General features: G+C 59.7%; 406 protein-coding genes, 7 tRNA genes, 3 rRNA genes, 9 pseudogenes and 1 riboswitch (2 of these 426 cut by a window edge). Of the genes and pseudogenes, 188 read left to right on the plus strand and 237 right to left on the minus strand.

What is annotated here, in order from left to right; translation table 11 throughout:
- On the plus strand, positions 1–121 hold the 3' portion of the coding sequence (gene mscL, locus ACZ9BE_RS20500; RefSeq protein ID WP_024014404.1) for a large-conductance mechanosensitive channel protein MscL. It extends 293 nt beyond the left edge of the window; only the last 121 of its 414 coding nucleotides appear in the window; its start codon lies off the left edge, out of view; the stop codon is at positions 119–121.
- A 45-nt stretch (positions 122–166) separates the two neighbouring features.
- Here mscL and ACZ9BE_RS20505 read toward each other — a convergent pair whose 3' ends face one another.
- On the minus strand, positions 167–943 hold the full coding sequence (locus ACZ9BE_RS20505; protein WP_460094697.1) for a ferredoxin--NADP reductase: 777 nt from the start codon (positions 941–943) through the stop codon (positions 167–169).
- A gap of 313 nt (positions 944–1,256) precedes the next feature.
- On the opposite strand from ACZ9BE_RS20505, the gene ACZ9BE_RS20510 reads away from it, so the two are divergent.
- Together ACZ9BE_RS20510 and ACZ9BE_RS20515 are read left to right on the plus strand one after the other, a co-directional pair.
- A complete protein-coding gene (locus ACZ9BE_RS20510; protein ID WP_041477771.1) occupies positions 1,257–1,967 on the plus strand; it encodes an autoinducer binding domain-containing protein in 711 nt (236 codons plus the stop codon).
- Positions 1,968–2,141: 174 nt separating this feature from the next.
- A complete protein-coding gene (locus tag ACZ9BE_RS20515) occupies positions 2,142–3,266 on the plus strand; it encodes a methyltransferase (protein ID WP_476249862.1) in 1,125 nt (374 codons plus the stop codon).
- 72 nt (positions 3,267–3,338) lie between these two features.
- On the opposite strand, the gene ACZ9BE_RS20520 is transcribed toward ACZ9BE_RS20515, so the two are convergent.
- From ACZ9BE_RS20520 to ACZ9BE_RS20530, 3 genes are all read right to left on the minus strand, one after another.
- Entirely contained in the window at positions 3,339–3,506 is a 168-nt protein-coding gene (locus ACZ9BE_RS20520; RefSeq protein ID WP_016773090.1) for a DUF2474 domain-containing protein, read from the minus strand.
- 84 nt (positions 3,507–3,590) lie between these two features.
- Complete coding sequence (gene cydB / locus ACZ9BE_RS20525; RefSeq protein WP_024014408.1) at positions 3,591–4,598, minus strand: cytochrome d ubiquinol oxidase subunit II; 1,008 nt, start codon at positions 4,596–4,598, stop codon at positions 3,591–3,593.
- A 3-nt stretch (positions 4,599–4,601) separates the two neighbouring features.
- Entirely contained in the window at positions 4,602–6,047 is a 1,446-nt protein-coding gene (locus ACZ9BE_RS20530) for a cytochrome ubiquinol oxidase subunit I (protein ID WP_041477768.1), read from the minus strand.
- 470 nt (positions 6,048–6,517) lie between these two features.
- Between ACZ9BE_RS20530 and ACZ9BE_RS20535 the strand changes: the two genes are divergently transcribed.
- A complete protein-coding gene (locus ACZ9BE_RS20535) occupies positions 6,518–7,753 on the plus strand; it encodes an MFS transporter (RefSeq protein WP_095181867.1) in 1,236 nt (411 codons plus the stop codon).
- A 5-nt stretch (positions 7,754–7,758) separates the two neighbouring features.
- On the opposite strand, the gene ACZ9BE_RS20540 is transcribed toward ACZ9BE_RS20535, so the two are convergent.
- Both ACZ9BE_RS20540 and ACZ9BE_RS20545 read right to left on the minus strand, forming a co-directional pair.
- Positions 7,759–8,310 carry a DJ-1 family glyoxalase III gene (locus ACZ9BE_RS20540; protein WP_150742273.1) on the minus strand — a complete coding sequence of 184 codons (552 nt, stop codon included), beginning with the start codon at positions 8,308–8,310 and terminating at the stop codon, positions 7,759–7,761.
- A 67-nt stretch (positions 8,311–8,377) separates the two neighbouring features.
- On the minus strand, positions 8,378–8,824 hold the full coding sequence (locus tag ACZ9BE_RS20545; RefSeq protein ID WP_476249863.1) for a DUF4879 domain-containing protein: 447 nt from the start codon (positions 8,822–8,824) through the stop codon (positions 8,378–8,380).
- A 220-nt stretch (positions 8,825–9,044) separates the two neighbouring features.
- Between ACZ9BE_RS20545 and ACZ9BE_RS20550 the strand changes: the two genes are divergently transcribed.
- The 4 genes from ACZ9BE_RS20550 (at position 9,045) to ACZ9BE_RS20565 (ending at position 12,986) form a co-directional block, all read left to right on the plus strand.
- A complete protein-coding gene (locus ACZ9BE_RS20550; RefSeq protein ID WP_016773083.1) occupies positions 9,045–10,340 on the plus strand; it encodes an NCS2 family permease in 1,296 nt (431 codons plus the stop codon).
- Positions 10,337–11,416, plus strand: a complete 1,080-nt coding sequence (gene trmA / locus ACZ9BE_RS20555) for a tRNA (uridine(54)-C5)-methyltransferase TrmA (RefSeq protein WP_252876938.1) — start codon at positions 10,337–10,339, stop codon at positions 11,414–11,416. The genes ACZ9BE_RS20550 and trmA overlap by 4 nt, the downstream gene beginning before the upstream one ends.
- 269 nt (positions 11,417–11,685) lie before the next feature.
- Positions 11,686–12,126 (plus strand): type II 3-dehydroquinate dehydratase, encoded by a 441-nt coding sequence (gene aroQ / locus ACZ9BE_RS20560; protein WP_076564187.1) that lies wholly within the window; start codon positions 11,686–11,688, stop codon positions 12,124–12,126.
- Between the two features lie 5 nt (positions 12,127–12,131).
- On the plus strand, positions 12,132–12,986 hold the full coding sequence (locus tag ACZ9BE_RS20565; RefSeq protein WP_476249864.1) for a shikimate dehydrogenase: 855 nt from the start codon (positions 12,132–12,134) through the stop codon (positions 12,984–12,986).
- A gap of 117 nt (positions 12,987–13,103) precedes the next feature.
- On the opposite strand, the gene ACZ9BE_RS20570 is transcribed toward ACZ9BE_RS20565, so the two are convergent.
- Positions 13,104–13,781 (minus strand): TetR/AcrR family transcriptional regulator, encoded by a 678-nt coding sequence (locus tag ACZ9BE_RS20570; RefSeq protein WP_476249865.1) that lies wholly within the window; start codon positions 13,779–13,781, stop codon positions 13,104–13,106.
- A 102-nt stretch (positions 13,782–13,883) separates the two neighbouring features.
- The gene (gene quiC / locus ACZ9BE_RS20575; RefSeq protein ID WP_236168715.1) at positions 13,884–15,785 is read right to left on the minus strand and encodes a 3-dehydroshikimate dehydratase QuiC; all 1,902 of its coding nucleotides are present in this window, start codon (positions 15,783–15,785) and stop codon (positions 13,884–13,886) included.
- A 361-nt stretch (positions 15,786–16,146) separates the two neighbouring features.
- On the opposite strand from quiC, the gene ACZ9BE_RS20580 reads away from it, so the two are divergent.
- A complete protein-coding gene (locus tag ACZ9BE_RS20580; RefSeq protein WP_236168716.1) occupies positions 16,147–17,484 on the plus strand; it encodes an MFS transporter in 1,338 nt (445 codons plus the stop codon).
- Positions 17,485–17,615: 131 nt separating this feature from the next.
- Here the strand turns inward: ACZ9BE_RS20580 and ACZ9BE_RS20585 are convergent, their stop codons facing one another.
- Positions 17,616–18,494: a DMT family transporter gene (locus ACZ9BE_RS20585; RefSeq protein ID WP_041477756.1), complete on the minus strand. Its 879-nt coding sequence runs from the start codon at positions 18,492–18,494 to the stop codon at positions 17,616–17,618.
- A 390-nt stretch (positions 18,495–18,884) separates the two neighbouring features.
- Between ACZ9BE_RS20585 and ypfJ the strand changes: the two genes are divergently transcribed.
- The gene (gene ypfJ, locus ACZ9BE_RS20590; RefSeq protein ID WP_476249866.1) at positions 18,885–19,769 is read left to right on the plus strand and encodes a KPN_02809 family neutral zinc metallopeptidase; all 885 of its coding nucleotides are present in this window, start codon (positions 18,885–18,887) and stop codon (positions 19,767–19,769) included.
- Entirely contained in the window at positions 19,770–20,723 is a 954-nt protein-coding gene (locus tag ACZ9BE_RS20595) for an alpha/beta fold hydrolase (RefSeq protein ID WP_076564192.1), read from the plus strand.
- 133 nt (positions 20,724–20,856) lie between these two features.
- Here ACZ9BE_RS20595 and ACZ9BE_RS20600 read toward each other — a convergent pair whose 3' ends face one another.
- From ACZ9BE_RS20600 to ACZ9BE_RS20610, 3 genes are all read right to left on the minus strand, one after another.
- Positions 20,857–21,450, minus strand: coding sequence for an HAD family hydrolase (locus tag ACZ9BE_RS20600; protein WP_476249867.1), 594 nt, complete (start codon positions 21,448–21,450; stop codon positions 20,857–20,859).
- Complete coding sequence (tesB, locus tag ACZ9BE_RS20605; protein ID WP_236168718.1) at positions 21,447–22,316, minus strand: acyl-CoA thioesterase II; 870 nt, start codon at positions 22,314–22,316, stop codon at positions 21,447–21,449. Before tesB ends, ACZ9BE_RS20600 begins: the two co-directional genes overlap by 4 nt.
- Before the next feature lie 110 nt (positions 22,317–22,426).
- On the minus strand, positions 22,427–22,996 hold the full coding sequence (locus tag ACZ9BE_RS20610; protein ID WP_024014420.1) for a GNAT family N-acetyltransferase: 570 nt from the start codon (positions 22,994–22,996) through the stop codon (positions 22,427–22,429).
- Between the two features lie 82 nt (positions 22,997–23,078).
- Between ACZ9BE_RS20610 and ACZ9BE_RS20615 the strand changes: the two genes are divergently transcribed.
- Entirely contained in the window at positions 23,079–23,999 is a 921-nt protein-coding gene (locus ACZ9BE_RS20615; protein WP_024014421.1) for a histone deacetylase family protein, read from the plus strand.
- Positions 24,000–24,279: 280 nt separating this feature from the next.
- Positions 24,280–25,524: a TIGR03862 family flavoprotein gene (locus tag ACZ9BE_RS20620; RefSeq protein ID WP_476249868.1), complete on the plus strand. Its 1,245-nt coding sequence runs from the start codon at positions 24,280–24,282 to the stop codon at positions 25,522–25,524.
- Positions 25,525–25,674: 150 nt separating this feature from the next.
- Here ACZ9BE_RS20620 and ACZ9BE_RS20625 read toward each other — a convergent pair whose 3' ends face one another.
- From ACZ9BE_RS20625 to ACZ9BE_RS20645, 5 genes are all read right to left on the minus strand, one after another.
- Positions 25,675–27,015, minus strand: coding sequence for an RNA helicase RhlE1 (locus tag ACZ9BE_RS20625; protein ID WP_041477749.1), 1,341 nt, complete (start codon positions 27,013–27,015; stop codon positions 25,675–25,677).
- 52 nt (positions 27,016–27,067) lie between these two features.
- Positions 27,068–28,003, minus strand: coding sequence for a drug/metabolite exporter YedA (yedA, locus tag ACZ9BE_RS20630; protein WP_476249869.1), 936 nt, complete (start codon positions 28,001–28,003; stop codon positions 27,068–27,070).
- Positions 28,004–28,312: 309 nt separating this feature from the next.
- Complete coding sequence (locus ACZ9BE_RS20635) at positions 28,313–28,918, minus strand: 3'-5' exonuclease (protein ID WP_095181881.1); 606 nt, start codon at positions 28,916–28,918, stop codon at positions 28,313–28,315.
- A 35-nt stretch (positions 28,919–28,953) separates the two neighbouring features.
- Positions 28,954–29,433: a LabA-like NYN domain-containing protein gene (locus ACZ9BE_RS20640; RefSeq protein ID WP_095181882.1), complete on the minus strand. Its 480-nt coding sequence runs from the start codon at positions 29,431–29,433 to the stop codon at positions 28,954–28,956.
- Between the two features lie 272 nt (positions 29,434–29,705).
- On the minus strand, positions 29,706–30,467 hold the full coding sequence (locus ACZ9BE_RS20645) for a DUF2076 domain-containing protein (protein ID WP_150638541.1): 762 nt from the start codon (positions 30,465–30,467) through the stop codon (positions 29,706–29,708).
- A 177-nt stretch (positions 30,468–30,644) separates the two neighbouring features.
- Between ACZ9BE_RS20645 and ACZ9BE_RS20650 the strand changes: the two genes are divergently transcribed.
- Together ACZ9BE_RS20650 and ACZ9BE_RS20655 are read left to right on the plus strand one after the other, a co-directional pair.
- Positions 30,645–31,319 carry a YciC family protein gene (locus ACZ9BE_RS20650; RefSeq protein WP_016773061.1) on the plus strand — a complete coding sequence of 225 codons (675 nt, stop codon included), beginning with the start codon at positions 30,645–30,647 and terminating at the stop codon, positions 31,317–31,319.
- Between the two features lie 75 nt (positions 31,320–31,394).
- Positions 31,395–32,456: an endonuclease/exonuclease/phosphatase family protein gene (locus tag ACZ9BE_RS20655; RefSeq protein WP_476249870.1), complete on the plus strand. Its 1,062-nt coding sequence runs from the start codon at positions 31,395–31,397 to the stop codon at positions 32,454–32,456.
- 11 nt (positions 32,457–32,467) lie between these two features.
- On the opposite strand, the gene ACZ9BE_RS20660 is transcribed toward ACZ9BE_RS20655, so the two are convergent.
- The 3 genes from ACZ9BE_RS20660 to hrpB form a co-directional block, all read right to left on the minus strand.
- Positions 32,468–32,893, minus strand: coding sequence for a hypothetical protein (locus ACZ9BE_RS20660; protein ID WP_052392144.1), 426 nt, complete (start codon positions 32,891–32,893; stop codon positions 32,468–32,470).
- Positions 32,894–32,906: 13 nt separating this feature from the next.
- Positions 32,907–33,479 (minus strand): hypothetical protein, encoded by a 573-nt coding sequence (locus ACZ9BE_RS20665; RefSeq protein ID WP_256810310.1) that lies wholly within the window; start codon positions 33,477–33,479, stop codon positions 32,907–32,909.
- Positions 33,480–33,608: 129 nt separating this feature from the next.
- On the minus strand, positions 33,609–36,128 hold the full coding sequence (gene hrpB, locus ACZ9BE_RS20670) for an ATP-dependent helicase HrpB (RefSeq protein WP_476249871.1): 2,520 nt from the start codon (positions 36,126–36,128) through the stop codon (positions 33,609–33,611).
- A gap of 110 nt (positions 36,129–36,238) precedes the next feature.
- Here hrpB and ACZ9BE_RS20675 point away from each other — a divergent pair, with 110 nt between their 5' ends.
- Both ACZ9BE_RS20675 and ACZ9BE_RS20680 read left to right on the plus strand, forming a co-directional pair.
- Positions 36,239–36,658 (plus strand): polyribonucleotide nucleotidyltransferase, encoded by a 420-nt coding sequence (locus tag ACZ9BE_RS20675; RefSeq protein WP_476249872.1) that lies wholly within the window; start codon positions 36,239–36,241, stop codon positions 36,656–36,658.
- A 13-nt stretch (positions 36,659–36,671) separates the two neighbouring features.
- A complete protein-coding gene (locus tag ACZ9BE_RS20680) occupies positions 36,672–37,568 on the plus strand; it encodes a cation diffusion facilitator family transporter (protein WP_073475637.1) in 897 nt (298 codons plus the stop codon).
- Here ACZ9BE_RS20680 and ACZ9BE_RS20685 read toward each other — a convergent pair.
- Positions 37,562–38,500 carry a DUF6515 family protein gene (locus tag ACZ9BE_RS20685; protein WP_095181888.1) on the minus strand — a complete coding sequence of 313 codons (939 nt, stop codon included), beginning with the start codon at positions 38,498–38,500 and terminating at the stop codon, positions 37,562–37,564. The genes ACZ9BE_RS20680 and ACZ9BE_RS20685 overlap by 7 nt on opposite strands.
- 450 nt (positions 38,501–38,950) lie before the next feature.
- Here ACZ9BE_RS20685 and ACZ9BE_RS20690 point away from each other — a divergent pair, with 450 nt between their 5' ends.
- Both ACZ9BE_RS20690 and ACZ9BE_RS20695 read left to right on the plus strand, forming a co-directional pair.
- On the plus strand, positions 38,951–39,430 hold the full coding sequence (locus ACZ9BE_RS20690; protein ID WP_007909658.1) for an Lrp/AsnC family transcriptional regulator: 480 nt from the start codon (positions 38,951–38,953) through the stop codon (positions 39,428–39,430).
- Positions 39,431–40,366: 936 nt separating this feature from the next.
- Entirely contained in the window at positions 40,367–40,576 is a 210-nt protein-coding gene (locus ACZ9BE_RS20695) for a DUF2788 domain-containing protein (protein ID WP_016773053.1), read from the plus strand.
- Here the strand turns inward: ACZ9BE_RS20695 and ACZ9BE_RS20700 are convergent.
- The 4 genes from ACZ9BE_RS20700 to ACZ9BE_RS20715 form a co-directional block, all read right to left on the minus strand.
- Positions 40,571–41,206 (minus strand): pseudouridine synthase, encoded by a 636-nt coding sequence (locus ACZ9BE_RS20700; protein WP_476249873.1) that lies wholly within the window; start codon positions 41,204–41,206, stop codon positions 40,571–40,573. The two genes, ACZ9BE_RS20695 and ACZ9BE_RS20700, sit on opposite strands and share 6 nt — an antisense overlap.
- A gap of 72 nt (positions 41,207–41,278) precedes the next feature.
- Positions 41,279–42,778, minus strand: coding sequence for an AMP nucleosidase (amn, locus tag ACZ9BE_RS20705; protein WP_167351308.1), 1,500 nt, complete (start codon positions 42,776–42,778; stop codon positions 41,279–41,281).
- Between the two features lie 192 nt (positions 42,779–42,970).
- A complete protein-coding gene (locus ACZ9BE_RS20710; RefSeq protein WP_310220061.1) occupies positions 42,971–44,620 on the minus strand; it encodes an acyl-CoA dehydrogenase family protein in 1,650 nt (549 codons plus the stop codon).
- 95 nt (positions 44,621–44,715) lie between these two features.
- Positions 44,716–47,067, minus strand: coding sequence for a 7TM diverse intracellular signaling domain-containing protein (locus ACZ9BE_RS20715; RefSeq protein ID WP_476249874.1), 2,352 nt, complete (start codon positions 47,065–47,067; stop codon positions 44,716–44,718).
- 475 nt (positions 47,068–47,542) lie between these two features.
- Between ACZ9BE_RS20715 and ACZ9BE_RS20720 the strand changes: the two genes are divergently transcribed.
- From ACZ9BE_RS20720 to ACZ9BE_RS20735, 4 genes are all read left to right on the plus strand, one after another.
- On the plus strand, positions 47,543–48,340 hold the full coding sequence (locus tag ACZ9BE_RS20720) for a hydroxymethylpyrimidine/phosphomethylpyrimidine kinase (RefSeq protein WP_007909650.1): 798 nt from the start codon (positions 47,543–47,545) through the stop codon (positions 48,338–48,340).
- Between the two features lie 18 nt (positions 48,341–48,358).
- On the plus strand, positions 48,359–48,982 hold the full coding sequence (gene thiE / locus ACZ9BE_RS20725; RefSeq protein ID WP_041477735.1) for a thiamine phosphate synthase: 624 nt from the start codon (positions 48,359–48,361) through the stop codon (positions 48,980–48,982).
- A 15-nt stretch (positions 48,983–48,997) separates the two neighbouring features.
- Positions 48,998–50,281, plus strand: coding sequence for a glutamate-1-semialdehyde 2,1-aminomutase (gene hemL / locus ACZ9BE_RS20730; RefSeq protein WP_258603764.1), 1,284 nt, complete (start codon positions 48,998–49,000; stop codon positions 50,279–50,281).
- Between the two features lie 224 nt (positions 50,282–50,505).
- Positions 50,506–51,060, plus strand: a complete 555-nt coding sequence (locus ACZ9BE_RS20735) for a tetratricopeptide repeat protein (RefSeq protein WP_476249875.1) — start codon at positions 50,506–50,508, stop codon at positions 51,058–51,060.
- Positions 51,061–51,251: 191 nt separating this feature from the next.
- Here ACZ9BE_RS20735 and ACZ9BE_RS20740 read toward each other — a convergent pair whose 3' ends face one another.
- Positions 51,252–51,581, minus strand: coding sequence for a DUF1820 family protein (locus ACZ9BE_RS20740; RefSeq protein WP_016773045.1), 330 nt, complete (start codon positions 51,579–51,581; stop codon positions 51,252–51,254).
- A gap of 132 nt (positions 51,582–51,713) precedes the next feature.
- On the opposite strand from ACZ9BE_RS20740, the gene miaB reads away from it, so the two are divergent.
- From miaB to lnt, 5 genes are all read left to right on the plus strand, one after another.
- On the plus strand, positions 51,714–53,042 hold the full coding sequence (gene miaB, locus ACZ9BE_RS20745) for a tRNA (N6-isopentenyl adenosine(37)-C2)-methylthiotransferase MiaB (protein WP_041477732.1): 1,329 nt from the start codon (positions 51,714–51,716) through the stop codon (positions 53,040–53,042).
- A 283-nt stretch (positions 53,043–53,325) separates the two neighbouring features.
- Positions 53,326–54,318, plus strand: a complete 993-nt coding sequence (locus ACZ9BE_RS20750) for a PhoH family protein (RefSeq protein WP_016773043.1) — start codon at positions 53,326–53,328, stop codon at positions 54,316–54,318.
- Positions 54,311–54,805 (plus strand): rRNA maturation RNase YbeY, encoded by a 495-nt coding sequence (ybeY, locus tag ACZ9BE_RS20755; RefSeq protein WP_016773042.1) that lies wholly within the window; start codon positions 54,311–54,313, stop codon positions 54,803–54,805. Before ACZ9BE_RS20750 ends, ybeY begins: the two co-directional genes overlap by 8 nt.
- Before the next feature lie 5 nt (positions 54,806–54,810).
- Complete coding sequence (locus ACZ9BE_RS20760; protein WP_024014438.1) at positions 54,811–55,650, plus strand: HlyC/CorC family transporter; 840 nt, start codon at positions 54,811–54,813, stop codon at positions 55,648–55,650.
- Between the two features lie 14 nt (positions 55,651–55,664).
- Entirely contained in the window at positions 55,665–57,188 is a 1,524-nt protein-coding gene (gene lnt, locus ACZ9BE_RS20765; RefSeq protein ID WP_476249876.1) for an apolipoprotein N-acyltransferase, read from the plus strand.
- A 116-nt stretch (positions 57,189–57,304) separates the two neighbouring features.
- Here lnt and ACZ9BE_RS20770 read toward each other — a convergent pair whose 3' ends face one another.
- Together ACZ9BE_RS20770 and ACZ9BE_RS20775 are read right to left on the minus strand one after the other, a co-directional pair.
- The gene (locus tag ACZ9BE_RS20770) at positions 57,305–58,066 is read right to left on the minus strand and encodes a YdcF family protein (protein ID WP_150742306.1); all 762 of its coding nucleotides are present in this window, start codon (positions 58,064–58,066) and stop codon (positions 57,305–57,307) included.
- 104 nt (positions 58,067–58,170) lie between these two features.
- A complete protein-coding gene (locus ACZ9BE_RS20775; protein WP_024014441.1) occupies positions 58,171–58,494 on the minus strand; it encodes a hypothetical protein in 324 nt (107 codons plus the stop codon).
- Positions 58,495–58,749: 255 nt separating this feature from the next.
- On the opposite strand from ACZ9BE_RS20775, the gene leuS reads away from it, so the two are divergent.
- From leuS to ACZ9BE_RS20800, 5 genes are all read left to right on the plus strand, one after another.
- Positions 58,750–61,356: a leucine--tRNA ligase gene (gene leuS / locus ACZ9BE_RS20780; RefSeq protein WP_041477728.1), complete on the plus strand. Its 2,607-nt coding sequence runs from the start codon at positions 58,750–58,752 to the stop codon at positions 61,354–61,356.
- Positions 61,357–61,444: 88 nt separating this feature from the next.
- Positions 61,445–62,050 carry an LPS-assembly lipoprotein LptE gene (locus ACZ9BE_RS20785; RefSeq protein ID WP_252868342.1) on the plus strand — a complete coding sequence of 202 codons (606 nt, stop codon included), beginning with the start codon at positions 61,445–61,447 and terminating at the stop codon, positions 62,048–62,050.
- A 39-nt stretch (positions 62,051–62,089) separates the two neighbouring features.
- The gene (gene holA, locus ACZ9BE_RS20790; RefSeq protein WP_041477726.1) at positions 62,090–63,127 is read left to right on the plus strand and encodes a DNA polymerase III subunit delta; all 1,038 of its coding nucleotides are present in this window, start codon (positions 62,090–62,092) and stop codon (positions 63,125–63,127) included.
- Between the two features lie 182 nt (positions 63,128–63,309).
- Entirely contained in the window at positions 63,310–63,474 is a 165-nt protein-coding gene (arfA, locus tag ACZ9BE_RS20795; protein ID WP_095181898.1) for an alternative ribosome rescue factor ArfA, read from the plus strand.
- A 61-nt stretch (positions 63,475–63,535) separates the two neighbouring features.
- A complete protein-coding gene (locus tag ACZ9BE_RS20800; protein WP_476249877.1) occupies positions 63,536–64,858 on the plus strand; it encodes a lytic murein transglycosylase in 1,323 nt (440 codons plus the stop codon).
- Positions 64,859–64,958: 100 nt separating this feature from the next.
- Here ACZ9BE_RS20800 and ACZ9BE_RS20805 read toward each other — a convergent pair whose 3' ends face one another.
- From ACZ9BE_RS20805 to ACZ9BE_RS20865, 13 genes are all read right to left on the minus strand, one after another.
- Positions 64,959–65,924 carry a S66 peptidase family protein gene (locus ACZ9BE_RS20805; protein WP_476249878.1) on the minus strand — a complete coding sequence of 322 codons (966 nt, stop codon included), beginning with the start codon at positions 65,922–65,924 and terminating at the stop codon, positions 64,959–64,961.
- 132 nt (positions 65,925–66,056) lie between these two features.
- On the minus strand, positions 66,057–67,055 hold the full coding sequence (gene lipA / locus ACZ9BE_RS20810) for a lipoyl synthase (protein WP_160768663.1): 999 nt from the start codon (positions 67,053–67,055) through the stop codon (positions 66,057–66,059).
- A gap of 25 nt (positions 67,056–67,080) precedes the next feature.
- Positions 67,081–67,728: a lipoyl(octanoyl) transferase LipB gene (gene lipB / locus ACZ9BE_RS20815; RefSeq protein ID WP_476249879.1), complete on the minus strand. Its 648-nt coding sequence runs from the start codon at positions 67,726–67,728 to the stop codon at positions 67,081–67,083.
- Positions 67,728–68,003, minus strand: coding sequence for a DUF493 domain-containing protein (locus ACZ9BE_RS20820; protein ID WP_024014446.1), 276 nt, complete (start codon positions 68,001–68,003; stop codon positions 67,728–67,730). The genes lipB and ACZ9BE_RS20820 overlap by 1 nt, the downstream gene beginning before the upstream one ends.
- 86 nt (positions 68,004–68,089) lie before the next feature.
- Positions 68,090–69,247, minus strand: a complete 1,158-nt coding sequence (locus ACZ9BE_RS20825) for a D-alanyl-D-alanine carboxypeptidase family protein (protein WP_016773028.1) — start codon at positions 69,245–69,247, stop codon at positions 68,090–68,092.
- 187 nt (positions 69,248–69,434) lie between these two features.
- Positions 69,435–70,445: a septal ring lytic transglycosylase RlpA family protein gene (locus ACZ9BE_RS20830; RefSeq protein ID WP_476249880.1), complete on the minus strand. Its 1,011-nt coding sequence runs from the start codon at positions 70,443–70,445 to the stop codon at positions 69,435–69,437.
- Entirely contained in the window at positions 70,445–71,455 is a 1,011-nt protein-coding gene (mltB, locus tag ACZ9BE_RS20835) for a lytic murein transglycosylase B (RefSeq protein WP_150638407.1), read from the minus strand. The genes ACZ9BE_RS20830 and mltB overlap by 1 nt, the downstream gene beginning before the upstream one ends.
- A gap of 17 nt (positions 71,456–71,472) precedes the next feature.
- Positions 71,473–72,576, minus strand: a complete 1,104-nt coding sequence (gene rodA, locus ACZ9BE_RS20840) for a rod shape-determining protein RodA (protein ID WP_050977864.1) — start codon at positions 72,574–72,576, stop codon at positions 71,473–71,475.
- A 31-nt stretch (positions 72,577–72,607) separates the two neighbouring features.
- Positions 72,608–74,503, minus strand: a complete 1,896-nt coding sequence (mrdA, locus tag ACZ9BE_RS20845; RefSeq protein WP_041477721.1) for a penicillin-binding protein 2 — start codon at positions 74,501–74,503, stop codon at positions 72,608–72,610.
- 10 nt (positions 74,504–74,513) lie between these two features.
- On the minus strand, positions 74,514–74,981 hold the full coding sequence (gene rlmH, locus ACZ9BE_RS20850) for a 23S rRNA (pseudouridine(1915)-N(3))-methyltransferase RlmH (RefSeq protein ID WP_095181903.1): 468 nt from the start codon (positions 74,979–74,981) through the stop codon (positions 74,514–74,516).
- Between the two features lie 9 nt (positions 74,982–74,990).
- Positions 74,991–75,485 carry a ribosome silencing factor gene (gene rsfS / locus ACZ9BE_RS20855; protein WP_016773024.1) on the minus strand — a complete coding sequence of 165 codons (495 nt, stop codon included), beginning with the start codon at positions 75,483–75,485 and terminating at the stop codon, positions 74,991–74,993.
- A 72-nt stretch (positions 75,486–75,557) separates the two neighbouring features.
- On the minus strand, positions 75,558–76,280 hold the full coding sequence (gene nadD / locus ACZ9BE_RS20860; RefSeq protein WP_024014451.1) for a nicotinate-nucleotide adenylyltransferase: 723 nt from the start codon (positions 76,278–76,280) through the stop codon (positions 75,558–75,560).
- On the minus strand, positions 76,249–77,520 hold the full coding sequence (locus tag ACZ9BE_RS20865) for a glutamate-5-semialdehyde dehydrogenase (protein ID WP_252876958.1): 1,272 nt from the start codon (positions 77,518–77,520) through the stop codon (positions 76,249–76,251). Before ACZ9BE_RS20865 ends, nadD begins: the two co-directional genes overlap by 32 nt.
- Positions 77,521–77,697: 177 nt before the next feature.
- On the opposite strand from ACZ9BE_RS20865, the gene ACZ9BE_RS20870 reads away from it, so the two are divergent.
- The 4 genes from ACZ9BE_RS20870 (at position 77,698) to ACZ9BE_RS20885 (ending at position 85,706) form a co-directional block, all read left to right on the plus strand.
- Positions 77,698–78,423 carry a DNA-3-methyladenine glycosylase gene (locus tag ACZ9BE_RS20870; protein WP_076564277.1) on the plus strand — a complete coding sequence of 242 codons (726 nt, stop codon included), beginning with the start codon at positions 77,698–77,700 and terminating at the stop codon, positions 78,421–78,423.
- A 152-nt stretch (positions 78,424–78,575) separates the two neighbouring features.
- Positions 78,576–79,892: a bifunctional DedA family/phosphatase PAP2 family protein gene (locus ACZ9BE_RS20875; RefSeq protein WP_056790660.1), complete on the plus strand. Its 1,317-nt coding sequence runs from the start codon at positions 78,576–78,578 to the stop codon at positions 79,890–79,892.
- 612 nt (positions 79,893–80,504) lie between these two features.
- A complete protein-coding gene (locus tag ACZ9BE_RS20880) occupies positions 80,505–82,166 on the plus strand; it encodes a hypothetical protein (RefSeq protein WP_476249881.1) in 1,662 nt (553 codons plus the stop codon).
- 69 nt (positions 82,167–82,235) lie between these two features.
- Positions 82,236–85,706, plus strand: a complete 3,471-nt coding sequence (locus ACZ9BE_RS20885; protein ID WP_476249882.1) for a calcium-binding protein — start codon at positions 82,236–82,238, stop codon at positions 85,704–85,706.
- 87 nt (positions 85,707–85,793) lie between these two features.
- Here ACZ9BE_RS20885 and ACZ9BE_RS20890 read toward each other — a convergent pair whose 3' ends face one another.
- From ACZ9BE_RS20890 to ACZ9BE_RS20900, 3 genes are read right to left on the minus strand one after another with little or no spacing between them, the layout of a single operon-like run.
- Positions 85,794–86,384 (minus strand): LON peptidase substrate-binding domain-containing protein, encoded by a 591-nt coding sequence (locus ACZ9BE_RS20890; RefSeq protein WP_095181907.1) that lies wholly within the window; start codon positions 86,382–86,384, stop codon positions 85,794–85,796.
- A gap of 10 nt (positions 86,385–86,394) precedes the next feature.
- Positions 86,395–87,111 (minus strand): LrgB family protein, encoded by a 717-nt coding sequence (locus tag ACZ9BE_RS20895; protein WP_016773013.1) that lies wholly within the window; start codon positions 87,109–87,111, stop codon positions 86,395–86,397.
- Positions 87,111–87,473, minus strand: coding sequence for a CidA/LrgA family protein (locus tag ACZ9BE_RS20900; RefSeq protein ID WP_016773012.1), 363 nt, complete (start codon positions 87,471–87,473; stop codon positions 87,111–87,113). The genes ACZ9BE_RS20895 and ACZ9BE_RS20900 overlap by 1 nt, the downstream gene beginning before the upstream one ends.
- A 193-nt stretch (positions 87,474–87,666) precedes the next feature.
- Between ACZ9BE_RS20900 and ACZ9BE_RS20905 the strand changes: the two genes are divergently transcribed.
- The 3 genes from ACZ9BE_RS20905 to ACZ9BE_RS20915 all read left to right on the plus strand — a co-directional run bounded on the left by ACZ9BE_RS20905 (position 87,667) and on the right by ACZ9BE_RS20915 (position 90,621).
- A complete protein-coding gene (locus ACZ9BE_RS20905) occupies positions 87,667–88,122 on the plus strand; it encodes a MaoC family dehydratase (protein WP_016773011.1) in 456 nt (151 codons plus the stop codon).
- Between the two features lie 102 nt (positions 88,123–88,224).
- A complete protein-coding gene (locus ACZ9BE_RS20910; protein ID WP_476249883.1) occupies positions 88,225–89,952 on the plus strand; it encodes a C13 family peptidase in 1,728 nt (575 codons plus the stop codon).
- A 27-nt stretch (positions 89,953–89,979) separates the two neighbouring features.
- The gene (locus ACZ9BE_RS20915; RefSeq protein WP_016773010.1) at positions 89,980–90,621 is read left to right on the plus strand and encodes an oxidoreductase; all 642 of its coding nucleotides are present in this window, start codon (positions 89,980–89,982) and stop codon (positions 90,619–90,621) included.
- A gap of 130 nt (positions 90,622–90,751) precedes the next feature.
- Here the strand turns inward: ACZ9BE_RS20915 and ACZ9BE_RS20920 are convergent, their stop codons facing one another.
- From ACZ9BE_RS20920 to ACZ9BE_RS20935, 4 genes and pseudogenes are all read right to left on the minus strand, one after another.
- Complete coding sequence (locus ACZ9BE_RS20920) at positions 90,752–91,036, minus strand: YceK/YidQ family lipoprotein (protein ID WP_024014461.1); 285 nt, start codon at positions 91,034–91,036, stop codon at positions 90,752–90,754.
- A complete protein-coding gene (ubiX, locus tag ACZ9BE_RS20925) occupies positions 91,029–91,676 on the minus strand; it encodes a flavin prenyltransferase UbiX (RefSeq protein ID WP_071173708.1) in 648 nt (215 codons plus the stop codon). Before ubiX ends, ACZ9BE_RS20920 begins: the two co-directional genes overlap by 8 nt.
- Positions 91,673–93,023: pseudogene (gene mpl, locus ACZ9BE_RS20930) on the minus strand (UDP-N-acetylmuramate:L-alanyl-gamma-D-glutamyl-meso-diaminopimelate ligase). Before mpl ends, ubiX begins: the two are co-directional and overlap by 4 nt.
- Positions 93,024–93,289: 266 nt before the next feature.
- Positions 93,290–95,191 carry a sigma-54-dependent Fis family transcriptional regulator gene (locus ACZ9BE_RS20935; protein ID WP_476249884.1) on the minus strand — a complete coding sequence of 634 codons (1,902 nt, stop codon included), beginning with the start codon at positions 95,189–95,191 and terminating at the stop codon, positions 93,290–93,292.
- 302 nt (positions 95,192–95,493) lie between these two features.
- Here ACZ9BE_RS20935 and exaC point away from each other — a divergent pair, with 302 nt between their 5' ends.
- From exaC to ACZ9BE_RS20990, 11 genes and pseudogenes are all read left to right on the plus strand, one after another.
- Positions 95,494–97,014: an acetaldehyde dehydrogenase ExaC gene (gene exaC, locus ACZ9BE_RS20940; protein WP_024014465.1), complete on the plus strand. Its 1,521-nt coding sequence runs from the start codon at positions 95,494–95,496 to the stop codon at positions 97,012–97,014.
- Positions 97,015–97,186: 172 nt separating this feature from the next.
- Positions 97,187–98,638 (plus strand): ethanolamine permease, encoded by a 1,452-nt coding sequence (eat, locus tag ACZ9BE_RS20945; protein WP_024014466.1) that lies wholly within the window; start codon positions 97,187–97,189, stop codon positions 98,636–98,638.
- Positions 98,639–98,690: 52 nt separating this feature from the next.
- Positions 98,691–100,085: an ethanolamine ammonia-lyase subunit EutB gene (locus ACZ9BE_RS20950; RefSeq protein ID WP_039761855.1), complete on the plus strand. Its 1,395-nt coding sequence runs from the start codon at positions 98,691–98,693 to the stop codon at positions 100,083–100,085.
- A gap of 5 nt (positions 100,086–100,090) precedes the next feature.
- On the plus strand, positions 100,091–100,915 hold the full coding sequence (gene eutC, locus ACZ9BE_RS20955) for an ethanolamine ammonia-lyase subunit EutC (RefSeq protein ID WP_476249885.1): 825 nt from the start codon (positions 100,091–100,093) through the stop codon (positions 100,913–100,915).
- Between the two features lie 115 nt (positions 100,916–101,030).
- Positions 101,031–101,492, plus strand: coding sequence for a GNAT family N-acetyltransferase (locus tag ACZ9BE_RS20960; RefSeq protein WP_016773002.1), 462 nt, complete (start codon positions 101,031–101,033; stop codon positions 101,490–101,492).
- Positions 101,493–101,720: 228 nt separating this feature from the next.
- Positions 101,721–102,371 carry a DedA family protein gene (locus tag ACZ9BE_RS20965; RefSeq protein WP_016773001.1) on the plus strand — a complete coding sequence of 217 codons (651 nt, stop codon included), beginning with the start codon at positions 101,721–101,723 and terminating at the stop codon, positions 102,369–102,371.
- 4 nt (positions 102,372–102,375) lie between these two features.
- Positions 102,376–103,188, plus strand: coding sequence for a M90 family metallopeptidase (locus ACZ9BE_RS20970; protein ID WP_476249886.1), 813 nt, complete (start codon positions 102,376–102,378; stop codon positions 103,186–103,188).
- Positions 103,189–103,300: 112 nt separating this feature from the next.
- Positions 103,301–103,829, plus strand: a pseudogene (gene ppa / locus ACZ9BE_RS20975) (inorganic diphosphatase).
- Positions 103,830–104,149: 320 nt separating this feature from the next.
- The gene (locus ACZ9BE_RS20980) at positions 104,150–104,896 is read left to right on the plus strand and encodes a S24 family peptidase (RefSeq protein WP_041477707.1); all 747 of its coding nucleotides are present in this window, start codon (positions 104,150–104,152) and stop codon (positions 104,894–104,896) included.
- A 483-nt stretch (positions 104,897–105,379) separates the two neighbouring features.
- Entirely contained in the window at positions 105,380–106,582 is a 1,203-nt protein-coding gene (locus ACZ9BE_RS20985; RefSeq protein ID WP_476249887.1) for a tyrosine-type recombinase/integrase, read from the plus strand.
- 76 nt (positions 106,583–106,658) lie between these two features.
- The gene (locus tag ACZ9BE_RS20990; protein ID WP_476249888.1) at positions 106,659–107,342 is read left to right on the plus strand and encodes a hypothetical protein; all 684 of its coding nucleotides are present in this window, start codon (positions 106,659–106,661) and stop codon (positions 107,340–107,342) included.
- Between the two features lie 12 nt (positions 107,343–107,354).
- Here the strand turns inward: ACZ9BE_RS20990 and ACZ9BE_RS20995 are convergent, their stop codons facing one another.
- Both ACZ9BE_RS20995 and ACZ9BE_RS21000 read right to left on the minus strand, forming a co-directional pair.
- Complete coding sequence (locus ACZ9BE_RS20995) at positions 107,355–108,239, minus strand: YagK/YfjJ domain-containing protein (protein WP_476249889.1); 885 nt, start codon at positions 108,237–108,239, stop codon at positions 107,355–107,357.
- Positions 108,240–108,792: 553 nt separating this feature from the next.
- On the minus strand, positions 108,793–109,017 hold the full coding sequence (locus ACZ9BE_RS21000) for an AlpA family phage regulatory protein (protein WP_476249890.1): 225 nt from the start codon (positions 109,015–109,017) through the stop codon (positions 108,793–108,795).
- A gap of 593 nt (positions 109,018–109,610) precedes the next feature.
- On the opposite strand from ACZ9BE_RS21000, the gene ACZ9BE_RS21005 reads away from it, so the two are divergent.
- Both ACZ9BE_RS21005 and ACZ9BE_RS21010 read left to right on the plus strand, forming a co-directional pair.
- The gene (locus tag ACZ9BE_RS21005) at positions 109,611–109,946 is read left to right on the plus strand and encodes a hypothetical protein (protein ID WP_476249891.1); all 336 of its coding nucleotides are present in this window, start codon (positions 109,611–109,613) and stop codon (positions 109,944–109,946) included.
- Between the two features lie 133 nt (positions 109,947–110,079).
- Entirely contained in the window at positions 110,080–111,048 is a 969-nt protein-coding gene (locus ACZ9BE_RS21010; protein WP_476249892.1) for a DUF932 domain-containing protein, read from the plus strand.
- Between the two features lie 277 nt (positions 111,049–111,325).
- Here the strand turns inward: ACZ9BE_RS21010 and ACZ9BE_RS21015 are convergent, their stop codons facing one another.
- On the minus strand, positions 111,326–111,634 hold the full coding sequence (locus ACZ9BE_RS21015) for a helix-turn-helix domain-containing protein (protein WP_210624862.1): 309 nt from the start codon (positions 111,632–111,634) through the stop codon (positions 111,326–111,328).
- A gap of 174 nt (positions 111,635–111,808) precedes the next feature.
- Here ACZ9BE_RS21015 and ACZ9BE_RS21020 point away from each other — a divergent pair, with 174 nt between their 5' ends.
- From ACZ9BE_RS21020 to ACZ9BE_RS21045, 6 genes are all read left to right on the plus strand, one after another.
- The gene (locus ACZ9BE_RS21020) at positions 111,809–112,441 is read left to right on the plus strand and encodes a hypothetical protein (RefSeq protein ID WP_476249893.1); all 633 of its coding nucleotides are present in this window, start codon (positions 111,809–111,811) and stop codon (positions 112,439–112,441) included.
- 396 nt (positions 112,442–112,837) lie between these two features.
- Entirely contained in the window at positions 112,838–114,001 is a 1,164-nt protein-coding gene (locus ACZ9BE_RS21025) for a DUF262 domain-containing protein (RefSeq protein WP_440063228.1), read from the plus strand.
- Positions 113,994–115,106: a DUF3696 domain-containing protein gene (locus tag ACZ9BE_RS21030; protein ID WP_210624859.1), complete on the plus strand. Its 1,113-nt coding sequence runs from the start codon at positions 113,994–113,996 to the stop codon at positions 115,104–115,106. Before ACZ9BE_RS21025 ends, ACZ9BE_RS21030 begins: the two co-directional genes overlap by 8 nt.
- Positions 115,107–115,109: 3 nt before the next feature.
- The gene (locus ACZ9BE_RS21035; protein ID WP_476249894.1) at positions 115,110–116,012 is read left to right on the plus strand and encodes a hypothetical protein; all 903 of its coding nucleotides are present in this window, start codon (positions 115,110–115,112) and stop codon (positions 116,010–116,012) included.
- Between the two features lie 1,258 nt (positions 116,013–117,270).
- A complete protein-coding gene (locus ACZ9BE_RS21040) occupies positions 117,271–119,187 on the plus strand; it encodes a hypothetical protein (RefSeq protein ID WP_440063231.1) in 1,917 nt (638 codons plus the stop codon).
- 717 nt (positions 119,188–119,904) lie between these two features.
- Positions 119,905–120,375: a hypothetical protein gene (locus ACZ9BE_RS21045; RefSeq protein WP_210624856.1), complete on the plus strand. Its 471-nt coding sequence runs from the start codon at positions 119,905–119,907 to the stop codon at positions 120,373–120,375.
- Between the two features lie 118 nt (positions 120,376–120,493).
- Here ACZ9BE_RS21045 and ACZ9BE_RS21050 read toward each other — a convergent pair.
- The 7 genes and pseudogenes from ACZ9BE_RS21050 to mads1 all read right to left on the minus strand — a co-directional run.
- Positions 120,494–120,634, minus strand: a pseudogene (locus ACZ9BE_RS21050) (transposase domain-containing protein); the annotation flags it as partial.
- A complete protein-coding gene (locus ACZ9BE_RS21055; RefSeq protein WP_210624949.1) occupies positions 120,625–120,723 on the minus strand; it encodes a hypothetical protein in 99 nt (32 codons plus the stop codon). The pseudogene ACZ9BE_RS21050 and the gene ACZ9BE_RS21055, both read right to left, overlap by 10 nt.
- Positions 120,724–120,953: 230 nt before the next feature.
- Positions 120,954–121,232: a Tn7 transposase TnsA N-terminal domain-containing protein gene (locus ACZ9BE_RS21060; RefSeq protein WP_476250148.1), complete on the minus strand. Its 279-nt coding sequence runs from the start codon at positions 121,230–121,232 to the stop codon at positions 120,954–120,956.
- The gene (locus tag ACZ9BE_RS21065) at positions 121,120–123,639 is read right to left on the minus strand and encodes a DEAD/DEAH box helicase (RefSeq protein ID WP_476249895.1); all 2,520 of its coding nucleotides are present in this window, start codon (positions 123,637–123,639) and stop codon (positions 121,120–121,122) included. Before ACZ9BE_RS21065 ends, ACZ9BE_RS21060 begins: the two co-directional genes overlap by 113 nt.
- Positions 123,629–125,572: a site-specific DNA-methyltransferase gene (locus ACZ9BE_RS21070; RefSeq protein WP_210624854.1), complete on the minus strand. Its 1,944-nt coding sequence runs from the start codon at positions 125,570–125,572 to the stop codon at positions 123,629–123,631. The genes ACZ9BE_RS21065 and ACZ9BE_RS21070 overlap by 11 nt, the downstream gene beginning before the upstream one ends.
- A complete protein-coding gene (locus ACZ9BE_RS21075) occupies positions 125,569–128,487 on the minus strand; it encodes an ATP-dependent helicase (protein WP_476249896.1) in 2,919 nt (972 codons plus the stop codon). Before ACZ9BE_RS21075 ends, ACZ9BE_RS21070 begins: the two co-directional genes overlap by 4 nt.
- A complete protein-coding gene (mads1, locus tag ACZ9BE_RS21080) occupies positions 128,484–128,696 on the minus strand; it encodes a methylation-associated defense system helix-turn-helix domain-containing protein MAD1 (protein ID WP_210624852.1) in 213 nt (70 codons plus the stop codon). The genes ACZ9BE_RS21075 and mads1 overlap by 4 nt, the downstream gene beginning before the upstream one ends.
- Before the next feature lie 141 nt (positions 128,697–128,837).
- On the opposite strand from mads1, the gene ACZ9BE_RS21085 reads away from it, so the two are divergent.
- The 3 genes from ACZ9BE_RS21085 (at position 128,838) to ACZ9BE_RS21095 (ending at position 132,846) form a co-directional block, all read left to right on the plus strand.
- Positions 128,838–131,849: a sacsin N-terminal ATP-binding-like domain-containing protein gene (locus ACZ9BE_RS21085; RefSeq protein ID WP_476249897.1), complete on the plus strand. Its 3,012-nt coding sequence runs from the start codon at positions 128,838–128,840 to the stop codon at positions 131,847–131,849.
- Positions 131,850–131,859: 10 nt separating this feature from the next.
- Entirely contained in the window at positions 131,860–132,078 is a 219-nt protein-coding gene (locus ACZ9BE_RS21090; protein ID WP_476250149.1) for a protein NO VEIN domain-containing protein, read from the plus strand.
- 333 nt (positions 132,079–132,411) lie between these two features.
- Positions 132,412–132,846 (plus strand): hypothetical protein, encoded by a 435-nt coding sequence (locus ACZ9BE_RS21095; RefSeq protein ID WP_476249898.1) that lies wholly within the window; start codon positions 132,412–132,414, stop codon positions 132,844–132,846.
- A gap of 6 nt (positions 132,847–132,852) precedes the next feature.
- On the opposite strand, the gene ACZ9BE_RS21100 is transcribed toward ACZ9BE_RS21095, so the two are convergent.
- Genes ACZ9BE_RS21100 through ACZ9BE_RS21125 form a run of 6 tightly spaced genes read right to left on the minus strand, consistent with a single transcriptional unit; the run spans position 132,853 to position 143,035 of the window.
- Positions 132,853–133,665: a YfaP family protein gene (locus tag ACZ9BE_RS21100; RefSeq protein ID WP_476249899.1), complete on the minus strand. Its 813-nt coding sequence runs from the start codon at positions 133,663–133,665 to the stop codon at positions 132,853–132,855.
- A gap of 3 nt (positions 133,666–133,668) precedes the next feature.
- Positions 133,669–135,288, minus strand: coding sequence for a DUF2300 domain-containing protein (locus ACZ9BE_RS21105; protein ID WP_476249900.1), 1,620 nt, complete (start codon positions 135,286–135,288; stop codon positions 133,669–133,671).
- 1 nt (position 135,289) lies between these two features.
- Complete coding sequence (locus tag ACZ9BE_RS21110; protein WP_476249901.1) at positions 135,290–139,864, minus strand: alpha-2-macroglobulin family protein; 4,575 nt, start codon at positions 139,862–139,864, stop codon at positions 135,290–135,292.
- Positions 139,861–140,511 (minus strand): DUF1175 domain-containing protein, encoded by a 651-nt coding sequence (locus ACZ9BE_RS21115; RefSeq protein ID WP_095181920.1) that lies wholly within the window; start codon positions 140,509–140,511, stop codon positions 139,861–139,863. The genes ACZ9BE_RS21110 and ACZ9BE_RS21115 overlap by 4 nt, the downstream gene beginning before the upstream one ends.
- Entirely contained in the window at positions 140,496–142,208 is a 1,713-nt protein-coding gene (locus ACZ9BE_RS21120) for a DUF2138 domain-containing protein (protein ID WP_476249902.1), read from the minus strand. Before ACZ9BE_RS21120 ends, ACZ9BE_RS21115 begins: the two co-directional genes overlap by 16 nt.
- 35 nt (positions 142,209–142,243) lie before the next feature.
- Positions 142,244–143,035: a YfaP family protein gene (locus ACZ9BE_RS21125; RefSeq protein WP_476249903.1), complete on the minus strand. Its 792-nt coding sequence runs from the start codon at positions 143,033–143,035 to the stop codon at positions 142,244–142,246.
- A gap of 498 nt (positions 143,036–143,533) precedes the next feature.
- Between ACZ9BE_RS21125 and ACZ9BE_RS21130 the strand changes: the two genes are divergently transcribed.
- The 4 genes from ACZ9BE_RS21130 (at position 143,534) to ACZ9BE_RS21145 (ending at position 148,696) form a co-directional block, all read left to right on the plus strand.
- A complete protein-coding gene (locus ACZ9BE_RS21130) occupies positions 143,534–143,776 on the plus strand; it encodes an exodeoxyribonuclease VII small subunit (RefSeq protein WP_016772991.1) in 243 nt (80 codons plus the stop codon).
- Positions 143,773–144,660: a (2E,6E)-farnesyl diphosphate synthase gene (ispA, locus tag ACZ9BE_RS21135; protein WP_476249904.1), complete on the plus strand. Its 888-nt coding sequence runs from the start codon at positions 143,773–143,775 to the stop codon at positions 144,658–144,660. The genes ACZ9BE_RS21130 and ispA overlap by 4 nt, the downstream gene beginning before the upstream one ends.
- A gap of 91 nt (positions 144,661–144,751) precedes the next feature.
- Complete coding sequence (gene dxs / locus ACZ9BE_RS21140; protein WP_476249905.1) at positions 144,752–146,650, plus strand: 1-deoxy-D-xylulose-5-phosphate synthase; 1,899 nt, start codon at positions 144,752–144,754, stop codon at positions 146,648–146,650.
- Positions 146,651–146,815: 165 nt separating this feature from the next.
- Positions 146,816–148,696 (plus strand): TonB-dependent receptor domain-containing protein, encoded by a 1,881-nt coding sequence (locus ACZ9BE_RS21145; protein WP_476249906.1) that lies wholly within the window; start codon positions 146,816–146,818, stop codon positions 148,694–148,696.
- Positions 148,697–148,832: 136 nt separating this feature from the next.
- Here ACZ9BE_RS21145 and ACZ9BE_RS21150 read toward each other — a convergent pair whose 3' ends face one another.
- The 12 genes from ACZ9BE_RS21150 to nrdR all read right to left on the minus strand — a co-directional run bounded on the left by ACZ9BE_RS21150 (position 148,833) and on the right by nrdR (position 157,649).
- Positions 148,833–149,633 carry a cobalamin-binding protein gene (locus tag ACZ9BE_RS21150; protein WP_476249907.1) on the minus strand — a complete coding sequence of 267 codons (801 nt, stop codon included), beginning with the start codon at positions 149,631–149,633 and terminating at the stop codon, positions 148,833–148,835.
- Positions 149,633–150,052: a hypothetical protein gene (locus ACZ9BE_RS21155; RefSeq protein ID WP_041477693.1), complete on the minus strand. Its 420-nt coding sequence runs from the start codon at positions 150,050–150,052 to the stop codon at positions 149,633–149,635. The genes ACZ9BE_RS21150 and ACZ9BE_RS21155 overlap by 1 nt, the downstream gene beginning before the upstream one ends.
- Positions 150,049–150,666 (minus strand): GTP cyclohydrolase II, encoded by a 618-nt coding sequence (gene ribA / locus ACZ9BE_RS21160; protein ID WP_041477692.1) that lies wholly within the window; start codon positions 150,664–150,666, stop codon positions 150,049–150,051. The genes ACZ9BE_RS21155 and ribA overlap by 4 nt, the downstream gene beginning before the upstream one ends.
- A gap of 245 nt (positions 150,667–150,911) precedes the next feature.
- Positions 150,912–151,649, minus strand: a complete 738-nt coding sequence (locus tag ACZ9BE_RS21165) for a substrate-binding periplasmic protein (protein ID WP_460094644.1) — start codon at positions 151,647–151,649, stop codon at positions 150,912–150,914.
- Positions 151,650–151,674: 25 nt separating this feature from the next.
- Positions 151,675–152,178, minus strand: a complete 504-nt coding sequence (locus ACZ9BE_RS21170; RefSeq protein ID WP_039761886.1) for a phosphatidylglycerophosphatase A family protein — start codon at positions 152,176–152,178, stop codon at positions 151,675–151,677.
- Positions 152,175–153,140 carry a thiamine-phosphate kinase gene (gene thiL / locus ACZ9BE_RS21175; protein WP_423664950.1) on the minus strand — a complete coding sequence of 322 codons (966 nt, stop codon included), beginning with the start codon at positions 153,138–153,140 and terminating at the stop codon, positions 152,175–152,177. Before thiL ends, ACZ9BE_RS21170 begins: the two co-directional genes overlap by 4 nt.
- A 27-nt stretch (positions 153,141–153,167) precedes the next feature.
- A complete protein-coding gene (gene nusB, locus ACZ9BE_RS21180; protein WP_024014489.1) occupies positions 153,168–153,668 on the minus strand; it encodes a transcription antitermination factor NusB in 501 nt (166 codons plus the stop codon).
- Positions 153,665–154,141 carry a 6,7-dimethyl-8-ribityllumazine synthase gene (gene ribH, locus ACZ9BE_RS21185; protein ID WP_003228649.1) on the minus strand — a complete coding sequence of 159 codons (477 nt, stop codon included), beginning with the start codon at positions 154,139–154,141 and terminating at the stop codon, positions 153,665–153,667. The genes nusB and ribH overlap by 4 nt, the downstream gene beginning before the upstream one ends.
- Positions 154,142–154,231: 90 nt before the next feature.
- Positions 154,232–155,323 carry a bifunctional 3,4-dihydroxy-2-butanone-4-phosphate synthase/GTP cyclohydrolase II gene (gene ribBA / locus ACZ9BE_RS21190; RefSeq protein WP_039761895.1) on the minus strand — a complete coding sequence of 364 codons (1,092 nt, stop codon included), beginning with the start codon at positions 155,321–155,323 and terminating at the stop codon, positions 154,232–154,234.
- A gap of 21 nt (positions 155,324–155,344) precedes the next feature.
- Positions 155,345–156,007 carry a riboflavin synthase gene (locus ACZ9BE_RS21195; protein WP_095181928.1) on the minus strand — a complete coding sequence of 221 codons (663 nt, stop codon included), beginning with the start codon at positions 156,005–156,007 and terminating at the stop codon, positions 155,345–155,347.
- Between the two features lie 47 nt (positions 156,008–156,054).
- Positions 156,055–157,188: a bifunctional diaminohydroxyphosphoribosylaminopyrimidine deaminase/5-amino-6-(5-phosphoribosylamino)uracil reductase RibD gene (ribD, locus tag ACZ9BE_RS21200; RefSeq protein ID WP_476249908.1), complete on the minus strand. Its 1,134-nt coding sequence runs from the start codon at positions 157,186–157,188 to the stop codon at positions 156,055–156,057.
- On the minus strand, positions 157,185–157,649 hold the full coding sequence (gene nrdR / locus ACZ9BE_RS21205) for a transcriptional regulator NrdR (protein WP_007910946.1): 465 nt from the start codon (positions 157,647–157,649) through the stop codon (positions 157,185–157,187). Before nrdR ends, ribD begins: the two co-directional genes overlap by 4 nt.
- Before the next feature lie 128 nt (positions 157,650–157,777).
- On the opposite strand from nrdR, the gene ACZ9BE_RS21210 reads away from it, so the two are divergent.
- The 3 genes from ACZ9BE_RS21210 (at position 157,778) to trxA (ending at position 159,949) form a co-directional block, all read left to right on the plus strand.
- A complete protein-coding gene (locus ACZ9BE_RS21210) occupies positions 157,778–158,242 on the plus strand; it encodes a YbaY family lipoprotein (RefSeq protein WP_024014493.1) in 465 nt (154 codons plus the stop codon).
- Complete coding sequence (locus ACZ9BE_RS21215; RefSeq protein ID WP_476249909.1) at positions 158,239–158,895, plus strand: class I SAM-dependent methyltransferase; 657 nt, start codon at positions 158,239–158,241, stop codon at positions 158,893–158,895. Before ACZ9BE_RS21210 ends, ACZ9BE_RS21215 begins: the two co-directional genes overlap by 4 nt.
- Positions 158,896–159,076: 181 nt before the next feature.
- Positions 159,077–159,949: a thioredoxin gene (gene trxA, locus ACZ9BE_RS21220; protein WP_122506597.1), complete on the plus strand. Its 873-nt coding sequence runs from the start codon at positions 159,077–159,079 to the stop codon at positions 159,947–159,949.
- A 4-nt stretch (positions 159,950–159,953) separates the two neighbouring features.
- Here the strand turns inward: trxA and ACZ9BE_RS21225 are convergent, their stop codons facing one another.
- Positions 159,954–160,313: a hypothetical protein gene (locus tag ACZ9BE_RS21225; protein ID WP_476249910.1), complete on the minus strand. Its 360-nt coding sequence runs from the start codon at positions 160,311–160,313 to the stop codon at positions 159,954–159,956.
- 135 nt (positions 160,314–160,448) lie between these two features.
- On the opposite strand from ACZ9BE_RS21225, the gene ACZ9BE_RS21230 reads away from it, so the two are divergent.
- From ACZ9BE_RS21230 to ACZ9BE_RS21265, 8 genes are all read left to right on the plus strand, one after another.
- The gene (locus ACZ9BE_RS21230; protein WP_476249911.1) at positions 160,449–161,030 is read left to right on the plus strand and encodes a PAAR domain-containing protein; all 582 of its coding nucleotides are present in this window, start codon (positions 160,449–160,451) and stop codon (positions 161,028–161,030) included.
- A complete protein-coding gene (locus tag ACZ9BE_RS21235; RefSeq protein ID WP_095181933.1) occupies positions 161,027–161,974 on the plus strand; it encodes a CHAP domain-containing protein in 948 nt (315 codons plus the stop codon). The genes ACZ9BE_RS21230 and ACZ9BE_RS21235 overlap by 4 nt, the downstream gene beginning before the upstream one ends.
- Positions 161,971–162,537, plus strand: coding sequence for a hypothetical protein (locus ACZ9BE_RS21240; RefSeq protein WP_024014498.1), 567 nt, complete (start codon positions 161,971–161,973; stop codon positions 162,535–162,537). Before ACZ9BE_RS21235 ends, ACZ9BE_RS21240 begins: the two co-directional genes overlap by 4 nt.
- 155 nt (positions 162,538–162,692) lie before the next feature.
- Entirely contained in the window at positions 162,693–163,292 is a 600-nt protein-coding gene (locus ACZ9BE_RS21245) for a DUF2796 domain-containing protein (protein WP_476249912.1), read from the plus strand.
- 139 nt (positions 163,293–163,431) lie between these two features.
- On the plus strand, positions 163,432–164,142 hold the full coding sequence (locus ACZ9BE_RS21250) for an ABC transporter ATP-binding protein (protein WP_476249913.1): 711 nt from the start codon (positions 163,432–163,434) through the stop codon (positions 164,140–164,142).
- A 1-nt stretch (position 164,143) separates the two neighbouring features.
- The gene (locus ACZ9BE_RS21255; protein ID WP_056790749.1) at positions 164,144–165,409 is read left to right on the plus strand and encodes an ABC transporter permease; all 1,266 of its coding nucleotides are present in this window, start codon (positions 164,144–164,146) and stop codon (positions 165,407–165,409) included.
- 11 nt (positions 165,410–165,420) lie between these two features.
- Positions 165,421–165,939 carry a DUF3299 domain-containing protein gene (locus ACZ9BE_RS21260; protein ID WP_024014502.1) on the plus strand — a complete coding sequence of 173 codons (519 nt, stop codon included), beginning with the start codon at positions 165,421–165,423 and terminating at the stop codon, positions 165,937–165,939.
- Between the two features lie 220 nt (positions 165,940–166,159).
- Complete coding sequence (locus tag ACZ9BE_RS21265) at positions 166,160–166,858, plus strand: OmpW/AlkL family protein (RefSeq protein ID WP_150638354.1); 699 nt, start codon at positions 166,160–166,162, stop codon at positions 166,856–166,858.
- Between the two features lie 183 nt (positions 166,859–167,041).
- Here ACZ9BE_RS21265 and ACZ9BE_RS21270 read toward each other — a convergent pair whose 3' ends face one another.
- Positions 167,042–167,974 (minus strand): NAD-dependent epimerase/dehydratase family protein, encoded by a 933-nt coding sequence (locus ACZ9BE_RS21270; protein WP_476249914.1) that lies wholly within the window; start codon positions 167,972–167,974, stop codon positions 167,042–167,044.
- Positions 167,967–168,851, minus strand: a complete 885-nt coding sequence (locus tag ACZ9BE_RS21275; RefSeq protein ID WP_041477681.1) for a sugar nucleotide-binding protein — start codon at positions 168,849–168,851, stop codon at positions 167,967–167,969. The genes ACZ9BE_RS21270 and ACZ9BE_RS21275 overlap by 8 nt, the downstream gene beginning before the upstream one ends.
- Positions 168,852–169,127: 276 nt before the next feature.
- On the opposite strand from ACZ9BE_RS21275, the gene ACZ9BE_RS21280 reads away from it, so the two are divergent.
- Entirely contained in the window at positions 169,128–173,414 is a 4,287-nt protein-coding gene (locus ACZ9BE_RS21280; protein ID WP_476249915.1) for a DEAD/DEAH box helicase, read from the plus strand.
- A 116-nt stretch (positions 173,415–173,530) separates the two neighbouring features.
- On the opposite strand, the gene ACZ9BE_RS21285 is transcribed toward ACZ9BE_RS21280, so the two are convergent.
- The gene (locus ACZ9BE_RS21285) at positions 173,531–175,633 is read right to left on the minus strand and encodes a mechanosensitive ion channel domain-containing protein (protein WP_476249916.1); all 2,103 of its coding nucleotides are present in this window, start codon (positions 175,631–175,633) and stop codon (positions 173,531–173,533) included.
- A 387-nt stretch (positions 175,634–176,020) separates the two neighbouring features.
- On the opposite strand from ACZ9BE_RS21285, the gene ACZ9BE_RS21290 reads away from it, so the two are divergent.
- The 4 genes from ACZ9BE_RS21290 to ACZ9BE_RS21305 are packed head-to-tail and all read left to right on the plus strand — an operon-like array spanning position 176,021 to position 179,998.
- On the plus strand, positions 176,021–176,947 hold the full coding sequence (locus ACZ9BE_RS21290; protein ID WP_095181941.1) for a DUF72 domain-containing protein: 927 nt from the start codon (positions 176,021–176,023) through the stop codon (positions 176,945–176,947).
- The gene (locus tag ACZ9BE_RS21295; protein WP_056790768.1) at positions 176,944–177,741 is read left to right on the plus strand and encodes an endonuclease/exonuclease/phosphatase family protein; all 798 of its coding nucleotides are present in this window, start codon (positions 176,944–176,946) and stop codon (positions 177,739–177,741) included. The genes ACZ9BE_RS21290 and ACZ9BE_RS21295 overlap by 4 nt, the downstream gene beginning before the upstream one ends.
- Entirely contained in the window at positions 177,738–179,012 is a 1,275-nt protein-coding gene (gene clsB / locus ACZ9BE_RS21300) for a cardiolipin synthase ClsB (protein WP_406227621.1), read from the plus strand. The genes ACZ9BE_RS21295 and clsB overlap by 4 nt, the downstream gene beginning before the upstream one ends.
- The gene (locus ACZ9BE_RS21305; RefSeq protein WP_041477676.1) at positions 179,009–179,998 is read left to right on the plus strand and encodes a lysylphosphatidylglycerol synthase domain-containing protein; all 990 of its coding nucleotides are present in this window, start codon (positions 179,009–179,011) and stop codon (positions 179,996–179,998) included. Before clsB ends, ACZ9BE_RS21305 begins: the two co-directional genes overlap by 4 nt.
- A gap of 103 nt (positions 179,999–180,101) precedes the next feature.
- Here the strand turns inward: ACZ9BE_RS21305 and ACZ9BE_RS21310 are convergent, their stop codons facing one another.
- From ACZ9BE_RS21310 to ACZ9BE_RS21320, 3 genes are all read right to left on the minus strand, one after another.
- Complete coding sequence (locus ACZ9BE_RS21310; RefSeq protein ID WP_073475756.1) at positions 180,102–180,860, minus strand: alpha/beta hydrolase family protein; 759 nt, start codon at positions 180,858–180,860, stop codon at positions 180,102–180,104.
- Positions 180,850–181,959 (minus strand): DUF3182 family protein, encoded by a 1,110-nt coding sequence (locus ACZ9BE_RS21315; RefSeq protein ID WP_476249917.1) that lies wholly within the window; start codon positions 181,957–181,959, stop codon positions 180,850–180,852. Before ACZ9BE_RS21315 ends, ACZ9BE_RS21310 begins: the two co-directional genes overlap by 11 nt.
- Positions 181,960–182,239: 280 nt before the next feature.
- Positions 182,240–183,241 carry a GlxA family transcriptional regulator gene (locus ACZ9BE_RS21320; RefSeq protein ID WP_476249918.1) on the minus strand — a complete coding sequence of 334 codons (1,002 nt, stop codon included), beginning with the start codon at positions 183,239–183,241 and terminating at the stop codon, positions 182,240–182,242.
- A gap of 101 nt (positions 183,242–183,342) precedes the next feature.
- Here ACZ9BE_RS21320 and ACZ9BE_RS21325 point away from each other — a divergent pair, with 101 nt between their 5' ends.
- The 7 genes from ACZ9BE_RS21325 to ACZ9BE_RS21355 all read left to right on the plus strand — a co-directional run bounded on the left by ACZ9BE_RS21325 (position 183,343) and on the right by ACZ9BE_RS21355 (position 188,603).
- Positions 183,343–183,897: a cysteine hydrolase family protein gene (locus tag ACZ9BE_RS21325; protein WP_476249919.1), complete on the plus strand. Its 555-nt coding sequence runs from the start codon at positions 183,343–183,345 to the stop codon at positions 183,895–183,897.
- 230 nt (positions 183,898–184,127) lie between these two features.
- Complete coding sequence (locus ACZ9BE_RS21330; protein ID WP_225914461.1) at positions 184,128–184,709, plus strand: YjfI family protein; 582 nt, start codon at positions 184,128–184,130, stop codon at positions 184,707–184,709.
- A gap of 17 nt (positions 184,710–184,726) precedes the next feature.
- Positions 184,727–185,425 carry a PspA/IM30 family protein gene (locus ACZ9BE_RS21335; RefSeq protein WP_041477670.1) on the plus strand — a complete coding sequence of 233 codons (699 nt, stop codon included), beginning with the start codon at positions 184,727–184,729 and terminating at the stop codon, positions 185,423–185,425.
- Between the two features lie 210 nt (positions 185,426–185,635).
- Entirely contained in the window at positions 185,636–186,286 is a 651-nt protein-coding gene (locus ACZ9BE_RS21340; RefSeq protein ID WP_217852902.1) for a DUF2491 family protein, read from the plus strand.
- A gap of 15 nt (positions 186,287–186,301) precedes the next feature.
- Complete coding sequence (locus ACZ9BE_RS21345) at positions 186,302–186,727, plus strand: DUF350 domain-containing protein (protein WP_016772952.1); 426 nt, start codon at positions 186,302–186,304, stop codon at positions 186,725–186,727.
- An 18-nt stretch (positions 186,728–186,745) separates the two neighbouring features.
- Positions 186,746–187,444 (plus strand): DUF1190 domain-containing protein, encoded by a 699-nt coding sequence (locus ACZ9BE_RS21350; RefSeq protein ID WP_041477668.1) that lies wholly within the window; start codon positions 186,746–186,748, stop codon positions 187,442–187,444.
- Position 187,445: 1 nt separating this feature from the next.
- Positions 187,446–188,603 (plus strand): glutathionylspermidine synthase family protein, encoded by a 1,158-nt coding sequence (locus tag ACZ9BE_RS21355; RefSeq protein WP_236169660.1) that lies wholly within the window; start codon positions 187,446–187,448, stop codon positions 188,601–188,603.
- Between the two features lie 198 nt (positions 188,604–188,801).
- Here the strand turns inward: ACZ9BE_RS21355 and ACZ9BE_RS21360 are convergent, their stop codons facing one another.
- A complete protein-coding gene (locus tag ACZ9BE_RS21360; RefSeq protein WP_041477666.1) occupies positions 188,802–189,323 on the minus strand; it encodes a single-stranded DNA-binding protein in 522 nt (173 codons plus the stop codon).
- Positions 189,324–189,332: 9 nt separating this feature from the next.
- Entirely contained in the window at positions 189,333–190,730 is a 1,398-nt protein-coding gene (locus tag ACZ9BE_RS21365; protein WP_041477665.1) for an MFS transporter, read from the minus strand.
- Between the two features lie 191 nt (positions 190,731–190,921).
- Here ACZ9BE_RS21365 and uvrA point away from each other — a divergent pair, with 191 nt between their 5' ends.
- Positions 190,922–193,756 carry an excinuclease ABC subunit UvrA gene (gene uvrA / locus ACZ9BE_RS21370; RefSeq protein ID WP_039761937.1) on the plus strand — a complete coding sequence of 945 codons (2,835 nt, stop codon included), beginning with the start codon at positions 190,922–190,924 and terminating at the stop codon, positions 193,754–193,756.
- A 65-nt stretch (positions 193,757–193,821) separates the two neighbouring features.
- Here the strand turns inward: uvrA and bfr are convergent, their stop codons facing one another.
- The 56 genes from bfr to tyrS form a co-directional block, all read right to left on the minus strand.
- Complete coding sequence (gene bfr, locus ACZ9BE_RS21375) at positions 193,822–194,289, minus strand: bacterioferritin (RefSeq protein ID WP_016772947.1); 468 nt, start codon at positions 194,287–194,289, stop codon at positions 193,822–193,824.
- 149 nt (positions 194,290–194,438) lie between these two features.
- Complete coding sequence (locus ACZ9BE_RS21380) at positions 194,439–195,893, minus strand: catalase (RefSeq protein WP_476249920.1); 1,455 nt, start codon at positions 195,891–195,893, stop codon at positions 194,439–194,441.
- 239 nt (positions 195,894–196,132) lie between these two features.
- Positions 196,133–196,519 carry a 50S ribosomal protein L17 gene (gene rplQ, locus ACZ9BE_RS21385; RefSeq protein WP_003176402.1) on the minus strand — a complete coding sequence of 129 codons (387 nt, stop codon included), beginning with the start codon at positions 196,517–196,519 and terminating at the stop codon, positions 196,133–196,135.
- Between the two features lie 42 nt (positions 196,520–196,561).
- Complete coding sequence (locus ACZ9BE_RS21390) at positions 196,562–197,563, minus strand: DNA-directed RNA polymerase subunit alpha (RefSeq protein WP_016772946.1); 1,002 nt, start codon at positions 197,561–197,563, stop codon at positions 196,562–196,564.
- A 22-nt stretch (positions 197,564–197,585) separates the two neighbouring features.
- A complete protein-coding gene (gene rpsD, locus ACZ9BE_RS21395; protein WP_003176404.1) occupies positions 197,586–198,206 on the minus strand; it encodes a 30S ribosomal protein S4 in 621 nt (206 codons plus the stop codon).
- Between the two features lie 18 nt (positions 198,207–198,224).
- Positions 198,225–198,614, minus strand: a complete 390-nt coding sequence (gene rpsK, locus ACZ9BE_RS21400; RefSeq protein WP_002555466.1) for a 30S ribosomal protein S11 — start codon at positions 198,612–198,614, stop codon at positions 198,225–198,227.
- A 30-nt stretch (positions 198,615–198,644) separates the two neighbouring features.
- Positions 198,645–199,001 carry a 30S ribosomal protein S13 gene (rpsM, locus tag ACZ9BE_RS21405; protein WP_003186020.1) on the minus strand — a complete coding sequence of 119 codons (357 nt, stop codon included), beginning with the start codon at positions 198,999–199,001 and terminating at the stop codon, positions 198,645–198,647.
- 130 nt (positions 199,002–199,131) lie between these two features.
- On the minus strand, positions 199,132–199,248 hold the full coding sequence (gene rpmJ, locus ACZ9BE_RS21410; protein WP_002555468.1) for a 50S ribosomal protein L36: 117 nt from the start codon (positions 199,246–199,248) through the stop codon (positions 199,132–199,134).
- Positions 199,249–199,275: 27 nt separating this feature from the next.
- Positions 199,276–200,604, minus strand: a complete 1,329-nt coding sequence (gene secY, locus ACZ9BE_RS21415; RefSeq protein WP_016772945.1) for a preprotein translocase subunit SecY — start codon at positions 200,602–200,604, stop codon at positions 199,276–199,278.
- The gene (gene rplO, locus ACZ9BE_RS21420) at positions 200,605–201,042 is read right to left on the minus strand and encodes a 50S ribosomal protein L15 (RefSeq protein ID WP_003228720.1); all 438 of its coding nucleotides are present in this window, start codon (positions 201,040–201,042) and stop codon (positions 200,605–200,607) included.
- 3 nt (positions 201,043–201,045) lie between these two features.
- Positions 201,046–201,222, minus strand: a complete 177-nt coding sequence (gene rpmD / locus ACZ9BE_RS21425) for a 50S ribosomal protein L30 (protein ID WP_003176408.1) — start codon at positions 201,220–201,222, stop codon at positions 201,046–201,048.
- A gap of 2 nt (positions 201,223–201,224) precedes the next feature.
- Positions 201,225–201,725, minus strand: a complete 501-nt coding sequence (gene rpsE, locus ACZ9BE_RS21430) for a 30S ribosomal protein S5 (RefSeq protein WP_007955637.1) — start codon at positions 201,723–201,725, stop codon at positions 201,225–201,227.
- 3 nt (positions 201,726–201,728) lie between these two features.
- A complete protein-coding gene (gene rplR, locus ACZ9BE_RS21435) occupies positions 201,729–202,079 on the minus strand; it encodes a 50S ribosomal protein L18 (protein ID WP_003186037.1) in 351 nt (116 codons plus the stop codon).
- Between the two features lie 10 nt (positions 202,080–202,089).
- Positions 202,090–202,623 carry a 50S ribosomal protein L6 gene (gene rplF / locus ACZ9BE_RS21440; RefSeq protein ID WP_003228722.1) on the minus strand — a complete coding sequence of 178 codons (534 nt, stop codon included), beginning with the start codon at positions 202,621–202,623 and terminating at the stop codon, positions 202,090–202,092.
- A 12-nt stretch (positions 202,624–202,635) separates the two neighbouring features.
- Positions 202,636–203,028, minus strand: a complete 393-nt coding sequence (rpsH, locus tag ACZ9BE_RS21445) for a 30S ribosomal protein S8 (protein WP_016772944.1) — start codon at positions 203,026–203,028, stop codon at positions 202,636–202,638.
- A 208-nt stretch (positions 203,029–203,236) separates the two neighbouring features.
- On the minus strand, positions 203,237–203,542 hold the full coding sequence (gene rpsN, locus ACZ9BE_RS21450; RefSeq protein WP_003186042.1) for a 30S ribosomal protein S14: 306 nt from the start codon (positions 203,540–203,542) through the stop codon (positions 203,237–203,239).
- A gap of 13 nt (positions 203,543–203,555) precedes the next feature.
- Positions 203,556–204,095: a 50S ribosomal protein L5 gene (rplE, locus tag ACZ9BE_RS21455; RefSeq protein WP_003210069.1), complete on the minus strand. Its 540-nt coding sequence runs from the start codon at positions 204,093–204,095 to the stop codon at positions 203,556–203,558.
- A 20-nt stretch (positions 204,096–204,115) separates the two neighbouring features.
- Positions 204,116–204,430, minus strand: coding sequence for a 50S ribosomal protein L24 (gene rplX / locus ACZ9BE_RS21460; protein ID WP_003186046.1), 315 nt, complete (start codon positions 204,428–204,430; stop codon positions 204,116–204,118).
- An 11-nt stretch (positions 204,431–204,441) separates the two neighbouring features.
- Positions 204,442–204,810, minus strand: a complete 369-nt coding sequence (gene rplN, locus ACZ9BE_RS21465; protein ID WP_002555479.1) for a 50S ribosomal protein L14 — start codon at positions 204,808–204,810, stop codon at positions 204,442–204,444.
- 23 nt (positions 204,811–204,833) lie between these two features.
- The gene (rpsQ, locus tag ACZ9BE_RS21470; RefSeq protein WP_003194644.1) at positions 204,834–205,100 is read right to left on the minus strand and encodes a 30S ribosomal protein S17; all 267 of its coding nucleotides are present in this window, start codon (positions 205,098–205,100) and stop codon (positions 204,834–204,836) included.
- Between the two features lie 2 nt (positions 205,101–205,102).
- Positions 205,103–205,294, minus strand: a complete 192-nt coding sequence (rpmC, locus tag ACZ9BE_RS21475; protein ID WP_002555481.1) for a 50S ribosomal protein L29 — start codon at positions 205,292–205,294, stop codon at positions 205,103–205,105.
- Positions 205,294–205,707 (minus strand): 50S ribosomal protein L16, encoded by a 414-nt coding sequence (rplP, locus tag ACZ9BE_RS21480; protein WP_003228729.1) that lies wholly within the window; start codon positions 205,705–205,707, stop codon positions 205,294–205,296. Before rplP ends, rpmC begins: the two co-directional genes overlap by 1 nt.
- A gap of 12 nt (positions 205,708–205,719) precedes the next feature.
- Positions 205,720–206,406 (minus strand): 30S ribosomal protein S3, encoded by a 687-nt coding sequence (gene rpsC, locus ACZ9BE_RS21485; protein ID WP_003176422.1) that lies wholly within the window; start codon positions 206,404–206,406, stop codon positions 205,720–205,722.
- Positions 206,407–206,419: 13 nt separating this feature from the next.
- Positions 206,420–206,752, minus strand: a complete 333-nt coding sequence (gene rplV, locus ACZ9BE_RS21490; protein ID WP_003103908.1) for a 50S ribosomal protein L22 — start codon at positions 206,750–206,752, stop codon at positions 206,420–206,422.
- A gap of 11 nt (positions 206,753–206,763) precedes the next feature.
- On the minus strand, positions 206,764–207,039 hold the full coding sequence (rpsS, locus tag ACZ9BE_RS21495) for a 30S ribosomal protein S19 (protein WP_011336172.1): 276 nt from the start codon (positions 207,037–207,039) through the stop codon (positions 206,764–206,766).
- A 16-nt stretch (positions 207,040–207,055) separates the two neighbouring features.
- The gene (rplB, locus tag ACZ9BE_RS21500) at positions 207,056–207,880 is read right to left on the minus strand and encodes a 50S ribosomal protein L2 (protein ID WP_476249921.1); all 825 of its coding nucleotides are present in this window, start codon (positions 207,878–207,880) and stop codon (positions 207,056–207,058) included.
- A 14-nt stretch (positions 207,881–207,894) separates the two neighbouring features.
- Positions 207,895–208,194, minus strand: a complete 300-nt coding sequence (rplW, locus tag ACZ9BE_RS21505) for a 50S ribosomal protein L23 (RefSeq protein WP_002555488.1) — start codon at positions 208,192–208,194, stop codon at positions 207,895–207,897.
- Positions 208,191–208,793 (minus strand): 50S ribosomal protein L4, encoded by a 603-nt coding sequence (gene rplD / locus ACZ9BE_RS21510; protein WP_003228735.1) that lies wholly within the window; start codon positions 208,791–208,793, stop codon positions 208,191–208,193. The genes rplW and rplD overlap by 4 nt, the downstream gene beginning before the upstream one ends.
- Before the next feature lie 12 nt (positions 208,794–208,805).
- On the minus strand, positions 208,806–209,441 hold the full coding sequence (rplC, locus tag ACZ9BE_RS21515) for a 50S ribosomal protein L3 (protein ID WP_123448313.1): 636 nt from the start codon (positions 209,439–209,441) through the stop codon (positions 208,806–208,808).
- Between the two features lie 80 nt (positions 209,442–209,521).
- Positions 209,522–209,833, minus strand: a complete 312-nt coding sequence (gene rpsJ, locus ACZ9BE_RS21520) for a 30S ribosomal protein S10 (protein ID WP_003186070.1) — start codon at positions 209,831–209,833, stop codon at positions 209,522–209,524.
- Positions 209,834–209,987: 154 nt separating this feature from the next.
- On the minus strand, positions 209,988–211,181 hold the full coding sequence (gene tuf, locus ACZ9BE_RS21525) for an elongation factor Tu (RefSeq protein WP_064361246.1): 1,194 nt from the start codon (positions 211,179–211,181) through the stop codon (positions 209,988–209,990).
- A gap of 31 nt (positions 211,182–211,212) precedes the next feature.
- On the minus strand, positions 211,213–213,318 hold the full coding sequence (gene fusA / locus ACZ9BE_RS21530; protein WP_016772942.1) for an elongation factor G: 2,106 nt from the start codon (positions 213,316–213,318) through the stop codon (positions 211,213–211,215).
- Positions 213,319–213,348: 30 nt separating this feature from the next.
- Positions 213,349–213,822: a 30S ribosomal protein S7 gene (gene rpsG, locus ACZ9BE_RS21535; protein ID WP_016772941.1), complete on the minus strand. Its 474-nt coding sequence runs from the start codon at positions 213,820–213,822 to the stop codon at positions 213,349–213,351.
- A 107-nt stretch (positions 213,823–213,929) separates the two neighbouring features.
- A complete protein-coding gene (gene rpsL / locus ACZ9BE_RS21540) occupies positions 213,930–214,301 on the minus strand; it encodes a 30S ribosomal protein S12 (protein WP_003186084.1) in 372 nt (123 codons plus the stop codon).
- 216 nt (positions 214,302–214,517) lie between these two features.
- Complete coding sequence (gene rpoC / locus ACZ9BE_RS21545; RefSeq protein ID WP_016772940.1) at positions 214,518–218,717, minus strand: DNA-directed RNA polymerase subunit beta'; 4,200 nt, start codon at positions 218,715–218,717, stop codon at positions 214,518–214,520.
- Between the two features lie 64 nt (positions 218,718–218,781).
- Entirely contained in the window at positions 218,782–222,855 is a 4,074-nt protein-coding gene (gene rpoB / locus ACZ9BE_RS21550; protein ID WP_016772939.1) for a DNA-directed RNA polymerase subunit beta, read from the minus strand.
- Between the two features lie 221 nt (positions 222,856–223,076).
- Positions 223,077–223,442 carry a 50S ribosomal protein L7/L12 gene (gene rplL / locus ACZ9BE_RS21555; protein WP_007962228.1) on the minus strand — a complete coding sequence of 122 codons (366 nt, stop codon included), beginning with the start codon at positions 223,440–223,442 and terminating at the stop codon, positions 223,077–223,079.
- A 73-nt stretch (positions 223,443–223,515) separates the two neighbouring features.
- Positions 223,516–224,016, minus strand: coding sequence for a 50S ribosomal protein L10 (rplJ, locus tag ACZ9BE_RS21560; RefSeq protein ID WP_008081912.1), 501 nt, complete (start codon positions 224,014–224,016; stop codon positions 223,516–223,518).
- 198 nt (positions 224,017–224,214) lie between these two features.
- Positions 224,215–224,910 (minus strand): 50S ribosomal protein L1, encoded by a 696-nt coding sequence (gene rplA, locus ACZ9BE_RS21565; protein ID WP_024014523.1) that lies wholly within the window; start codon positions 224,908–224,910, stop codon positions 224,215–224,217.
- On the minus strand, positions 224,910–225,341 hold the full coding sequence (gene rplK, locus ACZ9BE_RS21570; protein ID WP_003176435.1) for a 50S ribosomal protein L11: 432 nt from the start codon (positions 225,339–225,341) through the stop codon (positions 224,910–224,912). Before rplK ends, rplA begins: the two co-directional genes overlap by 1 nt.
- A gap of 118 nt (positions 225,342–225,459) precedes the next feature.
- The gene (gene nusG, locus ACZ9BE_RS21575) at positions 225,460–225,993 is read right to left on the minus strand and encodes a transcription termination/antitermination protein NusG (RefSeq protein ID WP_007957598.1); all 534 of its coding nucleotides are present in this window, start codon (positions 225,991–225,993) and stop codon (positions 225,460–225,462) included.
- Between the two features lie 9 nt (positions 225,994–226,002).
- A complete protein-coding gene (secE, locus tag ACZ9BE_RS21580; RefSeq protein ID WP_016772937.1) occupies positions 226,003–226,371 on the minus strand; it encodes a preprotein translocase subunit SecE in 369 nt (122 codons plus the stop codon).
- Between the two features lie 45 nt (positions 226,372–226,416).
- Positions 226,417–226,492: transfer RNA gene (locus ACZ9BE_RS21585), tRNA-Trp, on the minus strand.
- A gap of 53 nt (positions 226,493–226,545) precedes the next feature.
- Positions 226,546–227,739 carry an elongation factor Tu gene (gene tuf, locus ACZ9BE_RS21590; RefSeq protein ID WP_076564322.1) on the minus strand — a complete coding sequence of 398 codons (1,194 nt, stop codon included), beginning with the start codon at positions 227,737–227,739 and terminating at the stop codon, positions 226,546–226,548.
- Between the two features lie 85 nt (positions 227,740–227,824).
- Positions 227,825–227,900: transfer RNA gene (locus ACZ9BE_RS21595), tRNA-Thr, on the minus strand.
- A 27-nt stretch (positions 227,901–227,927) separates the two neighbouring features.
- Positions 227,928–228,001: transfer RNA gene (locus tag ACZ9BE_RS21600), tRNA-Gly, on the minus strand.
- A 25-nt stretch (positions 228,002–228,026) separates the two neighbouring features.
- A tRNA-Tyr gene (locus ACZ9BE_RS21605) sits at positions 228,027–228,111 on the minus strand.
- Between the two features lie 142 nt (positions 228,112–228,253).
- Positions 228,254–228,685 (minus strand): hypothetical protein, encoded by a 432-nt coding sequence (locus ACZ9BE_RS21610; protein WP_095181969.1) that lies wholly within the window; start codon positions 228,683–228,685, stop codon positions 228,254–228,256.
- A gap of 7 nt (positions 228,686–228,692) precedes the next feature.
- The gene (locus ACZ9BE_RS21615; RefSeq protein WP_056786910.1) at positions 228,693–229,445 is read right to left on the minus strand and encodes a pantothenate kinase; all 753 of its coding nucleotides are present in this window, start codon (positions 229,443–229,445) and stop codon (positions 228,693–228,695) included.
- On the minus strand, positions 229,435–230,388 hold the full coding sequence (gene birA / locus ACZ9BE_RS21620) for a bifunctional biotin--[acetyl-CoA-carboxylase] ligase/biotin operon repressor BirA (protein WP_150638814.1): 954 nt from the start codon (positions 230,386–230,388) through the stop codon (positions 229,435–229,437). Before birA ends, ACZ9BE_RS21615 begins: the two co-directional genes overlap by 11 nt.
- A 132-nt stretch (positions 230,389–230,520) precedes the next feature.
- Positions 230,521–230,636 (minus strand): 5S ribosomal RNA (gene rrf, locus ACZ9BE_RS21625).
- A 156-nt stretch (positions 230,637–230,792) separates the two neighbouring features.
- Positions 230,793–233,686 (minus strand): 23S ribosomal RNA (locus ACZ9BE_RS21630).
- A 238-nt stretch (positions 233,687–233,924) separates the two neighbouring features.
- Positions 233,925–234,000, minus strand: a tRNA-Ala gene (locus tag ACZ9BE_RS21635).
- 10 nt (positions 234,001–234,010) lie between these two features.
- Positions 234,011–234,087 (minus strand) — tRNA-Ile (locus ACZ9BE_RS21640).
- 123 nt (positions 234,088–234,210) lie between these two features.
- Positions 234,211–235,747: ribosomal RNA gene (locus tag ACZ9BE_RS21645) — 16S ribosomal RNA — on the minus strand.
- Together the 16S, 23S and 5S rRNA genes with 2 tRNA genes alongside form the textbook arrangement of a ribosomal RNA operon.
- Before the next feature lie 553 nt (positions 235,748–236,300).
- Entirely contained in the window at positions 236,301–237,500 is a 1,200-nt protein-coding gene (gene tyrS, locus ACZ9BE_RS21650; RefSeq protein ID WP_016772931.1) for a tyrosine--tRNA ligase, read from the minus strand.
- 212 nt (positions 237,501–237,712) lie between these two features.
- Between tyrS and ACZ9BE_RS21655 the strand changes: the two genes are divergently transcribed.
- Together ACZ9BE_RS21655 and ACZ9BE_RS21660 are read left to right on the plus strand one after the other, a co-directional pair.
- Positions 237,713–239,137 carry a peptidoglycan DD-metalloendopeptidase family protein gene (locus tag ACZ9BE_RS21655; protein WP_476249922.1) on the plus strand — a complete coding sequence of 475 codons (1,425 nt, stop codon included), beginning with the start codon at positions 237,713–237,715 and terminating at the stop codon, positions 239,135–239,137.
- A gap of 3 nt (positions 239,138–239,140) precedes the next feature.
- Positions 239,141–240,240 (plus strand): annotated as a pseudogene (locus ACZ9BE_RS21660) (anhydro-N-acetylmuramic acid kinase).
- A gap of 69 nt (positions 240,241–240,309) precedes the next feature.
- On the opposite strand, the gene erpA reads toward ACZ9BE_RS21660, so the two are convergent.
- Positions 240,310–240,660, minus strand: coding sequence for an iron-sulfur cluster insertion protein ErpA (erpA, locus tag ACZ9BE_RS21665; protein WP_007918905.1), 351 nt, complete (start codon positions 240,658–240,660; stop codon positions 240,310–240,312).
- A 167-nt stretch (positions 240,661–240,827) separates the two neighbouring features.
- Complete coding sequence (gene argC / locus ACZ9BE_RS21670; RefSeq protein WP_056786719.1) at positions 240,828–241,862, minus strand: N-acetyl-gamma-glutamyl-phosphate reductase; 1,035 nt, start codon at positions 241,860–241,862, stop codon at positions 240,828–240,830.
- Between the two features lie 134 nt (positions 241,863–241,996).
- Here argC and hemJ point away from each other — a divergent pair, with 134 nt between their 5' ends.
- The 6 genes from hemJ (at position 241,997) to coq7 (ending at position 246,544) form a co-directional block, all read left to right on the plus strand.
- Positions 241,997–242,425 carry a protoporphyrinogen oxidase HemJ gene (hemJ, locus tag ACZ9BE_RS21675; protein ID WP_056786716.1) on the plus strand — a complete coding sequence of 143 codons (429 nt, stop codon included), beginning with the start codon at positions 241,997–241,999 and terminating at the stop codon, positions 242,423–242,425.
- A gap of 33 nt (positions 242,426–242,458) precedes the next feature.
- Complete coding sequence (locus ACZ9BE_RS21680) at positions 242,459–243,427, plus strand: NAD(P)H-dependent flavin oxidoreductase (RefSeq protein WP_252868377.1); 969 nt, start codon at positions 242,459–242,461, stop codon at positions 243,425–243,427.
- Between the two features lie 80 nt (positions 243,428–243,507).
- Complete coding sequence (locus tag ACZ9BE_RS21685) at positions 243,508–244,455, plus strand: DUF805 domain-containing protein (RefSeq protein ID WP_323619726.1); 948 nt, start codon at positions 243,508–243,510, stop codon at positions 244,453–244,455.
- A gap of 61 nt (positions 244,456–244,516) precedes the next feature.
- Positions 244,517–245,305, plus strand: a complete 789-nt coding sequence (locus tag ACZ9BE_RS21690) for an SDR family NAD(P)-dependent oxidoreductase (RefSeq protein ID WP_236167642.1) — start codon at positions 244,517–244,519, stop codon at positions 245,303–245,305.
- A 56-nt stretch (positions 245,306–245,361) separates the two neighbouring features.
- A complete protein-coding gene (locus tag ACZ9BE_RS21695) occupies positions 245,362–245,700 on the plus strand; it encodes a histidine triad nucleotide-binding protein (RefSeq protein WP_017128660.1) in 339 nt (112 codons plus the stop codon).
- A 196-nt stretch (positions 245,701–245,896) separates the two neighbouring features.
- A complete protein-coding gene (gene coq7, locus ACZ9BE_RS21700; protein ID WP_041476678.1) occupies positions 245,897–246,544 on the plus strand; it encodes a 2-polyprenyl-3-methyl-6-methoxy-1,4-benzoquinone monooxygenase in 648 nt (215 codons plus the stop codon).
- Between the two features lie 111 nt (positions 246,545–246,655).
- On the opposite strand, the gene speD is transcribed toward coq7, so the two are convergent.
- Positions 246,656–247,450, minus strand: coding sequence for an adenosylmethionine decarboxylase (speD, locus tag ACZ9BE_RS21705; protein ID WP_024014530.1), 795 nt, complete (start codon positions 247,448–247,450; stop codon positions 246,656–246,658).
- Positions 247,451–247,687: 237 nt separating this feature from the next.
- A complete protein-coding gene (locus ACZ9BE_RS21710; protein WP_016772921.1) occupies positions 247,688–248,110 on the minus strand; it encodes an OsmC family protein in 423 nt (140 codons plus the stop codon).
- 235 nt (positions 248,111–248,345) lie between these two features.
- On the opposite strand from ACZ9BE_RS21710, the gene crp reads away from it, so the two are divergent.
- Positions 248,346–248,990: a cAMP-activated global transcriptional regulator CRP gene (crp, locus tag ACZ9BE_RS21715; protein ID WP_041476679.1), complete on the plus strand. Its 645-nt coding sequence runs from the start codon at positions 248,346–248,348 to the stop codon at positions 248,988–248,990.
- Here the strand turns inward: crp and ACZ9BE_RS21720 are convergent.
- The 4 genes from ACZ9BE_RS21720 to ACZ9BE_RS21735 form a co-directional block, all read right to left on the minus strand.
- A complete protein-coding gene (locus ACZ9BE_RS21720) occupies positions 248,987–249,685 on the minus strand; it encodes a lipoate--protein ligase family protein (RefSeq protein WP_476249923.1) in 699 nt (232 codons plus the stop codon). The two genes, crp and ACZ9BE_RS21720, sit on opposite strands and share 4 nt — an antisense overlap.
- 127 nt (positions 249,686–249,812) lie before the next feature.
- Positions 249,813–250,649, minus strand: coding sequence for an indole-3-glycerol phosphate synthase TrpC (gene trpC / locus ACZ9BE_RS21725; RefSeq protein WP_056786700.1), 837 nt, complete (start codon positions 250,647–250,649; stop codon positions 249,813–249,815).
- On the minus strand, positions 250,646–251,695 hold the full coding sequence (trpD, locus tag ACZ9BE_RS21730) for an anthranilate phosphoribosyltransferase (protein ID WP_041476682.1): 1,050 nt from the start codon (positions 251,693–251,695) through the stop codon (positions 250,646–250,648). The genes trpC and trpD overlap by 4 nt, the downstream gene beginning before the upstream one ends.
- 9 nt (positions 251,696–251,704) lie before the next feature.
- Positions 251,705–252,298: an aminodeoxychorismate/anthranilate synthase component II gene (locus ACZ9BE_RS21735; protein ID WP_041476683.1), complete on the minus strand. Its 594-nt coding sequence runs from the start codon at positions 252,296–252,298 to the stop codon at positions 251,705–251,707.
- 407 nt (positions 252,299–252,705) lie between these two features.
- On the opposite strand from ACZ9BE_RS21735, the gene estP reads away from it, so the two are divergent.
- A complete protein-coding gene (gene estP, locus ACZ9BE_RS21740) occupies positions 252,706–254,613 on the plus strand; it encodes an esterase EstP (RefSeq protein WP_130887888.1) in 1,908 nt (635 codons plus the stop codon).
- A 171-nt stretch (positions 254,614–254,784) separates the two neighbouring features.
- Here estP and trpE read toward each other — a convergent pair whose 3' ends face one another.
- The 10 genes and pseudogenes from trpE to ACZ9BE_RS21790 all read right to left on the minus strand — a co-directional run bounded on the left by trpE (position 254,785) and on the right by ACZ9BE_RS21790 (position 267,288).
- Positions 254,785–256,266: an anthranilate synthase component I gene (gene trpE, locus ACZ9BE_RS21745; protein WP_252886883.1), complete on the minus strand. Its 1,482-nt coding sequence runs from the start codon at positions 256,264–256,266 to the stop codon at positions 254,785–254,787.
- 70 nt (positions 256,267–256,336) lie between these two features.
- Positions 256,337–257,155, minus strand: coding sequence for a phosphoglycolate phosphatase (locus ACZ9BE_RS21750; RefSeq protein ID WP_024014534.1), 819 nt, complete (start codon positions 257,153–257,155; stop codon positions 256,337–256,339).
- Positions 257,152–257,826, minus strand: coding sequence for a ribulose-phosphate 3-epimerase (rpe, locus tag ACZ9BE_RS21755; protein ID WP_007918813.1), 675 nt, complete (start codon positions 257,824–257,826; stop codon positions 257,152–257,154). Before rpe ends, ACZ9BE_RS21750 begins: the two co-directional genes overlap by 4 nt.
- A 114-nt stretch (positions 257,827–257,940) precedes the next feature.
- The gene (locus ACZ9BE_RS21760) at positions 257,941–259,089 is read right to left on the minus strand and encodes an iron-containing alcohol dehydrogenase (RefSeq protein WP_476249924.1); all 1,149 of its coding nucleotides are present in this window, start codon (positions 259,087–259,089) and stop codon (positions 257,941–257,943) included.
- A 285-nt stretch (positions 259,090–259,374) separates the two neighbouring features.
- The gene (locus ACZ9BE_RS21765) at positions 259,375–260,199 is read right to left on the minus strand and encodes an ABC transporter permease (protein ID WP_016772909.1); all 825 of its coding nucleotides are present in this window, start codon (positions 260,197–260,199) and stop codon (positions 259,375–259,377) included.
- Between the two features lie 12 nt (positions 260,200–260,211).
- A pseudogene (locus ACZ9BE_RS21770) lies at positions 260,212–261,460 on the minus strand (ABC transporter permease).
- Between the two features lie 258 nt (positions 261,461–261,718).
- Complete coding sequence (locus ACZ9BE_RS21775) at positions 261,719–262,762, minus strand: ABC transporter substrate-binding protein (RefSeq protein ID WP_016772907.1); 1,044 nt, start codon at positions 262,760–262,762, stop codon at positions 261,719–261,721.
- 48 nt (positions 262,763–262,810) lie between these two features.
- On the minus strand, positions 262,811–263,935 hold the full coding sequence (locus ACZ9BE_RS21780; RefSeq protein ID WP_041476689.1) for an ABC transporter ATP-binding protein: 1,125 nt from the start codon (positions 263,933–263,935) through the stop codon (positions 262,811–262,813).
- Between the two features lie 242 nt (positions 263,936–264,177).
- Entirely contained in the window at positions 264,178–264,807 is a 630-nt protein-coding gene (locus tag ACZ9BE_RS21785; RefSeq protein WP_003228820.1) for a response regulator, read from the minus strand.
- An 84-nt stretch (positions 264,808–264,891) separates the two neighbouring features.
- The gene (locus ACZ9BE_RS21790) at positions 264,892–267,288 is read right to left on the minus strand and encodes a PAS domain-containing sensor histidine kinase (protein ID WP_476249925.1); all 2,397 of its coding nucleotides are present in this window, start codon (positions 267,286–267,288) and stop codon (positions 264,892–264,894) included.
- 73 nt (positions 267,289–267,361) lie between these two features.
- Here ACZ9BE_RS21790 and ACZ9BE_RS21795 point away from each other — a divergent pair, with 73 nt between their 5' ends.
- The gene (locus ACZ9BE_RS21795) at positions 267,362–268,348 is read left to right on the plus strand and encodes an alpha/beta hydrolase family protein (protein WP_476249926.1); all 987 of its coding nucleotides are present in this window, start codon (positions 267,362–267,364) and stop codon (positions 268,346–268,348) included.
- Positions 268,349–268,471: 123 nt separating this feature from the next.
- On the opposite strand, the gene ACZ9BE_RS21800 is transcribed toward ACZ9BE_RS21795, so the two are convergent.
- From ACZ9BE_RS21800 to ACZ9BE_RS21810, 3 genes are read right to left on the minus strand one after another with little or no spacing between them, the layout of a single operon-like run.
- On the minus strand, positions 268,472–269,239 hold the full coding sequence (locus ACZ9BE_RS21800; protein ID WP_460142412.1) for a TerB family tellurite resistance protein: 768 nt from the start codon (positions 269,237–269,239) through the stop codon (positions 268,472–268,474).
- 1 nt (position 269,240) lies between these two features.
- Positions 269,241–269,912, minus strand: coding sequence for an N-acetylmuramate alpha-1-phosphate uridylyltransferase MurU (murU, locus tag ACZ9BE_RS21805; RefSeq protein WP_310219023.1), 672 nt, complete (start codon positions 269,910–269,912; stop codon positions 269,241–269,243).
- Positions 269,909–270,928, minus strand: coding sequence for an aminoglycoside phosphotransferase family protein (locus ACZ9BE_RS21810; RefSeq protein ID WP_016772900.1), 1,020 nt, complete (start codon positions 270,926–270,928; stop codon positions 269,909–269,911). The genes murU and ACZ9BE_RS21810 overlap by 4 nt, the downstream gene beginning before the upstream one ends.
- A gap of 130 nt (positions 270,929–271,058) precedes the next feature.
- Between ACZ9BE_RS21810 and ACZ9BE_RS21815 the strand changes: the two genes are divergently transcribed.
- From ACZ9BE_RS21815 to ACZ9BE_RS21865, 11 genes and pseudogenes are all read left to right on the plus strand, one after another.
- A complete protein-coding gene (locus ACZ9BE_RS21815) occupies positions 271,059–273,857 on the plus strand; it encodes an LPS-assembly protein LptD (RefSeq protein ID WP_095181412.1) in 2,799 nt (932 codons plus the stop codon).
- Complete coding sequence (surA, locus tag ACZ9BE_RS21820) at positions 273,832–275,154, plus strand: peptidylprolyl isomerase SurA (protein WP_177342713.1); 1,323 nt, start codon at positions 273,832–273,834, stop codon at positions 275,152–275,154. Before ACZ9BE_RS21815 ends, surA begins: the two co-directional genes overlap by 26 nt.
- Positions 275,151–276,140 carry a 4-hydroxythreonine-4-phosphate dehydrogenase PdxA gene (pdxA, locus tag ACZ9BE_RS21825; protein ID WP_016772897.1) on the plus strand — a complete coding sequence of 330 codons (990 nt, stop codon included), beginning with the start codon at positions 275,151–275,153 and terminating at the stop codon, positions 276,138–276,140. The genes surA and pdxA overlap by 4 nt, the downstream gene beginning before the upstream one ends.
- Positions 276,137–276,955 carry a 16S rRNA (adenine(1518)-N(6)/adenine(1519)-N(6))-dimethyltransferase RsmA gene (gene rsmA / locus ACZ9BE_RS21830; protein WP_016772896.1) on the plus strand — a complete coding sequence of 273 codons (819 nt, stop codon included), beginning with the start codon at positions 276,137–276,139 and terminating at the stop codon, positions 276,953–276,955. The genes pdxA and rsmA overlap by 4 nt, the downstream gene beginning before the upstream one ends.
- A 113-nt stretch (positions 276,956–277,068) precedes the next feature.
- Complete coding sequence (gene apaG / locus ACZ9BE_RS21835) at positions 277,069–277,449, plus strand: Co2+/Mg2+ efflux protein ApaG (RefSeq protein WP_315435780.1); 381 nt, start codon at positions 277,069–277,071, stop codon at positions 277,447–277,449.
- A complete protein-coding gene (locus ACZ9BE_RS21840) occupies positions 277,449–278,330 on the plus strand; it encodes a symmetrical bis(5'-nucleosyl)-tetraphosphatase (protein ID WP_476249927.1) in 882 nt (293 codons plus the stop codon). The genes apaG and ACZ9BE_RS21840 overlap by 1 nt, the downstream gene beginning before the upstream one ends.
- A gap of 34 nt (positions 278,331–278,364) precedes the next feature.
- Complete coding sequence (glpE, locus tag ACZ9BE_RS21845; protein ID WP_095181409.1) at positions 278,365–278,694, plus strand: thiosulfate sulfurtransferase GlpE; 330 nt, start codon at positions 278,365–278,367, stop codon at positions 278,692–278,694.
- Positions 278,695–278,990: 296 nt separating this feature from the next.
- On the plus strand, positions 278,991–280,913 hold the full coding sequence (locus ACZ9BE_RS21850; RefSeq protein WP_016772892.1) for a PrkA family serine protein kinase: 1,923 nt from the start codon (positions 278,991–278,993) through the stop codon (positions 280,911–280,913).
- Positions 280,914–281,032: 119 nt separating this feature from the next.
- Entirely contained in the window at positions 281,033–282,304 is a 1,272-nt protein-coding gene (locus tag ACZ9BE_RS21855; protein WP_039757709.1) for a YeaH/YhbH family protein, read from the plus strand.
- Positions 282,301–283,864, plus strand: a pseudogene (locus ACZ9BE_RS21860) (SpoVR family protein). The gene ACZ9BE_RS21855 and the pseudogene ACZ9BE_RS21860 overlap by 4 nt, the downstream one beginning before the upstream one ends.
- A 63-nt stretch (positions 283,865–283,927) precedes the next feature.
- On the plus strand, positions 283,928–285,157 hold the full coding sequence (locus ACZ9BE_RS21865; protein WP_476249928.1) for a multifunctional CCA addition/repair protein: 1,230 nt from the start codon (positions 283,928–283,930) through the stop codon (positions 285,155–285,157).
- A gap of 85 nt (positions 285,158–285,242) precedes the next feature.
- On the opposite strand, the gene folK is transcribed toward ACZ9BE_RS21865, so the two are convergent.
- Both folK and folB read right to left on the minus strand, forming a co-directional pair.
- Positions 285,243–285,761 carry a 2-amino-4-hydroxy-6-hydroxymethyldihydropteridine diphosphokinase gene (gene folK / locus ACZ9BE_RS21870; RefSeq protein WP_095181407.1) on the minus strand — a complete coding sequence of 173 codons (519 nt, stop codon included), beginning with the start codon at positions 285,759–285,761 and terminating at the stop codon, positions 285,243–285,245.
- Positions 285,752–286,108 (minus strand): dihydroneopterin aldolase, encoded by a 357-nt coding sequence (folB, locus tag ACZ9BE_RS21875; RefSeq protein ID WP_016772885.1) that lies wholly within the window; start codon positions 286,106–286,108, stop codon positions 285,752–285,754. The genes folK and folB overlap by 10 nt, the downstream gene beginning before the upstream one ends.
- A gap of 74 nt (positions 286,109–286,182) precedes the next feature.
- Here folB and plsY point away from each other — a divergent pair, with 74 nt between their 5' ends.
- Complete coding sequence (gene plsY, locus ACZ9BE_RS21880; protein ID WP_041476705.1) at positions 286,183–286,752, plus strand: glycerol-3-phosphate 1-O-acyltransferase PlsY; 570 nt, start codon at positions 286,183–286,185, stop codon at positions 286,750–286,752.
- Between the two features lie 23 nt (positions 286,753–286,775).
- Here the strand turns inward: plsY and tsaD are convergent, their stop codons facing one another.
- Positions 286,776–287,801, minus strand: coding sequence for a tRNA (adenosine(37)-N6)-threonylcarbamoyltransferase complex transferase subunit TsaD (gene tsaD / locus ACZ9BE_RS21885; RefSeq protein WP_039757706.1), 1,026 nt, complete (start codon positions 287,799–287,801; stop codon positions 286,776–286,778).
- 199 nt (positions 287,802–288,000) lie between these two features.
- Between tsaD and rpsU the strand changes: the two genes are divergently transcribed.
- The 15 genes from rpsU to ACZ9BE_RS21960 all read left to right on the plus strand — a co-directional run bounded on the left by rpsU (position 288,001) and on the right by ACZ9BE_RS21960 (position 307,922).
- The gene (rpsU, locus tag ACZ9BE_RS21890) at positions 288,001–288,216 is read left to right on the plus strand and encodes a 30S ribosomal protein S21 (RefSeq protein ID WP_002551877.1); all 216 of its coding nucleotides are present in this window, start codon (positions 288,001–288,003) and stop codon (positions 288,214–288,216) included.
- Positions 288,217–288,702: 486 nt separating this feature from the next.
- Positions 288,703–290,667, plus strand: coding sequence for a DNA primase (gene dnaG, locus ACZ9BE_RS21895; protein ID WP_056786653.1), 1,965 nt, complete (start codon positions 288,703–288,705; stop codon positions 290,665–290,667).
- Between the two features lie 67 nt (positions 290,668–290,734).
- Entirely contained in the window at positions 290,735–292,582 is a 1,848-nt protein-coding gene (gene rpoD, locus ACZ9BE_RS21900) for an RNA polymerase sigma factor RpoD (RefSeq protein ID WP_024014550.1), read from the plus strand.
- Between the two features lie 125 nt (positions 292,583–292,707).
- Positions 292,708–296,454 carry a bifunctional diguanylate cyclase/phosphodiesterase gene (locus tag ACZ9BE_RS21905; RefSeq protein WP_476249929.1) on the plus strand — a complete coding sequence of 1,249 codons (3,747 nt, stop codon included), beginning with the start codon at positions 292,708–292,710 and terminating at the stop codon, positions 296,452–296,454.
- 15 nt (positions 296,455–296,469) lie between these two features.
- A tRNA-Ile gene (locus tag ACZ9BE_RS21910) sits at positions 296,470–296,546 on the plus strand.
- 454 nt (positions 296,547–297,000) lie between these two features.
- Positions 297,001–297,462 carry an Lrp/AsnC family transcriptional regulator gene (locus tag ACZ9BE_RS21915; RefSeq protein ID WP_041476707.1) on the plus strand — a complete coding sequence of 154 codons (462 nt, stop codon included), beginning with the start codon at positions 297,001–297,003 and terminating at the stop codon, positions 297,460–297,462.
- A gap of 223 nt (positions 297,463–297,685) precedes the next feature.
- Positions 297,686–299,368, plus strand: coding sequence for a flavin monoamine oxidase family protein (locus ACZ9BE_RS21920; protein WP_016772878.1), 1,683 nt, complete (start codon positions 297,686–297,688; stop codon positions 299,366–299,368).
- Between the two features lie 12 nt (positions 299,369–299,380).
- Positions 299,381–300,175, plus strand: coding sequence for a carbon-nitrogen hydrolase family protein (locus tag ACZ9BE_RS21925; RefSeq protein WP_460059468.1), 795 nt, complete (start codon positions 299,381–299,383; stop codon positions 300,173–300,175).
- A 38-nt stretch (positions 300,176–300,213) separates the two neighbouring features.
- Positions 300,214–302,625 carry a pyrroloquinoline quinone biosynthesis protein PqqF gene (gene pqqF, locus ACZ9BE_RS21930; protein WP_476249930.1) on the plus strand — a complete coding sequence of 804 codons (2,412 nt, stop codon included), beginning with the start codon at positions 300,214–300,216 and terminating at the stop codon, positions 302,623–302,625.
- A 156-nt stretch (positions 302,626–302,781) separates the two neighbouring features.
- Positions 302,782–302,856 carry a pyrroloquinoline quinone precursor peptide PqqA gene (gene pqqA / locus ACZ9BE_RS21935; protein ID WP_003444522.1) on the plus strand — a complete coding sequence of 25 codons (75 nt, stop codon included), beginning with the start codon at positions 302,782–302,784 and terminating at the stop codon, positions 302,854–302,856.
- Positions 302,857–302,937: 81 nt separating this feature from the next.
- The gene (pqqB, locus tag ACZ9BE_RS21940; RefSeq protein ID WP_256808082.1) at positions 302,938–303,849 is read left to right on the plus strand and encodes a pyrroloquinoline quinone biosynthesis protein PqqB; all 912 of its coding nucleotides are present in this window, start codon (positions 302,938–302,940) and stop codon (positions 303,847–303,849) included.
- Positions 303,850–303,988: 139 nt separating this feature from the next.
- Positions 303,989–304,741: a pyrroloquinoline-quinone synthase PqqC gene (gene pqqC, locus ACZ9BE_RS21945; RefSeq protein WP_039757691.1), complete on the plus strand. Its 753-nt coding sequence runs from the start codon at positions 303,989–303,991 to the stop codon at positions 304,739–304,741.
- Complete coding sequence (gene pqqD / locus ACZ9BE_RS21950) at positions 304,738–305,013, plus strand: pyrroloquinoline quinone biosynthesis peptide chaperone PqqD (protein WP_056786642.1); 276 nt, start codon at positions 304,738–304,740, stop codon at positions 305,011–305,013. The genes pqqC and pqqD overlap by 4 nt, the downstream gene beginning before the upstream one ends.
- Positions 304,985–306,157, plus strand: coding sequence for a pyrroloquinoline quinone biosynthesis protein PqqE (gene pqqE / locus ACZ9BE_RS21955; protein WP_252868388.1), 1,173 nt, complete (start codon positions 304,985–304,987; stop codon positions 306,155–306,157). Before pqqD ends, pqqE begins: the two co-directional genes overlap by 29 nt.
- Positions 306,123–307,922, plus strand: a complete 1,800-nt coding sequence (locus ACZ9BE_RS21960; protein ID WP_476249931.1) for a S9 family peptidase — start codon at positions 306,123–306,125, stop codon at positions 307,920–307,922. The genes pqqE and ACZ9BE_RS21960 overlap by 35 nt, the downstream gene beginning before the upstream one ends.
- Positions 307,923–308,064: 142 nt before the next feature.
- On the opposite strand, the gene ACZ9BE_RS21965 is transcribed toward ACZ9BE_RS21960, so the two are convergent.
- The 4 genes from ACZ9BE_RS21965 to ACZ9BE_RS21980 all read right to left on the minus strand — a co-directional run bounded on the left by ACZ9BE_RS21965 (position 308,065) and on the right by ACZ9BE_RS21980 (position 310,464).
- The gene (locus ACZ9BE_RS21965) at positions 308,065–308,223 is read right to left on the minus strand and encodes a YqaE/Pmp3 family membrane protein (protein WP_003228885.1); all 159 of its coding nucleotides are present in this window, start codon (positions 308,221–308,223) and stop codon (positions 308,065–308,067) included.
- Positions 308,224–308,317: 94 nt separating this feature from the next.
- Entirely contained in the window at positions 308,318–308,638 is a 321-nt protein-coding gene (locus ACZ9BE_RS21970) for a helix-turn-helix domain-containing protein (RefSeq protein ID WP_039757682.1), read from the minus strand.
- On the minus strand, positions 308,631–308,987 hold the full coding sequence (locus ACZ9BE_RS21975) for a type II toxin-antitoxin system RelE/ParE family toxin (protein ID WP_056786636.1): 357 nt from the start codon (positions 308,985–308,987) through the stop codon (positions 308,631–308,633). Before ACZ9BE_RS21975 ends, ACZ9BE_RS21970 begins: the two co-directional genes overlap by 8 nt.
- Positions 308,988–309,237: 250 nt before the next feature.
- Positions 309,238–310,464, minus strand: a complete 1,227-nt coding sequence (locus ACZ9BE_RS21980; protein WP_476249932.1) for an aspartate aminotransferase family protein — start codon at positions 310,462–310,464, stop codon at positions 309,238–309,240.
- Between the two features lie 169 nt (positions 310,465–310,633).
- On the opposite strand from ACZ9BE_RS21980, the gene ACZ9BE_RS21985 reads away from it, so the two are divergent.
- Positions 310,634–311,548, plus strand: a complete 915-nt coding sequence (locus tag ACZ9BE_RS21985; RefSeq protein ID WP_150743545.1) for a LysR family transcriptional regulator — start codon at positions 310,634–310,636, stop codon at positions 311,546–311,548.
- Between the two features lie 228 nt (positions 311,549–311,776).
- Here the strand turns inward: ACZ9BE_RS21985 and ACZ9BE_RS21990 are convergent, their stop codons facing one another.
- From ACZ9BE_RS21990 to bioB, 10 genes and pseudogenes are all read right to left on the minus strand, one after another.
- Complete coding sequence (locus ACZ9BE_RS21990) at positions 311,777–313,555, minus strand: acyl-CoA dehydrogenase C-terminal domain-containing protein (RefSeq protein WP_252886895.1); 1,779 nt, start codon at positions 313,553–313,555, stop codon at positions 311,777–311,779.
- 157 nt (positions 313,556–313,712) lie between these two features.
- Positions 313,713–315,509, minus strand: coding sequence for an acyl-CoA dehydrogenase C-terminal domain-containing protein (locus tag ACZ9BE_RS21995; RefSeq protein ID WP_476249933.1), 1,797 nt, complete (start codon positions 315,507–315,509; stop codon positions 313,713–313,715).
- Positions 315,510–315,599: 90 nt separating this feature from the next.
- Positions 315,600–316,894 (minus strand): annotated as a pseudogene (locus ACZ9BE_RS22000) (GGDEF domain-containing protein).
- Positions 316,895–317,085: 191 nt separating this feature from the next.
- Positions 317,086–318,891, minus strand: a complete 1,806-nt coding sequence (locus tag ACZ9BE_RS22005) for a phenylacyl-CoA dehydrogenase (RefSeq protein ID WP_024014564.1) — start codon at positions 318,889–318,891, stop codon at positions 317,086–317,088.
- A gap of 274 nt (positions 318,892–319,165) precedes the next feature.
- On the minus strand, positions 319,166–319,462 hold the full coding sequence (locus ACZ9BE_RS22010) for a hypothetical protein (protein ID WP_016772865.1): 297 nt from the start codon (positions 319,460–319,462) through the stop codon (positions 319,166–319,168).
- Between the two features lie 108 nt (positions 319,463–319,570).
- Positions 319,571–320,251 (minus strand): dethiobiotin synthase, encoded by a 681-nt coding sequence (gene bioD / locus ACZ9BE_RS22015; RefSeq protein WP_041476721.1) that lies wholly within the window; start codon positions 320,249–320,251, stop codon positions 319,571–319,573.
- A complete protein-coding gene (gene bioC, locus ACZ9BE_RS22020; RefSeq protein ID WP_095181436.1) occupies positions 320,248–321,057 on the minus strand; it encodes a malonyl-ACP O-methyltransferase BioC in 810 nt (269 codons plus the stop codon). Before bioC ends, bioD begins: the two co-directional genes overlap by 4 nt.
- The gene (locus ACZ9BE_RS22025; RefSeq protein WP_305381643.1) at positions 321,050–321,781 is read right to left on the minus strand and encodes an alpha/beta fold hydrolase; all 732 of its coding nucleotides are present in this window, start codon (positions 321,779–321,781) and stop codon (positions 321,050–321,052) included. The genes bioC and ACZ9BE_RS22025 overlap by 8 nt, the downstream gene beginning before the upstream one ends.
- Positions 321,774–322,952, minus strand: coding sequence for an 8-amino-7-oxononanoate synthase (bioF, locus tag ACZ9BE_RS22030; RefSeq protein ID WP_423662588.1), 1,179 nt, complete (start codon positions 322,950–322,952; stop codon positions 321,774–321,776). Before bioF ends, ACZ9BE_RS22025 begins: the two co-directional genes overlap by 8 nt.
- Before the next feature lie 159 nt (positions 322,953–323,111).
- Positions 323,112–324,167, minus strand: a complete 1,056-nt coding sequence (bioB, locus tag ACZ9BE_RS22035) for a biotin synthase BioB (protein WP_056786610.1) — start codon at positions 324,165–324,167, stop codon at positions 323,112–323,114.
- 91 nt (positions 324,168–324,258) lie between these two features.
- On the opposite strand from bioB, the gene ACZ9BE_RS22040 reads away from it, so the two are divergent.
- From ACZ9BE_RS22040 to rarD, 5 genes are all read left to right on the plus strand, one after another.
- Complete coding sequence (locus ACZ9BE_RS22040) at positions 324,259–324,993, plus strand: double zinc ribbon domain-containing protein (protein WP_476249934.1); 735 nt, start codon at positions 324,259–324,261, stop codon at positions 324,991–324,993.
- Positions 324,994–325,179: 186 nt separating this feature from the next.
- Positions 325,180–325,944 carry a TOBE domain-containing protein gene (locus ACZ9BE_RS22045; RefSeq protein WP_476249935.1) on the plus strand — a complete coding sequence of 255 codons (765 nt, stop codon included), beginning with the start codon at positions 325,180–325,182 and terminating at the stop codon, positions 325,942–325,944.
- 70 nt (positions 325,945–326,014) lie between these two features.
- Positions 326,015–327,916 carry a PhoX family protein gene (locus ACZ9BE_RS22050; protein ID WP_064361248.1) on the plus strand — a complete coding sequence of 634 codons (1,902 nt, stop codon included), beginning with the start codon at positions 326,015–326,017 and terminating at the stop codon, positions 327,914–327,916.
- A gap of 165 nt (positions 327,917–328,081) precedes the next feature.
- Entirely contained in the window at positions 328,082–329,056 is a 975-nt protein-coding gene (locus ACZ9BE_RS22055; protein WP_476249936.1) for a serine/threonine protein kinase, read from the plus strand.
- A 160-nt stretch (positions 329,057–329,216) separates the two neighbouring features.
- Positions 329,217–330,104 carry an EamA family transporter RarD gene (rarD, locus tag ACZ9BE_RS22060; RefSeq protein ID WP_476249937.1) on the plus strand — a complete coding sequence of 296 codons (888 nt, stop codon included), beginning with the start codon at positions 329,217–329,219 and terminating at the stop codon, positions 330,102–330,104.
- A 223-nt stretch (positions 330,105–330,327) separates the two neighbouring features.
- Here rarD and ACZ9BE_RS22065 read toward each other — a convergent pair whose 3' ends face one another.
- Entirely contained in the window at positions 330,328–330,846 is a 519-nt protein-coding gene (locus tag ACZ9BE_RS22065; RefSeq protein WP_016772854.1) for a glycine cleavage system transcriptional repressor, read from the minus strand.
- 640 nt (positions 330,847–331,486) lie between these two features.
- On the opposite strand from ACZ9BE_RS22065, the gene ACZ9BE_RS22070 reads away from it, so the two are divergent.
- Positions 331,487–333,664, plus strand: coding sequence for a malate synthase G (locus tag ACZ9BE_RS22070; RefSeq protein ID WP_252886899.1), 2,178 nt, complete (start codon positions 331,487–331,489; stop codon positions 333,662–333,664).
- 263 nt (positions 333,665–333,927) lie between these two features.
- Here the strand turns inward: ACZ9BE_RS22070 and ACZ9BE_RS22075 are convergent, their stop codons facing one another.
- Positions 333,928–334,374 carry a response regulator gene (locus ACZ9BE_RS22075; RefSeq protein WP_016772851.1) on the minus strand — a complete coding sequence of 149 codons (447 nt, stop codon included), beginning with the start codon at positions 334,372–334,374 and terminating at the stop codon, positions 333,928–333,930.
- A 255-nt stretch (positions 334,375–334,629) separates the two neighbouring features.
- On the opposite strand from ACZ9BE_RS22075, the gene ACZ9BE_RS22080 reads away from it, so the two are divergent.
- The 8 genes from ACZ9BE_RS22080 (at position 334,630) to ACZ9BE_RS22115 (ending at position 343,879) form a co-directional block, all read left to right on the plus strand.
- On the plus strand, positions 334,630–336,564 hold the full coding sequence (locus tag ACZ9BE_RS22080) for a putative nucleotidyltransferase substrate binding domain-containing protein (protein WP_476249938.1): 1,935 nt from the start codon (positions 334,630–334,632) through the stop codon (positions 336,562–336,564).
- Positions 336,561–337,268: a 3'-5' exonuclease gene (locus ACZ9BE_RS22085; protein ID WP_476249939.1), complete on the plus strand. Its 708-nt coding sequence runs from the start codon at positions 336,561–336,563 to the stop codon at positions 337,266–337,268. Before ACZ9BE_RS22080 ends, ACZ9BE_RS22085 begins: the two co-directional genes overlap by 4 nt.
- 346 nt (positions 337,269–337,614) lie before the next feature.
- Positions 337,615–338,091, plus strand: a complete 477-nt coding sequence (locus ACZ9BE_RS22090; RefSeq protein WP_221264883.1) for an RNA polymerase sigma factor — start codon at positions 337,615–337,617, stop codon at positions 338,089–338,091.
- Complete coding sequence (locus ACZ9BE_RS22095) at positions 338,088–339,062, plus strand: FecR domain-containing protein (protein WP_476249940.1); 975 nt, start codon at positions 338,088–338,090, stop codon at positions 339,060–339,062. The genes ACZ9BE_RS22090 and ACZ9BE_RS22095 overlap by 4 nt, the downstream gene beginning before the upstream one ends.
- A 204-nt stretch (positions 339,063–339,266) precedes the next feature.
- Positions 339,267–341,705 (plus strand): TonB-dependent siderophore receptor, encoded by a 2,439-nt coding sequence (locus ACZ9BE_RS22100; RefSeq protein ID WP_476249941.1) that lies wholly within the window; start codon positions 339,267–339,269, stop codon positions 341,703–341,705.
- Between the two features lie 74 nt (positions 341,706–341,779).
- Positions 341,780–342,910, plus strand: coding sequence for a PepSY-associated TM helix domain-containing protein (locus ACZ9BE_RS22105; RefSeq protein ID WP_095181387.1), 1,131 nt, complete (start codon positions 341,780–341,782; stop codon positions 342,908–342,910).
- Positions 342,907–343,086, plus strand: coding sequence for a hypothetical protein (locus tag ACZ9BE_RS22110; protein WP_095181386.1), 180 nt, complete (start codon positions 342,907–342,909; stop codon positions 343,084–343,086). Before ACZ9BE_RS22105 ends, ACZ9BE_RS22110 begins: the two co-directional genes overlap by 4 nt.
- 163 nt (positions 343,087–343,249) lie before the next feature.
- Positions 343,250–343,879 (plus strand): glutathione S-transferase, encoded by a 630-nt coding sequence (locus ACZ9BE_RS22115; protein ID WP_041476739.1) that lies wholly within the window; start codon positions 343,250–343,252, stop codon positions 343,877–343,879.
- A gap of 199 nt (positions 343,880–344,078) precedes the next feature.
- Here the strand turns inward: ACZ9BE_RS22115 and creD are convergent, their stop codons facing one another.
- The 4 genes and pseudogenes from creD to rloA2 all read right to left on the minus strand — a co-directional run bounded on the left by creD (position 344,079) and on the right by rloA2 (position 348,254).
- Positions 344,079–345,446: a cell envelope integrity protein CreD gene (creD, locus tag ACZ9BE_RS22120; RefSeq protein WP_122881843.1), complete on the minus strand. Its 1,368-nt coding sequence runs from the start codon at positions 345,444–345,446 to the stop codon at positions 344,079–344,081.
- A 132-nt stretch (positions 345,447–345,578) separates the two neighbouring features.
- A pseudogene (gene creC / locus ACZ9BE_RS22125) lies at positions 345,579–346,998 on the minus strand (two-component system sensor histidine kinase CreC).
- The gene (gene creB, locus ACZ9BE_RS22130; protein ID WP_273528258.1) at positions 346,998–347,678 is read right to left on the minus strand and encodes a two-component system response regulator CreB; all 681 of its coding nucleotides are present in this window, start codon (positions 347,676–347,678) and stop codon (positions 346,998–347,000) included. Before creB ends, creC begins: the two are co-directional and overlap by 1 nt.
- 69 nt (positions 347,679–347,747) lie before the next feature.
- On the minus strand, positions 347,748–348,254 hold the full coding sequence (gene rloA2, locus ACZ9BE_RS22135) for a retropepsin-like aspartic peptidase RloA2 (protein ID WP_016772839.1): 507 nt from the start codon (positions 348,252–348,254) through the stop codon (positions 347,748–347,750).
- Between the two features lie 278 nt (positions 348,255–348,532).
- Here rloA2 and ACZ9BE_RS22140 point away from each other — a divergent pair, with 278 nt between their 5' ends.
- Positions 348,533–349,420 (plus strand): acyltransferase, encoded by an 888-nt coding sequence (locus ACZ9BE_RS22140; protein ID WP_256808042.1) that lies wholly within the window; start codon positions 348,533–348,535, stop codon positions 349,418–349,420.
- Between the two features lies 1 nt (position 349,421).
- On the opposite strand, the gene ACZ9BE_RS22145 is transcribed toward ACZ9BE_RS22140, so the two are convergent.
- The gene (locus ACZ9BE_RS22145) at positions 349,422–349,979 is read right to left on the minus strand and encodes a DUF2780 domain-containing protein (protein WP_016772837.1); all 558 of its coding nucleotides are present in this window, start codon (positions 349,977–349,979) and stop codon (positions 349,422–349,424) included.
- Positions 349,980–350,261: 282 nt separating this feature from the next.
- Between ACZ9BE_RS22145 and ACZ9BE_RS22150 the strand changes: the two genes are divergently transcribed.
- On the plus strand, positions 350,262–350,570 hold the full coding sequence (locus tag ACZ9BE_RS22150; RefSeq protein WP_056786558.1) for a hypothetical protein: 309 nt from the start codon (positions 350,262–350,264) through the stop codon (positions 350,568–350,570).
- A 62-nt stretch (positions 350,571–350,632) separates the two neighbouring features.
- On the opposite strand, the gene fdhA is transcribed toward ACZ9BE_RS22150, so the two are convergent.
- The 8 genes from fdhA to ACZ9BE_RS22190 all read right to left on the minus strand — a co-directional run bounded on the left by fdhA (position 350,633) and on the right by ACZ9BE_RS22190 (position 360,723).
- On the minus strand, positions 350,633–351,832 hold the full coding sequence (gene fdhA, locus ACZ9BE_RS22155; protein ID WP_016772834.1) for a formaldehyde dehydrogenase, glutathione-independent: 1,200 nt from the start codon (positions 351,830–351,832) through the stop codon (positions 350,633–350,635).
- Between the two features lie 174 nt (positions 351,833–352,006).
- On the minus strand, positions 352,007–352,864 hold the full coding sequence (purU, locus tag ACZ9BE_RS22160; protein WP_039757644.1) for a formyltetrahydrofolate deformylase: 858 nt from the start codon (positions 352,862–352,864) through the stop codon (positions 352,007–352,009).
- 216 nt (positions 352,865–353,080) lie between these two features.
- Positions 353,081–353,713 (minus strand): sarcosine oxidase subunit gamma, encoded by a 633-nt coding sequence (locus ACZ9BE_RS22165; RefSeq protein ID WP_095181380.1) that lies wholly within the window; start codon positions 353,711–353,713, stop codon positions 353,081–353,083.
- Between the two features lie 142 nt (positions 353,714–353,855).
- Complete coding sequence (locus tag ACZ9BE_RS22170; RefSeq protein WP_476249942.1) at positions 353,856–356,873, minus strand: sarcosine oxidase subunit alpha; 3,018 nt, start codon at positions 356,871–356,873, stop codon at positions 353,856–353,858.
- Positions 356,870–357,199, minus strand: coding sequence for a sarcosine oxidase subunit delta (locus ACZ9BE_RS22175; RefSeq protein ID WP_090286971.1), 330 nt, complete (start codon positions 357,197–357,199; stop codon positions 356,870–356,872). The genes ACZ9BE_RS22170 and ACZ9BE_RS22175 overlap by 4 nt, the downstream gene beginning before the upstream one ends.
- Before the next feature lie 14 nt (positions 357,200–357,213).
- A complete protein-coding gene (locus tag ACZ9BE_RS22180) occupies positions 357,214–358,464 on the minus strand; it encodes a sarcosine oxidase subunit beta (RefSeq protein ID WP_016772829.1) in 1,251 nt (416 codons plus the stop codon).
- A gap of 21 nt (positions 358,465–358,485) precedes the next feature.
- Positions 358,486–359,739 (minus strand): serine hydroxymethyltransferase, encoded by a 1,254-nt coding sequence (gene glyA / locus ACZ9BE_RS22185; protein ID WP_252886907.1) that lies wholly within the window; start codon positions 359,737–359,739, stop codon positions 358,486–358,488.
- Positions 359,740–360,012: 273 nt separating this feature from the next.
- Complete coding sequence (locus ACZ9BE_RS22190; RefSeq protein ID WP_476249943.1) at positions 360,013–360,723, minus strand: TraX family protein; 711 nt, start codon at positions 360,721–360,723, stop codon at positions 360,013–360,015.
- 126 nt (positions 360,724–360,849) lie between these two features.
- Between ACZ9BE_RS22190 and ACZ9BE_RS22195 the strand changes: the two genes are divergently transcribed.
- The 3 genes from ACZ9BE_RS22195 to ACZ9BE_RS22205 all read left to right on the plus strand — a co-directional run bounded on the left by ACZ9BE_RS22195 (position 360,850) and on the right by ACZ9BE_RS22205 (position 363,998).
- Complete coding sequence (locus ACZ9BE_RS22195) at positions 360,850–361,890, plus strand: threonine aldolase family protein (protein ID WP_016772826.1); 1,041 nt, start codon at positions 360,850–360,852, stop codon at positions 361,888–361,890.
- A 159-nt stretch (positions 361,891–362,049) separates the two neighbouring features.
- Positions 362,050–362,535, plus strand: a complete 486-nt coding sequence (locus ACZ9BE_RS22200) for an Hcp family type VI secretion system effector (RefSeq protein ID WP_256808021.1) — start codon at positions 362,050–362,052, stop codon at positions 362,533–362,535.
- Entirely contained in the window at positions 362,532–363,998 is a 1,467-nt protein-coding gene (locus ACZ9BE_RS22205) for a hypothetical protein (protein WP_476249944.1), read from the plus strand. Before ACZ9BE_RS22200 ends, ACZ9BE_RS22205 begins: the two co-directional genes overlap by 4 nt.
- A gap of 305 nt (positions 363,999–364,303) precedes the next feature.
- On the opposite strand, the gene ACZ9BE_RS22210 is transcribed toward ACZ9BE_RS22205, so the two are convergent.
- Positions 364,304–364,471 (minus strand): hypothetical protein, encoded by a 168-nt coding sequence (locus ACZ9BE_RS22210; protein WP_163018906.1) that lies wholly within the window; start codon positions 364,469–364,471, stop codon positions 364,304–364,306.
- A gap of 147 nt (positions 364,472–364,618) precedes the next feature.
- On the opposite strand from ACZ9BE_RS22210, the gene ACZ9BE_RS22215 reads away from it, so the two are divergent.
- Positions 364,619–365,383, plus strand: coding sequence for a hypothetical protein (locus ACZ9BE_RS22215; protein WP_460161391.1), 765 nt, complete (start codon positions 364,619–364,621; stop codon positions 365,381–365,383).
- Between the two features lie 58 nt (positions 365,384–365,441).
- On the opposite strand, the gene gbcB is transcribed toward ACZ9BE_RS22215, so the two are convergent.
- Positions 365,442–366,542, minus strand: coding sequence for a glycine-betaine demethylase subunit GbcB (gbcB, locus tag ACZ9BE_RS22220; RefSeq protein ID WP_016772824.1), 1,101 nt, complete (start codon positions 366,540–366,542; stop codon positions 365,442–365,444).
- A gap of 296 nt (positions 366,543–366,838) precedes the next feature.
- Here gbcB and gbcA point away from each other — a divergent pair, with 296 nt between their 5' ends.
- Positions 366,839–368,134 (plus strand): glycine-betaine demethylase subunit GbcA, encoded by a 1,296-nt coding sequence (gene gbcA / locus ACZ9BE_RS22225; RefSeq protein WP_016772823.1) that lies wholly within the window; start codon positions 366,839–366,841, stop codon positions 368,132–368,134.
- A gap of 872 nt (positions 368,135–369,006) precedes the next feature.
- Here gbcA and etfB read toward each other — a convergent pair.
- The 6 genes from etfB to ACZ9BE_RS22255 form a co-directional block, all read right to left on the minus strand.
- Positions 369,007–369,777, minus strand: a complete 771-nt coding sequence (etfB, locus tag ACZ9BE_RS22230; RefSeq protein WP_095181374.1) for an electron transfer flavoprotein subunit beta — start codon at positions 369,775–369,777, stop codon at positions 369,007–369,009.
- A 9-nt stretch (positions 369,778–369,786) separates the two neighbouring features.
- The gene (gene etfA / locus ACZ9BE_RS22235) at positions 369,787–371,007 is read right to left on the minus strand and encodes an electron transfer flavoprotein subunit alpha (protein WP_476249945.1); all 1,221 of its coding nucleotides are present in this window, start codon (positions 371,005–371,007) and stop codon (positions 369,787–369,789) included.
- Positions 371,007–372,956, minus strand: a complete 1,950-nt coding sequence (dgcB, locus tag ACZ9BE_RS22240; RefSeq protein WP_252886911.1) for a dimethylglycine demethylation protein DgcB — start codon at positions 372,954–372,956, stop codon at positions 371,007–371,009. The genes etfA and dgcB overlap by 1 nt, the downstream gene beginning before the upstream one ends.
- 155 nt (positions 372,957–373,111) lie before the next feature.
- Entirely contained in the window at positions 373,112–375,172 is a 2,061-nt protein-coding gene (gene dgcA / locus ACZ9BE_RS22245; RefSeq protein ID WP_476249946.1) for a dimethylglycine demethylation protein DgcA, read from the minus strand.
- A 15-nt stretch (positions 375,173–375,187) separates the two neighbouring features.
- On the minus strand, positions 375,188–375,718 hold the full coding sequence (locus ACZ9BE_RS22250) for a 4-vinyl reductase (RefSeq protein WP_039757633.1): 531 nt from the start codon (positions 375,716–375,718) through the stop codon (positions 375,188–375,190).
- A 105-nt stretch (positions 375,719–375,823) separates the two neighbouring features.
- A complete protein-coding gene (locus ACZ9BE_RS22255) occupies positions 375,824–376,801 on the minus strand; it encodes a dipeptidase (RefSeq protein ID WP_024014597.1) in 978 nt (325 codons plus the stop codon).
- Between the two features lie 231 nt (positions 376,802–377,032).
- Between ACZ9BE_RS22255 and ACZ9BE_RS22260 the strand changes: the two genes are divergently transcribed.
- Both ACZ9BE_RS22260 and ACZ9BE_RS22265 read left to right on the plus strand, forming a co-directional pair.
- The gene (locus tag ACZ9BE_RS22260; RefSeq protein ID WP_039757631.1) at positions 377,033–377,434 is read left to right on the plus strand and encodes a lysozyme inhibitor LprI family protein; all 402 of its coding nucleotides are present in this window, start codon (positions 377,033–377,035) and stop codon (positions 377,432–377,434) included.
- Between the two features lie 47 nt (positions 377,435–377,481).
- Positions 377,482–377,898 (plus strand): DUF3010 family protein, encoded by a 417-nt coding sequence (locus tag ACZ9BE_RS22265; RefSeq protein WP_016772815.1) that lies wholly within the window; start codon positions 377,482–377,484, stop codon positions 377,896–377,898.
- Positions 377,899–378,042: 144 nt separating this feature from the next.
- Here the strand turns inward: ACZ9BE_RS22265 and ACZ9BE_RS22270 are convergent, their stop codons facing one another.
- On the minus strand, positions 378,043–378,987 hold the full coding sequence (locus ACZ9BE_RS22270; RefSeq protein ID WP_041476759.1) for a GlxA family transcriptional regulator: 945 nt from the start codon (positions 378,985–378,987) through the stop codon (positions 378,043–378,045).
- Between the two features lie 191 nt (positions 378,988–379,178).
- Between ACZ9BE_RS22270 and ACZ9BE_RS22275 the strand changes: the two genes are divergently transcribed.
- From ACZ9BE_RS22275 to ACZ9BE_RS22300, 6 genes are all read left to right on the plus strand, one after another.
- Complete coding sequence (locus tag ACZ9BE_RS22275) at positions 379,179–380,123, plus strand: choline ABC transporter substrate-binding protein (protein WP_024014601.1); 945 nt, start codon at positions 379,179–379,181, stop codon at positions 380,121–380,123.
- Positions 380,124–380,243: 120 nt separating this feature from the next.
- Complete coding sequence (cdhC, locus tag ACZ9BE_RS22280; RefSeq protein WP_056786525.1) at positions 380,244–381,131, plus strand: 3-dehydrocarnitine:acetyl-CoA trimethylamine transferase CdhC; 888 nt, start codon at positions 380,244–380,246, stop codon at positions 381,129–381,131.
- A 133-nt stretch (positions 381,132–381,264) separates the two neighbouring features.
- A complete protein-coding gene (locus tag ACZ9BE_RS22285) occupies positions 381,265–382,230 on the plus strand; it encodes an L-carnitine dehydrogenase (protein WP_150636865.1) in 966 nt (321 codons plus the stop codon).
- Positions 382,231–382,357: 127 nt separating this feature from the next.
- Entirely contained in the window at positions 382,358–382,834 is a 477-nt protein-coding gene (locus ACZ9BE_RS22290) for a thioesterase family protein (protein WP_406227750.1), read from the plus strand.
- Positions 382,835–382,857: 23 nt separating this feature from the next.
- On the plus strand, positions 382,858–384,021 hold the full coding sequence (locus tag ACZ9BE_RS22295) for a gamma-butyrobetaine dioxygenase (RefSeq protein ID WP_476249947.1): 1,164 nt from the start codon (positions 382,858–382,860) through the stop codon (positions 384,019–384,021).
- 371 nt (positions 384,022–384,392) lie between these two features.
- Complete coding sequence (locus ACZ9BE_RS22300; protein ID WP_008083190.1) at positions 384,393–384,656, plus strand: hypothetical protein; 264 nt, start codon at positions 384,393–384,395, stop codon at positions 384,654–384,656.
- Positions 384,657–384,729: 73 nt separating this feature from the next.
- On the opposite strand, the gene gbdR is transcribed toward ACZ9BE_RS22300, so the two are convergent.
- Together gbdR and ACZ9BE_RS22310 are read right to left on the minus strand one after the other, a co-directional pair.
- Positions 384,730–385,833, minus strand: coding sequence for a choline metabolism transcriptional regulator GbdR (gene gbdR / locus ACZ9BE_RS22305; protein WP_007949927.1), 1,104 nt, complete (start codon positions 385,831–385,833; stop codon positions 384,730–384,732).
- Positions 385,834–386,380: 547 nt separating this feature from the next.
- Positions 386,381–387,757: an L-serine ammonia-lyase gene (locus ACZ9BE_RS22310; protein ID WP_252886914.1), complete on the minus strand. Its 1,377-nt coding sequence runs from the start codon at positions 387,755–387,757 to the stop codon at positions 386,381–386,383.
- A 435-nt stretch (positions 387,758–388,192) separates the two neighbouring features.
- On the opposite strand from ACZ9BE_RS22310, the gene ACZ9BE_RS22315 reads away from it, so the two are divergent.
- From ACZ9BE_RS22315 to choV, 3 genes are all read left to right on the plus strand, one after another.
- Positions 388,193–389,140 carry a choline ABC transporter substrate-binding protein gene (locus ACZ9BE_RS22315; RefSeq protein ID WP_476249948.1) on the plus strand — a complete coding sequence of 316 codons (948 nt, stop codon included), beginning with the start codon at positions 388,193–388,195 and terminating at the stop codon, positions 389,138–389,140.
- A gap of 77 nt (positions 389,141–389,217) precedes the next feature.
- Positions 389,218–390,063, plus strand: coding sequence for a choline ABC transporter permease subunit (choW, locus tag ACZ9BE_RS22320; protein WP_016772805.1), 846 nt, complete (start codon positions 389,218–389,220; stop codon positions 390,061–390,063).
- Positions 390,060–391,238 (plus strand): choline ABC transporter ATP-binding protein, encoded by a 1,179-nt coding sequence (choV, locus tag ACZ9BE_RS22325; protein ID WP_016772804.1) that lies wholly within the window; start codon positions 390,060–390,062, stop codon positions 391,236–391,238. Before choW ends, choV begins: the two co-directional genes overlap by 4 nt.
- Positions 391,239–391,507: 269 nt before the next feature.
- Here choV and ACZ9BE_RS22330 read toward each other — a convergent pair whose 3' ends face one another.
- Positions 391,508–393,448 carry a BCCT family transporter gene (locus tag ACZ9BE_RS22330; RefSeq protein WP_223630511.1) on the minus strand — a complete coding sequence of 647 codons (1,941 nt, stop codon included), beginning with the start codon at positions 393,446–393,448 and terminating at the stop codon, positions 391,508–391,510.
- A gap of 486 nt (positions 393,449–393,934) precedes the next feature.
- Here ACZ9BE_RS22330 and betI point away from each other — a divergent pair, with 486 nt between their 5' ends.
- From betI to yccS, 9 genes are all read left to right on the plus strand, one after another.
- Complete coding sequence (gene betI, locus ACZ9BE_RS22335) at positions 393,935–394,528, plus strand: transcriptional regulator BetI (RefSeq protein ID WP_008085771.1); 594 nt, start codon at positions 393,935–393,937, stop codon at positions 394,526–394,528.
- Between the two features lie 88 nt (positions 394,529–394,616).
- Positions 394,617–396,089, plus strand: a complete 1,473-nt coding sequence (gene betB / locus ACZ9BE_RS22340) for a betaine-aldehyde dehydrogenase (RefSeq protein WP_039757620.1) — start codon at positions 394,617–394,619, stop codon at positions 396,087–396,089.
- Positions 396,090–396,269: 180 nt separating this feature from the next.
- A complete protein-coding gene (betA, locus tag ACZ9BE_RS22345; RefSeq protein WP_056786513.1) occupies positions 396,270–397,973 on the plus strand; it encodes a choline dehydrogenase in 1,704 nt (567 codons plus the stop codon).
- A gap of 261 nt (positions 397,974–398,234) precedes the next feature.
- Complete coding sequence (locus tag ACZ9BE_RS22350; RefSeq protein ID WP_476249949.1) at positions 398,235–399,677, plus strand: TldD/PmbA family protein; 1,443 nt, start codon at positions 398,235–398,237, stop codon at positions 399,675–399,677.
- Positions 399,677–401,014, plus strand: a complete 1,338-nt coding sequence (locus ACZ9BE_RS22355; protein WP_476249950.1) for a TldD/PmbA family protein — start codon at positions 399,677–399,679, stop codon at positions 401,012–401,014. The genes ACZ9BE_RS22350 and ACZ9BE_RS22355 overlap by 1 nt, the downstream gene beginning before the upstream one ends.
- 144 nt (positions 401,015–401,158) lie before the next feature.
- Positions 401,159–402,586, plus strand: a complete 1,428-nt coding sequence (gene mdtD / locus ACZ9BE_RS22360) for a multidrug transporter subunit MdtD (RefSeq protein WP_041476772.1) — start codon at positions 401,159–401,161, stop codon at positions 402,584–402,586.
- Positions 402,587–402,867: 281 nt separating this feature from the next.
- Entirely contained in the window at positions 402,868–404,253 is a 1,386-nt protein-coding gene (gene dbpA / locus ACZ9BE_RS22365; RefSeq protein WP_024014613.1) for an ATP-dependent RNA helicase DbpA, read from the plus strand.
- 153 nt (positions 404,254–404,406) lie between these two features.
- Positions 404,407–405,585 (plus strand): BaiN/RdsA family NAD(P)/FAD-dependent oxidoreductase, encoded by a 1,179-nt coding sequence (locus ACZ9BE_RS22370; protein ID WP_476249951.1) that lies wholly within the window; start codon positions 404,407–404,409, stop codon positions 405,583–405,585.
- Positions 405,586–405,815: 230 nt separating this feature from the next.
- Positions 405,816–408,008, plus strand: a complete 2,193-nt coding sequence (yccS, locus tag ACZ9BE_RS22375) for a YccS family putative transporter (protein WP_252868403.1) — start codon at positions 405,816–405,818, stop codon at positions 408,006–408,008.
- Positions 408,009–408,119: 111 nt separating this feature from the next.
- Here the strand turns inward: yccS and ACZ9BE_RS22380 are convergent, their stop codons facing one another.
- Positions 408,120–408,857, minus strand: coding sequence for a substrate-binding periplasmic protein (locus ACZ9BE_RS22380; RefSeq protein ID WP_041476775.1), 738 nt, complete (start codon positions 408,855–408,857; stop codon positions 408,120–408,122).
- Positions 408,858–409,112: 255 nt separating this feature from the next.
- On the opposite strand from ACZ9BE_RS22380, the gene ACZ9BE_RS22385 reads away from it, so the two are divergent.
- Complete coding sequence (locus ACZ9BE_RS22385) at positions 409,113–409,565, plus strand: GNAT family N-acetyltransferase (RefSeq protein WP_150743452.1); 453 nt, start codon at positions 409,113–409,115, stop codon at positions 409,563–409,565.
- 123 nt (positions 409,566–409,688) lie between these two features.
- Here the strand turns inward: ACZ9BE_RS22385 and ACZ9BE_RS22390 are convergent, their stop codons facing one another.
- The 3 genes from ACZ9BE_RS22390 to ACZ9BE_RS22400 form a co-directional block, all read right to left on the minus strand.
- Complete coding sequence (locus tag ACZ9BE_RS22390; RefSeq protein WP_016772794.1) at positions 409,689–409,985, minus strand: winged helix-turn-helix domain-containing protein; 297 nt, start codon at positions 409,983–409,985, stop codon at positions 409,689–409,691.
- Positions 409,986–410,085: 100 nt separating this feature from the next.
- Positions 410,086–410,577, minus strand: coding sequence for a YgjP-like metallopeptidase domain-containing protein (locus ACZ9BE_RS22395; protein ID WP_095181434.1), 492 nt, complete (start codon positions 410,575–410,577; stop codon positions 410,086–410,088).
- Between the two features lie 44 nt (positions 410,578–410,621).
- Entirely contained in the window at positions 410,622–412,745 is a 2,124-nt protein-coding gene (locus tag ACZ9BE_RS22400; RefSeq protein ID WP_310218930.1) for a putative bifunctional diguanylate cyclase/phosphodiesterase, read from the minus strand.
- Between the two features lie 312 nt (positions 412,746–413,057).
- Here ACZ9BE_RS22400 and ACZ9BE_RS22405 point away from each other — a divergent pair, with 312 nt between their 5' ends.
- Positions 413,058–413,726: a polysaccharide lyase family 7 protein gene (locus tag ACZ9BE_RS22405; RefSeq protein WP_016772792.1), complete on the plus strand. Its 669-nt coding sequence runs from the start codon at positions 413,058–413,060 to the stop codon at positions 413,724–413,726.
- Between the two features lie 261 nt (positions 413,727–413,987).
- Here the strand turns inward: ACZ9BE_RS22405 and ACZ9BE_RS22410 are convergent, their stop codons facing one another.
- The 8 genes from ACZ9BE_RS22410 to tkt all read right to left on the minus strand — a co-directional run bounded on the left by ACZ9BE_RS22410 (position 413,988) and on the right by tkt (position 422,031).
- On the minus strand, positions 413,988–415,274 hold the full coding sequence (locus tag ACZ9BE_RS22410; protein WP_095181356.1) for a type II toxin-antitoxin system HipA family toxin: 1,287 nt from the start codon (positions 415,272–415,274) through the stop codon (positions 413,988–413,990).
- Positions 415,267–415,530 carry a helix-turn-helix transcriptional regulator gene (locus tag ACZ9BE_RS22415; protein WP_024014619.1) on the minus strand — a complete coding sequence of 88 codons (264 nt, stop codon included), beginning with the start codon at positions 415,528–415,530 and terminating at the stop codon, positions 415,267–415,269. The genes ACZ9BE_RS22410 and ACZ9BE_RS22415 overlap by 8 nt, the downstream gene beginning before the upstream one ends.
- Before the next feature lie 146 nt (positions 415,531–415,676).
- A complete protein-coding gene (gene fba, locus ACZ9BE_RS22420) occupies positions 415,677–416,741 on the minus strand; it encodes a class II fructose-bisphosphate aldolase (RefSeq protein WP_008081027.1) in 1,065 nt (354 codons plus the stop codon).
- A 251-nt stretch (positions 416,742–416,992) separates the two neighbouring features.
- Positions 416,993–417,325, minus strand: coding sequence for an MliC family protein (locus ACZ9BE_RS22425; RefSeq protein WP_064365344.1), 333 nt, complete (start codon positions 417,323–417,325; stop codon positions 416,993–416,995).
- A gap of 57 nt (positions 417,326–417,382) precedes the next feature.
- A complete protein-coding gene (locus ACZ9BE_RS22430; protein WP_016772786.1) occupies positions 417,383–417,604 on the minus strand; it encodes a hypothetical protein in 222 nt (73 codons plus the stop codon).
- A gap of 34 nt (positions 417,605–417,638) precedes the next feature.
- Positions 417,639–418,802: a phosphoglycerate kinase gene (locus tag ACZ9BE_RS22435; RefSeq protein WP_016772785.1), complete on the minus strand. Its 1,164-nt coding sequence runs from the start codon at positions 418,800–418,802 to the stop codon at positions 417,639–417,641.
- 12 nt (positions 418,803–418,814) lie between these two features.
- Entirely contained in the window at positions 418,815–419,867 is a 1,053-nt protein-coding gene (gene epd, locus ACZ9BE_RS22440; RefSeq protein WP_476249952.1) for an erythrose-4-phosphate dehydrogenase, read from the minus strand.
- Between the two features lie 166 nt (positions 419,868–420,033).
- Positions 420,034–422,031, minus strand: a complete 1,998-nt coding sequence (tkt, locus tag ACZ9BE_RS22445) for a transketolase (protein ID WP_150743450.1) — start codon at positions 422,029–422,031, stop codon at positions 420,034–420,036.
- 259 nt (positions 422,032–422,290) lie between these two features.
- On the opposite strand from tkt, the gene ACZ9BE_RS22450 reads away from it, so the two are divergent.
- The 4 genes from ACZ9BE_RS22450 to ACZ9BE_RS22465 all read left to right on the plus strand — a co-directional run bounded on the left by ACZ9BE_RS22450 (position 422,291) and on the right by ACZ9BE_RS22465 (position 426,886).
- A complete protein-coding gene (locus tag ACZ9BE_RS22450; RefSeq protein WP_073471062.1) occupies positions 422,291–423,286 on the plus strand; it encodes an ArsR/SmtB family transcription factor in 996 nt (331 codons plus the stop codon).
- An 18-nt stretch (positions 423,287–423,304) separates the two neighbouring features.
- Positions 423,305–424,495 carry a methionine adenosyltransferase gene (gene metK, locus ACZ9BE_RS22455; RefSeq protein WP_024014624.1) on the plus strand — a complete coding sequence of 397 codons (1,191 nt, stop codon included), beginning with the start codon at positions 423,305–423,307 and terminating at the stop codon, positions 424,493–424,495.
- Positions 424,496–424,716: 221 nt separating this feature from the next.
- Positions 424,717–426,393: an NAD-dependent DNA ligase LigB gene (gene ligB, locus ACZ9BE_RS22460; protein WP_476249953.1), complete on the plus strand. Its 1,677-nt coding sequence runs from the start codon at positions 424,717–424,719 to the stop codon at positions 426,391–426,393.
- A gap of 97 nt (positions 426,394–426,490) precedes the next feature.
- Complete coding sequence (locus ACZ9BE_RS22465) at positions 426,491–426,886, plus strand: DUF1090 domain-containing protein (protein ID WP_016772779.1); 396 nt, start codon at positions 426,491–426,493, stop codon at positions 426,884–426,886.
- Positions 426,887–427,051: 165 nt separating this feature from the next.
- Here the strand turns inward: ACZ9BE_RS22465 and ACZ9BE_RS22470 are convergent.
- A pseudogene (locus tag ACZ9BE_RS22470) lies at positions 427,052–427,502 on the minus strand (c-type cytochrome).
- A gap of 128 nt (positions 427,503–427,630) precedes the next feature.
- Here ACZ9BE_RS22470 and mltA point away from each other — a divergent pair.
- Entirely contained in the window at positions 427,631–428,815 is a 1,185-nt protein-coding gene (gene mltA, locus ACZ9BE_RS22475; protein WP_460161397.1) for a murein transglycosylase A, read from the plus strand.
- A gap of 113 nt (positions 428,816–428,928) precedes the next feature.
- On the opposite strand, the gene ACZ9BE_RS22480 is transcribed toward mltA, so the two are convergent.
- Positions 428,929–429,312 carry an MAPEG family protein gene (locus ACZ9BE_RS22480; RefSeq protein WP_024014628.1) on the minus strand — a complete coding sequence of 128 codons (384 nt, stop codon included), beginning with the start codon at positions 429,310–429,312 and terminating at the stop codon, positions 428,929–428,931.
- Between the two features lie 332 nt (positions 429,313–429,644).
- Between ACZ9BE_RS22480 and ACZ9BE_RS22485 the strand changes: the two genes are divergently transcribed.
- Both ACZ9BE_RS22485 and ACZ9BE_RS22490 read left to right on the plus strand, forming a co-directional pair.
- On the plus strand, positions 429,645–430,814 hold the full coding sequence (locus ACZ9BE_RS22485) for an MFS transporter (protein WP_476249954.1): 1,170 nt from the start codon (positions 429,645–429,647) through the stop codon (positions 430,812–430,814).
- A gap of 318 nt (positions 430,815–431,132) precedes the next feature.
- The gene (locus ACZ9BE_RS22490; protein WP_016772774.1) at positions 431,133–432,398 is read left to right on the plus strand and encodes a cation:proton antiporter; all 1,266 of its coding nucleotides are present in this window, start codon (positions 431,133–431,135) and stop codon (positions 432,396–432,398) included.
- On the opposite strand, the gene ACZ9BE_RS22495 is transcribed toward ACZ9BE_RS22490, so the two are convergent.
- Both ACZ9BE_RS22495 and ACZ9BE_RS22500 read right to left on the minus strand, forming a co-directional pair.
- Positions 432,399–433,286 carry a formate/nitrite transporter family protein gene (locus tag ACZ9BE_RS22495; protein WP_056786455.1) on the minus strand — a complete coding sequence of 296 codons (888 nt, stop codon included), beginning with the start codon at positions 433,284–433,286 and terminating at the stop codon, positions 432,399–432,401.
- 192 nt (positions 433,287–433,478) lie between these two features.
- Positions 433,479–433,886, minus strand: coding sequence for an acyl-CoA thioesterase (locus ACZ9BE_RS22500; RefSeq protein ID WP_071173389.1), 408 nt, complete (start codon positions 433,884–433,886; stop codon positions 433,479–433,481).
- Positions 433,887–434,084: 198 nt separating this feature from the next.
- A riboswitch (S-adenosyl-L-homocysteine riboswitch) is annotated at positions 434,085–434,183 on the plus strand.
- A 23-nt stretch (positions 434,184–434,206) separates the two neighbouring features.
- Between ACZ9BE_RS22500 and ahcY the strand changes: the two genes are divergently transcribed.
- From ahcY to ACZ9BE_RS22525, 5 genes are all read left to right on the plus strand, one after another.
- Positions 434,207–435,616 (plus strand): adenosylhomocysteinase, encoded by a 1,410-nt coding sequence (gene ahcY, locus ACZ9BE_RS22505; protein ID WP_016772771.1) that lies wholly within the window; start codon positions 434,207–434,209, stop codon positions 435,614–435,616.
- A 159-nt stretch (positions 435,617–435,775) separates the two neighbouring features.
- Positions 435,776–436,621 (plus strand): methylenetetrahydrofolate reductase [NAD(P)H], encoded by an 846-nt coding sequence (gene metF, locus ACZ9BE_RS22510; protein WP_056786871.1) that lies wholly within the window; start codon positions 435,776–435,778, stop codon positions 436,619–436,621.
- A gap of 73 nt (positions 436,622–436,694) precedes the next feature.
- Positions 436,695–437,777 (plus strand): hypothetical protein, encoded by a 1,083-nt coding sequence (locus tag ACZ9BE_RS22515; protein WP_056786451.1) that lies wholly within the window; start codon positions 436,695–436,697, stop codon positions 437,775–437,777.
- An 87-nt stretch (positions 437,778–437,864) separates the two neighbouring features.
- Positions 437,865–438,677, plus strand: a complete 813-nt coding sequence (locus ACZ9BE_RS22520) for a substrate-binding periplasmic protein (protein ID WP_252868412.1) — start codon at positions 437,865–437,867, stop codon at positions 438,675–438,677.
- A 221-nt stretch (positions 438,678–438,898) separates the two neighbouring features.
- Positions 438,899–440,761 carry an RNA helicase RhlE2 gene (locus tag ACZ9BE_RS22525; protein ID WP_423663475.1) on the plus strand — a complete coding sequence of 621 codons (1,863 nt, stop codon included), beginning with the start codon at positions 438,899–438,901 and terminating at the stop codon, positions 440,759–440,761.
- Positions 440,762–441,009: 248 nt separating this feature from the next.
- On the opposite strand, the gene ACZ9BE_RS22530 is transcribed toward ACZ9BE_RS22525, so the two are convergent.
- Both ACZ9BE_RS22530 and ACZ9BE_RS22535 read right to left on the minus strand, forming a co-directional pair.
- On the minus strand, positions 441,010–441,588 hold the full coding sequence (locus tag ACZ9BE_RS22530) for a YceI family protein (protein WP_039757580.1): 579 nt from the start codon (positions 441,586–441,588) through the stop codon (positions 441,010–441,012).
- Between the two features lie 31 nt (positions 441,589–441,619).
- Entirely contained in the window at positions 441,620–442,171 is a 552-nt protein-coding gene (locus ACZ9BE_RS22535; RefSeq protein ID WP_041476792.1) for a cytochrome b, read from the minus strand.
- A 300-nt stretch (positions 442,172–442,471) separates the two neighbouring features.
- Here ACZ9BE_RS22535 and llpB point away from each other — a divergent pair, with 300 nt between their 5' ends.
- Positions 442,472–442,969 (plus strand): lectin-like bacteriocin LlpB, encoded by a 498-nt coding sequence (gene llpB / locus ACZ9BE_RS22540; protein WP_353188107.1) that lies wholly within the window; start codon positions 442,472–442,474, stop codon positions 442,967–442,969.
- 346 nt (positions 442,970–443,315) lie between these two features.
- Here the strand turns inward: llpB and ACZ9BE_RS22545 are convergent, their stop codons facing one another.
- Positions 443,316–445,121, minus strand: a complete 1,806-nt coding sequence (locus tag ACZ9BE_RS22545) for a flavin monoamine oxidase family protein (protein WP_476249955.1) — start codon at positions 445,119–445,121, stop codon at positions 443,316–443,318.
- Between the two features lie 222 nt (positions 445,122–445,343).
- Here ACZ9BE_RS22545 and ACZ9BE_RS22550 point away from each other — a divergent pair, with 222 nt between their 5' ends.
- Both ACZ9BE_RS22550 and ACZ9BE_RS22555 read left to right on the plus strand, forming a co-directional pair.
- Positions 445,344–446,750: an adenosylmethionine--8-amino-7-oxononanoate transaminase gene (locus ACZ9BE_RS22550; RefSeq protein WP_056786442.1), complete on the plus strand. Its 1,407-nt coding sequence runs from the start codon at positions 445,344–445,346 to the stop codon at positions 446,748–446,750.
- 144 nt (positions 446,751–446,894) lie between these two features.
- Positions 446,895–447,614: a 16S rRNA (uracil(1498)-N(3))-methyltransferase gene (locus ACZ9BE_RS22555; protein WP_056786439.1), complete on the plus strand. Its 720-nt coding sequence runs from the start codon at positions 446,895–446,897 to the stop codon at positions 447,612–447,614.
- Positions 447,615–447,789: 175 nt separating this feature from the next.
- Here the strand turns inward: ACZ9BE_RS22555 and trhA are convergent, their stop codons facing one another.
- Positions 447,790–448,407 (minus strand): PAQR family membrane homeostasis protein TrhA, encoded by a 618-nt coding sequence (trhA, locus tag ACZ9BE_RS22560; RefSeq protein ID WP_039757573.1) that lies wholly within the window; start codon positions 448,405–448,407, stop codon positions 447,790–447,792.
- A 141-nt stretch (positions 448,408–448,548) separates the two neighbouring features.
- Between trhA and ACZ9BE_RS22565 the strand changes: the two genes are divergently transcribed.
- A complete protein-coding gene (locus ACZ9BE_RS22565) occupies positions 448,549–449,469 on the plus strand; it encodes a LysR family transcriptional regulator (RefSeq protein WP_056786436.1) in 921 nt (306 codons plus the stop codon).
- A gap of 198 nt (positions 449,470–449,667) precedes the next feature.
- Here the strand turns inward: ACZ9BE_RS22565 and madM are convergent, their stop codons facing one another.
- From madM to ACZ9BE_RS22620, 11 genes are all read right to left on the minus strand, one after another.
- Complete coding sequence (gene madM, locus ACZ9BE_RS22570) at positions 449,668–450,432, minus strand: malonate transporter subunit MadM (protein ID WP_041476796.1); 765 nt, start codon at positions 450,430–450,432, stop codon at positions 449,668–449,670.
- 5 nt (positions 450,433–450,437) lie between these two features.
- Complete coding sequence (madL, locus tag ACZ9BE_RS22575; protein WP_016772756.1) at positions 450,438–450,830, minus strand: malonate transporter subunit MadL; 393 nt, start codon at positions 450,828–450,830, stop codon at positions 450,438–450,440.
- A gap of 67 nt (positions 450,831–450,897) precedes the next feature.
- Positions 450,898–451,818, minus strand: a complete 921-nt coding sequence (mdcH, locus tag ACZ9BE_RS22580; protein ID WP_252879030.1) for a malonate decarboxylase subunit epsilon — start codon at positions 451,816–451,818, stop codon at positions 450,898–450,900.
- On the minus strand, positions 451,815–452,435 hold the full coding sequence (locus ACZ9BE_RS22585) for a malonate decarboxylase holo-ACP synthase (RefSeq protein WP_476249956.1): 621 nt from the start codon (positions 452,433–452,435) through the stop codon (positions 451,815–451,817). Before ACZ9BE_RS22585 ends, mdcH begins: the two co-directional genes overlap by 4 nt.
- Positions 452,429–453,214 carry a biotin-independent malonate decarboxylase subunit gamma gene (gene mdcE / locus ACZ9BE_RS22590; protein ID WP_476249957.1) on the minus strand — a complete coding sequence of 262 codons (786 nt, stop codon included), beginning with the start codon at positions 453,212–453,214 and terminating at the stop codon, positions 452,429–452,431. The genes ACZ9BE_RS22585 and mdcE overlap by 7 nt, the downstream gene beginning before the upstream one ends.
- Positions 453,211–454,062 (minus strand): biotin-independent malonate decarboxylase subunit beta, encoded by an 852-nt coding sequence (locus ACZ9BE_RS22595; RefSeq protein ID WP_252882813.1) that lies wholly within the window; start codon positions 454,060–454,062, stop codon positions 453,211–453,213. The genes mdcE and ACZ9BE_RS22595 overlap by 4 nt, the downstream gene beginning before the upstream one ends.
- Positions 454,055–454,354, minus strand: a complete 300-nt coding sequence (locus tag ACZ9BE_RS22600; RefSeq protein WP_476249958.1) for a malonate decarboxylase subunit delta — start codon at positions 454,352–454,354, stop codon at positions 454,055–454,057. Before ACZ9BE_RS22600 ends, ACZ9BE_RS22595 begins: the two co-directional genes overlap by 8 nt.
- Complete coding sequence (locus ACZ9BE_RS22605) at positions 454,354–455,211, minus strand: triphosphoribosyl-dephospho-CoA synthase (RefSeq protein WP_375122814.1); 858 nt, start codon at positions 455,209–455,211, stop codon at positions 454,354–454,356. Before ACZ9BE_RS22605 ends, ACZ9BE_RS22600 begins: the two co-directional genes overlap by 1 nt.
- On the minus strand, positions 455,211–456,881 hold the full coding sequence (mdcA, locus tag ACZ9BE_RS22610; protein WP_016772750.1) for a malonate decarboxylase subunit alpha: 1,671 nt from the start codon (positions 456,879–456,881) through the stop codon (positions 455,211–455,213). Before mdcA ends, ACZ9BE_RS22605 begins: the two co-directional genes overlap by 1 nt.
- Positions 456,882–457,300: 419 nt before the next feature.
- Positions 457,301–457,771, minus strand: a complete 471-nt coding sequence (locus ACZ9BE_RS22615; RefSeq protein ID WP_056786406.1) for a chemotaxis protein CheW — start codon at positions 457,769–457,771, stop codon at positions 457,301–457,303.
- A protein-coding gene (locus ACZ9BE_RS22620) for an Hpt domain-containing protein (RefSeq protein WP_476249959.1) crosses the window boundary here: on the minus strand, positions 457,764–461,373 show its 3' portion. 2,300 nt of this gene lie beyond the right edge of the window; only the last 3,610 of its 5,910 coding nucleotides appear in the window; its start codon lies beyond the right edge, outside the window; the stop codon is at positions 457,764–457,766. The genes ACZ9BE_RS22615 and ACZ9BE_RS22620 overlap by 8 nt, the downstream gene beginning before the upstream one ends.

The following is a 461,373-nucleotide window of genomic DNA, read 5'->3' on the forward strand; positions in this document are numbered from 1 at the left end:
CATCAACCGCCTCAAGCGCGAAGAAGCCGTAGCACCGACCGCGCCGCCGATCCCGAGCAAGGAAGAGCAACTGCTGGGCGAAATTCGCGACCTGCTCAAGGCGCAGAACGAGCGGCCCTGAGGCATTCGGTAGTCATCAAAACGGCACCCGCGGGTGCCGTTTTCGTTACCAGTAATTTTCCACCGCAACCTGCCCCGGCTTGCGCGTCAGGCTCAGGCGCATGTCGCGCTGTTTCAGCAAGGCGCGGGTGTCGTCGATCATCTGCGGGTTGCCGCACAACATCACACGCGAATGCTCTGGCGAGAGCTCAACGCCCGCCGCACGTTCCAGCTCGCCGTTTTCAATCAGCGTAGTAATCCGGCCCCGCAGCGCGCCTGGATGCGCTTCGCGGGTCACAGTGGGGATGAATTGCAGCTTGTGGGCGTATTCGCTCAGATAGTCCCGTTGCGCCAACCCGGCGATCAACTCCTGATAAGCCAGTTCCCGCGCCTCCCGCACGCTGTAAACCAGAATGATCCGCTCGAATTTCTCCCAGACCTCGAAGTCCTGCAGGATCGACAGAAACGGTGCCAGCCCGGTGCCGGTGGACAGTAACCACAGGTCTCGGCCATCGACAAAGCGATCCAGCGTCAGGTAGCCGAACGCCTGGCGTTCTACCATCAAGCTGTCGCCGACCTGAAGCCGGCTCAGCTCACTGGTAAATTCGCCGCCCGGCACGACGATGGAAAAGAACTCGAGATACTCGTCGAACGGCGACGACACCATCGAATAGGCGCGCCAGACCGTGCTCCCATCGGCCTTGGTGACGCCCAGTCGGGCGAACTGGCCGGCACGAAAGCGAAAGCCTGGGTCGCGGCTGGTGCGCAGCGTGAACAGGTTCGCCGTCAACGGTTGCACATCGAGCAAGGTCTGGGTGGTGTACTTCTCGGCACTGGCAGTCATGAGGCACTCCTTGAAACGATTGCCCACAGTGTCCCGCAAAACCGCGCTGCCAAACACCTTCCATTGGTAATGATATTGACAGAATCAGCGCTGCACATTTGATGTGATGTCAATGTTAGATCTAGAGTAATAACTTTAAGATGACAGTTAAAATATAACAGCGCGTATTGCTAAGAACACTTTATAAAAAACATCAAAGTTTCAATCTCGAAAAAATGTAAGGCGTTTCGCAGGAAAGATCCTACACTTCGATTCGTGCCGGATCTTTTGGATCCATTCCGCACCCCGATATCAAGATACAGAGGCAAAGTTCATGGAAACGTGGAAGGAATCACAATTGAAACAACTGACATTTGCCAAAGGCATTGAAGCGGCATACCCGATACTGCTGAGATTTGCCGAGAATCTGGGCTTTAACTACTGTGCAATAGCAGTGACGTCCCCTCATCGTGATGTCCACCTGAATGCCTTGCAGATCAATAACTACCCTAAAGAATGGAACATTCAGTACAACAAAGAGAACTTCCGCAATATTGATCCGGTAATAGCGCATTGCAATCACTCAATATTACCCATTGTCTGGGAAGAAAGAGTCTTCAACGATGCACCCGAGTTGTGGCAGGCGTTGAAACAGAATGGGCTGCAGCATGGCTGGTCGCAGGCCTTTCATGACGAAACCAGCGGTTTGTGCAGCATCATCAGTCTGGCTCGAACCCACTGCCCGATCAGCCCGCTCGAACTGTATGAGCATTACGGTTATCTGTTTTTTGCCAACCGACACTTCAGTGACCTGTATGCCCGCACCGTGCCCACACCGGCCAAACCCAGCAAGCCGAGGCTATCGTCCCGGGAGCTGGAGATCATGAAATTGTCCGCCATGGGCAAAACCGCTCACGATATTTCGAGAATCCTCAGCCTGAGCGAACGCACCGTTAACTATCATGTGCAAAACGTCATCGAAAAATTCAACGTCTGCAACAAGATTTCCGCGGTGATTGCCGCCGCTCGTGCCGGGATTATCTGACTGACGAGCGATATCGCACGGTAATCCTGCGAGTATTTACGCGCAAAAAAACGTACCATTCAGGCCTTTCCGAGTGATGACGCAACCTGCTTGCATCGCAGTCCACTCGGTCGGATCCCGTCGCACCATCTGCCGGCAACGGGATATCTGCCGAATATCCTGAGTCCCCGCCCCATGCCCTTGCTCGAAACGCCTTTCGCCCAGCTCGACCTGATCCGCCAGCCTGAACAGCAGAATGAACCGCTGCAAGCCTTCGATGCGGCGGACGAATACCTGCTCAATCATCTCGCCAGCGGACAACCTCAGAGCAGCACCCGCGTGCTGGTGCTCAATGACAGCTTTGGCGCCTTGGCGATCAGCCTGCAGGGCAAGGTCGAGGTGAGCAGCAGCGGCGACTCGTTCCTCGGTTTCGTCGGGCTGGAAAAGAATCTGCTACGCAATGGCCAGGCGTTCGATGCGATTCGTCCGATTCCGGCCAGTGAGCCCTTGGTCGGGCCGTTTGACCGGGTGCTGATCCGCGTTCCCAAGACGCTGGCGCTATTGGAAGAGCAGTTGATCCGCCTGCAAGGGCAACTCGCGCCGGGCGCGCAAGTGATCGCCGCCGCCATGGTCAAGCATCTGCCGCGCGCTGCCGGCGATCTGCTCGAGCGCTACATTGGCCCGGTGCAGGCGTCGCTGGCCGTGAAGAAAGCCCGACTGCTGATCGCCACGCCTGAAACCAAAGCGCTCGCCACATCGCCCTATCCGACTCGCTATCGCCTCGACGAACCGGCAATCGAACTGCTCAACCACGCCAATGTGTTCTGCCGCGAAGGCCTCGACATCGGCACTCGCGCTTTTCTGCCGCATCTGCCGAAGAACCTTGGCAGCGCACGGGTTGCCGATCTCGGTTGCGGCAACGGTGTTCTGGCAATCGCCAGCGCCTTGCAGAACCCGGATGCGCATTACACGCTGGTCGACGAATCGTTCATGGCGGTGCAATCGGCTGCCGAGAACTGGCGCGCGGCATTGGGCGATCGCGAAGTGATCGTGCGCGCTGGCGATGGTCTGGCCGGGCAGGCGCCGCAGTCGCTGGACGTGGTGCTGTGCAACCCACCGTTCCATCAGCAACAGGTGGTCGGCGATTTCCTCGCCTGGCGCATGTTCCAGCAGGCGCGCGAGGCGCTGGTGGTCGGCGGTGCGCTGTACATTGTCGGCAATCGGCATCTGGGCTATCACAGCAAACTGGCGCGCTTGTTTCGTGGCGTCGAGCAAGTGGCGGCCACGCCGAAATTCGTCATCCTCAAAGCGCGCAAATAAATCTGCGGCATAAAAAAACCCTCCGTGAGGAGGGTTGCGAGTCCATACCCGAAGGCGCCGGGACGGGATATTTCAGTGGGTGGTCAAACCCGCGGCATTCATGAACATGCGCATCAGGCTGGCGGCGATGAACAACACGCCGACACTGCCAACCCAGATCAGGGCCAACCAGCCGAGCCGCTGCCACAGCGGCTTTTTTTCGGCTTCTTCAATGTCGTGCAGGGAATGTTTGCCGGTCATTGCATCGATCTCCGTTAAGCCAAGGCGTCACTGCGGACGCCTTGGCGAGCAGGCTCGCTCCCACAGGGCAAGCCCAGCATTGGATTAGTGATAACCATCTTCGTGGGTGACCTTGCCGCGGAACACGTAGTAGCTCCAGAAGGTATAACCCAGGATGAACGGAATGATGAACAGCGTGCCCACCAGCATGAAGCCCTGACTTTGCGGCGGCGCGGCGGCGTCCCAGATCGATATCGACGGCGGCACGATGTTCGGCCACAGGCTGATGCCCAAGCCACTGTAGCCGAGGAAGATCAGCACCAGGGTCAGCAGGAACGGGGTGTAGTTGGCGTTACGTGCCACCGCGCGGATCAGGCCGTACAAAGTGACCAGCACCAGAATCGGCACCGGCATGAACCAGAACAGGTTCGGCATGCTGAACCAGCGCGACGCGATTTCAGGATGCGACAGTGGCGTCCACAGGCTGACGACACCAATCACTGCCAACAGGACGAACGCCAGCGGTCGCGCCAGATCATGCATTTGTTCCTGCAACTTGCCTTCGGTTTTCATGATCAGCCAGGTGCAGCCGAGCAAGGCATAGGCCACCACCAGCGCCGCGCCGCAGAACAGCGTGAACGGTGTCAGCCAATCCAGTGAACCGCCGGCGAACTGGCGATTGACCACCGGCAAACCATCGATGAACGCACCCAGCGCCACGCCCTGAAAGAACGTCGCCGCGATCGAACCACCGATGAATGCCTTGTCCCACAGGTGACGTTTTTCATCCTTCGCCTTGAAGCGGAACTCGAAGGCCACACCGCGAAAGATCAGGCCCATGAGCATGAAGATCAGCGGCAGGTACAGCGCCGACAACACCACCGAATAGGCCAGCGGGAAGGCGCCGAACAACGCCGCCCCGCCCAGCACCAGCCAGGTTTCGTTGCCGTCCCATACGGGGGCGACCGTATTCATCATCACGTCGCGATCGGTCTTGCCGGGCACGAACGGGAAGAGAATGCCGATGCCCAGGTCGAAGCCGTCCATGACCACGTACATCATGATGCCGAAGATGATGATCACGGCCCAGATCAGCGGAAGATCGATACCCATGAGTCAAATCTCCTTGGTCAAGCGAGTGTTGTCTTCGTGCTCGCCCTCGGCCGGATCATCGGCTGCGGACAACGGACGCGCCGGGGTGCGTTTCTTGCCTGGACCACCGTCCGGCGTTGCGCTGCCTTCGCTGATCTTCGGCCCTTTGCGCACCAGGCGCATCATGTAGCCGAGCCCCGCGCCGAACAGCGCGAAATACACCACGACGAACATGATCAGGGTGATGCTCATCTGCATGAAGCTGTGGTTGGACGAAGCATCTGCGGTGCGCATCAGGCCATAGACCACCCACGGTTGACGACCGATTTCCGTGGTGAACCAGCCGGCAAGAATTGCGATCAGGCCGGACGGCCCCATCCACAACGCCAGATGCAGGAACGGCCGCGAGGTATACAGCGAGTCGCGTTTGCGCAGCCACAGACTCCACAAACCGGTGAAGATCATCAGGAAACCGAGGCCGACCATGATCCGGAACGACCAGAACACGATGGTCGAATTCGGCCGGTCTTCCGGTGGGAATTCCTTCAGCGCCGGTACTTGTTTATCCAGCGAGTGCGTGAGGATCAGGCTGCCGAGGTAGGGAATCTCCACAGCGAACTTGGTGCGTTCCTCTTTCATGTCCGGCCAGCCGAACAGGATCAGCGGCGTCGCTTCGTCGCCATGGTTTTCCCAGTGGCCTTCGATCGCAGCGATTTTTGCCGGCTGATGCTTGAGCGTATTGAGGCCGTGGAAGTCGCCGATCACAGCCTGGATCGGCGCGACGATCAATGCCATCCACATCGCCATCGACAGCATGGTGCGGATCGCCGGGTTGTCCCTGCCGCGCAGCAGGTGCCAGGCCGCCGACGAGCCGACGAAGAACGCCGTGGCGACGAACGCGGCCGTGGCCATGTGCATCAGCCGGTAAGGGAATGACGGGTTGAAGATGATTGCCAGCCAGTCGGTGGGGATGACCTGACCGTTGACGATTTCAAAGCCTTGCGGGGTCTGCATCCAGCTGTTGGAGGCGAGAATCCAGAAGGTCGAAATCAGCGTGCCGATCGCTACCATCACCGTCGAGAAGAAGTGCAGGCCGCGCCCGACCTTGTTCCAGCCGAACAGCATGACGCCAAGGAAACCGGCCTCAAGGAAGAACGCGGTGAGCACTTCATAGGTCAGCAATGGCCCGGTGACGGCACCGGCGAAGTCGGAAAAACGACTCCAGTTGGTGCCGAACTGATAAGCCATGACCAGCCCGGAAACCACGCCCATGCCGAAGTTGACGGCAAAAATCTTCGACCAGAAATGGTAGAGATCGCGGTAGGTGTCGTTGCGGGTCTTCAGCCACAAGCCTTCGAGCACCGCCAGGTAACTCGCCAGGCCAATGGTGATGGCCGGGAACAGAATGTGGAACGAGATGGTGAACGCGAACTGAATTCGGGCGAGATCCAGAGCCTCTAAACCGAACATATGGCTTCCTCTGTCAGGTAATACGGGTAGCTGGCCCGGAGGCCTGCACCACTGCCCCCACGGATATGGAGTGCGGCGAATTCGGATTCGTTCTTTTTTTGCAACCATCGCAACGCAGGGAGTCTGGCCAAATGGCCGCCAGATCAGTTCCGGTCGGGATCTTGATCTGGATCAAGCAACGTTGAAAGAGTAGTCCCATTTTTACCAATGAACTGCGTGGTGGTTTGCCGCGTGACAAGTTGCCTCACTCTCCTGTGGCGAGGGGATTTATCCCCGTTCGGCTGCGCAGCAGTCGTCGCTTCCAGCTTTTGGGGCCGCTGCGCGACCCAACGGGGATAAATCCCCTCACCACAGGGTTGATTGTCAGCATGAAAGATCGATGTCTGGCTAACTGAATTGTTTCTCCTAGCAACTTCCTGTTACAGACTGGTGATAATCTCGCCGTTCACTCGCCCAAGACCTGCCTTCAGATGCCCATTCAAGAGCCCCTGCTGTTACGTCACCATCGACCATTCATGGCCTTTTGGCTGGCGCGGATTTTCACCGCCAGCGGTTTCCAGATGCTCACCGTCGCGATCGGCTGGAACCTGTATCAGCTGACTGGCAACGTGCTGGATCTGGGCCTGGTCGGTCTGGTCGAATTCGCCCCGCGCGTGCTGTTCATGCTGCACACCGGGCACGTTGCCGATCGCTATGATCGGCGCAAGGTCGCCGCGCTTTGCCAGTCGTTGCAGGCACTGATTGCCTTGGCGCTGGCTATCGGCAGCGCCACCGATCACGTCACCCGCGAGATGATTTTCATCCTCGCCTTCCTGCTCGGCGCCGCCCGTTCGTTCGAGATGCCGACGACTCAGGCCTTGCTGCCGAGCATCGTCCCCAGTGCGCTTTTCCCCCGTGCGGTTGCCGCCGCGCAATCGGCGCAGCAGTCGGCCACTATCGTCGCTCCGGCTCTTGGCGGTTTGCTCTATGCGTTCGGCAGCGTCTGGGTCTACGGCCCGACCGTGCTGCTGTACGTGATCGCCTGCGCGCTGATGCTCAACCTGCCGGCACGCCAGACGCCATTGAATAAAGGCAAAGCCACGCTGGACTCGCTGCTGGCGGGAATTCGCTTCATCCGCAGCCGTCCGGACATCCTCGGAGCGATCTCGCTGGACCTGTTCGCCGTGTTGCTCGGTGGCGCCACGGCGTTGCTGCCGGTATTCGCCAAGGACATTCTGCTGACCGGCCCGTGGGGCCTTGGCCTGTTGCGCTCGGCGCCGGCGGTGGGTGCGTTGCTGATGTCGCTGTTTCTGGCGCGATTTGCCGTGGAACGCAATGTCGGCCGGGTGATGTTCACCGCCGTCGGCATCTTCGGCGTCGCTACCATCGCGTTCGGCCTGTCGACCTCGTTCTGGTTCTCGCTGGCGGTGCTGGTGGTGCTCGGCGCAGCGGACATGATCAGCATGGTCATCCGCGCCTCGTTCGTACAACTGGAAACCCCCGACGAAATGCGCGGCCGGGTCAGTGCGGTCAACGGCCTGTTCATCGGCGCATCGAACCAGTTGGGCGAATTCGAATCCGGCCTCACCGCCCACTGGTTCGGCACCGTGCCGGCCGTGGTGATGGGCGGGATCGGCACGCTGGTGGTAACGGGGACGTGGATCAAACTGTTTCCGACGTTGGCGAGTCGGGATCGGATGCATGTGCCGGTGGAAGAGAAGGCCTGAATCCTTCAGGCCATCAACTCCCCCGCTACCCTCGCCCGCAACGCCTTGCCAGCAAGCTGCTCGACCAGGGTCAAGGCAAATTCCAGCGCCGCGCCCGAGCCTTGGGCGGTGATGCAGTTGCCGTCGACCACCACCGCTTGATCAACAAACGTACAGCCTGATAGTTGATGGCTGGCGCCGGGCAGGCAGGTCATGCGTCGCTGGCGCAGCACGCCTGATGCTTGCAGGGCGACAGCTGGAGCTTCGCCGATGGCGGCGAACAGGCGGCCGGCCCTGGCTTGGTCCTTGAGCAATTGCTGCAAGGGTTGATGCGCCGCCAGATGCCGGGAACCGACGGCACCGCCCGGCAGGACAATGAGGTCAAAAGTCTGTGCCAGTACATCGACCAGCATGCCGTCGGCAGTCAGCCGGGTGCCGCGCGCACAGGTCAGCATGCGTCGGCCTTCGATGCTGGCGGCGACCACTTCGATGCCGGCGCGGCGCAGCACGTCGATCAGGGTCACGCTTTGCAAATCGTCGATGCCCTCGGCGAGGGCAATCAGGGCTCTGGAAGTCATGGGCGCTTTCCGCTGGATAGTCAGTCAAGCGTAGTCAGCTTTGTCCCACCCTGTTCGCAGACAGCCGTTACTTGATGTAAAGCTGAGTCGAGAGCGTGTTGCGCGGGGCGTTGATCGAGGTGTTGCTGAAGCTGAAGGTGCCTTGCTGTTTGCCGGCCAGATCGAAGGTATAAAGAGAACCGACGGTTTTGCTGCCGGGCGTGCACTCGGTGAGATTGCCATTATCGAAGGCGCACACCGGGCCTCGGGTGCCGTTGACCTCGAAGCCATCCAGAGTCACGTGTGGCTGGTTCTGGCCATAGCCGACTTCCAGCACGAAGACTTTGATATTCGGCCCGCTGTGATTGCATTGGGTTTGCGGCTGGTTATCGGCAATATCTTCCAGGCCGCAGGACGGTGACTGCACTTTGATCACCTTCACCTCGGTGAGCGGCGGCGCCGATGCCGCGAACGCCGGAGCTGTCAGCAGCAGTGCTGCAATCCATCCGAAAATCCTGATCCAACCGTTGCGCATGCCTGCCCACTCCAAAAAATCAGCGCGCAGTATGGCGCAGTTGTTGGCTGCGCAAAACTTCGCCGACGATCGACACCAACATCCGCCAAATTCCTCACGCGGCTGGTATGATGCGCGGCTTTTTCCGGCCCACGACAATTTTCCAGGCGCTTGCGACGGTCTGTGCTTTGCTGTTGAGGTCGATACATTCACGGCGCCACGCGCGCCACGGGGAGCAGACATGCTGGAAAGGCTGTTTCAACTCAAGGCACACAACACCAACGTGCGCACCGAAATTCTTGCGGGCGTCACGACTTTCCTGGCCATGGCTTACATTCTGTTCGTCAACCCGAGCATCCTCGGCGAGACCGGCATGGACAAAGGCGCGATCTTCGTCGCCACCTGTCTGGCGGCTGCAATCGGCTCGACCGTGATGGGCCTGATCGCCAACTACCCGATCGCTCTCGCTCCGGGCATGGGCCTGAACGCCTTCTTTACCTACACCGTGGTGCTGCACATGGGCCACACCTGGCAGGTGGCGCTGGGTGCGGTGTTCATTTCCGCCGTGCTGTTTTTCCTGCTGTCGATCTTCCGCATCCGTGAATGGATCATCAACGCCATTCCGCTGCCACTGCGCTCGGCGATTGCCGCCGGTATCGGCCTGTTCCTGGCGCTGATCGCCCTGCACAACGCCGGTATCGTGGTCAGCAACCCGGCGACCATGGTCGGCCTCGGCGATCTGACCAAACCGGCACCGATTCTGGCCACCGTCGGCTTTGCCGTGATCGTCGCCCTCGAAGCGCTGAAAGTGCGCGGCGCGGTGCTGATCGGCATTCTCGCCGTAACCATCGCCTCGATCGTACTGAACGTCACCGAGTTCGGCGGCATCATGTCAATGCCGCCGTCGCTGGCGCCAACCTTCCTGCAACTGGACATCAAAGGCGCACTGGACATCGGTCTGGTCAGCGTGATTTTCGCCTTCCTGTTCGTCGACCTGTTCGACAACTCCGGGACCCTGATCGGCGTCGCCAAGCGCGCCGGCCTGATGGGCAAGGACGGCCACATGCCGAAAATGGGCCGTGCGCTGATCGCCGACAGTACTGCGGCCATGGCCGGCTCGCTGCTGGGTACTTCGACCACGACCAGTTACATCGAATCCGCTGCCGGCGTCAGTGCCGGTGGCCGCACGGGCCTGACCGCCATCGTCGTGGCAATCCTGTTCCTGCTGGCGCTGTTCTTCTCGCCCCTGGCGGCCAGCGTTCCGGCGTTCGCCACTGCGCCAGCGCTGCTGTTCGTCGCCGTGCTGATGACTTCCGGCCTGGCGGAAATAGACTGGGACGACATCACCGTGGCGGCGCCGGTTGTGGTTACCGCGCTGGCCATGCCGTTCACCTATTCGATCGCCAACGGCATCGCTTTCGGCTTCATCGCCTGGACCGCCATCAAGCTGCTGTCCGGCCGTGCCCGTGAGCTGAACCCGGCACTGGTGATTCTGTCGATTCTGTTTGTGATCAAGTTGGGTTGGTTCAACGCATGAGTTTCGATTCCCAAGCCTACGCCGAACAACTCGAAGCCAAGGTCACGCGCTTGCGTGATCTGCTGGCACCGTTCGATGCACCTGCGCCGACGGTGTTTGATTCGCCGTTGCAGAACTTTCGCCTGCGCGCCGAATTCCGCCTCTGGCGCGAGGGCGGCGAACGCCACTACGCGATGTTCTCTCAGGACGACAAACGCACGCCGATCCTTATCGAAGAATTCCCGATTGCCAGCCTGCGCATCAACCAGTTGATGCCGCAGTTGAAGGCCGCGTGGCAAGCCAGTTCGGCGCTGAGCCACAAGCTGTTCCAAGTCGAATTTCTGACCACGCTGGCCGGCGACGCGATGATCACCCTGTGCTATCACCGTCCGCTGGACGAGCACTGGCATGCGGCAGCAACGAAGCTGTCGGCCGATCTCGGCGTGAGCATCATCGGCCGCTCCAAGGGCAAGCGCGAAGTGCTCGGTCAGGACTATGTCGTCGAGAAACTCGAAGTCGGCGGCCGCACCTTCAGCTATCGCCAGCCCGAAGGCGCGTTCACCCAGCCCAACGGCACGGTGAACCAGAAGATGCTCAATTGGGCTTACGAAGCGCTGGGCGATCGCAGCGACGATCTGCTCGAGTTGTACTGCGGCAACGGCAACTTCACCCTGCCGCTGGCGACTCGCGTGCGCAAAGTGCTCGCTACCGAAATCAGCAAGACTTCGGTCAACGCGGCCCTGAGCAACCTCAGCGAAAACACTGTGGATAACGTTACGCTGGTGCGTTTGTCCGCCGAGGAGCTGACCGAAGCGCTCAACGAAGTGCGCCCGTTCCGCCGCCTGCACGGCATCGATCTGAAGAGCTACGAATTCGGCAGCGTCTTCGTCGACCCGCCACGCGCCGGCATGGACCCCGACACCTGCGAGCTGACACGACGCTTCGACAACATCCTCTACATCTCCTGCAACCCGGACACCCTGGCGGCCAACATCGCCCAGCTGCATGACACCCACCGCATTACCAAGTGCGCATTGTTCGACCAGTTCCCGTGGACCCATCACATGGAATCCGGTGTGCTGCTGACCCGACGCTAATCGCGGGTAGTTGGTACGAGAAAGCCGTCGTGATTGACGGCTTTTTTGTGGGTGCTCTAAAAGATCGCAGCCTTCGGCAGCTCCTACATGTGGAACGCGGTTATCTGTAGGAGCTGCCGAAGGCTGCGATCTTTTGATCTGTGCGATCACCGAACATAAAACGCCAAGGTCATTTCTGTTCAATTGACCGATGTAACCATCTAGTACATTTTATCTCCACAGGCCGGAACCTCTCGGCCCATGCCAAAAACAATAAGTGGAGTTACCCCATGCCCCCTATCGTTCTGGTGCTTAACGGCCCGAACCTGAACCTGCTCGGCACCCGCGAGCCGGCGACTTATGGTCATGAAACCCTGGCCGATATTTCTGCACTGTGTGGTCGCGCGGCTGACGAGTTCGGCCTGACCGTGGAATTTCGCCAGACCAATCATGAAGGCGAGCTGCTCGACTGGATTCACGCCGCGCGTGGTCGTTGTGCCGGGATCGTGATCAATCCGGCGGCGTGGACGCATACGTCCGTGGCGATTCGCGATGCACTGGTCGCCAGTGAATTGCCGGTGATCGAGGTGCATCTGTCCAACGTCCACGCCCGTGAGCCGTTTCGTCATCATTCGTTTGTTTCCGGCATCGCCACGGCGGTGATGTGCGGGTTCGGCAGCCATGGCTACCGCCTGGCGCTGGAGCATTTCGGTCAGCGGTTGCAGAGGTAAGAACCATGTCGCGTTCCAAGGTGATACTCGCCGGGCTGATCGGCGCCGGGATTCAGGCTTCACGTACACCGGCACTGCATGAGCACGAAGGCGATGCGCAGGGCCTGCGTTATCTGTACCAGCTCATCGACCTCGATCAATTGCACCTCGACAGCACGGCCCTGCACGACCTGCTGCAAGCGGCGGAGCGGATGAATTACACCGGACTGAACATCACTTTCCCGTGCAAACAGGCGGTCATCCCGCTGCTCGACGAATTGTCCCCGGAAGCACGCGGTATCGGCGCGGTCAACACCGTGGTGCTGAAGGACGGCAAGCGTGTCGGCCACAACACCGATTGCCTCGGTTTCGCCGAGGGTTTTCGCCGAGGTCTGCCGGACGCTGCCCTAGAACGTGTAGTCCAGATGGGCGCCGGTGGGGCTGGAGCGGCGGTGGCCCACGCGCTGCTCAGCGAAGGCGTACGGCAATTGACGATTTTTGATGTCGACCGCGAGCGTGCCGAGAGCCTGGCGAACAATCTGAATCAACATTTTGGCGCCGGTCGCGCGCAGGCGGGACGGGATTTGCCCGGGGCGCTGGCGCAGGCCGATGGCCTGGTCAACACCACGCCGATGGGCATGGCCAAGCTGCTGGGTTCACCGGTGCCGGCCGGCTTGCTACGCAAGGCAATGTGGGTCGCGGAAATTGTGTATTTCCCGCTGGAAACCGAGCTGCTGCGCGATGCCCGCGCCTTGGGTTGCCGCACCCTGGATGGCGGCAACATGGCGGTGTTTCAGGCGGTGAAGGCGTTTGAACTGTTCAGCGGCGTGGTGCCGGATGCGCAGCGCATGCTTGAGCATTTTCAGAGCATGAATGGCTGAACAACAGGGTAACTCTGTGGGAGCGAGCCTGCTCGCGAAGGCGTCGATTCAGTCAACGAACAGGGCGACTGACACATCGCTTTCGCGAGCGGGCTCGCTCTCACAGGGGGGATCGAGTCAGGCCTTCAGGTAGCGCAACACCGATTCGCAGATCATCTCGCGGTGGCGCTGCTTGATGGTTTCGTCCGGCAGGTCGATCTGGAAGATTTCTCCCAGCGTGTGGCGGTTCGACACGCGATAGAAGCAGAACGAACTGATCAGCAGGTGCACGTCCAGCGCATCGATGCCACGCCGGAACAAACCTTCGTCCGCGCCTCGTTGCAGAATCCCGCCCAAGGTGTCGAGGATCGTGTTGTTCAGCGCCTTGATCGCATCGGAACGCTTTACGTACTCGGCGTTGTGGATGTTTTCGATGCTGACGATGCGCACGAAATCGACGTTGTGGTCATGGTGATCGAAGGTGAATTCCACCAACCGACGGATCGCCAGCTCGGGCGGCAGCTCGTCCAGGTGCAGGCGGTTTTCCGTGCTGCGAATATCGCCGTAAAGCTTCTCCAGCACCTCGACGTACAACTGCTCCTTGCTGCCGAAGTAGTAATAGATCATGCGCTTGGAGGTGTGGATGCGCTCGGCGATCGCGTCGACGCGGGCGCCGGACAAGCCCTGCTGGACGAACTCGACGATCGCCTCCTGGAGAATGTTTCCGCGGGTCTTTTCCGGGTTGTTCTTGCGACTCTTGCGCGGCACTGCGTCGGACTCGACAGCAGCGGCGGAAAGTTCTGAATTCATGGTCATCGCGGGCTCACGGCCATCACTGCACAAGCTGGCGATTATGGGCCGCGCGGGACAGTGAAGGAAGCCGCGCAGCCGGTGTTTAATCCCGCGTTTACGAATTCCCTACAACTTCGCCTGACGCACCGCACCGCTGCGGGATTTGGCCATCGCCGCCAGCCGCACCGCAACGTTGGCCGCGCCGTAGCCGGCATAGCCATTCTTGCGCTGGATGATCTCGAAGAAGAAACGCCCCTCGAACGGCTCGGTGTAGACGTGAAACAACTCGCCGCCCTGGGCGTCACGGTCGTAGAGCACGTTGTAATAGGCCAGTTCGCTGAGAAACTCATCGTCGAAATCGAAACGCGCCGCGAGGTCGTCGTAATAGTTCAGCGGGATGTCCAGCAGCGGCACACCGGCCTCCTTGGCGCGACTGACCTGGGCGAAGATGTCGTCACAATCGAAAGCGATGTGATGCACACCGGAGCCGCGATAACTCGACAGCGCATGAGAAATGGCGGTGTTGCGGTTCTCGGAAATGTTCAGCGGCAGCCGGATCGAGCTGTCGCGGCTGCGCAGTGCGCGGCTCTTCACCAGACCGTATGGATCGGGCAGCACCACTTCATCGTCGGCTTCGAAATCCAGCAGGCTTTTGTAAAACAGCACCCAACTGTCGAGGCTGTCCGCCGGCAGCGCCATGGCCATGTGATCGATACGCTTGAGGCCGCCGCCGGTCTGCGCGTCCGGCAACAGATTGAAATCGGTGCCGTACACATCGGCTTCCGCATCGACCAGATAAATCAGGCTGCCGTCCGGTGCGCGCACCGCCGCCAGCTCCAGTTCATTCGGCCCGACCAGGCCGCGATAGGGCTGCCCCTTGTAAGCGACCGCGCGGGCCAGCGCACTGGCGCTGTCCTTGACCCGCACGGCCGTGGCGCACAGTGACGGGCCATGGGCTTCGAAAAAGCTGTGGGCGAAGGAATACGGCTCGGAGTTGAGGATCAGGTTGATATCGCCCTGACGCAGCAGGCTGACGCTCTTGGAGCGATGCTGCCCGGCCTTGGCGAAACCGAGGCGTTGCAGCCAGTGACTGAGCTTAGCGCCCAGCGCTTCATCGACGGCAAATTCGAGAAATTCCACGCCGTTGTATTCGCTGGCCGGCGGCGTTTCGAAAAGAATCTCACGGTTGGCCACCGGCGCCGCTTCCTGCTCGAGACGCTGACGGGTCTTCTCTTCCAGATACAGCAGCGAGCGCAAACCGTCGGCGGCATTGGCCCGTGGCGGCGCGGCGCGAAAGCCGTCGTTGAAGATTTCCAGCGACAGCGGCCCGGTATAACCACTCTTGATGATCGGCGCGAGGAAACCCGGCAGATCGAATTCGCCCTGCCCCGGGAAGCAACGGAAATGCCGGCTCCACTCCAGCACATCCATAGCAAGGATCGGCGCGTCGGCCATTTGCACGAAGAAGATCTTGTCGCCGGGAATGTCGGCGATCGCGCTGGGATCGCCCTTTAGCGACAGGGTGTGAAAGCTGTCGAGCAGCACGCCGAGGTTGGAGTGATCAGCCTGACGGACGATGTCCCAGACCTGTTGATAAGTATTGACGTGACGGCCCCACGCCAGCGCTTCGTAACCGATGCGCAAGCCACGGGCGCCGGCGCGTTCAGCCAGCAGGCGCAAATCATCGACGAGGATTTGTTGATCGCCGACACTGTCCGGCGAGGCGTTGCTGCAGACCAGCACCAGGTCGGTGCCAAGTTCCTGCATCAGATCGAATTTGCGCTCGGCACGTTCAAGGTTGCGCGCCAGGCGATCGCGGCGGCAGCCTTCGAAGTCACGGAACGGCTGAAACAGGGTGATGGCGATCCCCAGATCGGCGCACATCTGTTTAATTTCCCGGGGGCTGCCGTCGTAGTACAGGAGGTCGTTTTCGAAAATCTCCACGCCGTCGAACCCGGCGGCGGCAATGGCTTCGAGTTTTTCCGGCAGGGTGCCGCTCAAGGAAACGGTGGCAATGGAACGCTGCATGTTTCAACTCCCGGACTGCGCCGCTTTATCTTTACTGTAGGAGCTGCCGAAGGCTGCGATCGTTTGATCTTGATTACCAAAACAGCAAAATCAAAAGATCACAACCTTCGGCAGCTCCTACCGGGGAATGGGTTTTTATAGTGAGGGAAATTATTGGCTGCATCCCTGCGCGCAGCAATTTAAAGTGTACTACCCGGTTAGTTTTGCGTGCGATTATCGAACACTAAGGCGATTTGGCGAATTGACGATTTTTTGTTCACTGCCCAACATCGGTTGCACATCGAGTCCGGCCACTAACCACCGGGCAAGGTGTTCGACAGAAAAGAACACCAAATAACAAATCCAAAAACGGGTGGAACACATGATTCCTTCACAGACTTCCCGCATGGCTCCGGCCATGAGCACTGCCACGGGTGGCATTGGCGACAAGATCCGCGGCGCCATGGCCGTCGGCAAGACCCGCTGGGGCATGCTGGCGCTGGTGTTTTTTGCCACCACCCTCAACTACATCGACCGCGCCGCCCTCGGCGTCATGCAGCCGATCCTCGCCAAGGAAATGAGCTGGACGGCGATGGACTACGCCAACATCAACTTCTGGTTTCAGGTCGGCTACGCGATCGGTTTTGTCCTGCAGGGACGCCTGATCGACCGGGTCGGCGTCAAGCGCGTGTTCTTCTGCGCCGTACTGCTCTGGAGCCTGGCCACCGGTGCCCATGGCCTGGCGACCTCCGCCGTCGGCTTCATGGTCTGCCGCTTCATCCTCGGCCTGACGGAAGCGGCCAACTACCCGGCCTGTGTGAAAACCACGCGCCTGTGGTTCCCGGCCGGTGAACGCGCTGTCGCTACCGGCATCTTCAACGCCGGCACCAACGTCGGCGCGATGTTCACGCCGATGCTGCTGCCACTGGTCCTGCATGTGTGGGGCTGGCAAGCGGCGTTCCTGTGCATGGCGGCACTCGGCGGCATCTGGCTGTTGTTCTGGGGCTTGAAGTATTTCAATCCGGAAGATCACCCGACGGTGAAGCAGTCGGAACTCGATTACATCCAGCAGCAAGTCGAACCGGAACAGGCCCGCGTGCCGTTCAGCAAGATCCTGCGCATGCGCGGCACCTGGGCCTTCGCCCTCGCCTACTCGCTGACCGCGCCGGTGTTCTGGTTCTATCTGTACTGGCTGCCGCCGTTTCTCAATCAGCAATACAACCTCGGCATCAACGTGACGCAGATGGGTATTCCGCTGATCATCATCTACGTCACGGCTGACTTCGGCAGTGTCGGCGGCGGGATTCTGTCCTCGTTCCTGATCGGTCGCGGCATGAACTCGATCAAGGCGCGGTTGCTGTCGATGTTGCTGTTTGCCTGCTGCATCATCGGCGTGGTGATGGCCGCCGGCTCGGCGAACCTGTGGGTGGCGGTGGCGGCGATCTCGCTGGCGATCGGCGCGCATCAGGCCTGGACTGCGAACATCTGGAGCCTGGTGATGGACTACACGCCCAAGCACATGATGAGCACGGTGTTCGGCTTCGGCGGCATGTGCGCGGCGATCGGCGGGATGTTCATGACCCAGATCGTCGGCCACATCCTCACCGTCACCAACAATAACTACACAGTGCTGTTCACGCTGATCCCGGCGATGTACTTCCTCGCACTGACGTGGATGTACTTCATGGCACCGCGCAAGATTCCGAGCGTTACCGAATAACCTGCCTGCATACATCCCATTGTGGGAGCGAGCCTGCTCGCGAAGGCGTCACGTCAGCCGCTGAATATGGCGACTTACACACCGCTTTCGCGAGCAGGCTCGCTCCCACAAGTTGTACCGGGATCCGCTCTTTAGCGCCGGCTCTGCTGCCACGCTGCCGCCAATCCGCTGCAACAGATCACCGCAATACCAATCACCGTCAACCCGCTCGGTGTGTGATTGAACAGCAGCCAGCCCAACAACCCGGCAAAGACGATCTGGCAATAGCCGAACGGCGCCAGCAAGGCTGGTGCTGCGTGACGGAAGGCCTGAGTCAGAAACAGATGCGCCGTCATCCCGCAACTGCCCAGCGCCAGCATCAGCGCGGCATGAGGCAACGTCGGCACCTGCCAGAAGAACGGCACCAGCGCGCTCATCACCAGGGTATTGCACAGCCCGGCGAAGAAGTTGCTGGTGGTCGGGCTGTCCACTTCGGCGAGCTTGCGCGTCAGCAATTGGTAGAAGCAGAAGAACAGCGCCGAGCAGAACGGCAGCAGGATTGCCGGGGTGAACAGTTCGCCGCCCGGGTGGACGATGATCAGCACGCCGATGAAGCCGCAGATCACCGCGATCCACTGTCCGCGCGTCACCCGTTCCTTGAGCAGCGGCACCGATAACGCCGTCACCAATACCGGTGCGAGAAAGTTGACCGCCGTGGCTTCGGCCAGCGGGATGTACAGCAGCGCCGTGGTGAAAAACAGGCTGGTGCCGAGCAGGCACAGTGCACGGGCGAGCTGCCATAACGGCTTCTTGGTGCGCAGAACGCGCAAGCCGGACTGCGGCAGGAAAATCCCCGCCATCAACAAGGTGTGCACCACATAGCGCGCCCACACCACCATCACGATCGGATAAAAACCGGAGAGGTATTTCGACAACGCGTCGTGGCTGGAAAACAGGAACGTCGCCACGACAATCAGCAGAATCCCCTTGAAGGGCTGGTTGACACCGGAGAGCGGGGTGCTGACGGTCATTGGCAATCTCTGAAAAATACCCGGGCGAGCGTTCGCGCTGGCGGCAATCGTTGTGGCAATCATAGTCGGCCGAGCTTTCAGCAACCGCACAGGTTGCACTCTTCTTCGCCGGGAAACCGCCGCCAGGCAAAACCTTTAGGCAAGATTCCCGCCACTTCGGCGTCCGGCCAGTGTGCAACATCACAGACTGCCGTCGAAACAGCGGGTTCATGAATTCAACGGAAGAAATTCCACTCGGGATTGAATTCACGGCCCGCTCGACCGTCAATACCAGGCCCGCACCATGTGGGCGCGTGTGCATGGACGGACGACCGGACTGGCGCCACACTCACACAGCGGCAACACTCATCACCATCAGACTCATCACCGGCAATAAAAGAGGATTCCCACATGCTATGGAAAAAAGGCCGACGCAGTGACAACGTCGTCGACGCCCGGGGTGATGATGCCGGCGGTGGCGGCGGCATGCGCTTCGGTGGCGGCAAGGGTCTGAGCCTGACGGCCATCGTGCTGATCGTCGGCATCGGCTGGCTCACCGGCCAGGACCCGCTGCAGATCCTCGGCCAGTTGACCGGCCAGATGGAACAACCGGCGCCCACCTCGCAAACCCGTCAGGCACCGCCGGCCAATGATGAACAGGCTGAATTCGTCCGCTCGATCCTCGGCGACACCGAAGACACCTGGGGTCCGATCTTCCAGCAGGCCGGACGCCAATACAAAGACCCGACACTGGTGCTGTTCAGCAATCGGGTGAACTCCGCGTGCGGCAAGGCCACTTCTGCCACCGGCCCGTTCTATTGCCCGGCCGACCAGAAGGTCTATCTGGACATGGCGTTCTTTCAGGAAATGTCGCAGCGCTTCAAAGCCGCCGGCGATTTCGCTCAGGCTTACGTGATTGCGCACGAAGTCGGCCATCATGTGCAGACGCTGCTGGGCGTCTCGGCGAAGATGCAGGCGGCGCGTCAGCAAGGCCGGCAGATGGAGGGCGACGGCGGCCTGCTGGTTCGTCAGGAATTGCAGGCCGACTGTCTCGCTGGCGTCTGGGCGTATAACGCGCAGAAACGCCTGAACTGGCTGGAACCGGGCGACATCGAGGAAGCCTTGAACGCCGCCAACGCCATCGGCGATGATCGCTTGCAGCAACAGGGTCAGGGCCGTGTGGTCCCGGACTCGTTTACCCACGGTACGTCAGCGCAAAGGGTGCGCTGGTTCAAAACCGGATTCGCGCAAGGCCAGGTAAGCCAGTGCGACACCTTCGCGGCGAAAACCCTGTAAATGCATAAATGGCTTGTGGCGTTACTGTTGATCGCCGGCACCGCGCAAGCGGCTGGCGTCGATGCGATCAGCCCCGGTCGCCTGCAACTCAAGGCCGGGGAAATGGCAGTGGGCATCGGCCCGGCACCGGAAAAGATCGAGCGGGTGCTGATCGTCATTCACGGTCGCCTGCGCAACGCCGAGACCTATCGCAAAAGCGCGGAAAGCGCCGCCGAACTCGCCGGGCAGACCGCGCACACGCTGGTGATCGCTCCGCAGTTTCTCAATGAAAGCGACGTCACCCTGTATTCCTTGCCGCCGACGGTGCTGCGCTGGCAGGGCAACGAGTGGATGGGCGGCGGCTTGTCCACCGGGCCGAATCCGCTGAGTTCCTACGCGGCGCTGGACGAAATCGTCGCGCGGCTCAGCGACCGCAAACAGTTTCCGGACGTGAAGCAGATCGTGATCTTCGGCCACTCCGGCGGTGGTCAGGTGGTGCAGCGTTACGCCCTGCTGGCCAAGGATCAGCCGGCGCTCAAGGCCAACGGTATTCGCTTGCGCTATGTGGTGGCCAATCCCTCTTCTTACGCGTACTTCAACGAGCAGCGGCCAGTGGCGTTCGACCACGCACAATGCCCGGGCTTCAATCGCTGGAAGTACGGCCTGGCGGACATGCCGGTGTATGCCGGCGGGCAAACGCCTTTGCAGGTTGAGAGCGCTTACGTCAAACGCGAGGTGATTTATCTGCTCGGGCAGCAGGACGTCGACCCGGAACACCCGGCGCTGGACAAGAGCTGCGCAGCCGAGGCGCAAGGGGCTTACCGCTTGATGCGCGGGAAGCTGTATTTCGGCTATTTGCTGCGCCGCCATCCTGAGGGGGTCAATCAGCGGCTGGTGGAGGTGCCTGGGGTCGGGCATGACGGGGATGGCATGCTGACGTCGGCGGAGGGGCAGAAGGCGTTGTTTGATCAGTGAGTTTTTTGCTGGATCCACCGGCCCCTTCGCGAGCAGGCTCGCTCCCACATTTGGAATAAATGCCACAGTTGGAACGCATTCCCCTGTAGGAGCGAGCCTGCTCGCGAAGGCGTCCGATCAGACAACAACGATCTCAGGCCTGCAGCATCCGCCGCAACTCAACACAATCCCTTGCATGCCAATCCGTCAACTCCGGCCACGGGTTATCCGGCAGATTCACCAACACCGTCCGCGCCCCCGCTGCTCGGCCGCAATCGAGATCAAAGCGATAATCACCAACCATCACCATGTCACTGGCCGGCACTTGCCAGGCATCGGCCAGTTTCAGCAAACCGCCCGGATGCGGCTTTGGCGGTGCTTCGTCGCGACCCAGCACATCCTCGACCGCGAAGCAGTCGGCCAGGCCGATTGCCTCCAGCGTGACATGCGCCAGCTCCCGCGCATTGCGCGTGAGGATGCCGAGGCGATAACCGCGCGCATGCAGGTCGCGCACCAGCTCAACCGCGCCGGTGGCCGGGATCGAGCCCAGCGCCAGATCGCGTTCATGCTCAAGCAACCAGGCATGCTTGGCCGCCGCTTCATCCGCTGGCAACGCGGCGAGGTGGGTGAGGATGTCGTCCTCGGGCGGAATCGCCAGTGCCACGCGAATCGCCGCGAAATCATGCACGGCGACAGTCAGCGTGCCGTCCATGTCGAATACCCAATGGCGAACCGCGGTCAGGCTCATGCCCAGTCCTTGCGATGGCGGATCAGACCTTCCTGAGTCACCGAAGCGACCAGTTGCCCGGCGCGGTTGAATACGCTGCCACGGGAAAAACCACGGGAGTTGCCGGCCCACGGGCTGTCCATCGCGTAGAGCAACCAGTCATCGGCGCGCAGATCATTGTGGAACCACAGCGCGTGATCAAGGCTGGCGACCTGCATGTCTTTCTGCCAGACCGACTTGCCGTGGGGCAGCATCGAAGTGGTCAGCAGGCCGAAGTCCGAGGCATACGCCAGCAGGTATTTGTGCAGCGCAGGGATGTCGGCCAAGGCGCCGTCGGCGCGGAACCACACGTACTTCAGCGGATCGGCCGGTTGCGGGTTGTACGGGTCTTTTTCGGTAACCGGGCGTACTTCGATCGGTTTCGGGCACAGCAGTTTTTCACGCATGTGCTCGGGAATCAGGTGCGCACGCTGCTGAATCAGTTCCAGCTCCGAGGGCAGGTTTTCCGGGCCGACCACCACGGGCATCTGGCCCTGATGCTCGAAGCCTTGTTCGTCGTACTGGAACGAAGCGCTGCACGTGAAGATCGGGTGGCCCTTCTGAATCGCAGTCACGCGGCGAGTGCTGAAGCTGCCGCCATCACGCACGCGATCCACCGAATAGACCACCGGCAACTTGGCATCGCCCGGGCGCAGGAAATAACCGTGCAGCGAGTGCACATGACGCGCCTCTTCCACCGTCTGACTGGCCGCCGACAGCGACTGGCCGAGCACCTGACCGCCGAACAACTGGCGGAACCCCAGATCCTGGCTGCGGCCACGGAACAGGTTTTCTTCGATCGGTTCCAGGGTCAGCAGATCGACCAGATCTTCCAGCACTTGGCTCATTAGGCACTCCTCACACAAAGCAATGGCCGCGCAGTCTTGGCTGCGGCGGACGATTCAGGTTCTGGCACGGGCCAAATACGATGGCGGCCATTGTAAACGTCCGTGTCGGCTTATTCATGCAAGGTTTGCAGCCATTGTTCGCGGCTGATGCGATACAGAACATGGCGGCGCAACGGGTGATCGAGCGCAAGCTTGGGGTGATCGAAATCATCCTGTGGATCGTGATGCATGCCGATCGCCTGCATGACCTTCTCCGACTGCGCATTCTGCCCGGCGGTAAACGAGACGATTTCCTCCAGTTTCAATTGGTCGAAACCGGCGCGCAGTGCCGTCCACGCCGCTTCGCTGGCGTAACCCAGGCCCCAGTGTTCCTTGGCCAGACGCCAGCCGATCTCCACCGCCGGGGTAAACGGCGCATCGAAGCCGACCACGCCCAACCCGGTGAAACCGATGAACTCGCCCGTGTCCTTGCGCTCCAGCGCCCACAGGCCAAACCCATGCTCGGCAAAATGTCCGCGCACGCGACCGATCAGCGCGGCACTTTCGAGCCGGGTCAACGGTGCCGGAAAGTAGCGCATCACCTGCGGATCGGCGCACATTGCGGCGAATGCCGGCAAATCCTCGTCCTGCCACTGACGCATCAACAAGCGCGCGCTTTGCAGCTCCAGTATCGGCTCCATCGTCCCCTCCATTTCCATGCCGTTGAGTCTACATCGCTGGTAGGATCGTTCATTCTTTCCCAGGTTCTGCGCGAAACAAGCCATGCCCTTGCCGTTGATCTATCACGAAGACTACAGCCCCGAGTTTCCCGCGGATCACCGCTTTCCAATGGACAAGTTTCGGCTGCTGCGCGATCACCTGGTCGACAGCGGCCTGACCCGCGACGCCGACCTGCTGCGCCCGCAGATCTGCCCCAACGACATCCTCGCCCTCGCCCATGACCGCAGCTATATCGAACGCTACATGAGCGGCGAGTTGTCCCGCGAAGACCAACGGCGCCTCGGCCTGCCGTGGAACGAAGCGCTGGCGCGACGCACCGTGCGTGCAGTGGGCGGTTCGATCCTCGCGGCAGAGCAAGCCCTTGAGCATGGTCTGGCCTGTCATCTGGCCGGCGGCACCCATCACGCTCACTACGATTACCCTGCCGGCTTCTGCATCTTCAATGACCTGGCGATCATCAGCCAGTACCTGTTGCAGAGCGGCCGGGTCAATCGCGTGCTGATCTTCGATTGCGACGTGCATCAGGGCGACGGCACTGCGCGGATTCTGCACGACACGCCGGAGGCGATTACCGTTTCCCTGCACTGCGAGAAGAATTTTCCCGCGCGCAAAGCCGAAAGTGACTGGGACATCCCGCTGCCAAAAGGCATGGGCGATGCCGACTATCTGCAGGTGGTGGATGACACGCTCAATTACCTGTTGCCGCTGTATCAACCGGATCTGGTGCTCTACGACGCTGGCGTTGATGTGCACAAGGACGATGCACTCGGTTATCTGCAACTGACCGACGCCGGCGTGGCCGAGCGCGATGAACGGGTGATGCGCCATTGTCTGGGCCGCGACATCCCGGTGGTCGGGGTGATCGGCGGCGGCTACAGCAAGGATCGCCACGCCCTCGCCCGCCGCCACGGCATCCTCCATCACAGCGCGCAACGGGTCTGGGATTCACACGGCTGTCATTGAAACGTGCTGCGTTACCCACAATCGCTGTGGAACTGGCTGTGGATAACCTGAGTGAAAGGGACTGCAGGCCATGCTGGGCAAGGCGCCCAGCGCACTGTTTGTTTTTTAACCAGCCTCGAAATACACCGCAGCCCCGGTGGGAGCGAGCCTGCTCGCGAAAGCTTTAGCACCCGCAACTTCTAATTGACTGACAGACCGCGTTCGCGAGCAGGCTCACTCCTACAGGGGTTCAGCGCTGTTAGAATGCGCGCCTTGTCCCGCCATACCGCAGCGCACGCCCATGACCCAGAACTCCGCCCCCGCCAACACCCACGTCGCTATCATCGGCGGTGGCCCCGCCGGCCTGATGGCCGCCGAAGTGCTGAGCCAGGCCGGAATCCGCGTCGACGTGTACGACGGCATGCCCTCGGTCGGGCGCAAGTTCCTGCTGGCCGGAGTCGGCGGCATGAACATCACCCACTCCGAAGCCTACCCGGCATTCCTCTCCCGCTACGCTGAACGCGCACCGCAGATCGCCCCGCTGCTGCGCGCATTCGATGCCGATGCCTTGTGCCAGTGGATTCACGATCTGGGCATCGAAACCTTCATCGGCAGCTCCGGCCGCGTGTTCCCCACCGACATGAAAGCCGCGCCACTGTTGCGCGCCTGGCTCAAGCGCCTGCGCGACAGCGGCGTAGTTATCCACACCCGCCATCGCTGGCTCGGCTGGGACGCAAGCGGTGCACTGCGCATCGCCAGCCCGCAAGGCGAAATCAGCGTAAACCCCGACGCCACCCTGCTCGCCCTCGGCGGCGGCAGTTGGGCGCGCCTGGGCTCGGATGGCGCGTGGATGTTGCCGCTGGAGCAGCGCGGCGTGGATCTGGCACCGTTGCAGCCAAGCAATTGCGGCTTCGAGGTGCAGGCCTGGAGCGAGCTGATGGTGAGCAAATTCGCCGGCGCGCCGCTGAAAAACATTGCCATCGGTTTGAACGACGACATCCCGCGCTTGGGCGAATGCGTGATCACCGCGACCGGCATTGAAGGCAGCCTGATCTATGCGCTGTCGGCGCCGATTCGTGAGGAAATCAATCGCTATGGCGCAGCGGTTATCCACATCGACCTGCTGCCCGGCCGGCCTGTGGATAAATTGCAGGCGGCGCTGAGCAAACCACGTGGCTCGCGCTCAATGGCCAAGCATCTGCACAGTCAGGTGGGGATTGATGGGGTTAAAGCAGCGTTGTTGCGCGAGCTGACCGATGCCGAAACCTTCGCCAATCCGGCGCTGTTGGCCCGAGCGATCAAAGCGTTGCCGCTGACTCTGGTGAAAACCCGTCCACTGGACGAAGCGATCAGCAGTGCCGGTGGAGTGCGGTTTGAAGCGATGGATGAGCGCTTGATGCTCAAGGCGTTGCCGGGGGTGTTTTGTGCCGGCGAGATGCTCGACTGGGAAGCGCCGACGGGCGGCTACTTGCTGACCGGGTGTTTTGCCAGTGGGCGGGCGGCTGGGCTGGGAATCGTGCAATGGCTTAAGCACAAAACCCTGTAGGAGCTGACGAGTGAAACGAGGCTGCGATCTTTTGATCTTCAAAAATCAACATCAAAAGATCGCAGCGTTCCGCAGCTCCTACAGGGAAACGCATCCCCAATGTGGGAGCGAGCCTGCTCGCGAAGACGTCCTTACAAACGCTTCATCAAATCACGGCTTGCGCTTGCGCGGTCCGGTATTGAACACCGGCACTTTGCGCACCGGCTTGATCGATGGCTCCGGTGCCGAGGTCTCGCCGCTGTCGACCCACTTGCCCAGATTGCGTTTTCCACCGCCACCGCCCGATGCTTTCGGCTTCTTAGGTTTTTTCGGTTTCTTGATCACCTGACCGCTGGCATCGGTGTCCGGCACACGGTGCTCGGGCTCGAAATCCGGTTCGTTCTGGCGCTTCAGGTTCTGCCGCGTCAGCATTTCGATGGCCGAGAGCATGTTCACTTCATCGGCACACACCAGCGAGATCGCCTCACCGGTGGCACCCGCGCGGCCAGTGCGGCCGATGCGGTGAATGTAATCCTCGGCGACGATCGGCAGATCGAAGTTGACCACCAGCGGCAGGTCTTCGATGTCCAGACCACGGGCGGCAACGTCGGTCGCCACCAGAATCTGCACTTCGCTGAGCTTGAACCGGTCCAGCGCGCGCTGGCGCGTGGCCTGGGGTTTGTCGCCATGGATGCCGTCAGCATTCACACCGAGGCCCTGAAGTTTTTCCACCAGCGCATCGACGCCGTTGCGGGTCTTGGCGAACACCAGCACCTGCTTCCACTTGTTCTTGCGCATCAGGTGCACGAACAGTTCAGCCTTGCGCTTCTTGTCCACGGTGACGATCCACTGCTTGACCGTGTTGGCGGCGACGTTGCGCGGGCTGACTTCGACGCTCAAAGGATCGTTGAGCATCTGCCCGGCAAGCAGGCGGATATCATCGGAGAAGGTCGCGGAGAACAGCAGGGTCTGGCGCTTTTTCGGCAGCATGCGGTAAATGTTCGCCAGTTCTTCGGAGAAGCCCAGGTCGAGCATACGGTCGGCTTCATCCAGCACCAGCGTTTGCAGTTGATCGAGTTTCAGCGCGTTCTGGCGGAACAGGTCGATCAAGCGACCGGGTGTGGCGACCAGCACATCGACGCCGCCGCGCAGCTTCATCATCTGCGGGTTGATGCTGACACCGCCATACACCGCGTAAGTACGCAGCGGCAGGTTTTCCGCGTACTGGCGCACGGCTTCGTGGACCTGCTCGGCCAGCTCGCGGGTCGGCACCAGAATCAGCGCACGCGCCGAATTGGCGGTGACTTTCGGCCCTTCCATGGTCAGCAACTGCAACAGCGGCAAAGCGAAACCGGCAGTTTTACCGGTGCCGGTCTGGGCCGCTGCCATCAGGTCGCGACCGGCCAGCACCGCCGGAATGGCTTGCGCCTGCACCGGCGTCGGGGTCTGGTAGCCGAGCGTCTCGAGGGAGCGCAGCAAGGGTTCGATCAGGCCAAGGGAGGCGAAAGTCATGGGAGTACCGTAGGAAAAAATGACGCGGGGATGCAATGCCGCGCAGTTTACCCTAATTCGTACGCGCTTCCGTCGGAACGGCTTTCGCCTCTTCCACGGGTGGCTGCGCAGGTCGACGCCATTGCGGCAGGCTGATCAGCAGCACAGCGCTGATGATCACCAGCATCGCCAGCGCTTCTTCGATGCCGATGGTCTCGCCGACAAACACCACGCCGAGCAACACCGCCACCGCCGGGTTGACGTAGGCATAACTGGTCGCTGCCGCCGGGCGCACGTGTTTGAGCAGATACATGTAGGAATTGAAGGCGATGATCGAGCCAAAGAAAATCAGATAGGCCAGCGCCAGCCACCCTTCGAGCGGCGGCATGGCTTGCAGGTGCTCGCCACTCAGCGCACTGCCGATCAGCAAGACCACGCCGCCGACGAGCATTTCCACCGCGCTGGCCATCGCCCCCGCCGGCAATGGCAGGTATTTGCTCCACACCGAGCCGAACGCCCAGCTCGCCGCCGCGAAGATCAGCAACATCGCACCGAGCGGGCTCGATTGCAGGTTGGAACCCATGTTGAGCATGGCGATGCCAATAATCCCCAACGCGACACCGGCCCACTCCAGCCGCGTATTGCGCGCACCCCAGAAGTAGCCGAACAACAAGGTGAACAGTGGCACCGTCGCCACCGCCAGCGCGGCAACGCCGGAAGCCACACCAGTGTGCTCGGCCACGCTGACCGCGCCATTACCAAAACTGAGCAGCAGAATGCCGACCAGCCCCGCCGCTTTCCACTGCGCCCAGGTCGGCACAGGAGCACCGCGCCAGCGCAGCCAGGCGTACATCAAGCTGCCGGCAATGACGAAGCGCACCCCGGCCAGCAACAGCGGCGGCCAGTATTCGACGCCAATGCGAATCACCAGATAGGTCGATCCCCAAATCACGTACAACGCAAAAAACGCAGCGATTAACGGCAGGGAAAAACGGCGCAAGGCAGGCATGGGCAGCTCGACAGTCAGGCTCGGTGGATGGATTATTCTAGAAAGGCTGCCGCGCAAAAATAAGTTACAAAACCTGTTTATCGCGCCGGTACACTTTTGCATGAAAGCAACTGAGACCGACAAGGTCCTTGTGGGAGCGAGCCTGCTCGCGAAAGCGGTGTATCGGTAGACATCCATCTTGGATCGTTCCCACGCTCCGCGTGGGAATGCCTCAACGGACGCTCTGCGTTCGGCTTTGAAAGGGACGCCGAGCGTCCCGGGCTTCATTCCCACGCAGAGCGTGGGAACGATCAGTCGGAGTACCCAGGATCAGCGATAACGCTGCAGATGCTCGCCGACTTTCGCCGCAGGGACTTTCTGCAACTTGCACAGCAGGTCGTGATTCAACTCGCGCACCCCGTGCTTGCCCCGCAACTCTTCCGCCAAATGCGCCATCAGATTGGCGGCCATCTCGGCGTCGGCCATGGCCCGGTGAGCCTGGCCGGTGTGCGGCAACTGCGCGAACGTGGTGAGCGTACCGAGCTTGTGATTCGGCGCCGCCGGCATCAGGCGCCGCGCCAGCAGCAGTGAACAGGCGAAATTCTGCAGGCGTGTGCGTTTGATCCGCCCCAGTTCGAAATCCCAGAACTTCTGGTCGAACGAGGCGTTGTGCGCCAGCAACGGCGTGCAGCCGACGAATTCGTTGACCTCTTCCATCACCCGCTCGGCCGGCGGCGCGGTGCGCAGCATGGCGTTGCTGATGCCGGTCAGTTGCTCGATGAACGCGGGGACGCGCACGCCGGCGTTCATCAGGCTCTGGTAACGCTCGACGATGCGGCCGTTTTCCAGCATGACCACGGCGATTTCCGTGGCGCGGCAGCTGCTGTTCGGCGACAGGCCGGTGGTTTCAAAGTCGATGACTGCAATGCGTTCCAAACCGGGGTGTACTCCGTTCAAATCTATTGTTCAGCTCAGCTCTTGAGCAACAGTGCGCCTTCGATCGGCACGTAGCGGCTGGCGGCGCGGATCAGCGAGTTGGCGGTAAGGCCAGGGACGCCGTAGGCCACCGCTTGCACGCCGTGCTTGTTGATGATGCGCTCGAGCAGCATGTCGAAATCGCCGTCACCGGAAGCCAGTACCACTTCGTCGACATGGTCGGCGGCGTCCATGATGTCCAGGGTAATGCCCACGTCCCAGTCACCCTTGGCCGAGCCGTCGCTGCGCTGGATGTAGGGCTTGAGCTTCACGATGAAGCCGAGGTTGCGCAGGATCTGCTGAAACTGCTGCTGCTTGCTGTCGCCACGGTCGATCGCGTAGGCGTAGGCCTCGACGATCTGCCCGTTCTTGCTGATGTCCGCCCACAATGCGGCGTAGTTGAAGTGGCAACCATAGGCCTGACGCACGGTGTAGTAGAGGTTCTGCACATCGGCGAACACTGCGATTTTTTTCACCGGAGTTCCTGTGGGCGCACAAGCGCACGAAGCGGGGTCAGGCGATCAGGCCTGAAAAAGGCGCTCAGTATGCCAGCCAAGAGAAAGATTCAGCGAATAATCACCGGCTGGCGCCGAGGTGTCCCTGACAAACGGTGTTGTGGCGAGGGGAGTTATCCCCGCTGGGCCGCGCAGCAGTCCTCGCTCCAATTAGGAAAAGCGGGGCTGCTACGCAGCCCAACGGGGATAAATCCCCTCGCCACAGGGGTCGATGTCAGCCTTGAAAGGCTATGTCAGACGAAAGAGTCGTCGTCATCGAAGAACGACGAATTGTCGCTGCTGTAATCGGCGTCGCTGAAACCGCCCTGGTCATTGCCCGAGAAGCCGTTGTCCGCCACGCGCTGATCATCGCCCCAGCCGTTGTTGCTCTGGTCGGCGACCTGCGCCGGTTCTTCCTTGATGACCTCGACGATTTCTTCCGGTTGCTGATTGTGGTGGAACAGGCTGCTGATGCCCTGCGCCAGCATCACACCGCCGGCCACGCCAGCGGCGGTTTTCAGCGCGCCGCCGAGGAAGCTGTTGCCCGCCGCCGGGGCTGCCTGCTGCGCATAGTTGGGCGGCGCGGCGCCGAAGCTCTGTTGTGGCGCCGGTGCCTGGTAGCTCTGCTGCGGTGCCGGTTCACGCCAGCCGCCGGAGGACGACGGCGCTGCGCTCTGGCTCGGCGCCGGACGCGAACTGCCGCCACCAAAAATGCTCGACAGGAAGCCACCGCTACCGCTCGCTGCCGGTGCGCCACTCTGGGCCTTGGCCGATTGCAGCTCGGCCTGCAGGCGCTGGACTTGCTGGGTCAGTTGCTTGTTCTGCTCGTCGAGGCTTTTCAGCGCGGCCTCTTGCACCAGAATCGCCTGGGTCATGAAATAGCCTGCCGCCGGTTGGCGCGTCAGGTGTTCCTTGATCCGCGCCTCGGCCTGGGCGTCGCGCGGGGCTGCCTCCGTTTCGGCCTGTTGCAGCCGGGAAAACAGTCCATCGATCAGGGTTTGCTCTTCGCTGTTCATGGCGACCTCGTAGATTGCCGGTAATAACATGCCCGCACCCACTCTGGGCGCGGTGCTCTCCTGTAATGGAGACAGTGACAAAACGTTTCAATGACCTTTACCGAATGTTTACGTTTGTGTCGCCCCGCGTTGCATCGGTTAAAGTGAGCCACTGTTTTCGACCTGCGATACCGACTGATGAATGCCCTCGAAGTACTGCGCGACTCTTTGTATTTTTTCAAACGCCATCTGGGCAGCATCGTGCAGTTGTGCCTGCCGCTGGTGATCGTCGAAGCTTTCTTGCAGCAGGCGGTCGATCACGCCACCGGGCCGGACACCTTCGCCGGAGTCAGCATCATCGTCGGCCTGCTGGTGTATCCGCTGTACACCGCCGCGCTGATCCTGTTTCTCGATGCGCGCAGCCGTGGCGAGTCGCCGCGCAACCGCGACCTGCTGGCGATGGCCGCAACCCTGTGGCCACGCTTCGCCGTGCTGACCGCGCTCAATACCTTGCTGATTCTGCTGGGCCTGTCGCTGTACTTCCTGCCGGGTCTGATGCTGATGGTCATGCTCGCCTTCGCTGAATACCTGTTGGTGCTGCGCGGCCTCGGGCCGTTGCAGGCGATGAAGGAAAGCCTGCGCCTGACGCGCGGGCACTTCTGGCGCATCCTGCTGTGCATTCTCTGCGTGATGACTCCGTTGTGGTTGCTCAAGGGCGCGACGCTGGCGGTGTACCCCGAACCGCAGAATCCGCTGATTGCCGGGCTGATCGACAGCGCTCACAGCTTTCTGCAACTGTTCACCAGTGTGGTGCTGTTCCGCCTGTTCATGCTGATCAGCGAATTGCCTGACAAACGTAACGGAGCGGTCTGACCGCGCCGTGCTTGGGCTTCGCGGCTGCCGTCAGGTATGCTCGGGGCCACTTCCTGTAACGCTATAAGCCGAGCCATGACCCGTCTGCTGCGCTACACCCTGCTTCTCGTCATCCTTGCCGTCGTCCTGTTCGGCGTACTGCTGTTCAGTCTGACCTGGCGCCCCGATGCCCGCGAAACTCTCCCGGTCAGTTGCAGCACCACGGCGCCGACGCTGGTGCCCGGGCAAGCACTGAAAGTCATGACCTGGAACGTGCAGTTCCTCGCCGGCAAGCGCTACGTATTCTGGAATGACCTGGCTCAGGGCGACGACGAAGCGCCGACCCCGGAAGACATGGCGTTTAGCCTCGACGAAGTGGCGCGGGTGATCCGCGACGAACAACCCGATGTGGTGTTGTTGCAGGAGCTCGACGACGGCGCCAAGGCCAGCGATTACCAGAACCAGCTCAAACTGTTGCAGGAACGTGTCGCCGATCTGTACCCGTGCAGCACCAGCGCCTTCGACTGGAAAGCCGATTTCGTCCCCGAGCCCCATATCTACGGCAGCGTCGGCCGCCAGTTGGCCACCTTGAGTCGCTATCGCATCGAACACGCCGAACGCCTGCAACTGCCCGTCGCCCCGAGCAACTTCATCAGCCGCCAGTTCCAGCCCAAAGACGCCTTGCTGGCCGTCAAACTGCCGCTCAGTGATGGCGGACAACTGACCGTGTTCAACACCCATCTGCAGCGCGCCAGCCAGGCGCAAGTCGCCGCCGTGGCCAAGGTGCTCGACAAATATGAAAGCCAAGGCCTGCCCTGGCTGATCGGTGGCGATTTCAATCTGCTGCCGCTGGGCCAGTACCGGCGCCTGCCCGTGGAGCGCCGCACGCCCTACTCTGCCGACAGCGAACTGCATCTGCTGTGGGACAAATACCCGATGATCCCGACCAACAACGAGGCTGGCGGCATCGACCGGGCCAAATGGCTGACCCATTACCCCAACGACCCCGGCCTCAACGGCCCGGATCGCACGGTGGATTATCTGTTCTACAGCCCGAAGCTCAAACGCCTGCAAGCCCAGGTGCGACAGGACGATACCTTGCGCATCTCCGACCACTTGCCGGTGATTGCGCGCTTCTTGCTACCCGCTGCGCCATAAGCGCTATGCCCTTAGAAGCCGGGCGGAATGTAACCGGGGACAAACCGGACGCCCAGGCACTTGCCATGCAGGATTCGCCCGTCCTCGATCAGGAACTGTGCAATCTTCTTCTGTTGATCGATCTTCGCCTGCAATTTGCAATCGGAACTGTGCCCAACTTGCTGATAATGCTCGGTGTACACCATGCCGTTGCCGGTATGGGTCATCGAAGTGCCAGCCGCTTCGGTGGTGGTCCAGCTCGCGGACTTGTACCAGGTCAGCACGGCCAAGGGTTCGCCATTTGGGCCGATTTCTTTTTTCATCGAATCAGGCGTGCCGAACAGGTCCAGTGCTTCCTGGAGATCGCGGCCTTCCCAGCGGCTCTGCGCGATAGTGCCACAACCGCTCAAGAGCAATCCTGCCACTAGGGTTGCCAGCCACAAACGTGTGTAAGTCATTGGTCGCCCCGGCCTATTTCTTGAGTTCGAGCAGGCTGTCGATGTTGTCCATCATCTGGCTCTTTTGCTGGATCGGCGCGAGCTTGAAGAACATCTGCTGCAGCATCTCGATCATCTGCAGGTATTCCATCTTGCCCACGGCGGCCATGTCGTTTTTCGCGCGACTGCCAGGGGCGCAGGCAAACTTCAGCGCTTGCTGGACCCAGAACTCTTTGGGGGTCTGCCATTGATTGGCAACTTTCAGATGACGCATGGTGTAGGCAAGACGCTCGATGGACTGGCCATTGATAAAACGCACCTTGCCCGTAGAGCATTGGGCTTCGAGGTTGTAGACGTCGATCATCGGTTTGCCCGGCTCTTCATACACCAGGGTCACTGCGACCATGGTTGCGCCTTTGGTTTTCTGCGAAGGCACGACCGAGGTGGCATCGGCGACGTACATGATGTTTTTCTGGGGCACGCCGTTGCCGTAGATAATCCACCAGTCGCCAATCGGGTTGGACTCTTCGGCCATTGTCGGATTAGAGGCGGCCAGCAGCGCAGCCGACAAGAAGATCAACTTCTTGAACTTGAAGAAAGAGCTCATGGGCAGTTCCGTTCCTTGGGCACAAGTTGCCAGGCAACAAGGCTTGTTATTGTTCAGGCCGCGATTTTGGGAGCCTGAACAAACAAGGGCAATTAGCACGGATGGGCTAATGGCGCGCTGCCATTGTGTTCAGGTACCGCGTGGCTTTGCCCGCGCGGTGGCTTCGGCGACCAAGGGATCGTCCGGCCAATAATGCTTCGGATAACGCCCCTTCAGATCCTTCTTCACCTCGGCATAGGTACTGCGCCAGAAGTTGGCCAGATCCTGCGTGACCTGCACCGGCCGCCGCGCTGGCGAGAGCAGATGCAGCTTGACCACTTGCCTCCCGCCGGCAATCCGAGGCGTATCGGCCAGACCAAACAGCTCCTGCAAGCGCACCGCGAGAATCGGTGGATGGTCGCTGTAATCCAGGCGAATCGATGAACCCGACGGCACGCTCAAATGATGCGGCGCCAGTTCGTCGAGCTTCTGCGGCAGCGGCCACGGCAGCAGATTGCGCACGATGCTCGACAGGTCGAGGTTGGCGAAATGGCTCAGCCGCGAGACCTTGCCCAGATACGGCATCAGCCAGTCTTCCAGGGTATTGAGCAGCGCTGTATCGCTGACATCCGGCCATTGGCTGTCGTCCTGAGTGCGCAGATCGAGCTGGCGCAACAGCGCCACCCGCGCTTGCCACTGGCGCAGTTCCGGGGTCCATGGCAGCAGCTCCAGCCCCTTGCGCCGCACCAGATTGACCAGCGCCTGACTGCGCGCGTTTTCATCGAGACCGGTCAACGGTTCGCGGCTGAGAATCAGCTCGCCGACCTTGCGCTGGCGCTCGGCACGCAGCACGCCTTCGCGTTCATCCCAATCGAGTTGATCGACGCTGCGCACTTGTTCGGCGAGCACCGAATCGAACAGCGCCGGATCGAAATCCGCCGCCAGATAGATGCGTTCTTCGCGCTGGCCCTGGCGGCTGCCAAGGTCGGCGATGACGATCCACTCGTGCTTCATCAGGCTATCGGCCTCAGCGAACAGCGCCGCGCGACCGTTGGCCAAACGGAATTCAGCCCCACCGGAACGCCGTTGCTGGGCGACGCGATCCGGGTAGGCCAGCGCCAACAGAGCACCGAGCCAGCGCGGATGCTCGGCATCTTTGACCGGCTCGCTCGCCTTGCCGCGCAGATAACCGCGATATTGCCGAGCCAATTGCCGGGCACGTTGCACCCCGCCCTGCGCGCCACGACCGGCGCGCTCTTCGCCGGAAAGCAGCACCAGCCTGCTGTGCAGATCCGCACCGGCACCGCGCAAGATATCGCGCTCGCCGAGCAGCGCCGCCACATCGCAGGCCATCGCCGCCAGCCCCAGCGCCTGACCGCGCAACAGCAAGTGCGCAATGCGCGGATGCGCCGGCAATTCAGCCATGGCCTGGCCGTGGGCCGTCAGCGTGTCGCCGTGCAACGCGCCGAGCCGTTGCAGCAGATCCTGCGCTTGGGCATACGCGGCGGCGGGCGGTATGTCGAGCCAGACCAGTTCGCCCGGGGTCACGCCCCAGCGCCCCAGCTGCAAAGCGAGGCTGGCCAGATCCGCCGAGAGAATTTCCGCGCTGCCATAGGCCGCCAGTTGTTCGTGCTGATCCTGTGACCACAGGCGATAACACACGCCCGGCTCCAATCGCCCGGCGCGGCCGGCACGCTGGGTGGCGCTGGCCTTGGAGATGCGTTGAGTGTCGAGGCGGGTCATGCCGCTGCCCGGGTCGAAACGCGGCACCCGCGCCAGCCCGGCATCGATGACCACGCGCACGCCGTTGATGGTCAGGCTGGTCTCGGCGATGTTGGTTGCCAGCACCACTTTGCGCTGACCGGGCGGCGCCGGATCGATCGCCGCGCGTTGCGCATTGAGGTCGAGTTCGCCGTGCAACGGGCACAGCAAGATGTCTTTGCGCTCGCCAATGGCGTCGGCCAATTGCTGATGCACGCGACGGATCTCCGCTTGCCCCGGCAGAAACACCAACATGCTGCCGGTCTCGTCGTGCAGCGCTTCGAGCACGGTTTGGGTAACGCGTTGATCGATGTATTCCCCTGGTTGGAACGGCCGGCCCCAGCGCATCGTCACCGGGTACATGCGGCCTTCGCTGCGCAGGATCGGCGCGTCATCGAGCAACCCCGCCAGGCGCTCGCCTTCGAGGGTCGCCGACATCAGCAGAATCTTCAGCGGCTGTTCAGCGCGAAACAGCTCGCGACCGTTCAGACTGAGGGCCAGCGCCAGATCGGCGTCGAGACTGCGTTCATGAAATTCGTCGAAGATCAGTAAGCCCACACCCTCCAGCGCCGGGTCGTCCTGCAAGCGCCGGGTGAGGATGCCTTCGGTGACCACTTCGATACGCGTCTTCGGGCCGACTTTGCTGTCGAGGCGGATGCGATAGCCGACGGTTTCACCGACCTGCTCGCCGAGCTCGCTGGCCAAACGTTCCGCCGCCGCCCGCGCAGCCAAGCGTCGTGGTTCGAGCATGACGATGGTCTGCCCGGCCAGCCAGGCTTCGTTGAGCAAGGCCAAGGGCACGCGGGTGGTCTTACCGGCGCCGGGCGGTGCTTCGAGCACGGCTTCGTGGCGTGACGCAAGGGCTTCACGCAGGGCGGGTAAAACATCGTCGATCGGCAAAGAAATCATGCTGGCTCCCAAACAGAGCGGCGAGTATAACGACGAACTGTCTGACGTTCGTCAGGGTCTTAACTTCACAAGACGAAGCTTCGTTATTTGATGACTCAGGAGACATTTCCATGCGCTTACCCTCTCGCCTGATCGGCGGTGTTCTGGTTGCCACTCTGCTCACGCAACTGTCGGCGTGCGGTTCGATTTTCTACCCGGACCGGCGTGGCCAGATCGACGGCAAGATCGACCCGGCGATTGCCGTGCTCGATGCCGTCGGCCTGCTGTTCTATATCATTCCCGGGCTGATCGCGTTTGCCGTCGACTTCGCCACCGGGGCGATCTATTTCGAACCGGGCCACACCGCGCAGATCGATCCGGTCAAGCTCAAGCAAGCCATCGGCCCGGATGGACAGGTCGACAATCACAAGTTGCAGGCGATTCTTGAGAGCGAGCTGGGCCGAGATTTTCCTCTGGATGATCCGCGCCTGATCCAGCACAAGGGCAGCACTCAGCAACTGGCGATGTTCAGCCTGCAACCGGCCGCTTGAATAAGGACGTTCAATGACCTCCAGCCCCGAACACGCCCGCCTGCTGCGGCTGGCGACCCGCGCCTCGGTGGCGGTCGCGTGCACGCTGATCGTCGCCAAGGCGATTGCCTGGTGGCTCAGCGGATCGGTGAGCATGCTCGCCGGCCTCACCGACTCGGCGCTGGATGGCGTCACTTCAATGCTCAATCTGCTGGCAGTGCATTACGCCTTGCGCCCGGCGGATGACGATCACCGTTATGGCCACGGCAAAGCCGAATCGCTGGCGGGCATGGCGCAGGCGTTGTTCATCGGTGGCAGCGCGGTGTTGATCGCGTTTCAGGCCTACCAACGCTTGCAGACGCCGGAACCGCTTGGCGCACCGTGGCTGAGCATCGGTGTGATCGTGTTTTCCCTGCTGCTGACGGCCGCGCTGCTGATGTTGCAGCACCGGGTGATCAAGCAGACCGGCTCCAACGCCGTGCGCGCCGACTCCCTGCATTACCGTTCGGACCTGCTGCTCAACGGCAGCATCCTCATCGCGCTGGTGTTGGCCGGGATGGGTTTTGCGCAACTGGACGCGTGGTTCGGGCTGGGGATCGCCGTGTACATTTTCTGGAGTGCGATCCAGATCGCCCGGGAAAGTTTTTCGGTGTTGATGGACGAGGAGTTGCCGACCGATGTCAGCCAGCACATGCTCGAACTGGCGTGCAGCGTGCCGGGGGTGCTCGGTGCGCATGACTTGCGCACGCGGATCTCGGGCAACCACTGGTTCGTGCAATTGCACCTGGAATTGCCGGGCGAACTGACCCTGTCAGTCGCCCATGGCATCAGCGATCAAGCGGCGGCGGCGATCCACAAGGAATATCCGAAGGCCGAAGTGCTGGTGCACGCCGACCCACAGGAAGTGGTGCTCGCCGCCCGCACTCAATAATTGACTTGGTAACCGCGACTGCTCAGGCAGTTGCCCTGCGCCTGGCGATAAGCCTGAACCACCTCGGGCGCCGGTTGGTAGGTCGCGGTGCGCGGGTCGAAACCGCTTTGCTGCACAGCGTACTGCGAGCACTGGTAACCGTCCTGCTGCACCTGCTGCGGTGACTGGCCGTTGGCCGGGTAGGCTTCGACGTCATAGCCTTGAGATTGCGGTTGCGGCGGTTGCTGCAGCGGCGGCTCGACGACCACGTAATCCTGCGTCGCCTCTTGATAGGCGTAATACGAGCCGGCGGCGAGGAACAGCAGCGAGCCGCCGATCCACACTTCACGGGCGTAATCCGGCAAATACTGGATGCGGATCCCGCGCGGCGGCTGCACGACGATGTAGCGCGGGCCTTGCGGGCGATACCAGTAGCCGCCGGAATAGAAGTAATCCTGACCGCGATACGGCACGCGGTAATCACGATCCGGGAAACGATCGATCACATGGCCCGGACGATATTGCGGGCCAGGCCCCCAGCCATTGCCATGACCGTTCGGCCGTCCCGGCCAGCGGTTGTCATCGGGACGTGGCCGCGTCTGCCATTGCTGATTGTGGTAACCGTTCTGCGGGCGCTCGTCGCGGTAGTAACCCTGACGCGGCTCCTGAGTCTGGTGCACGGCGTCGGGTCGCGGCTGGATCGGCAGGTTGTTGCCCGGCTGGCGAGGCGGTTCTGGACGATCATCGACACGGTTGCGGTTCTGCCATTGACCGTCATTGTTGTGCGGCTGGCCGTTGTGCTCGAACTGATGGCTGTTGTCGCCACGGATGATCCCGTCGTTCTGCGGCCCGTTGCCCGGCCCACGATTCTGCGGCTCATCGGCCAGCGCTTGCGCACTGACACCCACACACAGCAAACCAACACCGGCCAGACGCCAGATGCGCGAATTCATGCTTTTCCTCACTGCGGGAGCCTGTCGTTGGCAGGGCTTGTTGCTGAGACTCGAAACAGCCCCACCGGGTTCTGCAACAGGTTATCAGTCGCGCGACTTATTTATTGAGGCGCCTACATGAAATCGCAGGCAAGAAAAAAGGGAGACCCGTCGGCCTCCCTTCTGGAGAACTTCGTCCTGGCTCGACGCTTTTGACGTCGGCTCACCTCACGCTGTCTTCTGGGCAGTGTGCAGCTCGGGGGCCGGCACATCCCCGGTGGGGGTGGCGGCCGCGGCGGGCCTGATTGGGCGGGCCGCGTGGACTGTGTTACCGAGCAGTGATTCTGGTGTTAAGAATAAGCCTGAGGCTGCGACAGAGGATTGCGAAAATTGCTCAATTAAACACCGCTTGCGCAATTTTTAACCCTGGATAGATAATCTGCCGCAATAGTTACGACCAAGGACAGATTGATGAGCAAACTTGACCGGTATGACCTGAGTATTTTGGCGGAATTGCAGCGCGACGCCCGTATCTCCAACCAGGAACTGGCCGAGCGCATCGGTCTGTCGCCCTCGCCTTGCTCGCGCCGGGTCAAGCAGCTGGAAGACGATGGCTATATCTCGCGCCAGGTTGCGCTGCTCGATCGCAAGATGCTCGGCTTGAGCCTGACGGCGTATGTACTGATCGGCATGGACCGGCACACCCCCGAGCGCTTCGAGAATTTCGAGGCGGCAATCCGCACGTTGCCGCAAGTGCTGGAATGCAGTCTGGTGACCGGAGTGGATGCCGACTACCAGTTGAAAGTGGTGGTGCCGGATATGGATCACTATCAAAAGTTGCTGTTGGGGCATCTGACCCGGATCGAGGGGGTCACCAGCGTGCGGTCGAGTTTTGTGCTGAACCAGGTTTTGAACAGTACTGAATTGCCGCTGACTCATTTGCGTAGCTAAGCAAAAGCCCCTCACCCCAGCCCTCTCCCGGAGGGAGAGGGAGCCGACCGAGAGATGCTCTAGAAGTACGCCGACCTGAAAGTTCTGTTGTGAATCCATAAGCGACTCGATATTTCAGGTCGATGTAAGACGCCAGACACCTCGGTCAGTCCCCTCTCCCGGAGGGAGAAGGAGCCGACCTAGAGATGCTCTAGAAGTACGCCGACCTGAAAGTTCTGTTGTGAATCCATAATCGACTCGATATTTCAGGTCGATGTAAAACGCCAGACACCTCGGTCAGTCCCCTCTCCCGGAGGGAGAGGGAGCCGACCTAGAGATGCTCTAGAAGTACGCCGACCTGAAAGTTCTGTTGTGAATCCATAATCGACTCGATATTCAGGTCGATGTAAGACGCCAGACACCTCGGTCAGTCCCCTCTCCCGGAGGGAGAGGGAGCCGACCTAGCGATGCTCTAGAAGTACGCCGACCTGAAAGTTCTGTTGTGAATCCATAATCGACTCGATATTTCAGGTCGATGTAAGACGCCAGACACCTCGGTCAATCCCCTCTCCCGGAGGGAGAGGGAGCCGACCTAGAGATGCTCTAGAAGTACGCCGACCTGAAAGTTCTGTTGTGAATCCATAAGCGACTCGATATTTCAGGTCGATGTAAGACGCCAGACACCTCGGTCAGTCCCCTCTCCCGGAGGGAGAGGGAGCCGACCTAGAGATGCTCTAGAAGTACGCCGACCTGAAAGTTCTGTTGTGAATCCATAATCGACTCGATATTTCAGGTCGATGTAAGACGCCAGACACCTCGGTCAGTCCCCTCTCCCTCCGGGAGAGGGTTAGGGTGAGGGCAACAATTGCGGATCAGATCCAGATCAATGCCCCGCCATCCGCCCTTGGCGTATACTCGCCGCCGCCCTTTCAGCCCTGTCCGCGCCGGAGATCGCCAATGGATCCAGCACTGTTTGAAGAGTGGATGATGACCGGTCTGGTCAGCATCCTGATCATTTTCATGGGTTTCATCGTCTGGGATCTGGCGAAGAAGTCCAAGGCCGGGCGGTTCGGCTCGTTCATTCTGTTTTTCGTGCTGGGCCTGGGCGTGGCCGCGTTCATCATCAAGAGTGTGGTGATCGGCCTGATCGAATCCGGCGCCTTATAAGCGCGCCGGCACTTCCCGCCACTCGCCCTGATCCAGCCCTTCAAGGGTCCAGTCGCCAATCCTGACTCGCACCAGACGCAACGTCGGCAGCCCGACCGCCGCCGTCATGCGCCGCACCTGACGGTTGCGCCCTTCGCGAATCACCAGTTCCAGCCACGAAGTCGGTATGGTCGCGCGAAAGCGTACCGGCGGATTGCGCGGCCACAACTGCGGCTCAGCCAGTTGCCGCGCTTGGGCGGGCAGGGTCATGCCGTCATTCAGCTCGACGCCATCGCGCAGGCGCTGCAACTGCTCGGCCGTCGGCTCGCCTTCCACCTGCACCCAATAGGTCTTCGCCAGTTTGTGTTTCGGATCGGCGATGCGCGCCTGCAACTGGCCGTCGTTGGTCAGCAGCAACAAACCTTCGCTGTCACGATCCAGACGTCCGGCCGGATAAATCCCCGGCACATCGATGTAATCCTTGAGCGTCGCCCGCCCTTCACCGTCGCTGAACTGCGTCAGCACATCGAAGGGTTTGTTGAACAGGATCAGTTTCGGCTCGGCCGGTGGTGCCTTGGCAACACGGCGCGGGGCAGAAGACTGAGGCTTCACGCCGGGGCGGCGGGAAGGGGGACGCGGGGGACGGGACATAAGAGACAGAACATTTAGCGATCAGGGCTGACAATGCTAGTGCCCCGACCGCCAAATGACCACGACTAACCGTTAACGGAACGGCGGCTCGTCGAAGCTGCGCAGTTTGCGCGAGTGCAGCGAGTTGAGCTCGGTGCGCAGCAGATCCACTGCTTCGATGCCGATTTTCAAATGCTGGCTGACCGCGCGTTCATAGAAGGCGTTGGCCGAGCCCGGCAGTTTGATTTCGCTGTGCAGTGGTTTGTCCGAGACACAGAGCAGCGTGCCGTACGGCACCCGCAAGCGATAACCCTGCGCTGCGATCGTGCCGCTTTCCATGTCCACCGCAACCGCGCGGGACAGGTTGATCAGCGGCCGCTCCTGAGCCCAGCGCAGTTCCCAGTTGCGGTCGTCGTAGGTCAGGACCGTGCCGGTGCGCAGGCGTTTTTTCAGGTCGTCGCCCTTCTCGCCGGTGACATTCGCCGCCGCCTGCTGCAGAGCAAGCTGCACTTCGGCCAGTGCCGGGATGGGAATATTCGGCGGCACCACACGATCAAGAATGCCGTCGCGGCGCATGTAGGCGTGGGCCAGCACGTAATCGCCGATGGTCTGCGACTGACGCAGGCCACCGCAGTGGCCGATCATCAGCCAGCAATGCGGGCGCAGCACGGCCAAGTGATCGGTGATGTTCTTGGCGTTGGACGGGCCGACGCCGATGTTCACCAGCGTGACGCCGTGGCCGTCGTTGGCGATCAGGTGATAGGCCGGCATCTGGTAACGGTGCCAGACCACGCCGGCGGCAATCGCCGAGGCTTCGCCGTGATCCATGCTCTTCTCGATGATCACGTTGCCCGGCAGGACCATGCGCACGAAACGCGGATCGCGGCGCAACTGCTCCAGACCATGAACGATGAACTGATCGACGTAGCGATGGTAGTTGGTCAGCAGAATCCACGGCTGCACATGGCGCCAGTCGCTGCCGGTGTAATGCACCAGACGGCGCAGCGAGAAATCCACGCGCGCCGCATCAAACAGCGCCAGCGGCAGCGGATCGGTGTTTTCCCAGTCGTAGAGGCCGTCGGCAATGCCATCGGTCGCGGCGGACAGATCGGTACTCGGGAACACCCGCGCCAGCACCGCCGCGGTGACACCGGAACCGGCCAGTTCATCGCCCTGCTCGACCACATACGGATACGGAATGTTCTGCTGGCTGACGCCGACTTCGACGGTCACGGTGAAGTCGTGCATCAACGGCGTCAGTTGTTCGAGCAGGTATTTGCGAAACGCCGCCGGGTGAGTGACGGTGACGCTGTAAGTACCGGGCAACTGCACCTTGGCGTAAGCGCGGGTGGTCTGCGGCACTTCGCCCTGGCAGTGGTAGGTCAGACGCAGTTCGGGATAACGAAACAGGGCACGCTGTTCGGCGTCGGGTTCGACGCGGTCCTTGAGGTAACGCTTGAGGGCAGAATTCAGCGCAGTGGTGGCCCGCTCATGCAGCTCGGCCAGACGATCCACGGCTTGTTCGGCGGTTTGAACGACAATAAACGCTTCGGTCACGATCAGCTTCCTGTGTTCTGACTTGCAGAGCTTCATCTTGCCTGCATCGTGGACGCACGGGAACAGTGGCGTTGTGGGTGTACCGAAATCTTTCAGGTAACCCGAATCATTGTGGGAGCTGGCTTGCCAGCGATGAGGCCGTCACATTCAACATCGATGTTGACTGACAGACCGCCATCGCTGGCAAGCCAGCTCCCACAGGGTTTTGTGGTGTCGGGAAAATTGCGGTCAGAAAAGCTGTGGAGTCGAGCGCGCGACGATGGCTTCGACGTCCAGCCCACGCGGCAACGCGCCGTAGACGCGACCTCCACCGCTCAGACGGCTGGCAATGAAGGCATCACTGACCACCGAGTTGCCCGCCTCGAGCAACAGCTTGGCCTGCAAACCGAGCGCAATGTCCTCGGTCAACTGCCGCGCCCGATACTGAATATCACTGGTGTCCTTGAATTGCGCCTGCAACTGCTGGATATGCGCAGCCAGACGCTTGTCGCCATGGCCGTCGCCCAGTTCGCTGAACAGCACATCGAGCACGCCCGGTTCTTTTGACAATGCGCGCAGCACGTCGAGACATTGCACATTCCCCGACCCTTCCCACGTCGAATTCACCGGCGCTTCGCGGTACAGGCGCGGCAGGATGCTGTCCTCGACGTATCCAGCACCGCCCATGCATTCGGCGGCTTCGTTGATCATTCCTGGCGCACGTTTGCATATCCAGTATTTGCCCACCGCCGTCACCAGCCGCGCGAATTGCGCTTCGTGGCGATCATCCAGATGATCGAGCGCCTTGCCCATGCGCAGACTCAGGGCCAGCGCCGCTTCGCTCTCCAGGGCCAGATCGGCGAGTACGTTTTGCATCAGCGGTTGCTCGCTGAGCAATTTGCCGCCGACCTTGCGGTGCGCGCAGTGATGGCTGGCCTGGGTCAGTGCCTGGCGCATCAGCGAGCTGGAGCCGACCATGCAATCGAAGCGGGTCATCGCCACCATTTCGATAATGGTCGGTACGCCGCGCCCTTCTTCGCCGATCATCCACGCCAGCGCCCCACGAAACTCCACTTCGCTGGAGGCGTTGGACTGGTTGCCGAGTTTGTTTTTCAGACGCTGGATGTAGAACTGATTGCGCGTGTCGTCCGGGCGATGGCGCGGCAGCAGGAAGCAACTCAAGCCCTTGTCGGTTTGCGCCAATGTCAGGAAGGCGTCGCACATCGGCGCCGAGCAGAACCACTTGTGCCCGACCAGTTCATAAGCCTGACCCGGGCCGCTGGCGCCGACCGGATAAGCCTTGGTGGTGTTGGCGCGAACATCGGTGCCGCCCTGCTTCTCGGTCATCGCCATGCCGATGGTCACGCCGGCCTTGTGCGCCATGCCGACGTTGCGCGGGTCGTAGTCGGTGGCGAGGACTTTCGGCAGCCACTGTTCGGCCAGGTCCGGCTGCAAGCGCAGGGCCGGCACGCTGGCGAAAGTCATGGTCAACGGGCAACCACTGCCGGCCTCGGCCTGGCTGTGCAGATAGGTCATCGACGCGCGGGCGACATGTGCGCCGTCCTGCGGGTGCGCCCACGGCAGCGAGGTCAGGCCATGCTCGATCGCCGTGCGCATCAGCTCGTGGTAGGCAGGGTGAAATTCGACCAGATCGATGCGGTGACCGTAGCGATCATGGCTGGCAAACACCGGTTTGTTCTGGTTGGCGAGAAACCCCGCTTCCATCAAAGGCCCACCCGCGAGTGCGCCATAGGCATCGATGCGCGACTCGGCCCAATCGGCGCCAAAACGCCGCGACCACTCTTGCAGCGGCAGGTCGATGCGGTACAGGTTGGTGCCATCCAGCGACGGCGGCTGATTGGTGACTTCGTGGGTTTCGGCGAACTGATGCAGGTTCATGACGGCGCTCCGTGTTCAGCAATGGCACCAGTTAAGCACTGGTGCTTTTTTGAACAAAGTGTCATAGACGCCGTTTTTGCGGCGCTTTTACCCCATCAGCAACTGAGCACGCGGCGCTGTAATGCAGCCTGCAGATCCTCGAATTTGACCGGTTTGTGCAGATAGTCGATAGGCGCGCCCGGGGCGCATTGCTCGCGATCCGCACCCAGCGCCAGCATGAATACCGGCAAGTGCGCACAGCCCGGCAATGCATGGATCTGGCAGCACAGCGATGCGCCTTCGTGGCGGGGCAACTGGCAATCGATCAGCACCGCATCGAAGCTTTCCCGTTGCAGGCAGTCCAGCGCGGCGGCGCCGTTGTCAGCGCTGCGCACGCGGAAACCGAGCTTGAGCAACATGCCACGCATGACCAGTTGATTGACGCTGTTGTCGTCCACCAGCAGCACCGTGCAGTCCTGCGGCGCACGAATGCAATCGCGGGTCGGCTGATCCGCAGGCGCTTCGATCACCGGCAGTTCGAATTCGACATCGAGCTGGAAGCGGCTGCCGCGTCCCGGCTCGGAACGATGGGTGAGTTTGCCGCCGAGCAATTCGACCAGCTGCCGACAGATCGCCAGCCCCACCCCCAGGCCGCCGTATTCGCGAGTCATCGAACCATCGAGCTGGAAGAAACGCTGATACAGGGTCGCCTCGCCCAGATCAGTGAAACCGATACCGGTGTCGATCACCGCAAACGACAGCGCCATGCGCTCATCCGCCGACGGCCGCCCGGTAACGCGCAGTGCCAGCCCGCCGACGCGGGTGAACTTGATCGCATTGTCCAGCAGGCATTCCAGGCACTGCGCCAGTTTCGCGCTGTCGCCGAGCAAGCGATCCGGCAGGGTCGGCAGCACCTCGACCTTGAAGTCCAGCGACTTGCTCGCTGCATTACCTTCGAACTGCACGCGCAACGCCTCGACCACTGCGCGCAGGCTGAAACTGCCCGGCGTCGCCTTGAGTTTGCCGGCCTGCAATTCGGTGAGCGTGAGGATGCCATTGACCATGCGCATCATGTCGCGAGCAGAACCGGCGGCGGTTTGTTGATATTGCTCAAGCTCGGGATCGAGGTCGACGGTCTGCATCAGCTCCAGCGAACCGATCACGCCGTTCATCGGCGTGCGCAGTTCGTGGGTCAACGTCGCGAGGAATTCATCCTTGAGCTTGTTGCTGTGGGCCAGTTGCTGGTTGAGCACTTCGAGTTTCTGCCCGGCGTCGAACAAAGTCTGCGCCTGTTGTTCGCGCATCGCGTTGATGCGGTCGGCCAGCGCCAGCGACAGCAGCGCCACCTCGATGGCCGAGCCGATCTGGCTGGCGTACATGGTCAGGAACACGTTGGGCAGCAGGCCCAGCACCATCAGCGTATTGACGATGCCGCCGAGCAGGAATGCCGACCAGGCGATGATGAAGTAACGCGCCACACGCAGGCCGCGCCACCAGGCAAGAATCCCGGCGGCAAAGATCACCACGGTGAAGGTCAGCGCCAGTGTGGTCGCCAGGCGCAGGGCCAGGGCATAACTGGTCATCAGCGACAGGCCGATCACCAGCGCACTGAAGGCAATCAGGCCGATCAGCAAGCGATCCAGCCAGGGGCTGTGGGTCTTGGTCTGCAGGAAACTGCGGGCGAACTGGCTGCCGAACAGCCCGGCGCAACCGATGAAGAACGGCGTCGCGGCGTTGGCCCACCATGGGTTGTCCGGCCAGAAATACTCGACCGCCGCACCATTCACCGACAATTGATAGAGGCCGAACGAGCCGATATAGAAGATGTAATAGAGGTAACTGGTGTCGCGCACGCTCAGGTAGATGAACAGGTTGTAGACCAGCATCCCCAGCAGCACGCCATAAATGATGCCAAGTACGTACAGGCGCACCGGCTGGTCTTCGAGGTATGCGCTGCTCGACCACAACGTCACCGGCGCCTGGATCGAGCCTTCGCTGGCCAGGCGCAGGTACAGCGTCTGCTGTTGATCCGGTTTGAAGGGAAGGTCGAACAGGTAGTTGTTCTGGCGGATCTCGCGACTGGCGAAAGGCAAGGCATCGCCGGTCTGGCGCACCAGTCGGTATTCGCCGCTGGTGTCAGGCAAGTACAGGTCGAGGTGATCAAGCGGCGGATACGCCAGTTCCAGCAGCCACGTGCGCTGGGCGGCCGGGTTGCTCGGGCGGTAATGCAGGTCGATCTTCAGCCAGAACGCCGAACGCGAGTAACCGGCGTTGAGCGTGGCTTTGTCGTGGGCTTTGAACTGGCCGGCGGCGTCTTGCGCGCGGACGTCGGCAATCGTCGCCTGACCGCTCGGGTCTTCGAACACTTGCAGCGATCGGCCCAGTGGCAGGCTTTGGGTGAATTCGTCGAATTCGACAGCGCTCGCCATGAGGGGCAAGCAGAACAGCAACATCAGCAAATAGCGCATTGAAGCCCCAGCGTGGCTCGTCCGGTTGTGTCAGGAAGCCCCCCATTCCCTTTGAGTAGACGTAAAACCGGTATTACCTGTGATTGTTTGGATCCAGCCTAGCATAGCCGTTGATGGCCATTGAGCACCATGGAAATTTTTCCTACAACGGCTCTAGAACGGGCGTTCCAGGGCAAAGCACCGAGATAGAGCTGTTGGGTTGGTCAACTCGCGACGACAGCCTCCTTGATAGATGACCAATTGTGGCGAGGGGATTTATCCCCGTTCGGCTGCGAAGCAGTCGCAAGTCCATCCAGCGAGGTGTGTCAGAAAGAACCGGATTGCAGGGTTTGGGGCCGCTTCGCAGCCCAACGGGGATAAATCCCCTCGCCACAAATGTGCTCCAAATAAAGACTGCGGGGTTGTCCGACAATCTGCTCGCAAACACCGTGAGTACTGAACCCCAAAATCAGCTTTGGTGGTAAGCTCGCGCACCATGAATATCTACAGCTCCCGCCCCGTTGTCCTCTGTCTCTCCGGCCACGACCCCAGTGGTGGCGCCGGCTTGCAGGCAGATATCGAAGCCTTGCTCGCGCAGGGTTGCCATGCGGCTCCGGCCGTCACCGCCCTGACCGTGCAAGATACCGTCAACGTCACTGACTTCCGCGTCCTCGACCGTGAGTGGGTACTGGCCCAGGCCAACGCCGTGCTCAACGATTCCGAAGTCGCCGCAGTGAAACTGGGCATGCTCGGTTCGCTGGAGATGGTCGACACGGTCGTCGAACTGCTCTCGGCGCACCCGCATCTGCCGGTGGTCTGCGACCCGGTGCTGCGTGCCGGCGGCGGCGGACGCCTGGGCAAGGACGAGGTCGGCTATGCGATGCGCGAGCGTCTGCTGCCGCTGTCGATCATTGCTACCCCCAATCTTCCTGAAGCGCGCATCCTCGCCGAACTGCCCGAAGGCACGGCCGACGAGTGCGCAGAAAAACTCCTGCCATTCGTCAAAAACCTGCTGATCACCGGCGGCCATGGCGACGAAACTGAAATCCACAACCGCGTGTACAGCCGCGACGGCCTGCGCGAAACCTTTATCTGCCAGCGCCTGCCGGGCAGCTATCACGGCTCCGGTTGTACGCTGGCCAGCGCCCTCGCCGGTCGCCTGGCTCAGGGCGAACACCTGGCCAGTGCCGTGCGCAGTGCGCTGGATTACACCTGGCGCACTTTGCGCGATGCCGAACAACTGGGCAAAGGCCAGTTCGTGCCGCGTCGCCTGCCGCTGGATTTCTGCTCGTAACGTCGTGAGGTCTGCCCGATGAAACTACGTGGCCTGTATGCCATTACCGACAGCCAGTTGCTGGCCGGCAAGTTTCTGTCTTACGTGGAGGCGGCGCTCGACGGCGGCGTCACCCTGCTGCAATACCGCGACAAGAGCAGCGACGAGGCCCGCCGTCTGCGCGAGGCCGAAACGCTGCGCAACTTGTGCGAGCGCTACAAGACGCAGTTGATCATCAACGACGACGCCGAATTGGCCGCGCGCCTCAATGTTGGCGTGCACTTGGGCCAGACCGACGGCCCGCTGTCGCCGACCCGCGCGCTGCTCGGCTCGAAAGCGATCATCGGTTCGACTTGTCACGGGCAAATCGCCCTGGCCGAACAAGCCGCTAAAGAAGGTGCGAGTTATGTCGCCTTCGGCCGCTTCTTCAATTCCACCACCAAACCCGGTGCACCAAGCTGCAGCCTCGACTTGCTCGACGAAGCCAAGCGCACGCTGCACTTGCCGGTCTGCGCGATCGGCGGCATCACCCTCGATAACGCCGCGCCACTGGTCGAGCACGGTGTCGATCTGCTCGCCGTGATCCACGGTTTGTTCGGCGCCGAGAGCAGCGCCGAAGTGACCCGCCGCGCCCGCGCCTTCAACGAACTTCTGAAAATCTGATTTGAGAGCCCGATCATGTCTCGTTCCGAAACCCTGTTTGCCAATGCTCAGAAACACATCCCTGGCGGCGTTAACTCGCCGGTGCGCGCGTTCAAGAGCGTTGGCGGCACCCCGCTGTTCTTCAAACACGCCGAAGGCGCTTACGTCACCGACGAAGATGACAAGCGTTATGTCGATTACGTGGGTTCGTGGGGGCCGATGATCCTTGGCCACAGCCATCCGGACGTGCTCGACGCGGTGCGCAATCAGCTGCAACACGGCCTGTCCTACGGCGCACCGACGTCGATGGAAACCGAGATGGCCGATCTGGTCTGCTCGCTGGTGCCGTCGATGGAGATGGTGCGCATGGTCAGCTCCGGCACCGAAGCGACCATGAGCGCGATCCGACTGGCCCGTGGTTACACCGGTCGCGACAGCATCATCAAGTTCGAAGGCTGCTACCACGGCCACTCCGACAGCCTGCTGGTCAAGGCCGGTTCCGGCGCTCTGACCCAGGGCGTACCGAGCTCGGCCGGCGTGCCTGCAGCGTTCGCCAAACACACCCTGACCCTGCCGTTCAACGACATCGACGCGGTTGAAGCGATGCTCGCCGAAGTGGGCGAAGAGGTGGCGTGCATCATCGTCGAGCCGGTCGCCGGCAACATGAACTGCGTGCCGCCAGCGCCGGGCTTCCTCGAAGGCCTGCGTTCGCTGTGCGACAAGCACGGCGTGGTGTTGATTTTTGACGAAGTGATGACCGGTTTCCGCGTCGCCCTCGGCGGTGCCCAGGCGCACTACGGCGTGACGCCGGACCTGACCACGTTCGGCAAGATCATCGGCGGCGGCATGCCGGTGGGCTGCTTCGGCGGCAAGCGCGAGATCATGCAGCGCATCGCCCCGCTCGGTCCGGTGTATCAGGCAGGTACGTTGTCGGGTAATCCGCTGGCGATGGCTGCCGGCCTGACGACCTTGCGTCTGATCAGCCGCCCGGGTTTCCACGCCGAATTGACCGACTACACCGCGCGCATGCTCGACGGTCTGCAGCAGCGTGCCGATGCTGCGGGCATCCCGTTCGTGACCACTCAGGCCGGCGGCATGTTCGGTCTGTACTTCAGCGGCGCCGACGACATCGTCACCTTCGACGACGTGATGGCCAGCGACGCAGCAATGTTCGGTCGCTTCTTCCACCTGATGCTGGAAGGTGGCGTGTACCTGGCGCCGAGCGCTTTCGAAGCCGGTTTCACCTCGATCGCCCATGGCGAAGCCGAGTTGCAACTGACACTGGACGCCGCCGAGCGCGCCTTCGCCGCATTGAAATAATCGCCGTACCGCTGACGTTGGCTATGGCCAGCGTCAGCTTTCGCCTACATCCGCTCGGTTTTTCCGGCGTGCCTGCGAAAATCCTGCCCGAATCGGGCGATATATTCCCCACGCAGCAGAAAAACGAGTAAAGACTTTGTAAGGTTGGCCCTGCTTATTTCATAATGCGCGCTTATTGGATCCCTCGACGGGTCCGCGTGCCCTTCAGAGGTAAGTCGATTCCCATGAACCGCACCGGCCGCACCCTTGCATTGGGCTGCCTGTTGCTCCTTCAGCCCCTGCTCGCGCATGCACAAGCAGGCGGCAACTCGTTGTTGATCCCGGCGATGGGTCGTTGCACCCTCAATACTCAGCCGCAAGATGTCACGCAGGCACTGGCCGCCTGCCAGAAAGCGGCGGACGAAGGGGACGCGCAAGCGCAATACGAGTTGGGTGAGTTCTACTACGACGGCAAGAACGCGCCGCGCGACCTCGATCAAGCCCTGAGCTATTTCGAAAAGGCCTCGTTGCAAGGCCACGCCCAGGCGCAATACAAGCTCGGCAGCATGTTCTTCCACGGTGAAGGTGTGCAGGCCAACAATATCCAGGCCTACATCGTGCTGAAGATGGCAGCGGTCAACGGTGCCGAAGAGGCGCTGGACACGGCCGACGAAGTCTCGGAAAAGATGTCCCGCGAAGATCTCGAAACCGCCACTCAGGTGCTCGGGCAGATTTTCCGCAAATACCTCATGGAACTGCAGAACGCCGATGGGCGTACGCCATTCTCCCCACTTCCATAAGCGCTGTGGAGATGGCCTGTGGCGAGGGGATTTATCCCCGTTGGGCTGCGAAGCGGCCCCAAAACCTGCAACCCGATTCTGTCTGACACACCTTGCTGAATGGAGCTGCGACTGCTTCGCAGCCCAACGGGGCGGTGCGACGTTTCGCTAAACCCCCTCACCACAAACTCATCCCAATCCAGAATCCGCTGTTACTTCTCAGGCATCGGCATCGGAAACGGCATGACATTGCCGACCGCGCCCCGGGCCTCGCTGATTTTCGGCGTGCCCAGACGTTCCACTTCATCGATGCGCACGATCGAATGCATCGGCACAAAGCTGCGCACCACGCCTTCGAATTGCGCCTTGAGCTTTTCTTCGCTCGGATCGACGACCATTTGCGTACGCTCGCCAAAGACGAATTCTTCAACTTCCAGGAAACCCCACAGATCACTTTGATAGATCTGCTTGGCGTACATTTCGAACACCTGGCCCTGGTTGAGGAAAATCACCTTGTAGATTGGAGCTTCGCGTTTGGTCATGGCGGGCGGATAACATCGGGGTAAAAATGAGGGCGCGAACTATAGCATAGCCACCGGACGCACAGCGGTAGGAACCTGACGGCTTGTTCCCTATAATGCGCGGTTCTTTGAATCACGTGACGACCCGAATCCATGGCCAAGAAGCTTTACATCGAAACCCACGGTTGCCAGATGAACGAGTACGACAGCTCGCGCATGGTCGATCTGCTGGGCGAACATCAGGCCCTGGAAGTCACCGCTCGCGCGGAAGACGCCGACGTGATTCTGCTCAACACCTGCTCGATCCGCGAACGCGCGCAGGATCGCGTGTATTCGCAGCTCGGCCGCTGGCGCGAGCTCAAGCTGGCCAACCCGGACATGGTCATCGCCGTCGGCGGTTGCGTGGCCAGCCAGGAAGGCGCGGCGATCCGCGATCGCGCTCCGTACGTCGACGTGGTGTTCGGCCCGCAGACCCTGCACCGTCTGCCGGAAATGATCGACGCCGCGCGCAGCAGCAAGCTGCCGCAAGTCGACGTCTCCTTCCCGGAAATCGAAAAATTCGACCACCTGCCCGAGCCGCGCATCGACGGCCCGAGCGCTTATGTGTCAGTGATGGAAGGTTGCAGCAAGTACTGCACGTTCTGCGTGGTGCCGTATACCCGTGGTGAAGAAGTCAGCCGGCCGTTCGACGACGTGATCGCGGAAATCATTCACCTTGCCGAACACGGCGTGCGTGAAGTGACCTTGCTCGGGCAGAACGTCAACGGCTATCGCGGCCAGACACACGACGGTCGCCTGGCCGATCTGGCCGAACTGATCCGCGTGGTCGCCGCTGTCGATGGCATCGACCGCATCCGCTACACCACGTCGCACCCGCTGGAGTTCTCCGACAGCCTGATCCAGGCCCACGCCGAAGTGCCGGAACTGGTCAAGCACTTGCACTTGCCGGTGCAGTCGGGCTCCGACCGGATTCTCGCGGCGATGAAGCGCAACCACACGGCGCTGGAGTACAAATCCAAGCTGCGCAAATTGCGCGCTGCCGTGCCGGGGATCTGCATCAGTTCGGACTTCATCGTCGGCTTCCCCGGTGAAACCGAGAAAGACTTCGAGCAGACCATGAAGCTGATTGCCGATGTCGGCTTCGATTTCTCCTACTCGTTCGTCTACAGCCAGCGCCCGGGCACGCCCGCTGCCGATCTGGCCGATGACACACCGGAAGAATTGAAGAAAGAACGTCTGAACGCGCTGCAACATCGTTTGAATCAACAGGGCTTCGAAATCAGCCGACAAATGGTCGGCTCTATCCAGCGCATTCTGGTGACCGATTATTCGAAGAAAGACCCAGGCGAGCTGCAGGGCCGCACCGAGAATAACCGTATCGTCAACTTCCGCTGCGACAATCCCACCCTGATCGGCCAGTTCGCCGATGTGCACATCGACGCCGCGCAACCGCACTCGCTGCGTGGTTCGCTGGTTCAATAACACCATCGCATTGTGGATGGGGCTTCTGTGGTGAGGGGATTTATCCCCGATGGTTGGCGCAGCCGACCCAAAACCTGCACTCCGGGTGATCTGATACACCTCTGATAATGGTTTCAGGACCGCTTCGCGTCCCATCGGGGATAAATCCCCTCACCACAAATGACCCCGCCAGCCACAGAGAATGGGTTCGAAAGCAGCGTCGATATTTAAGAGCTTTCGCACCCAGGCCACTGGCGTTATCCTTGATTTCATCCTCATTGCCCCAGGGCGGCTAAATACGACCTTGAACGCACCCATCGAACCACATCGTTTTCTCCTCGAGCCTTTTGAGGCTCGCCGCTTCGCCAATCTGTGCGGGCAATTCGACGAGCATTTGCGCTTGATCGAACAGCGCCTGGCCATCGAGATCCGCAATCGCGGAAACCAGTTCGAGTTGATTGGCGATCCAAAACTCACCACGTCCGCGGAAAACCTGCTGCGCCGCCTGTACCGGGAAACCAAGGGTACCGAGCTGTCGCCAGACCTGGTGCACCTGTTCATTCAGGAATCAGCAGATATCGACAACCCGGCCCCTGCCGAAGCGACAGTCGCCCTGCGCACCAAGAAAGGCATGATTCGCCCGCGCGGCTTGAATCAGCAGCGCTACGTGAAGGAAATCCTCGGCAACGACATCAATTTCGGCATCGGCCCGGCCGGTACCGGCAAGACCTATCTGGCCGTGGCCTGCGCGGTGGATGCGCTGGAGCGCGAGCAGATCCGCCGCATCCTGCTGGTGCGTCCGGCAGTCGAAGCGGGAGAAAAGCTCGGCTTCCTGCCCGGCGATCTGTCGCAGAAGATCGACCCGTACCTGCGCCCGCTCTACGACGCGCTGTACGAAATGCTCGGTTTCGAATACGTCGCCAAGCTGATCGAGAAACAGGTGATCGAAGTCGCGCCGCTGGCCTACATGCGCGGTCGTACGCTGAACAACAGCTTCATCATTCTCGACGAAAGCCAGAACACCACCGTCGAGCAGATGAAGATGTTCCTCACGCGCATCGGCTTCGGCTCCACCGCCGTGATCACCGGTGACATCACCCAGGTCGACCTGCCGCGCGGCACCAAGTCCGGGCTGCACCATGTGATCGAAGTGCTCAAAGACGTGCCGGGCATCAGCTTCACCCACTTCCAGCCCAAGGACGTCGTGCGCCACCCGTTGGTGCAGCGGATTGTCGAGGCCTACGAGCGCTTCGAAACCCGTGCCGAAGCCGCGAAGGAAGCCTCGCGCGATGCTTGAGCTGGATCTGCAAATCGCCACTGAGGCCAGCGCGCCGAGTGAAGCCGAGTTCCGCCAGTGGTGCGAACTGGCCCTGCGCCAGCGCAGCGCTGATTCGGAAATGACCATTCGTCTGGTCGACGAGGAAGAAGGCCGCGAGCTCAATCACACCTGGCGCCACAAGGACTACGCGACCAACGTGTTGTCGTTCCCGGCGGAAGTGCCTGACGAGTTTCTCGATATCCCGCTGCTCGGCGATCTGGTCATCTGCGTGGCCGTGGTCGAACGCGAAGCCGCCGAGCAGGGCAAGGAACTAAAGGCGCACTGGGCACATCTGGTCATTCACGGCTGCTTGCATCTGTTGGGTTACGACCATATAGATGACGACGAAGCCGAGGAAATGGAAGCACTGGAACGCGAGTTGCTTGCTGAACTGGGCTATCCCGATCCGTACGCGGACGACGAAACCGAACACTCCCCCATCGTTACAACAAAGGATTCAGAGTAATCGCTATGAGCGAAGATCGATCGAGCAACGGGCAGAAGTCATGGCTGGGTAAACTGACCCAGGCTTTTGCCCACGAGCCGAAGAACCGTCAGGAGCTCCTCGAGCTGCTGCGTGATGCACATCAGAACAAACTGCTGGACAGCGAAGCGCTGGCCATCGTCGAAGGCGCCATCCAGGTGGCTGACCTGCAAGTGCGCGACATCATGGTGCCGCGCTCGCAGATGGTCAGCATCAAGGCGACCCAGACACCCCGCGAATTCCTCCCCGCCGTGGTCGACTCGGCCCACTCGCGCTATCCGGTCATCGGCGAAAGCCATGACGACGTGATGGGCGTGCTGCTGGCCAAGGATCTGCTGCCGCTGATCCTCAAGGAGAACGGCGACAGCTTCAACATCAAGGACCTGCTGCGCCCGGCCACCTTCGTGCCGGAGTCCAAGCGTCTGAACGTGTTGCTGCGTGAGTTTCGCGCCAACCACAACCACATGGCCATCGTCATCGACGAATACGGCGGTGTGGCCGGTCTGGTGACCATCGAAGACGTGCTTGAGCAGATCGTCGGCGACATCGAGGACGAGCACGACGTCGAAGAAGACAGCTACATCAAGCCGCTGCCCAGCGGTGATTTCCTGATCAAGGCGCTGACGCCGATCGAGAACTTCAATGAGTTCTTCGACAGCGAGTTCTCCGACGACGAATTCGACACCGTCGGCGGCCTGGTGATGAGCGCGTTCGGGCACTTGCCAAAACGCAACGAAACCACTGAAATCGGCGCTTATCGTTTCCGCATCCTGAACGCCGACAGCCGTCGGATTCACTTGCTGCGACTGACGCCGATCGCTCGTTAATTCTAAGGACTGAAATGCGCTGGACAACCCGCCCCGGCTGGCCCGGTAACCTGCTGGCCGTGGCGGCCGGTGCAATCACCACATTCGCTCTCGCACCGTTCGACATCTGGCCGCTGGCATTGCTGGCGGTTGGTCTGTTCTATGCCGGTTTGCGTGAGCTGAGCCCGCGTCAGGCGCTCGGCCGTGGCTGGTGCTTCGGCTTCGGCCTGTTCGGTGCCGGCACCAGTTGGATCTATTACAGCATCCACCACTTTGGTGGCGCTTCGGTGTTGCTCGCCGGGTTCCTGATGCTGCTGTTCACCGCGGCGATTGCCTGGTTCTTCGCCCTGCCCGCGTGGCTGTGGGCGCGCTGGTTGCGGCGTAACGAAGCACCGCTGGCGGATGCCTTGGCGTTTGCGGCGTTGTGGGTCGGCCAGGAAGCCTTTCGCGGCTGGTTCCTCACCGGTTTCCCATGGCTTTATTCCGGTTACAGCCAGCTCGACGGCCCGCTGGCCGGGCTGGCGCCGGTGGGCGGGATGTGGCTGGTCTCGTTTGTTCTGGCACTGACCGCAGCGCTGATCTACAACGCGCCGCGCTTGTTGCAGGCTCGTCGCAAGGTTTTCATCGCGGCCGGTGTGGTACTTCTGGCGGGGCCTTGGGTAGCAGGCATCGCCCTCAAAGGCCACGCGTGGACCAGCCCGTCCGGCGCACCGCTGACCGTGGCCGCAATTCAGGGCAACGTCGCGCAGAGCATGAAATGGGACCCGGCCGAGCTCAACGCGCAACTGGCGCTGTACCGTGATCTGAGCTTCCGCTCCAAACCGGTCGATCTGCTGATCTGGCCGGAAACCGCCGTGCCGGTGTTGAAGGAGTCCGCCGAGGGCTACCTGACGATGATGGGCAACTTCGCCGCCGAGCGTAAATCAGCGTTGATCACCGGTGTGCCGATCCGCCAGACCGTGCATCACGAACGGCGCTTCTTCAACGGCATCACCGTGGTCGGCGAAGGCGACGGCACTTACCTGAAGCAGAAACTGGTGCCGTTCGGCGAGTACGTGCCGTTGCAGGACGTGTTGCGCGGCTTGATCGCGTTCTTCGACCTGCCGATGTCGGACTTCGCCCGCGGCCCGTCGGATCAAGCGCTCTTGCAAGCCAAGGGTTACCAGATTGCACCGTTCATCTGCTACGAGGTGGTCTATCCGGAATTCGCCGCCGGGCTGTCGGCACGCAGCGACCTGCTGCTGACGATCAGCAACGACACCTGGTTCGGCACGTCGATCGGCCCGCTGCAGCATTTACAGATGGCGCAGATGCGCGCGCTGGAGGCCGGACGCTGGATGATCCGCGCGACCAACAATGGCGTCACCGGCCTGATCAACCCGTTTGGGCAGATCACCGAACAGATTCCGCAGTTCGAACAAGGCGTGCTGTACGGCGAAGTGGTACCGATGCACGATCTGACGCCGTATCTGCAATGGCGCTCGTGGCCGTTGATCGCGTTGTGCCTGCTGCTGTTTGGCTGGGCGCTGATGGCCAGCCGGATGTCGAAGACCCTCTGAGAAATGTGACAAGGGGATCTATCCCCGCTGGAGTGCGCAGCAGTCCCCTCTTCTGAAGGTAAGAGAAGGGCCGCTACGCGCCCCATCGGGGATAAATCCCCTCGCCACAATGATCTTCAGCGGTAAAACAACGAATACCCCACCTGCCCCACCGCTTCATTGAGCAATTGCCCGCTCTGCCAGATCGACTTGAATTCCGGCAACCAGCCGCCAAACGGGCGAGCGTTATCCGTACCGAGGAAACCCACCGGCGCCGGCACCACCTCGAAACCCGCCTGCTCAAAGCTCCACACTGCACGCGGCATGTGCCACGCCTGCGTCACCACGACGACCCGCTTGATCCCCTGCGGCAAGAGGATATCTGCCGTCATCTTCGCGTTCTCCCATGTGGTACGACTCTCGCCTTCCTGCCAGCGCACCGTTACGGCGAAATCATCACGCAACGAATCTGCCATCAACTTCGCTTCGGTCGGCGGCGTGCCGTAGTGCAGGCCGCCGCTGGTCAGAATCGGCAGGCCCGAGGCCTTGGCCAGGCGCGCCGCGTAACGCTGCCGCTCCAGTCCGATGCCGGTCGGCTGGTCTTCGCCCCAGGCGATGTCACCGCGCTCGCGTCCCGAGCCCAGCACCACAATCGCATCGGCACGTTGCGCCAGGGTCGTCCACTCTGACCGCGCCAGCGGCGGCTCACGCTCCAGCGCCTTGGCGCTCCACTGCACGACCACCGGCAGGCTCATCAGCAGCAGGCCACCAAAACCGACGGCAAAACACACGCCAGCCAGGCGTGGCCGCGAGCGGCGCAGCCACCAGGCGACCAGCAACAGCAGCAAAAGAATGCCGGGCGGCAATAAAAGTTGTTTGATGAAATAGCGAAAGGGCATCGGGCATCTCCAAAGATGCCCGAAGCCTAAGAGTGTTGATTACGAGTTACAACCAGTAGGCCGGATCCGGTTGCAAAAGATCCGTTTCATGACCTGCCATGCGCTTACTTGGCCTGTACAGAGCGCACCTTGCCGGTGTCTCTGCGCGGCGCCTTGTCCTTGAGCCAGATGACCTTGGCCGAATGTGCTGCATCGAGCTGCTTCACTGCTTGAGACAGGCATCCCTGCGTTTCACGTTCACTGCGATCCAGATAGGCCTTGACCAGTTTGAACTCGGCGGGGCTCAAGCCACGCAATTCCAGTTCCAGGGGGCGCTCGTCGCGCAGCCGGTCAGCGGTTTTCACGGCGTCCAGCGCCATGCCCAGACGATCGATCAACCTTTCGTACAACTCGGGTTTCGTTACGTTCTTTTTCCGTTGCTCCACCATCCCTCACCTCATTGAAGATAAGACTCACTCCCCAATTAGAGCTTAGCTTCGCTGCACGAACCGGCTACACGCCGCGACCAACGGCCCTCGTCGTCCAAAAGGTCGGGCAAACAGCTGTAATCAGGGTTTCCCTCGGCCAAGCGCGGTCATGTATGCTACGGCGCTTCCTGTCATTCCACTTCCAGCGCACCCGGGCCATCCCGGATGCCGCCGTCGAAGAGGATTAGGCCACCCCTATCCAGTACAAAAGTAGCCATGCACGAACAATATCAGCCACGTGAGATCGAAGCCGCCGCCCAGTCGTTCTGGGATGAGCAAAAGTCCTTTGAAGTCAGTGAACAGCCAGGCAAGGAAACCTACTACTGCCTGTCGATGTTCCCTTACCCCAGCGGCAAGCTGCACATGGGCCACGTGCGCAACTACACCATTGGCGACGTGATCTCGCGCTACCAGCGCATGCAGGGCAAGAATGTTCTGCAGCCAATGGGTTGGGATGCGTTCGGCATGCCGGCGGAAAACGCCGCAATGAAAAACAACGTAGCGCCCGCCAAGTGGACCTACGAGAACATCGCCTACATGAAGTCGCAGCTGCGCAGCCTCGGCCTCGCGGTGGACTGGTCCCGTGAAGTGACCACCTGCAAGCCGGACTACTACCGCTGGGAACAATGGCTGTTCACGCGCCTGTTCGAAAAAGGCGTGATCTACCGCAAGAACGGCACGGTGAACTGGGACCCGGTCGACCAGACCGTTCTGGCCAACGAGCAAGTCATCGACGGCCGTGGCTGGCGCTCCGGCGCGCTGATCGAAAAGCGCGAAATCCCGATGTACTACTTCAAAATCACCGCTTACGCCGACGAGCTGCTGGAAAGCCTCGACGAACTGACTGGCTGGCCGGAACAGGTCAAGACCATGCAGCGCAACTGGATCGGCAAGTCCCGTGGCATGGAAGTGCAGTTCCCGTACAACGTCGATTCGATCGGCGAAGCCGGCACCCTGAAAGTCTTCACCACCCGTCCGGATACCCTGATGGGCGCGACCTACGTCGCCGTCGCTGCCGAGCACCCGCTGGCCACCCTGGCCGCGCAGAACAATCCCGAGCTGCAAGCGTTCATCGCTGAATGCAAGGGCGGCAGCGTTGCCGAAGCAGACGTCGCCACCCAGGAAAAGAAAGGCCTGCCGACCGGCCTGTTCGTCGAGCACCCGCTGACCGGCGAAAAGCTCCCGGTGTGGGTCGCCAACTACGTGCTGATGCACTACGGCGACGGCGCAGTCATGGCCGTTCCGGCGCACGACGAGCGTGATTTCGAATTCGCTCACAAATACAACCTGCCGGTGAAATCGGTGGTGCGCACCAGCTCCGGTGACACCAACCCGGCGCCGTGGCAGGACGCCTATGGCGAGCACGGCACGCTGATCAACTCCGGCGAGTTCGACGGCCTCGACTTCGCCGGCGCGTTCGACGCCATGGAAGTGGCCCTGATCAAGAAACAACTGGGCGCCTCGCGCACCCAGTTCCGCCTGCGCGACTGGGGCATCAGCCGCCAGCGCTACTGGGGCTGCCCGATCCCGATCATCCACTGCGCGGCGTGCGGTGACGTGCCGGTGCCGGAAGATCAACTGCCTGTCGTTCTGCCGGAAGACGTGGTGCCGGACGGCGCCGGTTCGCCGCTGGCGCGCATGCCCGAGTTCTACGAATGCAGCTGCCCGAAATGCGGCGCGCCGGCCAAGCGTGAAACCGACACGATGGACACCTTCGTCGAGTCGTCGTGGTACTACGCCCGTTACGCCTCGCCGCATTTTGAAGGTGGCCTGGTAGAAAAATCCGCAGCCGATCACTGGCTGCCGGTGGATCAGTACATCGGTGGTATCGAACACGCCATTCTCCACCTGCTTTACGCGCGCTTCTTCCACAAGCTGATGCGTGACGAAGGTCTGGTCAGCTCCAATGAGCCGTTCAAGAACCTGCTGACCCAAGGCATGGTGATCGCCGAGACTTACTATCGTCGCGAAGCCAATGGCGCTTACACCTGGTTCAACCCGGCAGACGTGGAACTGGAGCGTGACAGCAAAGCCAAGGTGATTAGCGCCAAGCTGAAATCCGACGGCCTGCCGGTGGAAATCGGCGGTACCGAGAAGATGGCCAAGTCGAAGAACAACGGCGTCGACCCGCAGTCGATGATCGACCAGTTCGGCGCCGACACCTGCCGTCTGTTCATGATGTTCGCCTCGCCGCCTGACATGAGCGCGGAATGGTCCGATTCCGGCGTTGAAGGTTCGCACCGCTTCCTCAAGCGCGTCTGGCGTCTGGCGCAAGCTCACGTCACCCAGGGTTTGCCGGGCAAACTGGATATCGCCGCGCTGAGCGACGAGCAGAAAACCGTGCGTCGTGCGATTCACCTGGCGATCAAGCAGGCCAGCCATGACGTCGGCCAGAACCACAAATTCAACACCGCCATCGCCCAGGTAATGACGCTGATGAACGTGCTGGAAAAAGCCGCCCAAGGCACCGAACAGGACCGCGCGCTGCTGCACGAAGGTCTGGAAGCGGTGACCCTGCTGCTGGCGCCGATCACCCCGCACATCAGCCATGAACTGTGGAAGCAGTTGGGTCACGCCGATGCGGTGATCGATGCAGGCTGGCCGGCCGTGGACGAAAGTGCCTTGGTGCAGGACAACCTGACCCTGGTCATTCAGGTCAACGGCAAGCTGCGCGGGCAGATCGAAATGCCGGCCAGTGCCACTCGCGAAGAGATCGAAGCCGCCGCGCGCATCAACGAGAACGTGCTGCGTTTCGTCGATGGCCTGACCATTCGCAAAGTGATCGTGGTGCCGGGCAAACTGGTCAACATCGTCGCCAGCTAAATTGGATCGGGTGCCGGGCTCGCCTGGCACCCAGTAAAACCTTTCGGGCCGCAGAGTCGGCTCACCTGGTTTCAAGGGGAGCAACACAATGATCAAACGCAATCTGCTGGTGATGGGCCTCGCCGTTCTGCTGAGCGCCTGCGGTTTCCAGTTGCGTGGTACCGGCACCAACGAACTGTCGATCAAGGAAATCGACCTGAGCGCGCGTAACGCTTATGGCGAAACCGTAAGACAGCTGCGTCAGACGCTGGAGTCCAGCGGCGTCAAGGTTTACAGCGGCGCGCCGTACAAGCTGTATCTGGCTGACGAGCAGGAAAGCCAGCGCATCCTCAGCTATGCCGGTGCCGGGCGCACAGGCGAGTATCAGGTCAACACTGTGCTGAGCTATGACATCCGCGGCGAGAAAGACCTGTCGCTGATCAGCGACAAGCTCGAAGTGCAGAAGGTGTTCATTCACGACGGCAACAACCTCGTCGGCTCCGATCAGGAAGCCAACGACGCCCGTCATGAAATCCGTCGCGAGCTGGTGCAACGCATGATGCTGCGCCTGTCGCAGCTGACCCCGGGCCAGTTGCAGCAACTGCAGCAAACCGCCAACGACCGCGCCAAGGCTGAAGCCGATGCGCTGGAAGCGGCGCAGAAGGCTGAGGCGGAAACTCCGCGTCAGTCGCCGCTCGAAATCCCGCAGCAGTAAGACGGCCGGGGCGCTCAGGCGCCCCGCTCGCCCTTCCTTATGAAGCTCGCTCCCGCGCAACTCGGCAAACACCTGCAAGGCGCACTTGCGCCGGTCTACATCATCAGCGGCGATGATCCGTTGCTGTGTCAGGAAGCCGCCGACGCCATCCGCACCGCTGCTCGCCAGCAAGGTTTCGACGAACGTCAGGTCTTCGCCGCCGACGCCAATTTCGATTGGGGTACGTTGCTGCAGGCCGGCGCAAGCATGTCGCTGTTCGCCGAAAAACGCCTGTTGGAACTGCGCCTGCCGTCCGGTAAGCCTGGCGATAAAGGCGCCGCCGCGCTGATCGAATACTGCTCGCGTCCTGCGGAAGACACGGTTCTGCTGATCAGCTTGCCGAAGCTCGATGGCAGCGCGCAGAAAACCAAGTGGGGCAAGGCGCTGGTCGAAGGCCAACAGACCCAGTTTGTGCAGATCTGGCCGGTGGATGCCAATCAACTGCCGAGCTGGATTCGTCAGCGCCTGTCCCAGGCAGGTCTGTCGGCCAGTCAGGACGCCGTCGAATTGATTGCCGCGCGTGTCGAAGGCAACCTGCTCGCCGCCGCACAGGAAATCGAAAAGCTCAAGTTGATGGCCGAAGGTGGGCAGATCACCGTCGAAACCGTGCAGGCCGCCGTGGCCGACAGTGCCCGGTTTGACGTGTTCGGCCTGACCGACGCGGTGCTCAACGGCGAACCGGCGCACGCGTTGCGCATGCTTGAGGGCCTGCGCGGCGAAGGCGTCGAGCCGCCAGTGATTCTCTGGGCATTGGCGCGGGAGTTGCGCCTGCTGGCCAACATCTCCCTGCAATACAGCCAGGGCACGCCACTGGACAAATGCTTCAGCCAGTCGAAACCGCCGGTCTGGGACAAGCGCAAGCCGCTGATGAGCAAGGCGCTGCAACGTTACTCGGCGCAACGCTGGGCACAGTTGCTGCTCGAAGCGCAGCGCATCGATGCGCAGATCAAGGGCCAGGCGGCGGGTTCACCGTGGATGAGCCTGAGTCGGTTGGCGCTGTTGATGGCTGGCCAGCGACTGTCTTTGCCTGCCGAGTAAGGCATTCAATCGGGTAGCGCCCATTCGCGAGCAGGCTCGCTCCCACAGGTGACCGCGTACCAATGTGGGAGCGAGCCTGCTCGCGAAAGCGCCAGAATATTCCTACGTATGAGCTACTGGACGGATGCGCCACATCGGCAGATTATTCCCGGCGCAAAACCCACCACGCCGAGAGAACCCTCATGAGCAAAAAGCCAGCAAAGCATGGCCCCAACAAGGCCAAATCCATCGTCGCCCAGCCCTTGTTCCGCAGCCGCCAGGAACGACCTTCCAAGGGCAAAGGCAGCTACCGCCGCGAAGCCTTCCGGTCTGACAACCGGGAGGCTTTTTACTTTCTGGCTGCCTGAAGCGCACTACCCCTCGCTCATGTTAAGGTCTGCACCTGATTCGTTTCCCCTGGAACTGTGCATGCCCACAAGTCTTTCCCGTCGTTGGCCCGTGCGCCAATTGATCGCTGCCTCCAGCTTCATCCTGCTTGTCGCCTGCGCGGAAAAACCCACCGCCGCCGATGCACAACCGCTTCAAGCCGCCCCGGTCACCACGGCCCCAGCGATCATTCCGCCGGTAGTGCCGTCCGCCGACCCGCTCGATATTCAACCGACCCAGACCTTTGCCGAATGGCAGGCGGGTTTCCGCAAGGACGCCCTCGCCGCCGGGATTCGCCCCGAGCTGTTCGATCAGGCATTTGCCAATATCAGCTTCGACGCCAGCGTGATTCGCGCCGATCGCAGTCAGCCGGAGTTTTCCCGCCCGGTGTGGGAATACCTCGACGGCGCACTGTCACCGCTGCGCGTACGCAAAGGCCAGGCGTTGATCATCCAGTACGCCGACATTCTGCAAAGCATCGAGCAGCGCTATGGCGTTGATCGCCAGGCGCTGGTGTCGGTGTGGGGCATGGAAAGCAATTTCGGCCAGTTCCAGGGCAGCAAGTCGGTGATCAATTCGCTGGCCACACTCGCCTACGAGGGGCGTCGTCCGGGCTTTGCTCACGCGCAACTGATCGCCGCCCTGCAGATTCTGCAACAGGGCGATATCACCCCGGAGAAGATGCTCGGTTCCTGGGCCGGCGCGATGGGCCAGACCCAATTCATTCCGACCACCTACAACACCCACGCCGTGGACTTTGACGGTGACGGCCGCCGCGACATCTGGGGCAGCCCGGCCGACGCGTTGGCTTCGACTGCGCATTACCTGCAAAGCTCGGGCTGGCAGCGTGGCCAGCCGTGGGGTTTCGAAGTGCAATTGCCGAGCGGCTTCAACTACACCCTGGCCGATGGCGCGATTCGCAAAAGCGTCGCCGAATGGCGGCAACTGGGTGTGAACCTGCCCAATGGTGCGCAGGTGCCAGCCGGCTCCGAACAACTGTCCGCTGCCCTGCTGCTGCCGGCCGGTTATCGTGGCCCGGCGTTCCTGATCCTCGACAACTTCCGGGCGATTCTCAAATACAACAATTCGTCGTCGTATGCGCTGGCGGTGAGCCTGTTGTCCGAGCGTTTCGAAGGAGCGGGCCTGATCAATGGCGACTGGCCGAAAGATGATCTGCCGCTAAGCCGCACCGAACGCATCGAACTGCAGACGCTATTGAGCGCGCGTAATTACGACGCTGGCACGGCGGACGGGATTATCGGCGCCAATACGCGCAAAGCGATTCGCAGTGCCCAGCAGGCGCTGGGCTGGCCGGCGGATGGGTATCCGACGCACAAGTTGCTTGAGAGCCTGCGCGCCCAATAGAAAGACTGCCGTATGGCGGGTATCGCTTTCGCGAGCAGGCTCGCTCCCACAGTTGACCGTATTCCAATGTGGGAGCGAGCCTGCTCGCGAATACTGACTGTCAGGCAATAACCGTTTCAGCCTTGATTACCACATCCTGCTCCAGCAGCAACTCCTGCTTCCCTGCATCCAGGCGCACCAGCGCGCCCAACGGCAGTGTCAGGTTCGGGTCGCAATGGCCACTGCGCCAACCCGACAACACCGGAATTCGCAACGGCTCAAAGGTTTGCTTGAGCAGGCGATTCAGCGCGTCGACCTCCACGCCGGCGATATCACCGACCAGCACACCGCGCAGTCTGGCCAGCTTGCCGGCCAGACGCATCTGGGTCAGCAACCGATCAATCCGATACAGCGGCTCGTTGATGTCTTCGATAAACAGAATCACCCCTTCGACATCAATCTCGTAGGGCGTGCCGAGGGTTGCAGCAATCATCGCCAGATTGCCGCCAAGCAGCCGCCCGTGAGCGATGCCCGGTTCGACGGTTGATAATGGATAAGCCGCCGGATGGCTCAGCACACTCCCTGACTTCATTTGCCCGCGCAGCATGGCGAAGAATGAGGTGACGGTAGGCGGTTCCTTGTCGCCCAGCAGGTCGGCATTGAGCAGCGGCCCGTGAAAGGTCACAAATCCGGCGTAGCGACTGATGGCCAGGTGCAGCGCGGTGATATCGCTGTAGCCGATAAAGGGTTTGGCGTGCCGGCTGAGCAGGTCGTAATCGATTCGGTCCAGCAGGCGCGGCGTGCCGTAGCCGCCGCGCAGGCAAATGATCGCGTCGACTTCAGGATCAGCGAATGCCGCGTGCAGATCGCGCAGGCGTACGTCGTCACTGCCAGCCAGATAGCCGTCCTTCTCATAGACACCCGGAAACACCTTCAGCCCATAGCCGCGCGCGCGCATCCATTGCAGCGCTTTTTCAGTGTCGAGGGCGCCGGGGCCGGCAGGCGCGATGACGCCGATCGTCCCTTCGGAGGGCAGCGCCAGTACGGCTCGGTGGGCAACGAGGGTGTGGCTCGGTCGAACGGTCATCCTTGGGCTCCAGCGGTAAAGTCATGCACACACAGTAGACAGCTCAAGAGGCAAACAAAAGCCCCTTGTCTCAGGCAAAAAAATGCCCGCCGAGGAACCGTCCTCGGCGGGCATTTTTACATCAGCAGTGAATCAGGAACCCAGCAGCTCGGCCTTGACCAGCTTCGCCTGCTCGTCGGCGTGGTACGAGGAACGTACCAGCGGGCCAGACGCAACGTTCTTGAAGCCCATCTTGTAACCTTCTTCGGCGAACCAGGCGAAGGTGTCCGGGTGCACAAAACGCTGCACCGGCAAGTGGCTGCGCGACGGCTGCAGGTATTGACCGAGGGTCAGCATGTCGATGTCGTGTTCGCGCATGCGCTTCATGACTTCGATGACTTCTTCGTCAGTCTCGCCCAGACCCAGCATCAGGCCGGATTTGGTCGGGATATGCGGCATCATCTGCTTGAAGCGTTGCAGCAGGGTCAGCGACCACTGGTAGTCCGAACCCGGACGCGCAGCCTTGTACAGGCGTGGCACGGTTTCCAGGTTGTGGTTGAACACATCCGGCGGCTCGGCAGCGGTGATTTCCAGGGCGATGTCCATGCGGCCACGGTAGTCCGGGACCAGGGTCTCGAGCTGCACGTTCGGCGACAATTTGCGGATTTCGCGGATGCAGTCGGCGAAGTGCTGGGCACCGCCATCACGCAGGTCGTCGCGGTCCACCGAAGTGATCACCACGTACTTGAGCTTGAGGTCGGCGATGGCGATGGCCAGGCTTTCCGGCTCGTTGACGTCCAGTGGCTTCGGACGACCGTGGCCAACGTCGCAGAACGGGCAACGACGGGTGCAGATGTCGCCCATGATCATGAAGGTTGCGGTGCCGCCGGAGAAGCATTCGCCGAGGTTCGGGCAGGACGCTTCTTCGCAGACACTGTGCAGCTTGTGCTTGCGCAGCAGGCTCTTGATGCGGTCGACTTCCGGCGAAACCGGGATGCGCACGCGGATCCAGTCGGGTTTCTTCGGCAGTTCGGTAGTCGGGATGATCTTGACCGGGATGCGTGCAACCTTCTCGGCGCCGCGCAGCTTGACGCCGGCTTCAACCTTGGGACGCGGGGCCGGGCGCTCGGTCACGTCGAGCGTCGGGATCATGGTTTGCACTGCATCAGTAGTCATATCAGTCGATTCCGCCCGTAAGGGTCGTCTGCTCAGCATAGTCGAGGTGTTTGACGAGCTGCGCGCGCAGCCGGGCACTTACCTCGGCAAATTCAATCGATCCTGCATGATCGCTCAGCTGGGTCATGGCCAGCCCGGCGTAGCCGCAGGGATTAATCCGTCGAAACGGTTCCAGGTTCATATCCACGTTCAGGGCCAGGCCATGAAAGGAACAACCGTGGCGAATGCGCAAACCCAGAGAAGCGATTTTCGCTCCATCGACGTACACGCCGGGAGCATCTGGCTTGGCGGCGGCGGTGACGCCGTAGCTGGCCAGCAGTTCGATCAGGCAGGCTTCCATACGGCTGACCAGATCACGCACGCCGAAACCCAGCTTGCGCACATCCAGTAACAGATAAGCCACCAGTTGCCCGGGGCCATGATAAGTCACTTGGCCGCCACGATCGACCTGCACCACCGGAATATCTCCCGGCAGCAATAGATGCTCGGCCTTGCCGGCCTGGCCCTGAGTGAACACCGGCGGGTGTTCGACGAGCCAGATTTCGTCGGCTGCTGCATTGCCGCGTTCGTTGGTAAAGCGCTGCATGGCATGCCAGACCGGCTCGTAAGGCATCTGGCCCAGCTCGCGAAAGCCCAGCGTGCCGTGCATCACAACACCATGTGCACGATGCCGGAAGCCCGCAGTTCGCTGTTGATGTTGTACAGCTGATCCTGGTCGGTGGCGACGATGTGCAACTGGATGGTGGTGTATTTGCCGTTGCTGCTTTGACGCTCGTCGATGCGCTCATCATTGATGGTCGCGTGTTTCAGGACGATCGCGATGATCTTGTCCTTGTTGCCAACACCCGTATCGCTGATCACCTTGATCGGATAATCAGTCTGGGGAAATTCGATCTTTGGCGCCTTTACTTCGGTATCGGTCATGGCGTAACGGCCTCTATAGCGCAAGCCGTGGTAACGCACATGGCCCCGCACCGGATCGGGGCGGGGCCATGCAGGTCAACACAAAATCAATTGAACAAGCCGTAGAAGAATAGACGGATGCTATCCCACATGCGGCGGAAGATACCACCCTCCTCGACGCCGTCCAGAGCGATCAGGTCAGCGCTGTGCACCACCTTGTCTTCCAGTTTGACTTCGACTTTACCGATCACGTCGCCCTTGGCGATTGGCGCAACCAGTTGCGGGTTCATGGTCATGCTGGCAGCGAGTTTCTTCAGCTGGCCTTTTGGCAGAGTCATGGTCAGGTCTTGCGCCAGACCGGCCTTGACCTGGCTGGTGGTGCCTTTCCATACCGGCGCCTGCGCCAGTTCAGTGCCCTTCTGGTAGAAGGTCTGGGTTTCGAAGAAGCGGAAACCATAGGTCAGCAACTTCTGGGTTTCAGCGGCGCGAGCCACTTCGCTGTTGGTGCCGAACACCACGGCGATCAGGCGCTGGCCGTCACGTACCGCCGAGGACACCATGCAGTAGCCGGCTTCATCGGTGTGGCCGGTTTTCAGACCGTCAACGGTCTTGTCGCGCCACAGCAGCAGGTTGCGGTTAGGCTGCTTGATGCCGTTCCAGAAGAACTCTTTCTGCGAGTAGATCGCATAGTGAGCCGGGTCTTCGTGGATGATCGCACGGGCCAGGATCGCCATGTCGTGCGCCGACGAGTAGTGCTCAGGGTTTGGCAGACCGGTCGGGTTCATGAAGTGGGTATTGGTCATGCCCAGTTCGGTGACGGTCTTGTTCATCAGATCGGCGAACGCATCTTCGCTGCCGGCGATGTGCTCGGCCAGGGCGACGCTGGCGTCGTTACCGGACTGGATGATGATGCCGTGCAGCAGGTCGCTGACAGTCACCTGCGAACCGACCTTGATGAACATCCGCGAACCGCCGGTGCGCCAGGCGTTTTCGCTGACGGTCACCGGATCGTTTTCACCGATCTGGCCGCGACGGATTTCCAGGGTCGCGATGTACGCGGTCATCAGCTTGGTCAGGCTGGCCGGTGGCAGACGCTGGTCGCCGTTGTTTTCGACCAGCACGTTGCCGCTGCTGGCGTCCATCAGAACGTAGGCCTTGGCGGCCAGTTGTGGTGGCGACGGCATCATCTCGGCCGCGAAGGCGGCTGGCGAGAGGAGCAGCGGGACTAGCAGACACAGGCGTTTGGCAAAGGTGGTGATGTTCATCCGTCTCTCGAAATCGCTAATGGAAACTTGCCCGAAGGCAAAACTTATTCAGACAGCCTTCTAACGGGCCATCGCGTGTTCAGTTGCTCACTCCAGTCACCCTTGCCGGGCTTTTGTTCTTCGACGAGCCAACAACCTGGTTCACCCCCCGAATACCGCAAGTGAACCGTCAATCAAGGTCTACGTGTTACTCGGTGACCACGCTGGGCGAACCCAGATTGGCCAGCCGCACACTGTTCTGCACCTGGGCGATCTCACCCGGCGAGCCGATCGGCCCCAGGCGTACCCGGTGCAGGGTCTGCTGATTGCGCACGATCGAGCTGATGAACACCGGCGCGCTCACCATCCCGCTGAGCTTCGACCTCAGCAGCTCGGCAGCGTCCGGGTTGGCGAACGCGCCCACCTGCAGATACTGGCCAGACGCTGGTGCAGAAGCGTTTTTTTTTGCATCGATCTGCACGGGCACCACGGCCGCGGCGTGTTGCTGCGGCGGCGGCGTCCATTGCTCGACGGTACCGGCCGACGCGGTGATGACCGGGGCGCTATTCTGCGCCGCTTGCGGCTCATTGAGCATCAGCGGCGCCGGACGGCCCTTGGCCGCCCACCACTGCTGCGGATCGATGCCTTCGACCTTGACCCGTGCGGTGCCGGTTTCGGCATAGCCGAGCTTCTTCGCCGCAGCATAAGACAAGTCAATGATGCGATCGGAATAGAACGGCCCACGGTCGTTGACGCGCAGGATCACGGTCTTGTTGTTGTCCAGGTTGGTCACCCGAACGTAACTTGGCAGCGGCAAGGTCTTGTGCGCGGCACTCATGCCGTACAGGTCATACACTTCGCCGTTGGCGGTGTTCTGGCCATGGAACTTGGTGCCGTACCAGGACGCTGTGCCCGAAGCCACGTAGGTCTTGGATTCCTGCAACGGAAAATACGTCTTGCCCAGCACGGTGTAAGGATTGGCCTTGTATGGGCCGGTGTGCAGGGTCGGTGTCGCATCCGGGATGCGCGAGACATCGACATCCCACCACGGCGCGCCGTCTTTGTGCGCGCGGTTGATGTCCAGGCCCGGTTGGGCGCGGACAGCGGTGGACGGGGTTTTCTGCGTCGGCGTGCGGCTGGTCGTGCAACTGGCGACCAGGACTGCCAACGCAGCGAAAGCCACCAGCTTCAGGGGTTTATTGTTAGGCAATGCCTGCATTACTTGACGCCCCGTGCTTGTACCAGCTGTTCAGACAGTTGATGTACGGCCATGGCGTACATCACGCTGCGGTTATAACGCGTGATCGCGTAGAAATTCTGCAGGCCCATCCAGTATTCAGGGCCGTTGTCGCCTTCGAGGCGAAATGCGGTAACCGGCATATCATCGCGCAGCGCATCATGACTTGACCAGCCCAGCGCCCGCAACTCTGCGACCGTTTTCACCGGTTCGATACCAGTAGTCAGGCCTTCATCAACCTGCTCGCCGCGTACATCGGCACGGCTGACCACCGGTTCGCCGGCGACCCAGCCGTGACGCTTGAAGTAGCTGGCGACGCTGCCAATGGCATCGTCCGGGTTGTTCCAGATATTGATGTGGCCGTCACCGTCGAAATCCACCGCGTAGGCGCGAAAGCTGCTCGGCATGAACTGCGGCAGGCCCATGGCCCCGGCGTACGAGCCTTTCAGGGTCAGCGGGTCGACCTGCTCTTCGCGGGCCAGCAGCAGGAACTCACGCAGTTCCTTGCGGAAAAATTCGGCACGGGGAGGATAGTCGAAGCCGAGGGTCGATAATGCGTCGATCACCCGAAAATTACCGGTATTACGTCCGAAAAAGGTCTCGACGCCGATGATCGACACGATCACTTGTGCCGGCACGCCGTATTCCTGTTCGGCACGGGCCAGGGTCGCCTCGTGCTGACGCCAGAAGTCGACACCACGGGCGATACGCGCGTCAGTAATGAACATCGGGCGATATTCATTCCACTGCTTGACCCGTTCGGCGGGTTTGGAGATGGCGTCGAGAATCGACTGCTTGCGTTGCGCCTCGCGGAACACACCCATCAGTTGTTCACCGGCGAAACCGTAGTCGCGGGTCATTTCGCCGACGAATTCGGCCACCTGCGGCGAGCCTTCATAGTCGCCGGCCAGCGCTTCCTGCACGCTCCCCAGCAGGCCCACCAGGCCAACCAGCGGCGCGCATCGAGTCGCCCAGCCACGCATTACTTGCATTGCACTCTTCACCTTATTCAAACCTGTGCGATCCACTTGCGATGGGTATGGATCGACATCAAAACCCCAAACGCTGACAGCAGCGTCACCAGCGAAGTTCCTCCGTAGCTAATGAACGGCAACGGCACCCCCACGACCGGCAACAGGCCACTGACCATACCGATGTTGACGAAAACGTAAACAAAAAAAGTCATGGTCAACGCGCCGGCGAGCAATTTGCCGAACAGCGTTTGTGCCTGAGCGGTGATCACCAGCCCGCGACCGATCAACAACAGATAGATCAGCAGCAGCGCGCAAATCCCCACCAGACCGAACTCTTCGCCAAGCACGGCAATGATGAAGTCGGTGTGGCTTTCCGGGAGAAAGTCCAGGTGTGACTGGGTGCCGAGCAGCCAGCCTTTGCCAAATACGCCACCGGAGCCGATCGCGGCTTTCGACTGGATGATGTTCCAGCCGGTGCCGAGCGGATCGCTTTCCGGGTCGAGGAAAGTCAGGACACGCTGCTTCTGATAGTCGTGCATGACGAAGAACCACATCGCCACCGACACCGGCACCGCCGCCGCCAATACGCTGAGAATCCAGCGCCAGCGCAGGCCGCCCATGAACAGGACGAAGGCGCCACCGGCAAGAATCAGCAACGAGGTACCGAGATCCGGCTGGCGCACGATCAGAATGAACGGCACGCCGATCAGCATCAGGCTGATGCCGACGTGCTTGAGCTGCGGCGGCAAGGTGCGTTTGGACAGATACCAGGCGATGGTCGCCGGCATCAGGATCTTCATGAATTCCGAGGGCTGGAAGCGGATCACCCCGGGGATGTTGATCCAGCGCGTGGCGCCCATGGCGTTGTGGCCCATGATGTCGACGACGATCAGCAATATCACGCCGATCACGTAACCGAGCGGCACCCAGCGCGCCATGAAACGCGGCTCGAACTGGGCGATGACGATCATCGCCACCAGACCGATGCCGAACGACGTGGCCTGCTTGCCGAGCAGGTCCCAGCTCTTGCCGCTGGCCGAATACAGCACGAACAGGCTGCCGGCGGCGAGGATCAGCAACAGGATCAACAGCGGGCCATCGATATGCAGTCTTTGCAGCAACGTCGCGCGGCGACGCATCACATCCTCGCTGGAGAGCATGCGATCGAAATTATTCATCACGGGCCGGGGCCTCCGCAGTGATAGGGCTGGCGTACTCGGCTTTCAGGTGGCCGTCCTGGTCGAGCAACCAGGCGTCCATGACCTGGCGCACCACGGGCGCGGCAACGCCGGAACCGGACTCACCGTTCTCGACCATCACCGACACGACGATTTTCGGATCATCGGCCGGGGCGAAGCCGACAAACAACGCGTGGTCGCGGTGGCGTTCCTGGACCTTGGAGCGGTCGTATTTCTCGCCCTGCTTGATCGCCACCACCTGCGCGGTACCGGACTTGCCGGCGATGCGGTATTGCGCGCCGATCGCCGCTTTGCGCGCGGTACCACGGGCACCGTGCATCACCTGCTGCATGCCGTGGTTGACCTTGTTCCAGTCGGACGGGTCGCGCAGGATGATGTTCGGCATCGGGTTTTCATCCACCGGTTTGACCCCGTCGAGGGACTTGGCCAGATGCGGACGGTTCCAGATGCCCTTGTTGGCCACCAGCGCCGTGGCCTGGGCCAGTTGCAGCGGCGTCGACTGCATGTAGCCCTGGCCGATCCCGAGAATCAGGGTTTCGCCGGGGAACCACGCCTGCTTGCGCGTCGCCCGTTTCCATTCGCGGGACGGCATCAGGCCCGGGGACTCTTCGAACATGTCCAGCGAGACCTTCTGGCCGATGCCGAACTTGTTCATATAGGTCGACAGCCGATCGATGCCGAGCTTGTGCGCCAGGTCATAGAAGTAGGTGTCGTTGGAACGCATGATCGCCGTGTCGAGGTCGACGAAGCCGTCACCAGTGCGATTCCAGTTGCGATACTTGTGGTCGTAGTTGGGCAGCATGTAATAGCCCGGGTCGAACACCCGGCTCGAAGCCGTGACTACGCCAGCGTCGAGACCGGCAATTGCCACCGCCGGTTTGATCGTCGAGCCCGGCGGGTACAGACCGCGCAGCACGCGGTTGAACAACGGCCGGTCGATGGAATCGCGCAACTCGGCGTAGGCCTTGAAGCTGATGCCGGTGACGAACAGGTTGGGGTCGAAACTCGGCTGACTGACCATCGCCAGCACTTCGCCGGTTTTCGGATCGAGCGCCACCACCGCGCCACGTCGCCCGCCCAGCGCGGCCTCGGCGGCTTCCTGCAACTTGATGTCGAGGCTCAGGACGATGTCCTTGCCGGGAATCGGATCGGTGCGTTTGAGCACGCGCAATACGCGGCCACGGGCGTTGGTCTCGACTTCCTCGTAACCGACCTGACCGTGCAATTCCGGCTCGTAGAAACGCTCGATGCCGGTCTTGCCTATGTGGTGGGTGCCGCTGTAGTTGACCGGATCCAGCGACTTCAGCTCTTTCTCGTTGATCCGCCCCATGTAGCCCACCGAATGCGCAAAATGCGCGCCCTGCGGGTAATGCCGGACCAGTTGCGCGACCACTTCCACCCCGGGCAGGCGGAACTGGTTCACCGCAATGCGGGCGATCTGCTCTTCGGTCAGCTCGAACAGGATCGGCACCGGCTCGAACGGCCGACGGCCCTGACGCATGCGTTTCTCGAAGATCACCCGGTCCTCGGGCGTCAGCTCCAGCACCTCGACGATGACGTCGAGCACCTGTTGCCAGTCGCCGGAGCGCTCGCGGGTCATGCTCAGGCTGAAGCTCGGCCGGTTGTCGGCCACGACCACGCCGTTGCGGTCGAAAATCAGCCCGCGCGTCGGCGGAATCGGCTGCACGTGGACGCGGTTGTTTTCCGACAGGGTCGAGTGGTACTCGTACTGGATCACCTGCAGGTAATACAGACGCGCGATCAGCACACAGATCAGCGCCACGATCACGATCGCACCGAACACGACACGGCTGCGCACCAGACGGGCGTCCTTTTCGTGGTCCTTGATGCGGATCGGCTGAGACATGAGGGCAGGCTTACTTGTGGTAAGGGTGGCCGGACAACACGGTCCAGGCACGGTACAACTGTTCGCCGATCAGGATCCGCACCAGCGGGTGCGGCAAGGTCAGCGGCGACAACGACCAGCGCTGGTCAGCGCGGGCACAGACTTCCGGTGCCAGCCCTTCCGGGCCGCCGACCATGAAGTTGACCGTGCGCGAATCCAGGCGCCAGCGATCGAGTTCGACCGCCAGTTGCTCGGTGCTCCACGGCTTGCCGTGAACCTCCAGCGTGACGACCCGCTCGTTGTGCCCGACCTTGGCCAGCATGGCTTCGCCTTCCTGGCGGATGAAACGGGCCACGTCGGCATTCTTGCCACGGGTGTTGAGCGGAATTTCCACCAGTTCCAGCGCCAGTTCGGACGGAAGACGCTTGGCATATTCATGCCAGCCTTCTTCCACCCACTTGGGCATGCGTGAACCGACGGCGATCAGGCGCAGTCGCACAGCAATCCCTTAGAACTGGTCTTTATTGAGCTTGGTGAAATGCTCGTGGGTGTTCTCCGGGCTGTGGTGCTTGGCATCGGCCGCACGGCTTTGCTCGGCACCGGCCCACAGGCGCTCCAGGTCGTAGAACTGACGCGCCGAGGCAGTCATCATGTGCACGATCACCAGATCGAGGTCGAGCAGGACCCAATCGCTGTCGCCCTTGCCTTCTTCGCCCAGCGGCTTGGCGCCCTGCTTTTTCACTTCCTCGCGGACCTTGTCGAGCATCGCGTTGATCTGGCGATTGGAGGTACCGGTGGCGATGATCATGTAGTCAGTGATGCTCTGCTTGTCGCGCACATCGATGATCTGGATGTCCTGGGCCTTGACGTCTTCCAGCGCGGCGACGGCAATCTTGACCAGTTCGTCGCCCTTGAGCGGCTCGTTGGTGTTGACGGCTTCCGGCAGTGGTGCGCTCTTGAACGTGCCTTTGCGCTTTACTTTCGGTAGATCTTTATCAGTCATATGTAACTCGTTTTGCTCATGTATTCGGCGGCTTGGGGATACGGTGATCCGTATCGGTGAAGCGCGCCTTGTTCAGTTCGACGCACGGTACAGACCGTGCGCATCGATGTAGGCCAGGACCGCGTCGGGCACCAGGAAACGTACCGACTTACCGCTGGCCAGCAGTTGACGGATCTGGGTGGCGGAAACCGCGAGCGGTGTCTGCCAGACGAATGCAATCTGTCCGCTCGGCCCTTTCAGGGCCAGCGGGTCGCTCACCGAACGCGCTGCCAGCAGGTTGCGCAAGGCATCCGGCGGTTCGCTGTCGGCGTCCGGGCGCTGTAGCACCAGGATGTGGCAATGCTGGAGCAACTCTTCCCAGCGGTGCCAAGTGGGCAGGCCGCAAAATGCGTCCCAGCCCAAAAGCAGAAAAACCTGGGTCTCGGCGGGCATCTCTGCGCGCAGCGACTCCAGGGTATCGATGGTCCAGGACGGTTTGTCCCGCTGCAATTCGCGGGCGTCCACCACCAGCGGCGGCAATCCGGCCACCGCGCACTCGACCATCGCCAGCCGATCCTGCGCCGACACCTGGGGTGTACCGCGATGTGGCGGCCGCGCGTTCGGCATCAGGCGCAACTCATCCAGCGCCAGCGCTTCGACAACTTCCAGCGCGCCACGCAAATGGCCGATATGCACCGGGTCGAACGTACCGCCCAGCACGCCAATGCGTTGCGGGCGCGACTCGCTGCCGGTGTGCGGCGCTGTCAGGTCGAGGTCGGTCAAGTCAGACCGTCGCCTGGCCGCGCAACTGGCCATCGCCGACCACGATGTACTTCTCGCAGGTCAGCCCCTCAAGCCCGACCGGGCCGCGGGCGTGCAGCTTATCAGTAGAAATGCCGATCTCGGCACCCAATCCGTATTCAAATCCATCGGCAAAGCAGGTCGGCGTGTTGATCATCACCGAGGCCGAGTCGACTTCCGCCACGAACCGGCGGGTGTCAGCGAGGTTTTCGCTGACGATCGAGTCGGTGTGATGGGAGCCGTAATGGTTGATGTGTTCGATCGCCTGCTCCAGACCGTCGACCACGCGGATCGACAGAATCGGCGCCAGGTACTCGGTGTGCCAGTCGTCTTCGCTGGCCGCGACCGCTTCGATGATTGCCCGGGTGCGCTCGCAACCGCGCAGCTCGACGCCTTTTTCGCGGAACTGCGCGGCCATCGAAGGCAGGAAATCCCTGGCAACTGCCTGATCGACCAGCAGGGTTTCCATCGCGCCGCAGATGCCATAACGGTAGGTCTTGGCGTTGAAGGCGATGCTTTGGGCTTTGGCCAGATCGGCGTGTTCGCTGACATAAACGTGGCAGATGCCGTCCAGGTGCTTGATCACCGGTACGCGAGCATCACGGCTGATGCGTTCGATCAGGCCACGGCCACCACGGGGCACGATGACGTCGACGTATTCCGGCATGCTGATCAGCGCGCCGACAGCGGCACGGTCAGTGGTTTCCACCACTTGCACCACGGCGGCGGGCAGTTCGGCCTCGGCCAGACCGCGCTGAATGCACGCGGCAATCGCGCGATTGGAATGAATTGCCTCGGAGCCACCGCGCAGGATGGTCGCGTTGCCGGACTTCAGGCAGAGGCTGGCGGCATCGATGGTCACGTTCGGGCGGGATTCGTAAATGATCCCGATCACGCCCAGCGGTACGCGCATCTTGCCGACCTGAATACCCGACGGACGGAAGCTCATGTCGCGAATCGCGCCGACCGGATCCGCCAGTGCAGCAACCTGACGCAAGCCGACGATCATGCCGTCGATGCGTGCCGGGGTCAGTTCCAGACGCTCCAGCAGCGCCGGCTCCAGACCGTTGGCGCGACCGGCAGCCAGATCCAGCTCATTGGCGGCGGCCAGCTCGGCGCGCGCAGCGTCCAGAGCATTGGCGGCAGCCTGCAAGGCGCGGTTTTTCTGCGCGGTGCTGGCGCGACCGATGACCTTGGAGGCAGCGCGGGCGGCGCGACCCAATCGGGTCATGTAGTCAAGAACGGACTCAGTCATGGTCTGCTGGGGTCTTGGCAAAGAGGAAAGCGGCAGATTATAGCTGTCGCGTCCCGGGACTAACAGCGGTGACGGGCGGATGGTCGAAATGAGCTGCGTTTGGCCGGCGTTCAGACGTAATTAAGCTCAGCGTTGTTATCATCACGACCTCTTGAGCCTGGATAAACCTTGCCCATCATGACCAACGTGCCCCTTTGCCCCGAGTCCGCGCGCCTGCCCGTGGGCCTGCCGGACAGTTTTTTCGACCGCGACGCCCAGGTGCTGGCGCAGGCGCTGCTCGGCAAAGTCATCCGCCATCGCGTCGGCGATCTGTGGCTGAGTGCGCGAATCATCGAAACCGAAGCCTATTACTGCGCGGAAAAAGGCAGCCACGCCTCGCTCGGCTATACAGAAAAGCGTAAGGCTTTGTTTCTGGATGGCGGCCACATCTATATGTACTACGCACGCGGCGGTGATTCGCTGAACTTCAGTGCGCAGGGGCCGGGCAACGCGGTGCTGATCAAATCCGCCTATCCGTGGGTCGATGAAGTGAGCGGTCCGGCGAGTCTGGCGCAGATGCTGCTGAACAATCCCGATGCCCAGGGCCGACCGCGTCCGACACAGAAGCTCTGCGCCGGACAGACCCTGCTGTGCAAGGCGCTGGGTTTGAAAGTGCCGATGTGGGACGCCAAGCGTTTCGATCATGAACTGTTGCTGGTCGAGGACCCGGGACCGCCACCCGCGCAGATCATTCAAACCACCCGGTTGGGCATTCCGCTGGGCCGTGATGAACACTTGATGTATCGCTTCGTTGACGCTGCGTATGCGCAATGGTGCACGCGGAACCCGCTGCGACGGGGTCAGGTCGAAGGCCGGGATTATTGCCTGCTTCCCGGCGCTGAAGCCGAATCCGCAAATAAATGATGTCCCCCTGTGGGAGCGAGCCTGCTCGCGAAGGGGTCGTGCCAGCCAACGCTTCTATCGTCTGACACAGCGTATTCGCGAGCAGGCTCGCTCCCACAGGTCAGCAGTCAACCGCGTAACAATTACTTAAAGAATGAATGGAGTTTTTCTGTATGGGCCCATGGCTCGATAGCATCACTGGATGGCTCGGCGCCAATCCGCAGTGGTTGGCCGCAGCGGTGTTCATCGTTGCGTGCGTGGAATGTCTGGCGATCGCCGGGCTGATCGTGCCGGGCACGGTGCTATTGTTCGGCGTGGCGGTACTGGCCGGCAGTGGCGCGCTGTCATTGAGCGAAACGCTGCTGCTGGGCTTTCTTGGCGGCATTCTTGGCGATCTGATGTCGTATTTCCTCGGCCGCCATTTCCACCAGAACATCCGCCGCCTTCCCGGGCTGCGCCATCACCCGGAATGGATGGCCGGCGCCGAGTCGTACTTCCAGCGCTATGGCATCGCCAGCTTGCTGGTCGGGCGTTTCATCGGCCCGCTACGACCCATGCTGCCGATGGTCGCCGGGATGTGCGACATGCCCTTCCCGCGTTTCTTCGCCGTCAGTCTGCTGGCCGCTGCTGGCTGGAGCCTGGCTTATCTGTTGCCGGGCTGGGCCACGGGCGCGGCGTTCCGCCTGCCATTGCCTGAAGGTTTCTGGCTGGAGGCCGGGATCGTGGCTGCCAGCATCGCGGTAATGGTCGGCCTGAGCGTCAACAGCAGCGTGCGCCGCCATCGTCGCGCGACGATCTGGATCGGCGGCATGAGCCTGCTGATCCTGATCGGTCTGTTCATCGGCTATCCATACCTCACCGCGCTCGACAACGGCGTGATGACCCTGGTGCAGGAGCACCGCCAGCCAGCGCTGGACGAAATCGCCGTGACGCTGACCCTGATCGGCGAATTCCGCAACATGCTGCTGTTCAGCGCCCTGCTCGTCATTCTGCTGGTGCTGTGCAAGCAGTGGCGCCAGGCAATGTTCGCGGGCGCCACCATGTTGGTCACCGCGATGGCCAACACCGGCACCAAGTATTTTTTCGCCCGGGTGCGCCCGGAAGTGCTCAGCGATCCATTGACCACCTACAGCATGCCCAGCGGCCACGCTTCTGGCGCGTTCGCCCTGTTCCTGACGCTGGGCGTGCTGGCCGGGCGCGGTCAGCCGCCGCGCATGCGCCTGACCTGGCTGCTGATTGCCTGCATCCCGGCCCTCTCTATCGCCCTGTCGCGGGTGTATCTCGGCGCGCACTGGCCAACCGACATATTGGCCGGGGCGATGCTCGCCAGTTGTGTGTGTGCTGCGATGCTGTGGTTGAGCCAACGTCAGGCGTCCCTTAATGCGATGCCGTTCAAGATCTGGTGGCTGATCCTGCCATCGATGGTTGCTCTGTTCGGCTTCTTCGTACTGCGCCACTTGCCACATACATTGTTGCGTTACGCCTACTAAACCAGACAACTCACAAGCCGGATTTTTTATACGCCGCTCTTTTGGAATATTCCGACAAGAGCGGCGTTGATTACCTACGCAAACTTCCCCTCCTGCGGTTAACTTTCCTGGTTATAAAACCGACGTTTCCGCATTCCCAATCGACGCCAAACTAGCGTTACATAGTCCAGCCGGAACACGGTGGTGAAGTATTTCGCGCTACAGAAAATCCGTGAGTTCAATCCGCCCGGCTGGAGCACTTGCCAACAATCAATATTTATTCGGACCCGGCATTGAAGTTCTGCCGAGGCATTTATCAATTCATTCTTTGTCGAGTTATTCATGAGTCCAAAGATACCCCGCAAGACGCCTGTTACAACGCCGCATCAAACTGATCCGCACGCACCGGCACCACATCGCCCCTTGATCGATGCCAGCGCCGTTGAAATATCGAGAAGGACCGGTAGTCACGATCAGACGCTGCCCCCAACAACTTCCGGCAGCCCCCTCGCCGATGCAAACCCGAGACTTCCGGCGATCGAAATCTTCCAGTTACCGGCACACGGCGCTTATCGTTCGGAACATTCCACTTCAATAAACGATTACTGGTTATCGGAAGCTTTTCTGCGTGGGATGAAGCCCGCTGACCCCGATGGATTTCGCTGGGTCGTTGGCAGAAAGTTCGTCGACGTCGAATATCAGGGCGCTTTGCAAACCACTCACGTCGGCGTGGATGAAACCGGCGCATGGCGCAGCAAGTTGCTGACCGAGCGCGTGCCCTCCGGGCCGCCTCTGTATAAAAACGCAGACAGCCCCACCTGGCGCCTGACTGAACAACCCGCGCCGAAGCGAGCGCGGCTCGCCCCCGCGACAACGCCCATCAATCAAAGCCGTTACAGTCCATCGGGGCGTTCGCCGGATGCTCAGGGTTACTACGAAATGCATCCGCTTTTTGCAGCGCGCACAGACGCCCCCCTGTTCGCCTTCAGGGATTCATTTGGCAATTTCATTCCGGTAGATCCTCCGTCGGGGGGATTCGCGGCGTCGCCGACCCACCTCAAACAGTGGACCGATCATGAGATCTGGCAGCTATATGGCTTGCAGGGCCAAGACATCGCGCGCTTTCGTGTCGAAGCTCGGGCCAGCGGCATGCCGCCACAGTGGGCACATCCCACAACCACCGGAAATCCGCTGACCGATCTGCTGCGCGACTCGCTGCGCTGGCTGCATCCGCAGATGAGCCGTGCAGAGCGTGAAGCCTTTCTGCAATCGTTCAATCTGCTGCCCAGGCAATTGACCCGCTTGCAGCAGGAGATGAGCGACCATCTGGCGATTCCAGCCTGGGCACTGGCGCACAAGCGCCTGTTGGATGACGTCACCCACCCGCGACGCTTCGAGCAATTGGCCAAGGATGCGGTCGAGCAGCTCAACCTCAAGCACAATGCCCGCCACGACTGGTACGACGCCGAACAAGGCCTGACCCCCGAAGTCCGCGAGGCGCTGTTGAAACAGCTCGGTTACCTGCGTAACAAGCACAATTGCCTGTATCGCACGGACGTCCCGGCGCTGTTTCGCGGTGACGAGCGCACGCCGTTCGAGCTGGCGAATGACGGCACCATGCTGCCCCGCTACCACCACAAACCCGGCGCCACCACGCACAAGCCGATCAGCGCGACGTTCAGTCTCGAGCAGGGCCAGATGTATGCCAGCGCCCCCGATCCCGCATACCTGCGCTTCAACAGCCAGACCCACAAATATCCGGGGCGCGACGCGGGTGACAGCAGCTCAGACAGCGGCGCAAGCGACGCCGATGATTCAAGCAGTTCCTCATCCGACTGGTCTGATCCTGAGAGTCCAGTCGCCTGGGATCACGAGCGGGGTTATCGGTCCTCGCGCACGCGGCAGACAGAAATGTTCATGTACGCCCTCGACACGCGCAATCTGGAAGTCGTCCCGCACGAAGAGAACATGGCGTTCAATTCCGCTGCGCGTGAGAACCCGCCGACCTGGTTTCCCTCCGACGATTTCGAGGGGCTGATTTCGGTCACCCGCAGCGGAGTTCCAGCCGAGCGTATCTGGTTACTGAACACAGACCTGAGCAAAGGCGCCAGGATCGCAGACATCAAGGAACAGGCCGGCGCGGACGCTGAGCGTATCGAGGCGGCGACCCATGCCGGGCATGCCAACAAATTCCAATACGACCGACTGATCGACAAAGTGGAAGCGGCGGGACTGCCAATCCTCAGGCTGTCGGGCAACAAGAACGAGTTTGCATACGACATCGCCTGGCCCTGAACCGGGCACGCCCATACAACGCCGGAGAGGAGACCGGCCCCCTCATGCACACCATTAAAGGATTAATACGTGTCGAAACTCATCGTCCCTGCGACCCATATCGCCCACGTTCGCGCACTTGAAGTTACCCCCATCGACGTCTCGGCGAATCCCCATGCGCCGCCCACCCATATGCGCAATCAGACGCAGGCGCCTGACATTGATCCGTCGCTTCGCAAAACCCTCAAAGCCCTGGACAAGCATCTGGGCCTGCTACGCATCGGTGAGATCATGATCAGTCGGGTCGAATTGCAAGCGCTGGGGGCGACCATTGACGGTCAACCGGTCAGTGCGGCGAACGCCCACATCAAGAGCGTGGATCAGGCATTTCTCGACGGACTCAATTTTCAATCGGCGCAGGTGCAGTCGCGCTTGCAGGCCGTGGATTTCCCCGCCAATGACATAGCGGCAATGCTGTTCTACGAAATTGCCTGCAAGCGCTCGATTGATGCCGGCCCACTGTTCATCAGTGATACACCACTGGTTTCCGGCAGCGCCATGGATCGTCTCAACAAGCTGGGCAAGGCTGCGCAAAAGCTGGAAATCCACCGTGCGGACGCGTTTGAAAACGCACCGGGCTGGATCAACAAGAGCAAAAGCTATTTGATGAGCGGCGCAGGAGTCGGCATGCAAGCCTTCGGCATCTACAGCAGCTACATGGCGCTGACCGATGCGATCAAGAAAGGCGAGGCACTGGAAATGCTGTACTACGGCGGATCCATCGCTGCAGAACTCGGCTCGCTGATCATCGAGCAGGGCCTGACCAGAACAGGCCAGGCGATGCTGACTCAGGGCAGCAACGTGCTGAGGGGTTTTGCGCTGACCTCATTCGGCAAATACATGAGCCGTGGTGCGGGACTGTTCGCCAGCGCGATTACCTTGCCGTTCGACATCGTTGACGCGATCAAATCCTTCAACGCCGCCGCCGCGACATCGGGCAAACAAGCTCAGGATCATTATTTCAGCGGTGCCCTGAGTGTAGCGGGCGCGGGTATCAGCCTGGTGCTGGGCGTCGCCGCGCTGGCCGGCTTCGGCAGCGTTGCCGGCCCGCTCGGCCTTGCGGCCGCTGCGCTGCTCATCGGCGGATCGATGATTTATCAGGCCGCCAGGGTCGTCGACGATATCGACGACTACATCGAACTGACGACACTCGAGCGTCTGCGCTCGGGATGGTTCGCCTTCACCGGCAAGGAACTGGACACCGAGGTGATGGATCGCTTCAAACTGTCCAGGCTTTACAGTGACTATGGAAAACAGCTCGAACTGTCGGCGAAAGACATGCTGGCCGGTGCTTACAAGGACTCCATCGCACAGGTAGTCAATGGCGCGTTTCGCGCTGAACTGCGCCCTGTCGAACTGTGGCGTTACCAGTGGGACGAAAGCGCCGGGCAGTTGCCGTTCAGACTCGACAGCCAAGCGGTGATCGTCGGCGGCGACGATGCAGTCGACGCAAGCCTCGGATTACCCGACAACCTCAAAGGCATGGTCAGCGGCAGCCCAGGCGAAGGCAAAGGCGTGTTCTGGCGCCTGGGTGATGGCAACGACCGCGTGGTTGGCGTCAAGGCGCGGCCCAACCTCTTCACCTACCGCGACGGCCATAAGGCACTGACGGGCGGCGACACAAATGATGCGTTCTACCAGGAAGTCTCTGATCAGGAACTGGATCGATCGAGCAAACCGCCGCACATCAATGTGCTGGATGGCGGCTCGGGCAACGACCTGGTTGCGTTCGAAGGCGTCCGCCCGATTACCGACACGCGTTACATCGGTCACGACGTCAACCTGCAAACCGGCAAGGTCTCACTTCGCGGCCCGGACTCTGCGAACGACACCCTCGAAGTCGCCCATCTGACCTCCATTGAAAACGTTGCGACCTTGCGCAAAGGCACGAGCACTATCACGGGCAATGACCAGCCCAACCAGATTTCCGCCAACGGTTACGACCGCATCAGCGCCGGCGACGGCAACGACACGATCGCAATCTCTGGTACCGAGTGCACGATAGAGGGCGGCGGCGGCGAAGATCGCTATTACATCGCCGACACCAATGCACGTACAACGATCATCGAGTGTGGCGACCATTCGAGCCTGATCGAATTCGGCTGGCCGATGGCGGTCATTCAACGCTGGCAAATCATCGGCACCTCACTGGTGGTCAATTCTTTGCGCGGCAGGGACGGCAGCGACCCCGACCATGTGCTGACCCTTGAAAACGTCTACCAGACAGTCAACGGTCAGCGTCAATTGAACAATGCTCGGTGGGTGTTCCGCACTATCGATGGCTATGAACTGCGCGCGCAACTGCCCACTCGACCTGGTGAAGCGTTGAGTCAGGACATCGAGGTTGCCGTCACTGTCAGCGGACGGCCGGCACCCGCCCCGGCAATCGTCAACGGTGGCACGGTGGCGCTGGACGGTCAGGGCGTGCAGCGCCACTTCGTCGCACGTACCGAGCACAGGGTCGAATTCGTCGCCACAGGCAACGCTACCGGCGCCCGTACGATTTACCTGGATTACCAGGACAGCGAGATCGTCGACGTGGTGGTCAGCTATGGCGTGGAATTGCGCCAGGGTGTTTCGGGCAATACGCACCTGACCTACAACAACATCAGCCTGTCGATTCTGCTGCCATCCAGAGTGCTGGCCTTCAAAGGCGTGATCCAGACGATTGCCGCCGCGACGGGCTACAGTGGCCAAAACAGCCTGAAGGTCACGACACCGCTTCTGGCCCGGGACATCGTGCTGGTCATGCAGGATGACGTTTCATACCGCGTGCAGGTGCCCGCGTTCGATTACCGGGACGACGGCAGAAATCCCGGCATCCGTGTGCTCAGCTCGCGGAGCTGGTTGAAGCGGCGCAACGGAAAATATCCATTCATCCGTCCGCTGGTCAGCGAGAAACCATCACTGGGCGCCCAGAACAGCAAAGTGGTCATCGAATCGCGGTCGCACACCGGGATTTATCTGCTCGAAGGCAAAAGCGCGACTTACGACGTCTATCTCGCCAGCAACAGCATCCTGCGTCTGGCCACACCGGGCGCTGCGGCAAAAACGGCCAATGCATCGAGATGGAATCTGTTCACCCGTACCCTGACAGAAACCGTCACGCGCGCCGACATTCAGCTCCAGGGCAACCGCCTGCGCATTGCCAGCGTCACGGTGGAGTTGCCGGACATCTTGGATGACACTCCGGTGGAGTGCATCGGTGTGGTGACGTCAGCCGGCAACATTTATGAAGTCTCGCTGCTGTTTGAGGTGTTGCAGCTGTATGTGATCGATGCTCGTGGCTACGCCAGTGTCGAGGCATTGCTGACGGATATCGACAAGCACAAACAGCGCCACGAACTGGCCGCGCGGGTCTACGTCACCCACATCGGCTACAAACCCGAGACAGCGGGCACGCTGGTTTACAACTCGGTGAGCAATCAATGGCGCCTGCTCAATGATCTGCAAGAGCGCGTCGACCGCGAAGGTCTGTTCATCCCGGTCAACATGAGCTGACGGTGCGCTGCCGGTTTCAACATCGTGCCAGGGTGGGCCTGCGCTGATCTTCGTTTGCGCCTTGAGTCATGCGTTTTGCAAGTGAAACTAGGCGAACAGTTCGCCCTGCAACTCGTCGAGTAATGCCTGGATCGCATCCAGCCGTTGCTGAGGGTCGTCGAGTTGCAGCAGATCGATCTTGTCTTCTTCGGCGAACGGCAACAGGTAGGCAAGCTGATTGGCCAGTGACTGTTGACCGGCGGCTTCAGTGCCCATGTCCAACGCTTCGACCATCGGGTGTTCGGCCAGCGCCTTGAGCAGCGCGACCAGATCGGCGTCCTCGTCCTGCAACGGTTGCTCGGGCTCATCGTCCAGCCATTCGACGTCGGCGACGATCAACTGATCGCGCTGCACTTCGGTGCGCAACACCGTGAAACGCCGCCCGCCCTGGACACGAATGCCGAGCAGGCCGTTGTCCTGTTGCTGGAAATCGGTGATCCGCGCTTCGCAGCCAACCAACGCAAAACCTTCTGGTGCCACGCCGACTTCGCTGCCCTCAAGGATGCATACCACGCCGAAGCCGACGCCCTGTTTCATGCAGCGGCCGATCATGTCGAGGTAGCGCGCCTCGAAGATCTGCAGATCGAGGTTGCAGCCGGGGAACAGCACCGTGTTCAGCGGAAAAAGCGGCAGACTCATAGACATTTCCTTACACCACCATCGACACCGCCAACGGCAGGAACACCGCCGTGGCCACACCCATCAGACTCATTGCCAGCGCGGCGAACGCGCCGCACTCATCGTTTTCCTGCATCGCCACCGCCGTGCCGACCGCATGAGCGGTCATGCCCAGCGCCATGCCGCGCGCTTCGGGGCTGTGCACGCCGAGGCGGGTCAGCAGCGCCGGGCCGAAGATCGCGCCGATGACCCCGGTGATCAATACAAACACCGCTGCCAGCGCCGCCACACCGCCGATCTGCTCGGCAACCAGCATGGCGATCGGCGACGTCACCGATTTAGGCGCCATGGTCATCAGGATCATGTGATCGGCACCGAACCACCAGCCCAGCGCCACGCCCATGCCCGTTGCGACCACCCCGCCTATCACCAGAGTAGTAAAAATCGGCCAGAACAATTGCCGGATGCGGCGCAGATTCAGGTAGAGCGGCACCGCCAGCGCCACCGTGGCCGGCCCCAGCAGAATGCTGAGGATTTCGGTGCTCTTGCGATACTCCGCGTAGGTCAGGCCGCAGCCGACCAGCACACCGATCACCAACAACATGGAGACCAGCACCGGTTGCAGAAAGATCCAGCGGGTTTTCTCGAACGCCGCCAGCACCAGTTGATAGGCACCGAGGGTGATGCCAATGCCGAACAGCGGATGGTGAATCACCGACGCCCACGCGCCTTGCCAGTCGAACAGCATCAGGATTCCTCCGCCGGCGGCGCATGACGTTTGACCAGCCGTTGCATGAGCACGCCGGCAAAGGCCATCGACAGGATCAGCGAGACCACCAGCGCGCCGACGATCGCCCAGAAATCGGCGGCAATCGCCGTGGCATACACCATCACGCCCACCGCTGGCGGCACCAGCAGCAACGGCAGATAACGCAGCAGGCTGCCCGCCGCCTGATTCAGCGGCTCGCCGACTTCACCGCGAATGATCAGGAACACCAGCAACAGCAGCAGCCCGATGATCGGCCCCGGCAATATCGGCAACAGCAAATGATTGAGCGCCGTGCCGAGCAGTTGGAACAGCACCAGCAGGGTCAGGCCACGTAACAACATCTGACATCTCCGTCTTCTATTTCACCCAGCAGGGGCTCGGCATTATAAGCATGCCGGCGCTATGGACCGGCATTCGCCAAAAGCATGGTCGGTTGACCTGAGCAAATCGCCATGATGATCTACAGTGGTTCGCAGGCCGGTCAAATCCGCCCCCTGAAAAACTATAAAACCGATGAACCCAAGGAGAGTCTCAATGCCCTATGTTCCCGTTGCAGAGCTCAAAGATTATGTCGGCAAGGAACTTGGACGTTCCGAATGGCTCACCATCGATCAGGAGCGCATCAACCTGTTCGCCGAAGCCACTGGTGATTTTCAGTTCATTCACGTCGATCCGGTCAAGGCTGCGCAAACGCCGTTTGGCAGCACGATTGCCCATGGTTTCCTGTCGCTGTCGCTGATGCCGAAACTGATGGAAGACATCCTCGTGCTGCCCGAAGGCGTGAAGATGGTCGTCAACTATGGCCTGGACAGCGTGCGTTTCATCCAGCCGGTCAAGGTCAATTCGAAAGTCCGACTGAAGGTCGACATGGTCGAAGTGACCGAGAAAAAACCCGGCCAGTGGCTGCTCAAGGCCACCGCGACACTGGAGATAGAAGGCTCGGACAAACCGGCCTACATCGCCGAGCCGCTGTCACTCTGCTTCGTCTGATCATCCCGGATGCGAAGCAGCGCACGCTGTTTCGCGTCACGTCTGTATATATGCGACGCATAGCTGCGGCATACTCGGTCGCCTAATTGCCCGGATCCCGCTATGCGCTCAATCGCTCGACTTGCACCCCTTGCCCTGACCCTGATGCTCACCGCTTGCGGCGACGGCGAATCGCTGTTGCCGCCGGATGCGCGCCTGCCCGATGGCGGACGCTATCGCGGTGAACTGGTCGACGGCTTGCTGCAAGGTCAGGGCCGCGTCGACTACCCCAACGGCAGTTGGTACGCCGGAGAGTTCGACAAGGGTCAGTGGCACGGGCAAGGCGAATGGCATGGCAGCAACGGCGAGGTCTATCGCGGCCAGTTTCAGCAAGGGCTGTTCGATGGTCAGGGCAGCCTGAGCACCAATGCCAGCAGTTATACCGGTGGTTTCAAGCAGGGCCGGCGCGATGGCGAAGGTACGCTGAAAGAAAACGGCATGACCTATCGCGGCGAGTTCAAGGCTGACCAGTATTCCGGCCTCGGCCGTCTGGAAATGGACGACGGCAGCTCCTATCAAGGCCAGTTCGCCCATGGCAAACCCAACGGCGAAGGCCAGCGCGGCGATGCCAGCGGCAATTCGTTCACGGGCCATTTCGTCAACGGTCAACTGGAAGGCAACGGCACTTACAACAGCGCCGACGGCGATATCTACGTCGGCGGCTTCAAGAACAATCAATTACACGGCAAAGGCCGCTACGAGAACGCCGACGGCGACGTCTGGCTCGGCCAGTTCAAGGAAGGCGCGCTGACCGGCAAGGGCGAACTGATCGGCGCTGATGGCAGCCATTACATCGGTGTGTTCAATGACTGGCGCTTCACCGGCCAGGGCCGTTTGAACCTCGCCGATGGCAGCTTCTACATCGGCGGCTTCGACAACGACAGCTATTCAGGACGCGGTACTCTGGTGCTGACCGATGGCAGCGTGCTCAGCGGCACCTGGATCAACGGCCAACGCGTACGTGACGCCGACGGCAAATTGCTCCCCGACACCCTCGAACTCGGCTTGCTCGCCCAGGGTCGGTTGCTGGACGAGGCACTGGCGGCGATCCCCGCTTCGACTCCGGCAGTCGAGTTGTACACCCTGACCCTCGGTGGCGACGGCAAGCAAAGCGTGTTCCTGCGTGAATCCGACTACGTCGCCAACATGCTCAACACGCGCTTCGGCGCCTTCGGCCAGATCCGTCTGGTCAATCATCGCGATCATCTCGGCGACCGGCCGATGGCCACCCGGGAAAACCTGCGCCGCGCCGCGCAAGCCCTCGCCGAACGCAGCGGGCCGGAAGATCTGCTGTTCATTTATCTGACCAGCCACGGCACCGCCGAACATGAACTGGTGCTCGATCAGCCACGCATGGAACTGGCCGACCTGCCAGCCGATGAGCTCGCCGCCGTGCTCGCGCCGCTGAAGCATCGGGACAAGGTCATCGTGATTTCCTCGTGCTATTCCGGTGGATTTATCCCGGCGCTGAAGGACGAACGCACGCTGATCATGACTGCCTCGCGCGCCGATCGGGTGTCGTTCGGTTGCTCGGAAGAAGCCAACTTCACCTATTTCGGCGACGCGCTGTTCGCCCAGGCGCTGAACCAGACCGACGACCTTGAGCAGGCATTCAAACTGGCCAAGGCCACCGTTGCCGAACGCGAGCTGGCCGACGGTTTCGAAGCCTCGGAGCCGCAGATGTGGGCGCCGAAAACCGTGCTGTCGCATTGGCAGCTGCTGCGAAAACAGCAGGCGCGCAAAGCGTTGCACAGCAGCGCATTGAACGACGCGGCGAAAAAAGGCAACTAAGCTGAACAGTATCAAGGGAGAGACACTATGTACTTGACGCCTCAGCACGTATTGCTTGCCGGAGCCACCGGACTGACCGGTGAACATCTGCTCGACCGTTTGCTCAACGAACCAACCATTACCCGTGTCCTCGCCCCTTCGCGCCGGCCGCTGGCCGAGCATCCGCATCTGGAAAACCCGGTCGGTGACCCGCAGGCGTTTCTGCCGCAGCTCAGTGGCCGGGTCGATATCGCCTACTGCTGCCTCGGCACCACGATCAAGCAGGCCGGCTCCGAAGAAGCCTTTCGCGCAGTCGATCTGGACATGGTCGTGGCGTTTGCCAAGCGCGCGCGGGAAATGGGCGCGCGGCACCTGATCGTGATCAGTGCGATTGGCGCCGATCCGAATTCCTCGGTGTTCTACAACCGGGTCAAAGGTGAAATGGAACAGGCCCTGCGCGCGCAGAACTGGCCGCAGCTGACCATTTGCCGACCTTCGCTGTTGCTTGGCGAACGCACCGAACCACGTCTGGTCGAGCAACTGGCCGGGCCATTGTCGAAGCTGATTCCGGGGAAATACCACGGCATCGAAGCGTGCCAGTTGGCGCGAGCGATGTGGCGCCTGGCGCTGGAAGAACAGGATGGGGTGCGGGTGATCGAATCGGATGAACTGAGGAAGCTCGGCAAATAATCCATCCACCCATGATGATCGTTCCCACGCTCTGCGTGGGAATGCAGCCATGGACGCTCTGCGTCCTAAAAAGCGTGACGCGGAGCGTCACAGGATGCGTTACCACGCAGAGCGTGGGAACGATCAGTCGCTACAATCCACCAGTCGCTTGAAAACCTACTCCAATCACCGTCAGCAACGACAACGGTAACAACAGCGTATCGAGCAACGCGCTGGCCGGCAGGTCCACTCCCGGATAGCTCGGCGCCTCGGCACCGAACCGGTCCATCGCACAACACCCGCCGTTCAACGCATACAAATCCAGCCGCGTCCCGGCATACACCACCGGCGCGCCGGGTTTGGCCGCATCCAGCGTGCGCACGGTAGCGCATCCAGCCAATTGCAGGGCCAGCACAAGCACCAGCAGCTTATTCATCACTGCTCAAGTGATGCTCACCCCAACGCGGCAGCATGTCCTGCGGGATGCCGAGCAGATTGAGGATCCGCGCCACAACGAAGTCGATCAGATCATCGATGGTCTGCGGCTGGTGATAGAAGCCCGGCGAGGCCGGTAGTATCGTCACGCCCAGATTCGACAGCTTGAGCATGTGCTCCAGATGAATGCTCGAGTATGGCGCCTCGCGCGGCACCAGAATCAACTGGCGGCGCTCTTTCAGCGTAACGTCCGCCGCGCGTTCGATCAGGTTGTTGCAGGCGCCGGTGGCAATCGCCGACAGCGTGCCGGTCGAACACGGCACCACTACCATGGCTGCCGGCGCGCCGGAGCCCGAAGCCACCGGCGACATCCAGTCTTCCTTGCCATACACGCGAATCTGCCCGGCAGCGGCGCCGGTGTATTCGGTCAGAAAGGCCTGCATCATCTGCGGCTTGTTCGGCAGGGACACATCGGTCTCGGTGGCCATTACCAGTTGCGCCGCCTTGGAGATCAGGAAGTGCACTTCGCGATCTTCGCGCACCAGGCAATCGAGCAGGCGCAAGCCGTACTGCGCGCCCGATGCGCCGGTCATCGCCAGGGTGATGCGTTCCGGGCCGCCGGCCTGGGAAAAACTGTTCATTGCAGTGCCTCGGCAAGCTTGCCGTGCAGGCCGCCGAAGCCGCCGTTGCTCATGATCACCACGTGAGTACCGGGCTGCGCCTGGCTCTTCACGCGCTCGATGATGCCTTCCAGGGAATCGCTGACAATCGACGGCACCGTGCACAATGCGCGCGGTGGCGCCGAGATCCCAACCGAGATTGGCCGGGGCATACCAGATCACTTGATCGGCATCGACCACACTGTCCGGCAAACCGTCACGGTGGGCGCCGAGCTTCATCGAATTGGAGCGCGGCTCGATGATCGCAATCAGTGGCGCGTCGCCGATGCGTTTGCGCAGGCCATCAAGCGTGGTGGCGATGGCGGTCGGGTGGTGAGCGAAGTCGTCGTAAATGGTGATGCCGCGCACCTCGGCGACTTTCTCCATGCGTCGTTTGACGTTCTTGAACGCGCTCAACCCGGCGATGCCCATCGATGGCACCACGCCAACGTGACGCGCCGCAGCCAGCGCGGCCAAGGCATTGGCGACGTTGTGTTGACCGGTCAATTCCCACTCGACGGTGCCCTGGGACACGCCTTCGAACATCACTTCGAACGCCGAACCGTCCTCGCTCAGTAGTTTTACCTGCCACTGACCGCCGGCGCCGGTGGTTTGCACCGGGGTCCAGCAACCCATCTCGATCACGCGCTGCAAGGCCGGCTCGGTGGTCGGGTGGATGACCAGCCCTTCGCTCGGAATGGTGCGCACCAAGTGATGAAACTGACGCTCGATTGCTGGTAGATCAGGGAAGATGTCGGCGTGATCGAACTCAAGATTGTTGAGGATCGCAGTGCGCGGACGGTAGTGGACGAATTTCGAACGCTTGTCGAAAAAGGCGCTGTCGTATTCATCAGCCTCGATCACAAAGAACGGCGTACCGCCCAGGCGCGCCGACACCGAGAAATTCTGCGGCACGCCGCCGATGAGGAAACCCGGGCTCATCCCGGCATGTTCCAGCACCCAGGCGAGCATGCTGCTGGTGGTGGTCTTGCCGTGGGTACCGGCCACGGCCAATACCCAGCGACCTTGCAGCACGTGGTCAGCCAGCCACTGCGGGCCGGAGACGTACGGCAGGCCTTTGTTCAGCACATATTCCACCGCCGGGTTACCACGGGACATGGCATTGCCGATCACCACCAGATCCGGCGCCGGATCGAGCTGCGCCGGGTCATAACCCTGCGTCAGCTGAATGCCCTGGGCCTCGAGCTGCGTGCTCATCGGCGGATAGACGTTGGCGTCGGAGCCGGTGACGTGATGGCCCAGCTCTTTGGCCAACACTGCCATCGAGCCCATGAAAGTCCCGCAGATACCCAGAATATGAATGTGCATAGTCGACCTCGTAAAACATGGCCGCAGGTTAGCGTAGGGAGGGGGAAATGGCACTCTTTAGCTGAAGGATGGAGACGGGTTGGCGGCTACATCTGCGCACGGCTTCAGACCGCAGCCCCTCACCCCAGCCCTCTCCCGAGGGAGAGGGAGCCGATCTCGGTCGCTTTCAAATTTTTAGTTCGGCTCGATATTTCAGGTCGGCGTAAATCGCCAAAACACCTCGGTCAGTCCCCTCTCCCTCTGGGAGAGGGTTAGGGTGAGGGCTTTCAGCTGACACGCCGCTCAATTCCGTGTTTACGCAGTTTTCTATAAAGGGTGTTGCGGCTTACGCCCAGTTGCTGCGCTGTATGGGTCATATGCCAGCGCGTCTGCTCCAGCGCACTGAGCAAGGCCAGTCGTTCGGCATCTTCCAATGGCTGCGCCGCCACAACCGCCGGCCGCGCCTGCCGAATCATCACCGGCAAATCCTCAACCCCGACCCGCCCGTCATCACACAACGCCGCCAGGGTGCGCAGGACATTGCGCAACTGCCGCACATTGCCCGGCCAGTTGAATGCCAACAACGCCTGCCGCGCCGGTTCGTCGATCAGAATCGTTTCGCCCCCTGCCTCCTCGGCCAGCAGAAAATCCAATAACTGCAATTTATCACTGCGCTCGCGCAATGCCGGCAACGCCACTTCCAGCCCGTTCAAGCGGTAATACAGGTCTTCACGGAAACTGCCGTCCTCGACTCGTTCGAGCAAATTGCGGTGCGTCGCACTGATGATGCGCACGTCTACCGCTTGCGGCTCGCCGCCAATCGGCACCACTTGCCGATCTTCCAGCACCCGCAGCAAACGCGTCTGCAACGCCAGTGGCATGTCGCCGATTTCGTCGAGGAACAAAGTGCCGCCATCGGCCTGTTGCAGCTTGCCGCGCATGCCGTCCTTGCGTGCGCCGGTGAAGCTGCCGCCGCGATAGCCGAACAGTTCGCTCTCGATCAGGCTTTCCGGAATGGCCGCGCAATTGAGTGCGACAAAAGCGTTGCCGCAGCGCTGGCTGGCCTGATGCACTGCCTTGGCAAACGCCTCCTTGCCCGAGCCGGTTTCGCCGTTGATCAACAGCGGCACGTCGCGCTCGAACACGCGCAGGGCTTTGCGAAACTCCGCCTGCAACGCTTCGTCGCCGAGGCAAATGCCGGACAGGCGGGGCGCTGGAGCAGTGATTGGCGTTGGAACAATGGCAGTAGGTTTGCGCGATTCACCGCGCAACACGGCAAACAGATGCCGGCCATCACGGGTGCGCAGCGGCCAACTGGCGCTGGCGTTGGCACTCGCGCGACCGAGCAGGTCATCCAGCGAACAATCGAAAAACGCTTCCACCGGTTGCCCGAGCAAACCACCGCGAATATGCCCGAGCAGGTTCAGCGCACTCTGGTTGACCGCACTGATCCGCCCTTCGCCGTCAAACGCCAGCAGCCCTTCGCTGAACAGGCCGACGGACTCGGCCTGCAGATGAAAACGCAGCAACCATTGATTATCGAAACAGCGCAGGAAATAGCAGCTCTCGATCATCTTCGCCGACAGATTGACCAGCGCCATGGTGTGGAACTGGCTTTGGCGTGAAACGTCCGGCCGGGCCGAGGACACATCAAGTACCGCCAGCAATTCACCATGGGGATCGAACACCGGGCTCGCCGAACAGGTCAGCCCGGTGTGGCGGCCGCGAAAGTGTTCGTCCTGGTGAATGGTCAGCGCCTGACGCTCGACCAGGCAGGTACCGATGCCGTTGGTGCCTTCGCAGGCTTCGCTCCAGTCAGCGCCGAGCCAGAGACCGGCGCGCTCGAAAATCTTCCGTTCGGCCGGCGCGGTCACGCAATTGAGGATCACACCGCGCGCGTCAGTCAGCAGCACCGCATGGCCGGCACCGGACAGTTGCTGATGCAGGCTGCTCATCTCGGTACCGGCGATTTGCAGCACTTGCTGCAGACGTTCGCGACTTTCCAGCACTCGGCCATGCTCGAGCACGGTCGGCGCCATGGTCACAGAAGGATCGAGGTGATAGTCCTCAAGGCAACGCAGCCACGAACGGGCGATCGATGGATCGGCGCCGGGGCCGTGCACGTGCGGTTTGCCCTGGGTGACGGTGAGAACCTGGCGGGCATGGCGACTCAAATGGTTGTCGTGCATTTCTTATTGTTCTCCCCGGGGCGCGACGGCCCAAAGCATGAGGTGACGCCCAGCATCCTCCAGCCACCGACGCATTGCAATGCTGGCAAGACCGTCCGGTCACGGGCTGTGTCGCAAGCGGTACAAATTGTCACGGACGCTGTACCGAAACCGTCACAGCACCACTCCATTCGTCCGAGACAAACCGGCCAAGCCCTTGATTTGCCTGACCTGCACGGCAGTGGCCCGGCCCTTGCTCTACGCTTAAAGCAAGCGCACTTGCGCGTTTCTCTAATAAGTACAAAGCCAAGGAGAACATCATCATGCGTTACGCCCATCCCGGTACCGACGGCGCCAAAGTCTCGTTCAAGAGCAAGTACGGTAACTACATCGGCGGCGAATTCGTCGCGCCGGTCAAAGGTCAGTACTTCACCAATACCTCTCCAGTCAATGGCCAGCCAATCGCCGAATTCCCCCGCTCCACCGCCGAAGACATCGACAAGGCGCTGGATGCTGCCCACGCCGCCGCCGATGCGTGGGGCGCCACTTCCGTGCAGGCACGCTCGTTGATCCTGCTGAAAATCGCCGACCGCATCGAAGAAAACCTCGAACTGCTGGCGATCACCGAAACCTGGGACAACGGCAAAGCCATCCGCGAAACCCTCAACGCCGACATCCCCCTGGCCGCCGACCATTTCCGTTATTTCGCCGGTTGCCTGCGCGCCCAGGAAGGCAGCGCTGCGGAAATCGACGGCAACACTGTGGCTTATCACATCCATGAACCGCTGGGCGTGGTCGGCCAGATCATCCCGTGGAACTTCCCGCTGCTGATGGCCGCGTGGAAACTTGCGCCAGCGCTGGCCGCCGGTAACTGCGTGGTGCTCAAACCTGCCGAGCAAACCCCGCTGGGCATCTGCGTGCTGATGGAACTGATCGGCGACCTGCTGCCGCCGGGCGTGCTCAACGTCGTGCAAGGCTTCGGTAAAGAGGCCGGCGAAGCACTGGCAACCAGCAAGCGCATCGCCAAGATCGCTTTCACCGGCTCGACCCCGGTCGGCTCGCACATCATGAAATGCGCAGCGGAAAACATCATTCCGTCGACCGTGGAACTGGGCGGCAAGTCGCCGAACATATTCTTCGAAGACATCATGCAGGCCGAGCCGAGCTTCATCGAAAAAGCCGCCGAAGGCCTGGTGCTGGCGTTCTTCAACCAGGGCGAAGTGTGCACCTGCCCTTCCCGCGCGCTGGTGCAGGAATCGATCTACGACGAATTCATGCAGGCAGTGATGAAGAAAGTCAGCCAGATCAAACGTGGCGACCCGCTGGACACCGACACCATGGTCGGCGCCCAGGCATCGGAGCAGCAATTCGACAAGATCCTCTCGTACCTGGAAATCGCCAAGGGCGAAGGTGCGGAGCTGCTGACCGGCGGCAAGGTGGAAAAACTCGAGGGCAGCCTGGCCACCGGTTATTACATCCAGCCAACCCTGCTCAAGGGCACCAACAAGATGCGCGTGTTCCAGGAAGAAATCTTCGGCCCGGTGGTGAGCATCACCACCTTCAAGGACGAAGCCGAAGCCCTGGCGATTGCCAACGACACCGAGTTCGGCCTCGGCGCCGGCCTGTGGACCCGCGACATCAACCGCGCCTACCGGATGGGCCGGGCGATCAAGGCCGGTCGCGTATGGACCAACTGCTACCACCTGTACCCGGCGCATGCCGCGTTCGGCGGTTACAAGAAGTCCGGCGTCGGGCGTGAAACCCACAAAATGATGCTCGACCATTATCAGCAGACCAAGAACCTGCTGGTGAGCTACGACATCAATCCGTTGGGATTCTTCTGATCCTGCGATGCTGATCGTTCCCACGCTCTGCGTGGGAATGCAGCCCGGGACGCTCCGCGTTCCTTCAAAGCCGAACGCGGAGCGTCCGTTGATACATTCCTATGCTGCGCGTGGGAACGATCAGGTTCCTGGCTGTAGCCGGGCCAATAAAACAATAAAAATGGTGAACCCTATGCCAAGCGAATCCCCGGCCGGCGCTCCGGCGACCGGCTCCTCCGTCGACTTCGAAAAAGTCGGCACCGATTATTTCCAACAACGCGAACTGAAAAAAGGCGCCGCCGGCTGGGTTCTGCTGGTGGGCCTCGGCGTCGCTTATGTGATTTCCGGCGATTACGCCGGCTGGAACTTCGGCCTCGCCCAGGGTGGCTGGGGCGGGATGTTTCTCGCCACGCTGCTGATGGCGACCATGTACCTGTGCATGTGTTTTTCCCTGGCCGAATTGTCGTCGATGATTCCCACCGCTGGCGGCGGCTACGGTTTCGCCCGCAGTGCGTTCGGGCCGTGGGGCGGGTTTCTTACCGGCACCGCGATCCTCATCGAGTACGCCATCGCCCCCGCCGCCATCGCGGTGTTCATCGGCGCCTACTGCGAGTCGCTGTTCGGTATTGGCGGCTGGATGATCTATCTGGCGTTCTACATCATCTTCATCGCCATCCACATTTTCGGGGTCGGCGAAGCGCTCAAGCTGATGTTCATCATTACCGCCGTCGCCGCGCTGGCGCTGGGGGTGTTTCTGGTGGCGATGGTGCCGCACTTCGACGTTGCCAACCTGCTCGACATCCCGGTGACCACTGCGGTCGGTGCCAGCCCGTTTCTGCCGTTCGGCTACGTCGGCGTGTGGGCGGCGATTCCCTATGCGATCTGGTTTTTCCTCGCCGTCGAAGGCGTGCCCCTGGCCGCAGAAGAAACCAAAAACCCCAAGCGCGATCTGCCGCGTGGCCTGATAGGGGCAATGCTGGTGCTGCTGATGTTTGCCCTGCTGATTCTGATCGTCGGTCCCGGCGGCGCTGGTGCGAATTCGCTGCTGACCTCCGGTAATCCACTGGTCGAAGCACTGAGCAAAGCCTACGGTGGCTCGACCTGGATGGGCAGCTTCGTCAACCTTGTCGGTCTGGCTGGGCTGATTGCCAGTTTCTTCTCGATCATCTACGCCTACTCGCGGCAGATCTTCGCGCTGTCGCGGGCCGGTTATCTGCCGCGCAAACTGTCGCAGACCAACAAGAGCAAGGCACCGGTGCTGGCTCTGGTGATTCCCGGCATCATCGGCTTTGGTCTGTCGCTGACCGGCCAGGGCGATTTGCTGATTCTGGTCGCGGTGTTCGGCGCGACCATTTCCTATGTGCTGATGATGGCCGCACACATCACCCTGCGTATCCGGCGCCCCAAAATGGACCGGCCGTATCGCACGCCGGGCGGCATTTTCACCTCGGGTGTGGCGCTGGTGCTGGCGTGCATCGCCGTGGTGGCGGGTTTCCTCGTCGATCCACGGGTGGTGATCGGCGCCGCGATCATCTATGGAGTGTTAATTGCTTACTTTGCTTTCTACAGTCGGCATCACTTGGTAGCAGGCACGCCGGAAGAAGAATTCGCGGCGATTCAAAAAGCTGAACAAGCCTTGCACTGATTGTCGAAAACCACGGCGCAGAGCTGTTCTGCGCCGTCACGGAGAACGCTGAATGGCCAGTTTTGCTCACACGGTCGGCGCGCAGACTTACCGCTTCGACAGCCTCAAAGACGTCATGGCCAAGGCCAGCCCCGCCCGCTCGGGGGACTTTCTCGCCGAGATCGCCGCGCTCAACGACGGCGAACGGGTGGCCGCGCAAATGGCCCTGGCGGACATCCCGCTCACGCACTTCCTGCAGGAAGCGCTGATTCCCTACGAAGCCGATGAAGTCACTCGACTGATCATCGACACCCACGACAAACAAGCCTTCGCCGTGGTCAGTCACCTCACCGTTGGCGGCTTTCGCGACTGGCTGCTCAGTGACGCGGCGGACGAAACCAGCCTGCGCGCCCTCGCCCCCGGTTTGACCCCGGAAATGGTCGCTGCCGTGTCGAAGATCATGCGCGTGCAGGATCTGGTGTTGGTCGCGCAGAAAATCCGCGTGGTCACCCAATTTCGCGGCACCCTCGGTTTGCGCGGGCGCCTGTCGACCCGCCTGCAACCCAACCACCCGACTGACGAGCCGTCCGGCATCGCCGCGAGCATTCTCGACGGCCTGCTCTACGGCAACGGCGATGCGATGATCGGCGTCAACCCGGCCACTGACAGCATCGCTTCGATCTGCGCGATGCTAGAGATGCTCGACGCAATCATCCAGCGCTACGACATCCCGACCCAAGCCTGCGTGCTGACCCACGTCACCACCTCGATCGAGGCGATCAACCGTGGCGTGCCGCTGGATCTGGTGTTCCAGTCGATTGCCGGCACTGAGGCGGCCAATGCCAGTTTCGGTATCAATCTGAATGTCTTGCAGGAAGGCTACGACGCCGGGCTCAGTCTCAAGCGCGGCACACTCGGGCAGAACCTGATGTATTTCGAAACCGGTCAGGGCAGCGCGCTGTCGGCCAACGCCCACCACGGCGTCGATCAACAGACTTGCGAGACACGGGCCTACGCCGTGGCGCGACATTTCAAGCCGTTCCTGGTGAACACCGTCGTAGGATTTATCGGCCCGGAGTACCTCTACAACGGCAAGCAGATCATCCGCGCCGGCCTTGAAGATCACTTCTGCGGCAAGCTGCTCGGCGTTCCGATGGGCTGCGACATCTGCTACACCAACCACGCCGAAGCCGACCAGGACGACATGGATACCCTGCTGACGTTGCTCGGCGTCGCCGGGATCAACTTCATCATGGGCATCCCCGGCTCAGACGACATCATGCTCAATTACCAGACCACTTCGTTTCACGACGCTTTGTACGCCCGCCAGACCCTGGGCCTGAAACCGGCGCCGGAGTTCGAACAATGGCTGGCCAACATGGGCATCTTCACTCAGGCGGACGGCAAGGTTCGCTTCGGCAACAACCTGCCGCCGGCCTTCCGCCAGGCCTTGGCGCACTTGGGATAAGTATTATGGAAAAACCACCGGTCGATCCGCAAAACCCCTGGCTGGAACTGCGCCGTCTGACCCCGGCGCGGATTGCCCTGGGCCGCACCGGCACCAGCCTGCCGACGCGGGCGCAGCTGGATTTTCAGTTTGCCCACGCCCAGGCCCGCGATGCCGTACACCTGGCCTTCGATCACAGCGAAATCAGCGCACAACTGAGCGAGCGCGGGCGGGAAACCCTGGCACTGCAAAGCGCTGCGCCGGACCGACACACCTATCTGCAACGCCCGGATCTGGGGCGCAAGCTCAGCGATGCATCGGCGCAGACCTTGCGCGACTACGCCAGCGCCCAGCCGGGCGGCGTCGATCTGGTGATGGTCGTCGCGGATGGCCTGTCGGCACTGGCGGTGCATCGCCACACCCTGCCGTTCCTGACACGCCTGGAAGAACAGATGAGCGGCGACGGCTGGTCAGTGGCGCCGGTGGTGCTGGTGGAACAGGGCCGCGTCGCCATCGGTGACGAGATCGGCCAGCTGCTCGGGGCGAAAATGGTGGTGATGCTGATCGGCGAGCGTCCGGGCCTGAGTTCGCCGGACAGCCTCGGGCTGTATTTCACCTACGCGCCGAAGGTCGGCCTCACCGACGCGTATCGCAACTGCATTTCCAATGTTCGGCTTGAAGGTTTGAGCTACGGCATGGCGGCGCATCGCTTGCTGTATCTGATGCGCGAGGCCTGTCGGCGCCAGCTGTCGGGGGTCAACCTGAAGGATGAAGCTCAGCTGCACACATTGGAGGCGGACGACGCTGTCGACATGAAAGGCAACTTCCTGCTCGATCCACCGCCAGCCTGAACCGTTTCCGCATTGCCTTTCTGCGCTGCTTTCAGGCAGGATCGACGCACGGCCGCCCGGGTTTCCCATCGCCGTCAGAGCAGTTGAAGACAGCCACTTGAAGACGAGACCTATCATGCGGATTATTCAAGCGACCCTCGAACATCTGGATTTGCTGACTCCTTTGTTCGTCAAATATCGCGAGTTCTACGGCTCCCTGCCTTACCCGGATTCCTCCCGCGCGTTCCTCGAAAAGCGCCTGCGCCGCAAAGAGTCGGTGATCTATCTGGCCCTGGCCGACGATGACGACAAGAAACTCATGGGTTTCTGCCAGCTCTATCCGAGCTTTTCGTCGCTGTCGCTCAAACGCGTGTGGATTCTCAACGATATCTACGTTGCTGAAGACGCGCGCCGGCAACTGGTCGCCGACAATCTGATCCGTACCGCGAAGAAAATGGCCAAGGAAACCCAGGCCGTGCGCATGCGCGTCTCGACCAGCGCAAACAACGAAGTGGCGCAGAAAACCTACGAATCGATCGGCTTCAAGGAAGACACCGAGTTCAAGAACTACGTACTGCCGATCAGCGACGAGCTCTGACTCCAACGGCTTCGGTGATGAGGGAGTCCGCTCCCTCGCCACGGCCACCTTTTCCCTGACAATTGCTCACTTCGCGACACTCCCCGCTACAAAACCGACGCGCTTTTCATCGCTCAGACCGTATAATCCCGATCTTTCCGGCTTGTAAGAAAAACTACACCCCGCTGTAGGCTTACACGAAGTCATCCGCACAGGCCTGCCGAGTCGGGCCGTCATACAGGTGCCCCCATGGATTTCAACCCGCTCGACCTTATCCTGCATCTCGATGTGTATCTCGATTTGCTGGTGAACAACTATGGGCCATGGATCTACGCCATCCTGTTTCTGGTGATCTTCTGTGAAACCGGTCTGGTGGTGATGCCGTTCCTGCCGGGCGACTCGCTGCTGTTCATCGCTGGCGCGGTGGCGGCCGGCGGCGGCATGGATCCGGTGCTGCTCGGTGGCCTGCTGATGCTGGCGGCGATCATGGGCGACAGTACCAACTACGTGATAGGACGCACGGCCGGGGAGAAGCTGTTCAGCAACCCGAACTCGAAAATCTTCCGTCGCGACTACCTGCAAAAAACCCACGACTTCTACGACAAGCACGGCGGCAAGACCGTAACCATGGCGCGTTTCCTGCCGATCATCCGCACCTTCGCGCCGTTCGTCGCCGGTGTCGCGCGGATGCCGTACCCGCGTTTCTTCGGCTTCAGCGTGCTCGGCACCATCCTCTGGGTCGGCGGTCTGGTCACTCTGGGTTACTTCTTCGGTAACGTGCCGTTCATCAAGAAAAACCTCTCGCTGCTGGTGGTGGCAATCATCCTGCTGTCGCTGGTGCCGATGATCATCGGCGTGGTGCGCAGCCGGTTCGGCGGCACCAAAGTGCAATCGCACTGAACCGATGTGGTCACTGAGCGCCTGGCGACGCCGGCGCCTCCTGGCCAGGCACCCGATTGCCGACGACCTGTGGCAACGGGTGCGCCATCAACTCTCCTTCCTCGATGGCATCAGCGCTGCTGAAGACCAGTGGTTGCGCGAAGCCTGCGTGCTGTTTCTCGACGACAAACACCTGACCGCCCTGCCCGGTGTCGAACTGCATCAGGAGCAACGCCTGCTGCTCGCCGCGCAAGCACAGTTGCCGCTGATGCATCTCGGCGATCTGAACTGGTATCAGGGTTTCCACGAAATCGTGCTGTACCCGGACGATTTCCTCAGCCCGCAACGCCATCGCGATGCCAGCGGCGTCGAGCATGAGTGGGACGGCGAACACAGCGGTGAAGCCTGGCAGCAGGGGCCGGTGATTCTCGCCTGGCCCGGCGTACAGGCCAGCGGTGGCTGGGAAGGCTACAACCTGGTGATCCACGAACTGGCGCACAAGCTCGATATGCTCAACGGCGACGCCAACGGCCTGCCGCCACTGCACTCCGACATGCGCGTCAGCGACTGGGCCAAAGTGATGCAGGCCGCTTACGACGACCTCAACCGCCAACTCGACCACGATCCAGACGCCGAAACCGCCATCGATCCCTACGCCGCCGAGAACCCGGCGGAGTTCTTCGCCGTCACCAGCGAATACTTCTTCAGCGCCCCGGATCTGCTGCACGAGGCTTATCCACAGGTCTACTTGCAACTGCAGCTTTTCTACCGGCAGGATCCGTTGGGCAGACTGCGGCAACTTCAGGCCACAGACCCGGTCTATCAGGCGCACGACTGAGCTCTGCACGACTTCTGGTACGTGGCGTCGGCGTAGGAATGTGCCTATAATCGCCGCCACTTTTTGGTCAATCCGGCCAAGTGTTTTTGGTCAACTACGGGGGCAACGCCCAATGAGCTACAGCAAGATTCCGGCTGGCAAAAGACCTGCCGAACGACATCTACGTCGCGATCGAGATCCCGGCCAACCACGCGCCGATCAAATACGAAATCGACAAAGACAGCGATTGCCTGTTCGTTGACCGTTTCATGGCCACCCCAATGTTCTACCCGGCCAACTACGGTTACATCCCGAACACCCTGGCTGACGACGGTGATCCCCTCGACGTGCTGGTCGTGACTCCTTACCCGGTTGCTCCAGGCTCGGTAATCCGCGCCCGTCCGGTCGGCATCCTGAACATGACCGACGACGGCGGCGGCGATGCCAAAGTCATCGCCGTGCCACACGACAAGCTGTCGCAGCTGTACGTCGATGTGAAGGAATACACCGACCTGCCACCCCTGCTGATCCAGCAGATCGAGCACTTCTTCGCGAACTACAAGGATCTCGAGAAGGGCAAGTGGGTCAAGATCGAAGGCTGGGCCGGTGCAGACGCCGCCCGCGAAGCGATCACCAAGTCGGTTGCCGCCTACAAGGGCTAAGCAATTGCGCCTTGCGTGACGCTTGAAAAAAACCCCGGATTTCCGGGGTTTTTTGTTATTGGCGTCTGCATAATCGACTCGGTTGTTCAGGTCGATGTAACTCGAAATACACCTTGGTCGGCCCCCTCTCCCTCCGGGAGAGGGTTGGGGTGAGGGGCTCTTGAAAAAGCCCGACTAAACAAACCGTTTAAATTCCTACATGCAGTTTTAATCTGTTTAATTTCCCACAAGTACGTCTTACATCCCGTCGCAAAATACAGGCTTTTTTTGAACGCCCGGTTTATTCAAACCGCTCTAGTCCGGCCGTAGACTCCGTGTTTATGAGAAAGAACACTAGCGGTCCACGATTCAAGGCACTCCTGGAAGCAGCGAACATCAGCACCACGGATTTCGCAAGGTTCTGGGGCACGGAAGCCCAAAACGTTCATAACTGGTACACCCGGGGCGTCCCGGCGTATCGCATGGAAGAAGTCTCACGCCTGTTGTCGGTCAATAGTGAATGGCTGAAAACCGGGGAAGGCGTCAAGGAGGTCGCGCGCCTGCACCCACCCGCCAGCAATGGCGACACGTTCGATGCCCAGGCCATCTGCGGCGTCTACACCGTCATCAACCCCAGCGACATCGACCTGGCATTTTTCAAGGAAACCCCGATCGCCAACGGCGACGGCAAAACCCACGTCATCCTCGACCCCGACCAATCCCTGCGCCTGCCCCGCGCCCACCTCGATCAACTCGACATCCAGCACGCCAACGCCATCTGCGCGCACATGATCGGCAACAGCATGGCCGATCGCATCGAAGACGGCTCCATCGTCGCCATCGACCGCGGCCTGACCCAGGTCGTCGACGGCGAAATCTACGCTGTAGAGCACGACGGCATGCTGCGCATCAAATACCTGCACCGCATGCCCGGCAACGGCCTGCGCATGCGCAGCCACAACAGCGCCGAATACCCCGACGAGGTCTTCCGGCCAGCGCAGATCGAAGAGCAGCGGATTCATATTCTTGGCTGGGTGTTCTGGTGGTCGACACTGGGCAAGCGCCGGCCGGTGGTGCCGTTTCTATGACATTTCACTCGAACCTGTGGGAGCGAGCTTGCCCGCGAAGAGGCCCTGACAACCGGTACAAATCCTGAGTTTGTACCGCTTCAGTCGCTCTAAACCGCACTTGAGACTGGGAATCCAAAGCAAAACTCAGTATCCTGCGCCCCACATTCGCGCATCGACCCGCCCAGCGGCTCGGATGACGCCCGACGCGGCAGACCAACGTCTGACCAAGTCCCACAGCCGGACGCAGATCCGGATGTACGTTTTGAAGGCTGGCGCGGTTTACCAAAAATAAACCAAGCCAGTCCCCGAGAAGCCGGCCACAAGCCGGCTTTTTAATTGTCCGAAATAATCCTATCCCATCCAAGAATCTTCCTGATAGCTTAGCTATTCCGGGCGTTTCAGGCATTCCCCTGTCCGATGGTGTTCAACGCCATTTGACCTCATCCGACGATGAAGTGGGGGGACAGGTGGGGGGACAAAACGGACGACAGGGGAAATCCAATGGGTAAGCTGAATCCGAAACAAGTCGAAAACCTGACCGAACCTGGCACCTATGAAGATGGTGACGGCCTACGGTTGGAAGTCAAACCTAGCGGAAGTAAATCCTGGACACTTCGCTTCCAACTGGCAGGTCGCCGTAGAGAGATGGGCTTGGGCTCATTCCCTGAAGTGAGCCTCAAGAAGGCCAGGCAAGATGCCAGTGCTAAACGCAGCCAACTGAGTGATGGCATCGATCCCTTGGCAGCCAGAGACATAGAGCGAGCAGCTCAACGGGAAGCCCAGCGTGCAAGCGAAGCCAAGCAACTGAAGTTCGAGACGCTCGCAACGGAATACCGTAATGCTCATGGCGCGGCGTGGTCGGAGAAGTGGCGTAAAGGTTGGCTGCGAAAGCTGGAGCTGTATGCGTTTGATCACATAGGCAAGCTGTCAGCCGAAGACATCGGTACTCCCGAAGTGCTCAAGGTGTTACAACCCATTTGGGCCACCAAGACCAGAACCGCTGACGAGGTACGCGGCCAGATTGAGCAAGTTCTGGATGCAGCCAAAGCACGCAACCTCCGACAGGGTGAGAACCCTGCTCGCTGGCGCGGGCACTTAGACAACCTGCTGAGCCGTTCTGAAAAGAGGAAGGCTCGGAAGCGTGAGCACTTTGAAGCCTTGCGCTGGCAGGAAGTGCCGGAGTTGATGTTAAAGCTCAGGACAAACTCGACTCCTCCGTCTCAGGCCGCTCAACTGTTGATCATGACCAGCGCACGCGCCCACATGGTCAGGTTCGCTCGCTGGGATGAGTTTGATCTAAAAGCTGGGACTTGGTCGCTGCCAGGTGAGCGAATGAAGATGCGGGTAGCTTTCGTAATTCCGCTAGCCGAGGAAGTCGTAAAGCTGGTGAAGAGCATTCCACGAGATGAGGGAAGCGCCTTTCTATTTCCAGGCCAGGGCAAGACAGGAGTCATGCACGCAAACGCAGTACGGACGCTCCTGCATGGCATGGGGTACGAACACATCACCCGACACGGCTTTCGATCCTCATTTAGAGACTGGGCCGGTGAATGCACTCACTACCCACGGGAGGTTTGCGAGATGGCTCTGGCGCATGATGAACGTGACCAGACTGAAGGGGCGTACTCGCGTTCGGATTTTCTCGATAAACGTCGCCTGCTTATGAATGAATGGGCAAGCTTCATTTACGCCGAAAGTAACTAAGCATAAGCTTTTCACTGGTCGCGCTTACCTGAAAATTAGTTTGCGCGACGACACATCTGATCACATGGAGACACTTATGGAATTTTCAACTATCCGAGCAATTGAGCACCCGCGCGGCATACATGAGGAGATCGATTATAAATTGATCGGGTTATCTATGCTTTACACCTCTTCCGAACAAAGCAAAAGCTATGAAACCATAGAGACTCTAATGAGAAACGAAATCCGCGCAGATACTTTACCGGAAACGTTGGCAAGGGAGTTTTTATCAGTTACCCCCAAAAGCGATAACGGGGAGATTTTCGACCTGCATTTTTTGAGGGCACTCGCCTATTACTTACTTGCGGAACATGAGGTAAATAATGGTCATGAAACTCGCGGATGGATGCTATTTGCAGAAGCAAATTATTATACAGGCTTCATGGACGGAATTTTAAGTGACACAACCACTAAGGAAGCCGAAAAGAAATCAGCTGACTCTCGGAAAGGAGGCAAGGCGACAGCACAAAAGCATGTATTAATTCAAGAAGAGGCTGCTCGACTTATCGCATGCAAGGCGCCGCCTAAAGGCTGGAAAAACAAAAAAGCAGCAATTCAGGGCATTGAGGAATACCTAGGCCGCTTTATCGAAGAACGCTCACTGGGAAAGCTTGTCAGAAACCCAACTGGCACACTAACAAAATGGATGTCTCAAGTCCCCGCAATAAAAGAAAGCTTCGATAAGAACAGCGCCAAAGCGCATAATCACTCACGTATATAAGTTGAGACCGATTCACAAAATCTCAGCTAACCCAGGCGCCTGAACAACGCTCTTTCTAGGCCGACCTCTCTTGACCCCTGAGAGCGACAGAAGTGGCATAACCCCTCTGCCAAAGCATCGCCCTTTATCCGGAACAACCATCTTGAAGTAATAATCTGACTTTGTTAAATACAACGCTGCACGATGTGTCAAGTTTTCACGCATAGGAAGATCGGAATGATTTACCATCCCAATCCCACACGAGCGATACTTCCTCTTGACTGCGTTACAGTTAAAATATAGCCCCCTCCCCTCGGTAACAATATCACGCCAATATTCGCCCAACAATCGAGCTATTGTTACATCCTCACGAACTTTAGAACCATCGAGAAAAAACATAACATGATAATGGTAACCCTTATGTAAGCCATATTCTAGCTTCCAAGCAAAACCCACAAAGCAATTTACCAATAGCTTCTTTTGCAGATACTTTAACAGTTTTTCTTTATGCTGTTTAACCTCTGCGTATGTGACAGTATTTTTAGCCATACTAACGGTCGCGCACTTACTAAAATATGCCAAATCCACACGCAACACTAGCAGCCTAGAATGCCGCATAAAAAGGCTGTCGACGTACGCGACCAAACTTTTAAAATTCTTATTAGAGGATCGCTCAAAATCTCCCGCCACACGTTTAAACGCACTACTTCGCACCTCATCTCTGATATCTTCAACCATCTGATTAAGAGTTTCAACTGCCCGCTCTAGCTCACCCTCACTGTAACTCTCTATGTTCCAAGGCATCGCATCCGAACACCGCGTCAAAGCACACCGAGCGAACACCTCCAAATATGGATGAAACTCATGGCCAGGATAATACTGTTTAATTTTTTTATAACTAGTTTTTAGTGCAGCCAAGAACAACCTGCTAGAACGACTGGACACGAGATATCGCCCCCCTCCTCTAGCACCACCTCTCAATGAAAAAACTCTAGTCCTCGTATTGCATATTAGCCGAACAACCGTTTCAATAAGCCGTAGGTCCTCTACAAGATCAGACTCCACAGATGCCGCCAACCTCATACCTTCAGCCGACTCACAATAGACTAGGCTGCTTTCAAATACAGCACCCCCTACGTCCTTCCTGAATTTGTTATTAATACGTCACCTCTCCCAGCGAACCAAACAACCAAACAACCACCAGCTCACCTATCTGGCAGTTTCTACGAATAGAATTTCAACCCAACCTCTACCAGACAACTTCTTTTGTTCAAATAACCAGCTATAACATAAACTCCAATAATCAACCCAGATACCTGTCCTTTATTCTCTAGAGCTCACACACAAGAAAACCCTACACCCACCAGGACCGATATAAAAACAAGAAAGGAAAGTTAGTGCACTGATCGCTAAGATCCGACTATCGTTTTCAAGGCGCACACGCCCCACGTGACTTAAACATCGAGAGGCATCAGCCTCTCTTAACCTGAAGACGGGTAGAAATCCATTCATTAACACTCGACTCTAACCAACCAACCGCTGAGACACCAATTCTTACCGGCTTGGGGAAAGATGCATCATACCTAGTAGACCTTGAGTCTATACGGTCATATATAGTTGAACGCCCTAAGCCAGTACGCTCCATAACTTGCCTTAGGCGCAAAATCTTCGGAAAAACCTCAGTAAGCTTTGACATTACCGCACCTCTGAAAACTTGTTAAAATGTGACAAGCCAAAGGTAAATCATTTTGCCTTTCGAATGTTTGCAAGCACGCCGTGTAATTTTTTACACGATGCGCTAACCATTTTTGGCTGGCGGCTGGCGGCTGGCGGCTGGCGGCTGGCGGCTGGCGGTAAAAATAAGTTCCTCTCAAAAAAAAGATAGTTCCAATGAGAAAAAATTAGTTCCTTTCTAGATCTTCACTTCATAAACATCAGCCAAAAACACAACAAATCGCAAGCATCATAAAAAATCAAGCATACTGTTGATTTTTAAGATGCATTTCAGAACAAAAAGACTTCTCTATAGAAGCACAGACTCACTTCAATTTTTTTCAGTCATACATCACTTATTCGACCCATAAGTAATAACCACGCCTAGTTATCCTCTGAAACTAGTTTAATCAAACCAAACTGCACTATCAAAACTTAGCACGACTGGTATTCACAATTAGCCATCCCGCAAGTCGCAGATGCGACTTACTTGATACGGTCCTATGCTGCTTAGATATCAACATTCATGATGCACACCCAAGAACTTGTTATTTATATTTCAATGGAAGCTTCAATATGACACTCCAATGCCTTAACAGTCGATCAGAAGCAATTGTTGCTAAAAACCTGGGAAAAAAAATAGGTACGCTGGTCGGCATCGCTGGCGGTATAGCGAGAGGAACAGCAGGTGTAATGACTGGTTCTGAGTTAGGTATAGCAATCGGCCTTGTTGGTGGCGTTCCTGGTGTAATACTTGGCGGTGTCGCAGGCGTTCTTCTTGGCGGTCTCGTTTGTGGCGCAGCGGGCGGTATCTCCGGCGCGAAACTTGGTGAGGCAATCGACACCCATGTTCTTGACAATTATCGCTGCCAAAATTGTGGTCTTACGTTCAATTGCAGTCACCGCGAGTAAATCAGCCGTCCGATTGTTATCACCTATAGAACTCGCCGCATAACGTTGTTTTCTAGCCCTAAGCAATACATCCCAACCGTCCACTGCCGATTTTTCGGCGGGGTTCTCTTATGCACCTGAAAGGAAATTTCCGATGGCTCATCTCATTGAACAAATGGCTTACGTAGGACAAGCGCCTTGGCATGGCTTAGGTTCCTTACTTTCGCCGAAACAACCATTGGAAGTCTGGCAACGTGAAGCGGGTATGGACTGGCAGATTCAGGAAAGCTCAGTTCACTTCAAAGCCGACACTGTCAGTCACCTAAGCACCATTCACTCGTTCCCGGAACAAAAGGTTTTATATCGCTCCGACACCAAGGCACCGCTGTCAGTAGTATCCAACCGATACCAGATTGTTCAGCCGCGTGAGGTCCTGGAGTTCTACCGAGATCTGACCGAAATATCGGGCTACGATCTGGAAACGGCTGGAGTGCTGAAGGGAGGTAAAAAGTTCTGGGCGCTTGCCAGAACGGGACATGCAACCGCACTCAAAGGGAATGATCAGGTGAACGGCTATTTGTTACTAGCTACCTCATGTGACGGCACACTAGCCACCACCGCGACTCCTACCAACGTTCGCGTGGTCTGCAACAACACACTCACCATTTCCCTGAATGGTGCCAGTCACGCCATCAAGGTTCCACACAGCACACGCTTTGATTCGCAAACAGTGAAAAAGCAGTTGGGTATCGCTGTCTCACAATGGGACGAATTCATGTACCGAATGCGCACGCTCACGGAACGTAAAGTTCAGTGGCCTGAGGCTATGGGCTTTTTCATGGAAGTGCTATGTGAAACGCGCTCCGGGGACCCCATCCCCGAAGTGCTGCCAAATAAACGAGCTTTGGAAAAGGTGCAAAGCCTGTACGAAGGAAAAGGCCGAGGATCTGATCTGGAGTCTGCTCGTGGCACCGCATGGGGTTTGTTGAACGCAGTCACTGAATACGTTGATCACGAGCGCAGGGCCAGGAGCTCAGAGTACCGGGTAGATTCAGCATGGTTCGGTCAGGGGGCGGCAATCAAACAACGCGCACTCGACTCTGCTCTTCGATTGGTAGCCTAACGCTGTTCCCCCCACAGCTGCTTGAGCGGAGTGTGCTCAAGCAGCTTTATGCATCAAGGAAATCGCGATGAATGTAATACGCTTTATCGGTCTACTTTTTCTGTTTTTCGGAATACTGGCGAGCTGTGTCCTGGCCGTTTTGCTTGTGCTCATCCTGGCCCGCTTTTGGCCATTTTTGATCGCTGTGCTTCTCGCATGCCTAATATTTGAAATTGTCGCCAAGAAGGTTGAGATCGAGCGGCCTGCGAAGTCAGTCTGAGGGTGGAGCTATCAGCCGCTACTTTTCACCAAGCAACTCATCCAACCGACTCATAAGCTCCACGCGCTCCGGCGCACCCAGCTTATGAAACTTGGCTAGTAACTCCGCCTCGTCATCTTCAACGGCATAAAAAAACGCTGCCGGTACACTGAGCACCTGGCTCAAACGCTGGACAAAATCGGGAGCTGGAACCCGCTTTCCCAATTCATAGCGGTTCATGCGTGTACTCGCAGACATCTCATCCAAACCAGCATCCAACCCCAATCGCTCCTGCGATAAGCCCGCCTGCATGCGCGCCTGCTTTATGCGCTTTCCCAAGACTGACATTCACACGATCCATTTAGCAAAAAGGCATCGTGCATCCCTGTCTTTTGCCCGATACTACCGTTTTGGTAGTATTGCGGCCGACTACGTACCGAGCATGGTCTTTAGATGGATCAGATCCGTGAGAAAAGCCTCAAGACGTCACTAATTTTTTTCCTCTGATAGGAAGGCACCATCATGAAACACTCGCTATTTGCCATACTCCCACTCCTAATGGTTCTTGGCACCGCTACACAGGCTAAGGACGATGTCGCAGGCTGTTCTTTAATTCGGATAGATCAGTACTACGGCCTTAAGGAATGGGACTGCCGCGTTCCCAACAGCCCTGTCCGAATCAGCAACGTCTACACAGACCAGCAGGGCCAACAACGTGTCGAGAGTATAAGCAGCCAACAAAATGCAATGTGTGACGATCAGGGGATCTGCTCGAATAACGGTAATTTTGCTGGCAATGCACCTCCAGGCAGTTATCACTATACGTTCGACTGGTATCTGGGAACCGATACCAAAGGCAAACCTGTTTCTTACAGAAGAGGAACAGGGCCTGGTTTCGGCGGGAAATACTTCAACGCTTCTTCAGAGTCCGACCCTATAGACTCATCCCAGCACCTACCTGAAGTGGTCTGTATGCCGACAGCAAGTTTTAATTGCTCGGTTGACGGCATAGAGGTAGAAGATAGGGACCTACCTAAATATCTACCAATAGTAAAAGAGCAAGATGTTAAAAAGGCGGGAGGTAGCTGCCAAAGTGCTCCCTTATGTTACGACAAAAATATGATAATTCTTGGATTAAACAAAAAGTACTTCTAGTTCACTGAAAAAACACCCTCTCAATAAGCGCCAATCATTACCTCTGCCCTGGCGTAGAGAATGCCAGGAAAGCGGTTTTTCCCTGACGTAGCGGAGAGACGAGAATTGAATGGGTGTGTGCGCTATCTCCGATACCAGCAACGGATATCGTTTGAGTCTCAAATTTTGGGTGTCAGGGACGGCGCGGATTCATTCGTGCGGACCTCGCCCTATTGAGCCCCCGGGGAGAGCTCACACGATCGCCTCGCAATGGCTTCCAAGCCGTGCCAACTACTCCTTGAGCTGGTACTACACCAGCTCACTCAACGATGCAAATCAGTGCTGTAGGTCCTATAGTAGCCGCTACCGTGTAAACTCTGAGCGGGTGACTTTTTTTGCTGAAGAAGACAATTGAGCATGACTGAACGGCGAACTGTAGAAGAAATCACGTCATTCGGGGATTCGGCGGGTGTTGAGATTGAGAACGTCGCAAGCGGAGAGGACGTATCCATCGGCGAGCCGTTCAATCCCGATGACATCGATATTACGACACGGACAATGACAATAGATTTGTTGTTGTCAAGGATTGAGACGGGGGCTATTGATCTTCAGCCTGACTTTCAGCGTAGGGCCGGGATCTGGAATGAAAAACAGCAAAGCCGACTAATTGAGTCTCTTCTTTTAAGAATTCCACTCCCGACCCTTTATGCGGCCGAGGATGAAAATGAAGACTGGGCTATTGTCGATGGCATTCAACGCCTCTCGACAATAGTTAGATTTATTTCGCCAAGCTCCATCGGACTTCAACCTCTTCGTTTGCGAAAACTAGAATATCTCGGAGGTGATTTTGACGATTGCATTTTTGATGATCTGCCTGCAAGACTAAGACGGCGATTGAGAGAAACCGAGTTAGTCATACACCTAATAAAACACGGCACTCCCGACGAAGTAAAATTTAATATCTTTGCCAGAATCAACACTGGCGGCATGCCACTATCAGCACAGGAACTTAGGCATGCGTTGATCCCGGGAAATGCAAGAATCACACTTAGACGTTTAGCAGAATCAAAAAGCTTTCGGCAGGCAACAGGCGATAGCATTCGCGATGAAAGAATGGCGGACAAAGAAATGATTCTTAGGTTCATTGCCTTTAGACTGTCATCACCCAACTCTTATCGTGAGCGCGATTTTGATCGCTTCTTAAGTAACTCAATGCGCAACATTAATATTCTATCTTCACGAGCCTTAAAAAAACTTGAGAAGGAGTTTTATAAAGCGATGGAAACAGCGCATGCTATTTTTGACAACGACGCTTTTAGAAAACGTTACACATTAAAAGATAGTCGATACCCAATTAATAAAGCTCTATTTGAAACTTTCTCCGTCGCACTCTCTCTACTTACAGAAGACCAACACATCAACTGTATTAACAATGCGACACACATCAAAAAGGGCTTCATAGCTTTAATGCGTGACGGGGATTTTGATAGTTCGATATCTCAGGGAACGGGCGACGCCTCAAAAATTCGGCGAAGGTTTAGCTCCATAAAAAATTTAATTATGGAAAACGCAAATGACTAGGATGCTAAAGCTACACAATTTTAAAGCATTCAAAAACCAAGAAATCGAACTTCGCCCTCTCACAGTTCTTTCAGGACTAAACGGCAGTGGAAAAAGCACTACGCTACAGGCTCTAGCACTGCTGAGACAGTCTTTTGACGCTGGTTTTTTTAATCAGAAAGGCCTACTGCTTAATGGCGACTTAGTTGAGCTAGGGACAGGAGCAGACATACTTCACGACCAACATGACGACGAATTAATCTCCATAAAAATTAATAATCCTGATGATCAAAATTATTTTATCTATGAAACTTCATATCTCAGCGCCTCAGACATTTTACCGATAAGAGAAGCATACATTGTTGGCAATCCTATTCCCGGCTTCCTTGATAACGGCTTTCAGTACCTAAAGGCGGACCGAGTAAGCCCAGCAGTAAACTACCCTAAATCCCATCACGTGGTCAGCGATCGTCGATTTTTAGGAGCAAAGGGGGAGTTTACCGCCCACTTTCTTCATTGTTTTAGAGACGAAGTTATAAATGACCATATAAGGAGGCATCCTTCTACGAAAGCGACTGCAGGATTGCTTTCGCAAGTTAACGCATGGTTGCAGGAAATTTCGCCAGGAGCGAGAGTTAACGTAGAGGAAGTCCCAAGAACTGACTTTATGAGACTTGAATACTCATACGGAAACACCGCTGGAATCAGCGGCACGAACCTTTTCAGGCCTACTAATGTTGGTTTTGGATTGACATACGCGCTGCCTATCATCGTCGCGTGTCTCGCTTCACCTGCGGGAAGTCTGGTCATGATTGAGAATCCTGAGGCGCACTTACATCCGCAAGGACAAATTGCAATCGGCGATTTAATAGCCCGTGCAGCCTCAGCTGGGGTCCAGGTGCTTATTGAAACCCACAGTGACCATGTTCTTAATGGAATAAGAATTGCAGTAAAAGAAAAAGTCATTCCATGTACAAGCGTCGGCCTAAACTTTTTCCGACGCGACTCTGGCTCCTCTCAGCCGAGTCATCAGCAACCTGAAATTTCTGAAAATGGAAGACTGTCTGAATGGCCGGATGGATTCTTCGATCAATGGGATAAAGCTCTGGACAGGATTCTAGACTAGATTATGAAATTTCTCTCATTTCTAAACGACCTCTCTCATCATCAACGAGAGATCAGTCACGAACAGGTGAAAATTGGACTTCGTAGCTTAATAGTATTACTTCGCGCAATAAAACGCATACGTCCAGAGTTAGAATTACATTCATCAGTTCCCATTTCAGGAATTTCCTTAGGTGGCGCTCATACTCTGGCCTCTGTAGGGGCGGATGCTGACACTAGGGATGAGTGGCGTTTCATTCGTGCTCTAGACAACAAAGCCTTTGATTTAAGCCGCGAAATTGCTGACTTAAGTATAGAGTACGAATATCAGGGACAGCTATCCGCTGGATTAGGCTTAGCTCATCTTTTTGACTCTCTTGCCGTAAGCTTTACTTTTCCAGAGTGGGACTTGACTAGCATTGATATACTGCGCCGAGAGTTACAGGAAGACGAAGAGTTAAACGAGACTACCGTATCGGTTCGCCATGCATCAACACTTCAAAACCTGGAAATACTTAGACAGTGGTGCGCCACAATCCCCATCGAGCATGCAAAAGATGGAGAAGAACTATGGGCAAACAGGGAAGGTAACTTTCCTTCCCTTCGCTTTTTAGACCGAACCCAAGCACAAATACTTAGCCTCCGAGCGGGTTCTCCAGAGTTACATGCCATTTGTATTAGACTTTGGCAACTCGAGAGTGCCGCCCAACAGTGGAATCCCCGGACAAACCCGCTGCCAACGTTCCTCTCTCACGTCACACCTGAACATATTAGACGGAGAGCTCTTTGCTATTTTAACGACGCCAACGGTGAACGCTGCTTATACGACTTACATGCTCGCTACACTCCGGGCGCAGGACGAATACATTTTTTGTGCGATACAGCGCAAAAACTTATTGAGATAGCCCACATCGGACAAAAATTATGATCTACATTCTTGTAGTATTTTAATATTTTTTGTAAGAGAACAGGATCGTTTAGTAGTTTCTGTGGCCCGACCAGTCACAACACCATTCTAGCTCAGGGCAGATCATTTATGGAACGATGTTTTGGACAAGAGCATCTAGTTTTCCAAGTACGTAGCCGGTTCTAGCGCCCTGCATTATTGCGTAAAAAGTCCGGAGTCTCTACCTGACTCCGTTTTTATGCCGCTGACTACGCAACCACTGATCTAGAAAGTTAGAGTTCAGATGCTAGTTTTTGCTTTATATAGCGATGCAACGGTCGCGGTAGGAATGGCAGTTACCTGTCCTCCGCACAGATCCGCACGTGCGGAACTACCAAATACTGCTCCTGCCTCGAGTATGTGATGCGAAGCGATCCTCAGTATAAGGATGTGCATTTCTGGGTCTAGGTATGTAGAGCTCAGCAAGGCGACCGTAGCGTGAGCATTGAAGTCAATTAAGCTGGCTGCGACGTTTCAAGGCTTGCCGCCATAGACGGCAGACCGCCAGACGAAAACCACCAAAAACGTATCAAATTCCCGGCACCGCGTGGTAATTGACCTAACCCTCTCGTCCTACGATTTCTCGCAACAGAACAACTAAATTCAATCAGCATCTTCAAGGCATTGAGGGATAAACCGAACCTGACCACCTATCGGTGCAATATGCATGACTTGGGGTGGGGTTGATTCGCCATTTCTTACCAGTATCGAACTTTCATCGACTATCCTCCGCCAGCTTTAACGGGCGCTCAGAGCGTCTGTAGAAAATCACGTAGACGATTAGAATGAGCGCGAACCCGGACGGCTGGGGCCAGCACAGGACTTGCTCGCAGATGCCGACTTGGCACCCAAAGAAAGATGCGCGACGGTAAGGACGCTGGAGAGGCGTATGGAACCAGACGCACGTAGCACGTTAGGCCTGTTGATCGTCAGCGCCCGTGCTCAGTATCAATGGCACCGAATTGTTGTGAAGGTTTAACTGATCTTGGGTAAATCAGAATGGCAACCGCTGATGCGGTGGCAGCGGGCCGACCTCACTCGCTCTCTGCGTCGAAGCCGGCAGGTGCTACAACACTTTGATCGAGCCGCCCGTACCGAGCAGCAGGATTAGGGTTGGGCGACGCTCGCCTCAGTCTGAATATCACTCGATAAACCAGCCTTCAGTTAGCGCATTGATGTGGCTTTGTGCTATCTATGTGCCAGATCAAGCTCGGTTGCACTCCGGAGGACAAGGAAGCTCATGACAACATCCAAAGGGACTAACGCCACCTACCTTCGCCCATTCGCAAGCTTTCTGCTCTACGAGTGGGATACGCCACCGACGGCCCCGATGGTCGCTGCGGCATTGGCGGGGCTGCAAGCGCCGTTGACGTCAACCCTACCACTCAGCATGCGCGTCGTTGACGGAATCAGTGTAAAAAAACTCTCGGGTGTTGCCGCGTCCGCTTTCTACGTGGTGCACCACTCGCGCCCCGCATGGACGAATGATCCAAGTGTGGTGGACGTGATGCACCATACGGTCATCCTGCTGAGCTACAAGCGGTACCTGGGCGTTGTTGTATCTGATCATAGTCTGCGACTGATAGTTGAGCGTGAGCTGGCCAACCACTCCACGGTCAAAAAGCTGGACTCGGACGAGCTGGAGAATGCCTTGGTCAGGGAAACACCGCTACGGACGTTATGGCTCCGGTCTGCCCATCGCCCGAACCGACGCAAGGCCGACAGCAAAGTGCTAATTGGGCAGTATCTGCAGGAGGCGCTGAACCCGCTGGATGACCGCACCTTCACGTCGCCGTCCATGCGTGCGGAAGCGCAGTTGAACCCTGTCGGCAAGGCCTCGGTGGTGGGTGTCACGACGCAACGCTCTTACGTATGGCTGGGTCCCTGTCAAAGCTTTGCCGAGTTGCAGAACCTGTTCAAATCATTAGCTGATTATTTAACGCAACGCCGAAGCACTCAGCGCCAGGCCATCCCGGTGCTGGCAAAGTCAATGACACAGTCGCCCAAGGTTGGCGACGCTTTTCAAGCGTTTGATTTCTCTTTCCTAGCATCCTACGCAATTGCGGGCTTAGATCAGCCAACTCTCGCTGCGCTGGAGCACGCAGAGGCGGACTTGAGTATCGAAACCGTTGGCAGTGCTGACCAGAATTTCACGCTCGCGATAACTGACGCCCACCATCCCAATAGCCAGAGCCCTCAAGGACTATGGCACGTCGTTGTAGAAGTAAAACTCGGCGCTACCCGGACGACTGTGTCGGCCTCATTGAACGGCAACTCGGCGAGCTGGCCCTCCTGGGGAGTTTTCAAAATACTGTTTGATCAGAAGCATTTATGGAGCGTTTGGTATGAGTCTGGCCAAACGTTTTCCGATGGTGACTGGGTATGTGTCGATCCCCGTAACTCAGCTTACGACGGGGAAATCCTCCCGGTGACCTTTAATGATAAGCGGTGGGAGGTTAGCCAGGAGAAACCGCTTCTGGGTAGAAGTGTGCAGTGGGACGACATTGCCAATAGCACTGATCGCAGTCTGTTTTCGTGGTGGATACATGAGGGTTACGCTTTCTGTTTTCCATCGGTCAAGGGCCCATTCAGTCCGGGTGAATTCGCGCTCGCTCTATGCGACGACGGTGCAGGTGAAATCGGCGATTTCATCATGCTGGTCAAGCATGCGGGGTTCGCCACAAAGACCAATCCGTCTTCGCTGGCGGTCATCGTTGTGCATCTGAAGGGTGCCGCGAATAGTAAAAAGCGGGCGATGGCGCCCAAGCAGTATGAAGAGGTGCTGGGGCAGGCCACGAAGAACCTGAGCTGGATGCACTTGCCAGATCTCGCGACGGGCCTGAAGAAAGATTTGATGAGTGGCAAAAATCTATTGTGGTCTTGGAATGGGCAGGTTTTTGACAGAGTTCTGCAACATAAACAGAAGCTTGCCAAGAGCGCGCCGCAGCTCAAGATGCTGGATGAGTTTGATGGTCGGCGGGCTCATAGCTTTGTGATTGTGGTACAGCCTCACCAAGATGCAGATGATTTCATCAGCGCGATGGCAAAGTCGCCTGTTGATTACAAGACGCGACTATTGTCGACGTTGTTGTGTGCGGCAGACGGAGCATGTCGCGGATCGTCGGCGACGTTGAAAGTGGTGATGTCGAAAACGTAGAACAGCTAGCAGCCACGGTTGCACGTTACCCAATGTGTACTCCCGGTACGTTACTCCTCACTCGATCAAACGCGGTCTGAACACGCTTAAACGGCTAGAACGGGACCCACTTAAATATGTAAGTGAATTCCATGTCTTGGCTTACCAGCGCTGGGTGGATGACTTCGCAGAACGTATACGAATGAAATTGACGCAGGGCGCATTACTGTAAGCGTCTGCCGAAGTCACCTTGCATGACTTAGGCAGATAACACTGATGCGAAAGCAGTTGTGGTCTACTCATACCTACCCTCAGATCCGTCTGCGCTCGGCCGATACGGAGTAACCGGTGAAACGGAATTCATAACTGATTTGAAGTGAGAGCGACGAAATGGCAAGAGACAATTTTACCCCTGCAACCAAGAGCGCACTAGCGCGGAATGTCCACTTCCGATGCGTGTACCCGGGATGTCCGGCAGCCACCCATGCCTCCACCCCACATGGGGATAACGTCAATTTAGGCCAGGCTGCGCATATTTCAGCCGCTGCTCAAGGAGGACCTCGGTTTGACGACGAGTTGACTCCCGCGCAACGCAGAGCTTATGAGAACGGTGCGTGGCTCTGTGCCAACCACGCGAAGCTGGTAGACGATGATCCGCTAACTTTCCCTTGTGAAACCATAAGGGGGTGGCAACGTACAATGGAAGAGAGCGCGAGAGCCGCAGTTTATGGGGCACCGATGAATGCCAACTTCGACTTTTCCGAAATTTGCAGCAAGTTGGAGCTATTCCTTAAGGCTTGCAGGAAAGCAACATTCAGTATTTATCGGGAACCGAAATACATCCAAGTGCCCCGAGAGTGTGTAACCGCCATGCAGGAGCTGATCAGGCAATGCCCCAAAGACCATTGGAGACCGATACATCAGTGGCATTCGCTGCATCCAATCACGCACGCTATTCAAGTACGAGCCGTTAATGCGGTTCGGCGGATCTTCCACGAGGTAACGGATTACAACAAATGGTACAGCGATGGCTACACCTACGTGATACTAGGTGCAGCCAACACTTGGAACCTCACTCCTGCTGAGGACATCACGCGCGCAAATCATACGGCTGCTATCGTTTGTGAAGCGCTATTAGAGTTCACCGAATGCATTGACCATCTTAACGAGTATGCCGCTGGCAGAAGACATCCAGGCAACATCATGTAGTTTCGGCGGCGAATGGAACTAGTGTCGTATTTCGCACCTGCTCGGAGAATCTGCCTCGCCCAGTCGCGATGCTGAGTGGGGCACAACGTAAGCGTCTACCGAAGTCACCTTACGTAAGCTAGGTAGGCACCCATTGATGCGGCAGCAGTTCCCCGATCTCACTCGCCCGCTGGGTCGGCAGCCGTATCAGCATATCTTTGAGATAGCCATACGCGTCGTACCCGTTCATACGTGCCGACTGGATTAGGCTCATGACTGATCCCGGTAAAGCGGCAGCCACTTGCGAATGACGTTGGCGTTGATGCCGTGAGTGATCGCAACGCTGGAGATGGTCGCGCCTGGTTGCAGGCACTCCTGAACAACTTGAGCTTTGAACGGTTAGGGATGAGCTTCGTTGGCGCATGAAAATCCTAACGTTAAGGGCTATCGTGTCCGCTTAAAAATACGCGGACACCATCGCCCTTAATGCTGGAGTTCGGGAGGTGTGTTGGCTGGACGCTTACCCATTACTGACTTTTTCATTAGCAATGCCCTGCGTCAGTATGTGGTCGGCGGCAACAAACTCTGCGATGTCGTGGCTACAGCAGCGTCCTAAAGTGACGGTTGTCCGCGTCAGAGGACTTGAGGATGCGGTATTCCATGCCACTAGCCACAGCGATCTGCTGGGCAAAGTCCTTCTTGGCCTGCACTACGGCGTCCTCGATTTGGTTGTCGGCCTTCACCTCGACGATCACGTACTTCAGGCTACCGTCCGGTTCTTCGCGCTGAAAGATGAAGTCGGGGTAGTAGCTGCGAACGGTACGCGAATCCGGATCGATGTACTGGATGAAGAAGTCGGACTGTCCGTGGGTCAGCATCCCAGTGAAGTAAAGCTTCTTCACGCGTTGCTCCCGCAGCAAATCCCAGAACAGCCAGTTTTCCGAACCGGAGTCGAAGCAATAGGTGTCGAGGTGGGAAACTCTTAGCACGTTCCTCGTCCTTAATTTGCGCGTCGTTCATGCGGACGATCTTGTCTTTGGCCGCTGTCACCTCGTAGTAACCATTAGGCGGGAGTTTGATGAGATCGACCTCGTGCTCCTCGGTTTGCTGGGACTCGTCCAGATCGTAGAGCTGACGGAATAGGCGCGGGATGATCTCGTCGTAGAGCAGCTCGTTGAACTCGTTCGTCATGGCCACCAGCTCGCAGGTACCTTCCTTTGTAGCGGCCAATAACTCCTCGACGTCCAGTGGACTGATATTGAGGTAGCGCGATACTTCCGCGACCAGCGTCATCAGCGAAAAAGTCCGCTTTTCACGGCGCTCTGTCAGGTCGAAGGTACGACTGCCTGACGCACGGGCCGCATCGGCTATGGTCAGTCCTTCCTGCAGTGTCTCGATCAGCCGGTACTTTTCAACGAGCCCGTTCCAAGCCTCGCGGTTGGCGCGTTCGGGTACTAGCGCTTGTCCCGGAACTAGTTGCTTTTCGCGCATCAGGTACTGCCTGCGTAAACGCACCAGTTTGATCTTGACTGGCGGTTCATTCACTCGAACTTGCACTCGCTCCTTATCGCTGCCGATTTTTTGCAGTTCGTCGACACTGATATGGAAGTTTTGCTGCAGCTCGTCATTTAGGATGTTCAGATTGCCCTCAGATAGGAAGACGTGACCAGTATGTTGGGCCTCACCAATTGCACGCAGACAGCGCATTGTAGCCTGCAACACGAACACCTTTGACTTAGGTTCGCGGAACAGACCCACGCCAAACAACGAGCGGCAGTTCCAACCTTCACGCCCTTTATTGACCAACAGGATAAATTGCTTCTCTGAGCCAATAGTATCTAGGCGATTGAACTCCCGAATGTCGTCATTGGTTGTGAGTTTATCGTCGCCCACGTTTACTAGAATGCGCGACGTCGAGATACCATGCTTGAGCAGCGCGCGCTCCACTGCCGGTTTAAGTTCGCTCGTGAGCTCGTCGATGGTGGCGGCGAAGAAAGCAAGCTTGGGTACCAGCCCCTCCGGGCGTAACTCGCCCGTTTCGTTCAGAAAGCTCTCGACCGCGATATCGACAAACTCATCGGTGCGAGTGCTGGCGTAGCCGTGCAGCATCACCTTCTTGAGGAAACTCTTATCGATAGCCTCCTTCAAGCCATAAGCATAGACAACCTCGGGTAGGACTTCACGCCCCACATAGGGCGTACCTGTGTAGTTGTAGCAAGCCACCACTCGCGTACCTGCTGCATTGAGACTGGCGGCAAGGATGTCGATGGTTGTGCGCAGGCTGGTGTCGGATTCTTTCGCGCCAACACCCATGTCTTTGGCCAGCACCTTACCAAAAGCGTGGTGAGCCTCGTCCACATAGATGCCTAGCTGCTCCAGGCGACGCAGCTTCTCGAAGCGCTGGTTGGTGGTCAGTTCTACTTCCTCTTCCGGTTGGTCGAAGTTGTAGAGGTCGACAGCGTCTGCATAGACTCCAGTGGCAGCGAGGGTTTCCCCCGTCGCACCGAACAACTTGTCCACGGAACTCTTTTCTTTATGCTTGCGCTTGAGGATGATCTTCTGCGTGTTGGAAACGATGATGTTGAAGCGCGAGCGATCCAACGTATCTAGTGAGGTACCCGCCTCTTCGAGGTAATGAAAGCGCAGGTGCGTAGTAAGAAAGTTGACGTACTCCGGTGGCACCACGCGGGTGAGATCGAAGGATTCGATCTCCCTTAGCGAATGCAACACCGTTTTGTCCGGCGCGAATACCAAGGCATTGTGGCAGTAGCGCGCGTCCTTCTCAAACTTGTTGCCCAGCAGAAACTCGTAAAATATGCAAGTCGCCATGAGGATGGTTTTACCGGTACCCATCGTCAGCGCGAAGATATAGTTTGGGTAAAAACGAGAATTCTTGCGCATCGCCGTGAATACGGCTTTGTACTGATCCTGCGTGATCTTGTCGAACAGGCCAACTTGCCCCGCATTACCCGACACCACACCACCCTCAGCGCGATCCGCGAAACGCCCTTGCTTCTCAAACCACTGTTGGAAGATTGCCTCGACTTTGGCGTTACCGAGAAACTCCTTTAGAAAAACGTAGGTTTCCAGCGCCTCAAACTGTGGTTGGCGTAGGAAAGCCTTGGGGTTTTGCTCCGGATTGTTGAAGTCGAGAAACTTACGGGTGAGCTCTTTGTAGTGTGTTCGAATCGAACCCCGGTTGGCTTGATAGAATTGCCATAGAAATTGGAAGAAGGCGAAGTCAAGCGACGCGCTCACAACCTTAGCCGCGCGCTTAGTCGCCATTACTGACGCTCCCTTCCCACGACTCTGAAAGTAGGTCGGTGATCTTCACACGGATGGTGCCGGCATCCTCAGGAACTTTGTACCCACCTTTCACCAGCTCCTTTTTGCCTGGGATGTCCACTGTAGAAGGCTGAAGCACCGCGCCGTCGTAGTTCCAGTCGATCAGTACAGATTCGACCAGTTCCCTCCAATCCTCGACTGCTTCTTTTTGCAGCGAGAGCTTCTGCAGCAGGTTCATTGGGTAGAACCTCTCGATGACCAACTCACCGGATTTGATGGAGACCTTCGCCTGCGAATCGCGCTTGAACTCTAGATCCGCCTTGTCGCGCAAAATATCTACTACTTCCACGTCGATCTTAAAGGGTTTTGCGGCCAACTCCAGTTGCGCCGCCAAATCAGGTTCGTGCCCCATGCAGACGAGGGTGATCTTTTCGACCGGGCGGTTCGGATTTTCGTTGTGTCGATGCTGCCACGCCTTCTGGTCGAAGTTATGAGTTAACTCGTTTAGGTCCGCCCGCGTGGCGATTCGGTTGACGGGCATGATCTTGACCATACGCCCATCCTTTTCGCCATCGAATACGGTGCTGAATTCCAGCTTCTGCACTTCCAAGGCCTCAATAAGTAGCTCCTTGGCTTGGACAGGATTACGAAAGATGTCGTAGTGGTTAACGTTATAAAGCTCAAAGCCGAAGAAGTACTCGAAATCACCGTCAAGAGCTTGTCGACGCAGGTCATCCGCGACGCCAATCAAACGCTTTGCAGTTGTCTGGATTGCCCCCAGATTTATGTCCGCACCAATAAAGCGGCGACCAAGGCGCATTGCTGCCTCTTGCGTCGTACCGGAGCCCATAAAGCAGTCAAACACGAGCGACCCTGCATTCGAAGATGCCTTAATAATCCGAGCCAATAGATCAACGGGTTTCTGGGTTGGATAGTCAAGCCGGTCATTCGCTTGCGAGTTGACCGGAAAGATATCAGTCCACACGGAATCCAGCGGACGACCATCCGAACCATCTAAGTAGCGCTTGAACCGCGGCCGCTTGGTTTTGTCGTTCGGATACCAGATAAGTCCCTCTGCATCCAACTCGGTCATTTTTTCAATGCTGTATCGCCATCCATTTTCGGGTGGCTGGAAGCCGTTCCAGACATAAGTCATGTTTGGCCGAGGGTTTGGGCTGGTCATGTTATCAAGCATATATCGACGGCCGTCCTCGTCGACATTGTTGTATTTACTGCTCAGGTAATTTTCGCTGTGCTCCGTAAATTGCTTATTCCATGTAAAACGCTCCCCCTTGCTGTAGAAGAACACCGTGTCATGCACATGGTTATACGTTTTGGAGTCCGCCCTCGCTGAGGTGCGTTTCCAGATAATCTCGTTCTGGAAGTTTCCTGCGCCAAAAACTTCATCCATCAGGCATTTAATGTAGTGCCCACGATTGGCGTCGCAATGAATGTAAATAGAGCCGCTGTCTGTCAAAAGCTCGCGAAGCAGGACCAACCGCTCGTAAAGAAACTGAAGATACTCGTCGTTGTTCCAGATATCGCCGTACTGCTTTTCCTCGAACGAGCTCTGATCACCTTCAGCCAAGCCACCCTTGAGCCTGATACGCTTCTTGTAATCTGTTTTCGAGTCGAACGGCGGATCGATGTAGATCAGGTCGACCTTACCTCGATATTCCTTGAGAAGATGGCTCATCACTTGGAGGTTGTCCCCCCAGAAAATCTTATTACGCCACCCGCCCTCCTCCTCGCCATGGACCTCCTTCAGCTGCGCCGGATAATACTGAGTTGAGGTGAATGGACGCTTACCGCGCCAATTCAGCATCGGGTAGCCCTTGATAGGCTCGAACTCGTATTTCTCGACGTTAGTCGTGCCGCCCTTAGGCGTGGCCAATTGCAGGCTTTCCTGCGTAGGCGTGGTGGTCTTAGTCATTTATCGCTTTTCCTGAATTTCCAATTCTTGTTGTCGCAGTAGGCACGTATGTCACAGTTCTGGCACAGCTTGGTCGGGCGCGCTGCGATCTGGTAATCCTGGCGCTCGATACGCGCGACTATGTCGTCGAACTGCTCGATGGTTTTACCAATGGCGCGGTCGTCCTTGGTGAAGGTCACGTAGGGGTTGCCGCCGTCCTCGCCGGTGTAATACAGATGCATTCGGCTGACCTTCTGGCCGGTGCGCTCCTCGACCAGATGGGCATAAACCTGTAGCTGATCCCGGTACTGTTGAAGGCGACTTCGGTCTTTCTCCATGTCAGGCTTTTTTTCCGACTTGAAGTCAATGATCTCGACCGTATCTTGTTCGCCCCGAATGAGGTCGACGCTACCCTTTAGGATGTACCGTTCCTTGACAAGCGATATCTCGACCTCGGCCTCTTTGATACGGTCCCAGTTGCTGTTCTCTCGCTCGTAATAACGCATCACATGCATCAGTGCCGCCTGCTGCGAACTGGGGGCTAAGTACACACGCTCTTTCTTGGAAAGCTGGGCATAATTTGCCAAGAACCAGGATGTAATACCCTCTTGAGATAGGGTGCCTTCTTCGCCACGCAGCACTGTTTTGTGAATATCTTCGATGGTCTGATGAACCAGCGTACCGAACAGCATTGGGCTTTCGCGAATCGGAGCGAACTCCAGTTCCTTAAAGAAACGGTACTGCTCGGCACAGTTTTCGAACACTGTGATATGCGACGTAAATGAGTACTCGCGCTTGAGGCTGATCTCCTTCACCGCCTCGTAGCTAAGGACCGCAAGGTCAACGTCGCGCCAGCTTGGCAGCTCGTAAAACAAGCGATCGAAATATTTAGACGGCGATTTCCCTCGTCCATGCTTTTCTTGCGCAGCCAGCACTAGCAGGTTTTGCGCACGAGAGAACGCGGTATAAAACAGCCGCCAGAAGTCGAAGTTCTTGATGTGGTCAAGTGGCTCAAAGCGTTCCTTGGAGAGGTACCCGCCATCCTCCAACAGCACGTCCAGTGCACTGTATTGCTTGCGCGGCACGGCATCCAGCGACCCGCACACGACGATCGGAAACTCCAGCCCTTTGGACTGATGGATGGTGAGGAAGGACACACAACCCTTGGGTGCGTGTTCGGCTTCATTCTCATATTCGCCGATGCCACCATCGACAAGAAAACGCAAAAATTGATTGAACAGGTCGCGGATGTTCTTCTCGAGCCATTCTGGGTTGAGCACGCTGACAAAATGCAGGTACTCGAACTTTGTGAGCAACCTGGAAAATGTTCCGAGGTTCCGCGCCGCGCGCGCCTTACCCATTCCTTGTACGACTTCCTCGCTGAGGAAGCGTGCGAACAGCGGGAACTGAAGCAACTGATAAAACAGACCCGAGAAGGAGTAGTCAGTGTTCTGGGTCAAAACCGCATGGCGCTTGGCCATGGGTCTAGCCCAATCCAACAGAGACTTGTTTTCCGGCTTGCGCAACTCCGTGGTGAAGGCAGCAAAGCACTGTTGGTCGTAGTAGTCCCAGATTGGCATTGTGGCGCCTTCAACCCAAGCCCGCACCTTGGGAAACTGCGGAAACAGAAAGATCAACGCACCGATCATCAGACGGATCTCCTCACGTTCGAAAAACATATTCGAACGCGGTGAAAATACGGGTACGCCCTCGGCTTCAAGGTATCGCGCCAGCGCAACGACCTTGTCGCTTTTGACCGATCGGAACAGGAAGGCAACCTGGTTCCAGTCCGATAATTTTCCGGACATTTTCAGGTCGTAGAGAAAAGTCAGAACCTCAGTGTGCCAGTTAGAAGTTTGGTCCTTGTCGTCGGTGGCAGTCAGCCGTACAACAGTTGGCACCTCGGGGAAGTTATCCTCGCGCGGGACGATCTGCTTGGCAAAGCGGAAGAAGCGCGTGCCGTCATCCCACGTCTGCTCCCGCATCCACTCGTTGTAAAATCGGATGATATCCGGGTGCGAGCGATAGTTGACCGATAGCGTGACACGCTTGCACTGACCTTCATTGAAAAGCGAGGGAAACTCCAAAATGTTGCGGATGGTGGCACCGCGAAAACGGTACAAGCCTTGGTCGTCGTCACCAACAACACACAGATTACGTTTTTCGCCTGCCAACAGTAGGAGAATGCGCTCCTGAATTGTGTTGGTGTCCTGGTACTCATCGACCATCAAATGAGTCAGATTAGCGCGCAGTTTCGCTAGCACCTCTGGACGCGTCTCCAAAAGCTGCAGCGCCTCGTACTGGATGCCTGAAAAATCGAGCGAGTTGTTCTCGTGCAGGAGCTCCTGATACTTGGCAAAGCACCCTGCTAGCGCGCGAATTTCCACTTCTGGGGCAGACTCCAGCGCGGCTAAATCAAGCGCTTCTTCGCTAACTTTGTTGAGCCACTTAAGCAGGTTTTCTGACTGAGCCCAGCGGCCGGACTGATCGTCCCCGATGACTAGCTGGGCATTGGGCAGCTCGCGGAAGTCCCTGATGCGTTGGTAAAGAAAGTATTGCTGATCGAATTGGTCAAACAACGTAAAGCTGCGCTTAAGGCGGGTGAACTCACGGAAGTCCTCCAGGATGCGCAAGCAGATCGAGTGAAAGGTGCCGAGATACATTTCGTTTAGATTGAACTGAATTTCCAGCTCGCTCAATCGATTGGAGATGCGGGTAGTAAGCTCGCGTGCAGCCTTATCTGTGAAAGTAACGACGAACAGCGATTCGGGGGAGACTCCCTTATGTGTAATGAGATAGACAATGCGTTCTACAAGGGTGAACGTCTTCCCAGATCCTGGTCCCGCAATGATGAGTACCGGACCGTCAGTGGCAAGAATCGCTTCTAGCTGTTGCGGATTGGCCTTGCTTTGAAGATTAGAAGCATCGTTCGTCATTCCTCTGCTCCATTACTCTCATGACGCACGCTGCTGATACGACCGGCAATCCATTGATCCAGCTCACCACGACGGAAGCGCCATGTGCCTCCCAGCTTAAATGCTGGGATCTGGCCACTCGCCGCAAGACGGTAGACCGTGCGCTTACCAGCCTTGAGGTAGGCTGCAACCTCATCAATCGTGAGGATCTCATCCGACTGGCCCCTCATTTCGCCACCTTTTCGCCGCTGCTTCTAGTTCTGTGTGATAAACACAGTTTGTCACAAGATGGAAAACTTGAGCAAACATGGCCAAACTTGGGCAGAATCCTGCACTAATAAAGAGCTGAAAGACAGCATTCAGGGGGAGCCGTGACGTCTAACTACGAAGGGATTTGTGAAGAAAACCGGCGGCGCTACGGCACTGAAGGCGCTCAGAAATCCGGAGGGCTGGCCGCTGGCTTGTACGATGACCGAACGCACTTCATTTTCGAATTGCTCCAGAATGCCGAGGACGCCCTTGGTCGACGCAGAGACTGGCACGGACCACGCAAGATCTCATTCGCTCTTACTCCGACGCGCTTAACGCTCTCCCACTTTGGCAAGCCGTTCGACGAAGCAGACGTGCGAAGCGTATGTGATATCGCCGAGAGCACAAAAAACGAATCCTCGATTGGTCGGTTCGGCCTCGGCTTCAAGTCGGTCTACACCGTCACCGATCTTCCGGAGATTCACTCCGGTGACGAGGATTTCGCCATTGATGGGTACGTGTTCCCCAAACAGGCTGATCGCACGATGCGCAAGAGGGACGAAACGCAAATCATCCTGCCACTGAAAACAGACGACGCAACCGCAACACAAGAAATTACGGCCGGGCTCCGTCACCTGGGCTCTGGCGCACTGCTGTTCCTGCGGAACATCGACGAAATTAACTGGAGCGTCGAAGGCGGGCCGTCCGGGTTTTATCTACGTAACAGCCCGGAATCTCTCGGCCTTAATGTCCAGCGCATCACTGTAATCGGCCAAGAAAGTGGTCAGCCCGAAGTAGATCAAAACTGGCTGGTGTTCCACCGCGACGTATTTTCCACTGAACAGCAGAGGGTCGGACGGGTAGAGATCGCTTTTTCGTTGGTCGCGGAGAAGGATGTGCCCGGTCGTTGGGCCGTGCAGCCACTAGCCAACTCGCCACTGGTGGTATTTTTCCCGACGGTAGTTGAGACCCACTTTGGCTTTCTTGCGCAGGGACCGTATCGCACTACGCCAAGCCGAGACAACATTCCACCCAGTGACCCTTGGAATCAGCACCTGGTCAAGGAAACGGCCAGTCTGTTAGTGGAAGCAATGTGCTGGATGCGGGACGAGGGGATGTTGGAGGTGTCTACGTTGCGATGCCTGCCACTCGATCGCGAGAAATTTCCGCAAGGATCGAGGTTCGCGCCACTGTTCGATACAGTCCGACAGGCATTTCAAGATGAGGCGCTGCTCTCCACCTTCGATAACAAATACGTCACTGCGAGCCAAGCAAAGCTGGCGCGCACGCAAGAGCTTCGCGAGCTATTCAGCCCCGAGCAGGTCGTCACGCTATTCGGCCCTGAAGTGGTTTCCTGGCTGTCTGGCGACATCACTCAGGATAAGACACCCGAGATTCGTCTGTACTTGATGCGCGAACTTGATGTTGACGAAATCCGGCCAGAGAAACTGGTTCCGAGCCTAACGAAGCCCTTCCTTGAAGCACAAACGGACGAGTGGGTGATGCGCCTTTATGAGTTCTTGAGCGGCCAGGAAAAAGCGTTGCGCCGCCATCTCGACATTATCCCACTCATACGCCTTGATAATGGTACGCACGTCGTCACCCGCGAGAACGGTAAAGCCAAGGCTTTCCTGCCCAGTGCCATCACAACCAGTTTCCCAACAATGCGCCGTGCTGTATGTGGGACAACAGAAGTACGCGCATTTCTAACCTCGCTGGGTATTACCGAACCTGATCCGGTAGATGATGTGATCTGGAACGTCTTGCCGAAGTACCGACAAGACGAAATAGGTGTGGATGGCAAGGCTTACGCCGCCGACATTGAACGCATCCGCTCGGCCTTCAACACAGACTCGACAACGCAACGAGAAAAGCTCCGTTTAGCCGTGCGCGAAACCGCCTTTGTAATGGTGGTGGATACTGGCGATGGCAAGAGCGACATTGCTAAACCCGGCGATATCTACATCGCCACAGATCGACTTAAACAACTATTTGCGGGTGTCCCCGGAGTGCTCATAGTTAACGATGAATACGACTGTCTACGCGGCGAGGATATTCGGGATTTGTTAGTAACATGTGGTGCCAGTCGCTACCTCAGTCCGTTCCCAACTAAGTCTGGACTTGATCCTTCCGAAAAAATACAGATCCGTAAAGAAGCTGGACTTGAACGCGCAAGCTGGGATAACCCACCAGAAGACTTCACAATCCGTGGATTATCATCACTACTTGAGCTCTTGCCAAAGTTAGGGTTGGACGAGGCCAAAGCTAGGGCCGGATTACTCTGGGACTCACTCGTTGATCTTGAAACACGCGGCACGGGCTCCTTCTTCGGCTCTTACAAATGGGGCTATTCACACGAAACGAAAACGGCTCGATTCGATGCGACATTTATACGGACACTCAATCAAGTGAGTTGGGTACCTGACCTTAACGGCGAACTTGTATCCCCCGGATTAGTGGTTTTCGACACCCTCAACTGGAAGCCAAATCCATTTCTTCTCACCAAGCTAACCTTTAAGCCGCCACTCATCGACCAGTTGGCGAAAGAGGCAGGCATCGAACCTGCCGCGCTCGACCTACTACGAAAATATGGCATCACGAGCGTTTCTGAACTTGCATCCCGGCTAGGCCTAACCCAACCACGCGAGGCGGATTCAGAATCCGATGTGGCACCTGATGCCACTGAGGAGCTGAATGGAGACGTCTATGGCAATGCGCATGATCTATACGGCGACGACATGCCAGAGATTCCACCGGGAACGCCCGATCCTGACGGCGGGGACGGCGCGACTGGTAGTGGAGGGCATGGTAATGGCAGGAGTACTGGTACCGGAGCATCACGCGACGGAAGCACCAACAACAGGAGCGGCAGAAGCGGAACCGGGGGAAGCAGCCAAGGGAAACGTTCACCTGGCCATGCCGGTGGACGCCCGTTCATTTCCTATATTGGCGCTCACCCAAACGATGAGATAGATCCAGATGGCCTCGACCAAGCGACACGAATGAAAATAGAGGAGCAGGCCATCACGCTGATAATTAGGTTGGAACCGACGCTACTACGCACGCCGCAAGGCAATCCGGGATTTGACTTATATGAAGCAGGTAGAGACGGAAAAAGAAATTCGCTGGGTTGAGGTGAAATCGATGACTGGCAGTCTGGAAAATCGGCCCGTAGGGCTCTCTCGTCGACAATTCGACTTTGCCCGAGAACGAGGCGCTGCTTATTGGCTGTACGTCGTCGAATACGCAACCGATCCAGCTAAGTCTCAAGTGCTGAGAATTCAAAATCCGGTTGCTCATGCGCAGACTTTCACGTTCGACCATGGTTGGAGCCAGATAGCCCAAACACAACCGCCGGGTTAATCGAGATCTAGGCCAAATCGCCGAGTGTGCACCTTAAATCCACGCTGCTATTATCCGGGTAAGAAAAGGGACGCAGGATTTCCGATGCCGCCTACGCCTCTTAAAAAAGGAGGGGCAGTCCAATCCCGCTACGCTTGAGCCGCATGGGGGGACAAATGGGGGGACAAAGTCATAACCAATAAAAAAACTCAATTAAATCAACGTCAAACATTAAAAAATCGCCGGCCACAAGCCGGCTTTTTAATGCCTGCAAAAAGGCTACGCCTCTCGCTTGGAAGGAATCGAACAAGCTGGGCACTACAGTTCCGAAGCGCTTCACAAGGAAGTTAAAACGTGCGATTCACCCCTCGTTTCACACTGCTTGGACCGGTCATCCTGATCGCTGCGATGAGTTTTTATCTCTCAGGCTGCGTCGGTGCCATCGTGGCTTTGCCTGAGAAAACCACACTCAGAACTGACGAGTACAAAGCTCTAAGCGCTCGTTCGCTGACGCCAGCGATTACCCGAACCGCGCAATCAGCGCCTACCCGAGAATGGTGTGGCGTCACGGTTTGGGCGTTGATCATTCCTGTTCCGCTGAAATTGCCCGTGTGTACGTCGTACTCCGAGCAGTCCTTTGGCAGCGACGAATCTGGAAATGAAACCGTTTTGCTCTATTCAAAACAAACGGTGCCGTCGCCGTTCTACGCCTGCGGCCCGTTCATGATGCTGGGGCCGATTGTGCATGGTTATCAGGGCAACGCGCTTTGCGGCGTTTTTCCTGATTAGCCGGATTCACGGATAACTGAACGACTTCACCAACGTCAACTCCCCCGCCGTCCGCATCGGCACTACAAACGTCTCCATCTTTTCGCTCGGCGTGCCTTCTTCAGTAATCACCGTCACCTGCGCTGTGGTCAGCGCCTGCACCGCTTCATCCCCACCTTCGTCATCCGCGCGATACCCGCCGCCGTAATAATTCACATACACCAGATATTGCCCTTTGATCGGCGCGGGCATGGCTGCGATTTCCGGGCCGTAGCCGGTGGTGACGTCGACGTCGAGGGCGGCGCCGTTGGCGGCGCTGCGGTTGCCGTACCAGATGTGGGCGCCGTCGGGGGTGACGAGGTGCAGGTCGAGGTCGGTGCCGTCGCTGTCCCAGGCCAGCAACACGCGCAATTTGGCCGGTGTGACGCCGCCGCGGGCGTTGAGGAATTGCGTGCGGTGGCGTTGCTGGCCGTCGGCGCTGCGCACTTCGACGCTGTTGCTGCCATTGGGGAAGGAGAACGGGCGATCGAAGCCGCCGGTTGGGTCGATTTTCAGTGGCATGCTGACGCCGTTGACGATCAGGCGCCCGGGTTCATTGTTTTTCGGCACGGCTTTGATCTGGCCGCTGATTCTCGCGGTATTGGCTTGGCCAAGCGGTGTGTTGACCGACGAGGCCGGGTAGTTGACGGTCTGGCGAAAGCTCTCGCCCTCGCCTTGCGGTGCGCCGCTGCGCCAGCCGCCGACCGGGGTGTCGAGTTTGACGCCATCGGCGGCGTGAGCCTGCGGCAGTACGTTGAGGGCACAGAGCAGCAGCAAGACCTGTGGATAACGGAGTGTCATGGTCTATTCCAGCAAAAGGTGACGGGCGAGCCCTTCGATGTAGGTTTCATCCTGGCCGTTGGGGTGTGCTTCGAAGGCCAGGTGCAGATATTCGTGGGTCAGATCGAGGCGATCCTGCAGGCTCAGCACGCCGCGCACGTATATGCGCTGGCGTTCGCGGTCGACGAAGGGCCGGCCGAAGGCAAGTTTGCATACGGCGAAAGTGCTGACTTCGTTGTAGCCGGTTTCGCTTTCGAGCTTAGGACGCCAGCCGCGTCGCTGCTTTTGCAGCCAGTCTTGCGCGGCGGGTAATGCTTCGCAGGAGGCGACCGGGTTGTCCCAGCGGCTGAGGCTGGCGCGTGGATAGGAGTGCAGCAGAATCGCGTCGTAGCGCTGGCCGGCGTTCGCTTGCTCGACGGCTTGCTGCCAGGCGAGTTTGTCCGGGCCGGGCTGGTCGGAGTGATAGGTGACGGTGCTGCCGGCCAGTACCAGATCCGCCGTCCACGCCGCGATGTTGCGTGACTCGGCAGAGGCTGGACGCGGGGCGACGCGCTGGCGATTGCTGCTGTCGTCGATGCTCAGGCAGTCGCCGTTGCGCGTGGCGTTTTGCAGCAGATAAGTGCGGATCGCTACGGCCAGCGCCTTGGCGGCTTCGGCAGGTTCAGGTTTGGCTTCGCGCTCAAGGACACGGGCGACATATTCTTCGCGATCAAGCCTTGCGACGAGTTTGTCGTTGAGCAGAAACAATTCGCCATCGCTGTGGATGTCCAGCGCGTTGCCGTTGGCGAATTCGACGTGGTAGTCGCCGCGCAATGGCCCGGACGTGACAACACGATCGCCGGCCAGAACTTTCGAAACCGGGTATTTCGAGAACAGCCCGACTTCCACACAACGCCCTGCGTCCGCTGGCCACGCCGTCGGCAACACGCTGGCCAGCGCCTGAGCGTAGTGCCGCAGAACCATTTGACTGGTACCGCGTCCACCCGCCCAGATCGGTGTGCCGTCGGCGCTCCAACCGGCGAATCCACCTTGCCGCGATTGTGCATCCTGGTCGCCGAGCCAGCTCCAGGTTTTCACCCGCAGGCGCCCGCCCAACTCGCCGACGACATTGCCGTCCGCCGCGTTCAGCACGACATCGAGCAGCACGCGGCGCGTCTGATCCTGCGCTGGCAGCAATGCCAGAACGCTCAATAACTCGGCAACCGAAACCCTTGTTGCCGGTTGCACGGCTGGCAAATCCAGCAACCACGACGGTGCCTGCCGCGACTGCCAATACGCTCGCCAATCCTTCGCTGCAATGCCCAACCGCGCGGGGTCGAAATACAGACCGCAGGATTTCACCAGTGCCTGATCCCGCTCGATCTTGCCGCCCGCCGAGCAGCAATAAACTTCTTCTTTGGACTGCCCGCGACATTCATAAGCCGGCTCCCGCGCACCGGTATCCACCAGCCAGGCGTAGACGAACAACTTCCACAGACTGCCCAGCGGCGCATCCAGCGACGCTGGCAACGGTTCGCGCTTGATCAGTTGCGTCTGACTCAACGACAACAACTCGCCCTGATAGGCCACGCGCAACGGCTCATCCTGCGCTGACGCCAGCGCAGGCATCACACCCATCAGCAGCCACAACAGCGGCCGGCGCATGTCAGTTGACCGTGACCTGACCGAGGGCAGCTTTAGCCTCCTGGGCCTGATGCTGCGGTGCATACACTTGCTTGAAGCGTACCGGCGGCAGGTTGAACTGGCCCTTCTGCGAGAAGCGCACCAGATGGCGCAGGCGCAACTCACCGCTCAGCGCATCAACCGGCACCGCGTAGGCCAACTGGCCCGGTTCAAAGCGCGCCTTCTCCAGCGCCGTTGGTTCGGTGCCGTCCTTGCCCTGCAATTTGATGCCCCATGTCGTGCGCTCGACATCCGCGCCCGGTGGCAGCGGCACTTCAAGCATGCCGTAGCGCAGCGGTTTCGGCGCTTTGCTGGTGAGGATCACCTCGTCCAGGTACAGGCTGTCGCTGGACAGCGGCTTGGTGCCGACCGGCTCGAGTTTGAAGGTGAACGCTTCGTCGCCCGGCACCAGCCGCGACAGACGCCGAGTGACGCTCACGGCCATCGGATCGACCTGCGGCTGTTGAGTCTGGAAGCTCAGCGCTGCACGCAACGGCCGCTCTTGCGTGCCGGACACGCTCAGTACGTTCGGCAAAGGCGTCGCGCCTTGCCATGTCCAGTACATCTCGCCGCTGGCGCCGTAGTTTTTCTTCCAGCCCTCACCCGGCATCAGCGCGATGGTCGGCGAGGCCTGAGCGATGCTGCGTTGCAGCCAGGTCAGCGCCAGTGCACGTTCCAGTGTCGATTGCTGCGGCAACAGACGTTGCAACAACGCCGTGGCGCGAGCCTGATCGAACGGTTGCAGCGACAGGTTCAGTGCTTCAACGAAGGGCTGCGAGCTGACGGCCAGACGTTGTTGCGCTGCGCCCAGTTGCCGATTGAACGCCTCCGGCAAAGCAACTTTCGCCTGCGTGGCCAACGATGCAGTGAGTACCCGCGCCGTCGCCAGACCAAGTGCCGAATCCGGGTCGTTCATCACCAGACTGTCCTGGCCGTCGTCGAGCAAGGTTTCGGCACTGCCTTCACCGGCCTTGACCAGATCGTCGATCAGACCGCTGAGCAGTGTGTTCACTGGCAGCTGCATCTGTTTGGCGAACGACAGAATCAGCGCCCGCTGCAGCAATGGCGTATTCGGCGCTTGCTTGGCGTACACCTCGAGTACGCGCTGCCAGTGCTCCGGCGGCAGGGTCAGGTCGAGTACGCGGCTGGCATTCCAGTCAGCGTAATAGGCATAGGCGGTGAGAAATGCATCCGGCTCGCCGTCGTAGCCCCACCAGGTGAAGCTCGCCGACGGCCCGGCCATTTGCACCAGACGCAGACGGCTGTTCTGCATGATCAGGCGCAAGCGATCGCGAATCTGCGGGTTCGACGCCAGCGATGGATAAGCGATGCTCAGCGGCAGCAAGCGACTGGCCGTCTGCTCGACGCCGCCGTACGGGTAGCCGAGCAGATCATCGAGGGCGGAACGGAACAGCGCTTGCGGACTGTCATCCAGACGCAGGCGAATATCCGTGGCATCCGCCGGCAAACTCAAGGGTGTATCGCCGCTGACCACATCGAGACTTTGCGTTTGCGTGACTTGCCAGCCTTCACCGGTGGCACTCAAGCGCACAGCCAGGGCATCGGCGACTTTGCCGTCCTGCACCAACTCCGCCGTCCACTCGCCAGAGGCCAAAGCGAACGCCGGCAGTGGCAGGTAATTGATGCCGCTGTTCAGAGTCACCGGCAGACGTTGTTCGGTACCGGCATAGTGAGTCACCAGTTCAGCCTTGACCGGTTTCTCCGCCTGACTGAAAGCGAACACACCCAGTTGCGGCTGATCGCCCTTGCGGAATCTGCTCGGCCCGCTCCACTTCAGGTACAGCGGTTTTTCCGAACGGACAAACTGCTTCTTCTGCCCGACCTGACCGTCATCGGCAATCGCCCGAGCGGTGATGCGCCAGCGGGTCAGCGAGTCCGGCATCTTGAAGGTGAAGCGGGTTTTGCCGTCGTCGCCGGTCAACAGCTCCGGCTGCCACGCAGCAGTGTCGACGTCTTCACGGCGCGGACGCTCAAGCACCTTCACGCCGCGTTCGCTGCGATTGGCTTTACCCGGGGCGCCGGGGCTACCCGGCAATGCCACGTCGTAGCTGATGAATGACAGGCTGGCACTGGTGCGCACGTTGTTGCGCCGAGGGTGATAGAAGAACTGGTCGATGCTCGGCGCGACTTCCGGTTGCAGCGCGTAGACCATTTCGTCGACCACGCTGACCGTCAAGTGTGCCGGAACCGCTTTGCCGGCGAACTGCGTGGTCAGGTCGACCGTGACCGTATCGCCCGGCAGGTACACCGCTTTGTCGGTGCTGATCGCCACGTCGATTTGCGGCGCGACCACTTTGATCCCGGCGTTCTGAAAGCTGTACTGACCGCCCTTGGTGTAGAGCACGGAGAAGGTCAGGTTCGGCGCGAAGCTGTCTTTCACCGCAATGCGCGCGCGGTATTGGGTGTCGCTGAGTTTTTCCAGTTTCAGCCAGTCGCCGCCCTTGGCCAGCAGCGCAGTGGCCTCGACCTTGTCGCGCTCCAGCGACAGCAGTGCGTCGCTGACCGGCTCAGGGAAGGTGATCAGCGCCAGCGCTTCTTCGCCCGCCTTGTACTCGGGCTTGTCGAGGACGATTTCCACCGTGCCCGGCACCGCTTTCACACCGTCGCCGGTGACCGAATGGCCGGTGGCGCCGAGGACGCGACCGTGTTGATCCTTCAGCGTCAGGTTGTAGGTGCCCGGACGTTCGAAGGCGAGGCTGAAGCCTTTATCCGTTGCGGCGAGTTTGCCTTCGCCGGTGCTCTGATCTTCCAGGCGCACCCAGGCGTAGCTGCTCGGCGTTACGGCTTTGCTTTGTTCGGTGCCGCCCTCGTTGGCGTAGCTGAAGGCAACCTTGTCACCGACTGCACTGAAACGCTGCGGCGCACTCAAGCGGAAACTCGCCGCGCCACGGTCGATGAGGATTTCCTTGGTGGTCTTGACCCGATACGCCGCGCCATCGCTGGCGAACACGGTGAGCATGTAGCGGCTCGGTTTTTCCGCCGCTGGCAGATCCAGTGTCGCGTTGCCTTTGCTGTCGGTAGTCAGTTCGGTGCTGGTCAATTCCACCGGGAATTGCCCGAGGTATTGCAGCTCGTTGTCGACCATCGACAGTTGCTGGGCGCGCAGGCTCAGGCTCAATTTGGCGTTGGCCACCGGTTTGCCGTCCGGATAGAGCAGCACCAGATTGCCTTTCACCGGCTCACCGGTGCGGTAATCCTGCTTGGCCAGATTCAGCGAGATTTCGAAGTGCGGCTTGATGTATTCGGCGACGCGGAAAGCACTGCTGTAGGCCTGATCCTTGTAGTTGAAACGGATCTCGTAACCACCGGCCACGGCGTTATCCGGCAACTGGAAGCGACCCTGGGTACCTGCTTTCGAATCAAGCTTCAGATTGAGGGTTTGCAGTTCGGTCCCCGTGGCATCGAGCACGCTGACACTGACATCCGCCGCACCCGGCAGCACCGAATCACGGGCATTCTTGAACTCGCGCCCGACGATTTTCAGCGACACCCAATCGCCCGGGCGATACAGCGGCCGATCGGTGAAGGCATACAGTTTGGTGTCGTAGATTTCGCTGTCGTAGTAGAAGTTTTCCGAGACGAATACGCCGCCCTCTTCGTCCTCGCCGATGACGAACGAACGCTCCGGGCTGACGTGTTTCAGACGCAGCAGACCGTCGGCATCGGTAGCACCGCTGCTCATCACGCCGAGGCCATCGGTCCACAGCACATTGACCTTCGGCACCGAGCTGCCTTCGTGTTTGCGCGCGGCCCAGACCAGCAATTCATCACCGGCAATCTTGCTCACCGCGACGGTGTTGGAGACGAAAACCATGGTGGTCGCGCGGTACTTGCCGATCAGCGCTTCGACCAGATACAGCCCCGGCTTCAGGTTGCCCAGCGGGATGTACACGTTGCCCGGTGCGACGCTGACAAAGTCGCTGGACGAGCCGGCCAGATTGACCCCGGCCGGCGGCTGAATCGGCTTGGCCTGCCACAGCGGATAACGGAACTGGCTGACCACCGGCAGACCCGGGATCAGCGCAAATTGCGGCTGCGCGTCGTACGGCGTCGGCGCGGCCATGGCCTCGCCCATTTTCAGTTCCGGCACTTCTTCGGTGACCTGCTTGCGCGATTCGTAAGAGAACGCACGCTGCATCACCCGCCGGGATTTGCGATACCAGTTGTCCCACAGATACGCGAGAGTGTTGGACAAACCTTCGCCCTTGAACTGGCCGTCACTGACGACGCGGTGCAGGTTCTTCTGGCGCTTGAGGAAATCCAGCGGCTTGTCGATGCGATATACGCGAATGTCGGCGCCGCCGTACGGTTCCATGCGAAAGCGCCGGTAGTCACGACCCGGGGCTTCGAGGCGGACCATCGCCGGCTCGTCGCTGGCAAAACTGCTGTCGGCGAGCAGGAAGAAACTCTCACCGGCCACCGGCGTGTAATTGCTCGGCTCCACCGAGTCTTCGGCGTTGACCCAGGTAAACGGCAGCAACAACGCTAACAGCAAAGAAATTCGCGAACAGATACGCAACATGCGGGCACCGGTCATTGGGAGAGAAAGTTCAGTCGATAGACGCCGATGAAGTTGGGGTTGGCTGCGTCGGGTATCCATCGGGTGTCCTTCCATGTCATGAGTTGCTGCAGGCTTGCCGAACGCATGCCGTTGTCAGTGGGGGTGGTGGTGCCGGTGTGATAGGCGATGTAGCGGCCCATCCAGATCATCAGGTGCTGATCGTCGCCCTGATCGAAAAACATCAGGTCACCGGGCCGCGCCTGCGCCACATCGCGGCCGACCAGATGGCTGTTGAACTGAATCAGTTTGATCGCGTTGACGTACGGCCCGACCTTGCCGCCGCCCTGCTGCCACTGTTGCGCGAGCTTGCGTTGCTCGTTGCTCAGCGTCAGTTCCGGCGGCAGGTAGCGATTGGACAGACCATTGCTGCGCAGCCATTTGTCGTCGTGGACTTTCAGCGCTTCGTTGGCGGCAAAGCGCACCAGCCCGGCGCAGTCCTGCTGATACCAGCGCGGGCTTGGGCCTTGGCTCAATTGCTCTTGAGCGATGCGCACAAACCAGGCGCGAAACACCTGGGATTGCGCCGGGTCGAGCGCTGGCGCTTCAACTGCTCGGGCGCCTGCGCTCAGCAGCAACGCAAGCAAGCCGAGGCTGCGGATCAGTGCGCTCACAGCGCTTTCCATTCCAGTGGCAGCCATTGCCAGTGGCCGTCAGGCTCACTGCCTTCGGGCAAGGTCAGGGCATATTTGCCGTAGCCGCCGAGGGTGCGCAGTTTCGGCATCAGGTAGGTTTGCGCGGCGTTGTAGAACACCGGCTCCATGTCCTGCGGCAGGCTGTCGAGGGTTTCGCGCTGCATCAGTTGCGCCATCGCGTCCGGGCCGAAGTAGATCGGCATCAATACGTCTTTTGGCAGCACGTCGGCCATCGGCGGGAAGCGCTTGTCGAGGGTGCCGAGGGCTTTGTCGACGAGTTTGTCGTCGAGGGAAAACAGCAGCGTCGAGCCGTGACGGGCGAGGCTGACTTTCATGAACGCCTTGCCGGAAATCGCCTCCGGGTTCTCGGCGGTCTTCGCCGCGTACGGCCCGAAACTGGAACTGACCTGACGCTGCCAGACGTGGCTCTGGCCTTCCTGCTTGTCGATCACCGGGAATACGCTTTCGGCGACATTGGCTTCGAACGCGCCGACCATCGAGCCGAACAACTTGCCCAGATCACCATCAAGCTTGCTGCTGTCCTTGTCTTTGAGGCTGGCGACCAGCAACGGTGTGTACAACCGCGAATCGGCGTACCAGCACAGGCCGGCCGCGCCGGCGACATGTTCGGTGAGGGTCTGCGCCACCGCTTCTTCGGCGCCGAGTTTGATCAATATCGGCTTCTGCGGTTCGGCCGCCACTGGCAGGGTCACGCAAGCGCTCGCCCCCAGCGGCATCGCTTGCCAGACCGGTTTGAAATCGAAGTCCGGCTGGTTTTCCAGTTCATCCATGGCCAGATAGCTGTGCCAGCCCTTGTCGTCCATGTCGAAACGCAGTCCGGCGAAATTCGGGATGAAGCGCTGATAGCCCATGGCGAGCACGCTGGAATTGACCGACAGACGCTGCTTGGTTTCCGGGCTTTTCGCCGGCAAGCCGAACGCTTCGGGGAAAAGTTTTTCACCGTTGAGCAACGCCGCCAGCGCTTGCGCGGAGACGCGGCCCGATTCTTCCGAGACGCCGCTTTCCGGGTCGTAGTACTTGGCTGGATTGGACAGCACCACCAGTTTGTCGCCGCGCGACGCAAACAGCAGCGATTTGCTGGCGTTGTAGCTGAGTTGATACAGCGGCACGTCATCGCCGCCGACTTTGAGAGTGCCGAAGATGCTGAGCTGAGTGTCATCCAGCGCCACTTTCGCCAATGGCTCGAGCAGCTTGGCCAACCCGCCGCGATCCATCACCAGCAGGAAATCCTTCAAACGACCATCGGCGCCACGCCACAGCGCAACATCGGCCGGTTGATCGAAAAGCTGCTCGATCAGGCTGTCCTGCAACTTCAGGTCATGCTCGTAGATGATCCGCCGCAGGCTGCCGATCAGGCCGAGGCGATCGGCGTGGGTTTCGTAATAGAAGACGAAATCCTCGGTAAGCGTGGCCTTGAGGAACGGCACCGTCAGGAGGTCCTTGGGCAACTGGCTCAGTGAACGGGTTTCGAGCAAGGCATCCGGACGACCGAGGCCGAGCCTGTCACTGGCCAGTGCCGCCGGCGGCACTTTGGGCTTGAGCAGCAGCCAGCCGAAACCGCCCGCCACACCGGCCACCAGGCACAGGCCGAGCACGACCAGCGGCCAGCGTCGCGAAGGTTTGGCCGCCGGTGTCGCGGCAGCTGGAGTCACAGTGTTATCGCTCATGTTCACAACATCCGAGTTCATCCGTGGCGGGATGCTTAATAGTTGAAAGTCTTGACCAGCAGCAGATCACCGATCGCCCGCAGGGGCACGATGAAGGTTTCGCGTTTTTCGTCGACGGTGTTTTCGTTGAGCACCAGGGTGATCTGCGAAGTGATCACCTCGTTCTGATTGCTGGTCTCCTCGAAGTTATAGCCACCATCGCCGTAGTTGCCCCAATAGTTGACGTAGACCAGATACGTGCCGTGCAGCGGCGCGGTCATGGTGAACATTTCCGGGCCGGGGCCGTCGACGCCATCCGGGTCGAGACCGCCGCCATTGCTCAGCGCCGGCCGTGCCCAAAAGGCATGCTGACCGTCGGGGGTGACAATATGCAGATCCAGCTCGGCTTTCGGGTCGTCCCATCCCAAGACAAGACGAATCTGCGCCGGCGTGCGCAGATTATTTGCTTCATAAAATTGCACGCGCTTGAGCGACTGGCCCTCGGCGCTGATCACTTCGACGCTGTTGGAACCGGCGCCAAATGCGTAGGGCCGGGCAAAACGTCCCTGATCATCGGTGTACAGATTCAATGGATTGCCGTTGACGGCGAGGCTGTGCGGCGGACGCATGTGGCCGAGGGCTTTGAGCTGGCCCTGGATCATCGTGCGATTGCGCTGAATGCCGCGATCGATCGGCGGCGTCGGGTAGGCGACCTGCGAATTTTCCGAACGATCGAGCAGGCCGTGATAACGCCAGCCGCCGACCGGCTCGGACAATTGCGCAGCCGGCGCGGCCCACAGCACAGGCGCGCAGGCGAAGCCGATCAGCAGCAAAAGAAATAAACGCATGTGACGCCTCCTGCCATGCCTTAAACGAAACCTTGCACCCGATCCTCGGTACTTCACAGCGGTGAACTGCGTTTCGTCTGAATGCCCCGCAACTGTCGGGGCCGTAGAAGCCGCGAAGATTAGCGATTCGGCAGTTTTTTAACAATCGGATACATGTGTGATTGCTGTAGGAATCTCGCTTTCGAGAGGGCGTGAGCCGAATAGCGAAGTTATTCGGCTCATAAAATGAGCCGAATAAGCCTCAGCCCCGAAACTTCACATTAACTTTGTGACGAGGGGATTTATCCCAGCTCGGCTGCGCAGCAGTCGTAAAACCGGCGACTTCGATTTTCCTGAGAGTATCGGTTGTCTGGTTTTAGGGTTGCTACGCAACCCAGCGGGGATAAATCCCCTCGCCACGGGGTCATGTGCGCGGCTTTGGGTGGGGCGTCTCATTTGCCCATACCCCCCCTATCTGCTAGTGTCGCGCCGGTTTAACGTCTACCGGAAATTGCCGCCATGGCCCGCAAAAAAGCTGCACTGGATTTCGAACAATCCCTCGCCGACCTGCAAACACTGGTTGAGCGTCTGGAGAACGGTGAATTGTCGCTGGAAGACTCGCTGACCGCTTTCGAGCAGGGCATCGGTCTGACCCGTGACTGCCAGGCGGCGCTGGCCCAGGCCGAGCAGAAAGTGCAGGTGCTGCTGGAGCGCGATGGCGAACTCGCCGAGGAACCCTTCGACGCGGATGAGCCAGAATGATCGCGGCGTATTCGGCGAGCAGTCAGGCCCGGGTCAACGCGGCGCTGGAAACGCTGTTCGACGCGCCGCTGCCGGAACTGGCGCGGCTCTACGAAGCGATGCGCTACAGCGTGATGAACGGCGGCAAGCGCGTGCGCCCGTTGCTGGCTTACGCCGCGTGCGAAGCCCTCGGCGCAAAGGCTGAACAGGCCAGCGGCGCGGCGTGTGCGGTCGAGCTGATCCACGCCTACTCGCTGGTGCATGACGATTTGCCGGCGATGGACGATGACGATCTGCGTCGCGGCCAGCCGACCACCCACAAGAAATTCGACGAAGCCTGTGCGATTCTCGCCGGTGACGGCTTGCAGAGCCTGGCCTTCAGCGCCCTGCTCGACCCGCGCCTGAGCGATTGCAGCAGCGAAATCCGTCTGCAGATGGTCACGGCGCTGGCCCATGCAGCCGGTCCGGCGGGCATGGTCGGTGGTCAGGCCATCGACCTCGGCTCGGTCGGTCTCAAGCTCGATCAAACGGCCCTCGAGCAGATGCACCGACACAAGACCGGCGCGCTGATTGAAGTCAGCGTCAAGCTTGGTGCACTGGCCAGCGGCCGCGCCCAGCCTGATCAGCTGCAGGCATTGCAGACTTATGCACAGGCCATCGGCCTGGCCTTTCAGGTGCAGGACGACATCCTCGACGTGGAAAGCGATACCGCTACCCTCGGCAAACGTCAGGGCGCCGACATTGCCCGGGACAAACCGACCTACCCGGCCCTGCTCGGCCTCGACTCTGCCAAGGCCTACGCTCTGGAACTGCGCGATCAGGCCCTGCAGGCGCTGCGACCGTTTGACGCGGCCGCCGAGCCGCTGCGCGAGCTGGCCCGGTATATCGTCGAGCGGCGCAACTGACGGCGTATCGGCCAAAAAAGACCAACGCGTGGGCAGGGGCCGATGCATCAGGTAAACTGCCGCATCTTTTATACCTATAACGATTCGCCTGATGCCCACGACGTTTCATGAGATTCCCCGCAAGCGCCCGACCACGCCCCTGCTCGACCGCGCGAACACGCCGGACGGCCTGCGCCGGTTAGGCGAAGCCGAGCTGGAAACCCTGGCCGATGAGTTGCGCCTGGAATTGCTCTACACGGTCGGCCAGACCGGTGGGCATTTCGGTGCCGGCCTGGGCGTGATCGAGCTGACCATCGCGCTGCATTACGTCTTCGACACCCCGGACGACCGTCTGCTGTGGGACGTCGGGCATCAGGCGTATCCGCACAAGATCCTCACCGGTCGCCGCGAGCGCATGGCCAGCCTGCGTCAGAAGGACGGCATTGCCGCATTCCCGCGCCGCTCCGAGAGCGAGTACGACACCTTCGGCGTCGGCCACTCCAGCACCTCGATCAGCGCTGCGCTGGGCATGGCCATTGCTGCCCGCCTGCAGGACAGCGATCGCAAGGCCATCGCCGTGATCGGTGACGGCGCGCTGACCGCCGGCATGGCCTTCGAGGCGCTCAACCATGCGCCGGAAGTCAACGCCAACATGCTGGTGATTCTCAACGACAACGATATGTCGATCTCGCGCAACGTCGGCGGGTTGTCGAATTATCTGGCGAAGATCCTTTCCAGTCGAACCTACGCGAGCATGCGCGAGGGCAGCAAGAAAGTCCTTTCGCGCCTGCCCGGCGCCTGGGAAATCGCCCGTCGTACCGAAGAATATGCCAAGGGCATGCTGGTCCCTGGCACCCTGTTCGAAGAGCTGGGCTGGAACTACATCGGCCCGATCGACGGCCACGATCTGCCAACCCTTATCGCCACCCTGCGCAACATGCGCGATCTCAAAGGCCCGCAGTTCCTGCACATCGTCACCAAGAAAGGCAAAGGCTTCGCCCCGGCGGAAGTCGACCCGATCGGCTACCACGCCATCACCAAACTCGAACCTCTGGACGCCCCGGCCGCTGCGCCGAAAGCCGCCAGCGGGCCAAAGTATTCGGCGGTGTTCGGCGAGTGGCTGTGCGACATGGCGGCGGCTGACGATCGTCTGGTCGGGATCACCCCGGCGATGAAGGAAGGCTCGGATCTGGTGGCGTTCAGCGAGCGTTTCCCGGAGCGTTATTTCGACGTGGCGATTGCCGAGCAGCACGCGGTAACGTTCGCCGCCGGCATGGCCTGCGAAGGCGCGAAACCGGTGGTGGCGATCTATTCGACATTCCTGCAACGCGGTTACGACCAGTTGGTACACGACGTCGCGGTGCAGAACCTCGACGTGCTGTTCGCCATCGACCGCGCCGGTCTGGTCGGCGAAGACGGCCCGACCCACGCTGGCAGCTATGACCTGTCCTACCTGCGCTGCATCCCGGGCATGCTCATCATGACCCCAAGCGATGAAAACGAATTGCGCAAAATGCTCACCACCGGCCACCTCTACAACGGCCCGGCGGCAGTGCGTTACCCGCGTGGCAGCGGGCCGAATGCAGTCATCGAAAAAGATCTCGAAGCGATCGAAATCGGCAAGGGCATCGTCCGTCGTCAGGGCAGCAAGGTCGCCATGCTGGTGTTCGGCGTGCAACTGAGCGAAGCCTTGAAAGTCGCCGAGAAGCTCGACGCCACCGTGGTCGACATGCGTTTCGTCAAACCGCTGGATGAAGCGCTGGTGCGCGAGATCGCCGCTAGCCACGAGTTGCTGGTGACTATCGAAGAGAACGCAATCATGGGTGGCGCCGGCGGCGCGGTCAGCGAATTCCTCGCCCGCGAGAACATCCTCAAGTCGATGCTGCATCTGGGCTTGCCGGATATCTATGTCGAGCATGCGAAACCGGCGCAGATGCTCGCCGAGTGCGGGCTGGATGAGGCTGGGATCGAAGCGTCGATTCGCCAGCGGCTGGCATTGCTCGCCCGCTAACTCGCTGAACACACAATACCTGTGGGAGCGGGCTTGCCCGCGAAGGCGACGGCACAGTCAACCTCGATGTTGAATGTACCGGCCTCTTCGCGGGCAAGCCCGCTCCCACAGTGTTTTGTGGAAGCATAAAATTTGTGTACATCTGCAATTTCTCACGGACCACCGATGAACCTCCGCCTCGCCCTGCCCTTCCTCCTGCTGCCAACCGCAAGCGCTGTCGCCGACACCTTCGAACGCGATCAGGCGCTGAAGCTGCCGGACACGCTGATCAGCGCCAATCGTCAGGTCGAGGCGCGCAACGACAGCAGCGCCGCCCACACCGTGTTCACCCGCGAAGACATTGATCGCCTGCAACCAAGCGACGTGCCCGATCTGCTGCGTCGGGTGCCCGGCGTGCAAGTGGCGCAGACTGGCGGGCGCGGCAGTCTGCCGGGGATCTACATTCGCGGCACGCAATCGGCGCAGAGCCTGGTGCTGGTCGATGGCCAGCGCATCGGCAATTCGACTTCCGGCGACAGCAATCTGCAACATCTGAACATCGAGCAGATCGAGCGCGTCGAAGTGCTGCGTGGTTCACGCTCGGTGATTTACGGCAGCGACGCGATTGGCGGGGTGATCCAGATCTTCACACGACGTGGCACTGGGCAAGGCTTGCAGCCACGCCTGCACTTCGGCTTCGGCAGCCAACAGAGTTGGCAGCGCAGCCTCGGCTTGTCCGGCGGCGACGACAAAACCCGCTTCAACCTCGGCGCCAGCCTCGACGAAACGGCCGGGATCGACCGTACCCACGAGTCGTATCCAAGCGACAGCGACCATGACGCTTACCGCAACAAATCCCTGAGCCTGAGCCTCAGCCACGCGCTGAGCGAAGACATCGAAATCGGCGCCAATCTGCTGGATAACCGTGGCAGGAGCGAATTCGACAATCCGTTCGGCCGCTTCGACATGGACACTTTCGAGTCGGTGCAACAGCAGCCCTACAGCGACTTCAATGTCAGCAGCATCAGCAGTTATGTCGATGCGCGGGTCAACGAAACCTGGAAAACCCGCATCGAATTCGGCCACAGCGAAAACCGCGAAAAGACCTTCGACAAGCTCAGCGACGAGCGCACGGTGTTCAACACCTATCGCGACTCAGTGAACTGGCAGAACGACCTGACGCTCGACCCGCGCAACAGCCTGATCCTCGGTGGTGACTGGTACGAAGACCGGATCAACAGCAGCACTGCGTTCGACGAGGACAGCCGCTGGAATCGCGCAGCGTTCATCCAGCATCGCTATCAGGCCGACAGCTTCTCCACCGAGATCGGCGTGCGCCACGACGACAACCAGCAGTTCGGCAGCCAGAACACTTGGAGCGGCACTTTCACCCTGCCGCTCAATCCGGATAACGACGTGCTGCTGAGCTACAGCGAAGGTTTCCGCGCGCCGACCTTCAACGACCTGTACTACCCGGATTTCAGCAATCCCGACCTGAAACCGGAAACCTCAAAAAGCTACGAACTGCAATGGCGCAGCCAATTGAGCGACAGCGCGCGGCTCGAGGCCTCGATTTACCGCACCGATCTGCAGGACGCGATCATCTTCGGTAGCAACTCACGCCCGCAGAACGTTGCGTCAGCGCGCATCAACGGTTTTGAAGCAGCGCTGAAGCAGGAGCTGTTTGGCTGGCAGAGCAATCTCGGCGTGGCAATCATTGACCCGCGAGATCGCGATACCGGGCATACGCTGGCGCGACGGGCGCGGCGCACGGCCAGTTGGGATCTTGACCGGCAGTTCGATCGCTTGGGAGTGGGCGCCAGTTGGCAGTTGGTCAGTGGCAGTTACGATGATTTGAACAACACCCAGTCGCTGGGCGGCTACGGCACGCTCGGGCTGCGCAGCAGTTGGGCGCTTACTCGTGAGATCAAGCTGGATCTGAAGGTGGATAACCTGCTGGACAAGGGTTACAGCCGGGCGAACTACAGCTATGACGGCGCGCAGTATGGCAATCGCGAAGAAGGTCGGGCGTGGATGTTCGGGGTGACCTGGACCCCTGAACTCTGAGCTGAGATTTTTTTGGCGGGCTGGCCTCTTCGCGAGCAGGCTCGCTCCCACAGTTGACGGAGTGCGGCCACACCTTTTGTTTTCACCGCAAGTCCAGTGTGGGAGCGAGCCTGCTCGCGAATACAGGCGATACGATCTACCGATCCGGCGCGATCAATTGGCAAAGCTTGGCAGTCGCGCTGATCATCTGCCCGCTCGGTCGCTCAAGGCCTTTGTCAGTGACCAATAGCAGTCTCCCCTGCCTGACCGCCGCCACCTGCGGCCAGGCCTTCCACGCCCCTAGCTGCGCCTGATCACCGGCGACAATCACCTCGGGATCACGCTGCAATACCGCCTCGATACTCACCTGTGGTGCCGGCAGATTCAGCTCGGCGAAGATATTGCGCGCGCCGCACACCTCAAGCGCATCGCTGATGATCTGCCCGCCACCGATGGTGTACAGCGGCTTGTCCCAGACCTGATAAAACACCCGCAGCGGCACATCACGACGATAACGCTGGCGCAGATCATTCAGCTGCTCGCGCAATTCGGCCGCTCGTTTCGCCCCACGTTCAGGACGCCCCAGCTGTTTGCTGATCGCTTCAATTTGCGTCGCCAGTTGCGTCAACGTGTGCGGCTCGGCGACGAAGGTCGGAATGTTCAGACGTTTGAGCTGATCACGCTGCCCGGCGCCGACGCTGCCGGGCCAGAGCAGCAGCAAATCCGGTTTCAGGCTGAGCAAGCGCTCCATGTCGAGCTGACCGTAGCGCCCCACAGACGCAACATCGGCAATTGCCGGCGGCCGCTCGCCCGCATCCAGCACGCCGACCAACAGGTCGGCAGAGTCCAGTTCAACGACGATTTCGGAAAGCGACGGCGCGAGGCTGACCACCCGCAATGCGGCCGGAACCTGACTGCTCAGGGCGAGCAGCACAACCGCCAGCCACAGGCGAGGCATCAACCGAGTTGACGCGGAATACGGTAGAGGTAGAACAGCACGGCGGTGGACAGCGCCAGCAGCATCAACGGCACGGCTTCGAGGCCGACGAACACCGCCAGTGCGCCAATCCAGGCCGGCAAGGACGCTACCAGCAACGCCGTACGCCGACGCGCCGCAAGGGCAATCCAGGCGGCGGGTTCTTCGGCGGTATCGAGGGCTTTTTGCGTGGCGATCAGGGCGTGTTTGTAGCGGGCGAAATACTTCAGGCTGACAAACATCGAGGCGACGCCGGCGATGAACAAAGGCATTGCCAGCACTGGCAGCAGGCCCTGGCCTTCACCGAACAGCGCGTTAAGCACAAACAGCGGCAACAGCGCCAGCGCCAGGTATTGCCACCAGGCCACCGCCAACCGCCGCCGCACCTGGCCGCGGGTCACGCGCGGTCGGCCTCGCCCTGATGCTCGTTGCCCATCATGTGGTCGAGCTTGCTGGCCTTGGTGGCCAGGTAGAGTTTGTTGTGCGGATTGTGCCCGGTGTGCAGCGGCACGCGTTCGGCGACGACGATGCCCATGTCGGTCAGCGCTTTGACCTTGCGCGGGTTGTTGGTCATCAAGCGCAGGGATTTCACGCCCAGGTGTTCGAGCATCGGCAGGCACATGGCGTAGTCGCGCTGATCGGCGGCAAAGCCCAGACGCTCGTTGGCTTCTACGGTGTCAGCGCCGCCGTCCTGCAACTCGTAGGCACGGATCTTGTTCAGCAGCCCGATGCCGCGCCCTTCCTGACGCAGATACAGCAGCACGCCCCGGCCTTCGCGGGCGATCGCCTGCAACGCGGCTTCCAGTTGCGAGCCGCAGTCACAACGCTGGCTGAACAAGGCATCGCCGGTCAGGCATTCGGAATGCAGGCGACCGAGTACCGGGGCGCCATCGGCAATTTCACCGAGGCTCAGCACGACGTGCTCACGCCCGGTGCTCTCATCGAGAAAGCCGTGCATGGTGAATTGCGCAAAAGGCGTTGGCAGCTTGGAAGCGGCGACGAAGACGACAGGCACCGATGTGCTCCTGATCTAGAAGACTGAAAATTCGCAGGCCGGCATTGTAACAGCAGGTTCCTGTAGACGCTTAGGCTGAATTATCGGGCATAAACATCAAAAAGTTTGATGACAGCTGCCGCCAGCACCGCCGCTCCCTGTAGGAGCTGTCGAGTGCAACGAGGCTGCGATCTTTTGATCTGGCTTGATATCAAGATCAAAAGATCGCAGCGTGCCGCAGCTCCTACAGGGATTTGCGTTGGGCTTCAGTTCGGGTTGAACGGATACGGCTGCTTCCACCTCTCGAAGACCGGCTTCAGCTCTCCGCTCTTGACCAGTTCCGCCATGCGCCGGTCATACAGCGCCATCAACGCGCGAGCCTGCGGGGTATCAGCGAAACCGAGAAACAGCGGCAACTCAGCCAGATGCGAATAGCGAAACTGCGCGGGATCTGCGGCATCGCGCACGACCGCTTCAATCTCGGTCAGCGCATCGATGTAGTAATCCGCCCGGCCCTGCTTGAGCATCAGCAGAATGCCGGTGCGCCTTTCGATCTGGTTGAAGCGCTGGATGTTCGGCAAGTAGTTTTCGTAACGGTAGCCGCGCACCCAGGCCAAACGGTATCTGCCCAGGGTCGCCAGGGTCGGCGGCGGGCTGCTGGCCAGGCCCAGCGCGTAGATGTGATCGGAATCGAACTTCCACTGCGGGTACAGCACCTGCGTGGCTTCGTCGCGGTAGGAGCCGACCAGCGCGTCGACTTCCTTCAACTGCACCAGCCCGATCGAACGGGTGTACGGCACCGTGCGAATATCCAGCTTGACCCCGGCCGGCTCGAACACTTTGCGCAACACGTCCCAGGCCAGACCATGGCCATCGGCGGCGGTGTAATCCTCCCAGTCTTCGCTGGCCAGATGGATTACCCCAGGCACAGGCGCGGCGGCCTGCGCATGGGCGAACGTGCCCAGCAGAGCCAGAAGCAGCAGCGCCAACCCGCGTCGCAGCATTGCGTGGTTCCTCACGTGAGTCGAATCAGGCGAATACCCATACCAGCCCTTGCATCGCCAGCCAGGCGAACACACCGGCCAGCACGTCGTCGAGCATGATGCCGACGCCGCCATGCACATGCTTGTCGATCCAGCGGATCGGCCACGGCTTGAGAATATCGAAGAAGCGGAACACCAGAAAACCCGCGAGCAACCAGTACCAGCCTTCCGGCACCAGCCACAGGGTGATCCACATGCCGACCATTTCGTCCCAGACGATTCCTTCGTGGTCGTGAACGCGCAAATCGTCAGCGACTTTGCCGCACAGCCAGAAGCCGAACAGCATGGTGATGCCGAGCATCAGCCAGTAGCCCCAGTCGGGCAGCATCTGCCACAGCGGAATGAACGGCAGCGCCACCAGCGAACCCCACGTGCCCGGGGCTTTTGGCAACGTGCCGGAGCCGAAGCCGAACGCGAGGAAATGCCACGGATTGCGCCAGACCGAAGGAGGCACGAATTCGGCAGGAACCTGTTTCGGGTGATCTGTCACGGTGTCTCCTGAAAATGTTGGTAGCCGCGAATCTGCGGAGTGATGTCGCGTCGGTCGCGGTCCAGCAGCAGCACGCCCTGGCCCGGCAGCACTTGCCCGATCACATGGATCGGCCAGCCGTCGGCCAGCAGTGCCGGCAACTCGGCGGACGGCAAGGTGAAGGCCAGTACGTAATCATCACCACCGCTCAATGCCGCGCGCTCGGCACCGCGCTGGCCGAGAAACGCGACTAAAGCATCCGACAACGGTAAACGCTCGCGTTCAATCTCAAGTCGCACCTTCGACGCCAGCGCGATATGCCCGCAATCGGCGAGCAGGCCGTCGGAGATGTCCAGTGCCGCCGTGGCCTTGCCGCGCAGGGCCTGACCGAGCGCCAGTTGCGGCTGTGGCGACCAGTAATGCTCGAGCAGCGGCTGGGCGATATGCGCTTCGGCATCACGTTGAGCCAATACCAGCGGCAAGGCGCCGGCCGCATTGCCCAGTTCGCCGCCGACGCAGAGCAGATCACCGGCCTGCGCACCGCTGCGGGTCAAGGCCTGGCCAGCGGGTACGCGGCCGAACACGGTGACCGTCAGGCTCAACGGCCCGCGCGTGGTGTCGCCGCCGACCAGCACCACGCCGCAGCTTTGCGCCATGCGGTTCAAACCACGGGCATAGGCTTGCAGCCAATCGGCGGTTACCGTCGGTAAGGTCAGGGCAAGGGTGAAGGCAACGGGCGCGGCGCCCATGGCGGCCAGGTCACTGACCGCGACGGCCAGCGAGCGCTGGCCGAGCAGAAACGGATCGCAGGGGTCGGCGAAATGCACACCGGCCACCAGCGTATCGGTGGAAACCGCCAGCTGTTCCCCTGCGGGAACCGCCAGCAAGGCGCAGTCGTCGCCGATCCCCAGAGCAACGCCTTCGCCGCCCTGCGCACAAGGCGCGGCGGCGAAGAAATTGCGGATCAGCTCAAACTCGCCCATGGCTGAGAAAAAGTATTCAAGCGCCGATCAGCGCTTGAACGCCTTCACTTCAGCTTCACGCAGGCGCGGGGCCAGCTTGTCGAGCACGCCGTTGACGAACTTGTGGCCGTCGGTCGAACCGAACACTTTGGCCAGTTCTATACCTTCGTTGATCACAACGCGGTACGGCACGTCGACGCGCTTGAGCAGTTCCCAGGTCGACAGGCGCAGAACCGCCAGTTCAACCGGGTCCAGCTCTTCGATCGCCAGATCCAGGCAAGGCGTCAGGGCAGTGTCGATTTCGGTCTTGAACTGCGGAACCCCGTGAAGGATTTCACGGAAGTAGGCGCCGTCGACATCGGTGAAATCGTTATCAACGCGAAACTGCGCTTCGATCTCGTTCAGCGATTGCCGGGCCATGTGCCACTGGTACAGCGCTTGAGTCGCGAGCTGACGGGCTTCACGACGCTTGGCGCTCTTCGACGGCTTGCCGGCATCCGCAGGTTTCGGATCGCGTGGGTTGAAACGATCGCTTTCGTCGCTAATCACTTGGCCTCCAACTGCGCCAGCAGGCTGACCATTTCCAGAGCGGACAGGGCAGCTTCGGCACCTTTGTTACCGGCCTTGGTGCCGGAACGTTCGATGGCTTGCTCGATGGAGTCGACGGTCAGCACGCCGAAGGCGACCGGTACGCCGAATTCCATGGAGACCTGGGCCAGGCCTTTGGTGCACTCGCCAGCCACGTATTCGAAGTGCGGAGTACCGCCACGAATGACCGCGCCAAGGGCGATGATCGCTGCGAACTCGCCTTTCTGGGCGACTTTCTGCGCAACCAGCGGGATTTCGAAGGCGCCCGGTGCGCGGATGATGGTGATGTCGCTTTCGCTCACGCCGTGGCGAACCAGGGCATCAACGGCACCGCTGACCAGGCTTTCAACCACGAAGCTGTTGAAGCGGCCCACTACCAGAGCGTAGCGGCCTTTGGGGGCGATGAAGGTACCTTCGATGGTCTTCAGGGTCATTCGTCAGTTCTCTTAAAGAGCCGGGACGCGTCTGCTACGCGTCCCTCAGTGATTATTTGCCGCGAATCGGAGTCCGGAAACAGCCGGTCATTATTCGGAGGGCACGTATTCTACAACTTCCAGATCAAAACCGGATATCGCATTGAATTTCATTGGTGCCGACATCAAGCGCATCTTGCGCACGCCGAGGTCACGCAGGATCTGCGAACCGGCCCCGACAATGCTGTAGGTGGTCGGTTTTTTCGGCGCTGCCTGCTCGCCGGTTTCACGGATATGCGCCAGCAGCACGTCACCATCAAGCGGGTGACCGAGCAGCAGCACCACACCGCTGCCGGCCTCGGCGACCGCAGCCATGGCGGCGCGCAGGCTCCAGCGGCCCGGTTGCTTGACCATCAGCAGGTCGCGCAGCGGGTCCATGTTGTGCACGCGAACCAGCGTCGGCTCCTCAGCGCAGACAGTGCCCAGCGTCAGGGCCATGTGCACGTCGCCTTCCACCGAATCACGATAGGTCACCAGGTTGAATTGGCCCAGTTCGCTGTCCAGCGGCTGCTCGGCAATCCGCTGAACGGTACGTTCGTGGATCATCCGGTAGTGAATCAGGTCGGCGATGGTGCCGATCTTGATGTTGTGTTCGGCGGCGAATGCTTCGAGTTCAGCGCGACGGGACATGGTGCCGTCGTCGTTCATCACTTCGCAGATCACTCCGCTCGGCTCGAAACCGGCCATGCGCGCCAGGTCGCAAGCGGCTTCGGTGTGGCCGGCGCGAGCGAGGGTGCCGCCGGCCTGGGCCATCAGCGGGAAAATGTGACCCGGGCTGACGATGTCTTCAGCCTTGGCGTCTTTGGCGGCTGCCGCTTGCACGGTGCGCGCGCGATCGGCGGCGGAGATGCCGGTGGTCACGCCTTCGGCGGCTTCGATCGAAACGGTGAACTTGGTGCCGAAACCGGAACCGTTGCGTGGCGCCATCAGCGGCAGCTTCAACAGTTCGCAGCGCTCACGGCTCATCGGCATGCAGATCAGGCCACGGGCGTGCTTGGCCATGAAGTTGATGTGTTCGGCCTGGCAGCATTCGGCGGCCATGATCAGGTCGCCTTCGTTCTCGCGGTCTTCGTCATCCATGAGGATGACCATCTTGCCTTGGCGGATGTCTTCAACCAGTTCTTCGATGCTATTGAGCGCCACAAGGCACCCCCTTCTTTTGAATTATTTGAGGTAGCCGTTTTGGGCCAGAAAGCTTTCGGTGATGGTGCTGCCGGCAGTCTTTTCTGCAGCCTTGTCACCCAGCAGCAGACGCTCCAGATAACGCGCCAGCAGGTCGACTTCCAGATTCACCCGGCGGCCCGGCTTGTATGAAGCCATGATGGTTTCGCTGAGGGTGTGCGGAATGATCGTCAGCATGAATTCGGCGCCATCGACTTCGTTCACGGTCAGGCTGGTGCCGTCGACGGTGATCGAGCCTTTATGGGCGATGTACTTGGCCAGTTCTTTCGGCGCACGGATGCGAAATTCCACGGCACGGGCATTGTCGCTGCGCGATACCACTTCACCGACGCCGTCGACGTGTCCGCTGACCAGATGCCCGCCGAGGCGAGTGGTCGGGGTCAGGGCTTTTTCCAGATTGACCGGGCTGCCGCCTTTCAGGTCATTCATGGCGGTGCAATCGAGGGTTTCGCGGCTGACGTCGGCGGCAAAGCCGTCGCCCGGCAACTCGACGGCGGTCAGGCAAACGCCGTTGACCGCGATGCTGTCGCCGAGTTTGACGTCGCTCAGATCGAGCTTGCCGGTTGCGACGTGCACCCGCACATCACCGCCCTTTGGGGTCAGTGCGCGGATACTGCCGATGGATTCGATGATGCCGGTGAACATGGGGTTCTCCTTGAGAACGAGGCCAGCGCTAACGCAATGGCCGGGAATTATACGCGGGCTGAAGGGGCAGGGATCGCAGTGACTCGCCAGTCATCGCCCACCGCGCGGATTTCAGTGATTTTCAGCTCTGGCGCGTCTTTCATCTGCGCCAGCGGCCAGTCGAGCAGCGGACGCGCCGTGGAGCCGAGGAATTTGCCGGCAATGAAGATCACGAATTCGTCGACCAACCCCAATTGCGCAAAGGCACCGGCCAGACGCGGCCCGGCCTCGACCAGCACCTCGTTGGTGCCTCGATTGGCCAGTTCGATAAGCAATTGATGCAGATCGACCTGGCCGTCGGCACCCGGCACTATCAGGCATTCCGGGCCATTGGCGTATTGCTCCTCGACCGCGACACAGGTGGCGACCAGTGCCGGCCCGGCCTTGAAGAACGGCGCCTCCAGCGGCACTCGCAGGCGGCCATCGATCAATACCCGCAATGGCGGGCGACTCATGACCAGCGCGGTTTGCTCGCTGTCGAGACCGAGTTCGTCCGCGCGCACGGTCAAGCGTGCGCCGTCAGCCAGCACCGTATCGGCGCCGGTCAGCACTACCGCCGCCTCAGCGCGCAAACGCTGCACCGCCGAACGCGCCGCCGGGCCGGTGATCCATTGGCTCTCGCCGCTTTCCATCGCTGTGCGCCCGTCGAGGCTCATGGCCAGTTTGACCCGCACGAACGGCAAGCCATGTTCCATGCGTTTCAGAAAACCTTGATTGAGCTTGCGTGCTTCAGCCTCCAGCACACCACTTTCGGTGGCAATACCGGCCTCGGCCAGGCGCTGCAAACCGCGTCCGGCAACTTGTGGATTGGGATCACGCATCGCCGCCACGACCCGGGCAACGCCAGCAGTCACCAAGGCATCGGCACACGGCGGCGTGCGGCCATGGTGGCTGCAAGGTTCGAGGGTGACGTACGCCGTGGCGCCCCGGGCCTGCTCGCCAGCAGCGCGCAGGGCGTGGACTTCAGCATGGGGTTCGCCGGCGCGCTCATGCCAGCCTTCGCCGACAATCTGCCCGTCACGCACCACCACGCAACCGACCCGCGGATTGGGATGGGTGGTGTAGTGGCCCTTGCGCGCCAGTTCCAGCGCGCGGGCCATGAAATGCGCGTCGAGGATCGCCTGCTCGGCGGCGGTGGTCATTCTTTCACCGGTTCGCGGGCGAGGCGGTCGATCTCTTCGCGGAATTCATTGAGGTCCTGGAAGCGCTTGTACACCGAGGCAAAACGGATATAGGCGACTTCATCAAGCTTTTGCAGCTCGGCCATCACCAGTTCGCCGACCACGAGGGACTTGACCTCGCGTTCGCCGGTGGCGCGCAGCTTGTGCTTGATGTGGACCAGAGAGGATTCGAGGCGCTCGACGCTGACCGGACGTTTCTCCAGCGCGCGTTGCATGCCGGCGCGGAGTTTTTCTTCGTCGAACGGTTGGCGACTGCCGTCGGTTTTGATCAGGCGCGGCAACACCAGTTCGGCCGTCTCGAACGTCGTGAAACGTTCGCCGCAGGCCAGGCATTCACGCCGGCGGCGCACCTGTTCGCCCTCGGCGACCAGACGCGAGTCGATGACCTTGGTGTCGTTGGCACCGCAGAAGGGACAGTGCATGGTGGCTGGCAACAAAAAATGGGAGGGCCATGGTAGCGCATCCCCGTGGCAAGACAAGCCATAGGCTTTGCGGTATACAGAACGGCATGATCGTCTGATCCATGGAATTCATTCTGCCGGAGCCTCCAATGCCGTTACGTCCGCTCGTTCTGCTCAGTCTTTTCAGCCTGCTGGTGGCCTGTGGCAGCGACGCACCCAAGCCGCAACCGCCGACGCCAGGCCCCGCGCCGCAGCAGGCGCAGAAAAAAGCCAAAGAGGCTGCCGAACTCGGCCCGCTGCCGGCGCATCAGCGCGAATTGAGCGGCAGCCTGCAAGGGGTGCCGGCCGGCGCCGAAGTCGAACTGGCGCTGCTGGTGATCGATGAAAAGGACCGCCCACAGCAACTGCTCGCCAGTTCCAGCCTGATCGGCAACAACCAGATTCTGCCGTTCCACCTGCGGTTCAACCCCGAGGCGTTTCCGGCCGGAGCACGGGTCGAGCTGCGCGGGCGCGCCAGCCAGTCCGGGCAATTGATCCTGCACCTGCCGTCGCAGACCATCACCCAACCGACCACTCAGGCGTTGGGCCAGCTGCAATTCGTCAAAGCGCCATGACAGCACCGCTCGACCTGCAACAGGCTTTGGGGGAATTGCTCGGCGACGCCAGACTGAAAGCCTGCGCGTTGCCCGGCACCGATTTGCAGCTGTGGCTGATCGACGGTGACAACATGGCTCGCGAATTCAGCCAGGAAGAAACCCAGCGCATCCTGCATGAACCGCCCTATTGGAGCTTTTGCTGGGCCAGCGGCCTGGCCGTGGCGCGTTATCTGGCACAGTTTCCAGAGTGGGTGCGCGGCAAGCGCGTGCTGGATTTCGGCGCCGGTTCCGGGATCGCCGGCATCGCAGCGGTCAAGGCCGGAGCGCTGGAAGTGGTGGCCTGCGATCTCGATCCGCTGGCGATTTCCGCGTGCAAGGTGAACGCCGAGCTCAACGATGTGCAGATGAGTTATTCGACGGATTTCTTTGCCGAGGCCGATCGCTTCGATCTGATTCTGGTCGCCGACGTGCTGTACGACCGCGCCAATCTGCCGCTGCTCGACGCGTTTCTCACTCGCGGACGCGAAGCGCTGGTGGCGGATTCACGTGTGCGGGATTTTCGGCATCCGTTGTATGAGCGAATTGAAGTGCTCGAGGCGATGACCTTGCCGGATCTGGCCGAGCCAGAAGAGTTTCGGCATGTGAGCCTTTACCACGCCACCCGCGCATGATCGTTCCCACGCTCTGCGTGGGAATGCAGCCCGGGACGCTCCGCGTCCCTTCGTACGGCGTAACGCAGAGTGTCACCGGAGGCATTCCCACGCGGAGCATGGGAACGATCAGTGTTACAGCTTTCAGCAGCCCCTCGCGAAGCTTTATAGTGAGCCCATCCACGCTTTTACGAGATCCTCCATGAGTGAGCAAACGCCGTACATCTTCGACGCCACGACTGCCGATTTCGACCAGTCGGTGATCGAAGCCTCCTTCAACAAACCGGTGCTGGTGGATTTCTGGGCCGAATGGTGTGCGCCGTGCAAGGCGTTGATGCCGATGTTGCAAGGCATTGCCGAGAGCTATCAGGGCGAGTTGCTGCTGGCCAAGGTCAACTGCGACATCGAGCAGGACATCGTCGCCCGCTTCGGCATCCGCAGCCTGCCGACCGTGGTGCTGTTCAAGGATGGTCAGCCGGTCGACGGCTTTGCCGGGGCACAACCGGAATCCGCCGTGCGCGCGCTGCTGGAACCGCATGTGCAGATGCCGCCACCGGCCGCTGCCGACCCGTTCGAACAGGCCCAAGCGATGTTCGACGAAGGTCACTTCGCCGAGGCGGAAGCGGTGCTGGTGACCCTGCTCAATGAAGACAATACCAACGCCAAAGCGCTGATCCTTTACGCACGCTGCCTGACCGAGCGCGGTGAGCTGGGCGAAGCGCAAACCGTGCTCGACGCGGTCAAGAGCGATGAGCACAAAGCCGCACTCGCTGGGGCCAAGGCGCAGATCCAGTTCCTAGGCCTCGCCCGCGACCTGCCGGACGCCGCCGACCTGAAAAGCCGCCTGGCGCAAAATCCGCAGGATGATGAAGCGGTGTACCAACTGGCGATCCAGCAACTGGCGCGCCAGCAATACGAAGCGGCGCTGGACGCCTTGCTCAAACTGTTCATCCGCAACCGCAGCTACGGCGAAGGCTTGCCGCACAAGACCTTGCTGCAGGTGTTCGAACTGCTGGGCAATGATCATCCGTTGGTGACGGCTTACCGTCGCAAAGTGTTTGCGGCGCTGTATTAAGGCCTTACCCGATCCAGCTATAGAGCGGCGTATCCCCGCCGCTCGCCACTTTCACATCGGCACTGTGGCGCAGACGCACGAGCAAACGCTTGCCCGCTGCCGCACTGCCGGTGAGCGCTTCCAGTTGATCGAGCAGATCCGGTCCACTGAGTTGCCCGGCCTTACGCAGCAAGTCTTTGGCCACCTGCCACAGCGCATCATCCTGATTCACCGGCTTCGCCGCCGGGGCGGATGCCACTGCCTCAGACTGCGCGACCGGCGCCTGCCCGCTCAGCGCGGAACCCAGCCTGGCCCAATCGCTGTCATCCAGCTCCACCGTCAAATCCACCGGCACCTCGCCGACCGTTCCGCGTATCCGCAACATCGAGTTCGCTCCTGCACTTTTCTGACCTGCATGCTCCCATGGGACTTGTGCAACGCCAAGTAAAGGGCGCCAAACACATCTGGTAATTCCCGGTTAATCGGCTAAATTAATCTCTTTTTGCGGGAAGGATTCCCAATGTCTTCAGGACGAAAACTGGCCTCTAAAGGAGGCCCGACCTCTACAGGTGGCGTGATACTTGAAGGAAATGAGAACCTCAATATCGAAGGAAGAATAATCGCTTCCATTGGACAACTCGCCAGTTGTCCGGCCTGTGGGCCTGGCAAAGGCCCCATCGTAGCAGTGGGTGAAAGAACGCTGATTTTACCTGCCGGACCAGCTGCGCTAGAGGGTGACTACGTCGCCTGCGGTTGTCCGCCCATGACCAATAAGCTGCTCACTCAGCAACACAGTGGTTTCGCAGGAATTGGCCGGCCCGCTCCAATTGACATGGGGCCACCGATTGCTGCCCTGACCTCTTATCGCTACTTGCAGGTCATCATCGAACGCCTTAATGACACGGAAAAGCCAGGTTTGGCTTACAAACTCAAGGACAAGGCGAAGGTTGCCGTTTTACAAGACAGCACTTGCAACCTCACAGGCGAAGGCTGCGAACACCCGGTAAAAAACGCTTCGGATTACGACACCCTGTTGGTAGGGGAAGATTCCGAATGGACTTTCTATGCCTATGAAGAGCCCCTGACACAGGATTTGTCATGAAATCGGAAATCAAACTCATCTTTAAAGACTTTCTGATGCAGCCACCGCCAGGCGTAAAATTTCAGCTGCTTATCGACGGTCAGGTCGTAGATGACAACATCGTTCAAAACGATGACAGGCCTCGCATTTATTCATTGATATCCAAAAACGGCCAGATCGCTATAACGCTCGCGGGCAAGGAACTACCGTCGATCAAAACCCGAGACACCCACGAAGTGACGGTTCAGATTGTGGGGAACTCCGGTACAAAAAAAGGTATGCACACTGCTACGTTGAATCCAGGGAAGTCTCTTTCGATCGTAGCGATATCACCGTGGGTAAAAGTCCCGCTAACGACCAGCGGCGCTGTCTCGAACGACGCATTCTACGAAGTCGAATATGGTGTGAAACGTACAAATGAAACCCGAACGGTGAAAGTCGTCATTCAGGACATGCCGCGCAGGATACTGATGGAGGCGCTGTCACACCGGGGATCAACACAGTGGGCAGGGAATAAAAGCAAAAAGTCGCTGCCACACCCTACTCTCAGCCAGAGCGTGGAATTTCCACCAAACACAAATAAATGCAATCTGTTCGTCTACGACGTGCTGACCGCAATTGGGGTCAACGTGGCGTTGATTGAACATGGCAAATCGAAATACCTGCCATATTTCTCCAAGGTTAGTCCTCCGCTCGCGGGTGAATGGGCGAATGGACAACGATTGCTCAACAGCTGGAAAGTCGAGCGCACGCCGTTGCCCGGGGACGTCGGCGCTTACGCAATGAATTATTCCGACGCCAGCGGCCATGTCGGCTTCGTTCTAACGAAGGGCGTATGCATTTCTGCAGGGTGGGAAAAAGTTGAAGTTAACGACGCAGGTTTTCGCCATGCGACCGGCAATGCAAATCCCAGCGACCATGACTTCACTATTTTCCGACGCTACAAACACAGCACGCCACAATGAAACGCCCTTATTCGCTCCTCCTCATAATTCCGTTTTTGCTCATCGTGGCATGGCGCATCTGGTTGCCTGCCGATCTTTCGGCTTGTCCCGCTGACGGGGAAACTGCAGGTCCACTGACCCTTGTTATTCGTGATTACTTTGAGCGCAATAGCCGGACCGACTGGCGAGACATGGATGATCGTTTCGACATACTTTCAACCCCCGAAGGCCAGAGCATAGCGAGTCAACCGAATTCACACACTTGCGAAGCATTGCGGGTACTGCAGAGTCCGGCGTTCAGTCAGAGTGAAAAAATCTTCACCATGGCACTTATGTTCAGACTGCCAATCGACCAGTACATGGCCCTGATGGATCGCAGTCATCAACTCTACACGCAGGGCAAAATGGATAAGGAGGTGCTGACTCTGGTGGTATTTCCGCGCGGAACAGCCATCAACTACTGGTGGCTTCCGGCTTGGCGACAGCGTTTCAGTCGCGATGCCCCGAGCGTGCTCGACGCAAATCTGATCAACGATGTTCTTTCGGGACACTATTGGTTCGACTATCCCGGCGCAGGCTTCTGATTCTGCAAGCATGACATCCAATCCCAGCACCGCCCGCGAACTCATCCCGGGCGGTGCTTAGCCATGTCTTGCGCAATCTCAAGCGCACGGGCACACTCTGCGCACTTTCGTTATAAGATTACATAACAAACTTTTCATTTTTCTCGGAGTCCGTCATGCGTCGTCTGTTGCTCGCTTTGCCGTTTGCCCTGTTGCCGCTGGCCGCTGCTCATGCGGTGGATGAGCACGATCACGATCACGATCATGAGCACGGCAGCCTCGGCGCTCACGAACATGGTGTGGGTCGTCTGAATGCCGCGCTCGACGGTCAGACCTTGGAGCTTGAGCTGGAAAGCCCGGCGATGAATCTGGTGGGTTTTGAACACGCCGCGACGTCGGATGCCGACAAGGCCAAAGTCGCTGCCGCTCGTGCGCAGCTGGAAAAACCATTGGCCCTGTTCAGCCTGCCCGCTGCGGCCGGCTGCAAGGTGGTCAGCCAGGAACTGGAAAGCCTGCTGTTCGGCGACAAGCCGGACGCCGACGATCACGACGAAGATGAAGCGGACAAGGACGGTCACGAGCATCACCACGACCACAGCGAAATCCATGCGCATTACCAATTCAGCTGCGCCACACCGGGCGCGCTGAGCACGCTGAACCTGACGAACATCTTCAAGACCTTCCCGGCGACGCAGAAGATTCAGGTACAACTGATCAGCGCGACCGGCCAGCAAGGTACCGAAGTGACGGCGAAATCGGCTGCGCTGAAATTCTAGGATCCACCGAAATCCCCTGTGGGAGCGAGCCTGCTCGCGAAGGCGGCGTGTCAGTTGACAGGTGGGTGTCTGACCCAGCGCTTTCGCGAGCAGGCTCGCTCCCACAGGGTTATGTGTTCACTTCATGAAAATCGGTGCCATGACCCAAGCACTCATCGAACTTTCCGACCTTGGCTTCAACTGGCCCGGTCACCCGCCGCTGCTGGACATCTCGGCGTTTCGTCTGGAAGCCGGCGAAACCCTGTTTCTCAAAGGCCCCAGCGGCAGCGGCAAGACCACGCTGCTCGGCCTGCTTGGCGGGGTGCAGAAGCCCAATCGCGGCAGCATTCGCCTGCTCGGCCAGGAGCTGACCGAGCTTTCTGCCGGCAAGCGCGATACGTTTCGTGTCGATCACACTGGCTACATTTTCCAGCAATTCAACCTGCTGCCGTTTCTCTCGGTGCGCGAGAACGTTGAGTTGCCGTGTCATTTTTCAAAACTGCGTGCGCAACGGGCGAAACAGCGCCACGGCAGCGTCGATCAAGCCGCCGCCACGTTGCTCGCGCACTTGGGTCTGAAAGACGAAAGCATCCTCAGCCGCCGCGCCGACTCGCTGTCGATCGGCCAGCAACAACGGGTCGCCGCCGCACGCGCATTGATCGGCCAACCGGAGCTGGTGATCGCCGACGAACCGACCTCGGCGCTGGATTACGACGCCCGCGAAAACTTCATTCGCCTGCTGTTTGCCGAGTGCCGCGAGGCCGGATCGAGTCTGTTGTTCGTCAGCCATGACCAGAGCCTGGCGCCGCTGTTCGACCGTCATCTGTCCCTGGCCGAACTCAATCGCGCCGCCACGTCCGCCGAGGTCTGAGATGTATCTGTTTCGTCTGGCCATGGCCAGCCTGGCCAACCGCCGTTTCACCGCATTGCTCACCGCCTTTGCCATTGCCCTGTCGGTGTGCCTGCTGCTCGCCGTCGAGCGCGTGCGCACCGAAGCCAAGGCCAGTTTCGCCAGCACCATCAGCGGTACTGACCTGATCGTCGGTGCTCGTTCGGGGTCGGTGAACCTGCTGCTGTATTCGGTGTTCCGCATCGGCAACGCTACCAACAATATTCGCTGGGACAGCTTTGAACACTTCGCCAACAACCCGAAAGTGAAGTGGGCAATCCCCATGTCCCTCGGCGATTCCCATCGCGGCTATCGCGTGATGGGCACCACCGAAGCCTATTTCCAGCACTACCAGTACGGGCGCCAGCAACACCTGGCGCTGGCCGACGGTCGCGCGTTTGCCACCGATCCTTTCGAAGTGGTGCTCGGTGCCGAAGTCGCCGAAGCGCTGCACTACAAGCTCGGCGACAAACTGGTACTGGCCCACGGCGTGGCGGCGATCAGCCTGGTCAAGCACGACGACAAACCCTTCACCGTGGTCGGCATCCTCCAGCGTACCGGCACCCCGGTGGACCGCACGTTGCACATCAGCCTCGGCGGCATGGAGGCGATCCACATCGACTGGCACAACGGCGTGCCGGCGCGCGGCAACGGCAGGATCAGCGCTGATCAGGCGCGCAACATGGACCTGACGCCGCAAGCGATCACCGCGTTCATGCTCGGCCTCAACAGCAAGATTTCCACCTTTGCCTTGCAGCGCGAGATCAACGAATACCGTGGCGAACCGATGCTGGCGATTCTGCCGGGCGTGGCCTTGCAGGAATTGTGGAGCCTGATGAGTACGGCCGAGAAAGCCTTGTTCGTGGTCTCGCTGTTCGTTGTGCTGACCGGGTTGATCGGCATGCTCACGGCGATTCTCACCAGCCTCAACGAACGTCGCCGCGAGATGGCGATTCTGCGTTCGGTGGGGGCGCGGCCGTGGCACATCGCAAGCCTGCTGGTGCTGGAAGCCTTTGCGTTGGCGCTGACTGGAGTCATCGCCGGACTGGCATTGCTGTACGTCGGCATCGCCGCTGCGCAAGGGTACGTGCAGGCCAATTACGGTTTATACCTGCCGCTGGCATGGCCGAGCGAGTATGAATGGACGCTGCTCGGTGGCATTCTGGCGGCCGCGCTGCTGATGGGCAGCGTGCCGGCCTGGCGCGCGTATCGCCAATCATTGGCCGATGGCCTGTCGATCCGTTTATGAGGATGTTCACCATGCCCCGCGCCCTGCTTGCGCTGCTGATGCTGGTCGCCCTGCCCGTGTGGGCGGCGGCGCCGAAAGACCTGACCTGGTCGGAAATGATCCCGCCGGACGCCGCGCCGGAAGTGCCGAACATGACCCCGCTGCACGACCTGTCGAAGATGGGCGACGCACTCTCTGCCGAGTCCGCGCCGGCGGCCAAGCAGGACATGCCCAACGCTCCGGTAGTGAAAAGCCTCGACGGGCAGAACATTCGCCTGCCGGGTTACATCGTGCCGCTGGAAGTCAGCGAAGAGGGGCGCACCACGGACTTCTTGCTGGTGCCGTATTTCGGCGCCTGCATCCACGTCCCGCCACCGCCGTCAAACCAGATCGTCCACGTGAAAAGCGAACTGGGCGTGAAGCTTGATGAGCTGTATCAGCCGTACTGGGTCGAAGGACCGTTGCAGGTGAAAGCCTCAAGCAGTGAGTTGGCCGATGCCGGGTATCAGATGGAGGCGGAGAAGATTTATGCGTATGAACTGCCGGAGTAATTCCCGGTAATTTTGTATTGGCTGGTCTATCGTCTTCGCGAGCAGGCTCGCTCCCACAGGTGATCACATTCCAAGGTGGGAGCGAGCCTGCTCGCGAATAGGCCCTCAAAGGTTCCACAAAACCCCGCCCCTTCACTGTTTCATTGAGCTGAGTCAAAACACCGTATCAGACGGCTTCGTACCCTAGGACATCGAATTTTTATGTCCTTTCGGAGCCCCCATGAACAAGTCCTTGCTCAGCGCCTCGCTGTTTGCCCTCGCGCTCGCAGCCCCGCTAGCCCACGCCCACGAAGCCGGTGACATCCTTGTGCGCGCCGGTGCGATCACCGTCAACCCGAAGGCCGACAGTTCCAGCGTCAAGGTCGATCAGGGTCCGCTGAGCGGCACTGACCTGGGCGGCAAGGCGACCATGAGCAGCGACACCCAGCTGGGTCTGAACTTCGCTTACATGCTCACCAACAACATCGGTATCGAGCTGCTGGCAGCCACGCCGTTCGAGCATGACGTCAAGCTCAAGGGCACCGCCCTGCCCGCCGCCAACGGCAAGCTCGGCACCCTGAAACACCTGCCGCCGACCCTCAGCGTCGTCTACTACCCGCTGGATTCGAAATCGGCTTTCCAGCCGTATGTCGGCGGTGGCATCAACTACACCTGGATCTACGACGAACACGTCGGCAGCGAAGCCAGCGCCAACGGCTTCAGCAACTTCAAGGCGAAAAACTCCTGGGGCCTGGCCTGGCAGGTCGGCGCCGACTACATGATCACCGACAACATCATGCTCAACGCCCAGGTGCGCTATATCGATATCGATACCCGCGCGACCGTCGAGAACAACGCCGTCGCACCGGGCACCCGTGCACGGGTGAATGTGGATGTCGATCCGTTCATCTACATGGTCGGTTTGGGCTATAAGTTCTAAGCTGACTTTGACCGAACGTTCACGTGGTGGTGAATGAGGCTTGGTGGCGGGCAGGCACAGACCTGACGACGACCGTACGCAGTCGATCGGGGGATAACATTCCCTCGCCACAGGGATAGCGATATTCCGGCCGTGAAAAAGGCGCCTGTTGCAGGGCGCCTTTTTCATGTCCGAAAGCTTGTTTCATCCGCGCCCGAGCAACCGCGCCAAGCCCACACTCATCGGCGTCTGCGGCGGCATTTCGAAGCGCTGCAGCAAGCGTCGGTTATCCGCTCGCGAATGGCGGATATCACCCGAACGCGCCGGCCCGTAACTCACGGGCGGCAGTTCACCGACCACTGATTTCAACGCTTCGAGCATCTGCTTCAGGCTCATCGCCTGATTCCAGCCAACATTGACCGCGCCCTCCTGCACTTCAGGCTTTTCCAGCGCCTGCACCAGCAAATCGACCAGATCACCGACATAAAGAAAATCGCGGGTCTGCTCGCCATCGCCAAATACGGTGATCGGCAAACCTTTCGACGCACGTTCGCTGAAGATGCTGATCACCCCGGAATACGGCGAGGACGGATCCTGGCGGGGGCCGAAGATGTTGAAGAAGCGGAAAATCGCCGGCTCCAGACCATGCTGGCGACGGTAGAAATCGAAGTACTGCTCACCGGCCAGTTTGTCCGAGGCATAGGGTGTCAGCGGCGCCTTCGGCGTGTCTTCATCAATCGACTCGCCCTCGCCATTGTTGCCGTACACCGCCGCGCTGGAGGCGTACACCACACGCTTGACCCCGGCCAGGCGCATGGCTTCGCAGACATTCAGGGTGCCGATGAAATTGCTCTGATGGGTTTTCACCGGATCGTCCACCGAGGCCTGCACCGAGGCCACCGCCGCCAGATGCGCGACAGCGTTGCAACCTTGTATGGCGCGGGCGACCAGGGCGGCATCGGCGACATCGCCGACCACCAGTTCAACCTTGGGATTGTCCAGCGGCAGGTTGCTGCGCTTGCCGGTCGACAGGTCGTCGAGCACGCGTACCGCATAGCCCTTGGCGAGCAAGGCATCGGTCAGGTGCGAGCCGATGAAGCCGGCTCCGCCAGTGATTAAAACCGTTGCTTCAGCCATGTCGGTAGAACCTGTCCAGTAGACCCGGGAGTGCGGCACGCCAGGCGCGCGGTTTGATCCCGAAAGTGTGGAGAATTTTCTTGCAGGCCAGCACTGCATGTTGCGGCTCTTCGGCGGCGTCCGGGCGCGCGGCGTGAGCCTGCGCGGTCGGTGCTTCGATCGCCAACGGATGCAGGCTGCGTGCTTCGGTGAGAATCGCCTGGCCCAGCGCCAGCGGTGTGGTCGCTTCGTGGCCGGCGTAATGGTAAGTGCCCCACAGCGGCGCGGCGCAGTCGAGTTGCTTGAGCACGGAGATGATCACTCGCGCGGCGTCATCGACCGGAGTCGGATTGCCGCGCCGATCATCGGCCAGCAGCAACTCTTCGGGTTTTTCCGCGCGGGCGAGGAAGCGTCCGAGGGTGCCGTCCGGGCTGTCGTCGAGCAGCCAGCCGAAACGCAGCAGTACATGTTGCGGGCAGGTCGCGCGCACACTTTGCTCGATGCGCCACAAGGCCTGACCGCGCAGGCCCAGCGGCACCGGTTCGTCTTTTTCGCTGTAGGCCGTGGCCCGCGAGCCGTCGAACACGCGATAGCTCGACGGCTGCACGAGGACAATGTTGTGGTGCTGGCACAGTTCGGCCAGACGCTCGATGGCGCGTTCCTGACCGGTCATGCGGCTTTCGCTGACGCTCTCGGCCTGGAACCAGTCGAAATAGTAGGCGAGGTTGATCAACGCATCGGGACGGGTGTCGTCGAGCAGTTGGGTGAGGCTCGCGGCATCCCAGCCGTTTTCGGGCGGGCGGGGGGCGAGGAAACCGATGTCTTCTTCCGCACCGAGGCGAATCAGCGCCTGCCCAAGGGCATTTCCGCCGCCCAGTAACATAAGGCGCATTCGCATAGAGTCAGCAGGCCCAGTCTGATTGGAACGATGGCTTTAGCGACGGTTCTCGTGGAACCGTCGTCGATAATTGCCGGAATCGTTGCATTTTGCGGGTTTAGTGCGCAACCGTCATCCGTAAAGTGTAGATCCGCGAATTTGCGCCGTCCTGGCCGGCCCCTTCGCGAGCAGGCTCGCTCCCACAGGGGACCGCATTCCAGGGTGGGAGCGAGCCTGCTCGCGAAGGGCTCCGAACGGTACTTGCATCTTCCCGCCCTCGCCCGCATAACTCCAGTCATGAATCTGCCCCTCCCCGCCAACAGCGCGCTGGCCGGTTTTCACCCCGCCGTCAGCGCCTGGTTCAACAAGACTTTCCCGGCGGTCACCGCCGCTCAGGCCCGTGCGTGGCCGTTGATTCGCCAGCGCCGGTCGACGCTGATCGCCGCGCCCACTGGCTCCGGCAAAACCCTGACCGCGTTCCTCGCCGTGCTCGATGAGCTTGTCCATCGCGGTCTGGAGCATCCTGACGGTTTGCCCGCCGAAACCCTGGTGGTCTATGTCTCGCCGTTGAAGGCACTGTCCAACGACATCCAGATCAACCTGCAGAGTCCGCTCGCCGGCATTACCGCGCAACTGCGCGAGATGGGCCTGCCGGAGCTGACCATCACTACCGCCGTACGCACTGGCGACACGCCGCAAAAAGACCGCGCCGCCATGCGCAAGAGCGCGCCGCATATTCTGGTGACCACCCCGGAATCGCTGTACGTGCTGCTTGGCTCGGAATCCGGGCGCAAGATGCTCGGCACCACGCGCACGGTGATCATTGACGAAATCCACGCCATGGCCGCGGGCAAGCGCGGCAGTCATCTGTCCTTGAGCCTTGAACGGCTGCAAGCGTTGTGCGCCGAACCGCTGACCCGCATCGGCCTGTCCGCCACGCAGAAGCCGGTAGAAGCCGTGGCGCGGTTTCTGGTCGGTCACGATCGCCCCTGCGAAATCGTCGACATCGGCCACGCCCGCCCTCGGGATCTGGGCATCGAAGTGCCGCCGGTGCCGTTGTCGGCAGTGATGGCCAACGATGTCTGGGAACTGGTGTATGAGCGCCTCGCAGAACTCGCTCGCGAGCACCGCACCACGCTGATTTTCGTCAACACCCGACGCCTTGCCGAGCGCCTCAGCCGGCATCTGAGCGACCGCCTCGGCAAGCAGGCCGTGGCGGCGCACCACGGCAGCCTGGCCAAAGAGTTTCGCCTCGATGCGGAACAGCGCCTCAAACGCGGCGAGCTGCAAGTGCTGATCGCCACTGCATCACTGGAGCTGGGCATCGATATCGGTGAAGTCGACCTGGTCTGCCAGATCAGTTCACCGCGTTCGATTGCTGCGTTTCTGCAACGAGTCGGTCGCTCCGGACACCAGGTCGGCGGCACGCCCAAGGGCCGTTTGTTCGCCACCACCCGCGACGACCTGATCGAGTGCGCCGCCCTGCTCGACTGCGTGCGCCGGGGCGAGCTCGATACGCTGCACATTCCGGAAAAACCGCTGGATGTGCTGGCGCAGCAGATCATTGCCGAGGTCAGTTGCCAGGAATGGTCGGAGGACGCGTTGCTTGCGATGTTCCGCCGAGCCTGGCCCTATCGCGATCTCGACGAAAAACACTATCAGGCCCTGCTGAGCATGCTCGCCGAGGGCTACAACGGTCGCCAGGGCATCCGCAGCGCCTACCTGCACCGCGACGCCGTCAGTCGCACCTTGCGTGGCCGGCGGGGCGCGCAACTGACCGCCGTGACCAGTGGCGGCACCATCCCGGACAACGCCGACTACAGCGTATTGCTAGAACCCCAGGGCTTGAACATCGGCAGCGTCAACGAAGATTTCGCCGTGGAAAGTATCGCCGGCGACGTGTTCCAGCTCGGCAATACCTCGTACCGCATCCTGCGGGTAGAAAGCGGCAAAGTGCGGGTCGAGGACGCACAGGGCATGCCGCCGACCATTCCGTTCTGGCTCGGCGAAGCGCCGGGGCGCAGTGATGAACTGTCGGCGGCCGTCGCGCGCCTGCAAGCGCAACTCGATGAGCTGCTCAGCGCCAGCCCCGGCAATCTGCAACCGGCGCTCGACTGGCTGACCACCACACTCGGCCTCAACCTCGCCAGCGCCGAGCAACTGGTCGAATATCTGGCGCGCGCGCGGCAAACCCTCGGCGCCCTGCCCTCGCAGGACACGCTGTTGATGGAGCGGTTTTTCGACGAGTCCGGCGGCACCCAACTGATCATTCACACGCCGTTCGGCAGCCGCATCAACCGCGCCTGGGGCCTGGCCTTGCGCAAGCGTTTCTGCCGCACCTTCAACTTCGAGTTGCAGGCCGCCGCCAGCGAAGACGCGATCGTGCTGTCGCTGTCCACCAGTCACAGCTTCGAGCTCGACGAAGTCTGGCGTTACCTGCACAGCAACAGCGCTGAACACACGCTCATTCAAGCCGTGCTTGATGCTCCGTTATTCGGCGTGCGCTGGCGCTGGAATGCCGGGGTGGCGCTGGCGTTGCCGCGTTTTACCGGCGGGCGCAAAGTCGCTCCGCAACTGCAACGGATGAAAAGCGAAGACCTGATCGCCAGTGTGTTTCCCGACCAGATCGCCTGCCTGGAAAACCTCGCCGGCGAGCGCGAAGTCCCCGAACATCCGTTGGTGGAACAGACCCTCGACGATTGCCTGCACGAAGCTATGGACAGCGAAGGCTGGCTGACCCTGCTGCGGCGCATGGAGCGTGGCGAGGTGCGCCTGATCGCCCGGGATTTACCTGCGCCGTCGCCGCTCGCGGCAGAAATCCTCAGCGCCCGCCCCTACACGTTTCTCGACGACGCGCCGCTGGAGGAACGCCGCACGCAAGCGGTGATTAATCGACGCTGGAGCGATCCGCAGTCGACCGATGATCTCGGCGCGCTGGACGCCGACGCGATCACGGCGGTGCGCGAAGAAGCCTGGCCGTCGCCCAATTCCATGGATGAAATGCACGAAGCGCTGATGAGCCTCGCCTGCATCAGCGATGCCGAAGCCCGCGCCAATGCGGGTTGGCCGGACTGGCTGCAAACGCTGATGGCCAGCGGCCGCGCCTGCCTGTTGCAGATCGACGCCGAGCATCAGTTATGGCTGGCCCGCGAACGCTTGAGTTGCCTGCAAGCACTTTATCCACAGGCGACGTTGGCAAGCGCAGCAGTCGTGCTACCCGGCTTCGACGACGCATGGGCATTCGATGAGGCGCTGGTCGAAGTGATCCGCGCCCGTCTCGGCGCCTTTGGGCCGATCCCGTTGCCGGCCATCGCCGAGCCGCTGGCCTTGCCAGCCGCGCAAGTCAATCAGGCCCTCGCCCGACTGGAGCGTGAAGGCTACGTCTTGCGCGGCCAGTTCACGCCGAACAGCGCGATTGAAGAATGGTGCGAACGCCATCTGCTGGCGCGCATCCATCGCTACACAGTCAAGCGCCTGCGCCGGGAAATCGAACCGGTGGCATTGCAGGACTTCATGCGTTTTCTGTTCGACTGGCAGCATCTGACGCCGGCCACCCAAGGTCAGGGCAGTGCGGTGCTGCCGGCGATTGTCGGCCAGTTCGAAGGTTATCCGGCGGCAGCCTCGGCATGGGACAGCGACATCCTGCCGGCACGCCGCAAGGACTATTCGCCGAGCTGGCTGGATGAACTGTGCCGCAACGGCAAACTGGTGTGGACGCGCATCAGCGCGCGGCAGAAAGTCAGCGGCTCGGCATTGCGCAGTACACCGATCGTGCTGCTGCCGCGCAGTCAGGTGGGTTTGTGGAGTGCGTTGGCTGAACAGACGCCGGTGAGTGAGTTATCGCCGAAAACGCAGAAAGTCTTCGAGGCGCTGAGTCAGCATGGCGCGCTGTTTTTCGATGAGTTGATTCATGAAGCGCGCCTGCTGCGCAGCGAACTGGAAATCGCCCTGCAGGAATTGGTCGCCGCAGGTTTGGTGAACGCCTACAGCTTCGCCGGCCTGCGCGCGCTGATCACGCCGGCAAGCAAGCGCCAGCAGCGCAGTAGCCGACGCGGGCGCGGCGCGTTTATCGGCGGCATGGACGATGCCGGGCGCTGGGCATTGCTGCGCCGGGGTTCGTCAGCAGATGCCGCCGAGACACTCGAACACGTCGCCATGACCCTGCTGCGCCGCTACGGCGTGGTGTTCTGGCGCTTGCTCGAACGCGAAGCGGACTGGCTGCCGAGTTGGCGGGAATTGCTGCGCACCTTTCATCGTCTGGAAGCGCGGGGCGAGATTCGTGGCGGGCGGTTTGTCAGTGGTCTGGCTGGCGAGCAGTTTGCTTTGCCCGAAGCCATTCCCTTGCTGCGCGAAGTACGCCGACGCCCGCAGGACGGCAGCCTGGTGGCGGTGTGTGGGGTTGATCCATTGAATCTGGCCGGAACGTTATTGCCCGGGGTGAAAGTGCCGGCGCTGGTGAGCAATCGGCTGGTGTATCGCGATGGGGTGCCGGTGGCCGCGGTGATTGCCGGCAAGCAGCAGGTTTGGGTAGAGCTGGATCCGATAGCCATGGGACAACTGCATGCCAAGCTGATCCGGCATTGAGAGTGTTCGCACCGGCGTCTTCGCGAGCAGGCTCGCTCCCACAGTCCAATCCCATTGCCCCTGTGGGAGCGAGCCTGCTCGCGAAAGCGCCGGCCCTGTCTCTACACAAACAGGCGTCAGGTCCGTGACTCCTGCGGTACCTCATCCGCAACCACCGCCCCCTCCTCCTGCCGCTTCGGCAACAGCACCTGTTGTGGATAAGTCTGCGCAAAATGCACATTGGGTGTGTTATCCACAAGCTTCTTCAAGCGCTGGTTGAACGCGCGGCTCACCGCATACTGCCCGCCGGACACCGTGCGAAATTGCGCCGTAAGCACCACGCCGTTGAGATCCATCTTGTCCACGCCAAACACATCCAGCGGCCCTTGCAGGTTGTACTTGAGGAACGGGTCTTCGCGGATCGAATCGCCGGCCTCGCGGATCAGCTCGATGGCCTTGTCGACGTCGGTGTCGTAGGTGAACTGCACCGAGAAAAATGCGAAGGCGAACTGGCGTGATTGGTTGGTCACAGCTTTGATCTGGCCGAACGGCACCGAGTGCACAAAACCCTTGCCGTCGCGCAGGCGCAAGGTGCGAATGGTCAGGCCTTCCACCGTGCCAGCGTGGCCGGAATCGAGCACCACCCAGTCGCCGATCGACAGGGTGTCTTCGATGATGATGAACAACCCGGTGATGACGTCCTGCACCAGTTGCTGCGAACCGAAACCGATCGCCAGACCGACCACGCCCGCACCGGCCAGTAGCGGCGCGACGTTGATGCCGAGGTTGGCCATGGTGGTAATCGCGCAGATCACCACGAGGATGATTTTGATCGCGTTGCGCAGCAGCGGCAGGATGGTTTTCACCCGCGTGCTCGGCTGGCGTGCCGCGCGTTTGCTCAGCGGCGGTTTCAGCGCTTCCTGAATCGCCGTGTCGAGCACCACCCACAGCAGCCACGTCACCAGGAAGATCAGGCCGATGCTGCTCAAGGCGTTGCTGATCGCTCGACCGACGGTGCTGCTCTGGGCGAAATCGAGCAACGACACGCCCCAGATCCGCCCGAGAATATCGATGAACACAATCGCCATGACGATGCGCAGCAACGCATGCAACAGGCTGAGAAAACGTTCCTTGTAGGCACTGCTGCGCTGGATCGCCTCAGCCTTGCGTGATTTGAACAAATGCTGCAACACGGTGCTGAGAAACACTGTGGCGATCAGCAGCACGGTGGTGAACAAGGCACAGCGCAGGGCTTTCTGATTGTCCTCGCCGATGCCGATCAGGCTCACTGCCGAGACCAGCACCATCAGCACGATCGGCCAATACCACAGCCCGGAAAATATCCGCAGCGACTCCTGCAGCGACGGTTGTTTCAAACGCTGACTGAGCGGGCGATTGCGGATCAGATGCGCCACGGGCCGGCGCAGGCGAATCACCAGCAAACCGAAAATCACCGAGGCGATCAGCCCGGTGAACACGGCGATGCTGCTGGTGATATTGCCGCCCAATTGTCGGGCGATCTGCGGGCTGGTCAGGGCATCGCTGAGAGCGGCGAGAAAGCCGATCAGGAACAGCGGTCGCGGGCAGTATTCACGGATGATTCGCGCGGCGGCGCGCTTGTGGCCGACATTGAACATCACCACCACGCACAACAACATCGACGTGGAGAAAATGCCACTGCTGGTGGCGTAGGCCAGACACAGCGCCAGCGCACGGCCCACCGAAGCTTGCAGAAAATGGCTGACATACAGCGTCAGCGGCAGGCAGATCAGCGCCGGCACGGTGAAAGGCAGCACGTAGCCGAGCAGATCCTGACTGCGCTGGCGGGTGCGCAACCAGCGGCCCTCACGCAGACGCTTTGCCAGCAGACTGCCGAGCACGGTGAGCAGGGCGAAACTGCCCAGCCACACTCCCGACAACGTCAGGAAATCCCCGGCGACGCTCCAGCCCGAGCGATTCGACGGTTGCTTGACCAGCCGATCGACCTCATCCGCCGCGCGGTCAGCACGCAGCCGCCAGGCATCGACCAGGTGTTCGTTGAGATCGAGTTTTTCCTGCACATCGTCGATGCTCGTACTGATCGCCCCGAGCAGACCGCCCTGCACCAGCGGTTCCGGTTCGGCGGGTTTTTCCGCCGTATCGGCGGCAGCCGGAACGCCCGGTAGCGCGACGGCTTGCGATGTGTTGACGCCCAAGCACAGCAGCGCTCCCAGCAGAATGGCGATCTTGAAATTGCGCAAAGCTCCGATCTCCCGTGGCTGACCCTGGTAAGGAACTGATCGGTAATTGCGCGGCAAGTTCAAGAGCCCCCTCACCCCAGCCCTCTCCCCCAGGAGAGGGAGCCGACCGAGTTGCATGACCAAAATCACCAACTGCACGTCTTGAGTCGAACTCAAGTCCTGAAGACCATGAAGATCTGCTCCCTTCACAGTCGTACGCGATTTCAGGAGACATGAAGATCTGCTCCCCTCCCCCTCGCCCCCTTGGGGGAGAGGGTTGGGGTGAGGGGGTAAGCTCTTGATCTTCGCTTCACCCGCGACCGTCCGTAACGCCACCGAAACTTTCCCGCCCCCGCCGCAGTCATCACAGAACATCGGCAACACGAGGACTTTCTACGGGAGGATGGGATGGCGACGATTCACATCGGTATTTCAGGCTGGCGCTACGCCCCGTGGCGCGGGGATTTCTACCCGAAGGGACTGGCGCAGAAGCGCGAATTGCAGTTCGCCTCCCGCGCGGTCAACAGCATCGAAATCAATGGATCGTTCTACGCCCTGCAACGCCCCGAACGTTACGCCCAGTGGTACGCCGAAACGCCCGATGACTTCGTGTTCAGCGTCAAGGCGCCGCGCTTCATCACCCACGTGCGCCGCTTGCGCGAAATCGAAAAGCCGCTGGCGAATTTCTTTGCCTCGGGCGTGCTGGAGCTGAAGGAAAAACTCGGGCCGATCCTCTGGCAGTTTCCGCCGAATTTCAAATTCGACGCCGAGCGCTTCGATCACTTTCTTGCGCAACTGCCCCACGATACCCAAGCCGCAGCCGCCCTCGCCCGCCAGCACGACTCGCATCTTCCCGGCCACGCCAGCGTCAAAGCCTGGCGCAAGAAACCGTTGCGCCATGCGGTGGAAATCCGTCATGAAAGTTTCATCGATCCGGAATTCGTGCGCCTGCTCAAACGCCACAACACCGCGCTGGTCATTGCCGACACCGCCGGCAAATGGCCGTACCGCGAAGACCTCACCAGCGACTTCGTCTATGTGCGCCTGCACGGCGCCGAAGAGCTCTACGCCAGCGGTTATTCCGAACAAGCGCTCAAGCGCTGGGCCGAGCGCATCGACGCCTGGCATCACGGTAAACAGCCAGAGGACGCCCACCTGATAGCCCCACGCCTGAAACCCCGCGCGCGCAAATCCCGCGAAGTGTTCTGCTACTTCGACAACGACATCAAAGTCCGCGCGCCCTACGACGCACGCAACTTGTTGCAGCGCTTGGACCTCGACAAAGACCTCGCCACAACTCCCGGGCAAGTCGCCGCAGAAGGAGTTCTGTCATGAGCATTCCCGAACCGGTCGGTTTCACCGACGAAGGCTCCGTGGTTGCGCCCTCGGTGCGCACCTTCACCGTACTGACTGTCAACACCCACAAGGGCTTCACCGCGCTGAACCGGCGTTTCATCCTGCCGGAGCTGCGTGAAGCGGTGCGCAGCGTCGCCGCCGACGTGGTGTTTCTGCAGGAAGTGCACGGCACGCACGAGCAGCATCCGAAACGCTACGACAACTGGCCGACGATGCCGCAATACGAATTTCTCGCCGACAGCCTCTGGCCGCAATTCGCCTACGGGCGCAATGCCGTGTACCCGGCGGGCGACCACGGCAATGCGCTGCTGTCGAAATTCCAGATCATCCGCCACGACAACCTCGACGTGTCGATCAGCGGCCATGAAAACCGTGGCCTGCTGCATTGCGTGCTGCGCCTGCCTGGCGACGGCACCGAAGTGCATGCGATCTGCGTGCACCTGGGCCTACGCGAAAGCCACCGCAACGCGCAACTGGATCTGCTGATGCAACGTCTCGCCGAATTGCCCGCTGATGCCCCGGTGATCGTCGCTGGCGATTTCAACGACTGGCGCCAGCGTGCCGATGCGCAGCTCAAGCCCTGTGGCCTGCGCGAAGTGTTCGCCGAGCAGTACGGCAAGCCGGCGCGCAGCTTTCCCGCGCGGCTGCCAGCGCTACGACTCGACCGCATCTACGTACGCAACCTCAAGGCCAGCCGCCCGAAAGTTTTGACCAACCGGCCCTGGTCCCACCTTTCCGACCACGCACCGTTATCGGTGGAGATTGAACTATGAACAGTGCGCCACTGGAAAAATCCGCCGTCGACCCGGTCCCGCTGAACCCGCCGGTGCGCGAGCCCGGCCACGTGGACGTCGAGTATCAATGGCACAGCAATAACCGCGTAGAGCTGCTGGAGAACGGCGAGGAATATTTCCCCCGGGTATTCGAAGCGATGCGCGCAGCCAAGAGCGAGATCCTGCTGGAGACCTTCATCGTCTTCGAAGACAAGGTCGGCGCCGAGTTGCAGCAAATCCTCATCGAAGCCGCCCAGCGCGGCGTGCGCACCACGGTCAGCCTCGACGGCTTCGGCTGTGGCGAGCTGAGCACCGGCTATCTGTCGGCCTTGAGCGATGCCGGCGTGCATCTGCAAATCTTCGATCCGGCGCCGAAGCATTTGGGCATCCGCACCAACTGGTTCCGCCGCTTGCACCGCAAGATCGTGGTGGTCGACGGCTTGATCGCGTTCATTGGCGGGATCAATTTTTCCGGCGATCACCTGGCCGATTTCGGCCCTGAAGCCAAGCAGGATTATTCGGTGGAGATCCAGGGCCCGGTGGTCGCCGATATCCATCACTTCGCCCTGCTGCAAAGCGGTCGTCCCGGACGCGCGCGGTTCTGGTGGCAGCGCCGGCGCCAGCGCCTGGAGGAAATGGCCTTCACCGACCACGACGGCCAGGTACGCCTGGTGTTCCGCGATAACGATCAACACAACACCGATATCGAAGACGTGTATTTGCAGGTGCTGCGCAAGGCCAAGCGCCGGGTAATCATCGCGAACGCCTACTTCTTTCCCGGCTACCGTTTGCTGCGCGAAATCCGCAACGCCGCCCGCCGTGGCGTCGAGGTGCGGCTGATCCTGCAAGGCCAGCCCGACATGCTCGTAGCCAAACTGGCGGCGCGCATGACCTACGATTATCTGCTGCGTGCCGGCGTGCAGATTCACGAATACTGCCAGCGCCCGCTGCACGGCAAGGTCGCGCTGGTCGACGATGACTGGAGCACCGTGGGCTCGAGCAATCTCGACCCGCTGAGCCTGTCGCTGAATCTGGAAGCCAACGTGCTGATCCGCGACCGCGCGTTCAATCAGCACCTGTACGAACGCCTCGAAGATCTCAGCCAGAACTACTGCAAAGCCATGGACGCCAAGCTGTTGCCGCGCGGGCGTATCTGGCACATGACCGTGGGCTTTCTCGTGTTCCACTTCCTGCGGCACTTCCCGGCCATGGCCGGTTGGCTGCCGGCGCATAAACCGCGTCTGAAGCCTTTCCGAGGTGCGCGTCCATGAGTCATTCCGAAGTCCATTCCGATAGCCATTCGACACAAGCGGCGCCGTCGAAATGGAGCCGCTGGAAACGTCCGCTGACCATCCTGTTTTTCCTCGCGCTCATCGTCCTGTTGACGATGTTCGCTACGCGCATCGAATGGGCCGAGGTGCTGGAGACCCTCGCCGATTTCAAGGTGCGCACGCTGATCATCGCCGCCAGCCTGACGTTGCTGAGCTTTCTGGTGTACGCCAGTTTCGACCTGATTGGCCGCACCTACATTCGTCAGGACCTGACCTGGAAGCAGATCCTGCCGGTGGGCATCATCAGCTACGCCTTCAACCTCAATCTCAGCGCCTGGGTCGGCGGCATCGCCATGCGTTATCGCTTGTATTCGCGGCTGGGCGTGAGCAAAGGCAACATTGCCAAGATTCTCGGCCTGAGCCTGGCAACCAACTGGTTCGGCTACATGACCATCGCTGGCGTAGTGTTCAGCAGCGGTCTGGTGACTATGCCGCCGGGCTGGAAACTCAGCAGTTCGGCCTTGCAACTGGTCGGGGTGTTATTGCTGCTGGTCAGCGCCGGCTATCTGGCGGCGTGTCAGTTTTCCAAACGCCGCGAGTGGTCGATTCGCGGCGTGGAAATCAACCTGCCGTCGCTGCGCATGGCGGTGCTGCAATTGCTCTTGGGCGCGTTGAACTGGTCGCTGATGGCGGCGGTGATCTTCACTCTGCTGCCAAGCAAACTGGATTATCCGCTGGTGCTTGGGGTGCTGTTGATCAGCGCGATTGCCGGGGTCATTACGCACATTCCGGCGGGACTGGGTGTGCTTGAGGCGGTGTTCGTGGCGCTGCTGCAGCACGAGGCGTCGCGCGGCAGTCTGGTCGCGGGATTGCTGGCGTATCGGGCGATTTATTTTCTGCTGCCGCTGTTGATCACGGTGGTGATGTATCTGGTGGTGGAGGCCAAGGCAAAGGCGCTGCGGATCGAGAAGAAACCCACACATTAGAATCAAGATCAAAAGATCGCAGCCTTCGGCAGCTCCTACATTTGAAATGCGTTCAACCTGTGGGAGCGAGCCTGCTCGCGAAGGGGCCGGTACATGCGAAACATCATCTGGATTGGATAATGCTCAACCGCTCCCCCACCACCATCTCGGTAATCCAGTCCACCAGGATCGAGGTGTAGGCCTGCTGCGAAACCGGATCACTCAACGCGTGATCGGCGCCATCAATAATCCGATGGGTCAACGAGTGAGTCTGCTGACATGCGGCGCGGTAACTCATGATCGTCGCGTGGGGCACGAAATCGTCGGTTTCCGATTCCACCAACAGCACGTCGCCAGTGAATTGCGAGCAGGCATGCAGGGCGCGATTGCTGTCGGCGCGCACCAGCGTGCCGCGATAATCGCGCAGGTCGGCCTTGTCCAGATCGCGTTTGGGCGTGTGCCATTGCTCGTCGCGGTACAGCGCCGGCACGCGCAGCGCCAGCCAGCGCACCGGGCGCAATGACGTCAGGATCGAGGCCAGATAACCGCCATAACTGGTGCCGACCACGGCGATTGCCGAGGTATCCAGCGCCGGGTGCGCCAGCAGACGATCGTAGGCCGCCAGCAAATCACGCAGATTGTCTTCACGGGTCACCCGGGTCAGCGGAATTCCTGTGCCGCCGGTGTGCCCGCGCAGGTCGAAGGTCAGGCATACGCAACCCAGGCCGGCGATGCCTTTGGCCCGCTCCAGATCACGTTCCTGACTGCCGCCCCAACCGTGAACAAACAACACCCCCGGGACTTTCGATTTGGGACTGAGAAAAGTCCCGCTCATCTGTTCGTCATCAATGTCGATTTGAATGCATTCGCTTCTAGCCGTCATAGGATTGGACCGTCACATATTTGAGAAGAAATGCGCTGTTTTCCGCCGGGCCGCGATAGACCTCGATGGCGTCCGCCGGCAGCGCCTGATCGATGTAGGTTTCCACCGACGACACACGGATGGCGCGCATCTGTGGATCGTTGACGAAGCTTTGCAGCGCCGCCACTTCAGCGCTGCTCGCGCCGCCCATGCGCCAGGATTGTTCGAGCACGCCGCTGCGCGGGTTGCCGCTGGCGCCCAGGCCTTGGGCGATATCGTAATTGCGCCGCGAGGCGAAGAAGCGCGGGTAAGCTTCGTTGGCGGCACTGTCGAAGACCTGCGCCTGCTCGATGGCCAGACGCAAATCATCAGGCAGATCCAGCGCGAGCAATTGGTCATAGCCGCCCTGCACCACCAGCAGATTCGAGCCGCCGTAGACCTCTTCGCCCTGACCGTCCTCGGTCAAGTATTGATCACCGCAATAGCTCAACACTTTGCCGCCGATGAACGACTGGCCGACGCTGTGGGTGACGACGTTGCTCAAGTCCTGCTCCAGCACTACGCCGTCACTGAACACGCTCTCCGCTTCTGGGCGAGCGAGGATTTCATCGAACGCGTCGAGGCTCTTGATCACTTCCTGGCCGCGACCGGCGCAAGCGTGAATCGGCTTCAAGCGAATCGGCCCGGCGTACAGCAGATGTTCGGCGGCGGGCCGTGCATCTTCCAGGGCAAATACGCTGAGACCGTCGAGCACAACGTTGCGCACCCGCTCCGAGAACAGCGGCGACCAGCCCTGCGGCGCGTGCGCCAGATGACTGCGCAAACCGTGGCTGATGGCTTTGGTGCAGATGAAATCGTATTCGACGTAACCGCCCCACAAGTCATCGGGGCCGTTGATGCCCAGCGCTTGAGCGTGGGCGGCGCCAACGATGGTTTGTGTCGGCAGCAGATACAGCTCGCGGCCCTGATGTTTGGCCGGATCGTAACTGCCGCCGAATTTGCAGCCGAGAATCTGCGCCAACCAGCGCGCCAGAGCCTTGTTGGTCTCGACTTCATGTTGCGGCGCCTCGGCACGCACCGAATGGGCCACGACGATTTTGTTGCTGGGTGTCGGGGTCATGCGTTCCCCTTGCATCAGTCGATGGGTTCACTCAGGGAATTTGCAGAGATCAGGCCAATCAACGATCCCCACGAACCGCCCGATAATCGGGAGCTTGCCGTGACTGTGCTGGCATCACGCCTGTTTCAAACTGCACGACAGCGCGCAAAACTCCGGCAAATTGCACGATCTCTCACCCTCGCCGCGATCATTGTGGGAGCGAGCCTGCTCGCGAAAGCGTAGTGTCAGCCGACTACAATTCTGTAGATCCAGCGCCTTCGCGAGCAGGCTCGCTCCCACATTAGTTCATCGTCGTTCTGGGAGCGGGATTCACACCAAACCGCCCACGGTAATCACTCGGCCCAAGCCCGGTAATCTTCTTGAAGATCGCACGAAACGCGCCCGGATCCTGATAGCCCACCGTCCAGGCAATGTGGTCGATCGTGCCATTGGTGAACTCGAGCATTTCCCGCGCCTTGCCGACCCGCAGGTGCTGGCAGTACTCGGTCGGTTTCAAGCCTGTCGCGGCGCGGAATCGGCGCAGGAAAGTACGCTCTTCAAGTCCCGCACGCTCGGCCATCGCGTTCAGCGAAACATCCGTCGCCCCGGTGCTTTGCAGCCAGTGCTGGACCTTGAGAATCGCCGCGTCGCCATGGCTGAGGATCGGTGCGAAATTGCTTCCGCATTCACTGGCGCTGTCGCTGTGTTCCATCACCAGAAAACGCGCGGTCGCGGTGGCGATGCTTGGGCCGAGCAAGCGATCGACCAGGCGCAACCCCAACTCCGACCAGGCCATCAGCCCGGCCGTGGTGATCAGGTCACCGTCGTCGACAATCGGCGTGTCGGCCTTCAGTTTGATCTTCGGGTAACGCTCGGCAAACACCTGGGCCGAGGTCCAGTGGGTGGTGGCGCTGCGACCGTCGAGCAAGCCGCTTTCAGCGAGCATCAACGAGCCCACACAAACACCACCGAGGGTCGCGCCGTGTGCATGCTGATCGCGCAGCCACTGCGCAAGACTCGCGGTCATCTGCGCCGCATCGAACCCGCCGAGGGACGGCGGAATCAGCACGGCGAGCAAAGCGTCCTCGTCGCCGGGATGACTGTCATAGACCCGCGCCGGCAACTGCTCGCCATCGACCTGCCAGTGACTGACCCGCAGCACGGGCAATTGCACAGCCTGATACTCGGCAGCGATGCGATTGGCCACGGCGAACAGATCGGTCAGACCGTGCACCGCCGCCAGTTGCGCGCCGGGGTAAATCAGCACGCCCAGTTCAGCGGTGGCGGCTCTTTGTGCAGCCATTGTCAGTTTTCCCCCGTCTATTGTCGGTGCGGCCAATCCTCGAATCCTCGGCCAGCGTCAATACTGAGGCCACACCCAATCACCGTCTCGAGGACAATCCCATGGCCAAGCAAGCGCTCATCGTAGTCGATATCCAGAACGACTACTTCCCCCAAGGCAAGTGGCCGCTGGTCGGCGCCGACGCCGCTGCCGATAACGCCGCACGGCTGATCGCAGCCTTTCGCGAAAAGGGCGATCCGGTGGTACACATTCGGCATGAATTCACCTCCGAAGACGCGCCGTTTTTCACTCCCGGCTCCGAAGGCGCGAAACTGCATCCGAAAGTGCTCAACCGCGCCGACGAACCGGTGGTGCTCAAGCACTTCGTCAACTCGTTCCGCGAAACCGAACTGAAAGCGGTGCTCGACGAACACGGCATCACCGACCTGATCGTGGTCGGCAGCATGAGCCATATGTGCGTCGATGGCATCACCCGCGCGGCGGCGGACATGGGGTATGCGGTCACGGTGATTCACGATGCCTGCGCCAGCCGTGATCTGGAATTCGATGGCCTGACGGTGCCGGCCGCCCATGTGCATGCAGCCTTCATGGCGGCGCTGGGTTTTGCCTACGCCAGCGTGGTATCGACTGAGCAGTTCCTGCACAGCAACGCCTAGCAACAACAGCGCAATCCACAGGCCCGCCGCGTTGCGGGCCTTTTTGCGTCTGTCATGAAAATCTCACGCGTGAGTCATTGATGGCACTTTGCATTGGTTGTAGTGTGGCCCACGCGTGAGACGCTCATAACCGGATTCCAGCCATGACAAGCCGCACTCCGACGCCTGCCGCAGCCAGCCCCAAGGGCGAGCGTGGCAAGACGTCAGCGAAAAAACCGTCGAGCTTCTACATGAAGCAGATGCGCGCAGGCCTGGCCGCCGCCGGTTATGTGAAACACGAAACTTGGGTGCTTCCGGAAAACCGAAGCTTGCTCAAGCAAATGGAGCAACAGCTACGCCAACCGATTCTGGCTGGCTCTTTCATGTCGGAGAAATACATGAGCGCAGGCAACAACTGGACCATCGACAGCCTCTTCAATGCCCTCAAGGCGCTGGACGAGGTGGCTTCCCAAGAGATTTCGCTGTCCCTGATCCAGAGCTCCGAACCGAGCATCAAGCTGGAAATGAACGAATTCGGCGGCCTGCCGATTCATATCGCCTTGGCCGGCCAGCAGATCATCGTCGACACCGTGCTGGTGGACATCGATTCGATCAGCAATGTCCAGGCGTTCAACGATGCCGTACTGCGCAGCCGCGAGATGTTCCCGCTGTCTTCGATCGGGATCGAATCGATGCCGAACGGACAGACCGTCTACAACATGTTCGGCGCCCTCAGTGCTGATTCGAGCCTGACCAACGTAGTCACCGAGGTGAAAACCCTGGTCGACAACGTGCAGCGCGCCAGCGAAGCCTTCGAACACTTCTTCAAGTAATCAACAGGGAATATCCAATGACTCAGTCCATCTGGAGCAAGTTGTTCACCGCACTGCGCGGCGGCGCCAATGAAGTCGGCGAAGCCATCGCCGACCAGCAGGCCCTGCGCATCCTCGATCAGGAAATCCGCGACGCGGACACCGCGCTGTCCAATGCCCGCCGCGAACTGGTAACGATCATGGCCAAGCACAAACTGGCCGCCGACCGCGTCAGCGAATACGACGCCAAGATCAAGGACCTCGAAGCCAAGGCTGTGGCCGCGTTGAATGCCGGCCGTGAAGACCTGGCGCTGGAAGTGGCCGAAGCGATTTCGACCCTGACCAACGACCTCGCTGCCGAGAAGAAACTCAGCGATGAATTCGGCGCCTACGCCGACAACATGCGCAAAGACATCAGCAAAGCCGAATCGCGGATCAAGAGCCTGCGCCAGCAAGTGGACATGGCCAAGGCCCGCGATAGCGTGCAGAAAGCCCAGGTCAGCGCCTCGATTGCCAGCGGCGGCGCCAACGGCAAACTGGAAACCGCGGTCGGCACCCTGAACCGCCTGCAAGCCAAGCAGCAGCAACGCGCTGCCGAGCTGAGCGCAGCGGACGAACTGGCCGACGCCTCTACCGGCAACGACCTGGAACGCAAACTGCGCGACGCCGGCATCACGCCGAACGAAGGCAGCGCCAATGCGATCCTTGAGCGCCTGAAGCAGAAGTCCGCGCAGTAATGACTGAACGGTAACTTGTGGGAGCGAGCCTGCTCGCGAAAGCGTCGTGACAGTCAAATAATCGAGTGACTGACACAACCCATTCGCGAGCAGGCTCGCTCCCACATGGTTTTGCGGCGTAATTGCCCCTGCTCGTTCACCGCTTCGCCCGTTACACTACCGCCACTTTTTCACCCCCGAACACCTCCACCCGCTTCAAGGAACGTACCCATGGGATGGTTTAAAGACTTGCTCGGCACCAGCAATTGGCAGACCGCTGCGCCAACGACCACCGCCGCCAGCGGCCCACTGGGCATGGCTCAAGGCAAAGGCGTGCGCTTCGACACGACCCTGGCGTTGCTGCTGGAAGGCTCGACGTCGGTGCGGGTGCCATTCGATCAAGCGGTGTGGAGCGCCGGCTGGGTCGATCTCGGCCAGTCCAATAAATTGCACCGCTATTACATGAACGACGAGGATTTCTGGGTGCAGATCCACGTCACCGGCGATGATCAGGTCGAGTCGGTCACCCTGTTCAATTACCTCAGCTACGTGACGGTCAACAGTGACGCCGAACTGCAGCGTCTGGCCGGCCCGAACAGCCTGATCGGTCTGCCGACCTACAACCACGACGGTGTTGAATACACCCGCGAATGGGGCACCGAACTGCAGCAGACTGAACTGGTGCCAATGACCGAACACGTGGTCAATCCGGACGAGTCCTACACCATCAAGCACCACGCCATGCTGTATGCCCGCGACACCGGTCTGACCGATCGCCGCGAACTGCTGCTGTTCTCCGTCGAACAGGACGAAGAAGGCACCGTCAGCCTGAGCACCTCGCTGGGCATCTCGCTGTACACGACTGATTTGAGCGCCATCTAAAAAAGGAAGTTTTTCATGCTGGAAGTCTTGGCCGTTTCTCTGAACAAAACCGCGCTGGTCGGTTTTGTCGTCTACCTGATCGGCGCCGTGTTGCTGTTCATGCTGTTTCAATTCGTCTACACGCGCATCACCGCGCACAAGGAATTCGAGCTGATCCGCGCCGGCAACACTGCCGCCGCCATTGCCCTGTCCGGGGCGATCATCGGTTTCGCCATTCCGGCGAGCAACGTGATCGCCTACTCGGTCAACGTGCTCGACTTTGTCCTCTGGGCGGTCATCGCCGCCGTCGTGCAATTGCTGGCGTTTGTCGCTACCGGGCTGGTGCTCAAGGGCACTTCCCAGCGCATCGCCAACGGCGAAGTCGCCGCCGGCATCTATGTGGCTGCCGTGGCGATCAGCGTCGGCATGCTCAATGCCGCGTGCATGACCCCGTCCCACTGACCGGCAGGAAGCCTCTCGATGAAACGCAGCAAATACGTGCAATTGTCCCTCGCCGCATCGGTGGCGATGGCGATTTCCGGTGAAGCAGCGGCGCTGGATCAGCCGCGCAACTTCCAGAGCGTTGAACAGTGTGTCGACGCCGAATTGGCCGCCGATCTCTGCTCCAGCGCCTACGTCGCCGCCCTGAACGAACACCGGCGCATCGCCCCGGCCTACACCGACAAGGCCAAGTGCGACGCAGACTTCGCCGCTGGCTGGTGTCAGAAAAATTCCGATGGCCGTTTCGTGCCGAAACTCGGCGGCTTCAAAGTGCCGGGCAATGCCGAGACGCCGCAAGATCTAGATGCCATCGCCAATTCGCAAATGCCGGCGGGAGACACCACCAGCAGCAGTGCCAGCCACGGCGGCTCGCACTATTCCGGTGGCTCAGGTGGCGGCGGCAATGGCTGGCTGACCGGCTGGCTGATCGGCAACGCAATGAGCAACAACGCCGAACGCACCGTTTACCGTGATCGCGAAACGCGCCAGCCGTACAACACCTCAACGCAGTACCGCCGAGCTGACACAACCTCGCGCAGCCAGTCGGATTACGAGAGCAGCAAGAGCAAACCGGTGAACGTTGCGTCGTCGACTTCGCGCGGCGGCTTCGGCAGCCAGTCCAGCGCCCGCAGCGGTTGGGGTGGCTGGGGCAGCAGTTCCGGACGCTCGAGCAGCTGACATGAAAAAGATCCACTGCGCCGAGCGCCCCGACTGGAAACACACCGCTGAAAGCCTCGGTTTCCTGTTCCACACCATCGACGACGAACCGTACTGGGACGAAAGCGCCTACTACCAGTTCAGCCTCGCGCAGATCGAAAACGATCTGGAAGACCCGACTACCGAACTGCACGAGATGTGTATGGATCTGGTGGATCGCGTCGTCAACAGCGAGGAGTTGCTCGATCGACTGAGTATCCCGGCGGCGTACTACGACATGATCCGCACCTCCTGGCGCGAGGGTCATCCGCATCTGTACGGTCGCATGGACTTTTCCTACAGCGGCAACGGGCCGGCGAAACTGCTGGAGCTCAACTACGACACGCCGACCAGCCTCTATGAGGCGGCGGCGTTTCAATGGGGCTGGCTGGAACAGTGCATCGAGCGTGGCACGCTGCCGCCACATGCTGACCAGTTCAACAGCATCGACACCAAGCTGCATCAGGCCTTCGCCGAGTTGCAGTTGAAGCGGCCGTTCTACTTTGCGTCGATGAAGGATTCGGTCGAGGACAAAGGCACCACCGATTACCTGCGGCTGATCGCGGAAAAGGTCGGCATCGAATCACGCCACATCGATATCGAAGACATTGGCCTGACGGCTGAAGGTCGTTTCGTCGATCTGCAGGATCGCTGGATCCCGCACCTGTTCAAGCTGCACGCCTGGGAATTCATCTTCCACGAGCCGTTCGGCGCAGCGATCGCCGAATGCGATACGCAGTTTTTCGAACCGGCGTGGAAGGCGATTCTGTCGAACAAAGGTGCCCTGCCGCTGCTGTGGGAATTGCACAAGGGACATCCGAATCTGCTCGCTGCGCACCTTGATCCGAATCCGCAGAGTGCGGTGCCGAAGGGCTGGGTGCGCAAGCCGTACTTTTCCCGCGAAGGTGCCAACATCGAACTGCAAACAGTGGAAGGTCTGATCGTCAAAGAGGACGGGCCTTACACCGATGCGCCATTCATCCTGCAGGAGTTCGCACCGCTGCCGAAGTTTGGCGACAGCTACACGCTGATTGGCTCGTGGGTGATTGGCGATGAGGCAGCGGGGATTGGTGTGCGTGAAGACAATAGTCTGATCACCAAGGATTCAAGTCGATTTTTGCCGCACCTGATCCTCGACTGAAACAATTCCTCATGTAGGAGCTGACGAGTGCAACGAGGCTGCGATCTTTTGATCTTCAGAAGCAACGTCAAAAGATCGCAGCCTCGTTGCACTCGTCAGCTCCTACAGGTGATAAGGGTCGCGCTGAAATAGCCTCACAAAAAAGGCCCGTCGTTTAAGCGGCGGGCCTTTTTCATTCAAGACGGTTACAGCGGCAAATCAGAACGGAATATCGTCATCGAAGCTGTCGAAATCCGGAGCCGGTTGCGGTGCGGCCTGCTGCGGTGCTTGCGGAGCCGAACGCTGCTGTGGAGCCGACTGCTGCGGGCGCGGTGCCTGCTGACGTGGCGCCTGCTGCTGGTAGTTGTTGCCGCCGCCTTGCTGGTCGCCCTGTTGTGGACGGCCGCCGAGCAGTTGCATGGTGCCTTGCATGTCGACCACGATTTCAGTGGTGTAACGCTTGATGCCGTCCTTTTCCCACTCGCGGGTCTGCAGCTTGCCTTCGATGTAGACCTGCGAACCCTTGCGCAGGTATTCACCGGCGATCTCGGCAACCTTGCCGAACATCGATACGCGGTGCCATTCGGTTTTCTCGACCTTCTGACCGGTCTGCTTGTCGGTCCATTGTTCGCTGGTGGCCAGACTCAGGTTGGTCACGGCATTACCGTTAGGCAGGTAGCGAACTTCGGGATCCTGGCCGCAAGTGCCGACCAATATGACTTTGTTAACCCCACGGGCCATAACGTTCTCCTAAGCGTCGCACGCAGCCCCGGCCGGGTTGTTGACCAGGCGTTCGAGGGTGGTGCGATCCACTAATTCTTTGTCCAGTTTGATGTAAACAGCCGCCTCTTCGGCGACTATCACTGCATCTGTTACCCCTACCAGGGCCTTGAGGCGCTCGACCAGACCCGCTTCGCGGATCGCTTCGGGCGACAACGGCAAGCGCAGGCTCGTCACGTAGGGAGGTTCGCGCATGGTAACAGCAAAGGCCAGCCAAAGTGCAGCCAGCGCGGCGCATCCGAGGAACACAACCGACAGACCGCCATGCTGGAACAACCAGCCGCCGAGTATCCCGCCGAGTGCCGAACCGAGGAACTGGCTGGTGGAGTACACGCCCATGGCCGTGCCCTTGCCGCCTGCCGGTGAAACCTTGCTGATCAGCGACGGCAACGATGCCTCGAGCAGATTGAACGCGGTGAAAAACACCACCGTACCGATCACCAGAGCACGCAGGCTGTCGCCGAACTGCCAGAAGAATAGTTCAGTCAGCATCAATGTCATGACGGCGCCGAGCAAAACTCGTTTCATTTTGCGTTTCTTCTCGCCGTAGATAATGAACGGGATCATGGCGAAGAACGAAATCAGCAGCGCGGTGAGGTAGACCCACCAGTGCTGTTCCTTGGGCAAACCGGCTTTTTCCACCAGTGCCAGCGGCAAGGCGACGAAGCTCGACATCAACATGGCATGTAACACAAAGATGCCCAGATCCAGGCGCAGCAGGTCCGGGTGCTTGAGCGTCGGCATCAGTGCCTGCCGGGCGACGCCGGACTCACGGTGCTGCAACGGCCCGGTGGATTGCGGCACCATGAACATGATGATCAGGATGCCGACCAGCGCCATGGCGCCAGTGGCGAGGAACAGCCCGGACAGCCCGAACGCACTGGTCAGTAACGGCCCGACCACCATGGCCACGGCGAACGACAGGCCGATGGTCATGCCGATCATCGCCATGGCTTTGGTGCGATGCTGCTCGCGGGTCAGGTCGGAAAGCAGCGCCATCACCGCTGCGGAAATCGCCCCGGCGCCCTGCAGGATTCGCCCGGCGATCACGCCCCAGATCGAATCGGCCTGGGAAGCCAGAACACTGCCGAGAGCGAACACGATCAGGCCGAGGTAGATCACCGGCCGGCGACCGATGCGGTCGGAAATGATCCCGAACGGAATCTGGAAAATTGCCTGGGTCAGACCGTAAGCGCCAATCGCCAGCCCGATCAGGGCCGGGGTCGCTCCCGCCAGATCCATGCCATAGGTCGCCAGCACCGGCAACACCATGAACATGCCAAGCATACGGAAGGCGAACACCAGGGCCAGACCGCTCGCCGCGCGGGTCTCGCTGCCACTCATGCGTTCGCTGTGGGGATCGTGCATGGAAAAACCTCGTGTGAACCGGCGGCGATTCTACCAGTCCCATCGGAAGACGGGGTATATCGCGACGCTATGACGCGTATAGATGAAACTCTCTTCATGAACGGCAAAACGCCCTTCGTTGGATAGTGTGCATCCATCCAGTATTTGCCCGTATACTCCTACGTTTTCGACGCCCGCCAAGCGAGGCCACTTTGGACAAGATCCTGATACGTGGGGCCCGTACCCACAACCTGAAGAACATCGACCTGACCCTGCCACGGGACAAACTGATCGTCATCACCGGCCTGTCCGGATCCGGCAAGTCGTCCCTGGCGTTCGACACGCTGTATGCCGAAGGTCAGCGCCGCTATGTCGAATCGCTGTCGGCCTATGCCCGGCAGTTCCTGTCGATGATGGAAAAACCCGACGTCGACACCATCGAAGGCCTGTCGCCGGCGATCTCCATCGAACAAAAGTCGACCTCGCACAACCCGCGTTCGACGGTCGGCACCATCACCGAAATCTACGACTACCTGCGCTTGCTCTATGCCCGCGTGGGTACGCCGCGTTGCCCGGATCACGACATTCCGCTGGAGGCGCAGACCGTCAGCCAGATGGTCGATCTGGTGCTGGCGCAGCCGGAAGGCAGCAAACTCATGCTGCTGGCGCCGGTGATCCGCGAACGCAAAGGCGAACACCTGTCGGTCTTCGAAGAATTGCGTGCGCAAGGTTTCGTCCGCGCTCGGGTCAACGGACGCATTTGCGAGCTCGACGAGCTGCCGAAGCTGGATAAACAGAAGAAGCATTCGATCGATGTGATCGTTGACCGCTTCAAGGTCCGCGCCGATCTGCAGCAGCGCCTCGCCGAGTCTTTCGAGACTGCGCTGAAACTCGCCGACGGCATTGCCCTGGTCGCGCCGATGGACGACGAGCCCGGCGAAGAAATGATCTTCTCCGCACGCTTCGCCTGCCCGATCTGCGGCCATGCGATCAGCGAGCTGGAACCCAAGCTGTTTTCCTTCAACAACCCGGCCGGCGCCTGCCCGACCTGTGATGGCCTGGGTGTGAAGCAGTTCTTCGACATCAAGCGTCTGGTCAATGGCGAGCTGACCCTGGCCGAGGGCGCGATCCGTGGCTGGGACCGGCGCAACGTCTATTACTTCCAGATGCTTGGCTCACTCGCCTCGCACTACAAATTCAGTCTGGACAAGCCCTTCAACGACCTGAGCGCCGAGCAGCAGAAGTTCATCCTGCATGGCAGCGGCTCGCAGAACGTCGACTTCAAATACCTGAACGACCGTGGCGACATCGTCAAACGCTCGCACCCCTTCGAGGGCATCGTGCCGAATCTTGAGCGACGCTATCGCGAAACCGAATCGGCGAGCGTGCGCGAAGAGCTGGCCAAGTTCCTCAGCCATCAGGCCTGCCCGGATTGCCGTGGCACGCGTTTGCGCCGCGAAGCCCGGCACGTCTGGGTCGGTGAGAAAACCCTGCCGGCAGTGACCAATCTGCCGATCGGCGATGCCTGTGAATACTTCGGTGCGCTGAAGATGACCGGTCGGCGTGGCGAGATCGCTGACAAGATTCTCAAGGAAATTCGCGAGCGTCTGCAGTTCCTGGTCAACGTCGGACTCGACTATCTGTCGCTGGATCGCAGCGCGGACACGCTCTCCGGTGGCGAGGCGCAACGGATTCGTCTGGCCAGCCAGATTGGCGCCGGCCTGGTCGGCGTTCTGTATATCCTCGATGAACCATCCATTGGCCTGCATCAGCGCGACAACGATCGGCTGCTCGGTACGCTCAAGCATTTGCGCGATATCGGCAACACGGTAATCGTGGTCGAGCATGATGAAGACGCGATTCGTCTGGCTGACTATGTCGTCGATATCGGCCCGGGCGCCGGTGTGCACGGCGGGCAGATCGTTGCCGAGGGCACGCCGGACGAAGTCATGGCACACCCTGACTCGCTGACCGGCAAATACCTGTCCGGCCGGGTGAAGATCGAAGTGCCGGCCAAACGCACGCCGCGCAACAAGAAGCTCAACCTGTCGCTCAAAGGTGCGCGCGGCAACAATCTGCGCAATGTCGATCTGGACATCCCGATCGGCTTGCTGACTTGCGTGACTGGCGTATCCGGTTCGGGCAAATCGACACTGATCAACAACACGCTGTTCCCGCTGAGCGCCACGGCGCTCAATGGTGCGACCACGCTGGAAGCGGCCGCACATGACAGCATCAAAGGTCTGGAACATCTCGACAAAGTCGTCGACATCGACCAGAGCCCGATCGGTCGTACGCCGCGCTCCAACCCGGCGACCTATACCGGGCTGTTCACGCCGATCCGCGAACTGTTTGCCGGCGTGCCCGAGTCGCGCTCCCGGGGTTACGGCCCGGGGCGTTTCTCGTTCAACGTCAAGGGCGGTCGCTGCGAAGCGTGCCAGGGTGATGGCCTGATCAAGGTGGAAATGCACTTCCTGCCGGACATCTACGTGCCCTGCGATGTGTGCAAGAGCAAGCGCTACAACCGCGAAACCCTTGAGATCAAATACAAGGGCAAGAGCATCCACGAAACCCTCGAAATGACCATCGAGGAAGCACGGGAATTCTTCGATGCGGTGCCGGCACTGGCGCGCAAGCTGCAAACGCTGATGGATGTCGGCCTGTCCTACATCAAGCTCGGGCAGTCGGCGACGACCCTGTCCGGCGGTGAAGCACAGCGGGTCAAGTTGTCGCGCGAGCTGTCCAAACGCGATACGGGCAAAACCCTGTATATCCTCGACGAGCCAACCACCGGCCTGCACTTCGCCGATATCCAGCAGTTACTCGATGTTCTGCATCGTCTGCGCGATCACGGCAACACCGTGGTGGTGATCGAGCATAACCTCGATGTGATCAAGACCGCTGACTGGCTGGTGGACCTCGGTCCTGAAGGCGGTTCCAAGGGCGGGCAGATCATTGCCACCGGTACGCCGGAGGAAGTTGCCGAGATGAAGCAATCTCACACCGGCCATTACCTCAAGCCGCTGCTGATCCGCGATCGGGCGTAACTGCCAGGCATGAAAAAGCCCCTGTCACCGTTGAGGTGCCAGGGGCTTTTTTGTAGCTGGTGCAATCAGGACGCGTGGGATTGCAGGTAGTTCTCGAGACCGATCAGCTTGATCAGGCCCAACTGCTTTTCCAGCCAGTAGGTGTGATCTTCTTCGGTGTCGTTGAGCTGAACCCGCAGAATTTCGCGACTGACGTAGTCCTTGTGTTGCTCGCAAAGTTCGATGCCTTTGCACAGCGCAGCGCGGACTTTGTATTCGAGGCGCAGATCAGCTTCGAGCATCGTAGGCACCGTGGTGCCGACGTCCAGATCATCCGGACGCATGCGCGGCGTGCCTTCGAGCATCAGAATCCGCCGCATCAATGCATCGGCGTGGCCGGCCTCTTCTTCCATCTCGTGGTTGATGCGCTCGTAGAGCTTGGTAAACCCCCAGTCCTCATACATCCGCGAATGAACGAAATATTGGTCACGCGCGGCCAGTTCGCCGGTCAGCAACGTATTGAGGTAATCGATTACATCTGGGTGGCCTTGCATCGCCCTACATCTCCCTTCCTGAAAGTCTGTAGTTTGAACCAACCTGACTGGAAGGTCACTCACCGCGCGCAATAAAAGCGAAGATATTCTGAGAAAAGCAGGCCAAATAACGCAAAAACCGCCCAAATGAGGGCGGTTCTGCTTCTCGTTTAGACTTCGTTAAGCTGTAGGCTAAGCAGCTTTGCGATTGCTTCTCCATACGCTGGATCGGCTTTGTAGAAATGCTGCAACTGGCGATCGACGACGTCGCTGGAAACACCCGCCATTGCGCCGGCAATGTTGCTGACCAGCAGCGCTTTTTGCTCTTCGCTCATCAAGCGGAACAAGGCACCGGCATGGCTGTAGTAGTCGGTGTCTTCGCGGTGATCATAGCGATCAGCGGCACCGCTCAAGGCCAGCGCTGGCTCAGCGTAATGTGGCGCTTGTTTCGGCGACTCAACGTAGCTGTTCGGTTCATAGTTCGGCGCCGCGCCGCCATTGCTGCCGAACGCCATGGAGCCGTCACGCTGATAAGTATTCACCGGGCTGCGCGGAGCGTTCACCGGCAATTGCTGGTGGTTGGTGCCCACACGGTAGCGGTGCGCGTCAGCGTAGGCGAATACGCGACCCTGCAGCATACGGTCCGGCGACAGACCCACGCCTGGCACCATGTTGCTCGGGCCAAACGCAGCCTGTTCAACTTCAGCGAAGTAGTTCAGCGGGTTGCGGTTCAACTCCAGCTCACCAACTTCGATCAACGGAAACTCCTTCTGCGACCAGGTCTTGGTCACGTCGAATGGGTTCTCGTAATGAGCCGCCGCTTGCGCCTCGGTCATGATCTGAATGCACACGCGCCATTTCGGGAATTCACCGCGCTCGATGGCCTCGAACAGGTCACGCTGCGCATAGTCCGGGTCGGTACCGGCCAAACGGGCGGCCTCGGCTGGTGCCAGGTTCTTGATGCCTTGCTGAGTCTTATAGTGCCACTTCACCCAGTGACGCTCGCCCTTGGCGTTGATCAGGCTGTAAGTGTGACTGCCGAAGCCATGCATATGGCGATAGCCGTCAGGGATGCCACGATCAGAAAACAGGATAGTGACCTGGTGCAGCGCCTCAGGCGAATGCGACCAGAAATCCCACATCATCTGCGCGCTTTTCAAGTTGCTTTGCGGCAGACGCTTTTGCGTGTGGATAAAGTCCGGAAACTTCAGCGGATCACGGATGAAGAACACTGGCGTGTTGTTGCCAACGATGTCCCAGTTGCCTTCCTCGGTGTAGAACTTCAAGGCGAAGCCGCGCGGATCGCGCTCGGTGTCGGCTGAACCACGCTCGCCACCTACGGTGGAAAAGCGCAGAAAGGTTGGCGTTTGTTTGCCTACCGATTCAAACAGCTTGGCACAGGTGTATTCCGTGATGTCACGGGTGACGGTGAACGTGCCGTAGGCGCCCGAGCCTTTAGCGTGGACACGGCGCTCAGGAATGTTTTCACGGTTGAAGTGCGCGAGTTTTTCGATCAGATGGAAATCGTCGAGAAGCAGCGGACCGCGTGGGCCGGCGGAACGGGAATTCTGGTTATCAGCGACTGGCGCGCCACTGGCGGTTGTAAGCGTCTTGGTCTGGCTCATGCGGTCTTCTTCCTCTGTCAGTCTTGAACTGCCGGCTAATGGGCTTGGCGGGAAGTATTGATCATCGACGTTACAGCTACAAATTCATTAACCTGCAAGCATCGATAGATAATTACTAATTATGTTTTCCCGGCACATAGTGGCAGTTCAACCATGTCAGAAACTTGTATGGACGGCGCATTTCTTACAGACACAAAAAACCGGGCACTAGGCCCGGTTTTTCGTTTCAGACTGACGTCTTACTCGGCGGATACAGCTTCGCCAGCAGTAGCACGATCAACCAACTCGACGTACGCCATAGGCGCGTTGTCGCCAGCGCGGAAACCGCACTTGAGGATGCGCAGGTAGCCACCCTCACGGGTAGCGTAACGCTTGCCCAGGTCGTTGAAGAGCTTACCAACGATAGCTTTCGAACGAGTACGGTCGAAAGCCAGACGGCGGTTAGCCAGGCTGTCTGTCTTGGCCAGAGTGATCAGCGGCTCGGCAACGCGGCGCAGTTCTTTGGCTTTTGGCAGAGTAGTTTTGATCAGCTCGTGCTCGAACAGCGACACCGCCATGTTTTGGAACATGGCCTTGCGGTGCGAGCTGGTGCGGCTCAGGTGACGACCACTTTTACGATGACGCATGGTTCATTCCTTACCAAACACTACGTTCGGTGATTACGACGATCAGGCAGTCGCCTTGTCGTCCTTCTTAAGACTTGCAGGCGGCCAGTTGTCGAGGCGCATGCCGAGGGACAGACCGCGGGAGGCCAGAACGTCCTTGATTTCAGTCAAGGATTTCTTGCCCAGGTTCGGAGTCTTCAACAGCTCTACTTCGGTACGCTGAATCAGGTCGCCGATGTAGTAGATGTTTTCCGCCTTAAGGCAGTTAGCCGAACGTACAGTCAGTTCCAGATCGTCAACCGGGCGAAGCAGGATCGGATCGATCTCGTCTTCCTGCTCGACAACCAGCGGCTCACTTTCACCTTTGAGGTCGACGAACGCAGCCAGCTGCTGTTGCAGGATGGTTGCAGCGCGACGGATAGCCTCTTCAGGATCCAGGGTACCGTTGGTTTCCAGATCAATAACCAGCTTGTCCAGGTTGGTACGCTGCTCGACACGGGCGTTTTCCACCACGTAAGCGATACGGCGAACCGGGCTGAACGAAGAGTCGAGCTGCAAGCGACCGATGCTGCGGCTTTCGTCTTCATCGCTCTGACGCGAGTCGGCTGGCTCATAACCACGACCACGAGCTACGGTGAGCTTCATGTTCAGGGCGCCGTTAGACGCCAGGTTAGCGATTACGTGATCGGGATTAACGATCTCGACATCATGATCCAGCTGAATATCGGCAGCGGTAACCACCCCCGAACCCTTCTTCGACAAGGTCAGCGTAACTTCGTCACGACCGTGCAGCTTGATGGCCAGACCTTTAAGGTTCAACAGGATTTCAATTACGTCTTCCTGTACACCTTCGATGGCGCTGTACTCGTGGAGCACACCGTCAATCTCGGCCTCGACTACTGCGCAGCCGGGCATTGAGGACAACAGGATGCGGCGCAGCGCGTTGCCCAGGGTGTGGCCAAAACCACGCTCGAGAGGCTCGAGAGTGATCTTGGCGCGGGTTGGACTGACAACCTGCACATCAATGTGGCGGGGTGTCAGGAACTCATTTACCGAAATCTGCATGGATGCACCTATTTTCTAGCCCTTACTTGGAGTAGAGCTCGACAATCAGGCTTTCGTTGATGTCGGCGGACAGATCACTGCGAGCAGGAACGTTCTTGAAAACGCCCGACTTCTTCTCAGTGTCTACTTCTACCCATTCTACGCGGCCACGTTGGGCACACAGATCGAGAGCTTGGACAATGCGAAGCTGGTTTTTTGCTTTCTCGCGAACTGCAACCACGTCACCAGCACGAACCTGATACGACGGAACGTTTACGGTCTGACCGTTAACGCTGATCGACTTGTGCGATACCAGTTGACGGGATTCGGCACGAGTCGAACCAAAGCCCATACGGTATACAACGTTGTCCAGACGGCATTCGAGCAGTTGCAGCAGGTTTTCACCGGTTGCACCTTTCTTGCCAGCAGCTTCTTTGTAGTAGCCGCTGAACTGACGCTCGAGAACGCCGTAGATACGACGGACCTTCTGCTTTTCACGCAGTTGGGTGCCGTAGTCGGACTGGCGACCGCGGCGCTGGCCGTGGATACCAGGTGCTGCTTCAATGTTGCACTTCGATTCGATCGCGCGCACGCCGCTCTTCAGGAAGAGATCGGTGCCTTCGCGACGAGCGAGTTTGCATTTTGGACCAATGTAACGAGCCATTCTTTACAATCTCCTGGATTACACGCGGCGCTTCTTCGGCGGACGGCACCCGTTGTGCGGGATTGGCGTCACGTCGGTGATGCTGGCGATCTTGTAGCCACAGCCGTTCAAAGCGCGGACTGCGGATTCACGACCTGGACCTGGACCCTTGACGTTGACGTCGAGGTTTTTCAGGCCGTATTCCAGCGCAGCTTGACCAGCACGTTCAGCAGCTACTTGAGCAGCGAACGGGGTGGACTTGCGGGAACCGCGGAAACCCGAACCACCGGAGGTAGCCCAGGAAAGAGCGTTACCTTGACGGTCGGTAATGGTCACGATGGTGTTGTTAAAAGATGCATGGATGTGGGCGATGCCATCAACCACTGTCTTTTTAACTTTTTTACGAGGACGAGCAGCAGGTTTTGCCATGATTAAATTCCTGTCGATTCGCTGGGGCGATTACTTGCGGATCGGCTTACGCGGACCTTTACGGGTACGCGCGTTGGTCTTGGTACGCTGACCGCGTACTGGCAGACCACGACGATGACGCAGACCGCGATAGCAACCGAGGTCCATCAAGCGCTTGATTTTCATGTTGATTTCGCGACGCAGGTCACCTTCAGTGGTGAACTTCGCCACTTCGCCACGCAGCTGTTCAATTTGCTCGTCGCTCAGATCTTTGATCTTTGCTGCTGGGTTTACCCCAGTCACTGCACAGATCTTCTGCGCAGTAGTGCGACCAACACCATAGATGTAGGTCAGCGAGATAACAGTATGCTTGTTATCTGGAATGTTAACGCCTGCAATACGGGCCATTCAGTGGGACTCCAATTGACAGCTACCTACGCCCCGGAAGCCAAGAAATAGGGCGCGAGATAATATCGCTGTAATAACAAATAATCAACCCGGTAGCGCACTAGCTACCGGGCTTGAAGCACAATCACACTCAGCCTTGGCGCTGTTTGTGACGCGGTTCCGCGCTGCAAATTACTCGAACAACACCTTCGCGGCGAATAATCTTGCAGTTACGGCACAGCTTTTTCACCGATGCACGAACTTTCATCACCAACTCCTCGAACCTTATGGGTACTCAGCGCAACATGCCGCTGCCGTAACCCTTCAGGTTGGCTTTCTTCATCAGGGATTCGTACTGGTGCGAAACGAGGTGCGATTGTACTTGGGACATGAAGTCCATCACAACCACGACCACGATCAGCAACGAGGTCCCGCCAAGGTAGAACGGAACGTTTGCTGCAACCACCAGGAATTGGGGCAACAGGCACACGGCCGTCATGTAAAGAGCACCGAACAGGGTCAAGCGGGTCAGAACGCCATCAATATAGCGCGCAGACTGCTCACCTGGACGAATGCCCGGAATAAAGGCACCGGACTTCTTCAGGTTTTCCGCTACGTCTTTCGGATTGAACATCAACGCCGTATAGAAGAAGCAGAAGAAAATAATCCCTGCACTAAACAGCAGAATATTCAACGGCTGACCAGGAGCGATCGACTGCGAGATGTCCTGCAACCAGCCCATACCTTCAGACTGACCGAACCAGGCACCCAACGAAGCCGGGAACAGCAAAATGCTGCTCGCGAAAATAGCCGGAATAACACCGGCCATGTTCACCTTCAGCGGCAAGTGGCTTGTCTGCGCAGCAAAAACCTTGCGGCCCTGCTGACGCTTGGCGTAATGAACAGCGATACGACGCTGACCACGCTCAATGAACACCACGAAACCGATAATCGCTACTGCCAGCAAACCGATGGCAACCAGGGCGAAGATGTTGATATCACCCTGACGCGCAGACTCGAAAGACTGCCCGATTGCTCTCGGAAGACCGGCGACGATACCCGAAAAAATCAACATCGAGATACCGTTGCCAACACCACGCTCAGTAATCTGCTCACCCAGCCACATCATGAACATCGCACCAGCCACAAATGTGGTTACCGCGACGAAATGGAAGCCAAAGTCACCAGTGAACGCGACGCCCTGCCCCGCCAGACCAATGGACATGCCAATAGCCTGGACCAGAGCGAGAGCGACGGTGAGGTAGCGGGTGTACTGGCTAATCTTGCGACGGCCAGCTTCACCTTCCTTCTTCAACTGCTCCAGCTGCGGGCTGACGGCGGTCATCAATTGCATGATGATCGATGCCGAAATGTACGGCATGATCCCCAGTGCAAAGATGCTCATCCGTTCCAGCGCGCCGCCGGAGAACATGTTGAACAAGCTAAGAATGGTCCCCTCATTCTGTCGAAACAGGTCTGCGAGTCGGTCCGGGTTGATACCTGGAACCGGGATGTGTGCGCCTATTCGGTAGACGATAATCGCCAGGAACAGAAAACGCAGACGAGCCCAGAGTTCAGACATACCGCCTTTGCCGAGCGCAGAGAGAGCACCTTGCTTAGCCATTTATTCCTCGAACTTGCCGCCAGCTGCTTCGATAGCCGCACGCGCACCTTTGGTGGCGCCGATTCCCTTGCCGATAGTGACAGCGCGAGTCACTTCACCGGACAGCATGATTTTCACACGCTGTACGTTGACGTTGATCACGTTGGCATCTTTCAGGGACTGCACAGTAACGATGTCGCCTTCCACTTTAGCCAGCTCGGACAAACGCACTTCTGCGCGATCCATGGCTTTGAGGGAAACGAAACCGAACTTAGGCAGACGACGATGCAGCGGCTGTTGACCGCCTTCAAAGCCTGGAGCGATGGTGCCACCGGAGCGGGAGGTCTGACCTTTGTGACCACGGCCACCAGTCTTGCCCAAACCACTACCGATACCACGGCCCGGACGATGCTTTTCGCGACGGGAACCCGGCGCTGGACTCAGATCATTGAGTTTCATCGATTAACCCTCGACACGCAGCATGTAGTAAGCCTTGTTGATCATCCCGCGATTCTCGGGAGTATCCTGGACTTCTACAGTGTGACCGATGCGACGCAGACCCAGACCCTTAACGCACAGTTTGTGGTTAGGGATGCGGCCGGTCATGCTTTTGATCAGCGTAACTTTAACGGTAGCCATGATTACTTGATCTCCTCAACACGCAGGCCACGCTTGGCAGCGATGGACTCAGGAGACTGCATAGCCTTCAGACCCTTGAAAGTGGCGTGAACCACGTTTACCGGGTTAGTCGAGCCGTAGCACTTGGCCAGAACGTTCTGAACGCCAGCAACTTCGAGGACAGCACGCATAGCGCCGCCAGCGATGATACCGGTACCTTCAGAAGCAGGCTGCATGTACACCTTCGAAGCGCCGTGAGCGGACTTCATCGCGTACTGCAGAGTTGTGCCGTTCAGGTCCACTTGAATCATGTTACGGCGAGCAGCTTCCATTGCCTTCTGGATCGCAGCAGGCACTTCACGCGACTTGCCACGGCCGAAGCCAACACGCCCTTTACCATCACCAACCACGGTCAACGCGGTGAAAGTGAAGATACGGCCGCCTTTAACGGTTTTGGCTACGCGGTTAACTTGAACCAGCTTCTCGATGTAGCCTTCGTCGCGCTTTTGGTCGTTATTTGACATAACTTAGAACTCCAGCCCAGCTTCACGAGCAGCATCAGCCAGCGCTTTAACGCGGCCATGGTACTTGAAGCCAGAGCGGTCGAAAGCCACTTGCGATACGCCAGCGGCCTTAGCACGCGTAGCGACCAGCTGGCCAACCTTTGTGGCCGCGTCGATGTTGCCAGTGGCACCATCACGCAGTTCTTTATCCAAAGTCGAGGCACTTGCCAGGACTTTGTTGCCGTCGGCCGAGATGACCTGGGCGTAGATGTGCTGCGACGAGCGGAACACGCAGAGACGCACGACTTCGAGTTCGTGCATTTTCAGGCGTGCTTTGCGAGCGCGACGCAGTCGAGTAACTTTTTTGTCGGTCATTTGCTATGCCCTACTTCTTCTTGGCTTCTTTACGACGGACGACTTCGTCCGCGTAGCGCACACCTTTGCCTTTGTACGGCTCTGGTGGACGGAAGTCGCGGATCTCGGCGGCCACTTGACCTACCAGCTGCTTGTCGATGCCCTTGATCAGGATATCGGTCTGGCTAGGAGTCTCAGCGGTGATGCCTTCCGGCAGTTCGTAATCCACTGGGTGCGAGAAGCCAAGAGCCAGGTTCAGAACCTGACCTTTTGCTTGCGCTTTGTAACCAACACCGACCAGCTGGAGCTTGCGCTCAAAGCCTTGGCTTACGCCCTGGACCATGTTGTTTACCAACGCACGCGTGGTACCGGCCATTGCGCGAGTTTGTTGATCGCCATTGCGAGCAGCGAAACGCAGCTCACCAGCTTCTTCAACGATCTCAACGGACGAATGGATGTTCAGTTCAAGAGTGCCCTTGGCACCCTTCACCGAAAGCTGTTGGCCTGCGAATTTGACTTCGACACCGGCTGGCAGCTTAACGGGGTTCTTAGCGACGCGAGACATGCTTATCCCCCCTTAGAACACAGTGCAAAGAACTTCGCCGCCGACACCGGCAGCGCGCGCAGCACGATCAGTCATCACACCTTTGTTGGTGGAGACGATAGACACGCCAAGACCGCCACGAACTTTCGGCAGATCTTCAACGGACTTGTACTGACGCAGGCCTGGACGACTAACGCGCTTCACTTCTTCGATAACCGGACGGCCTTCGAAGTACTTCAGCGAGATGGACAGCGACGGCTTGGCGTCGGTGGTGATCTGAAAATCCGCGATGTAACCTTCGTCCTTCAGGACTTTTGCTACAGCAGCCTTCAACGTGGAAGACGGCATGCTTACGACAGACTTTTCAGCCATCTGGGCATTACGGATTCGAGTTAGCATGTCCGCTAACGGGTCCTGCATACTCATGGGCTAGACGCTCCTAATACAAAAAAATTAGCCTTGCGGCTACTACTTGTCGCCGAGAACTTCCGGGCAGAAAAACACGGGCTCAGGCGAGCCGGTCATTCTAGACACACCCCAGAAATGAATCAAGCCCCAAAAGGGGCTTGATTCAGATTCAAGGCCACCGATGGTCAGGTTCTTGCGAACCCGAACATCGAGACTTTGACAACAATTACCAGCTGGCCTTAACCAGACCTGGCACGTCACCACGCATTGCAGCTTGACGCAGCATGTTACGGCCGAGGCCGAACTTGCGGTACACGCCGTGCGGACGACCAGTCAGGCGGCAACGGTTACGCATGCGCGAAGCGCTTGCGTCACGTGGTTGCTTCTGCAGAGCTACGGTAGCTTCCCAACGCGCTTCTGGACTTGCGTTCAGATCGACGATGATAGCTTTCAGCGCTGCACGCTTGGTGGCGTACTTGGCAACGGTGAGCTGACGCTTCAGCTCACGGTTCTTCATGCTCTTCTTGGCCATTTTCCTACTCCAATCAGTTGCGGAACGGGAATTTGAAAGCACGCAGCAGAGCGCGGCCTTCATCATCGTTCTTGGCAGTGGTGGTCAGGGTAATGTCCAGACCGCGGAGAGCATCGATCTTGTCGTAGTCGATTTCCGGGAAGATGATCTGCTCTTTCACGCCCATGCTGTAGTTACCACGACCATCAAAGGACTTGGCATTCAGGCCGCGGAAGTCGCGAACCCGAGGCAGGGAGATCGACAGCAGACGATCCAGGAACTCGTACATACGCTCACGGCGCAGGGTCACTTTGACGCCGATCGGCCATCCTTCGCGGACTTTAAAGCCAGCAATGGATTTACGAGCGTAGGTCACAACGACTTTCTGGCCGGTGATCTTTTCCAGGTCAGCAACAGCGTGCTCGATGACTTTTTTGTCGCCGATCGCTTCGCCCAGACCCATGTTCAGGGTGATTTTGGTAACGCGCGGAACTTCCATCACGTTCGAAAGCTTAAGTTCTTCCTTAAGTTTCGGAGCGATTTCCTTCCGGTAAATCTCTTTTAGTCGTGCCATGGTCTTCTACCTAGCAGTGTTCAAGCATCAACCGCTTTTTGGGTCGACTTGAAGACACGAATTTTCTTACCGTCTTCTACTTTGAAACCAACGCGGTCAGCCTTGTTGGTTTCGCCGTTGAAGATGGCGACGTTGGAAGCGTGCAGTGGCGCTTCTTTCTCGACGATACCGCCCTGTACGCCCGACATCGGGTTAGGCTTGGTATGACGCTTGACCAGGTTCAGACCACCAACAACCAGACGGTTGTCAGCAAGAACCTTCAGCACCTTACCGCGCTTACCTTTGTCTTTGCCGGCGATCACGATGATCTCGTCGTCACGACGAATCTTTTGCATGTCGGATCTCCTTACAGCACTTCTGGGGCGAGCGAGACGATCTTCATGAACTTCTCAGTACGAAGTTCACGGGTCACTGGCCCAAAGATACGGGTGCCGATCGGCTCTTGCTTGTTGTTCAGAAGAACAGCAGCGTTGCCATCAAAGCGGATAATGGAGCCATCAGCACGACGTACGCCGTGACGAGTGCGGACTACAACAGCAGTCATCACTTGGCCTTTTTTCACTTTACCGCGAGGAATTGCTTCCTTCACGGTAACTTTGATGATGTCACCGATACCAGCGTAACGACGATGGGAGCCACCCAGCACCTTGATGCACATAACACGGCGAGCGCCGCTGTTATCGGCCACATCGAGCATGGATTGAGTCTGAATCATATAATTTCTCCGACCCCTAGCCCTTAGACTTCCACAGCGCGTTCGAGAACATCAACCAGCGCCCAAGACTTGGTCTTGGCCATCGGACGAGTTTCACGAATAGTGACTTTGTCGCCGATGTGGCACTGATTGGTTTCGTCGTGCGCGTGCAGCTTAGTCGAACGCTTAACGTATTTACCGTAGATCGGGTGCTTTACGCGACGCTCGATCAGAACGGTGATGGTTTTGTCCATCTTGTCGCTGACAACACGGCCAGTCAGCGTACGGACAGTTTTTTCGGCTTCAGCCATGATCACTTACCTGCCTGCTGGTTGAGCACAGTCTTCACGCGAGCGATGTCACGCTTAACTTGCGAGAGCAGATGAGACTGCCCCAACTGGCCAGTTGCTTTCTGCATGCGCAGATTGAACTGGTCGCGCAGCAAGCCGAGCAGTTGCTCGTTCAGCTGCTGTGCGGATTTTTCACGAAGTTCATTCGCTTTCATCACATCACCGTCCGTTTAACAAAGGAGGTGGCGAGCGGCAGCTTTGCAGCAGCCAGGGCGAAAGCCTCACGCGCCAGCTCTTCAGAAACACCCTCGATTTCATACAGGACTTTGCCTGGCTGAATCTGGGCAACCCAGTACTCCACGTTACCCTTACCTTTACCCATACGAACCTCGAGAGGTTTCTTGGAAATCGGCTTGTCCGGGAATACACGGATCCAGATCTTGCCGCCACGTTTTACGTGACGGGTCAGAGCACGACGCGCTGACTCGATCTGACGAGCGGTGAGACGACCACGAGCAACAGACTTCAGCGCGAACTCGCCGAAGCTGACTTTGCTACCGCGCAGTGCCAGACCACGGTTGTGGCCGGTCATCTGCTTGCGGAACTTCGTACGCTTTGGTTGCAACATTTGGCGTACCCCTTACTTAGCAGCTTTTTTACGAGGCGCTGGTGCTTGTGGTTTCAGTTCTTCTTGGCGACCACCAATAACTTCGCCTTTGAAGATCCAAACCTTTACACCGATCACACCGTAAGTGGTGTGAGCTTCGTAGTTGGCATAGTCGATGTCGGCACGCAGGGTGTGCAGTGGCACACGACCTTCGCGATACCATTCAGTACGTGCGATTTCAGCACCGCCGAGACGACCGCTCACTTGGATTTTGATGCCTTTGGCACCAATGCGCATGGCGTTCTGTACAGCGCGCTTCATAGCGCGACGGAACATTACACGACGCTCCAGCTGCTGAGCTACGCTCTGCGCAACCAGCATACCGTCGAGCTCCGGCTTGCGGATCTCTTCGATATTGATGTGCACAGGCACACCCATTTGCTTGGTCAGGTCCTGACGCAGTTTCTCAACATCTTCACCTTTCTTCCCGATAACGATACCTGGACGAGCGGTGTGGATGGTGATGCGTGCAGTTTGGGCCGGACGATGGATATCGATACGGCTTACGGACGCGCTTTTTAGTTTGTCTTGGAGATACTCACGCACTTTCAGATCTGCGAACAAGTAGTCCGCATAAGTCCGACCGTCTGCGTACCAGACGGAGGTGTGCTCCTTGACGATTCCCAGGCGAATGCCAATGGGATGTACTTTCTGACCCATCTCTTCGACTCCGTTACTTGTCAGCAACCTTGACAGTGATATGGCAAGACCGCTTGACGATGCGATCAGCACGGCCTTTGGCACGTGGCATGATGCGCTTCAGCGAACGCCCTTCGTTGACGAAAACGGTGCTGACCTTCAGGTCATCAACGTCTGCGCCTTCGTTATGCTCGGCGTTGGCTACGGCCGACTCCAGCACTTTCTTCATGATCTCGGCGGCTTTCTTACTGCTGAAAGCCAACAGGTTGAGCGCTTCGCCCACCTTCTTCCCGCGGATCTGGTCGGCGACCAAGCGGGCTTTCTGGGCGGAGATTCGAGCGCCCGACAACTTAGCGGCTACTTCCATTTCCTTACCCCTTAACGCTTGGCTTTCTTGTCAGCCACGTGCCCGCGATAGTTGCGGGTACCGGCGAACTCGCCCAGTTTGTGGCCGACCATGTCTTCGTTAACGAGAACTGGGACGTGCTGACGACCGTTGTGTACTGCGATGGTCAGACCGACCATTTGTGGCAGGATCATCGAACGACGCGACCAGGTTTTAATTGGTTTGCGATCGTTCTTTTCCGCCGCCACTTCGATCTTCTTCAGTAGGTGAAGATCAATAAAAGGACCTTTTTTCAGAGAACGTGGCACTGTCGTATCCCTCTATTTACTTGCGACGACGGACGATCATTTTGTCGGTACGCTTATTACCACGAGTCTTCGCGCCCTTAGTCGGGAAGCCCCATGGCGATACCGGATGACGACCACCAGAGGTACGACCTTCACCACCACCATGTGGGTGGTCAACCGGGTTCATGGCAACACCACGAACGGTTGGGCGAACGCCACGCCAGCGTTTGGCACCAGCTTTACCCAGCGAACGCAGGCTGTGCTCGGAGTTCGAGACTTCACCCAGGGTCGCACGGCATTCAGCCAGGACTTTACGCATTTCACCGGAACGCAGACGCAGGGTCACGTAGACACCTTCACGAGCGATCAGCTGAGCCGAAGCACCAGCGGAACGAGCGATCTGTGCACCTTTACCTGGCTTCAATTCGATGCCGTGTACGGTAGAACCGACTGGAATGTTGCGCAGTTGCAGAGCGTTGCCTGGCTTGATTGGAGCCAGAGCGCCTGCGATCAGCTGGTCGCCAGTACTCACGCCTTTAGGGGCGATGATGTAGCGACGCTCGCCGTCTGCGTAGCACAGCAGTGCGATGTGAGCAGTACGGTTTGGATCGTATTCGATACGCTCGACAGTGGCGACGATGCCATCTTTGTCGTTGCGACGGAAATCGACCATACGGTAATGCTGCTTATGACCACCACCGATGTGACGAGTGGTAATACGGCCATTGTTGTTACGACCACCAGACTTCGATTTTTTCTCGAGCAGCGGTGCGTGAGGAGCGCCTTTATGCAGCTCCTGGTTGACCACCTTGACCACAAAACGGCGGCCAGGGGAAGTCGGTTTGCATTTAACGATTGCCATGATGCACCCCTTCCTTACTCAGCACTGCTGCTGAAATCGAGATCTTGGCCTGGCTGAAGGGAGATAACTGCCTTCTTCCAGTCATTACGCTTGCCCAGACCGCGAGCAGTGCGCTTGCTCTTACCCAGAACGTTCAGGGTAGTGACGCGCTCTACTTTCACGCTGAACAGGCTTTCGACGGCCTTCTTGATTTCCAGCTTGGTTGCATCAGTAGCAACCTTGAAAACGAACTGGCCTTTCTTGTCTGCCAGAACCGTAGCCTTCTCGGAAACGTGCGGGCCAAGCAGAACTTTAAATACGCGTTCCTGGTTCATCCCAGCAGCTCCTCGAATTTCTTCACGGCCGACACGGTGATCAACACCTTGTCGTATGCGATCAGACTAACTGGATCGGAACCTTGCACGTCACGTACATCTACGTGCGGCAGGTTGCGAGCAGCCAGGTACAGGTTCTGATCAACAGCGTCCGACACGATCAGAACGTCGGTCAGGCTCATGTTGTTCAGTTTGCCCAGCAGATCTTTGGTTTTCGGAGTTTCAACAGCGAAATCCTGAACCACGACCAGACGATCAGTACGCACCAGCTCAGCAAGGATGGAACGCATTGCTGCGCGATACATCTTCTTGTTCAGCTTCTGGGAGTGATCCTGTGGACGAGCTGCGAAAGTGGTACCGCCGCCACGCCAGATTGGGCTACGGATAGTACCGGCACGAGCACGGCCAGTACCTTTCTGACGCCATGGGCGCTTGCCGCCACCACGAACGTCGGAACGGGTCTTCTGCTGCTTGCTACCTTGACGGCCGCCGGCCATGTAGGCCACGACTGCTTGGTGAACCAGCGTCTCGTTGAATTCGCCGCCAAATGTCAGTTCGGAAACTTCGATCGCTTGAGCGTCATTTACATTTAATTGCATGTCAGCTTCCCCTTAACCGCGAGCCTTGGCTGCTGGACGTACAACCAGGTTGCCGCCAGTAGCGCCAGGAACAGCACCCTTGACCAACAACAGATTGCGTTCAGCGTCCACGCGCACTACTTCCAGGGACTGCACGGTCACGCGCTCAGCGCCCATATGACCGGACATTTTTTTGCCCTTGAATACACGACCAGGAGTCTGGCACTGGCCGATAGAGCCTGGGACGCGGTGGGATACGGAGTTACCGTGGGTGTTATCTTGCCCGCGGAAATTCCAACGCTTGATCGTACCCTGGAAGCCTTTACCCTTGGACTGACCGGTTACATCAACCAGTTGACCAGCGGCGAAGATTTCAGCGTTGATCAGATCGCCAGCCTGGTACTCGCCTTCTTCAAGGCGGAATTCCATAGTAGCGCGACCAGCGGCAACGTTCGCTTTAGCGAAGTGGCCAGCCTGAGCTGCTGTTACACGCGAAGCGCGACGCTCGCCGACAGTGACTTGCACTGCACGATAGCCATCGGTCTCTTCAGTTTTGAACTGGGTGACGCGATTCGGCTCGATCTCAATGACCGTGACCGGAATGGAGACACCTTCTTCGGTGAAAATACGGGTCATACCGCATTTACGACCGACTACACCAATAGTCATGTTGTAAACCTCATGAGTGTACGGGGCTTTCACCCGCTATGGCCGCCCATTTCAGAGCGTTACACGACCAAGACCGAGTCTTAGCCGAGGCTGATCTGCACTTCCACACCGGCCGCAAGATCAAGCTTCATCAGCGCATCAACGGTTTTATCCGTTGGCTGGACGATGTCCAGAACACGCTTATGAGTGCGGATCTCGTACTGGTCACGCGCGTCTTTGTTGACGTGCGGGGAAACCAGAACGGTGAACCGCTCTTTACGGGTAGGCAGTGGAATTGGACCACGCACTTGAGCACCAGTACGTTTCGCGGTTTCCACGATTTCCTGGGTTGATTGGTCGATCAGGCGATGGTCAAAAGCCTTCAACCTGATACGGATTTGCTGATTTTGCATTGGATTTCAGACTCCGGCTGCTATTCCCACCGGGCGCAATACGCCCGTTAAAAGGAGGCGCAATTCTATAGACGCCCCCGATAGGTGTCAACCCAATAAAAAAGCCCCCGCTGAGCGGGGGCTTTTTCAATTCATCAAGCTGACTTTAAAAGTCTTACTCGATGATTTTGGCTACGACGCCAGCGCCGACGGTACGACCGCCTTCACGGATAGCGAAACGCAGACCATCTTCCATCGCGATGGTTTTGATCAGGGTAACAGTCATCTGAATGTTGTCACCTGGCATTACCATTTCAACGCCTTCTGGCAGCTCGCAGTTACCAGTCACGTCAGTAGTACGGAAGTAGAACTGTGGACGGTAGCCTTTGAAGAACGGAGTGTGACGACCGCCTTCTTCCTTGCTCAGAACGTAAACTTCTGCGGTGAACTTGGTGTGCGGCTTGACCGAACCTGGCTTGACCAGAACCTGGCCACGCTCAACGTCGTCACGCTTGGTACCACGCAGCAGAACGCCGCAGTTCTCGCCAGCACGACCTTCGTCGAGCAGCTTGCGGAACATTTCAACACCGGTGCAAGTAGTAACGGTGGTGTCACGCAGACCAACGATTTCCAGCGGATCCTGAACGCGAACGATACCGCGCTCGATACGACCAGTCACAACAGTACCGCGACCCGAGATCGAGAATACGTCTTCGATTGGCATCAGGAATGGCTTGTCGATCATACGAACTGGCTCTGGGATGTAGGCATCCAGAGTTTCAACCAGCTTCTTGACGGCAGTGGTGCCCATCTCGTTGTCGTCTTTGCCTTCCAGCGCCATACGAGCCGAACCGATGATGATCGGAGTGTCGTCGCCCGGGAAGTCGTAAGTCGACAGCAGGTCACGAACTTCCATCTCAACCAGTTCCAGCAGCTCAGCGTCGTCTACCAGGTCAGCCTTGTTCAGGAAGACCACGATGTACGGAACGCCAACCTGACGGGACAGCAGGATGTGCTCACGGGTTTGCGGCATCGGACCATCAGCGGCCGAGCAAACCAGGATAGCGCCGTCCATCTGAGCAGCACCGGTGATCATGTTCTTCACGTAGTCAGCGTGACCTGGGCAGTCAACGTGAGCGTAGTGACGGATCTTCGAGTTGTACTCAACGTGCGCGGTGTTGATGGTGATACCGCGAGCTTTTTCTTCTGGTGCGCTGTCGATCTTGTCGAAGTCAACGATTGCAGAACCGAAAACTTCAGAGCAAACGCGAGTCAGAGCAGCAGTCAGAGTGGTTTTACCGTGGTCAACGTGACCGATGGTGCCAACGTTGACGTGCGGTAGGGAACGATCAAATTTTTCTTTAGCCACGACAATTAACTCCTAGCCTAAAGGGGCTGAATCAGCCTTGTTTTTTGGTTACGGATTCGACGATGTGCGACGGAGCCGTATCATATTTTTTGAATTCCATAGAGTAGCTTGCGCGACCCTGGGACATGGAACGAACGTCGGTCGCATAACCGAACATCTCACCCAGTGGAACCTCGGCACGGATAACCTTGCCGGACACTGTGTCTTCCATACCCTGGATCATGCCGCGACGACGGTTAAGGTCGCCCATCACATCACCCATATAGTCTTCAGGCGTAACAACCTCTACCGCCATGATCGGCTCGAGCAACTCACCACCACCCTTCTGGGCCAGTTGCTTGGTCGCCATGGAAGCAGCCACTTTAAACGCCATCTCGTTGGAGTCGACGTCGTGGTAAGAACCATCGAACACGGTAGCCTTCAGGCCGATCAGCGGATAGCCGGCAACAACGCCGTTCTTCATCTGCTCTTCGATACCCTTCTGGATAGCCGGGATGTATTCCTTAGGAACCACACCACCTACAACTTCGTTCACGAATTGCAGACCTTCCTGACCTTCGTCAGCAGGAGCAAAACGGATCCAGCAGTGACCGAACTGGCCGCGACCACCGGACTGACGAACGAACTTGCCTTCGATTTCACAGTTCTTCGTGATGCGCTCACGATACGAAACCTGAGGCTTGCCGATGTTGGCTTCGACGTTGAACTCACGGCGCATCCGGTCAACCAGGATGTCCAGGTGCAGCTCGCCCATGCCGGAGATGATCGTCTGACCAGTCTCTTCATCAGTTTTAACGCGGAAAGACGGGTCTTCCTGAGCAAGTTTGCCCAGAGCGATACCCATTTTTTCCTGGTCATCCTTGGTCTTAGGCTCTACGGCAACCGAAATAACCGGCTCCGGGAAGTCCATGCGAACCAGGATGATTGGCTTGTCAGCGTTGCAGAGGGTTTCACCAGTGGTGACGTCCTTCATGCCGATCAGGGCCGCGATGTCACCAGCGCGTACTTCCTTGATCTCTTCACGGGCGTTTGCGTGCATTTGCACCATACGACCCACGCGCTCTTTCTTGCCTTTGACCGAGTTGATCACGCCGTCGCCGGAGTTCAACACGCCCGAGTAAACGCGGACGAAGGTCAGAGTACCCACGAATGGGTCGGTAGCGATCTTGAACGCCAGAGCCGCGAAAGGCTCGTTGTCGTCTGCATGACGCTCCATCTCTTCTTCCTCGTTATCAGGGTTGGAACCCTTGATAGCAGGAATGTCGGTCGGAGCAGGCAGGTAGTCGATAACGGCGTCGAGAACCAGGGGAACGCCCTTGTTCTTGAACGAAGAACCGCAAACGGCCAGAACGATTTCGCCGGCGATAGTACGCTGACGCAAAGCAGCCTTGATCTCTTCGATCGACAGCTCTTCGCCTTCCAGGTACTTGTTCATCAGCTCTTCGTTGGCTTCGGCGGCAGCTTCAACCATGTTGTTGCGCCACTCTTCCGCCAGCTCTTGCAGCTCGGCAGGAATGTCCTTGCGAACAGGAACCATACCTTTGTCAGAGTCGTTCCAGTAGACAGCTTGCATGTTGATCAGATCGATCTGACCCTGGAAGTTGTCTTCGGAACCGATGGCCAACTGGATCGGCACCGGAGTGTGACCCAGACGCTGCTTGATCTGACCGATCACGCGCAGGAAGTTGGCGCCGGCACGGTCCATCTTGTTTACGTAAACAAGACGTGGAACGCCGTATTTGTTGGCTTGACGCCATACGGTTTCCGACTGTGGCTCAACACCCGAAGTACCGCAGAACACAACGACAGCGCCGTCGAGTACGCGCAGGGAACGCTCAACTTCAATGGTGAAGTCAACGTGGCCCGGGGTATCGATTACGTTGAAACGGTGCTCGTGAGAGTACTGCTTCTCGGAACCTTTCCAGAAGGCGGTAATGGCAGCAGAAGTAATGGTAATACCACGCTCCTGCTCCTGAACCATCCAGTCTGTGGTCGCGGCGCCATCATGCACCTCGCCCATTTTGTGACTTTTGCCGGTGTAAAACAGTACGCGCTCGGTGGTGGTGGTTTTACCAGCATCCACGTGAGCGACGATACCGATGTTACGGTAGCGGCTAATCGGAGTAGTACGAGCCATAAAGCCCTCGCAAAATTAGTGAAGCTAAAATTAGAAGCGGTAGTGCGAGAAAGCTTTGTTAGCTTCGGCCATACGGTGCACGTCTTCACGCTTCTTAACAGCAGCACCTTTACCTTCAGCAGCATCCAGCAGTTCGCCAGCCAAACGCAGAGCCATAGACTTCTCGCCGCGCTTACGGGCGAAGTCTACCAACCAGCGCATTGCCAGAGCGTTACGACGGGAAGGACGAACCTCGACCGGAACCTGGTAAGTAGCACCACCAACGCGGCGCGACTTCACTTCGACCAGCGGAGCGATGGCGTCGAGTGCTTTTTCGAAGAGTTCCAGGGGATCGGTGCCAGCCTTACGGGCCGCAACGGTTTCCAGGGCACCATAAACGATACGCTCGGCAACGGCTTTCTTGCCGCTTTCCATAACGTGGTTCATGAATTTGGCGAGGATCTGGCTTCCGTATTTCGGATCGTCCAGAATCTCACGCTTTGCTGCTACGCGACGTCTTGGCATGATAAGCCCTCAAGCGGTCTTCAGGTTAGCTCGGGACAGATCCAGAGGATGCGTGCCCGACCTTACTCTTATCGACTCAATAAAATAAAAATCTGCAAAACGGCCGATTACTTCGGACGCTTGGTACCGTACTTCGAACGACCCTGGTTACGGCCTTTAACGCCGGAAGTATCCAAGGAGCCGCGAACGGTGTGGTAACGAACACCTGGCAAGTCTTTTACACGACCGCCGCGGATCAGTACCACGCTGTGCTCTTGCAGGTTGTGGCCTTCACCACCGATGTACGAGGAAACCTCGAAACCGTTGGTCAGACGCACACGGCATACTTTACGCAGTGCCGAGTTAGGTTTTTTCGGCGTGGTGGTGTACACACGGGTGCACACGCCACGACGTTGCGGGCAGTTCTGCAGCGCAGGCACGTCGGATTTCTCGACGATACGCTTACGCGGCTGACGTACCAGCTGGTTGATAGTTGCCATCTACTAGCTCCACTGTTGTCTTGCGACGCTATTGTCTTGCAAGAAAAGCAAAATGGCAGGAACGAATTCCCGCCAAATTTAGGGGATCAAGAGTCTAAAGAGGATCTTGATTCCAGTCAAGGCAAGGCCCCGACCTCCCCGCCCATCGAACCTTGACTTAATGTCTCGATTCGACGAACGGAGCGATCAGGGCCTCACTCTCGTTTATCGCAGAACTCAGTTACCGCTCGAGTTCAGCGCTTCGGTCAGTGCAGCTTCCACTTCACTGGCGCTTACGCGCAACGGCTTGTCGGCATCACGGCGACGCTTGCGCTCGCTGTGATAGGCAAGACCGGTACCGGCCGGGATCAGACGACCCACGACTACGTTTTCTTTCAGGCCGCGCAGGTAATCGCGCTTGCCGGTGACTGCCGCTTCGGTCAGTACGCGAGTGGTTTCCTGGAAGGAAGCCGCCGAGATGAACGATTCGGTGGACAACGACGCCTTGGTGATACCCAGCAGAACGCGAGTGAACTTGGAGACAAACTTGTCTTCCGCGCTCAGACGTTCGTTCTCGACCAGAACGTGAGTCAGTTCCATCTGGTCGCCCTTGATGAAGCTGGAATCGCCGGACTCGGAGATCTCAACTTTACGCAGCATCTGACGCAGGATGGTCTCGATGTGCTTGTCGTTGATCTTCACGCCTTGCAGACGATAAACGTCCTGGATCTCGTTGACGATGTACTTGGCCAGCGCGCTCACACCCAGCAGACGCAGGATGTCGTGCGGATCGCTTGGACCGTCGGAGATAACTTCGCCGCGGTTTACCTGTTCGCCTTCGAAGACGTTCAGGTGACGCCACTTCGGAATCAGCTCTTCGTACGGATCGCTACCGTCGTTCGGGGTAATGACCAGACGGCGCTTGCCCTTGGTCTCTTTACCGAACGCGATGGTGCCGCTGACTTCAGCCAGAATCGACGCTTCTTTCGGACGACGCGCTTCAAACAGGTCGGCAACACGCGGCAGACCACCGGTGATGTCGCGGGTCTTCGAAGTTTCCTGCGGGATACGAGCGATAACATCACCGATCGCAATCTTCGCACCGTCAGCCACACCGACCAGGGCGTTGGCTGGCAGGAAGTACTGAGCGATAACGTCAGTGCCTGGCAGCAACAGATCCTTGCCGTTGTCGTCGACCATCTTCACTGCTGGACGGATTTCCTTGCCGGCAGCTGGACGATCTTTCGCGTCGAGTACTTCAATGTTGGTCATACCGGTCAATTCGTCAGTCTGACGCTTGATCGTAATGCCTTCTTCCATGCCCACGTAGGTCACGGTACCTTTCATTTCGGTAACGATCGGGTGAGTGTGCGGATCCCACTTGGCCACGATTGCGCCAGCGTCGACCTTGTCACCTTCTTTAACCGAAATCACAGCACCGTACGGCAGCTTGTAACGCTCGCGCTCACGACCGAAATCGTCCGCGATTGCCAGCTCACCGGAACGGGACACAGCAACCAGATGGCCATCCACTCGCTCAACGTGCTTCAGGTTGTGCAGACGGACGGTACCGCCATTCTTCACCTGAACGCTGTCGGCCGCGGAAGTACGGCTTGCCGCACCACCGATGTGGAACGTACGCATGGTCAGCTGGGTACCCGGCTCACCGATGGACTGGGCAGCGATAACGCCGACCGCTTCACCGATGTTCACCTGGTGACCACGAGCCAGATCACGGCCGTAGCACTTGGCGCAAATGCCATAGCGGGTTTCGCAGCTGATCGGCGAACGCACGATCACTTCGTCGATGCTGTTCAGCTCGATGAATTCGACCCACTTCTCGTCTACCAGAGTACCGGCAGGAACGATGACGTCCTCGGTGCCTGGCTTGAATACGTCACGGGCAATGACACGACCCAATACGCGCTCACCCAACGGCTCTACAACGTCACCGCCTTCAATGTGCGGAGTCATCAGCAGACCGTGTTCAGTGCCGCAATCGATCTCGGTTACAACCAGATCCTGCGCCACGTCTACCAGACGACGAGTCAGGTAACCGGAGTTCGCAGTTTTCAACGCGGTATCCGCCAGACCTTTACGAGCACCGTGAGTCGAGATGAAGTACTGAAGTACGCTCAAACCTTCACGGAAGTTCGCAGTAATCGGCGTTTCAATGATGGAACCGTCCGGCTTGGCCATCAGACCACGCATACCGGCCAGCTGACGAATCTGTGCTGCGGAACCCCGCGCACCCGAGTCGGCCATCATGTACATCGAGTTGAAAGACTCTTGATCGACTTCGTCGCCGTGACGGTCGATGACTTTCTCTTTCGAGAGGTTGGCCATCATCGCCTTGGAAACTTCGTCGTTCGCTTTCGACCAGAGGTCGATCACTTTGTTGTACTTCTCGCCCTGGGTTACCAGGCCGGAGGCGTACTGGCTCTCGATCTCTTTCACTTCGTCGGTGGCTGCACCGATGATGCGGGCTTTTTCATCCGGGATAACGAAGTCGTTAACACCGATCGAAACGCCGGAGATGGTCGAGTAAGCGAAACCGGTGTACATCAACTGGTCAGCGAAGATCACGGTCTCTTTCAGACCAACCACACGGTAGCACTGGTTGATCAGCTTGGAGATCGCCTTTTTCTTCATCGGCAGGTTGACGACGTCGAACGACAGACCTTTCGGCACAACCTGGAACAGCAGCGCACGGCCGACAGTGGTGTCGACGATACGGGTACCGCTCACGCTGTTGCCGTCACGGTCGTTGACGGTTTCGTTGATACGAACCTTGACCTTGGCGTGCAGTGCAGCTTCGCCGGCACGGAACACACGGTCGACTTCCTGCAGATCCGCGAACACACGACCTTCGCCCTTGGCGTTGATCGCTTCACGAGTCATGTAGTACAGACCCAATACAACGTCCTGCGACGGAACGATGATTGGCTCACCGTTGGCTGGCGACAGAATGTTGTTGGTCGACATCATCAACGCACGCGCTTCGAGCTGGGCTTCCAGTGTCAGCGGTACGTGCACGGCCATTTGGTCGCCGTCGAAGTCGGCGTTGTACGCGGCGCAGACCAGCGGGTGCAGCTGGATAGCCTTACCTTCGATCAGTACCGGTTCAAACGCCTGGATACCCAGACGGTGAAGGGTCGGTGCACGGTTGAGAAGAACCGGGTGTTCGCGAATCACTTCAGCGAGAACGTCCCAAACCTCTGGCAGTTCGCGCTCGACCATTTTCTTGGCCGCTTTGATGGTGGTCGCCAGACCACGCATTTCCAGCTTGCCAAAAATGAACGGCTTGAACAGCTCGAGAGCCATCTTCTTCGGCAGACCGCACTGGTGCAGACGCAGGGTCGGGCCTACGGTAATTACCGAACGACCGGAGTAGTCAACACGCTTACCGAGCAAGTTCTGACGGAAACGACCCTGCTTACCCTTGATCATGTCAGCCAGGGATTTCAGAGGACGCTTGTTGGAACCGGTGATAGCGCGACCACGACGACCGTTGTCGAGCAATGCATCGACCGCTTCCTGCAACATGCGCTTTTCGTTGCGCACGATGATGTCCGGAGCCGACAGATCCAGCAAGCGCTTCAAACGGTTGTTACGGTTAATCACTCGACGATACAGATCGTTGAGGTCGGAGGTCGCGAAACGACCGCCATCCAGCGGGACCAGTGGACGCAGATCTGGCGGCAGAACCGGCAGAACGGTCAGCACCATCCACTCTGGCAGGTTGCCGGAACCCTGAAAGGCTTCCATCAATTTCAGACGCTTGGACAGCTTCTTGATCTTGGTTTCCGAGTTGGTTTGCGGAATCTCTTCGCGCAGACGGCCAATCTCGTGCTCCAGGTCGATAGCGTGCAGCAGTTCACGGACAGCTTCAGCACCCATGCGGGCATCGAAATCGTCACCGAACTCTTCAAGCGCTTCGAAGTACTGCTCGTCGTTCAGCAGCTGACCTTTTTCAAGGGTGGTCATGCCTGGATCGATAACGACATAGCTCTCGAAGTAGAGAACGCGCTCGATATCACGCAGGGTCATGTCCATCAGCAGGCCGATACGGGACGGCAGCGATTTCAGGAACCAGATGTGGGCAACCGGCGAAGCCAGCTCGATGTGCGCCATGCGCTCACGACGAACCTTGGCCAGTGCAACTTCAACGCCGCACTTCTCGCAGATCACACCACGGTGCTTCAAGCGCTTGTACTTACCGCACAGGCACTCGTAATCCTTTACCGGGCCAAAGATCTTGGCGCAGAACAGGCCGTCACGCTCAGGTTTGAACGTACGGTAGTTGATGGTTTCCGGCTTTTTAACTTCACCGAACGACCACGAACGGATCATCTCCGGCGAGGCCAATCCGATACGGATGGCGTCGAACTCTTCGACTTGACCCTGGTTTTTCAGCAAATTCAGTAGGTCTTTCAAGGCCTTTCCTCCTGGCGGAGCAGAGAGCGGGCAATCCTGCCCCGCTCTCGATTCGCGTCACGTGTTATTCGGTTTCCAGATCGATATCGATGCCGAGGGAACGAATTTCCTTGATCAACACGTTGAAGGACTCGGGCATGCCCGGCTCCATACGGTGATCGCCATCCACGATGTTCTTGTACATCTTGGTACGGCCGTTCACATCGTCCGACTTCACTGTGAGCATTTCTTGCAGAGTGTAAGCAGCACCGTATGCTTCCAGTGCCCAGACCTCCATCTCCCCGAAACGCTGACCACCGAACTGCGCCTTACCACCCAGCGGCTGCTGGGTAACCAGGCTGTAAGAACCGGTAGAACGCGCGTGCATCTTGTCGTCTACCAAGTGGTTCAGCTTCAGCATGTACATGTAGCCAACGGTAACTGGACGCTCGAACTTGTTGCCGGTACGGCCGTCGGTCAGCTGCATCTGGCCGCTTTCCGGCAGGTCTGCCAGTTTCAGCATGGCCTTGATTTCGCTTTCCTTGGCGCCGTCGAACACTGGAGTGGCCATTGGAACGCCGCCACGCAGGTTGTTCGCCAGATCGAGGATTTCCTGATCGGAGAAGCTGTCCAGATCTTCGTTACGACCGCCGATCTGGTTGTAGATCTCGTCCAGGAAAGTGCGCAGTTCAGCGACTTTACGCTGCTCTTCGACCATCCGGTTGATCTTCTCGCCCAGACCCTTGGCCGCGAGGCCCAGGTGGGTTTCGAGAATCTGACCAACGTTCATACGCGAAGGTACGCCCAGCGGGTTAAGGACCACGTCGACCGGGGTGCCATTGGCATCGTGCGGCATGTCTTCAACCGGCATGATCACGGAGACCACACCCTTGTTACCGTGACGACCGGCCATCTTGTCGCCCGGCTGGATGCGGCGACGGATTGCCAGGTAAACCTTGACGATTTTCAGCACGCCTGGAGCCAGGTCATCGCCCTGCTGCAGTTTGCGCTTCTTGTCTTCGAACTTGTCGTCCAGCAGACGGCGACGATCAACGATGTAGGCCTGAGCCTTCTCGAGCTGCTCGTTCAGCGCATCTTCAGCCATGCGCAGTTTGAACCACTGGCCGTGCTCAAGACCGTCGAGTACTTCGTCGGTGATGTCCTGACCTTTCTTCAGGCCGGCGCCGCCTTCGGCCTTGTGGCCTACCAGTGCGGAACGCAGACGTTCGAAAGTCGCGCCTTCAACGATGCGGAACTCTTCGTTCAGATCCTTGCGGATCTCGTCCAGCTGGGACTTCTCGATCGACAGTGCACGAGCATCACGCTCAACGCCGTCGCGGGTGAAGACCTGTACGTCGATGACAGTACCTTTGGTGCCGGTTGGCACGCGCAGGGAGGTGTCTTTAACGTCGCTGGCTTTTTCACCGAAGATTGCACGCAGCAGTTTTTCTTCCGGAGTCAGTTGGGTCTCGCCTTTCGGAGTGACCTTACCCACCAGGATGTCGCCTGCGCCTACTTCAGCACCTACGTAAACGATACCGGCTTCGTCCAGCTTGTTCAGTGCAGCTTCACCCACGTTCGGGATGTCCGCAGTGATTTCCTCTGGGCCAAGCTTGGTGTCACGGGCCACACAGGTCAGTTCCTGAATGTGGATCGTGGTGAAACGATCTTCCTGAACAACACGCTCGGACAGGCAGATGGAGTCTTCGAAGTTGAAGCCGTTCCATGCCATGAACGCGATGCGCATGTTCTGACCCAGTGCCAGTTCACCCATGTCGGTGGACGGGCCGTCGGCCATGATGTCGCTACGCTGAACGCGATCACCTTTACGTACCAGCGGACGCTGGTTGATGCAGGTGTTCTGGTTCGAGCGGGTGTATTTGGTCAGGTTGTAGATATCGACACCGGCTTCACCGGTTTCAACTTCGTCATCGGCAACACGAACCACGATACGGCTTGCGTCGACGGAGTCAATCACGCCACCACGACGAGCCACGACGCAAACGCCGGAGTCACGGGCTACGTTACGCTCCATGCCGGTACCTACCAGCGGCTTGTCAGCGCGCAGAGTCGGTACAGCCTGACGCTGCATGTTCGAACCCATCAACGCACGGTTGGCGTCGTCGTGCTCAAGGAACGGAATCAGCGACGCTGCAACCGACACAACCTGCTTCGGCGAAACGTCCATCAGGGTGACGTCTTCCGGCGCCTTGACGGTGAATTCGTTCAGGTGACGTACGGCAACCAGTTCGTCGATCAGGACTTTCTGCTCGTTCATGGTCGCCGAAGCCTGCGCGATCACGTGATCGGCTTCTTCAATAGCGGACAGGAACACGATCTCGTCGGTGACCACACCCTCTTTCACCACGCGGTACGGGCTTTCCAGGAAGCCGTACTGGTTGGTGCGAGCGTACGCAGCCAGGGAGTTGATCAGGCCGATGTTCGGACCTTCCGGCGTTTCAATCGGGCAGACACGACCGTAGTGAGTCGGGTGTACGTCACGGACTTCGAAGCCTGCGCGCTCACGAGTCAGACCGCCAGGGCCGAGTGCAGAGACACGACGCTTGTGGGTGATCTCGGACAGCGGGTTGTTCTGGTCCATGAACTGCGACAGCTGGCTGGAACCGAAGAACTCTTTCACCGCCGCAGCCACTGGCTTGGCGTTGATCAGGTCTTGCGGCATCAGGCCTTCGCTTTCAGCCATCGACAGACGCTCTTTGACCGCACGCTCAACACGTACCAGGCCAACGCGGAACTGGTTCTCGGCCATTTCGCCTACGCAGCGAACACGACGGTTACCCAGGTGGTCGATGTCATCGACGATGCCTTTACCGTTGCGGATGTCGACCAGAGTCTTCAGGACCGCGACGATGTCTTCCTTGCACAGCACGCCCGAACCTTCGATCTCGGTACGACCGATACGACGGTTGAACTTCATCCGGCCGACCGCAGACAGGTCATAACGCTCAGGGCTGAAGAACAGGTTGTTGAACAGGGTCTCGGCAGCGTCTTTGGTTGGCGGCTCGCCTGGACGCATCATGCGATAGATCTCGACCAGCGCTTCCAATTGGTTGCTGGTGGAGTCGATCTTCAGCGTGTCGGAGACGAACGGACCGCAGTCGATGTCGTTGGTGTACAGGGTCTCGATGCGAACCACCTGGGCCTTGGCGATCTTTGCCAGGACTTCAGTGTTCAGCTCGGTGTTGCATTCGGCCAGGATTTCGCCGGTAGCCGGGTGCACGATAGCCTTGGCGGTGGTGCGGCCGAGGACGTAGTCCAGTGGCACGTCCAGCGTCTTGATACCGGCCTTCTCGATCTGGTTGATGTGGCGCGCGGTAATACGGCGGCCTTGCTCAACGATGACCTTGCCCTTCTCGTCCTGGATGTCCAGAACCGCAACTTCACCACGCAGGCGCGATGGCACCAGTTCCAGGCTGAGGGTTTCGCCGCTCAGGTGGAATACGTTGGTGGTGTAGAACGCGTCCAGCACTTCTTCGGTGGTGTAACCGAGTGCGCGCAGCAGTACCGAAGCCGGCAGTTTGCGACGACGGTCGATACGCACGAAGACGCAGTCTTTCGGGTCGAATTCGAAGTCCAGCCACGAACCGCGGTAAGGAATGATGCGAGCCGAGTACAGCAGTTTGCCGGAGCTGTGCGTCTTGCCGCGGTCGTGGTCGAAGAACACGCCCGGGGAACGGTGCAGCTGGGAAACGATAACACGCTCGGTACCGTTGATTACGAAGGTACCGTTCTCAGTCATCAGGGGGATTTCACCCATGTAGACTTCTTGCTCTTTGATGTCCTTGATCGCTTTGTTCGACGATTCTTTGTCGAAAATGATCAGGCGCACTTTTACCCGCAAAGGTACGGCGAAAGTTACACCGCGCAATACGCATTCTTTGACATCAAATGCCGGTTCGCCCAGGCGATAACCGACGTACTCCAGCGCAGCATTGCCGGAGTAGCTGATGATCGGGAAAACGGATTTGAAGGCCGCATGCAGGCCCACGTCGCGGAACTGATCTTTAGTCGCTCCCGCTTGCAAGAATTCACGATACGAATCCAGCTGGATGGCCAGGAGGTAAGGCACATCCATGACGTCCGGCAACTTGCTAAAGTCCTTGCGGATACGTTTTTTCTCAGTATATGAGTAAGCCATCAGCGTTCCCCAGCTTGGTCACCTGCTTGTTTGGCCCCTCCCGACGGGAGCAGCCAGAAAATCGTGCAAACCCCATGGTTTGCGCCACCGCATCGGGTGGTTACAGCGCCTTTATCAGCACCGACCCAGTCGGCTGCCAATAACGGAAAAAGGCCGGTGGCAAGAGCCACCAGCCATCAGCCTGTCGCTTGACGCTCGGGCTGGAGGAGCAAAGTCGATGCTTACTTCAGCTCGACTTTAGCGCCTGCTTCTTCCAGCTTCTTCTTGGCGTCTTCAGCCGCTTCTTTCGAAACGCCTTCAGCTACAACCTGAGGAGCGCCGTCTACTTTCTCTTTGGCTTCTTTCAGGCCCAGACCGGTCAGTTCACGAACTGCCTTGATCACGTTAACCTTCTTCTCGCCAGCTTCCAGCAGAACAACGTTGAACTCGGTTTGCTCTTCAACAGCAGCAGCAGCTACAGCTGGGCCAGCCGAAGCGGCAGCAGCGGTAACACCGAAGGTTTCTTCCATCGCTTTGATCAGCTCAACGATTTCCACTACGGATTTCTGGCCGATTGCTTCGATGATTTGTTCGTTAGTCAGAGACATGACTCAATTCCTGAATTGGGGGACGGCCTACGCGACCATCGAAATAAACAAAAAACGCGAGAAGTGACGAGCCTTAGGCTGCGGCAGCTTCTTTTTGGTCGCGAATTGCCGCCAGAGTACGAGCCAATTTGCTGGTTGCGCCTTGAATCACGCTCATCAGCTGAGAAATTGCTTCGTCACGGGTCGGCAGAGTTGCCAGTACGTCGATCTGATTAGCTGCGAGGAACTTGCCCTCGAACGCAGCTGCCTTGATCTCGAACTTGTCCTGACCCTTGGCAAACTCTTTGAAGATACGGGCAGCAGCGCCCGGATGTTCGTTCGAGAATGCAATCAGGGTCGGGCCGGTGAACACGTCGTTGAGGACACTGTATTGAGTGTCAGCAACAGCGCGCTTGAGCAGGGTGTTACGTACAACACGTACGTAAACGCCAGCTTCACGAGCCTCTTTACGGAGTCCGGTCATTGCGCCTACTGTTACGCCACGTGCATCAACCACGACAGCGGACAGAGCGACTTTGGCAGCCTCGTTGACTTCAGCGACGATGGCCTTCTTGTCTTCGAGATTAATTGCCACGGGTTTAACTCCTGCTTGTTACCGTTTCATTCGATCGGAACCGAATGTCGTTTTGGTGTCTGATTCGGTAAGGAACCGGGAGCACCATCTGCGTAGGCTTGAGGTTTAAGGCTTGCGCCGCCTACGGTCTTGGATAGCCCCCGCCAGGCAGGGACCCCAATCTTTCAATTGGCGCGACAATCCGCGCCAACCTTTGTCTTACGCGTCGAGCGAGCTCTGGTCGATAACCAGACCTGGGCCCATAGTGGTGCTCAGGGTAACGCGCTTGACGTAAATACCTTTCGAGGAAGCTGGCTTGATACGCTTCAGATCAGCGATCAGGGCTTCAACGTTTTCCTTCAGCTTGACGGCGTCGAAGCCGATCTTGCCAACGGAAGTGTGGATGATGCCGTTTTTGTCGGTGCGATAACGAACCTGACCAGCCTTGGCGTTCTTGACCGCGTTGGCTACGTCTGGAGTTACGGTGCCGACTTTAGGGTTAGGCATCAGGCCACGTGGACCGAGGATCTGACCCAACTGACCTACAACGCGCATGGCATCCGGGGATGCGATCACTACGTCATAGTTCAGGTCGCCGCCTTTCATTTCGGCAGCCAGGTCGTCCATACCTACACGATCAGCGCCGGCAGCCAGAGCGGCCTCAGCAGCTGGACCCTGGGTGAACACAGCAACGCGAACGGTCTTGCCAGTGCCGTGTGGCAGCACAGTAGCGCTACGAACAACCTGGTCGGATTTACGCGGGTCTACACCCAGGTTTACAGCAACGTCGAACGACTCGCTGAACTTGACAGTCGACAGCTCGGCCAGCAGAGCAGCGGCGTCTACAATGTTGTAGGCCTTGCCTGCTTCGATTTTGCCGGCGATAGCCTTTTGACGCTTGGTCAGCTTAGCCATTACACACCCTCCACGTTAAGGCCCATGCTACGAGCAGAACCGGCGATAGTACGCACGGCTGCATCCATATCAGCTGCAGTCAGATCCGCGTTTTTGGTTTTCGCGATTTCTTCCAGCTGAGCACGGGTAACAGTGCCAACCTTAACGGTGTTCGGACGAGCGGAACCGCTGGTCAGACCGGCCGCCTTCTTCAGCAGAACCGAAGCAGGGGTGGATTTGGTTTCGAAAGTGAAGCTACGGTCGCTGTAGACAGTGATGATCACTGGAGTCGGCAGACCTGGCTCAAGACCCTGAGTACGGGCGTTGAAAGCCTTGCAGAATTCCATGATGTTCACGCCGTGCTGACCCAGAGCAGGACCAACCGGTGGACTTGGGTTAGCCTGAGCGGCCTTCACTTGCAGCTTGATGTAAGCGGTAATCTTCTTGGCCATGAGGCACTCCAATTACGGGTTCGAACGCCTCGAAAGGCTCCCCGGTTACTTGCGCGTTTATCCCAGTGACGACAAAACCCCACAGCCTAAGGCTGCGGGGTTGGGATTGCTTGTCCAGTTAGACCTTCTCGACCTGACTGAACTCGAGCTCCACCGGAGTAGAGCGACCGAAAATGAGCACTGCCACTTGGATCCGGCTCTTTTCGTAGTTAACTTCTTCCACAACGCCGTTGAAATCAGCGAATGGACCGTCATTGACACGTACCGTCTCGCCCGGCTCGAACAAAGTCTTCGGCTTCGGCTTGTCGCTACCATCAGCAACGCGACGCAGAATCGCTTCTGCCTCTTTATCTGTAATTGGCGCAGGCTTGTCAGCAGTACCGCCGATGAAACCCATCACCCGAGGAGTATCCTTGACCAAGTGCCAAGTACCCTCGTTCATATCCATCTGGACCAGCACATAGCCTGGAAAGAACTTCCGCTCGCTTTTGCGCTTCTGGCCGTTACGCATCTCTACCACTTCTTCAGTGGGAACCAGAATTTCGCCGAAGCCATCTTCCATGCCAGCCAGCTTTACGCGCTCGATGAGCGAGCGCATCACATGCTTCTCGTAACCCGAGTAAGCATGCACAACATACCAACGCTTAGCCACGGGACACCCTTAGCCGACAATCAAGGAAACAAGCCAGCCGAGCAGGGAATCAAGCCCCCACAGCAGCAACGCCATAACCAAAACAACAGCCACGACAATCAGCGTGGTCTGCGTGGTTTCTTGGCGAGTTGGCCACACGACTTTACGAATCTCGGTGCGAGCTTCCTTAACCAGTACAAAGAAAGACTTGCCCTTCGCGGTTTGCAGGCCTACAAAGGCAGCTACGGCAGCAATGGCAAGCAAAGCGAGTACACGGTACAGGATCGGCGAAGCAGCGTAATACTGATTGCCAACAACGCCAACAACCACCAAAGCGACTACTACAAGCCACTTGAGCAGATCGAAGCGAGAGCCTTGAGCTTCAGCTTTAGGAGTCATCTATGAAGATCCTGTGAAAAGAAAGCCAGATACACCGAGTGAATCTGGCAGGTCAGGAGGGAATCGAACCCCCAACCTACGGTTTTGGAGACCGTCGCTCTGCCAATTGAGCTACTGACCTAAAACAAAATCAGGCCGACCATTATGCCGGCCCGAAAAATACATTACAACCGCTTATTCGATGATTTTTGCTACGACGCCAGCGCCGACGGTACGACCGCCTTCACGGATAGCGAAACGCAGACCGTCTTCCATCGCGATGGTTTTGATCAGGGTAACAGTCATCTGAATGTTGTCACCTGGCATTACCATTTCAACGCCCTCTGGCAGCTCGCAGTTACCAGTCACGTCAGTAGTACGGAAGTAGAACTGTGGACGATAGCCTTTGAAGAACGGAGTGTGACGACCACCTTCTTCCTTGCTCAGAACGTAAACTTCTGCGGTGAACTTGGTGTGCGGCTTGACCGAACCTGGCTTGACCAGAACCTGGCCACGCTCAACGTCGTCACGCTTGGTACCACGCAGCAGAACGCCGCAGTTCTCGCCAGCACGACCTTCGTCGAGCAGCTTGCGGAACATTTCAACACCGGTGCAAGTAGTAACGGTGGTGTCACGCAGACCAACGATTTCCAGCGGGTCCTGAACGCGAACGATACCGCGCTCGATACGACCAGTCACAACAGTACCGCGACCCGAGATCGAGAATACGTCTTCGATTGGCATCAGGAATGGCTTATCGATCATACGAACTGGCTCTGGGATGTAGGCATCCAGAGTTTCAACCAGCTTCTTGACGGCAGTGGTGCCCATCTCGTTGTCGTCTTTGCCTTCCAGCGCCATACGAGCCGAACCGATGATGATCGGAGTGTCGTCGCCCGGGAAGTCGTAAGTCGACAGCAGGTCACGAACTTCCATCTCAACCAGTTCCAGCAGCTCAGCATCGTCTACTAGGTCAGCCTTGTTCAGGAAGACCACGATGTACGGAACGCCAACCTGACGGGACAGCAGGATGTGCTCACGGGTTTGCGGCATCGGACCATCAGCGGCCGAGCAAACCAGGATAGCGCCGTCCATCTGAGCAGCACCGGTGATCATGTTCTTCACGTAGTCAGCGTGACCTGGGCAGTCAACGTGAGCGTAGTGACGGATCTTCGAGTTGTACTCAACGTGCGCGGTGTTGATGGTGATACCGCGAGCTTTTTCTTCTGGTGCGCTGTCGATCTTGTCGAAGTCAACGACTGCAGAACCGAAAACCTCGGAGCAAACGCGAGTCAGAGCAGCAGTCAGAGTGGTTTTACCGTGGTCAACGTGACCAATGGTCCCAACGTTGACGTGGGGCAGGGAACGATCAAATTTTTCCTTAGCCATCGATATCACCCTCTACAGAAGAAATTAGACAAACAATATCAACCATTAAAACAAAGGCAGATATTTTCATATCTGCCTTGTTATATGGAGCTCTTGAGCGGATTTGAACCGCTGACCTCACCCTTACCAAGGGTGTGCTCTACCAACTGAGCTACAAGAGCAAAACCCTTTTGCACAACCTGCAAACTTGGAGCGGGTAGCGGGAATCGAACCCGCATCATCAGCTTGGAAGGCTGAGGTTCTACCACTAAACTATACCCGCGGAGCCTGCAGCTCACGCTTAAATCTGGTGGAGGGAGAAGGATTCGAACCTTCGAAGTCGTAGACGTCAGATTTACAGTCTGATCCCTTTGGCCGCTCGGGAACCCCTCCTAATCAGGCCGGCATTCTATATCATGCCAAACCCCTGTCAAGCATTTTCTCATTTAAAAACCTGAGGTTAGCTGCGTTGACACGCTTCACTTCGAATCCCGCTTAAGGTGTTCGCTGTGGAGCGGGCGCCATTCTATGCAAACTATTGAGCAGGTGCAACCCCTTCGCACAGCATTATTTTATGTTTTAACTCATTGAATTCCTTGGAAAGGTTTTGCAACTGCAGATCGCCCAACAAACGCTGGCTGTCCGGCGCAGCTGCCAGCCAGTACCCGCTTCCGGCAGCATCTTTCGGCAGGGATTGCACATTGACTTTCATCGCCACCAGACGCTGTTGCAACCTGGCAATTGAATCTTCGTCAGAAAATCCACCAAGGAACAAGCACTGCTGACGCGGCGCCACCTCGCCTCTTCGACCTTCACCTGCGGTTTCGCTCAGCAGACGGATATCCTGCTGCGAACCACGATACAGATTAAGAGGCGTTACATCTTTGGCTCGCAAGGGCGCTTCCTGCTGATGCCAGACATAGTAAAAAACATTGAGTACAACCAGCAGCAGGAACAACCAACGCATATAAACCTCAAGACAAGGGACAAGCCATCGCCAAGCCGACAAAAACCAGGTCGGGCACAACCCTGGCGTCAGGCGCGACGCCTTTAACCAACTCGGCATCCCCTCCCGTAATAAAGACGGCGAATTGCTCTCCCCAGTACGCTCGAGCCAGCTCTAATTGAGTGAGAACGAAGCCCCTCAGCATCAAAGAACAACCGCGCTCCACCGCTTCAACGGTGGTCCGTCCCGGGACGTGACTGGAAAGGGCGCGCTCTGCTGCTTCATCACCATAACGAATTTTACGGGTATGGGTGCGCAACTGGTTTCGCATCAAAGGCATACCAGGACAAATGAACCCCCCGAGATGCTCACCGTCAGCCGCGACAAAATCGGCAGTGACCGCGGTACCGAAATCGAGAACCAGGCAAGCACTTCCGGCAGCCAGGTGGAAGCCGCCGAGCATCGCCAGCCAGCGATCAAGCCCCAGACGCTCATAGTCCTCATAGCCGTTTCGAACACCGGACATCTCGCGGGCGGGTTTCGCACACACGATAGGAATACCGAACGCGCGCTCAAGCATTTCGGTTAAAGCGCTGGTTTCCTCGTTAGTCCTGACGCTTACCAAACGACACTTGCGCAGCGAGAGCGACTTTATGATCCGTAGACTCTCAAGCAAAGCCTGATTGGAATCTACAACTCCTTCCGAGACCAGCCCACTCGCCGACGCATCCAGCACGCGCCATTTGATAAAACTATTGCCGCAGTCAAGCTCAAGAATCATCACGCAACCTCAGGCTGAGCTCTCCACCACTAAAGACTTTTTCAACACCATCTACAATCAAGCGCAACCCGCCTTGGCTATCAATCCCGAGCACTATCCCATCGATATGGCTGTTACCCGCGATCAACGACACGGATCGACCCTGCCACAGATGATTTTCCGCCCATTCTGCCTGCAGACTTGCGAACCCGTTGAGCTGGTGTTTATGGGTATAAGCTTTGAGTTGATTACTCAACTCAACCACCAGAGCATTGCGATCGCAGGCTTTGCCTGACTCCAGTTTTATAGAAGTCCATTGCTGGTCGACCTCATCGGCAACCTGCATATTCACGTTGATTCCTATACCCAATACAACATGACATACATCCGCCGGATCGCCGACGAGTTCGAGCAGGATGCCGGCTATTTTCTTGTTACCCACCAAAACATCGTTGGGCCACTTCAAACCGGCATTGGGCACGCCGGCGCTTCGCAAGGTCTGCATCACGGCCAAGCCAACAACAAGGCTCAACCCCTCAAGCTGACGCATGCCGCCATCTATTCGAAGAACCAGGCTGTAATAAAGATTTTCCGCAAATGGGCTCACCCACTTGCGGCCTCGACGACCACGGCCTGCCAATTGTCGCTCCGCGAGCACCAAAAACGGCGCGGGGGCGCCCTCGCTGATGGAGCGCAGAGCTTCGGCATTTGTCGAGTCGACGGAGTCGAACACACGCACCGGCCATTCGGGCATCTTCCTGGTTATTTCAAGTGGATCCAGGAGCATCAGAGGCGCCGACAATTGATATCCGCGACCGCGAACTTTATGGATCGACAGGCCGAGTTCAGCTTCAAGCTGTTGTAGCTGCTTCCATACAGCACTTCGGCTAATTCCCAGGGCAACGCCCAAGTCCTGTCCGGAATGGAATCGTCCATCCTTCAGTAGGTTCAACAACGTCAGCATGCAGGTATCGCCTCATAATGAGGCCCGCATAATAGCCATGCCCCGGGCCGTTGCATAGAAATCAAGCGGACACATTTCTCGCAGGCAAAACAAAACCCCAACTGCTTTCGCAATTGGGGTTTCGGAATTTAATCTTGACGATGACCTACTCTCACATGGGGAAACCCCACACTACCATCGGCGATGCATCGTTTCACTGCTGAGTTCGGGATGGGATCAGGTGGTTCCAACGCTCTATGGTCGTCAAGAAATTCGGGTACTGACTCGTGACCAGATGGCCTCGCTTCAGCAAATTGGGTATGTGACAGCTTTCGGTGTTTGTGCGTTTCGAACTTTCGGTTCGTTTCGTCTTCACACACCGCAATCTGGCGCCTTTTCAGGTCAGCAAATTGCTTGGGTGTTATATGGTCAAGCCTCACGGGCAATTAGTATTGGTTAGCTCAACGCCTCACAGCGCTTACACACCCAACCTATCAACGTCGTAGTCTTCGACGGCCCTTCAGGGAACTCAAGGTTCCAGTGAGATCTCATCTTGAGGCAAGTTTCCCGCTTAGATGCTTTCAGCGGTTATCTTTCCCGAACATAGCTACCCGGCAATGCCACTGGCGTGACAACCGGAACACCAGAGGTTCGTCCACTCCGGTCCTCTCGTACTAGGAGCAGCCCCTCTCAAATCTCAAACGTCCACGGCAGATAGGGACCGAACTGTCTCACGACGTTCTAAACCCAGCTCGCGTACCACTTTAAATGGCGAACAGCCATACCCTTGGGACCGGCTTCAGCCCCAGGATGTGATGAGCCGACATCGAGGTGCCAAACACCGCCGTCGATATGAACTCTTGGGCGGTATCAGCCTGTTATCCCCGGAGTACCTTTTATCCGTTGAGCGATGGCCCTTCCATACAGAACCACCGGATCACTAAGACCTACTTTCGTACCTGCTCGACGTGTCTGTCTCGCAGTCAAGCGCGCTTTTGCCTTTATACTCTACGACCGATTTCCGACCGGTCTGAGCGCACCTTCGTACTCCTCCGTTACTCTTTAGGAGGAGACCGCCCCAGTCAAACTACCCACCATACACTGTCCTCGATCCGGATAACGGACCTGAGTTAGAACCTCAAAGTTGCCAGGGTGGTATTTCAAGGATGGCTCCACGCGAACTGGCGTCCACGCTTCAAAGCCTCCCACCTATCCTACACAAGCAAATTCAAAGTCCAGTGCAAAGCTATAGTAAAGGTTCACGGGGTCTTTCCGTCTAGCCGCGGATACACTGCATCTTCACAGCGATTTCAATTTCACTGAGTCTCGGGTGGAGACAGCGCCGCCATCGTTACGCCATTCGTGCAGGTCGGAACTTACCCGACAAGGAATTTCGCTACCTTAGGACCGTTATAGTTACGGCCGCCGTTTACCGGGGCTTCGATCAAGAGCTTCGCGTTAGCTAACCCCATCAATTAACCTTCCGGCACCGGGCAGGCGTCACACCCTATACGTCCACTTTCGTGTTTGCAGAGTGCTGTGTTTTTAATAAACAGTCGCAGCGGCCTGGTATCTTCGACCGGCATGAGCTTACGGAGCAAGTCCTTCACCCTCACCGGCGCACCTTCTCCCGAAGTTACGGTGCCATTTTGCCTAGTTCCTTCACCCGAGTTCTCTCAAGCGCCTTGGTATTCTCTACCCAACCACCTGTGTCGGTTTGGGGTACGGTTCCTGGTTACCTGAAGCTTAGAAGCTTTTCTTGGAAGCATGGCATCAACCACTTCGTGTTCTAAAAGAACACTCGTCATCAGCTCTCGGCCTTAAGATCCCGGATTTACCTAAGATCTCAGCCTACCACCTTAAACTTGGACAACCAACGCCAAGCTGGCCTAGCCTTCTCCGTCCCTCCATCGCAATAACCAGAAGTACAGGAATATTAACCTGTTTTCCATCGACTACGCTTTTCAGCCTCGCCTTAGGGACCGACTAACCCTGCGTCGATTAACGTTGCGCAGGAAACCTTGGTCTTTCGGCGTGGGTGTTTTTCACACCCATTGTCGTTACTCATGTCAGCATTCGCACTTCTGATACCTCCAGCAAGCTTCTCAACTCACCTTCACAGGCTTACAGAACGCTCCTCTACCGCATCATCCGAAGATGATACCCGTAGCTTCGGTGTATGGTTTGAGCCCCGTTACATCTTCCGCGCAGGCCGACTCGACTAGTGAGCTATTACGCTTTCTTTAAAGGGTGGCTGCTTCTAAGCCAACCTCCTAGCTGTCTAAGCCTTCCCACATCGTTTCCCACTTAACCATAACTTTGGGACCTTAGCTGACGGTCTGGGTTGTTTCCCTTTTCACGACGGACGTTAGCACCCGCCGTGTGTCTCCCATGCTCGGCACTTGTAGGTATTCGGAGTTTGCATCGGTTTGGTAAGTCGGGATGACCCCCTAGCCGAAACAGTGCTCTACCCCCTACAGTGATACATGAGGCGCTACCTAAATAGCTTTCGAGGAGAACCAGCTATCTCCGAGCTTGATTAGCCTTTCACTCCGATCCACAGGTCATCCGCTAACTTTTCAACGGTAGTCGGTTCGGTCCTCCAGTCAGTGTTACCTAACCTTCAACCTGCCCATGGATAGATCGCCCGGTTTCGGGTCTATTCCCAGCGACTAGACGCCCTATTAAGACTCGCTTTCGCTACGCCTCCCCTATTCGGTTAAGCTCGCCACTGAAAATAAGTCGCTGACCCATTATACAAAAGGTACGCAGTCACAGAACAAAGTCTGCTCCCACTGCTTGTACGCATACGGTTTCAGGATCTATTTCACTCCCCTCTCCGGGGTTCTTTTCGCCTTTCCCTCACGGTACTAGTTCACTATCGGTCAGTCAGTAGTATTTAGCCTTGGAGGATGGTCCCCCCATATTCAGACAAAGTTTCTCGTGCTCCGTCCTACTCGATTTCATGACTAAGAGATTTTCGCGTACAGGGCTATCACCCACTATGGCCGCACTTTCCAGAGCGTTCCGCTAATCTCAAAGCCACTTAAGGGCTAGTCCCCGTTCGCTCGCCACTACTAAGGGAATCTCGGTTGATTTCTTTTCCTCAGGGTACTTAGATGTTTCAGTTCCCCTGGTTCGCCTCTTGCACCTATGTATTCAGTACAAGATAACCATCTTATGATGGCTGGGTTCCCCCATTCAGACATCTCCGGATCAAAGTCTGTTTGCCGACTCCCCGAAGCTTTTCGCAGGCTACCACGTCTTTCATCGCCTCTGACTGCCAAGGCATCCACCGTATGCGCTTCTTCACTTGACCATATAACCCCAAGCAATCTGGTTATACTGTGAAGACGACATTCGCCGAAAATTCGAATTTCTCAACTAAGAGAACTCACAAATTTTACCTTAGCCTGATCCGTTACCAGTGAAAGTAACGTTCAGTCTATCTTTCTATCACATACCCAAATTTTTAAAGAACGATCTAATCAAAAGACTAGAAATCAATATTCAGTTCGAATATTCATTTCTAAACTCTCAAACTTCGAAGCAGTTTATGGTGGAGCCAAGCGGGATCGAACCGCTGACCTCCTGCGTGCAAGGCAGGCGCTCTCCCAGCTGAGCTATGGCCCCATAACAAAATTGGTGGGTCTGGGCAGATTCGAACTGCCGACCTCACCCTTATCAGGGGTGCGCTCTAACCAACTGAGCTACAGACCCAATTTCGAGCTTGTAACTGTTAGCTCAGAGCTATCAGCTTGGAGCTTAAAGCTGCTTCTATCGTCTTCTTCAATGAATCAAGCAATTCGTGTGGGAGCTCATGCAGCAGCTGATGTCGTCGATTAAGGAGGTGATCCAGCCGCAGGTTCCCCTACGGCTACCTTGTTACGACTTCACCCCAGTCATGAATCACACCGTGGTAACCGTCCTCCCGAAGGTTAGACTAGCTACTTCTGGTGCAACCCACTCCCATGGTGTGACGGGCGGTGTGTACAAGGCCCGGGAACGTATTCACCGCGACATTCTGATTCGCGATTACTAGCGATTCCGACTTCACGCAGTCGAGTTGCAGACTGCGATCCGGACTACGATCGGTTTTATGGGATTAGCTCCACCTCGCGGCTTGGCAACCCTTTGTACCGACCATTGTAGCACGTGTGTAGCCCAGGCCGTAAGGGCCATGATGACTTGACGTCATCCCCACCTTCCTCCGGTTTGTCACCGGCAGTCTCCTTAGAGTGCCCACCATTACGTGCTGGTAACTAAGGACAAGGGTTGCGCTCGTTACGGGACTTAACCCAACATCTCACGACACGAGCTGACGACAGCCATGCAGCACCTGTCTCAATGTTCCCGAAGGCACCAATCCATCTCTGGAAAGTTCATTGGATGTCAAGGCCTGGTAAGGTTCTTCGCGTTGCTTCGAATTAAACCACATGCTCCACCGCTTGTGCGGGCCCCCGTCAATTCATTTGAGTTTTAACCTTGCGGCCGTACTCCCCAGGCGGTCAACTTAATGCGTTAGCTGCGCCACTAAGAGCTCAAGGCTCCCAACGGCTAGTTGACATCGTTTACGGCGTGGACTACCAGGGTATCTAATCCTGTTTGCTCCCCACGCTTTCGCACCTCAGTGTCAGTATCAGTCCAGGTGGTCGCCTTCGCCACTGGTGTTCCTTCCTATATCTACGCATTTCACCGCTACACAGGAAATTCCACCACCCTCTACCATACTCTAGCTTGCCAGTTTTGGATGCAGTTCCCAGGTTGAGCCCGGGGATTTCACATCCAACTTAACAAACCACCTACGCGCGCTTTACGCCCAGTAATTCCGATTAACGCTTGCACCCTCTGTATTACCGCGGCTGCTGGCACAGAGTTAGCCGGTGCTTATTCTGTCGGTAACGTCAAAATTGCAGAGTATTAATCTACAACCCTTCCTCCCAACTTAAAGTGCTTTACAATCCGAAGACCTTCTTCACACACGCGGCATGGCTGGATCAGGCTTTCGCCCATTGTCCAATATTCCCCACTGCTGCCTCCCGTAGGAGTCTGGACCGTGTCTCAGTTCCAGTGTGACTGATCATCCTCTCAGACCAGTTACGGATCGTCGCCTTGGTGAGCCATTACCTCACCAACTAGCTAATCCGACCTAGGCTCATCTGATAGCGCAAGGCCCGAAGGTCCCCTGCTTTCTCCCGTAGGACGTATGCGGTATTAGCGTTCCTTTCGAAACGTTGTCCCCCACTACCAGGCAGATTCCTAGGCATTACTCACCCGTCCGCCGCTGAATCCAGGAGCAAGCTCCTCTCATCCGCTCGACTTGCATGTGTTAGGCCTGCCGCCAGCGTTCAATCTGAGCCATGATCAAACTCTTCAGTTCAAACATCTTTGGGTTTTTAAGAAACCCTAAACTTGGCTCAGCAATCGTTGGTTACATCTTTGATTTCTCGCGGAGTAACTTGTGATGCTGATAATCTTGTTGACTATCAGTCTGACTGCACAAGCACCCACACGAATTGCTTGATTCAGTTGTTAAAGAGCGGTTGGTTAAGATCTTTCGTCTCAACCGAGGCGCGCATTCTACAGCAGCCTCATTTACTGTCAAGTGATTATTTTCAGAAGTTTTCGAAGAATTCTTCAACAACTTCAACCACTTGCGCTTCCGATCTCTCGTTAGCGGGAGGCGAATTCTACAGCGTTAATCGCTGCTGTCAACACCTCTTTTTCTCCGCTTTCGACCGAGAAGATCGAACCGTTAAAAGAGCTACACATCACTGCCCTTTCAACTCCTTCCAGGCTTCGATGACCTGAAGCAAGCCGCTGTCGAAAACTGCATAACTCTTTGAATCTCAAGGAGTTTTCCGTTTCGACTGCGCCGGAAGTGGGGCGAATTATAGACTTCTAAAATTCGCCGTCAACCCCCAATTTCAACTTTATTCAGATTTCAGCGTAATACGTGCAAAAGCCTTCTTGCCGGCCTGACAAACGTGAGTCGTGCCCAGTACATATATAAAGGAACGATCAACCACCTCACCATCAACACGCACCCCACCCGCCGCCAACAGATCACGCGCCGCCGCCGAGTTCTTCACCAGGCCTGCCTTATTAAGGACGGCAGCGATCGGCATATCCTCAACCGAAGACAGTTCGATCTCAGGCAAGTCATCTGGAAGCTCGCCATCCTTCATGCGGTTGCCGGCGCCTCGGTGAGCATTCGCCGCAGCCTCTTCACCATGGAAGCGCGCAACGATCTCTTCAGCCAGCTTGATTTTGATGTCGCGTGGATTCGCTCCAGCTTCGACGTCAGCCCGGAAGGCGTTGATCTCGTCCATTGAGCGAAAGCTGAGCAACTCGAAGTAACGCCACATCAGCGCATCCGGGATGGAAACCAGCTTGCTGTACATGACGCCTGGTGCTTCCTGGATACCGACATAGTTGCCCAGCGACTTGGACATCTTCTTCACGCCATCCAGACCTTCCAGCAATGGCATCGTCAGAATGCACTGTGCCTCCTGACCATACCCACGCTGCAACTCACGCCCCATCAGCAGGTTGAATTTCTGATCGGTACCGCCCAGCTCGACATCGGCGCGCAGCGCGACCGAGTCATAACCCTGAACCAGCGGATAGAGGAATTCGTGAATAGCGATTGGCTGGTTGGTGGTGTAGCGCTTGTCGAAGTCATCGCGCTCAAGCATGCGAGCGACCGTGTATTGCGAAGTCAGGCGAATGAAATCCGCCGGCCCCATCTTGTCCATCCAGGTGGAGTTGAAGGCAACTTCGGTTTTCGCCGGATCAAGGATTTTGAAAACCTGAGTCTTGTAAGTCTCAGCATTTTCCAGAACCTGTTCACGCGTCAGCGGTGGACGCGTTGCGCTTTTGCCACTCGGATCACCGATCATCCCGGTGAAGTCACCTATAAGGAAGATGACCTGGTGCCCCAGCTCCTGGAACTGGCGCAGCTTATTAATAAGCACCGTATGACCCAGATGCAGATCCGGAGCGGTCGGATCGAAACCAGCCTTGATACGCAGCGGTTGGCCGCGCTTGAGCTTCTCGACCAGCTCGGACTCGACCAACAGTTCTTCCGCACCACGTTTAATCAGCGCTAGCTGCTCTTCAACCGACTTCATAACAGACCCGCAAGGCTCAGATTCAAAGGGAACCAACCATACAAGAACGCGCACCAATTACAAGTTTTGCCCGGCGCACGGACACCAATCCACAGACCCGAGGTCTGTAGACTTGCTTCAGCGATGATTTGGTTATATTTTATACAGTTATTTCATCTTCATCATGTCATTCATCTTTTCCAATTCATCTATTTCAAAGTCAAAAATTACCTATGACCACAGAACCGTCTAAAGCGCCCCCGCTTTACCCGAAGACCCACCTGCTCGCCGCAAGTGGAATCGCCGCCCTTCTCAGCCTGGCGCTGCTGGTATTTCCCTCCAGCGATGTTGAAGCCAAAAAGACGACTCTGAGTCTTGAACTGGAAAGTCCTGTTGAACAACTGACACAAGATCAAGACGCTGCTGATGCGGCTCAAGCCACAAACGAGCCCGCAGCTTCGCCGTTCGCCCAAATCGAAAACAGCGACGAAAACGCAGCGCAAACCGCTGAAACCGTGCCAGCACCTGTGGCGCCTGCTGAGAAACCGAAAGAGCCCGGGCACCGTGAAGTCGTGGTTTCCAAAGGCGATACGCTGTCTACCCTGTTTGAAAAAGTCGGTCTGCCTGCAGCCTCCGTGCACGAAGTACTGGCAAGCGACAAGCAAGCCAAACAGTTCAGCCAGCTCAAGCGTGGCCAGAAACTCGAGTTCGAACTGAGTCCGGAAGGCCAGTTGACCAGCCTGCACAGCAAGGTCAGCGACGTTGAAACCATCACCCTGACCAAGAATGACAAGGGTTATTCGTTCAACCGAGTGACTGCCAAGCCAACTGTTCGCACTGCCTACGTCCACGGTGTCATCAACAGCTCACTGTCGCAGTCCGCAGCGCGCGCCGGTCTTTCTCACAGCCTGACCATGGATATGGCCAGTGTCTTTGGCTACGACATCGACTTCGCGCAGGACATTCGTCAGGGCGATGAATTCGATGTGATCTACGAGCAGAAAGTCATCAACGGCAAGGCCGTCGGCACCGGCCCGATCCTGTCGGCGCGCTTCACCAACCGCGGCAAGACTTACACCGCCGTTCGCTATACCAACAAACAAGGCAACAGCAGCTATTACACTGCCGATGGCAACAGCATGCGCAAGGCCTTCATCCGGACCCCTGTTGACTTCGCCCGCATCAGTTCGAAGTTTTCCATGGGCCGCAAGCACCCGATCCTCAACAAGATCCGCGCCCACAAAGGTGTCGATTACGCAGCGCCACGGGGTACACCGATCAAGGCTGCCGGTGACGGCAAAGTGTTGCTGGCCGGTCGTCGTGGTGGTTACGGCAACACCGTGATCATTCAGCACGGCAACACTTACCGTACGCTCTATGGCCATATGCAAGGCTTCGCCAAAGGCGTGAAAACCGGTGGCAGCGTCAAGCAAGGTCAAGTCATTGGCTATATCGGCACCACCGGACTGTCCACCGGCCCGCATTTGCACTATGAGTTCCAGGTCAACGGCGTTCACGTCGATCCGCTGGGCCAGAAGCTGCCAATGGCCGATCCGATCGCCAAGTCCGAACGCGCGCGCTTCCTCGCGCAGAGCCAGCCACTGATGGCGCGCATGGATCAAGAGAAGGCCACCATGCTGGCTTCGAGCAAGCGCTAAGCCATGGCCCTGTATATCGGTGTGATGTCCGGAACCAGTCTCGACGGGCTGGACATCGCCCTGATCGAGCAGACCTCGGCGATCAAACTGATCGCCACCCACTACCTGCCAATGCCTGACTCCCTGCGCGCCGAGCTGCTTGGCTTGTGCGCCAGCGGCCCCGACGAGATCGCCCGCTCGGCGATTGCCCAGCAACACAACAACACTGGGTCGAACTTGCCGCGTCGGGCATTCACACCCTCCTCGCGCAGCAACAACTCAAGCCCGATGCAATCCGCGCTATCGGTAGCCACGGTCAGACCATTCGCCATGAGCCGGCGCGCGGGTTTACCGTGCAGATCGGTAATCCAGCCCTGCTGACTGAGTTGACCGGTATTACCGTCGTCAGTGATTTCCGCAGTCGCGATGTCGCAGCGGGTGGCCAAGGTGCGCCTCTGGTACCAGCCTTTCATGAAGCGTTGTTTGAAGAGCGTAGCGGTAACCAGGCCGTCTTGAATGTCGGCGGATTCAGCAATCTCAGCCTGATTGAGCCGAACAAACCTGTAGCCGGTTTCGACTGCGGCCCGGGAAATGTTCTGATGGACGCCTGGATTAGCCGGCAACGGGGCGAGAACTATGACCGGGACGGCAAATGGGCTGCGACCGGCAAGGTTGAACCAGCCCTGCTCACGGCACTGCTAAGCGACCCGTTCTTCGTCACCAAAGGCCCGAAAAGTACCGGCCGGGAAGTCTTCAATCTGCCATGGCTGGAACAGCATCTATCGCGTCTGCCGACTTTCGCTGCCGAAGACGTTCAGGCCACGCTGCTCGAACTGACGGCGCTGACCATCGTCGAGTCGCTACAAAGCGCTCAATCGGACACTCAGGAATTGCTGGTTTGTGGCGGCGGCGCTCACAACGCCACGCTGATGCAACGCCTGGCCGCTCTACTGCCAGACACCAAGGTCGCCAGCACCGCAACTCACGGTGTTGACCCTGACTGGGTGGAAGCCATGGCCTTCGCCTGGCTGGCTCATTGCTGCCTCGAAGGCATCGCCGCCAATCGGCCAAGCGTCACCGGCGCTCGCGGCCTGCGCGTACTTGGCGCCATCTACCCGGCCTAAACTTCAGATACAAAAACGCCGCAGAACCGAAAGGCTCTGCGGCGTTTTTTTGTGTGCGGTGAAGCGCGATCAGATCGAGAACGACGACCCGCAACCACAAGTCGTGGTGGCATTCGGGTTCTTGATCACGAAGCGCGAACCTTCCAGACCTTCCTGATAATCCACCTCGGCACCGGCCAAGTACTGGAAGCTCATCGGATCGACCACCAGGCTCACGCCTTCGCGCTCGACGATGGTGTCGTCATCGGCCACGTCTTCATCGAAGGTGAAACCGTATTGAAACCCTGAACAACCGCCGCCCGTAACAAATACGCGCAGCTTCAAGCGATCATTCCCCTCTTCATCGACCAGGCTCTTCACCTTGTGCGCAGCACCTTGAGTGAATTGCAAAGCCGTGGGGGTGAAGGATTCGACGCTCATGCTGACTATCTCCCGGCGTTACGCCGCCATAATGCGTGATGACGCGCATTATCCGCTTGTCCTAGAAAATTGGTCAACTATTAGAGGAGCAGCGCAAGCTTCAAGCGGTGAGCTTCAAGCTTGCCTCTGATCTCTTGTAGCTTGTGGCTTGAAGCTCGTAGCTGCTTTTAAGGCAGCATGCCGGCGTGTGACAGGCCGAAGCGCTCATCCAGCCCGAACAGAATGTTCATGTTCTGCACCGCCTGGCCCGAGGCGCCCTTGACCAGATTGTCGATCACCGACAGCACGACCACCAGATCGCCATCCTGTGGACGATGCACGGCGATGCGGCAGACGTTGGCGCCGCGCACGCTACGGGTTTCCGGGTGGCTGCCGGCTGGCATGACATCGACGAACGGTTCGTTGGCATAGCGCTTTTCGAACAGTGCCTGCAGATCAACCGAGCGATCCGCTACTGTCGCGTAGAGCGTGGAGTGAATACCGCGAATCATCGGCGTCAGGTGCGGGACGAAGGTCAGGCCGACGTCCTTGCCCGCCGCGCGACGCAGGCCCTGGCGAATTTCCGGCAGATGACGATGACCTTTTACCGCATAGGCCTTCATGCTTTCCGACGTCTCGGAGTACAAAGAACCAACAGCCGCACCACGCCCGGCACCACTGACACCGGATTTGCAGTCGGCGATCAAACGCGATGCGTCGGCCAGACCTGCTTCCAGCAACGGCAGGAAACCCAATTGCGTTGCGGTCGGATAGCAACCCGGCACCGCGATCAGGCGCGCTTTCTTGATCTGCTCGCGATTGACTTCCGGCAGACCATAGACCGCTTCGTCCAGCAATTGCGGTGCGCCGTGTGGCTGGCCGTACCACTTGGCCCATTCATCAGCATCTTGCAGACGGAAGTCAGCGGACAGGTCGATGACCTTGGTGCCCGCCGCCAGCAGCTCGCCTGCCAAGGCGTGAGCCACGCCGTGTGGCGTGGCGAAGAAAACCACATCGCAGGCGCCAAGGGTTTTCACGTCCGGCACGCTGAACGCCAGCCCGTCATAGTGACCGCGCAGGTTCGGGTACATGTCAGCCACGGCCAGACCGGCCTCGGATCGGGAAGTGATGACGACCACTTCTGCCTGCGGATGCTGTGCCAACAGACGCAGCAGTTCGACACCGGTGTAACCCGTGCCGCCGACGATACCGACCTTGACCATAAACCTGCCCTCAACGAACCCACTGGAAAGCCGTCGATAATAGGGGCCGCGCGCGCCTGCGACAACCGCCAAGGTGACGCGCGGACGCTCAAGCCTCTACTATCTGGCTACCGTGAATGAGGGAATAACCAAAAATGCTCTATCTATGGCTCAAAGCGTTTCACATTGTCAGCGTCGTCTGCTGGTTTGCCGGGCTGTTTTACTTGCCGCGCCTGTTCGTTTACCACGCGCAAAGCACCGACACGATCAGCCAGGAGCGCTTCAGCGTCATGGAGCGCAAGTTGTATCGCGGCATCATGGGCCCGGCGATGATCGCCACGCTGATCTTCGGTGGCTGGCTGATCTACCTTAATCCATCAATCTTCAGCCAGGGCGGCTGGATTCACGCAAAACTGACTCTGGTCGTATTGCTGATCGGCTACCACCACATGTGCGGCGCGCAGGTAAAACGCTATGCCCGTGGCGAAAACACCCGCAGCCATGTCTTTTATCGCTGGTTCAATGAAGTGCCGGTTCTGATATTGCTGGCTATCGTAATTCTGGTCGTGGTCAAGCCGTTCTAACTTCAACCAATACAGGTCCTTGGGGGGTTCACAATGTCGCTGCCCGCTTTGCTCGAACAACGTCTGCGTCTGCCCGTAGTAGCAGCGCCGATGTTCCTGATCTCCAATCCGGAACTGGTGCTCGCCTGCTGCCGCAACGGCGTGGTCGGCAGCTTTCCGGCTCTGAACCAACGCGAAAGCAGTGGGTTCAAGGCTTGGCTGGAACAGATCGAAGCGGGCCTGGCGACGCTGGATAATCCGGCCCCTTATGCGGTGAACCTGATTGTTCACCACAGCAACCCGCGCCTTCAGCCGGATCTGGACATCTGCGTCGAGCACAAGGTGCCGATCGTTATCACCAGCCTCGGCGCGGTGAAGGAACTGGTCGACGCGGTGCACAGCTATGGCGGTCTGGTGTTTCACGACGTGACCACGCGGCGCCATGCCGAGAAAGCCGCTGAAGCCGGTGTCGACGGGCTCATTGCCGTTGCGGCCGGTGCCGGCGGGCATGCTGGTACCTGGAGCCCGTTTGCGCTGATTGCCGAGATCCGTGAGTTCTTCGACAAGACACTCTTGCTTGCAGGATGTCTGAACCACGGCCATGAGATTCTCGCCGCGCAACTGCTCGGCGCGGATTTGGCCTACTTCGGTACGCGATTTATTGGCACCACAGAAAGTCACGCGCCTGACGCCTACAAAGACATGCTGCTGACAGCCAAGGCTGCCGACATCATTCATACTCCAGCAGTGTCGGGAGTGCCGGCCAGTTTCATGCGCCAGAGCCTGGAGGCGGCCGGTTTCGACATGGCGGCACTGCAAGGCAAGGGCGAGGTGAACTTCGGCGACAAGCTCAAGCCGATCAACGATGAAGCCAAAGCCTGGAAGACCGTGTGGTCGGCGGGCCAGGGTGTTGGCCAGATTGGTGACCTGCCAAGCGTGGATCAGTTGATTGCGCGGCTCGATGCAGAATATCGTCAGGCTCAGGCGCGCGCCGCACAGCTGCCGGAACGCTGGCCGCGCTGAGCAATACCCCCGGCCAGTCGCTGTCAGACTGGCCTTGAACTGACTACTGCAAACCCAATCGCGACAAGGATGCCTCGGCCATGAGCGACACCCGTTACAAGATCGTCTTCGACGGCGCGCTGCAGCCCGGCGTCGACCTCACCACCGCCAAACTGAATCTGGCGGATCTGTTCAAAAGCGATGTGGCCGCCATCGAGCGCCTGTTCAGTGGCCGCACCGTCGCCCTCAAACGTGATCTGTCCCACAGCGATGCCCAGACGTATCTGCAGGCATTGAACAAAACCGGGATCGATGCGCGGATCGAAGCGGAAACCGCCATCGAGCTGAATCTGGCGGATGTCCACGATAACCCTGCAGCGGTGGCGGAACCGGACTCGCCTTACGCCCCACCGCGCGCCAATGTCGGTGAAGCTCTGCCGCCATTCGCCACGCTCAAGCCATTCAGCGTCGAAGGCCGGATCGGTCGCCTGCGCTTTCTCGCCTGGACCATGGTCCTGAGCCTAGTGACCCTGCCCATCGTCGGTGTGTTTGCCTTGATTGCCTTGGGTCTGGTCAGTGGCGATTCAACCACCGGCCTGATCCTCGGCGGCATTCTGGCGGTCTTCCTGTTCCTCGGCTTCATGATCGTCAGCATTCTGTTCAGCGTTCAGCGCCTGCACGATATCGGCTGGTCGGGCTGGCTGTGGTTGTTGAATCTGGTGCCGTTCGTCGGCAGTTTTTTCCCGCTGGTGATGATGGTCGTACCCGGCAATGCCGGCGCCAACCGCTATGGCCCGCCACCACCGCCGAACAGCACGGCCGTCAAAGTGCTGTGCTCGTTATGGATCGTATTCTTCGCACTGATTTTTGCCGGAGGCCTTCTTGGCGGCTTCTCGGCTGTGCAGGAAGAATATGAAAGCAATCTGGAGAGCAGCTATGACAGCGGCGCGGTGACCACCGACGAAGTTGAGGTCGTCGAACCGCCAGTGATTTCCGCCGACGAGGCAGCCGAACCGGCGCAGGCCCCTGTAGACTCTGCGCAAGAATGAACAGCGCTCCCTGCCGCGACAACCGCGTCGCCGGCGCGGAGCTGTTGCGATGGAGAACTGCATGACCCGTTACGCTCTGATCACCGGTGCTTCCAGCGGCATCGGCCTGGCCATGGCCGAAGCACTGGCCCGGCGCGGCCGCAGCCTGATTCTGGTGGCACGGCAGCGTGATCAGCTGGAAAGTATCGCCATCGAGCTGACCCAGCGCTTCGATGTCGAAGTATTGTTTCGCGCCTGCGACCTCGGCGAACCGTTGCGCCTTTCCGGTTTTTTGCTGGAGCTCGAAGAAGGTGACCGGCAGATCGATCTACTGGTCAACTGCGCCGGCATCGGCACTTGCGGGCCATTCCTCGCGCAGGACTGGATGACCGAGCAGGACCTCATCGAGGTCAACATTCTCGCCCTCACCCGCCTCTGTCATGCGGTGGGCAACAGCATGGCGCTGCTGGGTGGCGGGCAGATCCTCAATGTCGCCTCGGTGGCTGCGTACAGCCCCGGCCCATGGATGAGCACGTACTACGCCAGCAAAGCCTATGTGCTGCATTTTTCCGAAGCCCTGCGCGTGGAGCTCAAACAAAGCGGCGTGAAAGTTTCGGTGCTGTGCCCCGGCCCGACGCGCACACCGTTCTTCCGTACCGCACAGATGAGTAGCGAAAAGATCGAAAGCAGCCACTTGCTGATGAGTCCGGAAGAAGTGGCACTGCATGCCGTACGCGCACTGGATAAAAACCGCGCCATCATTATTCCGGGACGACGCAATCGCTGGCTGGCGTTCCTGCCGCGGCTGGGTTCGCGCTGGCTTAACCGGACGATTGTCGGCATGGTCAACAAAGCTTACTGCCCCCGCTAGGAAGACAACTTCGAAGCGGTACACTCGATTCAGCCCAACTCAACGGAGAAACAGCAGTGGATACTCTGTTCACCAAGATCATCAACCGGGAAATCCCGGCGAAGATCATTTACGAGGACGACCAGGTTCTGGCCTTCCACGACATCGCCCCCCAGGCTCCGGTGCACTTTCTGGTAATCCCGAAAAAACCGGTGCGCACGCTCAACGACCTGACCGAAGACGACAAGGCGCTGGCCGGGCACATCCTGTTCACCGCGCAGCGTCTGGCGCTGGAACTGGGTTGCGAAGAAGGCTTCCGCGTGGTGATGAACTGCAATGAACTTGGTGGGCAGACTGTCTATCACATTCATATGCACGTGCTGGGTCAGCGCCAGATGAACTGGCCGCCGGGCTGACTGGCGACAACCAACTGTGGGAGCGAGCCTGCTCGCGAAGGCGCCGATACATTCAACACTTCAGTATCCGATAATCCGCTTTCGCGAGCAGGCTCGCTCCCACAAAAAAGCCTGACCGCGCAGCAAGTGACCCAGCGCAAACCCTCGCCGGCCGATTCGGTTAAACTGGCCGCCGAGATTCTTCCCGGAGGTCAGCATGACTACCCAACGTCACTACTCGCCCATAGACCGTCTGCTGCTGCAAGCCGATGCCGCGATGCGCACTCTGTTGCCCTTCAGTGGCCAGCCGTACCGCCCGTCGCCGGCGATTCTGCAGCCGGATACGCAGATGAGCGATGAAGACACTCGCCACGTCGCCGGTCTGATGCGCATCAACCATACCGGCGAAGTCTGCGCTCAGGCGCTGTATCAGGGGCAAGCGCTGACCGCCAAGTTGCCGCAGGTACGCGCAGCCATGGAGCACGCGGCTGAAGAAGAGATCGATCATCTGGTCTGGTGCGAGCAGCGCATCCATCAGTTGGGCAGCCACACCAGCGTGCTGAATCCACTGTTTTACGGCATGTCGTTCGGTATCGGCGCGGTCGCCGGACTGATCAGCGACAAGGTCAGCCTTGGTTTCGTTGCGGCGACCGAGCATCAGGTCTGCAAACACTTGAACGAACATCTGGAGCAATTGCCGGCCGAGGACGAGAAGTCCCGGGCGATTCTTGAGCAGATGCGCATCGATGAAGAACACCATGCGGAAAGTGCCCTGGATGCGGGCGGGTTTCGTTTTCCGGCGCCGGTCAAGTTCGGCATGAGTTTGTTGGCGAAGGTGATGACCAAGAGTACGTATCGGATCTGAGATCCGTGTCGGTGCTGATGACCTCTTCGCGAGCAGGCTCGCTCCCACAGGGGTTTTATGTGAGGCATGAAAAAGGCGACCAGGAGGTCGCCTTTTTTGTTTCCGGGAATCTTAGGTCGGCATGTTGCGCGCGTAGAAGATTTCCAGCATTTCGTGTTTCACACGGTCGGTCACCTGGGCACGTTGCTCGGGCGAGAGGTTGCTGGTGGCGTCGCCGAACAGGTAGTTATCCAGTTCGAAGTTCTTCAGCAGCATTTTGGTGTGGAACAGGTTTTCCTGGTACACGTTCACGTCGGTCATCTGGTACGCGTCGCGAGTGTCTTCGGAGAGGTAGTTCTGGATCGAGTTGATCTCGTGGTCGATGAAGTGCTTGTTGCCTTCAACGTCACGGGTGAAACCGCGCACACGGTAATCCACGGTCACGATGTCCGAATCGAACTGGTGAATGAGGAAGTTGAGCGCTTTGAGCGGTGAAATGACACCACAGGTCGACACGTCGATATCCACACGGAACGTTGCAATACCGTCGTCCGGATGGATTTCCGGATAGGTGTGCACCGTGATGTGGCTCTTGTCGAGGTGGGCCAGAATAATTTCGGGCAACGGGCCCGGCGATTCTTCGATCTGGCTGTCAGTCGGGGTTACCGGCTCTTCCGAAATCAGAATCGTGACGCTGGCGCCCTGGGGTTCATAGTCCTGACTGGCGATGTTCAGGATGTTGGCACCAATGATCTCGACAACTTCTGTGAGAATCTGCGTCAGGCGTTTCGCGTTGTACTCTTGATTGATGTACTCAACGTAAGCCTGCTGGTCTTGCGGGGTTTCCGCGTAGCAGATGTCATAGATGTTGAAGCTCAAGGTCTTAGTCAGGTTATTGAACCCGTGGAGCTTGAGTTTGCTTTTCACCGTTAAAAACTCTCTATGTATGCGGCGCGGCCGCGTGATCAAGCATGCCCGTCAAGTGCGAACAACGCACCTGCGTAGGACGGTTAACACCTCTTCGCGATGGCGATTTTGGTTATCTGTTCAGGCGGATGACCCGTCGGCTGACCGATCACTGCCCTGAAAAAAGTGGCGCATTATGCAGACGTCAGCGGGGGATCGCCAGAGTCTGCACTGCTTTTATGATAGTTGAATGTCGGTTCAGCCGAGTTCGACGATTTCATAATCGTGAGTGATTGCCACGCCAGCCGCGCCGAGCATGATCGACGCCGAGCAATACTTCTCGGCCGACAGCTCGATGGCGCGCTTGACCTGAGCTTCCTTCAGGCCCCGGCCCTTGACCACGAAGTGCATGTGGATCTTGGTAAACACCTTGGGATCTTCAGTCGCACGCTCGGCATCAAGGAAGGCTTCACAGCTTTCAACGGCCTGGCGCGACTTCTTCAGGATGCTGACCACGTCGAAGTTGCTGCAACCGCCGACACCCAGCAAGAGCATTTCCATCGGGCGAACCCCGAGGTTACGGCCACCGGCATCTGGCGGGCCGTCCATTACCACGACATGACCGCTGCCGGATTCGCCGAGGAACATGGCTTCGCCAGCCCATTGGATGCGTGCCTTCATCGCCCAGACTCCACTGTAAAAAAAGGGTCGCCAGCTTAGCACAGCACTTTGTCCCGACAGGAACGACGTCCTAGGACGGATGCTTTCTGGCTGTAGGTAATTTCTCGAATTTTCGACGAAGTGTCTGGTAAGCTGGCGCCAATTCGCTGGCGCCAATTCGTCAGCCCTGTAGCGACCGCCTTCAGCGCCTCATAAAAACTCAAACATCACCGTGCAGTCTTTTCGGGATACAACCATGGTTGCTATTACCCCCACACCCAAAATCAAGAACATCGACAAGCTGTTGATGCATTGCCAGCGCCGGCGTCATGCGGCCAAGAGCAATATCATCTGCGCCGGGGATCGCTCGGACACGCTGTTTTTCATCATCAAAGGCTCGGTCACCATCCTCATCGAAGACGACGATGGTCGCGAGATGATCATCGCTTACCTGAACGCCGGGGATTTCTTCGGCGAACTGGGTCTGTTCGAGCAGGCAGGTCAGGAGCAGGAACGCAGCGCCTGGGTGCGTGCCAAAGTTGAATGCGAAACCGCCGAAATCAGCTACGCCAAGTTCCGCGAACTGTCGCAGCAGGATCCAGACATTCTTTACGCCCTCAGCGGACAAATCGCACAACGCCTGCGTAACACCACGCGCAAAGTCGGCGACCTGGCGTTTTTCGATGTCACTGGCCGAGTCGCCCGCTGCCTGCTGGAGTTGTGCAAACAACCGGACGCCATGACTCACCCGGACGGCATGCAGATCAAGGTCACCCGCCAGGAGATCGGTCGTATCGTCGGCTGTTCTCGAGAGATGGTCGGCCGCGTGCTCAAGGATCTGGAAGAACGCAACCTGGTCGATGTGAAAGGCAAGACCATGGTGGTCTTCGGCACGCGCTAGACGTAAATCTGCGCCAGCATCAAACGAAACAATTCATCGAGACGCGCCAATGCCTGTGGCGCGTTGAATTTCTCATACAGGGCAATGTGGCTTTGCGCCCTCACCCGCTGCTCCAGGCCGCAGGCTTCATTGAAGCGATTGACCGCAGCAACCATCGCTTCGCGCTCGTCATCCATCAGCATCGCACCATGCACCAGGCCAACCGGACGCTGGCCGCCCTGACTCTGGCGCCAGCGCTGGGCGGTGCCGACCATCTTGCGACCGTCGAGATTGACGTTGAAACGGCCGTCGCAGAATGCGCCGTCGATTTCCCCGACCGACGAGGTGCCACCCAACTCATCCAGCAACTGACAGATCGGATCGCACAGCCGGCGGTAGCCGGTTTCGATGCGGTTCAGATCGCCTTCGCTGCGAGGCGGGGCATATACCAAGGCAATGTTGACGGTCGCAGCGGATTGCGGGACGGGCTCACCGCCGGTCTCGCGCAACAGCACGGGCCAGCCAGCGGCAGCGGAGACTTCGCAGGCGTGGTCGAATAGCGCGAGACGGTTGAGGCGGCGCGGCATGACCAGGGCGCGGTCGGTGGGTTGCCAGAACAGCAGGCCAAATTCGGCGTCGCCGGCGCAGACCGAGGCCAGCAAGTCCTGTTCGGCTTGCAGGCCGGATTCGATGGTCAGCGGGGTTGGCAGCGACATGGTGAGCTCCGGCAGATTGAATCTCTTTAGCGGAATTTAGCGCCCCTTCGCGAGCAGGCTCGCTCCCACAGGGGGAAATGCATTCCAAATGTGGGACCGAGCCTGCTCGCGAATGAGGTCGACTCGGTCAGTCGAGGGTCGAACCACTGATCGGCACACCACGCTCCGGAAAGAACAGGCGCTGCAATTCAATGCCCGGATTTTCCGCGCGCATGAACGCTTCGCCGACCAGGAACGAGTACACGTCGCTGATTTCCATCAGCTCGACGTCGGCACGATTGAGGATGCCGCTTTCGGTGATCACCAGGCGATCGCGCGGGATGCGCGGCAGCAGGTCGAGGGTGGTCTCCAGGCTGACGTCGAATGTGTGCAGGTTGCGGTTGTTGACCCCGACCAGCGGCGTGTCGAGGGTCTTCAGCGCGCGCTCCAGTTCGTCACCGTCGTGCACTTCCACCAAGACGTCGAGACCGACCCCTTTGGCCACGGAGGCCAGCTCAGCCATTTTCACGTCGTCCAGAGCGGAGACGATCAACAACACGCAATCGGCGCCAAGCGCACGGGCTTCAACAATCTGGTACGGATCGATCATGAAATCCTTGCGGATCACCGGCAATTTGCAGGCGGCGCGCGCCTGTTGCAGGTAGGCATCGGCGCCCTGGAAGTAGTCGATATCGGTCAGCACCGACAGACAGGTGGCCCCACCCTTTTCGTAGCTCTTGGCAATGTCTGCCGGGACGAAGTCTTCGCGGATCACGCCTTTGCTTGGCGAAGCCTTCTTGATTTCGGCAATCACGGCCGGTTGTTTCTTCTTCGCTTGCGCCAGCAAAGCCTGGGCAAAACCACGGGGTGCATCGGCCGCCTTGGCCAGACTTTCCAGCTCGCTCAGGCTGACCCGAGCGCTGCGCTCGGCGACTTCCTCAACCTTGCGCGCCAGAATGTTTTCCAGAACCGTCGGTACACTCATCCTTCATTCTCCACTTTGAATACCGCGGTAAAGGCACCCAGCTCCTCGAGTTTTTCCCGAGCGAGGCCGGTGTGCAGCGCGTCGTGCGCCAGCTCCACACCTTGTTTCAGACTGCTTGCGAGGTCGGCGGCATACAGCGCCGCACCGGCATTGAGCACAATCATCTCGGCAGCTTTCTGGCCGTTTTCGGTTTTGCGCTTGCCGAGGGCATCGCGGATCAGCGCCAGCGATGCTTCCGGGCCTTCGACCGACAGACCGTGCAGGCTCTGGCTCTTCATGCCGAGGTCTTCCGGTTCGACCCAATACTCAGTGATTTCGTTGTTTTTCAATTCAGCGACAAAGGTCGGCGCGGCGAGGCTGAATTCATCCAGACCGTCCTTCGAATGCACGACCAGCACGTGTTTGCTGCCCAGTCGCTGCAAGACCTCGGCCAATGGCCGGCACAGCGCCTGAGTGAACACGCCGACTACCTGATGTTTCACACCGGCCGGATTCGTAAGCGGGCCGAGCATGTTGAACAGCGTGCGCAGGCCGAGTTCGCGGCGCGGGCCGGCGGCGTACTTCATCGCTTTGTGGTGAGTCTGGGCGAACATGAAACCGATGCCGACGTTGTCGATGCAGCGCGCGACCTGCACCGGGGTCAGGTTCAGATAAATGCCGGCAGCTTCCAGCAGATCGGCACTGCCGCTCTTGCCGGACACCGCGCGGTTGCCGTGCTTGGCGACGGTGCAACCGGCGGCTGCGACAACAAAGGAAGACGCGGTCGATACGTTGAAGATATTCGCACCGTCACCGCCGGTGCCAACCACATCGACGACGCCGTCGAGGGTTTTCAGCTCGACCTGATCGGCCAGCTCGCGCATCACCGACACGGCGCCGACGATTTCGTCAATGCTCTCGCTTTTCATGCGCATGGCCATCATGAACGCGCCGATCTGCGCTTCGGTGCACTGGCCGGTCATGATCTCGCGCATCACATCGCGCATTTCATCGGTGCTGAGGTCGAGGTGTTCGACGATACGGCTGAGGGCTGTCTTGATATTCATGGGAAGTCCTTAGCGCGTGCCGCCGGTTTGTTTGAGGAAATTGGCAAACAGTTCATGACCCTGCTCGGTGAGGATCGATTCGGGGTGGAACTGTACGCCCTCGATGTTCAGGGTCTTGTGACGCAGGCCCATGATCTCGTCGACCGAGCCGTCATCGTGCTGGGTCCATGCGGTCAGCTCGAGGCAATCGGGCAGGCTGTCATGCTTGACGATCAGCGAGTGGTAACGGGTAACGGTGAGCGGATGATTGAGGCCGGCAAACACGCCCTTGTCCTCGTGGAATACCGGGCTAGTCTTACCGTGCATGACTTGGCGGGCACGCACCACATCACCGCCGAAGGCCTGGCCGATGGACTGGTGGCCGAGGCAGACGCCGAGGATCGGCAGTTTGCCGGCGAAGTGCTTGATCGCATCAATGGAAACGCCCGCCTCGGTGGGCGTGCACGGTCCCGGGGAAACCACGATGCGCTCGGGATTCAGCGCTTCGATTTCGGCGATGGTCAGTTCGTCGTTGCGCACCACTTTGACCTCGGCACCCAGCTCGCCGAGGTATTGCACAACGTTGTAGGTAAAGGAGTCGTAGTTGTCGATCATCAGCAACATGGCGTTTCGAACCTCTTGAATTCTGACTTGATGACAGCCTTCAGATGACTTGCCCGCAGGGCGCTGCGCGATGTCGGACGCGCAGAGGGCGCCAGCACAGCGGCATTTCAAACAGACAAGGAAGGCAAAGCGATACAGATCCGGCGGAGCCGGCAGAAAAGATTCAGGCGCGCCAACGCCAGCGGGCGTGTGCCTTGATGACTTGATCCAGGAGTTTGCTGGTGATCAACACGGGGAAGGTCTCGTTCATACGTTCCGGCACAGTAACTTAGCTGGGCTGAGCGTGCAATATGGCGGGGCCTGCGGGTTATAAAACGGCAGAGGGATTCGCGACCGATGGCAAAATGCCGAACGTTTTTGGTACTGTCGTTTCGTTCACCTACAACAATAAATAAACGGACTTGCTCATGATCAGACAGACGTTGTTTGTACCGCTGGCCAGCTGCTTGCTCGCACTCGCTTGCGCTCAGGCCAATGCAGCGCCCAATCCTTATTCGAGTTTCATCGTCTTCGGCGACAGCCTCAACGATGCCGGCACCTTCGCCGACACCGGTGGCCCGGCGGGCTCCACCGAGCGTTACACCAACCGCACCGGGCCGGTGTATCAGGATGGCAGCGGCGAAGTTTTTTCATTGAATTCCACCCAGTTGCTCGGCGGCCGCCTGGGCTTTTCGCCCGACCAGACAGCCTCTTCCAGCTCCGCAGTGCGCGCGGAAAACGGCCAGCCCGACGGCAACAACTGGGCGGTCGGTGGTTATCGCACCGACCAGATTCTCGATTCGATCACCACCCAATCGGCCACCGGCGAGCGCACCCGCGCCGGTTACCTGCCGTCGAACGGCTTCCGCGCCGACCCGAATGCGCTGTATTACATTTCCGGTGGCGGCAACGATTTCCTCCAGGGCCGCATTCTCAGCCTGCCCCAGGCCAACGCCGCAGCCGATCGACTGGCCGATAGCGTGCAAACCCTGCAGACCGCCGGCGCCAAATACGTGATGGTCTGGCTGCTGCCCGACGTGGGCCTGACACCTGCTCTGAACGGCACGCCGCTGCAAGCGTTCAGCAGCACCCTCGCCAACCAGTTCAACAGTCAGTTGGTGACGCGCCTGCAAGGCATCAACGCCGAAGTCATTCCGCTGAACATTCCGGTGCTGCTCTCGGAAGTCTTCGCCGACCCGGGGCGCTTTGGTCTGGCTACCGACCAGAACCTCACCGCGACCTGCTTCAGTGGCAATAGCTGCACGGAAAACGCCCGTTACGGGATCAACAGCGCCACGCCGGATCCGACCAAGCTGATCTACAACGATGGCGTACACCCGACCGAATCCGGGCAAAAACTGATCGCCGATTACGCCTATTCGCTGTTGGCTGCGCCATGGGAACTGAGCCTGCTACCGGAAATGGCCCACGGCACCGTGCGCGCGCATCAGGATGAATTGCGCAATCAATGGCAGGCGGACTGGGAGAACTGGCAAGCGGTCGGCCAATGGCGTGCGATTGTCTCCGCCGGCGGACAGCGTCTGGATGTCGACAGCCAAAGCAGCGGCGCCAGCGCCGATGGCAGCGGTTACAACCTCAACGTCGGCGGCAGCTATCGCCTCAATGAGGCTTGGCGCGTGGGCGTGGCAGCCGGTTTGTACCGGCAGAATCTTGAGGCCGGGCACAACGATTCCGACTACAAACTCAACAGCTACATGGCCACCGCGTTCGCCCAGTTCCAGCAGAATCGCTGGTGGGCCGACGCGGCGCTGACCGGCGGCAAACTCGACTACGACAACCTCAAGCGCAAGTTCGACCTCGGCGCCAGCGAGGGTGCGGAGAAAGGCGATACCGACGGCAGCCTGTGGGCGTTCAGCACGCGCCTGGGCTATGACATTGCGCAACCGGGCAGCCAATGGCATCTGTCGCCGTTTGTCAGCGCCGATTACGCCAGTGTCGATGTCGACGGTTACTCGGAAAAGAGCAACCGCGCCACCGCGCTGACCTTCGATGACCAGAGCCGCGATTCGAAACGCCTGGGTCTGGGCATCCAGGGCAAGTACAACTTCACCGCGCAAACCCAGGTGTACGGCGAATACGCCCACGAGCGTGAGTACGAAGATGACGTGCAGAAGGTCAACATTGCCCTCAACACCCTGCCGGCCAATGACTTCACCCTTGAAGGCTACACACCGGCAAGTCACCTGAACCGCTTGAGCCTGGGCGTCAGTCACAAGCTGACGGCAGATCTGGCGCTGCGTGGGGGTTATACGTTCCGCAAGGATGATGACTTCAAGCAGCAGGGCCTGAATGTCGGGGTTGTGCTGGATTTCTGAGTCGTAGATGCAAAAAAGCGGCGCCTGTCAGGGCGCCGCTTTTTTATGCCTCAACACAAAACCCAATGTGGGAGCGAGCCTGCTCGCGAAAGCGCTGGGTCAGTCAGCATCAACGGTGACTGACTCACCTCTTCGCGAGCAGGCTCGCTCCCACATGGGAAATTGCGTGGATCAGGCGTCCGGGGTTTGCTCAGCCAAGGCCACGGCGCGGAACATCGCGCGGCGTTTGTTCAGGGTTTCTTCCCATTCCAGCGCCGGCACCGAGTCGGCGACGATGCCGCCGCCGGCCTGCACGTGCAATTCACCGTTCTTGATCACCGCCGTACGAATGGCAATGGCGGTGTCCATGTTGCCGTTCCAGGCGAAGTAACCGACCGCACCGCCGTACACGCCACGCTTGACCGGCTCGAGTTCGTCGATGATTTCCATCGCGCGAATCTTCGGTGCGCCGGACAAAGTACCCGCCGGCAGAATTGCTCGCAGTGCGTCCATCGCGGTCAGGCCCGACTTCAACTGGCCGGTGACGTTGGAGACGATGTGCATCACGTTGGAATAACGCTCGATGACCATTTTCTCGGTGAGCTTCACCGAACCGATTTCCGAAACGCGCCCGGTATCGTTGCGGCCCAGATCGATCAGCATCAAGTGCTCGGCGATCTCCTTGTCATCCGAGAGCAGGTCCTGCTCCAGCGCCACATCGGCTTCTTCGGTGGCGCCGCGTGGGCGCGTGCCGGCGATCGGGCGCACGGTGATCAGGTTGTCTTCGACGCGCACCAGCACTTCCGGCGAGCTGCCGACGACGTGGAAATCGCCGAAGTTGAAGAAGTACATATACGGCGTCGGGTTGAAGCAACGCAGCGCGCGATACAGATCGATCGGCGCAGCCTTGAAGTCGATCGACATGCGCTGCGACGGCACCACCTGCATGCAGTCGCCGGCAAGGATGTATTCCTTGATGGTGTCGACGGCTTTTTCGTAATCGTCCTGAGTGAAGCTGGAACGAAACACCGGATCGGCGGATCGCTGTTTGCTGAAATCCAGGCCAAGACGCGGGGTGATCGGCTGACGCAGTTGCTCGAGCAGTTCCTGCAAACGCGCCTGACCTTGCTCGAAGGCATCGGCCTGGGCCGGGTCGGCGAGGACGATCGCATGCATCTTGCCGGCCAGGTTGTCGAACACTACAACGGCGTCGGAAACCATCAGCAGAATGTCCGGCACGCCCAGCGGATCCGGGTTCGGGCATTTGCCCAGACGCTTCTCGACATAGCGCACACAGTCGTAACCGAAGTAACCGACCAGTCCACCGTTGAAGCGCGGCAGGCCGGCGATGGTCGGCACGTTGTAGCGCGCTTTGAAGGTTTCAACGAAGGCCAGCGGGTCTTCGACGTCATGGCTTTCGGTCTCGACGCCATCAACGGTGATGCTGACGTGATGGTCATGTACGCGCAGCACGGTGCGGCACGGCAGGCCGATGATCGAGTAACGGCCCCATTTCTCGCCGCCCTGCACCGATTCGAGCAGGTAGGAGTTGGGCTGGTCGGCCAGTTTCAGGTAGATCGACAGCGGCGTGTCGAAGTCGGCCAGGGTTTCGCAGGCCAACGGGATGCGGTTATAGCCATCAGCGGCCAGACGCAGGAATTCTTCGCGATTCATAAGGTGCCTCGTGGTGTGAGGTGCAATCAGTCAGGTATGCAAACGCGCCGGCACGGCCGGCCAGAATCAGTCAGGCGCGCCAACGCCAGCGGGCCAGGGCCTTGATGACTTTCATCCAGAGTTTGCGGGTGACCACCACGATGGCGTTTCCAGAAGGGGGTTGAACAGCGTCGGGCAACGTTATCCCACCGGCCAGATCCAGGCAACCGGGAATTAGTTTGCGCAAATCGTCGATCACCAGTGCCGGGGACTCCTCGGCAATCGGCCGGCCATGGTTGTAGCCGTAACTCAGCGCCACACACTTGACCCCCGCTGCTTTCGCCGCCTGCACATCACTGCGCGAGTCGCCGACGAACAACGATTGCGAGGCCGGAATGTTGGCCATTTTCATCACGAAAAACAGCGCCGCCGGGTCAGGCTTCTTCTGCGGCAGGGTATCGCCGCCGATGATCCACTTGAAGTAGCGGCCGATTTTCATCTGATCGAGCAGCGGCGCGACGAAGCGCTCCGGCTTGTTGGTGATCAACGCCATGGCCACGCCTTGTTTGTGCAGCCACTTGAGCGTGTCGCGCACACCGGGATAGACCACGGTCAGTTCATGGCTGGCGCCGTACGCCTCCATGAAAATCTCCAGTGCGCGCTCGGCGTCGGCGTCATCCACCGCCGAATGATCGATGCTACCGGCCAAGGCCCGACGCACCAGCACCGGCGCGCCATTGCCGACCCATTCGCGCACTGCTTCGATGCCCGCCGGCGGACGGCCGAGGGAGAGCAGCATGGTGTCCACCGCCGCTGCCAGGTCGGGAACCGAATCGATCAGCGTGCCATCCAGATCGAACATCACCAACCGTGGCAGCTGCCCCGGGAACAACTGCTCAAAACCGCTCATGGGCGCGCCAGTGCCAGTTCGGAACGCATCTTGTCGATGACTTCCTGATAGTTCGGCGCGTTGAAAATGGCCGAGCCGGCGACGAAGGTGTCAGCACCAGCAGCGGCAATTTCGCGGATATTGTTGACGTTGACGCCGCCGTCGATTTCCAGGCGGATGTCGCGCCCGGAGGCGTCGATGATGGCGCGCGCTTCGCGCAGTTTGTCGAGGGTGCCGGGAATGAACTTCTGCCCGCCGAAGCCCGGGTTGACGCTCATCAGCAGGACCATGTCGACCTTGTCGATCACGTACTTGAGCACGTCCAGCGGGGTCGCCGGGTTGAACACCAGACCGGATTTGCAACCACCTTCGCGGATCAGTTGCAGCGAGCGATCGACGTGCAAAGTGGCTTCCGGGTGGAAGGTGATGTAAGTCGCGCCGGCTTCGATGAAGTCGCCAACGATGCGGTCCACCGGGCTGACCATCAGGTGCGCGTCGATCGGCGCGGTGACGCCGTACTTGCGCAGCGCCGCGCAGACCATCGGGCCGATCGTCAGGTTGGGCACGTAGTGGTTGTCCATGACATCGAAGTGGACGAAGTCGGCGCCGGCGGCGAGAACGTTGTCCACTTCCTCGCCGAGGCGGGCGAAGTCGGCGGAGAGGATCGACGGAGCAATTACGAAGGGCTGCATGACGCACCTGTGCTGAGCTAAATCACGATGGCGCGCATTGTATACCTCAAGTTTCCACGCGCGCACCGGGACCGCGATGATTGGGTTGTGCCATGTGCCCTCAGCGCCCGCGCCTCAGTAAGCCGCGCGGTAGATCTTCTCGATGTCGCCGGCGCTGAGTTTGCGCGGGTTGTTGCGCATCAAGCGCTCGATGCCGGCGGCCTCCACGGCCATCGCCGGAATTGCTTCCTCAGGTACGCCGAAACTGCGCAGTCCGGCAGGGATTTCCACCGCCGCGCACAGGTCGGTCATGGCGTGCACGGCTTTGTCCGCGGCTTCGCTGGCGCTCAGATGCGCGGTCTTCACGCCCATGGCTTCGGCAATATCCTGCATGCGTTCGACACAGGCCATTTTGTTCCAGGTCATCACATAGGGCAGCAGCAAGGCGTTGCTGACACCGTGGGCAATGTTGAAGCGCCCGCCCAGCGGATACGCCAACGCATGCACCGCACCGACCCCGGCGTTACCGAACGCCATGCCGGCCATGAGGCTGGCGGTGGCCATGTCTTCGCGCGCTTGCAGGTTGGCGCCGTTGGCGTAGGCCTTGGGCAAGGCGTTGGCGATCAGCTTTATCGCGCCAATGGCGAGGGAGTCGGTGATCGGCGAGGCATTCACCGACAGGTAGGATTCGATGGCGTGCACCAGTGCATCGACGCCACTGGCAGCAGTGACGCTGCGCGGACAGGTCAGGGTCATCTGCGGGCTGACCAGCGCCACATCCGGTAGGAGATAGTCGCTGACGATGCCTTTCTTCAACTGCGCGACCTTGTCGGAGAGGATCGCCACGTTGGTGACTTCGGAACCAGTGCCGGCGGTGGTGGGGATGGCGATCAGCGGCGGGCCTTTGCGCGGCACCTGATCGACGCCGAACAGATCTTCCAGCGCGCCGTGATATCCGGCGTATGCAGCGACACTCTTGGCGATGTCGATGGCGCTGCCGCCACCGAGGCCGATCAAGCCGTCATGGCCGCCTTCGCGATAGGCGCGCATGCAGTCTTCGACGATGGCGATTTCCGGATCGGGCAGTACACGGTCGAAAATCTCGTATTCGCGCCCGCCGAGTTGCACCAGCGCCAGTTCGACAGTACCGGACTTGACCAGCGCGGCGTCGGTGACGATCAGCGGATTGTCGATGTCCAGACGGGTGAGTTCAGCGGCCAGTTGTTCGATGGCTGCGGCGCCGGTGATCAGTTTATGAGCGATTTTGAACTGGGACAGACTCATGGTGCGCAGCCTCTTATAGATGTGGGAGCTGGGCACAAGATTAGCTGGGGATTTGGGGTTGTCTGCTATTCAGGGTGTGAATGGTTGATCGGATAGGAAGATCAAGAGCCCCTCACCCTAACCCTCTCCCGGAGGGAGAGGGGACTGACCGGGTTGTACTCTCGAAATACATCGACCTGAATTACCGAGTCAAACTCCGGCCGCGAAAGCCACGAAGATCTGCTCCCTTCCCCCTCGCTCCCTTGGGGAGAGGGCTGGGGTGAGGGGTGGCTTTTGACCTTGATCTCAGACTTGCGCAGTACGCAGTTTCTCGCTACGCCCGCGCAGCCATTCCAGCGTCAGCAGCAGGATGACGGAGAAGGCAATCAGCAACGTCGCCGCAGCGGCAATCGTCGGGCTGAGGTTTTCGCGAATCCCGCTGAACATCTGCCGAGGCAATGTCGCCTGCTCAGGCCCGGCGAGAAACAGCGTCACCACCACCTCATCGAAAGAAGTCGCAAAGGCAAACAGCGCCCCGGAAATCACTCCCGGCGCAATCAGCGGCAAGGTCACCCGGCGGAATGCAGTCAGCGGCGATGCACCGAGACTCGCAGCAGCACGCACCAGATTGTGATTGAAGCCCTGCAACGTCGCCGACACGGTGATGATCACAAACGGCACACCCAATACCGCATGCACGACGATCAGCGAGAAGAAGCTGTTACCCAGCCCCAGTGGCGCGAAGAACAGATAACTCGCCACGCCGATGATCACCACCGGCACCACCATCGGTGAAATCACCAGCGCCATCACCAGCGACTTGCCGGGGAAGTCGCCACGGGTCAGGCCGATCGCCGCCAAGGTGCCGAAGATCATCGCCAGCACCGTCGCCGCCGGGGCGACGATGATGCTGTTCTTCAGTGCACGCATCCATTCCGCCGAGGCGAAGAAGTCGTGGTACCACTGCAGCGAGAAACCCTGCAGCGGATAGACCAGGAAACTCCCCGAGTTGAACGACAGCGGAATGATCACCAGCACCGGCAGGATCAGAAACAACAGAATCAGGCCGCAGAGGATCCGCAGGCTGTAGAACCACACCCGTTCAATGGGCGACATGTAAGGACTCAGCATCGCAAATTCCCCTTAGCTCAGGCGCAGGCGACTGGCGCCGACCAGCCAGCTGTAGATCAGATAAAGCACCACGGTCGCCAGCAACAGCAAGCCGCCGAGCGCGGTGGCCATGCCCCAGTTGATGCTGGTGTTGGTGTAGAAAGCGACGAAGTAGCTGACCATTTGGTCGTTCGGGCTGCCGAGCAGCGCCGGGGTGATGTAGTAGCCGATGGCGAGGATGAACACCAACAGGCAGCCGGCGCCAACGCCGGCGTAGGTCTGCGGGAAGTACACCCGCCAGAAACTGGCGAACGGATGACAGCCGAGGGAAATCGCCGCGCGCATGTAGGTCGGCGAGATGCCTTTCATCACGCTGTAGATCGGCAGAATCATGAACGGCAGCAGAATGTGCACCATCGAGATGTACACGCCGGTGCGGTTGAACACCAGTTCCAGCGGTTTATCGATGATGCCCATGGCCAGCAGCGCACTGTTGATCAGGCCGCCGGATTGCAGCAGCACGATCCACGCGGCGACCCGCACCAGAATCGAGGTCCAGAACGGCAGCAGCACCAGGATCATCAGCAGGTTGCTCTGCCGCGAAGGCAGGTTCGCCAGCAGGTAGGCCAATGGATAGGCGAGCAGCAGGCAGATCGCGGTGATGACCAGGCCCATCCAGAAGGTGCGGGCGAAGATGTCGAGGTAGATAGCCTGATCCGGGGTGGCCGGGGCCAGTTCGCCAAGGTCATCGATACGGTGATCGACCGCCGCCAGCAGGTAATACGGAGTGATGCTGCTGGTGTTGCGTTTCACCGCTTGCCAATAAGCCGGATCGCCCCAGCGTTCGTCGAGCGCTTCCAGCGCTTCTTTGTAGGAGGCCGGTTCGCTGGCGAACGGCAGCGCGCGGGCGGTTTTGGTCAGCAGGCTGCGGTAGCCGGCCAACTCCATGTTCAAGCGCTTGGACAGATCGCCCAGCGTCTGGTTTTTGCGGGCTTCGGCGAGGTCTTCGCTGGCCGCCTTGTACACCGGCTCGGCCGGCAGACCACGGCCGTCCCAACTCGCGATGGCAGTGACAGTGCGCGGCATGCCGCCAACCACTTCCGGGTTGCCGACGCTTTTATAGAGCAGCGCCACGATCGGCACCAGAAACACCAGCAGCAAGAAACAGCACCAGCGGCGCAATCAGTGCCTGGGCCTTCCAGCGGTTGACCCGCTCGGCGTGCTTGAGCTTCTGCTTCAAAGTGGGGCTGGCGCCCTCGTTCAGGGGAACGGCGATGGCCATGACGTACTCCGCAAATCTTTGATCGTTACAGAGGTGGCGAACCACCTCTGTTGCGTTGAAACACTGCTACCTGTGGGAGCGAGCCTGGTGGCGAGGGGATTTATCCCCGTTCGGCTGCGCAGCAGTCGTAAAACCTGAGAATGCGGTTTATCTGACCCACCGAGCGGGTATGGCTTTGGGGCTGCTTCGCAACCCGACGGGGATAAATCCCCTCACCACAAAAGCCCCCTTGCCATCTCCATACAGGTAAATAAGTGGTTATTTCGCCGCCCAGGAATTGAAACGCTGTTCCAGTTGCTCGCCGTTGTCAGCCCAGAAGCTGACGTCGATCTGCACCTGGTTGGCGATGTTTTCCGGGGTGGTCGGCATGTCTTTCAGGACATCCTTGGCCAGCAGCGGCACGGCTTGGGTGTTGGCCGGGCCGTAGGCGATGTTTTCCGAGTAGGTCTTTTGCTGCTGCGGCTGCACCGAGAAGGCGATGAATTTCTTCGCCGCTTCCGCGCGTTTGGCATCCAGACCTTTCGGGATGGCCCAGGCGTCGAAGTCGTAGATGCCGCCGTTCCACACCACTTTCAGGTTGGATTCTTTCTGCACCGCCGCAATGCGACCGTTGTACGCCGAGCTCATCACCACGTCACCGGAAGCGAGGTATTGCGGCGGTTGTGCACCGGCTTCCCACCACTGAATGCTTGGCTTGAGCTCATCGAGTTTCTTGAACGCGCGATCCTGGCCACCCTTGCTTGCCAGCTCTTTGTAGACGTCTTTCGGCGCCACACCGTCGGCCATCAAAGCGAATTCGAGGGTGTACTTGGCGCCTTTGCGCAGGCCGCGCTTGCCCGGGAATTTCTTGGTGTCCCAGAAATCCGCCCAACTGGTCGGCGCGGTTTTCAGCTTGTCAGCGTTGTAAGCCAGTACGGTCGACCAGACGAAGAAACCTACGCCGCACGGCTGAATGGCGCCTTTGACGTAGTCTTCGGTCTTGCCGAACAGGGCCGGGTCGAGTTGCTCGAACATATCTTCGTCGCAACCCCGGGACAGCTCTGGCGATTCAACTTCGACCAGATCCCACGACACGCTCTTGGTGTCGACCATGGCTTTGACCTTGGCCATCTCGCCGTTGTATTCGCCAGCGACGATCTTGCCGTTACCCGCCGCTTCCCACGGTGCATAGAAGGCTTTGACTTGCGCCGCCTTGTTCGCCCCGCCAAACGACACCACGGTCAAGTCCGGGCCGGCGGCCATTGCGCCGGTCGCACCCATCAGGCCCAGAGTCAGGGCGGTGAACTTCAGGGATCTCAACATTTATTGTTCTCTCCACGTGCAGGGTTGGTGTTGGTATTGCCGGGGCGCTTAGTGCGCCTCTAAAAGCGGATCGAGCGCACGAACGTGCTCGACCTGCCAGCCAAGCGGTACCACGTCGCCGACGCTGAGCGCAGGATCGAGCTCGGCAATCGGTTGTTTCACGAAGAAGTCGGTCTTGCCGCAGACTTCCAGGCGCACCCGGACGTGGTCGCCCAGATAGATGAATTCCGCCACCCTCCCTGAGAAGCGGTTGACGCATTGATCGCTCGAACCGTTGAGGCTGACGCGCTCCGGACGGATCGACAGGGTCACCGGCTCGCCGGTCTGGCCAACGTTGACTGCCAGTGCCTCGACCTTTTCGCCACGACCCAACTCGACCACGCAGCGCTCGCCGCTCTGGCTGAGCAGGCGACCGTTGAGGCGGTTGTTCTCGCCAATGAAGTTGGCGACAAAGGTGTTTTTCGGCTCTTCGTAGAGCGTGCGCGGCGGCGCAATCTGCTGGATCTCGCCTTGATGGAACACCGCGACGCGGTCGGACATGGTCAGTGCTTCGCCCTGGTCGTGGGTCACGTAGACCACGGTCACGCCGAGGCGCTGGTGCAGGTGCTTGATCTCCATCTGCATGTGTTCACGCAGTTGTTTGTCGAGGGCGCCCAGCGGTTCGTCCATCAGTACCAGTTGCGGCTCGAACACCAACGCGCGGGCCAGTGCCACACGCTGCTGCTGACCGCCGGACAACTGCGCCGGATAACGCGAGGCGAAGGCATCGAGCTGAACCATGCTGAGAACTTTCTTCACCCGCTCGCTGACGTCGCTTTTGTTCAAGCCGCGCACGGTCAACGGGAAAGCAAGGTTTTCCGCGACAGTCATGTGCGGGAACAACGCGTAGTTCTGGAACACCATGCCGATATCGCGCTTGTGCGGCGGTACGTTGTTGATCGAACGCCCGGACAGAAGGATTTCACCGGCGGTCGGCGTTTCGAATCCGGCGAGCATCATCAGGCTGGTGGTCTTGCCGGAACCGGACGGCCCGAGCAGGGTAAGAAATTCGCCCTTGCGAATGTCCAGGTTGAGGTCTTTGACGATCAGGTTCTCGCCGTCGTAGCTCTTCTGCACACCACGAAAGCTGACCAGCACATCACTGGTCCCTGCGCTTGTATCGACCTGGCTCATACCCACACCTTTGTTGTTGATGACTGCTTGTTCATCAAGCCTAGTGGCTGGCGGCGGCCACGCAAATCGGGGTGCAGGAGAGAATCGCTTAAGCGCAATGGAAGGTTGGGGGTAGGGATTGCCCTACAAGGATGGCGCGTTTGGGCAAACGCAGCGGCAAGGGGCAAGCTGCAAGCCGCTAGTAAAGGCAAAAGCGTCTGTCGCTAATGGATATGCCAACTCCCACATGAGGGCGGTGACGGTCAGAGGAGTTTGTGCTCCATCGCATATTTCACCAGCTCCGCCAGCGAGGTGATGTTGAGCTTCTGCATCAGCCGCGCCTTGTGCGTGCTGATGGTCTTGCTGCTCAGGGCCAGTTGCTGGGCGATGTCGTTGACGTTCGCACCTTGGGCCAGGCGTTCGAACACCGAGAATTCGCGTTCTGACAACAACGAATGCAGCGGCCGGGTATCGGTCAGGCCGACTTCGAAGACCATGCGGTCGGCCAGTTCCGGGTCAATGTAACGCCCGCCCGCTGCGACTTTGCGGATCGCCGTGAGCAGCAGCGCCGGATCGCTGTCCTTGGTCGCATACCCGGCCGCGCCGACCTTCAACGCGCGCGCGGCCATTTGCGCTTCGTCGTGCATCGACAGCACCAGAATTGCTGGCGGATTGTTCAGCGCCCGAATGCGCGGGATCGCTTCCAGGCCATTGACCCCGGGCATGGAGATGTCCAGCAGCACCACCTCGCAAGGTACGCTGCGCAGGGTTTCGAGCAGTTGCTCGCCATTGCTCGCCTCCCCCACCACTTGCAGATCCTTGGCCAAGCCGATCAATTGCTTGATGCCCTCGCGGACGATGGTGTGGTCTTCAGCTACCAATACACGGATCACGTTGTTCTCCAGATTTCAGGTACACACCAGTCCCTGTGGGAGCGAGCCTGCTCGCGAAGGTGTCAGCACTCACAATACAAAACTTCAGACCTCACTTACCGGCACCCACACTTGAAGACTGGTGCCCTCCCCCGGCTCACTCACAAGCTCCAGCCGCCCGCCCATGATCAGCACCCGCTCACGCATGCCGACCAGACCAAACGAGGTCGGCCGACCCTCGGCGGCGACAAATCCTACGCCATCATCGCTGACGGTCAGACACAATTCATCGCCCGCAAGCACCAGCGTCAGCTCCACCGTGTGCGCCTGAGCATGGCGCATCACGTTGGTCAGCGCTTCCTGCAGAATCCGGAACAGCCCCACCGCTTTGGCATCGCTGAGCGCCGGCAGGTTGTCCGGCACCTGCACCAGACACGGTATCTGCGTGCGCGCCTCGAACCGCCGCGCCTGCCACTCGATCGCCGAGGCAATCCCGGCATCCAGAATCGGCGGACGCAACGCGGTCGCCACATCGCGCACCAGCTGAAATAACTGTGCGATCAGGCGCTTCATGCTGTTGAGCCGCTCGTTCAGACCGGGATCGAGTTGCGCGTAGGCCAATTCGCACATCGATGTCTCCAGTTTCAGCACGGTGAGCATCTGTCCCAACTCATCATGGACTTCCCGGGCGATACGCGCCTTCTCTTCTTCGCGCACGCTCTCCAGATGCGCCGACAATTCGCGCAGTTGCTCGCGCGAGGCGGCCAGTTCCAGCTCGATGCGTTTGCTTTCGCTGATGTCCCAGACGATGCCGTCCCACACATAGGCGCCGTCCTCCAACTGGCGGGTGATCGCCTTGATCTCGGCCCAGCGTTGCTCGCCCTGGCGCGTGACGATGCGGCCCTGCCACGACCAGTCGCTGTCAGTGTCCAGCGCCTGATCCTGGGTACGGTGATAACTGGCCCTGTCATCGGGGTGCACCAGGCTGCGCAGGCCCATGTCGCGATGGGCGATGGCTGCCGGTGCGTAGCCGACCAGACTTTCGCTGCCCTCACTGATGTAGGCAAAGTCGATCTGCCCGGTGACCGGTGCCCGCTCCAGCCGAAACACCAGACCCGGGACGTTGGCAGCGATGCCTTGCAGGCGCGCCTCGCTTTCCTGCAAAGCGGCGAGCGCGCGGCGGCGGTCGGTGACGTCGGTGAGGTAGACCACCAGATATTCACTGTCGCGAAAACGCAGAAAGCTCAGGGAAACGTCCGCCGGCAGCACACTGCCATCGGCGCGCAGGCAGCTGGTTTCGAAGCTCAGCGGCCCTTCTTCACTGGCCCGTGCACGCTTCCACAGATTGAGCCAGCGATCCATGTGCAGGCCGGGCTCGAAATCGATCAGCGGCCGTTCGATCAGCCCGCCCGAGGGATAGCCGAGCATGTTTTCCGCCGCGCGGTTGGCGTAGCGCACATGGCTGTCCCAATTGACCCAGAGGATGCCGACGGTGCTTTGATCGATGGAAAACTGCGTCAGCCGCAGCGCCTCTTCACTGGCCGCGCGCAACGCGATGTCCTCGCGGGCGCTGAGCAAGCGTTGTTCGAGGCTGTGTTGTTGGCGCCGCTGCCAGACCACGATTGCCGCGCAACTGAGCAGCATCACCGCGAACAACAGGCTGAGGTTCTGCCAGAACCCCGGCGATTCGGTCAGCCGTGGGTACTTCGGCTGCAGCCATTGGTTGTGCAGTTGTTCCAGATCCTTGGCCGGTATTGCGCGCAAGGCGCTCTGGACGATGCCGGCCAGTTCCGGCCAATCGCGCCGCGAGGCCACGCGCAGCAACTGCGGCAGGCCGATATCGCCGACCACCACCAGTTCGGCAAACTCCGGCTCCACCGACAGACGCCCCAACTGCGCTTCGTCGACCACTGCGTAGGAGGCTTGCTGACTCAACAGCAGTTGCAAGGCCTGACGCTCCAGCGGCACGCCTTGCAGATTCAAGTGCGGATAATTGCTGCGCAGGTAATCGGCGGTGCTGCTGGGCATGCGCACGGCGACGCGGGTCTGGCTGTCGAGCTTTTCCAGATCGACCGCGCCGCTGCTTTTCTGATCGCTGACCACCAATTGCGGGACGCGCATGTACGGGTCGGAAAACTGCCAGAGACGCAGCGCGCTCGGGGTCTGGCTGAGGCCCGGAGCGATGTCGATCTCGCCCTCGCGCAAAGCGTTTTCCAACTGCCCGAGATCCTGAAAGTTGCGCCAGCTCAGCTCCACGCCCAAGGTTCTGGCGAGCAGCTTCATCAACTCGACATTTGCCCCGGACAATCGCTGCAAGCGCCGATCGTAGGTCGCGTAAGGCGCCTGCAACACCAGGCCGACGCGCAATTCGTTGTGCTGCGCCAGCCATTGCTGCTGCTCTGGCGACAATTGCGCGGCATGGCCCGGCGGCGCAGGCGCCGCCCAGCCCATCAAGGGAAACCACAAACAGCCGATAACCCACAGGCAGCAAAATCGCTTCATTGAAGTCTCATACACTGACAAATTCTGACCAACCCATTAGGCTGCCGGGATACTTTCTGGCCTGGAATAACCGATGCCCTCTGTCTACCGCCTGGCACTGCCAGCATTGTGCCTGTCGCTGATCCTGCCTTGTGCGTTTTCCGCCGAAGCCGCAGACCCTGCGCCTGCGGCCACGGATAAACCCGCCGAAGAAAAACCGGCCGAGCGCCAGCCACTGCTTGAGCGTAGTCAGGAAGAGGCCGCCGCACTGCAACGTAAACTGCCGGCGCAAGAGCAGCAACAACTGCAGGCTGGCAGCGACACTTTCCTCGCCCTGTGGAAACCGGCCAACAGCGCCGAACCCAAAGGCGCGGTGATCATCGTTCCCGGTGCCGGCGAAACCGCTGACTGGCCGCAGGCAATCGGCCCGTTGCGAGGCAAATTGCCGGATGCCGAGTGGAGCAGCCTGAGCATCACCCTGCCGGATCTGCAAAGCGACGCCATTGCTCCGCGCGTAATCGAACCGGCCGCCGCGCCGAAAGCCCCGGAAACCACAAGCAAAGACGCCACCACCGCACAACCGATCGAACAGGCCGCTGGCGGTGAAGCGGAAGTCGCCGAACAGGTAGTGGCCGAGACCAGCGAAGAACAAACCAAAGCCGACGCCGAGCGCATTTTCGGACGGATCGACGCGGCGATTGCCTACGCCGAACAGCAAAGCGCGCGCAGCATTGTCGTGCTCGGTCACGGCACCGGTGCCTACTGGGCGGCGCGTTTTCTCAGCGAGCGACAAACGCCGCAGGTGGAAAAACTGGTCATGGTTGACGCGCAAGCACCAGCCAAAGCCCTGCCGCCACTCGCCGAACTGACGCCGACACTGAAGCTGCCGACGGTGGATATTTTCTATATGGACAGAGCGCTGGATCGCAACGCAGCGCTGGAGCGCATGCAAGCGAGCAAGCGCCTGAAGACCTCGGCGTTCAGCCAGGTGGCGCTGAAGGTGTTGCCGGACAAGAAGGCTGAGCAGGAACAATTGTTTCGGCGGGTGCGGGGCTGGTTGAATCCTCAGGCTGTTGACTGACTGTCACACCGAATCGCCCTTAATTCGCGAGCAGGCTCGCTCCCACATTGGATCTATGCACAATTCAATGTGGGAGCGAGCCTGCTCGCGAAGGGGCAAGCACAAGCAACACCCATCTAACTTCTAGCGAAAATCCCGCCGCTCGCGAATCAGCGTATAGGCGCTATGCAATTCCCGCGTCCGCTCGGTCGCATCACGCACCTGCGCCGGGGTCGCGCCGCTGCCGGCGATCTTGTCCGGGTGATGGCGACTGAGCAAACGCCGGTAAGCGCGCTTGATCTGTGCCGGCTCGCTGCTCGCCGACACCCCAAGCAGCTTCATCGCCTCCTGATAACTCACCGCCGCACTGACGATCGGCCGCTTGCCCGGTTCGTAATCGCTGGCCAGCGCTTGCACCTGCTGCGCCGTCCAGCCGAGCCACTTGCCCCACTGCGCCAGCAACTCGCGTTCGCTGAGCCCGGCGCGACCATCAGCCCAGACCATTCGCCAACAGGCGCGCAACACACCTTCAGCCGCGTGCGGTTGCGCACTCAAACGACGCAGATAGCCGCGCAGATTGTCGCTGCCGGACTTGCCGCGATTGAACGCGGCAATTGCCCGCCGTGTCGCCGGCTCGCTCATTTCCAGCGCGCGCATTTCATTGCGCGCCTGCTGGATATGCCCGTCAGTGACGCGCCCGTCGCTCTTGGCCAGACGCCCGAGCAACACGAACAGCAGTTCATCGTTGCGCAGCATCGGCCGGCCACCGAGCTTTTCGCGTAAGTGCCCCCAGCTCTGCAAGTGCAGGCGCCGATCCAGCGCCTGCCCCAACAACGCCCCAAGCATGGCCCCCGGAATGCTGGCAATCGCGTACCCCACTCCGGCTCCAATCAGAGTCCCTGGCCACAGCATCTCAGCGACTCGCTTCTATCAGGGCTTCGGCTTCGGCCAGACGCTCGTGGGTACCGACATCCACCCAATGCCCCTTCAGCCGCTCGCCCGTCACTTCATCTTTGGCCATGGCCTTGCGCAGCAGAGGCGCGAGCTTGAAGGCGCCATCGCTGCAACCATCGAACAACTGCGGATGCAGCACGGCGATGCCGCTGTAGGTCAGCGTCTGCGCATCAGGCTCGCCGTCCTGCACTTTGCCGTCGATGAGAGTGAAGTCGCCTTTCGGGTGATGCGCCGGATTGTCCGCCAGCACCAGATGCGCCAGGCCATTGATCGGCTGGTGCAGCACGCTGAAGTCGTAATCGGTCCAGATGTCGCCGTTGACCACCAGAAACGCATCGTCACCTAGTAACGGCAGCGCACGGAAAATCCCGCCACCGGTTTCCAGCGGCTCGCCTTCCGGCGAGTACTGGATGCTCAGGCCGAAACGCGAACCGTCACCCAGATGATCCTCTATCTGCTGACCGAGCCAGGCGTGGTTAATGACGATTTCGTTGAAGCCTGCAGCCGCGAGGGCGTGCAGGTGATACTCGATCAGCGGCACGCCAGCGGCCTGCACCAGCGGTTTCGGCGTGGTCAGGGTCAGCGGGCGCATACGCTCGCCTTTGCCCGCCGCCAGAATCATTGCCTTCATGCCGTCGCTCCAGCACGCAAGCTGCTGAACAGCGCTTGCAGCTCCGCCAGTTCAGGACGGCGGGCGATCACTGCTTCTATATAAGAGAAGAAGCGCGGCACATCGGCCAGATAACGCGGCTTGCCATCGCGATGGCAGATACGCGCGAAGATGCCGATGACTTTCAGGTGACGTTGCACGCCCATCAAGTCGCTGGCGCGCAGGAAGTCTTCGAAATCAGCTTGCACCGGAATGTCCAGTGCCGAGGCTTGCTGCCAATAGCTTTCCAGCCAGCCGCGTACACGTTCTTCCGGCCAGCTGAGGAAAGCGTCCTTGAACAGGCAAGTCACGTCGTAGGTCACCGGGCCGTACACCGCGTCCTGGAAATCCAGCACACCGGGGTTGGGCTCGCTGAGCATCAGGTTGCGCGGCATGTAGTCGCGGTGCACCAGCACTTTCGGCTGCGCCAACGCGCTGTCGATCAGCAACTCGCTGATGTGTTGCCATTGTTGCTGCTGGGCCGCATCGAACTCGACGCCCAGCTCGCGCTTGACGTACCACTCGGGGAACAGTTCCAGCTCACGACGCAACAAGGCGACGTCGTAACTCGGCAACGGCGCAACCATCGGCAACTGTTGAAAAGCCAACAGCGCTTGCAGGGCATCGTGGAATAACGCGTCCGCATTTTCGCCATCGATGACGTCGAGATAGGTCTTGTTGCCCAGGTCATTGAGCAAAAGAAAACCGCGTTCGAGGTCTTCGGCGTAAATTTTCGGCACATTAATTCCGGATTTCGCCAGCAAAAAAGCGATATCCACGAACGGTTTGCAGTTTTCCTGCGGTGGCGGCGCGTCCATCACGACGAAGCTGCGACCATCGCCCTCCCAGCGGAAGTAGCGGCGGAAACTCGCGTCGCTGCTGGCCGCGGTCAACGTGGCCGGGGGCACGGTGCCCCAGCCCTGCTCGGCAAACAGCTTTGCCAACTGCTCATCGAGCCAAACTTTCAGGTGTTGCAAGCGTACATCTTGGTCAGGCATTGCAAGGGTCTCCGACGGCGCTAGCCGTCAAGCGGGTCATGCTTTATTATCCAGCATCTTTTTCAGACCATCGAGAGGCGTGCGGCCCACACCGCGGGCAGATGGCACGCAGGAAGCCCGGACTAATAAGATGGCATTGAAATCCCCCGCGTTTCGTAAAAAATTTCCATTGTTGGTAACCGGCAGTCTGCTGGCTATGCAACCTCTGGCCAGTCAATTCGTTGTTGCCGCCGAGCAGTATGACTGCTCCGTCTCGGCTACGGGTGGCTGGGACTGTGCGCCCAAGTCGCCCGCCGCGGCATTGCCGCCGCGTCCGGTGCATGACGGCAGTGCCGTCAGCGCTGCCGGCGAGCCTGCGGCCGACAAGGGTTCCGACGCCGACACTGGCGCGAAAACCGCACTGGTCACCGAGTCCAAGGGCCGTGGCCTGAAATCCCGTAGCGAAGACTACAGTCACCTCGACTGGGTTCCGCGCGAGAAGCTCACCGCCGCCCAATTGGCCGAGACCGGTCCTTACTGCTCTGGTTCCTATATCGAACCGATTCGTCCTGGCATGAATGACAAGACGAATAAAAGTGACGCGCCGACCTTCATCGGTGCCAAAGCGTCGCGTTACGAGCAGGACACCCAGGTCGCCAGCCTTGCCGGTGACGTGATCATGCGTCAGGGCAGCATGCAGGTCGAAGCCGACGAGGCCAATCTGTATCAGGCCGAGAGCCGTGGCGAACTGGCCGGCAACGTGCGCATCCGCGACAACGGCGCGCTTATCGTCGGCGACCACGCCGATGTGCAGCTCGACACCGGCGAAGCCAAGGTCGACAACGCCGAATACGTGATGCACAAATCGCGCATCCGCGGTAACGCGCTGTATGCCAAGCGTGCCGAAAACGCAATCATCCGCTTGAAGGACGGCACGTACACCACGTGCGAACCGAACAGCAACGCCTGGCAGCTCAAGGGCAACAACATCACCTTGAACCCGGCGACCGGTTTCGGCACCGCGACCAACGTGACGTTGCGCGTCAAAGACATCCCGATTCTGTATACCCCGTACATCTACTTCCCGATCGACGACCGTCGCCAGTCAGGTTTCCTCCCGCCGACCATCGGTTCGGGCAGCGACACCGGCTTCATGCTGGTCACCCCGTACTACTTCAACCTGGCGCCGAACTACGACGCCACGTTGTACCCGCGCTACATGAGCAAGCGCGGCATGTTGGTGGAGGGCGAGTTCCGCTACCTGACCAAGTCGAGTGAAGGGCAGTTCGGTGCGGCGTATCTCAACGATGAGAACGACGATCGCAAGCTTCAGTCCGACTACAAAGACACCCGCTATATGTACAACTGGCAGCACAAGGGCGGTCTCGACTCCCGTGTGCTCACAGAAGTTGATTACACCAAGATCAGCGATCCGTATTACTTCCAGGATCTGCAGACCGATCAGATTGGTGTGAAGAGCGATGATTTCGTCAATCAGCAGGGTGCGGTCAGCTACCGTGGCGACAACTACACCGCACGCCTGAATGCTCAGCAATATCAGCTGGCTACCGTTTCCAACATCACACCCTATGGTCGTCTGCCGCAGATCACCTTCAATGGTCAGCTGCCGTACCATCCGGAAGGTCTGAATTTCGATTACGAGACCGAGCTGGTTCGTTTCGATCGCGATCTACGTGATGGCGACTTCATCAATGAAGATGGCATTGCCGAACGTCGTCTGGACACAAACATCAGCGGTCTGGCCCGCGCCAACGGTGATCGCCTGAATCTGAAGCCGGGCGTCAGCCTGCCGATGAACTGGACGTATGGTTTCCTCAAACCATCGTTGAAGTATCAGTACACGCAGTATCAGCTTGATCTGGATAACACCGGCAAATCCCAGATTGATGCGCTGTCGCCGGAAAACCAGAAGCTTTATGGCAAGTTCGACAGCAACCAGAGCCGTGGCGTCCCGATTGCCAGCATCGACAGCGGCCTGTATTTCGATCGCGATACTTCCTACTTCGGCAAGAATTACCGCCAAACTCTGGAACCGCGCCTGTTCTACCTCTATGTTCCCGAAACAGATCAGGAAGACATTCCGGTCTTCGACACCAGCGAATATACCTTCAATTACTCTTCGCTGTTCCGCGACAACCGCTTCTCCGGCGCCGACCGTGTAGGCGACGAGAACAAACTATCGCTGGGCGTTACCAGTCGCTGGATCGAAGAAAACGGGTTTGAACGTCAGCGCATCAGCGTGGGCCAGGCGTACTACTTCAAGAACCGCGAAGTGCAATTGCCTGGTATCGATGCGAAAACTCGTGAAGACTCCAAATCCAGTGTTTCGCCGTACGCGCTCGAATATGAATACCGCTGGAACCGTGACTGGCGCGCCACTGCCGATTACAACTGGGATCCGGACAGCCGCAGCCCGCGCTCCGGCAGCGCGATGTTCCATTACCAGCCTGCGGACAACCCGAACAAGGTCATCAACGCCGGTTACCGCTATCGCAACGACCAGGTTCGATACGACCAGAATACTGGTCAATGGTCGGTGGGCGGCGGCGACTACGGCACCCCGGGTCAACCTGGCTACGTGAAGGACTACTACAAGATCCAGCAGCATGACTTCTCGGTCATCTGGCCGATCGTTCCGCAGTGGAACGCCATCAGTCGCTGGCAGTACGACTACAACCGCAATCGCACGCTGGAAGCCTTCGGTGGTTTCGAATACGACAACTGCTGCTGGAAACTGCGCCTGATCAACCGTTACTGGGTCGCCTATGACGAAAACAGTCAGAACGCCCCGGAAAACGAAAAAGGCGACCATGGCATCTTCCTCCAAATTGTTCTGAAGGGACTCGGCGGCCTGACTGGCGCCAAGGTAGAGAGCTTCCTCGACAAAGGCATTCAAGGTTATCGTGAACGTGAAGACCAAGCTTTCTGATTGTCTGCGCCCGGTGCTGCTGGGCGCGCTGTTCCTGGGTACGGCGGCCAACGCCGCCGTACAGTCCATCGATAAAGTGGTGGCGATCGTCGATAACGACGTGGTCATGCAGAGCCAACTGGACCAACGCGTTCACGAAGTTCAGCAGACCATCGCCAAGCGCGGTGGCGGTCTGCCGCCTCCAGGCGTGCTGGATCAACAAGTGCTCGAGCGTCTGATCGTCGAAAACCTGCAACTGCAGATCGGCGAACGTTCCGGCATCCGCATCACTGACGAAGAGTTGAACCAGGCTGTCGGCACCATTGCTCAGCGCAACAACATGAGTGTCGATCAGTTTCGTGCTGCGCTCGCTCGTGATGGCCTGAACTATGACGACGCCCGTGATCAGATCAAGCGCGAGATGATCATCAGCCGTGTGCGTCAGCGTCGTGTGGCCGAGCGCATCCAGGTGTCCGAGCAGGAAGTGAAGAACTTCCTCGCCTCCGACCTCGGTAAGATGCAGCTGTCCGAAGAACTGCACCTGGCCAACATCCTGATTCCGACCCCGGAAAGCGCCAACTCTGAAGCCATTCAGAGCGCTTATCGTCAGGCGATGGATGTATACCAGCAGCTCAAGCAAGGCGCCGACTTCGGTCAGATGGCCGTGGCCAAATCCGGTAGCGACAACGCGCTGGAAGGCGGCGAGATGGGCTGGCGTAAAGCCGCACAACTGCCACCTCCGTTCGATCGTGAGCTGAGCAGCATGGCGGTTGGCGACATCACTCAGCCTGCGCGCACGCCGGGCGGCTTCATTATTCTGAAGCTGCTGGGCAAACGTGGCGGCGAAGCGCAGATGCGCGACGAAGTGCATGTCCGCCACATCCTGGTCAAGCCGAGCCCGATCCGCGACGAAGCCAAGACCAAGGCACTGGTGCAATCGTTGTATGAACGCATCACCGCCGGCGAAGATTTTGCCGAACTGGCGAAAAACTACTCGGAAGATCCGGGTTCCGCCCTCAACGGCGGCGACCTGAACTGGATCGACCCGAACGTGCTGGTACCGGAATTCCGCGAAGTGATGGCTTCGACCCCACAAGGTCAGCTGTCCAAGCCATTCCAGACCCAATACGGCTGGCACGTGCTGGAAGTCCTTGGCCGTCGCGCCACTGACGGCACCGAACAGGCCCGTGAGCAGCAAGCGATGTCCGTACTGCGTAACCGCAAATACGATGAAGAGCTGCAAACCTGGCTGCGTCAGATCCGTGACGAAGCGTACGTAGAGATCAAACTTCCTGGTGCAGACCAGGCAGCGCAGTGAAACCCAAGCGTTTCGCGCTGACACCCGGCGAACCGGCCGGCATCGGTCCCGACCTGTGCCTGCTGCTCGCCTCGCAAGCCCAGCCACATCCCCTGATTGCCATCACCAGCCGCGACCTGCTCCTTGAGCGGGCCGCGCAGCTGGGGCTGGCCGTCAGTCTGCTGGATGTCGCGCCGGGGCAGTGGCCAGATGTTCCAGCACCGGCCAACAGCCTGTACGTCTGGGACACGCCGCTCAGCGCACCGGTAATCGCCGGGCAACTGGACAAGGCCAACGCTGCATTCGTCCTCGAAACCCTGACCCGCGCCGGCAACGGCTGTCTGAACGGTGATTTCGCAGGGATGATCACCGCGCCGGTGCACAAAGGTGTGATCAACGAGTCGGGTATAGCGTTCTCTGGACACACAGAATTTCTCGCCGACCTGACGCACACCGCGCAGGTAGTGATGATGCTGGCCACTCGCGGTTTGCGCGTGGCGCTGGTCACCACTCACCTGCCCCTGCGCGAGATTGCCGACGCGATCACCCCGGAGCGGCTGGAGCGGGTCACGCGAATCCTGCACGCCGACCTGCAAGACAAATTCGGCATCGCCCGGCCACGCATCCTGGTCTGCGGTCTCAACCCGCATGCCGGTGAAGGCGGCCACCTGGGCCATGAAGAAATCGACATCATCGAACCGACATTAGAGCGCCTGCGCGGCGAGGGCATGGACCTTCGTGGCCCGCTGCCTGCCGACACTCTGTTTACCCCCAAATATCTGGAGCACTGCGACGCAGTGCTGGCGATGTACCACGACCAGGGCTTGCCCGTGCTCAAGTACAAAGGCTTCGGCGCTGCCGTCAACGTGACGCTGGGCCTGCCGATCATCCGCACCTCGGTCGACCATGGCACCGCCCTGGATCTGGCCGGCAGCGGCAGGATCGATACCGGCAGCCTGCAAGTCGCCCTGGAAACCGCCTACCAGATGGCCGAGACCCGTTTATGAACGAGCAATATCAACACAAGGCGCGCAAACGCTTTGGTCAGAACTTCCTGCACGATGCCGGCGTTATCGACCGCATCCTGCGCTCCATCCATGCCAAGCCTGACGATCGCCTGCTGGAAATCGGCCCCGGTCAGGGTGCGCTGACCCAAGGTTTGCTGGGCTCCGGCGCGCAACTCGACGTAGTGGAGCTGGACAAGGATCTGATCCCGATCCTCAACCAGCAGTTTGCCGGCATGAGTAATTTCAACCTGCATCAGGGCGATGCGCTGAAGTTCGACTTCAATACACTGAACGCCGCGCCAAACAGCCTGCGGGTGGTCGGCAACCTGCCGTACAACATCTCCACGCCGTTGATTTTTCACCTGTTGAACAACGCCGGCATCATTCGCGACATGCACTTCATGCTGCAGAAAGAAGTGGTCGAGCGCTTGGCCGCAGGCCCGGGTGGCGGTGACTGGGGTCGTCTGTCGATCATGGTCCAGTACCATTGCCGCGTGGAACATCTGTTCAACGTCGGCCCAGGCGCATTCAACCCGCCGCCGAAAGTCGACTCGGCGATCGTTCGTCTGGTGCCCCACGCGGTACTGCCGCACCCGGCGAAGGATCACAAGTTGCTGGAGCGCGTGGTACGCGAAGCCTTCAATCAGCGCCGCAAAACCTTGCGCAACACCCTCAAGCAATTGCTCAGCAATGCCGAAATCGAAGCCGCCGGCGTCGATGGCAGCCTGCGTCCCGAGCAGCTGGATCTGGCTGCATTCGTGCGCCTGGCCGACCAGCTCGCGATACAGGTCCCGGCCACTCCTGCCGCCGACTGACTCGCGATGAACGCTATCGGGCAGCACACCACTCTGGTTTACTGCCCGATACTTGCCTAGACTGATTCCCCATCAGCTACGCCCCGCGTTCCGCTTCGTTAAGGCCTTCTTGCATGTCCGATTCCCGTTATCAGGTCGATGTCAGCGTCGTCACTCACTATCTGCCAGACCAATCGCAACCCGAACACGACCGTTTCGCCTTCGCCTACACCATCACCGTACAGAACAACGGCAAGGTTGCGGCCAAGCTTCTGTCCCGGCACTGGGTGATCACCGATGGTGACGGCCATGTCGAACACGTGCGCGGTGAAGGCGTCGTCGGCCAGCAACCGTTGATCGATGCAGGCAAGAGCCACACGTATACCAGCGGCACAGTGATGACCACCAAGGTCGGCACCATGCAGGGCACTTATCAAATGCTCGCCGACGACGGCAAACATTTCGATGCAATCATTGAACCGTTTCGCCTCGCCGTGCCCGGAGCCCTGCACTGATGACGACGTATGCCGTCGGTGACCTGCAAGGCTGCCTCGAACCGCTCAAGTGCCTGCTCAAACAAGTTGCCTTCGACCCGGCGCTTGACCGGCTGTGGCTGGTCGGCGATCTGGTCAACCGTGGCCCGCAGTCGCTGGAAACCCTGCGTTTTCTCTTTGGCATGCGTGAGTCGCTGGTCTGCGTGCTCGGCAATCACGACCTGCACCTGCTGGCCGCCGCGAAGAAGATCGAGCGTTTGAAGAAAAGCGACACACTGCGCGAAATCATCGAGGCCCCCGATGGGCCGCAATTGATGGAATGGCTGCGCCAGCAAAAGCTGATGCATTACGACGAAACACGCGATGTTGCGATGGTCCATGCAGGCATCCCGCCGCAATGGTCGCTGCGCCGTGCGTTGAAGTGCGCCGCCGAAGTGGAGACCGCCCTGCGCGACGACAACGTATTCCCCGCCTACCTTGACGGTATGTACGGCAACGAGCCGGCAAAATGGGACAACGATCTCAAAGGCATTGATAGGCTGCGGGTGATCACCAATTACTTCACGCGCATGCGCTTTTGCACCGCTGAGGGCAAGCTCGACCTCAAAAGCAAGGAAGGCCTCGACAGCGCACCGCCCGGCTACAAGCCGTGGTTTCAGCTCAAGGAGCGCAAGACCAAAGGCCTGCGCATCATCTTCGGTCACTGGGCCGCGCTCGAGGGCAATATCCACGAGCCGGGCATTTCCGCGCTGGACACCGGATGCGTATGGGGCGGCAGCCTGACGCTTATGAACGTCGACAGCGGCGAACGCCTGTCATGCAAATGCGACGAGCACGGCGGACTTGCGCCATCAGTCGCCCCACTCACCCCCAACGATTCGCCCGTCAACGCCTCGCGTTAGACTGCGCCTTCAGTAGAGCAACAGGTACTTTGTCATGACCGAATTCAAACGAATCCCCCCGGAACAGGCGCAGGCCCTGCGTGAACAGGGCGCAGTCGTAGTCGACGTACGCGATCCGGCGACCTTTGCCGCGCTGCATATCAGCGGCTCCAAACATCTCGACAACCATTCCCTGCACGCTTTCATTCAAGGCGCCGACCTCGATGCACCGACCGTCGTGGTCTGCTACCACGGCAATTCCAGCCAGGGCGCAGCCGCCTATCTGGTCAGCCAAGGCTTCTCCGACGTTTACAGCATGGACGGCGGCTTTGAGCTGTGGCGTACGACTTATCCGTCGGAAACCGCGCAAGGCACCGCCGAATAATTTTTTTGCGCAGCGCAGGCCCCGGCTGCCGTGGGCCTGCGCGCGGCAGACGAACGGTCTGCCACAACTAATTACGTATCTCGCCTTTACCTCTCGAATTCCCAACTATCCTTAAGCGCAGGCCATCCAAAACAGGGGAGAGCCGGTACACCGGCGCGCGGGTCATCGGGAGTAGCTTTCGCGGTTTGTCGACCGTGGGAGAATTCTGGGGGGTAAACAGCAGCTGCCACAGCGACTGCTGCCAGCATCGACTGAGTGATCCGGCGTCGGCTCCACGTATCGAGCGAGGTGACGTCATGAGTATCTTTAGCCACTTCCAACAACGCTTCGAATCCACACGCCAGGAAGAACTCTCTCTGCAGGAGTACCTGGAGCTGTGCAAAAACGATCGCAGCGCCTACGTTTCCGCCGCCGAACGTCTGTTGATGGCGATCGGCGAACCGGAACTGCTCGACACTTCGACCAATTCGAGGCTGTCGCGCATCTTCTCCAACAAGGTGATCCGCCGCTATCCGGCCTTTGAAGACTTCCACGGGATGGAAGAATGCATCGACCAGATCGTCTCGTATTTCCGCCACGCCGCCCAAGGCCTGGAAGAGAAGAAACAGATTCTTTATCTACTCGGCCCCGTCGGTGGCGGTAAATCGTCCCTGGCCGAGAAGCTGAAACAGCTGATGGAGAAAGTGCCCTTTTATGCCATCAAGGGCTCGCCGGTCTTCGAGTCGCCTCTGGGTCTGTTCAACGCCACCGAAGATGGCGCGATCCTCGAGGAAGATTTCGGCATTCCACGGCGCTACCTGAACACCATCATGTCGCCATGGGCGACCAAGCGCCTGGCCGAATTCGGCGGCGACATCAGCCAGTTCCGCGTGGTCAAGCTGTACCCGTCGATCCTCAATCAGATTGCCGTGGCCAAGACCGAACCCGGTGACGAGAACAACCAGGACATCTCGGCACTGGTCGGCAAGGTCGATATCCGCAAACTCGAAGAATTTCCACAGAACGACGCCGATGCCTACAGCTACTCCGGTGCGCTGTGCCGGGCCAACCAGGGCCTGATGGAGTTCGTCGAGATGTTCAAGGCGCCGATCAAGGTGCTGCACCCATTGCTGACTGCTACCCAGGAGGGCAACTACAACAGTACCGAAGGCCTCGGCGCGATTCCGTTTACCGGCATCCTGCTGGCTCACTCCAACGAATCGGAGTGGCACACCTTCCGCAACAACAAGAACAACGAGGCGTTCATCGACCGGATCTACATCGTCAAAGTGCCGTACTGCCTGCGTGTCAGCGACGAAGTGAAGATCTACGACAAACTGCTTTTCAACAGCTCCCTGTCCAAGGCGCACTGCGCACCGGATACTCTGAAAATGCTCGCGCAGTTCACCGTGCTGTCGCGCCTCAAGGAGCCGGAAAACTCCAACATCTATTCGAAGATGCGCGTCTACGACGGCGAAAACCTCAAGGACACCGATCCGAAGGCCAAGTCGATTCAGGAGTACCGCGATTCGGCCGGTGTCGACGAAGGCATGAACGGCCTGTCGACCCGCTTCGCCTTCAAGATCCTCTCCAAGGTGTTCAACTTCGACCCGCATGAAATCGCCGCCAACCCGGTGCACCTGCTCTATGTGCTGGAGCAGCAGATCGAACAGGAACAGTTCCAGGCCGAAACCCGCGAACGTTACCTGCGCTATCTGAAGGAATACCTGGCGCCGCGCTACATCGAGTTTATCGGCAAGGAAATCCAGACCGCTTATCTGGAGTCCTACAGCGAATACGGCCAGAACATCTTCGACCGCTACGTGCTGTACGCGGATTTCTGGATTCAGGATCAGGAGTATCGCGACCCGGAAACCGGCGAGATCCTCAACCGCGTGGCCCTGAACGAAGAGCTGGAAAAAATCGAAAAACCGGCCGGAATCAGCAATCCGAAGGATTTCCGCAACGAGATCGTCAACTTTGTCCTGCGCGCCCGGGCCAACAACAACGGCAAGAACCCGACCTGGCTCAGCTACGAAAAACTGCGGGTGGTCATCGAGAAGAAAATGTTCTCCAACACCGAAGACCTGCTGCCCGTCATCAGCTTCAACGCCAAGGCCAGCAAGGAGGATCAGCAGAAACACAACGACTTCGTTACGCGAATGGTTGAACGTGGCTACACCGATAAACAGGTACGCCTGCTGTCCGAATGGTACCTGCGGGTCCGCAAGTCGCAGTGAGGCAGCTGCAAGCTATAAGCCACAAGCTGCAAGGAGAACGCGCGTGAATCCCCATCCGGGTGAATCGGCCTCTACTTGCAGCTTGCAGCTCAAAACTTGAAGCTCCCCGGAGGGGCCTTATGAGCTATGTGATCGACCGACGCCTCAATGGCAAAAACAAGAGCACGGTGAACCGCCAGCGTTTTCTGCGGCGCTACCGTGACCACATCAAGAAGGCTGTCGAAGAGGCAGTCAGTCGCCGTTCCATCACGGATATGGAGCACGGCGAGCAGATCAGCATTCCCGGCCGCGATATCGACGAGCCGGTGCTTCATCATGGACGCGGCGGCAAGCAGACCGTGGTGCATCCCGGTAACAAAGAATTCACGGCCGGTGAACATATCGCTCGCCCACCAGGAGGCGGCGGTGGACGCGGTCCGGGCAAGGCGGGCAATTCCGGCGAAGGCATGGACGAGTTCGTCTTCCAGATCACTCAGGAAGAGTTCCTCGAATTCATGTTCGAAGACCTTGAATTGCCGAATCTGGTCAAACGCAACCTGACCGGCACCGACACGTTCAAAACCGTCCGCGCCGGGATCAGCAACGAAGGTAACCCTTCACGCATCAATATCATCCGCACGTTGCGCTCGGCTCATGCGCGTCGTATCGCCCTGTCCGGCAGCAGTCGCGCGAAACTGCGCGAAGCCAAGGAAGAGCTGGCGCGGCTCAAGCGCGAAGAACCGGACAACTTCGGCGATATTCAGGAACTCGAAGCTGAAATCGAGAAACTCAGCGCGCGCATTCACCGCGTGCCGTTCCTCGACACCTTCGACTTGAAATACAACCTGTTGGTCAAGCAACCCAATCCCAGTTCCAAAGCAGTGATGTTCTGCCTGATGGACGTGTCCGGTTCTATGACGCAGGCCACCAAGGACATCGCCAAGCGCTTTTTCATCCTGCTGTACCTGTTTCTCAAGCGTAACTACGACAAGATCGACGTGGTGTTCATCCGTCACCACACCAGCGCCCGAGAGGTGGACGAGGAGGAGTTTTTCTATTCTCGTGAGACCGGCGGCACCATTGTTTCCAGCGCCCTGAAGCTGATGCAGGAAATCATGGCCGAGCGCTATCCGAGCAACGAGTGGAACATCTACGCCGCTCAGGCCTCCGATGGCGACAACTGGAACGACGATTCGCCGATCTGCCGTGACATCCTGATCAACCAGATCATGCCGTTTGTGCAGTACTACACTTACGTGGAGATCACCCCGCGCGAACATCAGGCGCTGTGGTACGAGTACGAACGCATCGCCGAAGCCTTCTCTGACACGTTTGCCCAGCAGCAACTGGTCTCGGCCGGAGATATCTATCCGGTCTTCCGTGAACTCTTCCAGCGCAGGTTAGTGACATGACCGCCAAAGAGCAGAAGCGCCAACCCATTTCCACCGGCTCCGAATGGACATTCGAGCTGATCCAGACCTACGACCGCGAAATCGCCCGGATCGCGGCCCGTTATGCACTGGACACCTATCCCAATCAGATCGAAGTGATCACCGCCGAGCAGATGATGGACGCCTATGCCTCGGTGGGCATGCCGCTGGGCTATCACCACTGGTCCTACGGCAAACACTTCCTCAGCACAGAGAAATCCTACAGTCGCGGGCAGATGGGCCTTGCTTACGAGATCGTGATCAACTCCGATCCGTGCATTGCCTATCTGATGGAAGAAAACACCATCTGCATGCAGGCGCTGGTGGTGGCCCATGCCTGCTATGGCCACAACAGCTTCTTCAAGGGCAACTACCTGTTCCGCACCTGGACCGATGCCAGTTCGATCATTGATTACCTGGTGTTCGCCAAGCAGTACATCATGCAGTGCGAGGAACGCCACGGCATCGACGCCGTGGAAGATCTGCTCGATTCCTGCCATGCCTTGATGAATTACGGCGTCGACCGCTACAAGCGTCCGTATCCGATCTCCGCCGAAGAAGAGCGCCGGCGGCAAAAGGACCGTGAAGAGCACATGCAGAAGCAGATCAATGATCTGTGGCGCACCATTCCCAAAGGCGCGGACAAATACAGCGACAAGGACAACGCCCGTTTCCCGGCCGAACCGCAGGAAAACATCCTCTATTTCATCGAGAAACACGCGCCGCTGCTGGAACCCTGGCAGCGCGAAATCGTGCGCATCGTGCGCAAGATCGCCCAGTACTTCTATCCGCAGCGCCAGACCCAAGTCATGAACGAAGGCTGGGCAACGTTCTGGCATTACACGCTGATGAATGACCTGTATGACGAAGGCCTGGTGACCGACGGTTTCATGATGGAGTTCCTCACCTCGCACACCAGCGTGGTGTTTCAGCCTGGCTTTGACAGTCCGTACTACAGCGGCATCAACCCCTATGCATTGGGTTTCGCCATGTACCGCGACATTCGGCGCATGTGCAGAAGAGCCTACCGAAGAGGATCGCCGCTGGTTCCCGGACATCGCCGGTTCCGACTGGCTGTCGACCATCAAGTTCGCCATGAGCAGTTTCAAGGATGAGAGCTTCATCCTGCAGTACCTGTCGCCCAAGGTGATCCGTGATCTAAAGCTGTTCAGCATTCTCGATGACGACCAGAAAGACGACTTGCTGGTGCCGGCCATTCATGATGAGGGCGGCTACCGCATCATCCGGGAAACCCTGGCAGCGCAATACAACCTCGGCAATCGTGAGCCGAACGTGCAGATCTACAGCATCGATCGGCGCGGTGATCGCTCGCTGACCCTGCGCCATCAGCAGCACGACCGCAAACCCTTGGGCGACTCCACCGAAGAAGTCCTCAAGCACCTGCACCGGCTCTGGGGCTTCGACATTCATCTGGAAACCCTGCAAGGCGACCAGATCATGAAAACCCATCACGTGCCGCCACGCAGTGAACACAGCGAAGGCGATTACGGCCGGCTCGATCTGGCCGTGATTCATCTTTGATCCGGTTCCGGCCTCCGAAAGTCTGACGCAAGGGTTATCCTGTCGGACTGACGGAGGTTTTTTATGCAGGTTTACAAGGTTGGCGGCGCAGTACGGGATCGCCTGTTGGGGTTGCCGGTCACTGACATCGACAGGGTCGTGGTGGGCGCCACCACGGAGGAAATGCTCGCCAAGGGATACCGCCCGGTTGGCGCCGATTTTCCGGTGTTTCTGCACCCCAAAACCGGTGAGGAATATGCCCTCGCCCGTACGGAACGCAAGAGTGGCCGGGGTTACGGCGGCTTCACCTTCTACGCAAGTCCCGAAGTGACGCTTGAAGAAGACCTGATTCGCCGCGACCTGACGATCAATGCCATGGCCGAGGACGATCAGCTCAACCTGACCGATCCGTACCATGGTCAGCGCGATCTCGAAGCACGAATCCTTCGCCATGTTTCCCCGGCGTTCGCCGAAGATCCGTTGCGAGTGCTGCGCGTTGCCCGTTTTGCTGCACGCTACGCAGGATTGGGCTTTACGGTCGCCGACGAGACCATGGACCTGATGCGTCAGCTCAGTGAGTCCGGCGAACTGCAGGCTCTGACTGCCGAACGCAGTTGGAAGGAGATTTCTCGAGCATTGATGGAAGACCACCCGCAGGTGTTCATCCAGGTCTTGCGCGACTGTGGCGCACTCAAAGAGCTAATGCCGGAAGTCGACGCCTTGTTCGGCGTGCCACAGCCAGAGACCCACCACCCGGAAATCGACACAGGCCTGCACACCCTGAGCGTGCTGGAGCAATCAGCCCTACACAAACAACCACTGACGGTGCGCTGGGCCTGCCTGCTGCATGACCTTGGTAAAGGCCTGACGCCGGAAGAAGAATGGCCCAGGCATATCGCCCATGAGCACACCGGGCTGAAGCTGATCAAAGCGGTCAACGAGCGCTTCAAGGTCCCCAAGGACTGTCAGGAACTGGCGCTGCTGGTGGGGCAGTACCACACCCATGGGCACCGGGCGCTGGAGTTGAAAGCCTCGACGCTGCTGGAGTTGCTGCAGAGCTTCGATATCTATCGCCGGCCACAGCGCTTCGAGGAATTTATCGCCGCGTGCGAGATGGACGCCCGTGGCCGCAAGGGCCTGGAGCAGCGCAGTTATCCACAGGCCGATTATTTGCGCGGAGCGGCGAAGGCTGCGCGAGCGGTGGCGGTGCAGCCGTTGCTGGAGCAGGGATTCAAGGGGCCGGAACTGGGCGAAGCGCTGAAGCGGGAACGACTGAAGGCGTTGAAAGCCTACAAAGAGGCGGCGACAGCCTGATAAAAAACTTCGCGAGCAGGCTCGCTCCCACATGAGACCTCGATCCAATGTGGGAGCGAGCCTGCTCGCGAAAGCGCATTTGATATCACCGCAAATCCGAAGGCGTGAGCTGCTCCCCCCGCCATTCGAACGCAACCGGCGCCAACACCTGATCAATCTGCGCTTCAGCCCACAACATCGCAAAGCTCTTGCCCACTCCCGGATGCACCCGATCCGGCGCAATCAACGACAGCGGCCACAGCACAAAGGCATTTTTCAGGATTTCAGCACGCGGCAGCATCAATCCATCGAAATTACCCACCAGATCGCCATACAGCAGCACGTCGATATCCAGCGGCAGACCTTTGCGATCCGGGGCATAACGACCGTTGTCCGCCTCGATGAATTTCAAGCGGCGGTCAAGCTCCATCAACGGCAGATCGGTGTAGGCCGAGACCACGAAATTGAAGAACGGCCCGCTCTTGATGCCCACCGGTTGGCTCTCGAACACCGCCGAACAACGGATATCCACCAGGAACGTGGCCAGCGCATCGAGACCGGCGCGCAAATGGGTTTCGCGCTCGATATTGCTACCGAGCCCGAGGTAGACCTGAGTCAGCGACATCCGCGCTCGATCTCCACACCCACACCACCCTTGGCCGCTGGAACGGCGCCCGGCTTGGTCAGTTTCAGTCGCACCCAGGTGATCTTGAATTCGGCCATGAGCACTTCAACCAGACGCTCGGCGAAGGTTTCGACCAGCTGGAACTGCGCCTGCTCGGCGAAGGCCTGAATGCGCGTGGAAACACTGGCGTAATCGAGCGCCAGGGTCAGGTCGTCACCGGCGGCGGCCGGGCGATTGTCCCAGGCGAAGCTCAGATCAAGACGCAGGCACTGACGGATGCCGCGCTCCCAGTCGTAGGCACCGATCACGGTGTCGACTTCCAGGCCCTCGATAAACACTCTGTCCAAGCACTTCTCTCCGCTGCACGACAAGGGCGCGATGCGCCGTTAGAATCAGGGCGTCCTCGCCCGGAATAGTTAGCATGTTTTGGCTACTGGCGATTCTCGCCTACCTGCTCGGCTCGCTGTCCTTTGCCATTTTGCTCAGCCGCCTGACCGGAAATCCGGATCCGCGAATGAGTGGCTCGGGTAATGCCGGCGCCACCAACATGCTGCGCCTGGCCGGTCGCAAACTGGCGATCCTGACCCTGCTCGGTGATCTGTGCAAAGGCCTGCTGCCGGTGCTGATCGCCTCGGGCGCGGGCCTTTCAGTGCAGGATCAGGCCTGGATTGGCGTATGCGCCGTGATCGGTCACCTGTTCCCTTTGTACTTTCGCTTTCGTGGCGGCAAAGGCGTTGCCACTGCCGCCGGCATGCTGCTCGGCCTGTATCCACCCGCCGCGCTGCTGGCAGTATGTGCCTGGCTACTGACGTTTTACCTGACCCGCACCAGCTCGCTGGCGGCGCTGATTGCCACGCCACTGACCCTGCCGTTGCTGGCCTGGCAGGAGCCGGAAGCCTTGCTGCCAATGAGCGCGCTGACCTTGCTGATTGTCTGGCGCCATCGCGGCAATCTACGCGACCTGTTTGCCGGGCGCGAACGGCATTTCTGACTGCCGTCCATGAGCGTCGCTCATTACAGCGCCGACAACTGCTCCATTGGCCAGCGTGCCTGCACGGTGATTGCCAGACTTTCCTGCTGACCGGCCTTCAGGCGCTGGCAACCGGCAAATGCGATCATCGCGCCATTGTCGGTGCAGAACTCCGGGCGCGCATAGAACACATCACCCTTCATATCGCCGAGCATTTTTTCCAGCGAAACCCGCAACGCCTTGTTGGCGCTGACGCCGCCGGCAATCACCAACCGCTTCATGCCTGCCTGTTTCAGGGCGCGCTTGCACTTGATGGTCAAAGTCTCCACCACGGCCTGCTGGAACGCCAGCGCGATGTCGCAACGGGCTTGCTCGCCGTCGTCCCCGGCGCTGACGCATTGCTGCCAGGTATTGAGGGCGAAGGTTTTCAGGCCGCTGAAACTGAAGTCCAGACCCGGGCGATCACACATCGGACGCGGAAAGGTGAAACGTCCTGCGACGCCCTTCTCGGCCAGCTTGGCGATTTCCGGCCCGCCGGGGTAATTGAGGCCCATCATCTTCGCGGTTTTGTCGAAAGCTTCGCCGGCCGCATCGTCGAGCGTCTCGCCGAGCAGGCTGTATTGGCCAATGCCGTCGACCTGAACCAACTGGGTATGACCACCGGAAACCAACAAAGCGACGAACGGGAATTCCGGTGGTTTCGGCTCCAGCATCGGCGCCAGCAAGTGGCCTTCCATGTGGTGCACACCGAGAGCCGGAATGCCCCAGGCAAACGCCAGCGCCTGCGCGCAGGATGCACCGACCAGCAGCGCGCCGACCAGGCCAGGACCTGCGGTGTAGGCGATTGCGTCGATCTCGGTCGGCACACAGTCGGCCTCGGCCAACACCTGACGGATCAAGGGCAGCATGCGTTTGACGTGGTCACGCGACGCCAGCTCCGGCACCACACCGCCATAGACGCGGTGCAGGTCGATCTGACTGAACAGCGCGTCGGCCAGCAGACCGCGTTCACTGTCATACAATGCGACGCCGGTTTCGTCGCAGGAGGTTTCTAATCCCAGTACTAGCATGGGTTTGCGCCTTGTTTAGGCTGAATTCGAAGGCGCGCATAATAGTCGCCACGTGATGCCCCGACCAGCGGTTTTCGATCAGAGGCTTTGCATTCCGAGCGATGAGGGGTTAACATCCGCAACCCTTAAAAACCGACGTCTTCAAGTGCTCTTTTGCCGCGAGGATGTTGACCCCGGTAATGAATGAAGGTAGCTCTGGATGCCAGCCGTCAAAGTAAAAGAGAACGAACCCTTCGACGTAGCTCTGCGTCGTTTCAAGCGCTCCTGCGAAAAAGCCGGTGTACTGGCTGAAGTTCGTAGCCGCGAATTTTACGAGAAGCCAACTTCTGAGCGTAAGCGCAAGGCAGCAGCCGCTGTTAAGCGTCACGCCAAGAAAGTTCAGCGCGAACAGCGCCGCGCCGTTCGTCTGTACTAATCCACAGACGTTCGTAGCAAGCTTCTTGCCTAAGCCCGGCCCTCAGCCGGGCTAATGGCATTTGCGTAAAACGCTTGATGCTTCACCGTCGACGCCGCCGATGCGACCGAGACAAATCTGCTTCACCGCGTCAGGCCTGGCTCTTTTGCCAGCGGTGCACGTCTTTTCTGACGAGCCTTTCAAGGCTACTGACGAGCACACCCACTGATTCCTCTTACGACGATCAGCCCAAGGCACCTGCATGCGTGCCCGCTTTATTGAGCTATCCGAGGTCGACAATCGGCCGTCAGCGGATTCAGCGCAACACTTTCACATAGTCGAAGACTGATAGGTACTAACGTCAGTGGATTTTCGGCAGATACACTTCCCGACAGCGATTACGCAGACGAGACCGGTCGAGCCGCACTTTTTGTGCGTTTCCAGCAATGGCCCGCGTCCGACGGCCTGTCGCAACGGATTTATTGCAGCGCAGACGACGAGAACGCCATGGCCGGGCTGATTCCCCAGAGCTTCATTGACGACCTGCTGAACCGCACCGACATCGTCGACGTGGTCAGCTCGCGCGTGCAATTGAAGAAGGCCGGCAAGAACTACACCGCCTGCTGCCCGTTCCATAAAGAGAAAACCCCGTCATTCAGCGTCAGCCCCGACAAACAGTTCTATTACTGCTTCGGTTGCGGCGCCGGCGGCAACGCCCTCGGCTTTCTCATGGATCACGACAACCTGGACTTCCCCCAGGCCGTCGAAGATCTGGCCAAAGCCGCCGGCATGGAAATCCCCCGCGAAGAAAGCGGTCGCGAGCGCAAGCCGCGCCAGCCGACCGATTCGCCGCTGTACCCGCTGCTGACCGCCGCCGCTGATTTTTACCGGCAGGCACTCAAGAGTCATCCGTCGCGCAAGGCTGCGGTGGATTACCTCAAGGGGCGCGGGCTGACGGGCGAGATCGCTCGGGATTTCGGCCTCGGTTTTGCGCCGCCGGGCTGGGACAACCTGCTCAAGCATCTGAGCAGCGACACGTTGCAACAGAAGGCCATGATCGAAGCTGGCCTGCTGATCGAGAACGCCGAAACCGGCAAACGCTATGACCGCTTCCGCGATCGCGTGATGTTCCCGATCCGCGACACCCGCGGACGAATCATCGCCTTCGGCGGCCGCGTACTGGGCGACGACAAGCCCAAGTACCTGAACTCACCGGAAACACCGGTATTCCATAAAGGCCAGGAACTCTACGGCCTTTATGAAGCACGCAAAAATAATCGCAACCTCGACGAAATCATCGTCGTCGAGGGTTACATGGACGTCATCGCCCTCGCCCAGCAAGGCTTGCGCAATGCCGTCGCCACGCTGGGTACCGCGACCAGCGAAGAACACCTCAAGCGCTTGTTCCGCGTCGTCCCGAACGTATTGTTCTGCTTCGACGGCGACCAGGCCGGCCGTAACGCAGCCTGGCGTGCACTGGAAGCGACCCTGCCGTGCCTGCAGGACGGTCGTCGCGCGCGGTTCCTGTTTTTGCCCGAAGGCGAAGACCCGGACACCCTGGTTCGCGCCGAAGGCACCGATGCTTTCAAGGCGCGCATCAATCAGCACGCGCAGCCGCTGGCCGATTATTTTTTCCAGCAACTGACCGAAGAAGCCGACCCGCGCTCACTTGAGGGCAAGGCGCACATGGCCACCCTCGCCGCGCCATTGATCGACAAGGTGCCGGGAGCGAACCTGCGCATCCTCATGCGTCAGCGCCTGACCGAGATTACCGGCCTGAGCAGCGAGACCGTCAGCCAATTGGTTCAGAATGCGCCGCAGGAAGCACCGCCCGCCTACGATCCGGGCTTCGATTATGACGCCATGCCGGACTACAGCGACTACCATCAGCCGCAGGCACAGGACATGTATGTGCCGCAGCAGGAATGGACGCCGAAGAAACCCGGCGCCGGCGGCAAGAAGTGGGACAAGAAACCGTGGGACAAGAACGGCAAGCGTGGTGGCGATCGCGAACAGCAGCGCCCGCGTACGCCGATTGGCGTTGAATCGCCAACCCTGACGGCACTGCGAACATTGCTCCATCATCCGCAACTGGCCAAGCGCGTCGAAGACGCCGGGCACATTGCCGATGAAAATCAGACCAACGCCCAGCTGCTTGTGGCGCTGCTCGAAGCCGTACAGAAGAATCCCAAGCTAAACTCATTTCAGCTGATCGCGCGATGGCACGGTACTGAACAGGGTCGCTTGCTCAAGGCGCTGGCAGAAAAGGAATGGCTGATTGACGGAGATAACCTTGAACAACAGTTTTTCGACACCATTACTAGCTTGTCCGCCCGCCAACGCGAGCGAAATCTCGAACAGTTACTCAGGAAAGCGCGGCAAAGCGAACTGAGCGTCGAAGAGAAAAATCAACTGCGCGACCTTTTAAGTCGCAATGTTTCCGCATCAAACCCGACCTCAACTGGCGCGTGAGGTCATAGCTCAGGTATAATCCTCGGCTTGTTTTTTGCCCGCCAAGACCTTCAGTGGATAGGGTGTTATGTCCGGAAAAGCGCAACAGCAGTCTCGTATTATTGAGTTGATCAAACTGGGTCGTGAGCAGAAGTATCTGACTTACGCCGAGGTCAACGACCACCTGCCCGAGGATATTTCAGATCCGGAGCAGGTGGAAGACATCATCCGCATGATTAACGACATGGGGATCCCCGTACACGAGAGTGCTCCGGATGCGGACGCCCTTATGTTGGCCGACGCCGATACCGACGAGGCCGCTGCGGAAGAAGCAGCCGCTGCGTTGGCGGCGGTGGAGACCGATATCGGTCGCACCACTGACCCGGTGCGCATGTACATGCGTGAAATGGGTACGGTCGAGCTTCTGACCCGTGAAGGCGAAATCGAAATCGCCAAGCGGATCGAAGAAGGCATTCGTGAAGTGATGAGCGCGATTGCGCACTTCCCAGGCACGGTTGACCACATTCTCTCCGAGTACACCCGCGTCACCACCGAAGGTGGTCGCCTGTCCGACGTCCTGAGCGGTTATATCGACCCGGACGACGGCATCGCGCCGCCTGCGGCAGAAGTGCCGCCGCCGGTTGACCCGAAAGCCGTCAAGGCCGACGACGATACCGACGACGATGATGCCGAATCTTCCGACGATGAAGAAGAAGCCGAAAGCGGTCCGGATCCGGTCATCGCTGCGCAGCGCTTCGGCGCCGTCGCCGACCAGATGGAAATCACCCGCAAGGCCCTGAAAAAGCACGGTCGTCACAACAAGGCAGCCGTTGCCGAGTTGCTGGCCCTGGCCGAACTGTTCATGCCGATCAAACTGGTGCCGAAGCAATTCGAAGCCCTGGTCGAGCGTGTACGCAGTGCCCTGGATCGCCTGCGTCAGCAAGAGCGCGCGATCATGCAGCTGTGCGTACGTGATGCACGTATGCCGCGCGCCGATTTCCTGCGTCAGTTCCCGGGCAACGAAGTCGACGAAAGCTGGTCCGACGCCCTGGCCAAAGGCAAGAGCAAGTACGCCGAAGCCATCGGTCGCGTGCAGCCGGACATCATCCGTTGCCAGCAGAAGCTGATTGCGCTGGAAACCGAGACCGGCCTGACCATTGCTGAAATCAAGGACATCAACCGTCGCATGTCGATCGGTGAGGCCAAGGCCCGCCGCGCGAAGAAAGAGATGGTTGAAGCCAACCTGCGTCTGGTGATCTCGATCGCCAAGAAGTACACCAACCGCGGTCTGCAATTCCTCGATCTGATCCAGGAAGGCAACATCGGTCTGATGAAGGCGGTGGACAAGTTCGAATACCGTCGTGGTTACAAGTTCTCGACCTATGCCACCTGGTGGATCCGTCAGGCGATCACTCGCTCGATCGCCGACCAGGCGCGCACCATCCGTATTCCGGTGCACATGATCGAGACGATCAACAAGCTCAACCGTATTTCCCGGCAGATGTTGCAGGAAATGGGTCGCGAACCGACTCCGGAAGAGCTGGGCGAACGCATGGAAATGCCTGAGGACAAGATCCGCAAGGTACTGAAGATCGCCAAAGAGCCGATCTCCATGGAAACCCCGATCGGTGATGACGAAGACTCCCATCTGGGCGACTTCATCGAAGACTCGACCATGCAGTCGCCAATCGATGTCGCCACAGTGGAAAGCCTGAAGGAAGCGACTCGCGAAGTGCTGTCCGGCCTCACTGCCCGTGAAGCCAAGGTACTACGCATGCGTTTCGGTATCGACATGAACACCGACCACACGCTAGAAGAGGTGGGCAAACAGTTTGACGTAACGCGTGAGCGGATCCGTCAGATCGAAGCCAAGGCGCTGCGCAAGCTGCGCCACCCGACGCGAAGCGAGCATCTGCGCTCCTTCCTCGACGAGTGATACCAGAACCCCCGGCCCAGGCCGGGGGTTTTGTTTTATGGCAGATTAAATTCCCCGCTCCGCCCTCCCCGCCGCGTACCCCGTCTACACTCGAAACAATCACTTCAAGCCCTGACGAGAGCGTTATGCCCAGACTGGCGCCCGTGCTTTTTCTGCTGTCATTGATGATCTGCACCGCCACGGCTGACGCGCTGACTCTCACCGATGAAGAACGCAGCTGGCTGGCGGCTCACCCTGACTTGCGCCTGGGTGTTGATGCATCGTGGCCGCCCTTCGAGTTCCGTGACGATCAGAACCGCTATCAGGGCCTGGCTGCCGACTATATCGAGGTGATCCGTGAACGTCTGGCAATCAAGCTGACGCCCATCGAGCCAGCAAGCTGGACAGTGGTGCTGGAGCAGGTGAAAAAAGGCAAAATCGATTTGCTGCCGGGAATCATGTCCACGCCGGAGCGCCAGAACTATCTGTCGTTTACCCGGCCGTACCTGGACTTCCCGATCGTCATCCTCGCCCATGTCGGCGGCGCCCAGCCGCGCAAACTTGACGACCTGTACGGTCTGAAAATCGCCGTAGTGGAAAACTATGCCCCCCACGAACTGCTGCGCACTCACCATCCCGATCTGAATCTGGTGGCCATGCCCAATGTCAGTTCGGCGCTGCAAGCCCTGGCGACTGACGAAGTGGACGCGGTGGTCGGCGATCTGGCTTCGAGCGTGTGGAGCCTGCGCCAGCTCAAACTCGACGGCCTCTACGTCAGCGGCGAAACCCCGTATCGTTATCAACTGGCAATGGCCGTGCCTCGCGATAACAAAATGTTGGTGGGCATCCTCGATAAAGTCCTGGCCGACATGACACCGGCGGAAATCAGCAGCATTCAGGAACATTGGGTCGGTAATGTGCTCGACCACCGCACGTTCTGGTCGGACCTGCTGATGTATGGCCTGCCCGGTCTGTTGTTGTTGATGACGGTGCTGGCCGTGGTGATTCGCATCAACCGTCGCCTGAGCTCGGAAATCTCCCGGCGCATCGACCTCGAACAGGAATTGCGCAGCAGCGAATATCACTACCGTGGCCTGGTGGAGAGCTTGTCGGCGATTGCCTGGGAAGCGCGGATGAGCGACTTCACCTACAGCTATGTTTCGCCCCATGCTGAAGACCTGCTCGGGTATCCACAGTCTCACTGGCTGATTCCGGGTTTCTGGCACAACATCATTCACCCCGCCGACCTGACCCGCACGCAAAACTATTGCAGGGAAGCGCTGCGCCAGGGCCGCGATCACATCGTCGACTATCGCGTGATCACCGCCGACGGCCGCTGCCTGTGGGTGCGCGACATTGTCAGCCTGATCGAGCATGGCCACGAACCGGTGATGCGCGGGTTGATGATCGATATCAGCGAAATCAAACGCACCGAAGAAGCGCTGCGGCTGTCCGAGCAGAAGTTCGCTTCGGTGTTTGAGCAATGCCCGGACATTCTGGTGATTGCGCGCCTGTCCGACGGCTGCCTGCTGGAGGTTAACGAGGCCTTCGAAGAGCAGATCGGCCTCAGGGCCGAGGAGGTGATCGGCCAGACCGCCACCAACCTCAATATCTGGGGCATCCCCGGGGTGGGGCCGGGCCTCTTGCAGCGTTTGCAGGCCGGCAGCATCCGTAATCTGGAAATGCCCTTTCGCCGCAACAACGGCCAACTGTTCACCGGGCTGATTTCCGCCGAGCCCTTCGACCTCGATACCACACCGGCGCTGGTGGTTGTAGTACGCGACATCAGCCAGCTCAAGGAAACCCAACAGCAACTGCAAACCTCTGAAGAAAAATTCGCCAAGGCTTTCCATGCGTCGCCCGACGGCCTGTTGCTGTCGCGCCAGAGCGACGGCCTGCTGCTGGAGGTTAACGAAGGTTTCAGCCGCATCACCGGTTTCAACAGCGCCATGTCGGTGGATCGGTCGACACTGGACCTGGGTATCTGGGTCAACCTCAACGAACGCAAGCAGATGCTCGATCTGCTAAAGCGCGACGGGTTTGTACGCGACTTCACTTGCCACATCCGTCGCAGCGACGGGCAGATTCGCCTGTGCGAAGTGTCCAGTCGACCGCTGCCGATCGGCGACGAGGATTGCATGCTGACCATCGCCCGCGACATCACCGAACGCCATCTCATGCAGGAAAAACTGCAGCAGGCCGCGACCGTTTTCGAGAGCACCGCCGAGGGCGTGTTGATCACCGATACTCAACAACACATCAGCGCCGTCAATCGCGCATTCACCGAAATCACCGGTTACAGCGAAAGTGAAGCGCTGGGCCACACGCCACGCTTGCTGGCGTCAGGGCTGCATGACAGCGCTTTCTACGCGGCGATGTGGCACCAATTGACTGACGAAGGCCACTGGCAAGGCGAGATTTCCAACCGGCGCAAGAACGGCGAGCTGTACCCGAGCTGGCTGACCATCAGCGCCGTGCGCAATCGCGACAAGTTCATCACTCACTTCGTCGCGGTGTTCGCCGATATTTCCAGCCTCAAGCATGCCCAGGCCAAGCTTGATTACCAGGCTCACCACGACCCGCTCACCGGCTTGCCAAACCGCACCTTGTTCGAGAGCCGCCTGCAAATGGCCCTGACCAGCCAGCAGGAAAATGGCGGCCAGGGTGCCGTGCTGTTTCTCGATCTCGACCGTTTCAAACACATCAACGACAGCCTCGGCCACCCGGTCGGCGACCTGTTGCTCAAGGGCATCGCCGTGCGCTTGAAAGAACAATTGCGCGATATCGACACGGTCGCGCGGCTGGGCGGCGACGAGTTCATCATTCTGCTGCCGGGCCTGCAGCAAGCCAGCGATGCCGACAACATCGCGACGAAACTGCTCAACTGCTTCGGTGCGCCGTTCCAGGCCGGCGAACACGAGTTTTTTATCAGCGCGAGCATCGGCACCAGCCTCTATCCCCGCGACGGCTGCGATGTCGCCACCCTGGTGAAAAACGCGGACGCGGCGATGTACCGCTCCAAAGCCAAGGGGCGTAACCGCGTCGAAAGCTACACCCGCGACCTCACCGCCCAAGCCAGCGAGCGCGTAGCGTTGGAACACGAACTGCGCCGCGCCATCGAGCGCGATGAGCTGTTTCTCTATTACCAACCGAAAATCAGCCTGGTCGACCACAGTCTGGTCGGTGCAGAGGCGCTGATTCGCTGGCGCCACCCAACCTTCGGCGACGTGCCGCCCGAGCATTTCATTCCGCTGGCCGAAGAGAACGGCATGATCCTGCAGATCGGTGACTGGGTGCTCGAAACCGCTTGCCGGCAAATGTTCGAGTGGAGCCGGATCTACCAACCGCTCGGGCCGCTCTCGGTAAACCTCGCTGGCGCACAGCTGCGTCAGCCGAACCTGTTGGTGCGCATCGAGCAACTGCTCAAGGACAACCGCCTCAGGCCGGATTTACTGCAACTGGAAATTACCGAGAATTTCATCATGAGTCAGGCCGAAGAGGCGCTGGCAGTGTTGCACCAGCTCAAACACCTCGGCGTGCAACTGGCGATCGATGACTTCGGCACCGGCTACTCCTCGCTCAGCTATCTCAAACGCCTGCCGCTGGACATCCTCAAGATCGACCAGTCCTTCGTCCGCGGACTGCCTGACGACCCCCACGACGCGGCCATTGTGCGCGCCATCATCGCGCTCGGTCGCAGCATGCAATTCACCGTGATTGCCGAAGGCGTGGAAACCCAGGCGCAACAACAATTCCTCGCCGCAGAAGGTTGTGAACAGATCCAGGGCTACATCGTCAGCCTGCCGCTGCCCCCGGACGAATTCGCCGCGACGTTTCTGCATATAACCGTATCGGATTTTTCGGATAGCACAGCCGCGAAACCGTCGCTATAATCCGCGGCCTACTGAGGGCCTATAGCTCAGTTGGTTAGAGCAGAGGACTCATAATCCTTTGGTCCACGGTTCGAGTCCGTGTGGGCCCACCAAATTGAAAAGCCGCGCTTGATGCGCGGCTTTTTTGTGGGCGAGTGGTTGGGTTTCGTCTCGGCGGGCGCAATGTTCGGAAGACCTAACCAGAGCTGTAGGAAAGATCCTAAGCTGCGGTTTTGAGCGGTTAGACAAAAATCCGTGTGAGAGAAAGCAAAAAGCCCCGATGCTTGCGCAACGGGGCTTTCTGTAAATCTGAAATATCGGCCTGTCCTTTTACGGTTTCCCGCTTATCCCGCTCACTGGCTAGGAGTGGCTTGCGCCACCGAAATCAACACCCTTTGCTTACAAAGTTCCGGTCTGTGCTGACGTACCGATCATAGCCCTTGAACCTGACAAGAGCAACCGTCACAGCCGTTATCCCTCTCATCGAGCGATGGGTTCCAAATATGCTCCAATGCGCTTGACCCTGTACCATCGGCAATCTCATCGCCCACGCCATCGGAGCCCACCTTGCCAGACACCCGCCAACCCATCCTCGACGAAATCGACCGTCAGCTAATCGCCGCGCTGCAAATCAACGCCCGCGAAAGCGTGGCCATGCTCGCCCGTCAGCTAGGCATTGCTCGCACGACGGTGACGTCGCGCCTGGCCCGGCTGGAAAAGGCCAGAGTGATCACCGGTTATGGCGTGCGTCTTGGTCAGCGTGTGGTCGATGGTGGCTTGCAGGCGTACGTCGGGATCAAGGTGCAGCCGCGTTCCGGCAAGGACGTGTTGCGGCGTTTGAGTGCGATGGCGCAGGTGCAGCAGTTGTGTGCAGTGAGTGGCGAGTTTGATTATGTGGCGTGGTTGCGCACCGACTCGCCGGAGCAGCTCGATCAGTTGCTGGATCAGATTGGCAGCGTCGATGGGGTGGAGAAGACCACGACGTCGATCATTCTGAGCAGCAAGATTGATCGGGGGCAGCCGGTTTAAGATTTTGATCGAGCTTCTCGGGTGAATTTCAGAGCCTCTTCGCGAGCAGGCTCGCTCCCACATTTTGGTCGGTATGCAGCCTGCAATCGTCAGTCTGCACAACAATCAGGCAAAACGACGACACATTGCGCCTTATTAACGCGCTCCACGCTCCCTAGAATGGCTGACATCTTTTCCTATACTCAGACGCGAATCCTGCGTCGGGTCGTCAACAAGGTCAGCCATGAACAAGAACAACCGCCATCCTGCAGACGGAAAAAAACCAGTCACCATTTTCGGTCCGGACTTTCCGTTCGCGTTTGACGACTGGATCGAGCATCCCGCCGGCCTGGGGAGCATTCCCGAGCAGCACCATGGCGCTGAGGTGGCGATTGTCGGGGCGGGCATTGCCGGTCTGGTGGCTGCGTATGAACTGATGAAACTCGGTTTGAAACCGGTGGTGTACGAGGCGTCGAAACTCGGCGGTCGTCTGCGCTCGCAAGCCTTCAACGGTACCGACGCCATCGTCGCGGAGCTTGGCGGCATGCGCTTTCCAGTGTCCTCCACGGCGTTCTATCACTACGTGGACAAGCTCGGCCTCGAAACCAAGCCTTTCCCCAACCCGCTGACCGGTGCTTCGGGCAGTACCGTGATCGATCTGGAAGGCGAAACCTATTACGCCGAAAGCCTGAAGGATCTTCCTGCTTTGTTCCAGGAAGTCGCTGACGCCTGGGCAGATGCGCTGGAAGCCGGTTCGCAGTTCTCCGATATCCAGCAAGCCATTCGCGATCGCGATGTGCCGCGCCTGAAAGAGCTGTGGAACAAGCTGGTGCCGCTGTGGGACGACCGGACCTTTTATGACTTCGTCGCCACCTCGAAAGCCTTCGCCAAATTGTCGTTCCAGCATCGCGAAGTGTTCGGGCAGGTCGGTTTCGGCACCGGCGGCTGGGATTCGGACTTCCCCAATTCGATGCTGGAAATCTTCCGCGTGGTGATGACCAATTGCGACGATCACCAACACCTGGTGGTCGGTGGCGTCGAACAGGTGCCACAGGGCATCTGGCGCCATGTGCCGGAGCGCTGCGTGCACTGGCCGGCCGGCACCAGCCTGAAATCCCTGCACCGTGGCGCACCACGTTCCGGTGTGAAGAAAATTGCTCACGCACCGCAAGGCCGTTTCGCCGTTACCGACAACAACGGTGACACCCGCGAATACGCCGCCGTCCTGACAACCTGCCAGAGCTGGCTGCTGACCACTCAGATCGAATGCGATGAAACCCTGTTCTCGCAGAAGATGTGGATGGCCCTCGACCGCACGCGCTACATGCAGTCGTCGAAAACCTTCGTGATGGTCGACCGGCCATTCTGGAAGGACAAGGATCCGGAGACCGGCCGCGATGTGATGAGCATGACCCTCACCGATCGCCTGACCCGTGGCACCTATCTGTTCGACAACGGTGACGACAAGCCGGGGGTGATCTGTCTGTCGTACTCGTGGATGAGCGACGCGCTGAAAATGCTCCCGCATCCGGTGGAGAAACGCGTTGAGCTGGCGTTGAACGCGCTGAAAAAGATCTACCCGAAAGTAGACATTGCCGCGCGGATCATCGGCGACCCGATCACCGTGTCGTGGGAAGCCGATCCGTATTTCCTCGGTGCCTTCAAAGGCGCCCTGCCCGGCCATTACCGCTACAACCAGCGCATGTACGCGCACTTCATGCAGGACGACATGCCGGCCGAGCAGCGCGGGATTTTCATCGCCGGCGACGACGTGTCGTGGACACCGGCGTGGGTCGAAGGCGCAGTGCAGACTTCGCTCAACGCGGTGTGGGGCATCATGAAACATTTCGGCGGATCCACACATAAAGAGAACCCCGGCCCGGGTGATGTGTTCAAAGACATCGGCCCTATCGCCCTGCCCGAGTAAGAGGATTCCCCGATGCGCGTAGCCGTTTACCAATGTCCACCGCTGCCACTGGACCCCGCCGCCAACCTGCATCGCCTGCATCAAGTAGCGATGGAGGCCAAAGGCGCCGATCTGCTGGTGCTGCCGGAGATGTTCATGACCGGCTACAACATCGGCGCCGAAGCGGTCAGCACGCTGGCCGAGGTCTATAACGGTGAATGGGCGCAGCAGATCGGCCGGATTGCCAAGGCTGCGGGTCTGGCGATCGTTTACGGTTACCCGGAGCGCACCGCCGACGGGCAGATCTACAACGCCGTGCAACTGATCGACACCCATGGCGAGCGCCTGTGCAATTACCGCAAGTCGCATCTGTTCGGCGACCTCGATCGGTCGATGTTCAGCTCCGGCGAAGCGGAGTTGCCGGTGGTTGAGCTGAACGGCTGGAAGCTCGGCTTCCTGATCTGCTACGACCTGGAGTTTCCGGAAAACGCGCGGCGCCTGGCCTTGGCCGGCGCCGAGCTGATCGTGGTGCCGACGGCCAACATGATTCCGTTCGATTTCGTTGCCGATGTCACCGTGCGTGCCCGCGCCTTCGAAAACCAGTGCTACGTGGCTTACGCCAATTACTGCGGACATGAAGGCGATATCCAGTATTGCGGGCAAAGCAGCATTGCCGCGCCGGACGGCAGCCGCATCGCTCTGGCAGGTCTGGACGAGGCGTTGATCGTCGGTGAACTGGATCGACAACTGATGAACGATTCACGCCGGGCCAATCGCTATCTCAGCGATCGCCGCCCGGAGCTTTACGGCGCGCTCAACCGCCGCTAATCCGCTAGCATGGGCACTTCACTGTTCTGGAAGTGCCCATGCCCGCGCCGACTCATCCCCGCCCCCACTCTGAAACCCTGGCCAACGGCCTGCGCGTGACCCTGCGTCACGTGCCCGGTCTCAAGCGCAGCGCTGCCGCGTTGCGCGTGGCGGCCGGCAGCCATGACGTGCCATTGGCATGGCCGGGGCTGGCGCATTTTCTTGAGCACTTGCTGTTTCTCGGCACCGAGCGTTTTCCCACAGACGAAGGGCTGATGGCCTACGTGCAACGTCACGGCGGCCAAGTGAATGCCAGCACCCGTGAGCGCACCACGGATTTTTTCTTCGAGTTGCCTGTGTCGTCCTTCAGCGCGGGGCTCGAGCGTCTGTCAGACATGCTCGCCCGGCCACGGATGAATCGGGACGATCAACTGCGTGAACGGGAAGTGCTGCAGGCGGAGTTTGTCGCCTGGTCGCAGGATCCGACAGCGCAACAGCAGTTTGCCCTGTATGCAGGTTTACCCGCGCACCACCCGTTGCGTGGATTTCATGCGGGCAATCGGGACAGCTTGCAGGTCGAATCGCCAGGGTTTCAGTGGGCGCTGCAAGACTTCCATCAGCAGTTTTATCGAACCGGGCAAATGAGCCTGAGTATGGTCGGGCCACAAAGTATCGATGAGCTTCGGGAGCTGGCGCAGCAATTCGCAGCGGTGTTGCCGGTTGGGGATAAAGTTGCCCAGGCCGCACCGCCACTGTTGGCAGTGAACAGTTATCAACAGGTCGGCGCTCACGCGAACCTGTTATTCGCTTTCGACGCGTTGCCCGAGTCATCCGCCGAGGCGATGGCTTTTCTCTGTCATTGGTTGAATAGCGCAAAACCTGGTGGATTGCTCGCATACCTGCATCAACAGAATCTGGCTGACAGCCTGAAAGCCACGCCGCTCTACCAGTTCGCCGGCCAAGCGCTGCTGCATCTTCAATTCAATGCTGGCGGCGACCGCCTGGATACCATTCGCGAACACCTGCTGGACTGGCTGAGCTTCTTCGCCCGTCAGGACTGGACGCCGTTGCGCGAGGAATACGCCGCCCTGCTTCAGCGCCAGCAGCAAGTCAGCGGCGCATTGCAACTGGCGCGAACCGACATCGAGCAGCAAGCATTCGGCCTGTCCGAATCCGGCGCTGCCGCGCTTGAGCACATCCTCCGCGAAATCGCTGTTGTGGATAACTTCAGCGATCATTGGCTCCTGCCCGCCGCCAACCCTTTCTTGCGCGCCAGTGAACCGCTGGCCAACGCCGGGCTGATTCGCGGCCAGACCAGCGCCCACCGTGGCCTGCGCACCTTCGCCCAGGATCGCTCGCGCAGTCGTCGCGAGCGATCGCCGATGCAGTTCAGCCAGGCCCTGCCGGACAACAGCGATGAGGGCGCGATTTACCTGCGCTGGCAGGTCGAGACGGCGGCCAGCGCCGATCTGCGCTCAAGATTGCAGCGCAGTCTGCGCCAGACCCGACAGGATGCGTCCGAAGCCGGAGTGAACTTGTCTTTCAGCGCCGCAGGTAACCAATGCCTGCTGAAAATGACCGGACTACAGGAACCGATGCCCAGCATCCTCGAGCATGCGCTGAAATGTCTGACGATGATCGGCGCCGATTCGCCGCGCGACGAGGTGCAGATACCGTCGATGCCGATCCGCCAACTACTCGAAGCGTTGCCGGAAAAATGCGTGCCCACGATTGAAACCAGCGACGACGCCAATCAGTTGTGGACGACTTCGCGCTGGGACGGCCTCGCTCTAGGCCTTAACCAATCCACCCAGTCAGCCTTGGGCCTGGCGCTGAGCCGCATTCCCGGCACACCGGACAATCAGCTACCGGTTGCGTCGCTCACCCAAGCCCAGTACCACTGGAGCCAGATCAACACCGCCTCCAGCGAACACGCCTTGCTGCTGATCTGCCCGACAGCCAGCCGCGATATTGCTGACGAAGCGGCGTGGCGCCTTGTGGCTCAGCTGTGCCAGACACCTTTCTATCAGCGCCTGCGCGTCGAACTGCAATTGGGGTACGCCGTGTTCAGCGCGCTGCGTCAGTTGCACGGCATGACCGCGATTGTGTTTGGCGTGCAATCGCCGACGACTTCGGCCGCCGAGTTGCTCGAATATATTCAAGAGTTTTTCAACGGCATTCCCGCGCTGATCGAAACGTTCGATGAAGCAAGCCTCGAGCAACAGCGTCAAAGCCTCGTCGATCAGTTCGACGACACCACACTGTCCACCAAGGATGCCGCCGAACTCCTCTGGCAAGGCAAACTTGCCGGCCATTCGTCGGATTACCGGGAGCAGTTGGTCACGGCGATCCGGCAACTCGATCGCCAGGCTTTGCTGGCCGCTGCGCAGCGCCTGATCAATGCCGAGGGCGGCTGGCATTGCCTGGCCAATGAATCGATGCCGGGCACACCGTGGCAAGCGGCAAACTGATCATTACCGAGGCTGCAAGGAGCTTTCTCAAAGATTCACGGGTCACGGCGTTGAAATTTTGAGTAACATAGCCGCCTAACTAATTGGAACATCACCGCGCTACCGTGGACTATAACTATGGATAGCGCTATCCCAACCCTCAGAAGGAGACATCTCATGGCCTGGACCAAACCTGCTTACACCGACCTGCGTATCGGCTTCGAAGTCACCATGTACTTCGCCAGCCGCTGAGTTCTGCCTACGCAGAATCGCAGTGCAACGCCTCGGCTCGCCGAGGCGTTTTATTTTCCGCGTTGAAATGATGGAGCGTTCATGTTCGTCCAGATTCTGGGTTCGGCCGCCGGTGGCGGTTTTCCGCAGTGGAACTGCAACTGCGTCAACTGCGCAGGTTTTCGCGACGGCAGCCTGAACGCCAAGGCCCGCACCCAATCGTCCATCGCCATTTCCGATGACGGCGTGAACTGGGTGCTGTGCAATGCCTCGCCGGACATCCGCGCGCAACTGCAAAGCTTCGCCCCGATGCAACCGGGCCGGGCCCTGCGCGACACCGGCATCAGCGCGATCATCCTGATGGACAGCCAGATCGACCACACCACCGGCCTGCTCAGCCTGCGCGAAGGATGCCCGCATCAGGTCTGGTGCACGGACATGGTTCAGGAAGACCTGAGCACCGGTTTTCCCCTGTTCAAGATGCTCACCCACTGGAACGGCGGGCTGGACTGGAACCGTATCGAGCTCGACCAGAGCTTCACCGTAGCCGCCTGCCCGAATCTGCGTTTCACCCCGTTGCCGTTGCGCAGCGCCGCGCCGCCGTATTCGCCGCACCGTTTCGATCCGCATCCGGGCGACAACATCGGTTTGATCGTTGAAGACCTCAACACTGGCGGCAAGCTGTTCTACGCGCCGGGACTGGGCAAGGTCGATGCGCCGTTGCTGGAAATCATGGCGGGCAGCGATTGCCTGCTGGTCGACGGCACGCTGTGGGATGACGATGAAATGCAGCGCCGTGGCGTCGGCACCCGCACCGGTCGCGAGATGGGCCATCTGGCACAGAACGGCGCCGGCGGCATGCTCGAAGTGCTGGAGCAGTTGCCCGAGCAACGCAAGGTGCTTATCCACATCAACAACACCAACCCGATCCTCGATGAAGATTCGCCGGAGCGTGCCGAACTGGCGCGGCGTAATGTTGAAGTGGCGTTCGACGGCATGAGTATCGTGCTTTAAGCAATCGAGACCGCTGCGCGGTCTATCGCGAGCAGGCTCACTCCTACAATGGAATGCGATCAACTGTGGGAGCGAGCCTGCTCGCGAAGAAGCCAGCACAGACACCAGAGATTCCCAGGGTTGTTCCCGGAGAACAGACATGACCGACACCCCGCTGTCCCCCGCCGAATTCGAAGCGGCCCTGCGCGCCAAGGGCGCCTACTACCACATCTACCACCCTTACCACGTGGCGATGTACGAAGGCCGTGCGACCCGCGAGCAGATTCAGGGCTGGGTCGCCAACCGCTTCTACTATCAGGTGAACATTCCCCTGAAGGACGCAGCGATCCTCGCCAATTGCCCGGATCGGGAAATCCGCCGCGAGTGGATTCAGCGCCTGCTCGACCACGACGGCGCACCCGGTGAAGATGGCGGCATCGAAGCCTGGCTGCGTCTGGGCCAGGCTGTTGGCCTCGACCCGGACCAATTGCGCTCCCAGGAACTGGTGCTGCCCGGCGTGCGTTTCGCCGTCGATGCCTACGTCAACTTCGCCCGTCGCGCCAGTTGGCAGGAGGCCGCCAGCAGCTCGCTGACCGAACTGTTCGCGCCGCAGATCCACCAGTCGCGTCTGGACAGTTGGCCGCAGCATTACCCGTGGATCGACCCGGCCGGTTATGAATATTTCCGCACCCGCCTCGGTCAGGCGCGGCGTGACGTCGAACATGGGCTGGCGATCACCCTCGAGCACTACAAGACCCGCGAAGGCCAGGAGCGCATGCTGGAAATTCTCCAGTTCAAACTGGACATTCTTTGGAGCATGCTCGATGCCATGAGCATGGCCTACGAACTGAACCGTCCGCCGTATCACAGCGTGACCGAACAACGGGTCTGGCATAAAGGAATCATCTTATGAGTTTCGACCGCAGCAAAGTGCCGAGCTGGCGCCCGGGCTATCGCTTCCAATACGAGCCGGCGCAAAAGGGTCACGTGCTGCTCTACCCTGAAGGCATGATCAAACTCAACGACAGCGCCGCACTGATCGGCGGCTTGATTGATGGTGAACGCGATGTCGCGGCGATCATTGCCAAACTCGACGAGCAGTTCCCCGGCGTGCCCGAGCTTGGTGATGACATCGAGCAATTCATGGAGGTTGCCCGTGCGCAGCACTGGATCGAACTTGCCTGATTCGTCCGTGCAAGTCCCGCCAAAACCTGAAGTCGGCCTGCCGCTGTGGCTGCTCGCCGAGCTGACCTACCGTTGCCCGTTGCAATGCCCGTATTGCTCGAACCCACTGGATTTCGCCGAGCAGGGCAAAGAGCTGACCACCGAGCAATGGATCAAGGTGTTCCGCGAAGCGCGGGAGATGGGCGCGGCGCAATTGGGCTTTTCCGGCGGCGAACCGCTGGTGCGTCAGGACTTGGCCGAACTGATCCATGAAGCGCGGCAGCTGGGTTTCTACACCAACCTGATCACCTCCGGCATTGGCCTGACCGAGCAGAAAATCAGCGACTTCAAAAAGGCCGGGCTCGATCACATCCAGATCAGTTTTCAGGCCAGCGACGAGCAAGTGAACAACCTGCTCGCCGGTTCGAAAAAGGCCTTTGCGCAAAAGCTGGAAATGGCTCGCGCAGTCAAGGCCCACGGCTATCCGATGGTGCTGAACTTCGTCACCCATCGGCACAACATCGACAAGATCGACCGCATTATCGAACTGTGCATTGCGCTGGAGGCCGACTTCGTCGAACTCGCCACTTGCCAGTTCTACGGCTGGGCGCAGCTCAACCGTGTTGGCCTGCTGCCGACCAAGGAGCAACTGGTGCGCGCCGAACGCATCACCAACGAATACCGGGCCAGACTGGAAGCCGAAGGGCATCCGTGCAAGCTGATTTTCGTCACTCCGGACTATTACGAAGAACGCCCGAAAGCCTGCATGAACGGCTGGGGCAGCATCTTCCTGACCGTCACCCCGGACGGCACCGCCCTGCCCTGCCATGGTGCCCGCCAGATGCCGGTGCAGTTTCCCAACGTGCGCGATCACAGCATGCAGCACATCTGGTACGACTCGTTCGGCTTCAACCGTTTTCGCGGTTACGACTGGATGCCCGAGCCGTGCCGCTCTTGCGACGAGAAAGAAAAGGACTTCGGCGGCTGCCGCTGCCAGGCGTTCATGCTCACCGGTGATGCCAGTAATGCCGACCCGGTGTGCAGCAAGTCCGAACATCACGGCGTGATTCTCCAGGCCCGCGAAGAAGCCGAGACCGCCACTCAAACCATCGAACAATTGGCCTTTCGCAATGAACGAAACTCACGCCTCATCGCCAAGGGCTGAGCCTTTCAGCGCCGCCCAAGCCGTCGCCGCCGGAACCGACTTCGCCGAACTGCAGCTCGGCGCCCATGGTGTGTTCTGGAATGAATACCGCCCCGAGGATGCCGCATGCCGGATCTGGCATTGGCGCGATGGCGCAGCGAAAAGTCTGACGCCGGACGGCTTCAGCGTGCGTAGCCGCGTGTACGAATATGGCGGTGGTGCGTTTTGTCTGACGCCTGACGGGGTGGTTTTCGTCAATGAAGCGGATCAGCAGATGTATCGGCAGGCGCTGGATGGCGAGCCGGTCGCGCTGACGTCGACTGACTGCCGCTACGGCGATCTGCAATTCGCCGCTGGCCGGGTATTGGCGGTTGAAGAGCAGCAGGATCGGCATCGCCTGGTGGCAATTGATCTGGCGACCGGTACGCGAGAGGTGCTGGCCGAGGGTGCGGATTTTTATGCGTCACCAACGCTCAGCCCCGATGGCCAGCGGCTGGCGTGGATCGAGTGGCGTCGCCCGCATCAGCCGTGGACCTCGACGCGCTTGATGGTCGCGCAAGGCGATTTTTCTGCGCCTCGCTGTGTTGCCGGTGAGCAGATCGAGGAGTCGATCCAGCAGCCGCGATTCGACGCTGATGGGCGGCTCTGTTGCCTGACGGACCGTGGCGGCTACTGGCAGCCGTGGGGCGAAACGTCTGATGGCTTGCACGCGCTACCGAGTGCCGAGGCCGATCACGCGCCCGCGCCGTGGCAGCTAGGCGGCTGCACGTGGCTGCCTGTCGGTGATCAATTTTTAGCCAGCTGGAGCGAGGATGGTTTCGGTCGCCTGGCCCTTGGAAGTGAAGATTTCAGCGGTGACTACAGCCGCTTCCGCCACTTGGCGATGGATCAACAATTCATCTATTGCATCGCTGCATCGCCGACCAGCCCGTCGGCAGTGATCGCCATTGATCGTGTGTCGCATGCCGTGAAAATCCTCGCTGGCGGCGTGGCTCCATTGCCTGCCGAACGCATCAGCCGTCCGCAGACCTTGCGTTATCCGAGCGGCTCCGGCGAGGCGCACGGTTTCTTTTACCCGGTCATGAGCGGTGAAGCGAAACCTCCGCTGGTGGTGTTTATCCACGGCGGCCCGACGTCGGCGTGCTATCCGATACTCGACCCGCGCATCCAGTACTGGACGCAGCGCGGCTTTGCTGTCGCCGACCTCAACTATCGCGGCAGCAGTGGCTATGGTCGCGAATATCGGCAAGCGCTGCATCTGCGCTGGGGCGAGGTGGATGTCGAGGATGCCTGCGCGGTGGTCAGCTATCTCGCTGGCCAAGGTTTGATCGATGGTGACCGCGCGTTCATTCGCGGTGGCAGTGCAGGTGGTTACACCACGTTGTGTGCACTGGCGTTCAGGCAGGTTTTCCGCGCAGGCGCCAGCCTCTACGGCGTCAGCGATCCGGTCGCGTTGGCCCGGGCCACGCACAAGTTCGAGGGCGATTATCTGGATTGGCTGATCGGCGATCCCGAAGGAGATGCCGAACGCTATGCCTCCCGCACGCCACTGCTGCACGCAGACAACATTCGCGTGCCGGTGATTTTCTTTCAAGGTGAACTGGACGCGGTGGTCGTGCCGCAACAAACCCGCGACATGGTCGCGGCGCTGGAGCACAACGGCATCCCGGTCGAGGCGCATTACTACCCTGACGAACGCCACGGCTTCCGCCGCGCGGCCAACCAGGCACATGCGCTGGAGCAGGAGTGGACGTTTTATCGGCGAGTGATGGGGCTAACTGACTGAGCCCTCACTTTGAGACTGCGTCGCTCCAATCGCGGGCAAGCCCGCTCCCACAGGTTATTTGGTGTACACAAAAATTGTGATCACTCATAACACTGTGGGAGCGGGCTTGCCCGCGATAGCTATTGATCAGACGCCGCTGGACTCAACGCTTGGCGATGATATACACCGCATGCACGATCCCTGGGATGTAGCCGCACAGCGTCAGCAGAATGTTCAGCCAGAACGCCCCGCCAAACCCGACCTGCAGAAACACGCCCAGTGGCGGCAACAGAATAGCGATGATGATACGAATGAAATCCATGGGGCAGCTCCTGAATGGGGGTTGGCTCACTTGAGCCATACAAGCTAATCGACACGCGCCGTTCGTCAGGGTTCAGTGCAATAGCTCGTCAGGCTCAAGCGAGAATTTTCAACCCATGTTTTTGTACGATGCTCAGTAGTTTGAGCGCCATACCGCTGGGATGTTTGTCACCCGATTCCCACTGCTTCACCGTGGATGCACTTGTGTTGAGATAGCGTGCAAATACCGGTTGGCTGACCTTGTTTCGCTCGCGTAGCGCCTTGATCTCCTCAGCCGGGATCGCTAAGGGAACCGATGCCAGACAGGAGTCATCGAATTCTCGCATCGTTGCCTTGTTTATTGCTCCGACAGCAAGCAACGCCCCGGCTGATTCGTGTATCGATTCAAAGACTTCACTTTTGAATTTCTTACTCATGACATATCTCCACAAACTCCTTCATCGCCAACAAGTCGCTGATCTGCGCTTCGGTCAGTTGCGCATAGACCTTTGCCAATTTACGTAAATCCTTCAATTCTGTTGGCGTGATATTGCTTTGATCCTGCTTGGCGAAAAGCACTTGGTAGATCCAGTGACGTCCACCTTTTGCCAAAACAATCGAACGGTGACGGTTCGCCTTCAAGCGCTTCTTCCACACGCCTCCGCCAAGATTGTCCGCCTGTCCCTGAAGCATCTGGTGAAACGCCTCTTGCAACTCTTCATCTGTGATCCACGCCCTGCTGGCCTGGAGGGCGAAGCGTTTGGTCTTGAACAACCTCAATGGCATAGGTATCCCTTCCAAAAACATACCACCCAGTGGTACAGATCGCAAAACGGCTTTTTCGGTGATACCGATCAGGCCGTGGCCGCATCCCTTGCTGGCATTCTCTAAAAGACCATCCGCGGTACGATCCCTCAAGCTCTAAATCCCGTCTGTAAAACCCGGCCACAAAAAAACGCCCCACGCCAAAAGAATCAGGCGTGGGGCGTGCGTTATACCGCGAGACGGTTCGAGTAATCGGTTGGGGCTGCTCAGCTCACACGGCAATGCCTTTGCGGCAGTGCACTTGGGCGGTGCGCACCCGCGAGAAGGCGCGGCCCAGGCGCAGGAGCATTTCGTCGATGTTGGCTTTGCTGACAGTGAGGGCCGGGGTGAAGCGCAGGCAGTCAGGCTGCGCGGCGTTCAATATCAGGCCTTCGTGAAGTGCGGCATGGACGACGGCGTCGGCGCATTCGTCGGACAGCGTCAACCCGTAAAACAGGCCTTGGCCGCGTAACTCGCCGTGGCGGTAGCGGTGCGCCAGTCGCGCAAGGCCTTCGCGCAAATGCTGGCCGCTGTCGTTAACCTGCTGGAGAAAGCTGCGGTCATGGATGCTGTCGAGCACTACCAGACCGGCCGCCGTGATCAAGGCGTTGCCGTGATGGGTGCCGCTCAGCTCGCCAGTGGCGAAGCAGCAGGCCTTACCTCGCGCCAGCAAGGCCGCCAGCGGCAAGCCGCCGCCAAGACCTTTGCCGAGCACGACGATATCGGCGCGAATCCCGTAGGACTGTTCGGCGAGCAAGGTGCCGCAGCGGCCGATACCGGTCTGCACTTCGTCGAGAATCAGCAGAATGCCCAGTTCACGGCACAGTCGTTCGACCCCTTTGAGGTAATGCTCGGTCGCGGGAATGACCCCGGCATCGCTCTGGATCGGCTCCAGCATGATCGCCACGGTCTGCGCGTCTACCGCCGCATGCAGCGCCGGCAGGTCGTTGAATGGCACTCGATCAATCGTCGCCAGACTGCGGCCATGACAACCCTGCTCAGCCATGATGATCCGCGAGGCGCCGCCGCGATGCAGCTGCCCCCATTTGCGCGCCAGTTTGATCGCCGCCTCACAAGCCTCGCTGCCACTGTTGAGCAGGTACGCCTGATCGCTGGACGTGCTGGCGCACAAACGTTCGGCGAGGCTGAGCATGCCGCCATTACGCAGATTGCAGCCGGGATTGATCAGCGCCTGGGCCTGATTGGCGATGGCTTTGACCAGCGCCGTGGGGCTGTGGCCAAGGCTGTTGGCGCCGCCGGCCTGGGAAAAGTCGAGGTAGGCGCGATCGTTGCTGTCCCACAGCCAGGAACCCTGGCCGCGAACGAACACTTGTTGCGGCCGATCGACGCTGGGCATCAGGCGTTGGGCATTGAGATGGTCGGTCATAGCGGATGGCCCCGCCTCGAAGCAGAGGTCATCCAGACTCGGCGTCTGGCGCCGCAAACTGAACATATTCATGCGGAAAAACCTCGCTGGAGGTTTTTTGAACTGCCTATGTAATCACGAACGAAGCAAATGGAATTCGTCACGCTTTCTGGCCCTGCAAGCCTTGTGAATGCGGTTAGACTAGGCGCGCAAACGGCTTCAGGCCATTTCGATTTCTCAGCCATTTCGATAAGCGCTACTTATGGATTTCAAACAACTGCGTTATTTCGTCGCGGTCTACGAAGAAGGCCATGTCGGCCGTGCGGCTGAGCGCTTGTCGATCTCGCAACCGGCGCTGTCGCAACAGATCCGTCAGCTGGAGCAGAACCTCGACGTAACCCTGTTCGAACGCAGCAGTAAACGCCTGCTGCCGACCCTCGCTGCGCATACGCTGTACAACCACGCGTTGCCATTGCTCGATGGCTTGCAGCGGGCGCGCGAGGCGTTGGGTAGTTTCAAGGGTCAGGCACTGCGCACACTGGCGATCGGTGTGTTGCAAACGGTGCACACCAGCCTTGTGCCGCAGATGCTCGAGCGTGTGCGCAAGGCGCAGCCGCATCTGGTGGTACAAATCTATGAACTGACCGGGCTGGAAATCGAACGGCGTCTGCTCAATGGTTCCCTGGACATCGGCATCAGCTATCTGCCACCGCGCCAACCCGGTCTGCACGGTGTGTTGCTGTACGAAGATGAACTGACGCTGGTCATCCCGGCGGACCATCCCTTGCGCGAGTTCAAGAAGGTCTCGATGCGCCAGGCTGCTGAGCTGCCCATGTTGCTGCTCGGCGAAGAGTTCCAGATCCGACAGATCTGGCAGGCACAACTGACCAGCCTCGGACGACGCCCGCAGGTGCAGGCCGAGTTGAACACTATGCTGGGGATTCTCGATAGCCTGCCGCACACCAGGCTGGCAACGGTGCTGCCGGGACGTTCGCAAAAGGAATATGACGATGAAGATCTGCTATGGAAACCGCTGAGCGAACCACGGGTGCCGTTGCAAGTTGGCCTGGTGTGCCGTGATGTGCAACGCCAGCAGGCCTCGTTGGCATTGCTGCGGACATTGCTTGAAGAGGTGATCGACCGCGAAACGAAGCCGCCCCTTGATCCGCTCGCCTGAAACTTTTCTTCAGGCAAAAGAAAACCCCGCCGAAGCGGGGCTTTGCAGACTGTTTCCCTGACATCCATTTCACTCCGCCACCCTGGCAGAATCCTACGTGTCCGTGTTGTTTACTTTGCGCTTCCTGCGCGACGTCCATGAAATGTAGATTAGCCGTGGATCCAATATACGGATATGGGAGAACAGCAGCGCGTCACGTAAGCAAATGCTTACATGACGTCTACAGGATCAAAACTGTGCCGCATCCAGCAGGAACAGCGACTCGCTACCGGCCTTGACCGACGCGCTCAACGAGTGGATACGCGGCAGCAGACGGGCGAAATAGAAGCGCGCGGTGCCCAGCTTGCTCGCGTAGAAATCCTCCTGCGCTTCCTTGCCCAGCGCGGCTTTGGCCATCAACGCCCACATGTAGGCGTAAGCGGTGTAGCCGAACGCTTGCAAATATTCGACCGAGGCCGCGCCGATTTCGTTCGGATTGTTTTTCGCCCGGTCCAGCAGCCACGCGGTCAACTCGTCGAGGGTGTCGACGGCATCGTTCAACGGCTTGGTGAACTCGCCCAGATCAGCACTGGCGGTTGCGGTGAAATGGCGGATCTCGTCAGCGAACAGCTGGTAGAACGCGCCGCCACTGCCAACGATCTTGCGCCCGACCAGGTCCAGCGCCTGAATACCGTTGGTGCCTTCGTAGATCTGGGTGATGCGCACGTCACGCACCAGTTGCTCCTGGCCCCACTCGCGGATGTAGCCGTGGCCGCCGAAAATCTGCTGGCCGTGGACAGTGGTTTCCAGACCCAGGTCGGTCAGGAAGGCTTTCGCCACCGGCGTCAGCAACGCCACCAGATCTTCCGCGCGCTTGCGGGTGGTCGCGTCTTCACTGAACTTGGCGGTGTCCAGTTGCATCGCTACATACGTGGAGAACGCACGGCCGCCTTCGTTCGAGGCTTTCATGGTCAGCAGCATGCGCCGCACGTCCGGGTGAACAATGATCGGGTCAGCGACTTTGTCCTTGTTCTGCGCACCGGTCGGCGAACGACTCTGCAGACGATCGCGCGCGTATTCAACAGCGTTCTGATAAGAGCGCTCGCCCGTGGCCAGGCCTTGAATACCAACGCCCAGGCGCTCGTAGTTCATCATGGTGAACATCGCCGCCAGGCCTTTGTTCGGCTCGCCGACCAAATAACCCACGGCTTCGTCGAAGTTCATCACGCAGGTCGCCGAGGCCTGAATGCCCATCTTGTGCTCGATCGAGCCACAGTTGACCGGGTTACGCGCACCAAGGCTGCCGTCGGCATTGACCATGAACTTCGGCACCAGAAACAGCGAAATACCTTTTGGACCGGCCGGCGCGTCAGGCAGCTTGGCCAGTACCAGGTGAATGATGTTTTCGGTGAGGTCGTGCTCGCCACCAGTGATGAAGATCTTGGTGCCGCTGACCTTGTAGGAACCGTCGGCCTGAGGTTCGGCTTTGGTGCGAATGATCCCCAGATCGGTGCCCGCGTGCGGCTCGGTCAGGCACATGGAACCGGCCCAGATGCCGGCGTACATGTTCGGCAGGTACGCAGCTTTCAGTTCTTCGCTGGCATGCGCATTGATCGACAGGCAGGCGCCGGCGGTCAGCATCGGGTACAGACCGAACGCCAGGCTGGCGGAGTTGACCATTTCTTCGACCTGCGCCGACACGGCTTTGGGCATGCCCATGCCGCCGTAGGCCGGATCGCCACCAACACCGACCCAACCGCCTTCAGCATAAGTCTGATAGGCCTGTGGGAAACCGGCCGGCGTGGTGACGGCACCGTCCGCCCAATGGCAACCTTCCTCGTCAGCAGCACGGCTCAGTGGCGCGATGCTTTTGCTGGTGACCTTGCCGGCCTCTTCGAGAATCGCTTCAACGGTTTCGGCGTCGACGGTCTCGGCCAGCGCCGGCAGTTCGGCCCAGAGTTTGGCGACTTCGAACACTTCATTGAGGACGAAGCGCATATCGCGCAGCGGCGCTTTGTAGTCAGCCATGGCAAACCTCGCAAGATCTAAACAGGTGGTTCGTGGAATGATGTTTTCGTTGATCCGGAGTGTACCTCAACAACTTTTGCGACACATAGGGTCAACCGGTGACTGATTTGTTATTTTTGGTCACCGGAAAAAGATCGCCGCGATCTTTCGATCTGCCCTACAAAGCAAACGCCTGCGCCGGCAAATTCATCAAACAATCACTCCCCGCCTCGATCGCCGCCTGATGCGCAGCCGTACGCGGCAGCAAGCGCTTGAAGTAGAACTCGCACGTCGCCAGTTTGCCCTTGAGGAAATCAGCCTCACCCTCGCCCGCCTCCAGCTGTGCCTGAGCAACCAACGCCATGCGCAGCCACAGGTAGCCCAGGATGATGTAGCCGCTGTACATCAGATAATCCACCGACGCAGCACCGACTTCGTCCGGGTTCTTCATGGCCGCCATGCCGACCTTCATGGTCAGGTCGCCCCACTGTTGGTTGAGCCCGTTGAGTTGCGCGACGAAGCGGCCCAGCTGCGCATGTTCGGCGTTCGCTGCGCAGAACTTGTGGACGATTTTGGTAAAGCCGCGCAGCAGCTTGCCCTGACTGCCCAGCACCTTACGCCCGAGCAGGTCGAGCGCTTGAATGCCATTGGTGCCTTCGTAGATCGGCGCAATCCGGCAATCGCGCACCAGTTGCTCCATGCCCCACTCACGAATGAAGCCGTGGCCGCCGAATACCTGCATGCCGTGATTGGTCACTTCCAGCCCGGTGTCGGTCATGAACGCCTTGCAGATCGGCGTGAGGAACGCCAGCAGGTCTTCGGCCTCCTGACGCGCATCGGCATCGCTGCTCAGGTGCGCAACATCGAGCATCTGCGCAGTGAAATGGGTCAGCGCGCGGTTGCCTTCGTTGAAGGCTTTCATGGTCAGCAACATGCGTCGCACATCGGGGTGAACGATGATCGGGTCGGCAGGTTTTTCCGGCGATTTGGCACCGGTCAGGGCGCGCATCTGCAGGCGGTCATTGGCGTACTTGATCGCGCCCTGAAAACTCGCCTCGCCCAGACACAGCCCCTGCATGCCAGTACCAAGCCGCGCATGGTTCATCATGGTGAACATGCAGTTGAGGCCCTTGTTCGGCTCGCCGATCAAGTAACCCGTGGCGGCATCGAAATTCAGCACGCACGTAGCAGAAGCCTTGACGCCCATCTTGTGCTCGATCGAGCCACAGGAAACGCCGTTGCGCTCACCCGCTTCGCCTGCTGCATCGGGCAGAAACTTGGGCACGATAAACAGGGAAATGCCCTTGGTTCCGGCCGGTGCGTCCGGCAGCTTCGCCAGGACCAGATGGATGATGTTGTCGCTCAGGTCATGCTCACCAGCGGAGATGAAAATCTTGCTGCCGGTGATCGCGTAGCTGCCGTCGGCCCGGGGCACCGCGCGAGTCTTGATGATGCCCAGATCAGTGCCGCAGTGCGCTTCGGTCAGGCACATGGTGCCGGTCCACTGGCCAGCGGTGAGTTTGCTCAGGTAGGTGTCTTTCTGCTCGGCGGTGCCGTGGGCGTGGATCGCCGACATCGCGCCGTGGGTCAGGCCGGGGTACATGCCCCAGGACGTGTTGCTGGAGCCGACCATCTCGCTGATCACCAGCCCCAGCGAACTCGGCAACCCTTGGCCACCGTAAGCCGGATCAGCCGCCAAACCGTGCCAGCCGCCCTCGACATATTGTGCGAAGGCCTGCTTGAAGCCTGTAGGCGTTGTCACCACGCCGTTGTCGAAATGGCAGCCCTCTTCGTCGCCGCTGCGATTGAGCGGTGCCAGAACGTTCTCGCAGAACTTCGCGCCTTCTTCGAGGATCGCGCTGATCATGTCCGGGCTGGCGTCATGCGCGCCGAGACTGGCGTAGCTGGAGTGGAAGTCGAAGACGTGATCGATCAGAAAGCGCATGTCGCGCAGGGGAGCTTTGTACTCGGGCATGGTGGCTTCTCCGTCAGCAGATTTGTTCAACCTACTGCTGGCCACCACGCGCGACAATCACTGTGCAGGCGCTGAATGCGCCGTCATCACTCAACCCGCAGCAGCGTCCATGCGCACCGCGCCACGGCGGTTCTGCCCGAACGCCATGACGCAGTTACGCCCGGCGCCCTTGGCGCTGTACAACGCCTGGTCGGCGGACTTGAGCACTTCTTCAGGGGTGCGCTGCTCGACACGTTCGGCGACGCCGATACTCACCGTCACCGACACCGCCGAAGCCCCGGAACCGCTGCGCCGCTGGCGACCTTGCTGATCATCCTGCGGGCGGTTTTCCTGGTTGCGTAACTGAATGCTGTAAGACGCAATCGATTCACGGATCACTTCCAGGTGCGGCATGCACTCCTCAAGGGTCTTGCCTGCGAACACCAAGGCAAATTCCTCACCGCCGTAGCGATACGCCCTACCGCCACCGCTGATTTTCGACAGTTTGCTGGCGACCAGCCGCAGCACCTGATCACCGACATCGTGGCCGTGGGTGTCGTTGAATTTCTTGAAGTGATCGACGTCGCTCATCGCCAGCACATAGTTGCGCCCCAGGCGCTGCATACGTTCGTTGAGCGCACGTCGTCCCGGCAGGCCGGTGAGCTCGTCGCGGAAGGCCATTTGATAGGCCTCATGCGCAACGGCGGCGGCGATCATCAGCATCACCTGGCTGCACATGATGTTCAGGGTGAACGGCAGAATGAAGGTCTTCGGCAGCATCCAGAACACACCGAGCAAGCCAACCAGTTGCGCCGCGTGCAACGGGCGCGGGTTGCGCCAGTATTGCCAGGCAGAGCCAGAAGCAGGAAGGCCGAGATGAACACCGGATAGGACAACTGGATGAGACTCATCCATGCCCCATGCAGCGCCGGCCAGCGGATCTCCGACAACCACAGCAGCAGCGCCTGTGGGTAACTTTGCTCCAGTCCCAGCGCCACGCTGCCAAATGCCAGCAGCACGGCAAAGCGCGCGACCATGTCCTGAAACAGATGGGTACGTTCCTGCCATGCGGCGAATAATCCGAACAACAACGGCAGCAGCAGGCAGACCAGATGAAACACCACCGCAGCGTCTTCGCGGACCTTGCCGTTGTCGCGGTAGAAATCTGTCTGGGTGTCCAGCAGAAAGTAGGCGATGTACACCGTCAGCATCAGAAACAGTTCGCGCTGACGTCGGTACACCGCGCAATACGCGCCACCGAGGAGCAGAACCAATGTCGGCAGGACGTTGAACAGTGACGTGAAGAATACGCTGAGGTCTTTGACGTACGCAGCCGCCAGCCCCGCAAGCAATAACAGCAGTGATGGCAGGAAATGGCTGAAACGTACAGCGGAAGAACGCGGCAAGGGTAAGCTCCGACCCGTCATAGCAAAGAGATGGCATTGTGCCTGCAAAGTGCGGCCAAGCCCATACAATGTGATCCAGATCACACACGGTCTCTGTAACGGCCGGAAGCTCGACTATCTGAGCGATCCACAAACAAAAAAACCGCTGCCCCCTAACGGGAGCAGCGGTTTTCGTCAGACTGCGTTAAGGCTTAGTAGCCCAGTGCGAAGTCTTCTTCTTTCATGTCCATCAGGTTGCCAGCACCCGACAGCATAGTGGCCACGTGCGTACGGGTACGCGGCAGGATGCGCTGGAAGTAGAAGCGCGCGGTTTGCAGCTTGGCGGTGTAGAACGCCTCGTCGCTGGTGCCGGCAGCCAGTTTTTCCGCAGCCAGACGTGCCATGTCTGCCCAGAAGTAGGCCAGGCAGGCATAACCGGAGTACATCAGGTAATCCACGGAGGCCGCGCCGACTTCTTCGCGATCTTTCATGGCAGCCATACCGACCTTCATGGTCAGCTCGCCCCACTCCTTGTTCAGTGCAGCCAGCGGCGCGACGAATTCCTGGACGGCTTCGTTGCCTTCGTTGGTCTGGCAGAACTTGTGGACGATCTTGGTGAAGCCTTTCAGAGCCTCGCCTTGAGTCATCAGCACTTTGCGGCCGAGCAGGTCGAGGGCCTGGATGCCGGTGGTGCCTTCGTACAGCATCGAAATGCGGCTGTCGCGAACGTTCTGCTCCATGCCCCACTCGGCGATGAAACCGTGGCCGCCGTAGATCTGCACGCCGTGGTTGGCGGCTTCGAAACCGACTTCGGTCATGAACGCTTTGGCGATCGGGGTCATGAACGCCAGCAGTGCGTCGGCCTTCTTCTTCTCTTCTTCATCGACGCCGTATTTGACGATGTCGACCTGCTTAGCAGTGAAGTAGACCATCGCGCGGTTGCCTTCGGCGAACGCCTTCATGGTCAACAGCATACGGCGCACGTCCGGGTGGACGATGATCGGGTCAGCGGCTTTGTCCGGCGCTTTCGGGCCAGTCAGCGAGCGCATTTGCAGGCGATCACGAGCGTATTTCAGACCGCCCTGGAAGCCGATTTCGGCGTGAGCCAGACCTTGCAGTGCGGTACCGAGGCGAGCGGTGTTCATAAAGGTGAACATGCAGTTCAGACCTTTGTTCGCCGGGCCGATCAGGTAACCGGTGGCGCCGTCGAAGTTCATCACGCAAGTGGCGTTGCCGTGGATGCCCATCTTGTGTTCCAGCGAACCGCAGCTCACTGCGTTGCGCGCGCCAATGGTGCCATCGGCGTTTGGCAGGAACTTTGGAACGATGAACAGCGAGATGCCTTTGGTGCCAGCCGGAGCATCCGGCAGACGCGCCAGTACGATGTGGACGATGTTGTCGGCCATGTCGTGTTCACCGGCCGAGATGAAGATCTTGGTGCCGGAAACTTTGTAGGAACCGTCGGCCTGAGGCTCGGCCTTGGTGCGCAGCATGCCCAGGTCGGTGCCGCAGTGCGGTTCGGTCAGGCACATGGTGCCGGTCCATTCGCCGGAGACCAGTTTGGTCAGATAGGCTTCCTGCTGCTCTGGGGTGCCGTGCTCGGAGATGGTATTCATCGCACCGTGCGACAGACCTGGGTACATGCCCCACGACCAGTTGGCTTCGCCGACCATTTCGCTCACCGCCAGACCCAGCGACTCAGGCAGGCCCTGACCGCCGTGCTCAACGTCGTGCGCCAGGCTTGGCCAGCCGCCTTCGACGAATTGCTTGTACGCCTCTTTGAAGCCAGTCGGGGTTTTCACGCCGGACTCGCTCCAGGTGCAGCCTTCGATGTCGCCCACGCGGTTCAGCGGCGCCAGTACCTGCTCACAAAACTTGGCGCCTTCCTCGAGGATGGCGTCAACCATGTCCGGCGTGGCGTCTGCGCACGCTGGCAGGCTCTGATAGTGCGCTTCGTAGCCGAGCAGTTCGTCACGAACGAAGCGAATATCACGCAAGGGGGCCTTGTAGTCAGGCATAGCGATAAACCTCTGCTGATGTAACCGGGAATGAACGACCGTGTTGAATTGTTGTGACGGTCAAACAGTTGTTTGAAACATACGTTTACGCCGAAATCTTGTCAAGCATCGATCTTTTGCCGTTCGTCATCACGCTCTCCAAATGCCGGAGACGACAAATCGCCGCGACTTGATATAAGCCACGGGCGTTGTAAAAAGATTAGTTGAGCAAGAAGGACTTAAACGAAAAACGCCGCGACAGGGCGCGGCGTTTCGGGGTCTACAACAAACTCAATCAGGCGAAAGTATCGATGATCGTCCCGAGCACTTCGTCGGATGCCTTGGCCACCTTCACACCCAGCTCTGCCTGGATCTTGCCCTGCGACAGCTCGACGATATTGCTCGCCAGATCCGATTCTTGTGCGCGATCCACACCGCGCAGGCGATTGACCTGCACTTCGGACGACTGGCTGGTCACCGAACGTTCGATAGTGTTGTTGGCGATCTGGCTGGCAGCCTGATCGACGCGGTTCTGCCCGGACTGAATCGAGCTCAGTCCCGCATAAAAAGCTGTGTTGCCGGAGATTTCCATAGTCACTCTCATCCCTGCAAAGGATCAATGCTCGCCATTGAAGCAGACGCGCCAGCAAAACACCCGTCAAAAACACTAATGGCACAGTGCCTGTTCATAGGCAAAAGCTTAGTCGAGCAAATCCAGTTGCAAATGCTCGGCGACCGCTTCGGCGCTCAACGCCTTGAGTTTCGGCACCCGGCCCAGGCATGGCGCGGGAATGCGCTCGGCCAGGGTCGCGAGGTTTTCCTCCAGCCGCGAAGTTTTCGGATCGATGATATTCGCCACCCACCCCGCCAATTGCAGACCATCGCGGGCAATGGCCTCGGCGGTCAGCAAAGCATGACTGATGCACCCCAGCCTCACGCCCACCACTAGAATCACTGGCAGCTTCAGTGCAATCGCCAGGTCAGAGAGATTGTCCTGATCGGCCAACGGCACACGCCAGCCGCCCGCGCCTTCGATCAGGGTGAAATCGGCGTTCATCGCCAGAATCCCGCGCATCGGCGCCAGCAGCGATTGCACCGTCAGCGCTACACCTGCTTCGCGCGCCGCCAGATGCGGAGCGATCGCTGGCTCGAACGCCACCGGGTTGACCTGTTGATAAGTCAGCGGCAACGAACATTCGGCCAGCAGCGCCAAGGCATCAGAATTACGCAAGCCTTTGGGCGTGACGTCGCAACCCGATGCCACCGGTTTGCCCGCCGCCGTGCTCAAGCCTGCCGACCGCGCCGCATGGAGCAATCCGGCAGCAACGGTGGTTTTGCCGACATCGGTGTCGGTACCGGTGACGAAATAGGCTGCGCTCATAGAGGTTTCTCCAACACGGCGTATACCACCTGATACGTTGCCGGCAGCCCCGACGCCTGACGGAACCGCTCATACGCGTCGATCAGCCCGAGAATCCGCGCCCGTCCGGTCAAACCGCCCGGCCGCCCGGGATTCAGATTGTGTGCGCCCAACGCTTTCAACTCATGAGTCAGGCTGCGCACATCCGGGTAATGCAACACGTGCGGCTGATTCTCCAGCACCAAAATGCGCATGCCACTGCCGGCACATAACTGTTCATAGCGGGCGAACTCGCGGAAGCGATTGACGTGCACCAGCCCGTCGACCTGCTGCCAACTCTCACGCAACTCGAACAGCGTCCCTGTACAGAGACTAGCAAACGCAAAAATCCCGCCCGGTTTAAGCACGCGCAAGGCTTCGCCGAGCACCGCCTCGAAGTCGGCGCACCACTGCACCGCGAGACTGGAGAAAATCAGATCGAAGCTAGCATCCTGCAACGGCAGCCTTTCGGCATCGCCAGCGATGAAATGCTCAGCGCCACCCAGCGGCCGTGCGTGATTGAGCATGCCCTCGGCGATGTCCAGCGCGACACCGCTGCCCTGGGTGAAACGCGAGGCCAGCGCGCGGGTGAAGTAGCCGGTGCCGCAACCGAGATCGAGCCACCGCGACGGCATGAAACTCCCAGGCAAACGCTCAAGCAACTGTGTGCCGACGTCACGCTGAAACTCCGCGACACTGTCGTAACTGGCCGCAGCGCGGGAAAAAGACGCCGCCACCTGGCGCTTGTCGGGCAAGCCCTCAGGCAGCACAAGGGACAGATCAGTCATCAGCGCACTCATGTAGAAAAGCCTGGATCGCGCCCGCGACTCCATGCGGGTCTTCCAGCAGGAAAGCATGGCTGGCCTGTTCGATCAGACCAATTTCGATATCCGGCAAAAGCGCGAACAATGCGCCGGCCGCTTCCGCCGGAACCAGCGCGTCCTGCCCGCCGAACAGATGAAACTGCGGCCCGCGAAACGCCTGCAACGCCTGGCGTGTGTCCAGCTGCGCGAGTAGCTCCAGACCTGCCATCAGCGCGGCCGGCGCGGTTGCCGGCGCGCCAGCGAGCAGCAAGCGCGACAAGCCACGCGGATCTGGCGAACCTTGCGCACATAAAAGAGAGAAGCGCTTGAGCGTGGTACGCGGGTCGGCCTGACAACCGGCAAGAAACGCATCGAAGGTCTCGCCAGGCATCGCGCTCGGCCACTGCTCATGGGCGACAAACGCAGGGTTGCTCGCCAGCGTCAGCAGCCCGCAGCACGCCTCGCCGCGTCGTGCCGCCAGTTCGCTGGCGAGCATGCCGCCCAGCGACCAGCCACCAAGCCAGACTTCCTGCGGAATGCGCGCATCGAGTTCGTCGAGCCAGTCTTCAAGGTCAGCGGAGTCCAGCTCCGGCAGCGGTTCGATCTCGACTTGCAGATGTTCGTCGAGGCCGCGCAATGCTGCGGCCAGCGGTTCCAGCGGCGACACGCCGAGGCCCCAGCCGGGCAGCAGGATCAGACGATTACGCATGGCTTGGCTCCAACGACAATCGGGCGAAGCAATCTGCCAACCCTTCCAGCAACTGTTGCACCTGTGCCTCGCTGTGGGCGGCGGTCAGAGTGACGCGCAACCGCGCGCTGCCGGCCGGCACGGTCGGTGGGCGAATTGCGGTCACCATCAAGCCGCGCTCGCGGAGCATTTGTGACAGTCGCACCGCGCGTCCGGCATCGCCGATCATGATCGGCTGGATCGGCGTGAAGCTGTCCATCAGCTCCAGCCCGATCTGCTCGGCGCCGTGGCGGAACTGGCGGACCAGTGTCTGCAAATGCTCACGGCGCCAGTGTTCACTGCGCAACAGCTCGAGGCTTTTCAGCGTCGCGCAGGCCAGCGCCGGCGGTTGGCTGGTGGTGTAGATGTACGGGCGGGCGAACTGGATCAGGCTTTCGATCAACTCTTCGCTGCCAGCGACAAAGGCCCCGGCGGTGCCGAAGGCTTTGCCGAGGGTGCCGACCAGCACCGGCACATCGTCCTGGCTCAAGCCGAAATGCTCGACGATACCGCCACCGTTGGCGCCCAACGGGCCGAAGCCGTGGGCATCGTCGACCATCAGCCACGCGCCTTTGGCCTTGGCCGCGCGGGCCAGCGCCGGCAGGTCGGCGATGTCACCGTCCATGCTGAATACGCCATCGGTCACCACCAGCGTGTTGCCGGTGGCTTTCTCCAGGCGTTTGCCCAGGCTTTCGGCGTCGTTGTGCAGATAACGATTGAAACGCGCGCCGGACAACAGGCCCGCGTCCAGCAACGAAGCGTGATTGAGCCGGTCTTCGAGTACCGTATCGCCCTGCCCGACCAGCGCGGTGACCGCGCCGAGGTTGGCCATGTAGCCGGTGGTGAACAGCAGCGCACGTGGGCGCCCGGTCAGATCGGCGAGCGCTTCTTCCAGCGCGTGATGCGGGCTGCTGTGGCCGATCACCAGATGGGACGCGCCACCACCGACACCCCAGCGCTCGGCACCGGCGCGCCAGGCTTCGATCACCTGCGGATGATTGGCCAGGCCCAGATAATCGTTGTTGCAGAAAGCGAGCAGCGGTTGGCCGTCCACCACGACTTGCGGGCCTTGCGGCGAGTCGAGCAGCGGGCGGTGGCGGTAGAGGTTGTCGGCACGGCGGGCAGCAAGGCGTGCGGCGAGATCGAATGACATGCAGGCCTCGATTTTCAAATGACACAGATCCCCTGTGGGAGCGAGCCTGCTCGCGAATGGGCGTCACATCCAACATGGATATTCGCGGCCAAACCGCTTTCGCGAGCAGGCTCGCTCCCACAGGGGTTTTGCATTCCTTCAGCGCAATCCGTGCAGCTTTTAGATGGCAGCGTTATAGAACTGCTCGCTGCTTTTCTGCTCCACCAGCGCCTGCTCGATCGCCGCTTGGTGCACTTCATCCGCGTGCTCTTCGCGAGCCTCCGGCTGGATACCGAGGCGCGCGAACAGCTGCATGTCCTTATCCGCCTGCGGGTTGGCGGTGGTGAGCAATTTGTCGCCGTAGAAAATCGAGTTGGCGCCAGCGAAAAATGCCAGGGCCTGCATCTGCTCGTTCATCGCTTCGCGACCGGCGGACAGGCGCACGTGGGATTGCGGCATGAGGATGCGCGCGACGGCGAGCATGCGGATGAAGTCGAACGGGTCGATGTCTTCGGCGTTTTCCAGCGGCGTGCCGGCGACTTTCACCAGCATGTTGATTGGCACCGACTCCGGGTGCTCCGGCAGGTTGGCCAGCTGGATCAGCAGATTGGCGCGATCGTCCAGCGATTCGCCCATGCCGAGAATGCCGCCGGAGCAGATTTTCATTCCCGACTCGCGCACATAGGCCAGCGTCTGCAGGCGTTCGCTGTAAGTACGGGTGGTGATGATGCTGCCGTAGAACTCCGGCGAGGTGTCGAGGTTGTGGTTGTAGTAATCGAGACCGGCCTTGGCCAGCGCTTCGGTCTGTTCCTGATCGAGACGTCCGAGGGTCATGCAGGTTTCCAGGCCGAGGGCTTTTACTCCTTCAACCATCTTCAACACATACGGCATGTCTTTGGCCGACGGATGTTTCCACGCTGCGCCCATGCAGAACCGCGTCGAACCAATGGCTTTCGCGCGGGCCGCCTCTTCGAGGACCTTCTGCACTTCCATCAGTTTTTCTTTTTCCAGCCCGGTGTTGTAGTGCCCGGACTGCGGGCAGTACTTGCAGTCTTCCGGGCAGGCACCGGTCTTGATCGACAGCAGTGTCGAGACCTGCACGCGGTTGGCGTTGAAATGTGCGCGGTGCACCGTTTGCGCCTGGAACAGCAAGTCGTTGAATGGCTGTACGAAGAGTGCTTTGACTTCGGCCAGAGACCAATCGTGACGCAGGGTGGCGGTGGTGCTCGCGCTCATGGGCAATTCCTTGGTTATGCTTGGCTGGCGCTGGGGGAAACGGAATACCCACAGGCGCTACACGGATGTTCGGCATATTTAAGGAAGAGCGATGCGCTGTCAACCGCAATACAAGAGACAGGTTTACATCTGTTTAAAAAACGTACAGACCTGTTTGCTGTGCGATGAGCCCGCAGAAGCACAAATGCCAATGTGCGAGGCCTGCGAAACCGAGCTGCCCTGGCTCGGCAGCCATTGTCAGAGCTGCGCTTTGCCGCTGGCGGCGGATGGCCTGACTTGCGGCGAGTGCCTGCTAGAGCCTCCGGCCTTCGAGCAGGTCGCCGTGCCCTGGGTTTATGGCTTCCCCGTGGACAGTCTGATTACACGCTTTAAACACAACGCGAAATGGCCGTTTGGTCACCTGCTCGCCGACGTTCTCGGCCAATACCTGCAGCATCGCTTCGCCGAGGACCTGCCGCGCCCCGATGTGTTGCTACCGGTGCCGTTGGCGAATAAACGACTGCGTCGGCGAGGATTCAATCAAGCGGCGATGCTCGCGCGCTGGTTGAGTGTTTCTCTGGATCTGCCCTGTGAAGAACAGCTTCTAAGGCGAGTCATGGACACCGACGCCCAGCAGGATCTCGACGCCAAGGCGCGCAAACGCAATTTGCGCAATGCCTTTGCGCTGGTGCCTGACGCGCAGGTCAGTGGCCGCCATTGCGCGCTGGTGGATGATGTTCTGACCACGGGCGCGACCGCTCAAGCGCTGGCGCGGTTGTTGATGAATGCAGGTGCGGCGCGGGTTGATGTGTATTGCCTGGCCCGTACGCCGAAGCCCGGTACCTGAAGCGAATACAGATATCGTGTGGGAGCGAGCCTGCTCGCGAATGGGCATCACATTCAACAAAGCTGTTGTTGGTCAAACCGCTTTCGCGAGCAGGCTCGCTCCCACAGGGGGCTTTGCGTCAGGCTTGACTCATGCGTTGCAAGTGGCCAACGTCCATTTCATCGCCCGAGCCAGAAGCGTTCTGCCATGTCCCTGCCCACCCTGCTCTCCCAGCACATCGTCCGCCGCCCGCAGCGCATTGCCCTGCTGCAACACATCGCCGAGCAGGGCTCGATCACCCGTGCGGCGAAAAGCGCGGGGCTCAGTTACAAGGCGGCGTGGGATGCGATCGATGAGCTGAACAACCTGGCGCAGAAACCCCTGGTCGAGCGCGTGGTGGGCGGCAAGGGTGGCGGCGGCGCCAGATTGTCCAGCGAGGGCGAGCGAGTGCTGCGCCTGTATCAGAAATTGCAGGCGTTGCAGGCGCAGGTGCTGGAAGCGGCGGAAGACGCCAGCGATCTCGACCTGCTCGGGCGCCTGATGCTCAGGACCAGCGCGCGCAATCAGCTGCATGGCACGGTGGCAGCGATTCAGGCGCAGGGTCGCAATGACTTGATCCACCTTGAACTGGCCGAAGGCATTGCTCTGGAGGCGCAGATCACCCACGACAGCACCGTGCATCTGGAATTGCAGATCGGTACCGAAGTGATGGCGCTGATCAAGGCTGGCTGGCTTGAGTTGCTCGGCGCCGATCAGTCGGCAACGCCCGGACACAATGTCCTGCGCGGCACCATCGAAGCGATCCTCGATGCCGAGGACGGTCCCAGCGAGGTGCGCATTTCCCTGCCCAACGGCCAGACACTTTGCGCCTTGGCGGAACCGCTGCACTTGCGCAGCCACAGGCTGGAGGTCGGCAATCCGGTGCAGGTGCAATGCGCACCATCTAACGTGCTGATCGGCACCCCGCTCTGATTAGCCCTTGCCACAAAAGCGTCATCGACCCGCATTAAGGTGTTGCCCATAACCAAGCAGGGAGCCTGATGTGAGCCTATTAGAAGAAAACCAATCCACTGATCTGGAAAAAATGGTCGGCCTCAGCCGTCGCGGTTTCATCAGCGCCGGTGCGTTGTGCGGCGCGGCGATGTTCCTTGGCGGCAACCTGTTGAGCCGCAGCGTCATGGCCGCCAGTGTCAGCGCCGGCAACAGCCGCCTGCTCGGTTTCGAAAGCATCCCGGCAGCGACCACCGACGCCATCAGCCTGCCCAAGGGCTACAAGTCTTCGGTGCTGATCAGTTGGGGCCAGCCGCTGCACAAGAACGGCCCGGCCTTCGACCCGAGCGGTAACGGCACCGCTGCCGCACAGGAAGTGCAGTTCGGCGACAACAATGACGGCATGAGCCTGTTCGCCTTCCCGGACGACAAGAACCGCGCGCTGATGGCAATCAACAACGAATACACCAACTACCGCTACCTGTATCCGCATGGCGGCATGCCGCAGTCGGCTGAGGATGTGCGCAAGGCATTGGCCTGCGAAGGCGTGTCGGTGATCGAAGTACAGCGTAAGAATGGTCAGTGGCAATTCGTCCAGGGCTCGCGCTACAACCGCCGCATCCACGGCAACTCGCCGCTGCGCATCAGCGGTCCGGCCCGCGGCCACGACTTGATGAAAACCGCCGCCGACAAGCACGGCAAGAAAGTCCTCGGCACGTTCCAGAACTGCGCCAACGGCAAGACGCCGTGGGGCACCTACCTGACCTGTGAAGAAAACTTCACCGACTGCTTCGGCAGCAGCAACGCCCAGCAGCAATTCGATGCCGCGCAAAAGCGCTACGGCGTTGTCGCCAGCAGCAAGGACATCAACTGGCACCCGCACGACCCGCGCTTCGACATGGCCAAGAACCCCAACGAGCTCAACCGTCACGGCTGGGTGGTCGAGATCGACCCATTCGATCCGCAATCGACTCCGGTCAAACGCACCGCGCTGGGCCGCTTCAAGCATGAAAACGCCGCACTCGCCGAGACCGACGATGGTCGCGCTGTGGTGTACATGGGCGACGACGAACGTGGCGAGTTCATCTACAAATTCGTCAGCCGCGATCGCATCAACCATCGCAATCAGAAGGCCAACCGCGACATCCTCGATCACGGCACGTTGTATGTGGCCAAATTCGATGCCGGTGACGGCAACCCTGACCACCCGAAAGGCCGGGGCCAGTGGATCGAACTGACCCACGGCAAGAACGGCATCGACGCCAGCAGCGGATTTGCCGATCAGGCCGAAGTGCTGATCCACGCGCGCCTCGCCGCCAGCGTCGTCGGCGCAACACGCATGGACCGCCCGGAGTGGATCGTCGTCAGCCCCAAGGACGGCCAGGTTTATTGCACCCTGACCAACAACGCCAAACGTGGCGAAGACGGTCAACCGGTGGGCGGGCCGAACCCGCGCGAGAAGAACGTCTATGGGCAGATTCTGCGCTGGCGCACCGACCGCGATGACCATGCCTCGAAGACATTCGCTTGGGATCTGTTTGTGGTCGCCGGCAACCCGGGCGTGCATGCCGGGACGCCGAAGGGTGGCTCATCGAACATCACCCCGCAGAACATGTTCAACAGCCCCGACGGTCTGGGTTTCGACAAGGCCGGGCGCCTGTGGATTCTCACTGACGGCGATTCGAGCAACGCTGGCGACTTCGCCGGGATGGGCAACAACCAGATGCTCTGCGCCGATCCTGCGACCGGTGAGATTCGCCGTTTCATGGTCGGGCCAGTGGGTTGTGAAGTGACCGGAATCAGCTTCTCGCCGGATCAGAAAACGCTGTTTGTCGGCATCCAGCATCCGGGCGAAAACGGTGGTTCGACCTTCCCCGAGCACCTGCCCAATGGCAAGCCAAGGTCTTCGGTGATGGCGATTACGCGCGAGGATGGTGGGATCGTCGGCGCCTGATAAACCCTCATCGCTGGCAAGCCAGCTCCCACAGGTCTTGCGCAAAACCTGTGGGAGCCGGCTTGCCAGCGATGGCATCAGCAATGACACCAACCACCTCCGCCGCCGCCATCTGCGCTACCATGCCGAGCCGGACGCAGCAGCCTGCTGCGCGCAGGAGTCAGCATGGCCCACCCGTTTGAAACCCTCACCCCCGATCTCGTCCTGGATGCCGTTGAAAGCATCGGCTTCCTCAGCGACGCGCGCATTCTGGCGCTCAACAGCTACGAAAACCGTGTTTATCAGGTCGGTATCGAAGACTCCGAGCCGCTGATTGCCAAGTTTTATCGTCCGCAGCGCTGGACCAACGAGGCCATCCTCGAAGAGCACCAGTTCACTTTCGAACTGGCCGACATCGACATTCCGGTGGTAGCGCCGCTGATCCATAACGGTGAAACCCTGCATGAGCACGCCGGTTTCCGCTTCACCCTGTTCCCGCGCCGTGGTGGTCGGGCGCCGGAGCCGGGCAACCTTGATCAGCTGTATCGCCTCGGCCAGTTGCTCGGGCGCATGCACGCGGTGGGCGGCACCAAGCCGTTCAAGTACCGCGAAGCCCTCGCCGTGCAGAACTTCGGCCATGCCTCGCTGAACACCCTGCTTGAGGGCAATTTCATTCCCAAGAGCCTGCTGCCGGCGTACGAGTCGGTTGCCCGCGACCTGCTCAAACGCGTCGAAGATGTCTACGCCGCCACGCCGCACCAGAACATCCGCATGCACGGTGACTGCCACCCCGGCAACATGATGTGCCGCGACGAGATGTTCCACATCGTCGACCTCGACGATTGCCGCATGGGCCCGGCGGTGCAGGACATCTGGATGATGCTCGCCGGCGATCGTCAGGAGTGTCTGGGGCAGTTGTCGGAATTGATGGACGGCTACAACGAATTCCATGATTTCGACCCGCGCGAACTGGCGCTGATCGAACCGTTGCGCGCCCTGCGCCTGATGCACTACAGCGCCTGGCTGGCGCGGCGCTGGGACGACCCGGCATTCCCGCGCAGCTTTCCGTGGTTTGGCACGGAGCGGTATTGGGGCGACCAGGTGCTGGCCTTGCGTGAGCAGCTGGCGGCACTGAATGAAGAGCCGCTGAAACTCTTCTGATCAAAGATCAAAAGATCGCAGCCTTCGGCAGCTCGTACCTTGGAATGCATATCCCTGTAGGAGCTACCGAAGGCTGCGATCTTTTTGCTTTCTGACACGACACATCTATACAACCTCCTTACAATCCTTCCTTTGTCAGCTGCCCGAGCAAGGATTCTGCATGCAAGCCGCCAACCCGCGTCGCGGGTACATTCTGGGCCTGAGCGCCTACATCATCTGGGGCCTGTTCCCGATCTATTTCAAAGCCATCGCCGAAGTCCCGGCCGTCGAGATCATCATCCATCGGGTGCTGTGGTCGGCGCTGTTCGGTGCGTTGCTGCTGATGGTGTGGAAACACCCGGGCTGGTTGCGCGAGCTGATCGACAATCCAAAACGCCTGGCGATTCTGGCCCTGAGCGGCACGCTGATCGCGGCCAACTGGCTGACCTATGTCTGGTCGGTGAACAACGGCCGCATGCTCGAGGCGAGTCTGGGTTACTACATCAATCCGCTGGTCAACGTCCTGTTGGGCATGGTGATCCTTGGCGAACGGCTGCGGCGCATGCAGTGGGTCGCGGTCGGTCTCGCTGCCATCGGCGTGGCGCAGCAGGTGTGGCAGGTCGGCAGCTTGCCGTGGGTGTCGCTGGCGCTGGCGCTGACTTTCGGCTTCTACGGTCTGATCCGCAAGCAGGCGCCGGTCAAGGCGTTGCCGGGGCTGGTGGTGGAAACCTGGATGCTGGTGCCGATCGCGATTGCATGGTTGCTGTTCAATCAGACTGCCACGAGTGTGCAGCCGGCCTTCTGGACCACCTCCGAAGCCTGGTGGCTCGTGGCTGCCGGCCCGGTGACGCTGGTGCCATTGGTGTGTTTCAACGCCGCCACCCGCCACTTGCCCTACACCACCATCGGCTTCCTGCAATACATCGCGCCGACACTGGTGTTGCTGCAAGCCGTGCTGCTGTTTGGCGAGCATTTGTCGTCCAGCACGCTGGTCGCGTTCATGTTTATCTGGGCCGGTCTGGCGGTCTACAGCGTTGATGCGTGGATAAGTTTGCGCCGACGGGCCTGATCAAAAAACGCACAATGCTCCGCAGGCCACGGTTCTCGTGGCCTGCATCGTTCCTTCCCAAGCTTATCCACAGCGTGATCCCCGCCGTTTGTGCGCAAGTCACTGAATGTTGGCGGTTTTTTGATCAACCTGCGCAAAGCCACGGCCGGCGTGGCGTGGCGGTCTGTCTCTACAGGTTATCCACAGGCAGGTGCACGTTAAACCTGAATAACCCTGTGAACGCTCAAACTTCTGTGCGTAACACCAATTCGACCATCAGATCATCGGCCAGGGTTTCCAGACGCGCCTGCAACACATCCAGCGACAGCGTCAGTGGTACCGCGAGAATCGCCTCGGCGTGAAACAGCGGCTCGCTGCTCATCGGCGCCGGGCGCACTTCAGTTACCAGTCGCTCCAGGTTCACGCCCTGCTCGCTCAACAGGCGAGTGATATCACGAACGATACCCGGTCGGTCATTGCCGACCAGTTCCATGGCGATCGGTTTCCACGTGCAGGACTGCTCCACTCCGCTTTCGGCAATCAATACCCGAATGCCATGGGCCGACAGCGCTTGCAGGGCATCGACCAGTTCGTCGTAAGCCTCCGCCGGCACGCCCACGCGCAGAATCCCGGCGAACTGCCCGGCCATGCGTGACATGCGGCTTTCCAGCCAATTGCCGCCGTGCTCGGCAATGCATTGGGCGATGCGCTCGACCTGCCCGGGCTTGTCCGGGGCGAAAACGGTGAGTACGAGATGGTCCATGGCGCAGCCCTCTTGTCATGACTTTTGTTATCGAAGGGCAAGTATAGGCAAGCGGCTTGATTCAGCCTGACCCAGTGCTGGCAGATGATGACCTGTGGCGAGGGGATTTATCCCCGTCCGGCTGCGCAGCAGTCGTGAGTCCTGCCAATTGGGTCTGCCAGCCGGACCGCAGGGGGCGGCTTCGCCACCCAAACGGGGATAAATCCCCTCGCCACAGATTCGCTCATCGCAAAGGGGGAGACGCCAAATCGCGCCATAGCAGTCAAACAGCAATTATGTGTACAACTTTCGATATTTAGCTGGAACAATCCAATGCTTTTTTGAGAACATCCCGTTCCGCGACGTGACCGCAATGCGTCATGAGGTCGCAGAACGACGTAATTAGTCTGATTTTCACAAGCGCAACTCATCATGTAGTATGCCGCAGCGCGCACTACATAACGCTGGATCGATGTCTGCCCAAGGTCCTTCGCAATCCTGAAAGCCCCGTCAGCAAGGCCTCCAAGCCGTTGATTGGTCCTAGCCCAGCCGCCAGCGATGGCATGTACTGGTCCGCAGGTTTGTGGTTTAAATGGCCGGAAGCTTCATTGTTAAATTGACGAGCTGAAAAGCGAAATAGCTGAGCAGAGTGAGGCAAGCAATGACTGAACACGTTCAAGTCGGTGGCCTGCAGGTCGCCAAAGTCCTGTTCGACTTCGTGAACAACGAAGCCATTCCCGGTACCGGCCTCACCGCCGAACAATTCTGGGAAGGTGCCGACAAGGTCATTCACGACCTGGCGCCGAAGAACAAAGCCCTACTCGCCAAACGCGATGACTTCCAGGCGCGCATCGATGCCTGGCATCAGCAGCATGCCGGCCAGGCGCACGATGCCGTGGCCTACAAAGCTTTCCTGCAAGAGATCGGTTATCTGCTGCCAGAAGCGGCTGATTTCCAGGCGACGACACAAAACGTCGACGATGAAATCGCCCGCACCGCCGGCCCGCAACTGGTCGTGCCGGTGATGAATGCGCGCTTCGCGCTCAACGCCTCGAACGCCCGCTGGGGTTCGCTGTACGACGCTCTCTACGGCACCGACGCGATCAGCGAAGACGGCGGCGCGGAAAAAGGCAAAGGCTACAACAAGGTGCGTGGCGACAAAGTCATCGCCTTCGCCCGCGCCTTCCTCGACGAAGCCGCGCCACTGGCCGCAGGCTCCCACGTCGATTCGACCGGCTACAGGATCGCTGACGGCAAACTGGTCGTGACGCTCAAGGGCGGCAGCAACAGCGGCCTGCGCGATGACGCTCAGTTGATCGGTTTCCAGGGTGACGCCAACGCGCCGATCGCCGTTCTGCTCAAGCACAACGGCCTGCACTTCGAAATCCAGATCGATGCCAGCACTCCGGTCGGCCAGACCGATGCCGCCGGGGTCAAAGACATCCTCATGGAAGCGGCGCTGACCACGATCATGGACTGCGAAGACTCCGTGGCCGCCGTCGATGCCGACGACAAAGTGGTGATCTACCGCAACTGGCTCGGCCTGATGAAGGGCGACCTCGCGGAATCCGTGTCCAAGGGCGGCCAGACCTTCACCCGCACCATGAACCCGGATCGCACCTACACCGCGCCCAATGGCGGTGAAGTGACCCTGCACGGTCGTTCGCTGTTGTTCGTGCGCAACGTCGGCCATCTGATGACCATCGATGCGATCCTCGACAGCCAAGGCAACGAAGTACCGGAAGGTATCCTCGATGGTCTGGTGACCTGTCTGGCGGCAATGCACAACCTCAACGGCAACACTTCGCGGCGCAACACCCGCACCGGTTCGGTGTACATCGTCAAACCGAAAATGCACGGCCCGGAAGAAGCGGCATTCACCAACGAGCTGTTCGGGCGTATCGAAGATGTCCTGCGCTTGCCGCGCAACACCCTGAAAGTCGGGATCATGGACGAGGAGCGCCGCACCACGGTCAACCTCAAGGCTTGCATCAAGGCGGCCAGCGAGCGTGTGGTGTTCATCAACACCGGTTTCCTCGACCGTACCGGCGACGAAATCCACACTTCCATGGAGGCCGGCCCAGTGGTGCGCAAGGCGGACATGAAGGCCGAGAAGTGGATCGGCGCCTACGAAAACTGGAACGTCGATATCGGTCTGAGCACTGGCCTGCAAGGTCGTGCACAAATCGGTAAAGGCATGTGGGCGATGCCGGATCTGATGGCAGCGATGCTCGAGCAGAAAATCGCTCACCCACTCGCCGGCGCCAACACTGCCTGGGTGCCATCGCCAACCGCCGCTGCGCTGCACGCGCTGCACTACCACAAGGTTGACGTGTTTGCGCGTCAGGCTGAACTGGCCAAACGTGCGCGCGCCTCGGTGGACGACATCCTCACCATTCCACTGGCAGTGAACCCAAGCTGGACGCCAGAGCAGATCAAGAACGAACTGGACAACAATGCCCAGGGCATTCTCGGTTACGTGGTGCGCTGGATCGACCAGGGTGTCGGTTGCTCCAAAGTCCCGGATATCAACGACGTTGGCCTGATGGAAGACCGTGCGACGCTGCGTATCTCCAGCCAGCACATCGCCAACTGGCTGCGCCACGGTATCGTCAGCCAAGAGCAAGTGATGGAAAGCCTCAAGCGCATGGCGCCGGTGGTTGACCGCCAGAACGCCAACGACCCGCTGTATCGCCCGCTGGCACCGGACTTCGACAGCAACATCGCCTTCCAGGCGGCGGTCGAACTGGTGATCGAAGGCACCAGGCAACCGAACGGCTACACCGAGCCGGTGCTGCACCGTCGTCGTCGCGAGTTCAAGGCCGCGAATGGTCTGTAATTTGCGCTGACGCTGGAAGTGAAAAAGGCCCTGATCGAGAGATCAGGGCCTTTTTGTTTGTGAGGTGGGTTGGATTGTTGTGGTGGGCTTGAGATCCATCCCCCTCACCCCAGCCCTCTCCCCCAAGGGGTAGAGGGGAAAGGGAGCAGATTGGGGAAGTTTCAATTCCTGAGTTCGACTCATGAAATTCAGGTCGGTGTACCTCCAACATTCACCGCGGTCAGTCCCCTCTCCCTCTGGGAGAGGGTTAGGGTGAGGGGCTTCTAGGGCTCAATGCCCAATTCATGCTTCACCAACTCAAGCAACTTGCCCGTATCAATCGGCTTGAGCAGAAAATCCACCACGCTCAAATGCATCGCTTCGATCGCATCTTTCACGTCGGCATCGCCGGAGACGATGATAATTGGCATCGCTGCCCGTACCGATTCACGCACCTGGCGAATCAGCTCGAGGCCGTCGACATTGCCCATGCGCAGGTCGGTAATCACCAGACCGATCGAAGGCTTTTCATCGAGCATTTTCAGCGCGGTTTCACCGCTGGCTGCGGTCATGCAGCGAATGCCGTCCAGCGCGAGTATCTCCGACAACAGCTCGCGGGCGTCCTTGTCGTCGTCGACGATCAGGACACGCTGCGGCGGCAGATCGGGTTCGAGCATGACTGCGCTGAGCGCTTCTCGCTCGGCGTCGCTCAAAATATCGTGGTCGGACATGGCGCTCTCTAAATGTTCAAACAATCCCTGGCAAGTCGTCAGACATCACCGGACAGCGCTTCAATGTGCACTTCGTCGGAATTTTTTCCAAGTGGCTAGCGCAAGCTTTTCCGAGCTTTTGCGTAGGTTATTTCCGAAAATCGGCCAATGGTGGCAAAACCTAGACTTACGTCCAATGGGCACCCTGCCCGCCGGGGTCGACCATGGTGGCAACGATCCGACAACAACAATTCGAAAAAGACTGCGGTAATGGTTATGAGCAAAGCGGACGCCTTCACCCAGGCAGGGAAAACCGCGGTGTTGCAGAACATTCAGGGCACCCTGCAATTCCTCCAGCGCTTCCCGCCCTTCAATCAGATGGAACACGCCCACCTCGCCTATCTGGTGGAGCAATGTCAGCTGCGTTTTTTTGCCCAGGGCGAGAGCATCATCAAACCGGCTGACGGCCCGGTGGAGCACTTTTATATCGTCAAACAGGGTCGGGTGGTCGGCGAACGCCAGCACATCACCAAGCCCGGCACCGAAACCACCTTCGAAATCACCACCGGCGAATGCTTTCCGCTGGCCGCGCTGCTCGGTGAGCGCGCCACGCGCACCGAACATCTGGCGGGCGAAGACACCTTCTGCCTGCAACTGAACAAGCTGGCGTTCATCAAACTGTTCGCCCTCTCCAGTGCCTTCCGCGATTTCGCCTTGCGTGGGGTGAGCAGCCTGCTCGATCAGGTCAACCAGCAAGTCCAGCAAAAAGCCGTGGAAACCCTCGGCACCCAATACTCGCTGAACACTCGTCTCGGTGAACTTGCGATGCGCCATCCGGTGACTTGCAGCGCCGATACACCACTGCGTGAAGCGGTGAAGCTGATGCACGAGCAACAGGTCGGCAGCATCGTCGCGGTGGATGAGCACAAGGCGCCGCTGGGGATTTTCACCCTGCGCGATTTGCGCCATGTGGTCGCCGAAGGTGTCGGCGATTTCAGCGACGCCATCGAACAGCACATGACTCGATCACCGTTTTATCTATCGCCGGATCACAGCGCCTTCGATGCGGCGATCGCCATGACCGAGCGGCACATCGCTCACGTCTGTCTGGTCAAGGATCAACGCCTGTGCGGCGTGGTGTCCGAGCGTGATCTGTTCTCCCTGCAACGGGTCGATCTGGTGCACCTGGCCCGGACCATCCGCAGCGCGCAACGGATCGAGCAACTGATGACCTTGCGCGGCGAGATCGGCCAACTGGTCGAACGCATGCTCGCCCACGGCGCGTCGTCGACGCAAATCACCCACATCATCACCCTGCTCAACGATCACACGGTGTGCCGGGTCATCGAACTGACCCTCGCGGAAAAGGGCGACCCGGGTGTGCCGTTCAGTTGGCTGTGTTTCGGCAGCGAGGGCCGGCGCGAGCAGACGCTGCACACCGATCAGGACAACGGCATTCTCTTCGACGCGCGCGATGCCGCGCACGCAGCAGAAATACGCGGCAAGCTGCTGCCGATTGCCCAGCAGATCAACCAGAGCCTGGCGCTGTGCGGCTTTACCCTGTGCAAGGGCAACATCATGGCCGGCAATCCCGAGCTGTGTCTGTCGCGGGCCGAATGGGCGCGACGCTTCGCGGCGTTCATCCGCGAAGCCACGCCGGAGAACCTGCTGGGTTCGAGCATTTATTTCGACCTGCGCGTGGTCTGGGGCGATGAGCAAGGCTGCGAGCAATTGCGCCGGGGCATTCTCGATCAAGTCGCTGACAACCGTCTGTTCCAGCGCATGCTCGCCGAAAATGCCCTGCGCAATCGCCCTCCCGTTGGGCGCTTCCGTGAGTTCGTGCTGGCACGCAAGAACGGCGAGAAGGCCACGCTGGATCTGAAAATTCAGGGTCTTACGCCGTTCGTGGACGGCGCCCGCTTGCTGGCGCTGGCCAACGGCATCGACGCCAACAACACCCTCGAACGCTTCCGCCAATTGGTCGATAAACAAGTCATCGAGCCGCTCGACGGCGCGGCGTATGAAGAGGCCTATCACTTCATTCAGCAAACGCGCATGCAGCAGCATCAGCTCCAGACCCGGGAGAACCAGCCGTACTCCAACCGCGTCGATCCCGACAGCCTCAATCACCTTGACCGGCGCATCCTGCGTGAATCCCTGCGCCAAGCGCAACGCCTGCAGAGCAGCCTGAGCTTGCGGTATCAGCTATGAGCCTGTTTTCCTGGCTGCGCCCGTCAAGTCCCGTTGTGTCGGCGGATCTACAGCAGCGGCTGGCGAATCTGCCGGCGCTTGCCGAGCTGAGCGAATGCAGCCTGCGTGAGCAGCGCTGGGTGGTGCTGGACCTGGAAACCACCGGCCTGAATATGAGCAAGGATCGGGTCCTGTCGATTGGCGCGGTGGTGATCGAGGACGGCGCGATCGATTTCCGTCAGCAGTTCGAGCGCACGCTGCAATGTCGCGAGCTGAAGCTCAGCCCCAGCGTACTGATTCATGGCTTGGGGCCGAATGCGATTGCCGCAGGCAGCGACCCGGCCGAAGCACTTCTGCAATTGTTGGAATTTATCGGCGACAGCCCGGTGCTGGCGTTTCATGCGCCGTTCGATCAGCACATGCTCGGGCGCGCAGTGAAAGAACACCTGGGGCATAAGCTGCAGCATGTGTTTCTGGATGTGGCAGATATCGCGCCGTTTCTGTGTCCGCAGGCGCAGATTCGCGAGGCCGGGCTGGATGAGTGGATCGAGTGGTTCCGGCTCGAAGTGTTCGAGCGGCATAACGCGAGTGCCGATGCGCTGGCCACGGCGGAGTTGGCGTTGATCCTGTTCAGCCGCGCGCGGGCGCAGCAGATTTACAGTCCGTTGCAGCTGCAGCAGCGGTTGAATCAGTGGAAGCGCAGGCAGCAGGCGCCGTCCTTTTAGAATCATTCAGATCAAAAGCCCCTCACCCCAGCCCTCTCCCGGAGGGAGAGGGCGCCGATCGTGGTGTCTGAAGCCTTATATCGACCTGAAAGACCGAGTCGATTGAGGAATCGCTGAAAATCGTTCAGGTCGATGTACCTCCAGAATATCCCCCGATCAGTCCCTTCTCCCTCCAGGAGAGGGCTAGGGTGAGGGGCTGCCCTTGATTCATCACCTGACCAGTGGCCAATTGCTAACCATTCCCACCTCTGCCAGAATCGCGAACTATTCTCGTTAGTTAACATTTCCCAATCGGTGATGTCCGGTGTCGTCAGTGCCCAACCCCCACAGTGAGCTCGTCGGTGCGATGTATCGCGACCATCGCGGTTGGCTGCTGGCGTGGTTGCGGCGCAATGTGGCGTGTCCGCAGCGTGCCGAGGACCTGAGCCAGGACACCTTCGTGCGCCTGCTCAACCGCGACGAACTGCTGACGCCGCGCGAACCTCGGGCATTTCTGGTGGCGATCGCCAAAGGCCTGTTGTTTGACTACTTCCGCCGCGCCGCGCTGGAACAGGCCTACCTCACCGAACTGATGCTGATCCCCGAAGACGAACAGCCGTCGGTGGAAGAACAGCAAATGATCCTCGACGACCTAAAGGCCATCGACCGGCTGCTCGGCAAGCTGTCGACCAAGGCGCGCGCGGCCTTCCTGTATAACCGCCTCGACGGCCTCAGCCACGGCGAAATCGCCGCCAGACTCGGCGTGTCAGTGCCGCGCGTGCGGCAGTATCTGGCCCAAGGTCTGCGCCAGTGCTACATCGCCCTGTACGGTGAGCCGACATGACGGCGGCCAGTTCGCGCCCGGTGCCGGCGCATGTGCTGGACGCGGCAATTGCCTGGCAATTGACCCTCGATTCGAGCACCGCGCTGGAGCGCGAGGAATTCGCCAAGTGGCATGCGGCCCATGAGGAACACGCCCGCGCGTGGCGTCAGTTGGGCATGCTCGATCAGCGCTTCAGTGTCGCCAAAGGCCCGGCCCGAAGTGCGTTGCTGCAATCGCGCGAAGGCATCCGTCGGCGCGTGCGAAAACTCGGCAGCGGGCTGGCCAGTGTCGTGGTGGTTATCGGGCTGGGGCTGTTTGTCAGTGAGCGCTACCTGCCGCTCGATTACTGGCTCGCCGATCAACGCACCGCCACCGGTGAACAGCGCACCGTGCGCTTGTCCGACGGCACCCTGCTCAACCTCAATACCCACAGCGCGGTCGACGTACGCTTCGATGACGAGCGCCGCTTGATCGTGTTGCAGGAAGGCGAAATCCTCGTCGAGACCGGGCATGGCGATGCGCGGCCGTTTATCGTCGAAACCCGCGAAGGCAGCATGCGCGCGCTGGGCACGCGGTTTCTGGTCAAGCGCGAGGACGATGGCACCCGCCTGAGCGTGTTGCAGTCGGCGGTGGCGGCCCATGCCCAGGCCAACCCGCAAGAACAGATTCTGCGCGAAGGCCAGCAGGTGCTGTTGCGTAGTGACGGGCTGGGCTCGATTGCCGCCCTCGCCCCCGGCGCCGATGCCTGGACGCGCGGCATGCTGGTGGTGGACAACGCACGGCTGGGCGATCTGGTGCATGAGCTCGGGCGCTATCGTCGTGGCCATCTGGGCGTGGCGCCGGAAGTGGCCGATCTGCGCATTACCGGCAGCTTTCCGTTGCACGACACCGATAAAGCGCTGAGTGCGTTGCTGCCAACCTTGCCGGTGCAGATCGAGCGGCATACGCCGTATTGGGTCACCGTGGCGAAGGCTGATATCAAGCCTGAGTAATGCGTCGGCAGGAAAACCGCCTTCGCGAGCAGGCTCGCTCCCACATTGGCATGCGATCACCTGTGGGAGCGAGCCTGCTCGCGAAGGCGCCATCAGCCGCACAACCATTTCCTGCAAAAAAGAATTTCCACCCAGCCCTATCACTTTTCCAATCTCGTCCGGCACACAGGCAATTGAGAAATATTTCCATTCAGGAGCCGCCGTATGTCCCGTTCGCCAGACACCTTGTTGCGCCCCAGTCTGCTGGCTTTTGCCATCGCTTTCGGCACGCCGCTGATCAGCAGCCCGTTGCTCGCCGCTGAGCAAGCGTCCAGCGTGCGCGCCTACAACCTGCCGGCGGCGCCGCTGTCGACCACCCTGAACCAGATCGCCAGCCAGGGCGGCCTCGCCCTGTCGCTCAATCCTGCGCTGGCCGCCGGCAAAACCTCGGCGCCGGTCAACGGCCAGTACGACGCCGCCGGCGCCCTGCGCGCGGCTTTGCGCGGCACCGGTCTGCAACTGGAACAGAGCAGCGCCGGCACTTACACCCTGGTGGCCGTGCCGGAAGGCACGCTGGCCCTGCCGGAAACTTCGGTCATCGGCGTGGAAAACTTCGAAAGCGCCTGGGGCCCGGTCGAAGGCTACACCGCGACTCGCACCGCCGCCGGCACCAAGACCGACACTGCGCTGGTCGAAGCACCGCGTTCGATTTCGGTGGCGACCCGCCAGCAAATGGACGACCGCAGCGTGCACAGCCTCGATGACGCCGTGCGCTACATGCCGGGCATCACCGCCAGCAGCTACGGCAGCGACACCCGTGCCGACTGGCTGCGCGTACGCGGTTTCGAGCCGACCCAGTTCCTCGATGGCCTGCCGCTGCCCAAAGGCGTGTACGCCAACCCGAAACAGGAAACCTGGAACCTCGACCGCCTCGCCCTGCTGCGTGGCCCGGCTTCGTCGGTGTACGGCCAGACCCCGCCGGGCGGTTTGCTCGACATGGTCAGCCGCCGCCCGAGCGCTGAAGCCAGCAGCGAAATCCAGTTGCAATACGGCAGCGACAATCACCGCCAGATCAACTTCGTCAGCACCGGCAAGATCGATGACGCCGGGCAGTTTCTCTATGGCCTCAGCGGCGTGGTGCGCGACAGCGATACGCAAATCGACCACATCGACAACAAGCGCTACAACATCGCACCGAGCCTGACCTGGAACATCGACGACGACACCAGGCTCACCCTGCTGAGCCAGTTCACCCGCGACGATACCGGCGTCACCAGCCAGTTCTATCCCATCCAGGGCACCAAGATCGACATGCCGTTCGGCAAGATTTCCCATCACAAGAATCTCGGCGATCCCGACTACGATTATTACGACCGCACCTATTACGCGCTGGGTTATGCCTTCGAACATCGCCTCAACGATGTCTGGCAGTTCAAGCAGAATCTGCGCTACACCAAATCCGACCTGTCGTTCCAGACCGTGACCGTCAACAGTTACAACCCATCGTTTGCCGGATTTACCGTGGACGATCAAGGCAATGTCGGTCGCAGTACCACTAACGCCGACGAAGACATCAGCCAGTTTGCCGTGGACAACAACTTCCAGGCCGACTTCGCCACGGGCAACATTCGCCACACCTTGCTGCTGGGTCTGGATCACCAGCGCAGCAACACCAACTACACCTCGATCTTTGGCGATGGTCTGCAAACCAACGTCATCAACCCGATCTACGGCCAGCCGATCGTACGTCCGGCGCGCTCCACGGCGTTTTACGACTACAACCAGAAGACCTACCAGACCGGCCTCTACGTGCAGGACCAAATGGCCCTCGATCAGTGGCGCCTGACCCTCGGCGGCCGTGAAGACTGGGTGCACACCAGCACCCAATTCATCAACCAGAGCGACGCCACCAACACCCAGCGTGACAAGAAATTCAGCGGCAACGCGGCGCTCAGCTACGTCTTCGACAACGGCTTCGTGCCGTACCTGTCCTACGCCGAATCCTTCCAGCCGACCACCGGCGCCGATGCCACCTCGACCGGCTCGCTCAAGCCAACCGAAGGCAAGCAGTGGGAACTGGGCATCAAATACCAGCCGCCGGGCAGCAAGACCCTGCTGACCGCCGCCGTGTATGACCTGACCCAGAAGAACGTCGCGGTGAACACCTTCGTCAACAACGTTTCGGTGACCAGCCAGACCGGCGAAGTGAAGGTCAAAGGCCTGGAACTCGAGGCCGTGTCGGATGTGACTGACAACCTCAAAGTCATCGCCGCCTACACCCTGGCCAAGTCCGAAGTGCAGAAAGGCATCGACAAGGGCAATCGTCTGCAACTGATGCCCAACCAACAAGCCTCGCTGTGGACCGACTACACCTGGCACGCCGGCGTGCTCGACGGTTTCGGCATTGGTGCCGGCGTGCGCTACACCGGCAACACCTACGGCGACAAGGCCAACACCTGGCTGGGCAAGGCTGACGCCTACACCGTGTTCGACGCCAGCGTGCATTATGATCTCGGCCGTCTGGACAACAGCCTCAAAGGTGCGTCGCTGGCGGTGAATGCGACCAACCTGTTCGACAAGGACTACATTTCCACCTGCGACAGCTTCTACTGCTACTACGGCGACCAGCGCAGTGTCGTCGCCAGCGCCACTTACAAGTGGTAAGCCAGTGAGCTGAAACAGGCCCTGTTCCCAGGCCGTCCGTACCGGACGGCTTTGGTGTTTTTGAAGGTCATGCAATGAAAAGTAAAACCATCCGCCGCTGGTCGTTCATCCACACCTGGACCAGCCTGATCTGCACGGTGTTTCTGCTGATGCTGGCGCTGACCGGTCTGCCGCTGATTTTCAGCCACGAGATTGATCACGCGTTGGGCAACGCCCCGGAACTGCGCGAGATGCCGGCCGACACGCCGCAACTCGACCTGCAGCAACTGGTCGATGCCGCGCAGAAACATCGCCCGGGCGAAGTCATGCAGTACTTCGGTTATGACGACGAAGAGCCGAACGCGGCGTTCGCGATTATGGCCAAGACTGCCGACACCGAGCCGAACTCTTCGCACACCTTCATGCTCGATGCGCGCACTGGCGAAGCGCTGGAAACCCCTTCGGCCAACGGTGGCTTGATGCTGTTCATCCTGCGCCTGCACGTCGACATGTTCGCCGGGCTGCCGGGCAAGCTGCTGCTGGCGTTCATGGGGCTGCTGTTTGTCGTGGCGATCGTCTCCGGCACGGTGCTGTACCTGCCATTCATGCGCCGCTTGAAATTTGGCACCGTGCGCCAGGACAAGTCGACAAGACTGCGCTGGCTCGATCTGCACAACCTGATCGGCGTCGTCACTTTGACCTGGTGCCTGGTGGTGGGCGTGACCGGGGTGATCAGCGCCTGCGCCGACCTGCTCATCGCCGCCTGGCGCAACGACGCGCTGACCACGCTGATCGCGCCGTATCGCGATGCGCCGCCGCTGACTCAACTGGCGCCGGCCACGCGGCTGCTCGACATCGCCGAGGAAGTCGCACCGGGGATGAAACCGGATTTCATCGCCTTCCCCGGCACCCGTTTTTCCAGCGAGCACCATTACTCGGTATTCATGAAGGGCGGCACGCACCTGACCTCGCACCTGCTGACGCCGGTGCTGATCGACGCCACGACCTTGCAGGTCACCGCCGTGGCCGAACGGCCGTGGTACATGGACGCCATGGGCATGTCGCAGCCGCTGCACTTTGGTGACTACGGCGGCATGCCGATGAAGATTCTCTGGGCGACGCTGGATGTGCTGACGATCATCGTGCTGGCCAGTGGTGTGTATTTGTGGGTGGTGCGGCGCAAGGCGGCCAAGCCTGTATTGGAAGCGGCGGAGGCCTCGGCATGAAGCCGCGTCAGTCGAGTTTCTGGAAGGTTTTCAGCACACCGATCGTGATCGCCTTGCTCAGTGCGGCGGGGCTGTTTGCGGCGTTGCTGGGGGATGGAATCTGGGATGCGTTGAGCTGGGTCGGGCTTGGCGTGCCGGCATTTCTGGCGATAAGAGGTTTACTGCCGCGACGCTGAGAATCCCTTGTGGGAGCGAGCCTGCTCGCGAAAGCGCCCAGACATTCAACATCAAAGTCGACTGTCACGACGCCTTCGCGAGCAGGCTCGCTCCCACATGGGTTCTGCGCCGGACGCGAGCAGGCTATGCTGCCCGATCATTGTCCTGATCGAGACCTTGCCCATGTCCGCCCCCAGCATGACCCTGTACCACAACACCCTGTCGCCCTTTGTCCGCAAAGTCATGGTGCTGCTGCACGAAACCGGTCAGCAGGATCGTGTCGCGCTGCAGGACTGCGTGCTCAGCCCGGTCAGCCCGGACCCGGCGCTGATCGCCGACAACCCGTTGAGCAAGATCCCCGCCCTGCGCTTGGCCGACGGCAATGTCATCCATGACAGCCGCGTCATCCTCGAGTACCTCGACCAGCAGCACGTCGGCAATCCGCTGATCCCCCGGGAAGGTGCGGCGCGCTGGCGGCGCCTGACCCTGGCGTCGATGGCTGACGGGATCATGGATGCCTCGGTGATGGTGCGTTATGAAACTGTGCTGCGCCCGGTGGAAAAACACTGGGACGAATGGCTCGACGCCCAGCGCGACAAGATCCGCCGCGCCCTCGCCGTGCTGGAAAACGAAGCAATTGCCGAGCTGACCAGCCATTTCGATGTCGCGGCGATCAGCGTGGCCTGCGCACTGGGCTATCTGGATCTGCGCTTCCCGGACATGGACTGGCGCGCGGCCAATCCGCAACTGGCCAACTGGTATTTTGAAGTGAGTCAGCGACCGTCCATGATGGCGACAATGCCCAAGCCCTGATTCTGCGGCGCCTGATCTGCCCCCATCGCTGGCAAGCCAGCTCCCACATTGAATCGGGACAGACCGCTGACCTGTGTGTCGGCATATATCCTGTGGGAGCTGGCTTGCCAGCGATGGCACCACCTCGGTTCTGGCGGCAGCGCTGCAACAATCAGCGTCAGCAGAACCGCCACTTCCCTGCGCTCAGCCCTCAACCCGCTCATTGCATCGCCTCCACATCAAACTCCAGCGGCCTGGCCGGTTTCAAACCAATCCCGTACCAATCCAGTTTGCGCGTCAGCACCATGAACACCCCGAGCAGACCGAACAGCATCAGCGAGCCCATCAGCAGCGCGTAATCCTCGGCACTTAGCAATCCGTACAGCAGGCCATACAGCGCCGCCAGCCCCGCCGAAAAACTCAAGCCATGCCGCGCGCTGCGCAGGACGTGGCTGACATAGAAGCCGATCAGCAACACGCAGCCACTCGCCGACAACAGATACGCCAGCGCAAAACCGATGTGTTCCGACAGCGACAACAGCAGCAGGTAAAAGAACGCCAGCGCGACACCGACCAAGGCATATTGCACCGGGTGCACCGCGAGGCTCTTGAGCACTTCGAAGAGGAAGAAACCGGCGAATGTCAGGACGATGAACAGCAGCGCGTATTTGATCGCCCGGTCGCTCTTCAGGTACTGATCCACCGGGTCGATGAAGCTCACGCCGAAGCTGCGCCCGTTGAGTGCATCACAGTCGCCAGCGACGCAGCGCTCCATCGCCTCTTGCAGGTTGGTGGAGAAAAACGAGGTCTGCCAGTCGGCGCTGAAACCCTGATCGTTGATCTCGCGCTTGGCCGGCAGGAAGTTGCCGACGAAGCTGGGGTGCGGCCAGTTGGCGGCGAGGCTGACGCTGCTGGTCTTGCCCACCGGCACCACGCGCAGCGAGCCGGTGCCCTGCAGACGCAGGTCGAAGCCGAAGGTCAGTTGCGTGGCTTTGCTGGCGTCCAGTGCCGGTAGCGTCACGTGTACGCCCTCGCCGATCCACGCCACTTCGCTGCCTGGCACGAAGTCCAGTTGCTGGCCGCCGAGCTCGAGTTTCAGCGCGTTCTCGATGCCGCGAATATCGCTAATACCCACAGCCAGGAACGGCGCGTCGAATTGGTAATCGGCAAAATTTTCCTTGATGCCCAACTGCGCCGGCAGGGAAAAATGCCCGTCGATACGGTTATCGGCATGGAACAGCCGCGCCTCGTAAATACCGCGTTTGCGCAGCTCGGTCTGCACCTGGCCATCGAGCTCGAAACGCTCCGGCAGAAAGTACAGACGCCCGCGCGCTTCGCTGACTTCTTCGTAGCGCTTGTTGGTTTTTTCATTGGTCTTCCAGGTGCGCACCACCTTGCGATACGGCACCACCATCACCGGTCCGGTCAGCTGCTGGCTGTAACTGGAACTGCGCGCGATGTCTTCGAGCACACCGTCGCGCAGTTGCTGACGCTCATCGATGATGCCGTCGATCATCAGCAACGGGATCAGCAACAGCAGGATCAGCAAGGCGATCGCGCCGAGTTTGATGGTCAGATTCTTGTTCATGGGACTCTCCCTGTTTGGATGGGGGGAGTCTGCTGATGCGGTGTGGTGGCAGTGTGAGGGGAATATGGAGATTGTGTGGAGAATGCATTCTCCTGTGGGAGCAAGCCTGCTGGCGAAGGCCGCGACTCGGTTTCAAGGCAAGCGCAATACCACCTCAACCCCGCCCTCGACATTGCCAATGCGCATCACCCCGCCATGCAACTTGACCACTTCTTCAACGAAGTTCAGCCCCAGCCCGGTGCTCTTGCGTCCGCTGTCCGGGCGCGGCAACGAGTAGAAGCGTTCGGTCAGACGCGGCAAGGCGTAATCGGGAATCGGCGTGGTCTGGTTGAACAGGCGGAACTCGATCTGCTCGCCAACCCGCTCGGCACGCAAGCGCAACAAGCCCTGCGCCGGAGTGAAATCAAGCGCGTTTTCCAGCAGGTTGCCCAACGCCTGGCGCAGCAGAAACGGCTCGCCAATCAACAGCAGATCCTCGCCGATCGCTTGCTCGACGCGCAGTTGTTTGCCCTCGATCCGCGCGGCCTGCGCCTTGAGCAGTTCTGCGACCAACAGCGCCAGCGGCACTGCCACCCGTTCTTCCAGCCCTTGGCGCTGTTCGACTTGCGCCAGGTTGAGCAGGCGCTCGATCAGCTGCTGCATCCGCGCGCTCTCGCTGTCGATGTTGCTGACAAAGCGCAAACGCTGGACGGCCGGCATATCACTTTGCAGCAACTCCGCCGCACCCCGAATGGCCGCCAGCGGACTCTTCAATTCATGGGTCAGGGTGTGCACGTAGCGCTCGACGTAGGCCTTGCCTTCGAGCTGCGTGCGCATCTGCTCGACCGCCGTCGCCAGTTGCTCCAGCTCGCCGCCGCGATAATGCGGCACTTCCACGCGCCGGCCTTCGCTGACCGCCTTGGGCATAACCGGTCAAACGGTGCAGCGCACGACTAAGCCACCATGAGAGCAAAGCGCCGAACAGCAGACCGAGGCCGATCAGTCCGGCGCCGTAAAACAGCAAGCGCCGCTCGGTGCGATCGACGTAGGGTTGCAATGAACTGTTGGGCTTGGCCACGGTGACCACGCCGATGATCCTGCCGTTGTCGCGGATCGGCGCGCCGACATGCATCACTGAAGAGCTCGGATCGTCAGGATCACTGCGGCTGGAGCGCGCGCCGTACTCGCCACGCAGGGTCAGGTAGACGTCGTTCCAGCGCGAATAATCCTGGCCGACCGCGACGCCGCTGGAGTCGAGCACGACGATGCCCTTGGCGTCGGTGACGTAGATGCGGTGGTTGACCTGATTTTTCGGCAAACCCCAGATCGTCGCTTGCGGCTGCCGCTCGCCATAGGCGCGGAGCAATTGCGGCCAGCGGTTCTCGCTGAGGGTGCCGGCCTTGAAATCGTCGCGCAGGATTTCTGCCATCAGGTTGGCAGTGTCCACCAGCGTCTCTTCGGTGGACTGACGCACGCCGGGGCGGATTTCTTCCATGACCGTGTTGAGGACGAAATAACCGGTCAGGCCGACAAACAGCACGTACACCAGAAAGATCCGCAGCCCCAGCGACATCAGCTGTGCCCCGGGCTGTAGCTGTAACCGAGGCCGCGATGGGTCTGGATCGGCTCGGCCTCGGCGCGCACCAGGCGCAACTTGGCGCGCAGGCTTTTGATGTGGCTGTCGATGCTGCGTTCGTAACCGGCGTCTGCCGCTACGCCCAGCGCATCGAGCAATTGCTCGCGGCTGAACACTCGCTCAGGTTGTTCGAGCAGGCATTGCAACAAGCGGAATTCGTGGCGGGTCAGGCTCAGCGGCTGGCCGCGATAGCTGATCTGTACGCGTTCGGCATCGATGCGAAACGGCGTTGAGCCTGCTTCCAGGGTTGCGCGCGGCGCCATGCGTTTGAGGATGGCTTTGACCCGCGCCGCCACTTCACGCGGGCTGAACGGCTTGACCACGTAATCGTCGGCACCGATCTCCAGGCCCACCACGCGGTCGATCTCGGCGTCGCGGGCGCTGAGAAACAGCACCGGCACTTCCGTGAAGCGCCGCAGTTGCTTGCAAGTCTCGAAGCCGCTGATGTCCGGCAAACCGATATCGAGAATGATCAGGTCGGCCGGCGTCTGCCGCTGATGCTCCAGCGCCGCCGCGCCGAGGTTCAGCCACGTGGTGCTGAACCCCTCGCCCTGCAAGGCAAAAATCAGTGTGTCGGCTATTGCCGCTTCGTCTTCGACAATCAGGATGTGCGGCATGGCGTCCGAGCCCGTGGCAGTTAGTGCGCGAACGGTGCCCCAAGCCCGGGGTTACGTCAATCAGACCACTTAGCAGTCAGGCTTGTCGGCGGTGTAACGCCGCGCCGGGTTTACCGCCGCGCCGAACTCGCGCAAGGCCTTGGCGCCGATCAGCAGCGGATAGTTGAAGTGGCTGCGGTCGGTCAGGTTGACCTCGACGGTGCGCTTGACGTTGCCCAGGCACAGTTCCAGATCGACCACCGGGCGCTTGGCGACATCGCTGCTGTCGCGCTCTTCATCGTCCTCGTCGGAACGGCTTTTGATCTTGCTGATCCGCGCGACCTTGTGCTCGAAAACCTTGTTGCTGGCGTCCTTGGTGGCGAGGCGAAAACGCACCCAGTCTTCGCCATCACGGGTGAAGGTCTCGATGTCCTTGGCCGACAGCGAGGCGGTCAGCGCGCCAGTGTCCATCTTGGCCTTGAGCACTTCGCCACCGATTTCCGGCAGCGCGATGTATTCGTAGCGACCGTACAGCGTCGGCTCGGCGGCCATGACCGGCAGCGCGACGAGGGCAAACAGAGCAAGGAGGGATTTCACGTAAGGGGCTTCCTTGGAAATTGAGGGCGGCGGACTGGAGTTTTAGACACGCGCCGAGTTATTCGTTCGCTTCGGTCCTCTTCGCGAGCAGGCTCGCTCCCACATTTGAAATGCATTCCCCTGTGGGAGCGAGCCTGCTCGCGAAGAGGCCAGTGCATTCAGATCCAATCTTGAGCGAAGCATACCCGGCAAAAAGTGAAACATTCGTCAGCGCCGATTTGGCCTGTCGCGCGAAGCTGCTTATCATGGCTCGCCCCTGCCACTTCATAGAGTTGCTTATGCGCCGCCTGCTCACCGGCTGTTTCGTCACCCTGCTGCTGTTGCTCAACACCCTGATCCTGATCGGGCCATTGATGGTGTTTGCCCTGCTCAAACTGGTCGCACCCGGGCGCTGGCGGGATTACGCATCGGGGGCGGTGATGTGGATCGCCGAGACCTGGGCCGAAATCGACAAGCTGATCTTCCGGCTGTGCATCCCGACGCAATGGGACATTCGCGGCGGCGACGATCTGCGCCGCGACACGTCCTATCTGGTGGTCAGCAACCATCAATCGTGGGTCGACATTCCAGCACTGATCCAGACCCTCAACCGGCGCACGCCGTTCTTCAAGTTCTTTCTGAAGAAAGAGCTGATCTGGGTGCCGTTCCTGGGCTTGGCGTGGTGGGCGCTGGATTACCCGTTCATGAAGCGCTACACCAAAGCCTTTCTGGCAAAGAACCCCGAGCTGGCAGGCAAGGATCTGGAAATCACCAAAGCGGCGTGCGAGCTGTTCAAGCGCCAGCCGGTGACGGTGGTGAATTATCTGGAAGGCACGCGCTACACCCTGGCGAAAAGCACCCAGCAGGAATCACCGTTCAACCACTTGCTCAAACCCAAGGCCGGCGGCGTGGCGTTCGTGCTGGCGGCGATGGGTGAACAGCTCGACGCGATGCTCGACGTGACGGTGGTGTATCCGCAGGAAAAGATCCCGGGCTTCTGGGACCTGATCAGCGGCAACGTGCCGCGAGTGATCATCGACATCAGGACCCGCGAACTCGACCCGGCGCTGTGGCAGGGCGATTACGAGAAAGATCCGGCGTTTCGCCAGCGCGTCCAGAACTGGGTCAACCAGCTCTGGACCGAGAAGGATCAGCGCATCGTCGAGCTGCGCAACGAGCGCGGCTGACTCAAGTGCCGGTGCCGGTGCCCCAGATGCTGCCCAGGCTGCTCAACAGCGAACCACCGACGCCCTGCTGACCGAGATATTGCAGCAACACCGGAGCAAACTGGCCGATCATGCCGCTGTCCATGCCCAGCGCGCTGAACGCGTTGTTCAGGTCGTTAGTGTCTTTGACATTGCCCAGCGCATTTTCAAGACCTGCGGACTTGCCGGACGAACCGAGCAAAGCCCCGAGCGCCGCCAGATTGCCGCTGCCACCGGACAGTTTGTCGATGCCCGGCACTTCCTTGGCCAGTTGCGAATAGTCGGTGCTGCTCAACTGATTCTTCGCCAGCCCGAGCATCGCACTGGTACCGCCAACGGCCTGCTCCGGCGTGACGTCCAGCGCACTCAGCGCACTCAACAAACCAGCGGTCTCCGAGGTCGGCGCCGCAGCCGCCGCCTTGTCGCCACCCTGCATCCCCGCTACCGCACCGGCCACGTCGTTCAAACTGAAACCGGCAAACACCGGCCCGGCGGCCAGAGTCAGGAGCGATGCCAAGGCAAAACCGCGTGAAATCTTCATTCAGACATCCTCTTGTGGAAAAGCTGCCACCGGACAACGGCGACGAAACTGCCGGTTTGACCGGGTATTGGGCGGCATGTTCCTCGCGGCGCATCCCCTTCTCTACGCACTCACCTAAATGAATTGTTCAATCGTTGAATAGCCACTTCACTATTCGACTTCACACTGAAAACCCGACTATTTATTTCGATTGGAACTAACCAACTGTCAGATCTGACAGTTGGCAGTCATAACGATGCAAGTGAATATCTCCACTCCAATTACGTAACGGAGTACGAAAAGATGAAGTTGAAAATTGTCACTGGCGCCCTGCTTGGTCTGACCATGATGAGTACTGCCTATGCTGCAACCTGCCCAACGATATCAGTGACTCATGCGCAAGGCGCCGAAGATGTAACCTTCACTTCTGCCCGACTTAAAGATAAAGACACTGCTAATTCAGTTGTCATCTGCCGATACGAAGGTGAGGCAGACCTTGGCGTCTCGGCTGGCTACAGAAACGACACTCCGGTTCAAGCCACCGGTAGCAATTGGAATGGTGATGAGTGTGCAACCAAGGATGGTGACGCCCGCAAATGCGCCTTTAAATAACTGATCGTGTTCAGAACAAAAAAGGGCAGCCCGATCGGCTGCCCTTCTTACATGGGTAGAACTTACGCCGCACTGAACAACTTATGCGGATCAATCACAAACTTCTTCGGCACGCCCGCATCGAACTCGCCGTAACCTTCTGGCGCCTGATCGAGGCTGATCACTTGCACGCCGACTACTTCAGCGATGTTGATGCGATCCCACATGATCGCCTGCATCAGTTGGCGGTTGTACTTCATCACTGGAGTTTGCCCAGTGTGGAAGCTGTGGGATTTCGCCCAGCCCAAGCCGAAGCGAATGCTCAGGCTGCCCATTTTCGCGGCAGCGTCGACGGCGCCCGGATCTTCGGTGACGTACAGGCCGGGGATACCGATCTTGCCGGCAACGCGCACCACGCCCATCAGTGAGTTGAGCACCGTGGCCGGGGCTTCGGCCTTGACGCCGTCGTGGCCGTGGCCGCGTGCTTCAAAGCCAACGCAGTCCACCGCGCAATCGACTTCCGGCTCGCCCAGCAGCGCGGCGATCTGTTCGTGCAGCGGGGTGTCTTTGGACAGGTCGACGACCTCAAAGCCCTGGGCCTTGGCGTGGGCCAGGCGGATGGTGTTGACGTCGCCGACAATCACCACCGCCGCACCGAGCAAACGTGCGGAAGCGGCAGCGGCCAGGCCGACCGGACCGGCGCCGGCGATGTAAACGCTGCTGCCCGGACCGACGCCGGCAGTAACCGCGCCGTGATAGCCGGTCGGGAGGATGTCGGAGAGGCAGGTCAGGTCGCGGATTTTCTCCATGGCCTTGTCGCGATCCGGCAGTTTCAGCAGGTTGAAGTCGGCGTACGGCACTAGCACGTATTCAGCCTGGCCACCGGTCCAGTCGCCCATGTCGACGTAACCGTATGCGCCGCCGGCACGGGCCGGGTTGACGGTCAGGCAGACGCCGGTGTGTTGCTCTTTGCAGGAACGGCAGCGCCCGCAAGCCACGTTGAACGGAACGGAGACCAAATCGCCGATCTTCAGGTTTTCGACGTCGGAGCCCTTTTCGATCACCTCGCCGGTGATCTCATGGCCCAGCACCAGACCGGTCTGCGCCGTGGTCCGGCCGCGCACCATATGCTGGTCGGAGCCGCAGATGTTGGTGGAAACCACTTTGAGAATGACCCCATGCTCGATCTTGCGACCGCGCGGGTCCTGCATTTTCGGGTAGTCGATTTTCTGTACTTCGACCTTGCCAGCGCCGAGATACACCACACCACGATTGCCAGACATGCTTTCACCTCGCTGTTGTTTTTATGGAACTGCGTTGCCCCGGTTGGGCAGCGCGTTGAGTGCTCGGGTATTGCTTGTTGGTCTTGCGTTGTTTGTTACGGCCCCTTCGCGAGCAGGCTCGCTCCCACATTGGAATGCATACGCTGTGGGAGCGAGCCTGCTCGCGAAAGCGATCTAGAGAACGACGGTTCTGTTGGCGTTCAAAAAAACTCGTCTTTCGATGTGATACCCAACCGCCCGCGCCAAGGTCAGGCCTTCGATATCCCGCCCTTTGGCAATCAGGTCTTCGGGGTAATGACTGTGATCCACCGCCTCGACGCCTTGGGCAATGATCGGCCCTTCATCGAGGTCGTTGTTGATGTAATGCGCCGTCGCGCCCACCAGTTTCACGCCCTTGTTGTAAGCCTGGTGATAAGGCTTGGCGCCCTTGAAGCCCGGCAACAGCGAGTGATGAATGTTGATCGCCTTGCCGTCGAGCTTGCGGCACAGCTCCGGCGATAGCACCTGCATGTAGCGGGCGAGGATCACCAGTTCGGCGCCGGCCTCTTCGATCACCTGCCAGACCTGACGCTCCTGCGCCGGTTTGTCGTTGGGGTCGAGAGGGAAATGGTAGTAGGGAATCTGGTGCCAGTCGGCCAACGGCTTGAGATCCGGATGGTTGGACACCACCGCCGCCACGTCCATCGACAACTGGCCGATGCGCTGGCGGTAGAGCAAGTCGTTGAGGCAGTGATCGGCCTTGGAGACCATGATCACCACTTTCGGCCGGTAGTTCGGCGCGGTCAGTTCGAAGAGCATGCCGAACGCCTGCCCGCGCTCGGCCAGCCCGGCGCGGAAGGATTGTTCGTCGAAGCCGTCGGGCTGACGGAATTCCACGCGAATAAAAAAACGCCCGGAGAGGCGGTCATCGAACGAGTGGTGCTCGGTGACGTAACAGCCCTGCTCGAACAGAAAACGCGTGACCGCGTCCACCGTGCCGAGGACGCTGGGGCAGTCGGCGGTCAGAATCCATGTGTCTGGGGCGCGGCTCATGGTGCGGTGACTCCTGTTCGTTGTGCGGGGTGTCAGGTTTTTCCCTCACCCTAGCCCTCTCCCAGAGGGAGAGGGGACTGACCGAGGTGTTCTTTCGAGCTACGCCGACCTGAAATAGCGCGTCGAACTCAGGCTCGAAAAACACACAAATCTGCTCCCTTTCCCCCTCTCCCCCTCAGGGGGAGAGGGCTGGGGTGAGGGGGTGGCTTTTGATCTTCAGGCCTGAACGCTCAGCCCGTACTCGGCCGAAGCATCCTGCAACCACAACCACCAGTAATCCGAGAAGCTGCGACGGATCAGCAGTTCCCAGGTGTCTTCGGCCGTGTGGCGAATCATCAGCTGCGACTTGGCGAACACCGTGCCGACCGCTTTACCGACCGGGAAATTGTTCGGGTGCACGTCATAGCTGGTCGACTTCATCAGCACCTGGCGCACGTTCGGCCCGCTCAGTTCGAGGATCTGCTGGCCGCCGCTGACGTTGACGATGGCAATGTGCAGATCGCCCAGCGCTTCGCGCAGTTTCTGCTCGGCGGCGAATTCTTCACCGCTTGGCACGATCAGCAGCCACTCGTCCGGGCCCATCCACTGCAGGCTGGTTTCGCCTTTGACGATCACGCTCAGCGCACCGGGCAATTCAATGTCAAGCGCCTTGTGCACACCGGCCGCGAATGCGGCATCGTGGCCATCGCCACGAATGGTCAGGTGGCCGAGGAGTTTCTTTTCCCGCACGATCACGCCGGCGTTCTTGCGGCCCTTGCCGACCAGGCTGGCGAGGTCGGCATGGTGCAGCGACGACTCGGCACGGGCGCCGGTGGTCGGGCGTTGCTGGTAAACATTGGCTGTGGTCATAAAGCACCTTCTGAATTCTGTTGGTTCCTGTGGTTGCTGTGCCGCCGCCTTCGCGAGCAGGCTCGCTCCCACAGGGGAACGCGATCGAATGTGGGAGCGAGCCTGCTCGCGAATAGCCGCCCGCCCACCGCTCCCGAGGTTGTCAGATGTTCTGGCGATCACCCTTCGGATCGAAGAACACCGAAGAAACGATTTCCGCCTCGATCACGCTGCCATCGGCCAGCGGTGCAAACACCCGCTCACCGAGACGCTTGAGACCGCCCTTGACCACACCCATGGCAAATGAATAACCGAGGGAGTTGTGCGCGTAACTGGAGGTCACGTGGCCGACCATGGTCATCGGGATCGCCTGCTTGGTGTTGAACACCAGCTGCGCACCTTCCGGCAGCCATTTGGTCGGATCGATCGGCTTGAGGCCCACCAGTTGTTTGCGCTGTTCCTTGACGCAATCTTCGCGGTTCATGCCACGCTGGCCGATCCACGAGAACGGTTTGGTGCGACCGACACACCAGCCCATGTTCAGGTCGTCCGGGGTCATCGAGCCGTCGGTGTCCTGGCCGACGATGATGAAGCCCTTCTCGGCCCGCAGCACGTGCATGGTTTCCGTGCCGTACGGCGTCAGGTTGTACTGCTTGCCGGCCTCGACGATCTTCTCCAGCACGCCCATCGCATAATCGGCCTGCACGTTGACTTCGTACGACAGTTCACCAGTGAACGAGATACGGAACACCCGCGCCGGCACATCGCCGACCAGACCTTCTTTCCAGGTCATGAACGGGAACGCTTCGTTGCTCAGATCAATGTCGGTCACGGCGCTGAGCAGCTTGCGGCTGTTCGGCCCGGACAGGGTCATGGTCGCCCAGTGGTCGGTGACCGAAGTGAAGTACACCTTCATATCCGGCCATTCGGTCTGGTGGTACAGCTCCAGCCATTGCAGCACGCGAGCCGCGCCGCCGGTGGTGGTGGTCATGACGAAATGGTTGTCGGCCAGGCAAGCCGTCACACCGTCGTCGAAGACCATGCCGTCTTCCTTGCACATCAAACCGTAGCGAGCCTTGCCCACGTCGAGCTTGGTCCAGGCGTTGGTGTACACGCGGTTGAGAAACTCGCGGGCATCCGGGCCTTGAATGTCGATCTTGCCGAGGGTCGAAGCATCGAGCAGGCCAACGCTGTCGCGCACGGCTTTGCATTCGCGCTTGACCGCCGCGTGCAGGTCTTCACCGTTTTTCGGGAAGTACCAGGGACGCTTCCACTGACCGACGTCTTCAAACTCGGCGCCGTTCTTCACATGCCAGGCATGCAGCGCGGTGTAGCGCACCGGTTCGAAGATGTGCCCGCAATGTCGACCGGCCACGGCGCCGAAGGTCACCGGCGTGTAGTTCGGACGGAACATGGTGGTGCCCATCTGCGGGATGGTCACGTTCAGCGAACGGGCGGCAATGGCCAGACCGTTGACGTTGCCGAGCTTGCCCTGATCGGTGCCGAAGCCCAGCGCGGTGTAGCGTTTGACGTGCTCGACCGACTCGAAACCTTCACGGGTCGCCAATTCGATGCCACCGGCGGTGACATCGTTCTGGAAGTCGACGAATTGCTTCGGTGCACGCGCCGAGTTCTTCTCGTGCGGCACCTGGAACAGCGCCAGGGTCGGCTCTTCGAGACGGCTCAGGGCTTTCGGCAACACGCCTTCGACGGTCTGGAAACCGGCTTCGGCAGCAGCGCGCACGCCACCTTCAAAACCGTCGGCCAGCGAATCGCCGAGCGCGTAGACGCCATTGATGCCACCGACGCACACGCGCTTCTGCGGTGCTTCGCCCGGTACGAAACCGAGAATGTCTTCGCGCCAGACCGGTTTGCCACCGAGGTGCGAAGCCAGGTGAACCACCGGGCTGTAACCACCGGAGCTGGCCACCAGGTCGCAGTCGAGCCATTCGCCCGGACTGGTCACGGCGTGGGCCTTTACGTCAATCGCGGCGACGCGGGCAGCGGTCACACGCTTGCTGCCACGCACTTCGATGACGGCGCTGCCGGTGAGGATGCGAATGCCTTTGGCGCGCGCTTCTTCGACCAATGCACCGCGCGGATTGCTGCGGGCATCAGCGATGGCGACCACTTGCAGACTGGCATCGAGCCAATCCAGAGCGACGCGATAGGCGTGATCGTTGTTGGTCGACAGCACCAGTTTTTTGCCCGGCGCTACGCCATAACGACGCACGTAAGTCGACACCGCGCCGGCTAGCATGTTGCCCGGCACGTCGTTGTTGCCGTACACCAGCGGACGCTCGTGGGCGCCGGTCGCCAGCACCACGCGCTTGGCGCGGACACGGTGGATGCGCTGCCGCACCTGACCGATCGGCGCGCGGTCGCCGAGGTGATCGGTCAGGCGTTCGTGAATGGTCAGGAAGTTGTGGTCGTGGTAACCGTTGACCGTGGCGCGCGGCAACAGCAGCACGTCCGGGGTGTTCTTCAATTCAGCGATGACACTGGCGACCCATTCCATCGCCGGTTTGCCGTCGAGGCTTTCGCGCGAGTCGAGCAGGCTGCCGCCGAACTCTTCCTGCTCATCGGCCAGAATCACGCGGGCACCGCTGCGCGCAGCGGCCAGGGCTGCGGCGAGACCGGCCGGGCCGGCACCGACGATCAGCACGTCGCAGTGCTGGTTCATGTAGTCGTAGGTGTCCGGATCGTTCTCGGTCGGCGAACGGCCGAGGCCGGCAGCCTTGCGGATGTACTTCTCGTAAGTCATCCAGAACGATTGCGGGTACATGAAGGTTTTGTAGTAGAAACCCGGCGGCATCAGCTTGCCGCCGACCTTGCCGAGAATCCCCATCATGTCGTTGTTGACGCTCGGCCAGCCATTGGTGCTGGTGGCGACCAGGCCCTGATACAACGCCTGTTGCGTGGCGCGCACGTTGGGAATCTGCGTGGCTTCGGTGGCACCGATCTGCAGCACGGCGTTCGGTTCTTCGGAACCGGCCGCGAAGATGCCGCGAGGACGCGAATACTTGAAGCTGCGGCCGATGATATCGACGCCGTTGGCAATCAGTGCAGCAGCCAGCGAGTCGCCTTCATAGCCTTTGTAGGTCTGGCCGTTGAAGGTGAAGCTCAGCACTTTGTTGCGGTCGATCCGTCCACCGTTGGACAGGCGATTGGTCTGGCTCATACCTTCTCTCCCAGCGCCGTCGTGGCTGTTTTCGCAGTGCCAGCCTTGTCGGTGAATTGCGGCTTCTCGCCGATCTTGTAGCTCTCGAGAATCTCGTAGGTCACGGTATCGCGAGTGACGTTGAAGTACTGGCGGCAACCGGCAACGTGGTCCCACAACTCGTGGTGCAGACCGCGCGGGTTATCGCGGAAGAACATGTAATCACCCCACTCTTCATCAGTGCAGGCGCCAGGGTCGAGCGGGCGCGGGATGTGCGCCTGACCGGATGCGTGGAATTCCTCTTCAGAGCGCAGTTCGCCGCAGTGAGGACAGAAGATATGCAACATGGGGATTTCTCCTGTTAGTGGGCAACCGCAGCAGCGCCGTGTTCATCGATCAACGCACCGTTGTGGAAACGGTCGATGGAGAAAGGTGCAGCCAATGGGTGCATTTCACCCTTGGCCAGACTCGCGGCAAACACGTTGCCCGAGCCAGGCGTTGCCTTGAAACCGCCGGTGCCCCAACCGCAGTTGAAGAACATGTTCGGGACCGGGGTTTTCGAAATGATCGGGCAGGCGTCCGGCGTGGTGTCGACGATACCGCCCCACTGGCGGTTCATGCGTACGCGGGACAACACCGGGAACATCTCGACGATGGCCTGGATGGTGTGTTCGATTACCGGGTACGAACCACGCTGGCCGTAGCCGTTGTAGCCGTCGATACCGGCGCCGATCACCAGGTCGCCCTTGTCGGACTGGCTGATGTAACCGTGTACGGCGTTGGACATGATCACGCTGTCGATAATCGGCTTGATCGGCTCGGACACCAGCGCTTGCAGCGGGTGGGATTCGATCGGCAGGCGGAAACCGGCAAGCTTGGCCATGTGCCCGGAGTTACCGGCCGTCACCACGCCGACGCGCTTGGCGCCGATGAAACCCTTGTTGGTTTCGACGCCGATGCACACACCGTTTTCCTTGCGGAAACCGATCACTTCGGTCTGCTGGATCAGGTCCACGCCCAAGGCATCGGCGGCACGCGCGAAGCCCCAGGCCACGGCATCGTGTCGGGCGACGCCGCCGCGACGCTGCACGGTTGCGCCCATGATCGGGTAGCGGGTGTTTTTCGAGCAGTCCAGGTACGGAATCTCGTCCGCAACCTGCTTGGCGTCGAGCAATTCGCCGTCGACGCCGTTGAGGCGGTTGGCGCTGACCCGACGCTCGGAATCACGGATGTCCTGCAGGGTGTGGCACAGGTTATAAACGCCGCGCTGGGAGAACATCACGTTGTAGTTGAGATCCTGCGACAGGCCTTCCCACAATTTCATCGCGTGTTCGTAGAGGTGCGCCGACTCGTCCCACAGGTAGTTGGAGCGCACGATGGTGGTGTTGCGCGCGGTGTTACCGCCGCCCAGCCAGCCCTTCTCGACCACGGCGACATTGGTGATGCCGTGCTCCTTGGCCAGATAGTAGGCCGTCGCCAGGCCGTGCCCGCCGCCGCCGACGATGACCACGTCGTAGACTTTTTTCGGCGTTGGCGTGCGCCACATGCGCTGCCAGTTTTCGTGGTGGCTGAGCGAGTGTTTGAACAGGCCGAAGCCGGAATAGCGTTGCATAGTCATTACTCCAAAACCGACTCAGCGATAAACCGGGAAGTCTGCGCACAGGGCCGAGACCTGCTGGGCGACATCGGCCTCGACATCGGCGTCGCCGAGGTTGTCGAGGATGTCGCAGATCCAGCCGGCGAGGGTTTCGCACTGGCTGACCTTGAAGCCGCGCGTGGTCACCGCCGGGGTGCCGATGCGCAGGCCCGAGGTCACGAACGGCGACTGCGGGTCGTTCGGCACGGCGTTCTTGTTCACCGTGATGTGGGCACGGCCCAGCGCGGCGTCGGCGTCCTTGCCGGTCAGGCCCTGACGGATCAGGCTGACCAGGAACAGATGGTTGTCGGTGCCGCCGGAGACCACATCGTAGCCACGCTTGATGAACACGCTGGCCATCGCCTGGGCGTTGTCGATCACTTGTTGCTGATAAGCCTTGAAGCCAGGTTCCAGCGCTTCCTTGAAGCACACCGCTTTACCGGCGATGACGTGCATCAGCGGACCGCCCTGGGCGCCGGGGAAAACGGCGGCGTTGAGCTTCTTCTCGATCTCTTCGTTGGACTTGGCCAGGATCAGCCCGCCACGCGGACCGCGCAGGGTCTTGTGCGTGGTGGTGGTGACCACATCGGCGTACGGCAGCGGGTTCGGGTACAGGCCGGCAGCAACCAGACCGGCGACGTGGGCCATGTCGACGAACAGCAGCGCACCGACCTTGTCGGCGATCTGACGGAAGCGCGGGAAGTCCAGAGTCTTTGAGTAAGCGGAGAAACCGGCAACGATCATTTTCGGTTTGCACTCGACGGCCAGACGCTCGACTTCGTCGTAGTCGATCAGTCCGGTGTCGGTGTTGATGCCGTACTGCACGGCGTTGTAGAGCTTGCCCGAGGACGACACTTTCGCGCCGTGGGTCAGGTGACCGCCGTGGGCCAGGCTCATGCCGAGGATGGTGTCACCCGGTTGGATCAGCGCCAGGTACACGGCGCTGTTGGCCGAAGAACCGGAGTGCGGCTGGACGTTGGCGTAATCGGCGCCGAACAGTTGCTTGGCGCGTTCGATGGCCAGCGCTTCGACCTTGTCCACATGCTCGCAGCCACCGTAGTAGCGCTTGCCCGGATAGCCTTCGGCGTATTTGTTGGTCAGGCCGCTGCCTTGCGCCTGCATGACGCGTTTGCTGGTGTAGTTCTCCGACGCGATCAGCTCGATGTGATCTTCCTGACGTTGCTCCTCGGCATTCATCGCCGCCAGCAGTGCATCGTCGTAACCCTGGATCTGGTCTTGCTTGCTGAACATCGCGTCTCTCCCAGCGGCATCTGTGCGCCATTCGTCTCGGTAAGGCACTGGCAATGATGGCAGTGCCCTTTGATGCGATGGTATGACCGGCACAGACAGCTCAAATGCCTGCGCGCGCCACGCAAAGGTGCGTTTACGACATGGCTGGAAATGACCTCTTCGAAACGCCGCAGATCCCCTGTGGGAGCGAGCCTGCTCGCGAAGAGGCCGGCACATCCGACATAGAAGTTGGCTGGCAGACCGCTTTCGCGAGCAGGCTCGCTCCCACAGGGGTCAGGCGATGATTTGGCGGATGGCAAGCAGCAGGAAGAAATGCGCGGGATACAGCGCATATGCCCAGCGCCGCATCGGTGGTGGCTGCAGATGTCGCCCATGTCGCAACAAGAACATTCCCAGCATCGGCGCAAACAGACATGTCGCCAGGCCGAGAATCGCCACGCTGTTGCCGAACCGCGCCGACTCGAGCAGCACCTGCCATTGGTTCGCCGCCAGACACACCAGCCCCGGCAACAGGCTGAAATACCAGGATCGGCGGAACACCAGCAGCAGCGCCAACGGCAACAATACGCCGAAGAAACCGAACATCAGTCGTTCTGAAAAAACCGCCGCAACCACCAGCGCGGCCAGTGCGAGCAATCGCGCCACCGATGCTGAATCCTGCCAGCCACGCGCCACCAGCAAGCCCAGCGCCAGCGTCGGCATTACGTTGAACGTGTCAGGGTCGGGGATATAAAAGCGATAAGGGATTTCGCTGATGGCGCTGAACAGCACCAGCCAGCCCAGATAGCGCCATTCCATCTTGCGCGAATCGTCCCGGGCCAGATTCGCCGCCATCGCCAGGCAAAACCATGGAAACGCCAATCGCCCGGGCACATACAACCAATCGGCGGAGAAGCCGACATATCGCAGGTGATCGAGCAACATGCTCAGCAACGCCAGCCATTTGAGCAGATCCAGGGCGCCGTCGCGTTGGCTCAGGTGCATAATCGGCCCATAAACTGGTAATTTTCCCCACCCGACATTGCATGTGCTCCCCGGAAGATCTTCGGTAAAGTGCGCATCCTCATTGACCACGAGCCTTCACAAGAGTCTCGATTACGGAAGCCGGCCATGACCGACAAGAGCCAACAATTCGCCAGCGACAACTATTCCGGGATCTGCCCGGAAGCCTGGGCCGCCATGGAACAGGCCAACCACGGCCACCAGCGCGCTTACGGCGACGATGAATGGACCGCCCGCGCGGCCGATCATTTCCGCAAACTGTTCGAAACCGACTGCGAAGTGTTCTTCGCCTTCAACGGCACCGCCGCCAACTCGCTGGCCCTGTCGTCGCTGTGCCAGAGTTACCACAGCGTGATCTGCTCGGAAACCGCCCACGTCGAAACCGACGAATGCGGCGCTCCGGAATTCTTCTCCAACGGCTCGAAGCTGCTGATCGCCGGCACTGAAAACGGCAAGATCACCCCGCAATCGATCCGCGAAGTCGCGCTCAAGCGTCAGGACATCCATTACCCGAAACCGCGCGTGGTGACCCTGACTCAAGCCACCGAAGTCGGCAGTGTGTACACCCCGGAAGAAGTCCGCGCCATCAGCGCAACCTGCAAGGAGCTGGGCCTGCACCTGCACATGGACGGCGCGCGGTTCTCCAACGCCTGCGCATTCCTCGGCTGCTCGCCCGCCGACCTGACCTGGAAAGCCGGCGTCGACGTGCTGTGTTTCGGCGGCACCAAGAACGGCATGGCGGTGGGTGAAGCGATCCTGTTCTTCAACCACAAACTGGCCGAAGACTTCGACTACCGCTGCAAGCAGGCCGGGCAACTGGCGTCGAAGATGCGCTTTTTGTCGGCACCGTGGGTCGGCATTCTGGAAAACGACGCCTGGCTCAAATACGCCCGCCACGCCAACCACTGCGCGCAACTGCTGGCAGAACTGGTCAGCGACATTCCCGGGGTCGAACTGATGTTCCCGGTGCAGGCCAACGGCGTGTTCCTGCAACTGTCCGAGCCGGCCATCGCTGCGTTGACTGCAAAGAACTGGCGCTTCTACACCTTCATCGGCAAGGGCGGCGCACGTTTCATGTGCTCCTGGGACACCGAAGAAGAACGCGTGCGCGAACTGGCGCGCGATATTCGCGAGGTCATGTCGGCCTGATTCCCCTCCCAAGTTGCATTCCCATGCTCAGCACGGGAATGCAACCCAGAGGCTGCGCGTCGCAGACCTGCATTTTCAGAATCGGACTACACCAAGGCCTACAGAAAGCAAGAAAATCCCGCCATAGACTGCCCGCTCCCGATTCAAGGAGCGCACGCGATGGCAATTCCCGGCTACATGACGATCACGGGCAAGACCCAAGGGCTGATTTCGGCAGGCTGCTCAACGCCTGATTCGGTCGGCAACAGATATCAGGCGGCACACACCGATCAAATCATGGTGCTGTCGTACAGCCACAACCTCGCCAACCTCGACAACTCTCACCGAGCCACCCACGCGCCGGTCATTGTCACCAAAGTCGTCGACAAATCTTCACCGCTGCTGGCCCAGGCACTGGCCAACCGTGAAGAGATCGACTGCAAGATCAACTTCTACCGAACCTCCCCTCAGGGTCAGCAGGAAAAATACTTTTCTGTCTCGATCGACGGTGCGGTGCTCACCGAACTGAACCTGGATATGCCCCACGTCATTCTGCACAACGACGCTGAGCCTCAAGAGCAGGTCGCCATTCGTTATCGTGGCATCAGCTGGGTGCATCACCTCGCCGGGACCAGCGGCCATGCCTCGTGGGGCGAAGAAGGTTGAGCGATCAGCGCCATGGTCTCAGCGACGTTCGACACGTTGCCGGCAAGCTGCTCGGACAGGCACAGACAGTCGGCTCACATCATCTGGCATTCGGCAGTGCGCGCGTGCAGTTCAATCAGGAGGTCGCGCGCTTCGCCAAGGGCATTGTCGATGATGTCGCCAGCGGCCGCCTTTCAGCGGACATGGGCCTTGACGCCCTCGCACAGGAACAGCGTCATCTTCTGAACCAATCCAGAGTTCTGGTACGCGGCACCAAAGGTGCCATTCATGAAGCGGTAAAAAAACGCCCGTTATCGATGCTCAGGCAGCCTGCCTCGCGCTCCGATCCAGACAGGTTGCTGCGCGCGATTCATCAGCAGAACCTCAGAGTGGCGCGCGTTAATAACAGCAGCACCGCGCGCAGCCCTCACCCCGTCAACGACTTGAAGTTCTTCCCCAGCGAGCACTGGCCGCAAGATCGTCCGGCCCCATCGGAGCCGGGTTTTTACATCGTGCCGAAAAGCATTGTCGCCGAGAAGCTTGAGGCACAACTGCTCCCCTCCGCCAACCCGAATGTCATCGCCAGATTCAGAAGTTTGAATCCGACCCCGGACATGATTAAAGCCGGTTCGATGATCGTGCTGAGCGACCCTGACAATCAGCAATGCACATACGAGGAAGCATTGCTGATGCAGACCGCGCGTTTCGTCAGTGCGACGCTGGAACCGCTGACCGTGGAAGAAGCGGATTTCATGGCGCAGCACTATGGCGTGATCCAGACCGCACTCGCCTATGAATCAAAAGTGATCGGGGTCGTCACGGCCATGGCGGCCAATCATCTGGATGGCATAAAAAATGTCCTCGCGGATCTTGAGAAGCTGCATGTTCATACGCTGGACGCAAAAGGCAGCCTGAACTCGAAGCCGTTCAAAAAACAACGTGCGCAGTTGCTGGAAAAACTGGACGTCCATCTCAACCGGTTCACGCGGCAAAGCATTGGTCTCCCGGATCACCCGAGCCTCAAGACCGCTCTCGGCATCGATCATCCTCACCTTGTGCACCGCTGGAGAAAGGCTGGCGGCATCGGCCAGAACCCAGGTTATGCCACACATATTCGGGCTATCAGCCAAGCGTCACAGTACGTCAAATATGGCGGCTGGATCGGCACAGCAGTAGGCGGTGGCGCCTCGGCCTTGAAGATGCAGGATGTGTGCCTGCATGGGAATACCGAGGCGTGTGAAAAGGTGAAATTCACGGAAACCGGAAGCTTTATGGGTGGCATGGTTGGAGGAGCAATCAGCAGTCGCCTCTTGACTGCGCCACTAGCAGCGAAAATTTGTCTGGGAATAGGCGTTCCGACAGGAGGAGTTGGCACCTTGGTCTGCGGTGCAGTAGCGGTGGGCGTCGGATCTCTTGCAGCGGTAATAATAGGTGAAACATTGGGCGAAGATGCTGCTGAGATAATTTACCAAGATTCTCGATAAGTCGCCTGACCAAACATTTCCCAATATAAAACCAGCGAACACTCCAAGCAGAACCAAATAGCGTCTTTCTTTATGAAACCACGAACAAAAATATGCAAAACATGCAGTGCCAAAAATAAAAAGACGCTTTTCAAATGTCATGTTTGTGGCAGCAGGTTTGAAAAACGCCTGCCGCAGCCAAAAAAATGGTTTGCCCTTACACCGAGAAGGCGTGGACTTCTAATATGCGACCTGGCGACCCTATGCTTGTTTATCGTTGCTGCTCGCGCAATTTACAAACAGAGCATTCAGTTACCTTACAGAATTCAGAGAAAAACCCAGTGGTACGAATTCAACGGATTGGAAATAGCAGCCCCCTTGTCAGCAATGTTTATGCTTGCGGTTTTGATGACGACTTTTTCAATCATCATTGGAGACCAAGGCAAACATTTCAATTCAAAGCCATTTGATCGGATCTTAATTTTCAGCTTCATCTCAACTCCACTGCTTTATTTCAGCGCATCGTTTTTTGGACATCCCGTCCGGTAGATCTGGCACGCAGGACTCGGAAATTACGCCGGCGGGACTTTGGGCGAGAAAGGCGGCGAATGGATCGCACAGAAAGTATACGAGGCTGTTAAATGACTCTTGGTACTTCAGAGAAAATATTCTTGTTGATTGGTATCATAGACTTCGTCGGCATATTTACTTTGATAGGAGTGATGTTGTATGTCGCGAAAACAAAGACCGAAACCATATTGAACCATCTAACAAACAGTTCTATTTCGAGCAGACTGATAATGCTTTGGCACGGAGGTCCTTGGGGCAAAATCTACATGATGGGAGAAGTGTTCGACATCATGCGAAACCCTGAATTTTACATTCACACAGGAAAACTTTGCGCGAAAGACTTCGAAAACTTCCCCAAAAAACTGAAAAAGAACCTGATTATTTTATACAAACTGGTTTTCATTTTTTTTGCAATTATGATGTGCCTGGGAATAAGCTCATCCGTAGATCAAATTAACAATATCGTAAAAGATCCAATTGTGATCATGACGCTGGTGAGTTTCACAGGTCTTTTAGTGGTAAATGGAATTTTACTTTATACCGCCAAGAGAAAACTGGAAACGATCCTAAATAGCCTGAAACGCAGTTCAATCACATCGTCTTTGCTCATGTTATGGCAAGCGGGCCTGGGGGGACGTATTTATATGTTGGGTGAGATTTTCGGCATCCTCAAAAGACCCGCACGGTACATTTCCCAAGGCAAAGTCAGCGCAAGAGATGTTAAGAATTTCCCGCCAAAACTCAAACGCGACCTGCTCAAACTGAATAAATACCAGCAGATATTTGGCTTTGCCTTTGTGGGCTTCGGCCTGCTCGCTTTGTTCGGGCTGATTTGAAATAGCACTTTCCCGGTCGATCTCCTCATTTAGGAGATCGACCCAAGTTCATGCCTATTTAAAACTCAATCCGCACATCCCCCTTCGGCACGCTGCAGCACGACAGGATAAACCCTTCCGCCTCGTCATCCTCGGTAATCCCGCCGTTGTGTTCCATCTCCACTTCGCCGCCCAGTTTCATCACCTTGCATGTCCCGCAAATGCCCATGCCGCAGGCTTTCGGGATCATCAGGCCGAGTTTGGCGGCGGCTGCGTGGACGGTTTCGCCCGGGCCGACGCGGATGCTTTTGCCGGAGGCGGTGAATTCGACCTGGTGCAAATCCGCGGCGTCGATTTCCGGCGCATCGGCGGCTTGTTCGGCCTGTTCCACCGCGTCGGCGCGGGCCTCGGGTGGCGTGGCGCCGAAGGATTCTTCGTGGTAACGCGACATGTCGTAGCCGGCCGCTTCCAGCAAGCGTTTGACCGCGGTCATGTACGGCGTCGGGCCGCAGCAGAACACTTCGCGCTCAAGGAAGTCCGGGACCATCAGTTCGAGCATCTTGTGATTCAGATAACCGCGATACCCGGCCCATGGCTCACCGAGGCCGTGCTTTTCGCAGATCAGGTGCAGGCTGAAGTTATCGATCCGCGAAGCCATGTGCTCGAGTTCGCGGTGGTAAATGATGTCTTTCGGCGAGCGCGCGCTGTGCACGAAGGTCATGTCGACGTTGGCATTGGTGTCGTAGAACCAGCGCGCCATCGACATGCACGGGGTGATGCCGACGCCGCCGCTCAGATACAGGACCTTCGGGCTCGGGAAGTCGATCGCGTTGAACAGCCCGACCGGGCCGTGCACCGCCAGCTCCTGACCTTCATGCAAAGTGTCATGCAACCAGTTCGAGACCTTGCCGCCCGGCACGCGTTTGATCGTCACCGAAAAGCTGTACGGCACCGACGGCGAGCTTGAAATGGTGTACGAGCGCATGATCGGCTGGCCTTCGATTTCCAGCTCCAGGGTGACAAACTGCCCCGGCTTGAAGAAGAACAGGATCGGCTGGTCGGCCATAAAGCAGAAGGTGCGCACATCCCAGGTTTCCTGGATGACTTTGACGCAACGGACAATGTGTCGGCCATTGGCCCAGGTCTGGGTGGTGACCGGATTCAGGAAGCTGTTGGACATGCTGTTCTCCACGGCCGACTGTCGGCCTCTTGTCGGCGATTCTGCGTATAGCGCAGACCGTGCGTTTACCTATCCGCGACATTGACATACTTATCGCGACCAGCCCTTGAACACCGGGCCTTGCGCGTCGGGAACAGATTGCGCCATGTCGCGCATGGATAAGGTTCCCCCCAGCGCCGGCCCCACACTCGCCCCAACAAAAGACGACTTCTTTACACCTTGCGTAGCAACCGTTTTGCAGCACACCTGATCAGCCACTTTCGCCGGCCACGCAGAGGGCCATGAGGATTACATCGATGGACGTCACCGCAAAAATCAGCCTGGGCGATCCGCTGGAACCCGCACGCAAGGCCACCGCGCAAATGCTTCAGGAGCGCGAGCGCACTTTTTCGCTGCCACAGCCGTTCTACAGCGACGAGCGCCTGTTCGATATCGATATGCAGGAGATCTTCCAGAAGGAATGGTTGATCGCCGGCATGACCTGCGAGATCCCGGCCAAGGGTAACTACCTGACCCTGCAGGTCGGCAAGAACCCGATCATCGTCATTCGCGGCGCCGAGGGCGTGGTGCACGCGTTCCACAACGTCTGCCGCCACCGTGGCTCGCGCCTGTGCACCAGTGAAAAAGGCAAAGTCGCCAAACTGGTCTGCCATTACCACCAGTGGACTTACGAACTGGACGGTCGCCTGTTGTTCGCCGGTACCGAGATGGGCGCCGACTTCGACATGAAGCAGTACGGCCTGAAACCGGTGAACGTGAAAACCGCTGGCGGTTACATCTTCATCAGCCTGGCGGAGAACCCGCCGGCCATCGATGACTTCCTGTCGACGCTCAACCATTACATGGAACCGTATGACATGGAGAACACCAAGGTGGCGATTACCACCACCTTGATGGAGAAAGCCAACTGGAAACTGGTGCTGGAAAACAACCGCGAGTGCTACCACTGCAACGCATCGCACCCGGAACTGTTGAAAACCCTGCTGGAATGGGACGACGTCACCGACCCGCGCGCCGATCAGGCGTTCAAGGATCACGTCGCCGCTTCCGCCGCTGCCTGGGAAGCGGAAAAGATCCCTTACGCTCACGCCAGTTTCGGCTTGCGCAACCGTATCGTGCGTATGCCGCTGCTCAAGGGCACCGTGTCGATGACCCTCGACGGCAAACAGGGCTGCGCCAAACTGATGGGCCGCATCAAGAACCCGGACCTGGGCTCGATGCGCATCCTGCACCTGCCGCACTCGTGGAACCACTGCATGGGCGATCACATCATCGTCTTCACCGTGTGGCCGATCAGCGCCCAGGAAACCATGGTCACCACCAAGTGGCTGGTGCACAAGGACGCAGTGGAAGGTGTCGATTACGACGTCGAGCGCATGCGCCAGGTGTGGGATGCGACCAACGATCAGGACCGCCGTCTGGCTGAGGAAAACCAGCGCGGGATCAACTCCACCGCTTACCAGCCGGGGCCTTACTCCAAAACCTATGAATTCGGCGTGGTCAACTTCGTCGACTGGTACAGCGAGAGGATGTTGAACAACCTCGGGGCTGAGCCAGCGCCTTACCTCAAAGGCGTACCGGTTCAGGGCTGATCAAGAGCAAAAGATCGCAGCCTGCGGCAGCTCCTACAGGTGGAATGCATTCCCCTGTGGGAGCGAGCCTGCTCGCGAAGACGCCCTGACCCACGCTACATCTCCCAGCTGATCAATTTCCGATCAACCACCCCCGCCCCCATACCCACCAAGCCCTCCAGCCTTCCGCAAACAAGTTATCCACATACCCGCCCACAGCAAATGGGGGTAACTGTGGATGACTCAAAAAATATCCTGCTGATTTGCAAAGAAAAATCGTGACTTATGCTGAATCGCGGTTTCTCAAAACAATTGATCGTTTTTTGATCACACTCGTACATAGCACGTATTCAGAGGCCTGTAGCGGGTAGCGAACATGTTATCCACAGAAGCGCCAACAGGGATCGGGGACAACTTTCAATCTCCTGTGGAAAAACGCCTGTGACTGGGGAAAACCCCTTCGCGTTAACAGCTCTCGGCGCCCGGGGATCACATTTGATCAATAATTGATCAAACCCATGTAAGCCCTGCTCCATATGGGCTACAGCTGATAGCGAACATCTTATCCACAGAAGCGCCAACAGAGATTGGGGGCAACTTCTCGATTTATACCGACCGAAAAGCCCGAGAAATCCGTGAGTTACGCTGATCGTTTTTTGATCTTATGGCTGAAAGGCTTGAATGGCGTGGGGTGCGAGCAAGGGCGAACACGTTATCCACAGCTTCGCCAACAGGGATTGTGGGTAAACAGTAAAGATTGACTGTGAATGAATACCAATGTGGGAGCGAGCCTGCTCGCGAAAGCGGACTATCAGCTGATACATGTATCGACTGACCCATAGCTTTCGCGAGCAGGCTCGCTCCCACAGGGGGTATTGCCTGGAAGAGGGTGACTAGCGGACAACGCCCTCTTCAATAAGCAACTTCAGAATCGCCTCCGCCCCGGCCTGCGCGGTGACGCCTTTGAGCACCTGCCCACCGCCACCACTGGCCTTAGCTGTCGCTGCTTTCATCCGGTCGGCGCCGCTCTTGGCCTTGATCACCTTCAAGCGCTTGGGTCGTGGCTTGGCCGGTTGCAGCGTGGCGACGGCCAACAATTGGTCCTCAACAACTTCAACGTCATCGGCGGCCAATTCGCCCCGTCGTGCCGGGCCATACGCACTCTGCCGAGGCTTCGGGGCGGCGTTATCCACAGTCGCCAGAAACGGCAGTTTCACCTTCAAGCGGCGTCGCTGCCCGCGCGGCAACGCTTGCAGGACCAGCGCCGAACCGTCATTGATCGATTCGACCTGCGCCAGGCCCACCACCAGCGGCCAGCCCAGACCTTCCGCCAGGAGGAACGGCAACATTCCCGAACCTTCCCCGGTTTCCGCCTGACTGCCGGTCAGCACCACTTGCGCCCCGGCATCGCGCAGGTACGCGGTCAGCGCCGGCAAGGCATCGGCGCCAACGGGTTGTTCCAGCACATGCAGTTGTTCCAGGCCCATGCCCAGATAGGCACGCAGGGCCGGTTCGGCAACATCACCGGCGTGCAGCACTTGCAGGTTATCCCCAGCCAATTGCAGGCCCAGTTCCACCGCGCGCGCATCCTGATCGGCGCGCCGTGGCCGACCTGAGGTCGGGTGAGCGCCGATTGAAACCAGACTGATAACGTTCGTGTTCATAGGGTTTCCTTACGCCGCATCGCGCTTGGCTTCGTTGCGGTAAGCCGCGACCGCTTCGATCAACGCTTGCAGAATCTCTGCGCTTTCGCCGATCACCGAGAGGTCGGCACGCTTGATCATGTCGCAACCCGGATCGAGGTTGATCGCCACCACCTTGTCGCAGGCGCCAATGCCTTGCAGGTGCTGAATCGCTCCCGAGATGCCCACAGCCACATAAACCCGCGCAGTGACCCAGGTGCCGGACGCGCCTACCTGACGATCCCGGGCCATGAAGCCGTCGTCCACCGCCACCCGCGAAGCGCCTTCGGTGGCGCCGAGGGCTGCGGCCGTTTCGTGGAACAACTGCCAGTCCTTGACGCCGTTGCCGCCGGAGAAAATGAACTCCGCTTCGGCCATCGGAATCGCCGCCGGATCTACCGCCACTGCGCCGAGATCTTCGATTCGCGACAAGCTGCGCGCGACGCTTGTGGATAACTCCACTGGCAACGCTTCGTGACGAGTTTCGCTGACCGGTTCTGCGCATTCGGCAGCGGCGAGAATCAACCGCGCCACCGGACGCGCCAGGTCTTGCAATCCGGCCCCGGCGCGGCCGATGCACTCCTGATCCTTGACCTGCCAGACCCGCGTGGCCGGGCGCTCGCCCAGCGCTGCAGCAAAGCGTCGGGCGAGTTCGCCGCCACCGCTGCGGCTGTCCGGCAGCAACCAGTGACGCGGGTTGAATTGGTTATCCACAGCGCGCAAACCCTGCACCCGTTGCTCCGGTGCATAACCGCTGAATTCCTCGCCTTCAAGCACCAGCAAGCGATCGACGCCAGCGGTTTCGAAAGCGCTTTCCTTATGCTCGCCGAACACCACGGCGAGCACCGCACCATCGGTGCCGGCCAGTTGGTGAGCAAGGCCGAGCAGATCGCGGTCGTGGCTGCTCAGGCGACCACCGACCATATCCGGCACCACACTGATGTAGAACGCCGGGGCCGGTACCTGATGCAGCGGCAACTGCACTTCAACAGCAGCCGAGCGTTTGACCGCCCCACCCTGCTGCGCGCCGCTGCGGTCAATGCGTTTGATGCCGTTAGGGCCGATAAAACCCATGCCGTGCAGATTCTTGCGGATGACGCCATTGGGACCCATCCAGCTGTGCTGCGCCGGTTGCATCGCCGCGTGCAGCGGATGCAGGCGGTTGCGCGCAATCCATTCGGCGCGCGGGTCGCGGCGGATAATGTCGCTCATCAGTGCACCTCCGCAGGTTCACGTTTGGCCGGGGTGGCAGGCTTGCTTGGCGCGGCGTCCTCGAGCAGCGCGTCGGCCACCAGTTCGGCGATGTCCTTGATCAGCGGACGCGGTTCGACCACGCCTTCGAGCATCGCCGTGCACTGTGGACAACCCACCGCCACCAGTTCGGCGCCGGTTTCGCGGATGTCTTCCATGCGCATGTCGGGGATGCGCTGCTTGCCCGGAATGTCGGTGATCGGCGCGCCGCCACCGCCGCCGCAGCAGCGTGAGCGGAAGCCGGAACGTTGCATCTCTTTGACTTCGATGCCGAGGGCACGCAGCACTTCGCGCGGCGCTTCGTACTCGCCATTGTAGCGGCCCAGGTAGCATGGATCGTGATAGGTCACGCTATTGCCTTTGTGCTGCCCGAGGTTGAGCGCGCCGGCCTGAATGATCTCGGCCATGTAGGTGCTGTGGTGCTGCACCAGATAGTTGCCGTCGAAGGCGCCGTACTCGTTTTTCAGCACATGGAAACTGTGCGGATCGCAGGTGACGATGCGGTTGAAGCTGTATTTGGCCAATGTCTGGATATTGCGTTTGGCGAGCTGCTGGAACGTTGCTTCGTCGCCGAGACGGCGGGCCACATCTCCGCTGTCGCGTTCCTCAAGACCGAGTACGGCGAAGTCGACTTTCGCTGCCTTCAGCACTTTGACGAAGGCACGCAGGGTGCGCTGGTTGCGCATGTCGAAGGCGCCGTCGCCGACCCAGAAGAGCACGTCGGTGGATTTCTTTTCGCTGAGCAGAGTGAGGTTCAGGTCCGCTGCCCAGTTCATCCGCCCGCCCGGGGCGAAACCGCCGGGGTTGTCGGTTGCAATAAGGTTCTCGAGAACTTCGGCACCCTTGTTCGGCGTCGCGCCTTTTTCCAGGGTCAGATGCCGGCGCATGTCGACGATCGCATCGACGTGCTCGATCATCATCGGGCATTCCTCGACGCAGGCGCGGCAGGTGGTGCACGACCACAGGGTTTCGGCATCGACCAGACCGTTGACGATCGGTTGGTGCGGATTGCCGCCATGCTCGCCGATCGGTTTGCCCGGATACGGGCTGCCGGCGAACTTCGCATCAGTGCCGCCGGCGAGGCCGACGACCATGTCCTGAATCAGTTTTTTCGGGTTCAGCGGCTGTCCGGCGGCGAAGGCCGGGCAAGCCGCTTCGCACTTGCCGCACTGCACGCAGGCGTCGAAACCGAGCAACTGGTTCCAAGTGAAATCCTTGGGTTTTTCCACGCCCAGCGGCGCATCGGGATTGTTCAGGTCCAGCGGTTTCAGACCGGTCGAGCGCCCGCCGCCAAAGCGTTCCGGGCGACGGTGCCAGGCCAGGTGCAGCGCACCGGCAAAGGCATGTTTCATCGGCCCGCCCCAGGTCATGCCGAAGAACAGTTCCGACACGCCCCACAGCACGCCAACACCGAGGATGGCTGCGAGCACCCAGCCGCCGAAGTTTTCCGGCAGGATCCCCGCCACCGGCAGGGTCACCAGGAAAAACGACGCGGAGAAGGCCAGCAGGCTTTTCGGCAGGCGCATCCACGGGCCTTTCGACAGACGCGCAGGCGGATTGACCCGGCGCAGGTACATGAAGATCGCGCCGACGAACATCACCGCCGACATCAGCAGCAAGGCGTAGCCAAGGATGCGGTTATGCAGGCCGAAACCGTGCACAAGAATGGCCAGCACAATCGACGCCACCGCACCGCCGGCCGTGGCGACGTGGGTGTTGGCAATGTATTTGTCCCGCGCGACGACGTGGTGCAGGTCGACCATGTAGCGCTTGGGCATGGCCAGCAGACCGCCGAGCAGATCGACCTTCGCCGCCCGCCCCCGGCGCCACATGTTCATCCGCCGCAACGCGCCGAGGACAGCAAGGCCCAGGGCTGCGAACAACAGGATTGGAAGAAGGGTGTTCAACATAGGTGAAGCTCCCACCAGTGCAACCTGGAGAAACACGATCCGCTTTACTGTGGGAGCGAGCCTGCTCGCGAAAGCGGTGAGTCAGTCGACATCATCGTCAACTGACAGATTGCATTCGCGAGCAGGCTCGCTCCCACAGGGTTTGGTGCAAGCCGTCAGAAATCCTTGCACAACCGCAGTGCGTCGTAGATCGCGGCGTGTGTGTTGCGCTGCGCCACGCAATCGCCAATGCGGAACAGCAAGTAGCCGTCACCCGTGGTGCTCAGCGAAGGTTGCGGCTGGATCGCGAACAGCGCTTCGACGTCGATCTGGCCCTTGTTGCGCGAGCCGTCCTTGAGCGCGTAGTAGATCTCCTCGTCCGGGCGTACGCCGTTTTCGACGACCACCTGATCGACGACCCGCTCCTCTTTCGCGCCGGTGTATTCGTTCTCCAGCACCGCGATCAGCTTGTCGCCCTCGCGGTAGACCTTCTCCAGCATCATGTCGCCGGTCATGATCACTTCTTTCGGGTACATGCTGCGGTAGTAGGTCGGGAACGACGTGCCGCCGATGGCCACGCCCGGTTTGATGTCGTCGGTAACGATCTCGACCTGGCTGCCCTTGTCGGCGAGGAAGTCGGCGACCGACATGCCGGTGAACTCGCAGATGGTGTCGTAGACCAGCACGTTCTTGCCCGGCGCAACCTTGCCGTCGAGCACGTCCCAGCTGCTGACCACCAGCCCTTCGGCCGCGCCCCAGTGTTCGTTCTGCTCAAGGTACGGATGACCGCCGACCGCCAGCACCACCACGTCCGGACGCAGGTCCATGATGGTGTCGGCATCCGCCGCCGTGCCCAGGCGCAGATCGACTTTCAGCCGCGCCAGTTCCAGCTGGAACCAGCGAGTGATGCCGGCGATCTGGTCACGCTGCGGTGCTTTCGATGCGGTGGTGATCTGCCCGCCGATGAAGTCTTTTTTCTCGAACAGTGTGACGTCGTGGCCCCGCTCGGCAGCCACGCGTGCTGCTTCCATCCCGGCCGGGCCGGCACCAACGATCACCACTTTGCGTTTCGGCCCGGTGGATTTCTCGATGATGTGCGGCACGCCCATGTATTCACGGGAGGTCGCGGCGTTCTGGATGCACAGCACGTCCAGGCCCTGATACTGGCGGTCGATGCAATAGTTGGCGCCGACGCACTGCTTGATCTGGTCGATCTGGCCCATCTTGATCTTGGCGATCAGGTGCGGGTCGGCGATGTGCGCGCGGGTCATGCCGACCATGTCGACGTAACCGCCTTCAAGGATGCGCGTGGCCTGGTTCGGGTCCTTGATGTTCTGCGCGTGCAGCACCGGCACCTTGACCACCTCCTTGATCCCGGCAGCCAGATGCAGGAACGGCTCCGGTGGATAACTCATGTTCGGAATCACGTTGGCCAGGGTGTTGTGGGTGTCGCAACCCGAGCCGACCACGCCGATGAAGTCGAGCATGCCGGTGTCGTCGTAATACTTGGCGATCTGCTTCATGTCCTCGTGGGACAAGCCGTCCGGGTGGAACTCGTCACCGCACAGGCGCATGCCCACGCAGAAATCGTCACCGACCTCGGCGCGCACGGCTTTGAGGACTTCCAGGCCGAACTTCATCCGCCCTTCGAAGGTGCCGCCCCATTCGTCGGTACGCTTGTTGACGCGCGGGCTCCAGAACTGGTCGATCATGTGCTGGTGCACGGCCGACAGTTCGACACCATCAAGGCCACCGGCCTTGGCGCGGCGCGCCGCCTGAGCGTAGTTGCCGATCACCCGCCAGATCTCTTCCGGCTCGATGGTTTTGCAAGTGGCGCGGTGCACCGGTTCACGGATGCCCGAGGGCGACATCAAGGTCGGCCAGTTGAAGCCGTCCCAGCGCGAGCGCCGGCCCATGTGGGTAATCTGGATCATGATCTTGGCGCCATGCTTGTGCATGGCGTCGGCCAGATTCTGGAAGTGCGGAATGATCCGGTCGGTGGACAGATTGACCGAACTCCACCATTCCTGCGGGCTGTCGATCGCCACCACGGACGAACCGCCACAGATGGCCAGGCCGATGCCGCCCTTGGCTTTCTCTTCGTAGTATTTGACGTAGCGGTCGGTGGTCATGCCACCGTCAGTCGCATAGACCTCGGCGTGCGCGGTGCTGAGCACGCGGTTGCGGATGGTCAGTTTGCCGATCTGGATCGGCTGGAACATTGCTTCGAAAGCCATGGCACGGTCCTCGGCTTACAACGGCTTGACGATAAACAAGCCGTCATCGTGGCCCTCTTCGGAGCCCCCGTAGACTTGTTCGGCCACAGTACGAATCTTGCTGCCACGGGCTTCGAGGATCTGATCCATGGCGCCGGCGAACCAGCCGGTGAACATGTAGTCGACCTTGCGCCCGACCTTGCCGTAGACATAGACAAACGCCGAGTGCTCGAGCTTGACGCTGGCGGTGCCTTTGTCGAGGTCGATGTCCTGGATCTTGAACAGGCCCCAGCCGCGCTGCGACAGGCGTTTCATGTAGTGCTCGAACACCGCGACGCCTTCCAGGCCGTGGCATTCGGCTTCCTTTTCACACCAGTGCCAGGCGGATTTGTAGCCGGCCTTGTAGAGGATCTCGGCGTAGGCTTCAGCGCCGAGCACTTCCTCGATGCCCATGTGGTTGTTGACGAAAAAGTGACGCGGCACATAGAGCATTGGCAGGGCGTCTGAGGTCCAGACACCGGTCTCGCTGTCGACTTCGATTGGCAATTGCGGGGCGATCTTGGCCATGGAAACTTAACTCCAGAAAAATGATGGTTCAGTGTTGGCCGCGGCCCTCACCCCAGCCCTCTCCCGCAGGAGAGGGGGCAGATCGGCGGCGGTCTTGAGAAAGCGTTATTCGCCCCAGACGTTCTTAAGAACGCTTACCCAGTTCTCACCCATGATCTTGCGCACCACACGCTCGGAATGGCCGCGCTTGAGCAGGGTTTCGGTGAGGTTGGGGAATTCGCCGACGGTGCGGATGCCCAGCGGGTTGATGATCTTGCCGAAGCTGGTCAGGCGGCGGGCGTAGCCCTTGTCGTGGGTCAGGTATTCGAAGAAGTCCTGGCCGTGACCCTGAGTGAAATCGGTGCCGATACCGATGGCGTCTTCGCCGACGATGTTCATGGTGTATTCGATGGCTTCGGCGTAATCGTCGATGGTCGAATCAATGCCCTTGGCGAGGAACGGCGCGAACATGGTCACACCGACGAAACCGCCGTGGTCGGCAATGAACTTCAACTCTGCGTCGGACTTGTTGCGCGGATGTTCTTTGAGACCCGACGGCAGGCAGTGCGAGTAGCAGACCGGTTTTTTCGATTCGAGAATGACTTCTTCGGAGGTCTTGGAACCGACGTGGGACAGGTCGCACATGACGCCGACGCGGTTCATCTCGGCAACGATTTCGCGACCGAAACCTGACAGACCGCCGTCACGCTCGTAGCAACCGGTGCCGACCAGATTCTGGGTGTTGTAGCACATCTGCACGATACCGACGCCGAGCTGCTTGAACACCTCGACATAGCCGATCTGGTCTTCGAACGCGTGGGCATTCTGGAAGCCGAAGAGGATGCCGGTCTTGCCCTGCTCCTTGGCGCGACGGATGTCGGCGGTGGTGCGCACCGGCATCACCAGGTCGCTGTTTTCGCGGATCAGTTTCTGGCTGGCAGCGATGTTGTTCACGGTCGCCTGAAAGCCTTCCCACACCGACACAGTGCAGTTGGCTGCCGTCAGACCGCCCTTGCGCATGTCTTCGAACAGCTCGCGGTTCCATTTGGCAATGATCAGACCGTCGATAACGATGCTGTCGGCGTGTAATTCGGCTGGGCTCATCAGGCGTCCCCTTATTGGCAATTCATGCGCCGAATCGTCTGCCGGCGCTTTGGGGCCAGCATATGCCTCGGTGCCGGGGCGACCGGGTGCAAAAACGACAGGGGAATTGCCGAAAGCGTCAATCCGCGACAAAGGGTCGTCAGCCGTCCTCATCGGCTGGCTGTTCAAGCCCGCGCGCTTGCGCCAGAATCTGCCGCAGCCTGCACCTACCAACGGATTAGAGCGACCCCAATGAAATCAATAATCCTCGCCCTGGCACTGATTGCGACCGGCGCCCACGCCGCCGAAGAATCCGAGAACAACCCGTGCGACGCGGTGGAAAACGACATCCAGACCCTGGAATGCTCCGCCTACAGCCGCAGCACCGCCGAAGACCTGCTCAAAGACAACTACGCCAGCCTCAACGAACGCATGCAGACCGCCTACGGCAAGAACCCGACGCAACTGGCCGACATCACCGCCAAACTGAAAACCGCCCAGCAGCAGTGGTTGAAGACGCGGGATGCGGATTGCGCGGTGGAAGCGTTCCCGGCAACGGCGGGGAGCAAGGCGTTCACCATTGCGCAGAATGATTGCGTGGCGCGGATGAGTGATGAACGGTCGGAGTTTTTGGAGTCGATTGGGCAGGAGTGAGTGTTTGAGCTGTAAGCTGAACCTCTTAAGCCAGTCTAAGGATTCCCATGAACATCTGCGGCATTGAAATCAAAGGCAGCGAAGCGATCATCGCCGTGGCGGCGCTCGACGGTTCGACGTTGAGCCACGTCCCTCTCGCCACGAAGAAGATTGCTCTGGATGACGATGACGAGGCGGCGAACGTGCGGCGGTTCGCGGCGCAGGTGGCGTCGTTTGTGCGGGAAAACTCGGTGGACCGGATCGCGATCAAGAAGCGCAGCAAAAAGGGCGAGTTTGCCGGTGGGCCGACGACGTTCAAGATCGAGGGCGTGTTTCAGTTGCTTGATGGTTGTGAGGTGACGCTGCTGTCGCCGCAGACGATCAATGCCCAGGCCAAGAAGCACAATTTCGAGCTGCCCGGGACGTTGAACAAATATCAGCATGAGGCTTACAAGGCGGCGTGTTCGGCGTTGGTGAAGAAATAAGCCGATTCCCGAAATCACCTTGGAACCTGTGGGAGCGGGCTTGCCCGCGATGGCGGTGTGTCCGGCAATAACAATGTTGGATGTGCTGGCCTCATCGCGGGCAAGCCCGCTCCCACAGGGGTTCTAGGGTGGTGCTGAAACCATTCACGCCTGCGCGGTACGCCGGTCTTCCCGGGGGCAGCGGGCGAAACGTGCGCGATAGCTGCGGGTGAAGTACGACGGTGATTCAAACCCGCAGGCAATGCTGACTTCGAGCACGCTCATGTCGGTCTGGCGCAGCAACTGCCGGGCCTTTTCCAGCCTTAACCGCAGATAGAAATTGCTCGGCGTATCGTTCAGATGCAGCCGGAACAAGCGCTCCAGTTGCCGCCGGGTCACCTTGATCGACTCCGCCAGTTGCAGCGTGGTCAGCGGTGGTTCGCTGTGCTGTTCCATCTCGCCGATCACCTGCACCAGTTTCTTGTTGCTGATGCCGTAACGCGTGGCGACTTCCATGCGCTGGTGATCCTTGCGCGGGCGTATGCGCCCGAGCACAAACTGCTCGCTGACCTGAATCGCCAGTTGCGGGCCGTGGGCCTGGGCGATCAGGTCGAGCATCAGATCAATCGAGGCCGTACCTCCCGCCGAGGTGATCCGCCGCCGGTCGATCTCGAACAGCTCCTGGGTGACGCTGAGCTGTGGATAAGATTCCTTGAAGGCATCGATCGCCTCCCAGTGCAGGGTCAGGCGATGGCCGTCGAGCAGGCCTGCTTCGGCAAGGACGAAGCTGCCGGTGTCGATCGCACCGAGGGTTACGCCGTCGTTGTCCAGCCTGCGCAACCAGTGTTCCAGCGTCGGCGTGATGAACTTCAGCGGTTCGAAGCCGGCCACCACCAGCAAGGTCGCGCCTTTCTTCAGCGGCTCCAGCGCTGCATCGGCGTTGACCGACATGCCGTTGCTCGCCAATACCGCGCCGCCATCGGCGCTGAGCACATGCCAGCGGTACAACTCGCCGCGAAAACGGTTGGCCACGCGCAACGGTTCGATCGCGGAAATAAAGCCGATGGCGGAGAACCCCGGCATCAGCAAAAAGTAGAAATCCTGGGACATAGGCGCACTCGGTTGGCGGGTCGCGTGGCTCGTTGATACGCCGATTATCGGCGGCGTTCAAGCGCGCAGGTCGCTACAGTGCAAATGCCAGTCGCCGCAGTGCGCTTTCACGGGCCTATAGCTGCGTAACTTGGCCTCACCGGCGCGCAGATGCCGGGAACCACAATAATCGAACTGCCGAGGAACCCGACATGAAACGACTGATCAGCAGCTGCGTTCTTGCACTCAGCGGTACCGCTTTCTTCAGCACCGGCGTGATGGCGGCCGAACCGGCCTCCTGCAAGAACGTACGCATGGGCGTGGTCAACTGGACTGACGTGATCGCCACCAGTGCCATGACCCAGGTCCTGCTCGATGGCCTCGGCTACAGCACCAAACAGACCAGCGCCTCCCAGCAGATCATCTTCGCCGGGATTCGCGATCAGCGCCTGGACCTGTTCCTCGGCTACTGGAACCCGCTGATGACCCAGACCATCACGCCATTCGTCGAGGCCAATCAGGTGAAAGTGCTCGAAGCACCGAGCCTGAAAGATGCCCGCGCCACTCTCGCCGTGCCGACGTACCTGGCCGACAAGGGGCTGAAAACCTTCGCCGACATCGCCAAATTCGAGAAGGAATTGGGCGGCAAGATCTACGGCATCGAGCCAGGCTCGGGCGCCAACACGCAGATCAAAGCGATGATCGCCAAGAACCAGTTTGGCCTCGGTAAGTTCCAGCTCGTCGAATCAAGCGAGGCCGGCATGCTCGCCGCCGTCGACCGCGCCGTACGGCGCAAGGAAGCCGTAGTGTTCTTCGGTTGGGCGCCGCACCCGATGAACGTCAACATTCAGATGACCTATCTGACCGGCAGCGAAGACGCCCTCGGCCCGAACGAAGGCATGGCCACGGTGTGGACGGTCACATCACCGAAGTACGCCGAACAATGCCCGAACATCGGCCGCCTGCTGGCCAACCTGACTTTCACCGCCGAATCCGAGAGCCGGATGATGCAGCCGCTGCTCGATCACAAGGATGCCTTCGAGTCGGCGAAGCAGTGGCTCAAGGATCACCCCGAAGACAAACAGCGCTGGCTTGAAGGTGTGACGACTTTCGATGGCAAACCGGCTGCTGAAAATCTGCAACTGACCAGCAAATAACCCCTCGATTGAAGAGCCCCTCACCCTGACCCTCTCCCCAAGGGAGAGGGGAATTTGACGACGCTTCGCAGCCCCGCAACGGGCTGCGGACAGACCCATCTCGCCTGAAGGAAACGCACCATGAACCACGACGTCATCATCACCTGCGCACTTACCGGTGCTGGCGACACGACCGCCAAAAGTCCACATGTGCCGATCACCCCGAAACAGATTGCCGCTGCAGCGGTGGAAGCGGCCAAGGCTGGCGCCACCGTGGTGCACTGCCATGTGCGCGATCCGCAGACCGGCAAGTTCAGCCGTGACGTGGCGCTGTACCGCGAAGTGATGGAGCGCATCCGCGAGGCGGACGTCGACATCATCGTCAACCTGACCGCCGGGATGGGCGGCGACCTGGAAATCGGACCTGGCGAGAAGCCGATGGAGTTCGGCCCGAACACCGATCTGGTCGGTCCGCTGACCCGTCTCGCCCACGTTGAACAGTTGCTGCCGGAAATCTGCACCCTCGATTGCGGCACGCTGAACTTCGGCGACGGCGACACCATTTACGTATCCACTCCGGCGCAACTGCGCGCCGGCGCCAAGCGCATCACCGAACTGGGGGTGAAGGCCGAACTGGAGATTTTCGACACCGGGCATCTGTGGTTCGCCAAGCAGATGATCAAGGAAGGCTTGCTCGACAACCCGCTGTTCCAGCTGTGCCTGGGCATCCCGTGGGGCGCACCGGCCGATACCACCACGATGAAAGCCATGGTCGACAACCTGCCCGCCGACGCGGTGTGGGCCGGCTTCGGCATCGGCCGCATGCAGATGCCGATGGCGGCGCAAGCGGTGCTGCTCGGCGGCAACGTGCGGGTCGGCCTGGAGGACAACCTGTGGCTGGACAAAGGTGTGCTGGCGACCAATGGCCAATTGGTTGAACGCGCCACGGAAATCCTCAGCCGCCTCGGCGCCCGCGTGCTCACACCGGCAGAAGGTCGCAAAAAAATGGGCCTGACCCAGCGCGGCTGATCCATCACCCATTTCACCTGTAGGAGCTGCCGAAGGCTGCGATCTTTTGACTTTGATTTTTGAGAAGCAAGATCAAAAGATCGCAGCCTTCGGCAGCTCCTACAGGGCTCTTCGAACTCTTCAGGACATCACCATGCGCTTTATCACCGAAATCAAAACCTTCGCCGCTCTCGGTAGCGGTGTCATCGGCAGTGGTTGGGTCGCCCGCGCCCTCGCCCACGGACTTGATGTAGTGGCCTGGGACCCGGCGCCCGGCGCTGAGGCGGCATTGCGCCAACGCGTGGCCAATGCCTGGGGCGCGCTGGAGAAAAACGGCCTGGCGCCGGGTGCTTCGCAGGATCGTCTGCGCTTTGTCGCGACCATCGAGGAATGCGTGCGTGACGCCGACTTCATCCAGGAAAGCGCCCCGGAGCGGCTGGAACTGAAACTTGATCTGCACAGCAAAATCAGCGCCGCGGCCAAGCCCGATGCGCTGATCGGCTCCAGCACTTCAGGCCTGTTGCCCAGCGAGTTCTACGAGAGTTCGACGCACCCTGAACGCTGCGTGGTAGGCCACCCGTTCAACCCGGTTTATCTGTTGCCACTGGTGGAAGTGGTCGGCGGCAAAAATACCGCGCCGGAAGCGGTGCAAGCGGCGATGCAAGTCTACGAATCCCTCGGCATGCGCCCGTTGCATGTGCGCAAGGAAGTGCCGGGTTTCATCGCCGATCGCTTGCTTGAAGCGCTGTGGCGTGAGGCGTTGCACCTGGTCAACGACGGTGTCGCGACGACCGGCGAGATCGACGATGCAATCCGTTTTGGCGCTGGTCTGCGCTGGTCGTTCATGGGCACGTTCCTGACCTACACCCTGGCCGGCGGCGATGCCGGCATGCGCCACTTCATGTCGCAATTCGGTCCGGCGTTGCAGTTGCCGTGGACGTATCTGCCGGCACCGGAGCTGACCGACAAGCTGATCGATGATGTGGTCGATGGCACCACTGATCAGCTCGGTCGGCACAGCATTTCGGCGCTGGAGCGCTATCGTGATGATTGTTTGCTGGCGGTGCTTGAGGCGGTGAAGACCACCAAAGAGAAGCACGGAATGAGTTTCAGCGAATAGACCTTGCAAAGCGCTTCCGGCCCCTTCGCGAGCAGGCTCGCTCCCACAGGTAAACGCATTTCAATGTGGGAGCGAGCCTGCTCGCGAAGACGGCAGTCCAGTCATCATCAATGTTGGAACCGAAACCATGCCCCACCTCACCACCTACCAAACCACCATCATCCCCGACTGGGTCGACTACAACGGCCACCTGCGCGACGCCTTCTACCTGCTGATCTTCAGCTACGCCACCGACGCGCTGATGGACCGCCTCGGCATGGACAGCAGCAACCGCGAGGCCAGCGGCCACTCGCTGTTCACCCTCGAACTGCACCTCAATTATCTGCACGAAGTGAAGATCGACACTGAGGTGGAAGTGCGCACGCAAATCATCGGCCACGACAGCAAGCGCCTGCACCTCTACCACAGCCTGCACAAGGTCGGCGATGAGCAAGAGTTGGCCGGCAATGAACAGATGCTTTTGCACGTCGACCTCGCCGGCCCGCGCTCGGCACCGTTCAGCCCCGATACGTTGCATCGCTTGCAGACCATCGTCGCGGATCAGACCGACCTGCCCGCTCCCGCTTACATCGGCCGCGTGATCGCGCTGCCACCCGCTCGGTAAATCCCCACTGCCAAGGAGCCGCCATGAACACCGCCGTCGCTGTTGCCGATTTTCGTACTTATCCGTTGATCAGCGCGCTCGGTGGCGTGCAGGGTCTGGCGGATCGCGTTGTCATCGAATGGGCTGACGGACGTGTCAGCCCGTTTCACCACATATGGCTGCGCGACAATTGCCCGTGTGATCAATGTGTCTACAGCGTTACTCGCGAACAAGTCTTCGAAAGCGTCGATGCCGCCGAGGATTTGCAACCGCTGGCCACGCGCATCGACACCGATGGCTGCCTGCGCATCGACTGGCAGGACGGTCACCTCAGCCGCTTCGATCCGGGCTGGCTGCGCGCACATGCCTATGACGATGAATCCCGCGCCGAACGCCTGGCCGGCAAACCGCAGCCCCGTTTGTGGCACAGCGATCTGCAGTTGCCGGTGTTCGACTACACCGCGCTGATGAACGACAACGCCGCGCTGCTGCAATGGTTGCTCGCCGTGCGCGACATCGGCCTGACCCAAGTGCGCGGCGTGCCCACCGAGCCGGGCTCGCTGAAGCTCATCGCGCAGCGGATTTCCTTCATTCGCGAAAGCAACTTCGGCGTGCTGTTCAATGTGCAATCCAAAGCCGACGCCGACAGCAACGCCTACACCGCCTTCAACCTGCCATTGCACACGGATTTGCCGACTCGCGAGCTGCAACCGGGGCTGCAATTTCTGCATTGCCTGGTGAATGATGCCGAGGGTGGCGAGAGTATTTTCGTCGATGGTTTTGCGATCGCCGACGCCTTGCGTCAGGAGGAGCCGCAGCTGTTTGAGGCCCTGTGCGAAATCCCTGTGGAATTTCGCAACAAGGACCGGCACAGCGACTATCGCTGCCTGGCGCCGGTCATCGCTGTGGATGCGCTGGGCCGGGTGGCGGAGATTCGCATGGCCAACTTTCTGCGCGGGGCGTTCGATACGTCGGTGGCGCAGATGCCGTTGCTGTATCGCGCCTATCGGCGCTTGATTGCGATGACTCGCGAGACGCGATTCCGGCTGATGCAGCGGCTCAAGCCGGGCGAATTGTGGTGCTTTGACAACCGCCGCACGCTGCATGCGCGCAATGCTTTTGATCCAGCGACCGGGGCGCGACATTTTCAGGGCTGCTATGTCGACCGGGATGAGTTGTTGTCGCGGATTCTGGTGTTACAACGTTGAACCGCGTCATCGTTCTTCGCGAGCAGGCTCGCTCCCACAGGGGTACGCATTCCAAAGTGGGAGCGAGCCTGCTCGCGAAAGCGTCAGCGGGAACAACTAATCTCTGACTGATTCACAAGCAAAAAAAACTCCGATCAAGCCGTGACAGGATCGGAGCTGAGGAGGGTACTGTTGAGGAGCTGCCAGGCGAGGGTGACCAAACCTTCGTGAAGCGAGCTGGCGCCAGTGTGCCTAGTCGACAATCCAGTCGGTTAGCCGAAAACGACCTGTTCATAGTCGTCCCGGCCACCGCGACAAAACGCCCTTGCCGCGTCCGGTCGGGGCCACCAGAATCGAGCCAAGACCTCCGTTGCCACAGAAGGATTTGCGTAATGATGTACGCCGATTTGATTGACCAGGAAGATCTGTTGGGCCAGCTCAAGGCCTTGGGTATTCAGGTGCCGAGCGGTACCACCGCCGAGCAGGCCTGTGAGTGCGCGGTGCGTGGCCTGGATAATGTTCGCGCATTCGAACTGCGCAAGATGGTCAAGGACATGTACACCAGCGGCGCCAGCATTCAGCCGGCGGTGCGTCAGGCGATCGACAAACAGTTGTTGCCGGCCCTTGCGGATTACCAGCAGTCCCACAGCGCCTGAGAAACCCCTTCGCGAGCAGGCTCGCTCCCACCTGATCGTTCCCACGCTCTGCGTGGGAACGATCAGACTCGGTCTACAGCCTTACGCTGGCAAACGTCGACTCATTGCGCGCCTGACTCAGCGCTGACATCGGCCCCGACAGCGGCGACATCACGATGGCCTGCGGCAGTGGCAACATCGCCACTTGCTGGGTGGTGTTGGAGCCGACGCGCTCGTCACGCGGCGGAATGCCGAAGTACTCGCGATAGCACTTGGAGAAGTGCGGCGTGGAGACGAAACCACACACCGACGCCACTTCGATGATCGACATCGGCGTCTGCTTGAGCAGCTGCCGGGCGCGGATCAGGCGCAACTTCAGGTAATAGCGTGACGGCGAGCAGTGCAGGTATTTCTGGAACAACCGCTCCAGTTGTCGACGCGACACCGCGACATACACCGCCAGCTCATCCAGATCGATCGGCTCTTCCAGATTGGCTTCCATCAGCGCGACGATTTCCTGCAACTTCGGCTGGTTGGTGCCGAGCATGTGCTTGAGCGGCACGCGCTGGTGATCCTGTTCGTTGCGGATGCGCTCGTAGACGAACATTTCCGAGATCGCTGCCGACAGTTCACGACCGTGATCGCGGCTGATCAGGTGCAGCATCATGTCCAGCGGCGCGGTACCGCCGGAACTGGTGAAGCGGTTACGGTCGAGGGTGAACAGCCGTGTGCTCATGGCCACGCGCGGGAAAGCTTCCTGCATCGCCGCCAGACATTCCCAGTGCACGCTGCAATCGAAGCCGTCGAGCAGACCGGCACAGGCCAGCGCCCAACTGCCGGTGCACACCGCGCCCAGGCGCTTGGACTGGCGCGCCTGGCTTTGCAGCCAAGAGACGTGTTCACGGGTCACGGTGCGTTGAATGCCGATGCCGCCGCAGACAATCACCGTGTCCAGGGGCGGGGCTTTGTGCATGGAGGCGTCGGGAGTGATCTGCAGACCGTCACTGGCCCAGACCTGGCCGCCATCGACGGTGAGGGTGCTCCAGCGATACAGCTCGCGACCGGACAACTGGTTGGCCATGCGCAGCGGCTCAACGGCGGACGCCAGGGAAATCAGCGTGAAATTGTCCAGCAGCAGAAAGCCGATGGATTGAGGCGCACGGTTCTGGGGTTGGGCCCCGGAGTTGAACGACGTCATCGCGGTATCTCCTCACACAAAGCGGGTGGCGGCCTCAGGCGGAGGCTCTTGTTATTGCCCGCGTCTCACAGAGAAAGCAGGCTTTGTTATGACAGAGCAATTGCCGTGCCTGAAATTGGACGGCCATTCAATAACTCCTGAAAACGACCTCGCGACGCGTCTATACGAGACCTCGGAACACGCCATTTCGAAGTGCCATCAGATGCCGCGAGAGCCCTGCCGCGCAGCCTGTGAGCAGATCGGTAGCACTTGTGGGAACTGGCCTGCAGAGGATTTGCACAGAGTGTCACCGCAAGCACGGGCGACGGACGGTCAGGTAACGACTGACAAGTCACGACTGACAATGACGCTTGTCTGATTGCGACGCGCCAAAAGGTGGCGCGGCTGGATTGGGGTGTTCTTTTGTTGAGCAGTTTTGACTGGTCTGGCGCCTTCGCGAGCAGGCTCGCTCCCACATTGGAATCTGGGGTCCACAAATATTGTGTTCACTGGAGATCTATTGTGGGAGCGAGCCTGCTCGCGAAGAATCCACCTCGGTGTGGCTGGCTCAGCACTCAACCGCACTGACCGCCAAGCCACCGCGCGAAGTTTCTTTATATTTGTCATGCATATCGGCGCCGGTATCACGCATGGTGCGGATCACCCGGTCCAGCGAGATAAAGTGCTGACCGTCGCCACGCAGAGCCATTTGCGCCGCGTTGATCGCTTTCACTGCGGCAATCGCATTGCGCTCGATGCACGGCACTTGCACCAGGCCACCGACCGGGTCGCAGGTCAGGCCCAGGTTGTGCTCCAGGCCGATTTCCGCTGCGTTGCACAATTGTTCAGGGGTGGCGCCGAGAATCTCCGCCAGCCCTGCCGCCGCCATCGCGCAGGCCGAACCGACCTCGCCCTGGCAACCGACCTCGGCCCCAGAGATCGACGCATTCTTCTTGCACAAAATGCCGACTGCCGCCGCGCCGAGGAAATAGTCGACGACGTTGGCGTCGGTGACCGCTTCGCTGAACTTCATGAAATAGTGCAGCACCGCCGGGATGATCCCCGCCGCGCCGTTGGTCGGGGCAGTGACCATGCGCCCGCCGGCAGCATTCTCTTCATTGACGGCAAGGGCGAACAGATTGACCCACTCCATCGCGCTCAGGGTCGAGCCGATGACATTGGGTTTATTCAGCTCTTGCAGGCTGCGGTGCAACTTCGCCGCACGCCGTCGCACGTTCAAGCCGCCGGGCAGAATGCCCTCGTGCTTGAGGCCCTGCTCGACGCAATCCTGCATCGCCCGCCACAGTTTCATCAGCCCGGCACGGATCTCTTCTTCGCTGCGCCAGACCTTTTCGTTGGCCATCATCAGTTCGGCGACGCGCAGGTTGTGCGTTTTGCACAACTGCAGCAGCTCGACCGCACTGGAGAAATCGTAGGGCAATTCGGTGCGATCCAGATCGACCACACCGCTGGCCGCTTGCGCCTCATCAACGACGAAGCCGCCGCCGACTGAATAGTAGGTGTCACGATGCAGCTCACCGAATTCGCCTTCGGCCACCAGGGTCATGGCGTTGGGATGGAATGGCAGGTTTTCGTCGATCAGGCGCATGTCCCGCGCCCAGATAAACGGCACCGCCAGACGGCCATCCAATAACAACGTATGGGTTTCGCGCAGCGCCTGAATGCGCGGGCCGATCTGCGCCGGGTCGATTGCGTCCGGCCACTCGCCCATCAGGCCCATGATCACCGCGTTGTCGCTGCCGTGGCCGATGCCGGTGGCCGACAGCGATCCGAACAACTGCACCTCGATGCGCCGCACCTGCTCCAGTTGATGCTTGCCGCGCAGCGACTCGACAAACAGTGCGGCGGCGCGCATCGGCCCGACGGTGTGGGAACTGGAAGGGCCGATGCCGATTTTGAACAGGTCGAAAACGCTGATAGCCATTGCTGCGAAGCTCCTGAGAATACCGGTCCGGGCTGCAAAAGCGCCCGCTGGCGGAGCTGCTACGCTCAAGCTGCGATCCGCCGAATGCCGGCATCATCGGGCTTTTGTCGGCGCGCACGGCGTCTGACACCGACGCAGTCATGTCCAGCAGCGTCGTCACGTTTTCGCCCCGCAAATACGCCGTTTTTATGCAGTCGAGCAGGTCATCGGGGGCGGAAAAAAGCTGTAAGCGACGTCACCGACACTGGAAGCGACCATCCCTGTACTGGATACGACCCTCCCTGTAGGCGTCAGATTTTCACTGGTACATGATCGGGATGACTCGATTGCAAGGCGCTGCGGTAGAGCTGTCTCAAAAACGCCACCAACCGCAACCCATAAGTGCGGTGGTCCACAGTCGGAACACTGCCAAAAAAAACACCAAGGAGTCCATCCATGAAAGGTTCCCCGTCGTTGTTGTTGGCCGCCCTGCTGAGTCTGCCGTTACTGGCGCAAGCCGCAGAACCGGCACAGTGCAGCCTCGTTAACTTCTCCGATGTCGGCTGGACCGACATCACCGCAACCACCGCCACCACTTCCGTTGTTCTCAACGCCCTCGGCTACAAGACCAAAACCACCATGATCTCCGTGCCCGTGACCTACAAGTCGCTGGCCGACGGCAAGAACATGGACGTGTTTCTCGGTAACTGGATGCCGACCATGGAGAACGACATCAAGCCGTATCGCGATGCCGGCACCGTCGACACCGTGCGCACCAACCTCAAGGGTGCCAAATACACCCTCGCCGTGCCGCAAGCCCTGTATGACAAAGGCCTGCATGACTTCGCCGACATCGCCAAATTCAAGAAAGAACTCGACGGCAAGATCTACGGCATCGAGCCGGGCAACGACGGCAATCGGCTGATCCAGAGCATGATCGACAAGGATGCCTTCGGCCTGAAAACCGCTGGCTTCAAGATCGTCGAATCCTCCGAGGCCGGCATGCTCTCGCAAGTCGACCGGGCGCAGAAGCGCGACACCGCCGTGGTCTTCCTCGGCTGGGCACCGCACCCGATGAACAAGCGCTTCAAGATTCAATACCTGACCGGCGGCGACGACTTCTTCGGCCCCGATTTCGGCGCAGCCACCGTGGCGACCAACACCCGCAAGGGTTACGCCGAAGAATGCAGCAATGTCGGTCAGCTGTTGAAAAACCTGGAGTTCACCGTCGACATGGAAAGTGAACTGATGGGCAACATTCTCGACGACAAGATGAAGCCTGACGCGGCCGCCAAGGCCTGGCTGAAAAAGAATCCACAGGTGCTCGATACCTGGCTCGTTGGCGTGACCACCATTGACGGTAAACCAGGCCTGGAGGCCGTGAAAGCCAAGCTCGCGCCTTGATTTGAAAGGCACCGCTTATGCCGGGCAGGCGTGCCTGCCCGGGCTGTTAATTTCCTTGCATGCGGACGTTCACTACCATGCTGATTGATCAGAAAATACCTTTAGGCCAGTACATCGCGGGCTTCGTCGAATGGTTGACGCAACACGGCGCCAACACCTTCGACGCAATCGCCGTGACACTGGAAACGATGATCCACGGCGTGACGTTTGCGCTGACCTGGTTCAACCCACTGGTGCTGATTGGCCTGATTGCCATCATTGCCCATCTGATTCAACGCAAGTGGGGCCTGACCGCGTTCGTGGTCGCCTCGTTCCTGCTGATCCTCAACCTGGGGTACTGGCAGGAAACCATGGAAACCCTCGCCCAGGTGCTGTTCGCCACCCTGGTCTGCGTGTTGATCGGCGTGCCGCTGGGCATCGTCGCCGCGCACAAACCGATGTTCTACACCATGATGCGGCCGGTGCTCGATCTGATGCAGACCGTGCCGACCTTCGTTTACCTCATTCCTACCCTGACCCTCTTCGGGCTGGGTGTGGTACCGGGCCTGATCTCCACGGTGGTCTTCGCCATCGCGGCGCCGATCCGCCTGACCTACCTGGGCATCCGCGATGTCCCGCAAGAACTGATGGACGCCGGCAAGGCCTTCGGCTGCTCGCGTCGCCAATTGCTCTCAAGGATCGAACTGCCGCACGCCATGCCGAGCATCGCGGCGGGCATCACCCAGTGCATCATGCTGTCGCTGTCGATGGTGGTGATCGCGGCACTGGTCGGCGCCGACGGACTCGGCAAACCGGTGGTCAACGCACTGAACACTGCTGATATTGCCCTGGGCTTCGAAGCAGGCCTGGCAATCGTACTGCTGGCGATCATGCTCGACCGTATCTGCAAACAACCCGACGCCAAAGTAGGGGGTGACGCATGAGCATAATTCGCTTCGAAGACGTCGACGTAATCTTCTCCAAGGATCCGCGCGAGGCACTCAAGCTGCTCGATCAGGGCATGACCCGCAACGAGATCCTGAAGAAGACCGGTCAGATCGTCGGCGTGGAAAAAGCCACGCTGGACATCAACAAAGGCGAGATCTGCGTGCTGATGGGCCTGTCCGGCTCGGGCAAATCGAGCCTGCTGCGCTGCATCAACGGCCTCAACACCGTGAGCCGTGGCAAGCTGTTCGTCGAGCATGAAAACCGCCAGATCGACATCGCCTCCTGCACGCCCGCCGAGCTGAAAATGATGCGCACCAAGCGCATTGCCATGGTCTTTCAGAAATTCGCTCTGATGCCGTGGCTGACGGTGCGCGAGAACATCAGTTTCGGTCTGGAGATGCAGGGCCGACCGGAGAAGGAACGCAAGAAACTGGTCGATGAGAAACTCGAACTGGTCGGCCTGACCCAATGGCGCAACAAGAAGCCTGATGAGCTATCCGGCGGCATGCAGCAGCGCGTCGGCCTCGCCCGCGCGCTGGCGATGGACGCCGACATTCTGCTGATGGACGAACCGTTCTCGGCCCTCGACCCGTTGATCCGCCAGGGTCTGCAGGATGAACTGCTGGAGCTGCAACGCAAGCTGAGCAAGACCATCGTGTTTGTGAGCCACGACCTCGATGAAGCACTCAAATTGGGTAGCCGCATCGCGATCATGAAAGACGGTCGGATCATCCAGTACAGCGTGCCGGAGGAAATCGTCCTCAACCCGGCGGACGACTATGTGCGCACCTTTGTCGCCCACACCAATCCGCTCAACGTGCTCTGCGGCCGCAGCCTGATGCGCACGCTGGACAAGTGCAAACGCATCAACGGCTCGGTGTGCCTCGATCCGGGCGGCGACTCGTGGCTGGACCTGGCCGAAGGCAACACCATCAAAGGCGCACGGCAGAACGGCTCGGTGCTGAACCTGCAGAACTGGGCACCGGGGCAAGCGGTGGAAGGCCTGGAGCGCAAACCGACGCTGGTGGACTCGAACATCGGCATGCGTGACGCGCTGCAGATCCGTTATCAGACCGGCAACAAGCTGGTGCTGCACGATAACAATCATGTGGTGGGGATTCTCGGCGACAGCGAGTTGTATCACGCGTTGTTGGGCAAGAATCTGGGGTAATGCGCCAGGTGGGATAAAAAAAGGGATCGCGGTGAGCGATCCCTTTTTGTTGGGTCAGGAATAGCCCCTCACCCTAGCCCTCTCCCAGAGGGAGAGGGGACCGATCGGGGGATGCTGCAGATCTGCACCGACCTGATCTTGCTTTACCGAATCCATAATCGACTCGATCTTTCAGGTCAATGTACAACGCCAGACACCTCAGTCGGCTCCCTCTCCCTACGGGCGGTCCGACGTTTCGGGAGGGCTGGGGTGAGGGTCAGCTTTTGACTTTAGCTATAAACCCGCCCCAACAACTGCCGATGGCTTTCAAACTGATCGAGCACATCCCGGGTGATCTGCTCCGGGGTGAAGCCCATCAAGTCATAGTCCTGACTGCCATTGTGCAAATACACCTCAGCGCGGTAATAACGCTGACGCGCTTCATCGGACTGCGCCGATTCGGTCGGGGTCGCCAGATAACCATCCAGGCTCACTTCGTAAACGAAAGGGTTGCCCTCTTCCATCTCGACCCGCACACCCATGCAACGCTTGGCTTTGCCCAGCAGCGTCTGCACTTCAATGCCCTGATTGCGCAATTGCGCCGCTGCATCTTCCAGCGCCGGAGTGACGTGCTTGTCCATGAAGCGCTGCACCACCGATTGGCTCGGCTGCAGATCCAGTTGCGTCAGGCGCTCACTGAAACCACGGCGTCCGCGCTCGGCCAGTTGTGCTTGCTCCTGTTCGATCTGCACGTCCTGGCGCATCGCCTTGTGCAGGCCGAACATGAAGCAGATCAGCACCACCGAGAACGGCAGGCCGGCCAACACGACCATGGTCTGCATGGCTTCGAAGTTGCCGGCGAACAGCAGGCCGATGGTCACCAGCGTGATCACCACCGACCAGAAGATCCGCAGCCAGTGCGGCGCGTCTTCATCGACGTTACCGCCCTTGCAGGAAAGATTCGCCATCATCACCGCGCCGGAGTCGGCCGGGGTCAGGAACAGCACGAAGCCGACAAAGATCGACACACCAATCACGACTTTCGACGCCGGATAATGCTCAAGCAACTGATAGATCGCCATCGACGGCTGTTCCAGCGCCGTCTTGCCCAGCTCCACCGCGCCCTGATTCATCACCAGATCCAGCGCCGAGTTGCCGAAGATCGACAGCCACGCCAAGGTGAAGCCCAGCGGAATCAGCAGCACGCCAGCAACCAGCTCACGCACGCTGCGGCCACGGGAAATCCGTGCGATGAACATGCCCACGAATGGCGCCCAGGAAATCCACCACGCCCAGTAGAACAGGGTCCACAGGCCCAACCAGCGATCGGACTTGGCGCTGTCGCCTTCATAGACGTACAGGTCGAAGGTCTTCAGCACCACGCCGTTGAGATAGTCGCCAATGTTCTGCACGAAACCGTTGAGCAGGTGCAAAGTGGGGCCGAACAACAGCACGAAAATCAGCAGGCCGCTGAACAGCACGATGTTCAGGTTGGACAGACGACGGATGCCGTTTTCCACACCTGACACGGCAGCGATGGTCGCCACCGTGCTCATGACGATGATGACGATCAGCAGGTTGGTGTTGCTGTGCTCCATGCCGAACAGGTTTTCCAGCCCGGACGACACTTGCAGCGAGCCAATCCCCAGGTTGGTCACCAGGCCCAGCAGGGTCACGAACATGCCGAAGCCGTCCACCGCGTGACCGGCCGCGCCCTTGACCCAACGCTCGCCGACCAGCGGATACAGCGCCGAACGCAGGGCCAGCGGCTGGTTATGCCGATAGGCAAAATAAGCCACCGCCAGACCAACCAGTGCGTAGATCGCCCAGCCGTGCAGGCCCCAGTGCAGGAAAGTCAGTTGCACCGCCTGCCGCGCCGCCATATTCGTCGCCGAGGTGCCTTCCGGCGGATTGAAGTAGTGATCCAGCGGCTCGGACGCGCCGAAGTACAGCAGCGAAATGCCGATGCCCGACGAGAACAGCATCCCCGCCCAGGCGCCGTAACTGAAATCCGGGGTGTCGTCCTTGCTGCCCAGTTTGAGTTTGCCGTACGAGGAAAACGCCAGACCGACCACGAACACCAGGTAGGCGGCGATCACCACCATGTAGTACCAGCCGAAGCTGCGCGACAACCAGGCCTGGGCCATGCCCAACATTCTGCCGGCCTCTTGCGGGGCGATGATCAGAATGGCGGTCAACAACAGAATCAGCGCGGTCGAGGTGTAGAACACCCAACCGTTGACCGTCACCTTCTCGGGCGGGGTCTTTATTAGCGAGGCAGAACTCATGGCACAAATGCTCCAGGCAGTGCGAGAGAAGAACACAAGGCATCACGGAACCCGACCAATCGGTTAGTTGGCAGCCGACCGGCGGGTGATATAAAGACACTCCGAAAAAAGCCCGAACCTGTCGAAATGGCGTTGCGTATTCGCTTTCGTGGCCAGAGGCGACGGACGTTCATCCGAAACCTGGCCCCGAGCGTCTTGCCCTTTCAACACGTCCATCGAATCGCGAACCGCGCCATGCCCCGCGCAGGTTTCGAGCCGTTTCAGGTGTCGGTTTTTATCGTCATTACGTGTAGGAATTTTCTGTAGGCAGCGACGAATTGTCGCAGATCTTATTCTTTGTTGATTGAACGTTCAATCAAAACAAAATAGACTGGCCCTCAATCCGATCGGCGTCATTCGCCCCTCGGAAGGCCTAAGGAGATGTGCAAGATGCCCAAGGTCGGTATGCAACCCATCCGCCGCCAACAACTGATCGAAGCCACTTTGCAAGCGGTCGATCAGGTCGGAATGGGGGACGCCAGCATTGCGCTGATCGCCCGTTTGGCCGGTGTCTCGAATGGCATCATCAGTCATTACTTTCAGGACAAGAACGGCCTGATCGCCGCCACGATGCGGTACCTGATGACCGCCCTCAGCGAGAGCGTCACCGCGCGCCGTCAGGCGCTGGCAGATGACAGCCCACGGGCGCATCTGCAGGTGATCATCGAAGGCAACTTCGACGCCAGCCAGGTCAATGGCCCGGCAATGAAAACCTGGTTGGCCTTCTGGGCCACCAGCATGCACCAGCCGTCTTTGCACAGGTTGCAGCGGATCAACGATCACCGTCTGTATTCCAACCTGTGCTGCCAGTTCCGCCGTGTGCTGCCGCTCGAAGATGCGCGCAGCGCCGCCCGGGGTCTGGCAGCGTTGATTGACGGCTTGTGGTTGCGCGGCGCGCTGTCGGGAGACGCTTTCGACACGGCGCAGGCGCAACAGATCGCTTACGAATACATGGATTTCCAATTGGCCAAGAAGGTGAGCTAGAGCACACAGAAAATGCTCGGCCCCTGAACTCCACCGCAGCGTCATCGCGGTGGTCAACGCCAACCACCAATGCACTTGCGAGGACACTATGGCCCGTTTCGAACTGCAAAAACTCTACATCGATGGCGCGTACACCGACGCCGGCAGCGACGCCACCTTCGAAGCCATCAACCCGGCGAACGGTGAAGTCCTCGCACTGGTGCAACGTGCGACCAAAGACGACGTCGAGCGCGCCGTGGTCAGCGCCGAAAAGGGCCAGAAAATCTGGGCCGCGATGACCGCCATGGAGCGTTCGCGCATCCTGCGTCGCGCCGTTGACATCCTGCGCGAGCGCAACGATGAGCTGGCTGCGCTGGAAACCCTGGACACCGGCAAATCCTTCTCCGAAACCAAGTACGTCGACATCGTCACCGGCGCTGACGTGCTGGAATACTACGCAGGCCTGGTGCCCGCCATCGAAGGCGAGCAGATCCCGCTGCGTGACACCTCTTTCGTTTACACCCGTCGCGAGCCGCTTGGCGTGGTCGCCGGTATCGGCGCGTGGAACTACCCGATCCAGATCGCGCTGTGGAAATCCGCTCCAGCCCTGGCGGCCGGTAACGCGATGATCTTCAAGCCAAGCGAAGTCACCTCGCTGACCACCCTGAAACTGGCTGAGATCTACACCGAAGCCGGCGTACCGAACGGCGTGTTCAACGTGCTGACCGGCAGCGGCCGCGAAGTCGGCACCTGGCTGACCGAGCACCCGCGCATCGAGAAAATCTCCTTCACTGGCGGCACCGACACTGGCAAGAAAGTCATGGCCAGCGCTTCGGCTTCGTCGCTCAAAGACGTGACCATGGAACTGGGCGGCAAGTCGCCGCTGATCATCTGCGACGACGCCGACCTCGATCGCGCCGCCGACACGGCGATGATGGCCAACTTCTACAGCTCCGGTCAGGTCTGCACCAACGGCACTCGCGTATTCGTACCGGCGCATCTGAAAGCCGCGTTCGAGGCCAAGATCGTTGAGCGCGTTGCGCGCATCCGCGTCGGCAACCCGGAAGACGAAAACACCAATTTCGGCCCGCTGGTCAGCTTCGCCCACATGGAAAGCGTGCTGGCCTACATCGAAAAAGGTAAGGAACAAGGTGCCCGCGTCCTGTGCGGCGGTGGTCGTCTGACCGACGGCGAATTCGCCAAGGGCGCGTTCGTTGCGCCCACCGTGTTCACCGACTGCACCGACGACATGACCATCGTTCGTGAAGAGATCTTTGGCCCGGTGATGGCGATCCTCTCCTACGAAACCGAAGAAGAAGTGATCCGCCGCGCCAACGACACCGACTTCGGCCTGGCCGCCGGTATCGTCACCAAAGACCTGAACCGCGCCCACCGCGTGATTCATCAACTGGAAGCCGGTATCTGCTGGATCAACGCCTGGGGCGAGTCCGACGCAAAAATGCCGGTCGGCGGCTACAAGCAGTCGGGTGTGGGCCGTGAGAACGGGATCAGCTCGCTGAACAACTTCACCCGCATCAAATCGGTACAGGTCGAACTGGGCGATTACGTCTCGGTGTTCTAAGACCCGAGATTTGCATTGCTCGCGAAGGCCTCTTCGCGGGCAAGCCCGCTCCCACAGGTTTGGAGTCGTCCACCCAATTTGTGGCAGCCCCCAATCCCTGTGGGAGCTGGCTTGCCAGCGATTCGAGTGCACAGCACTCGCCAAGGTCCGACCTGACCACTATCAAAGAGGGTGCATTCAATGTCCCAAGAATTCGATTACATCATCATCGGTGCCGGCTCGGCCGGTAACACCCTGGCGACCCGTCTGACTGAAGACGAAGGCGTCACCGTTCTGCTGCTCGAAGCCGGGGGGCCGGACTACCGCCTCGACTTCCGTACCCAGATGCCCGCCGCGCTGGCGTTCCCGCTGCAGGGTCGTCGCTACAACTGGGCCTACGAAACCGATCCAGAGCCACACATGGACGGTCGCCGGATGGAATGCGGTCGCGGCAAGGGCCTTGGCGGCTCTTCGCTGATCAACGGCATGTGCTACATCCGTGGCAACGCGATGGACTACGACGGCTGGGCGAAACTGCCGGGCCTGGAAGACTGGTCGTACCTCGATTGCCTGCCGTACTTCCGCAAAGCCGAAACCCGCGACATCGGCCCGAACGATTACCACGGTGGCGACGGCCCGGTCAGCGTGACCACGCCGAAAGCCGGCAACAACCCGCTGTTCCACGCCATGGTTGAAGCTGGCGTGCAGGCCGGTTACCCGCGTACCGAAGACCTCAACGGTTACCAGCAGGAAGGCTTCGGCCCGATGGACCGCACCGTGACGCCGAACGGCCGCCGTGCTTCCACCGCGCGTGGCTACCTCGACATCGCCAAAAAACGCTCGACCCTGACGATCGTCACCCACGCCCTGACCGACAAGATTCTGTTCGAAGGCAAGCGCGCGGTCGGCGTGCGTTACCTGATCGGCGACGCTGAAGAACGTGTTGAAGCCAAGGCGCGCAAGGAAGTCCTGCTGTGCTCCGGCGCCATCGCTTCGCCGCAAATTTTGCAGCGCTCCGGTGTCGGCCCGGCGAAACTGCTGGAAAGCCTCGACATCCCGGTGGTCCACGATCTGCCGGGCGTCGGTGAAAACCTGCAGGATCACCTTGAGCTGTACCTGCAATACGCCTGCACCCAACCGGTTTCGCTGTACCCGTCACTGCTCTGGTACAACCAGCCGGCGATCGGTGCCGAGTGGCTGTTCAACGGCACCGGCATCGGCGCCAGCAACCAGTTCGAGGCCGGCGGTTTTATCCGTTCGCGTCCGGAATTCGAATGGCCGAACATCCAGTACCACTTCCTGCCGGTGGCGATTAACTACAACGGCAGCAACGGTGTGAAAGAGCACGGTTTCCAAGCGCACATGGGTTCCATGCGTTCGCCGAGCCGTGGTCGCATCCAGGTCAAATCCAAGGACCCGCGCCAGCACCCGAGCATCCTCTTCAACTACATGGCCACCGAGCAGGACTGGCAGGAATTTCGCGACGGCATCCGCCTGACCCGCGAAATCATGCAGCAACCGGCACTCGATCAATACCGTGGTCGTGAAATCAGCCCGGGCATCGACGTGCAAACCGATGAGCAGCTCGACAAGTTCATCCGCGAGCACGCCGAAACCGCGTTCCACCCGTCCTGCTCGTGCAAGATGGGCACCGACGAGATGGCCGTGGTCGATGGCGAAGGTCGTGTGCACGGCATGCAGAGCCTGCGCGTGGTCGATGCCTCGATCATGCCGATCATCACCACCGGCAACCTCAATGCGCCGACGATCATGATGGCCGAGAAAATCGCCGACAAGATCCGTGGCCGCAAGCCGCTGCCGCGCAGCACCGCTGCTTATTACGTCGCGAACGGCGCGCCGGTCAAAGGCAAGCCGATGCGGGATATCACCCCGGTTACGCAGTAAGTCGTAGTACCGAGGCGCCGCCTTCGCGAGCAGGCTCGCTCCCACACTGGATCTGTGGCATTCACAAATCCCCTGTGGGAGCGAGCCTGCTCGCGAAGAGGCCCTCACAGCAACACACACTTCCCCGCTGCACAGTAAATCCCCCTACACCCCCTCTTCACTTGATCCTACCCCCACGCAGGCCTACTCTAGACCTCGCGCAACCGTTTCACCCCTCCCCGCTGTCGCCATGCCGCTACTCCATTACAAGGAGGTTCCCGAATGTTCGATTTCCACCCCCAGCTCAAGCAGCGCTTTGCTGCCTTGCGCACGGGCGCTGAATTTTTTTCCCTGCGATATGTGCGCGAGTCCGGGCAGTATCTATCGGTGCGCAAGAACGTCGCCGAACCGCCGAGTTTGAGCCGCGATGAAGGGGTGATGCTCACCGTCCGGGTCAATGGCGTCGAAGCCTATGCGGCGACCAATGACCTCTCGCAACAAGGCCTGCAAGCCGCTCTCGAGCGCGCTGAGCAACAGGCCCGCCGGCTCAAGCCGCACGCCTTGCTCGATCTGCGCGAGCAGCCGCTTTCCAGCGATCGCGCTGATTATTTTTCACCCAATCTCGAACAGCCCTTCCCGTCCCTGAGCGAATGCTTCGATCTGCTCGGCGCGGAATCCGCCTCGGTGCCCAAGGATGAGCGCCTGGTCAATTGGCAGGTGAGCATCGGCATCACTAACGTCGAGCAGATCTACCTGAGCAGCGCCGGCGCCGAATTGCGTCAGGCCCAGCGCTTTGTCTATCCGAGCCTCGACGTCACCGCCTACGACGGCAACGACAGCCAGACCCGCAGCCTCGGCCGCGAGAACTTCGGCCAGCAGGGTGGCGCCGACGTCATCAGCCGTTGCGGCCTGGTCGGTGCCGGTCCGCAAGTCGCCGAACAGGCCTTGCAATTGCTGCTCGCGCCGAACACCCCGCAAGGCCGGCGCGACCTGCTGCTGATGCCCGATCAGATGATGCTGCAGATCCACGAGTCCATCGGTCATCCGCTGGAGCTCGACCGCATCCTCGGCGATGAGCGCAATTACGCCGGCACCAGTTTCGTCAAGACCAGCGATTTCGGCAGCCTGCAATACGGCTCGAACCTGCTCAACGTGACTTTCGACCCCGGCATCCCGGAAGAACTCGCCAGCTACGGCCATGACGACGACGGCACTGCGGCGAGCAAACAATTCCTGATTCGCGACGGCCTGTTGCTGCGGCCACTGGGCGGAGCGCTGTCGCAATATCGCGCCGGCCTCGATGGCGTTGCCAACAGCCGCGCCTGCGGTTGGAACCGGCCGCCGATCGACCGCATGGCCAACCTCAACATCGAACCGGGTGATCAAACGCTGGAGCAGATGATCGGCGGTATCGAGCACGGCATTCTGATGAGCACCAACCGTTCGTGGTCGATCGACGATGCGCGCAACAAATTCCAGTTCGGCTGCGAATGGGGCCAGTTGATCGAGCATGGTGAACTGAAAGGCGTGGTAAAAAACCCCAACTACCGGGCGATTTCCGCGCACTTCTGGAAGAGCCTGCGCGCCGTCGGCGATGTCAGCACCGTCAAGGTGCTGGGCACGCCGAACTGCGGCAAGGGCGAACCGAACCAGGTGATTCGCGTCGGCCATGCTTCGCCGGCCTGCGTATTCAGCAACATTGATGTGTTTGGGGGAGACGCCTGATGAGCATTTCGAAGCGTCAGTCCGACGCCTTCAAGGTCATGGTCAACTGGCTGCGCGACAGCGTGCGCGAGCCGGAACAGTTCACGCTCAGCTACGCCGCCGAAGCCTCGGCGTTCGTGCGCTTCAATCACGCCAAGGTGCGCCAGGCCGGGCAAGTGCAGCAGGCCAACGTCGGCCTGAAACTGATCAACGACGGTCGCCACGCCGACCTGCAGATCACCTTGTCCGGGGATCAGGAAGCCGATCTGCAACGGCTCGCCGAAGGCCTGCAACAATTGCGCGAAACCTTGCCGCTGCTGCCGCAGGACCCGTACTTGCTGCTCAATCACAACAGCTGGCAGAGCACGCACGTACAAGCGCATCCGCTGCCGGACACCGAAGATGTCGTCGGGCAAATCTGCGCCGCCGCTGAAGGTCTCGATCTGGTCGGTTTTTATGCTGCCGGTCCGATCAGCCGTGGCTTTGCCAGCTCCGCTGGCGCGTTCGGCTGGCATGAAGCCAACAGCTTCAATTTCGACTTCAGCCTGTTCCACGAAAACGGCGAAGCGGTGAAGGCCAGCTACGCCGGGCATGACTGGAGCGACGAAGGGTTTGCCCGGCGTTTCGCCCAGGCCCGCGAACAGCTGGAGTTTCTCGGCCGACCGTTACGCACTTTGGCACCGGGACAGTACCGCGCCTATCTGGCACCGGCGGCACTGGAAGAAATCATGGGCATGCTCAGTTGGGGCGGGTTCTCGGCGCAATCGATCGCCAGCAAGAGCAGCCCGTTGCAGAAACTCTACGTCGGCGATCAGGCGTTCAGTCCGCTGGTGTCGCTGGATGAGAAAGTCAGCGAATCCCTGAGCCCGGCGTTTTCCGCCGAGGGATATCCGCGCAGCGATCTGCGTCTGATCATCGAAGGCCGGGCCGGTGATCAACTGGTCGGCTCGCGCAGCGCCGCCGAATATGGTCTGGCGGCGAACGGTGCGGGCGGCGGCGAAATGCCCAGTGCATTGAACATGGCCGCCGGTGATCTGTCGCAGCAAGAGATCCTCAAGCAGTTGGGCACCGGGCTGTACATCAGCAACCTGTGGTACCTGAACTACTCGGACCAACCGGCGGCGCGCATGACCGGCATGACCCGTTTCGCGACCTTCTGGGTCGAGAACGGCGAAATCCAGGCGCCGGTCAGCACCATGCGTTTCGATGACAGCGCCTACAACCTGCTCGGCTCGCAGCTGGAAGCGTTGACTACCGAGCGTGAATTGCTGCTGTCGGCGAGTACCTACAGTCAGCGCAATACCTCGTCATCGCTGTTGCCGGGGGCGCTGGTCAGCCGACTCACGCTGACGCTGTAAATGCAAAACCTGTGGGAGCGAGCCTGCTCGCGAAAGCGGTAGATCAATCGACATCAATGTTGAATGAAATGGCCTCTTCGCGAGCAGGCTCGCTCCCACACTGACCGCGCTCGACTCTGAATATGCACTGACACAAGAGGTTCCATGCCCAACCGCCCGCCTCTCGACGCCATCACCGCACGCTGGTTGCCGTGGGTCGTCGCCATTGCGTTCTTCATGCAGTCCCTCGACGGGACCATCCTCAATACCGCGCTGCCGGCCATGGCCAGCGATCTGGCCGAAGACCCGTTGCGCATGCAGGGCGTGATCATCGCCTACATGCTTACCGTGGCCCTGCTGATCCCGGCCTCCGGCTGGATCGCCGACCGCTTCGGCACCAAGAAAATCTTCTTCGGCGCGATTCTGCTGTTCAGCTTGGGCTCGTTGCTATGCGCGTTATCCAGCAGCCTGAGCATGCTCATCGGTGCGCGGGTGATTCAGGGCCTCGGCGGTGCGCTGATGTTGCCGGTCGGGCGGCTGGTGGTGCTGCGTGCGTACCCGCGCTCGGAACTGGTGCGAATCATGGGTTTCATCACCATTCCCGGCCTGCTCGGCCCGCTGATCGGCCCGACCATGGGCGGCTGGATGGTGGAATACGTGACGTGGCACTGGATCTTCCTGATCAATCTGCCGGTCGGGGTGATCGGTTGCTACGCGGTGTGGAAATTCATCCCCGACCTGCGCGGCACGGAGCGCACCCGCTTCGATAGCCTCGGCTTTCTGCTGTTCGGCGCAGCGATGATCCTCATCACCATCGCCATGGAAGGTCTTGGCGAACTGCACCTGCCGCACCTGCGGGTGATGCTGCTGCTGTTCGCCGGCATGGCCTGTCTCGCGGCGTACTGGCTGCGCGCCGGGCATATCGAGAATCCGCTGTTTGCGCCTTCGCTGTTCAAGACCCGCACGTTCGCCGTGGGCATTCTCGGCAACCTGTTCGCGCGACTGGGCAGCGGTGCTCTGCCATTTCTGGTTCCGCTGCTGTTGCAAGTGGCGTTGGGCTATTCGCCGTCGCAAGCCGGGATGAGCATGTTGCCGCTGGCCGCTGCGGCGATGGTCGCCAAGTGGGTCGCGCGGCCGCTGATCGAACGCCTCGGCTATCGCATCGTCCTCACCGGCAACACCCTGGCGTTGGGGATCATGCTGGCAAGCATGGGCCTGGTCAGCGAGCAGACGCCGTACTGGCTGCTGCTGTGCCTGCTGGCGGTGCTGGGGGCGATCAACTCGCTGCAATTCACCGCGATGAATACGGTGACGCTGATCGACCTCGACGATGCCAGCGCCAGCAGCGGCAACAGTCTGCTGTCGGTGGTCGCGCAATTGTCGCTGAGCCTCGGCGTGGCCTGCGCCGGCGCGCTGCTCGGCGGCTTCACTGCGAAGGTCGGCAACGATGGCGTGGAAACCGTACTCGGTGCGTTCCAGCTGACCTTCGTCACGGTCGGCGTGATGGCGATGCTGGCGGCGACGATCTTCTCGCAACTGTCGAAGGAAGACGGGCGCCGGGCGAAACGTCCACAAGAACACATCGAACACTGATTCTGCTGAAGGAGTTCTTTGACTTCTGTGGCGAGGGGATTTATCCCCGCTGGGTTGCGCAGCAGCCCCAAAAAGGTTGGATGCGGTCAGCCTGATGAATCGAGGTGGCAGGTATTGGGGGTGCTGCGCACCCCATCGGGGATAAATCCCCTCGCCACAGATAAATCCCCTCGCCACAGTTAATCCCTGCCTCGGGTTCAATCGCTGTTCGTCCAGAACTGTCGAGGAAACCGGCATGGGGCTGCTACACTGCGCGACATTTTGTTTTGCAGGCCAGTCCCGTGACCACCATCGCCACCGCTTTTAATACTCTGCCGCTGTCCGCCGCCATGCTGGCTAACCTCGAATCACTCGGTTATGCCCAGATGACGCCGATCCAGGCGCAGAGCTTGCCGGTGATCCTCAAGGGGATGGACCTGATCGCCCAGGCCAAGACCGGCAGCGGCAAGACCGCCGCGTTCGGCATCGGCTTGCTCAACCCGATCAACCCGCGCTACTTCGGGTGCCAGGCGCTGGTGATCTGCCCGACCCGTGAGCTGGCCGACCAGGTGGCCAAGGAAGTCCGCCGTCTGGCTCGCGCCGAAGACAACATCAAGGTCCTGACCCTGTGCGGCGGCGTCTCGTTCGGTCCGCAGATCGCTTCGCTGGAGCACGGCGCGCACATCATCGTCGGCACCCCGGGGCGCATTCAGCAGCATTTGCGCAAGGGTTCGCTGGTGCTCGATGGCCTGAACACGCTGATCCTCGACGAAGCCGACCGCATGCTCGACATGGGCTTCTACGACGCGATCGAAGACATCATCATCAAGACCCCGGAGCGCCGGCAGACTCTGCTGTTCTCCGCGACCTACCCGGTGGGCATCAAGCAACTGGCCTCGAAATTCATGCGCGATCCGCAGACCGTCAAGGCTGAAGCCTTCCACGACGACACGCAGATCGAGCAGCGCTTCTACGAGATTTCCCCGGAAGAGCGCATGAGCGCGGTGACCAAGGTCCTGCACCACTTCCGTCCGGCGTCCTGCGTGGCGTTCTGCTTCACCAAGCAGCAAGTGCAGGAAACCGTCGATCACCTGACCGCCAAAGGCATTTCCGCTGTTGGCCTGCACGGCGATCTGGAACAGCGTGACCGCGATCAAGTACTGGCGATGTTCGCCAACCGCAGCACCTCGGTGCTGGTCGCCACCGACGTCGCCGCCCGTGGTCTGGATATCGATGCGCTGGACATGGTGATCAACGTCGAGCTGGCTCGCGATTCGGAAATCCACATCCACCGCGTTGGCCGTACCGGTCGCGCGGGCGAGAAAGGCATCGCCATCAGCCTGGTCGCGCCGTCCGAAGCGCATCGTGCGCAAGCCATCGAACAACTGCAGAAAGCGCCGCTGAACTGGGATCAGATCGACAACCTCAAGTCCCAGGGCCTGGCGCCGCTGCAACCGCCGATGACCACCCTGTGCATCGGCGCTGGCCGCAAAGACAAAGTGCGCCCGGGCGACATTCTTGGCGCACTGACCGGCGAAGCGGGCATTCCCGGTGCGCAGGTCGGCAAGATCGCGATCTTCGATTTCCAGGCCTACGTCGCTGTCGAGCGCACCGTGGCCATGCAGGCCTTGCAGCGCCTGAACGACGGCAAGATCAAGGGCCGCTCGTTGCGCGTACGCATTCTGTAAGCGATCTTCCATCCATAGGAGATCCCCTGTGGGAGCGAGCCTGCTCGCGAATGCAATCTGTCAGTCGACATCATTGTTGAATGACACAACGCTTTCGCGAGCAGGCTCGCTCCCACAGTTTGTTTTGTAGCGACCCACCAAGAGGACACCGTTTTGCGCTCTACCGAAGTCGTGATCATTGGCGCTGGCGCGGCCGGCTTGATGTGTGCCCTGACCGCCGCCGGGCGCGGGCGTCAGGTGTTGCTGCTCGACCACGCGAACAAGGCCGGCAAGAAAATCCTCATGTCCGGCGGCGGTCGCTGCAATTTCACCAACATGTACACCGAACCGAGCAATTTCCTCTCGCAGAATCCGCATTTCTGCAAATCGGCGCTGGCGCGTTACACCCAGTGGGATTTCATCGGTCTGGTCGGCAAGCACGGCGTGCCGTACCACGAGAAGAAACTTGGCCAGCTGTTCTGCGATAACAAATCCAGCGACATCCTCGGCCTGCTGCTTGATGAATGCGATCAGGCCGGCGTCGAGCTGCACCTGGACACCTCAATCCAGACCATCGAAAAAACCGACAGCGGTTATCTGCTCGACACCACCCTCGGCCAAGTCCAGTGCCAATCGCTGGTGATCGCCACCGGCGGCCTGTCGATTCCGACCCTGGGCGCTACCGGTTTCGGTTATCAGGTCGCCAAACAGTTCGGCCATGAACTGCTGCCGACCCGCGCCGGGCTGGTGCCGTTCACCATTACCGACCAGCTCAAGGAACTCTGCACCGAATTGTCCGGCACCTCGGTGGATTGTCTGGTCAGCTGCAATGACCAGAGCTTTCGCGAGAACATCCTCTTCACTCACCGTGGCCTCAGCGGCCCGGCGATTCTGCAGATTTCCTCGTTCTGGGAGTCTGGCGATACGGTAGAGATCAACCTGCTGCCGGATCACGACGCGGCGAGCTGGTTGCAACAGCAAGTCGCCGAGCGTCCGAACAGCGAGCTGAAGACTTTGCTTGGCGAGATCTTCACCAAGAAAATGGCCAACCTGCTGGCGGACAACTGGTTCGTTTCCAAACCGATGAAGCAGTACACCCACGCTGAACTGGCGGAGATTGCCGAGAAGCTCGGCAGCTGGAAGGTTGTGCCGGCGGGAACTGAAGGCTATCGCACGGCTGAGGTGACTCTGGGTGGCGTCGACACCCGCGAGGTGTCGTCGAAGACCATGGAATCGCTGAAAAGCCCGGGCCTGTACTTCATTGGTGAAGTGCTCGACGTCACCGGGCACTTGGGCGGCTTCAATTTCCAGTGGGCCTGGGCCTCGGGCTACGCTGCTGCGCAGTACGCTTAACTCAAGGCTAAATACAAAACCCTGTGGGAGCGAGCCTGCTCGCGAATGCGGTGTACCAGTCGACATCAATGTTGAATGACACTCCGCTTTCGCGAGCAGGCTCGCTCCCACAATGGTTTGTGGTGTAAGTAAAAGGAACACTTTTTGCTGTCAGATGTGCTCGGCGCCATTGCGTCGGCGTCATTACTGGCTCAATTTAGCGGCATCGCCTCGGAAGGCCTTCGCACTTCATGTCCTCGACCTCGTTTCGTCAGTCTTTGCGGCGCCTGTGGGCGCTGGATAAATTCAGCTACAGCGTGCGGGTATTCATCGCCCTGACCGGCAGCATGGCGCTGTGCTGGTATCAGGATGAAATGGGCCTGCTGATCCCGTTGTTCCTCGGCATCATCGCCAGCGCCCTGGCCGAGACCGACGACAGTTGGCAGGGTCGTCTCAACGCCCTCGCGGTGACACTGGTGTGTTTCAGCATCGCCGCGCTGTCGGTGGAATTGCTGTTTCCCTACCCGATCATTTTCGCCGTGGCCCTGGCGCTGGCCAGTTTCGGCCTGACCATGCTCGGTGCGCTGGGCGAGCGTTACGGCGCGATCGCTTCGGCGACGCTGATTCTGTCGGTGTACACGATGATCGGCGTTGATCAGCGCGGCGGCGCGGTCACTGACTTCTGGCACGAACCGATGCTGCTGGTCGCTGGCGCGGCGTGGTACGGCCTGCTCTCGGTGCTGTGGCAGGCGCTGTTTTCCAATCAACCGGTGCAGCAGAGTCTGGCGCGGCTGTTCCGCGAGCTGGGCCTTTATCTGAAGCTGAAATCTTCGCTGTTCGAGCCGATCCGGCAGATGGACGTCGAAGCCCGCCGCCTCGAACTGGCGCAGCAGAATGGCCGGGTGGTCGCCGCCCTGAACACGGCCAAGGAAATCATCCTGCATCGGGTCGGCAACGGTCGACCCGGCTCGAAAGTCAGCCGTTATCTGAAGCTGTATTTCCTCGCGCAGGACATTCACGAACGCGCCAGCTCTTCGCACTACCCGTATAACGCGCTGGCCGAGGCGTTCTTCCACAGCGACGTGCTGTTTCGCTGCCAGCGCCTGCTGCGCCAGCAAGGCAAGGCCTGCCGGGCCTTGGCCGAGTCAATCCAGATGCGCCAGCCGTTCATCTATGACGCCAGTTTCGCCGAAGCCCTGAACGACCTGCATGCCTCCCTCGAACACTTGCGCATCCAGAGCAATCCGGCATGGCGCGGCCTGCTGCGCTCGCTGCGCGCCTTGGCGGCCAACCTCGGCACCCTCGACCGCCTGCTCAGCGATGCCAGCAACCCCGATGCTCTGGCGGACGCCACCGACAGCAGCCTGCTCGACCGTTCACCGCGCAATCTCAAGGACGTATGGATTCGCCTGCGTACGCAACTGACGCCGACCTCGCTGCTGTTCCGCCATGCCCTGCGCTTGCCGCTGGCACTGAGCATCGGCTACGGCATGGTGCACCTGATCCACCCGTCGCAAGGCTACTGGATCATCCTCACCACGCTGTTCGTCTGCCAGCCGAACTACGGCGCCACCCGGCGCAAACTCGGCCAGCGGATCATCGGCACGGCCATTGGCCTGACGGTGGCGTGGGCGCTGTTCGATCTGTTCCCCAACCCGGTGGTGCAATCGTGCTTCGCCATCGCTGCCGGCGTGGTGTTCTTTACCAACCGCACCACCCGCTACACCCTGGCGACGGCGGCGATCACGATCATGGTGCTGTTCTGCTTCAATCAGGTCGGCGATGGCTACGGGCTGTTCCTGCCACGGCTGTTCGATACCCTGCTGGGCAGCCTGATCGCAGGTCTGGCGGTGTTCCTGTTCCTGCCGGACTGGCAGGGTCGGCGCCTGAACAAAGTGCTGGCCAACACCCTGACCTGCAACAGCATCTACCTGCGCCAGATCATGCAGCAATACGCCGCCGGCAAAAGCGATGACCTCGCTTATCGCCTGGCCCGACGCAACGCCCATAACGCTGACGCGGCGCTGTCGACGACACTGGCGAACATGCTCATGGAGCCGGGGCATTTCCGTAAGGAGGCGGATGTCGGCTTCCGCTTCCTGGTGCTATCGCACACGTTGCTCAGCTATTTGTCAGGGCTCGGCGCGCACCGTGAAACACAGTTGCCAGCGGAGGTGCGCGAGCATTTGATCGAAGGCGCCGGGGTGAAACTGGCGACCAGCATCGACGAAATCGCCCAAGGCCTGGCGAGCAAGCAGCCGATTGCGATTCAGAGTGATGACGAGGAAGCGCTGGCCAATGAGCTGGAACAGATGCCGGATGAAATCGATGAAGGGCAACGGTTGGTGCAGACGCAGCTGGCGCTGATTTGCCGGCAGTTGGGGCCGCTTCGGACGTTGGCGGCGCATTTGATCAAGGACACTGCCGAAATCAGCGGCGCCTGAGACGACGCGTTCGCGAGCAGGCTCGCTCCCACAGGGTATGCATTTCAAATTGTGGGAGCGAGCCTGCTCGCGAAGAGGTCATCAGCCACAAAGAAATTGCCGGATCACCCTTCACATTCCATGCCGCCGCAATAACTTCTCATAAGTCCCGTCAGCCTTCATCGCCTCGATCGCTCGATCAAACCCGGCGACGATCTGCTCATGCTGCGGGTTCTTCAGGCTGACCAGAATATGCAGGCTATTCTCACTCAACGGCTTGGGTAAAAACTCCACCGAATTGCGTACCTTGGCCGATTCCCGTGCCAGGTAATACTTGGCCACGTACTCATCCTCCAGGGTCAGCTTGACCCGGTCCGCCGCGAGCATGCGCACGCCCATGGCGAAGTTGTGCACAGGGACTTTCTGCATCGCCGTATCGGCATCGAAAGGTGCGGAATAGGCGTACCCGCGCACCACGGCAATCGGGTAAGTGTGCAGTTGCTCGAGGTTGCTGTAGTCGATGGGTGCGTCTTTGCGCTTGAGGAAGCGGATGCGGTTGATCAGGTACTCACCGGAAAACTGACCGATCTGCGTGCGTTCGTCGTTGTACCAAGCGTTGACCAGTACGTCGTAACGCCCCTCGCCAATCCCCAGCAATGCTCGCGCCCACGGCACTTGTTCGTAACCGCTGGCATAACCGGCGCGAGCCAGTGCGGTGCTGACAATGTCGGTGGCCAGTCCACCGTTGACCAGTGCATCGTCGGTAAACGGCGGCCAATTATCGAACGCCAGCCGCAGCTTCTGCGCCGCAGCATCCTGGCCCAGCACCAGCAGTCCGATCAAAGCAACGGCTTGAAGCAATCGCAGCATGCTTGAACATCCTCAGCGGGCAACCGCCCGACGTGGTTTCACGTCAAAACCAAAGGCCCCTTACCGGCAAAACCCAAGCATTGAACATTAGCTCATGGGAACCAGTGCGCAGTGCTCTTGAGCAGATTACACAAAGTCTCGGCGGGCGCGAGAAAGGAATGGTGGCATTTTGACCTTTATCACAGACTGTTGCGCCATACAGACATATGGCGCAGCTGCGCTTAGTATCGGGCGACATGGTCAAGGAATCGAAAAATGACAATCGAGTGGATCTGCAAACATCATCGCGATCTGGGCAAAGAGCAGTTGTACGCCTCGTTGAAGCTGCGCTCTGATGTATTCGTGGTCGAACAGAAATGCGCCTACCCGGATCTCGACGGCCAGGATCTGGAGGGCGATACCCATCACCTGATGGGTTGGGAGGATGATCAGTTGATGGCTTACCTGCGCCTGCTGGATCCGGAATCCCAGGGCGGCGACGTGGTGATTGGCCGCGTGGTGACCGCGCCCGCCGGCCGTGGCAAAGGGTTGGGCCACGCGATGATGGAACAGGCGCTGAAGCAGGCCGAAAAGCACTGGCCGCAGGTACCGATCTATCTGTCGGCGCAGGCACACTTGCAGGGGTATTACGGCAGGTACGGGTTTGTCGTGGTGGGTGAGGAATATCTCGAGGATGACATTCCACATATCGGCATGCGTCGTTCTTGAGGGCCTCATCGCTGGCAAGCCAGCTCCCACAGGTTCATCGCTCGTTCACGAAAACCGTGTTCGCTGGAGATCCCTGTGGGAGCTGGCTTGCCAGCGATTGCGTCAGTTCAGGCGCCGCAGGAATCAGGGGTATTCCAGCACCGCTTTTATCTGCCGCAAATTGCGCTCGATCCATCCGCGATCAATCGCTCCCCACTCACGAATCCGATAGCGCCCGGCATGATTGCGTGCGCCCTCTTCCTGTTCGAACTCGCAGATGATGTCCAGATCGGCCAGCGCGGCAATCGTGTCCTGCGCCGTGCGTCGCGGCATGCCGGTGACTTCGGTCAGCGTCGGCACACTCGGCGCCAGGCCGCTATCGATGAGATAAGCCACGTACAAACGGCGATAGAAACTGCTTTTGGTCTTGCTTACGTCCATCTAAACACTCCCACCGTTAAAAGATCGCAGCCTTCGGCAGCTCCTACAGAAGATCGCATTTCAACTGCAGGAGCTGCCGAAGGCTGCGATCTTTTGATCTTTACTGCATATCCCGCCACGTCAGGTACACACGCAGATCGAACTCGATCTGGTGATACCCCGGCAGCATGTGCTCGCACAGTTTATAGAACGCCTTGTTGTGATCCGATTCCTTGAAGTGCGCCAGCTCGTGCACCACGATCATCTTCAGAAAATCCGGCGCGGCGTCCTTGAACAGCGCGGCGATGCGAATTTCCTTGTTGGCCTTGAGCTTGCCGCCCTGCACCCGTGACACCGTGGTGTGCAGACCGAGCGCGCGGTGGGTCAGGTCGAGGCGGTTGTCGAACAGCACTTTGTCGATCGCCGGCGCATTACGCATGTACTGCTGCTTGAGATCCAGCGCGTAGCTGTACAAGGCCTTGTCGCTCTGCACGTCGTGTCGCCCTGAATAGCGCTGATTCAGGTATTCACCCAGACGCCCTTCGGCAATCAGTTGGCGCACCTGATCCTGCAATTGCGCGGGGTAGGCCTGGAGGTACTTCAACACAGTCATGGACAAGCGACGCGGTTCGAAAAAGGTCCGCCAGTGTAGCGAATTCAACCGGGCAGCGCGCTCCAGTCAAACGGCTCGACGAAGCTGACCGCGTCTTCGGCGATCAACGGCCGCGCGACGAGGAAGCCCTGCACGTATTCGCAGCCATGGGCTTGCAGCCACTGATATTGCTCGAGGGTTTCCACTCCTTCGGCGATCACCAGCAGACCGTATTGCTTACACAGGTCGATGACCATGCGCACCAGCGCCGCATCACGTGGCGAGTTCGGCAGGCGCGCGATCAAGTGGCGGTCGAGCTTCAGCGTGTCCAGTTCCAGATCGCGCAGATGCGCCAGCGAGCACGGCCCCGAACCAAAATCATCCAGCGCCACGCGCACCCCGAGATGACGCAGCAGCCGCAGTTGCTTGCGGGTTTCGTCCGGGTCTTGCATCAACGCTTCTTCGGTGACTTCGACTTCCAGTTGCCGCGGTTGCAGCGCATGGCGTTCCATGACTTGACGCAATTCAGTGACCAGATTCGGCAGGCCGAACTGGGTATTGCTCAGGCTCACGCCGAGCACCAGATCTTCAGCGAACAAGGTTTCCCAGGCTTTACGCTGACCGGCGCCACGGTGATAGATCCAGCTGCCGAGGCGACTGATCAAGCGCGCCTCTTCCAGCAATGGCAGAAACAACCCCGGCGGCACATCGCCGACGCTCGGATGCTGCCAGCGCAGCAACGCCTCGAACCCACGGATCTGTCCGCTGCCGATCGCCACCTGCGGTTGATAGACCAGATTGAAATCGCGATTCTCGATGGCCTCACGCACGCTGTCTTCCAGCATCAGACGCGAGCGTGCGCGGCCGTTCATTTCAGGGTCATAGAAACGATATTGCTGACGCCCGGCGCGCTTGGCCTCGTACATAGCGATGTCCGAGGCGCGCAGCAAGCCGTCCAGATTGCGCCCGCAGTCAGGATAGGTGGCGATGCCGATACTGGCGCCAAGAACGATATCCAGACCTTCGATCTGCTGACACACCGATACCCGTTCGATGAGTTTTTCGGCAATCTTCGCCGCTTGCTCGGGGAATTCCAGATCCAGCAGCGCGGTGAATTCATCGCCGCCCATGCGCGCGAGAATATCGAACGGCCGCAGGCACGCTTTCAATTGCTCGGAAACCCAGCGCAACACGCGGTCGCCGGCATCGTGACCGAGAGAATCATTGACCCGCTTGAAGCCATCGAGATCGAGGTAGAGCAGCACCCAGCTGCTGTCGCTGCGCTCGCCGCGCAACAGCAGGTTTTCGACGGTCTGGTAGAACCCGCGCCGGTTGAGCAGCCCGGTCAGCGGATCGGTTACCGCCTGGAATTCCAGTTGCTGGTGCAAGTGACGCACCACCGACATGTCCAGCACCGTCACCACCATCGCATGCTGCTCCGAGGACAGCGGCGCACAGGACAATGCCACCGGCACTTGCTGTCCGGGCGCCGTGCGCAGCAACGCATCGTGCAGACGCAGGGTTTCACCGCGCTGGTAGCCGGCGTAGAACTCTGAATCGGCCCACAGGGGAATGTGTGGCTTCTGCAGGAAATCGAGAAACTCCTTGCCTTGCAGATCCTTCACCGGCGCATTGAGCAACCGCGAAATCGCCGGGTTGGCGAAGCGGATCACGCCGTCCTCGCTCAACACCAGAATGCCTTCGGCGGCGTTGTCCAGCACTGAGGCATTGAAGGCGCGCGCCACTTCCAGGTCATGACTCAGGCGTTGCAAGGCACGGCGATTGCGCTGGTGCTCGAGCAGCGCCTGGACCTTGGGCTTGAGGATTTGCGGATCGAACGGCTTGAACAGGTAATCCACCGCGCCGCTGGCATAGCCTTTGATCACGGCGTCCTGAGATTGCTCGTTGGCGGTGAGGAAAATGATCGGCGTCAGCCGCGTGCGCTGGCTGCCGCGCATCAGCCGCGCGACCTCGAAACCGTCCATGCCGGGCATCTGCACATCGAGCAGGACCAGGTCGATGTCGTGTTCGAGCAAAAGGTTCAGCGCCTCGAAACCGGAGGCGGCGGTCATCACGTGCCAATCCTGACGCTGCAGCAACGCGCGCATGCTGATCAGATTTTCGGGGTAATCATCGACGATCAAAAGGACCGAGCTGCCTTCACCTGGCTGGGGTTGCGCGCATTCCATGCTGCTTCTCTTATCGGGACCGGTTGCCGGCAAAACCATAGACGTACTGAGCCTTCACTCTAGACGCGGATCAGTGAAAGCAGAAGCTGTCATCCCGCCATCATTTAAACAATGCTCAACCCAGCCGACTAACGGTCACCGCTACAGCCCCCGAAAACCGGGCGGGATGGCATTTCGACAGGACTTTGACGTCAAGTAATCGCCGGACGGGCATTAACAAAAATTGCCGCTACGCTTATAAAGACGCCCGAAAACGCGCGGGCTAGAGCTTCTGGCACCGGCGTTCCGGATGAATTGATTGGAAGAACCGTCATGATCGACCTCGCAACCTGGAACCTCAGCGTTCCTGTTGGCAGCCCGCCGTACACCGTCGAAACCTCGAAACTGGTGGATGGCTTCAAGGATCAGTACTTCCATTCCGACACCGGCACCCTGTTCTTCTGGTCCCCGGTGACTGGCTCGAAAACCGAAAACGCCATCTACCCGCGTACCGAACTGCGCGAAACCTACAGCAACGGCACCCTGCGCAACTGGTACTACCCGGACGCCGACAACCTGCTGCGCGCCACCCTCGCGGTGAACAAGGTGCCGAGCTCGGGCAAGATCGTCATTGGCCAGATCCACGCGTACGAAAGCCAGCGGCCGATGGTCAAGCTCGAATATCAGTACAAGGAAAAAACCCAGACCGGCAATCTGGTGATCAAAGTGCGCATGCGCCCGGACGACGCCGAAAGCCGCGTCATCACCCTCGCCACCGGCGTCAAGCTTGATCGCGAATTCAACTATCTCATCCACTTGAGCCCCGGCGGTGCGCTGGGCGTGAGTGCGGCGGGCTATCAGTGGGACTCCCAGATCAGCGCGACCTGGCGCGACAAGCCGCTGTACTTCAAGGCCGGCGTGTATGTGCAGGACAACACCGGCTATACCAGTGAAGGTGGGCAGGTGACGTTTACCAAACTGGATATTGATCACGACAAGTAGCTAGCCGCCAAAATGACAAACAACCCATAACTTGCAGACCACACTCGCTCCAATTGTAGGAGTGGGCCTGCTCGCGATAACGGTGTGTCATTCAATATTCATGTGTCTGAAACTCCGCTATCGCGAGCAGGCTCACTCCTGCAAGGGCTTCAGGGGTGGGCTGCGGACTGCGCCACCTCCAAATGCGGGCCGCTGCCTTGGCGAAATGTCGCGTATACGCGACTTTGAGTAGCAAATGTCACCGTAGCGGTACACCGCTTATCATTTATCAGCCTTTTCCTTTCTACCGCTTGATAAAGGATGACGCTTCAAACCCGAACCGACCGAGTCATTCAACGCAACCATGCGCCCGATGTCCCATTCGCGTTGCATCCTTGCAAACAATTCAACGTCTATCCGTGGTCGGTGAATCAAAAGCGCCTGACTCATTGCCTCGGCTATCCGGTCGACGATCAGTGCTGGCTTATCCACAGCGCAGTGTTTACGACCAAACTCAATCAACTGCTGACGATCCGGATAAGCTTTGGCCTTGTTCATCTTGATGGCGAGAGTACGGTCAACCAGCGATCGCCCGGTCCTGGGGTTGTAGTTCTCGTATACGGTTGTCGTCGTGACATCGTATACCGGCGCCAACTGCACCGTTTCAGAGGCCGCGGGGTGCGTGTAGGTCACCCCGAAGTTTTTCAAATGCGCATCGCCGTTACGCACCATGACCGAAAGACAGACGGATGAAAAAAATCGTTCCAGTTCTCGTATCGGGTCGGCATGCCTGCATACCTGACGGATCACTGCAGCAAGGGTTTCGTAGCTCTGCGAATATTTATAGTTGTCGTGGGGATCCTTGTTTAACCCCAGCAGCACCGCCATGTCTTCAAAGCCAAGGCGATCAGACGCTGTCAGATCAAAACGCTCCATGACAAACAGCTCACCGTTATCGGAAAGCCAGAAAGGCGGCGTGTACAGTCCAGCCAGCCGCGCTGCTTCCAGACACAGAAACTCGTTTTGAGCCAGGTGCTCATACTCTTCCGCTCCTGATTTGACGATAAGGTCGGAGCTGATCACTGTTTTTCGGCTACCAGTCAGTTTGTCCAGATCGGGCACCAGAACCTTGGGCTGAACACCTGAAATCCCCGATTCGAAGTAGGTTTCGACCAAAAAACCGAAAACATGCTGAGAGGTGTCCGCCGACAGGATCTCCTGCAGGCCGACCTGCGCACGAACAGAGCCTGAAGGTTCTACCGGATTCTCATACGTGAGGCGACCGATCTGATTACCGCCAATGACGGACAACAGGCGCATTTCATCCACTTGCATATGCTTGGCCATGCGCCGCTTGATTTGGTCGGCCAGATATCCCTCAGGCACATTCATATCGAAGATGGGCTGCAATACGCTGCTCACCGACGGTGTCGGGTCATAGGGCATGACCAGGGAAACTTCCTTGAGTGGCGACGCTGACTGGTAAGCGAATGAAAACTGCGAACCTTTGGACAACTCGCCGGAATGGCCCTGAGGCGTCATGACATTCAGTCGTTTCACCTTACTCATCATGCTCTACCAATTCGGCGAGTGATTTGAGATCGATTCGGTTATCGACAATCTCCAACGCCATGCCTAACGCGGCAATAACTCTAAACACCGTATAAAAAGCGACGTTTTCGCCTGCTTCTAGATCGATGATGGTTTTGCGGCTGCAATGAGCCCTATGCGCAAGCAGCGCTTGACTGTAGCCCTTGGCTTTGCGCAATTGGCGAATACGCTGGGCAAACGTTGCTGGATTATCGAGAAGCAAAATGTCACCCATATCGGACTTTAAATAGATTATTACCAGTAAAGTCCCCTTTAGGTGACATTTCAAGCAAAAGGATGCCGATGTCTTGTCACAACGCTTCCACCACAAAAAAACCCGCCTCTCGGCGGGTTTCTTTTAAATCAGCTCAACGCTCAGGCTCAGTTGACCTTGGCGTTCAACTCACCCTTCAGATAACGCTGGTACATCGCTTCCAGCGAGATCGGTTTGATCTTCGAGGCATTACCGGCAGTACCGAACGCTTCATAACGAGCGATACATACATCGCGCATTGCGGTCACGGTGGCGCCGAAGAATTTACGTGGGTCGAATTCGCTCGGGTTGGTGGCCATCAGGCGACGCATGGCGCCAGTGGAGGCCAGGCGCAGGTCGGTGTCGATGTTGACCTTGCGCACGCCGTGCTTGATGCCTTCGACGATTTCTTCAACCGGGACGCCGTAGGTTTCTTTGATGTCGCCGCCGTACTGGTTGATGATCGCCAGCCACTCTTGTGGCACGGAGGACGAACCGTGCATCACCAAGTGGGTGTTCGGGATGCGCTTGTGGATTTCCTTGATGCGGTCGATCGCCAGCACGTCGCCGGTTGGTGGCTTGGTGAACTTGTAGGCACCGTGGCTGGTGCCGATGGCGATGGCCAGGGCATCGACCTGGGTGCGCTTGACGAAGTCAGCGGCTTCTTCCGGGTCGGTCAGCATCTGGCTGTGATCCAGAACGCCTTCAGCGCCGATGCCGTCTTCTTCACCGGCCATACCGGTTTCCAGCGAACCCAGGCAGCCCAGCTCGCCTTCAACCGAGACGCCGCAGGCGTGAGCCATGGCTACGGTTTGTTGGGTAACGCGGACGTTGTAGTCGTAGTCGGTCGGGGTCTTGCCGTCTTCGCCCAGCGAGCCGTCCATCATCACCGAGCTGAAGCCCAGTTGAATCGAGCGCTGGCAAACGTCAGGGCTGGTGCCATGGTCCTGGTGCATGCACACCGGGATGTGCGGAAATTCTTCGATCGCGGCCAGGATCAAGTGACGCAGGAACGGTGCGCCGGCGTATTTGCGGGCGCCGGCCGAAGCCTGGACGATCACCGGGGAGTCAGTCTTGTCAGCGGCTTCCATGATGGCGCGCATCTGCTCAAGGTTGTTGACGTTGAAGGCTGGAACGCCATAGCCGAACTCGGCTGCGTGGTCCAGCATCTGGCGCATGCTGATAAGTGCCATTGTGTGTGTCTCTCCCGGTTGAGGGTCGTTGATCGTGCCAGCCTGCCGGAGCGGCGGCGGCTATTCAAGTTAATGCAGATCGGGGGTTGAGGCCCGACCTGGTGATTCGGTAAAGCAAATTCCAAGAACTACACAGATCCCCTGTGGGAGCGAGCCTGCTCGCGAAAGCAATCTTGCAGTCGCTGATGCAGTGCCTGCCAGGCCGCTTTCGCGAGCAGGCTCGCTCCCACAGTAGAACTGTGGTGTGTCAATTACTGCGCCTTGCAACCACGGCCAATCAGGTCATTGGTGGCGACCCAGTACACCAGGCCTTCGTCACCCTTGACGTGAAACGCCAGCATGCCGTCGCTGTACAGCGTGCCCGAGGCGCCCGGCTCTTCTTTCAGGCGATAGACCTGATCACCGCCGCCGAGGCGAACGTCGACTTCCTTCTGGCCGGCATCGGCGTAACGCCACAACACCTTGGCCTGACTGTCGCAGGTCCAGGTCGTCCAGTTGTCTGCCGGGGCCGACGACTGAAACAGGTTCAACTGCGCGCAACCACCCAACAATGCCAACGCCGCAACGGCGATCAAGCCTTTCATCCGTGTTCCTCGACTGACGACGCACGCCGCCAGCCCTGAGTTAAAGAGTCAGACCCGTCAAGGACAACCATGTTCCTTGACCGGGGTTTGCGTCTCGTATTTGTCCAGGCCGTCCGGGCCCGAGCGTTTGTTCAGCACCGGGTTGGTTTCGGCCTGCCAGTCGGCCTGATAACAGCCCTTCTGCGGCTCGCTCGGTGCTGGCGTCGCGTCAGCCTTCGGGGTGCTCCCGCAGGCCGCCAGCGTACCGGTCAGCAACAACAGCGCTAACGACTTGACCATGTGAACACTCCTTTGCCTGGCCAAACGGGCGGCCTCAGGCCTTGGCCCGGCTTTCCAGGACTTCAACGGCAGGTAGCACCTTGCCCTCGACGAATTCGAGGAACGCGCCGCCACCGGTGGAAATGTAGGAGATCTGCTCAGCCACGCCATATTTATCGATGGCGGCCAGGGTGTCGCCACCACCAGCAATCGAGAATGCCGAGCTCTCGGCGATGGCCTGGGCCAGCACTTTGGTGCCGTTGCCGAACTGATCGAACTCGAACACGCCAACCGGGCCGTTCCACAGAATGGTTTTCGACGACTTCAGCAGCTCGGCGAAATTGGCGGCGGTTTGCGGGCCGATGTCGAGAATCATGTCGTCAGCCGCCACGTCAGCGATCAGCTTCACAGTCGCTTCAGCGCTTTCGGCAAATTCCTTGGCGACCACGACGTCAACCGGCAACGGCACGCTGACTTTCGCCGCGATTTCACGGGCGGTGTCGAGCAGGTCCGGTTCATACAGCGACTTGCCGACCGGGTGACCAGCCGCCGCGAGGAAGGTGTTGGCGATGCCGCCGCCGACGATCAGTTGATCGCAGATCTGGCTCAGGCTGTTCAGCACGTCGAGTTTGGTCGACACCTTGGAGCCGGCAACGATGGCTGCCATTGGCTTGGCCGGCGCGCCGAGGGCTTTGCCCAGTGCATCCAGCTCAGCGGCCAGCAACGGGCCGGCGGCAGCGACTTTGGCGAACTTGGCTACACCATGGGTCGAACCCTCGGCGCGGTGAGCAGTACCGAAAGCATCCATCACGAACACATCGCACAGGGCTGCGTATTGCTGGGCCAGGTCGTCGGCGTTCTTCTTCTCGCCCTTGTTGAAGCGTACGTTTTCGAACAGCACGATGTCGCCAGCCTTGACCTCCACGCCACCGAGGTAGTCAGCCACCAGCGGCACTTCGCGGCCCAGCGCTTTGCTCAGGTAGTCGGCGACAGGTTTCAGGCTGTTTTCGGCGGAGAACTCGCCTTCGGTCGGACGGCCCAGGTGCGAGCAGACCATCACCGCCGCGCCTTTTTCCAGGGCCAGCTTGATGGTCGGCAGCGAAGCCAGGATGCGCGCGTCGCTGGTGACAACACCGTCCTTGACGGGGACGTTGAGGTCTTCGCGGATCAATACGCGCTTACCTTGCAGATCGAGGTCGGACATCTTCAACACGGTCATGGGTCGCACTTCCTACGGTTTTTTTGAAGTTGCTGTTTGCAGATAGTGATCTGCAACGTCCAGCATTCGGTTGGCAAAACCCCACTCGTTGTCGAACCAGGCCAGGATGTTCACCAGTTTGGGGCCGGAAACTCGGGTCTGGCTGGCATCGACGATGGCCGAATGTGGGTCATGGTTGAAATCACAGCTGGCGTGCGGCAACTCGGTATAGGCCAGAAGGCCTTTGAGCGGGCCGCTGGTGGCGGCTTCGCGCAGGATCCGGTTGACCTCATTGGCGTCAGTCGCCGTGGCGGTCTGCATCGTGATGTCGAGGCAGGACACGTTGACTGTCGGCACGCGCACGGCTTTGGCCTGAATTCGCCCGGCAAGTTCCGGCAGCAGGCGCTCGATACCGCGCGCCAGACCAGTGGACACCGGGATCACCGACTGGAACGCCGAACGCGTGCGGCGCAGGTCTTCGTGGTGATAGGCGTCGATCACTGGCTGATCGTTCATTGCCGAGTGAATCGTGGTGATCGACACGTAATCGAGGCCGATCGCCTTGTCCAGCAGACGCAACAGCGGCACGCCGCAGTTGGTAGTGCAGGAGGCGTTGGACACCAGCAACTCATCGCCGGTCAGGCAGTCCTGATTGACGCCGTAGACGATGGTGGCGTCGACATCCGCTTCGCTGGCCATCGGCTGCGAGAACAGCACACGCGGCGCGCCGGCGTCGAGAAAACGCTGGCCATCGGCACGGGTGTGGTAAGCGCCGGAGCACTCAAGCACCAGATCGACGCCCAGCGACGCCCAATCGATGCCTTCGGGGGTGGCACTGCGCAGGACCTTCACGCAGTCGCCATTGATATGCAGACAATCGCCTTCAACCCGCACTTCGCCGGGAAAGCGGCCGTGGGTGGAGTCGAAGCGTGTCAGGTATTCGATGCTGGCCATGTCGGCCAGATCGTTGATCGCGACAATTTCAAACCCGGCCTTCGCGCCGCGCTCGAACAACGCCCGCAAGACGCAACGACCAATGCGGCCGTAGCCGTTGAGTGCAACTTTATAGGGACGCGGTTCAGGCATGGGGTTCTCGATAGATTCGCTAACAACACAACCCCATGTAGGAGCTGACGAGTGAAACGAGGCTGCGATCTTTTGATCTTGTTTTTAAGATCAAGATCAAAAGATCGCAGCCTTCGGCAGCTCCTACAGGGGAACGCGGCGGCCAGGGCCACCGCATTCGTACTGCTTAGTCTTCCAGCAGCTCTTCAGCCTGACCGAGGATGTTTTCCAGGGTAAAACCGAACTCTTCGAACAATGCCGAAGCCGGCGCCGACTCACCGTAGGTGGTCATGCCGATCACACGACCTTCCAGACCCACGTACTTGAACCAGAAATCGGCGTGGGCCGCTTCGATGGCAATACGCGCGCTGACCTGCAACGGCAGAACCGACTGCTTGTACTCCGCATCCTGAGCATCGAACGCGCTGGTGCAAGGCATCGAAACCACGCGAACCTTGCGGCCCTGCTCGGTCAGTTTGTCGAAGGCTTGCACGGCCAGACCGACTTCCGAACCGGTGGCGATCAGGATCAGCTCAGGCTCGCCTGCGCAGTCCTTGAGCACATAACCACCACGGCTGATGTTGGCAATCTGGCCAGCGTCGCGTTCCTGGTGCTGCAGGTTCTGCCGGGAGAAGATCAGCGCCGACGGGCCGTCCTTGCGCTCCAGCGCGTTTTTCCAGGCCACTGCCGATTCCACGGCATCGGCTGGACGCCAGGTGTCGAGGTTCGGCGTGCTGCGCAGGCTGGTCAATTGCTCGATCGGCTGGTGCGTCGGGCCGTCTTCGCCCAGACCGATAGAGTCGTGGGTGTACACGTGAATCACACGCTTCTTCATCAAAGCCGACATACGTACGGCGTTGCGTGCGTATTCCATGAACATCAGGAAGGTCGCGCCGTAAGGCACCAGACCGCCGTGCAGGGCGACGCCGTTCATGATCGCGGTCATGCCGAACTCGCGCACGCCGTAGTACATGTAGTTGCCGCTGGCATCTTCAGCGCTGACGCCTTTGCAGCCTTTCCACAGGGTCAGGTTGGAGCCGGCGAGGTCAGCCGAACCGCCGAGCATTTCCGGCAGCAGCGGGCCGAACGCGTTGAGGGTGTTCTGGCTGGCTTTGCGGCTGGCGATGGTTTCGCCCTTGGCGGCGACTTCGGCGATGTAAGCCGAGGCTTTTTCCGAGAAGTCGGCCGGCAGTTCGCCGCTCAGACGACGAATCAGCTCGTTGGCTTCAGTCGGGAATGCAGCGGAGTAGGCGGCGAAACGCTGGTCCCACTCGGCTTCGACCGCGCGGCCAGCTTCTTTGGCGTCCCACTCGGCATAGATCTCGGCCGGAATTTCGAACGGGCCGTAGTTCCAGTTCAGCGCCTGACGGGTCAGGGCGATTTCCGCGTCACCCAGTGGGGCGCCGTGGCAATCTTCCTTGCCCTGCTTGTTCGGCGAACCGAAACCGATGGTGGTCTTGCAGCAGATCAGCGTCGGTTGAGCGCTCTTGCGTGCGGTTTCGATGGCGGTCTTGATCTCTTCCGGATCATGGCCGTCGACGTTGCGGATCACCTGCCAGTTGTAGGCTTCGAAACGCTTCGGCGTGTCATCGGTGAACCAGCCTTCGACTTCACCGTCGATGGAAATGCCGTTGTCATCGTAGAAGGCAATCAGCTTGCCCAGGCCCAGCGTGCCGGCCAGGGAGGCGACCTCGTGGGAAATGCCTTCCATCATGCAGCCATCACCGAGGAACACGTAGGTGTGGTGATCAACGATGTTGTGGCCGGGACGGTTGAACTGCGCGCCCATGACTTTTTCAGCCAGAGCGAAACCGACGGCGTTGGCCAGACCCTGACCCAGCGGGCCGGTGGTGGTCTCGACGCCCGGGGTGTAACCGAACTCCGGGTGGCCTGGAGTGCGGCTGTGCAGTTGACGGAACTGCTTGAGGTCGTCGATGGACAGGTCGTAGCCGGTCAGGTGCAGCAGCGAGTAGATCAACATCGAGCCGTGGCCGTTGGACAGCACGAAGCGGTCACGGTCGGCGAACGACGGGTTGCTCGGGTTGTGCTTGAGGTAGTCGCGCCACAGCACTTCGGCAATATCTGCCATACCCATAGGGGCACCGGGATGGCCGCTGTTGGCTTTTTGCACGGCATCCATGCTGAGGGCACGAATGGCGTTGGCACGCTCACGACGGCTAGGCATCGCTGATCTCCTGGGTGTGTATAGACTGAAACGGAAAAAAGGAGGGCATTTTCCCTCACCCATGCGCCTCGGGGCAATGACAGATAGTCATCGGCAGGCGTTTTTCCAATCGATAGCACAGGTTTCGCTTGGTGAAACCTTTCCGCTATTCGTTTGTAGAGACTGCCGTCCGCCGAGAAGTGCCATTTATCGAGCAATATCAAAACTTTTTGATATTGACCTTGCGGTGCCTTGCCCCCGTCTCTAGACTGCCAGCCCTATGAACTTACGCGTGCCTTCCATTCGCCATGACGATTGCGACGAGCTGGCGGCCCTGTGCAAGGCCGGCGGCGATCCGCTGCGGCTGAATGTATTGCGCGCGCTGGCCAACGATTCGTTTGGCGTGCTGGAGCTGGCGCAGATTTTCGGCATCGGCCAGTCGGGCATGAGCCATCACCTCAAGGTGCTGGCGCAAGCCGATCTGGTGGCGACACGCCGTGAGGGCAACGCGATTTTTTATCGTCGTGCCCTGCCCCACAGCGAATTGCTCGGCGGCAAGCTGCACGCGGCATTGCTGGAAGAAGTCGACGATCTGGATCTGCCTGATGAAGTGCAAGCACGCATCGAGCAGGTTCACGGCCAGCGTGCCGCCGCCAGCCGGGACTTTTTCGCCCGGGTCGCGGAAAAATTCCGTGCCCAGCAAGATTTGATCGCAGGCCTGCCGCAGTACCGTGACAGCGTGCTGGCCCTGCTCGACAAACTGAACTTCGATGGTGCAGCCACGGCCATTGAAGTCGGCCCCGGCGATGGTGCTTTTCTGCCGGAACTGGCCCGTCGTTTCGGCACCGTAACCGCGCTGGACAACAGCCCGGCGATGCTCGAACTGGCGCGTCAGGTGTGTGAACGTGAACAGCTGGCTAACGTCAGCCTGCAATTGGCCGATGCATTGAACGGCACAAGCCTCAAGGCCCATTGCGTGGTGTTGAACATGGTCCTGCACCATTTCGCCGCTCCGGCCGATGCGCTCAGGCACATGGCCGATCTGCTGCAACCGGGCGGTAGCCTGCTCGTGACAGAGTTATGTAGCCACAACCAGAGTTGGGCCAGGGAGGCCTGCGGTGATCTCTGGTTGGGGTTTGAACAGGACGATCTGGCCCGTTGGGCCACCGCTGCGGGACTCGTTCCCGGGGAAAGCCTCTATGTAGGCTTACGTAATGGTTTCCAGATCCAGGTTCGCCACTTTCAGCGACCGGCTGGCGACACTCACCATCGGTAAATTCAGGAAAACATCGAGATGAGCGAATACTCCCTCTTCACCTCCGAGTCCGTGTCTGAAGGACATCCGGACAAAATCGCCGACCAGATTTCCGATGCGGTGCTGGACGCCATTATTGCCCAGGACAAACACGCTCGCGTGGCCGTGGAAACCCTGGTCAAGACCGGCGTAGCCATCGTTGCCGGTGAAGTGACCACCAGCGCCTGGGTCGACCTGGAGCAGATCGTTCGTGACGTGATTTGCGACATCGGCTACACCAGCTCCGAAGTCGGCTTCGACGGCGCGACCTGCGGCGTGATGAACATCATCGGCAAGCAGTCCCCTGACATCAACCAGGGTGTTGACCGCGCCAAGCCTGAAGATCAGGGCGCCGGCGACCAGGGCCTGATGTTCGGCTACGCCAGCAACGAAACCGACGTTTTGATGCCAGCGCCGATCACCTTCTCGCACCAGCTGGTGCAGCGTCAGGCTGAAGCACGCAAGTCGGGCCTGCTGCCTTGGCTGCGTCCGGATGCCAAGTCGCAAGTGACCTGCCGGTACGAAGGCGGCAAGGTTGTCGGCATCGACGCTGTGGTTCTGTCGACCCAGCACAACCCGGAAGTGTCGTACAAAGACCTGCGCGAAGGCGTAATGGAGCTGATCGTCAAGCACGTACTGCCTGCCGAACTGCTGAGCAAGGACACCCAGTTCCACATCAACCCGACCGGCCAGTTCATCATTGGCGGCCCGGTAGGTGACTGCGGTCTGACCGGTCGCAAGATCATCGTCGACAGCTACGGCGGCATGGCCCGTCACGGCGGCGGCGCGTTCTCCGGCAAGGATCCATCGAAGGTTGACCGTTCGGCTGCCTACGCAGGCCGTTACGTGGCCAAGAACATCGTTGCGGCCGGCCTTGCCGAGCGTTGCGAGATTCAGGTGTCCTACGCGATCGGTGTGGCCCAGCCTACGTCGATCTCGTTGAACACCTTCGGCACCGGCAAGATCAGCGATGACAAGATCATCAAACTGGTGCGTGAAGTGTTCGACCTGCGTCCATACGCGATCACCACCATGCTCGACCTGCTGCACCCGATGTACCAGGAAACCGCAGCCTACGGCCACTTCGGTCGCGCGCCGCAGACCAAGACCGTTGGCGAAGACAGCTTCACCACGTTCACCTGGGAAAAAACCGACCGCGCCGACGCCCTGCGTTCCGCCGCTGGCCTGTAATACCCTGGCTGCAAGAAAGCCCCGCACGGTTCGCGCCGTGCGGGGCTTTTTCATGCCTGACAGATTTTTGAGATCCCTGCGGGAGCGAGCCTGCTCGCGAAGGCGCCCGCTCATGCAACGTCAATTCAGAATCCGGAAACACCTCGAAAAACACCCCCGGTAACGCATTTCGAATCCTCACCTACCCTTCAAATATTACCCCCGAGCAAGGACGCTCAACGATGCTCTTCACACTGCGCCTGTTGCTGGCCTTCCTGCTGGCACTCATCACCCTTGTCAGCCAAGCCAACTGTCCGAACTGGGATCGTTCCCAAGCCCAACGCGAAATCACCACCCTGCAAAACCGGATCGACCAATGGGACGACGCCTATCATCGCGAAGGCCGTTCATTGATCAGCGACGAACTCTATGACCAGTCCCAACTGCGGCTGAAAGAATGGCAAGCCTGTTTCAACCAACCCACATCCCCGCAGCCGTTGCGCACCGCGTCCGGCACGGTCACCCACCCCATCGCCCACACCGGCCTGGACAAGCTGCACAAAGTCGAAGACGTCGCCCACTGGTTGCGTGATCGCCAGAACGTCTGGGTGCAACCCAAGGTCGACGGCGTGGCTGTCACGCTGATCTACCGCCAGGGGGTATTGCAGCAGGCGATCAGTCGCGGTGATGGGGTCAACGGCCAGGACTGGACAGCCTCCGCGCGCAGGATTGCAGCCATTCCGCAACGTTTGAGGCAGCCACGGGATCTGCTGGTACAGGGCGAACTCTATTGGCGCCTGAGCGCGCATGTTCAATCACAGTCCGGCAGCGTCAATGCCCGCGCCACCGTCGCCGGGCTGATGGGACGTAAAACACTCGATGTTGAACAGGCCGCCGGGATCGGCCTGTTTGTCTGGGACTGGCCGCAAGGTCCTGTGCGGCTGCCGGAAAGATTGTCCGAACTTCAGACATTGGGGTTCGCCACAACCGAGCCCTATACCCAGCCCGTCACCCGATTCGAAGACGCGCAAAAATGGCGCGAGCACTGGTATCGCTCGCCACTGCCCTTTGCCAGCGACGGCGTGGTGCTGCGTCAGAGCCAACGGCCACCCGCCGAACGCTGGCAGGCTCGCGCGCCGTATTGGGCGATTGCCTGGAAATACCCGTTCGCCCAGGCATTGGCCGAAGTGCGCAAGGTCAACTTCAAAATCGGCCGCACCGGGCGGATCACGCCGGTGCTGGAACTGCTGCCGGTCAGACTCGATGACCGCGAAATCAAACGGGTCAGCGTCAGCTCGCTCAAGCGCTGGCAAACCCTCGACATCCGCCCCGGCGATCAGGTGGCAATCAGTCTGGCCGGGCTGACCATTCCGCGCCTCGACAGTGTCGTGCTGCGCACCAGCGAACGGGCGGACATCAACATCCCCGATGCTGGCGACTACCACGCCCTGAGCTGCTGGCAACCGACGCCGGGGTGTGAAAGCCAGTTTCTCGCGCGTCTGACCTGGCTCAGTGGCAAGCAGGGCCTGGCCATGCAGTATGTCGGTCGCGGCACCTGGGAGAAACTTTTGGAAACAGGCCGTCTGAAACACCTGCTGGATTGGCTGACCCTCGATGCATCAGAGCTTGCTAACATTGCCGGCCTCGGCGAGCGCAGCAGCGCACGGCTGATAGACAGTTTTCACGGCGCGCGGCAACAGCCGCTCGCTCGATGGTTGAAAGCGCTGGGCATGCCGCCGACCGGACAGGCACAACTGGACGATTCGTGGCAGGCCCTGGCACAACGCGACACTGAACAATGGCAGGCAGAAGCCGGTATCGGCCCGGGACGCGCGGCGCAACTGAGCGCATTCTTTCGTGACCCGCAGGTACTGGCTTTGAGTGACACCCTGAAAGCCGCCGGAATCGACGGCTTCTGAACCTGCAATCCCCGCCCGGCGGGAACCCAACGGCCGGCCAGACGCTCCAACAGCGCAGTGCCCTCCAACCCCGATTGCCTTTGCACATGGAGCTTTTATGAAATTTCTCGCACCGCTCGCCCTGCTTACTCTTTGCGGCGTCATGGCCGCCCCGGTCATGGCCGAAGAAGACGGCCCGGGCCTGACCGGTTGCGCTGCCAAGAAGCAGGGCATCATCAATCAGATCGAACAGGCCAAGTCGCGCGGCAACATGGAGCAGCAGGCAGGCCTGGAAACCGCACTGCGCGAAGTGAACGAACACTGCACCGACGCCGGGCTGAAGAAAGAGCGTGAGAACAAGGTGCTTGAGGCCAAGCATGAGGTGAGCCAGCGTCAGGCGGATCTCGACAAGGCCATGAAGAAGGGCGATCCGGAGAAGATCAACAAACGCAAGGAAAAGCTCGCCGAGTCGCGCAAGGAACTGCAGGAAGCGCTGGACGAGATCGATAAGTAACCCAAGCCCTGTGGTGAGGGGATTTATCCCCGTCCGGCGGCGAAGCCGTCGCAAATTCGACTGGTCGGGTCCGACTGAAAAAACTCGGTTATATGGTTTTTGGGCTGCTTCGCAGCCCATCGGGGATGAATCCCCTCGCCACAAGGTACTCAGCAGCCTCAGGAATCAATGATCGCGAAACTCTTTATGGCAAGCACTGCAGGCATCCTCGACTTTCTGCACTGCCGGTCCGAGATTGCTGGCCTTGTACGGCTGAACCTGACTGGCGACCACCAGTTCACCGGTAGCCGCTTCGAGGGCGCGGGCCAGTTGCTGAAAACGCGCCTGTTTCTGCCAGACATCGTCCTTGGCGCTGGTGTGATCTTCCTCGCGCACCTGCGGAAAATGCTTCCACGGTTCATGGGCCAACGCATCAAGTCTGACCGCGCCCTCGGCAAATTTCGGTCCGTCGAAGGCAATGGCGCCCACGCAACATGCCGCCGAGGTCTTCGCTGGTCTTGAGCATCTGCTTGAAGATGGCCTTGCGCTGACCCAGCGGCGAATTCGGGTCGACGCCGCCACAGGCGGACAAGGTCAGACAGGCCAGCAATACAACAGCAATTGGTTTCAGAGTCATGATGGCTTCAGGTCGCGGAAATCGGCGGCCAGTATCCTCGGCTCACCGCCAAACACCAATAGCCCTATTAAAAATACGGGTTGGTCGAGCGCATGGAGCACTCGGCCAACCGGCACAGGAATCACTCCATGAACAGCCGCTTCACGGCCTGGCGTCACCCGCTTATCGTCACCCTCCCGATTCTGGCCATCCTTGCCGGTTGCACTGGCGGTGACAGCGCCAAACCGAAAACCCACGCACTGGCTACGTATTCCAGCGCAACTTGGGAAGCCTTGCCCGCGGTCTCCGATAGCGATCTGGTCGCAGGTTTCGGTTCCTGGCGCAGCGCGTGCACCCGACTCAAAGCCGACGCAGTCTGGGGGCCGACCTGCGCTGCGGCGGCGAATGTGCCGCAAAGCGCCGCCGAGATTCGTGCATTCCTCAAGCAGAATCTCGATGTCTACGGCCTGCGCGCCGAGAACGACAACCCCAACGGTCTGATCACCGGCTACTACGAACCGGTGTACCCCGGCAGCCTGACGCCCACCGCAACAGCAAACGTGCCGGTGTATGGCGTGCCGGAAGACATGATCATCGTCTCGCTCGACAGCATCTACCCGGAATTGAAGGGCAAGCGCCTGCGCGGCCGCCTCGAAGGTCGCGTGCTCAAGCCTTACGACGACGCGGCGACCATTGAATCCAAAGGTGTGAAAGCGCCAGTGGTCGCCTATCTGACTGATCCGATGAACCTGCAATTTCTGCAGATCCAGGGCTCGGGCCGGATCCAGACCGAGGACGGCAAACAGTTGCGCATCGCCTACGCCGATCAGAATGGCCACCCGTATCGACCGATCGGTCGCTGGCTGGTCGAGCAAGGCGAGCTGAAGAAAGAAGACGTGACCATGACCGCGATCAGCAACTGGGCCAAGGCCAACCCCACGCGCATTCCAGAACTGCTGGCCAGCAACCCGAGCTACGTGTTCTTCACCCGCAACCCGGACAGCAACGAAGGCCCACGCGGCTCGCTGAACGTGCCGCTGACCGCCGGCTACAGCGCGGCAGTGGATCGCAAAGTAATTCCGTTGGGCAGCCTGTTATGGCTGTCGACCACCAAACCGGATGGCACACCGCTGGTGCGCCCGGTCGCGGCGCAGGACACCGGCGGCGCGATTGCCGGCGAGGTGCGCGCGGATCTGTTCTGGGGCACGGGTGATGCGGCCGGGCAACTGGCCGGGGACATGAAACAGCAGGGGCAGATCTGGATGCTCTGGCCTAAAGGAAAAGAGTTGCCGCAAGTGCCGCAGGTGGCGGATACACCGAAGCAAAAGTCTTAGGTTCTTCGTGGTCTGATCCATCGCTTTCGCGAGCAGGCTCGCTCCCACATCTGGAATGCATTCCATGTGGGAGCGAGCCTGCTCGCGAAGAGGCCGGCAGCAACAGCCGATAGTCAGATCGACACAAAGAAGAACGAAGCAATCAGCCCCATCCCGATAAACCACACCACCGAACGCAGTGCAGCCCAGTCAGCCAGGTAGCAAATGATGTACAGCAGGCGACTGGTGATAAACAGCACGGCCAGCACATTGACCGTCACCAGCTCCGCAGTGCCGACCAGATGCGCAACGATCACCGCAGCGGCAAACGCGGGCGTTACTTCAAAGCTGTTCAGTTGCGCGGCGTGGGCGCGACGGGCGACGCCATCGACGCTGTCGAGAAAGTCCCGTGGATCGTAATTGTCCTTGAGGCGGAAACCGCCGGTGGCCTTCGCCACGATCGTGCACACGTACGGCAGGAAAATCGCGATCAACACACACCACAGAGCCACTGTCATAACGTCGTCCTTTTTTCGATTGGAGAAATTGGCGAGCGGTCAGAACTTCATCACCAGCATGCCGATCAGCACCTGCCCACAGGCTAAGAGCAGCGCCCGGCCGAAAGGTTCTTTCAGCTGGATATAACACGGCAATTCCAGTGAGCCGTCGATTAGTCAGATTATTGATTCGCCATGTGTCAGCAGCTGTTTATACTGCAACCCACCACGCCGTACTCAGCTGCACACCAAAAAACTCCAATAAAAGCTGCCTGCTCCGCTTTCCTCGAAAACGGTCGCTGGCACGCGTATGCCTGATCAAAGCGTCAAGACTACCGACAGAGACCTTGCGCATGCCCCTCGCTTTAATTGCACTCGCCGTTGCCGCATTCGGCATCGGCACCACCGAATTCGTCATCATGGGCCTGCTGCCCGACGTTGCCCGCGATCTGGCGGTGAGCATTCCTCATGCCGGGCTGCTGATCACCGGTTACGCCCTGGGCGTGGTGTTCGGCGCACCGATCCTGGCGATCGGCACCGCCAATATGCCGCGCAAAGCAACACTGCTGGGCATGACGCTGATGTTCATCCTCGGCAACGTGCTCTGCGCGCTCGCGCCGAACTACGCGACGCTGATGGCGGCGCGCGTGGTCACGGCGCTGTGTCATGGCGCGTTTTTCGGCATTGGCTCGGTGGTTGCCGCCGGCCTGGTTGCGCCGAACAAACGCGCGCAAGCCATTGCCATGATGTTCACCGGCCTGACCCTGGCCAACGTGCTTGGCGTGCCACTCGGCACAGCGCTGGGCCAATACGCTGGCTGGCGCTCGACCTTCTGGGCGGTGTCGGTGATTGGCATTGTGGCGGCGTTGGCGCAATGGTTGTGGTTGCCCAAACACATCGCGATGGACAAGGCCAATCTCGCCAGCGAATTCAAGGTGCTGGGCAAGGCCAACGTCTTGTTGGCGCTGGGCATGAGCGTGCTGGCCTCGACCAGCCTGTTCAGCGTGTTCACGTATATCGCACCGATCCTGCAAGACATCACTGGCGTCAGCCCCCACGGCGTGACGGTGATGCTGCTGTTGTTCGGCGTCGGCCTGACAGCGGGCAGCATGCTCGGCGGGCGTCTGGCCGATAGCCGCTTGCTGCCGTCACTGGTCGGCGTGGCACTGGCAGTTGTGGTGATTCTCGCAGCGTTCAGCCAGACCAGCCGTGCGGTGATTCCGGCGGCGATTACCCTGGTGCTATGGGGGATTTTCGCTTTTGCGCTGTGCCCGATTCTGCAGCTGCTGATCATCGATCAGGCGCATGAAGCGCCGAATCTGGGTTCGACGCTGAACCAGAGCGCGTTCAACCTTGGCAACGCAGCAGGTGCCTGGATCGGTGGACTGGTGGTTGCCAGCGGCGCGGATCTGACGGATCTGCCGTGGACCGGGGCGCTGGTCGGCGTGCTGACGGTGCTGACGGCGCTGTTGTTCATTTACCTGCAACGTCGGCAGGCGAGTGCGGTCAATGTGACTGGCTGATCGTGGTGTGTCAGATAGAGCCCTCACCCTAGCCCTCTCCCGAAGGGAGAGGGGACTGATCGGGGGATGCTCGATACCCACGCCGACTTGAACGTGCATTGCTGAATCCATAATCGACCCGATCGTCCAGGTCGATGCACCTCGCCAGACACCTCGGTCAGCCCCCTCTCCCTCTCCCTCGGGAGAGGGCTGGGGTGAGGGGGTTGTTGTTGAGCATGACGCGCCATTCGAATGTGCCCTCAGCCAACCCCGCCCCATCAAACCCCTGCGTCCAACCTCCGGTCGCGCTCCATTCACCCCTCATCCAAAGGACCCCGGATGCTTGAACTTGTCGCCGCTTTCATCTGCCTCACCACCCTCCTGACCTTCGTCAATTTCCGCTTTATCGGCCTGCCGCCGACCATCGGCGTGATGGTTACCGCCCTGCTGTTCTCATTGCTCCTGCAAGGCCTCAGCGTCCTCGGCTTTCCCGGCCTCGAAGATCGCGTGCAGCAACTGATCGGACAGATCGATTTCGGCGATCTGCTGATGAACTGGATGCTCTCGTTCCTGCTTTTCGCCGGCGCCCTGCACGTCAACTTGAATGACTTGCGCAGCTACCGCTGGCCGATCGGCCTGCTGGCGACCTTCGGCGTGTTGATCGCCACCGTGGTGATCGGCAGCCTGGCCTTCTACATTTTTGCCCTGTTCGGCTGGCACGTTAGTTTCCTCTACTGCCTGTTGTTCGGCGCGCTGATCTCACCGACCGACCCGATTGCGGTACTCGGCGTGTTGCGTACCGCCAACGCTTCGAAGCCACTGAAAACCACCATCGTCGGCGAATCGCTGTTCAACGACGGCACGGCGGTGGTGGTCTTCACCGTGCTGCTGGGCATCGCGCAACTGGGCGAAACCCCGACCGTCAGCGCCACGGCCATGCTCTTCGTCCATGAGGCGATTGGTGGTGTGTTGTTCGGCGGACTGATTGGTTATCTGGTCTATCGGATGATCAAAAGCGTCGAGCAGCATCAGATCACCGTGATGCTGACCCTGGCCCTGGTGATCGGTGGCTCGGCGATGTCCACCGAGTTGCACGTCTCGGCGCCGATTGCGATGGTGGTGGCCGGTCTGATCATCGGTAACCTCGGGCGCAATCTGGCAATGAACGACATGACCCGCCGTTATCTGGACGGTTTCTGGGAGTTGCTCGATGACATGCTCAACGCTTTGCTATTCGCGCTGATCGGCATGGAGTTGTTGCTGCTGCCGTTCAACTGGCTGCACATGGCCGCCGCAGGTCTGCTGGCGGTGGCGATTCTGTTGTCGCGCCTGCTTACCGTGGCGCCGGCGATCCTGCTGCTGCGGCGCTGGCGCTCAGTGCCGGCCGGCACGATCCGCATCCTCACTTGGGGCGGTTTGCGCGGCGGTGTTTCGGTGGCACTGGCGCTGGCCCTGCCGCTGGGCCCGGAGCGCGATCTGCTGCTGAGCATCACCTACATCGTCGTGCTGTCGTCGATCCTGCTGCAGGGCCTGACCATCGGCAAACTGGTCAAGCACGCGACGCGCAACGAGCCGGCGAGCGTGCCTGAGCCAGCCCACCACTGATCATTTCTTGATCGACTGCGGATCGGGCTTAACAGCCTGATCCGCAGGCTCCTTCGGCGCACCGCTTTCGCTGCGAATCTGCGCATGGCTGATCAGCGCGAAGATAAAGCTGCCGCCGATGATATTTCCCGCCAGCGTCGGCGCGGCGAACACCGCCCAGAAATCACTCCACGGCAACTCGCCGGCAAACACCAGATAGGACACTTCCGCCGATCCGACGACGATATGGGTGAAGTCGCCCAGCGCCATGAAGTAGGTGATGAGGATGATGATCCACATCTTCGCGCTCTCCATGGAGGGGATCATCCAGACCATGGTGGCGATCATCCAGCCGGAGACGATGCCCTTGGCGAACATCTGACTGGCGCTGTGCTCCATGACCTTGCGGCCGATCTCGAGGAAGGCGACGTCGGTCTTGCTGTCGAAAATCGGCAGTTCCAGCATCACGTAGGCGACCAGAATCGTCCCGCAGAGGTTGCCGACCAGTACCACTGTCCACAGACGGATCAGTCGCAGAAAATTCTTCAGCGTCGGCTTGGTCATCACCGGCAGCACGGCGGTCAAGGTGTTCTCGGTGAACAGCTGCTGGCGGGCAAGGATCACCGCGAGGAAACCGGCGCAGTAGCCGAAACTGGCGATCACCTTGAATTCGTCGCCGTCGGGCAGGCGCGAATTGAGCAGGCCCATGCCCATCAGGGACAGGCCCATGGTCAATCCTGCCGCCAGCGCAGACCACCACAGCGCGGCAATGCTGCGCTCCAGTTCCTGGTCGCCCTGGGTGCGGATGATTTCATGCAGAACGGCCGCGCGCGGCGGCTGGCTCTTCTCGACTTCGTGCTGCTCCTTGGCCGAGAGGTCGGGGGTCTTTTCGCTGGTGGGGGTGGTCATGGCGTGGCAACCGGTGGGGGGCGATGTAGCTACGACCGTTGCGCTTGGGAATACGTTCTGTAGGCGCGGCGCAAATCTCTGGATGCACGCCAATCCAGGGTAGGAGCTGCCGAAGGCTGCGATCTTTTGATTTTGATTTTCAGAAACAAGATCAAAAGATCGCAGCCTTCGGCAGCTCCTACAGGGCTCGCATTACTCGCTGACGGCTTCGTCATCCTTGAACTGGTCTTTCACGTATTTGATCTCGGTCCGCCCGTGCGGCGCCGGCAGGCCGTCTTCGCCGAGATTGACGAACACCATTTTCTCGACGGTGAGGATGCTCTTGCGGGTGATTTTGTTGCGCACTTCGCAGGTCAGGGTGATCGAGGTGCGGCCGAATTCGGTGGCGGTGATGCCCAGTTCGATGATGTCGCCCTGGCGCGAGGCGCTGACGAAGTTGATTTCCGAGATGTACTTGGTCACCACGCGCTGGTTGCCCAATTGCACGATGGCGTAAATCGCCGCTTCTTCATCGATCCAGCGCAGCAGGCTGCCGCCGAACAGGGTGCCGTTGGGGTTGAGGTCTTCGGGTTTAACCCATTTGCGGGTGTGGAAATTCATGTTCACTCCTGAGCGCTTGCCGAAAGATGCGCCCATCTTGGCAGACTGCTCAGTCAGGCTCCAGGCGGCTGCGACTATGGTCGCCATTGGCGATCTTCATCTGGCCGACAGAAACCCTTTGGAAGATCAGCCCGGGCGGCTATAATCGCCCCCGTTTCAAAAAACGGTAACGTTCATTGGCTACCGTTTTCCCGCCACCTGTCCGAGGGGCGCTGCAGCAGGTTCGACCTGTCAGGCTCGGATGGGGCGTTGACCGGCTCACGCCGGACACTAAACGCACAACGGCGCCCATTCGCATACATTACGAATGGAGGCTCTTCATGAGCGCTGTCAACACGCCTGCCGATTTTACCGATTACAAAGTTGCCGACATGTCCCTGGCTGCCTGGGGCCGTCGCGAAACCATCATCGCCGAATCGGAAATGCCTGCCCTGATGGGTCTGCGCCGCAAATACGCTGCCGAACAGCCGCTCAAGGGCGCGAAAATCCTCGGCTGCATCCACATGACCATTCAGACTGCCGTGCTGATCGAAACCCTGGTTGCCCTGGGTGCCGAAGTGCGCTGGTCGTCCTGCAACATTTTCTCCACTCAGGATCAGGCCGCTGCCGCTATCGCTGCCGCCGGTATCCCGGTGTTCGCCTGGAAAGGCGAGACTGAAGAAGAGTACGAGTGGTGCCTGGAGCAGACCATCCTCAAGGATGGCCAGCCATGGGACGCCAACATGATCCTCGACGACGGCGGCGACCTGACCGAGCTGCTGCACAAGAAATACCCGCAAGTGCTGGATCGCGTTCACGGCGTGACCGAAGAAACCACCACTGGCGTACACCGTCTGCTGGACATGCTGGCCAAGGGCGAGCTGAAGATCCCGGCGATCAACGTCAACGACTCGGTGACCAAGTCCAAGAACGACAACAAGTACGGCTGCCGTCACAGCCTGAACGATGCGATCAAGCGCGGCACCGACCACCTGCTGTCCGGCAAGCAAGCGCTGGTCATCGGTTACGGTGACGTGGGCAAGGGTTCGGCTCAGTCGCTGCGTCAGGAAGGCATGATCGTTAAAGTCTCCGAAGTTGACCCGATCTGCGCCATGCAAGCCTGCATGGACGGTTTCGAACTGGTGTCGCCATTCATCGACGGTATCAACGACGGTTCCGAAGCAAGCATCGACAAAGCGCTGCTGGGCAAGATCGACCTGATCGTGACCACCACCGGTAACGTCAATGTTTGCGACGCGAACATGCTCAAAGCGCTGAAGAAGCGCGCCGTGGTCTGCAACATCGGTCACTTCGACAACGAAATCGACACCGCTTTCATGCGCAAGAACTGGGCATGGGAAGAAGTGAAGCCACAGGTGCACAAGGTTCACCGCACCGGTGCCGGCAGCTTCGATCCACAGAACGACGATTACCTGATCCTGCTGGCCGAAGGCCGTCTGGTGAACCTGGGCAACGCCACCGGTCACCCGAGCCGCATCATGGACGGTTCGTTCGCCAACCAGGTACTGGCACAGATCTTCCTGTTCGGTCAGAAATACGCCGACCTGTCGCCAGCGCAGAAAGCCGAGCGTCTGACCGTTGAAGTGCTGCCGAAGAAACTCGACGAAGAAGTGGCCCTGGAAATGGTTCGCGGCTTCGGCGGCGTGGTCACCCAACTGACCAAGCAACAGGCTGACTACATCGGCGTCACCGTCGAAGGCCCGTTCAAGCCGCACGCCTACCGTTACTAACAGGCGCTGAATGCTCGCTCTCCCTGTGGGAGCGAGCTTGCTCGCGAAGGCGGCTTATCATTCAACATCCGTGTTGTCTGACCTTGCGCTTTCGCGAGCAGGCTCGCTACCACACCGGATTGCAGCGCCTCGAAGGTACTTGTTTCCAAGGGTATGACCATGTCCCAAGACCGTCGCTACAGCTTCGAGTTTTTCCCGACCAAGACCGATGCCGGGCAAGAAAAGCTGCTCGCCACTGCCCGCCAGTTGGCCACCTACAATCCTGATTTCTTTTCCTGCACCTACGGCGCTGGCGGTTCGACCCGTGATCGCACGCTCAACACCGTGTTGCAGCTGGAAAGCGAAGTCAAAGTACCCGCCGCACCGCACCTGTCGTGCGTCGGTGACAGCAAGGACGACCTGCGCGGCCTGCTGAACGAATACAAGGCTGCCGGCATCAAGCGCATCGTTGCCCTGCGTGGCGACCTGCCGTCCGGCATGGGCATGACCAGCGGTGAGCTGCGTCACGCCAATGAGCTGGTGGAATTCATTCGTGAAGAAACCGCCGATCATTTCCATATCGAAGTCGCGGCTTACCCGGAGATGCATCCGCAAGCACGCAACTACGAAGACGATCTCGCCAACTTCGTGCGCAAGGCGAAGGCCGGTGCCGACAGCGCGATCACCCAGTACTTCTTCAACGCCGACAGCTACTTCTACTTCGTCGACCGTTTGCAGGCGCTGGGCGTGGATCTGCCGATCGTGCCGGGGATCATGCCGATCACCAACTACAGCAAACTCGCGCGCTTCTCCGATGCCTGCGGTGCGGAAATCCCGCGCTGGATCCGCAAGCAACTGGAAGCCTACGGCGATGACACGCGAAGCATTCAAAGCTTTGGCGAACAAGTCGTCAGCGAAATGTGCGAACGCCTGCTGCAGGGCGGCGCACCGGGGCTGCACTTCTACTCGATGAACCAGGCCGAACCTAGCCTGGCCATCTGGAACAACCTCAAGCTGCCGCGCTGAAGGTTTTCCATGCGATAAAAAAGGCCCTCACCGGGCCTTTTCACTGAAAAGCACAAATGGAATATTGTCGTCGATGATCTGCGCGCAAACAAAAACACGCCCTCAACTGGTCTATCTGGTTTTCGGTGCCGAGACTTACCATCAGGAAGCTGTTTTCAGCATCGCCAGTGCTCTGGCGTGGTTGCGCGAGACACCGGATGCCCCGATCGATATCCAGGTCTTCAGCGACAATCCGCAACCCTATGCACATCTCCCCGTACGCGTTCGCCCGCTGGACGCCGAAACGCGCCAGAAATGGAGCGAGCCCCACGGTTATCATTTCCGCATCAAACATGTCGCTTTGCGCTCGGTACTTGAAGAGCATGAAACGGCGCTGTTGATCGACACCGACACGTTCTTCCACTGCTCGCCGCTCAAACTGTTCGAGCGGGTGCAGCCCGGCACCCTGCTGTGCAACGACTACTACGCCCGCTATGGCGACAACAAGATGAGCCTGCTCTACCGCACGCTGTCGGCCACACTGCTGGACAAAGGTCTGACTGACGATCACATGCGCCTGCTCAACTCCGGCGTCATCGGCTTGCACCGCCAGGACGCTCACGTGCTCGACCGCTCCATCGCTTTGATCGATGAGCTGTTCCCGTCGGCACAGGGCGCCTACACCCTCGAAGAGTTCTGCCTGTCAGTGGCCGCCTACCGCACGCTGGACGTCAACAAGTGCCCGGATCTGATTCACCATTACTGGAGCCGCAAGCACCTCTTCAGGGCCAAGGTTCAGGCCTGGGTCGCCAAACATGGCGACAACCCGACCGGCGAGGCTGCACTGGACGACACCCGACGTGTATCACCGCAACTGCCTCGACCACCGCGACTGCAGCGGATGTTCTACAAGCTCGTCACGTTGCTGCTGCCGGCACATCTGCGTCAGTTCATTCGCGAAATCCTTTACGGCTGCTATGAACATCCCAACGAGTTCGATCAGGCGTGTGCAGCGGTCTGGTGGGACAAGGCACTGGAAAACCAGCAGCAACGCATCGGCAAGCCGGTTTGCAGGCACTTGCTCAGGGACTGGTTCAGTCGCGGCCTGGTCAAGCGGATCCTTGGTTCGCGTCACGCGAAGGTCCACCAACACCTGCTGAAAACCGCAAGCAAATAAGGCCATCGCGGCCATTGCGCCCGGGGTCTGCGCGAAACATGCATGCCAGAGCTTCTCATCAGGCGTTTCGCGTACTAACCTCAGGCCATGCCCCTTATTGCCCAACTGCTGAGCGTTATTCTTCTGACTTGCCTGAGCGTCGCCGCTCGGGGGGAGAAGTTGCGTATTGTCACCGAGCCGTGGGCGCCTTACGTCTACGAACAGGGTGGTAAAAACCTCGGTCTTGACTACGAAACCACCGCCATCGTGTTCCAGCGCCTGGGCATTGAAGTGGAATGGCAGTTCCTGCCGTGGAAGCGCTGCCTGTCGATGCTCGAGACCGGTCAAGCCGACGGTGCGCTGGACATCTTTCACAGCGCCGAACGCGACGCCACTCTGCTCTACCCCAGCGAACCGCTGTCCGACGTCGAATTCGTGATGTTCTACGCCAACGAGCGGCCGCATCCATTCAACACCCTCGAACAACTCAAAGGCCTGACCATCGGCACCTCGCCGGGTTATCTGTACAGCCCTGACTTCAGCCAGTCGGACCTGTTTACCCGTGAGCCGGCGCCAACTCATGAAGCCAATTTCGGCAAACTGGTGCGCGGGCGGATCGACCTGCTGATCACCGATCGCCGCGTCGGTCAGCATTTGCTCGATGAGCTGAATATTCGCGATCTGATCACGGAAAACCCGACGGTTATCAGCCGTCAGAGCCAGTTTCTTGCAGTTCGGCGCAATGCCGGCATGGATTTGCTGGTGCAGCGTTTCGGTGCCGAGCTCAAGCGTTTCAAGCGCGAACCGGCCTACGCCGAGCTCAGCGCGCGCTACGGTGCCGCGCCTGTCGATAGCGCATCACTGCGCTCGGCCACGGCCAGCGGCGAAACCGTTGAGCAGCAGGAAAGCAGCGCGCAGTGATTGCTCTGTTATACTCCGGCGTTCCCGCCAGGCTCACGCCCGGACGCCCGGAACCGTAACAGGCCTCTCGACCCGCTACAGCGCAGCTTCCAGCCCGCGCGAGCGCTCCTGACGTGCCTTCGGAACCGCCGCTGGACCGGACGGGATTGCGTCCTCTTAAACGTGATTCGCGCCAGGCAAGACTCCCATTGGGCCAAGCCCTAACTAAAACAGGATTACTCATGTCCTTTGCTTCCCTCGGTCTCTCCGAGGCTTTAGTCCGTGCCATCGAAGATGCGGGCTATACCGAGCCTACTCCGGTGCAACAGCGGGCCATTCCCGCCGTGTTGCAAGGTCGCGACCTGATGGTGGCGGCTCAGACAGGTACCGGTAAAACCGGCGGCTTCGCCCTCCCGATTCTGGAGCGGTTGTTCCCCAACGGTCACCCGGACAAATCCCAGCGTCACGGCCCGCGCCAACCTCGCGTGCTGGTCCTGACCCCGACCCGCGAACTCGCGGCCCAGGTGCACGAGAGCTTCAAGATCTACGCCCGTGACCTGAAATTCGTCAGCGCCTGCATCTTCGGCGGCGTCGGCATGAACCCGCAGGTCCAGGCCATGTCCCGTGGCGTCGACGTTCTCGTCGCCTGCCCGGGTCGCTTGCTCGACCTCGCCGGCCAGGGCAGCGTCGATCTGTCCCACGTGGAAATTCTCGTTCTCGACGAAGCCGACCGCATGCTCGACATGGGTTTTGTCCACGACGTGAAGAAAGTCCTCGCGCGTCTGCCGGCCAAGCGTCAGAACCTGCTGTTCTCGGCGACCTTCTCCAAAGACATCACCGACCTCGCCGGCAAGCTGCTGCACAACCCGGAACGCATCGAAGTCACGCCGCCAAACACCACGGTCGAGCGCATCGAACAACGCGTGTTCCGCCTGCCGGCCAGCCACAAGCGTGCGCTGCTGGCGCACCTGATCACCGCCGGCGCGTGGGAACAGGTGCTGGTCTTCACCCGCACCAAGCACGGCGCCAACCGTCTCGCTGAATACCTGGACAAACACGGCCTGCCGGCTGTGGCGATCCACGGTAACAAGAGCCAGAACGCGCGCACCAAAGCCCTGGCCGACTTCAAGGCCGGCGAAGTACGCATTCTGGTTGCCACCGACATCGCTGCCCGTGGCCTGGACATCGATCAGTTGCCGCATGTGGTCAACTTCGAGCTGCCGAACGTCGATGAAGACTATGTGCACCGTATCGGCCGTACCGGCCGCGCCGGTCGTTCGGGCGAGGCGATCTCGCTGGTCGCGCCGGACGAAGAAAAACTGCTGAAAAGCATCGAGCGCATGACCAAGCAGAAGATTGCCGACGGCGATCTGATGGGCTTCGACTCCAGCACCATCGAAGCCGAGAAGCCGGAAGCCCGCGAGCGTCCGGACATCCGCAACCCGCGCAATTCCCGTGGCCCGCGTGGCGACGGTCCGAATGGCGGCGGCGGTGGTGGTGGTCGCAAGGACAAAGGCAAAGACAAGGGCAAGGAAAAACCGGCCGGTGAACGTGGCGAGCGCCCTGCCCGTCAGCAGAAACCGCGCGAAGGCACCCCGAGCCGCGACCAGCGCCCGAGCCAGCCACCGCGTGCAGCGGCTGACCGTGCCCCGGACGAATTCCTCGACGACGATATCGATAACTTCGGTAACCGCGTCGACTACGTGCCGAAAGCCGCTCCTGCCGGTGGCCGTGGCCGTCGTCCGGGCGCACCGGCGCAAGGCGCTGGCGCACCACGCGGTGGTCAGCCACAGGGTCGCCAGAACGGTCCGCGCAACAGCAACGGTTCGAGCACCGGCACGCCACCGGCCAAACGCAGCGGCCCGCGCAATGGCGCTCCGCGTGACGGTCAGGGTCGTCGCGACGAATCCGCGCCGCGCAATCGCCGCCCGGCCCGTGACGATCAGCCTCGCAGCGAACCGGCCGTGCAGAATCCGCGCAGCAACGGTCCGAAGATCATGCACAAGGAATCGAAAGCCGACCGCTTCCCGACGCCTGAGCAACTCGATCAACTGCCAAGCCGCCCGCGTGGCGAGAAACCAGCACTGCTGACCCGCAATCGCTGAGTTTTAACCCGCCATGAAAATGCCCCGACTCGAAAGAGCCGGGGCATTTTTTTACCTCGATTATCTCTGCCATACCGCAATACCCCTGTGGGAGCGAGCCTGCTCGCGAAGGCGGCGGGTCAGCTGAATCTTTGCCGATTGACACACCGCTTTCGCGAGCAGGCTCGCTCCCACAAGGAATAGCGTGTTATGACAAAAAAAACGCCCCCGACCTTTCGACCGGGGGCGTTTTCATGTGGCGGCGAAAGTTATTTCGCTTTCACACCTTCAAACGAAACATACAGCTCGACCGCGTCGGACTTAGGACCGAGGTCTTTCTGCTTGCCGAAATCGGAACGCTTGATGGTGGTGGTGCCTTCGAAGCCGGCACGGTAGCCGCCCCATGGATCCTTGCCTTCGCCCAGGAAGGTCGCCTTGACGACAACCGGCTTGGTTACGCCCAGCAGAGTCAGGTCGCCGGTCACGTCAGCGGTGTTGGCACCGGTGGACTTGACGCTGGTGGATACGAAAGTAGCCTTGCCGAACTTGCTGGCGTTGAGGAAGTCAGCGCTGGCGATGTGCTTGTCGCGCTCGGCGTGGTTGGTGAACACGCTGGCAGTGTTGACGTTGAACTCGATCTTGCTGTCTTCAGGCTTGGCAGCGTCGAAGCTGAACTTGCCGTCGATGTCCTTGAAGGTACCGGTGATGTAGCTGTAGCCCAGGTGGCTGATCTTGAAGTCGACGAAGGCGTGTTGGCCTTCCTTGTCTACTACATAGTCAGCAGCCATTACGTTGGCGGACAGCACGGCCGAACCGATTGCCAGAGCGGCCAGAGTCTTTTTCAACATGCTTTCTTTTCCTTTGAGTCGAGGTTGAATTTCAGGCTTTGCGACCGAGCATTCGGGTGAGGGTCGCATCACGATCGATAAAGTGGTGCTTCAATGCTGCCAACGCATGGAGACCGGAAAAAATTACCAGTGCCCACGCCAGCCACAGATGAATCACCCCAGCGGTATCTGCCTGATCCGGTAGTCCGGAGAGCAGAGCAGGTACTTCAAACAGGCCAAACACCGGGATCCCGACACCGTCTGCGGTGGAAATCAGGTAACCGGCAATCATCACAGCGAACAGCGCCAGATACAGAAACCCGTGGCCGAATTTAGCGCCGATACGGGTCATGCGGCTGTAGCTTTGCAGCGTTGGCGGCGGCGGGCTGATGAAGCGCCACAGCACCCGCAACACCATCACACCAAGCAGCACCAGACCGATGCTCTTGTGCAGATCCGGCGCGTCTTTGCGCCAGGTACTGTAGTAATCCAGCCCAACCATCCACAGACCCAGCGCAAACAGCCCGAAGACCGCCAGCGCCACGCCCCAGTGCATGAAGATGCTGACCCAACCATAGCGCGAAGAAGAGTTACGTAGCTGCATTGCCCAAATCCTGTGAGAACTGCGAACCAAGACTAGCGAGTTATCTATCGAATTAAAGCGGAAAATTTTGCTTTGAAATATCGATAAATACGATCAAGAGTCTGCGAGCGAGGTGTTAAGGAAGGATTAAAGGCGATTCCTGCGTGGAGCGCTTGTACAGATGACGGGGGCTGCATTGACCATCGTCATCTATGCACACGCAGACGGCGAAACTCGACCCTGATAACTATGTACCGCTGATGCGCAATTCAAACCTGCTCGAATGATGCTTCTTTTCATTATTCAAACAGGCACGAAAACATGGCTCTGCGATATACGCCCTTTCAAGCAAGTGGTTCTTCTGTACTGCCGCCCAATCAAACGATGTCTGCGGGCCAATTCCTGCAATCCGACAACGGTCGATTTCGTCTGATGCTGCAAAGCGACGGGAACCTCGTGCTCAAGGACGGTGAGGCGATCATCTGGATCGCCGACGCCAATCAACCTTACAGCGCAACTTTGCACCCGAAGAAGATGCGCGAGCCGCTGCAGTTTGTGATCAGCAACAGCGGCTTTCTTTATGACCCCTCCAGGCGACGATTATGGATCGCGGAAAGCACGCACAGCACCGACAAGTCGCTTTGGTACAACACATACATGACTGTGCAGGACGATGGAAACCTGGTGATTTACGACCAGCGCACGGGCAGTCTGCGCTGGGCGCGTTTCGGTTTCATTCCCGGGCGCCTGCGCAAACCCAAGCAAAAGTGGCTGAGGAAACTGCCGAACGGGACAGAATTCTTCAAGTGGGAGTTTTGACTGACCAGCCATTCATGGCCGATCAGTTATGAAGTACTGCCGGCGGTTGCAGGCATTCGGCACTGTAGGGGTCTATGTGGCACTTGTGCGCCAGTTCAGAACCATAGCCGCCGGGGAAAAATTGCCCGTTGCTACATCCGGAAAGTGCAATCAAAACCAGTATCGCGATAAGCGTTTTCATAGCATGCCTCCAATTTTTTCCAGCATAAAATTGGCGCGCTGGCAGCCGCTATCACCTCATTCCGAGCATCTTGTGGGAAGGCTCCGGTACGCCGGTAAGTCCCGTAACCGGATGACGAAGGACTGAAACGCAGGGTAAAAAAAACGCGACCCGAGGGCCGCGTTTTCATGTGAACAAAGCCTTACTGCGCCTTGGTCTCTCGGTCGTTGCAGCAGGCTTGGCCGCTGGCTTCTTCGCCGGTTCAGCCTTCTTCGCCGGTTCAGCCTTCTTCGCCGCCGGTTTGGCCGCCGGCTTTTTCGTTTCGGTTTTTGCCGCCGGTTTCTTCGCCGCTGGCTTGGCCGCTGCTTTTTTCGCCGGCTCGGCTTTTACCGGGGCCGCTGGCTTCGGTGCTTCCACCGGCGCTGGCGCAGGTGCCGGGGTCGGTGCAGGCGCTGGAGCGGCCGGAGCAGGTGCTGGCTCTGGCGCTTTCACAGGCTCTGGCTTCTTCTCGTCATCCGAACCGCCGAACAGGTTGCTGAAGAAGTTGCCCTTCTTCGCCGCTACCGCACCCGCCGCGCCTGCCGCAGCTGCAGCCGGAACCACTTTGGCCGGTTCGAACGACTTGCCTGCCGCCAGATCTTCAACCTGGCTAGCCGCGCGCTGGCCGGTGCGCAGTGCGCCTTCCAGAGTGCCCGGGTACAAGGTGTCGGTGTGTTCACCGGCAAACGCTACGCGTTGCAGCGGACGTTCCCACAGGCGCCAGAACTTGCTGATCTGCCCCGGGCCGTAAGCCAGGTAGGCGCCGCCCATCGACGGATCGGTGCTGTAGCGACGGATTTCATAACCGGTGAACGAGCCACGGGCCTGTGGGTAAAACGCGTGCAGACGGATCAGCACCTGATCGACCATCTGCTTGTCGCCGAACGCCTGCATCACACGGGCGTTATCGCCGGACAGGTTGATCACCACGTTGGCGCCGCCCTTCAGTGCCGGTTCGATCCAGAGCATGCCCAGACCGGTATTGCTGTAGATCTCGCCGGACATGCGCGATTTGCTTTCCCACACTGGCGTCTTGAACTTCAGCATGATCTGGTCGCGCCAGCCGTAGTTGGTGCCTTTGATCGCCGCCAGGTGCTGAGCATCCAGCGCAGGGGTCAGGGCGATCTTGTTCAGCGCGCGCAATGGCACCGCCAGCACAACGTAGTCGGCCTGATAGCCGACGCTGCCGACTTTGACGGTCACACCGTCCTTGTCCTGGATGATGGCCGAGACCGGCGAGCTGGTCTTGATGGTCTTGATCTGTTTGACGAAGGCCTGGGCCAGGACCTGGCTGCCGCCGACCAGACGCGAGGCGCGCAGGTCGCGGTCGGAAACGCCGCGATAGACGCGGTTCTGCTGAGCGAAATACAGCAGCGACAGACGCGAAGGTTCGTCGTAGTGGGTGCGAATGTCCTGGTTGATCAACTGACGCGCGGTGGCCGGCAGGTTCTGCTTGTCGAGCCAGCTCGATACGGTGATCTGGTCCAGTGCATGCAGGGTGGCGGTCGCCGCCGGGTTCTGCGGGTCGTCGATCGAGCGCGCCAGATCGTCGAGGGTTTTCTGGTAGCGCTTGAGCGCATCGGCGGTGGCTGGCTGTTTGGTGGCCAGATCAGCGGCGGAGAAATAATCGCCGTCGATCAGATAACCCGGCGTACGCACGAATTCCGGCGCCGGCGTGGTGCCGAGCTTGAAGGTCGACACGTATTTGTTCAGCACCGGCTGAGTCTTGTCGTTGCCGATCCACTCGCTGGTGGCCATGCCCGAGCGGCCGCCCAGGCTCGGTTTGGCTTCCAGCAGGGTGACCTGCCAGCCTTTGTTCTGCAGTTCGTAAGCAGCGGTCAGACCCGACAGGCCGCCGCCGATCACGATTGCGGTTTTATCCTTGGCCAGCGCCGTAACGCTGAACAGCCCCAACATCACCAGCGCACAGGCGCGCAGCCAACCGACAGACATTCAGCGAACTCCGGAAAAACATGTGGGAAAAGCAGTTTTGCGAGTCAGACGACTCAAAGAACCGCGAAGAATACGTTAGCCATCAAAACGCCGCCAGCGACGTCTATCGGCTCAGACAAAGTAGCTCAATCGACACAATGGGTTGTTCCCGCGCGATGCATTGCATAGGCTTGCGCGATTGTTCGCCCGCGCCTGACGCGAGCCGCCTCGAGGAGACTGTAAATGGGCCTGAATAACCAGTGGATGCAACGCGATCTCGCGGTGTTGTGGCATCCCTGCACCCAGATGAAAGACCACGAACAGCTGCCGCTGATCCCGATCAAGCGTGGCGAAGGCGTCTGGCTCGAAGACTTCGAAGGCAAGCGCTACCTCGACGCAGTCAGTTCCTGGTGGGTCAACGTGTTCGGCCACGCCAACCCGCGCATCAACCAGCGCATCAAGGATCAGGTCGATCAACTCGAACACGTGATCCTTGCCGGTTTCAGCCATCAGCCGGTGATCGAGCTGTCCGAGCGCCTGGTGAAGATGACCCCGCAAGGCCTGAACCGGGTGTTCTACGCCGATAACGGCTCGTCCTGCATCGAAGTCGCGCTGAAGATGAGCTTTCACTACTGGCTCAATCGCGGCCAACCGAACAAGAAGCGCTTCGTCACCCTGACCAACAGCTATCACGGCGAGACCATGGCGGCGATGGCGGTCGGCGATGTGCCGCTGTTCACCGAGACCTACAAAGCGCTGCTGATGGACACCATCAAAGTGCCGAGCCCGGATTGCTACGGCCGGCCCGACGGCATGAGCTGGGAAGAACACTCACGCAATATGTTCGCGGCCATGGAACAGACGCTGGCAGAGAATCATGACAGCGTCGCGGCAGTGATCGTCGAGCCGTTGATTCAGGGCGCGGGCGGCATGCGCATGTATCACCCGGTCTACCTCAAGCTGTTGCGCGAGGCCTGCGACCGTTACGGCGTGCACCTGATCCACGACGAAATCGCCGTCGGCTTCGGCCGCACCGGAACGATGTTCGCCTGCGAACAGGCCGGCATCCGCCCGGACTTCCTCTGCCTGTCGAAAGCCCTCACCGGCGGCTACCTGCCGCTGGCCGCGTGCCTGACCACCGACGAGGTCTACAGCGCCTTCTACGACGACTACCCGACCCTGCGCGCCTTCCTCCATTCGCACAGCTACACCGGCAACCCGCTGGCCTGCGCTGCGGCATTGGCGACCCTGGACATCTTCGAGCAGGACAACGTCATAGAGAACAACCAGGCCCTCGCTCAACGCATGGCCTCGGCGACCGCGCATCTGGTGGATCATCCGAATGTGTCGGAAGTGCGCCAGACCGGCATGGTCCTGGCCATCGAGATGGTCAAGGATAAAGCCACCAAAGAGGCCTACCCTTGGCAGGAGCGTCGCGGTTTGAAGGTCTTCCAACATGCGCTTGAACGTGGCGCGTTGTTGCGGCCACTGGGCAGCGTGGTGTATTTCCTGCCGCCGTATGTGATCACCCCGGAGCAGATCGACTTTCTGGCCGAAGTGGCCAGTGAAGGTATTGATATTGCTACGCGTGACAGCGTCAGTGTTGCGGTGCCGAAAGACTTCCATCCCGGCTTCCGCGATCCGGGCTGATCTATTTCACTTAAGCTTCAGCGGTGAACGGACTACCGTCATCGCTGGCAAGCCAGCTCCCACAGGTCCTGCGCAAGTCCTTGTGGGAGCTGGCTTGCCAGCGATAGGGCCGCCAGACTTTTACACTTTTTACAGAGACCCCGCATGAGACTGTCCCGCTTCTTTATCGACGCCCCGCTGAGCACTGGCGAACACGAACTGCCGGAGGCTCAGGCGCATTACATCAGCCGCGTCCTGCGCATGGCCGAAGGCGATGCGGTGCAGTTGTTCGACGGTTCCGGCCATGAGTTTCGCGGATCGCTCGTCGAAGTCGGCAAGAAGCGCGTGGTCGTGCAGATCGACGAGCAGTTCGCCGGACAAATCGAATCGCCGCTGCAGATCCACCTCGGCCAGGGCCTGTCCCGGGGCGAGCGCATGGACTGGGCGATTCAGAAAGCCACTGAACTCGGCGTGACGCAAATCACCCCGATCTTCAGCGAACGCTGCGAAGTGCGGCTCAAGGACGAACGCGCCGACAAGCGCTTGCTGCACTGGCGCCAAGTGGCGATCAGTGCCTGCGAACAGTGCGGGCGTTCACGGGTGCCGGTGATTCATCCACCAGTATTGCTGGCGGACTGGCTCAAGCAGACCGAAGCCGAATTGAAACTGGTGCTGCATCCGGTCGCAGAACCGCTGGTCAGCCATGCCAAACCGGCGACGCTGGCGTTTCTGATCGGACCGGAAGGTGGGTTGACGGATGGCGAAGTCGAGCAGGCCAAAGGCAATGGCTTCCACGCCGCCCGCCTCGGCCCGCGCGTGTTGCGCACCGAGACCGCGCCGGTGGTGGCGTTGGCGGTGGCCCAGCAACTGTGGGGTGACTTCTAAGGCCCCTTCGCGAGCAGGCTCGCTCCCACATTGGATCTAGGGTGTTCACAAAACCAGAGTTCACTGAAGATTTATTGTGGGAGCGAGCCTGCTCGCGAAAGCGGTGTTTCATTCAACGAAGGTGTTGGCTGACCTGACGCCTTCGCGAGCAGGCTCGCTCCCACAGGGATTGCATTTACAGGACGTAAAACAGAATCGCCACAAAGTGCAGCAGACTTCCCGCGATCACAAACAGATGCCAGATGCCATGGGCATGCCGCAGGCGGTGATCGAGGGCAAAAAAGATAATCCCCACCGTATACAAAACCCCGCCCGATGCCAGCCAGGCAAACCCCGCTGTGCCCAGTGCGGCAATCAGCGGTTTGACCGCGACCAGCACGATCCAGCCCATCACCGCGTAAATCACGATCGACAGAATCCGCGCCTCGGAACGCGGTTTGATCTCTTGCAGGATGCCGATCAGCGCCAGCCCCCAGACAATCCCGAACAGCGTCCAGCCCCACGGCCCGCGTAACGTCACCAGACAGAACGGCGTGTAGCTGCCGGCGATCAACAGGTAGATCGAGAAATGATCGACCTTCTTCATAATCGCTTTCTTGCGCCCGCGCACGCTGTGGTACACGGTCGAGGCGCTGTAGAGCACCAGCAAAGTGAAGGCGTAAATGGCTACGCTGACGATCTTCCACGGACTGCCGTCGAGGCTGGCAATCACCAGCATCCACACGCCGCCGATAAACGCGGCGATGGCCCCGACCAGATGGGTCCAGGCGTTGAGTTTTTCCCCGTGATACATGTATTGCTCACCTCACATTCGTTACCGCAGCTCGCAAGGCTCGGGCCTTGAGCGTAAAAGCGCAATGTTTCTGTTCAACCTCGCCTGCGCGGCCCGCGGGAATTGGGCACAATCGGCGCATTAAAAAAAAGAGTCCGCGCCATGCTGATCGACGAAGAATTGACCCTGAAAAAACTCGAGGTGTTCCTCGCCTTCATGCGCACCGGCAACCTCGCCCGCGCCGCCGCTGAACTGCAGACCAGCAACGTCAGCGTGCACCGCGCCATTCACTCTTTGGAAAATGCTCTGCGCTGCCCGCTGTTCAAACACGAAGGGCGCAACCTGACGCCGCTGGAAAGCGCTTATGTGCTGGAAGAACGTGCGCAGAAGCTGATCAACGACGTCGTCGACAGCGTGCGCCTGACCCGCGAAGCCGCCGGGTTCTCCGCCGAGCGCTTCAAGCTCGGCTCGCTGTATTCGCTGACGGTGAAAACCGTGCCGCAGCTGATCATGGGCCTGAAAATCCGCCGCAGCGAACTCAACATCGACCTGATCCTCGGCTCGAACATCGACCTGCTCTACAAGCTGAAAAACATGGAAGTCGACGCGATTCTGGTGTCGCTGGACGACAGCATCAACGACCCCGATTGCGAACAGATTGCGCTGTTCTCCGACGACATCTTCCTCGCCACCCCGGCGGATTCAAAATTCGCTCAGCGCAGTGAAGTCGATCTGGCGGAAGTGCGCGATGAAACCTTCATCACCCTGACCCAGGGCTTCGCCACGCATCAGGACGGTGTGCGGGTATTCAAGCAAGCAGGGTTCGAGCCGAAGGTGGCGATGCAGGTCAATGACATCTTCACCCTGCTGAGCATGGTCAGCTCAGGGGTGGGGTACGCCTTGTTGCCGGGGCGGATTGCGGCGGTGTACGAGAATCGGGTGAAGCTGATTCCGTTGCAGGAGAAGTACCGGTTGCAGCAGCACATTGGCGTGGTGTTTCTCAAGGCCAAGGAGCGTGATCCGAATCTGCTGGCGTTGCTGGCGGAGTGTCGGATGTATGCCAATCGGCAGGCTGGGGTTTAGATCAAGATCAAAATCAAGAGCTACCCCCTCACCCCAGCCCTCTCCCCCAAGGGGTAGAGGGGGAAAGGGAGCAGATCGGGGGCTTTTTCAGAACCTGAGTTCGACTTAGAAATTTCAGGTCGATGTATAACGCCAGAACAACTCGGTCAGTCCCCTCTCCCTCCGGGAGAGGGTTAGGGTGAGGGCAGCTTGAATTGACTAACCCATCAACCCGCGCATCGCCAGAAACAACAGCGAAGGCCCAAGCAGACACCCGAGCGCGGTGTAGAACGCCGCCGTCAGGCAACCGTACGGCACCAGCTTCGGATCGGTGGCCGCCAGGCCTCCGGCAACACCGCTGGAGGTGCCCATCAACCCACCGAAAATCACCGCGCTGCGCGGATTGTTCAGGCCGATCATCGGTGCCACGAACGGTGTCATCACCATCACCAGAATCGCCTTGATCAGCCCCGCCGCAATCGACAGCGCCATCACCTCGGAGCTGGCACCAATCGCCGCACCGGTCACCGGGCCAACGATATAAGTCACGGCACCGGCGCCAATGGTGGTCAGGCTCACCGCATCGGTGTAGCCGAACGCCATCGCCACGCCGACGCCGGCGACGAACGAGGTGCCAACGCCGACAAACAGCGCCAGCACACCGACGAATCCGGCGCGTTTGAGCTCATCGACACTCACGCCAAACGCCGTCGCCACAATCGCGAAATCCCGCAGCATCGCACCGCCGAGCAGGCCGATGCCGGACAGCAGGGGAATATCCACCACGCCCTTCTGCCCACCGGTCAGCGCGCCGCCGATATACGACAGCACCAGCCCGAGCAGAATGGCGATCGCCGAACCGTGCAGACGGCCCTTGGTGAAAGTGTTGGACATCCAGTAGGACACCCACATGGTCAGGCCGACAATCAAAAAGCCGCTGATCAAACCGTAGCCGGTGATCACTTTCATCATTGATTCGTACATGGCGATTACCCCGCAGTCTTGGCTGGAGCAATCGGCGTCTCTTGCTTGTTGCCCATGCGCGTCAGCACCGGCACCAGAGCAAAGGCGATCACTACGGCGAGGGTGCCGGCGAGAATCGCCATCGGCCCGCCCTTCAGCGCACCGTAGACATTCTGCTGTGCGGCCATGGCGACCACGATGGGGATGTAGATCGCGCTCCAGAACTCCACGCCCTGCTCGGTCTTGCCCTTGAGCCAGCCGCTCTTGTAGAGATAGCTGCCCAGGCCGATCAACAGCAGCATCGCAATACCGACACCGCCGACATTGGCCGGCACGCCGATCAGCTTGCCGAGCAATTCACCGACCCAGATACCGACCAGCGTGCAAAAGGCGAGAAATGCCACACCGTAAATAATCATTGTTGTAGTCCTCAAAGTGCATCGTCGAATGTTGTTTTTGTTGTTCGAAGCTTGAGTCGCGGCGTTTTTAGAGTTGGCGGCCACCCTCCTCGCGCAACAGCGCTTGCAGGGTATCGAGGCGGGCACTGTCGAAGGCAGTGACGGTGCCCTGCTCGAACACCCGGCGCGCCAGCCCGGTCAGCACCGCACCGGGCGGCAGTTCGATCTGTAGACGTACGCCGCGCTCGTAGGCGCTTTGCACGGTGCCGCGCCAGTCCACCACGCGGCACATGTTGAAAGCGAGGTCGTCACGCAGCGCTTCGACTTTGGCAACAGGCCTTGCGCGACTGCCGCTCAGATAAGCGATTTTCGGGTTCTTCAGTTCAACCTTGGCGAAGGCGTCGGCAAGCGCCTGCGCCGGTTTTTCCAGCAATGGGCAATGCGACGGCACGCTCACCGCCAGCCGCTTCGCCACTCCGGCGCCGCGACTGCGCGCCAGTTCGGCCACCGCGTGCATGGCCTTGTCGCTGCCGGCAATCACCACTTGGTTATCGGCGTTGATGTTGGCCAGATACACCGGCGCATCTTCGCTGTGCACTTGCGCCAGCAGCGTTTCGACGGTGGATAACTGCAAGCCGATGATCGCGGTCATGCCGTAGCCCTGTGGATAGGCTTGTTGCATCAGCTCACCGCGCAGGCTGACCAGATGCAGCGCATCGCTGAAGCTCAAGGCCCCCGCCACCACTGCCGCCGGGTAGGCGCCGATGGACAGGCCGGCGACGTAATCCGCAGTCAGTTCATCCTGCAATAACTGCCGCGAAGCAGCGACACCGGCGATCAGCAGGCACAACTGAACCGCTCGTGTCGTGCGCAATGCCTCGGCACAATCCAGCAGCAAGACATCCTCGCCGAGCACATCACTGGCCTCGACCAGCGTTTCCCTTGGCAAACGCTGGAGCATGCCCGCTTGCTGCGCGCCCTGGCCGGGAAACACCAGCAGACTGCTCACGCTGCCTGCTCCTGCGGGTTCCACGGATCCGTCACCAGACAAGCCTGATAAGCATTTTTCAGCAGCACTCGGGACGAACCGTTGGCCCATTCACGCAGCGCCACCGCGCCGAATGGCGTCTGCAATTGCATGTCGACTCGGCACACAGTCTGATCAAATAGCGCGACCAGTTCGCGCGCCTGATCACGGCCGATCATCTGCGGCGCACGCAGAATCAGATCGAGATCACTGGCCGCATGCATCGCTGCAAAACCACTGGCCAATTCAAACCCGACACTGCCGCTGACACCCCAGACCCAACAGCAGTCATCGAGCATCGGCCGCAGTTGTTTGAGCGCCTGCATCACCGGCAGATCTCGCTCACACTCAACATGACAAAGGGCTTCGGGACTGACCCGACAGGCAATTGAATCCAGCGCCATAAACGCCGCCAGCCGCTGCTCGCGCAACACACCGCGCACACCGACCGCGACCTGACCTTCCTCGCTCAAGGCCCGGCGCACCACCACCGGTTGCCCGGCCGCCAGCGCCGCGACCGCCCACTGCGGCGCATCCGCCGGCAACTGCGCCGGGGTCATGCCCCAGAGCAGATCGTGGGCCAGGGGCAGGTTCACCACTGCGCCCTCAGCAACTCGCGGACTTTGCTGGAGGCGGCACGATTGCTCGCACCAAGTCGCCCTTTCAAATCTGTGCTGGTCACATCGTTGATCGCTTGCTTGAGGCACTCAGTCACGCGCGTCAGATCTTCCGCCGTCGGTTGTTCGATCTGCTGCACCGAGAGGGTTTCCCAGAGCAGGCCGAGGCTGGCGTAGCTGTCGATGTCGTAGGCCATCGGCGGCACGCTCGAGGCCAGCGCTTCCAGTTCTTCAATACTGCGCAATGTCACCCGCGCCGCCGAGGCCTTGCCCATCGCGTGGACCATCACGCCGGGATCGCGCAAAGCAATCAGGCGATTGGCCTGATAACCGTGGGCGAGAAACGCACCCGACATGGCCTTGCCCACCAGCAGCGCAATCACCGGATGCCCGGCCAATCGCGCACGAGCATAACTGTCCGCCGCGCCGGCCAGCGCCTGATGAATGCCGAGGGCTTCTTCGCGCCGGCCATACGCCTGGCTCGGCACATCGACGATGGCGATGATCGGGCGCTTCTTCGCGTTGTCGCGATCGGCGCTGATCGCGTCATCCACAGCCTTGGCCAGACCCCAGCCTTCGAGCAGACCGACCTCGCCATTGCGGGCGCGGGAAAAACGATTGTCCGGGTCGGCGACCACCGCGATAAAGCGGCCGAGCTCAGCGTCGGCGACTTTCAACGACGGCGGCAAACCTTCGACGACACTGGCGCCAGCGCTGAGCGCATTGAACCAGTGCAAACCGCGCAATGAATAACCGCTCATGAGCGCTCTCCTTGATACAGATCGCGAACCACCGAAGGCTCGATTTGCTCGTTCGTGTCCAGGCTCGCCAGGCGTTGCAGGAACCACTCGGCGCGTTGACTGCGCGGTTGGGCCGGCAAGCCTTGCTGGAGCAATTCACCAACCTGCTGGCGAATCTGCGCCACATCGTCGCCGACATAACGGTCCACCAGCCCCGTGTTGAAACGCTGCTCGCCGCCGGTCAGGCTCCAGATGAAGGGCCGGTCGCGGGAGTCGTATTCCTCGATCCCGGCTTCCTGCTCGATTACCTGCGGGCCGTTCAGGCCGAGGCGTGCTTCCTGAGTCACCAGCAAATAACTGCACAGCGCTGCGGCGATCGACATGCCGCCGAAGCAACCGACGCTGCCGGCGACCACGCCGACCACCGGTTGGTATTGCTGCAAATCGACAATCGCCGCGTGAATATCGGCAATCGCCGCCAGCCCTAGATTGGCTTCCTGCAAGCGCACGCCACCGGTTTCCAGCAGCAATACCGCGCGGGTGGGGATGCCGTTGCGGTTGTCTTCGGCAGCCAGTTCCAGCGCACCGGCAATCTTCGCCCCGCCGACTTCGCCAAGGCTGCCGCCCTGAAACGCACCTTCAATCGCTGCGATGACCACCGGCAAACCGTCGAGGCTGCCCTTGGCGATGATCACGCCGTCGTCGGCTTGCGGCACCACACCTTGGCGCTCAAGCCATGGCGACATGACCCGTTGAAACGGATCAAGCAGTTCGCGAAAGGTCCCGGCGTCGAGCAAGGCTTTCGCCCGCTGCCGTGCGCCAAGTTCAACGAAACTGTGTTTGTTGAGCAACGCTGCGCTGTCAGTCATGGCCGATCTCCTCGAAACCCTGTTCCAGACGCAAGCGCACCACCCCCGGCGTCGCGCCGAAATCGTGGATATCGATGGCCATCGCCGGTGGCGTGGTGCCGTCGAACATCCGCGCAAACAGGTGCTGCCAGCGCTGCTGCGCGCCGTTGACCGAGGTCTGCACGTTGATCGTCAGCTTGCCGGCCAGACCCGGTTCGATCAGCACTTCCAGATCACCCGAGCCGACACAACCGACCAGCGTCCGCCCACGTGGCGGCTGCCCGGCGGGGAATTCAAACGATAGGCTTTCCATCAAAACGCTCCCTGAACAATGCCGTCGCGCTCGATGCGATCGAGCAGCAGCGTGGCCGCGAGCAAGTCAGCGGCGCCACCGGGCGAGGCATTCAATGCGATGAGTTGTTGATCCAGTTCGTGCAGGCGCCGGCGACCGCTGAGGCTGGCGCTGCCGCCGGCATCGAGTACCGCTTGCGCGCCGGCCTGCATGGCGTGCAGGCCCGTTTCCCCGGCACGGTAGAGCACGCAGGTGTCGGCCAGCTGGGTCATGATCGCCAGCAACGCATCGAGCCGGGCGTTCTGCTCGCCGTGGCCGTTGGCGCGGCTTTTCTGCAGTTGCGGCAGGCCGCGTTGCAGCACGGACGGGAAGCCCAGTTGCGCTTCTTCGCGAGCACCGCGTGCGCCGTAACGCTGGGCGACTTGTGCGCCGTGGCTGAGCGGTGTCGGTGCGTAGCGGTCGTCGAGCAGTGCCAGGCGGGCGGCACACAGGGCGACGGATTTCGGTTGCAGCGCGGCGGCCGTCACCAATAATCCCAGCGCCCAGATCGCGCCGCGATGCGTGTTGACGCCGTTGGTCGTCGCGAGCATGGCTTGCTCACCTTCCCGACCGATCCGGCCAATCGCTTCGCGTAACGGTAAGCCGACTTCGCCAATGGTTTGTGCGGCCTCGGCCATTTCCTTGAATGCCGGCCACAATGCCAGCGCCGACGCGTGCATCAGGCCCAGGTGCAGATCGGTGTGTGCGCCATTGCCGCGACGGTCGACCAGCGCCGGTTTCGGCGACAGATCGGCTTCGTCGATCAGCGCGTCCACCGCCAGATCGGCCAAGCGGTCAGCCAGGGACAGCGGTTTCGCTTGCAGGTTGAATGCGTGCATTACCAGCTCCTGAATTTGGCGGGCGGGTTGTACAGGCCACCGGACCACTCGACCAGATCGGCGACGCTTTTCGCCGCGAGCAATTCGCGGGTGGCGTCGGTGCGGCGGATGCCGAGGTCTTCGGGCAAGGCGATCAGGCCTTCGCGGCGCATGCGTTCGGTGTCTTTCGGGTTGTGCCGCAGGCCGATGGCGGTAACCCCGGCAACCGCCGCGATCATCGCCTGGCGCTCTTCCAGCGAGCGCGCCTTGTACAGGTAGGCGATGCCTTCTTCGGTGAGCAGGTGGGTGACGTCGTCGCCGTAGATCATGATCGGCGCCAGCGGCATGCCGCTTTTCTTCGCCACTTCCACCGCGTCGAGCGTTTCGACAAAGGTCGGTTTGCCGCCCTCCTGGAAGGTCTCGACCATTTGCACCACGAGTTTCTTGCCGCGTTCGAGCATCGGTTGCGGCCCGTCGGCGTGGCGCATGTCCAGCCACGCCGGGGTGCCGTGACGGCGGCCGCGCGGGTCGTGGCCCATGTTTGGCGCACCACCGAAACCGGCGAGACGGCCCCGAGTCACCGTCGAGGAATGGCCGTCGCCGTCGACTTGCAACGTCGCGCCGATAAACAGATCCACCGCGTATTGCCCGGCCAGTTGGCAGACCATGCGGTTGGAACGCAGCGAGCCGTCGCGGCCAGTGAAGAACACATCCGGCCGAGCGGCAATGTAGTTTTCCATGCCCAGTTCGGTGCCGAAGCAATGCACGCTCTCGACCCAGCCGCTTTCAATCGCCGGGATCAGCGTCGGGTGCGGGTTGAGCGTCCAGTTGCGGCAGATCTTGCCTTTCAAACCGAGGGATTCGCCGTAGGTCGGCAGGATCAGTTCGATGGCGGCGGTGTTGAAACCGATGCCGTGGTTGAGTGACTGCACATTGTGTTTTTCGTAGATCCCGCGAATCGCCATCATCGCCATCAGCACGTGCACAGGCTTGATGTGGCGTGGGTCGCGGGTGAACAGCGGTTCGATGTAGAACGGCTTGTCGGCGACCACAACGAAATCGACCCACGACGCCGGGATGTCTACGCGAGGCAGCTCGCTGACGTCATCGACCAATTGGTTGACCTGGACGATAACGATACCGTCGCTGAACGCCGCCGGTTCGATCAGTGCGGGGGTGTCTTCGGTGCTCGGGCCGGTGTAGATGTTGCCAGCGCGGTCGGCCATGAAGCCGGCCGAGAGCACAACGTTGGGGATCAGGTCCACGACGAGGCGGGCGTAGAGTTCGATGTACGTGTGAATGGCGCCGACTTCGAGCAAGCCATCTTCGAGCAATTGGCTGATGCGCAGGCTCTGGGTGCCGGCGAAGGAGAAATCGAGCTTGCGGGCGATGCCGCGTTCGAACAAATCAAGGTGCTCGGAGCGGCCGACGCTGGGCATGATCATGTGCAGATCGTGGAGCTTGGCCGGGTCGGCCTTGGCCAGCGAACGCGAGAGGAAATCCGCCTGCTTCTGGTTGTTGCCCTCCAGCACCACGCGGTCGCCGGGATGGATCAGCGCTTCGAGCGCGGCGACGATCTTGTCGCTAGGCAACACCGCGCCATCGGCGAGCCCGCGCACCTTGTCGAGCCGGCGCTGCTTCTCGTCACGCCGCCGCGTCCAGCGCGAGTCGGGGGAAATTGTTGTTGTCATGCTCACTCCACGGGGTTCGCTGTCGTGGAGCCAAGTTAGGCGTGTGTGGTGAGGGCATCAATCAAGCTGGGTGGTGAATCATTACGCTGAGCGTAACGTTCAAAAGCTACCCTCACCCTAGCCCTCTCCCGGAGGGAGAGGGGACTGATTGGGGGATGCTTGGGAATGACGCTGACCTGAACCCGTTGTAGTGAATCCATAATCGACTCGGTCATTCCAGGTCGATGTAGGACGCGAGACACCCCGGTCGGCTCCCTCTCCCTTTGGGAGAGGGCTGGGGTGAGGGGCTTTTGATCGTTCCCACGCTCTGCGTGGGAATGCCTCCACGGACGCTCCGCGTTCGGCTCTTGATGGGACGCGGAGCGTCCCGGGCTGCATTCCCACGCAGCGCGTGGCAACGATCAAGCGAAAGCCTTGGATCAGCGGGCCAATCCCGCATCCACCAGTAACTGCTCCAGCCCCAACAAATCCGGCACCTTCGCCACCTGCTCGCCGACCTGCACCGCCGCCTGCTCTAGCGCACACAACGGCACATCCACGTAACTCAACTGACTGTCGAGCTTGTACGACCGAGGAATCCCCTGCACCAACAGGGCGATGAATCTGAGCTGCGGCAAGCCGCCCAGCGCATTCAGGATGACGATCCGCGCCCGTTCGCCGATGACGATTTTCTGCCCGCAGGCCGATTCGAAACTGATCAGCGGAATCTGCCGCTCGCGCCACGTTACCCGGCCCAGGTACCACGGCGGCGTGTCGAGATCGAAGGCGCTGGCCTGGTAGTCGATCAGCTCGGCGATGGCGACATTGGGCAGGATCAGGTTGCGATCGGCCAGCGGCAGCAACAGCCCGGTGAGCTGGCTGGTGCGCGGGTTGTGCCGGTGCTCATGCATGTTTCTTGCTCCACTGGGCGATGCTCTCCAGCAACACCGATTCCTGATACGGCTTGCCGAGGTAGTCGTTGACGCCGATGGCCATGGCGCGGTCGCGGTGTTTCTGCCCGGTGCGCGAGGTGATCATGATGATCGGCAAGTGGCGCAGGCGTTCGTCGGCGCGCACCTGGGTGGCGACTTCGAAGCCGTCCATGCGCGGCATTTCGATGTCGAGCAGCATCAGGTCGGGCAGGTGCTCTTCGAGCAGCAGCATCGCATCGACGCCGTCCTTGGCAGTCAGCACGTTCATGCCGTGGCGCTCGAGCAAACGGCTGGTGACTTTGCGCACCGTTACCGAGTCATCGACGACCATAATCAGCAACGGCTTGTTCGGTTCGCTGTCGATCTCCGTGCGCGCCGGCTCTTGCGCCAGGCGCGCCTGCATCGCGCGGATCGGTGCGAGCAGATCCAGAATCAGCACCACCCGGCCGTCGCCGAGAATCGTCGCCCCCGACACGCCCTGCACCGCCGCGAATTGCGGGCCGAGGCTCTTGACCACGATCTCGCGAGTGCCGGCCATGGCGTCGACCAGCACGGCAATGTGGCGGTCGTTGCAATGCACCAGCAGCACCGGCAACGGCAGGTTCTGCCCGAGCAGTTTTGGCCGTGGCGCAGTCTTCAACAGCTCGCCGAGATAGCACAGCTCATACCGCTGGCCGCCGTATTGATAGCTCGGTGGATCGTGACGGAAATGCCCTTCCAGATCATTCGGCAACACGCGCACGATGCCTTCGATGGTGTTCAGCGGAATCGCGTACTGATCCTCGCCGCACTGCACCATCAGTGCGCGGTTGACCGACACGGTGAACGGCAGGCGAATGCGGAAATGCACGCCCTGCCCCGGCACCGAATCGATACTCATGCTGCCGCCGAGCTGACGCACCTCTTCGTGGACCACGTCCATGCCGACGCCACGCCCGGAAATCTGGGTGATCTTTTCCGCCGTGGAGAAACCCGGCTGAAGGATGAACTGCAACACGTCGCGGTCGCTGATCTCGGCGTCGGGCGCCAGCAAGCCGCGTTTGATCGCCTTGCGCCGCACGGCTTCCAGCGGCACCCCGGCGCCGTCGTCGCGGATGTCGAAAACGATGTCACCGCCCTCGCGGGACAGATCAAGGATGATCTGCCCTTGCGCCGGTTTGCCTGCCGCCAGCCGCACATCGGCGGGTTCGAGGCCATGGTCGACGGCGTTGCGCAGCATGTGTTCCAGCGGCGCGGCCATGCGCTCCAGCACGTTGCGATCCATCTCGCCATCAGCGTTGCCGACGACGAACGCGACATCCTTGCCCAGCTCTTCGGCGACCTGACGAACGATGCGTTTCAGACGCGGCACCATGCGTTCGAACGGCACCATGCGCGTGCGCATCAGGCCTTCCTGCAATTCGGTGTTGATCCGCCCCTGTTGCTGCAACAGGTTCTCCGCATCGTGGTTGCGGCGGTCGAGGGTTTCCTTGAGGTCGAGCAGGTCCGAGGCGGATTCGAACAGCGCCCGCGACAGTTGCTGAAGCTGCGAATGGCGGTCCATTTCCAGCGGATCGAAGTCTTCATAACCGAGGCGTTCGCCATCGACTTGCTGGCGGCTGAGAATGCGCCCCTGGGTTTCGGTGTCGAGGCGGCGCAACTGATCGCGCATGCGCTCGATGGTGGTTTCCATCTCGTTGAGAGCAATCTGCGCATCGTTGACCTGCTGCTCGATTCGCCCACGAAAGATCGAGGTTTCCCCGGCCAGATTGACCAGCTCATCGAGCAGTTCGGACGAGACCTTGACCATGTCCGCGCCAGCATCGGCGCTCGGCGGCGCGGCCTCGGGCTTGATGACTGGAGCCGGCGCCGGCGGCGCTTCAACCTGCACCGGGTGACTGAAATTCTGGATCGCGTTGATCAGCCGATCGGCCGGCGGGCACGGTTGCCCGGCGCGCACACCATCGAGCATTTGCGCCAGTCGGTCATGGCCGCGTTGCACCAGCGCAAACAGTTCGGCAGACGGTTGCAGCGCACCGCTAGAGAGACTTTCGTAGAGAAATTCCAGCTCATGGGCGAGGTCGCCGATCGGGCCGATTTCGACCATCCGCGCGCCACCCTTGAGGGTGTGTAGATCGCGCAGCAGGGTTTCGATTTCCTGACGGTTGCCCGGCTCGGCCTGCCAGCGCAACAGCGCGGCGCCGGAGCTTTCGATGATGTCGAAACCTTCTTCGAGGAAGATCTCCAGCAACTCTGGATCATGCCCGGCGTTGTCATGTTCGACCGCTGCGTGGGCAGATTCGCTGGCGGCCTGGCCCTGACGCAACTGACGGATCGCGTCGATCAGATCTTGCGCCGGGGTCAGCGCTTGATGCGCTTGCAGTTGCTCCAGCATCAGCGCCAACCGCTCATGACTGTGCTGCAACAAACCTTCGAGCGCGGCGCTGTGGTTGTAGCGTCGATCGACCAGCCCTTCGTAGAGGTTTTCCAGTTCCTGGGCAAGGTCGCCGACGGCCTCGACCTCGGCCATGCGCGCGCCGCCCTTCAGCGTGTGCAAGTCGCGCTGCAATGACGACAGCGGCGCGGCGTTGTCCGGATCCTTGCGCCAGCGCTGCAAGGCTTGCCCGGCGCTGTCGAGAATGTCCACCGCCTCTTCGAGGAAGATTTCGACAATCTCGTCGTCAGGTTCGAGGGCGGCAACCGATTGCTGCAATTGCGCGGTGGCGCTGCCCAGTTCGCGAATATCCAGGGTGCGGCTGCCGTCGCTGCGGATCAGGCCCATCGCCGCCGGGTCGAGACCTTCGTCAAGCAGATCCTGCAAGGCGCGAATCCGCTCCGGCCGCGCGGTGATTTCCTGGCCGGCAGCGAGCTCGTCGAGCATGTTGATCAGCGCTTCGTGGGCCAGTTGCGCTTCGTGGAAAAACCGCTCACTGACCGCCAGGCTGCTTTCTTCCACCGCGCCATACAGGTCGAGCAAAGCTTCGCAGAGGCCATCGACCGGAAGCAGATCGGCAAGGTGCGCGCCCTCGCCCAGAGTGGTCAGCTCATCGAGCAAGGCGCTGAGTTCCTGGCGTTCGCCGGGGTGTTGCTGCCAGCGCTGCAAAAGGTTTTCGGCGTCGAGGAGGATGTCCATGCCCTGGGCGAGGAAGTTGTTGATCAGTTGCGGATCGCGCTTGAGGCGCAGGCCGCTGTCAGCGCCATCGGAGCTGGCTTGCAGGCGCTCGGCGAGCAGCGCCTCGGTGCGTTTGATCAGCGACTGCGCACCGACAATCGGCGCCAGCGGATCGTGTTTGAGCTGACGCAGGCCGACGCGGAACAAGCCCTCGGCTTCGAGCAGCAATTCGACCTCGTCCAGATCCAGCGGCAACTGATGCGCCTTGAACTCGCGAGCCAGTTGATCCAGTGAAGCCGCCAGTTCGGCCATCGGCAATACGCCGGCCATGGATGCACTGCCTTTGAGCGTGTGCAGCGCGCGTTGCAGCTCGTCGCTGGCCGGCAACGGCACCTGTTCGGCGGCCTGATCGAGGAAACGGTTGAGGCTGGCGAGGTGGGTTTCGGCTTCTTTGCGGAAGATTTCCAGCAGCAGCGGATCGAGCGCGGCG

The sequence above is a fragment of the Pseudomonas sp. TE9122 genome (genome assembly GCF_056278925.1).

Bases quoted from the DNA above. Each gene is read 5' to 3' on its own strand.
- ACZ9BE_RS20505 (WP_460094697.1), bottom strand. From the start codon at position 943: ATGACTGCCAGTGCCGAGAAGTACACCACCCAGACCTTGCTCGATGTG.
- ACZ9BE_RS20510 (WP_041477771.1), top strand. From the start codon at position 1,257: ATGGAAACGTGGAAGGAATCACAATTGAAACAACTGACATTTGCCAAA.
- ACZ9BE_RS20515 (WP_476249862.1), top strand. From the start codon at position 2,142: ATGCCCTTGCTCGAAACGCCTTTCGCCCAGCTCGACCTGATCCGCCAG.
- ACZ9BE_RS20520 (WP_016773090.1), bottom strand. From the start codon at position 3,506: ATGACCGGCAAACATTCCCTGCACGACATTGAAGAAGCCGAAAAAAAG.
- cydB (WP_024014408.1), bottom strand. From the start codon at position 4,598: ATGGGTATCGATCTTCCGCTGATCTGGGCCGTGATCATCATCTTCGGC.
- ACZ9BE_RS20530 (WP_041477768.1), bottom strand. From the start codon at position 6,047: ATGTTCGGTTTAGAGGCTCTGGATCTCGCCCGAATTCAGTTCGCGTTC.
- ACZ9BE_RS20535 (WP_095181867.1), top strand. From the start codon at position 6,518: ATGCCCATTCAAGAGCCCCTGCTGTTACGTCACCATCGACCATTCATG.
- ACZ9BE_RS20540 (WP_150742273.1), bottom strand. From the start codon at position 8,310: ATGACTTCCAGAGCCCTGATTGCCCTCGCCGAGGGCATCGACGATTTG.
- ACZ9BE_RS20545 (WP_476249863.1), bottom strand. From the start codon at position 8,824: ATGCGCAACGGTTGGATCAGGATTTTCGGATGGATTGCAGCACTGCTG.
- ACZ9BE_RS20550 (WP_016773083.1), top strand. From the start codon at position 9,045: ATGCTGGAAAGGCTGTTTCAACTCAAGGCACACAACACCAACGTGCGC.
- trmA (WP_252876938.1), top strand. From the start codon at position 10,337: ATGAGTTTCGATTCCCAAGCCTACGCCGAACAACTCGAAGCCAAGGTC.
- aroQ (WP_076564187.1), top strand. From the start codon at position 11,686: ATGCCCCCTATCGTTCTGGTGCTTAACGGCCCGAACCTGAACCTGCTC.
- ACZ9BE_RS20565 (WP_476249864.1), top strand. From the start codon at position 12,132: ATGTCGCGTTCCAAGGTGATACTCGCCGGGCTGATCGGCGCCGGGATT.
- ACZ9BE_RS20570 (WP_476249865.1), bottom strand. From the start codon at position 13,781: ATGACCATGAATTCAGAACTTTCCGCCGCTGCTGTCGAGTCCGACGCA.
- quiC (WP_236168715.1), bottom strand. From the start codon at position 15,785: ATGCAGCGTTCCATTGCCACCGTTTCCTTGAGCGGCACCCTGCCGGAA.
- ACZ9BE_RS20580 (WP_236168716.1), top strand. From the start codon at position 16,147: ATGATTCCTTCACAGACTTCCCGCATGGCTCCGGCCATGAGCACTGCC.
- ACZ9BE_RS20585 (WP_041477756.1), bottom strand. From the start codon at position 18,494: ATGACCGTCAGCACCCCGCTCTCCGGTGTCAACCAGCCCTTCAAGGGG.
- ypfJ (WP_476249866.1), top strand. From the start codon at position 18,885: ATGCTATGGAAAAAAGGCCGACGCAGTGACAACGTCGTCGACGCCCGG.
- ACZ9BE_RS20595 (WP_076564192.1), top strand. From the start codon at position 19,770: ATGCATAAATGGCTTGTGGCGTTACTGTTGATCGCCGGCACCGCGCAA.
- ACZ9BE_RS20600 (WP_476249867.1), bottom strand. From the start codon at position 21,450: ATGAGCCTGACCGCGGTTCGCCATTGGGTATTCGACATGGACGGCACG.
- tesB (WP_236168718.1), bottom strand. From the start codon at position 22,316: ATGAGCCAAGTGCTGGAAGATCTGGTCGATCTGCTGACCCTGGAACCG.
- ACZ9BE_RS20610 (WP_024014420.1), bottom strand. From the start codon at position 22,996: ATGGAGCCGATACTGGAGCTGCAAAGCGCGCGCTTGTTGATGCGTCAG.
- ACZ9BE_RS20615 (WP_024014421.1), top strand. From the start codon at position 23,079: ATGCCCTTGCCGTTGATCTATCACGAAGACTACAGCCCCGAGTTTCCC.
- ACZ9BE_RS20620 (WP_476249868.1), top strand. From the start codon at position 24,280: ATGACCCAGAACTCCGCCCCCGCCAACACCCACGTCGCTATCATCGGC.
- ACZ9BE_RS20625 (WP_041477749.1), bottom strand. From the start codon at position 27,015: ATGACTTTCGCCTCCCTTGGCCTGATCGAACCCTTGCTGCGCTCCCTC.
- yedA (WP_476249869.1), bottom strand. From the start codon at position 28,003: ATGCCTGCCTTGCGCCGTTTTTCCCTGCCGTTAATCGCTGCGTTTTTT.
- ACZ9BE_RS20645 (WP_150638541.1), bottom strand. From the start codon at position 30,467: ATGAACAGCGAAGAGCAAACCCTGATCGATGGACTGTTTTCCCGGCTG.
- ACZ9BE_RS20650 (WP_016773061.1), top strand. From the start codon at position 30,645: ATGAATGCCCTCGAAGTACTGCGCGACTCTTTGTATTTTTTCAAACGC.
- ACZ9BE_RS20655 (WP_476249870.1), top strand. From the start codon at position 31,395: ATGACCCGTCTGCTGCGCTACACCCTGCTTCTCGTCATCCTTGCCGTC.
- ACZ9BE_RS20660 (WP_052392144.1), bottom strand. From the start codon at position 32,893: ATGACTTACACACGTTTGTGGCTGGCAACCCTAGTGGCAGGATTGCTC.
- ACZ9BE_RS20665 (WP_256810310.1), bottom strand. From the start codon at position 33,479: ATGAGCTCTTTCTTCAAGTTCAAGAAGTTGATCTTCTTGTCGGCTGCG.
- hrpB (WP_476249871.1), bottom strand. From the start codon at position 36,128: ATGATTTCTTTGCCGATCGACGATGTTTTACCCGCCCTGCGTGAAGCC.
- ACZ9BE_RS20675 (WP_476249872.1), top strand. From the start codon at position 36,239: ATGCGCTTACCCTCTCGCCTGATCGGCGGTGTTCTGGTTGCCACTCTG.
- ACZ9BE_RS20680 (WP_073475637.1), top strand. From the start codon at position 36,672: ATGACCTCCAGCCCCGAACACGCCCGCCTGCTGCGGCTGGCGACCCGC.
- ACZ9BE_RS20685 (WP_095181888.1), bottom strand. From the start codon at position 38,500: ATGAATTCGCGCATCTGGCGTCTGGCCGGTGTTGGTTTGCTGTGTGTG.
- ACZ9BE_RS20690 (WP_007909658.1), top strand. From the start codon at position 38,951: ATGAGCAAACTTGACCGGTATGACCTGAGTATTTTGGCGGAATTGCAG.
- ACZ9BE_RS20695 (WP_016773053.1), top strand. From the start codon at position 40,367: ATGGATCCAGCACTGTTTGAAGAGTGGATGATGACCGGTCTGGTCAGC.
- ACZ9BE_RS20700 (WP_476249873.1), bottom strand. From the start codon at position 41,206: ATGTCCCGTCCCCCGCGTCCCCCTTCCCGCCGCCCCGGCGTGAAGCCT.
- amn (WP_167351308.1), bottom strand. From the start codon at position 42,778: ATGAAGCTCTGCAAGTCAGAACACAGGAAGCTGATCGTGACCGAAGCG.
- ACZ9BE_RS20710 (WP_310220061.1), bottom strand. From the start codon at position 44,620: ATGAACCTGCATCAGTTCGCCGAAACCCACGAAGTCACCAATCAGCCG.
- ACZ9BE_RS20715 (WP_476249874.1), bottom strand. From the start codon at position 47,067: ATGCGCTATTTGCTGATGTTGCTGTTCTGCTTGCCCCTCATGGCGAGC.
- ACZ9BE_RS20720 (WP_007909650.1), top strand. From the start codon at position 47,543: ATGAATATCTACAGCTCCCGCCCCGTTGTCCTCTGTCTCTCCGGCCAC.
- thiE (WP_041477735.1), top strand. From the start codon at position 48,359: ATGAAACTACGTGGCCTGTATGCCATTACCGACAGCCAGTTGCTGGCC.
- hemL (WP_258603764.1), top strand. From the start codon at position 48,998: ATGTCTCGTTCCGAAACCCTGTTTGCCAATGCTCAGAAACACATCCCT.
- ACZ9BE_RS20735 (WP_476249875.1), top strand. From the start codon at position 50,506: ATGAACCGCACCGGCCGCACCCTTGCATTGGGCTGCCTGTTGCTCCTT.
- ACZ9BE_RS20740 (WP_016773045.1), bottom strand. From the start codon at position 51,581: ATGACCAAACGCGAAGCTCCAATCTACAAGGTGATTTTCCTCAACCAG.
- miaB (WP_041477732.1), top strand. From the start codon at position 51,714: ATGGCCAAGAAGCTTTACATCGAAACCCACGGTTGCCAGATGAACGAG.
- ybeY (WP_016773042.1), top strand. From the start codon at position 54,311: ATGCTTGAGCTGGATCTGCAAATCGCCACTGAGGCCAGCGCGCCGAGT.
- ACZ9BE_RS20760 (WP_024014438.1), top strand. From the start codon at position 54,811: ATGAGCGAAGATCGATCGAGCAACGGGCAGAAGTCATGGCTGGGTAAA.
- lnt (WP_476249876.1), top strand. From the start codon at position 55,665: ATGCGCTGGACAACCCGCCCCGGCTGGCCCGGTAACCTGCTGGCCGTG.
- ACZ9BE_RS20770 (WP_150742306.1), bottom strand. From the start codon at position 58,066: ATGCCCTTTCGCTATTTCATCAAACAACTTTTATTGCCGCCCGGCATT.
- ACZ9BE_RS20775 (WP_024014441.1), bottom strand. From the start codon at position 58,494: ATGGTGGAGCAACGGAAAAAGAACGTAACGAAACCCGAGTTGTACGAA.
- leuS (WP_041477728.1), top strand. From the start codon at position 58,750: ATGCACGAACAATATCAGCCACGTGAGATCGAAGCCGCCGCCCAGTCG.
- ACZ9BE_RS20785 (WP_252868342.1), top strand. From the start codon at position 61,445: ATGATCAAACGCAATCTGCTGGTGATGGGCCTCGCCGTTCTGCTGAGC.
- holA (WP_041477726.1), top strand. From the start codon at position 62,090: ATGAAGCTCGCTCCCGCGCAACTCGGCAAACACCTGCAAGGCGCACTT.
- arfA (WP_095181898.1), top strand. From the start codon at position 63,310: ATGAGCAAAAAGCCAGCAAAGCATGGCCCCAACAAGGCCAAATCCATC.
- ACZ9BE_RS20800 (WP_476249877.1), top strand. From the start codon at position 63,536: ATGCCCACAAGTCTTTCCCGTCGTTGGCCCGTGCGCCAATTGATCGCT.
- ACZ9BE_RS20805 (WP_476249878.1), bottom strand. From the start codon at position 65,924: ATGACCGTTCGACCGAGCCACACCCTCGTTGCCCACCGAGCCGTACTG.
- lipA (WP_160768663.1), bottom strand. From the start codon at position 67,055: ATGATCCCGACGCTCGACGTGACCGAGCGCCCGGCCCCGCGTCCCAAG.
- lipB (WP_476249879.1), bottom strand. From the start codon at position 67,728: ATGCACGGCACGCTGGGCTTTCGCGAGCTGGGCCAGATGCCTTACGAG.
- ACZ9BE_RS20820 (WP_024014446.1), bottom strand. From the start codon at position 68,003: ATGACCGATACCGAAGTAAAGGCGCCAAAGATCGAATTTCCCCAGACT.
- ACZ9BE_RS20825 (WP_016773028.1), bottom strand. From the start codon at position 69,247: ATGAACATCACCACCTTTGCCAAACGCCTGTGTCTGCTAGTCCCGCTG.
- ACZ9BE_RS20830 (WP_476249880.1), bottom strand. From the start codon at position 70,445: ATGCAGGCATTGCCTAACAATAAACCCCTGAAGCTGGTGGCTTTCGCT.
- mltB (WP_150638407.1), bottom strand. From the start codon at position 71,455: ATGCAAGTAATGCGTGGCTGGGCGACTCGATGCGCGCCGCTGGTTGGC.
- rodA (WP_050977864.1), bottom strand. From the start codon at position 72,576: ATGCGTCGCCGCGCGACGTTGCTGCAAAGACTGCATATCGATGGCCCG.
- mrdA (WP_041477721.1), bottom strand. From the start codon at position 74,503: ATGTCTCAGCCGATCCGCATCAAGGACCACGAAAAGGACGCCCGTCTG.
- rsfS (WP_016773024.1), bottom strand. From the start codon at position 75,485: ATGACTGATAAAGATCTACCGAAAGTAAAGCGCAAAGGCACGTTCAAG.
- nadD (WP_024014451.1), bottom strand. From the start codon at position 76,280: ATGGCCAGTTGCGCGGCCAGGCGACGGTCTGACTTGACCGACCTCGAC.
- ACZ9BE_RS20865 (WP_252876958.1), bottom strand. From the start codon at position 77,520: ATGACTGAGTCCGTTCTTGACTACATGACCCGATTGGGTCGCGCCGCC.
- ACZ9BE_RS20870 (WP_076564277.1), top strand. From the start codon at position 77,698: ATGACCAACGTGCCCCTTTGCCCCGAGTCCGCGCGCCTGCCCGTGGGC.
- ACZ9BE_RS20875 (WP_056790660.1), top strand. From the start codon at position 78,576: ATGGGCCCATGGCTCGATAGCATCACTGGATGGCTCGGCGCCAATCCG.
- ACZ9BE_RS20880 (WP_476249881.1), top strand. From the start codon at position 80,505: ATGAAGCCCGCTGACCCCGATGGATTTCGCTGGGTCGTTGGCAGAAAG.
- ACZ9BE_RS20890 (WP_095181907.1), bottom strand. From the start codon at position 86,384: ATGAGTCTGCCGCTTTTTCCGCTGAACACGGTGCTGTTCCCCGGCTGC.
- ACZ9BE_RS20895 (WP_016773013.1), bottom strand. From the start codon at position 87,111: ATGCTGTTCGACTGGCAAGGCGCGTGGGCGTCGGTGATTCACCATCCG.
- ACZ9BE_RS20900 (WP_016773012.1), bottom strand. From the start codon at position 87,473: ATGTTGTTACGTGGCCTGACCCTGCTGGTGCTGTTCCAACTGCTCGGC.
- ACZ9BE_RS20905 (WP_016773011.1), top strand. From the start codon at position 87,667: ATGCCCTATGTTCCCGTTGCAGAGCTCAAAGATTATGTCGGCAAGGAA.
- ACZ9BE_RS20910 (WP_476249883.1), top strand. From the start codon at position 88,225: ATGCGCTCAATCGCTCGACTTGCACCCCTTGCCCTGACCCTGATGCTC.
- ACZ9BE_RS20915 (WP_016773010.1), top strand. From the start codon at position 89,980: ATGTACTTGACGCCTCAGCACGTATTGCTTGCCGGAGCCACCGGACTG.
- ACZ9BE_RS20920 (WP_024014461.1), bottom strand. From the start codon at position 91,036: ATGAATAAGCTGCTGGTGCTTGTGCTGGCCCTGCAATTGGCTGGATGC.
- ubiX (WP_071173708.1), bottom strand. From the start codon at position 91,676: ATGAACAGTTTTTCCCAGGCCGGCGGCCCGGAACGCATCACCCTGGCG.
- ACZ9BE_RS20935 (WP_476249884.1), bottom strand. From the start codon at position 95,191: ATGCACGACAACCATTTGAGTCGCCATGCCCGCCAGGTTCTCACCGTC.
- exaC (WP_024014465.1), top strand. From the start codon at position 95,494: ATGCGTTACGCCCATCCCGGTACCGACGGCGCCAAAGTCTCGTTCAAG.
- eat (WP_024014466.1), top strand. From the start codon at position 97,187: ATGCCAAGCGAATCCCCGGCCGGCGCTCCGGCGACCGGCTCCTCCGTC.
- ACZ9BE_RS20950 (WP_039761855.1), top strand. From the start codon at position 98,691: ATGGCCAGTTTTGCTCACACGGTCGGCGCGCAGACTTACCGCTTCGAC.
- eutC (WP_476249885.1), top strand. From the start codon at position 100,091: ATGGAAAAACCACCGGTCGATCCGCAAAACCCCTGGCTGGAACTGCGC.
- ACZ9BE_RS20960 (WP_016773002.1), top strand. From the start codon at position 101,031: ATGCGGATTATTCAAGCGACCCTCGAACATCTGGATTTGCTGACTCCT.
- ACZ9BE_RS20965 (WP_016773001.1), top strand. From the start codon at position 101,721: ATGGATTTCAACCCGCTCGACCTTATCCTGCATCTCGATGTGTATCTC.
- ACZ9BE_RS20970 (WP_476249886.1), top strand. From the start codon at position 102,376: ATGTGGTCACTGAGCGCCTGGCGACGCCGGCGCCTCCTGGCCAGGCAC.
- ACZ9BE_RS20980 (WP_041477707.1), top strand. From the start codon at position 104,150: ATGAGAAAGAACACTAGCGGTCCACGATTCAAGGCACTCCTGGAAGCA.
- ACZ9BE_RS20985 (WP_476249887.1), top strand. From the start codon at position 105,380: ATGGGTAAGCTGAATCCGAAACAAGTCGAAAACCTGACCGAACCTGGC.
- ACZ9BE_RS20990 (WP_476249888.1), top strand. From the start codon at position 106,659: ATGGAATTTTCAACTATCCGAGCAATTGAGCACCCGCGCGGCATACAT.
- ACZ9BE_RS21000 (WP_476249890.1), bottom strand. From the start codon at position 109,017: ATGTCAAAGCTTACTGAGGTTTTTCCGAAGATTTTGCGCCTAAGGCAA.
- ACZ9BE_RS21005 (WP_476249891.1), top strand. From the start codon at position 109,611: ATGACACTCCAATGCCTTAACAGTCGATCAGAAGCAATTGTTGCTAAA.
- ACZ9BE_RS21010 (WP_476249892.1), top strand. From the start codon at position 110,080: ATGGCTCATCTCATTGAACAAATGGCTTACGTAGGACAAGCGCCTTGG.
- ACZ9BE_RS21015 (WP_210624862.1), bottom strand. From the start codon at position 111,634: ATGTCAGTCTTGGGAAAGCGCATAAAGCAGGCGCGCATGCAGGCGGGC.
- ACZ9BE_RS21020 (WP_476249893.1), top strand. From the start codon at position 111,809: ATGAAACACTCGCTATTTGCCATACTCCCACTCCTAATGGTTCTTGGC.
- ACZ9BE_RS21025 (WP_440063228.1), top strand. From the start codon at position 112,838: ATGACTGAACGGCGAACTGTAGAAGAAATCACGTCATTCGGGGATTCG.
- ACZ9BE_RS21030 (WP_210624859.1), top strand. From the start codon at position 113,994: ATGACTAGGATGCTAAAGCTACACAATTTTAAAGCATTCAAAAACCAA.
- ACZ9BE_RS21035 (WP_476249894.1), top strand. From the start codon at position 115,110: ATGAAATTTCTCTCATTTCTAAACGACCTCTCTCATCATCAACGAGAG.
- ACZ9BE_RS21040 (WP_440063231.1), top strand. From the start codon at position 117,271: ATGACAACATCCAAAGGGACTAACGCCACCTACCTTCGCCCATTCGCA.
- ACZ9BE_RS21045 (WP_210624856.1), top strand. From the start codon at position 119,905: ATGAATGCCAACTTCGACTTTTCCGAAATTTGCAGCAAGTTGGAGCTA.
- ACZ9BE_RS21060 (WP_476250148.1), bottom strand. From the start codon at position 121,232: ATGCTGACCCACGGACAGTCCGACTTCTTCATCCAGTACATCGATCCG.
- ACZ9BE_RS21065 (WP_476249895.1), bottom strand. From the start codon at position 123,639: ATGGCGACTAAGCGCGCGGCTAAGGTTGTGAGCGCGTCGCTTGACTTC.
- ACZ9BE_RS21070 (WP_210624854.1), bottom strand. From the start codon at position 125,572: ATGACTAAGACCACCACGCCTACGCAGGAAAGCCTGCAATTGGCCACG.
- ACZ9BE_RS21075 (WP_476249896.1), bottom strand. From the start codon at position 128,487: ATGACGAACGATGCTTCTAATCTTCAAAGCAAGGCCAATCCGCAACAG.
- mads1 (WP_210624852.1), bottom strand. From the start codon at position 128,696: ATGAGGGGCCAGTCGGATGAGATCCTCACGATTGATGAGGTTGCAGCC.
- ACZ9BE_RS21090 (WP_476250149.1), top strand. From the start codon at position 131,860: ATGACTGGCAGTCTGGAAAATCGGCCCGTAGGGCTCTCTCGTCGACAA.
- ACZ9BE_RS21100 (WP_476249899.1), bottom strand. From the start codon at position 133,665: ATGACACTCCGTTATCCACAGGTCTTGCTGCTGCTCTGTGCCCTCAAC.
- ACZ9BE_RS21105 (WP_476249900.1), bottom strand. From the start codon at position 135,288: ATGCGCCGGCCGCTGTTGTGGCTGCTGATGGGTGTGATGCCTGCGCTG.
- ACZ9BE_RS21110 (WP_476249901.1), bottom strand. From the start codon at position 139,864: ATGACCGGTGCCCGCATGTTGCGTATCTGTTCGCGAATTTCTTTGCTG.
- ACZ9BE_RS21115 (WP_095181920.1), bottom strand. From the start codon at position 140,511: ATGGAAAGCGCTGTGAGCGCACTGATCCGCAGCCTCGGCTTGCTTGCG.
- ACZ9BE_RS21120 (WP_476249902.1), bottom strand. From the start codon at position 142,208: ATGAGCGATAACACTGTGACTCCAGCTGCCGCGACACCGGCGGCCAAA.
- ACZ9BE_RS21125 (WP_476249903.1), bottom strand. From the start codon at position 143,035: ATGCGTTTATTTCTTTTGCTGCTGATCGGCTTCGCCTGCGCGCCTGTG.
- ACZ9BE_RS21130 (WP_016772991.1), top strand. From the start codon at position 143,534: ATGGCCCGCAAAAAAGCTGCACTGGATTTCGAACAATCCCTCGCCGAC.
- ispA (WP_476249904.1), top strand. From the start codon at position 143,773: ATGATCGCGGCGTATTCGGCGAGCAGTCAGGCCCGGGTCAACGCGGCG.
- dxs (WP_476249905.1), top strand. From the start codon at position 144,752: ATGCCCACGACGTTTCATGAGATTCCCCGCAAGCGCCCGACCACGCCC.
- ACZ9BE_RS21145 (WP_476249906.1), top strand. From the start codon at position 146,816: ATGAACCTCCGCCTCGCCCTGCCCTTCCTCCTGCTGCCAACCGCAAGC.
- ACZ9BE_RS21150 (WP_476249907.1), bottom strand. From the start codon at position 149,633: ATGCCTCGCCTGTGGCTGGCGGTTGTGCTGCTCGCCCTGAGCAGTCAG.
- ACZ9BE_RS21165 (WP_460094644.1), bottom strand. From the start codon at position 151,649: ATGCTGCGACGCGGGTTGGCGCTGCTGCTTCTGGCTCTGCTGGGCACG.
- thiL (WP_423664950.1), bottom strand. From the start codon at position 153,140: ATGGGCGAGTTTGAGCTGATCCGCAATTTCTTCGCCGCCGCGCCTTGT.
- ribH (WP_003228649.1), bottom strand. From the start codon at position 154,141: ATGACCCTGAAGACCATCGAAGGTACCTTCATCGCCCCCAAAGGCCGC.
- ACZ9BE_RS21195 (WP_095181928.1), bottom strand. From the start codon at position 156,007: ATGTTCACCGGCATCATCGAATCCATCGGCAGTATCCGCGCACTGACC.
- ribD (WP_476249908.1), bottom strand. From the start codon at position 157,188: ATGACCACCGCCGCCGAGCAGGCGATCCTCGACGCGCATTTCATGGCC.
- nrdR (WP_007910946.1), bottom strand. From the start codon at position 157,649: ATGCACTGTCCCTTCTGCGGTGCCAACGACACCAAGGTCATCGACTCG.
- ACZ9BE_RS21210 (WP_024014493.1), top strand. From the start codon at position 157,778: ATGCCGTTACGTCCGCTCGTTCTGCTCAGTCTTTTCAGCCTGCTGGTG.
- ACZ9BE_RS21215 (WP_476249909.1), top strand. From the start codon at position 158,239: ATGACAGCACCGCTCGACCTGCAACAGGCTTTGGGGGAATTGCTCGGC.
- trxA (WP_122506597.1), top strand. From the start codon at position 159,077: ATGAGTGAGCAAACGCCGTACATCTTCGACGCCACGACTGCCGATTTC.
- ACZ9BE_RS21225 (WP_476249910.1), bottom strand. From the start codon at position 160,313: ATGTTGCGGATACGCGGAACGGTCGGCGAGGTGCCGGTGGATTTGACG.
- ACZ9BE_RS21230 (WP_476249911.1), top strand. From the start codon at position 160,449: ATGTCTTCAGGACGAAAACTGGCCTCTAAAGGAGGCCCGACCTCTACA.
- ACZ9BE_RS21235 (WP_095181933.1), top strand. From the start codon at position 161,027: ATGAAATCGGAAATCAAACTCATCTTTAAAGACTTTCTGATGCAGCCA.
- ACZ9BE_RS21240 (WP_024014498.1), top strand. From the start codon at position 161,971: ATGAAACGCCCTTATTCGCTCCTCCTCATAATTCCGTTTTTGCTCATC.
- ACZ9BE_RS21245 (WP_476249912.1), top strand. From the start codon at position 162,693: ATGCGTCGTCTGTTGCTCGCTTTGCCGTTTGCCCTGTTGCCGCTGGCC.
- ACZ9BE_RS21250 (WP_476249913.1), top strand. From the start codon at position 163,432: ATGACCCAAGCACTCATCGAACTTTCCGACCTTGGCTTCAACTGGCCC.
- ACZ9BE_RS21255 (WP_056790749.1), top strand. From the start codon at position 164,144: ATGTATCTGTTTCGTCTGGCCATGGCCAGCCTGGCCAACCGCCGTTTC.
- ACZ9BE_RS21260 (WP_024014502.1), top strand. From the start codon at position 165,421: ATGCCCCGCGCCCTGCTTGCGCTGCTGATGCTGGTCGCCCTGCCCGTG.
- ACZ9BE_RS21265 (WP_150638354.1), top strand. From the start codon at position 166,160: ATGAACAAGTCCTTGCTCAGCGCCTCGCTGTTTGCCCTCGCGCTCGCA.
- ACZ9BE_RS21270 (WP_476249914.1), bottom strand. From the start codon at position 167,974: ATGGCTGAAGCAACGGTTTTAATCACTGGCGGAGCCGGCTTCATCGGC.
- ACZ9BE_RS21275 (WP_041477681.1), bottom strand. From the start codon at position 168,851: ATGCGAATGCGCCTTATGTTACTGGGCGGCGGAAATGCCCTTGGGCAG.
- ACZ9BE_RS21280 (WP_476249915.1), top strand. From the start codon at position 169,128: ATGAATCTGCCCCTCCCCGCCAACAGCGCGCTGGCCGGTTTTCACCCC.
- ACZ9BE_RS21290 (WP_095181941.1), top strand. From the start codon at position 176,021: ATGGCGACGATTCACATCGGTATTTCAGGCTGGCGCTACGCCCCGTGG.
- ACZ9BE_RS21295 (WP_056790768.1), top strand. From the start codon at position 176,944: ATGAGCATTCCCGAACCGGTCGGTTTCACCGACGAAGGCTCCGTGGTT.
- clsB (WP_406227621.1), top strand. From the start codon at position 177,738: ATGAACAGTGCGCCACTGGAAAAATCCGCCGTCGACCCGGTCCCGCTG.
- ACZ9BE_RS21305 (WP_041477676.1), top strand. From the start codon at position 179,009: ATGAGTCATTCCGAAGTCCATTCCGATAGCCATTCGACACAAGCGGCG.
- ACZ9BE_RS21310 (WP_073475756.1), bottom strand. From the start codon at position 180,860: ATGACGGCTAGAAGCGAATGCATTCAAATCGACATTGATGACGAACAG.
- ACZ9BE_RS21315 (WP_476249917.1), bottom strand. From the start codon at position 181,959: ATGACCCCGACACCCAGCAACAAAATCGTCGTGGCCCATTCGGTGCGT.
- ACZ9BE_RS21320 (WP_476249918.1), bottom strand. From the start codon at position 183,241: ATGGCTGCACAAAGAGCCGCCACCGCTGAACTGGGCGTGCTGATTTAC.
- ACZ9BE_RS21325 (WP_476249919.1), top strand. From the start codon at position 183,343: ATGGCCAAGCAAGCGCTCATCGTAGTCGATATCCAGAACGACTACTTC.
- ACZ9BE_RS21330 (WP_225914461.1), top strand. From the start codon at position 184,128: ATGAAGCAGATGCGCGCAGGCCTGGCCGCCGCCGGTTATGTGAAACAC.
- ACZ9BE_RS21335 (WP_041477670.1), top strand. From the start codon at position 184,727: ATGACTCAGTCCATCTGGAGCAAGTTGTTCACCGCACTGCGCGGCGGC.
- ACZ9BE_RS21340 (WP_217852902.1), top strand. From the start codon at position 185,636: ATGGGATGGTTTAAAGACTTGCTCGGCACCAGCAATTGGCAGACCGCT.
- ACZ9BE_RS21345 (WP_016772952.1), top strand. From the start codon at position 186,302: ATGCTGGAAGTCTTGGCCGTTTCTCTGAACAAAACCGCGCTGGTCGGT.
- ACZ9BE_RS21350 (WP_041477668.1), top strand. From the start codon at position 186,746: ATGAAACGCAGCAAATACGTGCAATTGTCCCTCGCCGCATCGGTGGCG.
- ACZ9BE_RS21355 (WP_236169660.1), top strand. From the start codon at position 187,446: ATGAAAAAGATCCACTGCGCCGAGCGCCCCGACTGGAAACACACCGCT.
- ACZ9BE_RS21360 (WP_041477666.1), bottom strand. From the start codon at position 189,323: ATGGCCCGTGGGGTTAACAAAGTCATATTGGTCGGCACTTGCGGCCAG.
- ACZ9BE_RS21365 (WP_041477665.1), bottom strand. From the start codon at position 190,730: ATGCACGATCCCCACAGCGAACGCATGAGTGGCAGCGAGACCCGCGCG.
- bfr (WP_016772947.1), bottom strand. From the start codon at position 194,289: ATGCAAGGCCACCCAGATGTAATCGATTACCTCAATACGTTGCTGACC.
- ACZ9BE_RS21380 (WP_476249920.1), bottom strand. From the start codon at position 195,893: ATGAGCCAGACCAAGACGCTTACAACCGCCAGTGGCGCGCCAGTCGCT.
- rplQ (WP_003176402.1), bottom strand. From the start codon at position 196,519: ATGCGTCATCGTAAAAGTGGTCGTCACCTGAGCCGCACCAGCTCGCAC.
- ACZ9BE_RS21390 (WP_016772946.1), bottom strand. From the start codon at position 197,563: ATGCAGATTTCGGTAAATGAGTTCCTGACACCCCGCCACATTGATGTG.
- rpsD (WP_003176404.1), bottom strand. From the start codon at position 198,206: ATGGCTCGTTACATTGGTCCAAAATGCAAACTCGCTCGTCGCGAAGGC.
- rpsK (WP_002555466.1), bottom strand. From the start codon at position 198,614: ATGGCAAAACCTGCTGCTCGTCCTCGTAAAAAAGTTAAAAAGACAGTG.
- rpsM (WP_003186020.1), bottom strand. From the start codon at position 199,001: ATGGCCCGTATTGCAGGCGTTAACATTCCAGATAACAAGCATACTGTT.
- rpmJ (WP_002555468.1), bottom strand. From the start codon at position 199,248: ATGAAAGTTCGTGCATCGGTGAAAAAGCTGTGCCGTAACTGCAAGATT.
- secY (WP_016772945.1), bottom strand. From the start codon at position 200,604: ATGGCTAAGCAAGGTGCTCTCTCTGCGCTCGGCAAAGGCGGTATGTCT.
- rplO (WP_003228720.1), bottom strand. From the start codon at position 201,042: ATGAAACTCAATGATCTGAGTCCAGCGCCGGGTTCCCGTCGCGAAAAG.
- rpmD (WP_003176408.1), bottom strand. From the start codon at position 201,222: ATGGCTACCGTTAAAGTTACGCTGATCAAAAGCATGACCGGCCGCATC.
- rpsE (WP_007955637.1), bottom strand. From the start codon at position 201,725: ATGTCAAATAACGACCAAAAGCGCGACGAAGGCTACATCGAGAAGCTG.
- rplR (WP_003186037.1), bottom strand. From the start codon at position 202,079: ATGACCGACAAAAAAGTTACTCGACTGCGTCGCGCTCGCAAAGCACGC.
- rplF (WP_003228722.1), bottom strand. From the start codon at position 202,623: ATGTCTCGCGTCGCTAAGAACCCCGTTAAGCTGCCAGCCGGTGTCGAA.
- rpsH (WP_016772944.1), bottom strand. From the start codon at position 203,028: ATGAGTATGCAGGACCCGTTAGCGGACATGCTAACTCGAATCCGTAAT.
- rpsN (WP_003186042.1), bottom strand. From the start codon at position 203,542: ATGGCCAAGAAGAGCATGAAGAACCGTGAGCTGAAGCGTCAGCTCACC.
- rplE (WP_003210069.1), bottom strand. From the start codon at position 204,095: ATGGCACGACTAAAAGAGATTTACCGGAAGGAAATCGCTCCGAAACTT.
- rplX (WP_003186046.1), bottom strand. From the start codon at position 204,430: ATGCAAAAGATTCGTCGTGACGACGAGATCATCGTGATCGCCGGCAAA.
- rplN (WP_002555479.1), bottom strand. From the start codon at position 204,810: ATGATTCAGACTCAATCCATGCTCGATGTGGCCGATAACAGCGGCGCT.
- rpsQ (WP_003194644.1), bottom strand. From the start codon at position 205,100: ATGGCTGAAGCCGAAAAAACTGTCCGTACGCTGACTGGCCGTGTTGTC.
- rpmC (WP_002555481.1), bottom strand. From the start codon at position 205,294: ATGAAAGCGAATGAACTTCGTGAAAAATCCGCACAGCAGCTGAACGAG.
- rplP (WP_003228729.1), bottom strand. From the start codon at position 205,707: ATGTTGCAACCAAAGCGTACGAAGTTCCGCAAGCAGATGACCGGCCAC.
- rpsC (WP_003176422.1), bottom strand. From the start codon at position 206,406: ATGGGTCAGAAAGTACATCCCATTGGCATTCGCCTGGGAATCGTCAAG.
- rplV (WP_003103908.1), bottom strand. From the start codon at position 206,752: ATGGAAGTAGCCGCTAAGTTGTCGGGCGCTCGAATCTCCGCCCAGAAA.
- rplB (WP_476249921.1), bottom strand. From the start codon at position 207,880: ATGGCAATCGTTAAATGCAAACCGACTTCCCCTGGCCGCCGTTTTGTG.
- rplW (WP_002555488.1), bottom strand. From the start codon at position 208,194: ATGAACCAGGAACGCGTATTTAAAGTTCTGCTTGGCCCGCACGTTTCC.
- rplD (WP_003228735.1), bottom strand. From the start codon at position 208,793: ATGCAATTAAATGTAAATGACGCTCAAGCGATCGAAGTTTCCGAACTG.
- rplC (WP_123448313.1), bottom strand. From the start codon at position 209,441: ATGACTATTGGTGTAGTCGGTCGTAAATGCGGTATGACCCGTATTTTC.
- rpsJ (WP_003186070.1), bottom strand. From the start codon at position 209,833: ATGCAAAATCAGCAAATCCGTATCAGGTTGAAGGCTTTTGACCATCGC.
- fusA (WP_016772942.1), bottom strand. From the start codon at position 213,318: ATGGCTCGTACTACTCCGATTAGCCGCTACCGTAACATCGGTATCGTC.
- rpsG (WP_016772941.1), bottom strand. From the start codon at position 213,822: ATGCCAAGACGTCGCGTAGCAGCAAAGCGTGAGATTCTGGACGATCCG.
- rpsL (WP_003186084.1), bottom strand. From the start codon at position 214,301: ATGGCAACTATCAACCAGCTGGTACGTCAGCCGCGTAAGCGTATCGTC.
- rpoB (WP_016772939.1), bottom strand. From the start codon at position 222,855: ATGGCTTACTCATATACTGAGAAAAAACGTATCCGCAAGGACTTTAGC.
- rplL (WP_007962228.1), bottom strand. From the start codon at position 223,442: ATGTCTCTGACTAACGAACAAATCATCGAAGCAATCGGCCAGAAATCC.
- rplA (WP_024014523.1), bottom strand. From the start codon at position 224,910: ATGGCTAAGCTGACCAAGCGTCAAAAGGCTATCGCCGGCAAAATCGAA.
- rplK (WP_003176435.1), bottom strand. From the start codon at position 225,341: ATGGCCAAGAAGATTACCGCTTACATCAAGCTGCAAGTGAAGGCCGCT.
- secE (WP_016772937.1), bottom strand. From the start codon at position 226,371: ATGACTCCTAAAGCTGAAGCTCAAGGCTCTCGCTTCGATCTGCTCAAG.
- tuf (WP_076564322.1), bottom strand. From the start codon at position 227,739: ATGGCTAAGGAAAAATTTGATCGTTCCCTGCCCCACGTCAACGTTGGG.
- ACZ9BE_RS21610 (WP_095181969.1), bottom strand. From the start codon at position 228,685: ATGCGTTGGTTGTTCCTGCTGCTGGTTGTACTCAATGTTTTTTACTAT.
- ACZ9BE_RS21615 (WP_056786910.1), bottom strand. From the start codon at position 229,445: ATGATTCTTGAGCTTGACTGCGGCAATAGTTTTATCAAATGGCGCGTG.
- birA (WP_150638814.1), bottom strand. From the start codon at position 230,388: ATGCTGACGTTGTTGAACCTACTGAAGGATGGACGATTCCATTCCGGA.
- tyrS (WP_016772931.1), bottom strand. From the start codon at position 237,500: ATGAAGTCGGTTGAAGAGCAGCTAGCGCTGATTAAACGTGGTGCGGAA.
- ACZ9BE_RS21655 (WP_476249922.1), top strand. From the start codon at position 237,713: ATGACCACAGAACCGTCTAAAGCGCCCCCGCTTTACCCGAAGACCCAC.
- erpA (WP_007918905.1), bottom strand. From the start codon at position 240,660: ATGAGCGTCGAATCCTTCACCCCCACGGCTTTGCAATTCACTCAAGGT.
- argC (WP_056786719.1), bottom strand. From the start codon at position 241,862: ATGGTCAAGGTCGGTATCGTCGGCGGCACGGGTTACACCGGTGTCGAA.
- hemJ (WP_056786716.1), top strand. From the start codon at position 241,997: ATGCTCTATCTATGGCTCAAAGCGTTTCACATTGTCAGCGTCGTCTGC.
- ACZ9BE_RS21680 (WP_252868377.1), top strand. From the start codon at position 242,459: ATGTCGCTGCCCGCTTTGCTCGAACAACGTCTGCGTCTGCCCGTAGTA.
- ACZ9BE_RS21685 (WP_323619726.1), top strand. From the start codon at position 243,508: ATGAGCGACACCCGTTACAAGATCGTCTTCGACGGCGCGCTGCAGCCC.
- ACZ9BE_RS21690 (WP_236167642.1), top strand. From the start codon at position 244,517: ATGACCCGTTACGCTCTGATCACCGGTGCTTCCAGCGGCATCGGCCTG.
- coq7 (WP_041476678.1), top strand. From the start codon at position 245,897: ATGACTACCCAACGTCACTACTCGCCCATAGACCGTCTGCTGCTGCAA.
- ACZ9BE_RS21710 (WP_016772921.1), bottom strand. From the start codon at position 248,110: ATGAAGGCACGCATCCAATGGGCTGGCGAAGCCATGTTCCTCGGCGAA.
- crp (WP_041476679.1), top strand. From the start codon at position 248,346: ATGGTTGCTATTACCCCCACACCCAAAATCAAGAACATCGACAAGCTG.
- ACZ9BE_RS21720 (WP_476249923.1), bottom strand. From the start codon at position 249,685: ATGTCGCTGCCAACCCCGCTGACCATCGAATCCGGCCTGCAAGCCGAA.
- trpC (WP_056786700.1), bottom strand. From the start codon at position 250,649: ATGAGTGTACCGACGGTTCTGGAAAACATTCTGGCGCGCAAGGTTGAG.
- trpD (WP_041476682.1), bottom strand. From the start codon at position 251,695: ATGAATATCAAGACAGCCCTCAGCCGTATCGTCGAACACCTCGACCTC.
- ACZ9BE_RS21735 (WP_041476683.1), bottom strand. From the start codon at position 252,298: ATGTTGCTGATGATCGACAACTACGACTCCTTTACCTACAACGTTGTG.
- estP (WP_130887888.1), top strand. From the start codon at position 252,706: ATGATCAGACAGACGTTGTTTGTACCGCTGGCCAGCTGCTTGCTCGCA.
- trpE (WP_252886883.1), bottom strand. From the start codon at position 256,266: ATGAATCGCGAAGAATTCCTGCGTCTGGCCGCTGATGGCTATAACCGC.
- ACZ9BE_RS21750 (WP_024014534.1), bottom strand. From the start codon at position 257,155: ATGAGCGGTTTTGAGCAGTTGTTCCCGGGGCAGCTGCCACGGTTGGTG.
- rpe (WP_007918813.1), bottom strand. From the start codon at position 257,826: ATGCAGCCCTTCGTAATTGCTCCGTCGATCCTCTCCGCCGACTTCGCC.
- ACZ9BE_RS21760 (WP_476249924.1), bottom strand. From the start codon at position 259,089: ATGAGTCTGTCCCAGTTCAAAATCGCTCATAAACTGATCACCGGCGCC.
- ACZ9BE_RS21765 (WP_016772909.1), bottom strand. From the start codon at position 260,199: ATGCTGAGTCCTTACATGTCGCCCATTGAACGGGTGTGGTTCTACAGC.
- ACZ9BE_RS21775 (WP_016772907.1), bottom strand. From the start codon at position 262,762: ATGTTGAGATCCCTGAAGTTCACCGCCCTGACTCTGGGCCTGATGGGT.
- ACZ9BE_RS21780 (WP_041476689.1), bottom strand. From the start codon at position 263,935: ATGAGCCAGGTCGATACAAGCGCAGGGACCAGTGATGTGCTGGTCAGC.
- ACZ9BE_RS21790 (WP_476249925.1), bottom strand. From the start codon at position 267,288: ATGAAGCGATTTTGCTGCCTGTGGGTTATCGGCTGTTTGTGGTTTCCC.
- ACZ9BE_RS21795 (WP_476249926.1), top strand. From the start codon at position 267,362: ATGCCCTCTGTCTACCGCCTGGCACTGCCAGCATTGTGCCTGTCGCTG.
- ACZ9BE_RS21800 (WP_460142412.1), bottom strand. From the start codon at position 269,239: ATGCTGTGGCCAGGGACTCTGATTGGAGCCGGAGTGGGGTACGCGATT.
- murU (WP_310219023.1), bottom strand. From the start codon at position 269,912: ATGAAGGCAATGATTCTGGCGGCGGGCAAAGGCGAGCGTATGCGCCCG.
- ACZ9BE_RS21810 (WP_016772900.1), bottom strand. From the start codon at position 270,928: ATGCCTGACCAAGATGTACGCTTGCAACACCTGAAAGTTTGGCTCGAT.
- ACZ9BE_RS21815 (WP_095181412.1), top strand. From the start codon at position 271,059: ATGGCATTGAAATCCCCCGCGTTTCGTAAAAAATTTCCATTGTTGGTA.
- rsmA (WP_016772896.1), top strand. From the start codon at position 276,137: ATGAACGAGCAATATCAACACAAGGCGCGCAAACGCTTTGGTCAGAAC.
- apaG (WP_315435780.1), top strand. From the start codon at position 277,069: ATGTCCGATTCCCGTTATCAGGTCGATGTCAGCGTCGTCACTCACTAT.
- ACZ9BE_RS21840 (WP_476249927.1), top strand. From the start codon at position 277,449: ATGACGACGTATGCCGTCGGTGACCTGCAAGGCTGCCTCGAACCGCTC.
- glpE (WP_095181409.1), top strand. From the start codon at position 278,365: ATGACCGAATTCAAACGAATCCCCCCGGAACAGGCGCAGGCCCTGCGT.
- ACZ9BE_RS21850 (WP_016772892.1), top strand. From the start codon at position 278,991: ATGAGTATCTTTAGCCACTTCCAACAACGCTTCGAATCCACACGCCAG.
- ACZ9BE_RS21855 (WP_039757709.1), top strand. From the start codon at position 281,033: ATGAGCTATGTGATCGACCGACGCCTCAATGGCAAAAACAAGAGCACG.
- ACZ9BE_RS21865 (WP_476249928.1), top strand. From the start codon at position 283,928: ATGCAGGTTTACAAGGTTGGCGGCGCAGTACGGGATCGCCTGTTGGGG.
- folK (WP_095181407.1), bottom strand. From the start codon at position 285,761: ATGTCGCTGACTCAGGTCTACCTCGGGCTCGGTAGCAATATCGAGCGC.
- plsY (WP_041476705.1), top strand. From the start codon at position 286,183: ATGTTTTGGCTACTGGCGATTCTCGCCTACCTGCTCGGCTCGCTGTCC.
- tsaD (WP_039757706.1), bottom strand. From the start codon at position 287,801: ATGCTAGTACTGGGATTAGAAACCTCCTGCGACGAAACCGGCGTCGCA.
- rpsU (WP_002551877.1), top strand. From the start codon at position 288,001: ATGCCAGCCGTCAAAGTAAAAGAGAACGAACCCTTCGACGTAGCTCTG.
- dnaG (WP_056786653.1), top strand. From the start codon at position 288,703: ATGGCCGGGCTGATTCCCCAGAGCTTCATTGACGACCTGCTGAACCGC.
- rpoD (WP_024014550.1), top strand. From the start codon at position 290,735: ATGTCCGGAAAAGCGCAACAGCAGTCTCGTATTATTGAGTTGATCAAA.
- ACZ9BE_RS21905 (WP_476249929.1), top strand. From the start codon at position 292,708: ATGCCCAGACTGGCGCCCGTGCTTTTTCTGCTGTCATTGATGATCTGC.
- ACZ9BE_RS21920 (WP_016772878.1), top strand. From the start codon at position 297,686: ATGAACAAGAACAACCGCCATCCTGCAGACGGAAAAAAACCAGTCACC.
- ACZ9BE_RS21925 (WP_460059468.1), top strand. From the start codon at position 299,381: ATGCGCGTAGCCGTTTACCAATGTCCACCGCTGCCACTGGACCCCGCC.
- pqqF (WP_476249930.1), top strand. From the start codon at position 300,214: ATGCCCGCGCCGACTCATCCCCGCCCCCACTCTGAAACCCTGGCCAAC.
- pqqB (WP_256808082.1), top strand. From the start codon at position 302,938: ATGTTCGTCCAGATTCTGGGTTCGGCCGCCGGTGGCGGTTTTCCGCAG.
- pqqC (WP_039757691.1), top strand. From the start codon at position 303,989: ATGACCGACACCCCGCTGTCCCCCGCCGAATTCGAAGCGGCCCTGCGC.
- pqqD (WP_056786642.1), top strand. From the start codon at position 304,738: ATGAGTTTCGACCGCAGCAAAGTGCCGAGCTGGCGCCCGGGCTATCGC.
- ACZ9BE_RS21960 (WP_476249931.1), top strand. From the start codon at position 306,123: ATGAACGAAACTCACGCCTCATCGCCAAGGGCTGAGCCTTTCAGCGCC.
- ACZ9BE_RS21965 (WP_003228885.1), bottom strand. From the start codon at position 308,223: ATGGATTTCATTCGTATCATCATCGCTATTCTGTTGCCGCCACTGGGC.
- ACZ9BE_RS21970 (WP_039757682.1), bottom strand. From the start codon at position 308,638: ATGAGTAAGAAATTCAAAAGTGAAGTCTTTGAATCGATACACGAATCA.
- ACZ9BE_RS21975 (WP_056786636.1), bottom strand. From the start codon at position 308,987: ATGCCATTGAGGTTGTTCAAGACCAAACGCTTCGCCCTCCAGGCCAGC.
- ACZ9BE_RS21980 (WP_476249932.1), bottom strand. From the start codon at position 310,464: ATGAATATGTTCAGTTTGCGGCGCCAGACGCCGAGTCTGGATGACCTC.
- ACZ9BE_RS21985 (WP_150743545.1), top strand. From the start codon at position 310,634: ATGGATTTCAAACAACTGCGTTATTTCGTCGCGGTCTACGAAGAAGGC.
- ACZ9BE_RS21990 (WP_252886895.1), bottom strand. From the start codon at position 313,555: ATGGCTGACTACAAAGCGCCGCTGCGCGATATGCGCTTCGTCCTCAAT.
- ACZ9BE_RS21995 (WP_476249933.1), bottom strand. From the start codon at position 315,509: ATGCCCGAGTACAAAGCTCCCCTGCGCGACATGCGCTTTCTGATCGAT.
- ACZ9BE_RS22005 (WP_024014564.1), bottom strand. From the start codon at position 318,891: ATGCCTGACTACAAGGCCCCCTTGCGTGATATTCGCTTCGTTCGTGAC.
- ACZ9BE_RS22010 (WP_016772865.1), bottom strand. From the start codon at position 319,462: ATGGAAATCTCCGGCAACACAGCTTTTTATGCGGGACTGAGCTCGATT.
- bioD (WP_041476721.1), bottom strand. From the start codon at position 320,251: ATGAGCGCAGCCTATTTCGTCACCGGTACCGACACCGATGTCGGCAAA.
- bioC (WP_095181436.1), bottom strand. From the start codon at position 321,057: ATGACTGATCTGTCCCTTGTGCTGCCTGAGGGCTTGCCCGACAAGCGC.
- ACZ9BE_RS22025 (WP_305381643.1), bottom strand. From the start codon at position 321,781: ATGCGTAATCGTCTGATCCTGCTGCCCGGCTGGGGCCTCGGCGTGTCG.
- bioF (WP_423662588.1), bottom strand. From the start codon at position 322,952: ATGTCATTCGATCTCGCCGCACGCCTTGCTGCCCGCCGTGCCGACAAC.
- bioB (WP_056786610.1), bottom strand. From the start codon at position 324,167: ATGAGCGCGAGCACCACCGCCACCCTGCGTCACGATTGGTCTCTGGCC.
- ACZ9BE_RS22040 (WP_476249934.1), top strand. From the start codon at position 324,259: ATGCGCTGTCAACCGCAATACAAGAGACAGGTTTACATCTGTTTAAAA.
- ACZ9BE_RS22045 (WP_476249935.1), top strand. From the start codon at position 325,180: ATGTCCCTGCCCACCCTGCTCTCCCAGCACATCGTCCGCCGCCCGCAG.
- ACZ9BE_RS22055 (WP_476249936.1), top strand. From the start codon at position 328,082: ATGGCCCACCCGTTTGAAACCCTCACCCCCGATCTCGTCCTGGATGCC.
- rarD (WP_476249937.1), top strand. From the start codon at position 329,217: ATGCAAGCCGCCAACCCGCGTCGCGGGTACATTCTGGGCCTGAGCGCC.
- ACZ9BE_RS22065 (WP_016772854.1), bottom strand. From the start codon at position 330,846: ATGGACCATCTCGTACTCACCGTTTTCGCCCCGGACAAGCCCGGGCAG.
- ACZ9BE_RS22070 (WP_252886899.1), top strand. From the start codon at position 331,487: ATGACTGAACACGTTCAAGTCGGTGGCCTGCAGGTCGCCAAAGTCCTG.
- ACZ9BE_RS22075 (WP_016772851.1), bottom strand. From the start codon at position 334,374: ATGTCCGACCACGATATTTTGAGCGACGCCGAGCGAGAAGCGCTCAGC.
- ACZ9BE_RS22080 (WP_476249938.1), top strand. From the start codon at position 334,630: ATGAGCAAAGCGGACGCCTTCACCCAGGCAGGGAAAACCGCGGTGTTG.
- ACZ9BE_RS22085 (WP_476249939.1), top strand. From the start codon at position 336,561: ATGAGCCTGTTTTCCTGGCTGCGCCCGTCAAGTCCCGTTGTGTCGGCG.
- ACZ9BE_RS22090 (WP_221264883.1), top strand. From the start codon at position 337,615: ATGTATCGCGACCATCGCGGTTGGCTGCTGGCGTGGTTGCGGCGCAAT.
- ACZ9BE_RS22095 (WP_476249940.1), top strand. From the start codon at position 338,088: ATGACGGCGGCCAGTTCGCGCCCGGTGCCGGCGCATGTGCTGGACGCG.
- ACZ9BE_RS22100 (WP_476249941.1), top strand. From the start codon at position 339,267: ATGTCCCGTTCGCCAGACACCTTGTTGCGCCCCAGTCTGCTGGCTTTT.
- ACZ9BE_RS22105 (WP_095181387.1), top strand. From the start codon at position 341,780: ATGAAAAGTAAAACCATCCGCCGCTGGTCGTTCATCCACACCTGGACC.
- ACZ9BE_RS22110 (WP_095181386.1), top strand. From the start codon at position 342,907: ATGAAGCCGCGTCAGTCGAGTTTCTGGAAGGTTTTCAGCACACCGATC.
- ACZ9BE_RS22115 (WP_041476739.1), top strand. From the start codon at position 343,250: ATGTCCGCCCCCAGCATGACCCTGTACCACAACACCCTGTCGCCCTTT.
- creD (WP_122881843.1), bottom strand. From the start codon at position 345,446: ATGAACAAGAATCTGACCATCAAACTCGGCGCGATCGCCTTGCTGATC.
- creB (WP_273528258.1), bottom strand. From the start codon at position 347,678: ATGCCGCACATCCTGATTGTCGAAGACGAAGCGGCAATAGCCGACACA.
- ACZ9BE_RS22140 (WP_256808042.1), top strand. From the start codon at position 348,533: ATGCGCCGCCTGCTCACCGGCTGTTTCGTCACCCTGCTGCTGTTGCTC.
- ACZ9BE_RS22145 (WP_016772837.1), bottom strand. From the start codon at position 349,979: ATGAAGATTTCACGCGGTTTTGCCTTGGCATCGCTCCTGACTCTGGCC.
- ACZ9BE_RS22150 (WP_056786558.1), top strand. From the start codon at position 350,262: ATGAAGTTGAAAATTGTCACTGGCGCCCTGCTTGGTCTGACCATGATG.
- fdhA (WP_016772834.1), bottom strand. From the start codon at position 351,832: ATGTCTGGCAATCGTGGTGTGGTGTATCTCGGCGCTGGCAAGGTCGAA.
- purU (WP_039757644.1), bottom strand. From the start codon at position 352,864: ATGAGCCGCGCCCCAGACACATGGATTCTGACCGCCGACTGCCCCAGC.
- ACZ9BE_RS22165 (WP_095181380.1), bottom strand. From the start codon at position 353,713: ATGACCACAGCCAATGTTTACCAGCAACGCCCGACCACCGGCGCCCGT.
- ACZ9BE_RS22170 (WP_476249942.1), bottom strand. From the start codon at position 356,873: ATGAGCCAGACCAATCGCCTGTCCAACGGTGGACGGATCGACCGCAAC.
- ACZ9BE_RS22175 (WP_090286971.1), bottom strand. From the start codon at position 357,199: ATGTTGCATATCTTCTGTCCTCACTGCGGCGAACTGCGCTCTGAAGAG.
- ACZ9BE_RS22180 (WP_016772829.1), bottom strand. From the start codon at position 358,464: ATGCAACGCTATTCCGGCTTCGGCCTGTTCAAACACTCGCTCAGCCAC.
- glyA (WP_252886907.1), bottom strand. From the start codon at position 359,739: ATGTTCAGCAAGCAAGACCAGATCCAGGGTTACGACGATGCACTGCTG.
- ACZ9BE_RS22190 (WP_476249943.1), bottom strand. From the start codon at position 360,723: ATGCACCTGAGCCAACGCGACGGCGCCCTGGATCTGCTCAAATGGCTG.
- ACZ9BE_RS22195 (WP_016772826.1), top strand. From the start codon at position 360,850: ATGACCGACAAGAGCCAACAATTCGCCAGCGACAACTATTCCGGGATC.
- ACZ9BE_RS22200 (WP_256808021.1), top strand. From the start codon at position 362,050: ATGGCAATTCCCGGCTACATGACGATCACGGGCAAGACCCAAGGGCTG.
- ACZ9BE_RS22210 (WP_163018906.1), bottom strand. From the start codon at position 364,471: ATGAAGCTGAAAATTAAGATCCGATCAAATGGCTTTGAATTGAAATGT.
- ACZ9BE_RS22215 (WP_460161391.1), top strand. From the start codon at position 364,619: ATGACTCTTGGTACTTCAGAGAAAATATTCTTGTTGATTGGTATCATA.
- gbcB (WP_016772824.1), bottom strand. From the start codon at position 366,542: ATGTCCAACAGCTTCCTGAATCCGGTCACCACCCAGACCTGGGCCAAT.
- gbcA (WP_016772823.1), top strand. From the start codon at position 366,839: ATGGACGTCACCGCAAAAATCAGCCTGGGCGATCCGCTGGAACCCGCA.
- etfB (WP_095181374.1), bottom strand. From the start codon at position 369,777: ATGAACACGAACGTTATCAGTCTGGTTTCAATCGGCGCTCACCCGACC.
- etfA (WP_476249945.1), bottom strand. From the start codon at position 371,007: ATGAGCGACATTATCCGCCGCGACCCGCGCGCCGAATGGATTGCGCGC.
- dgcB (WP_252886911.1), bottom strand. From the start codon at position 372,956: ATGTTGAACACCCTTCTTCCAATCCTGTTGTTCGCAGCCCTGGGCCTT.
- dgcA (WP_476249946.1), bottom strand. From the start codon at position 375,172: ATGGCTTTCGAAGCAATGTTCCAGCCGATCCAGATCGGCAAACTGACC.
- ACZ9BE_RS22250 (WP_039757633.1), bottom strand. From the start codon at position 375,718: ATGGCCAAGATCGCCCCGCAATTGCCAATCGAAGTCGACAGCGAGACC.
- ACZ9BE_RS22255 (WP_024014597.1), bottom strand. From the start codon at position 376,801: ATGAGCCCAGCCGAATTACACGCCGACAGCATCGTTATCGACGGTCTG.
- ACZ9BE_RS22260 (WP_039757631.1), top strand. From the start codon at position 377,033: ATGAAATCAATAATCCTCGCCCTGGCACTGATTGCGACCGGCGCCCAC.
- ACZ9BE_RS22265 (WP_016772815.1), top strand. From the start codon at position 377,482: ATGAACATCTGCGGCATTGAAATCAAAGGCAGCGAAGCGATCATCGCC.
- ACZ9BE_RS22270 (WP_041476759.1), bottom strand. From the start codon at position 378,987: ATGTCCCAGGATTTCTACTTTTTGCTGATGCCGGGGTTCTCCGCCATC.
- ACZ9BE_RS22275 (WP_024014601.1), top strand. From the start codon at position 379,179: ATGAAACGACTGATCAGCAGCTGCGTTCTTGCACTCAGCGGTACCGCT.
- cdhC (WP_056786525.1), top strand. From the start codon at position 380,244: ATGAACCACGACGTCATCATCACCTGCGCACTTACCGGTGCTGGCGAC.
- ACZ9BE_RS22285 (WP_150636865.1), top strand. From the start codon at position 381,265: ATGCGCTTTATCACCGAAATCAAAACCTTCGCCGCTCTCGGTAGCGGT.
- ACZ9BE_RS22290 (WP_406227750.1), top strand. From the start codon at position 382,358: ATGCCCCACCTCACCACCTACCAAACCACCATCATCCCCGACTGGGTC.
- ACZ9BE_RS22295 (WP_476249947.1), top strand. From the start codon at position 382,858: ATGAACACCGCCGTCGCTGTTGCCGATTTTCGTACTTATCCGTTGATC.
- ACZ9BE_RS22300 (WP_008083190.1), top strand. From the start codon at position 384,393: ATGATGTACGCCGATTTGATTGACCAGGAAGATCTGTTGGGCCAGCTC.
- gbdR (WP_007949927.1), bottom strand. From the start codon at position 385,833: ATGACGTCGTTCAACTCCGGGGCCCAACCCCAGAACCGTGCGCCTCAA.
- ACZ9BE_RS22310 (WP_252886914.1), bottom strand. From the start codon at position 387,757: ATGGCTATCAGCGTTTTCGACCTGTTCAAAATCGGCATCGGCCCTTCC.
- ACZ9BE_RS22315 (WP_476249948.1), top strand. From the start codon at position 388,193: ATGAAAGGTTCCCCGTCGTTGTTGTTGGCCGCCCTGCTGAGTCTGCCG.
- choW (WP_016772805.1), top strand. From the start codon at position 389,218: ATGCTGATTGATCAGAAAATACCTTTAGGCCAGTACATCGCGGGCTTC.
- choV (WP_016772804.1), top strand. From the start codon at position 390,060: ATGAGCATAATTCGCTTCGAAGACGTCGACGTAATCTTCTCCAAGGAT.
- betI (WP_008085771.1), top strand. From the start codon at position 393,935: ATGCCCAAGGTCGGTATGCAACCCATCCGCCGCCAACAACTGATCGAA.
- betB (WP_039757620.1), top strand. From the start codon at position 394,617: ATGGCCCGTTTCGAACTGCAAAAACTCTACATCGATGGCGCGTACACC.
- betA (WP_056786513.1), top strand. From the start codon at position 396,270: ATGTCCCAAGAATTCGATTACATCATCATCGGTGCCGGCTCGGCCGGT.
- ACZ9BE_RS22350 (WP_476249949.1), top strand. From the start codon at position 398,235: ATGTTCGATTTCCACCCCCAGCTCAAGCAGCGCTTTGCTGCCTTGCGC.
- ACZ9BE_RS22355 (WP_476249950.1), top strand. From the start codon at position 399,677: ATGAGCATTTCGAAGCGTCAGTCCGACGCCTTCAAGGTCATGGTCAAC.
- mdtD (WP_041476772.1), top strand. From the start codon at position 401,159: ATGCCCAACCGCCCGCCTCTCGACGCCATCACCGCACGCTGGTTGCCG.
- yccS (WP_252868403.1), top strand. From the start codon at position 405,816: ATGTCCTCGACCTCGTTTCGTCAGTCTTTGCGGCGCCTGTGGGCGCTG.
- ACZ9BE_RS22380 (WP_041476775.1), bottom strand. From the start codon at position 408,857: ATGCTGCGATTGCTTCAAGCCGTTGCTTTGATCGGACTGCTGGTGCTG.
- ACZ9BE_RS22385 (WP_150743452.1), top strand. From the start codon at position 409,113: ATGACAATCGAGTGGATCTGCAAACATCATCGCGATCTGGGCAAAGAG.
- ACZ9BE_RS22390 (WP_016772794.1), bottom strand. From the start codon at position 409,985: ATGGACGTAAGCAAGACCAAAAGCAGTTTCTATCGCCGTTTGTACGTG.
- ACZ9BE_RS22395 (WP_095181434.1), bottom strand. From the start codon at position 410,577: ATGACTGTGTTGAAGTACCTCCAGGCCTACCCCGCGCAATTGCAGGAT.
- ACZ9BE_RS22400 (WP_310218930.1), bottom strand. From the start codon at position 412,745: ATGGAATGCGCGCAACCCCAGCCAGGTGAAGGCAGCTCGGTCCTTTTG.
- ACZ9BE_RS22405 (WP_016772792.1), top strand. From the start codon at position 413,058: ATGATCGACCTCGCAACCTGGAACCTCAGCGTTCCTGTTGGCAGCCCG.
- ACZ9BE_RS22410 (WP_095181356.1), bottom strand. From the start codon at position 415,274: ATGAGTAAGGTGAAACGACTGAATGTCATGACGCCTCAGGGCCATTCC.
- ACZ9BE_RS22415 (WP_024014619.1), bottom strand. From the start codon at position 415,530: ATGGGTGACATTTTGCTTCTCGATAATCCAGCAACGTTTGCCCAGCGT.
- fba (WP_008081027.1), bottom strand. From the start codon at position 416,741: ATGGCACTTATCAGCATGCGCCAGATGCTGGACCACGCAGCCGAGTTC.
- ACZ9BE_RS22425 (WP_064365344.1), bottom strand. From the start codon at position 417,325: ATGAAAGGCTTGATCGCCGTTGCGGCGTTGGCATTGTTGGGTGGTTGC.
- ACZ9BE_RS22430 (WP_016772786.1), bottom strand. From the start codon at position 417,604: ATGGTCAAGTCGTTAGCGCTGTTGTTGCTGACCGGTACGCTGGCGGCC.
- ACZ9BE_RS22435 (WP_016772785.1), bottom strand. From the start codon at position 418,802: ATGACCGTGTTGAAGATGTCCGACCTCGATCTGCAAGGTAAGCGCGTA.
- epd (WP_476249952.1), bottom strand. From the start codon at position 419,867: ATGCCTGAACCGCGTCCCTATAAAGTTGCACTCAACGGCTACGGCCGC.
- tkt (WP_150743450.1), bottom strand. From the start codon at position 422,031: ATGCCTAGCCGTCGTGAGCGTGCCAACGCCATTCGTGCCCTCAGCATG.
- ACZ9BE_RS22450 (WP_073471062.1), top strand. From the start codon at position 422,291: ATGAACTTACGCGTGCCTTCCATTCGCCATGACGATTGCGACGAGCTG.
- metK (WP_024014624.1), top strand. From the start codon at position 423,305: ATGAGCGAATACTCCCTCTTCACCTCCGAGTCCGTGTCTGAAGGACAT.
- ligB (WP_476249953.1), top strand. From the start codon at position 424,717: ATGCTCTTCACACTGCGCCTGTTGCTGGCCTTCCTGCTGGCACTCATC.
- ACZ9BE_RS22465 (WP_016772779.1), top strand. From the start codon at position 426,491: ATGAAATTTCTCGCACCGCTCGCCCTGCTTACTCTTTGCGGCGTCATG.
- mltA (WP_460161397.1), top strand. From the start codon at position 427,631: ATGAACAGCCGCTTCACGGCCTGGCGTCACCCGCTTATCGTCACCCTC.
- ACZ9BE_RS22480 (WP_024014628.1), bottom strand. From the start codon at position 429,312: ATGACAGTGGCTCTGTGGTGTGTGTTGATCGCGATTTTCCTGCCGTAC.
- ACZ9BE_RS22485 (WP_476249954.1), top strand. From the start codon at position 429,645: ATGCCCCTCGCTTTAATTGCACTCGCCGTTGCCGCATTCGGCATCGGC.
- ACZ9BE_RS22490 (WP_016772774.1), top strand. From the start codon at position 431,133: ATGCTTGAACTTGTCGCCGCTTTCATCTGCCTCACCACCCTCCTGACC.
- ACZ9BE_RS22495 (WP_056786455.1), bottom strand. From the start codon at position 433,286: ATGACCACCCCCACCAGCGAAAAGACCCCCGACCTCTCGGCCAAGGAG.
- ACZ9BE_RS22500 (WP_071173389.1), bottom strand. From the start codon at position 433,886: ATGAATTTCCACACCCGCAAATGGGTTAAACCCGAAGACCTCAACCCC.
- ahcY (WP_016772771.1), top strand. From the start codon at position 434,207: ATGAGCGCTGTCAACACGCCTGCCGATTTTACCGATTACAAAGTTGCC.
- metF (WP_056786871.1), top strand. From the start codon at position 435,776: ATGTCCCAAGACCGTCGCTACAGCTTCGAGTTTTTCCCGACCAAGACC.
- ACZ9BE_RS22515 (WP_056786451.1), top strand. From the start codon at position 436,695: ATGATCTGCGCGCAAACAAAAACACGCCCTCAACTGGTCTATCTGGTT.
- ACZ9BE_RS22520 (WP_252868412.1), top strand. From the start codon at position 437,865: ATGCCCCTTATTGCCCAACTGCTGAGCGTTATTCTTCTGACTTGCCTG.
- ACZ9BE_RS22525 (WP_423663475.1), top strand. From the start codon at position 438,899: ATGTCCTTTGCTTCCCTCGGTCTCTCCGAGGCTTTAGTCCGTGCCATC.
- ACZ9BE_RS22530 (WP_039757580.1), bottom strand. From the start codon at position 441,588: ATGTTGAAAAAGACTCTGGCCGCTCTGGCAATCGGTTCGGCCGTGCTG.
- ACZ9BE_RS22535 (WP_041476792.1), bottom strand. From the start codon at position 442,171: ATGCAGCTACGTAACTCTTCTTCGCGCTATGGTTGGGTCAGCATCTTC.
- llpB (WP_353188107.1), top strand. From the start codon at position 442,472: ATGGCTCTGCGATATACGCCCTTTCAAGCAAGTGGTTCTTCTGTACTG.
- ACZ9BE_RS22545 (WP_476249955.1), bottom strand. From the start codon at position 445,121: ATGTCTGTCGGTTGGCTGCGCGCCTGTGCGCTGGTGATGTTGGGGCTG.
- ACZ9BE_RS22550 (WP_056786442.1), top strand. From the start codon at position 445,344: ATGGGCCTGAATAACCAGTGGATGCAACGCGATCTCGCGGTGTTGTGG.
- ACZ9BE_RS22555 (WP_056786439.1), top strand. From the start codon at position 446,895: ATGAGACTGTCCCGCTTCTTTATCGACGCCCCGCTGAGCACTGGCGAA.
- trhA (WP_039757573.1), bottom strand. From the start codon at position 448,407: ATGTATCACGGGGAAAAACTCAACGCCTGGACCCATCTGGTCGGGGCC.
- ACZ9BE_RS22565 (WP_056786436.1), top strand. From the start codon at position 448,549: ATGCTGATCGACGAAGAATTGACCCTGAAAAAACTCGAGGTGTTCCTC.
- madM (WP_041476796.1), bottom strand. From the start codon at position 450,432: ATGTACGAATCAATGATGAAAGTGATCACCGGCTACGGTTTGATCAGC.
- madL (WP_016772756.1), bottom strand. From the start codon at position 450,830: ATGATTATTTACGGTGTGGCATTTCTCGCCTTTTGCACGCTGGTCGGT.
- mdcE (WP_476249957.1), bottom strand. From the start codon at position 453,214: ATGAGCGGTTATTCATTGCGCGGTTTGCACTGGTTCAATGCGCTCAGC.
- ACZ9BE_RS22595 (WP_252882813.1), bottom strand. From the start codon at position 454,062: ATGACTGACAGCGCAGCGTTGCTCAACAAACACAGTTTCGTTGAACTT.
- ACZ9BE_RS22600 (WP_476249958.1), bottom strand. From the start codon at position 454,354: ATGGAAAGCCTATCGTTTGAATTCCCCGCCGGGCAGCCGCCACGTGGG.
- ACZ9BE_RS22605 (WP_375122814.1), bottom strand. From the start codon at position 455,211: ATGCACGCATTCAACCTGCAAGCGAAACCGCTGTCCCTGGCTGACCGC.
- mdcA (WP_016772750.1), bottom strand. From the start codon at position 456,881: ATGACAACAACAATTTCCCCCGACTCGCGCTGGACGCGGCGGCGTGAC.
- ACZ9BE_RS22615 (WP_056786406.1), bottom strand. From the start codon at position 457,771: ATGCATGAGCACCGGCACAACCCGCGCACCAGCCAGCTCACCGGGCTG.